A 441728-nucleotide genomic window follows, 5' to 3' on the forward strand; every position below is an offset into this window, starting at 1 on the left:
GATGTTCGATGTTCGATGTTCGATGTTCGATGTTCGATGTTCGATGTTCGATGTTCGATGTTCGATGTTCGATGTTCGATGTTCGATGTTCGATGTTCGGCAAGTATTATTGTTTTTCAAACATCTAACATCAAATAGCAAACATCGCTTTTTTTCAAACATCGAACATCAAATAGCAAACATCGCTTTAAGGTTTTTAGGCCCTATGCCCTTGCGCTAGATATTCTTTACTCTGCATCTCTTGTAGCCGCGATATGCACCGCCGATATTCAAACTCCAGCTTGCCGCCGGCGTAGATATTTTCCAGCTCTACAGCGGCCGATAGAATTAACTTCACTCGGCGCTCGTAAAATTCGTCGACTAAGGCAAGAAAACGCCGTGCGGCGTCGTCTTTATTGGCACCCAATTGGGGCACGTTGCTAATTAGCACCGCCGTGTAGATTTGTGCCAGTTCAATATAGTCGTTTTGTGAACGTGGACCGCCACAAATGGCTTCGAAGTCGAACAGCACGACGTCGTCGCATTCTCGCCGTACAGCAATATCTCGCCCGTTAATGCGGATTGCGCCGTCGGTGTTGCGGCTACAATGGTCCGGCGCTAGTTCGGTGAAGTATCTCTGTAAGTTTTCGTCGGCGGCGGCATCTAATGGCGCGTGATAGATTTCTGCCTTGGTTAAGGTTCGTAGCCGATAATCGATGCCACTGTCGACGTTGATCACCTCGCAGTTTTGTTTGATAAGGGCTATTGCTGGCAAGAAACGTTGGCGTTGTAGCCCATTACGGTATAACTCATCCGGGACGATATTGGAGGTTGCGACTAATACCACGCCACGTTGAAACAGTTCTTGCATTAAGGTGCCGAGAATCATAGCGTCTGTGATGTCTTGCACGAAAAACTCGTCGAAACAAATCACCCGCGCTTCAGCGGCCAGTTTATCGGCAATAATAGGCAAAGGATCGCTCTGCCCTTTCAATTGCTTCAGTTCTTTATGTATACGGTGCATAAAACGGTGAAAATGCACGCGTAGTTTTTCGTCAAAGGGTAAGGTATCGAAAAAGGTATCTACCAAATAGGTTTTACCGCGGCCTACCCCACCCCAAAAATAGAGGCCTTGCGGTACTGATGGTGAAGCACCAAAGAGGCTTTTCAACTTTGACAGCCAACCATCGCCTTGGCTTTGATGATAACAGATAAGATCATCGTACAGGCGCTGCAGCGCTTCAACCGCTCGCTTTTGTGCGGCATCAGGGCTGAATCCGCCGCTGGCTAAATCTTGCTCGTATTTCATTAATGGGGTGATGTTTTGTTTTGTCACTACCACTTCGACCCTGTTCTGCATTATGCTATGGGGTGTAGTTTATCATGTGAATCGTGTTTTTAAGGAGTTTTTATGGATGCAATCATTGGCATTCTGTTGGTGCTAGCAGGAGCTGTATTCGGATTTTTTGTGGCTCGTTATTGGCTGAAAGAGCATTCAGACGAAGCACGATTAAACGAGGAAGTGAAACAAAGTCGGGAACAGTTAGCTGCTTATCAGCAAGAAGTAGGTGAGCACTTCTCTACGGCCAGTGCCCTGGTGGAGCAACTGGAAGAAACCCAAGAGAAGTTAAAGGCGTATTTACAGCACAGTTCAGAACTTCTACAGCAAGAGCAAACGCAACCGAGCCTGCCCTTCTTTGCCGAAGACACCATGCGTCAGTTGCGGATGGCCAGCCAACTGCAAAAAGATAGTAAACAGTCACAAAAAGAATCGGCCGAGCAACCGCCGCGTGACTACTCTGATAAGCAAAGCGGACTTTTTTCGTCCTCTGAAGAAAAAACATCTTGAAACATCTATAGGGTGAACTTATTTCCATAGGGTCGGTCTTTAATTGCACGCAAAGTCGTGTTGTTTAATGGAGTCTGTACCCTATGAGAATTAAACTTTTTTCTGTCATTGCTCTAACCAGCCTGTTGGCCTTTAGCCCCGCTCAGGCCAACATTCCGTTTTTCAGCGATAAAGACGAAACGCCAACCCTGGCGCCGATGCTGGAAGAAGTTACTCCTGCGGTTGTCAATATCTCGGTCAAAGGTAGCCGTGAAGTAAGGCAGCGTGTGCCTGACATGTTCCGTTTCTTCTTTGGCCCTAATAGTCCACGCGAGCAAGTTCAAGAACGCCCATTTCGCGGCCTCGGCTCCGGGGTGATTATTGATGCGGATAAAGGCTATGTCGTTACCAATAACCACGTGATTGATGGCGCCTCTGAAATTTTAGTAACCCTGAAAGATGGCACTCAGTTCGACGCTGAAGTCATTGGTACAGACGCCAACTCTGACATTGCCCTGTTGAAGATTAAAGACGGCGAAAATCTTACTGAAATAGAGATTGGTAAGTCGTCTGATCTGCGCGTAGGTGATTTCGTGGTAGCTATCGGCAACCCTTTTGGTCTAGGCCAAACTGTCACCTCGGGTATTGTTAGCGCACTTGGTCGCAGCGGGCTTGGTATTGAGGAAATTGAAAACTTTATTCAAACCGATGCCGCCATCAATAGTGGTAACTCAGGCGGTGCCTTGGTTACTTTGAAAGGTAAGTTAATCGGTATTAACACGGCGATTCTAGGGCCAAATGGCGGCAATATCGGCATTGGCTTCGCGATTCCTTCCGATATGATGCAAGCGCTCGTGCAGCAGCTTATTGAATTCGGTGAAGTACGACGTGGGGTGCTTGGTGTGCGCGGCAATGACTTAACCGCTGATATTGCCGAAGCGCTCAACTTGGACGCTAAACAAGGTGCCTTTATTGCTGAAGTTCTGCCCGACAGCGCCGCTGCCGAAGCAGGTTTGCAGTCAGGCGATGTAATTATTGCCGTCAACGGTGAGAAAGTACGTAGCTTTGCCGACCTCAGCGCCCGCGTGAAGACCATGGGCGTCGGTAAACCGGTTCGCCTAACCGTCCTTCGCGATGGCGATAAAACAGACTTCGAAGTCACCTTGAGTGCCGAAGAAGCGGCCGTTGAAGCTGCCACCTTACATCCGGCCCTTGAGGGTGCAACCCTTGCCGCAAATGAGGACGGCGGTGTGCTTATCACTGAACTGTTAGAGGGCTCTATGGCTGCGCGCTACGGCCTACGTGAAGACGATATTATTATGGCCGTGAATCGCCAAGCAGTGAACTCTGTCAGTGAGCTAAGGAATGTCCTAGACAGTGCTCGGGGTGTCGTGGCCTTGAATATTCGTCGCGGCGACTCATCTTTGTACCTCGTACTTAGAGGCGGCTAAGCCACCTCGTGGTCCACACAGCGCACTTAGATAGGCAGCTTAACAAAGCTGCCTTCTTTTTTTCAGAAGTGGTATGCTTATTTCATACATCTGATTAGCTTCAACTGGTCAATGCCGCTCACAAGGTTAATGGAAAACAAATGACGCGATCGACACCGCCCAAAAATTGGTTCAGTTACATTGTACGTTCTGTTGTCTTAGGTCTAGTGGTCGCCGCCTTGGTCATTTGGTTACAGCCACTGCTGGAACGTTGGCAGCTTGAACGGCAACAGGCTTCGCAGCCCATCAGCTATGCCAAAGCCGTTAATAGAGCAGCCCCGGCGGTAGTGAACATTTATAGTCTTAGTGAAGTGCGTGGCTCTTATTACAGTCGTCGCCCTAGCACTGTGTTGCGCTTAGGGTCAGGCGTGATCATGGATAACGTCGGCCATATTCTTACCGCCGCCCATGTGGTCGCCGATGTCAGTTCAATTGAAATTGCCTTGCAGGATGGCCGCCGCACCAGTGCACAAGTCATTGGCGTCGATGCCATTACCGACCTCGCGGTGTTGCGAATCGAGCTTGATAACCTGCCCGTTATTCCACAAGACCATCAACTACGCTCCAGTGTCGGTGATGTTGTATTGGCTATCGGTAACCCGCTTAATCTAGGTCAAACCATCACCCAGGGTATTGTCAGTGCGACCGGTGGCCGTATGGGGGTTATTAACTCCCATGCCGACCTGATGCAAATGGATGCGGTTATTAATGAAGGCGCTTCTGGTGGCGCGCTGGTTAACAGCGAAGGGTATTTAGTGGGTATAAACAACGCACAGTTCCGTGGTCCTGCGGGTCAAAGCGTCGAGGGTATCTACTTTGCTGTACCCTACAGTCTAGCCCGCAGCATTATGCGTACATTGATCGAGGAAGGTGAAGTGGTACGCGGCTATTTGGGTATCAATTCCAGCGATAACCCAGCCGCGCAAACATACCAGCAACCAGGTATTTTCGTGACGGCGGTTGATCCTAACAGCCCTGCTGCTCAGGCAGGCTTACGCCCTGAAGATTATATTGTTGAAATTGCTGGGCAACAAATTTCCTCAGCGCCGGAAGGCTTAGCTTTGATTTCGACCACGCGCCCGGGCACTGAGTTAGAGATCCGCTACTTCCGTGGTAATGAGCAGTTCACTACCACGGTCACCATTACCAAGTTAGCAAATTAATCGTGGCGCTCGATCTGGGCGCCCAACGCTGTCAGCTTCTGCTCTATGGCCTCGTAGCCACGATCGATATGGTAGATACGTTGTACGGTGGTTTCACCCTCAGCAACCAAACCAGCAATCACTAATGACGCGGAAGCTCGTAGGTCGGTGCACATTACTTGCGCGCCTGCTAAACGCTCCACACCAGTACAAATAGCGGTATTCCCTTCCAGCTCAATTTGCGCGCCCATGCGTTGCAATTCAGGCACGTGCATGAAGCGGTTTTCAAAGATGGTTTCGCGAACCCAACCGGTACCCTCAGCGATCGCATTTAGGGTACAGAACTGCGCTTGCATGTCGGTCGGAAAAGCTGGGTGCGGCGCAGTAATAACATTCACTGGGCGCGGTCGCTTAGGTGCCTGTAAACGAATCCAGTCGTCACCCTTGGTAATTTCCGCGCCAGCTTCACCAAGCTTGTTAAGTACTGCATCAAGCATACTAGGGTCGGTATTACGACAGGTCACATCCCCACCTGTCACTAAGGCTGCGACCAAGAAGGTACCTGTTTCGATGCGGTCTGGCTGAACGGCGTACTGGCCACCATGTAGCTTCTCGACACCATGAATTTCAATCGTATCGCTACCGGCGCCACGCACATCAGCACCTAAGGTGTTCAAAAAGTTCGCCAAGTCGATTACTTCCGGCTCGCGCGCAGCGTTTTCGATGGTAGTCACGCCCTCAGCCAGCGTTGCTGCCATCATCAGGTTCTCGGTGCCTGTTACGCTCACGGTGTCGAGGAAGATAGTAGCGCCTGTTAAACGACCATCCACTTCAGCATTGATGTAACCGTTCTCAACCGTGATGTCTGCACCCATTTGGCGCAAACCTTCAATATGTAAATTCACCGGCCGCGCACCGATGGCACAGCCGCCAGGCAATGACACTTGCGCTTTACCTTGACGCGCCAGCAATGGACCAAGCACTAAAATAGACGCGCGCATGGTTTTTACCAACTCATAGCTGGCAATGTGATGATTGATGGTTTGCGGATGAATGCGGTAGCTATTGGCATCAACGGTATCGCTGGTGACACCCAAGTCGGCTAACAGTTTCAGTGTTGTCCGTACATCTTGCAGTGCCGGCACGTTTTGTAATTCAACGTCGTCACTGGCAAGCAGGCTTGCCATCAAGATTGGCAAAGCGGCATTTTTCGCGCCAGATATCCGCACTTCACCATGCAGCGCTGGGCCGCCTTTAATTACAAATTTTTGCATCGCTCGCGACTCGCTTTAGCTTAACATTGCGAGTTTTTTCTCGCGCTGCCATTCGGTTGGGGTATAGGCTTTGATCGAAACGGCATGAAGCTCGCCACTAGCGATAAGCTCTTTCAGCGGCGCATACACGAGCTGTTGTTTCTTCACCCGGCTTAAACCGTCGAACTGCTCGCTGGCGACCGTAATTGACGCTTGGCTGCCATCTACTTTAACCAGAACCTCATCAACGTCGAGTGCTGCTTCTATTAATTCTTTAATTGTATCAATTGTCATCTGACTCAATTCTTATTGGTTTAATTACTAATTTAGTTCGCATTTAAACATGCTTGAGTAACGAAGTGCCACCGCCAACTGCGACAATGGCATCAAACTGCTCGCTCGCGTGGTGGATGACAAGATCGCTCTGCTGCTGCAACAAATGTTTTTTCAACTGCAACAGCATGGCCACGCCCGCCGAGTCAACATGTTCAACGGCGGCAAGGTCAACATTCAGTCGTTCTTGCGCTTGTGCTAACCATTGCTGCCGTTGCTGCCATACTTGGGCAACAGTTGCTCGGGTAAGTTCACCATTAAAGGTCAATTGGTCGCCTTCAAGCTGCCAGTTAATAGTCGCTGCCATGGTCTTAGCTTTTATCATCATCGTAAGGCTGAATCGGCTGTTGGCCTTTTTCACGCAGCAGTTCGATGGTGCCGTCGATACCACGATCGCGGATCACCGATGAAATTTCCGCAGCTTTACTATTTAACAAGCTTACGCCCTCAACCACCAAATCATAAGCTTTCCACAGCCGTTCATCGCTGTCATAACGCAATTTGAAGTCCATCCGCACGGGAGGGCGACCTTGGCCCTCTTCAATCAAGCGGGTGTTGACTTCGACCATACGATCATCGGGGCTCAGCTCACGCGCGCGCTCGAACTTGAAGGTATGCTTAGTTTCGTCATATTGGGTGAACGCACGACCATAGGTGGCGATCAAATATTCACGAAACACTGCGTAAAATTCTTGGCGTTGCTCAGCGGTCGTTTCTTTTAGGTTGCGCCCTAAAACACGCTTGGCTGCATACGTAGAGTCGATATAAGGCATTAGTTCTTCGCGAATAATTACCCGTAAATAATCGAGATCTTGATCGATTTTCGCGCGGTCGTCAGCGATGCGACTCGCAGTTTTATTGGCGACTCGCTCGAGCAAGCTATACGGATTTTCATCACGAATAACCTCAGCGCTCGCGGTACCGACGACCGTCAGCATTGCGGCAACTAACAGTGCATACAACGTTTTCATTCTCACTCCTTAATCATTGCCTTGGCTGAACAGGAACTGCCCAATCAAGTCTTCTAGTACCAATGCCGACTTCGTATCGTGGATATAGTCACCGTCGTCAAGCATTTCAACGGTGTCATCGATAAAGCCTGGACTTAAGCCGATGTATTGCTCACCTAACAAGCCCGACGTTAATATTGAGACCGACGATGAGTTAGAAAATTCATCGTAGTCTTTGCTAATCGTCATTTCGACTAATGGCTCGTAGTAGTCGCCGTCTAAGGTAATTCGGGTTACTCGGCCGACAACAACGCCGCCAACTTTTACTGGTGAACGTTCTTTGAGCCCACCGATGTTGTCGAACTTGGCATACAGTTGATAGGTTTGGCCGTTACTCGCAACGTTGGTATTGGCCGCTCGCAGCCCCAAAAACAACAACGCCAGCACGCCAATAATGACAAAAAAACCAACTGCTAACTGTGTATTTCTTGATTCCATAATCTGTTACCCAAACATCAGTGCGGTGAGAACAAAATCTAACCCCAATACAGCCAACGATGCTGTCACTACGGTCGACGTCGTAGCCCGACTAATACCGACCGAAGTTGGAGTACAATGAAAGCCTTTATGCAGTGCTATCCAAGTCACTGTGAAGGCAAAAACCAAACTCTTAATAATACCATTGAGGATGTCTTGTCCCCACTCAACGTTCGATTGCATGACCGACCAAAACGCGCCTTCATCGACTCCGAGCCAGCGCACGCCGACCAAATAGCCACCGTAAATACCCACGGCTGAGAAAATGATCGCCAGTAACGGCATGCTATAGAAGCCAGCCCAAAAGCGTGGCGAGATCACCCGACGTAAGGGGTCAACAGCCATCATCTCAAGGCTGGACAGCTGTTCGGTGGCTTTCATCAGACCAATTTCGGCGGTCAACGCCGAGCCGGCTCGACCGGCAAAAAGCAGCGCCGTAACAACCGGCCCTAACTCACGCAATAACGACAGTGCCACCATTGGCCCCAAGCTTTGCTCGGCACCAAAGTCGACCAATATAGTGTAACCTTGTAAGCCCAGCACCATGCCAATAAACAGTCCGCTAACGATAATAATCACCAGCGATAAGACGCCGACAGAGTACATCTGTTGCATCAGCAAGGGCCATGATTTACGCAGTTGCGGCTTGCCTATTAATGCCCGCAACAGCATCACCATTGCCTGCCCAGCCCCAGCAATACTATCTAAAATAGTTTTCCCTAAGCTTGCAACCCTATCCAGCATTGCCTGTCCCCTTTTGCTCGGCGGCACTTCCTAGAATATCGTCCGCAAAACTTGCCGCGCGATAATGAAACGGCACTGGCCCATCGGCTGCACCTGATAAGAACTGTTGCACCAATTCATCGTCGGAGGCCTGTAATTCCGCCGGGGTGCCCTGTGCAACCACTTTCTTATCGGCAATAATCACAACGTTGTCGGCAATCGTCAGTACTTCGGCGATGTCGTGGGTGACCACAATGCTGGTCAGGTCTAAAGAGTTATTCAACGACTTAATCAACTTGACAATCACCCCCATGGAAATCGGGTCTTGCCCCGCAAACGGCTCGTCATACATGATTAATTCTGGGTCCAAGGCGATGGCCCGTGCTAACGCAGCACGTCGTGCCATACCGCCCGACAGCTCTGCCGGCATTAGGTCGCGTGCGCCACGCAGCCCAACCGCTTCAAGCTTCATCAACACGATGGTACGAATAATTTCTTCGGGTAAGTCACTGTGTTCGCGAATCGGAAAGGCAATATTTTCGTACACCGACATGTCGGTAAACAGCGCACCACTTTGAAACAGCATGCTCATACGTTTACGTTGTTCGTACAAAGCGCTCCGCGAAAGCTTGGGGATATCATGCCCCGCAAACTTGATGGAGCCACTTTGCGGACGCAACTGGCCGCCGATAAGCCTTAATAACGTGGTTTTGCCTATACCACTGGGGCCCATGACCGCGGTGATTTTACCGCGTGGGATGCGCATTTGCAGTCCTTGGTAAACTGGATGAGCACCATAAGCATGGGCAAAATCAAGATTTTCAATAACGACAAGATCGTCGGAGTTAACGCTACTCATGTGACTGACTCTTCCCTTTCATCAAGACCGCTTAGTTTACCTGAAATTAGGGCTTTACCCTAGCTTGGGCCGGTAAATTTTATGATAAATCGTTTGCCATGGCGCTTTTTACGTCTGCATTTCGATAATCGATCGGTTATGATTAGCCTAATTCGTTTTTTATTCGGCAACGAAAGGTTTGCTATGACTGCTGCCAAAACCGACTCCTTTATTTCTTTAGCCGCAAGCGTGTTAGATATCGAAGCGCAATCGGTCAGTGACTTAAAACGTTTTTTAGACGCCAATTTTAACCAGGCATGTGAGTACTTACTTGGCTGTAAAGGCCGAGTAATAGTGATTGGTATGGGAAAATCGGGGCACATTGGTGGAAAAATCGCGGCCACTTTTGCCTCGACCGGTACGCCTGCTTTTTTCGTACACCCAGGTGAAGCCAGTCACGGTGACTTAGGCATGATTACCGCTGCTGACGTGGTGCTTGCGCTATCGAATTCGGGCGAAACGGGCGAAGTACTCAGTATTGCGCCACTGATCAAACGCCGTGGCGCGCATCTCATAAGCATGACCGGAAACCCGCAGTCGACCTTGGCGGAGCTCGCTGATGTGCATGTTTGTATTGCCGTTGAGCAAGAAGCCTGTCCACTTGGTTTAGCACCGACCTCATCCACCACCGCGACGCTCGCGATGGGTGATGCACTGGCGGTAGCGCTACTGCACGCGCGTGGTTTTACCGCCGATGACTTCGCAATGTCGCACCCGGGTGGCAGCCTCGGCCGCCGCTTGCTGTTACATATTCATGATGTGATGCACAGCGACGAGCGTATGCCATTGGTCGCTGAAGAGGCCAGCTTGAGTGAGGCGCTCTTAGAAATGTCGCGCAAAGGGCTCGGCATGACCGGCGTGACCAACGCTGATGGCAACTTAGTCGGTGTGTTTACCGACGGTGATTTACGCCGGGTACTGGACCAGCGACTCGATGTACACCAAGCACGGATCACCCAAGTAATGACCGCGAACCCGATTACCATTTCGGCCGACGTACTCGCGGCCGAAGGTCTTAAACTTATGGAAGATCGCAAAATTAATGGCTTGTTTGCTCTCAACAAAGACAATCAACCCGTGGGTGCGCTGAACATGCACGACTTATTAAAAGCGGGGGTTATGTAATGTCCACAGCCACCACAAGCACATGGTACGGTGAGGTCAGCACGTCGCTGCTGACCCGTATGAAGTCTATTAAGCTACTTATTTGTGACGTCGACGGAGTGTTTTCAGACGGCCGTATTTATTTAGGTAACCACGGTGAAGAACTGAAAGCGTTTAATACCCGCGATGGGTTTGGCGTCAAAGCGCTTTTGAACAACGGCATTCAGGTGGCCGTGATCACTGGCCGCACCTCGCATATTGTTGAACAGCGCATGCAGGCATTAGGCGTGCAAGACATACATCAAGGCACGCTCGAGAAGGGTGCGGTGTATCAGCAACTGGCGGCAAAATACCAACTCAACGACGCACAAATCGCCAGTATTGGCGATGACGTGCCCGACGTGGCCTTACTCAACCAGGCTAGTGTTGGCGTCGCCCCACATGATGCACACCCATGGGTACAACAACAAGCCGATTATGTCACCAGCCTTGGTGGCGGTTGCGGTGCGGTGCGAGAGTTAAGTGATTTGATTTTGCTCAGCCAAGGCAAGTTGCAGTTGCAAGGTGGTGTTAGCCTATGAACCGGCAACTCAGTTGGATTCTAGCGACACTGTTCATTTTGGGCGCCCTGCTGATTTGGCGACCTTTCTCTGATGATGAAATAGTGGCGACGGATCCGCAGTTTCGTGAAATTCCGCCCGACTTTATTGCTGAAGGCTTAGCCACTCGTGTGTACAATAGTGACGGACAACTAGAGCATCGGATCAATGCAACCAAAATGACCCACTACAGTCCAATTGGATTAACCGAACTCGATCGACCGGTTTATCAAGTTCGCCCCGATGGCAAACAGGAAACGTGGCAGGTCATTGCTGAGCAAGGTTCGTTTTATGACGATAAAACCTTAGTGTTGGAACGCAACATTGTGGTCACCCACCTTGCTGCGGACGACTTCTTAGAGCGCGTCGAAACCAGCTACTTGACCATAGATACCTTAGCGGAAACGATGATTACCGATCAGCCCGTGGCGATCTTTGGAAAAAACTTTTTAGTGCGCGGTAATGGCATGATTGCCGACCTCCGCGCCGAAACATTGGAATTGAATGAGCATGTGCAAACGACCTACAGCCGCCATCGTTAAACATTTTTTTGCTCTGCTAGTGTTCACGACCACAGTTTTGTGGAGTCCGTTAACAGCTGCGCAAGGCAAAGCCGACTTTAGCCAAGACATTCAAGTCGACTCGGAACGTGAGTGGTTTGATATTCAAAATAAGATTGCCGTGTTCGAAGACAACGCAGTGATCACCCAGGGCACCTTAAAAATCACCGCTGATCACTTAGAAGTCGCACAGCAAGAAGACAGCGATGTGCGTACGTTTGCCGCCGAAGGAAGCCCTGCCACCTATCAGCAACAGTTGGAAGATGGTAACTGGATTAAGGCCGAAGCACTGCTTATTCGTTACGACGAAAATGCCCAAACACTAACCCTGGTTGGTGAGGTTAAAGTCACTCAAGACAGCAGTGAAATTCAAGGCAATGAAATTGTCTATGACTTTGCCAACCAACAGTTGCGCGCACGTAGAGGCGACGACGAAAGTGATCGTGTCACTACCATTTTCAAGCCCAAAAATAAGAACGATAATGAGCCAATTAACCGTTGAACACCTGGCTAAAGCCTATAAAAAACGCCAAGTTGTAAAGGACGTAAGCCTTAAGGTTGCGTCCGGTAAAGTCATTGGTTTGCTAGGCCCGAATGGCGCGGGTAAAACCACCACGTTTTATATGATTGTCGGCCTTGTCGGGCACGACAAAGGGCGCATCATGTTAGATGACGAGGACATCTCGTTGTTACCCATGCACGAGCGTGCGCGCAAGGGTATTGGCTATTTACCGCAAGAATCGTCGATTTTCCGCAAACTAACCGTGCGCGATAATATTTTGGCGATATTAGAAACGCGCAAAGAGCTCGACGCCAACGCTCGTGAAGAAAAGCTAGATAGCCTACTCGAAGAGTTTCATATCGGTCACATTGCTCATAGCTTAGGCATGAGTTTGTCGGGCGGTGAACGACGTCGCGTAGAAATAGCGCGAGCGTTAGCCGCAGAACCAGCGTTTATTTTACTCGATGAACCCTTTGCTGGTGTTGACCCAATCTCCGTGATCGATATTAAGAAAATTATTGAGCATCTACGTAATCGTGGCATAGGTGTGCTTATTACTGATCACAATGTCCGTGAAACCCTCTCAGTGTGTGAGCATGCGTATATTGTTAGCCATGGGGAGTTGATTGCTGAAGGTGACGCCCATACTATTTTAAGTAATCAGCAGGTGAAAGACGTTTACCTCGGTGAACAATTCTCACTGTAAGCATCCGGCCGCAACGTTTGGTGGTTCGCTATGAAGCAAGGCTTACAACTTAAATTTAGCCAGCAACTGTCGATGACACCACAGTTGCAACAGGCTATCCGCTTGCTTCAGTTATCGAGTTTCGAGCTGCAACAAGAAATACAGCAGGCGCTGGAAGAAAATCCCCTGCTTGAGCAAGAAGAAGTAGAGAACCCGTTACAGGACGACCCGTCGGCACCCACCACCGATGACACCGAAGAGTGGGACCAAAACTACACCGCGGAACTCATGGGTAGCGTAGGCCAAAATGATGCCGACTACGATGCCATGACGTTTGGCTGTGCCGATGAAACCTTACACGACCACCTGCGTTGGCAGTTAGAACTGTCCCACTTCTCGCCCACCGATCAGCAAATCGGTCTAAGCATTATCGACTCTATAACGCCCGCAGGCTATTTGAGTACGAGCCTGAGCGAACTCACCGAGAGCCTAAGCCGGCAACTGGACGAGCCTATCGGCGAAGACGAAGTGGCGGTGGTGTTGAAACGTATTCAACACTTTGACCCGGTCGGTGTTGGCGCTCGCGATGTCAGTGAATGCTTGCGGTTACAACTGCAACAACTCCCCGAAGACACACCTTTTTTAGCGCAGGCGCAGCACGCCGTTAGCGAATACGTCGAGTTGCTTGGTCAGCGCGACTACCGGTCACTTGCAAGGCTATTAAAACTGAACGAAACACAGTTAACTAAGGTCTTAACTATTATCCAGCAGTTACAACCACATCCTGGAGAAAGGTTTTCGAATAGTGACGATGCCTATGTAATTCCGGATGTTTTGGTACGCAACAAAAATAGTCGTTGGATAGTAGAGCTAAATCCACAAAGTTTGCCTAAACTAAAAGTAAACAGTAGTTACGCAGCACTGATAAAGGATGCCAAGCAAAGCGACGATATGAGCTATATTCGCCATCATGTACAGGAAGCCAAGTGGTTCATTCGCAGCATCGAAAGCCGCAATGAAACTCTGCTTAAAGTCGCAACCTCCATCGTTCAACGGCAACAAGGCTTCTTTGAACTAGGTGAAGAGGCCATGAAGCCGATGGTGCTTGCCGATATCGCTGACGCTATTGAAATGCACGAATCGACTGTCTCTCGCGTTACCTCCCAAAAATACATGCACACGCCCCGTGGCGTATTTGAGTTGAAATACTTCTTTTCCAGTCAACTCAGTACCCACCGTGGTGAAGACTGCTCGTCAACCGCGATTAGGGCGTTGCTTAAAAAGCTAGTTGCCGCCGAGAACCCGAAAAAGCCGCTTAGTGACAGTAAACTCACTGCACTGATGTCGGAACAAGGGATTCAGGTTGCTAGACGGACGATTGCGAAGTATCGAGAAGCGCTACAGATACCGCCCTCGAGTCAACGCAAACGTCTTATTTGATACTTGGACAATAGAAGGAAGATGCTATGCAAATTAACCTGACTGGTCATCATACTGAAATTACTGACGCACTACGTGAATATGTCGACACCAAGTTCGCCAAACTGGAGCGTCATTTTGACCACATAAATAATGTCCATGTCATTTTAAATGTTGAAAAGCTCACGCAAAAAGCGGAAGCTACCCTGCATGTCAACGGTGGCGAAATTTTTGCCAATTCTGAACATGAAGACATGTACGCGGCGATCGATGGTTTAATCGATAAACTCGACCGTCAAGTGATTAAACACAAAGAAAAGATGAAACGTCACTAAATCATGGATTTATCCACAATGTTAAGCCCAGACTGCACGCGCAGTGCAGTCTCGGGCTCAAGTAAAAAGAAAGTTCTTGAACTCATTGGTCAGCTCGCTGCTCCGCGCCTTTCAGGAACCACGAGTTTCGATGTGTTTGAAAGCTTACTCAACCGCGAACGCCTTGGCAGTACCGGTATTGGTCTTGGGGTGGCGATTCCTCATGGTCGACTAAGCACTGCCAATAAACCTGTTGCTGTGCTACTGACCTTGGATGAGCCCATCGACTTCGATGCCATTGACAATCAAGCTGTTGATATCGTCTTCGCATTATTGGTTCCCGAAGACGAACATGAGCAACACTTGCAAACTTTGGCAAGCGTGGCCCAACGACTGAACGATAAAAGCTGCACACGGGCATTACGCGAGGCGAAAAGCGATCAAGAACTCTTCGACCTATTCAACAGCCAAGAGTCTAGTTAAGCGATGCAATTAATTATTGTCAGTGGCCGCTCAGGGTCCGGTAAAACCATTGCCCTAAGGGTGCTTGAAGACCTTGGCTATTATTGTGTCGATAACCTGCCGATCATGCTGTTACCAACCTTGGTTCATGCCATTCAAGATCAGTATGCCAACGTTGCAGTAAGTGTTGATGTTCGCAACTTACCCGCGAACCACGATGACTTAGCTGACGCCCTTGATTTTCTGCCTGATAAAATTAAACCGCAGATTCTTTTTCTTGATTCAAACGACCAAATATTGCTGCAGCGTTTTGGCGAGACACGCAGAATGCATCCGCTGTCACGACAAGAAATGCCCCTAAGTGAAGCCTTGCAGTTGGAATCAAAATTGCTTGAGCCGCTGGCAGAACGGGCGACTTGGCGTATTGAAAGTAGCGAACTGAGCGTTCATCAACTTAGCGAACAAGTTAGTGAGCGCGCGTTAGGGCAAGCGGCTTCACGGTTAATTGTGGTGTTTCAGTCGTTTGGTTTTAAGTATGGGCTACCGCCCGATCTCGACTATGCCTTTGATGCCCGCATTTTACCGAACCCCCATTGGGAACCTCATCTCAAGGCTTTAACGGGGAGCGACAGCGAAGTTCAACACTTCTTTGCGCAGCAGCCCTTGGTCACCAAGTTTATCCATCAGTTAGAAACCTTTTTGGCGACCTGGCTACCGCACTTTCAACGCAGCAACCGTAGTTATTTAACCATTGGCATTGGCTGTACCGGAGGCCAACACCGCTCGGTTTACATCGCCGAACAATTAGCCGAGCGCTTTGCTGATCATGACTTTAAAGTACAAATTCGCCATCGCGAGAGTGAGCGTCGCAAATGAGTAGCGAAGCCCGTAAAACGGTCATCATTGTTAATAAACTAGGCTTGCATGCGCGGGCCGCGACGAAACTTGCAAAACTCACCCAACAGTTCGACGCCAACGTGGCCATCGCCCAAGGCGGCAAAGAAGTCGATGCGTCAAGTGTTATGTGTCTATTGCTACTCGCCAGCGGCCAAGGTAAAGAAGTTGAAGTGATTGCCCGCGGCAAGCAAGCACAAGCGGCGGTTGATGCGGTCGCGGCTCTTATCGAAGCACGATTCGACGAAGAAGCTTAACGAAGACGCATGACGAAAACCCATTAATGCGATAAACTCCTCATATCCAAAGGAGTTTTCACTATGCTTCCAGAAGTCGCCGAAAAAGAATTCGCCGAAAAACGGCTACAAGACGTGACCGAAGCTCTTGCGCGTGGCATGTACGTGCAAGCACGCCGGCAGTTGCATAACTTGCCTGCGTGGGATGTTGCCCTACTCCTTGAATCTTCCCCACCCAAAGCTCGTGCCATTATCTGGCAGCTCGTTGATGCCGACGAGCATGGCGATATTCTTGAAGAGCTTAACGAAGAAGTTCAGAAATCTGTTATTCGCCAAATGGCGCCGGAGAAACTTGCCGCTGCCACCGAAGGCATGGACACGGATGACTTGGCCTACGTTCTGCGTGGCCTACCGGAGCAGGTTTATCAAGAAGTCCTGAAGTCGATGGACGAGCAAGATCGACACCGTGCCGAAAAGGCTTTGTCCTACGAGGACGAGACCGCCGGTTCGATCATGAACACCGATGCCATTACCTTGCGCCCTGATGTCACTATTGATGTGGTATTACGCTACCTGCGGCTACGCGGCGAACTGCCAGAGGCGACGGATAAGCTCTATGTGGTAAGTGGCGACGACCAGTTTATTGGCGAGATCTCCATTTCGCAGTTGGTGACCGTTGACCCCGCGCGCTTGGTGAGCGATGTGATGGAGTCGGAGGTGCAGGGTATCCCCGTTGATATGGAAGAAACCGAAGTGGCGAAGCTGTTCGAACGCCAAGACTGGATCTCAGCACCGGTGGTGGACAGTGAAAACCACCTGCTCGGTCGTATCACCATCGATGACGTGGTCGACATTATTCGCGAAGAAGCACAGCACTCGATGTTGAGCATGGCCGGTCTTGACGACGATGAAGATACCTTCGCACCGGTATTAAAAAGTACCCGTCGGCGCTCGGTGTGGCTGGCAGTTAATCTAGTTACGGCGCTACTCGCTGCCGCGGTTAGCTCGATGTTCGAAGACATCTTAGCGCAAATGGCCATTTTGGCGATCTTAAATACCATCGTGCCAAGCATGGGCGGCATCGCTGGCTCGCAAACCTTGACCTTGGTGATACGCGGCATGGCACTTGGCCATATTGGGCCCAGTAACCAACGCTGGCTAATAGGTAAGGAACTCGCCATTGGTGCGCTTAATGGGGTTATCTGGGCATTCCTGATTGCCGCCGTGGTGGCGCTGTGGAAACAAGACTTTATGATAGGCGCTATTATCGCCTTTGCGATGATGGCGAACCTGCTCGCGGCCGGCTTAGCGGGGGTCACCGTGCCGCTGATATTGAAGAAGTTTGATATTGACCCAGCGTTAGCCGGTGGCGTTATTCTAACTACGGTCACCGATGTGGTCGGTATTTTTGCCTTCCTTGGCACTGCGACGTTAATGCTAGGCTAACCACCACTAACGCTTAGTTACCGGCCACTCGCATGCTTTCTAATAGTACCGAACCGGTGCGCACACCGTGGCGCATATCGGTGTCGTTGCCAATGGCAACAATATTGGCCAACATATCACGCAAATTACCTGCGATCGTTATCTCTTCGACGGGGTACTGGATTTCGCCAGCTTCCACCCAGAAACCTGCGGCGCCACGAGAATAATCGCCATTGACCAGGTTCACTCCTTGCCCCATCAATTCCGTCACCAATAACCCCGTGCCCATGGTGCGACACAACTCCTGCAAACTTTGCTGTTGCTGGGTAACCTGCCAGGTATGAATGCCACCGGCATGGCCGGTCGGCTTCATGTGCATTTTACGCGCCGCATAACTGGTCAGCAGGTAGCTTTGTAGCTCGCCGTTCTCGACAATGGTACGGTTTTCGGTGGCCACCCCTTCATGGTCAAAGGGCGAGCTCGCCAATGCGCCTTTTAAATGCGGTGTTTCTTTGATGCTCAGCCACTCGGGTAACACTGCTTTACCTAGGTGATCAAGTAAGAAGCTCGACTTGCGGTAAAGATTGCCACCGCTAATTGCGCCGACAAAGTGACCGAACAAACTGTTTGCGACATCTGCGCGGAAAATCACAGGTACCTTGGCGGTATCAATTTTTCGTGCTTCTAAGCGCGAAACCGTTTCATGCACAGCTTCCTCTGCGACGGCTTCTGGCGAGTTTAAGTCGCCGGTAGCGCGCGCGACGGTGTAAGCATAATCGCGTTGCATTGCGTCGCCATGCTTAGCGATCAATGAACAGCTCATGGCATGACGCGACTGCAAATAGCCGTCCAGAAAACCATGGCTGTTACCATATACGCGGTAGCCTACATGACTGCTATAGCTGGCTCCATCGGAATTGACAATGCGTTGATCTAAGCCGAGGGCATGGCGTTCGCACTGTAACGCTTGAGCCAGTGCATAGTCGGCTGATTGATCGCCGGGCTGACATAAATCGAGATCGGGACGTTGGTATGCCATCAGCTCAGCAGGCGCTAGGCCCGCATCGGGATCAGGTGACGTGAAGCGAGCGATGTCAAAGGCCTTTTCAACACTTGCGCGTATCGCTTGTGGCGATAAGTCGGTGGTCGACGCTGAGCCTTTTTGTTGACCTTGATACAAAGTGATACCCAGGGCTCCGTCTTGATTGAACTCGACGGTTTCCACTTCCCCTAAACGCGTTTCAACGCTAATACCACGGCTGCGTGTCAGCGCACATTCCATCGCCGTTGAACCCAATGACTTACCGTAGTCTAACGCTTCGGCGACCGCTTGTTTGACATCAACGAGCTCGGTCTGTAATTCATTTAGATCTGGTTTCAAAGTAAACTCCATTGGTTGCTTGCTCATTAGCCTGTTAAAATGCCGCTATTGCACAGAGGAAACACCATGCACCACAGCAAAGACCATGACCAAGACGACGAGAATCTCGTCAGTAAATCACAACTCAAACGTGAAGCAGAAGCGCAGCAAGAGCTGGGCCGTACGCTTGTCGACCTTTCGGTCGGTAAGCTCGAGAAAATGCCCATCGATGATGAACTTCTCGATGCAATTCAGTTGGCACAGCGTATTCGCAATAAACGCGAAGGCTTTCGTCGACAACTGCAACACATTGGTAAAATGATGCGCCACCGCGATACTGCGCCTATTGCGCAAGCGCTGAGCGAACTTGAAAACACCCACGACGAGCAAAATGCTTTATTCCATCAGCTCGAAAAGTATCGCGATACGATACTGGCTGAGGGCGACGGTGCGATTCAAGAGTTTTTGCACGACTACCCGCAGGCCGATCGGCAAAAACTACGTCAGTTGTATCGTCAGGCGCAAAAACAACAACAGCAAGGCAAGCCGCCTGCAGCGGCGCGCGAACTGTTCAAATATTTACGCGAGGTGGCCACGGTCTAAGCCGTACCACCCACTGTTAGGGCATCCAATTTCAAGGTTGGTTGCCCTACCCCTACAGGCACACTCTGGCCATCTTTTCCGCAAACACCTACACCGCTATCAAGTGACAGGTCATTACCGACCATCGACACTTGTCGCATCGCTTCAGGGCCATTGCCAATCAAGGTTGCGCCTTTCAACGGAGCGGTAATTTTGCCATCTTCGATCAGGTAAGCTTCAGAGGCCGAAAACACAAACTTGCCCGAGGTAATATCAACCTGGCCGCCGGCAAATTGTGGTGCGTAGATACCTTGTTTGACGCTGCTAATAATATCTTCTGGGGCCGATTCCCCGCCTAACATATAGGTGTTGGTCATACGTGGCATCGGTAAGTGTGCATACGACTCACGACGACCATTCCCAGTAGGTGCAACGCCCATTAGGCGGGCATTCATTTTGTCTTGCATATAGCCAACTAAGCGGCCTTTTTCAATAAGCACGTTATAACCTGCGGGGGTGCCTTCGTCGTCGACGCTAAGTGAACCGCGACGATCGTCCAAGGTGCCATCATCGACAATAGTGCACAGCTCGGACGCGACCTGCTCACCCATTTTCCCAGAGTAAGCCGAGGCGCCTTTGCGGTTGAAGTCACCTTCTAAACCATGGCCAACGGCTTCGTGCAGCAGTACTCCGGGCCAGCCAGAGCCAAGTACCACTGGCATAGTTCCAGCCGGCGCTGAACGCGCCTCCAGGTTGACTAATGCTTGCCGCACCGCTTCTTTCGCGTAGCTCTGCCAACGTGGCACGTCAGCTTGCGCGTCGTTGGCTAAGAAATATTGGTAGTCGATACGCGCACCGCCACCTGCACTGCCGCGCTCACGACGGCCATTTTCTTCTGCTAACACGGTGCAGTTAACGCGTACCAAAGGTCGCACGTCGGTGGCCAAGGTGCCATCGGTGGCCATCACCAACACTTCATCATAGCTACCGCTAACGCTTGCAATAACTTCAACGATGCGGCTGTCGAGCGACCTGGCATAGGCGTCCATTTCGCGCAGCAAGTCAATTTTGGCGGCTTCATTTAAGCTTGATAACGGGTTCAGCGCTTGATAACGCGAGGTCGCCGACACTTGAGTCGGCACTTGAATGCGTTTTGCAGCACCAGCTTCGGCAATGCCACGCGCCGCGCCAGAGGCTTGGCTTAAGGCCGAAGCAGTAATTTCGTCGGCGTAAGCAAAGCCGGTTTTCTCTTGGTGCAACGCGCGCACCCCAAGGCCGCTCTCAATATGAAAGCTGCCCGACTTCACGATGCCGTCTTCCAACACCCAAGACTCGTTGGTACTGTGCTGTAAATAAATATCGGCGTAATCGATAGCACCGGTATACAACGTTGATAAACGCTGCTGCAATGCATCGATGTCGAGATCGTTGGCGGTCAAAAGATGTTCAATGACCTGATTATGATGACTCATGTATAACCTTCTTACTACTGGCAAAATGTTTTGCCACAGGAATATTTTTTCGAATAGTGTCGAGCTTACTTAGGTCCACACTGGCGGTGCTTAAACATGGGCTTTGCTCGCCGTCACAAGTGCTCAGCAGCTTGCCCCAAGCATCAATCACCACTGCATGGCCGTATGTTTCACGGCCGTTGGCATGCACCCCAACTTGCGCACCAGCGACCAGCGCACACTGTTGCTCGATAGCCCGCGCGCGCGTCAGAACATGCCAGTGCGCGGCGCCTGTCACCTTGGTAAAGGCCGATGGTAAGGCAATCACGTCAGCGCCAGCATCACGCAAGGCACGGAATAGCTCGGCAAAGCGCACATCATAACATACCGCCAAACCGAGCACGCCAAATTCCGTGTTCACAGTGACCACTTCTTGACCGGCTTCGGTCCAGCTTGATTCGCGGTAAGTCTTAGTCGAATCGGCTACATCCACATCGAATAGGTGAATCTTGTTGTAGCGTGCCAGACACTGACCGTCGGGCCCGTAGAGTAGTGACGCGGCAGAGAACTTTTGCTGATTGGCTTGATCGATAATGGGTACAGTACCCGCCAGCAAATAGATATTGTGCTGGGCCGCCAGTTCCGACAACCGCTGCTGCATGCTGCCTTGCTGAAATAGCTCGGCTAGCTCGCGCTGACGCTTATCACCAGCGCCGAAACATAAGCACGCCTCGGGCAACACCACCAGTTGGGGCCGCGCCGCCGGTAGCTGTTCGAGTAAGGCTTCAATGACTTGAAGATTGTCCTTTGGGTCCGGTTGGCTGGTCATTTGTACCGCTGTCAGTTGCACTGTCTGGGTTGTTGTCATTGCCTTCCTCCTGCGGTAGTTGGTCTACGGGAATGGTTACTTCACGACTGTCGCGAGAAACCTCTTCAACGACTGGCGCATCAATGGTGCCAGAAATTTTGTACTCAAGGCGACTGATCACTTGGGCATCTTGCAGCATCCGATCAATCAGCAGTGCCGCCAACCCCGACGGTGGATTCACCATCCATGCCAATATCACTGGCAAGCTGGAGGTCACTTTAGGTACGTAAAATAACTGATAGTCGATCGCGTCGGTGACAAGGTTGCTGGTACCGCTAATTTCCATGTCGCCCGCCGAGCCATCCATCGTTGCTCGCTCGGTCGTCACAACGCCATTGTCGATAGCGAACGTGCCGTCAAATTCTGTGAAGAACAGGCCATTGGCAAAAATATCACGAAAATCGAACCGTAACTTGCGTAGAATTCCTTCAAGGCTTAATAGCGAGAACAACCGAGCACCACCATCGCTGACATCATTTAAGTAGCCTTGCCCCAGTTGCCAGTCCATTGCACCATTTAGGCTGGCGACATTGAAGGCCTCGGGGCTGCCCTGCCAGCCCAGTTCAAAGTCAAAATTGGCTGGACTGTCTTGAATAATCGAGGTGATACCGTAGTCATTCAAAAACGCACCTAAATCGTCGCTCGCGAAGTTACCCGCCACCTTGGTTTGGGCTTGTTCGGTGGCCGTGGCAAGCTGCCAATCAAGACTTGCATCAAGTTGATGCTGGCCTTGTTTAACGCTAATTTTATTAAACACCAAACGCTCAGCTTGAGGCTGTAGTTCAAGTTCCACTTCACCCAAGGGGTAACTTCCGTACTGGCACCGTTTACAACTGAAGGCAATGGTTGGCCATGCGCCATAGTCGCGGCCCTGCTGTACTTCTTGCACCACACTTTCATCTGGCGTCGGGGGTATTGCGAGCTCTAGGTAGTCCGCGGTAATTTCCAGTCGTGCGGGCTTTTCTGCAGCCATCGCGGGCCAATAGACACCGGCAACGGCGGCTTGTTCGGCCCGCCAACGATAGCGCCAAGTATTCACTACGTTGGTATCTTGGGGTTCCTGCTGGGGCCAAATCACAATGGCATTGTCGGTGAGTAGATGGTCGGCAAGGCTTAAACGCTGTGCTCTTATCTCAATCAGATCGGGCACTGGTGCCACAATGGTGGCATCGCCTTGTTGTGGGCCAAACGCTGCGGTGAGCCACTGTGCCGTATTGCCTAATTGCCGCATCCATTCGCCCGCATCCATCGCACTAAGCCCAACTTCTATGGGAAAGCGGGGATTCAAGCCGAGCAGATCAGGGTTCGGCGCTTCGCTGACTCGATCACCGATGCGGGCATAGCCTTGCAGAAGCTCGCTACCGTCACCGTTGTACTGTAATTCAATCAACCCCTGTTCGCCCAAACTACTGTTGAATAAAAGGCTTTCAGGCCCACCTGACACTTGGAGTTGCCAGGGTAGTTCAGTGCCTTGCTGAGTACTCAGCGGCGCTGGCAAATGCAACGCCAAGGCGGCTAAATCCGATTGTTGCTGCCAATGAAATGAATAGCCGCCACTCGTTGGTAACGACAGCGCCAGCTCTCCTTGCCAGTTAAAGTTGCCCGCGGCCAATTCCGCCGTTTGTGGCAATCGCTCAGCGAGCTTCGCCATCGACCAATCGGCCTCGGCCTGCACAGCCACATGATAGTCGTCGTCGCGCGACTTACCATCGAACGTCACCTGTAATGGTAACTGCTGCCATGCTAAATCAATAGCATCGCTGCGAATCACATCATTACGGTAATGAACATCGCCACGCAGGTTGGTAAATTGCTGTTGCAAGCTTGCGACAAAGAGGTCGTTTCCGGCAAGCTTAGCAGTACCTTCAGCGACCACCTGCCCGCTTCCACCTAATGGAATGGTGAGTTCTAGACCTCCGCTAATGGGGCCTTGTAATTGCAGTTCACTGAAGGTTTCGCCAAGGCTTGAGGCCATTGGGCTGGCAGCAAATACCGGCTGCAGGGCCTGGCCATCACCGCGAATTGCGCCGCTAATACGCAGCGTCTTAGGCGTTGCTAGAATAGAGTCCATACGGGTATCGACCCGCGCTAATGTCATGTCACCAAGCTTGCCGTTGGTGGTCAGAATATGCATCCGCGTATTGCGAAAATTGACATGTGTGGTGGCATCGGTCACCGCTGGCCAGTTTGGTTGAAAACGGTACACGAGTTCGCGCAAGTTAACCTGGGCTTGAAAGCTACCAGTTGCTTCGGCGTACGGGAACTTGTCCAATGGGCCTCGCCACACCATGGCAACATCATCCGCTACGCCGTCAAGCAATGAGGTTTGCAAATAATCATGCAGATTGGCACCCATGACATTTGGTAAGTAACGCCGCAACACCGCCGCAGGAATTGGCTCGGCACTAGCATCGACCAACCGTAGTGCCAGCTCCAGTTGTTCGCGTTGTTGTAGCGTTGCCCGCACGGCTAACGGCAGGCCCTGTAAATCAACCCGACTGCCTTCATCCACACGCAACTGCCATTGCCCCTGCAGCCAGCTAAAGCTGCCATCTAAGGCTAAGCGGTCAAGTGGCCAAGGGTCGGTATCATTCAGCAGTTCACTGCGCAAGGCAAGGTCGCCCCCTGCCAGTGACCAACGCGCTTGTGCTCCGTTACCAATGGCAGCCACGGAGACTTGGGAAACACCGGGCAACCCGTTGACGGACTGCCAACCTATGTCGCCGGCCTGAAGCTGCCACTGAAGCGGTTGTTGTAACCTGTGTTGGAGGCGTAGATCGACGTTACCGCTGACTTCAGCCTGCCGCACCGTATCAGCAAATGCTTGGCCTTGACTCCCCACCAAACTCGACAACTGCAATAAAGGTGCGAAAGGTACGTCTTCAGCGCTTAATGCGACCAATTCAGGCGTCTGTAACCAACTGACCGTCGGCAAGGTCCAAGTGGTGCTGTCTTGCACAAAGGTGATGGGATTATTATTCACCAGCCAACCGTTTTCATGGGGCCTGAGTCGCAGTAAGCCTTTTGGGATCACCAGTTGATGTTTACGCGTGCCCACCTGCCAGTGCAGTTCATTGCGAGCTAGTTGTAAGGTACCGTTACTAAAGTCACTGGCGTTAAAGTTAAGCCACATCGTAAAGTTAAATTCGGCTTGCAGAACCTGAGAATCAACTACTTTTTGTTGCAACCATGCGGCAATATCTAGGTTTGAGGCTTGCACATAAATTTGGCCGTCGAGGTTGGCTGGATCATTACCTTCCACTTCGATCATCACATCTAAGGCGTTTTGCGCTAACTCGGCGATGCGGAAACTACCAATGCCTTGGTGCGAGCGGCCTTGGTTCGCCCAACTGAGGCGGTCAATAACGATAGCGCGCCTTACCCCAACAAGATTGATCAGTTCGAGGGTACTATTTTCGATGGTCACATGGTCGAGTTGGTTGAGGAAGAAACGCGGTAGTTGGTCACCTAACCCGGTATTGCTGCGCAACGACGAGTTACGTAAGTCGTACGTCACGTGTAGATCAGACAAGGCCACGGTTTCGAACTGCACCGACCACGACCGCAGGCTGCGCCAAAAGTTAAATATCACCCGCGCTTCGTTAAGCTGTAATTGTGTGGCTTCACCACCGATTTGGCTGACATCGATGTCGCGTAAAATCAGTTGCGGGCCCGCGGCATTCCAATCAGCGCCTAGCTCATCGATGCTGACTTCCACGGCATAGTTGGTACTGAGAAATTCTTCCACATTGGTGGTGACGTCAGGTAACTGAGGCAGCAAATAGCGCAGCATACTCAACAGCACCGCGAACAGCACTAGCGCCGTTGCTGCGGTGTAGAGAATCGTGCGATAAGCTACTTTAACTGACATCCGCCACATAGTGATTACATCATTACGACGTCAAACTGCTCTTGGTGATAGAGCGGTTCAACCATAACTTTAACCTGCTTGCCAATAAACACCTCAAGTTCGGCAAGCGCATGCGACTCTTCATTCATCAGTGCTTCAGTGACGGCCGCCGAGGCGTATATGACGAAGTGGTCTGCAGCGTAAGCGCGATTGACGCGCACAATTTCTCGCATCACTTCGTAGCACACGGTTTCGACGGTCTTCATACTGCCGCGACCGCTACAAACCGGACACTCTGAGCAGAGCACATGCTCGAGGCTTTCACGCGTACGTTTGCGGGTCATTTCTACTAAACCCAAAGAGGTAAAACCATTGATTGAGGTTTTAGCACGGTCTTTGGCCAGCGCTTGTTCCAAGCTATGCAACACCCGGCGCTTGTGATCAGCGTTTTGCATGTCGATAAAGTCAATAATAATAATGCCGCCAAGATTACGCAGGCGCAGCTGTCGCGCAATCGCTTGGGTTGCTTCGGTATTAGTATTGAAGATGGTTTCTTCGAGGTTACGATGACCGACAAAACCACCGGTATTAATGTCGATGGTGGTCATGGCTTCGGTTTGGTCAATAATAATGGACCCACCTGATTTAAGTTCGACTTTACGATCGAGCGCCCGTTGCACTTCATTTTCAACGTCGAACATATCAAAAATAGGTCGCTCACCCGCGTAGTACTCAAGTGCTTCTGTGAGTTCTGGAATGAACTGAGTGACAAACTCATGAAGCAGCTCATAGGTTACTTTTGAATCGACACGTATACGCTCAATTTCATCGCCAACGAAGTCTCTTAGAATGCGACTTGAGAGGTTTAGGTCTTCGTACACCAAGCCAATTTTACGCATTTGTTTACGGCGTTTTTGCAGGGTGTCCCACAGCCGACGCAGAAACGCCGCGTCGCGCTTGAGTTCATCATCGCTTGCGCCTTCTGCCGCAGTACGAACAATAAAGCCGGACGACTCATCAACGTAGGGTTGTGCCGCTTTTTTTAGCCGCTCACGCTCTTTGTCGTCTTCAATTCGTTGAGATATACCGACATGGGGCGACTGTGGCATTAACACCATGTAGCGCGACGGAATGGTAATGTCGGTGGTGAGTCGGGCACCTTTAGTACCTAACGGGTCTTTCACCACTTGCACTAAAATATGCTGGCCGGGACGAACCAAAGTGGCAATGTCTGGCGCGAGTTCCGGGCGTGGCGTTACGCCTTCCGCCGCCGATAAGGGTGAGACAATGTCCGACGCATGTAAAAAAGCGGCTTTGTCTAAACCAATATCGACAAAGGCAGCCTGCATTCCAGGCAACACGCGTGCCACCTTGCCAACGTAGATATTCCCCACTAGGCCACGTTTGGCCTGTCGTTCAATGTGGATCTCTTGCAAGATACCGTTTTCAATCAACGCTATGCGAGTTTCTGTAGGGGTCACATTCATGAGGACTTCAGCACTCATTTTGACTTTGCTCCGCTGCTTGAATTAGTTGCTCGGTTTCGTACAAGGGCAGCCCGACGACGGCCAGGTAACTGCCTTCGATATGACGCACAAACTTCGCTGCCCGCCCTTGTATGCCATAACCGCCGGCTTTGTCTTTGGGTTCACCCGTTTGCCAGTAAGCGTCGATTTCTGCCGCGCTTAGCTCCTTAAAATGCACCATTGTGGACACTAACGCCACATTTGTTGCACCGTTATAGTGCAAAGCAACGGCCGTCAATGCGTGGTGGCTGCGCCCCGACAGTTTGTGCATCATCGAAGTATAGTCGGCCTGATTGACCGGCTTCTCAAGCACTTGTTGCTCGCAAACCACGACGGTGTCTGAACCAATGACCGCAGCTTCCACTGAGCTCAACTTGGCCCCAGCCTGTGCTTTTTCCACCGCAAGTCGCGAAACATAAGCTTCAGCAGTTTCCCCGGCCTGTTGTTGCTCTTCGATGTTAGGTTTGACCACACTGAAGGGCCGATCTAACAGTTGGAGCAGTTCGAACCGCCGTGGCGAACCTGAAGCGAGAACCAGTTGCATAGCTACGTTAACCTTGTCGATAAAAGCAATTGCTTAACGGATTAAATGGCGACGCCGATACCTGCGTAGAATCAGAAACACCCATGGCCAAATGACCGCTGAAGACAGTACCGGATACAAGTAAGGCCAATTAAATACGGCATCGTTCAATAGATGTTCCAGTTGGTAGACCAACACCCGTTTAATTAAGATGAGTACACCCACCACCAGCAACTGCTGTGTGAGCGAGTAGTTGCGTATACGCTGAAAGTGGCGAATCGCCGGGTAAGCCATCACCACCAGAGCGGTGGCATAAATACCAAAAGTGGTGCCCATCAAAATATCGGTCAATAGGCCAATAATAAGTACCGTACCAAAACCGACCCGATGGGGAATCGCAATCAGCCAGTAAAGCACCACCAAGGCCACCCAGTCGGGGCGCCAAGGCTCAAACAGCGCTGGAATCGGCATCACCATCAGTACTAAAGCAATGACATAGCTGACGAGCAAAGGCACGAGCCCTGATTTAATCCACATCACTCACCTCGTCATCGAAAACTGGTGTCTCTGTTGCATCCGCCGGCCACAGCAGCAACAAGGTACGTATGCGATCAAGTTGAGCGAAAGGAACAGCAACAACGCGCGCATATTGCAGGCGCTCGTCACGATCAATAGACGCAATTTGTGCCACTGGGTAGCCTTCTGGGAACACTTCGCCGAGCCCAGAGGAGACTAAAACGTCGCCCTCTTGCAACTTAGTACTGTGCGGAATAAAACTCAGCTCTAGGCGGTTCAAATCACCCACGCCCTGGGCAATCACTCGAATATCGTTACGCTCTGCCCGCAGCGAAATACCATGGCTTTGATCAGAAATGAGCAGCACCCGTGCGGTGGAGCGCCCGACACTCATGATTTGCCCAACAATACCGCGGTTATCAAGTACCGGCTGGCCCTCATAAACACCGTTGGCATAGCCTTTATTGATCACGACTTGATGGGAAAACGGATCGGTTGCCACGGCAACCACTTCGGCGACCATACGGCGGCTGGCGGCGCGTACTTCGGAATCTAAAAGTTGCCGCAAACGAGCATTTTCGTTTTCAAGGAAGTTCAGGCGTTGCACCGCCATTTGCAGTTCCAACAACTCGTCACGCAGTTGCTGATTGTCTTCCCGTAGCGCAGAGCGTGTGGTAGCCAAATAGACTAGACGGTCCATCACTTCTTCCGGCAACACTGCTAAGTACTGCACTGGCGCAATCGCAGTACTTAAAAACGAACGCACCGGCTGCATGGTCTGTAGCCGGTGGTCAAGGAACATTAGGCTGCCAGCAACAGTAAGGGCTAGCAGCAACCGTGTTCGTAATGAAGGGCCGTGTTCGAACAGCGACTTCATGTGGCGTTACTCATAACTAAACAGATCACCACCATGTACGTCGATCATTTCAAGCGCTTTACCGCCCCCACGCGCCACGCACGTTAGGGGATCATCAGCGATGATCACTGGAATACCTGTTTCTTCGGTCAATAGGCGGTCGATATCGCGTAACAGCGCACCACCACCGGTCAGCACCATACCACGTTCGGAAATGTCTGATGCTAGCTCTGGTGGCGACTGCTCAAGGGCCACCATTACGGCACTGACGATACCCATCAGAGGCTCTTGCAAGGCTTCAAGAATTTCATTGCTATTGAGCGTGAATGAGCGCGGCACACCTTCGGCAAGGTTGCGCCCACGCACTTCTATTTCAAGTACTTCGTCACCTGGGAAGGCCGAGCCAATTTCATGCTTAATGCGCTCCGCTGTCGCTTCACCAATCAATGAACCGAAGTTGCGACGAATATAGTTGACGATTGCTTCATCAAATTTATCGCCACCAATGCGCACCGACGACGAGTACACCACACCGTTTAGTGAAATAATGGCGACTTCGGTGGTACCACCACCAATATCAACCACCATTGAACCTGTTGCTTCGGAAACCGGTAACCCAGCACCGATAGCAGCGGCCATAGGCTCGTCGATCAAATACACTTCACGAGCACCGGCACCTAATGCTGATTCGCGGATCGCGCGGCGTTCGACTTGGGTTGAGCCACAGGGCACACACACTAAAACGCGTGGGCTCGGACGGAAGTAATGGCTGTCGTGCACTTTCTTAATAAAGTGCTGAAGCATTTTCTCGGTCACGTAGAAATCGGCAATAACGCCGTCTTTCATTGGCCGAATGGCTTTAATATTGCCCGGCGTACGGCCTAACATTTGTTTGGCTGCTTGCCCTACCGCGGCAACACCTTTCGGACCGCCTGAGCGTTCTTGACGAATCGCGACAACGGAAGGCTCATCGAGGACAATACCCTCATCTTTAACATAAATCAGTGTGTTCGCTGTTCCCAAATCGATAGATAAATCGTTGGAAAATATTCCGCGCAATTTCTTAAACATCAGGGGTATTCCCTTTACTAGTCTTTAAGTTTGTCAGATTGGTGGGGAGTTGCGCTAACTTTAGCAACTGCAGATCTCTCGAGCAAGCCTGCTCCCGTTTGTATGTCAGTATTATTGCATATTTTTTGCCTGCTTTTACTACAGATTCTTTGGCTTTTTTCAGGCCGCTTTATTAGCTGCAACTGCCCGAGCGAATATAACCTTGGCTTTGCACACACAAATAACGCGTATCGGCTCCGGCAATGACAAATTCGACGCTACTTTGCCCGCAAGGTTCCGCTGTTGAGCTATGTTGCTGCGAAACGGGGCAGCCCCAGCTATTAAACAACACCCCTGACGAGGCATTTGCAAGCGCCGAATTGACGCTCAACGTAACCCCGGCGGGTATCGTAATGATTCGCGTCGCCTTGACTGTCGCGCCACACTCTTGCGGTGCTATTTCAGTACTGCTCAAACTGACGCCATAACAACGGCGGTTGACGTCTTGCATCGCTCGCTCTTGACTCAGTCGCAGTAGGCTTAACAACTCAGCTTCAATCAGCGGTTCGTCGACGCCGTCGCTGTCGATAAAAGCCGGTGCAGCGGTCACTGCTAGAATACCAATAATGATAATAACGACGATAAGCTCAATTACCGAGAACCCTTGCCATTTCTTTACACTTACAGATTTGTTCATGACCATGCCCAGGTTGCGATGCACAATGTAGAAAAAGAGTATAGTATTGACTTAACAAGTTAAAGATTGTTGCTAGACTGACGATTCATTCATCGCAGCGCAACCACTACCGGATCAACTTATGCACCAACCAAGCCTTTGTAAAATCGGTCGAAAGCCCAAGCTTACGACAGGATTTACGCTGATCGAACTGATCATTGGCGTGGTGGTTCTAGCATTTGCGTTTTCGCTGATTGCCACCCTCATTTACCCCCAGGCCATTCGCAGCGCTGAACCGGTTTTGCAGATCCGAGCTTCTAACTTAGCACAGGCCTTCATTGCAGAGATACAAAGCAAAGCATTTGATGAAAATAGCTCTCAAAGTGGTGGTAGCCAACGCTGCGGTGAGTCCGGCGCTCCGCCTTGCAGCACCAGCTTCGGCCCGGAAGGTGAAACACGTGATCAGTTCGACGATGTGGATGACTTTCACCAGCTTGAAGTTAGCCAGCCCAATCTTGCCGATGTACTGGGGGCTAATTTAGCAGACGACTACCGCGGTTTCGAATACGCCATCGATGTCTGTTACAGCGATCTTCAAGGTACTTGCGATGCGGCAGTGACGCCGTTTAAGCGCGTGCAAGTTAGAATTGCAACGTCGCAATCCCAAGACTTCGTGTTTTCGATAGTGAAGGGGAATTACTGATGCGCCAGTTGGGCTTCACCTTAGTTGAAATAATCGTCGTTATTTTACTACTGGCCACCTTAGCTATCTACTCCTTTGGTTTTCTCGGCCTCGGCAGTGACATGATCACACAGGTTAATGCGCGCAATAAATTGGTTGCCGAGCAGCGCTTTGCCATCGAGCGCTTGACTCGAGAGATTCGCTCTTCTGTACCGCGCAGTACCAGAACAAATAATGCTTGTCTTGAACTAATGCCCCTTCAGGGGACGAACCTCTACCTATCGCTACCTCGCCCAGGCCCTGGCGGCAATAAGCCGATGGTCGTCGTTACTCCCTACATGCCGACGGCGAACTTGGTCAACAATTACGTATTGGTGTATGCCACCAATGCCAATTACATTTACGGAAATAATGAGCAACGACGCAAAGTAATTAGCGCGGTTAGCCTCGATGACCCACAAACAGGATTAAGCACCTTAACATTGTCGGCGAGTCCACCTAAATTCTTTACCGATAGCCCATCGCGTTCATTCTTTGTGGGCAGCCAACCGGTGAGCTGGTGCATCGATACCACGAATCAAACACTGATGCGGTTTGCCAACTACGGACTATTGAAAAACCAACCCGACTTTTCAACCTTAACCAGCAATGCGACGAGTCAGCAGGTGATGGCGGTTGATGTGGTCAATGACCTGAGTCTCGGTCAACAACCTTTTCGGGTGCAAGAGCCAGGCCTGCAGCGCAGTAATTTAGTGCGCATGTTGCTTGTCTTCGCATCCTCCGAAAAGGCCGGTTCAGCACTTGAAATAACGCACGAGGTGGCTATTCCAAATGTACCTTAATTCGAACCTATTGAGTGCCACTCAAGCTGCTCGGCGACAACGTGGAGCAGCGCTTGCCATTGCCTTGTTTGTGTTGTTGGTAATGAGCTTAGTTGGGCTGACCTTAGTGCGCTCTTTGAACGATACCGCCAATGCAGTGGCAAGTGATGTGCTTGGTGCGCGCGCGCAATTCGCGGCCCAAAGTGGAATCGATGCGGTGATGGTAGAACTCTACCCACTGAACGGCACTTTTGATAGCTCGGTGTGCCCGGCCCGTAACACTATCGAACCACCAGTGGTACGCAGTTACAGCTATACTGCACTAGGCTTAACTCAGTGCACAACCGACATCCGCTGTAACCAGCTTCAGTTAAACAGCCCATACAGTGGCACTCACGTGCGACTGATTGCGGAAGGTAGTTGTCAAGGCGGTGAAATGGTGTATTCCAAACGAATTTTAGTTGAGGTTGCTGATGCAATTAAGTAAATCCATAGGTTTTTTCAGTACCACCTTGCTAAGTGTTGCCCTAGGGGTAGCACTAACCACTCTACCAACGCCGGTGTATGCACAGAGTACGCCCAGTGCGTCTGAGTGCGCGCAGTACAGCGACTTGCTCGATTACGGCATTATCGGCGAAAGTGGCTTTAACTATGGCAATAACTCCGAAATTAATGGCAACGATATCGATGGCAACGGCAATACGCCGACGCCTGACGGCCAGGTTGACACTGTAGATCTCGACTTTCCTGCACTGAGCCCGGCAACTTTTCCCTTTAGTCAAACCGGTGGGCCTGATCTTACCAATGCTACCGACATTCAACCGGGTAGTTACGGCACCATTACTGCCGATAAAAAAGCTAAGAAGGGCCAACGTAAGTCGTTTGTTTCATTTGCCGGCGGCGGTACCTATTACATTGAGGAGCTGATTTTTGATGGCAAAGACTCGATTGCCGAGCTTGGCCCCGGCGACTATTTTATTGAACGACTAAACCTCGATAACAAGTCCTATATTGATCTCGTGCCACAAGATCAAGTTCGTCTGTATGTGGGCGAATACTTGATTGGCGATAATAATATTTTCGTAAATAGTGGCGGCCCGGCGAGTGATATGTTGGTTTACCTTTACGACAATGCCTACATTAATTTAGGTAATTTCAATGAGGGTGGTTCGAGCAATACGGTTATTAACTTCAATGGTTTAATCTATAGCCCTTACCCTTCGACGTCGGTCACACTCGGTAACAACAATAATTATCAGGGGGCCATACTGACGCCTGGTGAAGTGAATGTGGGTAATAACACCACCTTTAACTACAGCCCCGAATTACAGGATGAGCTCGCTAGCGCTGTTGGCTGTGAACCCAGCAGCGGTGGCATTCACCATTTACGGATCCGCCACCCGCAGTCGATCGTCAGTTGCTATAGCGCCGTGGTTGAAGTTTTAGCCTGTGCTGATGCCAACTGCTCACAGCTCTACCCCGATGCTGTGTCCGTTGACTTAAGTGCCGGCGCCACTGGCCCCACGTGGCAAGGCGGTGATGTGGCCAGCAGCAATGGCCCAAATGCCACCCTTAGTTTTACCAGTGGTAGTGGCGTTGCGGGGCTCCAATGGGTCGACGGTGGCACTGCCACCCTTGCGGCGAACGCTAGCTCGCCAACACCCTCGGCAGCAACCCAGTGTTTCACCAGCAGTGGTAGCCAAGCAACCAACTGCGAGCTCGATTTTAACACCGCCGGGCTGGTGGTTACCGCTGCAGACGGACAAAGTATCATTGCCGCGCAACACGCCGGCCTTGACTTCACTACCACCCTTCGGGCGATACAAACCAATACCACGACGGGCGCCTGCGAAGCGCGTGTCAGTGGCAACCAAAACGTTGAGTTTGCTATTGAGTGCGCCAATCCTCAAAACTGTCAAGCCGGCCAAACTTATACCGTAAACGGTACCAACGTGAATTTGAATAACAGCGGTAGCGCACTTGCCTACAGTTCGGTGGCCGTTAACTTCGACAGTAACGGTAACGCAGTACTAAACAATAATTACAGTGACGTAGGCCTACTGCAGATGCATGCGCGTTTAAACCTCGCCCCTTCATCGGCTTCTGGCAGCATCAACGACCCGGCTACCAACCTGCAAGGGACCAGTTTGAACGACTATGTAGTTAAGCCGCACACCCTCTCGGTCGTCGCACTTGATGACAACGATCAATTGTGGAGCGCAACCGGCGCAACAGGTCCAGGCTATGTCGCCGCTGGAGAAGATTTTAGCATGGTGATTCAAAGTCGAAACGCGGCCGGTAACCCCACCCCTAATTTCGGTCGCGAAATTAGCCCAGTGACCGTGACCGCAGACTTTGCATCTATGGCGTATCCGAGCCCGGCAGACGCCGGCTCAAACGCCAGTAAATTAACCCTCAGCCAAGCCTTTGTGCCGAGCTCAACCATTACCGGTGCGTATCAAACCGATGGTGCTCGCTGGTTCGAAGCTGGTACTGTGAATTTACGCGCAGCTCTCAATAACAACGACTACTTAGGTGGTGGCGACGCCTTGCAACGGCCAGAAAGTGCTATAGGACGGTTTTATCCTGACCATTTTGCGCTGGTCACCAGCTCGGTCACCAATAGCGACGGCAGCTTTTCGTACATGGATCATGCCGGCATTGGCATTGATGCCATCGTCGAAGCGCGCGCAGTCAATGGCCAACGCTTACGCAATTACGGCAGTAACTACGCCAGTACCGCAGTACTACAGTCGGTGATCCGCAATACCCCCGCAGATCAAGCCAGTGATGACTTCTCGAGCCGCTGGCAGGCTTCTTTACCTAGCTTATGGGACACTGGCCAATTAGTTATCTCACTAAGCGATGCGAGCCTCTTAAAACGCAGCGACGAAGCCCCAGATGGGCCATTTGACGACATTGAGGTGGGTCTTCAGGTACTTAGCGAACTCGACAATCGCGATTTTAAAAGCAGCGCGAAAACGCTCAGCACACTGGCCGGTGATGGGGTACCTCTGGATGGCTCATTGCAGCTGCGTTATGGTCGCTTAACTTTAGATAATAGTTACGGCCCGGAAACAGAAACGTTGCCCGTCGCTTTGCGTGCCGAATACTGGAATGGCGAGCTGTTCACTACCCATGGTCTTGATAGCTCGACACCATATGCGCCGGGCGCTCTTTCGGTGGTCGATTACCTCGACCCTATCACCACTTCTGCCGGTGGTAGCAGCGGTACACTGGTCGACGGCAATATCGGCACTAGCCCACTCTATTGGACGGCGCCAACAGGCAGCCCGAGCCGCGGTGAATTCATTTTCGAGTTCGATGCACCAAGTTACCTTGAGTATCCATGGCAAGACGCCGATGGCAACACTTACACCAACCCGCGCGCTTATGGCGGCTTTGGTTTATACCGAGGCAACGCTCGGAAAACTACTGAAAAAGATTTAACCCAATAAAAAAGCGCTCCGAAGAGCGCCTTTTTGGTTTGTACCTGTTAATCACACTATTAACAGTTATCTTCTAAGTTTGGAGCCACGCTTACTTTAGCCGGCGTTATTGTTGATGAGCCACTTGATGTGACTTCTTCTGCTTGTGTATAGGTAACAGAGCAGCCTGTCGCTGCGCCCTTTGGTGAAAAGGTAATCTCGCCTGACGTGGTATCATCGATATCCCACTCGCTACCTGAGATGCCTGCAGCGAGTTGAATACCACCCGCTGGGTCTACACCTTTAGCTGCAGGATACCCATAAACGGTAGACACATCGCCGCCTTCTGTGGTTACAGTTCCCGTAGGTTCACCATCGTCACCGTCGATCAACGATTTTGCGTAAACCAGTTGCATCGCACCTTGGATAGATGCTTGAGCACCTTTTACCGTAGACTCACGGGCATCTGATGAAAAGTTAATAAACTGCGGTGCTGCGGTGACAGCTAAGATACCTAGCACCACGATCACGATGATTAACTCGATTAATGTAAAACCTTTTTGTTTCATATGTACTTCTCCTTTATTTTCAAAAATTAACAACCTGAAATCGTTGCAGCTGGACTGGGCTTACCTAAGTCATCTGCGTTGTCGGTATAGGTGATAAAGCAATTTGTCGCTTCAATCTCGGTAGATGTAGGGCTTGCGTCGGTCAAACTAGACAAAGTCCCAACGTATACACCGTTGGCCTCCGAGCCAGAGGTATAAACCCCTGTGGTCTTTTCCTCAAAAGTCCAGTCACCGCCGGCACCTGCTGCAGCGGCAATAGCGGCAGCCTTTGGATAACCATTCATCAATGCAACGGTACTACCGTCGGCAGTGGTGATGCTCGCTTCGCCAGAAAGCTTGTTTTCTACTGCTGCTTTTGCGTAGCTAAGCTCGACGGCGGACTTCATACTTGCTTCAAGACCTTTGATGGTGCTTTCACGCGCATCGCTTGAGAAATTAATAAATTGTGGCGCCGCAGTTACCGCTAAAATACCTAGCACTACGATCACAATAATGAGTTCGATCAGTGTAAAACCTTTTTGATGACGCATGTAATGCCCCTTAAATGTGTAGTTGCGTGTTAGTTGTTACTAAAAATACTCACGCCACCAGTGCGCGGGTTATAAACAAAAGCGTTGCCAACACTTAAGTAATCGTTGCCAGCGGGTGCTGAGCTCAAGTTTTTAATGGTGTTGGCCAGATAATAAACACAGATGTCATTGGTACCATTGTTTTCACGATTCACATAATAACGATTTTCGCCTAACAAGCCAAAATTTGCGGTGGCTGTGGGGGCGCCCTGCAAAATCGCTTGCATGATGGTACGGCAGTCTTCGCTACTCATGTTTTGGTCATGTGCTTCGGTGTTGGTGTCACCGCTAACGGGGTAGCCGGTGCTACCGTCCACGTTCACCGGAACACCGTCCATCACCACTACGGCGCCAGCCCCAAGGGCGTTCCCTTTAGGTCGGCCACGCAGCTCCCACTCGGCGCGTACCAGACTCACAGCACTGGCAAAGCCGCCCGCCACACCTTCGACTGCGGCGTCTTCAGCGTCAGCACTTACACTGGTAAACCTCGGTAAGGCAGAGGCTGCTAACAAGCCAAGAATGACAATAACAATTATTAGCTCGATCAAAGTAAAGCCGTGCTGTTGGTTGTGTTGCTCGGCGTTCATAGTGACATCCTCTTTAACATTTTATTGATCATCGTCAGTTTTTATCGCCCTTTGTAGGCGTCCATCATGTCCCACATTGGGGTAAAGATACCCAGTGCCATTACCGCAACCATAATTGCCACTAGCACCAATAAAATGGGCTCAATACGCGCGGTTAGGTTTTTTAAATCATAATCGACTTCACGTTCATAGTAGTCGGCCACTTCGTTAAGTAATTCGTCGACGCGCCCAGTTTCTTCACCGACGCTGATCATTTGCATCACCAACGGTGTGAATAAATGAGTACTTTGCGCCGCTCGGGAGAGGCCTTCACCTTTCTCAATGGTACGTCGCATCTCTTCAATACGATCGTGCATCCAGTAGTTGTCCACGGCATCGGCGACCAAGTGTAACGACTGCGTTAAGGGTACACCCGCACGCAACATCACCGCAAAGCTACGAGAAAAGCGCGACAATAGGCTGCGAAATACAATATCGCCAAAAATCGGTAAGCGCGTTTTCCAACGATCCCAGTGTAACCTACCTTGCTCACTGGTACGAAAGCGATTAACGCCGAAAATAAGCGCAGCGATCGCCACTAGCATTAGCGGCCACCAGCTGACAAAAAAGTCCGAAACACCCAATAAAATCCGCGTTGGTAACGGTAGTTCGGCATTAAATTGTTCAAACATTCGCGCAAACGTCGGTATCACCCAGATATTTAGAATAAACATCGCCACCACTAGGGCGGTCACAATAAACATGGGATAGCGCAGCGCAGCTTTCACTTGTTTGCGCGTTTCTTCTTCTTTACTTAGGTAGTCAGACAGTTGCTCGAAGGCTTCTTCTAATTGTCCGGTGTTTTCACCCACATGGACGATCGCAACCAGCAAACGCGGGAAGACCTTCGGGTGCGCACCCATGGCCACCGATAGCTCACGGCCACGTTCGAGTTGTTCAACCACATCACTTAGCACTGACCGCATACGTTTCTTCGGGCTATTTTCTGCCAACCCTTGAATCGCACGCAGCAAAGGTATTCCAGCTTTTGTCAGTGAGTACATTTGGCGCGTAAACACGATCAAATCATCACGGTTTACCTTTTCGGCGAATAAGTTAAAGTTCGATTCGCTCTTCGCTTCTGCCTGACGTTGTTGAATCGTCAACGGCGTAACACCGCGGCGAATTAAGGTGTCGGCAGCGGCACGTTCAGAGTTTGCCTCTAAGGCCCCGGTGACCAGCTCACCAGCGGCGTCGCGCCCGCGATAGCTAAACTCAGCCATGGCTCGAGTCCTCTGACTCACCTTCAATCAAGGTCGTGCGAATTTCTTCTTCTTCGACGGTTTCGGCTAGGAACAACACCTCGTCAACGCTGGTTACACCTTGTCGCGCATAATCTAACGCGGCCAAGGCTAATGGCCGAAAGCTCTCTGACGCACGAGCGGTGCTGGCGAATTCGCGCATGTTGCCGTCACGCAAAGCGTTGATCATCCCTTCATTGAATTCTAATAATTCAAATACCCCGATACGGCCCTTATAGCCGGTGTTATTACAATTTCGGCAGCCTTTGCCTTGATAAAAGCCTGAGCCGTCGGCCGGGATTTCCGGTGCCATACGCCGAATCAGCGTTAAATCGGCCGGCTCTGGGGTGACTTCCGTTTTACAGCTCTCACAGACTTTACGAATCAGCCGCTGTGCCAGCACACCGCGTACCGCAGCACCAACTAAGTAAGGCGCGGCGCCCATATCAATAAGCCGCAAGGCACTGGTAATGGAATCATTGGTGTGCAGGGTCGTTAATACCATGTGGCCGGTAATAGAGCCGCGCAAACCTATCTCTACGGTCTCGCTATCTCGCATTTCGCCGACCATAATAATGTCGGGGTCTTGGCGCAAGGTTGTACGCAGCACACGTGAGAAATTTAAGCCGATTTTGGCGTTTACCTGAACTTGAGAAATACGCGGTAGCCGATACTCAACCGGGTCCTCCACGGTAATAATTTTCTTCTCGGCTTTATTCAGCTCGTTCAATGCGCCATAAAGTGTCGTCGTTTTACCTGAGCCCGTTGGCCCGGTGACTATTAACATGCCATAGGGCTTGTGAATCAGGGTGCGCACGCGCTCTAACAAATGCGCCGGTAAACCGGTCTGCTCTAGCCGCAATAACCCAGCGGACTGGTCTAGTAGACGGAGAACACAGGATTCACCATATTGCACCGGCATGGTCGACATACGAACGTCGATGGAATGGTCTCGAACTTTTACCTGAAAGCGGCCGTCTTGGGGCATGCGTTTCTCAGAGATATCCAGGCCTGCCATCAATTTCAAACGTAACACAAGGGCGTTGGCAATGGTGGTCTCGTTCAGCACGTTTTCTTGCAACATGCCATCGACCCGCATGCGAATGCGCAATGCTCGATCATCAGGCTCAATGTGAATATCCGACGCCCGCACTTGCACCGCGTCAGCAAAAATCGACTGTAGCAACTTGGCGACGGTGGCGTCGTCGCCTTCATCTTCCAATGTGAGGGCCGCTAAATCGAGGGTTTCATCTTGTTCATACTCCGTTTGCAACTGACTGGCAAACTGGGCGATATCTTTGGTGCGCCGGTAAAGATTATCAAAAGCCTCAAGCAATTCGTGGTCAGGTGCAACGGCAAGCTTGATGGTGCGTGGTTGTAGGTATTGGCTAATGGCGTCCACGGCACTCAGATCAGCGGGGTCGCTCATGGCCACCAGCGCTTCGTTGTCGTCGGCCTCAACCACCAGCGCGCGATGACGGCGCGCTTGAATCTCGGGCAGTAAGTTAACCACATCAGCGGCAATCTTACGGTCACCTAATTCAACGAACGGGATATTTAATTGGCGTGCTAAAAACTCGAGTAGTTCTTGTTCTTCAATGAAGCCCAAATCAACCAAGGTGACACCTAGCTTACGGCCATTCGTACGCTGGTCTTCAAGAGCCTGCATTAACTGCGACTCGGAGATAATCTTTTCTTGCACCAACAGGTCACCGAGGCGCATTTTCAAACGCGGTCGCATACTTATTGGCCTCCTAAAGCATCGTGCCGTTGGGTCGCGTAATTTCTCGCTTCTGCGGATAAATTTGGGTCTTGTAACGCGCGCTGATAACTCATACGCGCTGCGTCAGGTTGTTGTGCATCTTCGTAGGCAACCGCGGCGGCTAACCACCAACGCCCTTGTTGCGTGAGCTTGGCAAGTTGCTGATAGTCTGCGCCCGCTTGCGCATAGCGTCCAAGTTCATTTGCTGCGGTGGCACGCACTTGCAGCAAGTCAACTGTTTCTGGCGTTTGCACAGGTATCGTTGCCAATGCCGTTAGTATTTCGGTGTAGGCCGCGTTTTCCAGCAAAATGCGACTATAAAGCGCCAACCAACGCGGTTGCTGAGGTATCTGCTGTAGGCCTTCTTGCAACACCGCAACAGCCGCATTGACGCGACCACGGCCATACCAATAGGCGGCGAGTTCACTGCGCGCATCAATATGTTTTGGAGCCAGTGCAATGACCTGCTCGAATAGGCTTCCGGCTCGCTCACGTTCGCCTTTTTGCATGGCCTCGCGGGCCTGTTTGAGTTTCACTTCGGCTAACTCTTCGGCGCTTAGCTGCACCGCGGTGACTTCCATCGAGCCAGAGTTGTTTGCGGGCTCAGTTGACCCAGCCGCAGGTGTTGCTTCTGGCGTTGGTTCTGGCTTTGGCTCTGGCGTTGGCTCTGGCTTTGGTTTTGGCTCTGTCGACGGGGCGACGGGTTGTGGCGCGAGCTTTTGCTGAGGCTGAACCGCGACGGGGCTTGGCACTTGTTCAGTCGCTACTTGCGTTGCTGGGGCTGCTGTAGGTTGCGGCAATGGCTCGCTCACCTTAACAGTTTGCTGGCTTGTCACTGCTTCTTGGTCCGGCGCAGCCATAAAGTCGCTTTGATACACCAACACAATGGCAATCACCACCAGTGCACTGACACCTACGCCACCAAGTATGCGTCCCCAAGGGAATCCTGAAGGACTCGCTGCGGCTGGGGCAGCGCCTTGCTTGCGCGGTTGCTGTTGGCGTTGGTCAAGGTCTTTAAGCATACGATTAATGACACTCATAGCAGGTACTCCGCGAGCCAGCCTTGCTGCCAAGTCCACACTCCTAACGCCGCCAAACTCACCGCGCCAGCTAGCCCCCACCAGAGCCCTGTTCTACGTGGCAAAGTCACATCTTCAGTGTCCGCAACCGCAAAACGTACATGTCGCGGCTTAATTTCGTAGCAGCCTTCGCCGTAACACAGCATCAATAACTTATGACACAACACATTGACTAGTCGCGGTACGCCGCGGCTGGCTTGATGAATCATTTTAACCACTCGACTCGAAAACATTGGCGCGCCGTGGTAACCGGCGATATACAGGCGGTGAGACACGTAGCGAGCAACCTCTGCAACGGTCATGGTTTGCAAGTTATAGCTGAAGGTAATGCGTTGCCGTAGTTGCCGGTGCTCTCGCGTCGCCAAGCGTTCGTCTAACTCTGGCTGACCAAACAAGACAATATGCAAGAGCTTGCGCGTTTCAGTTTCCAAATTAGAAATTAAACGCAGCGCTTCAAGGCTTTCGGCCGGCAGCGCTTGGGCTTCATCCACCACTATCACCGCCATTTGATTGGCCCGACTGATGGCCACGAGGCGTTCTTGAATGGCTTGCGTAAGTAACTGCTCACTTTGCTCTTCCGGAGCTTCAACTTGAAGCTCACGAGCAATATGCGCCCGCATTTCGCTGGGCGTCAGATAAGGGTTGGGGATATAAGCAGTAACGTACTGCTCGGGCAGTTCGTTCAACAATTTGCGGCATAGCAAGGTTTTGCCAGTGCCAACCTCACCCACCACTTTGATAAAGCCTTCGCCAGCTTCTAGCGCAGTCACTAACACCTCAAATGCCGAACGATGGCCCTCGAGTTCACAGTAAAAACTGGTATTCGGGGTCAAAGTAAAAGGCAGTTCTGTTAGTCCGTAATGCGCTTGATACATAATGATGTTACTACTCGCAGTTGCTTAATCGTTATACCAGCGTTTCAACAGGTCGCTCGAGCGCTCGAGCTCTTGCTGCCAAGTGTCCACACCGACCACGACAGGGCGAATTAAAATCACCAGTTCTTTCTTTTGTTCCGAACGACGGGTGTTTTTGAACAAATTACCGAGTAGCGGAATATCGCCAAGTAGCGGAGCTTTTGATTCTTGATCGGTATAACTTGTTTGCATTAAGCCACCGAGTACCACTATTTCACCATTACGCGCTCGTACGATGGTGTCGCTTTCACGAATGTTGCTTTGCGCCAGCGGTAGCACAAAAGACTCTTCGTTTAAGGTAACGGTTTTATTTTGTTCTGTGGTTTCAACAACGGAAGGATGGACATGCAAAATGACTTCGCCGTTGTCGCTAATTTGCGGTGTTATATCGAGTGAAATACCTGAAAAGAATGGCGTTAACTCAATATTAGGTGTCGATGTGGTTGCCGTGCCAGTCACGGTGGTGGTGGATACATCGGTGACGAAGTATTCGTCTTCGCCAATTTTAATCACTGCTTTTTGATTATTACTGGCACTGACACGTGGGTTCGATAGAACTTGCACGTTGCCCTGGTCTTGCAATAAGTTCAGTACGCCAGAGAAATCGCCGACATCTAACGACATACCAAACACGCCATTACTGCCGCTTACACTGCCACCTGAGAAGCCGATACTGCCATTAGCATTGCCTAGGCTAAAGAGATCGCTCCAGTTAATGCCTTGCTGATAGTTATCGTTTAATGCGACCTCGACAATTCGTGCTTCAAGGATCACCTGGCGCTGCAAGCGCTGTTGTGCCGACGCCAAAAATTCTCGCGCAGCGCGCAGTTCACTAGGGAATGCGGTAACCGTGATCAAACCGGCTTGCGGTGATACCACGACCCTTCGCCCCTCGCCTTCACCTACCACGCCCTGCACTATTTCTTTAAGATCGCCCCATAAATCGGTTTCCGATTGCGTGGAAATCGAAGAACCGTTGGTTTGCATGCCGCTATTAAGCCCGCTTGCACCACGATTCGATTGGTTCCCCTGGCCACCTAAGCCACCTTGATTGCCAAGCCCTGCATTATTTAGGTTACCCGCTCCACCGTACATACCATTTTGCTGGTCGTTGTCTTTGACACCGCCGGAGCTGACACTGGTTTGCGACAAGCCCATGCGTTGTAGCGCTAGGTAATCGAGGGCAATGGTTTCCGTACGAAGTCCGGCAGGGAAAACTCGGATCATGCGGTTTTGGCGTTTAATGTCATAACCGTAGATATCGCTAATCACTTCGAGTGTTTCGCTTAACGTCACTTCTTTTAGACTGAGGGTAATAGTGCCACTCACCTGCGGGTGAACAACGATGTTATAGGGTGAATCTGCCGCCAAGCCAGCAAAAAAATCGGCGGCGTCAATACCATTGGCATTTACTGAGAAGCGCGGCTCGCTAAGTAATTGTTCGCTCGCTTGGTTCGCTTCCATTGCCGAAGGGCGCAAGTTTGCGCGCACCGAGTCTGGTAGCGGTGGTCGCTTTGAGTCTTGAGTCGTCGCACCTTGCTTTAACGCTTGGTGCGCCTCTACTGGTTTACGCTCGGGTTGATGCGCACACGCAGTGACGAGTAATGTCGCTGCAATTAGAATGGCTGTCCTCATTCGTTCTGTCCCCCTGCACCCGCCGTAGAATCGCTTAAAAAAGAACTCTGCGTATAAAGTGATAATTTAAATTCGTTGCCGGTATTTGCATGACGAACCACGACATGGTCCATCTTAATGGTCGTTATGGTGTAAGGCGGAAGCCGTTCGCCTTCTATAACACGCTTACCGTTAATGTAAGCAACCATTGTTGACGCCTGTTGCTGTATGGCGGTTAGCTTTAAGTCTGTACGCTGCACTTGGATGGATGATGGCTGCTGGCTTTGTGGCGGCGCCGTCGGGTCGTTAAGCTGCTGCGCCGACGCGGTGCCTACGGCCATACCAACTATGAGCAGCCAAATGTTAACTTGCCACATAATCACGCTCCAGGCTCAGTGTATAAATCTCCAACAGCACCTCGGCTTCTGGGTGAGCACTCACTTCATAGTCCATCCGCTGCCAATAAAACGACCAAGGCAAATGTTCTAAGCGTTCAAAATAATTATGTATCTCGTTATAACTACCACGAACGACTAACTGCAGGCGATGCTTATAAATCGCTCCTGCGGTGGCCTCACCGTCGCCGTACACGCGCTCGGCGGGTAAGGCTTGTGCCGACTGCACCTCGAGCGCACTGGCATGACCAAGGAGTGCTTTTAGTAATTCGCGGTTATCTGCTGCGCTGACATAGTTGGTTTCAGACTGTAACCGTTGATTTAGCTCACCTAAGCGCTCGCGCAAGTCAGCCAACTTATTGCGCAGCGGCGCTTTAGGATCACCAGCTAGTCGTAAGTCTACGGCTTCAATTTGTTGCTGCAAAAGCGCCACGCGCGACTGCTGTTGAGTGAGTTGTGTTTGTTCTGTTTTATACGTCTGCCAACTCGGTAGCAACACGACCCACACGCCGAGGTAAAGTATAAATATTAAGGTTAAGACCACCCAAAATTTACGCCGACCCATAGGCATTTCGTTGAAGCGAAGTTGTAGTTGCTGCCACTGTTTCATTGGTACCCGCCCCCAGCACTTACGTTCGAGGTGCTGCTGTGGTGTAGATGGCCAACCGTAAAGTACAGCCCTCGTGCGCCTTCATCACGCAACTCGAAAACCCCAAAGGGTCTATCTTTGAGTGTTTGATAACGGCTGAAGTCGGCTAGCCATGCAGGCAGCAACTGTGGCTTTAAGGTTTGCCCTTTTAGGGTAAGGGCATCATTTTCAATAACTATACGGTGTAACCAAATGTCCGCCTTGTCGGCCGCGGAAAGATCAACCAACAACTGAGAAAAGTCCACGCTATTGCGCCCAGTTAAGGTTTTCATTTGTCCCCATAAGCGTTGGCGTAGCATAAGTTGCTGCTGTAAGGTGTCGAGCTCTTCGTTGAGCGTGCTATCGTTTAAAGCTTGCTGCAAGAGCGTTTGTCGTTGGCGTAATTGATTTTCTAATTGATTCGCCTGTTCAACGCTCGCGACAAAATCATCTTTTTGCTGCCCGGAAATCAGTGTCAAAGCCAAGGATGCAAGCAGCACGATCAGTAATAGTGAGCCGGCAATACTGGCAAAAAATCTTAAGGTAAGTTTGTCGGTACTTGGCTTTAGCTCGTCGAGATAGAGGTTGGCAAATTTTTTCATTCACTGTCCTCCGTAACTTTGAGCGTTAGTAAGGCACCGCCTAAGGCGGCGAAGTCGCTGTAATCGCCCGCGCCAAGCTCTTGTGCCCACGCCGGATAGGTTGCCCAGGAGGCATCAAGGCCTAAATCTTCATGCAGCTTTGCCAACACGTCATCATGTTTAACCAACGCCATTGCCAACACCACACCGGTCACGGGGCGCTGCCGTAGTTGCCGCTCGAAGTAGTCCGCTGAGCGTTGTATTTCAACACTCAAAGGCTGAAGCCCACCCATGCGCACCTCTTCTAGACTAAGTTCACTCATTTTTTCGAGGGAGCGCACCGAACGGTTTACCTGCAGACTTCCTTCGCGGTAGACCTGCAACATGGCAGCCTGAAGCTGTTGCTGATACACCACCACGGTTGGGTCTGGCAGCTCTTTAAACATTTCGGCAATGGCTTGTTCCTCAGCGAAAACTGCGCTGACGGTATCAGAAATATCGTGGATGGCTTTTAGTGTCTGCTCGAGAAAGCTTTTACGGGCGGCGATGGCCGTTATTTTATCTTGCCCTGGCAATTGCACCGGGGGTTCGTAGTAATCGGCAATACAATCTTCAGGCTCATACTCAATTAAATCACGAAGGTTGTAGCGCAGGCTTGAGCCGATTTCTTCCTCAGGAAGGTTTGGCCGGTCAAGGGCGACACTTTGATAAAGGCCTTCGCCTAGCACTAAGGCGACCCTTGGGTGATTTCGACAATAGCGTGAATACTGTTGTGCCAACTGCAAAATGGCTGCAGCAAAATCATTGTTTTCAACGGCGCACTCGTCAGAGATAACGAGACTCGGTTCGGCGTCATCATGAGGCTCAACCACAACCAAGTGCACCGCACTTTTGCGTAATGCAAAAGTCACGAGAAACGGGTTTGATTTGCGCGCACGTAAAAATTTAAGCAATTCTCTGTCCCTGATTATTTTATAATTTTTATTAAAGTCTAAGGGCATTTAGTTAACGTAAGTTTGACACTTTTACGCTGAAAAACAAGCACTGCTATATGTAGTGTTGTAATGTTTTATTTTTGTATTAGTCGACAATTTGCCATTTCAGCTTTTCATTTGCCCAATACGGCACCATTGGCCCCACGGCCGTTTCAACGGTACTGGGTACCTGCCACTCAGTCGCTTTTAGGGTTACTCGTTCTTGCGCCCGTGGATACCCGTAAAAATCCGCACCAAAGTGACTCGCGAAATCCGTTAGTTTATCTAAGGCTTGCATGCGATCGAAAAACTCGGCGTACAACGGCAATGCCGCGGGGGCAGAATAACAACCCGCACAGCCGCAAGCTGCTTCTTTCTTCGATTGCGCGTGGGGCGCAGAGTCGGTTCCTAAGAAGAACTTTGGGCTGCCTGATACGGCTGCTTGTTGCAAGCGCAACTGGTGCTCGCGACGCTTTAAAATCGGTAAACAGTAATTGTGCGGTCGTACGCCGCCCACCAAAAGGTCGTTACGGTTCATCAACAAATGCTGCGGCGTAATAGTGGCTGCCACGCTAGGCCCCATACTCTCGACAAAGTCGACGGCATCACCGGTGGTAATATGCTCAAGAACTAATTTTAGTTTGGGGTGACGCGCCAGCAACGGACGTAACTTGGTGTCAATAAACACCTTTTCACGATCAAAAATGTCAATATCTGCAGCCGTTACTTCGCCGTGAACGAGCAGCGGAACTTGATGCTTCGCCATCGCTGCGAATACGTCATCCAGTGCTTCAATGTCGGTCACCCCTGCATCTGAGTTCGTCGTTGCCCCCGATGGATACAGTTTAAACCCAATAATGGTATCGTCCGCCGCCGCTTGCTCAATCATCTCTACAGTGGTTTGTTGAGTCAGATAGAGTGCCATCAACGGTTCGAACTCAGTGTTTTTAGGAATCTCGGCTAAAATACGTTGGCGATAGTCGTGCGCTTGCGCAGTTGTGGTTACCGGCGGTACCAAATTCGGCATAATCACAGCGCGACCAAATACTTTTGCGGTGGCCGGAACGGTGGTGGCCAGAAGCTCACCATCTCGAAGGTGTAAGTGCCAATCGTCTGGGCGCGGAAGAGAAAACTGCTGCATGACTACCTCTTATTCAACATTCATGTTAGTTCAACTTAGTATAACCGCTCTCGTTTTCAGATACAGCTACACATTGGTTACGCCCTTGCTCTTTGGCTTGATAAAGCGCTTCGTCGGCTCGAGCCATCCACTGATCCAGTTTATTATCCGATTGCCGTAACTGTGCCATACCGGCACTTATGGTCACAGCTATCTCTTCACCCTCGACACTCACCGGTTCTGCCGCGATAGCCTTACGCACCCGCTCTAACGCTTGGATCGCATCGTCCACCGCGGTGTGGGCAAATAATATGGCAAACTCCTCACCACCTAAGCGGCCAAATAAGTCCATGTCACGTAACTGAGCTTGGGTGCGTCGACAAAACTCTCGCAAAACATCGTCGCCTGCGCCATGACCAAAAGTGTCATTCACCTGTTTGAAGTGATCAAGATCAATAATTGCGATGGTCATCGGTACTTGGTACCGCATAAATTCATCGAAACGTTGCTGGGCGGCCTCCCAGAACACTCGGCGGTTGGCCAACCCAGTCAGTTCGTCGGTGGTTGCGAGTTTGCGCAGTGTTTCAACGGCTTGTTGGCGCTCTTCGTCCATGCGACGCATATGCATAAGCGTACCAAACGTATCTAACATAGGCCGAAGCAACCCCAAGTAGCGCTGACTGAAGCCGCCATCGGCATTCGCTAAAATCATTAACCCAACCACCTCGCGGCGAAAGTAAAGGGGCATAATTAACGCGTTATTCAGCGGTGGCAGCGTAAGCGGAGCCAGCGATAAGTCCTCTGGCTTTAGGCGCTGGTGATGAAACTTTGGCTCTCCGGCGGTCAACACCGATTGCAAAAGCTGGCCTTTGGCTTCAACTTCCAGCCGCTGTTGACCAAGGCGTTTGACCGATTCACTTTCGTGTTGTGCGGTACCTAAGCGAATGCCATGCACCCGCAATAGATTACGGTGCTGCGATTGAGCAGGAAGTTCGCCCACGAAGCCGACATGGCTCGCGGTCATCGCCATGAGCTTCGGCAAGGCATGGTCGCACACCTCAGTGAAGCTCTTACTCAACATGAAACTGTGTTGCACATGAGACACTAATTCAAGCAGCTCGGTTTGCTGCGCCAATAGTTTTTCATCGGCCACTTGCCGTGAAATATCATGGTGCACACCTGCTATTTTGGTGGCCTGACCCATTTCATCGCGCGCGATGATACGGCCAACACTGTGCAACCATACGTAATGTCCGTGTTTGTGCTTCACCCGAAAGCGCACATCAAAGCGCTTGGTATGCCCTGTGGCGTGCTCTCGCATACGCTGCTGCACGTAGGAAAGGTCTTCGGCAGGTATCACTTCACGCCAGTTTAACTGCTGCTCTTCATCGGCACTGTAACCTGCGATTAACGACCATGGATGGCTTACGTGCAACTCATCAGCAAGCATGTCCCACGACCATGTGAAGAACTCTCCAGCCGCGAGCGCTAACTCAAAATTTTGATTAGCTTCGCGTAGCGCCATCTCCATGCGCTTGCCTTTACTGTCATTTAATAAATAACCACGTACTCGGACTATGTTTCCTGCGCTGTCGCGATCAGCGCGAGCGTAGTGCTGAATCCACTGCGCATCTGCATCACTTTGCCCTGGCTGGATGACGCGATAGTCCATCTCTAACACCTCTTGCTTACCGTCCAATACGTTTTGCATGCGCTGCAACAACTCATCACGCTCTTCGGGATGCACAATTGACTCGAAGTGGGTGTCTTCACGCAATAAGTAATCGCTTGAATAACCTAGCACCCGTGCGGCATTTTCCGCCACATAACTCAGGTGCACATGAGGTTCAACACGCCAAACCACGGCGCAAACAGGGCCATGGGCTAAGACGTCCCGCTCGGCTTGATAGTTGTCGATAGCATAACGGTCGGCAATAGTTTCCGATAACCAGTGGGCAAGGGTTTCAAGATAACGTAGTTGGGTATTAGAGAATTTGTTCGGGTGCTGAGAGATCACACACAGCGTTCCTAGGTGGTGATCGTCAAATAACGTAATCGGCGCGCCTGCATAAGAGCGAATACCACCTTCGGATACAACATGGGGGTTGCTAGAGAATCGCACATCTTCGAGCGCATTATCGATATGCATGGTGTCGCCACTCGCCACAACATGCGTACAAAACGATTCTTCACGCGGCGTCTCTGCAACATCGAACCCGACTTTTGCCTTAAACCACTGACGTTCTTTATCAATCAGCGAGATCACGGCAACGTCTGCATCCAAAAGCTCTTTCACCAACCCGGTAATTCGATCAAACAATGGGTCAGCTTGAGTGTCTAGAAGGTCGAGTTCATACAAAAGTTGTAGGCGAGCGCTTTCATTTTCTGGCACTGGCACGGAACTCATAATACCTCCTGAGTTTGACTTACCTCTTAAGCATAGCAGACGACAGCACAAACAATTAATTTTGTACTTTTAACAGCCCTAGTTTTTCCTTCCAGTGTCTACGGCAGCATGAGATATAACGATCATTTCCACCTATGGCGATCTGCTCGCCGACTTTCACCGCATCACCTTTTTCATCAATACGTAGGTTCATGGTTGCTTTGCGGCCACAAAAACAAATGGTTTTCATTTCGTTGACTTTATCCGCCACCGCTAACAACACGGCACTGCCGGGAAACGCCTGACCAAAGGCATCGGTACGAATGCCGTAACACATCACCGGTATACCTACGCGGTCAACCACGTCGGTCAACTGCCACACTTGCGACTCGGTAAGAAACTGAGCTTCATCAATCAGCACGCAGTCAATTTGTTGTTGTGCATGACGGGCTTCAATTAACGCCGCAAGATCAGTGCTGCTGGTAAAAGCAAGGGCGCCACGGTCGATACCCAAACGCGATGCGATACGCCCCTTACCCGCGCGGTCGTCAATAGCTGGTGTCAACAATAGCACGCGCTGATCACGCTCTTCATAGTTATGCGCGACTTGCAGTAACGAGGTGCTTTTACCTGCATTCATTGCCGAATAGCTGTAATAAAGTGATGCCATAAATAAGTTTTCGCTCGGTCTATCTACATGCTTCCGATTTATACTGAGTTTAAGCGCTGAATGCAAAGCCGAAATTTGCTATTCTATGACAAATTAATAGGAGGAATTACGATGACCCAACGCTATAGCCATGAGTTTTTGAAAGCCATCCCAAAAGCTGATTTACATCTACATTTAGACGGCAGCCTGCGCCCAGATGGTTTAATTGAAATGGCAAAGCGTAGTGGTATCGAGCTTCCTTCTTATACGGTCGATGGTCTTTACGATCTGGTATTTAAAGAAAGTTACAATGACCTTGGCGAATACCTAAATGGCTTTCAGTATACCTGCGCGGTGCTGCGCGATATGGAAAACCTAGAGCAAGCAGCGTACGAGCTGGCAATGGATAACCTAGCTGAAGGGGTTATTTATATTGAGGTTCGCTTTGCCCCACAATTGATGATGGACCCGAGCCGTGGCATCGACTTTGACCGTGTCATGCACACCACCAATGCTGGCCTGCAACGCGCCAAAGCTGAATACAATAGCCAAGCAGACGTACAAAGCGGAGCTAAACCACCTTTTGATTACGGCATTATTAACTGCGCCATGCGGATGTTCGGCAATAAGGGCTTTTCGCCTTACTACACTCAGTTGTTCCAAACCTTGCGCGACCATAAGCCTAAACAGGTTATCAAAATTGCGGCAATGGAAATGATTCGAGCAAGTATCCGTTTACGTGACGAAGAAGGTTTGCCAATTGTTGGGCTCGATATCGCAGGTCAAGAGATGGGGTATCCAGCCCATGAGTTCAAAGAAGTTTATGAGTATGCCCACCAAAACTTCCTCTTAAAAACCGTTCATGCCGGTGAAGCCTATGGTGCTGAAAGTATTTTTGAAGCCTTGACCCAATGCTATGCCGACCGTTTAGGGCACGGCTACTCGCTGTTCTCACCTGAAATGATTCAAGACCCGAGTATCGAAAATAAACAAAGCTATGCCAGCCAACTGGCGTCGTTTATCGCCGACCGTCGCATCGCCGTTGAAGTCTGTATTACCAGTAACCTGCAGACAAACCCGACGATTGGTGATGTCAGCAACCATAACTTTAAGCACATGTTTGACCATCGCCTGGCCACCATCATTTGTACCGATAACCGACTGGTTTCCCGTACCACGGTGACACGCGAATACGAACTTGCACAACAAGTCGCCGATATACCGCTCAAACGCTTAAAAGATATGGTCGCTTACGGCTTCAAAAAGAACTTCTTCCCACAAGACTACTTAGCTAAACGCGCTTATGCGAAGCAGGCACTACAGTACTTCGACAAAGTGGCGGCAGAGCATAACGTTAGCTAATTCAAATTGTTCACGAAGCGTTGGTGGAACTCGGCTGTTGGCTGCGGCTTTGCAAATAAATAGCCTTGTAACACCATCGCTTTATCTTTGCCGGCTAGGTAATCGGCCTGGGCTTTGGTCTCGACGCCTTCGGCAACAGTTCTAAAACCTAAGTTCGTGGCGATCGCAATAATCGAATCAATAATTGCACGTTGGCTTGGGTCATCAATGCTTTGCACAAAAGCTTTGTCTATTTTTAGCTCTTGCAAAGGCAGTTTTCGTAAATAGGCCAACGACGAATAACCGGTACCGAAATCATCGATTGAAAATGCCACTCCGCGCTTTTGCAACGCTTGCATTTTGTCCTTGATGTCAGCGGTATTATCAACAAATAAGTTTTCGGTAACTTCAAGTATCAAGCGTGATGCATCCGCACCCGAGTGTGCTAAGTGACGCTCCACCTGTTCGACAAAACCATATTTTCGGAAATGCCGCGGGCTAATGTTAATAGCAAGGGTCAACGGTTCGGGTAGCTTGCTCAATTCAATCAACGCCTGGCTAATAACCCAGTCGCCAATATCGGCAATAAGGTCTGTCTGCTCTGCAATGCCAATAAACTCCGCCGGTGAAATAAGACCACGTTCCGGGTGTTGCCAACGAATTAAGGCTTCCGCGCCAAGCAAGCTACCAGTGGTCGACATTTGCGCTTGCAGGTAGAGCCTTAGGTCGCCACTATCGATAGCGGCGCGCAGTTCACGCTCTATTTCAAAGCGATGCTCAAGCTCTGTGCTGTAGCTGACGTCGTACACTGCAGTCTGGTTACCACCATTGGCTTTCGCCGTATGCACAGCTGTCTCTGCATGGCGAATAATAGTATCCGCTGACTCGGCCGATTCTGGGTAGACGATAATACCCGCACTGGCGGTAATCGATACCTTTTCACCCTGTATTAACATCGAGTCGTTAAGTATCGCTAAGGTTTCAGCGACCACCTGTTTTGCCTGTCGCAAAAGATCTTTCCGAGAACCTCTGCGCGGTGGTAAAACGAGCGCGAACTTATCGCTATCAAGGTTGGCAATATAGCTATTATTAATTTGCACGCCCTGGTGGCGTAGGCGGTCCGCCGTTTCCTTCAACACAAGATCACCAAAGGCAAAACCGCGAACATCATTTAACCGCTGCAAACCGTCAAGGTCAAACAGCGCAACGATACCAAACTGCTTGGCTTCGGCTTTTTCTAAAAGTCGTGCTAAGTGCTGGTTGCAACTCACTCGATTCGGTAACTCGGTAAGTGGATTGTAGTAGGCTAAGTATTCAAGCTTGGCCTCTGCCTCAACCCGTTGGGTGATATTGAGTTTACTTGCTAGATATTTTGTCACTCGGCCCTTTTGATCGCGCAGGGGAGAGATGGTTGCCCACTCACGGAACTCCTTGCCGTCTTTGGTACGATTATAAAGCTCGCCGCGCCAAGTTTTACCTTGTTGCAAGCACTGCCATAACTGTTGATAGTCTTTCGCTGGGGTTCGCCCAGACGCCAGTAGACGCGGGTTCTTGCCCTTCACTTCAGCACTGGAATAGCCGGTAACCTCAGTAAAGGCCGGGTTTACATAGGTTATGTTACCGGCCAAATCGGTCATCATAATGCTTTCACTGGCCTGCTCTACCGCGGCCGATAATTGCCGAAGCTTGTTCTCGCGTTGCTGCCGTTCTCGCACTGATAACCGCAGCTTATAACCTAGCATGGCAAACTCATTGGGCACTCTCATCGGTAGCTGTTTACTATCAACGACACCTGTGCGACCAAACTGATTCATTGCTGCCAGCAACTGTTTTGCCGGTATGACCGCCCAACGTTGAAGCCCAAACCAGAGCAGAATGCCAGCACCGACCACAGCCACGAACATAAACACTAACGGTAACCAAGGCACCGTATTCAATTGGTACCATGCCGGCGCGTGCAGATACTCGGCGATCAATAAATTCGGTGTTGGTTGCTGGGAAAAAGTGAATTGCTCAAGAATTGGCACAATAGCTACGAAGTGCTGATGTTGTGGATGGAACACAATCATCGAAGCCCCCGTTTCGGCGGCCTTTTGTAGTTGCCCGGGCTCTACTTCGTTAAGCAGTGTCGTCAATGTGCCCGCAAGAAGGTTCGGCTGATACACCGCAATCAATTCCTTACTGGGAGTGATAATTGCCGCGTTACTGATGCGTGGATGCACATGCAATTCACTTATTAACTCATCGATAGCGACCTGACGCTGGTAAAAGTACATACGATTAAACGAACCTTGCGCAACGGTCAGCCCACTACGCAATTCTATTTCAGCATTAACACGAGCTTCTTGCTGTTGCGCTTCAATTAGGAAATAAGCAAGCCCGGCGACCATCACCGTAAGGACACCGACGACTAATGCTGTTACCTGCACACTTAGGTGCTGCCACCAGGAGAGTGTTCTCATAATGCTTGTTCGACTATGTTTGGACAGGCGCCGAGCACCGCAGCTTGCTGAGCCGCACCGGTTGCTTCATAAGCGGCAATTGCCTTGGGCATGTCTTCCTGCAATAGCTGACGAAACGCTTGTTGCTGTTCAGCGGAGGTCACAAACTCGATAGTATCGAGAGCCTTCGCAAGTTGCTCTGAGTTATAATTGCTGAGCTTTTGAAGCCCTTGCATAAAGTCTGCATCGTCGCCGGCTAAACGCTTTAATGTTTGCGGCCACGTGCGCTCTCTGAAATCACTCACTAAAGGTTCAAAAAGCTGCCACCGTGTTCGGTCCACTAAGAGTACATTTGTGACATGCATGGTCGGATGGCTCGAGTCAAAAATGACCTTCGCGCCGCGATGTCGCAACGGTTCAATAAAAGGCTCATAGGTAACAATTAAATCAACCTTATGCCCTGTCCAAGCAGCTGCTTGTTGTTGCGGCTGAAGCGCCTGTATCTCGATGCGTTCTTGGCTCACGCCGTGATGCTGCAACCACTGATTTAAAACGTACCGAGCTAAGTGGCTATCTTCCATACCGACACGAATCGTGTCCTGTGAGTCCACCTGCCAATCGTGTCTCGCCAAAATTGCATCGGCCCCAATTGAGCGGGCGGTGATCATGGCAATGCAGTAGCTGTTTTCCGAAAGGGTGTTGAGGCTAAGCGCATTACTTAACGACAAAAACGCCCCTGCCGCCGCCTTGTTGCTAAGCATTCGCGATAAGCTTGAGTCCGACACTAAGCGTATGATTTTTAAGTTATCTGGCAGGCTTGCCGGTGCAACGACACTAGTGTTGATAATTGGCGCTGTACCCAGCCATGGATTACTAATTAAAACCATGGGTCGGGGAGCTGGATCGCAGCCAGCGAGGAGTATAGCTACGGCTGCAAGGAGGTACCGAACAAGCATTGAGTATCGCTCTTTGAATTAGAGGAGTTTATCTATGCTTTAGTTTAGCAGTTTTAAAGAGATACTAAAGAAAAACCCTATAAATTATAGGGTTTATTCTAAGACTAGTAACTTGTGTGACGCTTTTATCTTTGTATTCCTTAGAAAGGAATGTCGTCATCGAACTCTTGGTCTGGCGTAAAAGGTTGCGGCTCAGGCTGTTGCGCTGGTTGCTGACGTTGTTGCTGCTGGCCCGACTGTTGCATCGGCTGCTGGCCTTGTGGCTGGGCTTGTTGCGGCTGCGCCTGACGCTGCGGCTGTTGCTGTTGCCCACCCTGCTGGTATTGACCACCACCGTAGTTGCCTTGCCCGCTACCGGGACGACCGTCGAGCATTTGCATTTCGTTGATAACGATCTCAGTGGTGTAACGTTCAACACCATCCTGACCTTGCCACTTACGCGTCTGCAAGCGCCCTTCAACGTAAACTTTCGAACCCTTCTTAAGATACTCACCCGCAATTTCAGCTAAGCGACGGTAAGCCACACAACGGTGCCACTCGGTTTGCTCGCGCGGCTCGCCGGTTTGCTTGTCTTTCCACGTTTCACTGGTGGCAATCGACAGGTTAGCAATCGCGGTATTGTTTTGCGTATAACGAACTTCTGGATCGGCACCTAAGTTGCCGATAAGTATAACTTTATTAATGCCACGACTGGCCATGCCCTGCTCCTATCTTATCTATTGGTACGACGCTACCAGCGCCGTAATCACTTGTTCATTGTAATCGGTTTTGTGAACTTTTAAATAGGCAGTTTTCTCACTTCCTACAATTCGTACTTCTTCGACACCCTCAGCCGTTGCCAACGCATCTGCCAGCTGTTGCTGTTCTTCGGAATTTAGTTCGCGCAATTTAAAGCTAACATTTTGCCATTGAGGGGGTGGATTCATGCCAATACTTATCGCTAGCCAACAGACGAGCAGCACAACGCTAAACCAAACAACGCCGGCCAAACCAAAGGATTGCAGTAAACTACCGCCGGCGAGCCCGCCCACAAACGCCCCAGCAAATTGTGCTGTCGCATAGACGCCACTGGCACTGCCTTTGCGCCCAGCAGGCGCGAAGCGGGTTAAACTTGAAGGTAAGGTGGCTTCAAGAAAGTTAAATCCGGTAAAAAAGAGGATAATCGCCAAACTATAAATCAGCCAGCTACCTTGTGCCCATCCGATAATGCCTACGGCAACAATAATGCAGACAATTGCCACACGGAAAAATTGCGGTTGTTTTCGCTTTTTCTCGGCAACAATCAACATCGGAATCATAAATGCAAATGAAGCGATGAGTGTCGGTAGGTAAAGCCAAGCATGACTTTCACTGGCGAGACCGCCCTGCACTAACTGCGTCGGGACTACCACAAAGAAGGCAGTCAATAAGCAATGCAAGATAAACACGCCACCGTTGAGCCGTGCCAGTTGCGGGTGCTTAGCGATTTGCCCTAGCTCGGCCAAGTTCGGCAGTAAGTCACCACGCGCAGCCCGTACTTCAACTTTGGGAATTGCCAAAGCAAATACCAGTAGCCCAAATGCGGCACTTACCGCGGTAAAAATAAACAGCCCTGATAAACCTATATGTTGACCTAGCAAGGGACCCAGCACTAATGCTAAGGCAAACGATAGACCAATACACATACCGATCATGGCCATTACTTTTGGCCGCTGAGAGTCGCGCGTAATGTCTGCCGCAAGCGCTAGTATCGCTGCGGCGATGGCGCCCATACCTTGCAACGCACGGCCAATCACAACGCCGGTTAGACTGTCAGCATAAGCAGCGACTAAGCTACCGATAATAAACACCACTAGTCCGCCGATGATCACCGGCCGTCGGCCTATTTTGTCCGACAACATCCCCATCGGAATTTGCAGTAGCGCTTGCGTAAGGCCGTAGGCTCCTATCGCCAGCCCCACTAAAAGTGGCGTATAGTCAGGATAATTTTTTCCATAGATCGCCATCACCGGCATGATCAAAAACAGCCCTAGCATCCGTAAACCAAATACGGCAGCTAAAGCACCCGATGCACGGCGTTCTACGGTAGTAAGACGTTGATCGTTCGAAGACTTAGGCATCTATCTCTCAGCGTTGCTAGAAAAATTCGATGGTGATTGTACCAGAAGGTGGTCACTGTGCGATAATACTCGATTCATTTTCGCCAACGGAGTTACAGGTTACAACTATGGACTTTATTGAAGTACGCGGCGCTCGCACCCATAACTTAAAGAATCTGCAGCTGACAATGCCTCGCGATAAGCTCATCGTGATCACCGGCCTCTCAGGCTCGGGAAAATCGTCGTTGGCGTTTGATACGCTTTACGCTGAAGGCCAACGTCGGTATGTCGAATCGCTTTCGGCCTATGCTAGACAGTTTTTATCGTTAATGGAAAAACCCGACGTGGATAGCATCGAGGGCTTATCTCCAGCGATTTCGATTGAACAAAAATCGACCTCGCATAACCCGCGCTCAACCGTTGGTACCATTACCGAAATCTACGATTACCTGCGTTTAATGTTTGCCCGCGTGGGCGAACCACGCTGCCCAGTCCACCATGAACCACTGGCTGCACAAACTGTGTCACAGATGGTTGACCAAGTACTCGAGCTACCTGAGGGTGAAAAGCTGATGCTGTTGGCACCGATCATTCAAGATCGTAAAGGTGAGCATACAAAAGTACTTGATAACCTGGCGGCGCAGGGCTTTATTCGCGCACGCATTGACGGGGAGCTATGTGACTTAAGCGATCCACCCGCACTGGAGCTACAAAAAAAGCATACCATTGAGGTTGTGGTTGACCGTATTAAAGTACGTGAAGGCATCGAGTTGCGTTTAGCTGAGTCGTTTGAAACTGCTCTTGAGTTAAGCGGTGGCACTGCCATAGCTGCGCCCCTCGATGCAGACTCCACGCTCGAAGCCATGGTGTTCTCGGCCAACTTTGCATGCCCACAGTGTGGCTACAGCATGCAGGAACTTGAACCTCGGTTGTTCTCGTTTAACAACCCGGCCGGTGCCTGTAGTTCCTGTGACGGTTTAGGTATTGAACAGTTTTTTGACCCGCAACGCGTCATCAATAATGGTGAATTAAGTTTAACCGGTGGCGCCATTCGAGGCTGGGACAAACGTAACTTTTATTATTATCAGATGCTACAGTCGCTGGCGAAGCACTATGGTTTTGATCTTAACCAGCCCTTCAACGCCTTGAGTGAAGAGCACCGTAAATTCATTCTATACGGTAGTGGTCGTGAAGAAATCGAATTTAGCTATATGAACGATCGTGGTGATCGCGTAGTTCGTAAGCATACGTTCGAGGGCATCATTCCCAATATGCAACGTCGCTACCGGGAAACCGACTCGACCGCGGTTCGCGAAGAGCTTTCAAAATACCTCGCCGCGCAACCTTGTAAAAGCTGTGGCGGCGCACGGTTGCGCGAAGAAGCTCGTAACGTCTTCGTCAACAACACCACGCTGCCCGAAGTGGTCGAGCAGTCGATCGGTGCGGCACTTGAGTTTTTCGAAGGCTTGGAGCTCGATGGCCAACGTGCGCAAATCGCTGAAAAGATCCTGAAAGAAATTAACGACCGACTAGGTTTCTTGGTCAACGTAGGGCTTAATTATTTAAGCCTCTCGCGTAGTGCCGAAACCCTCTCTGGCGGCGAAGCCCAACGCATTCGTCTGGCGAGTCAAATTGGTGCCGGCTTAGTGGGTGTGATGTATGTGCTTGATGAACCCTCCATTGGTTTACATCAACGCGACAATGAGCGCTTATTGAATACACTGACGCGGCTGCGCGACCTTGGCAATACCGTGATTGTGGTCGAGCACGATGAAGACGCTATACGTGCAGCAGACCATGTGATTGATATCGGCCCTGGCGCGGGCGTGCATGGAGGTGAGATTGTCGCCCAAGGCAGCATCGACGATATCCTCGCAAGTGAGCGCTCGCTTACCGCGGACTACCTGTCGGGCCGTAAGGAAATTGCGATTCCCCAACAACGCCATCAAGCCACCGACAAATGGCTGACATTGAGTGGCGCCTCCGCGAATAACCTCAAAGACGTTACTTTGAAGCTACCTATCGGTTTGATGTCCTGTGTGACGGGTGTGTCGGGCTCAGGTAAGTCGACCCTCATTAACGACACGTTATTCCGGATCGCCCATCGTGACCTGAACAAAGCAACAGCGATCGAACCGGCGCCGTATAGCGACATTGATGGCATGCAGTACCTCGATAAAGTGGTGGATATTGATCAAAGCCCTATCGGCCGTACGCCGCGCTCGAACCCAGCCACTTACACCGGTATTTTCACGCCTATTCGCGAATTGTTTTCAGGTACGGAAGAAGCACGCTCGCGTGGTTACAAGCCGGGCCGCTTTAGTTTTAACGTGCGCGGTGGCCGCTGTGAAGCGTGCCAAGGCGATGGGATGATCAAGGTAGAAATGCACTTTTTACCCGATGTTTATGTGCCTTGTGATATTTGTAAAGGTAAGCGCTACAACCGCGAAACCTTGGAAATTAAATACAAAGGCAAAAGCATTCATGAAGTACTCGATATGACCATCGAAGATGCTCATGAATTCTTTGCCCCTGTGCCTGCAATTGCACGTAAATTACAAACCCTAATGGATGTTGGCCTCAGCTACGTGCGTTTAGGGCAGTCCGCAACCACCTTGTCGGGCGGTGAAGCCCAGCGGGTTAAGTTATCCCGTGAACTGTCAAAACGTGACACCGGTAAAACGCTCTATATTTTAGACGAGCCGACCACGGGTCTTCACTTTCATGATATTCAACAGTTGTTGGCGGTACTCCATCGCCTGCGTGACCATGGCAATACCGTGGTGATTATCGAACACAACCTCGATGTCATTAAAACCGCTGACTGGATTGTCGATTTAGGCCCTGAGGGTGGCGCCGGTGGCGGTGAAATTCTCACCGAAGGCACGCCAGAGACCATTGCAAAAAGCGATCGTTCACATACTGCAAGGTTCCTCGCGCCTATGCTAAAGTGAAGCTATGACACATGATGTGATTAGCGGTGGGCAGCCGATTCATGCCCCAGACAACCTTAAGCCCCTGTTGCAGGACATCCTGCAACAGGCGCAGTCTGTTCACGATGGTAAGGTGGCCGACTATATTCCGGCGCTTGCCCAAGTAAAACCAGATTATTGCGCCCTTACGGTCGCGACGTTAGATGGTCGCGTTACCTCAGTGGGTGATACCGATACCCCATTTTCAATTCAGTCCATTTCAAAAATATTTGGCTTAATGCTAGCGATGGAGCGCGTCGGTGAGTCTTTGTGGGAACGGGTGCAAATGGAGCCCTCGGGGCAGCCGTTTAACTCTATTGTTCAGCTTGAGTGGGAACGCGGAATACCACGGAACCCAATGATCAATGCCGGTGCTATTTTGGTGAGCGATGTCTTGGTTAGCCATTACTCGGCCAGTAAGTCGGCGGTTCTAAGCATGGTGCGTGGGCTCTGTAATAGCGGCAATGTATGCGTTGATAGCCAAGTACACGACTCCGAACGCGAACACGGTGCGCGCAATGCCGCCCTAGCCTATCTGATGAAAAGCTTTGGTAATATCGAAGCCGATGTGGAAGAAGTGTTAGACCACTACTTCTGGCAATGCGCCCTAACCATGACCACCGAAGAGCTTGCACGTAGCCTAGCTTTCCTTGCAAATCGGGGAAAATGCCCTCACAGCGGCCAGCAAATCACCTCTCATCGCGATGCCCAGCGCATCAATGCCTTGTTAAGTACCAGTGGCATGTACGACCAATCAGGGCAGTTTGCATTTACCGTAGGACTTCCTGCCAAAAGTGGCGTCGGCGGAGGTATTGTTGCCATCGTACCTGATTACGGTGTAATTGCGGCGTGGTCGCCACCGCTGAATAGCTTTGGGAACTCGGCGAAGGGAATGGCGATGATTCGTAACTTAGCAAATCAACTCGGCTTGAGTGTATATTAAGAGCAAGAGCGATGTTGGATGTTTGATGTTCGCTGTTTGTTGAAAGCTAAGAGCAAGAGCGATGTTGGATGTTTGATGTTCGCTGTTTGTTGAAAGCTAAGAGCAAAGGCGCTGTTGGTTTTTGATTTTTCAAACAGCGAACATCTAATAGCAAACATCGCTTTCGTTTTTGGTCTTTTCAAACAGCAAACATCGAACATCAAACATCGCTTTCGTTTTTGGTCTTTTCAAACAGCGAACATCTAATAGCAAACATCGCTTTCGGTTTTGGTCTTTTCAAACAGCGAACAGCGAATAGCAAACATCGCTTTCGGTTTTGGTCTTTTCAAACAGCGAACATCTAATAGCAAACATCGCTTTCATTTTTGGTCTTTTCAAACAGCGAACATCTAATAGCAAACATCGCTTTCGTTTTAGGATCAAAAAAGGGAGCCGAAGCTCCCTTTTTAAATAAACGCCAGCTAGATTAGTCAATAATCTTAGAAACTACGCCTGCGCCTACTGTACGGCCACCTTCACGGATTGCGAAGCGTAAACCTTCGTCCATCGCGATTGGGTGAATCAGTTCAACAACAAATTTCAAGTTGTCGCCTGGCATGACCATTTCTACGCCTTCTGGTAACTGTACTGCGCCAGTTACGTCAGTTGTACGGAAATAGAACTGTGGACGATAGCCTTTAAAGAATGGCGTGTGACGGCCACCTTCTTCTTTGTTCAATACATATACTTCCGCTTCGAATTTCGTGTGCGGAGTGATTGAACCTGGCTTCGCCAATACTTGGCCACGTTGGATCTCGTCACGCTTAGTACCACGCAACAACGCACCGATGTTCTCGCCTGCACGACCTTCGTCAAGCAATTTACGGAACATTTCAACACCAGTTACGATGGTCTTGGTGGTGTCTTTGATACCAACGATTTCTACTTCGTCACCTGTGCGAACGATACCACGCTCTACACGACCAGTTACAACGGTACCACGACCTGAGATCGAGAATACGTCTTCGATTGGCATGATGAACGGCTTATCGATATCACGCTCTGGCTCTGGAATGTAGCTATCTAAAGCTTCTGCCAGTTCGATGATTTTCGCTTCCCACTGCTCTTCGCCTTCCAACGCTTTCAACGCTGAACCTTGAACAACTGGTAAGTCGTCACCTGGGAAGTCGTATTCTGAAAGCAATTCACGTACTTCCATTTCTACCAATTCCAACAACTCTTCGTCGTCAACCATGTCACATTTGTTCATGAAGACAACGATGTACGGAACGCCTACCTGACGTGAAAGCAAGATGTGCTCACGCGTTTGTGGCATTGGGCCGTCAGTTGAAGCGACTACCAAAATCGCGCCGTCCATTTGCGCAGCACCGGTGATCATGTTTTTCACATAGTCAGCGTGTCCTGGGCAGTCAACGTGTGCGTAGTGACGCGTAGGAGTGTCATACTCTACGTGTGAAGTAGAGATGGTGATACCACGCGCTTTTTCTTCTGGAGCGTTATCGATTGCTGCGAAGTCTTTCGCTGCGCCACCATAGGTTTTAGCCAATACAGTGGTGATAGCTGCAGTCAGAGTAGTTTTACCGTGGTCAACGTGGCCGATAGTACCGACGTTCACATGCGGTTTCGAACGTTCAAATTTTTCTTTTGACATGACTTTTCCTTAACTTAAGTTAAAAGTCCGGTCCCATAGAGAACCGGACCAGACTCTACTTAATCTTTAGTTTGACGAGCAGCAATAACCTGCTCAGCAATGTTGTTTGGTGCTTCAGCGTACTTCAAGAATTCCATTGCATAAGATGCACGGCCCTGAGTCTGCGAACGCAGGTCAGTAGCGTAACCGAACATTTCTGATAATGGAACTTGCGCGCGAACTTCTTTCAAATCACCTGGAGCATCTTCCATGCCTTCGATGATACCGCGACGACGGTTCAAGTCACCAACTACGTCACCCATGAATTCTTCAGGGGTCACAACTTCAACTTTCATCATTGGCTCTAGAACTGCTGGGTTCGCTTGCAACGCGCCTTTTTTGAACGCCATGCTACCGGCAATTTTAAATGCCATTTCAGAAGAGTCAACATCGTGGTATGAACCATCATACAACGTTGCTTTAACGCCAAGTACTGGGTAGCCCGCAAGTACACCATTCTGCATTTGCTCTTGGATACCCTTATCAACCGCTGGAATGTATTCCTTCGGTACCACACCACCTACGATTTCGTTGACGAACTCGTAGTTTGGCGTTTCGTCGTCGGTAGGATCAAAGTCCATTGGCTCAAGTTTCAACCAAACGTGACCAAACTGACCACGACCACCTGATTGACGTACGAATTTACCTTCGATTTCCACCGCTTGGCGGATGCTTTCACGGTACGCAACCTGAGGCTTACCTACGTTACATTCTACGTTGAATTCACGCTTCATACGGTCAACGATGATATCAAGGTGAAGTTCACCCATACCAGAGATGATCGTTTGGCCTGATTCTTCGTCAGTTTTAACGCGGAAAGACGGATCTTCTGCAGCCAATTTACCCAAAGCAATACCCATTTTTTCTTGGTCTGCTTTAGTTTTTGGTTCTACAGCAACAGAGATTACCGGCTCAGGGAATTCCATCCGCTCGAGGGTAATGATGTTGTTCGGATCACATAAAGTATCACCGGTAGTTACGTCTTTCAGACCGATTGCAGCAGCGATGTCACCAGCCAAGATCTCTTTGATCTCTTGACGGTCGTTCGCGTGCATCTGAACCATACGGCCAATACGCTCACGCTTGCTCTTCACTGGGTTAAATACTGTATCACCTTGTGATACGACACCCGAGTAAACGCGCAAGAACGTCAAAGTACCAACAAACGGGTCCGTTGCGATTTTGAACGCCAACGCTGAGAAGGGTTCTTTATCGTCAGACTTACGCACGCCTTCAGACTCATCGTCCAAAATACCGCGAATTGCTTTTACTTCGGTTGGTGACGGCAAGTATTCGATGACAGCATCCAATACCGCTTGCACACCTTTGTTCTTAAATGCAGAGCCACACAAGGTAAGAACGATTTCGTTGTTCAACGTACGCTCACGTAAACCTTGTTTGATTTCAGCTTCTGACAACTCACCTTCTTCAAGGTATTTGTTCATCAGCTCTTCATTAGCTTCTGCAGCAGCTTCTACCAACTCGTTGTGAAGCTCTTCAGCTTCATCTTGAAGTTCCGCAGGAATGGCTTCATAAGTGAAGGTCATGCCTGAGTCTTCTTCGTTCCAGTTGATCGCTTTCATTTTGATAAGATCAACCACACCTTTGAAGTTGTCTTCTGCGCCGATATTCAAATGAATCGGAACTGCAGTCGCGTTCAAACGAGTTTTAAGCTGCTCAACGACACGCATGTAGTCGGCACCAGCACGGTCCATCTTATTGACGAACACCATACGTGGTACTTCATACTTGTTAGCCTGACGCCATACAGTTTCAGTTTGCGGCTGCACACCAGATGAACCACAAAGCACAACTACGGCACCATCAAGTACACGCAGTGAACGTTCTACTTCGATGGTGAAGTCAACGTGTCCTGGAGTATCGATGATATTTACGCGGTGCTCTGGGAACTGCTGGTCCATACCTTTCCAGAAACAGGTAACCGCAGCTGAGGTAATAGTAATACCACGCTCTTGTTCCTGTGCCATCCAGTCGGTAGTTGCTGCACCGTCATGTACCTCACCTAATTTGTGAGACAGACCAGTGTAAAACAACACACGCTCTGTGGTGGTTGTTTTACCTGCGTCTACGTGAGCACAGATACCGATATTACGGTAGCGCTCAATCGATGTTTTACGGGCCATAAATTCCTCTTTAGCTTTACTGTGTTTTTACCAGCGGTAATGAGCAAACGCTTTGTTTGCTTCGGCCATACGGTGGACGTCTTCACGCTTCTTCACAGCAGAGCCTTTGTTTTCAGATGCGTCTAGCATTTCACCAGCTAGGCGCTGAGCCATGGATTTTTCACCCCGAGTACGCGCGGCATCAACTAACCAACGCATAGCCAGTGCATTACGACGCACCGGACGAACTTCTACTGGTACTTGGTAAGTTGAACCACCAACGCGGCGCGACTTAACCTCTACCGTAGGACGAACGTTGTCCAATGCGGTTTCAAAAACTTCTAAGTGCTCTTTCTTTGTCTTTTCAGACATGATGTCTAAAGCACCGTAGATAATTTGTTCTGCGACAGATTTTTTGCCGTCAACCATGACGACATTGATAAATTTAGCCAACAACTCTGATCCGAACTTAGGGTCCGGAAGGATTTTACGTTGACCAATGACGCGTCTTCTAGGCATCTTAATATTCTCCGATTAATTCAGGGTATTACCCAAAACTTACAATTTACAGTGTTTGGCCTTACTAACGGAGAACCGTTAAGACTTCGGCCGCTTCGCGCCGTACTTCGAACGGCCTTGACGCCGATCGTTTACGCCAGCACAGTCAAGCGCACCGCGCACTGTGTGATAACGAACACCTGGCAAGTCTTTTACACGACCGCCGCGAATCAATACGACTGAGTGTTCTTGCAGGTTGTGACCTTCACCACCGATGTACGAAGAAACTTCGTAACCGTTCGTCAAACGCACACGGCATACTTTACGTAGCGCTGAGTTCGGCTTTTTCGGGGTGGTTGTGTAAACACGGGTACATACACCGCGTTTCTGTGGGCAAGACTCAAGTGCCGGAACGTTGCTCTTAACAACCGGCTTATGACGTCCTTTGCGCACCAGCTGATTAACTGTTGCCATTCATAACTCCTGGTTTTGTTGATGTCGCTCAACAGGGTGAAAATCCAAATTCCCCACAACAACGGGCTAAATGCCCTAAATATGGGGAGGCCGAATTTTAATGGTCAATAATTGGACTGTCAAGGAAAAGCGACGATTGACCTTGGGCCAACCGTACACTTTACTGTGGGATAAGCTAATTGTCAGGCTGGGTAAGCACGTTACGCGCTTCTTCATTAAAAGCGCTCGACTGATTATTTAGCATCACGACAGCACGCGAGCCATCGAGGTAAAAACCAACATAGCTGGCGAAACCGCCAGTTTGGCCATTATGCCATGCGTAAACTTTCCCCGCATCATCTGTCTGTAAAAACCACCCCAATGCTTGCTGGCAGCAAGAGCCAAACTCGGTGCGTGGGGTCAGCAGCAACTCGCGTAATTGCGGTTGCTGCTGCAAGCGTTGTTGTAGGCCTTCAACATAAGCGACCATATCAGGTAGCGTTGCGACGATGCCACCCGCCCCTGCAAGCGCCTTAAAACGCCATGGTGCAACTTGATTGCCCATTCCATCGTACGGTAAGGCTAGTTGCTTATCGACCGCTGAGCCGGCGATAGCAAGCTGCGCATCGGTCATGTTAAAAGGTTCGAAGACCCGCGCTTCGAGCAACTGTGCCAAGTCCGACTCGTTGACGATCGCAAGCGCCTCGGCTAATGTCCCTACGGCAAAATTCGAATAGAGATGTTGGTTCGCTTGCAACTCAAGCTTGCTTAGCGCATTGCGCAAGTGTTGCCGATCATAGTGTGCATAAGGGTCATGTTGCTTGGCAGCATCGAATAAATCACCAGGTAAGCGAGGGAAACCACTGGTGTGGGTTGCTAATTGCTCCAGGGTAACCTTAGTTGGGGCCTCAGGAATTAACGACTGCAACGGCGTGTTGAGCGCTACTTGCCCCCGCTCTACTGCATCGGCAAGTAAGTAGCTAATAAACGTTTTGGTCACAGAGCCAATTTCATAACGGGTCTGTGCATCGTGGTCACCAAAATAGCTCAACTCGTTGCCCGTTGGCGTGAGAACCGCAATCGCTCCGCCCTTTTCACCGAAGCCTGCAGCTTCAAATTCAGGCGCAGGGTGATCGTCACTCACTCGTCTTAACGTTAAGGGCATCGCCATACCTTGATGCCAGGCGCCTACGTAAGCTCCTTCGGCATCGGTCTCACCCTTGAATACCGCCTTTATCATTGGCGCAGTAAACTTCAGTTGGCTGTCATTGATCTGCACATCAGCCAAGGGAATACCGTATGTTTGTTGGGCTGGGCTATCAAGGGTCCCTAGATAATCACCTGCCACTACCGCAATGTTCAGCTGTAACGGCAGCTCGCTACCATTTACATCAAGGTTACCGGCGTATTGCGCCTCGTAGTCAAGACGCTGCAAGTCTTCGGTGGTTAACTTTTGTAGCTGCAGCGGAAACGTCTGGCCTTGGGTGAATGAACCTTCAATTCGATCGCCGCTAAGCTCACCCGAAAAGCTTACCTGCAAATCGTCGACAGTGAAGGTCAAATGGCTATCGGTAAGTTCATAGTCGCTTACCGGGTGCTCATAGAGCCCTTGATTTGGGCTTGCGAAAGTGGCCACACCATCAGCTAATTTAAACCCAATCACCAAGCTAAAATTTTCTTGAAATTCGAGCTCGCCACGCCAGGTGCCATCGTCGACACTAGCATAACTATTTGAAGCAAACGCCAATAGGGCGCAAAAAATCAGTTTCCGCACGGTAATGTCCTCAACCTAAGAGTAAAAGGTATTTCGCAGCCTTAAACGTAGCCCAATAAAAAAGGCCAGTCGACGAATCGACTGGCCTTTTATGTAACAAACTAAGACCGCTTATTCAGCGCTATCGCCTTGTTCATTTTGTTCGTCACCTTCGTTACCGAAGTTCAGCGCATCAGCAAGCTGCTGCTCTGCTTGTTCGGCGGTTAACTTAGGCGCTTCACCTTGTGCCAACGCTTCCATACGTTTGCGCGCGCGCTCGCGGTGATAAGCGAAACCGGTACCCGCTGGAATTAAGCGTCCAACGATAACGTTTTCTTTCAGACCACGTAGTGGGTCTTGCTTACCTTGCACCGCAGCTTCGGTCAACACGCGTGTCGTTTCTTGGAACGACGCGGCAGAGATGAACGACTCAGTCGACAATGACGCTTTGGTAATACCTAGCAATTGACGCTCGTAAGTTGCTGGAAGTTTGCCATTCGCTTCAGCGTCGGCATTGGCTGCCAGAACTTCAGAGAGCTCCATCATTTCGCCTTCAAGTAGCTCTGTCTCACCTGGGTTTAAGATAATCGCTTTACGCAACATCTGACGCACGATGGTCTCAATGTGCTTATCGTTAATCTTAACACCCTGTAGGCGGTAAACTTCTTGAACTTCGTTAACGATGTAGTTTGCTAATGCGCTAACACCACGCAGACGCAAAATATCGTGCGGTGCTTCTGGACCATCGGCAATAACTTCACCTTTGGTTACCGATTCACCTTCGAAGATATTCAGCTGACGATGCTTAGGAATCATCTCTTCGTACTGATCTCCGCCGTCAGGGCGTTGAATCAGTAAGCGACGCTTGCCTTTGGTCTCTTTACCAAAGCTCACAGTACCTGTGACTTCAGCCAAGATTGCAGGCTCTTTCGGACGACGTGCTTCGAACAAGTCGGCAACACGCGGTAGACCACCGGTGATGTCTCGAGTTTTCGAGCCTTCTTGCGGAATACGTGCAACCGTATCACCAACTTTCACCTCAGCGTTATCTTCGAGGTTGATGATCGCGTTACCTGGCAAGAAGTATTGCGCCGGCATATCGGTGTCAGCGATGTTTACATCATTACCTTTCGCATCGACCAATTTAACCATTGGACGCATGTCTTTACCGGCACTGGTACGTTGTCCTGTTTCCAATACAACAATACTTGATAGACCGGTCAGTTCGTCCGTTTGACGGGTCATAGTGACGCCATCAATCAAGTCAACAAACTTCAGACGACCGGCTACCTCGGTCACGATTGGGTGCGTATGCGGGTCCCAATTCGCGACGATTTCGCCAGCATCAACATTGTCGCCTTCGTCTTTCTTAAGCACTGCACCGTAAGGTACTTTATAACGCTCACGCTCGCGGCCAAACTCGTCGATCAACGTCAATTCTGTTGAACGTGAGGTGATCACAATGTTGTCATCACTATTGGTAACGAACTTAGCGTTATGCAGCTTCAAGCTACCCTTGTTTTTCACTTGGATATTGTTTGCTGCTGAGTCACGTGATGCTGCACCACCGATGTGGAAGGTACGCATTGTTAACTGTGTACCTGGTTCACCGATTGACTGTGCGGCAATAACGCCCACTGCTTCACCCTGGTTCACCAAGTGGCCACGGGCCAAGTCACGACCGTAACAGTTTGAGCAAACACCGAAGTCAGTATCACAGGTAATTACCGAGCGAACTTTCACTTCATCAATCGAGTTTTGCTCTAACACGTCACACATTTTCTCGTCGAGCAAAGTGTTACGCGAAATCAATACATCGTTGCTGCCTGGGGCCAAAACGTCGTCACAGACCACGCGACCCAATACGCGTTCGCGCAATGGCTCAACAATGTCGCCGCCTTCGATCAATGGTTTGATGAACAAGCCATCGTGGGTACCACAGTCTTCTTGCACGATAACTACGTCTTGCGCTACGTCAACCAAACGACGTGTCAGGTAACCTGAGTTAGCCGTTTTCAGTGCCGTATCGGCCAAACCTTTACGAGCACCGTGCGTTGAGATGAAGTACTGAAGTACGTTCAAACCTTCACGGAAGTTCGCCGTAATTGGGGTTTCGATGATGGAGCCGTCTGGCTTCGCCATCAGACCACGCATACCGGCCAACTGACGAATCTGTGCAGGGCTACCACGAGCGCCTGAGTCCGCCATCATATAAACCGAGTTGAACGAGTCTTGCTCTTCTTCTTTACCTTCGCGGTTGATCACGACTTCTTTCGAAAGGTTGTCCATCATTGCTTTGGATACTTTCTCGTTCGCGGTCGACCAAATATCGATGACTTTGTTGTACTTCTCACCGGCGGTAACTAAGCCTTGCTCAAACTGCTCTTGAATTTCAGCGACTTCTTCTTCTGCTGCGTCGATAATTTCTTTCTTCGCATCAGGAATAACCATGTCGTCGATACCAACAGATGCACCCGCTACCATTGCGTAATGGAAACCGGTATACATAATTTGGTCAGCAAAAATAACCGTCGGCTTCAAGCCGATGTCACGATACGAACGATTCAACAAGCGGCCGATTTGCTTTTTGCCCATCGACTGGTTGATCATTTCGAACGGCATGCCTTCTGGCAAGATCAACGACAAGATTGCACGACCAACCGTGGTGTCATAAATGGTCGTAGTGTCACTGCGATCGCCTTCTTCGCTGATCACAACTTCATCTAACCGTACTTTAACGCGTGCATGCAATTCAGCATTGCCCGAGCGATACGCTTTTTCGGCTTCCTTGGCATTCTTGAAAATCATGCCTTCGCCTTTGGCGTTAATCTTTTCGCGCGTCATGTAGTACAGACCCAAGACAACGTCCTGTGAAGGAACGATGATCGGGTCGCCACTCGCTGGTGACAAGATGTTGTTGGTAGACATCATCAGGGCACGGGCTTCGAGCTGCGCTTCAAGGGTCAATGGCAAGTGAACCGCCATTTGGTCACCATCAAAGTCGGCGTTGTAAGCCGCACACACCAGTGGGTGTAACTGAATCGCTTTACCTTCGATAAGCACAGGTTCAAAGGCTTGGATACCCAAACGGTGCAACGTTGGTGCACGGTTAAGCATCACTGGGTGCTCTTTGATTACCTCATCAAGCACGTCCCAAACTTCTGGGATCTCACGCTCGACCATCTTCTTCGCAGCCTTAATGGTCGTGGCTAAACCACGTCCTTCGAGCTTGCCGTAGATGAATGGCTTAAACAGTTCCAAGGCCATCTTTTTAGGTAAACCACACTGTTGCAAACGTAGCTTAGGTCCGACCGTGATAACGGAACGGCCTGAGTAGTCAACACGCTTACCAAGTAGGTTTTGACGGAAACGGCCTTGTTTACCTTTGATCATGTCAGCAAGCGACTTCAATGGACGCTTGTTGGTGCCAGTAATGGCACGACCGCGACGACCGTTATCAAGCAACGCATCGACTGCTTCTTGCAGCATACGCTTCTCGTTGCGCACAATAATGTCTGGCGCAGCAAGGTCTAACAAACGCTTCAAGCGGTTGTTACGGTTGATCACACGACGGTACAAGTCGTTCAAGTCTGAGGTTGCGAAACGGCCACCGTCAAGTGGTACCAATGGACGTAAATCCGGTGGTAACACAGGCAACACTTTCAAGATCATCCATTCAGGTTTGTTTCCTGACTGATGGAATGACTCAAGCAACTTCAAACGTTTGCTGATTTTCTTACGTTTGGTTTCTGAATTGGTTTCAGGTAACTCTTCACGCAAGGTTTTAATATCAGCTTCAATATCGATGTGCTTCAACAGGCTCAGAACAGCTTCTGCACCCATTTTAGCTTCGAATTCGTCGCCATTCTCTTCTAACGAATCAAGGTACTCGTCTTCAGTCAAAATTTGACCGCGTTCAAGTGTTGTCATACCACCTTCGGTAACGACATAAGATTCGAAATACAGAACCCGCTCGATATCACGTAAGGTCATATCAAGCATCAAACCGATACGGCTTGGCAATGATTTCAAGAACCAGATATGTGCAACTGGGCTAGCCAGTTCAATGTGACCCATGCGCTCACGACGGACCTTGGTCAGCGTGACTTCAACGCCACACTTCTCACAGATCACACCGCGGTGCTTCAAGCGCTTGTACTTACCGCACAAGCACTCGTAGTCTTTCACCGGGCCAAAAATACGTGCACAGAACAAGCCGTCACGTTCAGGTTTGAACGTACGGTAGTTGATCGTTTCTGGCTTTTTCACTTCACCGAAAGACCAGCTACGGATCATATCCGCAGAAGCAAGTCCGATGCGAATCGCATCGAACTCTTCAGTCTGGTTTAACGGTTTTAAAAACTTTAATAAGTCTTTCACGATTTATCTCCTGGCAATTAGCGTCCGGTGTGGTCTCAGTCTTGGTCCAACTCAATGTTGATACCGAGCGAGCGGATCTCTTTCAACAATACGTTGAATGATTCCGGCATACCTGCTTCCATCCGCAAGTCGTTGTCGACAATGTTTTTGTACATCTTCGTACGACCGTTTACGTCGTCCGACTTCACTGTCAACATTTCTTGCAGCGTATAAGCAGCACCGTATGCTTCCAATGCCCATACTTCCATCTCACCGAAGCGCTGGCCACCGAACTGCGCTTTACCACCCAGCGGCTGCTGAGTAACCAAGCTGTACGAACCAGTTGAACGGGCGTGCATCTTGTCATCAACCAAGTGGTTAAGTTTCAACATGTACATGTAACCAACAGTTACATCACGCTCAAAGCGCTCACCAGTACGTCCGTCATACAGAGTAATCTGGCCAGATTCTGGCAAGTCACCCAGTTTCAGGAGTTCTTTAATTTCGCTTTCTATCGCACCATCGAAAACTGGTGTAGCTGTTGGTAGACCTTTCTTCAAGTTCGTTGCGAGACGCATTACTTCGTCATCACTGAACTCTTTAATGTCTACTTCTTGACGCGTTGAACCTAGGTCGTAGACCTTTTGCAAGAATTCACGCATCTCAGCTACTTTCGCCTGCTGCTTCAGCATTTTTTCAATCTTAGTACCGATACCGCGTGCCGCGAAACCTAAGTGCGTTTCGAGGATCTGACCGATGTTCATACGCGAAGGTACGCCCAACGGGTTAAGCACGATATCGACTGGATTACCTTCAGCGTCATAAGGCATGTCTTCAACCGGCTGAATGGTTGAGATAACACCTTTGTTACCGTGACGACCGGCGAGCTTATCACCCGGTTGAATACGGCGACGAACGGCAAGGTAAACCTTAACGATTTTCAATACACCCGGCGCGAGATCATCACCTTGGGTGATCTTGCGACGTTTGTTTTCGAACTTGTTATCAAAGTCAGTGCGCAGTTCTTCATACTGCTCGGCGATTTGCTCAAGCTGCAACTGGGCATCTTCGTTCTTCAAGTTCTGCGTTAGCCATTTGGCATGCTCAAGGCTGGCAAGTTTTGACTCATCAAAGCCATTTGCTAGCAATAAGCTACGGGCACGTTCATAGATGCCACGCTCAAGGATCTTGAATTCGTCGGTTAAGTCTTTCTTGACCTGTTCCAACTGCATATTCTCGATATCTAAAGCACGCTTGTCTTTTTCGACGCCGTCGCGAGTAAACACCTGAACATCAATAACAGTACCGGTTACGCCGTTTGGTACGCGTAACGAGCTGTCTTTAACATCAGACGCTTTCTCACCAAAAATAGCTCGCAAGAGTTTCTCTTCTGGCGTGAGCTGGGTTTCACCCTTAGGTGTTACCTTACCAACCAAGATATCGCCACCGTTAACCTCAGCACCAACATAAACAACACCTGACTCGTCAAGTTTGTTCAGTGCTGATTCACCAACGTTTGGAATATCAGAAGAGATTTCTTCCGCACCAAGCTTGGTATCACGAGCTACACAGCTTAATTCTTGGATGTGGATGGTGGTTAAGCGGTCTTCTTGGACCACGCGCTCCGAGATCAAGATTGAATCCTCGAAGTTGTAACCGTTCCACGGCATGAATGCCACACGCAAGTTTTGACCTAGTGCTAAGTCACCCATATCCGTTGATGGACCATCGGCCAGCACATCACCTAGCATTACCGGCTCACCCACGTTGACCGTAGGGGTTTGGTTAATACAGGTGTTCTGGTTCGAACGGGTGTACTTCACTAAGTTATAGATATCGATACCGGCTTCGCCAGGTACCATCTCTTCTTCGTTTACTTTGACAACGATACGGCTAGCGTCAACTTTATCGACCACACCACCACGCTTAGCGACCACGGTTACACCCGAGTCGACTGCAACGGTGCGTTCAATACCGGTACCTACTAACGGCTTGTCGGCACGTAGTGTTGGTACGGCTTGACGCTGCATGTTCGAGCCCATCAAGGCACGGTTGGCATCATCGTGTTCAAGGAATGGAATCAAGCTTGCTGCGATCGAAACGATCTGCTGCGGAGCAACGTCCATGTATTGAACTTGTTCTTTCGACATCAAGGTGAATTCGTTTTTATGACGGCAAGGTACCAAGTCTTCGACCAGTTCACCTTTGTCATTTAACGCAACGTTCGCCTGGGCGATAACGTATTGACCTTCTTCGATAGCAGATAAGTAATCTACATCGTCGGTCACCACACCGTTGTGAATACGACGGTAAGGGGTTTCCAAGAAACCATACTCATTGGTGCGCGCAAAAGTCGACAACGAGTTAATCAAACCGATGTTCGGGCCTTCCGGCGTTTCGATCGGACATACGCGACCGTAGTGCGTTGGGTGTACGTCTCGAACTTCGAAGCCTGCGCGTTCACGTGTCAAACCACCCGGACCTAAGGCCGAGATGCGACGCTTGTGCGTGACTTCCGACAGCGGGTTGTTTTGGTCCATGAACTGTGACAATTGGCTTGAACCAAAGAACTCTTTTACCGCAGCACTGATTGGCTTAGCGTTAATCAAGTCTTGTGGCATCACGGCATCAAGGTCACCGAGACTCAAGCGCTCTTTAACTGCACGTTCTACGCGAACCAAACCAACACGGAATTGGTTCTCAGCCATTTCACCTACAGAACGGATACGACGGTTACCCAAGTGGTCGATATCGTCCACTTCATCAACACCGTTACGGATCTCGATCAGTTTACGCATCACCTGAACGATATCGTCGTTGGTCAACGTGCCTGAGCCTGTTAGGTCATCGCGACCTAAACGACGGTTGAACTTCATGCGACCTACCGCTGACAAGTCATAACGGTCATCACTAAAGAACAAATTATCGAATAAAGCTTCAGCAGCTTCTTTCGTAGGCGGCTCACCTGGGCGCATCATGCGATAGATTTCGACCAAAGCTTCCATACGGTTGTTGCTTGGGTCAATACGCAAGGTTTCGCTCATGTAAGGACCATGGTCAAGGTCGTTCACGAACAAGGTTTCAAATTTCTTGAAGCCTGCTTCACGCAATTCAGCTAATAACTCAAGAGTCAGTTCAGCGTTGGCTTCAGCCACCACTTCACCGGTCTTTTTATTGACGTATTCTTTGGCTAATACTTTACCCACTAAGTATTCTAGTGGCACTTCCATCTCTGGTTGGTTCAGCTCGCCAATTTGCTTGATATGACGCGCTGTAATACGACGTCCTTTTTCAACGATAACGTCATTATCGTCGTTTTTGATATCAAACTTCGCAGTTTCACCGCGCAAACGCTCCGGTACTAACTGCATAAATACTTTTTTGCCACGTAACTGGAAGTACGTGGTATCGAAGAACATCTCAAGGATTTCTTCGGTGGTGTACTCTAAGGCACGCAAAATAATCGACGCTGGAAGCTTCCGGCGACGGTCAATACGTACGAATACGTTGTCTTTCGGGTCGAACTCAAAATCCAACCACGAACCACGGTAAGGGATCACACGTGCGTTATACAGCACTTTGCCTGACGAATGGGTTTTACCCTTGTCATGGTCAAAGAACACGCCCGGCGAACGGTGCAACTGAGAAACGATAACGCGCTCGGTACCGTTGATAACAAAAGTACCATTCTCGGTCATGAGTGGTATTTCACCCATGTACACTTCTTGCTCGCGCATATCTTTTACGGTTCCTGCGGCGGCTTCTTTATCATAAAGAACCAAGCGCAGTTTAACTCGCAATGGAGCAGAATAGGTGATGCCACGGATTTGACATTCTTTCACGTCAAATACCGGCTCACCAAGACGGTAGCTCACATATTGCAGTTCCGAATTACCGGAATAAGCGGTAATTGGAAATACTGAACTAAAAGCTGCTTCCAGACCATTATTACCTTCTGGATCCAGCTCAATGAATTTTTTAAATGAATCTAATTGGATTGACAACAAGTAAGGTACTTCAAGTACATGAGGTCGCTTACCAAAATCCTTGCGAATACGTTTTTTCTCAGAGTAGGAGTACGCCATGGGGTTCCTCAGCTAGCTGATTGATGACCCTAACCACCGGGGAGTCGATGGTTAAAAACAAGCTTGTTACAGCTTGTCGTTCCCGTTTTTGTCACCGCGAGCATGCACCCCAATAACGGGCAAAAATGATACATGCTTAACAGCGCAAAAAGCCTGGTGACTCAAAAAGTCACCAGGCCCAGGCCTAAAAGGCCAAGTTTTTTGTATGCAGTTGCTTACTTAACTTCAACTTCTGCACCAGCTTCTTCAAGCTGCTTCTTCAGTTCTTCAGCTTCGTCTTTGCTAACGCCTTCTTTAACGGCGACAGGTGCAGACTCAACCATAGCTTTCGCTTCTTTCAGGCCAAGACCAGTTGCTGCGCGTACTGCTTTGATTGCGCCAACTTTGTTTGAGCCCGCTGCTTTCAACATTACGTCGAATTCAGTTTGTTCTTCTGCAGCTTCACCTGCGGCAGCTGGACCAGCAGCTACTGCAACAGCAGCAGATGCGTCAACGCCGAATTTTTCTTCTGCAGCTTCAATCAACTCTACCAGTTCCATTACTGGCATTTCAGCGATTGCATTCAAAATATCATCTTTAGTAAGAGCCATAACTCTAAACTCCTGGGTTATAAATTACAAAAAATTGGTTAATTAAACCGCTTCTATTTAGCGTCTTTAATTGCTGCCAACACACGCACAAACTTAGTAGGTACTTCGTTAACTGTACGAACGAACTTACTAACAGGTGCTTTGAAGGTGGCCAGCAATTTCGCCAATGCTTCGTCACGCGTCGGAAGTGATGCAACTGCATCTAGCTTGTCTGCAGCCATCACACCGTTACCGATGTGTAGTGCAGTCACTTTAAGGTGCTGGTTTTCTTTAGCAAAGTCTTTGAACAGACGCGCAGATGCGCCTGGAGCGTCCAAAGAGAAGCCGTAAACCAACGGGCCTTTAAGCGCTTCGTTCATGTCGTCAAACTGCGTACCTTCAAATGCACGTCGAGCTAGCGTATTCCGAATAACTTTCAGATATACACCTTGCTCACGCGCTTGACGGCGCAGCACGGTCATGTCAGAAACTTCCATACCGCGATACTCAGCAACTACGACGGATAGAGCGTTCGAAGCAACTTCGTTAACTTCTTTAACGATTGCTTTTTTTGCTGCTAAACCTAGTGCCACTAGTATCACCTCTTTTTTTAGACCTTCGGTTCGAAAACCTTGGATCTATCGTTACACATAGGTAGACCAAACGGCATCTACCACGTTGTCACGGTGAATCTCTTACCCAGAGAGTCTGAGCCGGATTACACCATCTGCGCAGGAAATTAAGTGTCGCTAATCATTTCTTCTCAGAAATCACCGCGAGACACCTGCGGTCTTGGACGGGAGCCACATTCACTAAGCTATTACACGAAGTGGCGACTCCAACCCACAAACCTTTACTTTTCTAGCGAACCTTGGTCGATAGCTACGCCACCGCCCATAGTCGTAGAAAGGCTAACTTTCTTAATGTACTGACCTTTTGCAGAAGAAGGCTTGGCTTTCTTCAAGGCACCTAGAAGTGCTTCCAGGTTTTCTTTCAATTTGTCGTTATCGAAATCAACTTTACCGATAGTCGCGTGGATGATACCCGCTTTATCGTTACGATAACGAATCTGGCCAGCTTTAGCGTTTTGTACAGCTGTTGCAACGTCAGGTGTTACCGTACCGGTTTTCGGGTTCGGCATTAGGCCACGTGGACCTAAGATTTGGCCTAATTGACCAACAACACGCATTGCATCAGGAGAAGCGACAACGACGTCAAAGTTCATTTCGCCTTTCTTCACTTGCTCAGCAAGATCTTCCATACCAACGATGTCGGCACCAGCTTCTTTAGCTTTCTCAACGTTTGCGCCACTCGTGAATACGGCTACGCGAACGTCACGACCTGTACCGTTTGGCAACACAGTTGCGCCACGAACGTTTTGGTCAGATTTACGAGCGTCGATACCCAAGTTTACTGAAACATCAACGCTTTCTTTAAATTTTGCTGTCGCTAATTCTTTCAACAAAGTGATTGCTTCGTTGACTTCGTAGTCACGAGCTTCAACTTTCTCAGCAATTAGGCGAGCGCGCTTGCTTAATTTAGCCATCTTACAGACCCTCCACATTCAGGCCCATCGCACGAGCAGAGCCGGCGATAGTACGTACTGCTGCATCAAGGTCAGCCGCTGTTAAGTCTGGCTCTTTAACCTTTGCAATCTCTTCTAACTGAGCACGGGTAACGGTACCCACTTTCTCGGTGTTAGGACGACCTGAACCACTTTTGATACCTGCCGCTTTGCGCAATAAGAACGCTGCTGGAGGAGTCTTAGTGATGAACGTGAAAGAACGGTCTTCGAATACTGTGATTTCAACTGGAACTGGCGCACCTTTTTCAAGCTGGTCAGTTGACGCGTTGAATGCTTTACAGAATTCCATGATGTTCACACCGTGTTGACCAAGTGCTGGACCAACAGGAGGTGACGGGTTTGCTGCACCAGCTGCAACTTGCAGCTTGATGAGGGCAGTTACTTTCTTAGCCATTTTCTATACCTCTTGGTTTGGGTCTAACGCCTTGTAAGTCTTCAATTTTCGCTATCAATGACTGATTTCGAAAACCAAGGGGTGACTTACTCAAACGGCTCCCCGACGGAAAAAAGGACGCGAAGTATAGCTGCATTCGCGGCCTAATGCAATACAAAAATTGTACAGCGCAGTATTGAAACTGCGCTGTTCGTTGGTCGTACGCTTCGCTGTTCGTTCTTCGTTGTTCGTTGTTCGATCGCTTCGCTCTTTAAACAACGAGCAGCGCGGCTGAGCCGAACGTACGACAGACGAGTAACGTTCTTTACGCTTTTTCCACTTGTGCGAACTCTAGCTCTACTGGCGTTGCTCGACCGAAAATCGAAACCGAGACCGTTAAACGGCTCTTTTCGTAATCGACACTTTCAACAGTGCCATTAAAGTCGGCAAACGGACCATCGTTGACGCGTACCACTTCACCTGGTTCAAACAAGGTTTTCGGACGTGGCTTATCAACAGACTCTTGTAAGCGGTTTAATATTGCATCAGCTTCGCGTTGAGTAATTGGCGTTGGGCGATCTTGCTTACCACCGATAAAGCCAAGTACACGCGGAATGCTTTTCACTAAGTGCCAGCTTTCTTCGTCCATGATCATCTCGACCAGAACATAGCCTGGGAAGAACTTACGCTCGCTCTTGCGGCGCTGACCAGCTTTCATCTCGACGACTTCTTCGGTTGGTACTAACACTTCACCGAACTTGTCTTCCATGCTGTGCATTTTAATGTATTCACGTAACGAGTTCGCTACGCGAGCTTCATAGCCCGAAAATGCTTGGACGACGTACCAGCGTTTCTTATCGCTCATTATTTAAAACTCCAGTCCGGTGAAAAAGCCTACGACACGCACTAGAATGGCATCCATACCCCAAAGGATCAATGACACAATCGCGGTGGCAATAACCACAATAATAGTGGTTTGAGTGGCTTCCTGACGGCTCGGCCATACGACGCGGCGTACTTCCGTGCGGCTTTCTTTTGCGAAACTACGAAAACGACGGCCTTTACCTGTCATTCCCGCAACGATACCCGCAACTGCAACCAACAGTACTACTGCGATTGCACGATACAGAATTGAAACCGTTTCGCCGTAGTAATAGTTACCTAATACAGCCGCAGCCAAAAGCGCGATAGCGACAAGCCATTTGATGCTATCGAAAGAACTGCTTTGCGTTTCGGAAGTTGCACTCATTATTCATTCCTGTATTTATAAAAACCGTTATTCGTTATTCGTAGCAACGAATAACGCCTTCGAATTTGTTGGCAGGGGTGGAGGGATTCGAACCCCCAACCGTCGGTTTTGGAGACCGCTGTTCTACCAATTGGAACTACACCCCTAAATTCACCGAAATATTCATCGGAAAATGGACGCTGTATTATACCGATCAAGGCGCTTAAAACAAGAGCGCTGTTGGATGTTTGATGTTCGCTGTTTGTTGAAAGCTAAGAGCAAGAGCGATGTTGGATGTTCGCTGTTCGCTGTTTGTTGAAGGACTAAGAGCAAGAGCGCTGTTGGATGTTCGATGTTCGCTGTTTGTTGAAAGCTAAGAGCAAAGGCGATGTTGGATGTTCGATGTTCGCTGTTTGTTGAAAGCTAAGAGCAAAGGCGATGTTGGATGTTCGATGTTCGCTGTTTGTTGAAAGCTAAGAGCAAGAGCGATGTTGGATGTTCGCTGTTCGATGTTTGTTGAAAGCTAAGAGCAAGAGCGCTGTTGTTTTTCGGTTTTTCAAACAGCGAACATCTAATAGCAAACATCGCTTTCGTTTTAGGATCAAAAAAGGGAGCCGAAGCTCCCTTTTTAAATAAACGCCAGCTAGATTAGTCAATAATCTTAGAAACTACGCCTGCGCCTACTGTACGGCCACCTTCACGGATTGCGAAGCGTAAACCTTCGTCCATCGCGATTGGGTGAATCAGTTCAACAACAAATTTCAAGTTGTCGCCTGGCATGACCATTTCTACGCCTTCTGGTAACTGTACTGCGCCAGTTACGTCAGTTGTACGGAAGTAGAACTGTGGACGATAGCCTTTAAAGAATGGCGTGTGACGGCCACCTTCTTCTTTGTTCAATACATATACTTCCGCTTCGAATTTCGTGTGCGGAGTGATTGAACCTGGCTTCGCCAATACTTGGCCACGTTGGATCTCGTCACGCTTAGTACCACGCAACAACGCACCGATGTTCTCGCCTGCACGACCTTCGTCAAGCAATTTACGGAACATTTCAACACCAGTTACGATGGTCTTGGTGGTGTCTTTGATACCAACGATTTCTACTTCGTCACCTGTGCGAACGATACCGCGCTCTACACGACCAGTTACAACGGTACCACGACCTGAGATCGAGAATACGTCTTCGATTGGCATGATGAACGGCTTATCGATATCACGCTCTGGCTCTGGAATGTAGCTATCTAAAGCTTCTGCCAGTTCGATGATTTTCGCTTCCCACTGCTCTTCGCCTTCCAACGCTTTCAACGCTGAACCTTGAACAACTGGTAAGTCGTCACCTGGGAAGTCGTATTCTGAAAGCAATTCACGTACTTCCATTTCTACCAATTCCAACAACTCTTCGTCGTCAACCATGTCACATTTGTTCATGAAGACAACGATGTACGGAACGCCTACCTGACGTGAAAGCAAGATGTGCTCACGCGTTTGTGGCATTGGGCCGTCAGTTGAAGCGACTACCAAGATCGCGCCGTCCATTTGCGCAGCACCGGTGATCATGTTTTTCACATAGTCAGCGTGTCCTGGGCAGTCAACGTGTGCGTAGTGACGCGTAGGAGTGTCATACTCTACGTGTGAAGTAGAGATGGTGATACCACGCGCTTTTTCTTCTGGAGCGTTATCGATGGCTGCAAAGTCTTTTGCCGCGCCACCGTAGGTCTTTGCCAATACTGTTGTAATGGCAGCAGTCAGAGTAGTTTTACCATGGTCAACGTGGCCGATAGTACCAACGTTCACATGCGGTTTCGAACGTTCAAATTTTTCTTTTGACATGACAGCCTCTCTTTGGACAACGTACGGTGGAAAGCCACCTAATATAGAATTAATTTACGTAACCGAGCGAATGGGAATTGGAACTGGTCCGAGGAAGTGGTGCTGATAGGCGGATTTGAACCGCCGACCTCACCCTTACCAAGGGTGCGCTCTACCAACTGAGCTATATCAGCACTACAGATTATTTGGAGCGGGTAGTGGGAATCGAACCCACATCATCAGCTTGGAAGGCTGAGGTAATAGCCATTATACGATACCCGCATGCCTAGATCGGGCCACCTCAAACCATTCTGAACTCAGCGCATTCGATTGCAATGCAAATTGGTGGAGGGGGCAGGATTCGAACCTGCGAAGGCTGAGCCGTCAGATTTACAGTCTGATCCCTTTGGCCACTCGGGAACCCCTCCGAACAAATTTTGAGTTGGTGCCGGCAGAGAGAGTCGAACTCCCGACCTACTGATTACAAGTCAGTTGCTCTACCAGCTGAGCTATGCCGGCACCCCGGTTAGGTGGAGCGCATTCTATTGTATCGATTTTGATGATGCAATAGTAAATGCTGATTTTTTTACGATTCCGCTACTGATTGGTTAATTTGCGAACGGATGACGCAAAATAATCGTTTCAGCGCGGTCTGGGCCTGTTGAAATAATGTCCACAGGAACGCCCGTTAGTGCTTCGATGCGCTTGATATAAGCAAGCGCTGCTGTTGGTAAATCTTTATGTTCAGTGATACCTACAGTACTTTCTTCCCAGCCCGGCATTGACTCGTACACAGGTTCTACGGTGTCGTAGTCTTCCGCTGCCATCGGCGGGTACTCGGTAATACTACCATCTGGGAGTTTATAACCAATACAAATTTTCAATTCTTTTAAACCGTCAAGCACATCAAGCTTGGTCAAGCAAAATCCGCTGACTGAGTTGAGCTGCACGGCACGACGCGCAGACACCGCATCAAACCAACCGGTACGACGTTTGCGTCCGGTGGTGGCGCCAAACTCGTGGCCTTTAACACCAAGGTGTTGCCCTACATCGCAATCAAGCTCGGTGGGGAATGGTCCACTACCAACACGGGTGGTGTAGGCTTTTACAATGCCTAACACGTAGTCGATGTAACGCGGGCCAAAGCCAGCACCGGTTGAAACGCCACCGGCAGTAGTATTTGATGAGGTTACATAGGGGTAAGTACCGTGGTCGATATCAAGCAACGTGCCCTGAGCACCTTCGAACATGATATTTTCGCCGGCTTTCCGTGCGTCGTCGAGTAAGGCTGGAATGTCGGCCACCATGCCTTTAAGTTCTTGCGCAATTGCTTTGCAGTACGCCAATACCTGCTCGACGTCTACGGCTTCAACTTTATAGTAATTGGTCAACGTGAAGTTATGGAACTCGACCACTTCGCGAAGCTTTTCTTCAAACAGTTCGAAGTTAAACAAGTCGCCCACACGCAAACCACGGCGTGCAACTTTGTCTTCGTAGGCAGGACCAATACCACGGCCAGTGGTACCAATAGCTTTTTCACCACGGGCTTTCTCGCGCGCTTGGTCAAGTGCAATATGGTAAGGCAGGATCAGTGGACAGGCTTCGCTAATAAGTAACCGTTCACGCACGGGTACGTTACGCTTTTCCAGCATCGCAATTTCTTCCATCAAGGCTTCAGGCGATAATACGACGCCATTACCAATCACGCACTTTACGTTGTCACGCAGCACAGCTGACGGAATTAAGTGTAGAACGGTTTTCTCGCCATCGATCACCAGGGTATGCCCAGCGTTGTGGCCACCTTGATAACGAACCGCGAGAGAGGCTTTATTGGTAAGTAAATCAACAATCTTACCTTTACCTTCGTCACCCCATTGAGTACCGAGAATTACGACGTTTTTACCCATGATACATGCCACCAGCTTTACTGTTGAAAAAACAGGCGGCGATTTTAACAGGAATTCGCAGCCTTCGGTAGCCCGATCACCTTTACTCGAAGGCTTTTTTCAGTTGTTGGTAGTCGACGGGATCATGGTACAAAGCAAAACCGAACCTTAGGCGACAGCCACGACTATCGGTTTCTACCCCCACTTCGCGAAGTAATCTCGAAAGCTCAAGCACTTGTGCTTCGTTGCATAAGGCAAAGGTTAAAAAGTGGCCGTGATTTGCCAAATCATGGTGCAGCAACGCAGAGCGATTAAGCAGCGGGTGATCAAGCTCATCAATTACTTTTAAGAATTCCTGTTGCAGGTTTTGCACATAACCATGAATGGCCTCGACAGTTAGTTGCTCTCGCTGCCACCAATCAAGTACGGCCTGCAACCGATATAAAGCTGTGAAGTCCATGGTTGCACCGGCAAAACGTAAGCCATCGGACGCATACCCTATTGTTGCTTGTTGTGGCTTTGCTAGATTTTCAAAATCCGCAAACCAACCGGTATACTCTGGCCGCAACTGGCAGTTGCGCGGTACGGTCATAAAGCAACAGCCCTCTCCTGCTTGTAAGTATTTATAACTACCAGCAAGGTAAAAGATCCGATCGGCAAACTCGCGTAAACGCGTAGGCAAAGCGCCGCACCCATGGTAGCCATCGACCATCACTAAGGTGTCATCCGCGACATTCGGTAACCAAGAGCTTAACGGTGGCGCCACCACTGCGGAGTTAAAGAATACTTGGCTAGTAAAAACCAAGTCAAAGTGTTGTGCGCTTAGCGCTGCTTGCCAACGCTCGCTGAAGCTATCGAATGGCTCACAGGCAACCCTCACCACTGTCACGTTACCGCGTTCTTCAAGGCGCTTCACTTGGCGCGAGAAGCTATGGAACTCGCCATCGGTGGTAAGAATGGTTAACGGCTTCGCTGGATCAAAGCAGCTTATCACTCGATATAGCAGCTCATGGGTATTTTGCGCAAAGACAAACTGCTCAGGCGCAGGGTGGTCAAGCAGTTCCGCAAGCTGTCGCTGCACTGCTGGAATGCGCTTGCCGAAAATGGTGTCCCACTTGTGATCAACTCCTTGCGCAGAGTCATCCCAGTAGTCTAGTTGCGCTTGCCGTGTCACGTCTGGCCAATAGTGATGGCTGTGCGGTGCGCAATGAAGTTTGCCTGGGTGCTGTTCTAGGAAGTAACGATAATGATGTTTGAAAGAGGTCATAACGGGGTATCTTCAGTGATAAAAAAGCCGGCGCTAAGGCCGGCTCTGAGATTAGCTACCTGACATGTTTTTCAGGTATTTAAAGAAATCGCTATTTGGCTCGAGCACGAGTACATCGTTGCCCCGTTCAAAGCTCTTTTCATAGGCTTGTAAGCTACGAATAAAAGCGAAGAACTCTGGGTCTTGCTGATAAGCCTCAGCATAGATGCCTGCGGCTTCCGCATCACCTTCACCACGTAGTGAACGTGATTCACGGGTTGCGTCGGCTAGCATGACGGTGATGCGAGCATCCACGTCGGCACGAATAAACTCAGCTTGCTCGCGACCTTCAGAACGGTGCTCCATGGCAACCGCTTGACGCTCAGCTCGCATACGCTGGAAGATAGATTGACTGACTTCTGTTGGTAGGTTGATTTGCATCACCCGTACATCAATCACTTCAATACCTAGTTCCTGCGCGCTATCGGCACCACGAATGAGGGCCTCTCGCATCAGGTTGTCGCGTTCACCCGAGACAATTTCCTTGATGGTTCGGCTACCAAACTCGGCACGTAAGCCACTGTTCACTCGACGCGTCAACAAAGCTTCTGCTTGTACTTGGTTACCACCATTGGTAGACAGGTAGTAAGAAGCAAAGTCAGAAATCCGCCACTTCACATAGGTATCAACGATAAGGTCTTTCTTTTCGCTGGTTACGAAGCGGTCTGGGTCGCCATCAAGTGTTTTAAAGCGAGCATCAAGACGCTTTACTTGCTCGATAAAGGGTAACTTGAAATGCAAGCCAGGTTCATACACCGTTGGCATGCCGGTATCAGCGTTACGCTGCACTTTACCAAACTGGATCACGATAGCTCGCTGCCCTTCATTCACTACGAACAGTGAAGAAAAACCAAGTAACGCGGCGATAATTACGAGTACTGCTATTAAATTTTTCATATTCTAGCCCCGACCTCCATTGTAACGGTCGCTGGTACGGCCGGTTGAGTTCGTTGTCGAGTTTTGGCCGCTATTTTGGCCACTCGTTGAGCTCGACGAGTTTGAACTTTGGCCTTGACCATTATTCATTTCGCTTGAGTCGATGGTACGACGCTGCTTTTCAAGAATTTTATCAAGCGGCAAGTACATCATGTTGTTGCCACCTTCGACATCAACCATCACTTTAGCGGTCTCAGAGTAAATCTTCTCTAGCGTTTCTAGGTACAACCGTTCACGCGTCACTTTAGGTGCCGCACGGTACTGTGGTAGCAGCTCGTTAAAGCGTGCGACTTCACCTTGTGCTTTTAAGATTTGCTCTTCGCGGTAGGCCTGCGCTTCTTGCAAGATACGACGCACTTGACCACGTGCTGTTGGCTCACGCTCACGCGCATAGGCTTCGGCTTCACGAATGAAGCGTTGTTCATCTTCTTGCGCTGCAATTGCGTCATCAAAAGCGTCTTTCACCGCTTCAGGTGGACGAGCTGGAAGCAAGTTGATATCGACAATTTGAATACCGAGCTGATAAGGCGCGGTAATATTCTCAAGTAACTCTAAGGTGTTCGCGCGCACATTTTCACGGCCAACCGTAAGCACTTCATCCATGGTGGTGTGACCCACGACATAGCGTAACGCGCTGTCTGTTGCTTGTGCCAAACTACGATCAGCGTTTTCGACCGCATACAGATAGTCACGCGGGTTAATGACACGATACTGTACGTCAAGCTCTACATGCACAACGTTTTCGTCTTGCGTCAGCATGAAGCCTTCCGATTGGAATTGGCGAACATTACTAACGTCTACGGTTTCAACGCTATCAATGAAGATTGGGCGCCAATGCAGACCTGATTCAACCAAGTTATGGAAGTTACCAAAGCGCAACACAACACCACGCTCGGCTTCTTTGACCGTATAAAAGCCAGCAATAAACCAAACGATAACTAAAAGCACAGCAATAATACCGAAGCCTTTGGTGGGGAACCCACCGCCACTCGACTTACCACCGCCCTTCTTACCCGAGCCACCAAGGCCGAGCTTTCCTAATAAATTTTTGACCGCTTCATCAAGGTCAGGAGGACCTTGGTCGCGACCACCTTGATTTTTCCATGGATCACGGTCGTTGTTATTACCGTTTCCCGGTTGATTCCAGGCCATTGACTACTCCAAATTTGGATCGAATTTAAGGTTATATAACGTACTAAGTGTTCTCTATTCTACAAAGCCTTGCAAACTATCGCCATACTCAACTTTAACTTGTTTACAAAGCCGCCGCCAATCAACGGCTGACATGCGTATCTTCAGTGCCAAAGCACCATCATCACAGGTTTCTTCGTCGGTGACACTGTTTAAAGCATACAATCGCCCGCGCAACTTACCCATCGACGGCGGAATACGCAAGGCAAGATTCACCATTTCTGGGCGCAAGCGCTGAACTAAAGCTTGATTCAGCAGCTCGATACCGGCACCGGATTGTGCTGAAAGCCAAACACGAATGGGACGCTGATTATCATCATAATCGATTCGCGCCTGACCATCATCCAATTGATCGATCTTGTTACAAATTAACAGTTGCGGCACTTCGTCCGCTTCAATCTCTTCAAGTACCTCGGTCACCTGTTCGATGTTTTCTTGCTGCCGCTCATCACTGACATCAATCACGTGAAGCAACAGGTCTGCGTCTTGAGTCTCTTGTAGCGTTGCTTTGAACGCTGCGACCAGCTCATGGGGTAAATGCCGAATAAACCCTACGGTATCCGCCAAAATGACCGCACCTACGTCTTCAAGCTCAAGCTTACGTAAGGTTGGATCAAGTGTGGCAAACAATTGATCGGCGGCATACACAGAGCTTGCTGTTAACCGATTAAAAAGTGTCGACTTCCCTGCGTTAGTATAGCCAACCAATGATACGGTGGGTATCTCTGCCCGCTGTCGAGCACGGCGGCCTTGCTCTCGCTGCTTCTGTACTTTTTGTAAGCGGCCGAGAATGTTTTTAATCCGGCCGCGAATTAACCTACGGTCGGTCTCCAACTGGGTTTCACCTGGCCCGCGTAAACCGATACCGCCCTTTTGCCGTTCCAAGTGAGTCCAACCACGAACCAAACGTGTTGAAATATGGCGAAGCTGTGCCAATTCAACCTGTAACTTACCTTCGTGGGTACGCGCTCGCTGTGCGAAGATATCGAGAATCAAGCCGGTTCTATCAAGCACGCGGCATTGACACAGCTTTTCAAGGTTACGCTCTTGGGTGGGGGATAAACTATGATTGAAAATAACGATGTTGGCGTTGTGTAGCTTAACGGCTTCGGCCACTTCTTCGGCTTTACCACTGCCAACAAAATAGCGCGAGCTTGGCGTCGATCGCGAGGCGGTCATGACGTCGAGGGTTTCAACGCCAGCCGAGGAAACTAAAAGTTTTAACTCTGAAAGATCTTCCCGATCGTTTTCAACCGGGAAGTCTACGTGCACCAGGATAGCCTGCTCACCACTTTCAAACCTATCAAACAAGCTACCACTGCTCCTTCAAGAATCTTTGATTAATCGACGGCCTCATCACTACCCGCTTCTTGTTGCGGAAGGTAGTTTTGTGGAATGCGAGCCGGAACAACAGTCGAAATGGCATGTTTGTACACCATTTGGCTCACGGTATTCTTCAACAGAATAACAAACTGATCGAATGACTCAATTTGGCCCTGCAATTTAATGCCATTTACCAAGTAAATCGAAACGGGAACGCGCTCACGACGCAAAGCGTTCAAAAACGGGTCTTGTAAAGTTTGCCCTTTAGCCATTTGATTGCATCCTTTTTCTTTTTATTGTTTTGAGTTGGCAGTTTGCGTGAGACCACAGATGCCAGTCCGCTCAACTATAGTCTAACATGCTGAAATAACCAGCATGTTAGGTGTGTTTTCTTTTGCTAAAACTCAGTAACAATTTAACTTGCTATGACCTTACTATAAGGGCAATTTGGCTTGTTTCAAGGTTTGAATTGCGTAAAGTTTTCCGGCGTCTGCTGACAATAAGCTGTGGCCTGCGCCGGCAAATCGTCTGCCAAACTGTCGAACCACTTCACACCTGGCCACTTGCGTAACCACGTAAGCTGTCGTTTCGCGAGCTGACGGGTGGCTGCAACCCCCTTGTCAATCATGGTTGCCTCATCAAAGTCACCATCCAAGAACTGCCAAACCTGCCGGTAACCTACACACCGTAACGCTGGTAAATCGAGGTGCAAATCAGCGCGCTGTCGCAGCTGTGCAACCTCATCGATGAACCCTTCTGCAAGCATTTGGTGAAATCTAGACTCAATACGCTGGTGCAATACATTTCGATCTTTAGGAGCCACCGCTAATTGCACGACAGGGTAAGGTAAAGCGCCTTGTCGAGCCTGGCTTAAGGCTGTCAAAGACTGGCCCGTTAACTGGTAAACTTCAAGCGCTCGAATCAGTCGTTGTGGATCATTCGGGTGAATACGCTGCGCGCTTACCGGATCAATCGCTCGCAACCGCTCATGCAAGGCTTGATTACCGTCACGTTCAAGCTCTGCAGTAAGCTTGTCGCGTAGTTCGAGGTTCGCTTCAGGCAACTGCGACATGCCTTCTAATAACGTTTTGAAATACATCATGGTACCGCCCACTAACAAGGGGGTACGCCCGGCCGCGAGAATGCTGTCAATTTCTGCACGCGCGTCTTCTGCAAACTGCGCAGCAGAATAGCGCTCACTTGGATCACAAATGTCAATTAAGCGATGTGGTGCGCGCGCCAGTTCAGCCGGTGTTGGCTTCGCGGTACCTATTGTCATGTCACGATAAATAAGTGCCGAGTCGACCGATACGATATCGGCATTCAATCGTTCGCTTAGTTCTATGGCTAACCCGGTTTTACCCGCGGCGGTCGGTCCATAAAGGCAAATTACATGGGCTTGGGTCATCGTATGCGCTCCGGCAGTTGCGGTAGCTCTATGGACAGGCAAAAGGTGCTATCCGCATCAAAATTTTGTTGCCAAACTGCACACCAGTGTTCAGCCTGAACCTTACTGTAGCTTAGGCTCACCTGTTGTTGAGCGAGCCATTGCCAGAAGCTATCGTCTAACTCCGTCGATGTTTTCAAAGCTTGGGTGACCTGCGCCAGGCTCTGATTGATATCGGTATTGCGCAAGGCACTTGGAACTTGCTTGACCACCACGTTACGGCGCTCCTGTTCAAGCAAGATACCCAACTGTGCCAAACGCTCGGGCGTAATGTGTTTTAGTCGTTCAAGACAATCGGTGTCCGTGAGCTTTACCGGAATTAAAAGCGGTTGACCTGCCAGCCCAGTTTGGTACTGGCGGCGCAGTTGCTCAGCTAAATAAGCTTGTTCTAATGCCTGTAGGTGCAATAGCGCCAGCCCTTTTTCACCACTGATTAATGCCATGCGCTGATCAATAACAGTAAGTGTCGCGGTCACCGTCGGCGCTAAATCAACCGACGGGTTTGCCACTGGCGGCATGGTCGGTGCTCGCGACGATGATGGTGGCGTTGGCACCCGCGAAGCGCCGGGCGACGCGCCTGACATTAGCCCCGGCAAGGGATGATGATGGCGCGGCTGCAGCTCTTCAATCTGCTGACTAAGACTGCCATCAGGCTGTTGATAATGATGACCGGTGTGCGTTTCATCACTTTCACTGGCACGGCTGCGCAGCGCCTGACGGGCACTTTGCAGCACAAAGTCGTGCACCTCTCTGGCGCGCTGAAAGCGTACTTCGTGTTTGGCTGGGTGCACATTTACATCGACATCCGTTGCAGCCAACTGCAAGTAAAGCACATAGGTAGGCACGCGATCATCGCCAAGGGTATCGCCATAAGCTTGACGAATTGCATGGTTTAACATGCGGTCGCGCATCATTCGCCCATTCACATAAAAGTATTGGCCGTCGGCCTGATGCCGACACGCATGCTGAGGCGCAATCCAGCCCCACAAGCGCAAGCCCATCTGTTCAACATCGAGAGCTACGGCATGATCGGTAAAGGCTGCACCCACCACTTTTGCCACCCGCTCAATGGCTTGGTCATCCGTTACGGCTGGATAATTACGTACATTTTTTTGATTATGATTTAAGCTTAATCGCACATCGAAACGACTTAAGGCAATGCGTTTGATGGTTTCATCAATATGATTAAATTCGGTTTTATCAGTACGCAAGAACTTACGTCGCGCAGGGGTATTAAAGAACAAGTCTTCAACATCAACGGTGGTGCCATCTGGGTGACTTGCCGGAGCTAACTCAGCTTGCATATCGCGGCCTTCTACCCAAGCACGCCAGGCCTGCTCCTGAGCTGCTGGTTTCGACGTCAAGGTGAGCCGTGAGACGGAACTGATACTCGCCAAGGCTTCGCCACGAAAACCTAAACTTTGTATTGCTTCTAAGTCGTCTAAGCAGGCAATTTTGCTGGTCGCATGGCGTGCCAACGCCAACGGCAGTTCCTCTTTGCTCACACCGGCACCGTTATCGCGAATACGAATACGACGGCGCCCACCCTTTTCAATATCGATGGTTAACTGTTGCGCCCCCGCATCAAGGCTATTCTCGACTAGTTCTTTGACCACCGAAGAGGGTCGCTCAATCACCTCGCCGGCGGCGATCTGGTTCGCCAAACTAATGGGTAATAAACAGATGGGCATGAGTGCGCCTATTCAGGAGTCGGTATTTCGAGAACTTGCCCGATGCGGATCACCGAACTGTCCAACTTGTTACGCGCTTTAATTGCCGAGACAGAGGTATTGTAACGGTTCGCGAGGATCGACAACGATTCGCCGGATTTGACCACATGCCGACTCGCGCGATTAGTTGCGAACAGTGTGCCATCAGGGGGCCGGCGCATAAAGTAACTACGTACGCCTTGATAAATCGCTCGGGCTAATTTTTGCTGGTGCTGATTACTCAGCAGTAACTGTTCTTCGGTTGGGTTTGAAATAAACCCAGTCTCAACCAACATTGATGGCATCGCAGTGGAAGTCAACACCGCTAGGCTGGCATGCTGCGGCTTGGTTTTATGCATTTTAGTGATGCGCTTTAGTTCAGACAAAACTTCCGTAGCAGCTTCATAACCACTCAACATGGCGTGGTCCATTTTCATCGATACCAAGGTTTGGTTAAGAAACGCTTTGTCATTTACAGCCGGCTCTACACCAGCAAGCACATCTGATAGTCGTTCTTTATTCTCTAATAGGCGACCCATTTCCGTACTGGCTCGACGGTTCGACAAAACCCATATAGATGCGCCACGAGGCTGTGGCGTCACAAACGCATCGGCATGAATCGATACAAATAAATCAGCATTAACACGTTCGGCTTTGCGTGGCCGTTCATTCAGGTCAACATAGTAATCGTCAGACCGAATCAGATAAGCCTGCATGGTTGGGTCTGCGTTGATCATATTTGCAAGCGCCCGCGCCACCCTGAGCACGACATCTTTCTCATAGGTGCCTCGAGGACCAACTGAGCCTGGATCTTCGCCACCGTGTCCAGCGTCAATGGCGACTGTAACTTTACGTTCTTGTAGATCATCTGCACTCAGTGCAGTGGCGTCACGCTTGACGGAGGTTCCAGGTAAATCAACTACCAAACGATGACCCCGATCACCGCTGGGGCCTACGACGTTAATCTTCGGTTCGACCACTTGATCAAGCTCCACCACTAAACGGGTGCTGCCCGAGGTTTTGGGAGTGCTGGTGCGAATTTTTTTAACCAATAACGAATTTGTCTCGAACCCTTCGAGGTTAAATGTTAATTCCGTTGCGGGTAGGTCAATCACTAAACGGAAGGGATGCGACTGGTTTAGCTGGAAATAACTGAAGTCTGGCTCCTGACTCATGTCAAAAACCACCCGTGTGCGGTCCGGCGACGGCCACATGCGAATGTTTTCAATGGTGTTTTTTGCCGCAGCAGGTACCGCAAAACACACTAAAGCAAGTGTAATAAGACCAGCTATCAAGCGTTGCATTAGAGCTTATCGAGGAGTTCCCGACCTCTTGTTGTTAGCGCACCAAGTACCAATTTACGCGCTGTTTCGGCGTAATCGATGCTAATTTCTATATCTGGCTCTGGTAACACCCCAGCTCCACGCTGCGGCCACTCCGCCAAAATTATTGTATTACTGTCAAGGTAATCACGAATGCCCATAAATTCAAGTTCTTCAGGGTCAGCAAGTCGATATAAATCGAAATGATGAACCTGCCAAGCATCTAGTTGATAGCTTTCAACCAGCGTATAAGTGGGGCTTTTCACCTTACCTTGATGTCCTAGGGCTTGAATAAAGCCGCGGCTAAAGGTGGTTTTTCCGGCCCCTAGCTCACCGATTAAATAAATCGTCAGCACCTGTTTGGCTTTACTTTGACCTGCTTTTACCACGTTCGCTAAGGTTTCCGCCAACGCCAACAACGCCGGCTCGTCAGCGAGAAAATAATCTTTTGTAGTCATGGATTCACTAATTTCCGTAACGGCTCCATTAAGTCGCTCGGTAGTGTACCACGTTCACCTGCGATTGCAGCGTGTTCACCGGCCACCGCATGTAACCATGCAGCGCAGGGCAACACCTCGTCGGCCACCACTCCTTGGGCCACTAAGCTGCCGGCAATGCCGCTCAAAACATCTCCGGCACCGCCCACTGCAAGTGCCGGCGTGCCTCGTGAACACACGCGTATAGAGCTAGCGGCTTTGTCTACACAAAGTGAACCAGCCCCCTTGAGTAAAATATAGGCTTGATAACGCGCTGCAATTTGCTGTACTGCCAGCCAACGATCTTGTTCTAACTGGTGCGTATCGGTTGCCAACAAGCGCGCCGCTTCGCCGGGATGGGGGGTTAACCATAACGGTGCTTGCCGCTGTGCCCACGACGGCTGCTGCGCCAACGCATTCAGCCCATCGGCATCGAGCACTACTGGCACGTCGGCAGCTAATACCCATTCAGATAATTTACGGCCCCAACTTTTTTGACCAAGCCCCGGGCCGAGCACAACAACCGAGGCGCGCGAAATAAATTCAGTAAGTTCCGCTTGTGATTCCGCTTTTGACGTCGATACCATGAGCTCTGGTTGTGCACTGGCAACAATGGCATGGCTATCGGGGTGGGTCAGTACGGAAACTTTGCCGGCCCCCGCCCGCAACGCAGCGCGCCCCGCTAGCACGACCGCACCCGACATGCCAGGTGCACCACCTATAATTACCACATGTCCATGGGACCCTTTATGGCTGCTACGACTACGCGGCGGTAAATGCCGCGCAACTTCATCACGTTCAATAATAGTGGCAAAGGGCTGCTCCAAATGTCTAAACGAGGCCGATATACCCAGCTCTGCTAATTCAAGGTGCCCCACATACCGTGCTGCTTCTGCTGTGAGCAAGCCAGGCTTCAGTGCGACCAAGGTGACTGTGTAATCGGCTTCCACAGCTACTGGTATCGCCACACCGCGATCACTTTGTAGCCCAGTTGGGCAATCAATACTTAACACCCACAGCTTATGATAGTGTTTTGCGTCATTCAGAATGTTAACCGCGCGGCAATACATCTCGTCTAGATCGCGGCTTAGGCCAGTTCCTAACATGGCATCGACGATAATGTCGTACTCGGCGACATGGGTTCGGTCGAGTTGCGCTAAAGGCTCTACGCTGCCTTGCTCAGCTTCCCATGCTAGCGCTGCCTGCTTCGCCAGTTCTGTTTTCGGCTCGGCAGCCACGACTTGCACTTGGTAACCATGTTCACGAGCTAAGCGCGCCAGCACCCAACCATCGCCACCGTTATTTCCCGGGCCGCACAAAATCATCACACGCCCAGGCGCCGGATGAACGCGCTCGAGTGCTGCTAAGCAACTTTGTGCGGCACGATGCATGAGCTGCGCAGCGGATACGCAAAGCGACTCTGCGGCTTCAAGCTCACGGTCACGGACCTGAGCAGTGAGGTATATTAACTGTTGCATACTGACTTGCATCGGTGCATCTCCCGGTGATTTTTGTTATTTTGTGCACTTACTCTTAGCATAAGACCATTTGTATGAATTTCCACCAACTAGCCGAAGATATTAAACGTTGGGGCCAAGAACTCGGTTTCCAGAAGGTCGGTATCACAGATCTCGATCTTAGTTCAGAACGCGAAGCCCTGCAGCGTTGGCTCGACGCTGGCATGCATGGTGAAATGGAATACATGCAGCGTCATGCGGAGCTTCGTACCCGCCCTGAGCAGTTACATGAAGGCAGTGTCCGAGCGATTTCGGTACGTATGAATTACTTACCTGCTGAAGCTGGTTTCGCCAAAACCTTAAAAAACTCGCGGCTTGGCTATATTAGCCGTTATGCCTTGGGTCGTGACTACCATAAGTTAATGCGCAAGCGCTTAAAGCAACTCGGTGAGAAAATTAAAGCCGCCTGTGATGACTTAGACTATCGACCTTTTGTTGACTCCGCGCCCATTTTAGAACGGCCGCTGGCAGTCAAAGCGGGCCTGGGTTGGACCGGTAAACATACACTGGTACTTGATGAACAGGGCGGCTCATGGTTTTTCCTTGGGGAACTACTGGTAAACCTGCCACTACCCACCGATAAACCAGTGGAAGAAAAATGTGGTAGTTGCAAAGCCTGTATTACCATTTGCCCGACGCAAGCCATCGTCGAGCCCTATAAACTTGATGCGCGGCGCTGTATTTCCTACCTCACCATTGAGCTTAAATCAGCCATACCTGAAGAACTTCGCCCCCTCATTGGCAACCGCATCTATGGCTGTGACGACTGTCAGCTGATTTGCCCTTGGAATCGCTATGCACAACTAACCGACGAAGACGATTTCGCACCACGGAAAGACCTTCATGCGCCAGAATTATTGACCTTGTGGAACTGGGACGAAGCAACCTTTTTAAAGACCACCGAAGGCTCGCCTATACGTCGAATCGGCTTTGCTTCGTGGCAGCGCAACTTAGCTGTGGCACTTGGCAATGCCGCTCATGACCCGGCCATTATTGAAGCGCTGCAAGCAAGGCGTGGGGCGGTCAATGAGATGGTTGATGAACATATTGACTGGGCACTCACGCGGCAACGTAATAAAAGTGCCACAACCACCAAGCAAGTACTGCGCCTGACACGTGCCGTTGAGAAAGGGTTACCTCGCGACGCTTAACGCTGCTTAGGTTCGCGGCAGGCTAGTAATATCGCTTCGAAATAGTCACGCCCCAGTAGCTCTGCCTGCTCACAATTGCGCTGCGGGATCAGCTCTGGGTTCGGGTAGCGCTTCAGCACTCGCTCTAAGCTGGCTTCACGCAGAATATGTAGCACTGGAAAAGGAGCTCGATTGGTGTAATTACTTGCCCCATCAGCAGTGCTGTCGGCAAACTGATAGTCGGGGTGGAAGCTGGCAATCTGCAACACGCCCTCGAGATCCTCTTGCTGCAAATAAAGCTGCGCATAGTCGAGCAATTCGAGGTAATCATCAAACTCCGTAAAGCCTTTGCTAAATACCAGTAAGGTCGTTTCTTTACTGGGCGTGTCGAGCAATTGCTGTACCGCATTGGCAAAGGCCTGCAGGCTCGTCTCTAAGGCCGTGGCGTGACACTCTTGGTAGACAATGGTGTCACGTTCAACTTCGCGATGGGCAAAGGGGCAGAAGTTCAAACCTATCACCACTTGCTCTACCCACTTTTGCACCGCTTCAGTTGCTGCTGACACCATCAACCTCAGCACTTATCCGCAGCGAATTCCAGCGCACCACGAACGGCAGCGACTTGCGCGTCGACACATTCAACGGGGTTGGTATTCGGACTATCCGGATACACTTCGGTGGTGGTTACGAATTTGGCGTCGGTCATTCCCATGCATAAACCTAATGGCTTGGCATCGTACTCAATCACCCCTTCTTGGATCATTGGCGCGCCGATAAGGCAGCCGTCTTCATCGGCTGGAGCAATATGCGTAACCGGCTTTACGGTTTCTATAATCGCCCGTTGAAACTCAGCTTGCTGACGCGAGCTGTCCGCAACTAAATAAAATCCATCTGGAATGTTCCAGTTATCATTTGTGGTACCTTCGCGCGCCGCTAATGCAGGCCGAAACTCGGAGTTGTCGGTATCGGTGGTTTCATGTAAGTCGACATGGACGCTTGGCGCTATCTTATGCTGCTTCAAGTACTTCATGATAAGCGCGGTTTCTTGCGCTGGGCTATTGCTAACAAAAGAACGGTTCGGATCAATGGCGTCGGGGTTCCAACGATTGATCGTTTCATAACCCCAGGGGCTCAGACATGGCGCGACGATAATGTTGAACCGCGCAAGATGATTGACCGCTTCAGTTTCAAGAAAGTACAATGCGCCATGGACACCACTGGTTTCATAGCCATGCACACCACCCGTTACTAATACCGTTGGCCGGTCGACGTGCCAATTACGACTACGCACCACAAACAGCGGAAAGCTACGCTCGTCATAGTTCAGCTCACCATAGGTTTCAACGTCGAATTGCTCTCGTAAATGATCGATGCGACGCACTACATCATCTACATAGTCTCGTTGTTTGCTTTGTTGCGCACGCCATTGCAGTTTCTCGGCGTCGCCCCATGGCTTGCCCGGCGTACCTATTGAATAGTGCTGTGTCATCGTCGACCACTCCTTCAGCATAAACTTAAAGTCAGTAACTTCGTACGTACACCTTACATTGCCGTAAGGTGCAACACACATTGAATCAGAATCGCAATATTAGCCACGGCTCCAATCGCAAAGAACCAGCTCCGCGGGCTCGGGTTCTTCTCGGTGGCGATGGCATAATAAAGTACCATATGTAGAATTCGTGCTACGGCAAAAATCATCACCCAATAGCCGAACCAATCGGAATTTAGACCCATGAACAACGCCACAAACACCGTTGCCAAAAACATTGGCACATTTTCTAAGGTATTCATAAAAGTTCGATGGGTGCGAAACACCAACGACTCGTGACTAATGTTCTCTGGAACTTTACCTGGCACCGCTTGCGGTTGTTTCGCCTTGACGCCAGCGGCGACCGCCCATTGTAAAATCCACGTGGCCAAAATAATCACAACACCAGTATAAACCAACATCTGTTCTTGCATGTGTTACCCCTTTTGCTGATTTCTTATTCGGGTTTAAAAATACCAATCACGTTGTCATCATGTACGGCTTTTGTCGCCGCTGATGTGGCAGCTTCAGCCTCTGACTGCTTATCTTTTTCGGTAAAGCTATGCTGGCACGCCACACACTGCACCTGTTCTTCGAGCTCACCGCTATCTTTCTCGGTCACCAGCAACATCAAGGTGTCGGTTGCCTGACAAGCCGGGCATTCTGCGCCAGCAATAAAACGTTTACGTGTTCGTGCCATATTCACCTCGTTTTGCTTCAGGTATAATTGTCGCAGATTCACTCACCAACACCAAGCACAAGGTTAGTCATGATATCAATCCGTGGCATGGCGCTCATGCGCGGCGGCAACGTCCTTCTCGAAAACACCGATTTAGCCATTTTCCCTGGCCATCACGTCGGTATCGTTGGCCGCAATGGCTCTGGTAAATCGTCGTTATTCGCATTACTGCGCGGTGAGCTCCAGGTTGAGCAAGGCGAGTGTGATGTTCCACCGCACTGGCGCATCGCCAGCGTTCGGCAAGAAACTCCCGCCCTTGACCGCTCGGCTATCGACTATGTGCTTGACGGAGATACGGAGCTACGCCAGCTTGAAGATCAATTGACCGGCGCCGAACAGGCCGATGATGGTCATGGGATCGGCCGCTTGCACGACCAGCTTGCCGCGATTGGCGCTTATGAAGCTCCGGCTCGCGCCGCTGCCTTACTTGCCGGCTTAGGTTTTGCCGCAAGCCAGTTCGAGCAGCCGGTAAAAGCCTTCTCAGGTGGTTGGCGAATGCGCTTGAACCTTGCCCAAGCACTTATTTCACGGGCCGACCTGCTATTACTCGACGAACCGACCAACCACCTTGATGTCGATGCTATTTTTTGGCTTGAAGACTGGTTGCAACGGTTTCCTGGCACCCTGTTACTGATTTCGCACGATCGCGACTTTATCGATGCCACTTGTCAGCAGATCATTCACATTGAGCAACAACAAGCGACCGCCTATACCGGTAATTATAGCAGTTTTGAGCGCCAGCAGGCGGAACAGATTGCGCAGCAACAGGCGCAATTCGAAAAAGAGCAGGCACAACGTAAGCACTTGCAAACCTATATCGACAGATTCCGCTACAAAGCCAGCAAAGCGAAACAGGCGCAAAGTCGTATCAAGGCGTTAGAGCGCTTGCAGGCCAGCGCACCTATAGTGGCCAACAGCCAGTTTCAGTTTCACTTTCGGGAGCCTGCGCAATTACCCAATCCGTTGTTAACACTAGAAAATGTTCAGGCAGGCTATGGCGACAAAGTTATTTTAAGTTCGATTAAATTTGACCTTGTACCAGGTAGTCGGATCGGGCTGCTCGGCCGCAACGGTGCTGGCAAGTCAACCTTAGTTAAATTACTGGCCGGCGAACTACCGCCCCAAAGTGGCACAATAGAACTCAACTCTGGTATCAAACTCGGCTACTTTGCCCAACATCAGCTCGAAACACTCGATTTAAAAGCCAGTGCCCTACAGCACATACAACGACTTGACCCGCATGCCAGTGAGCAACAGCTACGTGATTATTTAGGTGGCTTTGGCTTTAATGGTGATCAGGCCACACGGTTAGTCGCACCGATGTCGGGCGGCGAAAAGGCACGGCTGGTACTGGCCATTATTGTTTACCAAAAACCTAACCTGTTGTTACTCGATGAACCGACAAACCACCTCGACAGCGTGATGCGTGAGGCGCTGGTTTATGCCTTGCAAGACTTCAGCGGAGCCATGGTGATTGTTTCCCATGATAGACACTTACTTCGTACCACCGTCGACGACTTCTTCTTAGTGGCAGACGGCCAGGTACGTTTGTTTAATGACGATCTTGATGGTTATCATCGCTGGCTGCAGGAGCGTCAACAGCCAAATCAAGAGTCCCCTAGTCAATCGGGTAAAGCTGATCGCAAAGCCGAAAAGCGTGACGCCGCAGAACGCCGTAAACGTCTTAAACCTTTCAAAGACGCCGTGACCAAGTACGAACAAGAAGTGCAAAAGCACGAAGCCAAGCTCGCTGAGCTCAATCAGCTACTCGGCGACAGTGCTATTTACGATGAGGCAAACAAAGAGCGTCTGCAACAGCTTTTACAGCAGCAGGCGACCCATCAAAAAGCGCTGAATCAAGCTGAAGACGATTGGATGGCTGCTGAAGAAGCGCTGCAACAGGCGGAAGCCCAGGAGAGTTAAATTCAAATGGAAATTCCATGGCAACAACTCGACGCCGAACTACTTGATAGCATAATTGAGTCGTTTGTACTGCGCGAAGGTACAGACTACGGCACCGAAGAGAAATCACTGGCCGAGAAAGTCGACGACGTGCGCGCTCAAATTGAAAGTGGCGACGCCATTTTAGTTTGGTCAGAGCTGCACGAAACCGTCAATATTATGCCTCGGGGTGAGTTTGGTGACGAATGAATATCTCTTGCCACGGCACCGCACTATCGCCGAGGATAAGAAAGTTCGGGTTACCTAACTCATCTTCCTCGTTATAGGTGAGTGGCTTAAAGTGTTCGCTAACGATAGAACCTCCGGCCTCACCGACAATCACATCTGCCGCGGCAGTATCCCATTCACCGGTTGGCCCAACACGTAAAAAGCAATCGGCTTGGCCTTCGGCAATCAAACAGGCTTTCAATGAACAACTTCCAGCGGGCACGGTACTTAGCTGACGTTCAGGGCTCATGCGTTGCAGTACGCGTTCGCGGGGCTGGCGGCGGCTGATGGCTAAGGTCACAGGACCTGTTGTCGGCTGTTCGAGCTTGCGCACTGCTAATCGTTGTTCACCATTTATGTCGCGGCGATAAGCGCCTGCACCTCTTTGTGCGACATATAACTTATCGCCAGCTGGCCAGTAAATAACGCCTAGCGTTGGCTGATGCTGCTCGACTAAAGCAATCACCACGGTAAAGTCGCCGCTGCGGGCGACGAATTCTTGGGTGCCATCAATGGGGTCAATCAACCAGTAGCGGGGCCACTTTTGTCGTTCTTCTAAAGCTAAGTGTGCGCCTTCTTCCGACAGCACCGGTATGTCGGGTGTCAACTCTTCTAAGCGCTGCAGAATAAAGCGGTGGGCAGCCAGATCCGCACTAGTTACAGGCGACTGGTCGGCTTTTTCATAGGTTGCATAAGCTTGCTCTTCATACAATTCCATGATCAAATCGCCGGCTTGCTGGGCAATGCAAGCGGCGCCCTCAAGCCATTCATGCAGTTGCTTAGTTGGGGTCACGTTCAAGCTCTCTTAAGGTCATCAATAAAGCGGCAATACTACGCGCTTCAGTAAAATCTTCTTGTGCCAACAGGTTTTCAGCGTCGCTTAGTTGCCAGTGCACGGGTTCCAAAGGCTCTGGTTCATCGCCTTCAAGGTGCTCCTGGTAAAGGTTTCGTGCAATGAAAATGTGCATTGTCGCAGAGAAAAACTGTGGCGCCATGGTCAGGCTTTTTAACGGGATTAGCTGTTCAGCACCATAACCGATCTCTTCTTTGAGCTCGCGGTTGGCCGCTTGTTCGGGAGTTTCGCCTGGATCAATCAAGCCTTTTGGAAAGCCAAGTTGGTAATCATGCAAGCCCGCTGCATACTCGCGTACCAGCACCATGGTTGTCGCATCAACAAAAGGCACAACCATCACCGCCCCGCGACCACTACTTTGCATGCGCTCGAACTGGCGCTCTACGCCATTGCTAAAACGAAGATCAACAGCTTCAATGCGTAACAAGCGACTACGCGCTACAATTTTACGTTGAAGTATTTCAGGGATAGGTCGTTGCGCCATATGCTCGTCACCGCTTGGAATCTGTCAAACTGATATCCAGAATAAGCCTAGGTTACTGGCTTCCGAACTGCTGTTTCGGTTACTATAGCGACTTGTAACAAGCGGTACAACACAGAGGAGCTTTTCATGAGCGAAACCACAATGCAATTCGACGCAGTCGTCATTGGTAGCGGACCCGGCGGTGAAGGTGCCGCAATGCAACTGGTGAAAAACGGTCGCAAAGTTGCGTTAATTGAAAAGCATAAATCGATAGGCGGTGGCTGCACCCATTGGGGCACTATTCCGTCGAAGGCGCTTAGGCACTCCGTCAGCCGCTTGATTGAATTTAACAGTAACCCGTTATTTTCCGGTGAAAACATTCAACGAGGGCTGTCGTTTGCAGATATCTTGCGTCACGCTCAAGGCGTGATTCAACAACAAGTGCAAATGCGCAGCGGCTTTTATCAGCGTAACGATGTCACCGTATTGCATGGCACCGCAACCTTTGAAAACGCCACCACCATTAAGCTTACCCAGGCAGATGGTACCGTTGAGACAATTGCCACCAAGCAAGTTGTAGTGGCGACAGGCTCACGGCCCTATCATCCGCCAGACGTTGATTTCAATCACCAACGCATCTACGACTCAGACACCGTGTTATCACTGAATCACGAGCCGCGAAGCATTATTATTTACGGCGCCGGTGTGGTTGGTAGTGAATACGCCAGCATCTTTCGTGGCCTCGGGGTGAAAGTAGATTTAATCAATACCCGTGATCGTTTGCTCTCGTTCCTTGATGCGGAAATGTCCGATGCACTAAGTTACCACCTGCGCAATAACGGTGTCGTGATTCGACATAACGAAGAGTACGAACGCATTGAAGGCAATGACAATGGGGTCACGCTGTACACCAAGTCAGGCAAGCGCTTAGACGCCGATTGCTTACTGTACGCCAACGGTCGCTCCGGCAACATTGAAGACTTAAATGTGCAAGCACTTGGTTTAACACCGAACTCTCGTGGCCAACTTGAGGTTTCTAAGCAATATCAAACGTCGGTACCGAACATTTATGCCGTGGGTGACATCATTGGCTACCCATCGCTGGCCTCGGCCGCCTATGATCAGGGCCGTATTTGCGCAACCGCGATGCTGTTTGGTGACTGCGAGCAACGCTTGATCAGTGATATTCCAACGGGTATTTACACCATTCCAGAAATTAGCTCTGTTGGTAAAACCGAAGAAGAATTGACCCAGCAGAAAGTGCCCTATGAAGTTGGCCGTGCACAGTTTAAGCACCTTGCCCGGGCGCAGATTTCGAACATGGCGGTGGGCAGTCTGAAATTGCTCTTTCATCGCGAAACCAAAGAAGTGCTAGGCGTACACTGCTTTGGTGAACGTGCGGCAGAAATCATTCACATCGGCCAAGCCATTATGGAACAAAAGAACGGTGGCAATACCATCGAGTACTTTGTCAATACCACGTTCAACTACCCGACCATGGCTGAAGCTTATCGTGTGGCCGCCCTCAATGGGTTAAATAGAATTCGCAGTTAAACTAGTCACTGCTAACACTTGGCAGTTCAATGCGAACTGCCAAGCCGCCTAAGCGCTGACTACGCCCAAACGAAATACGCCCGCCATGGCGCTCAACAATACGTTTCACGATCGCTAAACCTAGCCCTGAGCCTTTTGACGCCCGTGCTTTATCGCCTTGAGTAAAGGGCTGTAGCACATGTTCAATTTGACTTGCTGGAATGCCCTCACCGTCATCGCAGATACTAATCCAAACCCGCTTGCGCGCGGCCGCATAGCCGGTTTCTACAAGAATGCGTTGGCCACCATAGCGTTCTGCGTTTTCTAGCAAGTTCAGCAGTACCCGCTTAATCGAAATGGCACGCACAGGAATACTTGGGATCTCGCCGTAATGCACCTCAATTTCACTGCTCCAAGTTTCGGGGACATGGCCAATCACATCTTCAACTAAATAGTTTAGGTTTTCACAGTCACTGTCGGCGGCGCTATCAACACGTACATAATCGATGAATTGGTCGATGATCGCGTTCATATCGTCAATATCACTGATAATGCCTTCGGCCAGATAATCTTCACTGGCGGGCATCATCTCGGTCGCTAAGCGAATGCGTGTTAGCGGCGTACGTAAGTCGTGCGAGACGCCCGCCATCAATAGTGCGCGATCTTGCTCAAGCTGTCGCACTCCTTCGGCCATTTGATTAAACGCCTTAGTTACTGCAATCACCTCGGTAGAGCCACGTTCGCGCAAGCGCTCAGGGTAGTCGCCGCGACCAACTTGAAGCGCGGCTGCTTGCAACGATTTCAGCGGTTTATTCTGCCAACTAGTAAACAGCATTCCACCTAAAACGCTTAGCCCACCGATGAGCAGAAGGTAAAAGAGTAAGGGTGAAAAACGTGCTTCATCGAAGTTATCAAGCTTGATCCGCATCCAATATCCGGCCAGCGACTCGGTACGGATCCAGACATAGTAATTGGCGTCTTGCGAGATACGCACTTCGGTCGTGGCTGCCAGTTGCTGGCTCATCTGTTCAGATAAAAAACTGTAGGTAGTTGCTTGCTCTAGACCGTTTTCAATGGCCTCGTCGGAGGTAAAGCCATCCATACCCACAGCCTGGGTATAGCGTTCTGCGAGTGCGCGCTTTTCCACGTTCGACATTTCATGACTGGCAAGCCATTGGTCTAAAACAATGACCCCCTGTACTTGTTTCGCCACCACAGAGCTAATTTGTTGCATGGTTGGCTTGACGACATAGAGGCCAACCATCACATAAGAGACAACTTGATTAATTAACAGTAGCAGCGCGATCAAAGCGACCGTACGCGCAAATGCGGAACGCGGAAGAATGCGCATCAGCTGCCTTTTTTACTACCATCCGGAACGAATACATAGCCCAAGCCCCAGACGGTTTGAATATAGCGCGGGTTCGCAGGGTCTTCTTCTAACATGCGCCGCAGGCGTGATACTTGCACATCGATACTGCGCTCTAACGCACTATAATCGCGACCACGGGCCTGGTTCATGAGCTTATCGCGCGACATTGGCTGGCGTGGATGAGTCACTAATGCTTTAAGTACCGCGAACTCACCGCTGGTTAGCGGCATAGGCTCGTCGCCGCGGAACATTTCTCGAGTGCCAAGATTAAGTTTAAATTCTCCGAAGTTGATCTCTTGATCATCGTCTGAGGGGGCTCCAGGAATCGACTTTCCACGGCGCCGCAACACTGCACGAATGCGCGCCAGCAACTCGCGTGGGTTAAAAGGTTTGGCAAGATAGTCATCCGCCCCAAGTTCGAGCCCAATGATGCGGTCAACCTCGTCGCCTTTGGCGGTTAGCATCACAATAGGGATATCGTTATTGCCCTGGCGCAAACGTTTGCAAATCGATAGGCCGTCTTCACCGGGTAGCATTAAATCAAGCACCATAAGGTGGAAGTTTTCGCGCTCAAGTAAACGGTCCATCTGTTCACCTTGCGCTGCTGAACGAATGTAAAACCCTTGCTCTGTCAAGTAACGTTCTAACAGACTCCGCAACCGTGCATCGTCATCTACGACTAATATTTTAAAGGTTTCCTGGCTCATACTTGAGCTGCTCCTAGGGTTATCTAATGGTTGCAACTATAAAAGAAGCCCAACACTTTGCCAATCTAGCAAGGCGAACATCGATGGGCTTTTTGTATCAGAATGTTGCCCGTTAAGTACTGTCGACAACCATCACCTCAGCTGGTGCTTAAGTACCTTGCCGTTGGCATTACGCGGGAGCTCATCGATCCACTGGTACAGTCGTGGTAGTTTGAAGTCGGCCAAACGCGCAGCTAAAAATTCTTTCAGCTGGGGTTCAAGAGTTTGCTGCGCTTCCTTAGCTACGATGACCGCCTTTACGGTTTCTCCCCATTCTGCATGCGGCACACCAATCACTGCAACTTCGACCACGGCCGGATGCGCCGACAAGGTGTCTTCGATTTCACGCGGGTAGATATTAACACCGCCGGCGATAATAATGTCTTTCTTGCGGTCCTTGATCCAATAAAAACCATCTTCGTCTTGGATTGCTACATCGCCGGTCTTTAACCATCCGTCGGCCGTCAATGTCGCTTGGGTTGCCGCGGGGTTATTCCAATAGCAGGCCATCATACCCTCGCCGAAGATTTCAACTTCGCCAGGCTCGCCTACTGCGGGCTGTCGCCCGTTATCTGTGCGTAAACGCACTTCTGTGTTAAATGCCGCGCGTTGACCGACCGAGCCAGCTTTTGTTGCATGCTCCGCGGGCAACAACAGAGTGCCCGACGGCCCTGCCTCGGTAAGACCATAGACACAATAGAACTGGTTTGAATTAAAGGCCTTTTGAACTTGTTGCGTTTGCCCCGTAGACATTGCTGCGCCACCGTAAACCCAATGCGTCACCGTGGAGAGGTCGGTGCTCTCGATGGCCGCATGTTGTGCGGTTAACAGGTACGCAACGGGCGCGCCAAAGAAATGTGTTACCTGATGCTTGGGCACGAGCGTTAACAGTAAGTCTGGGGTGAAAGTCGGCGCAACAACATGTGCAGCCCCAACCAGTAGCCCGGCGAATAAAAATAGGTTAAGCGGTGCGGAGTGGGTAAATGGCATTAAATGCAGCAGTTTACTTTGCGGCGACATCGACATTTCCAACGCCATCATCATTGCCACCGCATGTAGCGCCGACTGATTATACAAGACGCCTTTGGGTCGGCCTGTGGTGCCTGAGGTGTACAGCAAAATAGCTGGGCTCAGTCGGTCGGCAACCGGTGCTGGCGGCACCTCTGCGGCTTTTACCGTTGGCGGGTCAAGCCGGTCAAGCCACAGTCCTACAAGCCCCTGCGCAACAAGTGGTTCAATTGCTTTACTGGTGAGTGAACTGGTCAGCACCAACGTCGATTCCGAGTCGCCCAAAATAAACTTAAATTCGGGTGTGGTAAGCCGGACATTGATCGGTACCGCAATCGCATCTAAACGCTGTATTGCTAGCACGCCTACTACAAACTCAATGCTATTCGGTAGTACTAACGCCACCCGGTCGCCGTTGCGAACGTCATGTTCATGATAAAGCCAGGCGGCGAGCTGCTCTACCCGCTGGCCAAGTTGCTGCCACGAAAGCTGCTGTTGATCGTCGGTGAGTGCCAACTGCTGTGGGTATTTACGCCAATTGCGGGCGAGCATTTGATAGATAGTCATTCGTTTCTCCCTTTCACAGCAGCACTTAGGCTGGCCAGGCGCGGGTTAAAATATCCTTCGCCGCGCTTCGATCCGTTAATCGACCGTAGCCCATGTGAGAATTATTTCCAAGCCGTGACTGACAAAAGCTATCGGCGACACTGGAGGGCGCGTATTGCTGTAACAATGCGCCTTGCAAACCGCGCGCCATTAGCTCAACCACTTGTCGCGCGTAGAACGGTTCGCTTTGTGCCTGTTGCAACCGCTGTGGCAACGCTGCAATAACGGCATCAAGGTTTGCATGACAACCTTTGGCTCGGCGCAGCTCGGTAAGTAACGCTTCAAACGATTGTGGCTGTTTTTCAACAGCGCGCAGAACATCGAGACACTGTACATTGCCACTCCCCTCCCAGATCGCGTTAATCGGCGCCTCGCGATAGAGCCGCGGCATAATGCAATTTTCCATCACCCCGCTACCACCAATCACTTCCATCGCCTCGTAGGCATGCTCTGGCGTACGTTTACAGATCCAGTACTTGCCAATCGCCACGGCAATGCGTGCGAATGCGCGTTCATGTTCGTCTTGTTGTTGGTCCATCGCGCGTGCCATACGCATGGTTAGTGTCATGGCCGCTTCACTCTCAAGCGCCAGATCGGCCAGTACATTTTGCATCAAAGGCTGATCGATTAACTGCGCGCCGAAAGCGGCACGATGTTGGCTATGATGCAAGGCCTGCACCGTGGCTTGGCGCATCCCTGCCGACGAACCGATCATACAGTCGTAGCGAGTCATCGCCACCATCTCAATAATCGTGCGTACCCCGCGGCCCTCCTCTCCTACCATCCAGGCAAAGGCGCCGCGTAACTCCGCTTCGCTGGAGGCATTGGCCACGTTGCCCATTTTGTCTTTCAAACGCACCAGTTGTAGCGGGTTTTTACTACCATCCGGGCGCCAACGCGGGAGCAAAAAGCAACTTAGCCCTGCCGTGGTTTGCGCCAATACCAAAAAGGCATCGCACATCGGCGCTGACACAAACCACTTATGGCCGACCAATTGGTACGCCTGTCCGGGGCCTTCTTTACCCAGCGGATAAGCGCGAGTTGTATTGCTTCGAACATCGGAGCCGCCTTGTTTTTCAGTCATTGCCATACCGATGGTCACCGCCTGCTTTTCACCATCAGGCAAATTCCGTGGGTCATACCCATCGGTGAGAATTTTCGGCAACCAGACGCGAGCCAGATCAGGCTGATGCCTCAGTGCCGGCACTGCAGCGAAGGTCATGGTAATAGGACAGCCATGCGCCGCTTCAACTTGCGTATGGAGATAATACTTTGCCGCACGGGCCACGTGCGCTCCTGCCTTCGGCTCGCGCCACGGCGATGCGTGCAAGCCATGCTGTGTCGCAATGCCCATTAGCTGATGGTACGCATCATGGTACTCAACCCGATCGATACGATGACCAAAGCGGTCCTGAGGTTCAAACTGGGGCTTTATGGCATTGGCTAAAAAGCCCAAACGAATAGTTTCGGCTTTACCGGCTAGGGCACCCATGGCATGTACCTGGTCTATGGCCCAGCCGGCATGTTCACGAGTTAGGGCTTGTTGCAGGGCAAGATCATTGCTGAATAAATTGTAGTTCTCAAGCGCCGGAGGCTGATTCTGTACTTCGTGGGTGCTGGCCATGAAACGTGTGGCTTGTTGGCTGTCTGACATTTTAGTTCTCCGCTCAACAACTGGGCTAAACTACTAGAATACCCCCTTTCGAAGGTGATGCAACGGCGCCCTTAAAGCCACGCTCGTGGCGGCAGCTTGTTTCTGTCTAAAGCCAAGTGCTACCATCTTAGGTTCATTCACTTGATGCTTATCCCTATGGCCAAAACCAATCTAATCACCCGCCACGGTTACTTGAAACTGCAGGCTGAACTCGACCATTTATGGCGCGTCGAACGCCGCGAAACCACTGAAAAAGTGGCTTGGGCTGCAAGCCTAGGCGACCGCTCAGAGAATGCCGATTACAAATACAACAAACAAAAATTACGGCAAATTGATCGCCGCATTCGGTTTCTTCGCAAACGGCTCGAAACATTAAAAATCGTCGACTACGCCCCCTCACAAGAAGGCAAAGTTTTTTTCGGTGCGACCGTCACGGTAGAAAACGATGACGGCACTGAGAAGACGTTCAGCATTGTCGGCCCTGATGAGATTTACGACGATAAGTCCGTGATATCAATTGATGCGCCGATGGCGCGCGCGGCTTTAGGTAAACAACTTGATGACGAGGTGCGAGTCACTACCCCCTCCGGCGTTCACCATTGGTATATTACCGCAATACGCTACCAACGCACCAAACCGGATGAAGCTCCTAGCTGACAAAGCAAATCTAACGTGAAGGTCGCGCCCGCTAAGCAATGGCTGCTATACTGGCGCGCACATTTTATGAATCCAACAAAGCGAGAACGAATACATGGGCTCGATTTCCCAGCAACTTGCGAATGAGTTAGCCGTCAGTTCGCAACAAGTCCAAGCAGTGATCACGCTACTCGATGATGGCGCCACAGTTCCTTTTATCGCCCGCTATCGTAAAGAGGCCACCGGCGGGCTAGACGATACTCAACTGCGTAACCTCGCTCAACGGCTCACTTACTTGCGTGAGTTGAACGATCGTCGCGAGGTGACCTTGGCCAGTATTCGCGATCAAGACAAACTCACCCCGACACTTGAACAGCAAATTCGCGCGACACAATCGAAAACTGAGCTCGAAGATTTGTACCTGCCCTACAAGCCTAAGCGTCGTACAAAAGGTCAAATTGCCATCGAAGCCGGCCTTGAACCGTTGGCGAACACCTTACTCGACAATCAAGACCAAGAGCCAGAGCAGGTTGCCCAAGACTATCTCAATAGCGATGCCGGCTTCGCCGATACCAAAGCTGTTTTAGAGGGTGCCCGTTTTATCCTCATGGAACGCTTTGCCGAAGACGCTGCACTCCTCAAAAAAGTGCGTCATTATTTATGGAGTAACGCTGAAATTAAAAGTGTTGTAGCGCCGGATAAAGAGCAAGAAGGCAGTAAGTATCGTGATTACTTTGCCTTTAGTGAGGCACTGAAAAAAATTCCTTCGCACCGTGCGCTGGCTTTATTCCGTGGTCGCAATGAGGGAATTTTGCAACTCAAGTTAGATGCCGACCCACACCAAGAAGACCCCAAAGCCCGCAGTTACGGCGAACAATTGGTCGCTGAACATATTGCCTTTAGCCCCGCAGGCCGTGCAGCCGATGCCTGGTTGCAACAAACCGTGCAATGGACCTGGCGCGTTAAACTCTTACTGCATATGGAAACTGAACTATTCGGCAGTGTTCGTGAGCGCGCTGAAGCCGATGCCATTAAGATCTTTGCAAATAACCTCAAAGACCTGTTAATGGCTGCACCCGCAGGTGCCAAAACCACCATGGGCCTAGATCCAGGTGTGCGTACGGGCATTAAAGTCGCCGTCGTCGACAGCACCGGCAAGGTTTTGGGAACCAATACGGTGTTCCCATTCCAACCACAAAATCAAGTCGACAAAGCCATGCGCACCATCGCTGGCATGTGCAAACAGCATAAAGTTGAGCTCATCGCTATTGGCAACGGCACCCACTCACGAGAGACCGATAAACTGGTCGGGGATCTGCTTAAAGCGGACGCCGAACTTAAGGCCAGCAAGGTGATTGTCAACGAAGCTGGCGCATCGGTCTATTCTGCCTCGGAACTCGCAGCCCAAGAATTTCCTGATCTTGATGTTTCATTGCGTGGTGCGGTTTCTATTGCACGCCGTTTACAAGACCCTCTCGCCGAACTCGTTAAAATAGAACCCAAGTCGATCGGTGTCGGCCAGTATCAGCACGATGTGGGGCAAACTCAGTTAGCCCAAAGTCTTGACGCCGTGGTCGAGGATTGTGTTAACGCCGTAGGTGTTGACGCCAATACGGCATCTGTAGCACTCCTCGCTCGCGTTGCCGGCTTAAATAAAACATTGGCGCAAAATATCGTGGCGCACCGTGATAGTCATGGTCGGTTCACCAACCGCAAGGCACTGCTAGATGTTACCCGCATGGGGCCTAAGTCGTTTGAACAGGCGGCCGGCTTCATGCGCATTATGGATGGCGACCAGCCCCTTGACCGCTCGGCTGTCCACCCGGAAGCCTATCCACTCGTTGAGCGCATGGCGGCCGATCATAATAAAGCAGTTGCACAATTAATCGGCGATAGTAGCTTCCTCAAAACACTTGAGGCACAAAACTATACCGACGCTAAGTTCGGCTTGCCGACGGTACGTGACATCATACGTGAACTCGATAAACCGGGTCGCGACCCGCGCCCCGAGTTTAAAACCGCAAACTTTAAAGAAGGCGTCGACACCCTAAAAGACTTACGACCAGGTATGACCCTTGAAGGTGTGGTGTCAAATGTCGCAGCTTTTGGCGCTTTTATAGATATAGGCGTGCATCAAGACGGCCTCGTGCACGTCAGTGCGCTATCGAACAATTTCGTCAGTGACCCGCGTGAAGTGGTTAAGGCCGGCGATATCGTGAAGGTTAAGGTGATGGAGGTTGACGTTCAACGCAAGCGTATCAGTTTAACCATGAAGTTGAACGACGAAGCGCCTGCAGCGGCGGCAACACCGAACCAGAGCACGAAAGGTTCAGCTAAGCCAAACAAGGCCTCGGCGGGCGGTGGTAAACGCTCAACCAGCAAAGCACAACCGCCGCTAGGCAACTCAGCAATGGGCTCCGCTTTCGCCGATGCTTTTGCGAAAGCGAAGAAGTAACAGCTCTTTTAGTTAGCTAAAGAAATACCGATAACTAAGTAAAGCTGAACAAACGGTCCAAATCAGCATACTGAAAATTGGTAATGCAACCATCACCCGCACCGTCGCTGAACGTTTGCGGGTGGTGGTATCAAGAAAGCTCGGCAACGACGGTAATATAGCTGTTATACCCTCATCATAGCGCCGCAAGGTCTTCTTATGGTGCTCAAAAAACTTCAATCCAGACTTTAATTTAGTGTAGAAAATAAAGTTAATCACATAACCAAAGGTGATCAACATTACCGCTGTCCAGGTATTGGTTGGCGTTTGCGGTCGCTCCACTAAGAATGCAAACGCCGTCATAAACGCAGTCATGAAGGTCACCAGCATCCCCAGCTTGGTCCAGTTTAAGTTGTCTTCATGGGTGTAGAGTGCGGTAATACCATGTTGCTTTTCAATGAGCTGCTGCAATAAATCATTTTTATCGCATTGTGCCATGCGCGTTTGCGGTAGTTTTTTGCTCTTATTAACATACCAAATCGAGCGCGTACGAATTTCGCCATCGTAGTCTGCGGGCGGTTTGAGGTCCCAAAGAAAATGGAAACCTACTTTACGGTGAAACTCAATTGAGCGGGTATTTAACGGCTCATTGACAACGGCAGCGAGGGCGAGGTCGGTGCTCATTTCGGCAAAAAGTTTTTCGTAAAGTGCACGGGTAGCGCCCCGCACTTTGCCCGAGGCACAGATCTGTTTGATTAACGTAAACGGCTCGACGACCGAGTAGCGCAGACACGAATTAACGATTTCATCAGGCTGAATTGATTCACTATGGTAAGCAAGTAAAAACCCACCAAGTTGACCATCTTCCTCGGCCACCCAAAAATACTCGGCGCTATCTATGTAGGCGTGATATTTGTCTTGTGAGAAGTTAGAAATCAGGAAACCGGTGTCTTCCGGTGCTGGCAGGTTCTTTAGTAACCAGCTTTCTGCCAAGGCGTGAAGCGCAGGCACATCATCATGGGTTGCGGGGCGAATTGTAAGCATGCGGGCATCCATTTCAAAATATAAAAATTGATGCCCAGCATGATAACACGTTAATTTAGTTGTGGTTGTTGCAACAACAGTTTGAACTGGCGCTTGTGCTGCAAAAATGAACTACGCAGCTCAGCTACCTTGGCTTGCATTTCGTCCAAGGTCGGCATGTGCTCAGCGAGCGCCTTGGTTTTACTATCGAGCAGCTGTTTACGGGCCTGATAGTACTCTCGCAACCTGATCAGCAGCGCATCATATTCATCATGTAGCTTCTGCATGGTGGTTTCGCAACTAATCGGTGTGCTAGTGGTGACCGTTTTAAATTGCATTTCTAACTTAGCTTTTTCAATTTGATAGCCATGTGTACGCTTCAAGTTAGACGTCAACCCTAACCACGAGCAGCTACGAATCAACCATTTGGTTGGGTCAAACTGCCACCAGCGAATACCATTACGATAGTCTGCTGAAAAAATATGATGGTAGTTGTGATAGCCCTCGCCAAAGGTCAAAAAGGCTAACACACCGTTGTCACGCGCAGTGTTGCGATCGGTATAGGTTTGTTTGCCCCAAATGTGCGCCAGCGAGTTAATGAAAAACGTGGTGTGGTGGTTGATCACCAAGCGTGCAAAACCGACTAAGATCACCGCTCCCCAAACATCTCCAAGCATAAGCCCGAGTGCCACCGGCCAACCAATCGTGGTTAGCAAGGTCAAGGTAAGATAATTACGGTGTTGCCACATCACGATAGGATCGCTTTGCAGGTCTTTGACATTATTATAGTTACTATAACGTGATGCTTGATATTCACGCAGCATCCAGCCGATATGCGAATACCAGAAGCCACGCTTCGCGGAATACGGGTCTTTGTCGTTGTCATCAACATGTTTGTGATGCTCACGATGGTCTGAAGACCAATGCAAGGCGCTGTTTTGTACTGCTAACGCACCACCTAGAGCGAACAGTATACGCAGCGACCAATGCGCATCATAGGTGCGGTGAGACCATAAGCGATGGTAGCCAGCGGTGATAGAAATACCCGCAAAACCAATGGTTGCAATAAGTGCTAACCATAAACCAAAAGAAAATCCGTGCGTGAGGCCATACCAAGGCACGCCTATCGCGGCAACGGTAAAAGTGATCGCAAATACGAGGGTGTTCAGCCAAATGATTTTTGGCTTAGCAGTTTGAGACTTCGACATAAAATACCTACTTTAAAAAACCGGCATGTTGCGCGTTCGGAAAACTTAGCGAACATGTGTACGCTGAATTTACTGGTATTAGGCTTTCGGTGCAACCTTTATTTAAGAAAAAGCGATGAATTGCGTGAACACCCGTTCACTGACATAATCGCCACTATGACTCAGGTTTAGGCAACAAAACAACGAAGGAAGTTCCACTTATGGCTGGTGTACGCGCCGCTCAAAAAGAAAAGACGCGTCGTGCGTTGATACAAGCGGCAATGAATCAGCTAAGTGCTGAACATGGTTATGCATCTTTGAGCCTACGTGAAGTCACGCGGGAGGCAGGTATTGCACCCACGTCGTTTTATCGCCACTTTCAAAATATGGAAGAATTAGGCCTGACCTTGGTTGATGAAGGTGGTTTGGCCCTACGCCAGTTGTTGCGGCAGTCGCGTCAGCAAATTGATCAAGGGGGCTCGATTGTGCGCGCCTCGGTCACCACTTTCATGGAGTTCGTGGCCAGTAATACCGCTATTTTTAGGTTGTTACTGCAAGAAAAGTCGGGCAACTCACGTGAATTTCGACTTGCCGTACAACGCGAGGTTGAACATTTTACCGCGGAGTTAGTCGACTACTTAGTTACGGAGCAAGACTTCCCCCCAGGGCTGGCAGAATTACAAGCCGATGCCATCGTCCGCATTGTCTTTAGTGCGGGCGCCGATGCGCTTGACGCAACGACGACACAACGCCAACAGTTACTGGAAACAACCATCGCGCAAGTACGAATTGTTGCCCGCGGTGCAGAAGCTACGCGTACATCGGCCACTGCAACGAAATCATGATCAGCGCCACGACCACCATCACCAACGACAGCGGCAGCCCCAACCGCCAGTAATCTGCAAACTTATAGCCACCTGGGCCCATCACCAAAATATTCGATTGATGACCAATAGGCGTAAGAAAAGGTAAGGCAGCACCTAACGCGACGGCCATTAAAAACGGATCCTGAGAGGCTCCTAACGTACCCGCCAGACTGATGCCGATTGGCGCCATCAAGACCGCCGCTGCGGCATTGTTGACCACATTGGAAAGCAACATGGTTACCACCATCAGTAAGCCCAGCACCACCACACCGGGCGCCCCCTGACTGACCCACAGAGCTGCCTCTGCGATGGTGTCAGCAGCACCACTTTGCTCTAAGGCGCCGCCAAGTGGGATGGTCGCGGCCAACATCACAATAATTGGCCAATCAATGTGCTCGTACAGCTCACGGATCGGCAACACATTGGCGAGCACCATGACACCGGCAGCCATGGCAAAAGCCACTGGCACACTGACCAGCCCAGCCGCACTAACGCCGATGGCGGCAAAAAAGATACCCAACGGCAGCAGTAACTTGCGCTTACTACCTAAACGAATGTTGCGCTGCGCCAGTGGAAAACAGCCAAAGCGATTAAATACATCATTGAGTAATTCCGCATCGCCCTGCAAGAGTAATACATCACCGGGTTTGAAGCGCACATCTGACAAACTGGGCTTGAGCGGCTGGCCTTCGCGCGCGACCGCTAAAACATTCACGCCAAACCGATGGCGTAAGCGCAAATCTGCCGCCGAGCGGCCGATAAGTCGAGAGTCGTGTCCAACGATACCTTCAATGACCTTTATTTCATCGGACACTAAAAACCGTGTGCCTATTTCCTCTTCGGCATTGAGCTCAAACTTGGTGATATCTAATATTTTCTGCAGGGTTTCCGTATCGGCCTCGACGATCACCACATCTTCCGCTTTTAAACGTTGGTAGCGCGGCGGAGCCGTGATCATTTGCTTGCCTCGTTTGAGTGCCACTACGGCAAAGTTCTCTTTAATTTTGGACTCAAACTCGAATAAGGTGTGGCTAATTAGCCCCGCACCTTCGGGCACATAGAGCTCAGTTAAGTAAGCACTCACATCGTACGGTGAGCTTGATGTATCGCGGCTCTTACTGCGCGGCACTAGCCAATGTGCAGTCAGCCACATCAACAACAAACCTGCCACCGCCACACTTAACCCCACCGGCGTGAAATCAAAGATGCCAAAAGCCTCGCCACCATGTTTCGCCCGAATATCAGAGATAATAATATTCGGCGGGGTACCGATCATGGTAATGGTTCCGCCCAGTAACGAACCAAAGGCCATCGGCATCAACATCAACGAAGCATGTCCGGCACCGCTGCGCGACAATTGCAAGGCCACAGGGATCATAATCGCCATCGCCCCGGTATTGCTGATAAAAGCCGAGACAAAGGTGGTGAGTCCCGTCAATACAATCATTTGCAGCCAAACACGATCGCCAACACCTTTGACGCTGCTGGCCATGGTATCGACCACCCCCGAGCGCCATAGTGCGTGGCTTATGACCAGCACCGCTGCAACTGTTATCACCGCTGGGTTGCCAAACCCTGAGAACACTTCTTGTCGTGGCACCAAACCCGCTAAGTAGGCAGCAAACAACGCCGCCATCGCGACAAAGTCATAACGCCACTTGTCCACCACGAAAAGAATTAAAGCTGAGATTAGGATAATGCCGATCCAAACTTGATCTGCCATACTAATCTTCCTCATTATTTTGTATAAGATTTAGAGTGGCTTGATTTCGTGGGAAGTCAACTATTTTGCTGCTACTATAAGCAAAATTAAGCTTTAAAAATCATAGTTAGAGGAGAAAACCATGGTGCTACGAATAGGTCTCACTGCGCTATGTGCTGCACTGAGTTTAAGTGTCAGCGCGCGTGATATAACGCTTACTGAAACCGTGACAACAAAATCTATCAACAGTGTCGCCGTAAGCGACGATGGCCAAATAGCGGCCTTCACGAAAGTCATTCCACGTACCCCCTACGTTGACGATGATGGTGGCAGCCAAGTCGAGCTTTATGTGGTGCGCGGTGAAGACGAGCCAGTGCCTTTTATCACCGATAAGCAAGGTGTTGGCGACCTCAGCATTCATGGTGACTTCATTTACTTCACCAGTAAGCGTGATGACGATAAGCACACCAGCCTCTATAAAATTTCTCTCAATGGCGGTGAAGCGCAAAAAGTCTTCAGCCACGATAGTAGCATTTACAGCTATACCTTAAGCGCCGACGGCCGTTACTTAGCGTTCAGGGCTCGCTCAGAGCAAGACGAAAGCGAGAAGACTCTTGCCAAAAAAGGCTTCAAGGCGGAAGTCTATGAAGAAGAAAACGAATTTACCCATGCGTGGTTTGTTGACCTGAGCGGTGAAAGCCAAATTGCGGCGCAATTAACCGACGACCGCCAAGTTTTCTCTGTCGCTTTTCGTCCGGGCCATGAACAGCTATTGCTACGTACCGCCCCAACCGCGTTAGTCGATGACAATTACATGAGCAGCCAATATGAGCTGATTTCTTTTGCCGGCGTGCAAGAATCTAGCTTTGCCACAGTTGGTAAGCTCGGCAAAGCCGAGTTCTCGCCTGATGGCCGCTACCTCGCAGTGATTGCCGCTGCCGATTTCAATGACCCGGCGTCAGGTCGTTTGCTGGTATTTGATACGCAAAACGACAACACTGTACGTAATGTACTGCCAGACTATGCGGGCCATGTGCGCGACATCGATTGGCGCAACAATGACGAACTGATTTACCTTGGCCATGTGGGCACTGAGTCAGAAGTTCAGGCAATTACCATGCAGTGGCTAGAAACCCGCCCGTTACTTGAAGCGGGAGAAGCCATTGTGGTTGATATTGAAGCCGCTGTCGGGCAGTCAGGCATCTATGCCCGTGCGCATCGTGCAGCCCACCCAACCGAACTGTTCCGCGTGGAAATGCAACGCTTGATCCGTTTGACCGATTCCAACCCATGGCTTAGCGATATTACCATGCCGAAGCAGGAAACCGTTCGTTACGAAGCGCGCGACGGCCTAGAGCTTGAAGGGATTTTAGTCTACCCAACGGACTATCAGGAAGGCACTCAATACCCGCTAATTACAGTGGTACATGGTGGCCCTGAGTCGCACTACAGCAATGGCTGGCTCGACCGCTATTCAAGCCCAGTGAAACACGCAGCACAGCAAGGCTACGCGTTATTCTTCCCAAATTATCGCGGCAGCACCGGGCGTGGCGTCGAGTTTTCAAAACTGGGTCAAAATGACTATGCCGGAAAAGAGTTTGACGACATTGTTGACGGTAAAAACTACCTGGTCGAGCGTGGTGTCGTGGATACCGACCGTGCGGGTATCACTGGTGGCTCGTATGGCGGCTTTGCGTCCGCTTGGGGCGCTACCGCGCAGACAGAGCACTGGGCCTCTAGTGTGATGTTTGTTGGCATCAGCGATAACATTTCCAAATTCGGCACCACCGACATCGCCAAAGAGATGCACGCGGTACACGCGCGCAGCTACCCGTGGGAAAAATGGCAATGGTACTTAGAGCGCAGCCCTATTTATCATGCTGAAAAAGCGCGTACGCCCATTTTGATCATGCACGGCAAAGAAGATACCCGGGTGCACCCAAGTCAATCGATGGAATTATATCGCTACTTGAAAACCCATAATAATGTGCCCGTACGCCTCGTGCTTTATCCGGGTGAAGGTCATGGTAACCGCCGTGTCGCAGCGCAGTTAGACTACAGTATGCGCATGATGCGTTGGATGGATAGCTTCCTAAAAGAGGGCGCAACTGAAGCCCCGGCACACGAGCTGCCCCATGCTGAGCAAATCAACTAGCATTAACTCGCCATTGGACCCGCGCTATCGGCGGGTCCAATTTTTGAAGGCGCTACTGTGGATTATCATTGTAGTAGCGCCACTGCTTGCCGTTGTTAATTATATCCGCGAGCAGCATAGCTTGATGGTTGCGCTTGAGTTGGGCCTGCTGGCGATAGCTGCCGGGCTCTTTCTTTGGTTAGAAAAACAACCTAAAGCGGTTCTCGTCATTAGCTGGCTTGTGACATTACTGATCAGTTCGGTGGTGGCGGTCTATATTGTTGTTAGCCAAGGCCAGTCGTACTCACTTTATTGGCTCGCTGTGATTCCACCGGTTGCCTATGCACTACTAGGCGGGCGCTGGGGGTTACTGCTAAGTGCCGCATTTTTACTAGGCGTTTTCAGCTTCATTAGCGTAACCGAAGCGACATGGAGCGACGCCCCATTCACTATTGATTCGCTGTTAAACATCATCATTGCCACAACGGCACTGATTATTTTACTTAGGTACATAGAGCAAACGCGCTCTGATGCTTTTCACTTTTTGCATCAACACAGCGAACGGCTCAAGAGCATTGCCGTGACAGACCCTCTCACCGGGCTCTTTAATCGAGTACAGCTAGACCATGATCTGAACCACTCTTTAGTTAAAGCGCGGCAAAGCGACTCCGGTTTTAGCATTATGCTAATTGATATCGATCACTTTAAACGAGTTAACGACACCTATGGACACCAAGTAGGTGACATCGTGCTGGTTGAGCTGGCACAAATTCTAAGGACACGAATTCGTAGTACCGATGTTGCTGGTCGCTGGGGAGGCGAAGAATTCTTAGTGTTAGTGCCTAACAGTACCTCGCAACAATGCGTGAAACACGCGGAGATCATGCGCGAGGCGATTGCGCACTTTTCATTTCACGATGGCATACGTATTACCGCCAGCTTCGGTGTGGCGAGTTTCCGCAACGGCGACGATAGTGAGAGTTTGATTGCGAGGGTAGATAAGGCCCTCTACCAAGCAAAAGCAGAGGGCCGAAACCGGACAGTGAGCGCCTAACTAAAGCTGCGGGCCCGCAGCTACCAACGCCTTGCCTTCGTCATTATCGGTGAACTTCACGAAGTTCGCTACAAAACGGCGGGCTAAGTCTTGGGCTTTCACATCCCAATCGTTGGCATCTTCATAGGTTTGGCGCGGATCTAGAATAGACGCATCTTCAACGCCCGCTAGCGCTGTAGGCATCGCCAAATTAAAGTATGGCAGGTCGATAAATTCTGCATCTTCAATACTGCCATCGAGAATGGCATCGATAATGGCACGCGTGGCCTTAATCGAAATACGTTTACCTGAACCATTCCAACCGGTATTTACCAGATAAGCTTCAGCGCCAGCCGCTTCCATTCGCTTCACCAACACTTCAGCGTATTGGGTGGGGTGAAGACTTAAGAAAGCCGCACCAAAACAGCTAGAGAAGGTTGGGGTTGGCTCAGTAATACCACGTTCGGTGCCTGCCAACTTGGCGGTGAAGCCCGACAAGAAGTGGTATTTGGTTTGTGCTTTGGTCAATTTTGATACCGGTGGCAACACACCAAAGGCATCAGCCGTTAAAAAGATAACTTTTTTAGCATGACCGGCTTTCGATACTGGCTTAACGATATTTTCGATGTGATGAATAGGATAGGAAACCCGCGTGTTTTCCGTTTTTGAGCCGTCATCAAAATCAACGCTGCTATCGTCTAGTACAGTGACATTTTCGAGCAATGCATCGCGACGAATTGCGTTATAAATATCTGGTTCAGCTTCTTGCGAAAGGTTGATGGTTTTCGCATAACAGCCACCTTCGAAGTTAAACACGCCATCGTCGTCCCAACCATGCTCATCATCACCGATTAATGCGCGCTTCGGATCCGTCGATAAGGTCGTTTTACCGGTTCCCGATAGACCAAAGAAGATGGCGACGTCGCCATCTTTGCCGACGTTCGCCGAGCAGTGCATAGAAGCGATACCTTGCAGTGGTAAAAAGTAGTTCATCATTGAGAACATACCTTTTTTCATTTCACCGCCGTACCAAGTACCACCGATTAACTGAATACGTTCGGTCAGGTTAAAGGCAACGAAGTTTTCTGAGTTTAAGCCGTGCTCTTGCCACTTAGCATTGATGCACTTGGCACCATTCATCACGACAAAGTCAGGTGTGAAGGTTTCTAGCTCTTCCGCTGACGGGCGAATAAACATGTTTTTGACGAAGTGAGCCTGCCACGCAACTTCCGTGATAAAACGCACTGATAAACGGGTGTTTTCATTGGCACCGCAAAAAGTATCCACCACAAACAAACGCTTGCCTGAAAGCTGATCCGTTACGGTTGTTTTTAAATCTGCCCAGACGTCAGCTGAAATAGCTTTGTTGTCATTTTTGCCTTGATCTGCCCACCACAAGGTATCTTTGGTTGTTTCGTCACGAACAATGTATTTATCTTTCGGCGAGCGGCCTGTAAAAATACCCGTATCAACAGCAACTGCGCCTAAGTCGGTAACGACGCCTTTCTCGTAACCTTCAAGGTCACTGCGCGTTTCTTCGTTAAAGAGTTGTTCGTACGAAGGATTATGAATAATCTCATTGACGTCTGTAATGCCATAGCGGCTTAAATCCAGATCAGTCATGTGGCGGACTCCTGCGGGTCTAGTCTGAGCAAATAAGAATGAAACAAAAAAGAAACGAATTTTGGGGCGCGATTCTAACCCGAAAACGCCCAAAATGGTAGTCTAGCTGTGGCTTTAAGCGGCACTTTTAATCACCTTAACGTGATTTTATCTTTTCATTCAGTGCTTTTGCGACGCGAGCATCGGTAAATTGTCTAACATCACCATGGTGCAAGGCCACTTCTTTAACCAGTGTCGACGAAATAAAGGAATTTTCTTCAGAGGGAGTCAGAAAAACGCTTTCGAGACCAGGGTAAAGGCGTCGATTCATGTTGGCCATTTGAAATTCATATTCAAAGTCGGAAACCGCGCGTAATCCTCGAATAAGAACGGTTGCGCCATATTCTTTGGCGAAGTCGACCAGTAACCCACTAAAGCCAACCACACTCACGTTAGGCAGTTGATCGGTTACGTCGCGCACCAGCTCAACCCGCTCTTCGAGGCTAAACATAGGGTTTTTACTGGGGTTGTTGGCAATCCCAACCACCACTTCACTAAATAAGTTTGCCGCGCGTTCAATCAGGTCGGCGTGACCATTGGTAATAGGATCGAAAGTTCCTGGATAGATAGCACGCTTGTGCATGAATTTTCTCCGGCAACAGAAATGAGGATGCGTGATACCCTGCAGATCGGGTAAACTATAGGACAAATCCTTTGGATCGCATCCGCGTACGCTCTTAAAGCACGGAGAATTACATGAAGAACGAATTTTATCAACAGCTGGATAGCCAGCTTGAAGAACTCAAAGACGAAGGCTTATACAAGCAGGAACGTGTTATTACCAGCGAACAAGCCGCTGAAATACAGGTCGGTGAAGGCCAGTCAGTTCTTAATTTCTGCGCCAATAACTACCTCGGCTTAGCCAACCACCCAGAGCTTATCGGCGCTGCTAAAGAAGGCCTCGACGCGCATGGTTTCGGTACCGCATCGGTGCGATTCATTTGTGGTACGCAAGATATCCACAAAACCCTAGAAAGCAAATTGAGTGAGTTTTTAGGTACCGAAGAGACAATTCTCTATTCATCTTGCTTTGATGCGAACGGTGGCCTGTTTGAAACCTTAATGGGCCCAGAAGACGCCATTATTAGTGATGAGTTGAACCATGCCAGCATTATCGACGGTATCCGGTTGAGCAAATCGAAGCGCTACCGCTATAAAAATAACGATATGGCAGACCTCGAAGCGCAGTTAAAGCAGGCGAAAGCCGACGGCGCGCGCCATATTTTAATCGCCACCGATGGCGTATTCTCAATGGACGGCGTGATCGCCAACATGAAGGGTATTTGCGACCTTGCTGATCAATATGGCGCACTGACCATGATGGATGACTGTCACGCTACTGGCTTCCTTGGCGCCAAAGGCAAAGGTACCCATGAGTACTGCGACGTTATGGGCCGTGTTGATATCATCACCGGCACCCTTGGCAAGGCATTAGGTGGCGCATCAGGCGGCTACACCTCTGGTAAAAAACAAGTCATTGATTGGCTGCGCCAGCGTTCACGCCCTTACTTATTTTCAAACTCCGTCGCGCCAGCGATCGTTCAAGCTTCGATTCGCGTACTAGAAATGCTCGAAAATGGCGATGAGTTGCGCCAACGTTTGTGGGACAACGCCAATTATTTCCGCACTGAAATGGCCAACGCCGGCTTTACCATGAGTGGCGCCGATCACGCCATTATTCCGGTAATGATTGGCGATGCTAAGCTGGCGTCAGAAATGTCCGACCGTTTATTGGCGGAAGGCATTTATGTGGTCGGCTTTTCATTCCCAGTCGTGCCTCGTGGTAAAGCACGTATTCGTACGCAAATGTCTGCCGGTCACTCGCGCGAACAATTACAGCGCGCCATCGATGCATTTGTTCGCATTGGTAAAGATCTAGGCATTATTTAAACGCGGATAAACGCGGAGGAAGTTATGAAAGCGTTAGCAAAATTACATGCTGAACCAGGGATCTGGATGACCGATGTCGAGCAGCCCGACTACGGTCATAACGACCTGTTAATCAAGATCAAGAAAACCGCCATCTGCGGAACCGACGTGCACATTTATAAATGGGACGAGTGGTCACAGGCCACTATTCCAGTGCCTATGGTTGTTGGCCACGAGTATGTTGGCGAAGTAGCAGCCATGGGTGATGGTGTTCGCGGCTTTGCTAAAGGCGACCGTGTTTCCGGCGAAGGCCATATTACCTGCGGGCACTGCCGCAATTGTCGTGCCGGGCGTCGCCATTTATGTCGCAATACCGTTGGTGTCGGTGTCAATCGGCCCGGCGCCTTTGCCGAATACTTGGTGATCCCCGCCGACAATGCATTTAAGCTTCCGGACGATATCAGCGACGACTTAGCGGCAATTTTCGACCCCTTTGGGAACGCGGTGCATACCGCTTTGGCATTTGACTTAGTAGGTGAAGACGTACTCATCACTGGCGCGGGCCCTATCGGTATCATGGCCGCTGCGGTTGCCCGGCATGTAGGTGCACGGCACGTTGTCATTACCGATGTTAATACCTACCGTTTAGAACTTGCTCAGAAAATGGGCGCCACCCGTACCGTCGACGTAAGCAAAGAAAAACTATCCGACGTGATGAATGAACTGGGCATGAAAGAAGGCTTCGATGTAGGCCTAGAGATGTCCGGTGTGCCGTCAGCCTTTAGTCAAATGCTTGAAACCATGAATCATGGTGGCAAAATTGCCATGTTAGGGATTCCGCCGCAAAGTGTCGCGATTGACTGGAATCAAGTTATTTTCAAAGGGTTAGTGATCAAAGGCATTTACGGTCGAGAAATGTTCGAAACCTGGTATAAAATGGCAAGCCTGTTACAGTCTGGCCTAGATTTATCGCCGATTTTAACCCATTCATTACCCATTGATGAGTTTCAGCAGGGTTTTGATATCATGACCTCTGGCCAGTCTGGGAAAGTGATTCTCGACTGGGATGCTTAACCCGCTAGGCAAAAGGATTAGCAATGAGTGAATTTAGCCGTATTAACACTGCCACTGCCCACCAGCTATGGCAAAGTGGTGAAGCCGCATTTGCCGACATTCGCGACGAGCGTTCGTTTGCACTCGGGCATATTCCGGGCGCGGTTCATTTAACAGACGCTTCACTCATTGACTTCCTTGGGCAAATTGACGACGACCAGCCGGTCGTCGTGGTCTGTTACCACGGCAATAGCAGCCAAGGTGCAGCGCAATATTTGGCGCAACAAGGTGTCGAGCCCGTAAGTAGTCTCGATGGCGGTTTCACCGCTTGGGCGCAGCTGTTCCCTGATGCGGTGGAGCGCAACTAACATGCAAAAACTACTGACCACCCGTAATGCCGAGATGATGAAACGTCTACATAGTTTTCTCCGCGGCCGCGGGGTTCCCGTAACGGTCAGTGAGCATGGTAATCAACTAGAGCTTTGGCTAGTGCAATCGAGTTACAGCGCCCACGCGAAAGAGTTAATCAAACAATTCAAAGCTGATCCAGAAGCCGCCGAAGCCGATCTTGCGCAAGCAGCAAGCCAGGCACCGCAACCTGACAAAGCGCCGTCATTACTGCAGCAGTTGCTGCAACAGGCGGGGCTTGTCACTATCGTTTATGCAGTGTTAGTTACACTGGTGTTCGTGGCTCTTAACACGGCGCTTGCCATGCCACTTTTTGAAAATTTGCGCATTAGCGACACCTTCACTGATTTACCTTGGCAACAACCTTGGCGCTTCATTACCCCGACGTTGTTGCACTTCAGTATTTTACATTTCCTCTTCAATGTATTTTGGTGGTGGTATTTAGGCGGACGCTTTGAGCGTAGTTACGGCTCTGGTTATTTAGTGATCGCCTTAGTGGCCTGTGGGGTATTCTCAAACACCATGCAGTTTATGGTCGGTGGGCCCTACTTCGGTGGGCTTTCAGGCGTCGTTTATGGCCTTTTCGGCATCGCTGTCGTGGTTGCCTGGCAACGCCCGCGTCACCCGCTTTATCTGCCAATTGGCCTCATTGGCTTTATGCTAGTGTGGTTGTTGCTCGGCTATACCGAGTTACTATGGGTCAATGTTGCCAATACGGCGCATTCCGCCGGCCTTATCGCGGGACTAGTTCTAGGTTTAGCTATTCGTTTGATGGAACATTTAAATAGAACCAAAATCAGGTATGACTCATAACTTTCCCAAGGTAACCTTCCCGGTCATTGCGCAAGGTGGCGAAGCCCAATGGCACACCCCAACTGCGCTGGCAAACTGGTCGAACACTGCCCAGCATTGGTTGCTCGACCCAGCCTCGCTTACCGCCAAACTAAAAAGCTGTAGCAGCGAGTTTGCGGTACAGCTACTTGGCCAACGGGAAAGCTCGCTACTTGCCGATGAACAGCGCTGGCTTGGCCCGCAACAAAACTGCGTGGTGCGCGAAGTTATTCTATGGTGCGACCAGCAACCGTGGGTCTTTGCCCGTAGCGTATTCCCGTTGAAAGCCCTTGCCGAACAGCAGCTTCGACTCGACGAATTAGGCGATCGCCCGCTTGGCGAACATTTATTTAATCAGCCTGACTTGCGCCGCAGCGAAGTAGAGATTTCACGTTTTCAGGCTGACTCCAAAGTTGGGAACCTTCATCAACAGCTCGGGTTTAGCCCTAGCACCTTGTGGGGGCGGCGCAGTTGCTTTACCGCTGCACAACAAAATGTTTTAGTCGCCGAAGTGTTCATTGGCGCCTCACCTTTGGCTCAGGAGAATTTAGATGACTAACCCATACTGGCGCTTAATGCGCGCCGACCGGCCTATCGGCACGTTGCTGCTTGCTTGGCCCATGCTGGCGGCCTTGTTAATCGCCGGCGCGGGTAACCCTCCTGTTAAGGTGGTAGTGCTATTTCTGATCGGTGCCTTTGTCATGCGCTCAGCCGGCTGTGTGATCAATGATTACGCCGATCGCGACATCGATGGCCATGTGTCGCGCACACAGCAACGCCCTCTTGCTACAGGTGAAGTCAAAGCTTGGCAGGCATTGGTACTTTTTGCTGGGCTGCTCATTATCGCCCTGTTAATTGTGCTGCAATTCAATAAAGCAACCGTCCTCTTGAGCATTGCGGCCGCGGGCGTGGCGACGCTCTACCCGTTCTGTAAACGCTTTACTCAGCTACCCCAGGTGGTGTTAGGTATTGCCTTTAGTTTTGGTATTTTAATGCCCTTTACTGCCCTAGAGCAGGGGTTACCCTTGGTGGCATGGGTACTGTTTGCCGCAAACATTTGCTGGACCGTGGCCTACGATACGGAATACGCCATGGCCGATCGTGCCGATGATGTCAAAATTGGGGTGAAGTCGACCGCGATACTTTTCGGCGGTTTTGACAAGCTCGCTATCGCATTACTGCAACTCGCCACCTTGGGGCTTATGTTTTGGTTGGGTTGGTTACTAAACTTCGGCTGGCTTTATTGGCTCGGGCTAATCATCATAACGCTGTTGTTTGCTTGGCAGCAGGTAATGATTTTTTACCGCGAGCCGCAACGCTGTTTTCAAGCGTTTTTACACAATAACCATGTCGGCTGGGTGCTCGCAGCAGCCATTGCTGCGAGCTATTGGTACTAAGCCTGCAAGCGACGCTGCACTGCTTGGCGGATGGTTTGTACCACCGCCGGCTCCAGCAATCGGTCGATGGTATCGCTAAGCGCTCCCACATCTGCATGGGCGACGAAGTTGCCCTCTTGGTTCACTTCAATAAAGTCTTCACGCTTCAAGGTCGAAATAAGCGCGCTTAATAGCTTTTTGTCGAAGAACTCAGGCGCATTGACACCATGCATGGCACTTAATCGCTCAGCCAATTCAACGGCCGCGCGCTCAAGTTGTGCGCGACCCTGAGCGCCACCTTGCTGCAATAATTCAAATAAAATAGCATAGCGTTGCAAGGTTTCACTCGCGGCTCTCGCCAGCAGTTGCAAGCGGAAGTACGCCGAACTATCGCGGGCGACCGTTGCGTATTCATTATCACCGACGAGGTTAATCATGCCCTCGCTATGCAAGTGATCGAGTAACGCCTGTGACCACAGCGCCATGTCTTCACGCGCGTGACTGATAAACAGCTCTTCTTTTAACAGCGGCTGTACTTGCTCCAACAAATGCACCAGATCGGCTTGCTTAAAACGCGGGTGCGCACACGCATAGGCCGCAATAATCGCCGGTACAATCACCATATGCATGATGTTATTACGGTAATACGTCATGGCGATGGCCGAAGTGCCATCAAGTCGAATCATCTCACCCATCGAGTCGGATTCTACGGTGAATTTGTCTTGGCGTTGCGCCAGTTGCCACAGTTCTTTACCGGATTCTGAGGGCACATGCGCATTGCTGCTATAGGGTACGTCGCGCAGCAATTTGGTATAAACCTCGAGTTGCGCCTCTAGCTCTTCACGCGACAGGCTGTACTGCTCTGAACTAAGCAGTGCAAGGGCCGTTAAATTAACACTATTGAGGCCCGCCGCATCGTTAATGCGTTGCATAATTTGCTCAGCAAGCAAATTTACCGTCGGCGTTAACCATTTCGGTCGCGCCGGCTCTTCGGCACCATGTGTAATGGACTCTTGCCAATGAGGCGTCAGTTGATCGAGTGTTTGCCCAACGTTAATGGGTTCACCAAAAGTGACATAGCCTTGACCGAAATTACGCAGGTGGCGAATGCTAGAAAGCACCTGCCACAGCGATTCTTTCTCTTTCGACTTGCCTTTTAACTCTTTTAAATAGGTTCCAACTTCCATGACATGCTCATAGCCAAGGTACACCGGAACAATAGACATCGGCCGTTGTTGTCCGCGCAGCATGCCTTGCACGGTCATGGCGATCATGCCGGTTTTCGGCGTTAATAAACGACCCGTGCGGCTACGACCACCTTCTGGAAAATACTCAACCGGATAGCCTTTTTGGAATAGCCGGTTAAGGTATTCTCTAAATACCGCAGCATAAAGCTTATTGCCCTTGAAGCTGCGGCGAATGAAAAATGCGCCACCGCGGCGAAATAACGGACCGGCGGGGAAAAAGTCGAGGTTCACACCCGCCGCAATATGCGGTGGCACTAGGCCTTCTTTATAAATCACGTAACTGAGCAACAGGTAATCCATGTGGCTGCGATGGCACGGCACATAAACCACCTCGTGTCCGGCCTGAGCGAGACTGCGAATACGATCGCCCCCCTCTACATGCACGCCATTGTAAATACGACTCCACATCCAGCCCATAAAGCGATCGAGTATACGTACTAGAAAGTCGCTGTAATTGGCGGAGATTTCATCAAGGTAGCCGTAAGCGCGTTTATGCGCTTTTTCGAGGCTTATCTTTTTACTCTTCGCTTCGTCGGCGATGGCCTTCTTCAGTGCTGCAGTTTCCAACAGCTCAGCGATCACCCGCTGGCGCTCCGCCAGTTTTGGACCCGCTACGGCGTGCCGAACCCGCACAAAGTGGACGCGCGCAACGCGAGCCAACTTATGCGCGACACGACGGCTGGCGCCATGCTGGTCTGCCATATTACGTAAACTTACGGGTCGACTGCCACGAACCAGCACATGACGGCCAGAAAACAACACCAACCAAAATTTACGCCAACGCCCAGGGTTATCGAGATCGGCGACCATGGTGTTGCCTTCGCGCCGCTCTTGCCCCGCTTTACGGCCCCAGAACAGACCCAGTGGCATTAACTGTATATTAAGCTGCCGCTCTTTTTGGTGACTTTGCAGCAGGTCTAAAAATTCTTCGATGGCCACTTCATTGGTTTCCGCCTCTGCTTGTTCGAGGTACATCACTCGGGCGTGGCGGTGACCATTAATGATCAGGGGGTCGGTCAACGCAGGCAAGCCGGCTTTGCGCACGGCGCGTTGGGCCACCAAAAAATCGGTCACAGAGGTCGAGCGCATCACATACACCACATGTTGTGAGGTGCCGTCAGCAGTCTTATCTGCGTCAACCTCAGCATCAAAAATGGTTTCAAAGCGCGTTAGCCAACGTACTGGCCAATAAAGCAATTTGGCAACAAGGCCTCTCCAACTCATGAGTTCCCCTTACTCAATTCAACTCATTAAAGGATACCATTCTTTGTTTTTGTTTGCCGATAGAAAATTTTTTGTGCAAAAAAGTTGCGATCTTAAAACACCTGTATATACTCACAGTATCACTGTATGAATAAACAGGTATCAAGATGCGACCTTTAACGCCCCGACAACAAGAAATATTGGATCTGATCAAAGATACAATTGAAGCCACTGGTATGCCACCAACGCGCGCAGAAATCGCTGCCCGACTTGGCTTTCGCTCGGCAAACTCCGCAGAAGAACACCTTAAAGCATTAGCGAAAAAAGGTGTTATTGAAATGCTTCCGGGCATGTCGCGCGGTATTCGACTCATCGGCGCGAACGACGAGGACATTCCTGAGGGCTTGCCGCTGATTGGTCAGGTCGCTGCCGGCGAACCTATTTTAGCGCTAGAACATATTGAAAGCCATTACGCGGTCGACCAGAACTTATTCCGTCCCCATGCCGACTTTCTATTACGGGTCAATGGTATGAGTATGAAAGACATTGGCATTTTAGACGGTGATTTACTCGCGGTGCACAGCACTCATGAAGCACGCAACGGCCAAGTTGTGGTCGCCCGTGTTGAAGACGACGTGACTGTCAAACGCTTTGAACGAAAAGGAAATAAAGTACTACTGCATCCAGAAAATCAAGAGTTTTCCCCTATTCAGGTCGACCTAACACACCAGCACTTCACCATTGAAGGCTTAGCGGTCGGCGTGATTCGAAATGGAGCATGGTTATGAGATACAACTACCCACATGCAAGTCATGAACTTGCAGATAACACGCTGCCACATCACGATGACAGCAATCTTTCAAACGATGATTTTGCCAGTTTAATGCCGCGCATACAGTCGTTGGCCCTGCGAACCAAGCAGTGGGTGACAGTGATTGGCGGCAATCGCGATGCAATTCAGCAGTTGGTCAATGCCGGTGTTAGCCGTGCACGAATTCGCTGGGTAGCGGGCCGCGATGCAGACCAGCGCGAGTGGGCGACCGAACAAGCTTTGCTCGCTGCAACCAGTAGCGTTGTGCTGAGTTTCTTAGGCGACTTCTCGTCACCTCGTGTCGCACAGCGCTTAAAAATGGCCAGCAAAGTCAGCGCGACCCATAGCTTTATCTTCCACGAACAACCTTCTCAATCCCCACTCCACTAGTTGAGAAGGTTTCCCTGCAAGGCTGCTTCGGCAGCCTTTTTTTATTGAAAGTCGAAATATCTTAACTTTTGCGGTGGCTTTTTCAGCTACTCATGGTATTTTGATCGAGCAGCTTACTGCTAACACACTAAATAACAATAACTATTGATACAAAACAACAAAGGGTTAGTGGGGAAAGCGATTTTTCTTGTCAGAAATGCTGTTCCTTTTTCTGCTCACCTCTTTGTTCTTCAGGCTCGCACTTCGGTGTATTCGCGGCGAAGACCGCGTCGGAAGAATGAGAGGAGATGTCGCGTGAGTATTAGACTCATCACCGCGCTAGCAGCTATGACTCCCATAGCCGCACAAGCGCAATCGCAGTTGAACTTAACTCAGGGCGTTACTGAGATTAGCCAACGCGTCTACGATTTGCACATGACGATATTTTATATCTGTTGTGTCATTGGCGTGGTCGTGTTTGGTGCAATGTTCTGGTCCATGATTCGCCACCGCAAATCAAAGGGTCGGAAGCCTGCAACTTTCCACGAAAATATCAAGGTCGAAATTCTCTGGACCATTATTCCATTTTTGATTCTTATTGGTATGGCGATTCCCGCCACATCAACACTGATCGCCATGGAAGATACGTCTGAAGCCGACGTGACTGTCTTAGTGACAGGTTCACAGTGGAAATGGCACTACAAGTATTTTGACAGCGATGTTGAATACTTTAGTTTGCTGGCCACGCCACGTCAGCAAATCGAAAACAGACTTGAGAAAGGTGAAAACTACTTGCTTGAAGTCGATCGCCCTCTGGTGATTCCGACGGATCGCAAAGTACGGTTTTTGATCACCTCTGACGATGTTATCCACTCATGGTGGGTACCAGACTTCGCTGTCAAAAAAGATGCTAACCCAGGATTTATCAACGAAACGTGGACGCAAGTGGACGAACCGGGTATCTACCGTGGGCAATGTGCTGAACTTTGCGGCAAAGACCACGGCTTTATGCCTGTGGTGGTAATCGCTAAAACCCCCGCCGAATACGATGCTTGGCTAGCCGAGCAAGAAGAGATTCAGCGCAAGGCCAAAGAAGAAGAGCAGCGATTGCTGGCGATGTCGATGGACATGGACGAGCTGATGGACCTTGGTGAACAAGTCTATTTAGGCAGCTGTGCGGCATGCCATCAGGCAAGCGGCGAAGGTATTCCAGGCGTGTTTCCTGCTCTGAAAGGCTCACCTATGGCATTGAACGATATGAATGGACACATTGATATTGTCGTCAACGGTAAAACAGGAACATCGATGCAGGCCTTTGGCAACCAGCTAAGCCTGCGTGAACTTGCCGCCGTTATCACGTACGAGCGTAATGCGTGGGGTAATGACACGGGCGAAACCGTGCAAGCCTCAGACGTTAACGCTTTTATGAACGAATAAGGGAGACCTGACTATGAGCACAGTTGTTGGCGAGATGGATCAGCACGACGATCATCACCACCATGCGCCGTCGGGAATTACCCGCTGGCTATTTACCACGAACCATAAAGACATCGGTTCGATGTACCTTTGGTTCAGTTTTATTATGTTTTTGGTCGGTGGCTCAATGGCGATGGTGATCCGCGCCGAGCTATTCCAACCGGGGTTACAACTTGTCGACCCACACTTCTTTAACCAGATGACCACGGTGCACGGCCTGATCATGGTTTTCGGGGCGGTGATGCCAGCCTTCACGGGCTTGGCAAACTGGATGATTCCGATGATGATCGGCGCACCAGATATGGCATTACCACGGATGAATAACTGGAGCTTCTGGATACTTCCGTTTGCCTTCGCTATTTTGCTTGCCTCGCTGTTTATGGAAGGTGGTGGCCCAGCCTTTGGTTGGACTTTCTACGCACCACTGTCGACCACCTACAGTAGCGACTCTACAGCGTTGTTTGTGTTCTCGGTGCACATCATGGGTATTTCATCCATCATGGGGGCGATTAACGTTATCGTCACTATTATGAATATGCGCGCGCCGGGCATGTCTTATATGAAGATGCCGTTATTCGTTTGGACGTGGTTTATTACTGCCTTCCTGTTGATTGCCGTAATGCCGGTGCTTGCCGGTGCAGTGACCATGGTGCTCACGGATAAGTATTTTGGTACCAGCTTCTTTGATGCCGCCGGCGGTGGTGATCCGGTCATGTTCCAGCATATTTTCTGGTTCTTTGGGCATCCCGAAGTCTACATCATGATTTTGCCGTCGTTTGGTATCGTCTCAGCAATTATTCCAGCGTTTTCCCGCAAACGGCTATTTGGTTATTCGTCGATGGTATACGCCACCGCAGCAATTGCTGGATTGTCTTTCTTGGTCTGGGCACACCATATGTTCACCACGGGTATGCCGGTGTTTGCTGAGCTCTTCTTCATGTATTGCACCATGTTGATATCGGTGCCGACAGGGGTCAAAGTGTTTAACTGGGTCGCCACCATGTGGCGCGGCTCAATTAGCTTTGAAACGCCCATGTTATTCGCCTTAGCCTTTGTGATTTTGTTCACCATAGGTGGATTCTCCGGCCTCATGCTGGCGATTACCCCAGTGGACTTCCAGTATCATGATACTTACTTCGTGGTGGCGCACTTCCACTATGTATTGGTAAGTGGCGCAATCTTCTCCATTATGGCGGCAGCGTATTACTGGCTACCTAAGTGGACCGGCCATATGTACGATGAAGGTCTAGCGAAACTGCATTTTTGGGCGTCACTGATTTCCGTGAACGTACTGTTCTTCCCGATGCATTTTGCTGGCTTAGCCGGGATGCCAAGGCGCATTCCCGATTACTCGGTGCAGTTTGCCGATATTAACCAAATTGTCAGTATCGGTGGCTTTGCGTTTGGCCTATCGCAACTGATCTTCCTCTGGTTGGTAATCAAATGTGTTAAAGGTGGCAAGAAAGCTCCAGCCAAGCCTTGGGAAGGCGCGGAAGGTCTTGAGTGGACAGTGCCTTCACCGGCTCCGTACCACACCTTCGATACACCACCAGAGGTGAAGTAACATGGCAGAGCAACCAACAAAGCCGGACAATACACGCATCATTCGGCGACTGTTACTAACAGTCGTCGGCATGTTCGCGTTCGGTTTTGCCTTGGTGCCACTGTACAACGTGTTCTGTGACATTACCGGTTTTAACGGCCGCTTTACCGATGGGCAAGCGGCCGCAAACACGAGGTCGGTGGATACCAATCGAACCGTAAACGTACAATTTATTACGCGTGTGAATAAAGGAATGCCCTGGGGCTTCGAGCCGGAAGTCAGCTCGGTACGCATCCACCCGGGGGAAACCAAGGTTGTAAACTTCTTGGCAAATAACCCGACGGGGCAAAATATGATCGCCCAAGCGATTCCATCGGTTGCACCAGGGGAAGCATCGTTGTATTTAAACAAGGTTGAGTGTTTTTGCTTCAATCAGCAGCCACTTGCCGCCGAGTCGAAAACGGCGATGCCGATGCAATTCTATTTAGACCCTGATATTCCTGAACATATTCATACTGTTACGCTGTCGTATACGATGTATGACATGACAGAAAACGCTACACCTGATGCTCTGGCTGCGATCGCACAGCCAGTGAACTGAGGATTTTTGCAATGGCAGAACAAAAACATGAAAAATATTATGTGCCAGCATCAAGTCCATGGCCCATCGTGGGTGCCATTGGCTTAGGGCTGATTGCCTTTGGAGCTGGCCATACCGTCATTGATATGAAGAATGAAACCGAGGGCTGGGGCTCTAACGTGCTGCTCGGTGGTATCGCCGTTATTTTGATCATGCTGTTTGGTTGGTTTCGTGACCAAATTAACGAGTCGATGTCTGGGCTCTATAGCAAACAGTTAGGTCATTCTTACCGTCAAGGCATGGCATGGTTTATCTTCTCTGAGATTATGTTCTTTGCGGCGTTCTTTGGCGCGCTATTCTATGCACGCACCATCGCTGTTGAATGGCTCGGTGGCGCCGGCAATAACGCCATGACCAACGAAGTACTGTGGCCAGGCTTCGAAGCGATATGGCCGCTTACTGAGACCCCAGGCGGAACTGAATCAGGTGCAATGGGTTGGTTAGGGTTACCACTCTATAACACGTTGATCCTTATCGCCTCGTCATTTACCTGTCACTTTGCCCACGTTGGTTTAGAGAAAGGTAAACGCAAACAGCTTACCGTATGGCTAGGTGTGACCATAGTGCTTGGTTGTATCTTCTTATATATGCAGGGCGCGGAGTATGTCCATGCCTATGAAGAACTCGGTTTAACCTTGGATTCCGGCGTATATGGCAATACTTTCTATATGCTGACAGGCTTCCACGGAATGCACGTGACCTTGGGTACGATCATGCTTATTGTCATGTTCTTCCGGGTGTTAAAAGGCCACTTCACACCTGAAAGCCACTTTGCCTTTCAGGCGACAAGTTGGTACTGGCACTTTGTCGACGTGGTCTGGGTCTGCTTGTTCATTTTCGTTTATATTCTATAACGCTCGCCTAACGCGACCTGCTGAGTTTACCTCAGTAAGGTCGCGGATTAGGATCTAAAACGCCCGTTGCCATCAGCACTACGATAATCACAATAGCAAGTATCGATGCGCCAACACGGCGACCAAGGAAACGAGTCATGGATGGTTGGGTCGGATCATCCCGTAGCATTGCTAATAATGCGCGCATAAGGTTAAAGACCATAAATAACATGAGTAGTACCAAGATGACTTTTGCAGTAATAATCATTCTAAAATCCTGTTTTGGTATCGGCTGATGCGCGCAGGCACCACGTTCGCAACGCTTATCACTGTGCTGGCAATTGGCTTTCTGGTCAAGCTTGGATTTTGGCAGCTCGACCGCGCCGCTGAAAAACAGCAATTGTTTGACGATTTTGCCGCCGCACAGAGCGCTCTGAACCAAGCTCAGTTTCCCCCCTTACCCGACCAACCTAAGGCAAGTACACGTTATAGCCCTGTGCAACTGAGTGGCCGTTTTGCCGAAGACTACTTGCTACTGGATAATAAAATTTACCAAGGTAAAGTGGGGTATCAAGTGATCGGGCTGCTCACCAGCGAAGATCGTCAGCAGTTAATACCGGTAAACCTTGGTTGGGTTCCGCTGGGCGCTAGTCGTCAGCAATTACCCGAACTCGAACTACCTACTGGCACAGTGCAGGTCAGCGGCTGGCTTTATCATCCAGCTCAGGATGCCTTTACCTTGGCGGACCAAATTATTGAACCAGGGCCTTCGCCATGGCGGGTACAACAGCTCGATTTCAAGGCAATTGGCGATGCGCTAGAGCTTCCCATCGCTGACTATCTAGTGCTACTCTCAGAGGCAGAAGATTATGGCTGGCCGCGCCATTGGCAGCCGCAAGTGATGAAGCCAGAGAAGCACCAAGCTTACGCGTTACAGTGGTTCTCGCTAGCTATTGCCGCGTTCGTCATATTTATATTAGCTCGTCGTTCCATAACGAAAACAAAAAAGGAATGAGCATGACCTCAGTTAAGAAATCTCGCGCGACGCTCATCGGTGTCGTGTTAGCCTTCGCCCTACCAGTGATCGGGGCAAAATTTGTGCTTGACCAAAGCTGGTACCAAGGCGCTGCGACGAACAAAGGAACCATGTTGATGCCGCCTATCAAGCTCAACGAAGCCCTGCAGGCACAGCTGCCTGAAGGTTGGCGCGTTGCTTTGGTGGCCGATGAAGCGTGCGGCGCAAAATGCGAGCAAGGCCTCTATGCCATGAATCAATTAGACGTTGCCTTAGGGAAAGAAAGTGACCGTGTTAAGCCGCTGGTGTTCAGTCGCAACGAACTTTCATTTGACCTAAACCAAACCCCACTGGTGACATCGATCGTTAACCCCGCGTTCGCTGATGCGCTGAGTGACCTGCCCCCCTATCGACTGTTTATTATCGACCCCATGGGCAACGTAATGCTGCACTACGAAACCTTTGGCGATGAAGAAGCCATGCGTGCCGAGGCAAAAAATTTGCTCTCAGACCTGCGCACTTTGCTTAAACTTTCACGGATTGGGTGATCTATGCGTGCGCTGGTTAATTTTAGTATTGTTTTAGCGTTGGTGGTGATTGTTCTCGGTGCTTACACCAGGCTTACTGATGCAGGGCTTGGCTGCCCAGACTGGCCGGGCTGTTACGGCCACTTAAGCGTGCCCATGGATGCCGATAAAGCCGCCGCAGCACAGGCGCGTTTCCCCGACGCACCGCTTGAACACAACAAAGCATGGAACGAGATGGTGCACCGCTATGCGGCCGGCACCCTAGGGCTTTTTATTCTGTTTATTGCCATCAGCGCCATTGCGCGGGTACGTAAACATGCAGAAACACCAGTCAAACTGCCTTTATTATTGTTGGCACTGGTTATTTTCCAAGCCGCTTTGGGCATGTGGACCGTCACCTTGAACCTACAGCCACTCATTGTCATGGGCCACTTACTCGGCGGCTTTACGACATTATCACTACTGTACCTATTAAGGTTACGTCTAAAACGAATTCATTTGCCCATGGGCGATGCAAAAGTAAGACGACTATCAGGTTTTGCCATGTTTGCGTTATTGGTTGTGGTTGCGCAAATTGCTCTAGGTGGTTGGGTGGCGGCAAACTATGCCGCTATGGCCTGTACTGAGCTGCCCATTTGCGAAGCCGACTGGCAAAGCCAGCTCGATATTGCCGGAGCCTTCTCGGTTCCTGAAGCCGTGACCTACCAATATGGTGCGCATGACTACGCAGAACGCATGACCATGCACGTTGCGCACCGTATAGGCGCAGTCATTACGCTTATCGTGGTCGGGCTGTTGCTGATACGTGGCTACCGTTTAGCGCAATCATCGGTCATTCGTAGTAGCCTTGGCTGGGTGAGCTTAGCACTCGTTGTGCAATTGCTTTTAGGGCTTAGTAACGTAGTGCTGATGTTGCCATTAAGCGTTGCAGTGGCCCACAACTTGGTCGGCGCATTGTTACTGCTTAGTTTGGTAAGTCTGAATTATAAACTCGTACGCCACGCTTAAATTCTAAAAAAGGCGACGAAAAGGAAGTAAATGGTATGACAGAGATGACGTATAAAAGGCACGCCCATTGGCGTGATTACCTTGAACTAACCAAGCCTAGAGTAGTGTTATTACTGCTACTGACCGCATTGGTGGGAATGTGTTTAGCCAGTCCAACTTGGGTTGGCTGGGCGGTGGTAACCCCAGCGATGGTCGGTATCGGACTAATGTCAGGCTCCGCCGCAGCCGTGAACCACTTAGTGGATCGTCACATTGATGCGCAAATGGCGCGTACCTTGCGTCGCCCACTACCTTCAGGGGTGTTATCGCCACGCCACGTGATTAGCTTTGCCACGATCATAGGTGCGTTAGGGTTCGCCGTATTGGCGATCTGGGTGAATATGCTCACCGCATGGTTAACCCTTCTCAGTTTGGTTGGCTACGCCATCATCTACACCATGTACTTAAAGCGCGCCACCCCGCAAAACATTGTGATTGGTGGTCTTGCAGGCGCCGCGCCACCATTGTTAGGCTGGACTGCCGTCACCAACGAAATTCATCCCTTTGCGATTCTGCTGGTGATGATCGTGTTTACCTGGACGCCGCCACATTTTTGGGCCCTCGCGGTACATCGTGCGAAAGACTATGCCAAAGCAAATATTCCGATGCTGCCGGTGACACACGGCATCGAGTTCACCAAAACCTGCATTTTGTTGTACACCATTTTGCTGGCAATTATTTGTCTGCTGCCCTATATCGTTGGCATGTCGGGGGTTATCTACTTGGTCGGCTCGAGCATACTTAGCATCTGGTTTTTGGTTTATGCTTGGAAGCTTAAGTTTGCGCCTTCGAAACATACGGCCTATAGCATGTTCACCTTTTCAATTTGGCAATTAATGCTATTGTTTGTGTTGCTGCTTGTGGATCACTACGTCGTCACCCCGGCGTTTTAATGCAATCAAAAGGACCTTAACTTCCATGCAAAAACTTCTCGTCAGTGTCGTTGCTATTGTCGCGTTGCTTGCTGGCGTGGTTATTTTTAATAGCCTGCCACAGCCGCAACCACAGGCATTAGTTTATGAACCGCCACGCGAAATGGAACCCTTTATGCTTAAGGGGCACAACGGTGGTGATGTCACTAATGCCGACTTGACTGGTCAGTGGACATTCCTCTTCACCGGCTACACTTCCTGTCCAGACATCTGCCCCACCACCATGGCCGACTTTAAGAAGATTTTACCGCAACTAGCTTCGGTAACCAGTCAGCCCGTGAAAGTGTGGCTGGTAAGTGTTGATCCCAAGCGAGACACGCAACAGAAATTGGCCGCCTACACGACCTATTTTGGTAAAGAGTTTCTTGGCGTTCGGGCCGAGCACAAAAACCTTTACCCGTTCGTTAATGGCTTAGGGCTGATGTATTCGATACCAGCTGAGGGCGAAGTAGACTACCTGGTGAATCACAGTTCAGCGATTGTACTAGTGAACCCTGATGGCAACCGTCAGGCCATTTTCAAAGCCAAGCAAACACCGGGCCAGGTGCCAACCGTTGATATGCAACAAATGGCCGAAGACTTTCAAATTATTAGCCAGCAATATCGCTAACCCTTAATCCGGCCAGCGCCCCTGCTCATTGGGGCGCACCAACGGCACCGAATACCAATAGAAACGCCCCTGAGCCGATTGGCTTGCCACCGTACAATTTACTCGTGAGCGGCCTAAAGGCGGCTTTTCTAAAGTTAACGATAGCTGCCAGCCCTGCCCTTGGGAAGCACCCGCTGCTTGCTTCGTGGGGTTTATCTGCTGACCTTGATAAAAGCAGTTCAAGCCGTCGATGCTAAAGTCGTCTATGTCGCGCACACTCAATTCCACGGCGACCTCATCGCTACCCTTTTCGAGCACCATTGAGGCAGGCTCCACGGTTCGTGCAGGTAACGGCAGGCTTAACAGTTTGGTCTTCAACGTGGTTAGGTTTGCATAATGCCCAGACGCTGGGAAACGAGGTATTGCGGCACGTGGTGTGGTCGCTCCCCAAGGGCCTGAATGTTGGCCGAATGCGATAAAGCCGAGTTGTTCGAGTAGTGCGGCTAATTGCGGATTAAATTCGCCATACGGATAGGCAAAGTGCTGTGGCTGTTCACCATCAAGCGCAGAATCAAGAGCAGCCTGCGCCGCCAAAACGTCCTTCTTTTGACGTTCTAGCCATTGGCTTTTCGACTCTCCCGCCTGTTGCCAGGTCATGTGCGTATGGGTGCTTGAGTGGTTCGCAACTGAGGCCCCATAGTCAGCCAATTCACTCAACTGCTGCCAGCTCAAATAGAGATGCGGCGACTCTGCCATCAGCTCTGGGTTCACAAACACAGTGAAGGGCAAATTGAACTGCTTAAAAACCTGCAGGCCATTGTCATAAAGGTTGCGCCAGCCATCATCAAAGGTAATAGCAACGGTTTTATCCGGTACCGGTTCACCACTGGTGATCAGCTTTTGCGCCTGACTTAGCGAGATAACGTTAAAGTCGTTTTCAACCAAAAAACCAAAGTGCTGCGCTAACTCCGCCGCTGTAACTGAGGTCACCCGCGGTGTATCATCTCCCACATGGTGGTATTGCAGCACCACCACGCCATGCTCTGCGGCATGGGATGTAGAGATGCCTAAAGGGATACAGATGAGCCAAACCACGCCAAGCAAAAACGAACGCACTCTTCACCTCCATAGGTTTTGGGGCTCTTGGCCAGCACACCGAAAAATTTTTGCCATCGCTTTACCGATGATCATTTCCAATATTGCTGCGCCTTTATTGGGCCTTGTTGATACCGCCATCATAGGTCATCTACCCGATGCAATCTACCTAAGTGCCGTTGCCCTAGGCGCAATGGTAGTGAGTTTTATCTTTTTATTAGCTATTTTCTTGCGTATGACCACCACCGGTGAAATCGCCCGCGCTTTTGGTCGCGAAAACCTCGCCGAACAACGGCAAGTTAGTTTACATGCACTAACGTTTGCCTTGGCTCTTGGTGCGACCTTGATTGTCCTAACGCCGGTTTTATTGGAACTGGCATGGTGGCTCATTGCCCCGAGCGACGAGCTTAAAGGCTTCGCTAGTCACTATATCGAAATACGCATGTGGGCTGCACCCGCAGCGCTCATCAACTTAGTGGTATTAGGCGTACTACTCGGTCGACAACAGAGTCGCCACGCGATGCTCTTAGTTATTTTTACCAATGCCATTAACGTCACCGCCGACGTCATTCTAATTCTCGGCCTCGACATGAACGTTGCCGGAGCCGCTTGGGCATCGGTTGCTGCGGAAGTTAGCACCGCAGTATTAGGCCTATGGATGATCCGAAAGCTGCTTCACTTCAAGCAGTCGTGGCAGCTTCAGCGTCATTATTTTCAACGGTTTCTCGGTATGAATCGTGATGTGTTTTTGCGATCGTTGATATTGCAGCTGTGTATGGCAACAATGACCGGTTACGCGGCACGTTTTGGTGATATCTATGTCGCCGTGAACGCCGTTTTGATGCAATTTTTGATGCTGATATCTCTCGGCCTCGACGGTATCGCCTACGCTGTTGAAGCCCTCGTTGGGGCAGCCATTGGTCGTGGCAAACGAGCCGAGGTGAGCTACTGGCTACGATTGACCCTCCTCTGGTCGTGCGTGTTTGCACTCAGCTATAGCTCGGTATTTTGGCTCGCAGGCGATCAGGTGATTACCCTACTTACCGACTTACCTGAGGTCATTAGCACCGCCCAGCGCTACCTGCCATGGATTTACGTACTTCCCTTGCTTGGTCACTGGAGTTACTACTTTGATGGCGTGTTTATTGGCCTTGGCTATACACGTGCCATGCGCGACACCATGGCAGCAAGTGCATTGTTGGTTTTTGCACCACTTTGGTGCATTGCAGCCTTTGGCTTCAGTAAAGAAAATGCCAACCACGGACTGTGGTTGGCATTAAGTGGTTTTCTGTTAGCGCGCGGGGTAAGCCAGTGGCTTTATTTACGCTTGTTCGCAAAACCGCACACCAGTAGCACCCATTATTCAACTAGCAAATCGTCGAGTAGCAGTAGTTGAGGCGGTAAGCCGCCACCGGTTGCATCGACCGCAGCTGCAGTGTAAATACCACCGCCTTCTAGGCTCAAACTGATTGGGCCAATGGCAGCTGTGGTGGTGCCGGTCGCAGTAACCGTGACCACGTAGTCGCCAGGCAGCAACGATACATAGCCTGTTGAAACAAGCGCTTCAGCATTAAAAGGGATATCGGCAAAGGCTGGCGTTGCGTTACTAAGATCATCGGTTGTGGTTACATAAATATCAACATTTCCAGCACTTGGTGACGCATGCACCAGTTGAATTTGCGCTTCTGTTGCAACGCGACGCTGCATGTCAGTAACCGCAGCTAAGGTTAACGAGCTGTCACCTAACGCGCCCACCGCATAAACGCTAAGTTGATCGTTGGTCATGAGACTCAAAGGCACATCATCTAACACCACCGGTGTACCGCCCGCAGCCGCTACATCAATTTGGTAGTCTGCAGCTGGCAAGTTGATAAAACCTGTCGCTTGGAGAAATTCTAGGCCAGCAATTGCAGGTTCGGCGGCATTATTAACTGTCACATCAACCGCTGGCGCATCGGCACTCGCATGAACCACGCGAATTTCCGCACCCGCAGCAACGTCAGGAACTAACACCGCGGTCTCACCGTCTGCGACTTGTAGCATCACGGGCGAAGCTCCAGTCATGGTGTTCGTCACCGCAGCGACGACTAGATCAGCACCGTCGGCGAACTCTAACGTGCCACTGTCGTAAACAACCGTTGCAGGCTCACCAGCGACGGTAATTCGCACTTGGTAGTCACCCGCTGGCACTTCTACTTGGCCGGAATTATCGGTAAAAGACAACGTTGTTACCGCCGATTCAACGCTAAGGTCTGCGCCCGGTGCTGTTACATAGATATCGACCGGTGGTGCGTCTGGCGCTGCGTGCACGACTTCAACGCGAGCATTGCCTTCGGTCACTGCACTGAAGTCGTTGGCAAAAATCAGCGGCGCTATTGATCCGTCACCGACTTTTCCCACCGCGAACACTTCATAGCGCATATCGCCTGACAGCTCTACATCTGCAGGACCGATAACGGTAGCGGTGTTGGCATCAGGCAAAATACCATCGACTTGAATACTGTAGGTCGCCGCCGAAAGCTCGATGACGCCCGATGACGCACCAAAAGGAACGCCTTCGAGGGCTGCGTCACCATCGAGTAAGACATTAACATCTGGAGCATCCGCGACACTGTGGTGGATGCGAACATAAGTCGAAGCCGGAGGCGGTGGAGGTGGCTCAATAACAACCGCTTGGTCATCGTTATCGCTGCCGCACGCGGCTAGCATTAACACGGCTAGAGCAGGTATACTTAGTTTAGTGATCCCATTCATGGTTTGTTCCTCGTTGTGATATAGGCAAATACCATTACGTAGGAGCAAAATGCTTGGGATCACTTTCCCACTGTCAAGCAGTTACGAACCGCTCGGGTTCATTAGTAGTAGGAGTGTTCACCGTGTTGGTGTTCAGTCACGTCTTTCACGCCTTTGAGCTCAGCTGGAAAACGTTCTAACAATTGCTTTTCGATGCCTTCTTTAAGCGTTACATCAACCATACTACAACCGTTACAACCACCACCGAACTGCAAAATAGCAAAGCCGTCTTCGGTAATTTGATTAATCGCCACATGACCGCCATGACTTGCCAGCTGCGGGTTAATTTCAGCTTGGATCAGGTATTCAACCCGTTCAATTAACGGGGCGTCATCATCGACCTTACGCGCTTTAGCATTAGGAGCTTTTAACGTGAGCTGTGAGCCTAGCTCTTGCTCTTCAAAGTCGATAACCGCGTCTTGTAAAAAAGGTGCGCTACCAGAGTCGACCACCGCATCAAAACCAGAGAATGGTAGTGTTTCATCATCAGGCTCTACGGAGTCTGGTGGGCAATACGATACACCACACTCTGCGGACGGGGTCCCCGGGTTCACCACAAACACGCGGACATTAGTGTTATCCGGTTGCTCGGCAAGTAATTTGCGAAAATGCGCTTGCGCGCTTTCTGTAATACGAATCATGGGGTTACCACCTCACTGCTATACTTGAGTGTTTTACTAGGGTATATCTTATCGCAAAAAACGGTCATTGCATAGTAAGCAGCTTGGGGTTAATTCTTTATTTTGCTAGCTTAGGCTGATGTTTCATTGGCTTAGGAAGTTGTTATGCGTTATCTAAAGTTTCTCGCTCTAGCGCTGCTCGTAATGAGCACGAGCGCAATAAGCGCCACCTTGAAAGACTACCTCCCGCAAGACGTAACCTATGACCCTAGTATTCCCACGCCGCAAGAAGTGTTGGGTTACGAAGTTGGCGAATGGCATGTGCGCCACGACCAACTGGTGCGTTACATGGAGATTTTAGCGGCGAAAAGTGATCGCTTTCAACTCGAGTACACCGGTCGCACACACGAAAAACGCCCGTTGCTACTACTTACCGTAACCACGCCAGAGAATCATCAAAATATTGATGCTTTACGTGATGCACACCTTGCGGTTGCCGACCCAACGCGTGACGGCGACCCTGAGACAGCACCCTTAGTTCTTTACATGGGGTACAGTATTCACGGTGACGAGCCAAGCGGCAGTAATTCATCGCTACTTTATGCGTATTACTTAGCAGCGGCTCAAGGCGAAAAAATTGAAGCGGTATTGCGCGATACCATTATTTTGCTCGACCCTAGCTTTAACCCAGACGGTCTTGCACGCTTTGCACAATGGGCGAATCAACACCGCAGCCAAAACCTGGTGGCAGATCCACAGCACCGCGAACACGTTCAAGGCACCCCGCGAGGCCGCGTTAATCACTATTGGTTTGACTTAAACCGTGACTGGTTATTACTTCAACACCCTGAGTCACGGGCGCGTATCGTTAATTTCCAAAAGTGGAAGCCTAATGTGCTGACCGACTTTCATGAAATGGGTACCGACAGCACATTCTTTTTCCAACCGGGCATTCCTAGCCGTCGTAACCCAAATACGCCCGAAGAAAACGTAACGCTCACCGCCAAATTGGCTGAGGGACACGCGGCAGCACTTGACGAGCAAGGCCGCTTGTATTTCACCGAAGAAGCCTTTGATGACTTTTATATCGGTAAAGGCTCAACTTACCCTGACGTGCAAGGCGCTATCGGTATTTTGTTTGAACAAGCTTCGAGTCGCGGTCATGCACAAGACTCGATTAATGGCTTAGTGGAGTTCCCATTCACGATTCAAAACCAATTTACCACTTCGCTTACCACTATGTACGGTGCGCACGAGAACAAAGCCGCGTTCTTGGACTACCAGCAGCGGTTCTTCAAACGTGGTTTAGAACTCGCCGACGACGCTGATTTCCGCGGCTACCTGTTCGGTGATGACACCGATCCAGGTCGTGTCGAAGGCTTGCTGGAACTGCTTTCGCAACACCAAGTTCAGGTGTATCCGTTAACTCGCGAAGTTGAAGAGAACGGCGTAACTTTCAAACCAGGAAGCAGCTACTTTGTTCCTCTCGAGCAGCCACAGTATCGCTTAATTCGTGCGATGTTTAGCACCCAGCAGAACTTCCGCGATAACACCTTCTATGATGTTTCCGGTTGGACCTTGCCACTGGCTTTCAACCTCAAGTTCGCTCGCACCGACTCGCGTATACGTCACAGCGATTCACCATGGCAAGCAGCTGAAGCAGCTTCCAGCGCAGCCATGACGGCTGATGCCTATGCTTACGGTTTCGATTGGCATAACTATTTTGCCCCGCGCGCTTTACAAGAGTTACTCGAAGCAGGTGTTCACGTACGCCAAGCCGGTCAAGACTTTACAGCTAAAGTAACCGAAGGCCAGCATAGCTTTGACGCTGGCGCCGTGATCATTACGCGAGCGTACCAAGAGCAACCATGGGCCGAGGTACAACAGACAGTCAAAGACATCACCGCACGCAATGGGCTCAAAGTGCACAGTATTAGCACTGGCCTTACCCCCGCAGGTATGGACCTTGGCAGTCGGAACCTTCGTCCAGTTGAGCCTGTTAACGTAATGATGCTGGTTGGTGATGGCGCCAACATGTATGAAAACGGTGAAGCTTGGTATTACCTTGACCGTCACGTGGGTATCCCGGTATCGATGATTGACACCCATCGCTTGGGTCGCGTTGACCTTAGCCGTTATACGCATATTGTTATGGTGGATGGTAGCTACCGCACCCTCGATGAAAATAGCGCCAAGCGTTTACAAGGTTGGGTACGCCAAGGCGGCGTGATCATTGGCCAACGGGGTGGTGCAAAATGGCTCGCCGGGAACGACATTTTGGCGGCCGACTTTGTTGAGAGCGAAGCCTTCGATGAAAAATTCGATAGCTCTGAACTAAGCTACGCTGATCGCGATAGCTACTATGGTAAGCGCCGAGTCGCTGGGGCGATTTTTGGTGTTGACCTTGACCTCAGTCATCCTCTTACCTTCGGCTTCCCGCGGGAACAGCTACCGGTATTCAAGAATAGTCTTAACGCCATGCAGGTTCCTGAGTCACCCTTTATTACCGTGGCTCGTTATCAAGAAGAGCCATTGTTAAGCGGTTACGCCGCTAAACAAAACCGCGAAGTTCTCGCTAATCAAGCAGCCATTGTCGCGCACCGTTACGGCGGTGGTCGGGTCATTGGTTTCGCTGATGACGTGAACTTCCGTGCGTTCTTCTGGGGCAGCGCCAAACTCTTGAGTAATGCCATTTTCATGGCGCCAGCCATCAACGCCTTCGCCTCCAATGACGAAGACGCCGCAGCGGCTGCCGCCGATGCGGAAGAGGCTGCTCACTAAAGTTGTCCCGCTCGATGCGGTTCGGTGTAACACAAGGCCCATACATCAACCGCTTTTGCTCCCCGCCGTTGCAGTGCTGCAGCGGCGGCGGTCACTGAAGCCCCCGTTGTTAATACATCATCAACCACCGCAATGGTTAAGCCTTTGACCGAGCGTGTGCAGTGCAACGCATGGGCCATTGCCTGCCAGCGTTGCGTGCGTGAGAGTTGATGTTGCTGGCCCTCGTCATTCAGCCGCCGTAACAACCCCGCTGCAAACGGCAATTGCAACAGTTGCGCCAATTCAGTAGCTAACAATGCGGCTTGGTTGTAGCCACGCTTGCGCCAACGAACTCTGCTCATAGGCATCGCCACGATTAAGTCGGGCCAACATTGACGATGCTGTTGATAACAGGCATAAACGTGCGCCGCTAGCAGCGGTGCAAGTACACTCGCCAATTCAGGACAGCGGCGGAATTTGAAATCACGCACCAAGCGTTGGCTATCACACTGCCAAGCCAACGCCGCAAACCAGTAACGACCATAGCCGTCAGCTTGCGGTGGGCCGCGCCAACGCAGTGAATTTGGTGGTAGTCGGGGTAAGTCAGCAAAGCAAGAGCGGCACAGGCCCTGCTGTTCACAGCTAAGTAACCCTTGCTTGCAAAGCCAGCAGCAACCCGCTGGCAGCTTGGCAAGAAGTGTCTGCAGGGGTACCATACGCTCCTCCATAAGCGACAATTGGAAGAGTAATGGTAACCAAGGTTTGTTCAGACGTCAGTGGTACTGGAGCGGATATTGTTGTACTCCACGGCTGGGGGTTAAATAGCATGATCTGGACCCCAATCAAAGCGCAGTTAGCAGAACTTGGTCGTTTAACGCAGCTGGATTTGCCCGGTTATGGTGAGTCGCCATGGCCTAGTGATAGCCCAGTAACCTTTGCAACGCTATGCGAGCTTACCCGCGCGGCGTTACCGGCGCGCTGTCACCTTGTCGGTTGGTCGCTGGGCGGCTTAGTCGCCACGCAGCTCGCCTTAGACGAACCGCAGCGTATTCAAACGTTAACCACGGTTGCCTCGTCACCTTACTTCCCGGCGGAGCCGCCCCACTGGCCGGGTATCCAGCCGTCGGTGCTTAACCAATTTGGCAGGCAGCTCAGTAAAGACTTCCGTCGTACCGTTGAACGTTTCCTCGCGTTGCAGTCAATGGGTAGCCCACACGCCAAGCAGGATGTGAAAGCTATAAAAGAATGGTTGTTTAGTAAACCCATGGCCAGTGTTGAAGTACTAGATGCAGGGCTTGATATGCTAGCGCAAGTGGACTTGCGCAGCCAACTGCAGCAACTCACGATGCCTTATTTACGGATCTACGGCCGACTCGACGCATTGGTACCGAGCAGCGTGGTAGAACCTATCGATCGACTCGCCCCAACCAGTGAAGCTTACGTGGCTCCGCATTGCAGCCATGCACCTTTTATTAGCGACCCTGACGGCTTCATGGAAGTTTGGCGCGCGTTCTTTCAGCGCCATGCGTAGGCTTAAGTTTAGCGTTGGCACTTTTTGCAATACACGGTGCTACGCTGACCTAAACGAATTTCGGTCAATTGCGTTTTGCAGACCATACACTGTTTGCCACCCCGCCCATACACGTTCAAGTGTTGCTTAAAGTAGCCCGGTTGGCCGTCGGCTTGGGCAAAATCTTGCAGTGTCGTGCCGCCTTGTGCGATCGCGGCAGCTAAGGTTTCTTTAATAATAGGCACTAATTGCTGGTAGCGCTTCAAACTGACTCGTTGAGCGGCACGTTTAGGGTGAATGCCCGCTTTAAATAATGCTTCATTGGCATAGATATTACCTACCCCAACCACCACATGATTGTCCATCAAAAAGGTTTTAATCGCCTGTGTTTTACCTTTCGCGCGGGTGTGTAGATAAGGCGCGGTAAATTCCTCGGTGAGCGGCTCAGGACCTAGATCTTTCAATAACGGGTGATTCTCGCCAGGATGCTCGGCACTGAATAACACACACCCAAAGCGGCGTGGGTCATTAAAACGCAGGCACTGGCCATTCGCTAGCTGCAAATCGAAGTGATCGTGTTTAACCACAAGGCTTTCGCTTGGCACCACTCGCAAGGTACCAGACATTCCCAAGTGAAGAATGAGGAAGCCTTTGGTGGTATGCACAATCAAATACTTTGCCCGCCGCTCTACCTGGCGAATCAATGCTCCAGATAACGCTTCTACCGCCGCCGGAATCGGCCAACGTAAACGCCGATCACGCACCACTGCTGCAGCAATCGTCTGCCCTTCAAGGTGTGGAGCAATACCCAAGCGGCTTACTTCAACTTCCGGTAGTTCAGGCATCTTCGATCTCTTCTTTTATCTTGTTTTTAGGTAGGGTGTCCACTATATTGCCGGGCGCCTCTCAAGGAAACCACTTAGTGATGATTTGCCTATGCTAACCGAATCGATAGAGTTCTCTACTACCGCGCTCGCAGCCGATGCGAGAGTGCTTGAGCAGTTGGCAACCGATGGTTACGTTATTGTACCTAACTTTATGTCCAGCGAACATTGCCAAAGGCTATATAGCTACAGCCTAGGGTTAGGCCCTCATCAATGGCAACAGGCCGGTATTGGGCGTGCTGATAGCTACACCACGAACTCGGCGGTCAGGCAAGACAAAATACGCTGGTTAAGTTCCGAGTACCTGCTAGAGCAGCGCTACTTACAACTAATGGAACGACTTCGATTGGCGCTCAATGGTGCCCTTTTTATGGGCTTATTCGATTATGAGTGCCACCTCGCACACTACCCGCCGGGTGCATTTTATCGCAAACATCTAGACGCGTTTAAAGGCCGCAGTAATCGGCTACTTAGCACGGTGCTTTATCTCAATGACGATTGGCAACCGCAAGACGGTGGCGAATTGGTGATCTACGGTGAGCATGGACAAGTACTAGAAACGATCTTGCCACAAGCTGGCACATTGGTGGTGTTTTTAAGTGACGAGTTTATTCACGAAGTCAAAGCCGGACGGCGTGATCGTTATAGCATTACCGGCTGGTACCGTTTGAATACCAGCATCGGTGGCGTCGTCGACCCTACCTTGTAGTCATTTTGCGATAGCTACAAAAAAACCGACACGAGGCCGGTTTTTTAGCGTTCATTTCGATAACTCGAAACTTACTTAATTTTCGCTTCTTTGAACATTACGTGCTTACGTACCACTGGATCGAATTTTTTAATTTCCATCTTTTCTGGCATGTTACGCTTGTTCTTGTCGGTAGTGTAGAAGAAACCTGTACCGGCAGAAGATACTAAACGAATCTTATCGCGCATAGCTTAATTCCTTACACTTTTTCGCCACGTGCGCGCAGATCCGCGAGCACAGAGTCGATACCGTTTTTATCAATAATACGCATACCTTTAGTGGTAATACGCAGCTTAACCCAACGCTTTTCTGATTCTACCCAGAAGCGGTGTGATTGTAGGTTTGGCAGGAAACGACGCTTGGTCGCATTGCGCGCGTGTGAACGGTTATTACCGGTAACCGGACGCTTTCCTGTAACTTGACATACTCGTGACATCGTTTATTTACTCCAAAATTTGCTTCAAGCTCGCCTGTCGCCCATCGCGGCCTTGCCTTGATTCCGAGGGCGCATTTTATACAGTAATCCGGCTCAGTAATCAAGTGATCGACGCATTTTTTTGATCTTTTCTGATCGTCTTGATGGTGGCGCTACTTTACTACAATAGCCCGCGCTCGGCAAACGAAACTGGCTCTCCGCTACCAATCACAAAGTGATCCAGTAAGGCGACATCGATCATCATAAGGGCTTTTTGCAGCCGTTCTGTGACGCGCTGATCAGCCTGGCTAGGTTCTGCCACACCTGAGGGGTGGTTATGAGCTAAGATCACCGCTGCTGCATTATGCTGCATCACCAACTTTATAATTTCGCGGGGGTACACTGGGGCGGCATTAATGGTGCCGTGAAACAACTCAACGTATTTAAGCAATCGGTGTTGGCTATCCAGTAACAACACTACGAACACTTCACGCTGCTGATGACGCAACTGCGCCGTTAAATAATCGCGGACCATTGACGGTTGGGTAAAGCCCTCGTCGCGCCGTAACTGCCAAGCGAGGTAACGTCGTGAGATCTCCATCACAACTTGCAGTTGCATCACTCGAGCGGGCCCCAAACCAGGTTGTGCTAACAATTCCGCGCTAGGCGCCGCCAACATGCCGCCAATACCGTCAAAGGCATGCAGTAGTTCTCGCGCATAGGTGACCACATCTTTGCCACGTACGCCAGTTCCTAAAAGAATCGCCAATAACTCAGCGTCGCTTAATGCGTTAACGCCCATTTCGGCCATTTTCTCGCGTGGCCGCTCTTGGCTTGGCCATGTCTTAAGTGTACTCATGGATCCTCCTTGACCCAGTTACTTGTGTTAGCGCTACCATAACAGGCTTTGCCTAGGCCGATCGTGCCAGTGGCAACCATCGGCCGTGAGTATGTGTCGTCATTTACATGTTTAAAGTTCCGTAAAGACGCTCTGTCATGCTAACCTATTAAACCTAGAAGGTGAGGACTTACTATGACGGAAACCCCTATACAATCGTTATCTGGACGCCATGTATTGGTAGCCATCAGTGGCGGTATTGCGGCTTATAAAAGCCCCGATCTCGTGCGTCGCCTACGTGATGTGGGCGCTGTTGTGCGGGTCGTTATGACCAAAGGCGCACATGCTTTTATTACTCCGCTGACGTTACAAGCAGTGTCAGGCCATCCGGTACACGATGATCTTCTCGACCCTGCAGCAGAAGCAGCGATGGGCCATATTGAGCTGGCCAAGTGGGCCGATGTTATTTTGGTCGCACCAGCAAGCGCTAATACGTTAGCTCGTTTAGCCCATGGCTTTGCCGATGATTTATTGAGTACCTTATGCCTTGCGACCACCGCTCCGGTCATGTTGGCCCCGGCGATGAATCAGCAAATGTGGTCGGCAAGCACGGTACAAGCGAATTTACGACAACTGGAGACGCTTGGCTTCCACTTGATTGAGCCAGCCAGTGGGGCACAAGCCTGCGGCGATATCGGTACCGGCCGCATGCCAGAACCTGTGGCGCTGCGCGATGCGGTGGTTGAGCTACTGGCACCGGCAACGGGCGCTTTCAGCGGCCAGCAGGTGGTAATCACAGCCGGCCCGACCCGCGAGCCAATTGATCCGGTTCGCTACCTAAGCAATCACAGCTCAGGAAAAATGGGGTATGCCCTGGCGCGTCAGGCACAACGGCTTGGTGCGCAGGTAACGCTGATTACTGGTCCCACCCAACTCACTGCACCAAATGGGGTTAAAGTAGTCGCCGTCGAGAGCGCGATGGAGATGCTGGAAGCGGTTGAGCAGGAGGTGAACACCGCAGGTATTTTTATTGCCTGCGCCGCAGTCGCCGACTACCGACTCGCCCAGGTTGAATCGCAGAAAATAAAGAAGGGTGACGAAAACATGCAACTGCAATTGGTTCGCAATCCGGATATTTTGGCGACCATTGCGAGCCGCGAGCAGCCCCCGTTATGTGTTGGTTTTGCCGCAGAAACGCAAAACCTTGCCAGCTACGCAGAAGACAAATTAACCCGCAAAAAACTGGCGCTGATCGCAGCCAACGATGTCAGCGATCGCCGTATCGGCTTTAATAGTGACGAGAATGCTATGACCTTGTTTTGGCATAACACTCAAGGTGAGCTGCAACAACTGCCACTTGAGCGCGCCAGTAAAGATCAAATTGCCGCCGCAATTTTGCACCAACTAACAGCGTTACCAGAATGGAAAAAGAGAGACGCAAACCATGACAGATAAGAAACCCAACCGTAAAGAACAAATACTTGGTACGTTAGCGGCGATGCTCGAAACCAGCCCTGGACAACGTATTACCACGAAAAGTTTGGCCGCAGAAATAGGCGTGTCGGAAGCGGCGCTTTACCGTCACTTTCCGTCTAAAGCAAAAATGTTTGAAGGGCTTATCGAATTTACCGAAGAGGCAGTCCTCACTCGCATTAATCAAGTAATGAACGTCGAGAAGGATACCCTAGTGCGCTGCGAAATGATGTTGCGCGTGGTACTTACATTCGTTGAACGAAACCCGGGTATTACCCGAATTTTAACCGGTGATGCACTGATGGGTGAGCACGAGCGTTTGCGCTCGCGGGTCCAGAATCTGTTTGCCAAAATCGAGTCGAATCTGAAGCAAGCCTTACGTGAACGGCGTTTACGCGAAAACGTGCAAACCCGCCTCGATGAGTCGGTGCTGGCGAATTTACTGATGGCCTATGCGGATGGGAAAATTGCGCAATTTGTACGGTCTGAATTCAAACATCAACCAACCCACGAATTTGATGCGCAATGGCAAACCATTGCACACCAATTACTCTGACGTTCGCGCACGACTCAGCAGGTTGATTGCAGCCTGCTGAGGTGTTGTGTCACCGTACAGAACATCGTAAATTTGCTCGCAAATTGGCATCTCTACATGGTGGCGTCGCGCCAACATCACCACTTCTTTGGTGTTACGGTAGCCTTCAATGGCTTGTCCAATGTCCGTCATCGCTTGCTCGACCGACTTACCCTGCCCCAACGCTAAACCAAAGCGCCGATTACGCGACTGATTGTCGGTACAGGTCAGTATTAAGTCGCCCAATCCAGCCATGCCGGTGAAGGTTTCTGATTTCGCGCCAAGCTCTAAACCAAGTCGCGTCAGCTCAGCCAGCCCACGCGTGATGAGCGCTGTTCGGGCGTTCGCACCAAAGCCAATACCATCAGCCATACCGGCCCCGATGGCAATGACATTTTTCACCACGCCACCAAGTTGCACGCCAATAAAGTCATCGTTGGTGTACACGCGGAAGCTGCGGTCGCAATGCAGAAGTTCAGACAACTCATGCACAAAGGCTGTCTCTGTCGACGACATCGAGATCGCCGTTGGCAGCCCCTTTGCCATCTCCATCGCAAACGTAGGCCCAGAAAGCACCGCAAGTGCGTGCTCACCGCCAAGGATCTCCTCGGCCACCTCAAATAGTAAACGTCCAGTGTCAGGCTCTAACCCTTTGGTGGCCCACGCCACTCGAGCTTCGGTACTGAGCGACGGTTTCATATCGTGCAGCACTTGTGCAAAACCACTACTGGGAACAACCACGACAATGTTGCGGGCGTCGGAAACGGCTTCAGCAAGGTCGCTGGTCAGTGTCAGAGAGTCAGGAAGGGGAACACCAGGCAAATAGCGCTTGTTTTCACGCTGCTTGGCCATTTCGCTAATCTGCTGCGCATCGCGGCCCCATAAGCATACAGGGTTACCTTTGCGCGCAAAACAAAGTGCTAGGGCAGTTCCATAAGAACCGGCACCTAGCACTGTGACTTGTGTATTACGCATTAGTGGGCGTTATACCTAGCTTATGCGTCAGCTTGCTGTTCAGCTTGCTGCTGTTGCTGCTGCATGTGTTGTGCAAACACTGCATCAAAGTTAACCGGCGCCAAGTTCAATTGTGGGAAAGTAGCACGGCTTACCAAGCTTGACATGCACTCACGTGCATATGGGAACAAGATGTTCGGGCAGAATGCACCAAGTAATTGCGCACGTTGTGCTTCTTCGATTGAATCTGCAACGGTGAAAATACCTGCTTGATGAACTTCTGCTAAGAACGCAACATCGTCGCCAACTTTGTTGGTCGCAGTGATCTTCAACACCACTTCATAAGTGTTGTCTTCTAATTTTGTATTCTTAACGTTCAGGTCCAAGTTCAACTCAGGCTTCCATTCTTTACGGAAGATTTCTGGTGAATTTGGCGCTTCGAAAGAGACGTCTTTGGTGTATATACGTTGAATCGCGAATGCTTGTTCTTGTTGATCTTGCGCTTCGCCTTGAGCGGCGCCGTTTACTTGCTGTTCATCAGCCATGGTCATACTTCCTATTAACTATTTGATTTTGCGAATTATTTATTGACGAGCGGAAAACTTGCGCCCTGCCAGGCAGAAATTCCACCTTGTAATAAGGCAACGTTTTCATAGCCCGCTTTGGTCAATTGTTGTGCCATTGATTTTGCGGTCATTCCGGTTGCACATACCACCACGATGGGGGCAGATTTATATTTCTCAAGTGCAGCGGTATCATTTTTTCGGATCCGCTCAGCGGGCAAATTGATTGCACCATGGATGTGTCCTTTGCGGAATTCGTCGATTGAACGCGTATCCACAAACACCCCATCGTTTCTGTTCACCAGCAAGGTCGCTTGTTGGGGCGACAGTGCTTTGACTTTCGAGGTCGCCGCTTGTGCATAAGTTACGATAATCGCGATGAGCAGCACCACCCATAAAATACTCATTAAATAGTGGTCGGCTGCAAAGGCTAGGATTTGCTCCATGATTGCTCACTTCTCCTGCTGAAAAAATCAAGCATCAGAGTATACCTGCTGAAATGTCAGATACCAGTAAAATTTGGGGCTGATTCGACCGACAGCGGGTGCGTTGCGACGTAAAATCGCATAAACTGTTGAGTCATTAATCACGACTCATAGTAAACAACTTGAGGATGCGAAATGGCAAAGCCACACACTCCCTTAGCGCTACTGATTCTCGATGGCTGGGGTCATCGCGAGGCCACCGACGATAACGCGATTGCAGCCGCGCACACCCCTAACATGGATGCATTGTGGCGCCAGTGCCCACGCACTCTTGTCGACGGCTCGGGTATGGCAGTCGGCCTACCCGACGGGCAAATGGGCAACTCTGAAGTCGGTCACGTCAATCTCGGCGCCGGGCGAGTCGTTTATCAAGACTTCACGCGGGTCAGTAAAGCGGTACAAGACGGCGATTTCTTTACCAATACCGCGCTCACCGAAGCAGTCGATGCAGCCAACGCGAACCACGGTGCGGTGCACATCATGGGGCTATTATCGCCGGGTGGCGTGCATAGTCATGAAGACCACTTGCTTGCCATGGTAGAGCTTGCGGCGCAACGTGGTGCGCAACAAATTTATGTGCACGGCTTTCTCGATGGGCGGGACACGCCACCGCGCTCCGCCAAACCTAGTATCGAACGCTTCGAACAGCTTTTCAGTCGGCTTGGCGTTGGTCGCTTTGCGAGCCTGTGTGGCCGCTACTACGCAATGGATCGCGACAAGCGCTGGGACCGTATTGAGCAAGCATGGCAAGTACTTGTGGATGGTGAAGCAGCACACTACGCCGATAGCGCCGGAACGGCTCTTGCCAATGCATACGAGCGTGGTGAAAACGACGAGTTCGTGAAGCCAACCCGCATTGCCGATGCCGCACCAATGCACGATGGCGATAGTGTCATTTTCATGAACTTTCGCGCCGATCGCGCCCGCCAGTTGAGCCATGCCTTTGTAACCGAAGGCTTCGACGGCTTCAGCGCTGCACGGCGGCCACAGCTCTCACGCTTCGTTTCACTTACCGAGTATGCGAAAGATATCCACAGCACCGTGGCCTTCCCGGCGGTGTCTCTGAATAATGTGCTAGGAGAGTGGCTAGCACAACACAATTATACCCAAATGCGTATTTCAGAAACCGAAAAATACGCCCATGTCACCTTTTTCTTTAGCGGCGGTCGCGAACAAGAGTTTGACGGGGAGACACGTGTCTTAGTGCCCTCTCCTCAGGTAGCAACCTATGACTTACAACCGGAAATGAGCAGTAAAGAGCTTACCGATAAACTTGTTGCAGCCATTAAAGGGGGCGAGCAAGACGTGATCGTCTGTAATTACCCTAATGGTGATATGGTCGGTCATACGGGTGATTTTGCCGCCGCTGTCAAAGCCATCGAAGCGGTTGATCAGTGCATTGGACGTGTCGTCGCGGCACTTCGCGAAGTCGGTGGTGAATGCTTAATCACGGCGGATCATGGTAATGCTGAGCAGATGCAGGATCATGCCACCGGGCAATCACACACGGCCCATACCAGTGAGCTGGTTCCCTTTATTTACGTTGGCCGCAAGGCAACCGCTCGCGATGGTGGTATTCTATCCGATATTGCGCCAACCATGTTGCATTTGCTTGGCCTTGAGCAGCCGCCAGAAATGACCGGTAAAACCATTATGCAACTCGAACAGTGATTATCAGCTTATGCGACGATACTTAGTGCTGCTTACTTTTGCGCTGCTGTTGGTCTCACCAACGGCAGGCGCATGGCAGCAAGCTAGCTCTGAAGATGCAGCGGCCACCCAAGCCCGTATCGATGCCATTGCTCGCGAGTTAGAGCGCCGTGAATCGGCGATAGCGCAACGCTCCAAGCAGCTCAGTTTAACGGAACGCGAGCTGCAACAACTCGAAATGCAAATCAGCACGGTCGCCAATGAGCTCGCCACCACCACCACAGAGCTCGACCAAACCAATCAACGTATTGAGCAGCTAAGTCAGCAGCAATCGCAATTGCAACAAGAACAAAAGCAGCAAGCGCGTTGGTTAGCGAAACAACTTAATCAAGCGTATCGCATTGGCGAACACGACTTTCTCAAGCTTGTTTTGAATCAGCAGGACCCTGCCGAATTTGAGCGACTACATGGCTATTATGGTTATTTTAATCGAGCGCGGTTGGCTAAACTCGCCGAGCTAGAAGCGACCCAAATTGAACTTCGTGAAATTGCAGAGCAACTTAGTGCAGCACGCCGCCAGCTTGTTGCGCAACAAGAAGAACAACGGCGTCAGCAAGGCGTTTTGCAGGAACAACAGAAAAAACAGCAGCAATTGATTGGTCGCCTACAACGCGAGCAACAACAAGATCAGTCGCGCATAGCCCAGCTCGAGCAAGACCAGCAAGAATTAGAAAATGTCTTGGCAGCAATTATTGCAGCACTTCGCGATGAACCGCAACTTGATGGGCTCAGCCAGTTCAAAGGTAAACTCAGCTGGCCCACCGAGGGACGCGTGCGTAACCTATTTGGCCGAACCCGCAGCGGTGGTGTGAAGTGGAAGGGCAGTATTATTGAAGCATCCGAGGGTACGCCCGTACGCGCCATTGCCGACGGCCGCGTGATTTTTGCCAATTGGATGCGCGGCTATGGCCTGCTCTTGGTACTTGACCATGGCGATGGCTATATGAGCCTTTACGGGCATAATCAAACTATTTTGCCGAATGTCGGTGAAGTGGTACGACGCGGTGAGGAAATTGCCCGTGTAGGCCAAAGTGGCGGGCGTGAATCACCGGCGCTGTATCTCGAGATCAGAGTGAAAGGTGATGCGGTGAACCCATCTCAATGGTGTCGTTAATGGCGAGCGACCTGAACCGTTTAGCCCGCCTCGCACTCTACCTCGGCGCCGTCGCCCTAGCGGCACTCGCACAGGCAAACGATGTGTCCACGAATGTACCGACAAAAGTGTCGCCGGCATTACAGTCTAAGCCAAAGCCGAAAATCGCAGTCGTCATTGATGACCTTGGTCAAAGTAAAAACCATAATACCTTCGCTGCACTTAAACTGCCGCTGACACTGGCCATTATGCCGTTTACGCCAAACGCTGAACAACTGGCAGGGCAAGCCACAGCGCAGGGGCATGAGGTGATTATTCACATGCCAATGCAGGCTGAGCAGCAACCCCAACAACAACAAGGTGTTTTAGACGAAGCGGATACGAAAGCGCAGTTTATTGCGACCTTAAGCGCGGCGGTTTCACGCGTGCCACAAGCGGTAGGCCTAAATAACCATCAGGGCAGCAAGCTTACGGCTGCTGAGACACAAATGCAGTGGCTAATGGCAGAACTAAAGCAGCAGTCACTCTATTTTCTTGATAGTCGAACAACAGTCGCCACCGTAGCCGAACATACAGCACGTGATTATGGTGTTGCCACTCAGCGGCGTCATGTTTTTCTTGATAACGATGCGAGCGCCGCAGCTATTGCCGAGCAATGGCAGCAAGCCTTGAGGGTGGCAGAAAAGCAAGGCTTCGCCGTTGTTATTGGTCACCCCTACCCAACCACCTTAGCTTTTCTTCAGCAGCTTTCCAGCAGCACACTAGAAACAGTAGATTTGGTGTATTTGTCGCAGCTAATTACCGCCCCGCATCAGGTAGACGTCGCTCACAGCACTGCTGATTAACGGATTAGCTGGTCTCGGTTTCCAGCCGTGTCAACAAAATGAGCGCTTCGTCTCGGTGGCTGCCGCAGGTATCGACACTTGCGGTGAATTCGGCACAAACTTTGGGCCTATCGGGATGATCGAAGATGCCGCATAAGTTAGTTTCAGTGAGGTGAATACAACGAATGCCAGCGGGTTTCCCGGCTGGCATTCCTGGTATTGCTGAGGTTATTGAGGGCGCAATGCAACACGCACCGCAACCGGCTCGGCAGTCCACGGCTTACGCCATGGCCATACGCAGCTTTTTAATTGCGTTGGCTTCGAGCTGACGTACTCGCTCGGCAGAAACTTCGTATTTGTCAGCTAACTCTTGCAAGGTCGACTTATTGTCGTCGGCTAACCAGCGCGCCCGTACGATGTCTTGGCTACGCTCATCTAAGGTTTTAATCGCCGAGAACAAACGCTTCTGCGTGTGATCTTGCCATTGCTGCTGCTCAACTTCTTCAGCTAAATCTGAACGTTTGTCTTCTAAATATTGAGCTGGAGAATAGTTGCTACCTTCGCGCGCATCATCGTCGTCTGAGCTTAGCTCAAAGGCTTGGTCGTGGGCGCTCATTCGCGCTTCCATTTCCATCACCTCTTTGGTGCTTACACCTAAAGTTTCAGCGACAGTGCTGACTTCTTCTTGGGTAAACCAACCAAGACGCTTTTTCATTTTGCGTAGGTTAAAGAATAATTTCCGTTGTGCTTTGGTGGTCGCAACTTTCACCATGCGCCAATTTTTCAGCACATACTCGTGAATTTCGGCTTTGATCCAATGCACCGCAAAAGACACCAAGCGCACACCGACCGAGGGGTCGAAGCGGCGCACGGCTTTCATTAAGCCGATGTTGCCTTCTTGAATCAGGTCGGCTTGAGGTAAGCCATAACCTGAATAACTACGCGCCACATGTACCACGAAGCGTAAGTGCGACATGATCAGTTGGCGAGCAGATTCTAAGTCGTTTTCTTCGGTTAATCGAACTGCGAGCTGGTTTTCTTCCTCCGCAGTAAGCATAGGAATGCGATTGACCGACTGAATATAGGCCTCAAGGCTTCCTGCGCCCTGTGGTACTGCTAATGCCATGCTTGTAAGTTCAGTGCTCATTCAACAACATCCTCTTGTGCCGGTGTCTGCATCAATTTGATTGCTTTACTACTACACCGTCAGACCTTTTTTCGTCTGCATAGTTCCCTCATTCTAGCAAATCTGACGCTGCTGACAACGGGATCCTCGTGATCTTATTAAAGATACATGGGGATCTTTTACTGGGGTTCAATGGCACTCACGTGTTTTCTTACCGCCAGATAAGAGCCCACTAATCCTAAACCAATGGCTAGGCCCCAAACCACGCCCATTTCCGTCAGATTCAGTCCATTTAAACGAAACTGGCTATCATAAAGATCAGCGATATCTCGTACGGCTCCGCTAATCCACCAAAGTAGCAACGCTGTGGCTAACCAGGTAATTATTCCACCCACTAAACCATACCAGATACCGGTATACAGGAATGGTCGCTGGATATAGGCATCGGTAGCACCGACAAGCTTCATCACCATGATTTCATCACGCTTACTACTGATATTGAGTCGAATGGTGTTACCCACAATGAGCACCACAGCAATACACAACAGCAGCGCTAATGCGATGAAACCGTCGCGCACTAAGTTGACGATTGCCTGAAAGCGTTGCAGCCAACCTAAGTCGAGACGCGCTTGCTCGACTTCACGCGCCTCACTTAATTGGGTAACCAGTTGTTCGGCCGCTGATGGTGTTCGGTAGCTTTCTGCTGGTACCACAATGACGACATCGGGTAACGGATTGTCGGTCAGGGTATCTAGTGCATCACCAAAGCCTGAGCGCTGACGAAAGTCTGCCAAACCTTGCGCTTTATCGATGAGCCGAACACTTGCGACCTCATCCGCCAATTGCGTACGTTTAGTGAAGGTTTGTACCTCTTGCTGGCTTAACCCTTGGCGCAAAAATAAAGTGATTTCTGACGCCTGATCCCAGTTTGCCCCCACGCTATCGGTATTTTTAACGATCACGTATAAGGTTGCTGGCAAGGTTAAACTCAAGCCCAGCACCGCCATGGTCATCAACGAGGCAAAGGGATAACGCGCTAGCTCACCAAGACTTGCGATACATTGCTGTGCATGGTGCACCCAAAACATTAAAAACCGCCGCGACGGTGAAATAGTGACCTGCTTGGCGCCTTGCTGACGCGACCGAAAAAGCACACTCATAAAGCCTCCTCGGCCAGCCCATCATTAATCATACGCCCCTCTTTTAAGGTCAAGGTGCGATAGCGCATGCGGGCGATTAAGCCAAGGTCGTGAGTGGCAATGAGAACCGATACGCCGACCCGATTAAAATCTTCGAACAGTTTGATGATTTCGCTAGAAAGCTTCGGGTCGAGGTTCCCTGTTGGTTCGTCGGCCAGTAACAAAGGCGGTTTGTTGACCACTGCGCGTGCGATTCCAACACGTTGCTGTTCGCCCCCTGAAAGCATTTGCGGGTAATGTCTGACCTTATCCGACAAGCCAACTTTTTCCAGCGCGGCATGAACGCGCTTGCGAGCTTCGGCAAGGCTGTAGCCTTCGATCATCAACGGCAGCGCCACATTATCGAACACCGTGCGGTCCATAAGCAGCCTATGGTCTTGAAAAATCATACCAATATCGCGGCGCGCATAGGCAATTTCTTTGCGATCAATACGTTTTAAGTCATGATTATTGATCAGCACCCGCCCCGCTGTAGGGCGCTCCATCAAACTAATGAGCTTCAGCACTGTACTTTTACCCGCCCCCGAATGGCCGGTTAAAAAGGCCATTTCACCAGGCTCAATAGCAAAGCTGACGTTCTTTAACGCCTGAAAGCCGCCAGGGTAAACTTTGCTGACTTGCTCAAATTTGATCATGCCTGGTTCGGCTCCTCAATGGCCCGCTGAAATAATGCTTGTACAAAAGGTTGTGCGGCGAAAGGCCGCAAGTCATCAATACCCTCGCCCACCCCGATATAGCGTATAGGCAGTTGGAATTGGTCCGCAATGGCAAAAATAACTCCCCCTTTCGCGGTGCCATCGAGCTTCGTCAAAGTGATTCCAGTAACGCCCACCGCTTCGGTGAACAACTTGGCTTGGCTAATGGCATTTTGACCCGTTCCCGCATCAAGGGTCAACATCACTTCATGGGGTGCAGCATCGTCAAGTTTTTTCATCACACGGACAACTTTTTTCAATTCGTCCATCAGGTGAGCTTTGTTCTGTAGGCGCCCCGCAGTATCAGCAATCAATACATCAACATTACGGGCCTTCGCCGCTGCCACCGCATCATAAATAACCGATGCACTGTCGGCGCCGGTGTGCTGAGCAATCACCGGAATAGCGTTGCGTTCGCCCCACACCTGCAATTGCTCGACGGCAGCTGCGCGGAAGGTATCACCCGCGGCCAGCATCACTGATTTACCTTCGCGTTGCAGTTGCTGTGCCAACTTACCGATGGTCGTGGTTTTACCTACACCATTTACACCAACCATTAGGATCACATAAGGGCCGTCTTGTTGTGGTATCTGCAGCGGCTGCTCTACATCTTGTAAAATCTCGACCATGTCGTCTTGCAGCAACTGATACAGTGTTTCCGCGTCCTTCAATTGACGACGATCGGCCTGCTCGGTTAACCGTTCAACAATTCGCATTGTGGTTGGCACACCGATATCGGCGGTTAGGAGCTGGGTTTCCAGCTCTTCAAATAATTCATCATCAATTTTTTTGTCTTTGAAAATACCCCACAAGCCATCACCGATAGCCGTTGAGGTTTTCTTTAAACCACTGGTTAGCCGTTGCCATAAACTAGGCTTTGCTGGCTCTGGTTCCGGTTCTGGCTCAGGTTCTGGCTCTGGCTCTGGCTCAGGTTCTGGCTCAGGTTCTGGCTCAGGTTCTGGCTCAGGTTCTGGTTCTGGCTCTGGCTCTTCCGCGTAGCTTTCGGCAGATACTTGCGCACATATTTCTGATGCATCCGGTGCAACAGTTTCTGACACCGAGGTTGAGCTTTCAGTGGACTCTGAGTGTTCTGAGCCTTCGGTTTCTTCGGTTTCTTCTGGTTGTTCTTGCCGCTGTTCTTTCTTTTTCAGCAACCGCGAAAAAAATGATCCTTTAGCCATGCCTTGTTTACCTTTGGAAGTTCACTGCGAGTCAGTTTACAATGGCGTGCAGTTTAACACGTACACTAGCGTACGGCACCTTCCGCCGCATGCATAGCGTGACACCAAACCGTTAATTTGAGAGCTACTTTAGCATGCGCCGCACCTCATACAAGCAGAAAAAGACCCACCGCTCGGGCAGCGGACAACTTCGCATCATTGGCGGCACACTACGAGGTCGCAAGCTCAGCATCGCAGACCTTCCAGGGTTGCGACCAAGCACCGATAGAGTCAGAGAAACCCTATTCAATTGGCTGCAGTTCGAATTACCAGATCAGCATTGTCTTGACCTCTTTGCCGGTACCGGTGCGTTAGGCTTCGAGGCGCTATCTCGTGGCGCTCGCCATGTCACACTACTTGAACAAAGCAAGGCCGCAGCAGCGATGCTCAGTGCGCACAGTGAAAAATTGAATCAGGAGTGTAAGGGACACGCTGAGATCGTTTGCGCCGATGCGCTCCAATGGCTGCAAAATCAGGCGGCAGAGCCCTTTGATATTGTTTTTGTCGACCCTCCTTTCCATAGCGACCTCGCTGGCCCAAGCTGTCAGTTGCTGCAACAGAAGCGTTACGTTGATGAAGGCAGTTGGGTCTATTTAGAGACCGAGAAAAGGTGGCCGTTAACTGTTCCCAGCAACTGGCTATTGCAGCGAGAGAAAGTGGCTGGGCAAGTTTGCTATCGTTTGTTTACCGTCGCAAAAGAGGATCACGCATGAAAGTTTTAGTTTGGCTGGGTCGATTGTTATTTGCCATTGTTTGGGGTGCCATGCTGGGCAATTTAGTATGGCCGTTTCCGGGCAAAGGTTTTGCGCTGTTTCTGATTCTGCTGTTTGTGCTCATTGCCTTGCACCTGCTACAGCTGATGATGTTCGCAACCGTCTACCGCGAACACATTCAGTGGCGTCGCGGTGACTATTGGCAAATTTTGTTGTTCGGTGTCGTCGGTTGGCTCGCCATTGTGCAGGACCAACCACAACGAACCAAGCGAGACTAGTTCTCGCTATCGCGCTCCATGCCAATATTGGTGATCCCTTCAGTAACAACCATTTCTTGCAGTTGCCGAACCATCATTTGGTTTGGCTTTTCACCGCTGGCTTGCATCGCTTCAAGAAAGTCTAACAGGGCTTGCTGAACGTCAACTTCATACACCGCCAACTCATGTTCACGAACTAGTTGGCGCCGCTCTTCTGGCTCTAACTCAGCACCTTCAGTCAGTTCCAGGAACTTCGCGACACTGGCTTGTGAGACTTTTGCAACACTAACCAAATCACTATGCTCGCTATCCATTAAGCTTTCGAGCATTGTACTAAGCGCAGTACAAGTGTCCATCGCCGGATAAACCCCAAGCATATCGTGACCATGCTCACTGGGGGTCACATCATCTATTTTTTCCTGCCAACGGGAAAAGTTCACCTTCACTTTTTTGCCTTGCCAGCTCCAGTCCCAACAGGCGTTTAACGCACCACGTAAAGGTTTCGGATCGCCAAACCCTGTCACTTGATGGAATAATTCGTAATTAGGGTACATGCGTTCACACAAGTACAAGGCTGCCAATACTTGATAGCCAAAGGCGAGCTCACGAAAGCGTTGGAAAGTGTTTAACATTGCAAGTCCGTTGTGATGGTTCATTTTAGCCGAATGATAACACTATGGCGCATGGTTTCCTCAATAAAAACCCATCGTAGCGCTGTACTTTAATTCACGGTAATCTGACAGCCACGACAGTTTCGGATGAGATTTCTATGATGACCTTTGATGACATAACCGCAGCCGCCGACCGTATCGCGGCGCGTGTCCTGCGCACGCCGGTTAAACATTCCGCGGCACTGGATTCGGCTCTTGGCTGCCAGGTAATGCTCAAATGCGAGAACCTGCAAAAAAGTGGCGCTTTCAAATTCCGCGGCGCCTGCAATGCACTGCTTCAATTAGCGCCTGAGCAACGTCAACAAGGAGTGGTGACCGTGTCATCTGGCAATCATGGCGCGGCCCTAGCAGCAGCGGGGCAACTTTTGGGCGTGCAGGTAACCGTTGGCGTTGCCACGAACGCATCGCCGTTAAAACGCGACAACATGCTGAAGTATGGTGCTAAGCTTCATGCTATTGAGCCCGGCATGGCAGCGCGTGAGCAGTTTTTAGCTGAACAAGCGCGTCAATCGGCAATTATTATTCCACCCTACGACCACCTAGATATTATGGCCGGGCAAGGCACCGCCGCACTTGAGCTGTGTGAAGATTACCCAGACCTATGGGCGGTCGTCACCCCACTTGGTGGTGGCGGTTTGCTTAGTGGCAGCTGTGTCGTCGCCAAACGCTTTGGCGCCCGTTGCTTTGGTATTGAGCCAGAACTCGCAAGTGATGGTAAACAATCATTGCAACACGGCAGTATTCAACCTGCCATGCCCGCCAAGAGTCGCTGCGACGGCCTACTAACAAGTCTTGGTGCATTACCCTTTGACATTATTCAGCGTCAGGTCAGCGACATTCTTTTAGTTTCTGAACAACAGGTCGACGCAGCCCAGCAACTCGTATGGTCGTGTACCGATATGTGGATTGAACCTTCTTCCGCAACCACCGTTGCCGCGCTACAACGCTACCCAGAGATTTTCGCGGAACGCAAGGTGGGGGTTATCGTTAGTGGCGGCAATGTCGCCGCGCCAGCTAAGAAGGATTAGAGGCGTACGAGCTTAAGAGGCAAAAAGCTGTGACAAGTCGTTAAAAGCTTTGAACTCGAGAGCGTTGCCACTAAAGTCATAAAAAAACATGGTGGCTTGCTCGCCTGGTTCACCGGCAAAACGCACATGGGGTTCGATAACGAACTGAATACCAGCAGCTGCGACTCGGTCGGCTAACGCACGCCAACTGGCCATCGTCAGTACCACGCCAAAATGAGGAACTGGAACTGCATGCCCGTCGACAGGATTATGGTGTGTCGCCGCAGTAGACTCAGGAACGAGGTGGGTAACTAACTGGTGGCCGTAAAAGTCCCAATCGACCCACTGCTCAGAACTGCGCCCTTCGGCACAGCCAAGTACGTCGCCATAAAACTCGCGCGCCCGTGCAATACTACTAACCGGAATCGCAAGGTGAAAAGGCCGAACGCTGGTGTCAGCAGAACTCATAAGTCGACAGGTCTCTCATTTAGTGTTTGGCGGTCATTAATGCTGCTGGACGACGCCACAAACGGTAGCCGACGGCTACCAGCAGTAAGGTCCAATTGACCGGCGGAACCATTCCACAAATTAGTACGGCAAGCATACTCCACAATGGCTGACGACTGTATTGACCGACCAGCACATAAAACAACAATGCCGCCACTAAACCTTGCAATAAGAACAGGCTAAGAGGCATAGGATAACCCTTATCGTAGTGTTTCTAATAATTGTCGAGTTAGCCTACCGTAACTTTATTCAATTGTAAAAGAATGTAAAGAAGCCTTCAAAGTCAGCTATTTAGCGCCTGATCTAAGTCATCGATCAGGTCATCAACATCCTCAATTCCGACCGAAATACGGACAAAATTATCTAAAATACCAAGTTTCTCGCGATTCTCTTTAGGTATTGAAGCATGGGTCATAATTGCTGGATGCTCAATCAAGCTTTCAACGCCACCGAGGCTTTCCGCTAACGCAAAAATTTGGACGTTTTCGAGGAAGCTTCGCGCTTTTTCCAAATCGCCTTTTAGCAAAATAGAAATCATGCCGCCAAAACCAGTCATTTGCTTTTTCGCTAACTCATGCTGTGGATGACTCGCTAAACCAGGATGAATCACTTTTTCTACCGCCGGATGCTGTTCTAACCACTTGGCAATAGTTAGCGCCGCTTCATTGTGTTGCTTCATCCGTAACGCTAGGGTTTTCACACCACGCAGGGCTAAATAGCTATCGAAAGGTCCGGCTACCGCGCCAACCGAATTCTGTAAGAAGGCCATTTGCTCAGCAAGCTCAGTGTTCTCACCTACCACAGCGATGCCGCCAACCATATCCGAGTGGCCATTGAGGTATTTAGTGGCAGAATGCATGACGATATCGACCCCTAAGTCGAGGGGGCGCTGGTTAAACGGTGTGGCGAACGTATTATCCACTACAACGATAATATTATGTTGCTTCGCTAGGCTTACAATGGCTTCAATATCAACCAATCGCAACATTGGGTTACTAGGGGTTTCGACCCAAATCATCCGCGTTTTGCTAGTGATAGCGGCTTCAACGGCGCCCATATCGCTCAAGTCAACATAGGAGAACTCTAACCCAGCAGAACGGCCTCGAACCTTGTCGAACAACCGATAGGTACCACCGTACAGATCGTCCATTGCAACTACATGGTCACCGCTATTTAGCAATTCCATGATGGTGGAAGTGGCCGCCATTCCCGAACCAAACGCAAATCCGCGAGTACCATTTTCTAAACTTGCAACGGCACGCTCCCAAGCAAATCTGGTTGGGTTATGTGAGCGCGAATACTCAAAGCCTTGGTGTTCGCCAGGACTTTTCTGAATGTACGTCGAGCTGGTAAAAATAGGTGGCATGACCGCGCCAGTTGCTGGCTCAGGTGCTTGTCCGCCATGGATACTCTTGGTTGCAAACTTCATCTTTTTCGCGTCCGCCATGCTTACTCCTCCAGCAGATTTTGAGCGGCCATCCACTCATCGTTATATAGTTTAGATAGGTACCGATTGCCCGTATCACAAGCCAAAGTTACCACTCGTTTCGCTTCGGTTTGTTCGCGACAGTAACGCAGCGCCGCGGCAATCAAAGTGCCGCTTGATGAGCCCACCATCACGCCCTCTTTCACCAGCAGTTCACGCGCCGTGTGGAAACCCTCTTTATCGCTCACAGCATAGGCTTTATTTGCCAGTTTGATATCACAAATATCAGGGATAAAGTCTTCGCCAATACCCTCGGCAAGCCAACTTCCAGCTTCAACCGTTTCGTTGCGATTAACTAAAGGTTCTAAAATTGAACCTTCCGGGTCGGCCAGAACTAAGTCGATCGCGGTATTTTGCTTACGCAAATAACGACCAATTCCTGTTAAGGTACCGCCAGAGCCAACGCCACATACAAACGCGTCTAAGTCACCCTGCATTTGTTGCCATATTTCTGGCCCTGTCGTTTCATAATGAGCGGTCACATTTGCTTCGTTGGCGAATTGATTGACATAGAAATAGCCATTTTCTTGCGCCATTCGTGCAGCCATATCTTGATAGTATTCAGGGTGTCCTTTTTGCACATCTGAACGGGTTTGCACTACCTCCGCCCCCATGGCTTTAAGGTTGTTCACTTTCTCCGCTGACATTTTATCAGGCATTACAATTTGCAAAGGGTAGCCTTTACTCGCAGCAACAAGCGCTAAACCTAGGCCAGTATTCCCGGCGGTAGCCTCAATAATCGTCATACCTGGCTTTAATTTTCCAGCCTGCTCTGCAGCTTCAATCATACTCACGGCAATACGATCTTTAATAGAGCCACCAGGGTTCAGATTCTCAAGCTTCAAATAAAGCTCACAAGGGCCAGTATCGATGTGGCTAACCTTTACCATTGGCGTTTCACCAATCATTTCCAATACATTTTGATAAACTCGCATGCTGTGGTTTCCATTGATTCTCAAAGTTGCAGTAGTATCGCACGATGAACCCTAATGATGCCAATTCGCACATCGCCTTTCATCATGCTTTTTCGCATAACTTATGGCACATTAGTTAACTTATTCAACCGGACGAGGTGTATTCATGCCCATTTCTAACGCTTTTCGCCGTTCTTTTCTGCTCGCGACCACGGCTCTGGTAGCTACCGCGTGTCAGCCTCAATCGCAAAACCCACAAGACGCGTTTATGGCAGCGTTTACTCCCTACTGTGGTCAAGCCTATGCCGCAGAAGTCGTTGCCGATAATCAGCCGAGTGCTGCCTGGCAGCAAGATCTTGTGGTGCATATTCGTGACTGTGAAAGTGATACGATTCGTATGCCATTACATGTGGGCGACGACCGTTCGCGTACGTGGGTACTAAACCGCACTGCCGACGGTATCGACTTTCAACATATTCATCTACACCAAGACGGAACACCAGATGATGTTTCGCCGTATGGCGGGCATACCGTTGCCGTAGGAAGCGCCGATATGCAAGCATTTCCGGTGGACAGCGCAAGTAAAGAACTCTTCGTCGACAATGGCTTAGACGTATCGACCAACAATACCTGGATTATTTCCTTTGAAGGTCAAACCATGTTCTACGAGCTTACTCGCCCTGGTCGTGAGTTTGTAGTGGCGGTCGACTTATCTCAGCCGATAGCCGAGCCACCCGCAGCTTGGGGCTACGCAGAGTAGGAGCCTATTGTGATTTTAGATTTACGTAGTGACACCGTAACGCAACCCACCCCAGCTATGCGTGAAGCTATGGCTGGGGCCCCTGTCGGTGACGATGTATTTGGTGATGACCCAACTATCAATGCCCTACAGCAGCGTGTAGCAGCCATAACAGGTAAACAGGCTGCATTGATCGCAAGTAGTGGTACCCAAACAAACTTATTGGCATTGCTAAGCCATTGCCAGCGGGGTGAAGAATATCTCGTCGGCCAAGAGTACCACACCTATCGTTACGAAGCCGGTGGAGCCGCCGTACTTGGTGGTATTGTTCCGCAACCATTTGAAGTTGAGGCCGATGGAACCCTTGATCTTGCAAGCGTTGAAAAACGCATCAAGCCTGACGACCCTCACTTCCCGATCTCGCGACTACTCGCTCTTGAAAATACTCATACGGGTAAAGTAATTTCCCAGCAGTATGTGAACCAAGCGCGTACCTTGGTTGACCAGTATGGTTTAAATCTGCATTTAGACGGTGCACGATTATTCAATGCAGCCGTGGCAAGCGGCTGTTCGTTGGCGGAGCTAGCTGCGCCGTTTGATAGCGTATCCCTTTGTTTTTCAAAAGGGCTTGGCACGCCCGTAGGTTCAGTGTTGGTGGGCGACCGAGATTTTATTGCGCGCGCACATCGCTGGCGCAAAATGCTTGGTGGCGGTATGCGCCAAGCGGGAGTCATTGCTGCGGCGATGGACTATGCGTTAGATCATCACATTAACCGCCTGGCAGACGACCATGCAAATGCGAAGCTCTTAGCCAGCGAACTTGCCAAGCTTGACGGCATCACTGTTGAGCCAGCTCAAACCAACATGGTTTACTTAAACTACGATAGTCACTTGACGGCACAGAAGGTCTGTCAGTATTTAAAACAACACGACATTATTGTTGGTGACTCGCAACGATTACGCTTGGTAACGCATCTTGGTGTGCCGCAGACGGCAATTGCACACTTTGTTGCATGCTTCGCTGCAGCACTACGTAGTTAATGAGTTGAGCGCTGTGCTTTGTCTTCGTACATGCGCTCGTCGGCTATTTTAAGTAACTCACGAACGCAAGTGATCGCCTTGGTTTTCGTCGCAAAGCCAATGCTTAATGATGGGTGGATCACTTGCTCGTTAATACAAATTGAGCTGTGTTCTACTTGTTCTCTGATTTTCTCAATCACTTTATTTACTTTCACGGGGTCTTTTAGGCGGTGCAATAATACCAAGAACTCATCACCGCCCATGCGCGCAACAATGTCAGAACCGCGAATAGCCCGTTGAATTTCGTCGCTCACTAGTTGCAGTAATAGATCTCCCGCATGGTGACCTAAGTTATCATTGATCCGTTTAAATCGGTTTAAATCGATACTAAGCACCGTGAAGTCTGAGCGTCTCTCGTTCGACATCAATTCATCGAGGCGACGCATGGCGTAGCGCCGATTGGCGATGCCTGTAAGTTCATCTTGGTAAGCATGAAGGCGATGCACCCGGTAACCACGCCACATAAACCAGGCGGAAAGAAAAACTAGCGCTAGGGCTGAAAACACCGTCCATTTAACTAACACATAGGGCGAATGAAGGGCTTGGGGAATCACCGATGTATAATTCCCTGCCAGTACCCACTCGCCATTTGGAATACTTACTCTCGTCACAAAATCTGGGGCGTTGAAAACTTCTGCAGGGCCAAAAAACACCTCCCCCTCGTCCCCTTTGCCATCAACCCCACGCATGGCAAGGGTCGCGCCCTGAACGTCGAGTATACCTGTGCTTTCAATCAACCTATCAAAGTCGATAATGACACTGACGGTGCCCCAATAGTTTGTATTAAACGGAGAGTCGCTGAATATCGGGTAGCGTCCTGCCAGTGCTTTACCGCCCTGCACCAACTCAAATGGCCCAGCGAGAAATACGTCTTGAAGCTCTCTTGCCTCTAACACCGAGGGGTATTGCGTGGCGCTTTCTCTTAAGTTAAATCCTATCGCGCGCTCATTGCCTGCTGCAGGGTAGTTTTTTGAAATGACATCGTCGGGCGCTACCCCCACATTGCGAACGTTATTGGCTTTACTAATCAGAGTAGCCCCTAAGTCTAACCAATTATCCATTGCAAACTGACGGTTTAGCGTGATGACGGTTGCGAGGCTATCACCTAGGTAGATATCTCGGTAGAGACTCGACTCGAGCGTTGATTTAGCTGAAGAAACACTTACTAATGTTTTTTCTTTGGCGAGCGAACTTGCTCGACTCTCCAGCAATGACTGAAGTTCATCTGCTGCATAAAAGGCAATCACAAAGTAGATAATGGCCACAGCGGAAAATAGCCAGCTAACTTTACTTCTCAAACGAATTCTCTCTTAGTACGAATTGATATGACACACCACACGCTTTTTTCTGCACCTGCTTGAACCCTTTATAACACTGTTTCTGCATCCTTTAAAATTTATTCCTAGGCTGTATCAACTATAAACTCCGTAGTTGCTGCAACAATCTATCTAACGCTCGATAGCCCAAAGCCTCGGCCAAGTGGCTCGTTTCTATTGCTTCTGCGTTAGCGGCATCGGCAATTGTCCGCGCTAACCGCAAAATACGATGATAGGCACGATGAGATAATTCAAACTTTTCTATGGCGGCAACTAAAAATGCGTGTTCGTCAGCTTCAAGCCTACAAAACCGGGCCAACTCCGCTGTCTTAAGCTCACTGTTTAAGCATCCTTGGCGCTGGATCTGACTTCGCCTAACTTGTGCGACCTGTTGCCGTAACTGTGGGCTTTGCGCGGGCAGTTGTTGATGTTGCTGCTTAAGAACCTCCGGCTGTCGCGGCACCGCGACTTGCATATCAATACGGTCTAATAAAGGTCCTGATAGCTTACTTAAATAGCGGCTGATCTGATCGGGGCTTGCTCGCGCGCTCGTTAGGGTGCCATCAAATTGTCCACACGGAGACGGATTCAAAGCGCATATCAACTGAAACCTCGCGGGGAACTTGGCTTGATATCCGGCACGGCTTATCGACACCTGGCCAGACTCGAGCGGCTCACGCAACGAATCTAAAACATGTCGCGAAAACTCGGGAAGCTCGTCCAAAAAAAGTAACGACTTATGCGCTAGAGAAATTTCACCAGGCTGCGGGGGAGAGCCACCGCCGACCAGCGCTGCCGCAGAACATGAATGGTGGGGAGCTCGCAACTGTCGTTGTAACCAACTTTGTGGTCTTTCAAGTCGATGCTGAAAGTTCGCAACACTTCGCACAGCTGCGACCTCAAGACCTTCTTCGTCGGTCAATGGCGGTAATAAACCAAGCAGCCGCTGTGCCAGCATGGTTTTGCCGGTGCCTGGCGGCCCCACGAACAATAAATGATGCCCACCCATTGCCGCCAGCACTAACGCGCGCTTGGCTTGCTCCTGACCAATGACATCGGCAAGGTCACCACTGGGATAAACGTGATGATCGGTTGTCTCACCCTTCACTAGGGGGAGTTTATGTGGACCGCTCAGGTGTTCCACTACATCACGCAGGCTTTCGCCCACCACACACTGCTGCTCGCGAATCACCTGCGCCTCGGCCAGATTATCAAGCGGGATAACGGCTTCACGAGCTTCCCGGCGGCACGCGAGCAATGCCGGTAGCATGCCCTCAACGCCGCGTAATTCGCCATTTAAGGTGAGTTCGCCATAGAACTCACGCGATACCACTGCGCTTTCGCTCAACTGACCGTCGGCTGCGAGAATGCCAATAGCTATGGCTAAGTCGTAGCGCGCTCCGTGTTTAGGTAAGTCCGCGGGTGCCAGGTTAACGGTAATTTTGCTACCTCGGGGAAAGGTAAACTCGCTCGCCTGAATCGCCGAACGTACGCGGTCCCGTGCTTCGCGCACACCGGCTTGCGGCATGCCGACCACCGTAAAGGCCGGCAGCCCGGACGCCAGACACACCTCGACCGTCACCAGCGGTGCTTCCATGCCATACAATGCCCGGGTAAACACCCGCGCCAAACTGATCGAGCCCATCGTCACTCCTTTGACTTTCAGCCACAAACGCATTTTGTCCAATCAGTATAACGACCACCAATAAATGATGCGCCGCCGCAACAACGGATTTTTCCTTACGAGATCACCGCTCGTTTTGGGAGTCTTACGCAAACCAATTGCTACCCTCGACAAATAAAAGGTTGCAACAGGCTGCTAGCAACTGTACAAATATACAGTTCTTTTTTAACTATCCATTTTAACTATCCATAAGGATCAACTATGCCGGTAGTAACTCAATACGTTGTTGTGCGAGACGGAGAGGATAAGATGACATTTACCACGAAAGCTGAGGCCGATGCCTACGACAAGATGTTGGACATGGTTGATGGACTCGTTCCCCTGCTTGAACGTAGCGAAACAATCACCGATGAAAAAACGCTTGAAGACCTTGCCATGTTCCTAGCACGCGAGCGCGAACATGTATTAATTGCCTTAGGAGCGAAAAAGCCAGCGAAGAAAAAAACCTCGAAACCTGCGGATGCACCGGCTAAATGACATTAAGCTGTTGTTAATGCCAGTTGCCGCTTCCTTGTGTCTGCTTCTGTTTGTGTGGCCGCTTTAATAAAACGTAGTTTCGCTAGCTTATCCCAAAGCCTAAGCTGGCTTACCAGTAGTGTTCCACAGTAACGTTGCCCGGTTTGCGGCGTAGGTTTTTCGGTAGGCCTTTGTCGGCGAGTACTTGTTTGGCGTCACGGATCATATCGGGATTACCGCATAACATGACCTGCGCGTTCTCGTTAAGCTCATCGCCCAGGGCAGCTTCCAGCTTGCCGTCGACGATGAGGGACGGGATTCGACCACGCAGCGCGCCGGTGGCGTCTTCGCGGCTTACCACAGGCTGATAATGAAGCTGCCCTGGATGGGCAGCAACCCAATCCAGGATTTGTTGCTGATAGGCTAAGTCGGCCTCATAACGCACTGCATGAATCAGGTGAATACGGGCAAAACGTTCGTAAGGAATCGTCGTCGTCAGCATAGACAGATAGGGGCCAATACCGGTGCCAGTGGCGATCAGCCATAGGCTCTCGCCCTCGGGCACTTCATTTAGGGTAAAAAAGCCACTCGGTGGCTGGCTCACCTCAATCGACTGACCGGCGCGTAAGTCATGTAAGCGGGGCGAAAAATCGCCGTCGTGCACGCGGTTGACCAAAAAGTCGAGGATCGGATCATCAGGACCATTGACCAGTGAGTACGCACGCTGAATACGCTGTTCCTCAGTATGCAGGCCTAAGCGCACAAATTGCCCGGCGATAAACTCAAACGGCTTGGGTACCCGCACCCGTAAACTGAATAACTCATTGTTCCATGCATGATTCTCGATCACTTCGCCAGTCATCCACTGTGCCATGGGTACCACCTTTTTCAATTTGCCAATTAACTTTAGTCGTTTTTGTCCTGTTGCAGAGCTTGCAGTTGCTGCTCCAAGGCTTCAACACGCTGGCGCAAACGTAGCAAAAGTTGTTGCTGTACGTCGAGCTCTTCGTGGGTAACCACGTCGAGTTTGCCTAACTGCTGCTGCAGAATTTGTTTGATTCGTTGTTCCATGCTGCCAGCAAAATCCTTCATGCCAGCGGGGATGCTATCATTGATTTGTTTCGCAATGTCTTCAATTTTTTTCGCGTCCATTACAAACTCCTTGGGCGAATTACGGAATAGTCTTTTAGCTTAGCAGGAGTTTACGGTAAAATCTGCTGTTCAGTTCGCTAAGACAGCGCCCATTTTTCGCAAATTCATAAGGCCATCATGAAGTTAAACCCACGCCAACAAGAAGCGGTTGAAGCCATCGGTGGTCCGGTACTGGTGCTCGCTGGCGCGGGCAGTGGCAAAACGCGCGTGATCACTGAGAAGATCGCCTACTTGATTACCCGCTGTCAGTATCAAGCTCGACATATTGCAGCTGTGACCTTTACCAATAAGGCCGCGCGGGAAATGAAAGAGCGCATCGGAAAGACGCTCGGCCGACAGCAGATCCGTGGTCTCACCGTGTCCACTTTTCATACTCTCGGGTTAAGTATTATCCGCAAAGAGGTTAAGCAGCTGGGCTTAAAGTCGGGCTTTTCCCTGTTCGATGATCAAGATAGTTTTGCCTTGCTCAAGGCGTTAACCGAACCCGAACTGGACGGTGACAAAGACACCTTGAAGCGCTTGCAGAGCCAAATTGGCAACTGGAAAAATGCCATGTGGACACCGCAACAGGCGCTGACGCATGCAAAAACGCCAGATGAGGAAGAATTTGCCGAGTTTTACCGTCGCTATCAGCAAAATATGCGTGCCTGTAACGCGTTAGATTTTGATGACCTCATCTTGCTGCCGACCCAGCTGCTGGCCAGCGATGCCGCCGCACGCGAGCGCTGGCAGAAAAAGTTTCAGTATTTATTGGTCGATGAGTATCAGGATACCAATACGTCTCAATACCAGCTAGTGAAACTGCTGGTCGGTGAGCAAGCGCGTTTCACCGTGGTCGGTGACGATGATCAGTCGATCTACTCCTGGCGCGGGGCGCAGCCGCAGAATCTCGCATTATTGCAACAAGATTTTCCGCAGTTACAGGTGATAAAGCTTGAGCAAAATTACCGTTCCCATGGCCGTATTCTTAAGTCGGCGAATATTCTGATTGAGAACAATCCCCATGTGTTCGAGAAGAAACTGTTCTCAGAAATGGAGTACGGGGTACCGCTGCGGGTCATTTATGGCCGCAATGAAGAACATGAGGCAGAGCGTGTGGTTGCCGAGATTGTACGCCGGCGCTTTTTGGAACGTACGCCCTACTCGCATTTCGCAGTGCTTTATCGCGGCAACCATCAGTCACGCATTTTTGAGAAAGCCTTGTTGACCAACCGTATTCCGTACCGCATGACCGGTGGCCAAAGCTTTTTTGCCCGGGCCGAAGTGAAAGACATCATGGCCTACCTGCGCTTGCTTATGAATCCGACCGATGACACGGCCTTTATTCGGGTCGTCAATGTGCCCAAGCGCGGTATTGGTCCGCATACGGTCGAACGCATCGGTGAGCTAGCCCACGAATTGCACACCAGTTTACTGGAAGCCGCCCAGCATCAAGCGCTAAAAACACGCTTGGGTAGTCGCGAGTATCAATCAGTACAGTTGTTTACCCATCTGATCAAACAGACCGCTCGACGCTGTGACGATAGCCGTGAGGTCATGCCCGCGCTTTATCAGCTAATTAAAGAAATTGGTTATGAAGAATGGCTGTACGAAGCCAGTCCAAGCCAAAGTGCGGCAGAAATGCGCTACAAGAATATCAGCGAATTGCTACGCTGGGTCGGCGAGATGATCAAAGGTGACGACGAGCATGAGCCGTTAAACTTTGAACAAGCGGTGGCCAAGCTCTGTCTGCGTGACCTGATGTCACGCCATGAGGAAGAAGAGTTTGGCGACCAGGTGCAGCTGATGACCTTGCATGCCTCAAAAGGGCTGGAGTTTCCACACGTGTTCTTAGTCGGTATGGAAGAGGGGTTGCTGCCCCATCAATCAAGTATCGATGACAATATGGTGGAAGAAGAGCGGCGCCTTGCCTATGTTGGGATCACCCGCGCGCAGCAGTCGTTAATCTTTACCATGGCGAAAGAACGGCGCCAATATGGCGACCTGCTGCGGCCAGAGCCCAGCCGATTTTTATTCGAATTACCGCAAGATGACCTGGAATGGGAAGGAAAAACGCCTATTACGCCGGAAAGAGAAGAAGAGTGGCGAAACGATGGGCTGTCAATGCTAAGGAATGCGCTTAAATAGCTTCCTGCTTTTCACGTTTGTGAAGCCAGATAGGCTCGCCTAATTGCTTACCCACACCGATTTGTACGCCCGATTGGCGCAACGCCTGCAATTGAGCTGGAGTATCTATTCCCGCAGCCGCGATGGTAATCGACAACTCATTACATAAGTTTACGACATTACGAACCATCACTCCGGCACGTTTACTATTCGCAGTTTCCTCGACGAAGCGAGGGTCTAACTTAACGTGGGTAAATGGATAATTCAGTAGATATTGTAAAGCGCCAGAGCTACGGCCAAAGTCGTTCAGAGCGAGCCCGACGCCAGCATCAGCAAGCGTTTTTAAGGCGGTCAGTTGGCGCTTGGAGTTATCGCTGAGCTCTGTTTCACTAAACTCAAAAACCAGTCGACTGGGCGCGATACCTGCCTGTTTGACAATCGCCAATAGATTTTTTACATCAGCCAGCTTATATAGATGCTTGGTCGATAAACTAACGTAAATAGGCAAGTCTGATTTCTCGCCTGCCAAGATTTCACAGCACCGCGTGAGCATCCAATGATCAAGGGATAGAATCATCCCGGTTTTCTCGGCAATGTTGAGAAAGTTTTGTGGTGTCAATAGCTGTTCACCACGTTGCCAGCGAACCAAAACTTCACGCGCTTTGCCAGCGCCATCATCGAGCGAAACTAAGTCAAATTGTTGTAGTACGAAATCTTGATCGAACTGAGCATGACGCAGTTCCGACTCGCGATGTAACGACGCCACAAGATCTTTATGGATACTCTCGTCAAATACCACGTATCGACCGCGCCCCATACTTTTTGCTTGATACATTGCTGCGTCTGCGTCACGCAATAGCCGTTCCGCCGAGTCATTACGAGACTTACACTCAGCAATGCCAACACTTGCCCCAGAATAATGTTCGGTTTCGCCGAACACAAATGGCTGACGCATCTGTTCAATTACCCGAGTCGCAATATCTTTCGCATCATCGATACGGCTAATCAGATTGAGTAAAATAACAAATTCGTCGCCACCTAAACGCGCTACTGTATCGTTGTCTCGCACACATTCACCGATTCGACGGCTTGCTTCTAGCAAGAACTCATCACCGGCGGAGTGTCCGAGTGAATCGTTGATATCTTTAAACCGATCGAGGTCAACAAACAGGACTGCGAAATTATGGCTTGGGAAGCGACGCTTCTGCTTTAATGCCTGCTGTAACCGTTCAGTAAACATTGAGCGGTTAGGTAAGCCCGTTAAGGTGTCGTGGTGAGCATCATAAAACAGCTTCTCTTCGATCTTCTTACGGCGCTCTATTTCGCCCACCAGCTCTTCTGTTCGTTCCGCTACTTTTTTCTCAAGGAAAGCATTGACTCGTTTAACTTCATCGGCATTTCGACGTCGCTCAATCGCCACCGCTACATGTTGTGAGACAAAGTTTAACAGTTCTAGGTCGTCTTTTTTATAGCTGACCTTGTCGGTATAGGTTTGTACCGATAACACTCCAATCACTTGGTCATCGACCAATAACGGTGAACCTAGCCACTGAGTGGGACGAGTGCCATAGCGCTTGTGTTTGAATTCAACTTTGTTTGCAGCGACTAACTGGTCATAGGCTTCGGTATCGATATACGCCGGCTTTTTGGTGGCGATAACATACTCCGTTAAGCCTTTGCTCAACGGGCGCCGCTCAAGCAGTTGAGCGTCGCGTTCATCCACATAATAAGGGAAGCGAATATGCTTACGATCGTCATCAAGTAAAGCAACGAAAAAGTTATCGTTATTCATCAACAGGCCGATTTGCCGATGCAACTGCTTGAAAAAGTTCTCCATATTCTCCGAGGTGTTCGTCAACTCAGAAATTGCATACAGCACGGCTGAGAGCTTCTCTGCCCGTTTACGTTCTACAATTTGCTCTTCGAGATCGCGGTTGATATCGCGTAAGCTTGCAGTCTGTCGATCTATTTCCTCTCGCATAAATTCGCGTTGCCGGATCCGCTCCAACGCGTTCACGATATGTTGTGATACGAACATGAACAGCTCTTTGTCGGCAGCGGTATAGCCAATGTTCTCGGTATAACTTTGCACGACCATTGCGCCAATAACACGTTCGCCACTTTTCAGAGGCACGCCTAACCAGTCGACTGGCGGTGCGCCTAAGTCTCGAATTTCGCCGGCTTTAACGAGCGCGTGGAAGTTTTCTTCATTCAATAAGAACGGCGCTGACGTTCGCATGACGTAACCGGTCATACCCTGCCGCAACACCTCGGCTGGAAACTGTTCATTGCTGGGAACATCGTCGTATTCATCAACAAAGTACACGAATTTAACGGTATCTTTGTTTTCGTCGAAAAGGCATACGAAAAAGTTTTTCGCCATCATCAACTCGTCAATGATGGCGTGTAAGGCCGGATAAAACTCAGACATGTCGCGAGCGGACGAGGCGAGTTCTGAAATGCGGAAAAGGGCTTTCTGCACGACTTCAGATTGTCGGTACTTCAAAGCAATGTTCTTTAGACGCGCCACAGCCTTACGCAAGCGCGCAATATCTCTGGACTCTGTAGCTATCTGAAGTTCGTTGTTCATCGGCTTTTATAAGCTCTATTTAGATTTTATTATTCAGATCATTGCTTTTTTGTTGTTGTTTTTTGTGCAATAGTTAGCCCGATTATATCTTTACATTTCTTTACACGAAAGGCTTTTGCTCTATTTTTCGTCAAATTTCTTGCAAAAAAAAACCGCCGAAGCGGTTTTCCTTTAGTAATCAATAACATTCTAAATTAAATATCTGCAATCATGTAGTCGATAGCAGATTGAATCTCGGCTTCGCTACAATCACCACAGGTTCCTTTAGGTGGCATCGCATTGTAACCATTGACAGCATGCTTAAGTACGGTTTCCATACCTTGCGCTAACCGTGGTTCCCAGTCTGCCGCATTATTTAATTTGGGCGCACCCAACACACCGCCGGTATGACACGCCGCGCAGAATTGGTTGTAAACAGCTTCACCTGAGCGTGCCGCAGAACTGCCACTATCTCCCGCTGCTGCTGTCGCATTGCCAGTGTGTACTTGCCCAATCGGAGCAATCCGCTTGGCGATGTCTTCGTTTTTGTCTTGTGGCAGCATAGTAGCGCCTGCACTACCGACCACGAAGGCTAGAGCGACAGCGATTAAACGACCAGATGTTAAAGCTTTCAATACGTTCACAGTGGACTCCTGTTTCATTTAGTTGAGCTTGCACGCTCTCCAAGTTGTTGCGATTATAGCCAGATTCCGCCCAAGGTTAAACATTTCGTTTTATGTCTAAACCATCTCAGCCTGCTACGCGAAAAATCGCACTTTTGGATCTCGATGCCTTTTTCGCCAGCGCCGAGGTATTACGCGACCCAAGTTTGCGTGATCGTCCGTTCGCCGTCGGTGGCGGCAGCGAACGCGGTGTGGTTGCCACCGCCAATTACTTAGCCCGACAGTTTGGTGTTCGCAGCGCCATGTCAGGAGCGCACGCTAAACGCTTGTGTCCACAGCTACACTTTGTACGGCCAGACCACTCCTACTACCGGCAGCTGTCAAAGCAAGTGCTCGAAGTTTTACAGCAAGTGACGGATCGGGTGGAACCAGCCTCCATCGATGAGTTCTATTTAGACCTAACCGAGAACCAACAATTTAGAGGCAGTGCTTCACTTACTATGGAGGCAGTGCGTGACGAATTACGTAAACTTGGATTGACAGCTTCCGCTGGAATTAGTTGCCAAAAGATGGTCGCAAAAATTGCCAGTGAGGAGCACAAACCTGATGGCCAGTTCGTGGTGCCTCCAGAGCAATTGCTACATTACATCGCTCAATTGTCATTAAAACGCATTCCCGGCGTCGGTCCTAAAAGTCTTGAGCGCTTGCAAAATGCCGGTTACTACCTTGGCCAAGACATTCAAGCGGCAGAGCTTGGGCGGCTACAGCAGCTACTTGGCGAAAAAGCGGGCTGGCTGTTGCAACAGCGTTGCAATGGGCTCGACCCACGTCCGGTCGTCACGGAACGCAGCCGTAAAAGTGTCGGCTGTGAAGAAACGCTACGCCATGATTTTCAACACTTACGCCAGGTCGAGCAGTTTTTAGACGATGTTCTGTTGCCCCAGCTAAAGAAGCGTCTTGGCCAAGCACGCTGGCAAGATACCCACATAAAAAGCCAAACCGTGAAGTTGAAATTCAGTGACTTTCAGCAAACCACTGTGTCGCGAACTGCGAAAACGGTCTCGCCGAGCCTATTTTACCAATTAGTGCGTGAGGCATGGGAGCGCCGCAATCAGCGCAGTGTGCGGTTAGTGGGCTTGAGTGTCGCCTTGCCCGACCCAGATGAACAGTTACAACTTGAACTTGAGCTCGATTAGTTTTTACGACCACCGCGCTTTAACCAAAACCAAACACCGGTCACCGGAAGCGCTAACAAAACCACCCCCCCAGCAAGCGCCAGCAAGAACCACCAAAGTCCGCCCACATAAGCGATATGTACTGGGTAAATCATCTGCGCAACTTGATAGCCGACACTTCGGCGTCGCACATCGTCGGCCGTTTGCAGTGAACCGTTTGCAGCGAATGTGAGATAGCTGCGACCGTTAGGATGCCACTCGTTCATGTGTTTGAGACGCATATAAAATTGAGCTGAGCTCATGCCATGTTCACGGCAAAGCTCTGGGACGGGTACACCGTTATCGTTTTGTTGCAGAATCGCTAAGATCTGACCGTCTGTGTATCGTGATTTGCGCATAGAAAACTCCTTCGTTTTAGTTTAACCGAATTTTCTACTTATAACTGCTCCAATTTTTCGGGGGGATTACAAGATTTAGTCGTTCTGAAATTTTAAGTGGGGCTAGCTTTAATCAAGCATGGAAAGATAATGGGAGAAATTGGGGAGCAGCTTGGGAGGCATTTAAAGGTTGGTTTACACAAGATCAAGACCACCCTCATGATACTGTTCAGGTTGAACGCGGTATCAATTATTACAACGAAGTTTATAAAAATGATACAGACCCAGAATCAAAATCTGATTCTTGTGACCCTAATAATGGATTGGACAAAAGTGGAAATACCGGAGGCTCAGGAGGCTCTGGTGGCTCAGGAGGCGACTTAGGTGGCGGTGGTGGTACAATCACCATAATTAAGTGGGGTTGTGAGCTTTGGGAACTTCCTGATGGTAATGGTGGTCATTATTACCTTGAATTAAACTGTAAGTATACCTTTATAAATAACTAGAGGAATCGCGATGATTCTGCCACGTATATTTTTAAGTTTGATGATTTCATTGATGCTTTTTTCTTGCACACCTCAGTTTAATGAGGAGTTTTACTTGAATGATGTAGAAAGTAAGAAAGTGATATATCTTTCAGCCTTAATGAATGATGAGAATATAACACAATTAGTTCGCTTAAGTGACCACTTGATTATTGTTAATGGAGTTCTCATTGATACATCAATGAGGACTTACGGGATACCGCCAAAAGGAGGAGGGTATTCCCAAACATATGCTGAAAGAGCTTCATTAAATGAGTTTACTGATTGGAGTAATTTAGTTGACATTATGGCTGATAAGAGTATTCCTTCGAAATCAAAAATTGACCGACTATTCAAGGTAATGGCTGACTCAGGTTTTAAAGAATACCATTATGATAAGGATTGTGATGTTCATGCATTTCAATCAGGAAGTAATGTTTTAAAGGGCTTTTATGGTGTTTTAATTGGCAGTGAAGGCTCAGCAAAACATATTTCAATTCGTGAAAGCTATGACTACCTTAATAAAATAAAGGATGGGATTTACTACTTTGAGTTTAGGTAGATTTGTCAGTTTTATAATTTAAGCTAAGCATCTTTTTTAACATTCGAAAATCAAGATACTTTTTTTAATGTTAGATTTATGAAAATAGGCAGCTCTCACCTTCAAGGTGAGAGTGTTAAGTTAAAGAACTGATCTATGTAAAGGGCATTTAAAGATGGCTTTCACACCCTAGCAAGTCTGTTAGATCATTTTCAACCTAATCATGTCTTAAACATTTTACAAGTACCAAGCATCATCCATGCTAGTTTGATAGCGTGGTCGGCTACCTGTTTACAATAATACATTAATGTAATGCTTAGGTTTGACTATCAACATAATAAAAGTTCTTAAGAGAATCTATATCGCTGGCTATATACATTGGTTCGCAAAAAATTTGCGGATAGTATATTAAATTAGTATGTCTACTAATAATATTAAGTGACTATATCAATTTAAATAAGGCTCCCACCCACCTATATTGTAATTAGTATGTTTTTGTTCTACATTCAATCGCAAGTGAGGAGCATAAGCCCGACGGTCAGTTCGTGGTACCTCCCGAACAATTGCTAGCCTACATTGCCCAATTGTCGTTAAAACGCATTCCCGGCGTCGGCCCCAAAAGCCTCGAGCGACTGCAAAATGCCGGTTACTACCTTGGTCAAGACATTCAAGCGGCAGAGCTTGGGCGGCTACAGCAGCTACTTGGCGAAAAAGCCGGCTGGCTGTTGCAACAGCGTTGCAATGGGATCGACCCACGCCCGGTGGTCACCGAACGCAGCCGTAAAAGTGTCGGCTGTGAAGAAACGTTACGCCATGATTTTCAACACTTACGCCAGGTCGAGCAGTTTTTAGACGATGTTCTTTTGCCCCAGCTAAAGAAGCGTCTTGGCCAAGCACGCTGGCAAGATACCCACATAAAAAGCCAAACCGTGAAATTGAAATTCAGTGACTTTCAGCAAACCACTGTGTCGCGAACTGCGAAAACGGTGTCGCCGAGCCTATTTTACCAATTAGTGCGTGAGGCATCGGAGCGCCGCAATCAGCGCAGTGTGCGGTTAGTGGGCTTGAGTGTCGCCTTGCCCGACCCCGATGAACAGTTACAACTTGAACTTGCGCTCGATTAGTTTTAACGACCACCGCGCTTTAACCAAAACCAAACACCGGTCACCGGAAGCGCTAACAAAACCACCCCCCCAGCAAGCGCCAGCAAGAACCACCACAGCCCGCCCACATAAGCGATATGTACTGGGTAAATCATCTGAGCAACTTGATAGCCGACACTGCGGCGTCGCACATCGTCGGCCGTTTGCAGTGAACCGTTTTCAGCGAATGTGAGATAGCTGCGACCATTAGGATGCCACTCGTGCATGTGCTTGAGACGCATACGAAAACTGCCGTCCGTTTGTGGCGCCAGGTATACTAGCCTAGGTTCCTGCGCCGGCCAATAGCGCTTCGCAACCGCCATTCGTTGCTGCCAATTAAGCGCCCGTACCGCGGGCAGCGCCGGCTTTGTCGATTGAACCGCGTGTGGCAGTAAGGTTGCTAAACTTGAGTTCACTGCCGAGGCATACATAATTGCGGTGCCTGTTAGCAACAGCACCAAAATAGGAATGAACGCGACCACTCCCGCACTTCGATGGAATTGCCAAAGTGTGGCTTGGAACTGACGTGAACCTGGACTGCGCCAGCGCACCGCAAGCACCCGTCGGCTCCAGTTTCGTGGCCACCAACGCACCAACCCCGCCACCACCAATACCAAGCTGAGCAGCCCCATAATGCCCATCAGGTTTTTACCGAGCTCTTCCAATAACAGGTGGTGATGGAACTCAACGGCCCAAGAAATCCAGTCTCCTAGCATAGGGCGTGCCAAAATTTCATCGCCATGTGCGTCAAAATAGTGGGTTGTACCGCCCGCGTCGACAACTTCTATCCATGGCTTATCTTCACGTGGTAGGAAGGCGTATCCTGCGTCGAACCGATTAAACACCTTTGCTGCGTCCGCTTGGGTTGGCAACTGACTAAGCTGTAATTGCGGGTAGGTCAGCTGTAAAAGCTCGGTTTTGTACAACAGCAAAGTGCCCGTTAAAGAAACGAGCACTATCCATAAGCTTAAACCAAGGCCGAGCCATTTATGCACACGGCCACACCAATGGCGCCACATTAAAAGCTATAGTTCCAATTAAGGCTTAAGGTTCGGCCACGACCCGCAAAATTGCGTGAGTCAGGACCTACGGTTTGCGCATAATAGGTGAAATAAAACTCATCAAGCAGGTTCTCTACCCCGACCGCAAACTCACCATAGTCCATGGTTTCGATCGTCACCTGTGCGTCAAGGGTTTGATAACCGGAAAAGTTGTTTATAGCCTCGGCACCGGTGTAAATATCGCGGTCGAACAACATATTGTACTGTACACGGCTGCTTACCAGGGCACCCCATTGTTGTTCCCAGTAAAGATTCGCTCGTTCTGGCGCAATATTACGTCCATCAAGTTCCGCTTCGACGCGTTGATCACCATCACTATCATATTCACCGTTGGTTTTTGCGTAATTCACGCCAAAATTGGTGTTTGACGAGTACGCATAATTGGCACTTAGCTCCACCCCATCAATTTCGGTACGTTCGCGTTGAACACTGTAAAAGCCCTCGTCATCGGCTTGTAAGCGAGCTCCAAGATCAGAGTCTGAGGTAAAGTAGCTAACACTGAGGTTCATGAGTGTACCGCGGTACTCGATGCCAATTTCCTGATTGTCAGCAATCACCGGCTGTAAATCGAGAAAGCTCGCAACGCTTAAGCCAGGTTCACTTATACCGCGTAAGACACGACCCACGTCGGGCATGCTAAAACCTTCAGAGTAACTGGCAAATACACGCCAGTCTTGGGTTAGCTCATAAACCACACCCATATTAGGTAACAGCTCATTAAATGAAGGCTCTCCGCCGGTAACGAAGGTACTACCGTAACTTGCGAGGGTGGTAAAGTCGTTGACCTTTAACTGACCGTACTCGTAACGCAACCCGCCACTTAAGGTTAACCCATTGTTACGGTACCGAATTTGTGCGAACGGCGCCCAGTTATTGAAGCTGGTTTCCGGTACCCATTTGCGCCCGGTTTGTGCCAATTCTTGATAGGTGGTGTCGCGCAGGTAGTCAACGCCAGCACTCACATCGACCGGGGTGGCGGCGACATCAGTCCAATTAAGTGTTAAACGTGAGCCGTATTTCTTTGAGTCATTGCGCGATTGGTCAAAAATGGTGTCGCCATAAGCCGGATCTTGGAAGGTACCATAGGTACCGCCACCATAAAGCGCTGAGAAGTCCTGTGAAAAGAGCTGCCAGTTTAAGCTTGCACCCAGCACCTTGGCATTTTGATAGGTGAGTGTCGCTGTGGTCACTTTATTACGTGGCGGGTCGCCCGCACCCGGTTCGGGTATCGAAATCGCCGGTAAACCGGCTTCGCGATCGCCCGGCGTGGCTGAATAGTCACCATTGCCGTCCATATTAAAATGATTCAGCATCAGCTCGATGCGTTGCTCATCATCAAGTTGGTAGCCCAACTTAGCAAATACATCGTAGCTGTTTGAGTCCATGGTATCGCCCTGAACAGAGTCGACACCAATCAGCTCACCATTCCCATCGACATACATACCGGTCTTACGCAGTTGCACCCCGGCAACAGCTGAGACGTCGCCCGATGCCCCGCGAAATAGATAGCCTGAGCGGTAACTTAATCCTTCATCACTGTCACTTGTAGGTGTCGAAATTCCTGCATTTAGTTGGTGACTGGCGCCCTGCTCCGCGCTTTTGGTGATGATATTAATAAGTCCGCCACTGGCACCCATACCCTGAATCGCACTGGCACCGTGAATAATTTCAACGCGTTCAATCATCAAAGGATCAATGGTATACGCAGCACGCGACCCGTTGCGCAAAGGATTCGACTGCGGCACGCCATCAATTAAGTACAGCGGCTGTCGGCCACGCAAGGTTTCCCCGGAACTGGTTAATTTCTGTCTTGAGGGTGAAAAGGCTGGTACTAATTTACCCAATACGTCGGAAAGTGAGTCGGCGCTCGCCAGTTGCTGGCGTAGCTCATCACCGTCGATCACCGTCACCGTGGCGGGAATACTTGCCGTTGTCTGTTCTGTGCGAGTCGCGGTAATTTTAATTCGCTCATCGGCTTTAACTGGTTTTGAGCTGGCGTCTTGTGCGACAGCTGGTGTCGCACACAATAAGGCTATAGATAAACTTAAGAGAGTTTTGGTCATTTCAACGAATCCGCATGGCACAAATTTCAAATGTGCGTTAATGATAACGATTCGCATTACATGATCAAGATCTAAATAAGAATTAATGTCATTTAGTGTTCAACAAGTCGTGAGAATTCATGCTTTCTTCGATCAGCGTATCCACTTTTAGGCTTTGACAGAGCTGCACATAAAGCATATGGCATAAGTGCTGCATGCCCATTTGCATCAGCAAACTGTCGGTACGCATGTGAGTGTCACCACCGAGCGCAAACAAGCTGATATCGGCCAAAATACTGGTCGGGTTGTTGCCATAACGGGTCAGGGAAATCACTTTGGCTCCCTTACTTTTTGCTTGCCGGACAATTTTCAAAATATCACTGTTTTGGCCACCGTCGCTAATAGCGAATAATACGTTCCCCTCACTTAAGGTGGTGGCCATTTGTACCTGTAGCGCTGGGTCGGTGCTGCTTAGCGTTACTTTGCCCATCTGCATCAGGCGCAACACAAAATCTCGTGCGACAATAGCGGACTTACCAAAGCCAACTACTTGAATAGTTTCAGCTCCGGTTAGTTGCCGCAATGCCTGCTGCAGCACATCTATTTCATTGATATCAGCTACGCCTTGCATGACGGCGTACTGTGCATCGCGCAATTCAGCGAAGGTGGCGGCAATAGAACGCTCTTGTGATGGGTGGCTGGCTGGCACTCGGGTTTGACTCGACGCGGACACCACCGCCTCATTCACCGCAAACTTCAATGCAGGATAACCTCGATAGCCTAATTTCTGGCTAAATTTCACGACGCTCGACTGGCTTACGCCAATCGCATCGGCCAACTGTTGCGACGAATAGTCGCGTAGAAGATGCGTGTTGTCTAAAATAAAATCAGCGAGCTTACGCTCAATCAGTGACATATCTTCCCGCATGGCGCGGATTTTTAATAAACAGGACATAGGCGCTGTTGTTCTTCATAATCTATGAAAGTTAGACCCCCATATTGAATAATTTATTACTGGTTGGCAATATGGACAGCGAAAATCCGCTAACAACTCTATTAACAAGGCCTCATTTATGAGCTGGATGTCCATATTACCGCCGCTAGTCGCAATTATTGTTGTGTTCTGGCGCAAAGAAGTTATTGTCGCGCTGCTGCTAGCCATTGTCACTTCCGAGCTACTGCTCACCTGGCAAGGCGGTGAATCGTTGGTTTACACCTTCATTGCGACCATTGAGCGTATTATTTCTGTCTTTGGATCCGCTGGTAACACTCGAATTCTGATTTTCAGCCTTATGGTAGGTGCTCTGTTGGCCTATATTCGTGAGTCAGGAGGTGTCGCTGCAACCGTTGAAGCGTTACTCGCTCGTGGGCTTGGTCGCACCAAGCGTAGCGCCAGCTTAATGACGGTGTTTACGGGAATATTTGTATTTATCGAATCAAACCTCAGTGTCCTCACCGCAGGTATTCTATCGCGTGGCTTGTTTGAAAAACTGGGCATGAGCCGCGCTCGTTTGGCCTACCTTATCGATAGTACCAGTGCCCCCATTTGTATACTTATTTTATTGAACGGCTGGGGCGCCTATGTACTGGGTATGCTCGATCAGCAAGACTTACCAGGCTCAAGTGTCGGCACCTTGTGGAGCACCATTCCATTTAACTTTTACGCACTGGTAACCCTTGTTATTGTGTTTTATACCGCTATTTCGGGGCGCGTTTTTGGGCCATTGAAAAAAGTCGAAGAACAACCCCAGCCTCATCAAGACCTGCCCGAACATACCCCAAGTAACAGTAAAGCTCGTTATATGCTGGTGCCGTTAGCGGTCATGGTATTCGGTATGGTGGCCTTTATGTTTGGCACTGGTGGTGGCGATATCACTCAGGGTGACGGCTCAAAATCAGTGCTTTATGCGACAGGTCTGGCGTGTGTCGTTGCTTATTTCATGCTGATTATCAGTCGCCGTAAAAGTCACCAACAGTTGGTTGATATTGGTTTTAAAGGTATGGGCGAACTACTTCCGCTAGTAAGTATCGTACTGCTGTCACTGGCACTTGGAAGCAGCCTGACAGAGTTAGGCACTGGCCTATTCTTAGCGAACTTAGTCGGCGAGTTCTTACCATTATTCCTCATTGCGCCAATGTTGTTTATCGCAGGTGGCCTGATCTCGTTTACCACGGGTACCTCGTGGGGCACCTTTGCGATACTCATTCCGATTGCCGCGCCCATGATCATCGCACTCGATTTACCTGCACCGCTGCTGTTAGCTGCGGTACTTGGTGGCGGCGTGTTCGGCGACCATTGTTCACCGATCTCAGACACCACGGCCGTTTCGGCATTGGCTTCGGGCTGCGATTTACTAGAACACGTTCGCACCCAACTACCCTACGCACTTACCGGTGGTGCTATTACGTTAGTGCTGTATGTGGTCACTAGCTTGATTATGATTTAACCCAGAAGGTCTTTCGCATGATGTCTAGCCTCAGTTCTATTGCCCGGCCGGTTGCCGGGCTCACCGCCGCCATTAGCTTAGCGTTCAGTGTAACCGCCCATGCTGAACCGAGCCGCATCAGCGCCGAAAAAATCGATGCCACCGTGGCCCGCGTGATGGCTAGCTACGATGTGCCAGGAATGGCTGTCGCGATCGTCGAAGGTGATGCCGTGGCGTACGCCCAAAGCTATGGCGTGCAAGAATTCGGTGAACAGGCCAAAGCGTCGCCGAAAACACTCTTCAAAATAGCGTCGGTCACCAAAAACTTCACCACCGCTGCACTGGCACTGTTGGTTGATCAAGGCAAAATTGCATGGGACGACCCCGTCATTGATTACATTCCTGAGTTTCGCGTGCAAGACCCTTGGATCACCCGCAACTTTACCGTTCGCGATTTACTTATTCACAAAAGCGGACTGAATTTAGGTGCCGGTGACTTAATGTTCTGGCCAACGCCAAACGATTTTACCCGCGCCGATATTCTGCATGGCTTGCAGTTTTTACCGATGACACGCGGTTTCCGTACTCAATACGCCTACGATAATATTCTTTATGTGTTGGCCGGCGAACTTACCGAGCGCGTTACCGGTCAACGTTGGGAAAGCTTTGTCGAAGCAAACCTGATGCGACCTTTAGGCATGGAATACTGTTTTGCCGGCCCGGTGCCTGAGCAGTATAAGAAATATATTGCGCAACCCCACGGCATGATCGATGGAACACCCACCGTGGTGCGCCGCGACGCCGCCGATGATTACCTTACTTCGGCGCCGGCAGGAGGCATTCGTTGCAGTATTCAGGCAATGACGAAATGGATGAAAATGCATATTGCTCGTGGCAGTTACACTGATGCCAACGGTCAGCCGCAGCAATTGATTAGCGCTCAACAACACGCCGAAATGTGGTCGCCGCAAACCATCATGAACGTGGGTTCGCGCGCCGCCGACTGGGACAATACTCATTTTGCCGCGTACGGTCTAGGTTGGCGCATGCATGATGTCGACGGGCTACTAAGGGTTCATCACACTGGTACCTTGCATGGAATGAACGCCTATTTATCGTTTTTCCCCGAGCTTGATGTCGGTTTTATGGTGTTGATGAATCGCGCCCATAGCGACGCCCGCACAGCGGTCATGCAAACTATGATTAAGGCCTATACCGATAGTCCTGAGCGCGACTGGGTCGCCGCGGTACAGCAGTGGCGCAAGCAAGTCAGCGCGCAACGTTCTGCCAGCTATGAAGAACCTAAAACACAGCCGGTGACTGATGAACTTGCGGCACAGGTGGTGGGTGATTACCAAGACCCTTGGTTTGGCAAGGTCAGCGTTCGTTGGCAAGATGGCGAGTTGCGCTGGCGTTCACACCGCTCACAGCGCATGGTCGGAGAGCTGTTACATATTAAAGGAACGACCTTTGCCGCCCGCTGGGATGACCGGACGCACCACGCCGATGCCTATGTTCGCTTCACGACCACTATGCAGGGTGACATTTTAGGTATGCAACTTGCGCCTATCGACCCCGCAGCGGACTTTAGCTTCGATTTCGAAGACCTCAACTTTACCAAGCAGTAGCGAATGAACAACGGTATCCATTTTCGCCCGACTCGGGCTGATATTTCCATGGCGGCGTTGCAACACAACGCCGCCATTGCGCGGCGCCATGCCAACAACTGTAAGCTACTTGGCGTGATTAAGGCTGATGCCTACGGCCATGGTGCCATCGAAGTGGCCCGAGCGATACAGGGCTCGGTCGACGCGTTTGCGGTCGCTTTTATCGATGAGGCACTTACCTTGCGACAAGCTGGCTTCACCCAGCCCATTGTGCTTCTTGAAGGTTGTTTTAGCGAAGCCGAGCTACCTGTCTGTGCACATTATAATTTGCAACCTGTGGTGCACCACCAACAACAGTTAGATGCAATCTTACAAGCGCGATTGGTGAAGCCCGTTGCGGTTTGGTTAAAAGCCGATACCGGCATGCATCGGTTAGGGTTTCCACCAACACAAGTCGCAAAAGCCAAGCAACAACTCGATGCATGTAAGCAAGTGGCCAGTGTTACCTTAATGACCCACTACGCCAATGCAGATAAAGCGCACCACCAACTCAATGAGCTACAACAGCAACGCTTTACCGAGGCCTGTGCCGAAACGTCGCCAACGGCAGCCCTTAGTAGTGCTAATACGGCCGCTTTGCTTAGTAGCGCTATTGACTTAGGCACCGAACACAATCAATGGTGCCGTACTGGTATTTTGCTTTATGGCGTGAACCCTACAGAACAGGCGGAAACTGAAACCTTACAGGCGGCGATGCGACTTACTGCGCCAGTGATGGCCATTCGAGATATTGAGACCGGTGCGTCGGTAGGCTACGGCAGCCGCTGGCAAGCCCAACGGCCAAGCCGAATCGCCACCCTAGCGATAGGTTATGCCGACGGCTACCCGCGACATGCCCCCGATGGCACTCCCGTTTGGATTCAAGGGCAAAAGGCGCCACTTGTCGGCCTGGTCTCAATGGACATGATTACCGTTGATGTGACCGACTGTGAACGGATTGAAATCGGTATGGAAGCGGAGCTATGGGGGCCAAACCTACCGGTCTCAGAGGTCGCGAAGGCCGTCGGAACCATTAGCTATGAGCTGCTGAGTCGGGTAAGTCCGCGTGTTCCACGCCATTATAAATAATTTATGCCAAAAATATTTGTTGTTTGGAATATTATTCCACTTTAAGATGGGGCTATGACATTACTTAACTATCAGCAAGCCCCTAAGGGAGTCAGCGTGAAATATACAGCGTTAGCTATCAGCCTTGCCACCTTGGTCGCCTGCCAACCGGCGACCACAGAATCAACGCCAGCCGTGAGCGCAGAGGTGGCTTACCAAGCGCTGCCGAATTATCAGCACGATGTCATTGGCATGCAAGAACAGTATCTCGAGCCAGATTTTTGGTTACAACGGCTTGAGCACCCTGAACGTTTGATCATGACTGCCGATGAAGTTGCTAGCTTTAACGACCGTTCCTACGCAGTACAAGATGAGATGGTGCATTTAGCCGAGCATCCCACTGAGCTGAGCGCCAGTGCCTTGCATGAAAAGGTCGACGCCATTAGTAGCCTGCCAAGCTACCCGCGTTTTTATGCGTCGGGCCAACAAGCAACAGAGGCACAGCTGCAAGCTTATCGGGCAGCAACCAACCTCGCTGCGGTTCAAGAAACCAATCCGGTGCAGTTTGGTCTTGTGGTCAAACGCTCACCGATGCGTACTTTTCCCACACTCGATAAGCTTTACAGCAATGATCTTGATTTAGATATCGACCGCTTTCAGGAAACCGGTGTGTTTCCCGGAATGCCGTTGGCGATCTTGCATACCAGTCGCGACGGCAAGTGGTATTTGGCGCAGTCCTATCACTACTTGGCGTGGGTACAAGCCAAAGATGTTGCCATTGGCCCGCGTGATGAAGTATTGGCATTTGCCAGCAAAGAACCTTTTGCGGTGGTCACCGAAGCAAAAGTTGAAACCAATTATACCCCGACGTTTGCGCCAGCCTCAGAGGTTCAGCTCGATATGAGCACGCGGTTACCGTTATTAAGTGCCGCTGAAACGGGCCACAATGTGCACGGACAAAACCCCTTTGCAAGTTACACCGTGCAACTACCAACGCGTGACAGTAATGGTCAACTCGCCCTTGCACCAGCCCTTATTGCCCGTCATCACGATGTGACCGTAGGGTATCTGCCCTACACCGAAGCCAATGTCATCTCACAGGCCTTTAAATTCCTCGGTGAGCGCTACGGTTGGGGGCATGATTTTAACGCCCGAGACTGCACCGGTTTTGTACTAGAGGTGTACCGTAGCATGGGTATCGATATGCCACGTAACTCAAGTCAACAAGGCTATGGTAGTTATGGAGACACGGTCGTTTACGACGAAACCAGCACCAATCAAGAGAAGCTTGAGCGTTTGGCCGAGGCTAAAATAGGTGATCTCATCTACTTGCCAGGACATGTAGTGATGTACATCGGTGACATCGACGGTAAACCCTATGTCATTCATGATGTCCACGGCTTAAGTTACCGCGATGCCGAAGACCAACACTATGAAGGTACGCTCAATGGCGTTTCCGTAACGCCATTAATTGACCTTGGTTTCGGCGCCAAAGACACATATTTAGACCGCATTTATGCGATTAAATCGGTACGCTAAACAGGAATCTATATGAAAATCACTGATATAAAATTTGCGATGTTGCGTGTGCCGTTAAAAACGCCTTTTAAAACAGCCCTACGCACCGTCGAGTCCATTGAAGACATTGTGATCATGGTGCATACCGATACCGGTCACATTGGCTATGGTGAAGCGCCTGCCACCGCAGTGATCACCGGTGATACCCATGGCTCAATTATTGATGCAATTGATCGCATCATGAAGCCCAAGTTAATCGGTCAAGATGTCTCCGATCTCAACCATATTATTAGCCTGATTCAAAACGGTATTATTCGTAATTACAGTGCCAAGGCTGCCGTTGAAATGGCGGTTTACGACCTCTGGGGGCAATTCTACAACGCGCCACTTTACAAAATGCTTGGCGGCGGCGTCCCCACTATTTCAACCGACCTCACTATTAGCGTCGACTACATCGACAAAATGGTAGCCGATTCATTAGAGGCCATTGACCGTGGCTTCGAAACCTTAAAAATTAAGGTCGGTAAAGACATCGGGGTCGATATTGAACGAGTGAAAGCCATTTACGCGGCGGTGGAAGGCAAAGCACTGCTCAGGTTGGATGCCAACCAAGGCTGGACACCGAAAGAAGCCGTTTATGCGCTACACAAACTTGAGAGCGCTGGAGTGCGGCTCGAGCTCGTAGAGCAACCGGTGAAAGCGCGTGACATAGATGGTATGAAGTACATCACCGAACGTGTTCACACGCCGGTAATGGCTGACGAGAGTAGCTTTGGACCACGCGAAGTCGTCGAGCTCATCAAAATGCGTGCGGCCGACATTATCAACATTAAACTGATGAAAACCGGTGGCATCTCAAACGCTATTAAAATTGCCGATATTTGTTCGGTTTACGACATGCAATGCATGATTGGCTGTATGCTTGAATCGAGTATTAGTGTGTCGGCAGCCGTGCATTTGGCGGTCGCCAAGTCGAATGTCATCACCAAGATAGATCTCGACGGACCATCGCTATGCGCCTTCGATCCGGTCGACGGCAGCGTTCGTTTTAACGAAGCCGAGATCTCGGTAAACGACGCCCCCGGCTTAGGCATCAAGTCAATTGAAGGGCTTGAAGAATTTACCCCTAACCGTTAGGCAGCTAAAGGTTCAAACCACAGTTTTAGCAAACCTAAGAGCAGGGCATAACGCCCTGCTTTACTAAGCCAGACAATCACTAAGAACTGCCAAAAACGTAGCCGAAGCATACCAGCTATAAAGGTTAAGGCGTCGCCAATAAAAGGCGCCCACGCCAATAGCAACGACCACTTACCATAACGCTCGAACCACCAATGCCCGCGTTCAAGAGATTTCCCCTTAAACGGAAACCAACGTCGATGTTGATACTTCAGTAAAAAGCGCCCCAGTAGGTAATTGACGACACTGCCGAGGGTATTGCCAACTGACGCACTCAACCAGATGAGCCAAACGTTATAGCCCATCTGCTGAGCGCTAACGACCAGCACTTCAGACTGTGCCGGAAGTAAGGTGGCGGCCAAAAAGGCCACCAAAAAAAGGCTTAGGTACACACTTACTCTTTACGGTAGCGTTTAAACCAAGCTAACGCATGCTCAACCTTCGCGACAATACGTGACGGTTTTGCTGTCACTCCGTGATAGGCGCCGGGTACCCGCACCATAACAGAGTCAACGTTTTGTAATTGCAGCGCCTGATAGAATTGCTCGGTTTCTGCCATCGGTGTGCGACGGTCTAGCTCACCAGTGAAGAGTAACGTTGGTGTGGTTACATTACCGACCAACGACAAGGGTGAACGTTTCCAATAATGCGCTAAGTCTTCCCACGGCATCGCCGGGAATTGGTTTTGAATTTGGCCGATAGAGCTATCTGCGGTCAAGGTTTTGCTCACCCAGTTGATCACAGGGTTAGTGGCCGCTGCTGCATTAAAACGATCCGTTAAGCCCACTGCATAAGCGGTTGCAATACCCCCCGCTGAGCCGCCAGCAATAAACAAGTTGTCGCTATCAGCGATGCCCATTTCAATTAACTTATCGAGGCCCGACATATGGTCTGCGAAATCACGCTCTGACGCGTAAAAGCCGTCTAACAAGTTGGCAAACTCCGCGCCATACGAGGTACTACCACGATAGTTAACATACAAAACGACATAACCTTCAGCGGCATAGCGTTGATGTTCGATACCAAACACCGGACCATAAGCGGCGTGTGGGCCGCCATGAATTTCCACTAAGGTAGGATAGGTTTTGCCGGCTTCATAACCTGGCGGTAAAATATACCAGCCCTGAATTTCCGTGCCATCGAACGACGAGGTGTAATTAATTTCTTTTACCTCGCCCAAATCACGGTAACCAAGTACATCGCTATTTAAGTCGGTGTATTGTTGCACCTCGCCATTCACTTCAACCGCGACATTCGCGAGATCATAAGCCGTTGCATGGGTAAACGCGATGGCACCAGTTTGCGGCGCGAGCGAGTACATACCGCTGGTATAAGGGCGGCTAACATAAGTACCACCCAAACTACTCACCCGCTCGGTGAGCTCGCCGTTTAAGTTTACTTCTGCCACTTTGGTCAGCCCACGGTCATTGTACTGCACCGTTAAACGCTGGTTATCCATCCACTTAGGGCTACCCAACGAACGGTCGAAGTTGGTTTTGATCGCAGCCAATGCACCAGTGTCCCAGTCTAATTTGTGCAAGGTACCGTTGCGATAAGGTACTGGCGTATTCTCACCATGAATAAAGGCTAGCTGTTGGCCATTGGGTGACAAGGTCGCTGAATATTCATCGCCTGGCAAATCTGTGAGCTGATGCAAACTATTGTCAGCCAGCTTCACAGCCCATAAGTCGCTTTCACGCGATTGGTATTCCCAGTCTTTGTTGCGATTTGCCGAAAAAACGATCTGCTGGTCGTTATCGGCCCAAACGAGTGGCCCGCGATGCTGAAACGGACCATCGGTAATTTGCCGTGCACTACCGCCTTCGCTGGGAACCACAAAGACTTGGTTATAAGCCGACTTTGTAACACCACGGCCATCACGCTGGTAAAGCGTTCGCTCGACAATGATAGGGCTATCGCCCCACTTTGCTTTGCTCGGTTTCTTCGGGGTATGAACGCTTTTCGCGAAGTCAGACTTCGGTTCTTCAACGGCCATCATAAACGCAAGGTGCTCGCCATCACGCGACCAAGCCATTTGGCTAGGGCTTTTCGGTACTTCGGTAACTGGCGCAACACGTTGTTCTTCGACCCAAAACACATGAATTTGATTACGGCCAGAACGATTCGACGTAAAAGCTAAGCGTTTGCCGTCAGGCGACCATGTTGGGTTTCCATAGCTATGTTTATCGGCAAACAACGGCGTATGCTGCCCAGTTGCCGTATCAACCAGCCATAACCCACGACGAGTGTTGTCGGTCATAATATCGAAGCTATTGCGTACGTAGGCGATGTAGTTACCGTCCGGTGAAATTTGCACACTATTGGCGTGCTCAAGGGCAAACACATCTTCAGCTTGTAGGGTTTTAGTGAGAGCGGGCTGCTCTTGCGCCACAGTCGGCGCAAGCAACAATGCGGAAACGAGACAGAGACTGATCGCTGTTGGACTTAGTTTATTGGTCATAGTTGGCTTCTCATGGTTCTGTTGCATGGTTCTGTTAAAAATAACGTCACTGCACCCGAGACTACCCAAAGACACCAATAGATAGCAACTGAACTAGACCAAACCGATAGTTTCAGAGATTAATCGTTGTTCGGTTTACGCATAAGTTTATCCAGGTAGCCCATCGCGAAAGCGGAACCAACGAAGGTCAGGTGAATAATCACATACCATTTAATTTTATCGGTGCTGATGTTATCGGCATTCATAAAAACTTTTAGTAAGTGAATGGATGAAATGGCTACGATAGACGCCGCTACTTTGTTTTTAAGGCCGCCAGCATCGATTTTACCTAACCAGGCGAGCTTTTCCGTATCGCCATTAATATCTAACGTGGAAACAAAGTTTTCATAGCCGCTAAGCATCACCATCACCAACAGGCCACCTACCAGTGCAATATCGATCAACGTCAGCGTGAGCAGAATTAAATCCACCTCTGCCATTTCGAAGATGTGTGGAATGGTATGAAAAATCTCCTGAAAGAATTTCACCGCCAGTAACATCACGGCCAGGCTAAGGCCTAAGTAGATTGGCGCTAACAGCCAACGCAAGCTGTACATTAGATTTTCGACAAAGCGTTCCATGGTGATTCCTAGTATGAGGCGTTTAGAACTAAAGTTTATCGTGTGTGATGCGCACTTGCCATACTTTAGGTAGGTCGATGGATAAAAAATAGTCTTACTAAAAGTGGTGTTTTTACCTATTAATGGCGATTGAATTACCTATACTTTAATGGCCCCCGCAGTCACCGGAGAATTTAGTATGATCGAGAGCCTCTTTAGCGAAGCCGACGCACTCCTACTTGCCCGCATTCAATTCGCTTTCACTATTGCGTTTCATATTATCTTTCCGGCATTCACCATAGGTATCGCAAGTTACTTGGCGGTACTAGAAGGCCTGTTTCTACGAACACGTAATCCGGTGTATCAAAAGCTCTTTCGGTTTTGGCTCAAAATATTTGCGGTGGCATTCGGTATGGGCGTTGTGTCCGGCATTGTCATGAGCTATCAATTTGGCACCAATTGGTCGGTATTTTCCGATAAAGCCGGGCCGGTGATAGGCCCGCTGATGGGCTATGAAGTACTGACGGCGTTTTTCTTAGAGGCAGGTTTTCTCGGAGTCATGCTATTTGGTATGAATCGCGTCGGTGAGCGACTCCATTACTTTGCCACCTTAATGGTCGCGATCGGCACCGCCATCAGTGCATTTTGGATTCTATCGGTGAATAGCTGGATGCAAACGCCTGCAGGGTTTGGCATCAACGAAGCCGGCCAATATATCGTTAAAGACTGGTTCGAGGTGATTTTTAATCCCAGCTTTCCTTATCGTCTCGCCCACATGCTATTAGCCGCCTACTTAACCACAGCTTTTGTCGTGGGTGGCGTTGGTGCCTGGCACCTACTCAAAGACCGCAGTAATGCCGCAGCGAGAAAAATGTTTTCCATGGCCATGTGGATGGCACTGCTGGTGGCACCCCTACAAGTGTTCGTTGGCGACCTGCATGGGCTGAATACGCAACAGCATCAGCCAGCCAAAGTGGCCGCAATGGAAGGTCACTTCGACACCCAAAGCCAAGCGCCTCTCTATTTGTTTGGCGTACCGAACCAAGCAACCGCGGAGGTCGACTATGCCGTTAAAATACCAGGGCTTGCGAGTCTTATTCTCAAACACGATGTGAATGCTGAAGTCACTGGGCTCGATGCTTTTCCACGAGACGAATGGCCGCCCGTAGCCGTGGTGTTTTGGGCCTTTCGAATTATGGTTGGGCTCGGCCTGTTAATGGTGGTGGTTGGCCTCTGGGCGGGTATTCAACGAGCGCGAGGTAAGCTGTATCAGAGCTCATGGCTACACCGCTCGGCACTCATCATGGCGCCATCTGGTTTCGTCGCCGTGATCGCCGGTTGGATCGTTACCGAAGTAGGTCGTCAGCCTTGGGTTATTTATGGCCTATTACGCACCAGTGATGCTGCGTCACCGATTGCCGCAGAAGGGGTCGGTGCAAGTCTACTGGCCTTCATCGGTGTCTACTTTTTAGTGTTTGGCGCCGGTACGGTTTATATTTTACGCAAAATGAGTGCTGACCCAGATCAGACTCATATCCCCGACTATGCACGGCCGACGCCCGTTGGAATGGCTGCCGAACGTTTGCTTCACGAGGAGGACTAAGCATGGATTATGCACTTATTTGGGCCATCTTAATTGCCGTTTCGGTGTTTGCTTATGTTGCCCTCGACGGCTTCGACTTAGGCCTGGCCATGCTTTTTCCATGGTTTAAATCCGATCGCGACCGTGACGTAATGATGAATTCGGTCGCGCCCGTGTGGGATGGCAATGAAACCTGGCTCGTACTGGGTGGCGGCGGTCTACTCGCGGTGTTCCCATTAGCTTATTCAGTGCTAATGCCAGCACTTTATATGCCCGTGATTGCCATGTTATTGGGGCTGATATTCCGTGGCGTGGCCTTCGAGTACCGCTTCAAGACGAAAACCAATAAACACCTATGGGATCTTTCTTTTATTCTTGGCTCCTTAGTTGCGGCCCTTAGCCAAGGCATCATGCTAGGCGCCATGCTGCAAGGTATCGAGGTGGTTGATCGAGCCTATGCCGGCGGATGGTTTGACTGGCTCACTTGGTTTTCGTTGTTCTGCGGCGTCGCGGTAGTCATTGGCTACGCACTGTTAGGCGCCACCTGGCTTGTGCTAAAAACCACCGGTCCGCTGCAACAAAAGGCATATCGCTTAGCGTTTAAAGCCGCCATCGGGCTCGTTACCTGTATCGCATTTGTAAGTCTTTACTTACCTTGGCGTGATGCAGCCATCGCCGAACGTTGGTTTAGCTTTCCAGCATCGCTATGGTTGTGGTCGCTGCCATTGGTACTTGCGGTCGTCACTATCGGTTTGTTACGAGCACTACATGCGCAGCGGCAAGGGAGCCCTTATTTATGGTCATTAGGGCTATTTCTGGTCGCCTTTTTAGGCTTCGCGGTGAGTATTTTCCCTTACTTAGTACCGCGGGCCATAACTCTATGGCAGGCCGCAGCACCAGACAATAGTTTAACCTTTTTACTGGTAGGTGCCGCCGTGCTGCTGCCCATTATTTTTGCCTATACCGGTTATACCTATTGGGTGTTCCGTGGCAAGGTGCGTGCCGACGAAGGGTACCACGACTAATGCGGCGCGAAACATGGCAGCGATTGGGCTGGTTTATCGCACTTTGGGTTGCCGGCGTTGCTGCGGTAACCCTAGTTGGCTTGTTGATTCGGTGGGCACTGCTTTAAGTCGCACTGGAGTCTGGATAACTGCCTAACACCATTACCTTATTACGCAGCTTGATCAAGGTCAGGGCGGCTGCAATCGCTGAATCGGCAACGTGCCCCTCGCACTCGATATAAAAGTGATAGTGGCCAAATTTTTGCCCTGTGGGTCGCGACACTAACGACGTCAAGTTGACCCGATACGCCGCAAATACTTGCAGGTGCTCCACTAGCAGACCGGGGTGATCGGTATCATCGATGATCAGTAACGAGGTTTTATAGGCTACACCTGAACGCCGGGCTGACGGCTCTGCCTGCTGCTTGGTACGCACCACCACAAAGCGTGTTTCATTATGCGCATAGTCGGTAATATTGCTTTCTACATGAGCAAAACTATGTTCGCGTAGGCTGTGCTCTGGCACAACTGCCGCTGCCGGCTCACGGCTTTGTTGCAACAACCGTAAAGCCTCACTATTACTGGCAGTATTCATGATCGGCACATCGTAGCGACTTAAACACTCGCTACACTGGCCTTGCGCGACAAACTGCGCATATATTTTTTCCGGCGCGACATGATTGGCGACCAGCGAAAAGCGGACCGGAATCGTCAACTCCGCAGTGATCTCAAGGGGGCGCTTCACAAAGCTATCAATAACCGGTGAAACCACCCCTTCAACAATATTCTCAATAGGAACGACGGCGCAATCGGCCTCATCAGGCAGCGCCTTCAGTACCCGCGCCAACGCCGGGTAAAAATGCAAGGTATAGTGCTGCAACTGGCGCCCATACTCACACGCAGCGAGCTCGGAAAACGTACCAGCGGGGCCAAGCGTTGCAATACGCATAGGTTGCAATTGTCCTTAGTTGTCGGCCTCAAGAATCGCTTCATAGACCGCAGTCATGATGCTACCGTAATTACCCGTTTCAAAGCTTTTACCGAAGAATTCGACGGCGCCATCGGTCTCTTTAGTCGGACTATGACGCGCATTGGTTAATAATACAATGCCTAAGTCTAGCGCCGGGTCGACCACCGTCGCCGTGCCTGTCCAGCCCGTATGGCCAAAGGCCTGCGCACTGGCATATGGACCAAAGTGCCAACGTAGCTGGCCATCCGCAGCACGGCGCCAGCCCAAGCCAAAGGTTCGATCGCGCTGGTGGGGCTTGGTGAAGGCATCAATAACGCTGCGGTCAAATAGCTTTACTTGCCCATACCCGCCGCCGTTAAGCAGCGTTTGTATGAGCACCGCAAGATCCGGCGCCGTGGAAAACAAACCCGCGTGCCCTGCCACCTCGTTCATGGCGTAAAACGCTTTTTCGTCATGAACCTCGCCCTGCAAGGTATAGGTACGCACCCCAGGAAAGTCAACGACACCACCGCGCGTATTACCTTGCAATTCCGTGGCGGCAATGTCACTACTATGGCGGCCTTTACGCAACGGTGCGAACAGGCTGTCTTGCAATCCAAGAGGCCGGTAAATGTTTTGTTCAACATACTGGTCTAACGGCATTCCGGTGATGCGCTCGATAATAGTCCCTAACAACATAAAATTAGTGTCGCTGTAGGTCGCACGCACGCCACTGCCCACATCAAAGGGTACTTTGGTCGCCATCAGGCGCTGGGTTTTTTCTTTTTGTAGTGAATAAAAACCTTCACCCAACTTATTTTCGGGATCAAAAAAGTGCACCTGTGGCGCATAGCCAGAATGGTGGTTCAGTAAGTCTTCGACGGTTCTTGCTTCACGCCCATTGCCGCGATACTCAGGCAGGTAATAATAAATGGGCTTGGTAACATCAAGTTGATTTTGCTGCACTAGGTGCATCATAGCTAAAGCCGTTGCAAACGATTTAGTGTTCGAGGCAACATCAAACAGTGTGTCTGGTTGCATTGGCGTTGGGTTGGCCAGCAGTTGGCCCTGCTCGTCGTAGCGCCGGGCAAAGCCATAGGCGCTATGTTTAACGATTTCACCGTCTTTGATCACCAATAAAACAGCCCCTGGAAAGCCCTCTGCGACATCTGCCTCGATTAATTCATCGACCTTGCTAAAGTCATAGGCACTTGCAGTGTCCATTGGTTGTAACTGTGGGTAGGGTATCTGCACGTTGAGCTTGGCCCCCGCTGGGGCAATATCCACCACTTCGAACGTATTCAAGCCATCTTGGGTACGACGCTGTAACGAGTAGCTATATTGCTTGCCAGCCTGCAGCGGGCGAGCTAATGAGAGCTCTTGTCCATTCACTTGCAAGGTGGCTTCAAGGTCTTGCTCGGCAACGAGCACTAACTCACCGCGGCCCTGGTAGCTTTTGAACACCGCTTTATCATTGACCCATTCACGCGTTGAGCGCTGCGCTTCGGGCTCTGGAAAACGCGCGTCGACCTGCCCTCGTACCGGTTTTGGCTGCTGCGCTGGCTCCGCCACCACCGAGCTTTCAGTTTCATAGCGCTGCCACAACGGCTTCAGCTTCTTAGGAAAGTACTTTTCCAATAAGGCAAACAACGCAGCGGTCGTCTGACTATCGGCTTTACCGGTAACATTCCAGGGTAAGAAATGCATTTGAAAAGCCGCTACTGTGCTCGCCGTTACTTCATCGTAGCGACCGGTTTCAACTAAACCATAACCATAAGCACCAAATGCAGCTTGCAAAAGTCCCGTATTCAGCGGCTGCTGATTAAACTGTTTCCAGTAGCGTGCAAGCGTTTCTTGTTCATACCAGGCACCAACCCCATGTTGGTAAAGTTGGTACCAAGGAAAGCGTGGGCCTGGGTCATTTTTTCGGGTGGGAGTGATATCCGAGTGCCCTACCACCGCAGTTGGATGAATATCCGGATGCCGTGCCAAAATATCCTGAGCCAGGGCAATCACCTTTTCAATCTGCTGAGGATCATAGTCAGGAAATACGCACAGACGGTTTTCACCATGCTCGGCACGGCTGGCTTGGCTCTGATTGTCCCATTCGCATTGCGGCACGTTGACAATTTCAATACCAATGGACTGATCATTGAGGTCATTGCGACCTTGCCAGTGGCTGGCCCCAGCATGCCATGCACGCTCTCTTTCATCGACCAACTGATACACTTGCAGCTCATCATGAGGGTAACTTGGGTCACCACGCTCGGGTACCAAATAGTGTGAGCTTAAGCCTTTAGGCTCCACCAAGGCTTCGACACTTTGCGCATAGTCAATCGCTGTATAATGCATCACCAAGAACTTGATTCGATGGTCGTAGTTCGCCGATGGCATTTGTTCGTAGTCGTCCAGCAGGCTACAGCTATTTAGGCTAACTAGCGCAATCGCAGCAACACTAAGGGGCTTCAAAAAAGTTCGCATCATGGGGCTTTACAATACTTCTCAATAAAGTGTTCGTGGGTCGGGAGTTGCGCCACTGACTGGGCAAACACCCGCTGAATAGTTTCCAAGTGATGTTGCAACGTTTGTGCTGGCATTTGCTCAGCTAACGGATGGACATTTTCAGGCCGTAAGCCTTGTCCTTCGAACATCGAAATCCAGCTGATTTCGTTAAAAAGTTCGTTGTTGCTGTTACGGAAAACACTGCCGTTTTCACGATAGAGATCGAGTCGTTCGCGCACACTGTCAGGTATCTCCATTTGTTTACAGTAGCGCCAGAACTCTGAATCTTCGCGATTGGTTAGCTTGTAGTGACATAGAACAAGGTCACGAATATTGGTGATTTCTTCTGCCGCATAACGGTTAAATGCCGCCGCCCGTTGGCGGTTGTCTCCAGGGCCTGGTAACAAGCTTATCAACCGCATAATACCCGATTGCGTTAACTGTAAGCCGGTAGACTCCAGCGGCTCAATAAAGCCTGCCGACAAGCCAATTGCGGCGCAATTATGGCGCCATGGTGCATCGCGGCGACCATTGATCCAACGTAAGTGATTTGCCTTACTTTCATGGTTGCCAATGGTTTCGCGGAAATTGCGCTCGGCTGTTTCAGTATCAGTGAAGCGGCTTGAGTAAACATACCCTTCGCCCGTGCGATGCTGCAGCGGAATGCGCCAGCGCCAGCCTTCGTGGTGCGCAATGGATCGGGTGTAAGGTACGATGTTGTCGTTGTCATGCTTACCCGGCAAAGCGACGGCACTATCGCATGGCATCCATTGACGCCAATCGTGATAGCTAACTCCCAGGGCTTCGCCAATAAGTAAGGCTTTAAAACCACTACAATCAATAAAGAAATCGCCTTCGATTTCACCATTTTTCTCAAGTATCAAGGCTTCAATCGGACCATGTTTGATCGCCTGCCGAGCCTCGACCATACGGTCGTCGAGGGCCACGACGCCGCGCTTGGTTGCGTATTTTTTTAAGTAACCGGCGTATTTTAACGCGTCAAAGTGATAGGCATATTTTATGTGGCCGAGCGGACTACGCTTATCGGCGATCGGTCGCGTAAATTTACCTTCCATAGCGGCACGCCATTCAAGGTTTAGGTCGCTTAAAGGTATGGCCTTGTCGTCGCCTTGTTCGCGCACATGGCGTAGATAGTAATGATGAAAAGGCACTCCGTGTAGCGTCACGCCATAGGGGCCAAACGGGTGCATGTAGAAATCGCCTTGGTTTTGCCAGTTTTCAAAGGCAATACCTAGCTTAAATGAGCCGTTGGTTTCGCGTAAAAATTCATCTTCGTCTAATTCGAGTAATTGATTGAATTCGCGAATACCAGGAATGGTCGCCTCGCCCACGGACACTGTGCCGATTTGGGTCGATTCCACCAATGTGATGCGGTAGCGTTTAGGATCAAGGACTTTGCTTAACGCTGCAGCAGTCATCCAACCTGCCGAGCCCCCACCTAAGATAACGATTTGATACGGATGCGTCATCGACTGATTCATAGAGGACCAAAATAGATGCGGCCAGCCGAAGCTGACCGCATAGTTACATTACACTTATACTCACTCGACTTAGAAGTTGTAAGTCAACTGCAGCGTGTATGAACGCCCGCGCGGATCTGCTACGCGAGGATCAAAGGCTGCGCCTGGTGAGTAGTCGTTTTGGTGAGCCGTGAACGGTGGATCGCGGTCAAACAAGTTTTTGATACCGAAGGTAACATCAACGTCGTCCCACGCCATGTAGCGCACACTGTAGTTATAAATCAAGTAACTACCGACTTCACCGTCGTAGTATTGCGGATCAGCAATACCTGAACTTACACCTGGTGGCGTTTCATCATCATAACTATGACGATAGATTTGCGTTAAGTTATGCGCAAAATCGCCTTTCGCGTAGTTGAACATGATGGTGTGCTTCCAACGCAATGGAATGTTACCGCGTGAGTGTGTGCCCACAAGGTTGTCACCCCAAGCCGCGTTGTCGAGTAGCTTCTTCTTATCTTCAATCAAGTAGCTACCGTTGAAGTTAAGGTTCCAGATACCTCCGGCAAGTTCGCCGTTGCTCTGAACACCCACTTCAATACCACTGGTTTGACGTTCACCGGCGTTAATATAACGCGAGTCGATGGTCACCAGTTCGCCTTGCTCGTTACGAATAAAGTTATCTTCAAATAACTCGTAGTTCTCTAGTAAGTCACGGAACCCAGGAATCTGGATGGTGCCGTCAATAACGATGCGCCACCAGTCAAGGTTCATCGACAAGCTGTCGGTTGGTGCATACACAATACCAAAGCTTTGTTGCTTCGATTCTTCTGGACCAAGGTCTTCCTTACCGCCAAACAAACGTGTTGGCTGAATCGCGGTATCACAATTCGGATCGCTTGCATCCACTTCACCGCCTGGACAGTCGCGCGGGTCGGCTAAGTCTTGGCCTGTGTATGGCTGTTCTGAAACACCATTAAACAGCTGGTTAAACGAAGGTGTACGGAAACCAGTGCTGTATGCACCACGTACCAAAACTTCGTCCGTTGGGGTCCACACTAAACCTACTTTCGGGTTGGTAGTACCACCGAAACCATCATAATGGTCATAACGAACAGCTAAGTTCATTTCGAAGTCTTCAACGACTGGCACTAAAGCCTCGGTAAACACCGCTTTCACCGTACGGTCAACATCGTCAAGTTCGTTGGCGTTATCAAAAGGTGCACCGTAAATTTCAGGGCGGTCTGCAGAGGCACGACGATCGCCATTAAACTCGTAGCCTTCGTTACGAATATCCACACCACCAGCGACATAGACGTTGTCACCACCCCAGCCAAGGTTCCAACCAGTATCACCGGTAATGGACGCATCGAACTGAGTCATTGTGGTTTTACCACCATAAAGAACCACACCTTCAGCAGAGGCTGCTGCTAAAGCATTCATGCCTGCTTGAGTTTGTGACTGATTTGGTAGTAAGAATGGATTAATATCGCCACTACCGATACCTTCGGCCAGCAATGAGGTGTAGTGATAACCACCACCTAGTTGCGAGTCTGATTCGTTGGTTGCGTGACCTAAACCGACACGGTAGTCCCAGAAGCCAATGGTGCCTTCGACACCGAACTGGATTTTCATGGCTTTGGTCGTCGTTTCAATTTCGCGGTTACCGCAATCCATACAACGCCAGCGATAGGCAATAGGTGCACCGATGTTTAGCTGGTCCGCGCCATAAAAGTCAGAGAGTGCGTCAACAATATAGTCGTACGACTCACCTGTGCTTGGGTACCAGCCTTCAGTGCCAATCGACCATGGGGTGATTTGGTTCGGTTCGAATATTTTTTGCGAAGTAACTTCAGAACCCATCACTTCAACGAAACCTTCGGCATTATCGCTGAGTACCATGGTACCGCGAGCGACGAAGTCAAGACTATCAACCGGTTGCTGCAATGCAGCCGCACGAGGATAGTCCCACGCACAACTTACACCAGAGTTACGTTCACGGTTCCAAAGCTCGGCAGCATCAGGTCCCATATTCGGGTACACATCACAGCCCGGCATGCCAGGCAGCGCCAGCACGTTCAATACATCGTTAATACGGTCTGGATCACCTGGGTACATTAACCCTTCACCGATCAGGTTATAGTTGGGGTGGTTTGGATCAGCACCGCCGCCACGGCTATTCAGTGACGCAAATGGCGTACCACGAGTATCCGGTGACAAACCACTTTCAGGTTGGAACGTATTGGTGAAATCACGATCTACACCGCGCAGAATTTCTGCTTTACGATACGACAGTGACGCCATTACGTTGTAGCCATCTGAATACAAATCACCGGAACCAGCTAACACATTGAAACGGTATATATTACCGCCACCGTTCTCGGTATGATCCGCAAATGCGCCAACTTGCGCACCTTGGAAGTCTTTTTTCAGAATGAAGTTAATAACACCACCGATGGCATCGGTACCGTAAACAGCAGACGCGCCGTCACGTAATACTTCAACTCGCTCGATGGCAGAAAAAGGAATTGAGTTTAAGTCAACAGAGCGACCTTTAAGGCCGTGTGTCGCGGTCCGACGTCCGTTCAATAGAACCAGAGTCGAGCCGGCGCCCTGTTGTCGTAAGTTAGCTGTTGAAGCGCCGTTATTACCGCGCTCTTCACCACTCACGATACCAGTGTTACTAGCTAGGTTATCGTTTGAGTTTGAAGCAACGTTGAGTTGTAGTAACAACTGTTCTGCAGACGTAATACCTTGGGCATCAATGTCTTCGCGCGAAATCACCGTTAACGGTAAGTCGCCTTCCATTGCCGTACGCTTGATGCTTGAACCTGTTACCTGAATTCGTTCAACTTTCTCTGCTTCTTCGTTTTGCTGTGTGTTCTCTTCTTGGTCAACATCTTGCGCATAAGCGAGGCCGCTCATACTTGTTGTTAACCCCAGCACGAGTGCTATTTTATTGAGTTTCACTTTGCAATCTCCGCTCGTTGTAAGAATCTGATGCGTATCGTCACTACGCTTTTTTTTATAATCTCTGTCGTATTCGACGAGTTACCACAACCGATGAACCGATTCATCATAAGTTGAAAGTACCACATACATTTATAATGTAAATAATAAATTATTCCAAGTCGTTTAATATGTAATTTTTATGCGACGAATGGGCTACTTTTCACTTTTACCAGATTTTCCTTCTTTTTTACCGCCGCTTAGGGCTTTTAGCCGATTTGTTGCAGGTCGTTTTATGACCGTTTTTGCTCATACTCCAAGTCTATTAGTGCAAATCAATCTAACTAAATCTGGTTTTAGTTAAACGCTTCTGAAAGTGAAACGCGTTTTTCATGGAATAATTTATTTTTGCTAATATCAGGTCGACTCACGTAGGATAGCCCATCTCGATAATTAATAAGAGTATAGTTATGTTTCGCATCGTCACCCTATTCAGCACCTATGTTGTTTTGGCCATTGGCCTGTCGAGCTGCTCACCTGCCAAAGAGAGCGCCCCACATAACGTGCAACTCAAAAATGCAATTGGGCAGAAGTTAATGCTCGATTTTCGCTATTTTTGCCATGACGACAGCGCCAGCGATGAATGCCAACAAGCGGTGACAGAATTACCCGATGAACTTGCACAGGTGCTGAGCAGCGGTGCCATCGGTGGCGTCATTCTGTTTGCCGAGAATATTGAAAGCATACCGCAAACCATGACATTGATTGATTCAATGCAACAGGTGATGAAAGCTAACGACCTGCCGCCGCTATTTATTGCTTTAGACCAAGAAGGTGGGCGTGTCGCGCGACTTCCCGACAGCATGGCGACACGCTTTAGTGGCAATATGGCGATCGGTGCAACTTACCCCGTGCATGCAACAGAGTTTGCCGAAAAAATAGGGCGTGGCATCGGTCGAGCAGTAAAACTACTCGGCTTTAACGTCAACTTTGCCCCCACTGTTGATGTGAATGTGAACCCGCAAAACCCAGTCATTAATGTGCGGAGTTACGGCGAGCATCCAGCGACCGTCGCGGCCCTTGGTCAAGCCACTGTTCGCGCCATGCAAGCCGAAGGCGTCATGAGCGCACTTAAACACTTCCCCGGCCATGGCGACACCCATACGGATAGTCACACAGGCTTACCGCGCGTTGCGCATGACCGCGCCACAGTTGATGCGGTTGACCTCTTACCTTTTGCAAAAAGCATCGCTAGTAACGCCCCACCGGCGATGATCATGACTGCGCACATTCAATACCCAGAATTAGACGACACCACCTTTATCAGCACCGACGGTGAGCCACGCGTCGTGCCGGCAACCATGTCACGAAAGATCCTAACTCAGGTGCTACGCGACGAATTAGGCTACCAAGGTGTGGTGATTACCGATGCCCTAGATATGGCTGGCATCGCCCATTACTTCGACCCACTCGCAGCGACACTACAAACGTTTAAAGCAGGTGCGGATATCGCGTTGATGCCCTACACGATTCGCAACAACGCCGATATTGAAGGTTTTTGGCAGTTTTTCGACGGCCTCACGCAAGCCGCCCAACAGGGCGAGCTGGATAACAACGCATTGCAGGCCTCGGCGGAACGTATTGCAGCCCTTAAGGCAAGCTACCAGATCGATACATCGTCGATGCCAGCTTTGGCTCAGCGTATTGCCGATGCCGAACAACAGCTGCCCTTAGCTGAGAATAAGCAACTTGAACGTGAACTAGCCGCGGCCGCTGTTACCCAAGTTTATGATCGTGGTGTGCTGCCTGTTCGCAGCACTCGCTGGCAACTTATTATGCCAGACAACCTTCGCTGCCGTGCCTTCCAACAAGCGTTGATGACCCAACAGCCCAACAGTACCAGCCGCTGTCTAAGCTTGAGTGAATTACCCAAAGGTGCGCCATGGCAGCAGTGGGATAAAAATGCCACCTTAGTGATTGGCGATATTACCCCGCATCATAGCTTGGCCGAAATGGGCGGGATGGATGACCTTAACAACTGGCGCGACCGCCCAAGTAAAGCGGCACAGCATGACTGGATCCGCCAAGCATTGGTTGCGGCAAACGCGCAACAACAAACCACCATTGTCGTTGCCCTGCGTGCGCCTTACATGCTGTCACAGTTCCAAGCTATCAGCGATGCGGGTATCGCCAGCTACGATTACAGTACCCACCCTCTGCCACATGAGCCGCTGCATGGCAATGGTCAAACCCAACTGCACGCACCAAGTATTGAAGCCGTGGTTGCGGTGCTGCTTGGGGCTGATGCACGTGGGCAATTACCGGTTACAGTTGGTGCTGTGCAGGCCAAGTGATTTAAGTAACGTTTGGCCATCACCGCCTAAGCGGGGGAGCGCGCAAAGGTTTGCAAGGCCGAGCTTTTGCGCGTCATAGTCACGAAAACCGTGCACCGTCCTGGCGTCACCAACAAAATCAATCAATAGCGACTGGGTTGACGCGGCTTTCACTAAACAGATATCCGCTTGATAGGCTGAGTGCTGGCCATCGTCGATGGTCACATTACATAGTTTAATATCGCAAAAACCATCGGCGGTATTGGCTGGAATCCCATAGTAGTCCGCCAAACTATACTGCTCATGAGTGCCATTAAGTAGAGCTTCAATCGCCAGTTGCAGGCCTATAACATTGAGCCGGCGCGCAACTTGTCGGTGTGGATCGTCGCGATGGGCACCACTTTCAATCAAAATAGTACTCGCCCCCGTACCCGCAATAGCATCACCAAAAGAACGTTGAGAATAGCTATCGTCGTACCGTGCAATGCCCTGTGGTAACCAGTAGGAAAGTTTATCTTTCATCAGTGCAATCAGTTGCTTGGCTTGCAAGCGTGCACCATCAACGTGTTTTTTTGGATGGTACGCAGGGGCCAGAAACGCGATGGTGGCCGGCGTGTCGGTATCACCGACTGCATAGTAAGGGTTTTGGTCATGTAGATTAAATGCCACCGTCGGCTGCAACGCTTGTACCTGTTGCCACAACAAGCGCCCCTCAGGACTTTGTTGGGCAAGCGCATCGCGATTAATATCGATACCTTGGGCGTTTTGTCGGGTACTTTGCGCAGCGCCGTCTGGATTCAGCATCGGAATAACATGCAGTGTCAGCTGCTGCTGCCAGTCGCGCGGTAAACTCGCAGGTGGCTGAGTTAGCAACAAGCGTAGCCAGTCTAGTACCGCGGCTGTCGCTGTTGGCTCGTCACCATGCATTTGCGTCCAAGCGAGCACGACCACAGGCCCCTGGCCCACCGACAACCGTTGTATCGGGGTGCCAAGATAGGAATGGCCAAGGGTTTCTGCCCGTATGCCAGGCTCTTGCTTAAGCCGCTCAATAATCGGCGCAATCACCTCATAGGTCAGGTGGGCATCGTCAAGTTGCGGCCACAGCATTGCCTCAACTGCTTGATTTAAATCGGCAATGGCGACATCCGGATGACTCATTTCAAAACTCCTACTGATTTAGTTTTGGACGACTAATACGATCAAGCAAAAAGGCGATATGGGCATAGGTAACACCACTGTACTCGCTCAATCCTATTTCACAGGTTCGACTGTTGCTTAGCCCTTGGGTGCAGCCTTTACGCTGTTGCACGGCTGCTTGCTCAGCTAACGGGGCCAAAGCGCTTTGATTTAATTCGGGTAAGGTAAACCCCTTGTCGCCAGCGAACCCACAACACTTGATGCCTTCAGGTTCCACCACGTCATTGCTGCAAAGGTGCGCTAAAGCACGTAAAGCATCACCGTTGTCCATACGCTGACTACTGCACGTGACATGCAGCAACACCGGCTCATCAACCGGCGTTAGGGCCACTTTGGGCACCACATAATCAAGCAAAAACTCGCTTAGCTCCAAAATATTAAGTTGCCCATCGTCCGTCAGTTGCAAAGCACATGGGCTCGCATCCATTACCACCGGCCAACGGCCTTGCTCACTGGCATACCACAGAAGTTCGCGTAACTGCGAACGGCGCTCGCTGGCCTGTTCTGGGTAACCTTTGCTGAGCCATGGCTGACCACAGCACGAGTGACGAAGTGCCGCTGGCTGTATCACTTCAATTCCGGCTTTGTTACACAACCGCAGCAAGGTCTCGGGCAACGAGCTTGACTGCTCGTCTGAGGACGATGCATAGCCAAACAACCGGTTGGGACAGGTCACCATGTAGACCATTTTTTGGCCGGCCGGTTGACTCACAGCACTGGTGTTTGAATGCTCTGCGGCCGCTGGCGGTAACTCAGGAATGCCGCGCGGGGCTAATTTCTGACTTAGCTTGGGTGCGATATGGCTGGCTGAGCGCGCCGCACTTAATGCAAACCTAGCAATTTGTAGACTGCTATTCAGATGCTTGGCGGCCCAGTGCGCGACCTTCGGATGACGCGCTTGCGTTGCCCGTAATTGTTGTACCCAGGTACCGGTATTTATCGCCACAGGGCAGGCCGTGGCGCAAAGCCCGGTGGCCGCACAGGAATCGATGCCTAGATGCTGAAAGTCGCGCTCAACCTGCTGTTTTTGTGCCGGTGGTAGGCCTTGCGCTCGCCGCATCACGGCAATACGCTGACGTGGCGATAACGTATAATTAAGCGAAGGACACTGCGGCTCACAGAATCCACACTCGATACAGCGATCAACGGTGGTATCTAGTTCCGGCAGCTGTTTTAAGTTTTCCACATGCGCCCGTGGATTGTTATTAATAATTACCCCAGGGTTTAAAATCCCCTTAGGATCAATCAGCTGCTTTAAGGTTTGCATCACTTTAAGCCCAGCACCACCCCACTGAGCGTACACATAAGGCGCCATATTGCGACCCGTACCGTGCTCGGCTTTCAAGGTTCCGTCGAAGCGCTCGGTGACTAAAGTGACAAGGGCGGCCATAAAGTTTTCGTAGTTTTGAGTCTGCGCCGCAGTAGCAAAGCCTTGGGTAAACACAAAATGCACGTTGCCGTCTAACGCATGGCCAAAAATGATAGCTTCATGATAGCCATAATCGACGAATAGCTGTTGCAATGCCTGCACCGCATCGGGTAACTGGGCCAAAGGGAAAGCAACGTCTTCGATAATAACGGTCGTGCCACTTTGTCGCACTGCACCCACCGCCGGAAATAACCCCTTACGAATATTCCAAAGCCCACTTGCAGTGGCTCTATCGGTGCTAAAGCTACAGAGCGCTTGGCTGTCTTGTTGCTGTGCAAAGCAGGCTTCAATGGCCGCAATGCCTTGTTCAAGTTCAGCCTGCGAGTCGCCCACAACCTCGATCAGCAACGCCACGTTTGTTTCATCGGGACGCAGCTCGGTATAAGGCGCAAGTAGATCACTCACCGAGGCAAGTGCGCGACCGTCCATAAACTCCACCGCATTTACCCCGATGGCTTTTAGGTCGCTAATCACCGCACAGGCGGCATGACTTGAGGGGAATAAATAGAGCCCTGTGGCACTGGCCGCAGGCAGCGGTACGGTGCGATAGGTAATATCTGCAATAAACCCAAGCGTGCCTTCAGAGCCGATCAGCAAGTGGGTTAATATGGCGAGCGGGTCTTGGTAGTCCAGGAGCGCGTTCAAGCCGTAGCCCATGGTATTTTTTAAGCGATACTGCTGCGCTATCTTGGCGCTGAGTTCGGTGTCGCTTTGCACCTGACGCGCAAGTGTTGCCAAACCGTCAAGCAAACTGCCATGGCTACGACGAAACGCACTTACTGACGCAGCATCACTGGTATCCACCAATGTACCGTCGGCTAGAATAAAGGTCATTTCTTGCAAGGTATGGTAGCTATTATGGCGCACGCCACAACACATTCCTGAGGCATTATTGGCCGCAATCCCGCCAATTTTGCAGCTATTAATCGATGCCGGATCAGGACCTATTTTTCGCCCCCAAGGCGCTAATTTTTTATTGGCTTCGGCGCCAATCACGCCGGGCTGTAACTTGACGCGCTCCCCCTCGTCGAGCACATCCATGGCTCGCCAGTCGGGGGTCAGCATCACTAATACCGAATCGGACAAGGCCTGCCCCGACAGGCTGGTGCCAGCGGCCCGAAAGGTTAACGGCACCTCATAGGTAAGTGCTAAACGTAGCAATTCCTGCATTTCTTGCGGGCTGGCGATCTGCACCACTAGCTGCGGTAGCTTATGGTAGAAGCTGGCATCGGTGCTAAACGCCAAGCGACGCGTGAGGTCGCTAAAACGCCGGGCGCTTGGCAATAGCTCGCAAACACCGCGCATGAACGCCTGATTTAGCTCAGATTGTTGGCGCACCAAAAACTCCTTGTGATATTCGCTTTAACTCGTTTATATTTGAATAATTAATTCCACAGAGTAGGACACCATGTCTGCATTTGCGAAAATAAAAGCAATACAGCATACGTTATCAGCAAGTGAGGCCAAACTAGCCTCGTTTACCCTGGCATCGCCAAGCGCGTTGCGCGATATGTCGTCGTCACAACTGGCACAAACGGTTCATGTCAGCCAGTCGAGCGTGATTAAATTTGCCCAGAAACTTGGCTACAAAGGCTACCCTGCATTTAAGTTGTCGGTGATTGATGCGCTAAACAAGAAAACCCATCAAAGTGATCGATTACACGGTGAAATCACCCTCGAAGACGATTTCAACGATATGGCCGACAAGCTGTTAACCGGCAAAATCAATGTGCTCAGTGAAACCCGTAACCTCAACGAAAAAGCAGCCTTTACCCAAGCTATTCAGCGCTTAATTAGCGCCAACCGCATTTTGATAAGTGGCGTGGGTGGCTCTGCATTGGTCTGTAAAGACCTCTGTTACAAGCTACAAAAGCTCGGTATGCAAGCTCAAGCCGACGCCGATAGCCATATTCAGCTTGCGATCGCCGCAACCCTCAAGGCCAATGATGTCGTCATTGCCATTAGCGAGTCTGGCACCACACGCGAAGTAACTCGGGTGATCAAAGAAGCCCAACACCATCAGTGCCAGGTTATTTCCATTACCCGTTATGGCAAAACGCCGATTAACCAACTTGCCGATGTGAAGCTCTACTCGGTGGCCGAAAGTGAATCGACGCGCCTGTCATCGATTCATGCGAGAACCGCACAAAATTTGATTATCGACTTGCTCTTTATCGCCTTAATTCAAGCCTCAGAGCCTGGTCGCTCAACGCTTGCCCAAACAAATAAAGCCTTTCATCGGCTGCGCAACTCTTAATACAAGGCCCCGCTAAGGATAAAGTAAGTAAGGCTTACGCCGCTGTTTAAAGGCCTGCAGATCCGCTTGCCAGCTGGCGCGGATCTGCTGCGCAGACTGACCCGCCGCAATAGCCTTACGAAGTTGGTCGGTGCCACTTAACTTATCCATAAAATCAGGTGCGGTGAAAAAAGTTTCGCCAGCTGCTGCAAACGCTTGGTAGGCCTCAATCAATAGGGTTAAGTCGAGCCCTTTCACTTCGCTCTGACGCAGGTCATAACCGTAAGCAGTTTGGCCCTCCAACTTGGGGTTTGGCGCACTGTTTGGCAGGCTCTGCGGAGTAAAGCTAAAGGTGCCTAGGGGGACCTGATCATGGCCCATCACCTGAAAAGGAAACGCCGTGCCACGGCCAATACTTACTGCTGTCGCTTCGAACAAACATAGCGATGGGTATAGCTGTATGGCCTGCGCGTTAGGCAGATTCGGGCTTGGCGCAACCGGCAACTCATAGTCTTGCTGGCGTTGGTAGTTTGCTACCGGCACCACCTCAAGTTGCAAGTCGTCTGCTTGGGCAATCCACCCTTCGCCTTTGATCATCAATGCTAGCTCACCCACGGTCATACCGTGCAACAGCGGAATTTCATGCATGCCGACGAACGACTGATAGGCGCTGTCTAAAACCGGGCCATCAACATAAGCGCCGTTCGGATTTGGCCGATCGAGCACTAACATTGGAATGCCCTGCTCAGCCGCGGCCTCCATCACATAATGCATGGTGCTGATGTAGGTATAAAACCGTGCCCCTACGTCTTGAATATCGAACACTAACAGCTCGACGTCAGCAAGCATTTCAGGCGATGGCTTCTTACTCGCCCCATAAATCGACAAAATGGGCAGGCCGGTTTTATCATCCACAGCGTCACTAATGGTTTCTCCAGCGCCCGCATCGCCGCGAAAACCATGCTCTGGCGCCAGTACTTTTACTACCTCAATATTTTGCGCTAATAGCTTGTCAACCAGGTGCTCGCTTCCCACTCTCGAAGTTTGATTAACCACCAGCGCAACGCGCTTGTCAGCCATTAAATGTAAGTACTTACTCGGCTGCTCAGCGCCAACCTCTAGCGGTTTGTTGGTTGCGCATGCGGCCACTCCAACCAGCAAGCACACGACCAATAAGGCGCGCAAACTACTCATGATTTTTGCTCCACCGCGCGCCTTAAGAAGCCATTCTCTTGGTCTAAAAGCGCTTCAGCTTCGCCTCGTTTCGTGCCGGTCAGAATCATCAGAATCGCCAGCTTAGCGCGGTTTTTCGCTTCTTTGAGCGCTTGCTCTGCCGTGGCGCGTTCACAGTCGGTTGCTTGCATGACAATACGAATCGCCCGAGCCCTTAATTTTTCATTGCTGGCATTTACATCAACCATCAGGTTTTCGTAGGTTTTGCCTAAGCGGATCATGCTGGCTGTGCTGAGCATGTTGAGCACTAATTTCTGTGCGGTGCCTGATTTCATTCGCGTCGAACCGGTGAGCGCTTCCGCACCGACCACCGGGCAGATACCGATTTTCGCTGTGGTCATCAGTGGCGAATCAGGGTTACAGGTCACAGACACGCTGACACAATTGATGGTGTTGGCGTACTCTAATGCAGCAACCACATAAGGTGTGCGACCACTCGCTGACAGGCCAACTAACACATCTTGTTCACTTAGCTCTAGTGCTTTGACATCGGCCACGCCTGCGGCGCGATCATCTTCGGCTCCCTCAACGGCATACTGAATAGCATGTTCACCGCCGGCAATAATGCCCTGCACTAAGTCATCGGGCACACTAAACGTGGGTCGACACTCAACCGCATCTAAAATACCGAGGCGCCCGCTGGTACCGGCGCCAATATAGAATAAGCGCCCACCGCGCTGCAGGCGTTCGACAATGGCGTCCACCGCCAACGCAATACTGGGTATTTGAGTTGCAACAGCAGGCGCGACCTGTGCGTCTTCGTGATTAAGCTTGCGCAAAATACCTTCACTGGAAAGCGTATCAATTTCCATGGTTTCCGGATTGCGCCCTTCGGAAACAATCTTATTAAGCTGCGCGAGGAGATCAGCTGTGCGTTTTGTGTCTTCCATAATCACTCTTTAGTCGCTCTTTAATCTCTCAGGTGACGCGTCGTTGGCAGTTTTCGACGACGCGCCCGTTAAACAAATTAAGGTCGAAATTGCGGTACCAATCATCAGTTGCCAGGTAAACCCAATATCGGTGACCCAAGCCTTCGGCCACAGTACATCCATCACATAAGGCTGCATCAACAGCGGCACAATGAAACCAACCACCAATGCCGCGGCCACTGAAGTAGGGCTCCCTCGACGGCTAAACAAAGTAACAAAATACACCCCAAGTAAGCCGCTGTACGAAAAGACCATCACACTTAAAGCAAATTGCAGTAGCGGCGTATCGGTGTACTGCTGCCAGTAATAGCATAGGCATGCCATCAGCGCTAAAGCCGCTGCCACCAAGGTCATACCCAATTGCCCCGCGCGCACAAAGTGAGCTTCACTGGCGTCACTTTTACGGCGTAATTTCCAAGGGCGATAGAGGTCTTGAATCAATACACTGGACATCGAATTGAGTCCGGAGTTCAGCGTCGATAACGCCGCAGCTATAATGCCTATGGTGACCAAACCGCGCACCCCAGCAGGGATTTCCGTAAGCACGTAGTACATAAAGATAGTCACGGCTTCACCGGCAAAGGTAGGAACCGGCCCGTCGCCCTGCCCCGTGGCCATAATGTCTGGGCGCTGGTAATAAATATAGAGTAGCAGACCAATCACAATAAACAGCAGCATCACCGGGATCACCATGACCACCGACATCAGCATGGCTTTACTGCCATCTTTTGCCGATTTACAGGTTAACACCCTCTGTGTCATGTCTTGATCAAGGCCAAAGGCGGCGATGTTCAGTAATACAAAGCCGGTCAGAACCGACCAAATATTGAACACCCCAGCGCTACTAAAATCGACCTCGGTATCGATAAGTTTTAATTTTGACGCCTCACCCGGTGCTGGATTTTGCAGTGCCTGTACCAGCTCGCTAAAGCCAATGGGAATGGCGTTGTATAACACAATAATGACCGCAATCGCGGCACTTACATAGACCACCGCTTGCAGTACGTCGGAGTATATAACGGTACGAATGCCGCCATAAACCGTATAGAGCAAGCCCGCTAAGGTGATAATAAGAGTGGCAGTGATCACACTGCTGGCATCGAAATTACCAAATAAGATCATCGCAACGGCAATGGCGGCCATGTAAAGCCGTGCGCCACTGGCAAAGATACGACCAAACAGATACATCACCCCCGCTTGGCGCTTAGCGGCGCTGCCAAAGCGCCGTTCAAGCAGCTCATAAACGGTATACACACGAAACTGATAAAACTTGGGGATCAGAAACATCGCCACAAAACCGACCGCAATAAAGGCACCGATATTTGTCGCAAGATAGGTTAAGTCGCCCCGATAACCTTGATCAGGCCCACCTAAAAATGTTGCCGCCGACTGTGAGGTGGCCAACACCGAAATCGCCACCACCCACATGGGCATTTTGTTACCGCCGAGAAAGTAATCCTGAGTCGACTTATTGCGTCGGTTAAATAGCCAACCGCTGCCCAGCAACACCAGCCCATAAGCGATGAACACCAAGACATCGGCGAACGAATAGTAATCAAGCATAATGACTTCGGGTTAAATGGTTTACCTTAAAGAATAGATTATTCCAACTTTAATGTATATACGGAATATAAAATACAACCAGAGGGGGCTGCCCCCTCTGGTTGTAGGTGGCTATTTTGCTGGGTTTGTCAGTAATTCTTGTACGCTTTGGTTAAGCAGCTGCTCAAGTTTGGCGCCAGCATGTCCTACGTTTTCGTAGTTATTGCCGTCGACGGAGGCTTGTGCGGCGACGGTAAACTCGCGGGTGCCATCGGCAAGGGGTAAGCAAATATGCGCCAGCGCTACGACTTCACTGGTGCCGCGGGTTTCGCTTGGGCCGGCGCCGAGTTTGTGGAAAATACGCCAGTTGCCATTGGTGGCTTGGTCTAATACTTGTTGTGGGCTTAGGCCCTCGAGTTCCGGTTGCAGCGCTTGCAACGCGGCGGCAACAGCGCGGTGGGGCATTAAACTCGCGCCAGCCATCATGCCACCCGCATCGGCACTATTAGCGCTATGGCCTGGCCCATACAACAACATCATCACAGCGTCGTCAGAGAGGCCTGGCAATTGTGTTGCCGGCTCTCGCTTATGCGTCACGAGGCGTTTTAAAAACTCTGCTGAGGCGAGCGTTGTCATCGGCTTGTTGCCGGTCAAACCACACTGCTCGCAACGATAGCTTAAACTGCCCGGGTCTTGCTTACGTGCTGGAAATTGGCCGACCACATGGCGCGAGGGTGTGCGCCAAAAATCGTCAACGGGTGCGTAGGCAGCTGGCCCATATGCGCCGCGAAACTTAACCTGTGGCTGGCTGATATTCATCCAGCCATCATGGAATAGTGCCGTTAAGTAGTCGCGCCCTGCCAGGTTCGCTAAATAATAGGCATAGGCGTTGGAGTTACCGTCGGCCTCGCCAGATACTTCATAGCTATGAATACTGGTAATTAAGTCGGCGAGTTTTAAGTCACCCACTAAGGTATCCGGTTGGGCAAAGTTCTCACTGAGTAACGACAGAGCACCGCTGTATGCCATGATTTTAGACGAGCTCCATGGCTCATAAAGGTCGGCGTGGGTTTGCTCATTTGCCAGGTAACGGAAAGCCAGCGCATCACCTTTGCGTGCATAATCGATGACCATAACTTTACCGGCTGACGCCGCGGCCGCAAAGTAGTCCCAGTTATGCGCGCTGTGCTCTACCCAGCCCTTACTGGTTCCCGTTTCAGCGACCGTCAGGTACTGCTGATTATCGGCGGCAACCGCTGGCTCGCAAGCTGGCCAACGGGCTTCAGCATTCGCAGGCAGTAACGGAGGCGCTCCCATAATCTGTTGATAATACGCTTCCCCTTGGGGTGCGCTCTGTTCAGTGTTGTTCGATTCTGCAAGAGCTAACGGCGTGGCCAAGATAGCAAAACTTACCAGCCCTACCAGCGAACTTAAGCGTTTGTCTGCGGTTGTTTTCATCGTTAAATTCCTTATTATTCCAAAATTAAGAATAAAGTATTACAACTCGAAGGGCAAAGTATGGCAGTATGTTTTTCATCTACTGGCACAACAACTCTAAAAGTGAGGCCATGAAGCAACAACCAACTCCCCGCTATTTTGTCGGTGTTGATGGCGGCGGCACGAAATGCCGCGCCGAACTTTACGACTCGCAAGGCAAACTGCTTGGCGCGGGCATCTCCGGCTCAGCGAATATTGCCCGCCATGGCAACACCGCAACTCAATCTATTGCCACTGCGGTGGCGCAAGCGTTCACCGCGGCAAACGTTAGCGACACTGAGATCACCGAGACCGTTGTTTGTGCGGGCCTTGCCGGTGCCAATTTGCCCTCGGCAGCCGCTGCATTGCGTCAATGGCAACACCCCTTTCGCGCGTTTCACTTCACTTCTGATTTAGCCACTGCTATCTATGGCGCACACGGCGGCCAAAACGGTGCGGTGTTAGTCATAGGTACGGGCTCGTGTGCGGCGGCGATGGTCGATGGCAAGCTAACCCAATTCGGCGGCCATGGCTTTTTACTCGGCGATAAAGGCAGCGGTGCTTGGCTCGGCAAGCAAGCAGTTATGTACACTCTTGAAGCCCTTGATGGTGTGGTGCCGCAGGACGAACTTACCGCCGCAGTTTGCAATCATTATCAATGTGACACGCCTACAGCACTGGTCGATCGGCTCAATCAAGCACACCCAGGTAGCTTCGGTGAAATGTGCCCGGCTATTTTGAGCCTCGCTGGTGCCAACCTCGCCAGCGCAACGGCCCTGGTAACGCGCGGAAGCGCTTATCTTAGCGACATTGCACGCAAAGCTATCACCCTGAGCCAAGGGCAATTGGTAATGACCGGAGGTGTCGCCGAGGCCATGCAACCTTGGCTTGATAGCGATATTCGGGATGCGTTAACAGCAACGCAGTTTGGCCCCGAATGGGGGGCCGTTTTACTTCATCAAAAAGGTGATCTAGGGGACGCATTGTGAGTCAGCAAATGGTTAGGGAAGCAACTTCAGCGCCAGCGATTATCCAAGCTCAATTGCAACTCAATGCTGAACGTTGCCAACACATCGCGAAGCAGCTCAAAGCGCAGCCACCTCGCGCAATTATGATGATTGGCCGCGGCACGTCTGATCATGCCGGCGTGTTCGCGAAATATCTGTTCGAAGTTGAATGTGGCATACCGGTATTTGCAGCTGCGCCCTCGGTTGCCGGTATTTATAAGTCACAGTTACAACTCGACGGGTGCTTGGCCATTTGTATATCACAGTCAGGCAAGAGCCCCGATATTATTCAGCAAGCCAAAACAGCAAAAGCCGGCGGCGCACGGGTACTCGCTTTGGTTAATGTCGAAGACTCACCGCTTGCCCAACTTGCGGATGAGGTACTACCGTTACATGCGGAACCTGAACTTGCGGTCGCAGCAACAAAAAGTTATTTGGCCAGTTTAAGTGCTCTTTGCCAGTTGTGCGCTTACTGGCAAAGTGGCCACCAGAGTGCGGCACTCTTAGCAGCATTAGACACGCTACCAACTGCCATGGAAAAAGCGCAACAGCAACCGCCTCAACTCAAGGCCGACGACCTTAAATCTGTCAAAAATTGCATAGTGCTAGGTCGTGGATTTGGCTACGCCATTGCCCGCGAAATTGCACTGAAATTAAAAGAGGTGCTCGGCATTCATGCGGAAGCCTTCAGTAGCGCTGAATTCCTGCATGGCCCAGTGACATTGGCCGAACGCGAATTGTGCGTTATTGATGTCAACATTGACGATGAAAGCGGCCCTGCGCATCAGCAGCAGATGCAAGCCATTGCTGCGCGAGGAGCAAAGCTACTACCTTTGCAGGCTGCCGATGCAAGCCACGCGCGGTTACAGCCCTTGGTATTAATGCAACGCTTTTATCTGGACGTCGAACACGCTGCGCGACAGCTTGACCTTGACCCTGACGCGCCGCCTGGCTTAAACAAAGTAACGGAAACGCACTAATGTTTGTCTTTGAACAAGTTTTAACTGCACAGGGTTGGCGCTACAACCAACTGATTGAAGTTGAAAACGGCTTGATTAAAACCCTACAGGACGCGCCTGCCCAGCATTCGTTTGCAAGTTACCAAGGGCAACTTGTGCCGGGCTTTATCGACGTGCAAGTAAACGGTGGAGGTGGCGTGTTGTTTAACCAACAACGCAGCCCCGAAGCACTTCGTACCATCATGCAAGCGCACCGTCAGCATGGCACCACTTCACTGTTACCGACGCTTATCACCGATAGTTATGAGGCCATGTGTGACGCGGCCGCCGCCATGATCGCCGCACAACAGCAAGGCATTCCCGGTATTATCGGTGTCCATTTCGAGGGGCCATGGCTTAGTACGGCGCGCAAAGGCGTGCACAGTGAACGCTATATTCGCCCGCCTAGCGACCAGGAAATCGCACTTTTAAGCGACCCGGCTTTAGGTAAGGTTATGGTTACGCTGGCGCCTGAAAACGTCGAACCTGAAGTTATTTCACGCCTCACAGCTGCGGGTATTAAGGTGTTCCTTGGCCATTCAGAGGCCAATGCCGCACAAGTAAATGCCGCACTCGACGCTGGAGCTGTAGGCTTCACCCATCTTTATAATGCGATGTCACCGTTGCAATCACGCGCCCCCGGCATGGTCGGTGTGTGTTTAGCGCGCGACAGTTACGCTGGACTTATCGTCGACGGCTACCACGTTGAACCTCAGGCTTGTCAGATCGCATTTCGCGCCAAAGGCACACAACAAATGATGCTGGTCACCGACGCCATGGCGCTGGCCGCAACTGACCAACAAGAAGTGCCCTTCTTCGACACCCGTATCGTGCGAGAAGGCGACAAGCTTACGACACCTGATGGCACACTGGCGGGATCATGCTTAACCATGATTGAAGCGGTTAAAAATACCGTTCAATTATGCGGTGAGAGCCTCGAGAACGCAGTCGAAATGGCCAGCCTAACCCCAGCCAAAATGCTCCACATGGAACATCAACTTGGCAGTATCGATATCGGCAAACAAGCCGACTTCATGCTGCTCGACTCTTCTCTCAACATCGTGCAGCTTTGGCAGCAAGGCACGGCGATAAACAAGGACGCCTAATATGCGCACCCTAATTCCCATGATCACCATCGGCATACTGTTTTTTATTTTCGGTTTTGTCACTTGGTTAAATGGCGCACTTATTCCGTTCTTGCAAATCATTTCAGATCTTAATGAGTTTCAAGCGCTGCTCGTGGCGTTCTGCTTTTACATTGCCTATGTGGTGATGGCTTTACCGATGTCTTGGATCCTCGACCGCACGGGCTATAAAAACGGCATGGTTCTGGGCCTACTGCTGGTTGGCTTAGGTCTATTGCTTTTCGTGCCAGCGGCAAAGACCCACTACTTTAGTATTTTCCTGTTCGCGCAATTTGTTGTGGGGTCCGGCTTAACGCTATTACAAACCGCATCAAACCCCTACATTGTGCGCATTGGACCGCATGAATCGGCGGCCGCCCGAATCGCTATTATGGGCATACTAAACAAGGCGGCAGGCGTATTGGCACCGCTGTTCTTTACGTGGCTGGTACTGGCCGATTTTCCTAACGTGAGTGCTGCCAGCATGGCACAGCTGACGGCCGCCGAACGTGCCACTCAAGTAAGTGCAATGGCGGCCAATATTATTCCACCCTACGTAGGAATGGCGGTTGCTATGTTTGTGCTCGCAGTCGGGTTATTTGCGGTAAAACTGCCACATATTCGAGAAGAAGCGCCATCGGGCGCGGATGTTCATAGCTCAGTGTTACGGTATCCACAGTTGGTGCTTGGGGCTTTTGCGCTGTTCTTCTATGTGGGTGTTGAGGTGATTGCCGGCGACACCATTGGTATGTACGGCTCGCGGTTAGGGCTGGCCAATTACTCGAGCCTGACTTCGTATGTTATGGCGTCGATGGTGGTCGGCTATGTTATTGGCCTGGCCCTCATTCCACGTTGGTTAACCCAACAAACGGCGTTGACCTGCTCCGCAGCACTGGGGCTCATTTTCAGTGGCTCACTGTTACTGAGCTCTGATCAGAGCACCACCATTGCCTCGGTTCTATGGGGGTGGAGCTCTATTCCTGTGGTGCCCAATAGCATTGCGCTTTTAGCCTTGCTAGGCCTTGCCAATGCGATGGTGTGGCCGGCGATTTGGCCGCTCGCACTGGCCGACTTAGGTAAGTTTACGGCCCGCGGTTCGGCGATTTTAATTATGGGTATCGCCGGTGGTGCCATTTTGCCACTCATTTACGGTGGCCTTGCGGATGTTTTAGGTACCAGGCAAGCCTATGTTCTATTACCCATCGGCTACGCTATCATCGGTTGGTACGGACTGGTCGGATATAAGAAGCGGCGCTGGTGAATTCAATAAAATCACGCTAAGCTAAAGCCAAGAAAAATAACAACTAGAGTCGAACCAGCGCGTGCACTTTCATTTACCCTCGCTCATTATTACGACCATCAGTTTAAACCTTTTATTAGGGGTGCTGATGCTCGTTATTTACGGGGTGCGAAAAAAGCAGAATTGCTTTTTCACCTGGTCCCTGTCGTGCTTTGTTTTCGCAATTGCTGCAGTGCTCGCCAGTATGCGCACCTTGGTCGAGCAAGACTGGTTAACAGTGTTTGTTGCCGACTTGCTCATGATTCTTACCCCATTGCTGGCGCTACATGGCCTACGGCAGTTCCAAACTCAACAGCCGGTTCCGTTTAAGCACGTTGCGCTAGTCATCAGTTATAGCGCGCTCGCTTTAGTGTTGCTATATACGGCACCGGTTCACGCACAAGCCTTCACCTCGACAGTTTGCGCCGCAGTCTTTTTGTTCGCAGCCATTTATATTCTAAGCATTAAGCAAGCACCCAGCGTTATGCGCGGTTCACTGTTTACGATTTTCCTCGTCCATGGTGCGCTCATGCTGGCACAAAGCGGCATGTTGGTGCAGAACCTTGCCGCCAAAACCACCGCACCGCTCACACCTTTATTAGAATGGTTGATTATTAGTCATCTCACATTGAGTACCGGCACCGCCATGCTGTTCCCATTCCTCGCGTTCGCAATGAGTGATAAACGATTACAGGAGATCACCAATTTTGATGAGCTCACCCAGCTGTTTAATCGCCAAGCATTTCTTGAGCGTACCGGGCTGCTGCTTGCCAAAAGCCGTATTCAACGACGCCCGTTTTGTCTTGTCGCTATTACCGTCGACAGCTTCCACGAAATCAATTCACAGCATGGCCATCACGCGGGCGATGAATGCTTACGGCAAGTGACCGCATTAATCCGTGATTATCTACGCGATATCGATGTGGCGGCGCGAATGGAAGGCCCAGAATTTGCCATCGCGTTTTTTGATCTTGACCATAACCAGGCGGAACTCATGTGTTATCGCTTATGTGAGCAAGTGGCTCGGGAGTCATTTCTGATCAACGGCCACGACATGAAGTTAAGCCTCAGCGTTGGCTGCATTCACAGTAGCGCCAGCCGGCGCGATTTAGGTCAGTTGATGGGCAGTGCCTACTTTGCCATGCGCACGGCCCGCTCCAAAGGCCGTAATCAATTTGAGATCACCCGTGGTATCACTCACAGTGAAGGAATTTATCGATGATTAATTTTCGTCAGCTTGCCTACTGCACATTGGTCACTATCGGCCTCAGTAGTGCGCCCCTTTATGCCCAAGACGCAGACTCCCTTCGTGCAAACGCCGAACAGGTGCTGGATGCCTTTAATGTGCCAGGTTTGGCGGTTGTCGCAGTCAAAGACGGCGAAGTGATTTTGGCGGAAGGCTTTGGCGTTCGCGATATCGAAACTCAGGCGCCCGTCACCGCTGAAACCTTATTCGGCATTGCCTCCAACACCAAAGCATTTACCTCGGCGGCAATGGCGACCTTGGTTGAGCGAGGCAAACTCGACTGGGACGACCGAGTTATCGAGCATTTACCTGAGTTTCGACTTGCTGATGCCGAGCTAACCGCGAACCTTACCATTCGTGATCTACTCAGCCACCGTTCGGGACTCGGTTTAGGTGCTGGCGACTTGATGATTTGGCCCTCGACAGGAAAGTCAACCGAGCAACTGATTGCTGGCCTAGCGAACGTTCCGATTGCAACGGACCGCCGCCAGCGCTTCGCCTACAACAACTTAATGTTCGTTACCGCCGGTGAAATCATCGCACGGGTAAGTGGCATCCCCTATGCCGACTACATCACTGAGACCTTTCTTGCGCCGCTCAAGATGACTCAAACCCGGGTAGGCTATTCCAACATTCCGGCATCGAATACCAACCGTGCTGTGGGCACCATCGAAATGAACGGTGAGCTGCACCGCTTTCCGCTGAACTATTTAGAAGACTTTAGCTCTGCCGGGGCGATGGCAGCCAACGTTGAGGAACTCGGCAACTGGCTGATAACCCAGCTACAGCAAGGGGTAAGCCCATCGGGTGAGCAGCTCTTTAGCGCTGACTCGCAACGTCAAATGTGGCAACTTACCACCCCTTTGCCAGTCTCGTCACAGACGGAAAACAACGGCACAAACTTCCGCGGGGTTGGCTTAGGCTGGTTTGTCAAAGACTACCACGGAGTGAAACATGTTTCGCACAGCGGCGGCATACTTGGCATGCTTTCGCTGACCACACTTATTCCAGAGCACAATTTTGGTATGGTGGTTTTAAGTAACCAGCAAGCCTTTGGTGCTCTGACCGTCGTCACCGAAGAAGCCCTTGAAGACCTGTTAGAGCTACCCGATCGCGATTGGCTCGCAGCTGAACAGCAAAGCTACCAGGAATTTATGGCGCAAAAAGCCGCATTCAAGCTAAGCCCACCAGCGGTCGTACGGGAAGCACTGCCATTAGCAAGCTACGCAGGACGCTATAACGATGCCTGGTACGGTGATATTTTGCTGCAGCAACAGCAAGGTCAGTTACACATTAACTTTACCCATACCGATTTACTGAAAGGCAAGCTAGAGCATTATAGCGGTGATACCTTCATCGTTCGCTGGCAAGAGCCCTTGCTTGAAGCCGATGCTTTCATTCACTTCGCGGTAAACGAAGAGAATCAGGTGCAAAGTGCCAGCATGAAAGCCGTTGCGCCGTTTACCGACTTTAGCTTCGATTTTCATAACCTGAAGCTGATCAAATCTGACTAACTAAGTTTTTGTCACACTTTTATAACGACAAGCGTCCAAAATTTGAGCATAGGTAGTTTTAAACTAAAACTCAGAATGGACGCTTTGTCATGACCCTAATAACAAAAACCTCTATCACAGTAGTTGTCAGCCTTTTCCTTACCGCATGTGGCGGCAGTTCGTCGCCAAATACACCGACGCCACCGCCATCTCCACCACCTACACCACCTTCTGGCGTGGTCAACACAGTCTATGATGCACAAATCACCGTCGAAAAGCTTTACCTTGACGGCGACGCACAACTAGCCGGTGCGACCGATGGTTTTTACTGGCGCGCAAACGCTGAGGCAAGCTGGGAGAACCGCTCGCCGGTGGACGCTTACGTCAGAGGCATTGCGATTATTGCCCCGAGCCACTACATTGTCGCCTTGCAGCCCGATGGTGAATCGCCCTACTCCGAGCCAGCCCCGCTCTACGTGACACAAGACAGTGGCGCTAGCTGGAATCGCATCAACCATGATTTCGGCGGCTCAGACCACGCACCGATTTATGGCCTGTCCTACGATCAAAGTAGCGACTCGCTGTATGGTATTGGTATGGCGGCGTTCGCCGTTTCCAACAGCTCGGCAACCCATTGGACCTTACTTGACGGCGACTGGGATAGCATTGCAACAGGGCTGCACTTAATCGAACCACACCCGAGCCAAAATATCGTTTGGTTTGGTGGACAAGGCGCAATTGAAAATGGCTACCTAAGCCGCTACTCCACCGTTGACGGGCAGGTAACGACCTGGTCTGACTTGTTTCCAAACCCTTCCACTTATTTTGGCGGCTTGATTCACCCCAGTGACACCCAAACCGTCATTTTCGGCGCCGAGGGCGGACTCGCGCTCAGCCGAGACAATGGCGCTACTTGGGAAAAGCCACTAGGTGACGTTGATTACACGTTTTACTGGGATATCGTGATCGATGAGAACGGCACCTTATATACCGCAAGCTACGATAAAAGCGGGGCTGAGCAACCGCTTGAGGTTTTATGCAGTAGCGACAACGGCGCGAATTGGCACAGCAATGACCTTTCGGACGAAGTTGCAAAAGGCGGAGTGAAGAGCTTAATGATCGTAGAGCTCGATACGAGCACCGAGCTCTACCTGGGACTCTGGGACAACGGTATCAAATCGGTTGCCACCAGTGATCTAGACTGCGGTTAATCAGAGCTATTAACGCGTTCGACCCACTCGGTCAGCAAACGCACACCATAACCATTACCACCAGCCGGATGGATGCCATTCGCGCTGGTGCTATACGCATTGCCCGCCATATCGATGTGAATCCATGGCGTGTCTTTGGCAAAGTGCTGAAGGAAACGTGCACCGGCCTGAGCGCCTGGTGAGCCCACGTTTTGAACATCGGCAAGCCAGCTATCAATGATTCCTTTATACGGACCCAGAGGCAATTGCCAAACCAGTTCCTCGGTGGTTTCACCGGCGTCCTTCATGGCTTCAAGAAGTTCGTCGTGCTCTGAGAAAACAGCAGAATAATCGCGGCCCACCGCCCCTACTTTAGAGCCTGTTAACGTGGCAATATCAGCAATTGCCCGCGCATTGAGCTTGTCACGCGCAAACCAAATACCATCGGCCAATATCAAGCGCCCTTCAGCGTCGGTATTCACCACTTCAATATGGGTTCCATCACCCGCCACTAATACGTCTCCAGGCAAGGTTGCGGTTTCAGAGATCAAGTTATGCGACAAGGGTACAACACCTGCCACATTCACATCAGATTGCTTACCTGCAAGGGCCATTACCGCGCCAAGCACGGCAGCACCACCGGCTTTGTCCGTTTGCATACGCACAATAGAGCTACCCGAGGTTTTTAGGTTGTAGCCGCCCGTATCGAACGTATTGCCTTTACCGACAAGCGCCAAAGGTGCTTCGTCGCCACCGCCATGATATTCCACCACAAGCAAGTAAGATTTATGCACGCTGCCAGCGCTGACACCATAAAGCGCCCCCATACCCATCTCTTTAACTTGTTCAGGCGTATAAACCGTGGCTTTGATGTCGTAGTTACTGACTGCTTTTTGCGCCAGCTCGGCAATCGCTTGTGGGTAGCCGTCGCCACCAGGTAAATTAATAATATCGCGCGCAACAAACATGCCGTGGGCTAACGGCCGCGTTTGCTGATAGGCCATGGCCGCAGCGTCACCATTGTCACCATGCCAGTGCACCCGGTAGTCGGGCCGTGCCGGTGGCTCGCTTTTATATTTGTCAAAGCGATAGTTGCGCAAGTCCATACCGTGGGCCATCGATGCAATTTGCTGTTCACTGTAGCCTTTGGCATGTACCACGACCGATTCGGTTGTGTCTGACAGCTGAGCAGCTAAACCTGCGCCCAGCTCTTCGGCTTGTGCGCGCGATAGTGACTCACCAGTGCCCACGACCCATAAACGTTTCGCATAGAAACCAGGTAAGGCCAGCAATTCAACTTGCTGCCCTTGCTCGCCATTAAAGCCTTCGAGGTCGAGCGCAGCTTTAATCATTCTGCGGGTCGCTGCATCCCACATTTGTGGTAACTCAATGCCAGCTTCTGCAAGTTCCGGTACCAAAAACACCAGTACGTCGGCATCATCAATGTGCTTGTGCTCAAACTTGTTTTGCGTTTGCACATAGTCACTAAACTTCGCTTGCGCCTGCACCTCTGGTGCACCAAACCCAGCGGCCAATGCCGCACTCATCAAAACTGCTTGAATACCTACTTTCAAACTCATGGATAAAGCCCTCAGTTCACTGACAACGGGGCCTTAACATGCCCCACAAGCAGAGCTAAAACAAGCGATTAATCGACGAAGTGGGTAGACAATGCGTCCATTTTTCCCTAGAATCCACGCCTGCTTGTTCGCAAGCACTTACACTTCTTATTTGATGCGCACCCGTAGCTCAGCTGGATAGAGCGCTGCCCTCCGGAGGCAGAGGTCACAGGTTCGACTCCTGTCGGGTGCGCCATTTTTACAGGCCTGTGGCGCGCCTTCGCGTCTTTATAGTGCCGATAACTCAAAAAGTCCCACAGTTAGTCCCACACTTTTGTAAATTTCGCTGATTTGTCTTGGGGCTGTCGTTTTGTCTTTTTATGGTGTCCTGGGACATGGTTTTGTCTTTTGGGACAGGACAACGAAAAAGACAAAGTACCAATTTAGCTTCTCCATCAACCGTACCTTCCAATCATCAAGCACGCAATAAGCCTCACCGAATATAGCTTCATACTTGATCATGTAATCCGCTTGGTCTTTGGCGGCGTCCCAAATACCCAAGAATACCGCTAAGGCAACGTTTGCGTGAGGTGCGGGAAGCGTAATCCACATACGAGAACCGTTATTCCGGTAGTTAAGCTCGCCCTCCTCAATATGCACCTTGGCCCCCGTCCAAAGCTGTTGACCAAATGTTCTTGGTAGTTCCCCTATCACGAGGTAGCGATTACGTTGCTTTGCATAACCGGTAATGCTTTGTTGTGCTTTATCTAAAGCATCGAGAAAAGCAATCTCTTTTTCTCTGTTCCTCTGACAAACCGCTGGCAATGCTTTCGAACTTCTTCTTTAACTGCAAATCTCGAACGCGAACTCCCATAGAGTCTGTAGCCTGTTGATTGCTGAACGCTAAATATTGCAGCATATCGTTGAGTTGCTTCCTAGCACGCGTGCGTGGCCATGTGCTGCGGTTGGACGCTCATCTCCTGCAGGACCTATGTAACGGCCGTCAGTGTCATATAACGCGACCGGTTTTTTATCGATAATGAGAAGGTAATGTTTGATGGGCCCATAGATACCGTGTGAATCGCCACTTACCAGCTAGACATTTTCTTGCCATAGCATGGAGTAGACCGATAACCACTCATCGTAAAGTATATCAATTGATTGACAATATGGTCATTTTTGAATATTGTTTAATGTGCAATTTGCCGATTTTAGTCAATGAGATAATATACAATGAGTGTTAAGAAAACAGTTAAAAAACAATATGTACAGATAGTAGATATCGCTGCGAAGCAGCTTGTATCTCTAAGGAAGCCACCTGAGGGGTGGCTTTCTGTGCTGCGAAAGGCTTTGGGCATGTCTGGGGCACAAGTTGCAATTCGGGCAGGGGTTAGCCGTAATGCCATCTATCAAGCTGAGCGTAACGAGACTGATGGAGCCATTACAATCAAACAGATGCAAAAGTTTGCCGAGGCAATGGGTGGGCGTTTCGTTTATGCCATTGTGCCTGAGAACGGAGCAGTCTCAGATATTATTCAGAAGCAGGCGCGTCGCAAAGCAGAAGACCGCATTAAACGAGCTAGTGCCCATATGGCATTGGAGAAACAATCTTTGACGAGCGAGCAAACGGCGCAGCGTATTGATGACCTCGCAAATGAGCTCATCCGGGATATGCCCGCTGACTTCTGGAAAGTTAAATAATGCTTGAAGAGCCGGATGGAGCAACTCCGCTTGATCCCGATGAAATTCGGGGCCTAAAGTTTAAACACGTTGCGACTCGAGGAGAGCTAGATGAATTGGAGCAGGCCAATATCGAGCAAGGCCTTACCTGGATATCTCGAAGGCGTAGCGGTTCTGTCTTTGATGATGGTTTTATAAGGATTTTACACAAAAAGCTTTTCGGAGATGTTTGGGTATGGGCCGGTGAGTATCGACTTACGGAAAAAAATATTGGTATAGATCCACTTCAAATTGCTGTGCAGTTGCGCATGCTTCTCGCCAACGCAAGCTATTGGGCGGAGCATCAGACTTTTTCGCCTCTGGAAGCGGCGGCTCGTTTTCATCATCGGTTGGTACAGATTCATCTATTTCCTAACGGCAACGGACGGCACGCGCGTATTGCAGCCGACATCATGCTTGAAGAAGTATACAACCATCCACCTATTGCTTGGGCTAGCGGCTTCGATTTACAAGCTGACAATGAACGCCGTGAAGATTATATTGCCGCCCTTCGCGCTGCTGATGCTGGCGATTTCCAGCCACTTTTTACTTTCGTTGAGACCGCTATTTAAGTGTAGTAAGTCTAACACGCCTTGCTAAAGCGGTTGGTCGAGCGTCACCCAGAAGCAGCTTCACTTGTCCTTTATAGGCGTCATTCATACCACTGCCTCCAGTTCTTTTGGCACTGTGATCTGATACTTCGCGACATAAACACCATCAGCTACTATCGAGCGCTTACCGGAGCCTAGGTCCACGTTGTCTAAATTGAGGTAACGCACCCAGTCGTGATTCGCTTTGTCAGCCATATAAAGAAACAGGCGTTTAACCTTGATTGATTTGCAGGCTTCAAGCAGTTTTTGCACGGATGCCGGTCGTAGGTTGTTCAGCCCCTCCATTAACTCATAGACTTCAGTTAACGATTGTGACTTTGGTGCGAGGTATAAACATTCCATGATTGCGCGTGCAGGGTCGGATACCTTCACTTTAAATTGCTTATGCGATAGTTCGATCAAACCAAGCTCCGGCGCTAGGAAATTGGTGAGCGTACATTTTATCGTAAGACCCCAGTCCCGTTTCTTGAACCAAAGCGGTAAATGCTCACCCTGATCGCCAAACAGTTGCGCATGTTTTGGAGAGAGCTCTAAGTAGTGTGATTTGCCCTGCAATGCTAATGCAGTCCTACCCCCTGGATGGACGGACAGACCCAGTTGGGTTTGCAGTGCATAGACAGCCCCCAGATAGTCGACCTGGTCGCCGTAACGGATTAATGCGCCCGTACCGACAGATTCAAACCACTGGCTGTTCTTATAACGCTTTTGCAGATCGTTGCTGTAACCATTATCAACAAGCCAGGCAGAGCAAAGCACAACCCCGGCGGGTTGGTCTCTGAGTAGTTTGTTTAATTTAGATGATGATTCGGTACTCATAGTGCTAACCTACTATAATTTATAAACCTGGTTAACCCTGAGTTTATATTATTTTATATTTTGGCGCTATTAGTGCGTAACGAAAGCAAATTTTAAACTGCGAGGCTGGTTGTGGATTGATGCTTAACCAAAGAAACAAGCATACCGATCTTCTTTCACAAGCTTTAAAAACTCACTAAGTCGCTTCACCTTTGGTTTTGGCTCATAAGCATGCCAAATTTTGCGTTTTTACGTAGGTTGTTTTTGCGACCGGCAGCTCCATGGTTTCAGAAGGGTTTTGCCATGGCAGATTACCTAAAGCAGGAAAAGAAAGCGTGATTTTAACCAAATACATCCGATTTATACAGGAGGTTCAGTAGCCGAACGTCTGGCTAAATGGCCTCGTTAAATTATTCCTGAGATCGTTTTATTACTTGGCCTGCACGGTTGCTGCCTTCTCGCGCCATTAAACGCTTTGAGCAGACTCTCTTTTCAAATTCTATGAATTCCTTGTTCAAGAGTTGAGGTCAACTTAAAATCACAGCCCTTAGCGGCCACTACTAATATTATCTGGCAATTTATTCTTAGTCAGTGCAGTTAAAGCCAGCTAACTTGCTGGCCTTATACTTAGTTACATTCTGGGCCCATGACACGTTTTAGGTGAGTCAAGACAGTATCCATTGTTTCCTTGTTATAACTGTAATGGCCTCCATCCAAAGCGACATGCAACACGGGTTGCTCATAGCTTGTCTCTGACAGCCTTTGCTCAATTTTATTAGCCATTTCGAATGAAGGCCAAATTTGGTCTTGCTTTGCTGAAACCAGCGTGACCGAACCCTTGATCTTCTCGACAGGAATAGCAGCAGCGTGTAAATCTTTTGCGGAAGCTTCCGATAAAGCGTCAGTAAAAGCAGCTCGGTACTCGCCGGTAAAAATACCGGATAGCATATCAAAGGATAATAAAGGGGCCTCAATGTAAGGTAGTGGCTGTCCATCGATGCTCCAGCTGGAGTAGCTCATCGGCGTTTTCACTGCATTCCAGGCAACATGACTCGGGTATGCAGCGACGATGTGATTAATCGTATTAAAATGACTGCCAAGCAACAAAGATAATTCTGCACCTTTTGAAAAACCGAGAAGTGCAACACACTGCCCTTTAATACTCGGGTCTTCAGTTATTGCCTTAATACGCGCGTCAATTTCGTTTAAAGACAGCTCAATAGGGCTATCGGGCGTTCCCGCTGTATCAAAGTAGCCCATTGATGCGACAGAGAATCCATAATCGTGATATCTATCCATCAACGGCTTCATAGTTGGATTAGCAAAGTAATTACCACCGTCACTTCCCCCTACCAAGATGACTAACGGGTGTGCTACGCCGTCGCTAATGTAATTGGTGTATAAATCAGGTTGTGGTGCGTTTTCGCAGGACGCAAGAGCCCCCACCAGTAAAAATGGTGTTATTAATTTTTTCATTGTTGTTCCTTATTATTTTTTAGGGTTAAGCACTACATCGTTAAGTGCTTTTTTAGTTGGCGTGCGCCATTACGGCTGGTTAATACTTCCAGCTCGGAGTGAATAAATCGTAAGAGCAAGCGCCCATTAAGCCAGCGCTCGGCTTCGCTCAATCGAAGCCGATTAATGATTGCGCCACGATGGACACGAAAAAAGTGTGCTGGCAGTTGTTGCTCCAGCTCAGTTAATGTCTTGTCTAGAGGGTAAGTCTGCGAACCGCAATGGGCCACTTGCGTGCCGTTGTCGATAATAATGGCATCGATATCCTCAATTCTTACGTTTCTCATACGTTGCCCGACCTGACTAATCAATGTTTGTGGCAGCGTTTGGGCTCGTTTTAGCCGCAGTCGCTCAGCGACTCGTTCAAGTGCGAGCTGAAGTCGTTGTAGATTAATCGGTTTGAGAACGTAATCAGCGGCGGCACCGTTGAAAGCTTCAACGGCATAACGACTGTGTGCCGTTGTAAAGATAACTTCACTAGTGCAGTGTTGCTGGTTTAATTGCGACAGAACATCGATTCCACTTAGGCCTGGCATATTAATATCGAGTAAAATGACATCGGGTTGAGACTCTGAAAGACGCTGAAAAAGCTCCTCTCCGGACCTTAGCTCGGCTTCAATACGCCACTCGGGTAATGGACTTATAAGCTGATTCAACTTCAGTCTGCTTGCATATTCATCGTCAACGATAAAAAGGGTATTAACCATGATTGGACTCCAAGCTGATAGTGACAACCGCTCCCTTAGACTCTGGGTCATTCGACAGCTGGATATTAGCGTGACGCATAAGCCCAATCCGTTGGATGGTTGTACTCAAACCGACTCCCGAATGCTTTAGATCGTCAGGTTGACTCGTCAGCATTGCATCAGGAAAACCGGGACCATTATCGCGGATAATGATCTGCAGAGCACTGCCATGAGTTTTGTATTTTAAAGTCAACTCAATTGGAAACTGGGTGGCATGTTTAATTGAGTTTTCCAGCAGTGGCTGCAACAAAAACGGTGGAATTTGCACATCCAGAATTGCTTCATCAATGTCTATATCTATCTTCAAATCGTCACCGAGCCTAGCCAGCTCAATATTTAGCCACTTTTGTAATATCATTAATTCATGCTTGAGGCTGATAGTATCGACATTATTGGTGTCGAGGATATGTCGCAGCACGGACGCTAAATCGTCAGTCAACAGCTCTGCTTTTTCCGGATTCGACGTAATGAAAGCCGTTAACGTATTAAGGCTGTTAAACAAGAAATGAGGATGCAAAGCATGCTTGAGTTGATTCAACTCAGCGTGCTGGCGCAGCAAACGTTCGATTTGTAATGCTTTGTAGGCTCTATAGGCGCGATAAAGAATATAGGTTCCAATAGCCCAGGGAATTGACATGAAAAAGACATCAAGCCAACCAAAGTTAACAGCTGAGTAAATGCCTGCCAGAGCAAAACCCCAGATTCGATAGCCGATATAAAAGCAACCAAACCATAGAAGTAACTCATAGAGAATATTCTTGATGCCAAGCCTTTTGATAGCGAATATGGCCGAAGAAATGGGTACCCAAAATAGGAAAACAATCGCAACAACTCCAGCTAACAGAGCGTCACTGGTTCCAGCCTGCCCTCGTTGCCACCAATCGAGAAAGGTAATAGTAGCACTGATAAAGCTTAACCCGAGTAATGCAATAAACAGTTCTTTTTTAGTGAGTTCCGGCATCGATATGTCCGCTGCTTTGGTTATGCAGACATTATTAAAGCCCTGAAGCTGAGTGTCACTGAGTTTCTGACTGAATGGTTAAATTAACGTGTTGAACTGTCAGCCATATAAAGAAATAGGCGATTCACTCGTATAGTGAACCTGTTACACTCAATCAGTGTCTTAGCCTATACGAAGATGGCGTAATAAGCGCCGGCACTTTTAGAAAGGCGAGAACGTGCTTAAACCTAAGATTGTGGTCCCCCAACAGTTCATTCATGAGCATCCGATTGCCGATGGTGAAGACTTCGGCGTGCTGTGCTGGAATACCCAGAAGTTGACCGAAACACTTAAGTTTCAACGGGCGCTCGCACACACTTTAGCTGATTACCCTTGTTTATTTTTATTGCTCCAAGAAGCCAAGCTGAGTGCTAAAGAGAATTGGTTGTTACCGCATTGGTCTTATGCTGTGGCGCCGAATATGCAAACGCGACGGTCGACATATGGCGTCCTCACCGCTAGCCAATATGCCTTCGCCGAAGCTCAGCCGCGACTAAGCAACAAGCGCGAGGGTATGTTCGCAACGCATAAAAGTTACATGCTCTCGCATCACGCGTTGGCAGAGGGTGGTTCTTTGTTAGTCGTCAACGTGCATGCCGTTAATTTTGTCAGCACAAAGCAGTTTTCTAAAGAGATCGACCTTATTAAAACGGAACTATTAGGGCACCAAGGCCCGCTCATCGTGGCGGGTGACTTTAACGTGTGGAGCCGGCAACGCCGCTTACGCTTGCTGCAATTCTGTCGCAGCATTGGTCTGCGCCAGGCGATTATGGTTGACCCGCACCTTATCAAAACCTATCGGCAACACCCGCTCGATTTCATTTTCTATCGCGACCTTACCCTGCAAGAAACGGCCGCGGTCGATACCAGCACGGTATCCGACCATAACCCTCTCTATGCGCGGTTTAAGTTATAGCAGCATGCGATTTAGTCGTGATCGCGCGAAAATGGACTTACCAGCTTTCACTAAACAGTCTCAATATTCTTAAAGTTCGCCTTTTCAAAGCAGGCCGCAAATTCAACTACTGTCGGCAAACTGCCGCACAAATGCCGTAGTGGTTTTTGTAAATTGTGGTATTTTCTAAGTCATCAATTAGTTTTAATCAAGGGCTGACTACCGCATGACTATTAATAGCGAAAAAGTAAAACAGCTACGCGCTGAGAAGGGCTGGTCACAAGAGCAGTTGAGTGAGTTATGTGGGGTAAATTTAAGAACTATTCAGCGACTTGAGAAAAGAGGCAGCGCATCGCCAGAAACCATAAAAGCATTGGCTGCGGTCTTTGAAGTCAGCGTCGATGCATTGCTGCGCCCGCTGGAAAATAGCCCACAAGGCGCAGCAGCGAGCGTACTCAAGACACTTAAAAATTTCGATAACTTCCTGGCTCGCTCTGGGCGTTATGAGTTTTGGTGGTTTTTCTTATTTTTTGTCTTAATGCTTGCGCTTGCGGAAACAGTACATACCGTACTGGCGAGCATTATCGCAATTATTTTGCTCGTTCCTTTCTTGGCAGTTTCAACCCGCCGCCTAAGAGACGCCGGTCAGAGTATCTGGTGGCAATGGATGTACCTCGTGCCGTTTGGTGGACTTTTAGTGCTTTATTTCTTGGCTATGCCGAGTTTAGACCGCTCGCAAGCTATGCCTCGCTAAAAAGGTGTGTAGGTTATCAAAATCGGCAAGCCGCCGTTCATCGGCAGTCAGTCGTGCTCGCGCCAAATTCGAAAACGAACGACCATATACCAAACAAAGCCCACAACGAACGTGAGTAGCGCTAAAATATTTAGCTCATTGCGTTGTTCATAGTCGTCGCCAGTGAGGTAAAACCATAGCAAGCCAACCACCACCAAAATCAGCGCTACAACGCCTTCTATTTGCAGGCTTTTCGACGTGTTTTTCGTGGTTATTTTGCTTTGTTTAGGATGCTTTTGTTGCGCAGGTTTATCGGATTTCACATAGCCACAAGCAGGACAGCTGTAGTTGTTATCTAGCACTTGATCTTCGCATTCTGGACATTTCTCGATAGCCATAGCATTACCTCTTATGCATTTACTGGAAGCATGGTCAACTTAGTGGAAATGTTCAAGTCTCGATATTTATTGCTATTAGGCGAGCAACCTCTTTAACCACAGTTTCATTCATCGTATTAAACGTTCTGTGGTCAAATGCATCTCGCCCAAACGACGTAACCATTACGTCGGGAAGCGCTTTGGTAAACGGGCAGCCGTCCTTTTCGGCATCGATGACCGTTCTCGCAATTCGGTCGTACTCATCGAAACACTCATTCTCTTTACAGCATGTGTTTGCCAGGTCGAGCTCATATAAAGCCTCAGAGAGGTAGCTTGAGAACAAGTCTTCAGCTTTGCTGAGCTCTTGTTGAGCTATTTTTTCAGCATAGTCACTGCTACCAGCGGCCTTGTCTTGTCCGTCACCCCCCAAAGGCGACACTCCCAGTTGCCGACGTCGCTCGTTTACTTTGTTGGTGTACTCTTCTGACATCGGGTTGATGCCGCGCCGCCGATCCTTTGCGTCAGAGATTGAGTCTCCCATGAAGTCATATTCTTCAGGAAACAGCCAGCCATGAACGAGGATCTTCAAACGTCCCTTGAGTAAATCTTGCAAGAAATAGTGCTGTTTATTTTTCACTCGTCACCTCCCCTTCAAACCGAGTAGAACTTTGAATCACAAAGACCAGCGTCATCTAATCTGTAGCCCACCATTTTTCCATTGTCTGCTACAGACCAATCGACACAGGCAATTGATTTTGATTGCAGGCTCGGGCGCCCTTTCATCCAATAGTGACCTATGAATAGGGGCTTCTGGTTGTCGTAACCCGGCATCGTGTCCCCTGGCACTTGGTGTTCCGGCAGGTTTGATGGATCTTCAACGCCAACCGCAAGCGCTCTGTAGCTGCGATCATCCTCTCTCCACCACTTGGTTCTAATCTCAGTTCGCTCGTTTTTATCTTTGTCTAAAAATGAATAGCCCGGAGGAAGTGGTACTTCCCAGCCTTTGCAAAGCACCTCTATTGCGTCATAAAGTTCATGACCTTTGGTATTCGCAGCGCTCCATGCATCGGAATGAAGCACGCCATCAGAAGCATAGTCATCTAGTACCGATAACGAGGGTTCGTGCCAACACGCATGCACGACGCGCAGCTCAGGCAAATCCAAATAGATGGGTAAGGTTTTAAACCACTCGATGGTATCGCTGTACCAACCTGCATCTTGCGTTGCTTCGTTTAGGAAAGCCTGATGTTGATCAAAGTTTTTATCTGAGTGTTCTCGCAAGTGGTTGCCATCTTCGTCTTCTGTGGCCCAAGCGACTGCATTAAATTCATGATTGCCCATGATGCAAACAGCAGAGTCTGCTTCGCACATGCGCTTTATGACTTCAACTGAGCGCTGCTGCTGCGGCCCCCGATCGATTAAATCTCCGACTGAAACTAAGATTCGCTCAGGATGACGATAAACGCCGTTACTTTCCCGATACCCCATTTTGCTGAGCAACGCTTCAAGTTCGTCAGCGTGCCCATGAATATCTCCAATAATGTCGTACATTAATACTCCGTTTTTCTGGGTTGTTTTCAGCTGCTGTCGATCACTCTGCTCTGTGTCTTCGACACGTACCGTCGCACTGGAATCAGCCAATATGCACTGAGGCACGGGCTGGACATGGTTTTTCATCGTCAGCAGCGGAAATATAGCGCCCGTCGGTGTCATAAACCGCCACGGGTTGTTGGTCGATAATGAGAAGATAGTGCTTGATGGGCCCATAGACACCGTGGATTCCGTTGCGATCGCTGGTAATAGCTTGCGCGATAAATGGCTCGCCGTTTCCAGCCTTTAACGACGTATAGTGCTGGGTGATATCAAGCACATGTAAACGGTAAGGGCCAATAAGTGCCGCGAAGGTGATCTGCCGAGGGCGGCTACTGATAAAAACACGTTCAAGGTAGGCCTTTGGGGCTGTTTCAAGGCTATAGTTGTGAGGGTGGCTCATTTCTTCGTCTCCAATATTTGCGGTTAAAAGGTGCAAATAAAGAGAGCAACACAATGCGTCTGAAGGTTCCTGGTGATACTTTGTCAGGCACATCCCAAGCCGTTGCTTGGTGACCACCTTGCCCAGACAGGCAGGTTGGCGAGAGCGTTGCTCTTCTCTTAATGCGGTACTGACGATAGCATATAGACGTCTAGACGTCTACAAGTATTATCACCCTCGCCATTTCATACATCGTACTTTGCGTACGATCGTATTCCCCCGTAAACTGCTAGGTAAACCTAACTAACGCACAAAGGTGGAGTGATGCACGGCGAATATAAAGTTCCTGGCGGCAAACTGGTCGTGGCCGACATTGAAGTAGCGAACAAAAGTATCAGTCACGCCAGTATCTCGGGTGACTTTTTCCTCGAGCCCGACTCGGCCCTTGCTAGTATCAACCAAGCCTTACTTGGCCTCCCCAGCGATGCCAGTCATAAAGTGATTACAACGGCCGTGGCCGAGGCATTAGACGACGATGTTGTGATGTTTGGCTTCTCTGCCGAAGCGGTTGCCACGGTCGTACGTCGCGCCTTGGGTAAAGCCAGTAGCTGGCTTGATCATACCTTTGAGTTAATTCCGCCAGTAACACTCCCAGCTGCGCAACATGCAGCCTTAGATGAGGTCATTGCAAACTCAGTCGCTAAAGGTGAGCGTGGGCCGACACTAAGATTCTGGGACTGGGATGACCGCGTGGTGGTTATCGGCTCCTTTCAATCGGTGAAAAATGAAGTAGATATGGCCGCGGCGCAAGCCGAGCAAGTTAATGTCGTGCGCCGTATTACCGGTGGCGGTGCCATGTTTATGGAACCAGGTAACTGTATTACCTACTCGCTTACCGTGCCCACCTCGTTAGTCGACGGCATGAGTATCGAAAAGTCGTATCAATTCTTAGATGCATGGGTGATTTCGGCACTCGCCGAGGTCGGTATCAAGGCGCACTATGTGCCACTGAACGATATCGCCTCAACGGAGGGTAAAATTGGTGGTGCCGCGCAAAAGCGTTTTGCGAACGGCGTTGTGGTTCACCACGCTACCCTCGCCTATGATATCGACGCTAATAAAATGCTGCAGGTATTACGTACTGGACGGGAAAAACTCTCTGACAAAGGCATTACCAGTGCCAATAAACGGGTTGACCCGATGCGTAGCCAAACCGGTCTAGCTCGAGATGAAATTATTGATGCTTTCATGCGTCAGTTTGCGGCCATTTACAACACCCAGAACGGTGACTACTTAGCTCATGAACTGGACGCAGCAAAAGACCTTGTAACGCATAAGTTTCTTTCCGACGAATGGCTGTACAAGGTCAGCTAAGGCATCAGTGCAAACACGATAAGAGCGGCTAGGCTGGCCGCTCTCGTTGTAAGGTAGTTAGTAACACTAGCGGCACAATAATCAGCGTTGCACCTATATAGAAGCGCATTTCGGGCTGCTCAGCAAAAAAGATAATACCGACCACTACAGCCCCGACCAAGCCCGTGTATTCGGCGCTCGATACAACATTACTTTGCGCAGCGCGGTAGGCAAATACGCACGTTGCCGCATACACCAAAACAAAAACACTTGAGCCTAACGCTAGGCCAAGCATTTGCCAATTCCATGATGCCCCTTCCAGCAAGGCGCCTATCGCACCGAGCGGCAATGCGAACACTGAGGTATAAAACAAGGTTTCCAGTACACCATGATGCGCCGGCAGCTTTTTAATCAGTAAATTATTGACCGCTAAAGAAAACGCGACGACTAAGGCCGCAACAACAAAGCCGTTTACCTCGCCGGGGTTGACGATCACAAGTACCCCACAAAGGCCCAGTACCGATGCCATCAAGGCAAGGAACGAAACGCGTTCGCGAAAGAACAGTACCGCCAAGATCACCGTTAATAGAGGTGCCGCATAAAACACAGCATTTGCGGTTGCCAACGGTAAGGTCGTTAACGACAGCACCATACATAATGAACCGATGAGCCAAATGTGTGATCTGACCATATGCCAACGTAGTTGTGATGGCTTCAGTGGCTTACGCAGCCATAACATAAAGGGTAAAAGTAACACTAACGCACTAAGCTGGCGCATAAAGGCAAACATGAAAGGCGCATCGTGACTCCCCAAAAGCTTGATCATTGAGTCAGATAGAATAGCTACGTTATTTCCGAAAATGAGCATGACCACTGCTTGAATAACGGTCCGATCCATAACGCCTCCTCGATTCTCGTCTGGTCAATGAAGGCGCGATTTTACTTCCATCATTGTATTATTTAAAATGATATATATTCAGCTTGATATGAGGTATATCGATACTAATGACCGTTCCGTTTCGCGCAATTCATTACTTCACCGAAGTTGCTAAGTCTGGCAGTTTTTCCAAGGCGGCCGACAAACTATTTGTGACCCAAAGCGCGGTCAGTCACCAAGTTAAGCTACTCGAAGACTACCTCGCTCACCCGTTGTTTATTCGGCGCGGTCGTAGCCTACAACTGACCGCTGTCGGGCGTAGCTTTTTAGACAAAATACAAGCCCCCATTGAAACCATTCAACTGGCATCATCGAGTATCAAAAGCGGCACCGATGGCCGTTTAAGGCTGGCGCTGTTTGGCTCTCTCGCTGTGAAGTGGATCATTCCTGCCATTGATGAGTTTCGCCAGCGTTTTCCTAATATTGAGCTGTCGTTACAGATCCTCACCAACGACGGAGACTTTGATACCCGAACCGCAGACTGCTTCATAACCACGCGCCCGCCGCGTACCGGCTTCATTCGGTGCCATCTTTACGATGAAACCCTCAAACCCTATTGCGCACCAAGTCTCTGGCAGGAAGTACGCGAACTGGAACAGCCGCACGACTTAGCCAAGTATCCGTTACTCTCTGCAGCCTCAACCTTTGCTTCTGGTGCACCAGGGCACGATTGGCAAGAGTGGTTTAGTGCACTCGGTATGCCGAGTATTCCTGCAGGCACGAAAGTGCATCACTTTAGCCATTTGCTACTTGCCGCTGAAGCAGCAAAATACGGTCAAGGCATCGCCTTGTTAAATGAGTTCATGACCACCGCTCGTGAGCGTGAAAGTGAGCTGTTCGAATTGCCCTTTCACCGCATTCGTACCGACGATAGTTTCTACTTTATTTATCCTGAAGCCTATCAGCAGAATCCATCACACGAAGCACTGCGCGACTGGCTAAGTTCGCTTTGTAGTGGCCGCTGGCTAGGCATCACCAGCAGTCCATTAAGCTAGAACTGAAGCGGCTCATCCTCTATAGTCTAATAAGGCCCACCGAAATGAGTTGATGTCACTATGAATAAATCAGTAGCTAGTTTATTGGCATTGAGCTTAACGCTCAGTGCGTGTTCGAAAGCACCGTCAGAAACCACCGAAAAGGCGCAGCCTAACGCCCAAACCAGCTCGGTGTCAGTGAGTCTTGAGAATCTTCATGAAGATATTAAAGTGCTGGCATCTGATGAATTTGGCGGTCGCGGCCCTTTAACAGAGGGCGAGACATTAACCATTAACTATCTCGCCGACGCATACCAGCAGGCTGGCTTAGTAGGCGCTGTCAGCGGTGACTTCCTTCAACCCGTTGAAATGGCCAAAATCACCCCTGATCAGTCGATGAAACTTCAGATTGGCGATCTGACCTTCGATGCCGGTAGCGATTTCACCGCCCGCACTCAACAAATCAAGCACCTTGTTAACCTCGAAGACTCCGACGTGGTATTTGTGGGCTACGGTATTAATGCGCCTGAGCACCAATGGAACGACTTTGCCGACGTTGACGTTGAAGGTAAAACCTTAATTGTGTTGGTGAACGACCCAGGCTTCGCCACTCAAGACGACAATCTTTTTACCGGTAACGCCATGACCTACTATGGCCGCTGGACCTATAAATATGAAGAAGCAGCGCGTCAAGGCGCCTCGGCGGTATTTATTGTGCACGAGACCGCGCCAGCAGCCTACCCATGGAGTGTCGTGGAAAGTTCAAACACGGGTAGCAAATATGCGTTAGTCGATGACACGAACAATGCGTCACAGCTACCGATCATGGGTTGGATCGATGTTGACGCAGCACAGGCAATTTTTGCACAAGCGGGCTTCGATTACGCGCAAATGAAAGAACACGCTTTAACACCTGATTTCAAGGCGGTGGCACTTAATAGTCAAGCGAACCTAAAGTTACGTAACGAGCTTGATATGGCAAAATCACATAATGTGGTGGCGCAACTTACTGGTAGCGAGCAACCTGACGAATATGTGATTATCAGTGCCCACTGGGACCATTTCGGTACTAAGGAAGGCGCCGATGGACCAATGGTCTTCAATGGTGCAGTGGACAATGCCACAGGAACTGCCGCGACCTTAGAAATTGCGCGAATAATGGCTAATATGCACGCGCAAGAACCCTTTAAACGGTCGCTTATTTTTGTCAATTTCACCGCTGAGGAAACGGGCTTAATTGGCTCTGAACAATTTGCCAACGGCAGCGTTGTACCCACGTCGCAAATGGTGGCCTTACTAAATATTGACGGTATGAACGTATTACACGAAACCGACTACATATTGCAGTACGGTAACGGACTCTCGGAAATGGAAGACTATTTAGCTGCCGCGGCCAAAGCGCAGAATCGAACCGTTAAAATGGACCCACGGCCGCAAAATGGTCTGTTCTTTCGGTCGGACCATTTTTCGTTGGCCAAACAAGGCGTGCCGAGCTTACTGTTCATGAGTTTGGGTGATACGGACCCCGATTACATCACGCACAAGTATCACAAAGTGACCGACGTTTATGCACCAGATTGGCCTCTTGACGGCATGCAGCAAGACATTGAGCTTATTGTCGACATCGCAGCGCAACTCGCCAACAATGGTGACTGGCCAAAATGGCAGGCTGAGTCTGATTTCAAAACCCGTCGCATGGAAGATCAGCGATGAATTAACATATGTCCGATCAGTCCCAGTAGAAAGCCTAATACAGCGCCAAGAGCCGGCATCCATGCATTAGTGAGCTTGGCTTGCGGCGCTATATCTTCAAATACTAGGTACAAAATGCCACCACTGGCAAACAACATAATACCGCCCAGTATCATTGGGCTATCGGCCAGCCAAAAATAGCCTGCAAGACCTCCAAGTGGGCCTAATAAGGCCATAGCGGCAAATAGGGCGACAATTTTGTTCGCAGAATAGCGTGAGTGTTCAGCAATCTCTTCTAGCGCGTTGAAGCCTTCGGGTAAGTTTTGCAACACAATCAGTACCGCAAGTAAAATACCGGTATTCTGCCCTGTTGCGAACGCAGCACCTAACGCAATCACTTCAGGTAGGAAGTCAGATAGCATGGCCACCATCTGGCCGGCCGAACTTTTGCTTTTTGCCAGCTGAATATCAAGCAGAAAAAAGGCGACACCGCCGCCAAGAAACAGCAGTGCTGCCGGTAATATCGGCAGGTTCGCGCTACCATCGGGCACCAATACAAGCGCTATGGCGGAAATTAACGCACCGCCACCAAAGGCAACAATAAAATGCCGCCACTCGGACTTTAACCATGCCGGATGGAGTTGATCAAAGCGCGCAAAAAGCGCCCCTACCGGCATAGCAAGGCCGGCACATAATGAGAAAATAATCACCACAACAATATCAGACATGGTTTACCTCATTCGTTTATAGCTTTGGAAATTTCTGTTCTATGCTTCCGGTAAGCTTTGGCATTGCACGCGCAATGCTTCAACAAAACTCTTGGCTGCTGGGCCTAAGCGATCGCCATCTTTAAAAGTGAGGTACAATTGTGCATAGCGTTTTGCATTTTCTTGCAGCGGAAGCGGCTGTAAACGGCCTCCTTCAAGCTGCTCTTCAATTAAATTAAGCGGTAACCAGGCGAACCCAAGCCCCTTACAAATCATATCTATTGACGTTTGAAAGTGGCTTACAGTCCAGCGCTTGTCAGCCTTCAGCCACCCATCATTCGCTTGACTTTCTTTGGCGCCATGTGACGAATCTCTTACGACAATTTGCCGATGGCTTTTTAGGTCGTCTAGCGTTAACTTTCGCTCAAGAGTGTTCAGCGGATGAAGCGGACTCGCTACGGCAACAAACACCACGTGACAAAGGCTTTCATTGAATCCAGCACCCGAGTGAAACGGCGAAATAGCAATTTCCACATCATCGTCTGCAAGTAGCTCACTGGAACCACTTAATATAGACTCTACCACCTCAACTTGAACCAACGGATACAGGTGTGAAACTTGCTCGAGCGCAGAGTACAAAAGCGCCCGAGGAAATACTTCGTCCACCGCTATTTTTAACGAGGTTTCTACGCCGCGACTTAAGGTTAGCGCTATAGCTTCCACATCTCGGGCCTCTTCAAGCAGAAGCTTTGCTCGCCGCAGCATCAACTCGCCGGCTTCGGTTAGAACGGTCTTTCGACCTTCAATTTTAAAAAGTTTTACGCCTAACGATTGTTCAATTTTCCCCACGGCATTGTGAATACTCGACTGGCTTTTATACACGCCCTGAGAGGCTTGATTAAAACCACCGTATTCAACCACCGAGTAAAACATTCGCCACTGCTCTAGCGTCACTTTCAGCATTACATTCTCACTCTTAGTTCGTCCAGTCGGACCGGCATAATGTCACTCATTGGCAACACCGCTTCATTAGCATAAGTCATGTGGCGTGACTTGCCTACTTTCACCACTCGTTATCGCAAAAGCTAGCTATACTCTAAAGTTAACTGTGCAAAAACCGACCACACATCAGAGAGGACAACGACGTGATAACCATTAAGCACTTTTTCATTGCCAGCATTATCATTATCACCACGGCTTTATCGCCGCAAGTATGGGCCGATGGGCGTGCCACTATTATTTCCGACGGTAGTGAAGCGACCATCGAGTTTTCACAAAACCAAATGCTGCGCATGGACTCACCTGACGGTGAAGGCTACATGCTCTTGCGCGATAGCAAGCTGTATACGGTAATTAATCAAGGTGGAAGTATGATGGTGTTCGATATGGCCGCAGCGATGTCAATGATGGGTGATCAAGCTCAAAGTGACAGTTTTTGGGATAACGAAATTGCCGAAATTAAGTCCTTTGAGGCAACCGGAACCCAGGAAACTGTTGCTGGAATAAAAGGTGATGTTTTTGAAATGGTAGCACTACACACCGATGGTGAAACCGTCACCACCGAAGTCGTGGTGACCGAAAACCAGGCGGTGGCAGAGCTAACCCAGGCCATGTATGCAATGGCCGAAGTACTGATTGAAGCCGTTAATGAAGCACCTCCAGCGGCCTTTAATGAGATGAAGTCGTTAGTCATTGACCGCGGCTTAGGTGTACTTCGTCAAGGTGATGACTTTTCCGTGTCAGCGATCGACGCTAAGGCGCCCAGCGCTGCTCGATTTGAACTCCCGGCAAAACCGATGGAGCTACCATCAATGGGCAACTTCGGCGGTAATTAAAATCTGTCCTACAGCCAGCCATTTTGATGAGCAATACGCGCGGCTTCAACACGGTTGCTGGCATGCAGTTTGCTCATCGCTTCAGACAAGTAATTGCGAGCGGTGCCCTCAGCAATAAAAAGTGCTTGAGCGATGGCCTGGGTGCTCAAGCCCTGCTGGGCTAATTGCAACGCTTTGCGCTCTTTATCAGTCAACGGATCGGTTTGATCGAGTGCCTGTAGCAAAAGTTCGTTACTAATCACCCGCTCACCGGCTAATACACGCTGTAACGAGTTCACAAGCGCATCTATAGGGGCATCTTTCAATAAAAAACCACTCACACCTGCATCTAGCGCACGTTTAATATACCCCGCGCGATTAAAGGTCGTCATCACCACCATTTTCAACTGTGGCTGGGTGTTTTGCACCCATTTTGCCAACTCAAGACCGGAAAGCTTCGGCATTTCGATATCGGTCAGTAACACATCATAAGCACTGCTCTGTATCTGCTGTTGCGCATCGGCTCCATCCACTGCTTCATCCACATCAACGTCAGCCTCTAAGCGCAATAAGCTTGCCAGCGCCGTGCGCACCATGGTTTGGTCTTCGGCCAGTAAAGTTTTCATAGTAACGCACCTTGTAATTTCGGTATGCTCAACTTCACTTCACAGCCACCGGCCATCGAAAGCGAGGCCTCACCGCCTAATTCTTGCATGCGTTGGCTCACACCACTTAAACCATTGCCGTGATGAATCTCCTTCGGCGTGCCATCATCACTCACTTGAATACGGTAAGTGTTGGCAGTTTCATCGAAGTGAATACTGCACACTTGACCGCTGCTATGGCGAATAACGTTGGTGACCAGCTCGGTAAGCGCTAGCACGACCGCGGTTTCTTGACTCGCGCTTAACCTCGGAGGGAGGCCCGACACCTCGGTTCGAAATCCCGCATCTGATAAGCGTTGCTTTAAGCGCTCAAGTTCAAGCTGTAGCCCGTTATGTCGGTAGCCCGAAACACTTTGTCGTACTTGCGATAGGCTATCTCGGGCAATCGCACTTAACTCGCCGAGTTGTTTTGTGGCCGCATCGTACTGCTGCTTGTTCAATTGTGCCTGGGCCAAGTCTGACTTCAATACAATGCTCGATAACGTATGGCCAAGAATGTCATGGAGATCACGGGCGATGCGTTCGCGCTCGACAGCGGTCGCTAATCGCGAGATCTCTTCTGCACTTCGACGCTGGGCCGCATCATGACGCTGCCGCAAGCGCTCGACGCGGCCAAAGATCGCAACGGTCGACACAATGACGGCACCGTAATAGAAAAACAGGTCCCATTGGGTTCCAGGCCCCCAGTGAAAGATCGCCAACGTCGCCACCAGCCCGACAACCCCAGCCAATGCATAAGGCCAACGATAGGCAAGACCGACAAAGAAACCGACGTAACTAAAGAGTGCAATAGAGCCGGAATTCCATGGCGTGACCACAATGGCAATACCGTACATGGCCAAAATCGGCCACAGCATCCGGTCGAGCGGTTGCTGATAACAATAGAAATACAGCCCAACAAACACCAGTAGCGCCAGAGAAAGCCCCGCGAGTTCTAGCCAAGAATAGGGAAACAACACCATCGGCAGCACATAGAAGCCAAGATTAAAAAGATAGATCCAAGCATGCTTCGGCTGGCTGCCAGAAAACTGAGTTTGCGAAGTTGTTTCAGAAGAGGTCATGTCGGTACTCGATTTGGGCCACTGTTGCCATTATGACGAGTGGCGCGCCATTGCTCTAGTGACATTTGTCATTATCTTTTGCTGACAAAAACCACTGCCGCTAGTGGCAACGGCTACTTAGACTTGCCACATCAATCATCACTAAAGGATAACACGCCATGGCAGCCGCCTATCTTAGGGTTCAGAACCTTACCAAGAGTTATGGCTCCAAAGCCGCACTAAGGGGTATCAGCCTAACCGCTCACAGTGGCGAAGTACTTGCTGTGCTAGGTAAAAATGGAGCCGGTAAAACCTCATTCATTCATAGTGTACTTGGCATGCACAGCTATCAAGCGTCGCGGATGGAGCTCTTCGGGCAAAACTACACGAATCAGCAGCGGCCCTTATCGACCCGGCAGCGGCTAGGAGTGATGATGCAGGTTGGTGCACTCTCGGCCAACCTCACGGTAGCTGAGCAACTCGACCTTTTTTGTAGTTATTACACCAACGGCGCCAGTGTGACCGAGCTCATCACGCAGTTTGAATTACAAGAAATAGCACCACAGCGCTTTGGCCGACTCTCCGGCGGTCAACGTCAGCAGGTACTCTTGGCCTTGTCTGTTGCTGGCCATCCAGACCTACTCTTTTTAGATGAACCCACCGTTGGTATGGATGTTGAGGTGCGTCACCGTCTCTGGCAGCACATTCAGAATTATCGCGCCAAAGGCTGCGCCATTGTCTTAACCACTCATTACATCGAAGAAGCTGAGCGGCTTGCTGATCGCGTTGCCATTTTACGTGAAGGACAACTCATCGCCAGCGGCAGCGTTGCAGAAGTCGTTGGTGATGAAACCTCTTTGGAAAATGCTTATCTGAAACTGATGCAGGAGAAACAACATGCATAATATCACTATGTATATAAAAGAAGCTCGATATGATCTTTTGAGCTTATGGCGCACACCGTCATTTATCTTACCTGCGATCCTCTTTCCTGTGGTTTTTTATATTCTTTTCGGTATAGTTTTAGACTTCAGTTCTGGCGCCAGCAGCTATATGCTCGTTTCTTATGCATGTTTCGGTATGATGGGGCCCTCGATGTTCAACTACGCATCAGCAGTCGCCAGTGACCGCGCTCATGGCTGGCTGACGCTCAAGCGCATTGCGCCCATGCCACTTAGTGCCTATATTTTCGCTAAATATTATAGCAGCCTGGTTTTTGCGCTCTGCATCGCTTTTATTCTGTTCGGTACCGGTGCGTTTTTCGCAGATGTCACACTCGTTTTATGGCAATGGGTGGCCCTTTTGCTGGTGCTGTTAATAGGTACACTTCCTTTTGCCTTAATCGGTTTACTGCTAGGCCTCTGCCTGTCCGACAAGGCCGCACCTGCAATGGTTAACTTGATCTACCTTCCCATGGCGTTTTTATCAGGGTTGTGGGTACCGCTGCAGTTTCTACCCACAAGTATTCAGTATATTGCCTATGGCTTGCCCGCCTACCATTATTCGCAACTCGCACATGCGGTGATTGGTTCGAGCCAAGGTCACAGCCCTTGGCTTCATATCTTCGCGCTCGTGATTTTCAGTGCGGTGATGGTTGTACTCATTCGTTGGCGCTATCAACACGAATGAGCGTGGGCCATCACTTAGTGCACTTGGTTTAGCGCTTGAATGGCAAAACTACCTAACCAATGCCCTCCTTCATAGGAGTCACCGATAAGGTTTGGGTACGAATAGGCGATATGTTGGTCTGCTACTTCGCTTAAATGCGCATAGCGCGGATAGGCATTGGCCAGTGCATAGAGGTTCCACGCGCGACTAAAGTTCAAGCCATCAAGATGCACCAACTTGCCGTCGGTACGGTCACTGACTTTACCGACGTCAAGGCGATAGTTTTGGTCGGCCAGTTGCGGCATGAATTTGGATAACCACGGTAAAAACTCGTCTTTGGCTAGCACCCGTTGCATCAAGCCTATTTCTTCTAAGCACGGGGAAATAAAATCATAACCACTTGGTTCCCAGCTGATTGGGCAGTTTTGATCGTGCAAAAAATAGTCTTTCGAGCGTTCACGAATCAACGCTGCTAAGTCGCTGAGCTCATTGTTTACCGCATAGTCGTAAGCGAAGCTCAAACCAAATGCGGTATTGGAATGCTCACCCACGCGCACTGGGTAAATCAATTGCGGCAAGAACTCTTGATAGCGTTTAACAATCACGTCGGTTAATGGCTGCAGGTTGTGTGCGAGCTGTTGACCCAGTGGGTCTTGCCACGCGTTCAGTTCGTCAGCGAGCTTTAACAACCATGCCCAACCGTAGGTGCGCTCAAAAGATTTGTTGATGTCTTTACTGAAAAACGCGGCTTCACGTTCGACATTTTCAAGAGTCAGGTTACGTTTAAGAATGTCTCGTGCCGTTTCGGCTTGTGCCATATCAGGAAACTGGCGTAACAGCGTGACCAACGACCAATAGCCGTGCGCTGCGCTATGCCAATCAAAACAGCCGTAAAACACCGGGTGATGCTCTTTGGGCTCTTTCAAGTCGTCGGCACTACCTAACACAAACCCAGTCTTGTATGGGTAAGGCGTTTCAACACAGTGTAAGGGTAGTTCGACTAACTTTTCTGCCTCAGTAAGGGTTAACTGATGGCTGCTAGACTTGTCGAAAGCGAGAGCTTGATTCGACAAGCCTAGTGTTACAACCGCAAGGGTCGTAATGATAGCGCGTTTGTTCATATCGGGTGCCTTTGCTATTCAAGAGAATTGGGCCAAGGCTTACAGCTTAAATCAAATCGCGCCTCAATACCTAGCCCAGTTGTCGCAAATAGTCTTCATAGGTGCCCGAGAAGTCGCGCATGCCTTGATCGGTCAGTTCGATAATACGCGATGCCAAAGACGACACAAACTCGCGGTCGTGGCTGACAAACAACAAGGTTCCGTCATAATGCTCAAGGGCCAAGTTGAGCGCCTCTATCGATTCCATATCGAGGTGGTTCGTGGGTTCATCCATGATTAACACATTCGGCCGTTGCATAATTAATTTGGCGAAAATCATTCGGCCTTTTTCGCCACCAGACAAAATCGTCACCGGCTTTTTGATGTCATCCTGGGAGAACAGCATACGCCCCAGCACGCCTCGCACGGCTTGCTCGTCGTGATGTGGCTGCTTCCATTGGCTCATCCAGTCAAATACCGTCATTTTGGTTTTGAACCAATCGGCATGATCCTGTGCGTAGTAACCAATTGAGGCATTTTCCGACCATTTAATACGGCCACTGTCGAGTTCATGTTCACCCACTAAGCATTTCAGCAAGGTGGTTTTACCAATACCGTTGGCGCCGAGAATGGCAACTTTTTCGCCCACTTCAATCATGGCGCTCAGGTTATTGAGCACGTTCAGCTCATCAAATGATTTGTTCACCCCTTCCATTTCAAGGGCTAAGCGGTACAGCTTTTTTTCCTGCTCAAAACGAATAAACGGACTCACTCGGCTCGACGCTTTTACTTCGGCAAGCTGAATTTTCTCAATTTGCTTGGCGCGCGAGGTGGCTTGTTTGGCTTTCGAGGCGTTGGCAGAGAAACGACTGACAAATTGCTGCAACTCTGCAATTTTCTCTTTCTTTTTGGCGTTGTCACTAAGTAACTGTTCACGCGCTTGGGTTGCGGCGAACATATACTGGTCGTAATTGCCCGGATAGACCCGCAATTCACCGTAGTCGATATCGGCCATATGGGTACAAACACTATTTAAGAAATGACGGTCGTGCGAAATAATAATCATCGTCGCCTGGCGTTCATTCAATACGGTTTCCAACCAACGGATCGTATTGATATCCAAGTTGTTGGTCGGCTCATCAAGCAACATAATATCGGGCTCAGAAAAAAGCACTTGCGCCAATAGCACGCGGAGCTTTAAGCCGGGCGCGATTTCACTCATCAAGCCGAAATGCGCCTCTAGCGGAATTCCTACGCCAAGTAACAATTCACCTGCGCGCGACTCTGCGGTATAACCGTCCATTTCTGCAAAGGCCACTTCAAGGTCAGCAACCCGCATGCCCTCTTCTTCACTCATTTCCGGCAAACTATAAATACGGTCACGTTCTTCTTTCACCTGCCACAGCTCTTCATGACCCATGATCACCGTATCGACCACACTGTATTGCTCGTAGGCAAATTGGTCCTGACGTAGCTTACCCACTCGCATGTTTGGCTCAACCGAAACGTTGCCAGCTGAAGGTTCAAGATCACCACTAAGAATGCGCATAAAGGTCGACTTCCCGCAGCCATTTGCGCCAATCAAGCCGTAACGGTTACCTTCGCCAAATTTAACAGAGATATTTTCAAAAAGAGGTTTTGCACCAAATTGCATGGTGATATTTGCAGCAGAAATCACGTTTGAGCACCCGAACAAAAAATAGGCGCGTAATCTACGTGTTTTAGCCGCAAATTACAAAGGAAGTTTTGCGAAATACGCGCTTTTCGCAGCAATCCAACCGCTGCGACTAAGTACCTGCATCATGATCGAAACGGCGGGTGCAACGTACTAACAGTTCATTCATGAACAAAAGAGACTTTCCGTGGCTCAACTGATGCGCTTTTTCCTTATTGTTGCTTTTTTCATCGCAGGTACCTCTATGGCAACCGAAACCCCCAACTACACAGTTTTAAAAGCCGACGGTGACTTCGAGTTACGCCAGTACGAGCCGATGATTATTGCCAAGGTCACGGTCTCTGGCAGTCTCGATCAGGCCAGCGGGCGTGGCTTTCGAGTGTTAGCAGATTATATTTTTGGCAACAATCGCGTCAATGGTGCCACCAACGCCACCATAAGTATGACCGCGCCTGTCACCATGGTCGCGCAATCCGAACGTATCGAAATGGCCTCTCCAGTTACCTTAACTGAACGCAATGGCCGTTGGACGATGCAGTTTGTGATGCCAAGCGACTACACGATGGCGACTTTACCGCGGCCAAACAACCCGGCGATTGAGATCGAACAGCGAGCAGAACAGTACTATGCGGTCGCACGTTTTTCCGGTTTTACCGGCGAACAGAAGGTGGCAGAACAAGCGGAAGCCCTTTTAAAATGGCTAGCAGATCGCGAGCTTACACCTTTGTCAGCCCCCGAAATAGCCCGCTATGATCCACCTTGGACACTGCCCTTTTTCCGACGTAATGAAGTAATGGTTGCGTACCAGCCCTGAGACCTGGGTAGAAGCCAGGCTTTAATCGAAAAAAGCTATTAGTATCGTCGTTTATTTTGGTTTTCTTTATCGACGAGATAGGACTAGAGTGAAAAGAGTCTAACCACAGAATTGAAGGAATAGTAATGAGCAACTCAACCGGTAAATGCCCAGTTATGCATGGTGGCCATACCGCCACAGGTACCTCAAATATGGATTGGTGGCCCAATGCACTGAATCTCGATATCCTGCATCAGCACGACACCAAAACCAACCCTCTCGACCCCGACTTTGATTATAAAGAAGCATTGAAGTCACTTGATGTTGAGGCACTGAAAAACGATGTCAAAGCCCTGATGACCGACAGTCAACCTTGGTGGCCTGCAGACTGGGGTCATTATGGTGGCTTGATGATACGTATGGCTTGGCATGCCGCAGGCTCTTACCGTGTCGCCGATGGTCGCGGTGGCGCTGCAACGGGTAATCAACGCTTTGCGCCTTTGAATTCTTGGCCTGATAACGTCAACCTCGACAAAGCACGCCGACTGCTTTGGCCGATCAAAAAGAAATATGGTAATCAAGTAAGTTGGGCTGACCTTATCGTTTTGGCAGGCACCATGGCTTATGAATCGATGGGCTTACCGGCTTACGGTTTTGCGTTTGGTCGCGAAGATATCTGGCACCCCGAAAAAGACATTTACTGGGGCGCAGAAACCGAGTGGCTTGGTAAGTCTCGCTACGATGGAGACGCCAGTGATAGCCTCGAAAATCCATTGGCCGCTGTGCAGATGGGCTTAATTTACGTAAACCCAGAAGGCGTCGACGGCAAACCTGATCCACTGCGCACCGCACAAGATGTTCGCGAAACCTTTGCACGCATGGCCATGGACGACGAAGAAACCGCGGCACTTACCGCTGGCGGTCACACGGTGGGTAAATGCCACGGTAACGGTTCGGAGCAAAACTTAGGCCCCGATCCTGAAGCGGCAGATGTTCACGAGCAAGGCTTAGGATGGAACAACTCAACCTCGCGCGGTATTGGCCGAAATACCATGAGCAGCGGCATTGAAGGTGCCTGGACCACAAACCCTACGCAGTGGGACGACGGCTACTTCTATCTATTATTCACCTACGACTGGGAATTAAAGAAAAGCCCTGCGGGTGCATGGCAATGGGAACCTATCGACATCAAAGAAGAAGACAAGCCGGTTGATGTTGAAGACCCAAGTATTCGTCATAACCCGATTATGACCGATGCCGATATGGCTATGAAAATGGACCCAGAGTACCGCAAGGTTTGTCAGCGCTTTTACGACGACCCTGACTACTTTGCCGACGTGTTCGCACGAGCATGGTTTAAATTGACTCACCGTGACTTAGGCCCTAGCCAGCGTTATTTTGGACCCGACGTGCCCAACGAAGAGCACCTTTGGCAGGACCCTATTCCAGCCGGAGCAACCGATTATGACGTGAACGCGGTGAAATCTGCTATCGCTGCAACCGACCTGTCGCTCAGTGACTTGGTTGCAACCGCTTGGGACAGTGCACGAACGTTTCGCAGTTCTGATCTAAGAGGCGGAGCCAATGGCGCACGTATTCGCCTGGCCCCGCAAAAAGACTGGGCTGGCAATGAGCCAGAACGCCTTGCTAAAGTGCTTAACCTGTTAGAGCCCATCGCAGCAGAAACCGGTGCCAGTCTTGCCGACGTGATTGTCATTGGTGGCAATGTCGCGATTGAAAACGCTGCCAAGAATGCCGGCGTTACGGTTGAAGTTCCCTTCACGCCAGGCCGTGGCGATGCCTCACAAGCGCAAACAGAGGTTGAATCGTTTGAGCCTTTAGAGCCCATACACGATGGGTTTCGCAACTGGTTAAAACAGGACTATCAAGTAGCACCTGAAGAGTTACTACTGGACCGTGCCCAATTGCTTGGCTTAACCGCACCAGAGATGACCGTCCTCGTTGGTGGCATGCGAGTATTAGGCAGTAACTATGGTGGCAGTACTGATGGCGTGTTTACTGAACAAGTTGGGCGCCTGAGTAATGACTTTTTCGTCACTCTCACCGATATGAGCTTAAGCTGGCACCCCGTTGGGAAAGCCAGCTACGAAATTCGTGAACGTGCAACGGGTGCAACTAAGTACACTGCAAGCCGAGTAGACCTTGTGTTTGGCTCGAATTCAGTGCTTCGCGCTTACGTGGAACTCTACGCACAAGACGACTCACAAGAAAAATTCGTACGTGATTTCGTTAAAGCGTGGGCCAAGGTCATGCACGCTGATTGTTTCACTCGATAATTAATCGTGTGCCAAACAGGCCAGTACGTGTGCCAACCAAAACTCGGGTGGATGTTCCATAGTGCTCCGCCCGACACTTATTTCGCAAATACTGTAGCCGTGACGGTCTTGACCGCGCGGCGGCGGTAACACTTGCACATCATGTTGACTTAAGTAGCGCTCCGTCAGCCGAGCGATGTCTTCGGCAGCACGTTCAATATGTAAGTGGAACATTGCACTTTGCGGCGTTTCCGGATTCACCCGTACCCCAGGAATGGTGGCCAGCATGGGTCCTAAATAACGCGCATAGTCAACGGCACTGCTGATGCTCGCAAGGTTGTCATCAAGCCCTTGTTGGGCGGCAAGAATATAAGGGTAAAACGAAATTAAGTTACCACCAGCGCGGCGACTCCAGACTTTTGCTTGCGCAATAAAATCACTCTCACCCGCCAGTATGGCGCCTGCAATTCCGCCAATATCTTTATACAAGCTGACATAAACTGAATCTGCTAACGCACTAATTTCACCCAGGCTTCGCTTATAATAGGCAGGGCAATGCCATAACCGCGCCCCATCAATATGCACAGCGCAGTTACGTTCGCGCGCCCACGCCACTTGACTTTGTAAGTCGTCCCAGCTTGGCAGTTGCCCACCTATTTCTCGCATCGGCAATTCCAGAACTAAGGCACCCACGTCGAGCTCGTTAGGAAAGTCAGCGTAGCGAAGCACCTCCTCCGGTTGGCCCAACACGTGACTCTGTAAGCCCCAAAGTTCTTGGTAACCTTGGTGTTCATGTAACATCAGATGCGAGGTCGGATGCAGGGCAATGCGCTTCTGTTTGCGTTGCTCGGTGTGAATTTTAAGTGCGACCCCCTGCGCAAGGGTACCGCTGGGAAGAAATAGCGCTGCAGGTTTACCTAAGAGCACCGCCATTTTGTGCTCGAACTCTTCAATCAGCTTACCACTGCCGTAATTATCAGCGGCGCCGTAGTTCTCGGCTCTTAATGCAAGTTTACGAAGCGTCGCCTCCATGGCCTCGGCGGGATGACGTAAAATGGATGCTGTCACAGGCGCATGCTCTCGAATAGTTAGGTTATTAAAGGTTATAGTTTACGGCACGTTCAGCCTCAATATGAATAACCTACTAGTAAAGTTGAGATAGCTTGTGGCCTAGCTCAGTTAACTTGCACCATACACCACCACTTTATTACGGCCTTGGCGTTTTGCTTCATACAATGCATTATCGGCGAACCGCATAAGTTCGTCTTTTTTCTTTGAGTGCAACGGGAAGGTCGCAACGCCAAGCGACACTGTCACTTTGCCTAGTGACGTTCCACCATAGGAGAGTTGTAACTTTTCGATATTGAGGCGTAATTCTTCTGCTCGCTCGGCTGCCATTTCAAGGTTTACTTCCGGCAATATAAGCATAAATTCTTCGCCGCCATAACGACACGCAACGTCTTCAGGCCGAGCAATTTTTACCATCTCTTTTGCTAAGGCTTCAAGTACCCGGTCACCTGCTTCATGGCCAAAGGTATCGTTAAAATGTTTAAAGTGATCAACATCCAGCGCCACCAGAGATAATGGCTTTTTAGCACGCGAAACACGCCGTATTTCACGCTCTAAGGTTTCTTCTAAATAGCGCCGGTTAAACAATTCAGTCAGCGGATCACGAACCGACTCGCGGCGCAGGCGCTCGGTCAGTCGAAGGTTATTTAAAGCAAGAGCTAACCGCTCAGCCACGGTTTCGGCGACGGCAATTTCTTGCGCACTCACAGCGCTTGGTCCACTGGTTGGCTCACATAAGAACAGCGTGCCAACAACTTCATCTCGTGTCACCAATGGAATGCATAGTGAGAACGCGATAGCGTTGTCATCCTCTTTAACATGCCGACAGAACAACTCAGCGCTGTCGTCGGACACGCGATAACTTCTACCTAAGCGCAAGGCGCGGCAGTCTTCGGGCGGGAACCACTTTTCCGTTTGTGGATGGTCACCCCAGCTGCATGCCATTTCAACGAGGTCTCGCGACGAGGCAACCAAATAGAGCGCACCCGACATTGAGGGGAATAACTTACTTAAGGCTCGAGCCGCAGCGGCGTAGGTTTCCTCTTCATCGTTTGACGACACCAACATTGATTGAAAGCTCGACAGAATCGTACTCTCTCGCTGGCCCAATTCGAGGATGGCAGCCATGCGATTAAAGTCTTTCGCCAACTCGCCGATTTCGTCAGAGCGAGTTTCATCGACTCGGGCAGACAAATCGCCGGCTTCTATTTTGCTCGCTGTCTCACTAAGGTTGCCGATGCTCGACACCACGCCCATTTGCATTAACAACAGGAGAACTAACCCAATACCGACACCGACCACCGGCAAAACAATCGCCAAGGTCGCCACGAAACGCATGCGCTCGTCGACTCGGCTCGCGATCGTTTCGCGCTGCTGTTCTTTCTCAGCGACGGCTTCGGCAATGACTGCTCGCATGGTATCGACTAACTGCTTACCACGACCCGAGGCAACTAAGGCGGTGCTTGGATTTGCTTCAAGCTCTGGGCTACCGATAGCTTCAGGGCCGTACTGGGCCCGAGCTTTAATCGCCGGCTCGGCAATTTCTGCAAGCCACAGCTGAAACAACTGTTCCATTTCTTTGAGTTTAGGGTCGGAGGACGCCCCTGACAGTTCACGCCACTCATTTGCAAGTTGCGAGAAATTAGTTTTTGCACTCTGATAGGGTTCTAAGAACTCTTCTTCGCCGGTGATAATAAAACCACGCTCACCAGTTTCTGCATCAACGACTTCTTTGAGTAATGCTTTGCGAACCGCTATTTCTCGCGCAACACGGTCGGATTCGGCTGATAACTGCTGCACATCTTGCATGTTCACCGATACGATCCAAGACAGCCCTGCCACCACAAGAAGGGGTACCAGGAAGCCAGCGATAAGTTGCGCACGCAACGAAATATGGCGCCAAAATGGATACTTGGTTCTTATAGTCATCGGCCTCTTAAGTAGTCACAAAAGTAGTCACAAAAGTAGTCGCTTATTGTCTCTAAAGATACATCCTTTTGTCGCATTCCGCAAAACCACCCATTTGCAGCAGCTAAGATTGCTCCGTACACTGACGGACTAAGTTAACGCATTTGCAACACAACAAAGGACTTTCTATGGCGGCTTTTGGTACGGTTTTCATGCCTGAGATGGCAATCACTGAGTTTAACGGTGAGCAGTGGAGCGCGCCTCGCAAAGCGGCGGTTGAGCACATTCAGTTACACCCAGCAGCTCATGTTTTACACTACTCTAGCACCTGCTTTGAGGGCCTGAAGGCATTTTTGCACGCCGACGGATCAGTCAACATTTTTCGTATGGAGGCAAATATTGCGCGGCTTATTCAAAGCAGTCGACTACTTTCGTTGCCCGAAGTAGATGCCGAGATGTTACGTGAAATGATCACTAGCATTGTTGCAACCTACGCCGATAAAACGCCAACACCACCTGGCTCAATGTATATTCGCCCCACCCATATTGGCACTGAACCTTCGATTGGCAAAGCCGCTGGCGCCAGCGCCAGCTCGATGCTCTATGTGCTGCTGTCGCCCGTTGGCGATTACTTTAGCGGTGGTGTGCGGCCACTACGCTTACTCATTGAAGAGCAAGGAGCGCGTTGCGCGGCGCACATGGGCATGGTGAAAAGCGGTGGTAATTATGCCAGTGCATTACAGCCGATCATGCAGGCCCGAGCGGCAGTGAATGCGGACCAAGTACTGTTCTGCCCAGGAGGCGACGTGCAGGAAACTGGAGCCGCCAACTTTATGCTAATTGATGGCGATGAGATTATTACCAAAGCGCTAGATAGCTCCTTTTTGCATGGCATTACGCGCGATTCGATTCTAACGATAGCGCGAGACATGGGCTTAAAGGTTAGTGAGCGCGAACTTAGTGTCGACGAACTGCTTGAGCGAGCAGGTAAGCCTCATTGCGAAGCGGCTTTATCTGGTACTGCTGCGGTATTAACACCGGTCGGGACATTGATCCGCAACGGCACGGAGCATGTTGTCGGAACGGGAACTGAAGGTGCCACCACAACCAAGCTACGCACAGCATTAAACGAGATCCAGTGGGGGCAGCGTAGTGATGACTATGGTTGGCTTACCAAAGTCTCCTAAAATGTTAAAAATAGTTGACATGCTGCTTGTTCACGACTAGCCTAGTCATGTTAAAAATATTTCACATGAGGTTCACTATGGCATTCCGCGAAAAATCAGCATGGTTGATGTTAGTCGTTCTTTTACTAGTCGGTGGCTATGTTGCGTACACTGGCTTCTCGTATTATCTGACAGCGCAAGAAGTTCCGCCGTTCTTACCTATCGTCATTCAGCTTACCGTGTCGTTGATCGCCTTTAGCGTTATCGGTCAAATAGTGCTCGGCATTGCTCATCGTCGCACAGCCTCTGAGCCAGCTGATGAACGCGAGCGACTGATTACACAACGCGGGCAAGCGGTCGCCGGTTTCGTGCTGGCATTCGCTATCATCACCTCACTACTACACTATATGTTTCACCTTAATGGCGACCTACTGTTTTTCAGTTGCCTGATAAGTCTTGTGCTGGCGCAGGTGTTTGAGTATGCGGTGCAAATTATCGGTTACCGCAGGGGGCACTAAAATGTTGCCAATTCAAAATTGCGTTCGCCAATTGCGCGAGCAGCAAGGGGGCATGACTCAGGCCGAGTTGGGCACCTTAGTTGGCGTGACCCGACAAACCATAGCGGCGATTGAACAACGGCGCTATTCACCATCACTAGAAACGGCTTTTCGCATCGCTCAGGTATTTGAACAAAGCTTGGTTGAGGTATTCTGGTACGAACAAGGCTGAGCGAGCGACGTGCGCTCGACTCTGCCTTACTTGCTGCTAATACTTGGCGCGTTAGAGCGAGTACTGCAACATTAACCACACCTTGTTAGTATCAACGGCATGTTGATCACCATTGTAGACAGCAGCTTTGACTAAGCCTTTTAGCTTGGGAGTGAGTTGGTAGACACCGGCGAGGTCCCACTCGGTGCCGTAATCCTCGCTGCCCGCATCCGACTGAAAATCGTGCCAAGCCAGCGACCATTTTCCGCCCAAGGCCTTTGTCGAAGCACCCAGCCAATGGTCACGCAAGCCCTGATTAGGGGTGGTCAAAAACACATCGGCGAAGCCTGAAAAAGCATGCAAGGTTGCCAACGGCGTTTGAAAAGCGCTGTCGCCGTTACCTGCCAGGCGCTCTTGGCCAAGGCTAAATTTGATCGTTTGCGGTTGCCAGTTGAGCTCGGCTCGGTGGTAATGGTGACTTTCTTGCTCAGGCGCACCGTGCGCAGACGACTGGGTGGCAACAGCAAGACGCCAGCTTAGCGCGGCGCTCGCACCTTGGTAGTCCACTCCGTAGGTGCGGCTGCTACGCTGTTGCCAATTGTCGAATTCAAAGTCGTAGCCAAAGGCCGCAACTTTGTGGTCCGCTGTCACCGCCCAACTTGCGAGTGCGGTGAGGTAGCTACCTTTTTGATTTGCGGCGTCACCGTCAGGGCCAAAAATGCGATTCACATTGTGATAGTAGCCGACATCAACGGCAACGGTATCCATTGGCGTGAACTGCGCACGGTAGCCGTCAAAGGTTTGCTCGTTTTGACGCCAGCCGACACCGCCAATAAAGCGCTGATTGAGCTGATTAACCCGTTGCCGGCCCGCCGTATAAGAGGTTCCGTTTGCGCTGGTGTAGCGCACAAAAGCCTGGTTTATGTCTGTACCACTTGGGTCGGCCACCACACTATAGTTTGCTTGCCCATTCGCCGTACTATTGAAGGTATCGCCACCAATCACACTGACATTATCCACCTCAGCCACAACACTCCAGCCTTGTGCCGGCTTAGCCGCCACCAGAATACGACTACGCAGGGTCGACGCTAACGCATCCGCAAGCGCATTGTCTTGCGCTACCGATTCTAGGCGATAGCGTAAATCTATGTTGGTGGTTATCTCATTGGCCGCCACCGACGAGATACCGCAAAGTCCTACAACAGAAACAGAGATAAGATAAGAAAGGTAATTTGAGCGTAAGCGCATGGTGCACCTCAATGTACGAATAGATGCCGTCAGTTTATCCGCACTTACACAAAAACATCATTCCGCCAAAGAGTTACCTAAGAGGGGGCAGCCCTTACATTGTAAGGGCTGCCCCCTCTGGGTTAGGTGTTGGTAGTTTTGAGGGGGTGCAAGGGGGATTTGGGGGCTTGGGCGTAGCAGCAGAGGATGTAGTCGTTGTGCTGAGCGTGGCTTGCGTGGTTTAAGTAGGGTGCGGAAGAGCGTTTTAATACTTCCATCAGCAGTGCTTGTTCGGCTTTGGTGACGGCTTCGGCAAGTGTCCAGCGTTGATAAAAAGCATCCATATGATTGGTTGCAAGGTCGCGCATAAATTCTAGGCGTTGTATGCGCTGTAGTTGTTTGCGGGGTTTTATTTGTTCAACATCAACGCCGACTGGGGTCGATGGGTGTGCTGCCACTAGAGCCATGTCGTGACTATGGCTGATCGAGCACTGCCATGTTTCGCCCTGAACTCTGAGCGTTGGTGCGCCGTTGTCATGCCGTAAAATGGCAATTTCAGCCGCCGGGATCTGCCATTGTTGTTGAATCAGAAAACGCAGCAAGCCGCGCCCTGCTAAATACTGTAAACGTCTGCGCAAGCGAGGATAACCTTGGGCGAGCTCGTGCTCTTGTGCTGTTAACCAAGGCCTCAATCGCGGCACCAGCTGCTCAAGATTTGCTGCGTAAAGGCTGGCGACGGGTACTTCGGCTGTCATCGGGCTTCCGCGTCGATACCCGCGGCATAAGTTGCACTGGCGCCATGGGCAAAATTGGCGAGGCGCAGGGTGCGGTCTTCAAGGCTTGTTACGTGCTCGACAAATTGCGCCAAAGCGGGTCCTGCTAAACGTTCCGTGGATAATTTCTTGAGGTTTAACGGGTTCACTGTTTTGCCATGTCGATACACCTCATAATGCAAGTGCCGTGCTTGTGACAATCCAGTATTACCTAGGTAGCCAATCACTTGCCCCTGTTTCACCTTATCGCCTGCGGTAAGGTCTTCGGCATAGCCTTTAAGGTGTGCGTAAAGTGTTTCGTAACCGTCTGCATGGGTAATGATCACTGCATTACCATAAGAGCCGTACCACTCCGCCTGTTTAATGGTACCGCTGCCTGCGGCCATAATTGGTGTGCCTTCTGGGGCTCCGAAGTCGATACCTTTGTGCATACGCGTGTAACCGAGCACTGGGTGTTTCCGTTGGCCGTAATGTGATGACAAGCGCGCGCCATTGAGGGGTGTTTTCAAGAGGAAGCTTTCCGCTAGGCGCCCGTCTTCTAGGTAAAACGAGTCTTCATAACGGTACAAGCGAAAATCGTCTTCGTCGTTTTGAAAGCGTAAATAGGTCACCTGTAACGGCGTTTGCTGGTGCTCGAACAATGCTTCATCTTGGGTCACTAAGGTTCGTTCAAACACCACTTCAAACCGATTCCCTTGATACACCTGGCGTTGAAAATCGATGAAGTGAGACAGCGCCAATAACGCAGAGTTGATGACATCACCGGGCACGTCGGCCTCTGCGGCATTACCATATAGGCTGTGATTGATTTGCACGGCATGTTCAGAAACTTCAATACGCGTGGGAACCTTAACTTTATGCACGCTCCAACGGCCTTTTTCATAAATGGCATCGACGCGCTCCGCATATTCGTCGGCGAAGCTCACCTGAGCAAAATGCGCTTGTTTTTTTACCGCAATGGCGGTGCCAGACTGTAGTTTATCGAGGTTGATCACGCCATCGAGAGCTTCGGCCAGCGCATAAACATCGCGCGCTTTGAAACCATACTTGCTCAACAGCCCGGTCACCGTTTGCCCTCGTTTCAGCACGGCATAGTCGACGCCCTTTAACGGAGCCGCTTGGTCCATCAAGGTCACATCTAGTTGCGCTTGTTGCGTTTGCTTCGCTGTCTGGCGTACGGGTTCGACCACCGTCTGTTGTCGTCGCTGCTGGTGCTCGCCCTTAAGTTCCATAGGTTGCAGTTGCAATGGCGTTTGCGCCGCGGGCTCGGCGGCCGCTGCGGCTTCTGTGGTTTCTGAACTCGGCTCAGAACACGCCGTTAACAGTAGCGCACAAGCTAACGCACTGATTTGTAATTGAAATACTTTCACTAAAAAGGGTCCCTACAGATACTTCTCATGGCTATTTTACCGAGATCTTTGAGTCAAACTAGTTATTTTACTAAAACCTTGCCCACAACCAACGTGCATAAAGCCCCAGAGGGGTGGTGGCACCGGCGGTAAACGAATGAATTTCACCGTCTTTAACAATGGCAAATGCGGGAGTCACCGGCACGCCCCACTGATTAGAGAGTCGAGCCTCAGGATCGTTCACCACTTTAAACTCATAGTCGTTACGTGCCAGGTAGTTGCGTACTTGCGCATCGGTTCCCGAGGACATCGCCACAGTCACCACCGGCAGGTAGCTCGCGAGCCAATCAACTGTGGGCGAAATGACATGACAGACCGGGCACCATGAGCCCCAAAAGTAAACAATAACGGGCTCTTCATAGCTTTGTTCAACCAGATTCACCTGTTCATAGCGTACGGTTTGCCAAGTATCTTCAAGCAACTGGCCTTTAGGTAAGTTTTGGCCACGCCAAATATCCATGGCAGTAAGTACCAGCAGCGCCAGCATAAAATAAATCAGTAATTTTTTAATCACTTATCCGTTCTCCTGGGCACACAAGCTGCGCCACATTGATGCTGCCCCTTCGGCCCAAAGCTTCGCCGCATGAGGTGAAGGGTGATAGCCATCGGCGGCGATATACTTGGCCTCAAATGGTATTTCAAAAGCGAGCAACTGAGTCGCTCGATGGTGGTCACAATGCGCCTGCAAGTGCCTATTCAATTGCTTTGCTTGCCGACCGACGATCCATCGCAACGGCTGCGGCAGTGCCGGAAACTTATGCATCGGCGGTAAGGCGGTGTAAAGAATCAGCTTCGCCTTAACATGTACCGTTAAGTAGTCGGTCAAGGCTGCCAAGTCAGCCTGCCATTGCGCAACAGTGGTTCGCCGTGTTACGTCATTGACCCCCACCGAAATCAGCACCACATCATAATGGTCATGCTCAAGGCGCTGCTGTTTCAGCATTTGCAGCACTTGCCCACAGGTTAAGCTAGATTTGGCTAGGAGTTGCCAATGCACCTGCGCGTCGCGACTCAGCTGTGCGACCCATTGCCCGGCGACTCCTTGGTTTTGAGTTTCGCAGCCGACGCCTGCCGCAGCTGAGTCGCCAAGCACGAGTACATTCATTTTTCGCGCAGTGGCGCTGGTATCTGCTACCGGCGCACTGCCTTGGCGCGGCCCGCTCGCTTCAGGTAAGCGCAGCATTGACCCACGAACCCGCTTACCCTGCAGCATCAGCAACGGCGCCAAGAGAATCAATAAAAGTTTATGCAAAGTCACAGGTCTCCATTATGCTTCTAGCAAGTGCATGTTAAGCTTACCATTGCTACGACTGAATAATGAGTTTTCCATGAAAATCTATGTAGATGCAGACGCTTGCCCAGTGGTGATCAAAGACATTCTTTTTCGGGCCGCCGAACGTAAGCAGTTGCCGTTGATTCTGATTGCTAACCAACCCATACGTGTGCCTGGCTCCAAGTATATCTCTGCACGTACCGTCGCCAGTGGCTTTGATGTAGCTGATGATGAAATTGTGAAGCTTTGCGAAGCGGGAGATTTAGTCATCACTGCCGATATTCCCTTGGCAGCAGAAATCATTGAAAAGGGTGGGCAAGCATTAAGCCCTCGAGGGGAGCTCTTTACCAAAGAAACGATTCGTGGCCGCCTTAATATCCGTGACTTTATGGATACCATGCGCGCCAGCGGTGTACAAAGCGGTGGGCCGCCACCTTTGAATCAGCGTGATCGCATGGCCTTTGCGAATCACCTTGACCGGATTTTGGCCCGCGCTTAAGCCCGCCGTCAGCGGCGGGCTTATCAAGTCTCCTATTGCTGGTCTTTTAAGTACAAATCTAACCAGCGCGTTTGCTCCCACAGCATATGCAATACCGATTCACGGGCACGATAACCATGAGACTCATGAGGCAACATTACTAGTCGTGAGGTGCCACCTAAGCCCTTAATCGCTTGATAAAAGCGCTCTGACTGCATCGGGAAGGTTCCCGAGTTGTTATCGTTTGCACCGTGGATCATTAACAGTGGTTCGTTAATTTTATCGGCGTGGAAGAATGGTGACATACCGATATAGAGGTCAGTGTCATCCCAAACTGTTCGTTCTTCACGTTGGAAGCCAAACGGCGTCAAGCTGCGGTTATAAGCACCGCTACGTGCAATACCCGTGGCGAACAAATCGCTGTGCGCTAGCATATTGGCGGTCATAAAGGCGCCATATGAGTGTCCACCAAGGGCAACGCGTTCTGGGTCGGTGACACCTAGTTCGGCACCGGCTTGAATCGCGGCTTTACCATTCATCACCAACTGCTCAATAAAGCTATCGTTTGGCCGTGCGTCACCTTCGCCAACAATCGGCATGGTAGCGCTATCGAGTACCGCATAACCTTGTGTGGCTAGGTACTGCGGTGCCCAGTAACTGATCCGAACAAACTCATACGGTGAACCCGAGATCTGCGCGGCAGCCGCTGAGCTCTTATACTCTCGCGGATAGGCCCAGACAATCGTCGGTAACGGACCGTCTTTTTCTTTGTCGTAGTTGGCTGGCAGGTAAAGCTCCGCCGACATCGCTAAGCCATCTTCACGGGTGTAGGTAATCAACTCCCGGCTAATACCTTGCGTATGGGGCATCGGGTGCGGTGTTTCAGTCAGTGCCGTGAGCTTGCTATCGTCGATATCACGCACGAAAAAGTCGGCGGGATCATTGACGCCTTCACGCTGCATCAAAAAGGTCATTTCTTCGGCATCAATCAAGCCACGTGGACGCTCGTAATAAGGCGCTTCGCTGCGCCATAAACGTTGGCTTTCTTGGCTACTAAGGTCGTAGCTATCAATAAATGGGCGATCGCCTTCCGACGAGGCTCCGTTCCCAGTTAACAACATTTTACCATCGTTAAGATACAACAGATTGCGGCCGTCATGTTGTACAGTAAACGGTTGGCCTGGGTCGTTATAACGGTCTTCCCATGAACGCTCCCACACGAGTTTCGGCTGGCGCTCACCGGTTGCATCGACTAACCAGAGCTTTTCATCACGATCGGCCCACCAACGTTCCCACACCAATACATTTTGTGCATCAGCAGCTAATAAACGGCCAAAACGTTTGCTCAAATCAAGTAATTTGGTCGGCTCTTGCTTAAATGGCGCGGCTTGTTGAAATACTTGGTCACGGATTTGAGCATCAACCGCTGGGTCACCTTGATCGGTGGCTTGTGCCCACACCAAGGTTGCGTCGGCATCGTTACGCCAGCTAATTGAACGACGTCCCTGCACCACTGCATCGAAGGCAATTGGTAGGTTATCCGCAAGGGGTTGGTCGACGACGGTGTAAACGTTTTCACCGCTGGTGGTCCATACTTGGGTTGTTTCTGGGAAGCGATAATAAGGCACCGCATACGAGTAAGGTCGATGAATCGCACTGGTTAACAGGTAGTTGTCGTCGGGTGACACACTAAGCCCACTGTAAATCGCTTGCGGGCCAACTTTCTGCGCGTCGCCATCAACCTCAAAGAAACTTATTTGGCTAGTGAAGAAGTAGTCAAAGAGTGCTTCATCTTGCTTGTTTTGCAATAAATCTTGATAGGTTCGACCGGGTGCTGTGCGCCCTGCACTTTCGGTAATAACCGGGCCCGTAGGCACGGTTTTCTGTGCCGGTTTGGTTAAACCTTCGGCCACCGTATACGAATACACACCGCTACTATCGTGGCGCCACTCTAAACGAGGACCCCACACCGCATTTAACGGCGTGTTTGACCACAGTTTTGCACTTGCACTGTCAACATCCACTAACCATAACTGTACGGTTTTCGGTGTTTGCTGGGCAATGGCAATGTAATCACCATTTGGTGACCAAGCTGCGCCAAGCGCTTTTAAATCAGTAGGTAAGCCGTTGATGTTCAAGGTGTCACCACTGCTGACGTCAATTAGCTCTAGCGAGCTAATGTAACGCGCTTGGCTAACCGTATAGTTGGCTGGGTTAATGCGGCGGCCAGCCAGCTTCAATTGATCAGCAGCAACATCGGTAATATCAGGCAACGCCGGATAATTGGTGATGAGTAACATCTCACCATCTGGGCTCAGACGCCCGCCAGGCGAAGGTGCGGCGTCGACAATGTCGATGATTTCTTGTGCCGGCTCTTGATAATTAACTTTGACTGGGTTGGCATGGACCACAGGCCCACTTGTTAACGCTGCACTCGCGCTGAGTACGAGCGCAACCGAACTCAGTTTTAATCCTTTAATAATCATGGATGTCTACCTTTGTTGCTTTACGTAGCATGCTACTTTAGTGTTGAGTTAAACAGCCTCTAAACTACCATAGTTATAGGTTCAATCCGTTGAGTTGGCCCTGAGATAGGTCGCATGGGGCTGGGCGTTCAACGCAAGATGTCTAACTTTCAGCCGAGTAAACGGAAAAACCATGAAGTATTTGTCAGCCACAACAATCGCTCAACAGATCAAGTCAGGCCAACTCTCCAGTCTTGCCATTACCGAGCATTATTTGCAGCGCATCGGCGCGCAAAATGGCCAATTACATGCCTTCGTTGAGGTATTTTCAGAGTCCGCTCTGGCCACTGCTAAGCAACGGGACAGCGAACCTAGTAGGGGTCCTTTGCATGGGGTGCCGATTTCCATCAAAGAGTGCTACCAACTTGCCGGCAGCCGAACCACTCTAAATTATCCGCCACTACGTAATGCTGTCGCGCAGAGCACGTCGTTGTTGGTACAGCGACTCATCGCCGCGGGCGCAGTTATTGTCGGCAAAACCAATGTGCCCACCCTACTCGCCGATGCACAGACCTTTGGCCCGATCTATCCAACCTGTAACAACCCGCATGCGTTGGAACGAACCCCCGGTGGCAGTACGGGTGGGGGTGCAGCGGCGCTTGCCGCCGACTTGTGCGCGTTGGAGCTCGGCAGTGATATCGGCGGCTCGATTCGTAACCCGGCCAACTTTTGCGGCTTATTTGGCTTCAAACCCACGGAAAATGGCCACCCTCTTGATGGCCATGTGCCACCGCTACCTGAGCTTGACTTAGGTATGTCGGTAATGAATTGCACCGGCCCGTTAGCACGATCAGCCGCCGACCTCGCCCTCGCTTACGACGTATTGTATGCGCCCGACTGGCAGCAGCGCCTGTACCTTCCTGTGGCACAAGAGCAAAAGCTGGCGGGAAGTTTGGCTGACTACCGATTTGGTTTTGTCGACAACATTGCCGGTCTGCGCCCTGGCAGCGCCGTCAGTAAAGCACTGGCTCACTGTAAGCAAGCACTTGCAGCAACAGGCGCCGAGGTATCTGACCTTACAATCGATGAACACTTAGCCCGTGAAGTTCTTATTTTATGGATCGAGCTGTTTGGTTATGCCATGGGGCAAACACTTAGCCTGCCCGTACGCAAGTTATTGTATTGGCAATATCGTTCGCTGCTAAAACGCTCAAGTTTGCCGTCCGAGCGAACGCTAAAAGCCTTCAAGACGGGGTTGCGGCTCAACTTGAGAACCTTTAGCCAAGCCTTAAAGCGGCGTCAGCAGCTTGTCACCGAAGTACGCCGCCAACAAGCGCAGGTTGATATTATCGTCAGCCCCACCAACCTTGGGCCGGCGTTCCCACACAACCCGAAGCACCAGTCCATCGCCCTCGACGGTGAGCAGGTACCTTATGTTGACTATTGCTTCCCCTTTGTAAATTTTTATAGCCTTACGGGGCAGCCGGTACTAACGATACCAACCGGTCGCACGGGTCAAGGCTTACCCGTAGGACTCTCGTTTGCCGCTGCGCACCACCAAGATCAGACCTTACTGCATTTGGGTGGCTTGCTAGAGCAACAAGGTTTTCATTTTCATGCCCCTGATAAAGGATATAATTAATGTACCGCTTTTTTGTCATACTCTTTCTCACAGTTTGGTGTACGACCGCCAGCGCCGAAGCAACCAAAGCTTTCGATGGCCACACCCCCTCCATCGCCGAGATTAAACAACTCCAACAGCAAGCTAAAGCCGAGGGTAAGAAACTACTACTGATACTGGGCGCCGACTGGTGTCACGATAGCCAAGCGCTCATCAAACAGTTTGAGTCACCGGCATTTGCTAAACAGCTTGAACAGACCTATGTTGTGCAGCGGTATGATGTCGGCTACCTCACTCGTGGTGAAGCAATAACTCAGCATTTTGGCGAGCCCACTTACTACGGCACGCCAACGGTAATGATTATTGACCCAACGACGGATCAAGTTCTGAACAAAGCCGATTGGCAACATTGGACCAATGCGGCCTCGCACTCTGCAACAGAGTTTGAGGATTACTTTCTTGGCGAGAACTATCGTCCGCTAGCACCAACCGCCGCCAACCGCAGCTTCGAAACCCAACAGGCTAAGCGCGTACAAGCTGGCTACGCTGTTGCCGGGCCTTTACTTGAAGCCTATAAAGAATCTGCCGCTGAGCGACCACCCGCTGAGTTTATGCAGGTATGGTCAGAGCTAGCGCGGTTCCGCAATCAGGTTTTTAACGATGTGGTAGACTTGCATGCGGCAACAGACCAATTCCCAAGTTACCCACCGCTGTCGTGGGAAAAGGAGTAGCAAATGACCAAAGTTATGCTCATTACTGGCGCGTCCAGTGGCATCGGTAAAACCACGGCACTAACCGCCGCAAAAGCTGGCTTCAAATTGATCCTTACCGCTCGTCGTAAACAGCTACTTGATGAGTTGGTGGCTGACATTGGCGCTGAACAAGCACTTGGTGTCGCCGCCGATGCTGGCAGCTTTGACGAGCTCAAAAACGTGGTCGATCAAGGCCTAGAAAAATTCGGTCAGCTCGATGCTGTGTTCGCCAATGCCGGCACTGGGGTGTCAACAGCCGGTACTGAACACGGTGACCCAGACGAATGGAAAAGCATGATCGATGTGAATATTAACGGTTTGCTTTATACCGCGCGGTTAACGCTTCCTCACTTACGTGCTGTCAAAGGCCACTTTTTACTGACGGGCTCTGCCGCCGGGCGTAATACCATCAAAGGTTCAGTTTATGGCGCAACGAAATGGTTTGTGCATGGCTTTGCACAGAATTTGGCTGAGGAAATGAAAGAATGGGACGGCCGTTGCACAACCATCGCACCGGGCATGGTGAACACGCCCTTTTTTGACCAACCCAAGCCCGATAAACTTGATCCGCAAGACGTAGCGGATGCGGTGATGTTTGCTGTAGAGGCGCATCCGCGCAACTCAGTGCGCGAAATTTACCTCATGCCTGCGTATAAAAATTAGGCGTTCGCCACGGCCTTGTCGTAGTGGTCGAGCAGCAACGCTTGGGCTTCAAGCAAAGGCTGTTCGGCCGCAACAATGGATTGCTGATGCTCACTTAGTAAACGCATCATTACTTCATTGTCTTCTTCACCGTTCCACATTTTTATGTACGTACCCTGTTTATAGCCGCGTTGCTGACGCAAGTTGTTGAGGGCATTCTTACCAATATAGGTAAGATACACCGTGTCAGCGTCGCCGTATGCGTCCACCAACATGGTCAGTAGCTTATCGAAAAATTGCTCGCCACAAACCAGCGGTACTGACGCCGAGCCATCAGCGGCCAAAGCAGCAACCAGTTCTTTACCGTCTTGCACGCCGGCATTATTGGCAAAGCTTTTAAGCATCAGTTGTGCAACAGACTCAAGTGCAGCTTCAGTGGTTTTGCCGTTCCTGCAGGCATGTTCAACGGCATCGGAGATGGCAAAGTGCAGAATATCTATCAGCTCCATATTTGCCTGAGCCCAATCCGCGCTTTGTTTTTTCCACCATTTGTAAGCGGTATGCTCAAAGTACTCACCAAGTTCAACTAAAATGGCTTTTACATCATCACGCTTAACTTTCGGAGCTTCAGGGTAATCTGGGTCAATCACTTGGTTAAAAGCAATTTGCATGGCGACGAGCTGCCGCGCTTGGGCTGGCGTCATAATTTTATCCTTATTGCGAACAGTTACAGATCTTGGCGACTAAAATTATCATATTTGGGCGTTGCGCAGCAGGGTTTATTCACCACGCAACGCCACACGACAACTTAAAGTGTTAGCAAGTAGTCGAGTAAGGCAAAATAGCGTTGGGCGTCTTCTGGTGCATGTGGCGCAGGTGCAGACACAACATATTGACCATTGACCACTAACGTCGGCACGCTGGTGATATCTGCTGCCATCATATCTTGTAAAATGACCCGTAACTTGTCAGTGATACCTTGGTCTTCATAAGCGGCCTGAAAAGCTTGTGGGTCGACGTTATGTTGCTCTAAGAAGGTGTTAATGTCTTCTTGATCCGGTAATCGGTTCTGGTTTACTCGGACGCTTTCATAGTAATGAATCAACTCGTCATCAAGGGTATGCCCAAGTCCGCGTAAAGCGTAAAACACACGCGCATCTAGCGCCCAACGTTCATTTGCCGGGGCCGCACGCTTGATAATCGTCACCCCAGGGTTTTCCATACCATAGGCAATAACGGTCGGGTTGAAGTCTTGGCAATGCGGACAGCCTGGCCACAAGAACTCCATGATAAATCCGTTGTCCGAAACTTCAGGCTCAAACTCAGCCACTTCGAGTGTGCTTTCTAACACTCGGTAGTCCTTACCCTCAACAAAGGTATAGGCTTCGGGCTGCACCGGCGTATTGCCGGCAAGTTCAGCGGCAACTTCGCTTGAAGCTGTGGACTTTTGTTCATCCGCGGCGGGTTGGCAACCAAGTAAAAGTAGCAGCGAAATACTTAAAGCAAAAAAACGCATGATCATTCCTTATGGTAATTGTTGAATCTGCAATAGCTTCATTTCACCGCACTATTAGGGAAAAGTCACGTAGGGAAAGATCACGCGACACTGTAAATACATGACGATTCGAGTACTATTGACCTTTGTTATCGTAGAAGGAGCATCTATGTCCATCTCTCCCCACTCCCGGTTTTGCTGCAAGCCTGCAACCAAAGTTTTGTGCGCAGCCCTCGCCGCGTATAGTGTTCTGGCGTTATCCGCCTGCTCACCGCAAACCGCGCAACAAGCTGCAACAACCCAGTACCAGTGTGGCGCTATGGATGTCACCACCAACCTTGATGGGCAAAACCTAACGCTAAGTTTTGGCTCCCAGAAGTTCGAGCTCGAGAAAACCGAGAGCACTTCCGGCGAGCGTTATGTAAACGCCAATCTCGGTGCAGAATTTTGGCACAAAGGCAATGAAGCACAATTTTCAACGGATAAATTTGCGCTACCTTTGTGCATTGAACAAGGTACTTTGCCACAGCAGTTGAGTGCCCGTGGCAATGAGCCATTTTGGTTGCTAAGTATCACATCCGATGCCGCTACCCTACGCACCCCAGGCGCTGAGCGACGCCTTAGCCTAGCCAATCGTGCGACATTTAATGACGCACCACCCTATCAATATGAGCTTAGCTTCGATGCTGGCGCACAACTTACGTTGTCTGAAGGTGTGTGCTACGACACCATGAGTGGACAAAGCTTTCCGTACAGCGCTGAATTTTCAGATGGCGCAGAGGATTGGACTGGATGCGCAGGTGACCCACAGCGATTACTGACCGGCGTTAGCTGGAAGGACAGCAGTGCGACAGAAAACGTCGCAACCATGACCTTTGCCCCCGAAACTCGCGTGAGTGGGTTTGCTGGCTGTAACTATTTCACCGGCAACTACACCATCACCGGCGAGGGTATCGACTTTTCATCTTTCGCGATGACCAAACGCATGTGCCCACCTGAGCAAATGGACTACGAAGACCGCCTAATGCAGCAGCTCACCCAAGTAACAAACTTTAAAGTTTTTGCCGACGGCACGTTGCGACTACAACTACGGAATGGTGATTACTTGTCATTTACACGCCATCCTTTTGATTTATTTGCTGATTGAGGTAAACGATGAAACTTTACGAGACAAAAACAGCACCAAACCCACGCCGCGTTCGCTTGTTTTTAGCTGAGAAAGGCTTACTCGACAAAGTGGAATGTGTCGAAATTGACCTGCAAAAAGGTGAGAACCTTACGCCAGAGTTCGCCGCCAAAAACCCCATGAAAAAAGTGCCCGTGCTGGAGCTTGACGACGGCACCTGTATTTCGGAAACCATGGCGATTTGCCGTTACTTTGAGTTAGCTTATCCGGATGCGCCAAATCTGCTTGGAGAGTCAGCACTTGAGCAAGCAGAAATTGAACAATGGTTACGTTGGCTCGACTATTACTTCTTCATTCCCTGCGGCATGGGCTTTCAACACACAAGTGGTTACTTCAAAGACCGCATGACCCCAGTGCCAGAATGGGGTGAACTCTGTATTGAAGACGTTAAAAAATTCATGGTCTTCTTAAATAACCACCTTGCTGAGAATCATTACATCTGCTGTGATCGATTCACGGCAGCGGATATCACTGCCTACGCCATTGCCGCTTTTGCCCGTGTAGTGAAGCTTCGGGTTGATGACACTTACCCACACTTACTCGAGTGGTATCAGCGCATGGACCAACGGCCATCAGCACAGGCTTAAGTAGTGCGGTTAAAGTTGACGTCAGGAAGGCTCTCAAACCCTGGTTTGGCAAAGTAATAGCCTTGGAAAAATCGCACTCCTAGCGCCACCAGTGTATTGAGCTCGGCCTCTGTTTCGACGCCTTCGGCCAATACCCTGGTGCCTTGCAAGGTACATTGCGCCAAGACCTTCTTGATTTCTTGTTGTTTTTCCAGTGATTGATCTAGGTCAGTGATCAAGCTGCGGTCAAGTTTCAAAATATGCGGGCGCAGTTCCACTAGCCAGCTATGGCTCGCATAACCGGCGCCGTAATCATCTATCGCAGTTTGAAAGCCGCGCGCCGAGTAACTGCTAAAAATGCGCTGTAAGTGTGCCTTACTTACGATCTCTTCGCCTTCGGTAACCTCAAACACTAACTTATTTAAGTCAAAGCCATAGAGATCAGCAGCTTCAATGGTTGCGCGAATACAGGTTTCGGGGCTGTAAACGGCATTTGGCAAAAAGTTAATATGCAGGAACGTCTCACAGCCTAAGCGAGCAGCAACTTCTATCGCCTTTACGCGACACGCTTGATCAAAATAATAGCGGTTGTCGTGATTTATCTGCTCAAATACCCAACCTGCGCCTTGCCCTTCGGTGCCCCGAACTAACGCTTCGTAGGCGCACACCTGCTGTGTCTGCCAGTCAATAATCGGCTGGAACGCCATGGTGATCTCAAAGCCTAGATCTTTGCCCTCAAGACAATCCTTACAGGTCTGTTGACGAATCGATTTAGGTATCGACATAAAACTCCATTTAGTTACTGAGTCAGCCAGAGGAAACTACCTAACGCGATGATTAGCCATAAAATAATGGCCAACAGCAAAGGTTTGAATCCTGCAGCTCGAATTCGGTTTAAGGTTAAGCTTAGCCCAATCAAGAACAAACAAAAAACCAAAATCTGTTTGCCGATAGCGAACAGCAAAGCAAAAACGTCAGTGCCAACGGGCGAATAGCTGGCCAATGCCGCAGTTAACACGAAGCCTCCGATGAACCAAGGCATGGCGATTTTTGCCCGCCCTTCTTTAGGCTGACTTCGAGCATAAACCCAAGCCGACACTAACGCGACCGGAATAATCCACAGTGCCCGCGCTAATTTTGCGGTGGTCGCAACCACCAAAGCTTCGTCGCCATAGGCTTCGGCCGCGCCGACCACCGATGAGGTATCATGAATGGCAATCGCCGACCACAAACCAAAGGTAACTTGGTCAAGTTCAAAAAAGCGGCCGATGATAGGAAATACAATTAAAGCAACCGAGTTAAGTATAAACACTACCGCCAGCGCGAGGGCCATTTGGTCGCTTCGCGCTCGAATGGCAGGGCCGACAGCAGCAATTGCACTACCGCCGCAAATAGCGGTACCAGAGCCAATGAGGTGCGCAGTTTTCCCGTCAAGGCCAAGCCATTTACCAATTAACAAGCCTAACCCTAAGGTCACCACTATCGATACAATAATAAGCCCAAGGGCCTCGCCAGTGGTGGCGACAGCTGCTTCTAGGTTCACACCAAAGCCCAACAGGATAATTGCCAGAGCCAATAGTTTCTTCGCCAACTGGGCAGGATTAAAATGCCGTGGCACCATACCGAAACCAGCCATGACAAAGCCGATCACCAGCGCCAGCGGCGACGAGATGATCCCCGACAGCGCCAAGACTGCGACTAGAACAAAGGCGAGGTAGGGAAGTATCACCATGATCACAGCTGATTAATCGGAAGCTTCAAGTAGACTTTACCGTGCGCATCGGCGGGCGGCATTTCGCCGGCACGAATATTGACTTGAATTGAAGGCAAAATCAGCCGCGGCATCGCCAAACCGGCGTCGCGCTCTTCGCGCATCGCCACAAACTCGGCTTCACTGACACCATCATGAACATGCTTACTGTGCTGCCGCTGTGCCTCCACAGTGGTGCAGCATTCATAGGTGCGCCCTTGCGGCGGATAATCATGGCAAATGTAGATTTCGGTGCTCGCTGGTAAGGCGAGAAGCTTTTTGATCGACTGAAACAAGGTGCTAGCACTGCCACCTGGAAAGTCGCAGCGCGCTGTACCTACATCGGGCATAAACAGAGTGTCGCCAACAAAGGCTTTGCGCTCATTAATAATGTAGGCGATGTCCGCCGGCGTATGCCCGGGGGTATGCATCACCCGAAACTGCATCTGACCAACCTCAAAGGTTTCTCCGCCACTAAAAAGATGGTCAAACTGCGCGCCATTTGGCAGAAACTCTTTTTCTAAATCGAAGACATCTTTGAAGATTTTCTGCACATCACGAATGTGCTCACCGATACCGATGCGCCCCCCGAGGGCTTCTTTGATAAAAGGCGCAGCAGATAAATGATCGGCATGGGCATGGGTTTCAAGCACCCACTCCAGCTCTAACTTGTTGGTTTTGACATAATCGACGAGACGCTGCGCACCGTCCGTTGCCGTGCGCCCAGATTTATAATCAAAATCTAATACCGGATCGATAATCACCGCTTTCAAACTTTGCGGGTCAGACACCACATAGCTAAATGTTTCACTATCAGCATCTAAAAATGCTTTCACCTGAGGCTGGGGGGCTTGACTCATACTACTTGCTCTCCTTTTGACAGTCACTCAAGCTAAAGTACTTTATTCTGCCTTAGGTTTAAACTGGATCACATAGCGATCTGTGTATATTATTGCGCCTTCTGCACAAACTAATGAGAGTTTACTATGGGTCGCGCCTTTCAAAACCGCAAGGAGTCGATCGCGAAAACAGCGGCGGCTAAGAGCAAAGTTTACAGCAAATATGGACGTGAGATTTATGTCGTGGCGAAACAAGGTGGTGTCGAGACCGATGCTAACTTGCAGCTTCGCGGCTTAATAGAGCGCGCCAAAAAAGATCAAGTCCCTGCCCACGTCATCGAGAAAGCTATCGAAAAAGCCAAGGGTGGTGCCGGTGAAGACTACGCGCCAGCAGTTTACGAAGGTTTTGGCCCTGGCAATTGTATGGTGATGGTGGAATGCCTTACCGACAACCCAGCACGCACCTTTGGTGAAGTTCGTAATTGCTTTACCAAAACCAAATCAAAAATTGGTGCGCCTGGCAGCGTGGCACACATGTTCGATCATTGCATGATTCTTGCGTTCGCTGGAGACGACGAAGACGCGGTTTTAGAAGCGCTGATGGAAGCTGATGTTGATGTCACAGACATTGAAGCGGAAGACGGAAAAATGACGGTGTTTGCCCCTCATACTGAATGGCACAAGGCCAAAACGGCATTACAAGACGCCTTCCCAGAAATCGACTTTGATGTTGACGAAGTGCAATACCTACCACAAGTGATGACATCGATTAATGGTGACGACGTGGCCATGATGGAAAAGTTTCTCGACATGTTAAACGACTGTGATGATGTACAAAATGTCTATCACAACGGTAACCTCGAGCAGAGCTAAAGGTTACCGTTTCGTTTACTGGGGTAAGTTAGTGCTGGGGCGCTTTTGCGCCCAACAAATTTAAGATAAAAGCATATTCCTCGGCGGTTTCTTTCAACCGTGAGAAACGACCCGACGAACCGCCATGACCTGCTTCCATATTGGTCTTGAACATTAGTGGGTTGTCATCGGTTTTTAAGTAACGCAATTTTGCCACCCACTTGGCCGGCTCAAAGTACTGCACTTGTGAATCATGCAGTCCGGTCGTGACTAACATCGCCGGATAGGCTTGTTTGCTGACCTGGTCATAAGGTGAATAAGACAACATATAGTCATAGTAAGTCTGGGTTTTCGGGTTGCCCCACTCGTCAAATTCATTGGTGGTAAGTGGAATGCTTTCATCAAGCATGGTGGTGACCACATCGACAAAAGGCACATGCGCTACTAAACCGCGATAATGCTCTGGGGCTAAATTCGCCACCGCGCCCATTAACAAGCCGCCGGCACTTCCGCCCATACCAAAAACCTTGCTCGGATGAGCATACTTCTCGGCAACAAGATGTTCGGTAACATCAATGTAATCGGTAAAGGTATTTTTCTTATTCTCTAGTTTGCCGTCTTCATACCAATGCCGGCCCATTTCTTGGCCCCCTCGAATATGCGCAATGGCATACACAAAGCCACGATCAACGAGGCTGAATACCGACTGACGGAACCATGGTTCAGACGTCGAGCCATAAGAGCCATATGCATATTGATAGAGCGGCGCCGTGCCATCTTGCGTAAAGTCTTTGCTGTAGAGTAACGACACTGGAACTTTCGTGCCATCATCGGCGGTCGCCCAAGTTCGCTCAGTCGCATATTTCGTCGTGTCGAAGTTCGGTACCTGGGTTGCTTTTAGCACTTCACGCTCACGCGTGGCCATGTTGTAAGCATAGGTGACCGTTGGTGTAACAAGTGACGTATAGTTGTAACGCAGAACTTCAGTGTCTTGCTCGACGTTGGTCTCGAAGGTCATAACATAGGTCGGCTCGTCTGCTTTTATTACGTGCCCCGACTCGGGTTCACTCCAAGGTACGATACGCACTTGTCGTAAACCATCGTGCCGTTCATTAAGCGCTAAGTAGTCCGTAAACAGAGAAATGCCATGAATATAAACATTTTCATCATGGGCCACCAGCGTCTGCCATTTTGCTTTATCACCAAGGTCTTCGGTTGCGACTTCCATAACTTGGAAATTCGGCGCTTGGTAGTCCGTTAGAATGATCCAACGGCCGTCGATGTGATCGGCTGAATACTGCAAATGACGCTCACGTGGCGCGAGTATTTGAAACTCACCGTCAGGGTTCGCGGCATCAAGCACGTGAATTTCGTTTGAGACAGTCGATTGCAGGCTAATCATCACAAACTGATTATCATTGCTGTTACTAACCCACATATAAAAACTTTCATCGTGCTCTTCATACACCAACTCTGCTGATGCGGCAGCGCTGCCGAGTTGATACTTAAGCACTCGCGTCGAGAGCAATGTTTGTGGATCGTTCTCAACCACATACAAGGTTTGGTTGTCTTGCGCCCACGCAACCGCGGAAGAAAGCCCTTTCATTTCTGTTGCTGTCGTTTCGCCACTGGCTAAATCTCGAACGAAGAGCTCATACTGGCGGCGACCAACATCGTCAACCATATAGGCAAGCTTGCTTTGGTCCGGGCTGACCTGCAAATTTGATACCTGCATGAACGACTGCCCTGCGGCAAGTTCGTTGACATCAAGCATCACCTGTTCTGTGCCACTCGCTAAATGCGTTCGGCTATAAATCGGATACTCTTTACCCGTTTCATAATGCGTTTGATACAGATAATCACCACGTTGATACGGCACACTTTCATCGTCTTGTTTAACCCGGCTCATTAATTCGCTTTCTAAGCCGTCGGTAAGTGCTTGGTAATCTGCTCGGTAGCTGTCGTAATAGCTATTTTCGGCTTGCAAGTACGCCAACACCTCAGGGTCTTGTCGCTCATCGTCGCGCAGCCAGTAATAGTGGTCCACCCGCTCGCCATGAGGTGAAACAATGGTATAGGGCTCGCGTTTCGCGGTAGGCGCTTCATCGGCACTGGGCTGCGATGAGCTCGTCGGTTGCGGCTGACAGGCGGTTAAAATGAACAGTGTGGCTAACGACGCAGCACTGTGCGTCCATAGACGTGAACGTAACATGAGGGGTCCTTTAGACGTAAATTAAATCAATTTGTAGAATTTTTAGACATGCAATGAAGCATGTCCGCCCTATGGTATATCTTTCAATATTTTAGTAACTTATAAGCTAGTTGAGTGATATAGTCGTTTTTTATCGCTTATTATTTGCGCTCATCGGACCAGAAAGGTACATTGAACGCTCTTTTTTTACCTGGCAACGGTACGCTTGTGAACACATTAAACACTCAAACAGCTTTTTCGAAACGCCTCATGCAACTGCTAATGGCGGGTTTTTGTGTGTTCTTTTTATCCACTGGCGCCGCTTACGCAAACGACCCAAGCACTGCCATGCCAGCCGTCAACCCGGAACTCGAGCAACGGCTTGACGATATGCTCACTGCTAATATGAGCGAAGCAGAGATGGGTGTCCAGTTGCAATCGATATTGGCCACACTACCTGCTGATACACCAGTGATGACGCAAGTTCGAATTAAAAGCTATTTGGTTATGTCGCACGCTTACGAAGGCCGAATAGATCAAGCCTATGAGCTGTTAGAGAAAGTCGCCGTACAAGCCCAGCAAAGTCGTCTTCCTGATGCTATTACCGAGGTTGCCGCAACCCGCATCTTCTTGAAAACTCAAGAAGGCAAGCTTACTGAGGCCTACACCTTAATTAACACCGCAGTGGTGCCAGCTCAACAAGCAACACTGCCGCGCGTACTGTATTTTGCCCATAACCTTATCGCCAGTGTTTACACGCAAAAGAACCAAACCGAACGGGCACTTGAACACCTCATTTACGCTTCCGATGCCGTCAAGCAAACGAGCTCAGAACGTACGCCCATTCGCCGAATTTATCTAAAACTGCGAATCGCCAATATTTATACCCAGCAAACTCAATATCAGCAAGCATTAGAACAGCTTTCTGAAGCTGAAGATTTAGTTGCGACACACAACCTCGAAAGTACCTTTTCACCGGAGATCCAGTTTCAGCGTGCCTATATTGCAACAGACATGGGCGAGCTCAACCAAGCGTTCGAAATTTATCGCGACTTGGAAGCCGAAATTAAAGACCAGCCACAGTGGGCCTCGATGGAGTCAACGGTACTTAATAACCTTGGCGACTTGGCCATTCGCACCGAGCGTTTTGAGTCAGGCATTGCCACGCTGCAACAGGCCTTAAAACTCGCGCAAGAACACAATAATGTTATTTCCGAGCAAATGATTCGCTTTAATTTAGGCTTTATTCAGGTCCATCTAGGCAATTACGAGCGTGGCCTCGCTGCCATGCAAAATGTTGTTGAGACAGCCCGCGGCGAGTGGATCGACCGAGAGTTCGAGCCGTTGTTAGGCGAGTATGCACAAGCGTTAAGCATGGCAGGACAACACGCCGCCGCCAACCAGGCCTTAATTGAACAACGCGAACTACGCAGCAGCATTTTTAATACCGAACTACAGAAGAACGTTACTGAGCTACAGAATTTATACGACTCGAAAGACAAAGCACAACAAATTGAGCTGCTGGAACAACAAAACGACCTTAAAGAGCAAACCCTTGAAAATGAGCGTCAACACCGGCTTATTTTAGCCCTAGGCGTGGTGGTTGCAGTGCTTTTTTCAATCATTGGCTTTTTCCTTTATCGGTCGGCGCGCCGCTCGAACCTAGCGCTGCAAGATGCCAACGCGCGCTTAGCCGACCAATCGGTACGCGACCCGCTAACTGGGTTACTCAATCGTCGGGCGATGCAGCAAGAGCTAAAACGCCAAGAAAAGGTCGGTACTCCGCAATCAGATGCAATGATTTTGCTCGATATCGACTACTTCAAGCGAATTAACGATAAATTAGGCCATGCTGCCGGTGATGATGTTATTTGTGAGGTTGCAAAACGGTTGTTAACCGTCTGCCGCGATAACGACAAAGTTATTCGTTGGGGCGGTGAAGAGTTTTTGATTTATTTATCTAATACCGAACAAAAGGCCTTACCTCGCTTTGTCTTGAGGTTACTCAATAGTATTGCCGGTACGCCGATTACCACCAAGAGCGCGGGTGACGTTGTGGTCACAGCCACCGCAGGTTTTATTAGTTACCCCTTCACTGATGTTGAGCAGCAAAAGGTGGATTGGGAAGCCTCGGTTCAGTTAGTTGACCAAGCGCTCTACGCCGGTAAGGTTCACGGCCGGAACCAGGCGTGGGGAATCACTCAACTGAACGTGCCTTATACCCAAGCCAAAGACGTTCTCGAGCGTGACTTTGCACAGGCCATTGAGCAAGGCGCGATTACTGCCATAACCCTGCACGGGCCCAAAGCCAGCCAGTAACGCACAGACCAATAAAAAAGCCGAGGCACATCGCACCTCGGCTTCTTATCACTGAACTTTTAACAGTTTAGATTTCGCTTAAGCTCTTAATACCCATGTTGTACAAGGTAAAGCCGTAGATGTCAGCATACTGCTCAATCGTCTTCGAGACAGGTGTGCCTGCGCCGTGACCGGCATTGGTTTCGATACGAATCAGCTGTGGGTTAGGGCCCGTATTTTTCGATTGCAACTCGGCTGCAAACTTAAATGAATGCGCTGGAACCACACGGTCATCGTGATCACCGGTAGTGATCAATGTCGCTGGGTAACTTTCGTCTTCTTCGACGTTATGAACCGGCGAATAACCATAGAGATAGGCAAACATTTCTTCGCTGTCTTCAGCTGTACCATAGTCATACGCCCAGCCTGCGCCAGCGGTAAAGGTGTGGTAACGCAGCATATCGAGAACGCCAACGGCTGGTAGTGCGACTTGCATCAAATCTGGACGTTGGGTCATCACTGCGCCCACCAATAGGCCGCCGTTCGAACCGCCACGTACCGCTAAGCGCTCACTCGAGGTGTAACCTTCACTGATCAGGTATTCACCTGCAGCAATGAAGTCATCAAATACATTCTGCTTCTGCGTCTTAGTGCCAGCATCATGCCATGCTTTCCCGTATTCACCGCCGCCACGTAGGTTTGGCACGGCGTAAACGCCACCCATTTCAAGCCATAAGGCATTCGTTATGCTGAACGATGGCGTTAGGCTCACATTAAAGCCGCCATAGCCGTACAACATGGTTGGGTTGCTACCGTCGAGCTCTAAGCCCTTCTTGTGGGTGATGATCATTGGCACTTTGGTACCATCTTTTGAGGTATAAAAGACCTGCTTCGACTCATAGTCATCACTATTGAAGTCCGCTTTAGATTTTTCATACACCACCGACTCACCAGTCTCAGGCTTATAGCTGTAAATAGTGCCTGGCGTATTGTAGTTGGTGAAGGTGTAATAGATTTCCTCGGCTTCGTCTTTACCGCCAAAGCTGCTTACGCTGCCAACGCCTGGTAACTGCACATCGCGTACCTTGCTACCGTCATAAGCGTATTGCTCAACTTTCGCAATCGCATCGACCATGTACTCGGCAAAGATATACCCTGCGCCGGTTGCAACACTCAATACGTTCTCTGTTTCCGGAATGAAGTCCTGCCAGTTGTCAGCTTGAGGAGCACTCGCATCGACCGTCACCACGCGCTTGTTGGGCGCTTCAAAGTCGGTGACGAGATAAAGCTCAGAACCTTTATTGTCGAGCACATAGGTATCAGCGTCGGTATGGCCTTGAATCGTCACCAATTCGCTGTCTGGGGCACTCAGGTCTTTTAAAAATAACTTATTGCCTGAGGTTGAGACCGAAGCACTAATAAACAGATAGTTGTCGTCTTCAGACACTTGTCCGCCTACATAACGGTGTTTCTCCGCGTCAGTTCCACCGAATACGACAGGGTCAGAGGCTTGGTCTGTTCCTAGCTCGTGGTAATAGAGCTTATGCTGGTCTGTTTTCGCTGATAACTCACTACCATCCGGCTTATCGTAGCTTGAGTAGTAGAAGCCTTCATTGCCGTACCAAGAGATACCGCTAAATTTAACATCCACTAGTTCTGCTTCGAGCTGCTCTTTGGTTTCAACATCAATCACGATGATTTTGCGCCAGTCACTTCCGCCTTCGGAAATAGCATAAGCGGCAATTGAGCCGTCTTTTGAGAAGCTCAGACTCGCCAACGAGGTCGTGCCATCTTCGCTAAAGGTGTTCGGATCAAGAAATACCTCGGTGTTGCCTTCGGCATCGGTCCGATAAACCACATATTGGTTTTGCAGGCCGTCGTTTTTGTAGAAGTAGGTGTAGTCACCTTCTGTGAACGGCGCACTTACCTTTTCATAGTTCCACATTGCGCTAAGGCGTTGTTCGATTTCTTCGCGATAAGGAACTTGCTCGAGGTAACTGAAGGTCACCTCGTTTTGTGCTTCAACCCAAGCTTCCGTATCGGCACTGCGGTCATCTTCTAACCAGCGGTACGGGTCGGCCACCTTGGTGCCAAAATAGTCTTCGGTGACATTGCCACGAAACGTTGTCGGGTAGGTGATTTGCGTATTCACTGTTGTTGTTTTTGCTGCCACTTCGTTAGTACTCGATTCTTGTTGTGGTGAGCAAGCTGCCAGTACAGCTACGCTCAACACAGGTATCCATTGCTTCATAAGAGTGCTCCGTAAAACAAGTCATTAAGTTAGCGCGGGATGCGTATTTGCAAACCAGGCCTGTTGGTTCATTGCCGCTAAAAAGCCTTGCAGTTGCGGCCACTGCTGTACATCTAAGCGTTCGCGAAACTGAGCCCAGCTCAAAAAGCAGGCAAGACGCAAGTGCGCATCGTTCTCAACCTCGGTTTCAGGCCAAGTGATTTGATTAAGCTCAGACAAAATAGCTTCAACCCGCGACTGTTGTCGCTGCAGGTAGGAAACATCGGCAGCGGTTATACCATCTCGTTCGAGCAGAAATAAATTCACAGTGGTATCTAATGCGGTGTTAACCATGCAATATAAGTCGAACTGCTCAGGCGTCGCGCAAAATGACTGTCCGGCCGAATTGCGAAGATAACGTAAAATCGACGACGAATCGTGTAGTTTTAAGTCATTATCACTAAAGAAAGGAACACGCATTGCCGGCGATTGCTGGGCACTTTGGGTGTAATCCGTGGAAACGAATTCAAATTGTCGCTGTTGCTGCGCCAACACAATTCGACAATGGCGCACAAACGGCGAGGTATAGCTGCCAAATAATTTCATCTTCGATCCTGAAACAGATAAGCTAGAACAAAGTCACAAGAGAGTAGCATAATGAAAAACGCCATACAGTATTTACTTAAAGGCCTCGCCATCTTGTTACCGATTATCGTCACCATTGCTTTGGTACGATGGTTTTTGGTGACCATTGAAGCTTGGCTGAGCCCCATTTGGATAGCCGCCTTAGGCGAAAAATATTATTTCCCCGGTCTGGCCTTCGTCAGCTTTTTAGCCATTGCACTGCTGATTGGTTTCAGTTCACGGTGGCGCTTCGTCAATAAACTATGGCGGCTGCCAGGTGAAATCATTAACAAAATGCCGCTGCTTAATAGCCTGTACGGCACCGTCAACGACGTATTTGAAATGATGTCCGGCAAAAACTTTGCGAAGGAATCGGTGGTCATGGTTACCATGCCTGGGGGTGATTTAAAGCTCATCGGCATCATCACCAAAAAAAGTGGCGAAAGCGGTGACCGGCTATCGGAATGCTTAGACGATGACCACGTCGCAGTGTTTTTGCCAATGAGTTACAATGTTGGCGGCTACATGGTTATGGTACCTCGTAGCTGCATTGAGCACCTCGATATGAGCCCAGCTGACGCCCTGCAATTAACGATTAGTGGTGGGCTTGGGAAGAAAAGTTCGAACGCCAAGGAGTCGTAAATGGCCGATTTAGAATGTCTTGAAATTGAACCCTCAGAGTCTGCCAACCGAAGCGTTATTTGGCTGCATGGACTGGGCGCTGACGGGAATGATTTCGCGCCTATAGTGCCTCATTTAAAAGCGCCAGCAGGTGCACATATTCGCTTTGTGTTTCCCCACGCACCGGCGATACCCGTCACCATTAACGGTGGTGTGCAAATGCCAGCGTGGTACGATATTTTGTCAATGTCGATTGAGCGCCAAGTCGATACTGAGCAATTGCGGGCCTCAGCACAAGCAGTAGTGGCTCTCATCGAGCGGGAAGTAGAACGGGGAGTGAAACCTGAGCACATCGTTATTGCAGGCTTTTCGCAAGGTGGCGCGGTGGCTTATGAAGCTGCGCTTGGTTACAGCAAACCGCTTGCCGGCCTGCTAGCCCTTTCAACCTATTTGGCTGGTCATGAAAGTATTCAGCTAGAAGCAGCGAACCAAAACCTACCAATTTTGATTCAGCATGGCACTCAAGATCCAGTCGTTCCGGAGTCGCTTGGTCAGCATGCCTACCAATGGCTTACCAATAAAGGCTACGCGGCTACTTACCAAAGCTTTGCCATGCAGCATCAAGTATGTCAGGAGCAAATTGTAGCCATCAATAAATGGCTACAAACAGTGCTAGCTTAACACCTGTAACTTACTCGCCCATTGCTCAACCCAGGTTAGGGCCGTGTCTTGATTCGCCGTGCGAATGTTGACATGGCCAACTTTGCGCCCCGGGCGTGGCTCTTTATTGTACCAATGACATTGCGCATCTTTATGGTGCCAAAGGCCTACTGGAATTCGTTTCGCACCGATCACATTCAACATCAGCGTCGGCTCGATTCGAAGCTCTGGAAACGGCATTCCTGTCAACGCTCGCATGTGCAAGTCAAACTGGCTACAGTTGGCACCACTCATGCTCCAGTGGCCCGAATTGTGAACGCGTGGCGCAACTTCATTGACCAACAGCTTGGCCGCGGCACCTTCGCCTACCACGAAGAATTCAATGGCAAAAACACCGACGTAGTTAAGCGCATCTGTCAGTCGATGAAATGCATCTTCGGCCTGTTGCTGCAAAGCCGCAGGGATCTCGTCTATGCCGGCTAAGCTATAACTTAAAATACCGTCGGTATGCACGTTGGTGATCAACGGATAGCAGCACACGCTGCCATCTTTGCCGCGAGCCCCTACAATGGAGACTTCTTTCTCAAACGGAATTAAATGCTCGACAATGCCAGGTTCATTTCCGGCTGCAGCAACACAGGCGGCACGGTCGTCGCCGGCGCGAAAACGCCACTGCCCCTTACCATCATAGCCACCACGCGCAGCTTTCAACACCAAGGGTTCGCTCGCCTTGCTCAACAACTTGTCGAGTTCAGCCGCTGTGCTATAACTTTGCCATGGTGATGTTGCTACCCGGCAGTCATCAAATAATTTTTTCTCGGCACGGCGGTCTGTCAGACTTTTGATACGCGCGGGGTCCATTAAGAATTTGCCATCTGCCGCGGCGATAACATCCGCGGGAATCGCTTCATGTTCCCAACTGACCACATCAGCCCACTCGATCGCCTCCGCCAGCGACCAAGTAAGACTCACTTGTGCCGAAAGCGGCTTCACTTCATGGCTGCGCGTACTGTAAAGCAAACACTCATGGCCATGGCTGATACCACTGGCACCAAGCATTTGGCCTAATTGCCCGTCTCCGACAAACAACACTTTCATGCGTCAGGTAGCTCCAATTTTGGACCATTCATCACTTTTTCACGTTGTGCAGTACGGAACGCATGTACCCGCTGACGTACCGCAGCATCGGTCGTGCCAAGAATTTGTGCCGCCAACAAGCCGGCATTAGCTGCCCCAGCTTGCCCGACAGCTAAAGTGCCAACCGCAACGCCTTTCGGCATTTGCACGATCGATAACAAGCTATCAAGACCTTTAAGTTGTTTACTCGGCACAGGCACGCCTAGCACCGGAATCGCCGTGTAAGCAGCGAGCATGCCAGGTAGATGTGCTGCGCCACCAGCGCCTGCAATAACGACCGGTACACCGTCTTGTTCGGCTTGTTCCATCGACGATTTTAGTAAATCAGGGGTACGATGGGCTGATACAACCTCAGCACGCCACTCAACACCAAGATCTTTCAACATTTGCGCGGCGTGTTGCATGACGGGCCAATCTGATTGCGAGCCCATTAGAATGAGTACGGGTGCCATGAGCTGCTCCTTTTTGAAAGGAGCGAATTGTAGCTAGGTGAACCGCTTGGTGCAAATTTATTGTGCGAGTTTTAGCCGGTTACGCCCTTGGCTTTTCGCTTGATACAATGCTGAATCTGCTGCCCCTAACCATTCGCCCCAATGATGCCCCGGCTTAAATTCAGCCAAACCACCACTTGCTGTCACTGTGACCGTCAATGATTTGACTGCGAATGGATCGTGGCGAATACGATCAAGCATCGCCGTAGCAAGCTCTGCGGCATCTTTACCAGTCGTATTCGGGAAAATCACCACGAACTCTGCGCCGTTTGAACGGATCACCGTATCGGTCGCTCGCGCCACACTGCGAATTCGCTTCGCAGCCTCTTCCAACACTTTGTCGCCAAATAGGTAACCATAGCGATCGTTGACCGTTTGAAACGAGTCCATATCTATCTGCACTAACGAGACCGGCTGCTTCGCTCGCTCTGCTTTAGTGAGCGCCTGTTGCGCCATTTCACTTAAATATTCACGCTTAATACAACCCGTTAACGAATCTGTTGCAGCAGCGGAAAAGAGCCTGCGTTGCATACTCGCCATCATAATTAGGAAAGCGGCGCCAACACCAATAAGTACCAGCATAGAGATGGCGACTCGCCAAGCATAATCAAAAGGAAGAACCTGGTATATCACGGCGGCGAAAAGTGCATAGATCAACATAATCACCAGCACAAATATGGTTTTATCGAACATGAAAAAAACCATCGCCAAAATTGGGTACATCCAGTACACACCTAGAATTCCAGCAGACTTCATCGACACACTGACCAAGGTTCCAAGACAACAAATGACAAGAAAGTTGATCCATTGCGGTGCCAGTTCATTGCGATAAAGATACCCAATCAGCGCAAAACCAAGCGCCACACACAGTAATGCAGCCGCAGCGGCCCAGTTCGATTGCGCAGCGGTGTAAATTGCAGTACCGGCAATCACGACGCCAGAACCAAAATAGATGGCTCGCATGGCAAGCAGTCTGAAATGCTGCCATAAGTCGAATGACCCCGATACTTGGCTTGCGGAAAATTGATTCATGGCTTTACCTTATGCAACTTATTCTTGCAGTTTTTCTATCGTCTAACTTGTGGAGCGATGCTCGTTTCAGCCGGCGTATGGGCATCTCACTGTGCAACTTCCACACGGTTGCGACCGTTTTGTTTAGCGGCTAATAAAGCATTGTCGGCGGCGCTTAACCACTCTGGCCAAGTCTGTTCCTCTAATAACTGAGCGACCCCTAACGAGATGGTAATATCTGTTTTTGCATCTTTACCATTGAACGAATGCTCAGCAATTAGCGCGCGTAACTTCTGCGCAACAGCGTGTGCGTCAGTTGCCGTGGTTTCTGGCAACACAACCAGAAACTCCTCGCCGCCTACGCGGAATAATTGATCACTTTGTCGTAAAACACTTTGTAGCCTTTCTGCAACTTGTTTAAGAATTTGATCACCAAACAAGTGGCCAAAAGTATCGTTTATTTTCTTGAAGTGGTCTAAATCAGCCATGATGACCGTTGCCGGGCGCTTATATCGTCGAAAACGATGCAGCGCGTCTTCAAGTACAGCCGTCACTAAGTGTCGGTTTTGTAAACCTGTCAGGGTGTCTGTCACCACTAATTTTCGTAAGATCTTTTGTAGTTCGCTGAGGAGCACCACATACACCGAGCCCAGCACACAGATAATGCCTAACGTCACCGCAATGCGCCACCCATCGTCGGTCGGCATTACATAAATTGAGGTTATCCCGAAGATCACCGTTAAGCTGCTGGCCGCAATAATTCCTAGAACGCCGCTAAATAAGAAGAAGCAAGCGACAAGCAGTGGGTACGTCCAGTACACGCCTAAGGTCTGATTTTCATGAATGGAAATCACGGAAATGACTGTGAGCAAACCGATAAACATAACGCGAACGGGGATAGGAATGCGTTGGCCATGATAAAACCACGCCATTGCCGTAAAGAAAATGCCGGCGAATAGAATCGCGCCCGCTTGCGCGTAGTTGCCCAAAAGAAATTGAGCGATCGAGAGCACCAGCTCAGTCAGGCCACCGGCCCATAAAATATTGCCTGTCACCTTAACTTTAAAGGCTCGCAGTAATTCATCGGCCGAGCCAGTAGCTAGTTTCTTTTGCGGTTGCTTCTGCGGCATGCTTATATTCCCAGTCCTTTGGTGTCCAAACTATAACCAAGCTATAGGAATAGCAAGCGGTTTACGGCACAATAGTTCAACATTTTAATCATGCATTGAGGCTATCCCTTATGTTGTTAGATGTTGCTAACTCCACGCTAGTCATTGTCGACGTCCAGGAAAAACTTGCACCGGTGATTCATCAGCGCGACCAGTTAATCGCACGTATGCGCTGGCTCGGGGAAATCGCTCACGAACTCGATGTCTGTACCTTGGTAACAGAGCAGTACCCTAAAGGCCTAGGTATAAGTGTAGACGACTTATCGGCAGTGATCGAAAACGCTCGAGTGGTGGAAAAGCTGCACTTTAGCGCTTGGCAAGAGCCCATGTTTAAAGACGTCATCACGCAGCAAGGGAAAAAACAGGTCGTTCTGATGGGCATGGAAGCGCATGTTTGTATCTTGCAAACTGCCCATGACCTCAAACAAGCCGGATACCACGTTTTCGTGGTCGAGGATGCCGTGGGCTCGCGCCGCGAATCGGATAAGCAAACCGCCCTAGCTCGGTTGCGTCAACTCGATATCCACATCGTTTCCAGCGAAATGGTCGCCTATGAATGGCTGCATCAAAGTGGCACCGATACCTTTAGACACATCACCAAAAACTGGATTCGTGGCTAAGTTTCAGAGCTAACTGGAAAAGTTGATTTGACAGACACTAATTTAAGCGTATACTCGGGGGCGCTAGAAAAATTCGGCTGTCTAATTGTGGCCTGTTACGAAGTCTATTGTTGTACCTCGTTTTGTAAGTCCCAAGTATTACACGTATTTTTATTAGCAAGACCCTAGATTTTCACATGCACTACGAGGATATCAGCATGTCAACAGTAACTGGTAAAGTAAAATTCTTTAACGAAGCTAAAGGTTTCGGTTTCATCGAGCAAGAACAAGGCGCAGACGTATTCGTACATTTCAGCGCGATCCAATCAGACGGTTTCAAAACCTTAGCTGAAGGTCAAACTGTTCAGTTTACTATCGCTCAAGGCCCTAAAGGTCCACAAGCTGAAAACGTTGTACCTATGTAATTAGTTGCTCAGGCAACGTTTACTAGCTAAACGAATTCCAAAAAGCCGCACTTAGTGCGGCTTTTTTTGTGTCTGCGGGTTGGTAAAACTGTACCAACCTGACTTAAAGCTTTTCTTGGTAGCTGAGCGTTTTGCTTGTTCCAGCCCGTCTAGTAACACGCGTTTCGCCGTCACCGGCCGGCCCATCGCCAAGTAAACACGCGCTTGGCCCCAGTAAATTTCGTGCAAGTACGGGGCATAATAGGCCGCTTTTTCATACATCTGCAGCGCACGTGATAGCTCGCCTTGATGTACCGCAGTTTCTGCTAACGCGATCCACGTATAAGGGTTGTAGTCTGGTAAGCTACTAATTTTCTGCTGTAGCTGACGCACTAATTCCCCTTGGTTCTGTTTTTTTGCCAAATCTAAATAGTTATACAATACATTCAAGTTGCTCTTGTTCTGCGCTAGTGCATAAGCAAACAGCGCCTCTGCCGTGCTGTCGTCACCGGCACGACGGTGCAGCAATGCGATAATATTTAACGTGCTGGCATCGTTCTGCTGATACTTCAATGCTTCTTGCGCATTCGCAAAAGCCGCACTTTGTTCGCCCGCCAACATCAGTTCCGCAGCGCGGTTGCGATAATACAGCGCAAGGAATTGTTGCTCTGTGATTAAGCCCGCATTACTGCTTTCACGCGATGGAAAATAGTCAACGGTGACCCAGGATAAACGCTCGCCGGGTAAATAAAGCCGCGCGCGTACATGGTCTGAAACCATCACCACATTTTCTGCTCGGTCGTACACCGGAGCATTCCTCACACGTTGAAACTTCAACTCGACCCCAGCCAGATCAGCTAAGCTTTTCGTTACAATCGCCAACGCCATGCAATTTCCAGCCTGGAAGTCGAGGGCCTCACTCGCGGTATAGGTTTGTTCTTTGTAGTTGAAGCCAAAGGTGACCCCGTGCAGATAGTCAGCGATACGTTGATGCGCAGGCAGGTGGGCAAGGCGGCCATTAAAGTCCGCTAAAAACGCGCTTTGTTGTGCGGCACTTAAAGTAAACAGTTGGCGCGGACTAACCACCGCTGGATGAGAAGCAAATAGTGTCGTATTAAACAACGGTAGGGGTGGCGTTTCTGCGTGCTGTTGCGCCGTGCGTAGCGGCGGCTGCCCGGACGGCGGCAACTGAGTCGCACATCCAGCAAGCAAAAGAGCTATCAACACCCCATTCAGTCGTTTCATAAACTCACTCTAGTTTTTTCGTTTTGCGGCGGCCTCTTGTTCTTCACTTAGAAAGTCGACATCTTCCATATCAACCTCTGGTAATTCTTCACAAACGTTACCGCCCAATTGGTTTACCGCACCACAAAGGTCACTGACTTTGTCATCAAGCACTTGCACGTGATCTAACATTCGCCCGATGGCGGTTGCTACTGGGTCAGGGTTATCCGCTGAGATGGCATACGCATCAAAGCCATATTGCTTAGCCATAGCTTCTCGGCGTTTGCTGACCTCGGCATTTTCCGGTGAGCGAGCAACTCGCGCCGGTATTCCTACAACCGTTGCTTCGCTCGGTACATCTTTAACCACCACCGCGTTTGAACCAATGCGGGCATTTTTACCAACATTCACAGGGCCAAGAACTTTGGCGCCAGCGCCAATCACCACACCATCGTTTAAGGTCGGGTGACGCTTGCCCTGGTTCCAACTGGTGCCGCCTAAGGTCACGCCATGATAGATGGTCACATCATCGCCGATTTGAGCGGTCTCACCGATCACCACGCCCATACCATGGTCGATAAAGAAGCGGCGCCCGACCTTTGCCCCGGGGTGGATCTCAATGCCCGTTAACCAGCGTGCAATGGTCGAAAAGAAACGCGCCAACCAACGGCAACGCCACAACCATAATCGGTGATTCATGCGATGCCACCAAATGGCATGCAACCCCGGATACGTCGTTAAAACCTCAAACCAGTTACGTGCTGCGGGATCGCGAGCGTAGACGCTGTTGATGTCTTCGCGGAGACGTTGAAACATGAAACCTCTGTACCGATAAATGAATGTGTCTTTTACTTAGTATATCAATTTACGGCCACTTGCGTTAATTCAGCAAGTTTCTGCGATACCTGCGTCAGTCCTTGCTTGATTTAAACTCGACAGGGGGCGTAAGGTGGATAAGTACGCAGACAACTCAGCAGAGGATCTTATGGCGCAAAAGAATACGACACTAAAGTTAGCAGCACTTACCAGCAGCTTATTACTCGCGATGGGAGCCGCTCAGGCCGACACTCTCATTTACGCTGGTCAGTTGATTGATGGCACCGGTGCGCAGCCGCAAAGTAAACAAACGATTGTGGTTGATAACGGTCGCATCAAAGCCATTGTCGATGGCTTTCAGCAAGCCGAATCCGACGATACCGTGATTGACCGCCGCAATGGTACGGTGATGCCCGGTTTTATCGACATGCACACCCATTTAACCTCGCAGCTCGCACCAGGTGGCTACATTCATAAGTTCACTAAAAGTGCCGCCGACGTCACTATCAACTCTGTCACCTACGCCGAGAAAACCCTGCATGCGGGATTTACCACCGTGCGCGATTTAGGTGACTCTTATAATGCCAGCATCGCGCTGCGTAACGCGGTCAACGCCGGCAAAGTCGAAGGGCCACGGATCTTCACCGCCGGTAAATCGATTGCCACAACTGGTGGCCACGCCGACCCTACCAACGGTGCAAAAGAAGACCTTTACCCTAGCCCTACCCCAGCCGATGGCGTTATTAATGGCCCCTACGAGGCACGTAAGGCTGTTCGAGCACGATATCAAGACGGCGCAGACCTCATTAAGCTTACCGTCACAGGCGGCGTTTTGAGCGTTGCTAAAAGCGGTCAGAACCCACAGTTCATGATCGACGAGATCCAAGGCATTGTCGATACCGCTCGCGATTACGAAATGAAGGTTACGGTGCATGCTCATGGTAAAGAAGGCATGATGCGGGCCATTGAAGCAGGGGTCGACTCGATAGAGCACGGTACCTATATGGACGAAGAAGTGATGGACGCCATGAAAGCCAAAGGCGTTTACTACGTTCCAACGATTACCGCAGGGAAATCGGTAGCTGAGCGCGCGGAAATTCCTGGCTTCTTCCCCGAATTAGTGCAACCAAAAGCAAAAGCAATAGGTCCTAAAATTCAAAGTACTTTTGCCGCCGCATATAAAGCCGGCGTTAATATCGCTTTTGGCACCGATGCGGGGGTTTTTGACCACGGTGAAAATTACCGCGAATTCATCTATATGGTGGAAGCTGGAATGCCGCCTTTAGAAGCGATTAAAGCTGCAACGCATGAGGCTGCGACCTTGTTGGGCGTGATTGATGATTTTGGCACACTTACCGTTGGTAAGCGCGCCGATATCGTTGCCGTCAGCGCTGATCCTTTAGCTGATATTGCCACTTTAGCTACTATCGATTTGGTCATTAAAGACGGCGTTGTCGTTAAAAACAACCCTAACTAAAGTCCTTTAGTATCTGGCGGACGTCAGCCAAAATGGCGTCCTCCAGCTCTTTCTCATAACCTTCTCGTTCATTATCTAACTGACGAATTTCGGCCTTCGGGTACTTCTTCCGTGCTTCGTGCGTTGGCATATGTTTGATGCGCTCATACATGGTATGCAGGCCTTGATAGCGCTCTGTATAATTAGGCTTATTCACTTCAACCCTTAAGTCGAGCAATACCACTAGCCGCAGAGCGCCTTCAGAAAGGGGACATTGGCCTTGATCCACCGACTTGGCAATGGTCACGATACTCTCGTGCAAGCGTTCGTTACGCTTTTCGATAGCTTGGTCACGGCGCTGGTTCTGTTGTTTCAATCGACTTAACAGACGACCGGCAATAAACGCCAACACAGCGACTATAACAATCGCAATTGCGATCGTCAGCCATCCCCACAACGGTAGCTCATTCATCATCGTCCTCCCAATCGTCTTCGTCGTCTAGCGCAATACCTAACTTCTCAGCTAGCTGCTCGAATCGTTCCGTACGCTCATCGACATAAGCTTCTTCGGCAGCACTGAGGTCTTCGCCCTGCTCCATACGCTCGAGCAAGCCCTGCAAGCGGGGATCGTTTTCTAACGCGTGCAGCTCAGCTTGCGCAGCGGCGCGGTCTACGCCTACTGTTGGACTTACGGCTGGGGTGGCCTTGGGGTTCACTAATTGAATCGGTTTTTTACTGCCAAAGCGCGGGTCGGCGGCTGCTTCTGCTTGGCCACCTCGCTGTTGCCCACTGCTGCCTACATTAAAGCGCGACCCTGGCTTTTGCCCTTTACCTTTATGTTTACTCGGCTCAGGGGTGCTGCGCTGAACGTCAGCCTTGGGCTTTTTCGATGCAGCTAATGGTCCGGTTTTGCGGGTTTTCTTTTTGCGCGTCATAAATGAGGTCAATTTCCATTGCGAAAGTTAACCCTTAGTTTACCTGACTCTGACGGGAAATAAAAAGGCGATGCCGAAGCATCGCCTAGTGTATTCTCTCTAGTCCACACAGCGCACGTGTGATTCATGAGAACGGTTGTCAAATCATCCCTGTTATCAATTATAACTTCCGTGAGTGTTATTATTATTATTGTTATTTTTTCGCGCTTTAACCTAGCATTATTCTTATTATTAGTTGCTCGGTTAAAAAAGGCCTCCTGGCCTATTATTATTCCCTGGATTAGATTCGTAAGTTGAAAATCAACCGTTGGAAGTCGCTTTCACAGCGGGTTCCCGTAATCTGGAATGGCATTCAGACTACTGAATCAGCATTTTTTCGCAATGATTTTTATGATCTAAAAAATGCGTTTCTTATTACTTATAGGTTTATAGCTTGGTTTTTAAAGGCTTTCTATGTATTCACTGTAACATAAACATAAAAAAAGCAGCGTACGAACGCTGCTTTTTTCGCCAACTCTTCAAGCTAAGCTTAATACAGACCAGAAATATACTGCGACAAGATCTCGATATCTTTGTCTGTTAGCTTGCTTGCAACATCACGCATCATGCCGTTCATATCGTTGCCACGCTCACCGCTACGGAACATTTCAAGTTGCGTTTTTAAATAAGCTGGGTGTTGGCCAGAAATGTCTGGGAAGTTCGCCAAGCCCATACCGTCACCGCGTGGACCATGACATGCGGCGCAAGCTGCGATGCCTCGCTCTTCGTCACCACCGAGATAAAACGCTTGACCGGCCGCGACAACATCTTCCGGCGCGGTACCCTGCATCGGATCCTGTTCGGCAAAGTACGCGGCTAAGTCGGCGATGTCTTGATCACTCAACGATGCCACTTGACCTTGCATAATAGCATTCGCTCGGCCTTGCTCACCGCCCGTTTCAGCAGCAAGTTTATAATCGTGTAGTTGCTTGGCCAAATAAGACGCGTATTGACCATTCAGCTTTGGGTACATATCAGATGGCGAGCTACCAGTTGGACCGTGGCATGCTGCACAGACCTGCGCTTTTTCCTTACCAGCTTCAGCGTCCCCTGTAGCTGCGAATACTGTGCCAGTTAAACCAAGGTACAAGCCAACGAACAATGCGAGTTTTTTCATGATCGATTTCTCTGCTCTGAATGTAATAACAGTCGCTATTTTACACAAAACTACTAAGGATTAAACGCCTAATCGTGATAGGATACGCTTTCCTTCGAAGCATCAAGAACATCATGGAATTTACAAAGCTCAACTTTCAGCCGACAAAGTTTGTCACCAGTGCCGCAGATATTCGCCAGTTACCCGACGATACGGGTGTCGAGATCGCCTTTGCCGGGCGTTCAAACGCAGGTAAATCTAGTGCGCTAAACACCCTTACAAGGCAGCGTGGCCTTGCGCGTACCAGTAAAACGCCTGGTCGAACGCAGCTAATAAACGTGTTTGAAGTTGAAGCCGGTCGACGTCTTATCGACTTACCGGGCTATGGCTACGCAAAAGTACCTTTACCGGTAAAAGAGAAGTGGCAATTAGCACTCAGTGAGTACTTGCAACAGCGGGAATCATTGCGTGGTCTGGTGATTTTAATGGATATTCGCCACCCTTATCGCGATGTCGACCAAGATCTGCTGCATTGGGCAACGGACTGCGAAATTCCGGTTCTGGTGCTGCTCACCAAAGCCGACAAGTTAAAGCCTGGGCCACGTAAGTCGACCCTACTCAAGGCTCGTGAGGCCGCAATGGTGTTCGGTGGCGATATTACCGTTGAGATGTTTTCATCGCTCACTAAGATTGGCCTGGAAGAAACTGAACAAAAGATTTCGGAGTGGTTAACGCAGAATGCAGACTGAGTTACCTCCGTTAAAAGCATGGCTGCTACTTGGCCTGTTAGCGCTTATCTGGGGAAGCTCCTTCCTACTCATCAAAAAAGGTCTGCTCGGTTTTAGTCCAGACCAGCTAGCGGCAATTCGTATCGCGTCTGCGGGCTTTGTATTACTACCCTTTATTCTCAAACGCTTTAAAACCGTCAAAGTACATCATTGGCTTAAACTTATTTGTGTTGGCTTGGTCGGTAGCTTTATTCCGGCCTTCCTGTTTGCCTTTGCGCAAACGGAGTTACCTTCTGGAGTAACAGGTGTGCTCAACACCTTTACGCCGTTAGCCACGCTCATCATCGGTGTACTATTGTTCCGTCAACCCGCCCGCATGCAACAGTGGCTGGGGGTGGTGATCGGTTTAGTTGGCACCCTATTACTGGTCACCGCAAGCGCATCTGGAAACTTCGAATTCAATCGCTACGGCCTGTTAATTATTGCCGCCACGATATGCTACGGCTTGAACCTTAATTTAATTAAGCATCATATTCCGGATTTAGGCGCACTGACGATCACCGGGGTTTCACTGTTTCTGGTGGCGCCACCGGCACTGGCCTATCTACTTTTAGCGACGCCGTTTACGACGACCATACAGCAGCCCGAGGCTTGGTTTCCGTTATCGGCAATTTTGCTACTTGGCGTCGTTGGCACGGCGATGGCACTGATTATATTTAACACCGTGGTCAAGCTTACAGATACCACCTTTACCAGCTCTGTCACCTATCTGATTCCTATTGTGGCTTTAATTTTGGGGGTCATTGACGGTGAACCTTTCTTTATTCAACAAGGTGTTGGGCTTGCCGCAATTTTAGTTGGGGTATGGATAGCCAACCGTCGCAAACGACAGCCGCTGAATCCTCAGCGTTAGCAAAAAAGATTTGGTCGGTACTTAAAAAGAAAAAGCCCGGCGACTTGGCCGGGCAAAAAACTTACAATCCAGGGAGAGAACATCTCTGAAAGGCCTTCGCAAACGGAACCATAACTCTCGTTTCATGCGCCTTTCAATAATTCTGACTGGCACTTAATTAAATAGTTCAAAAAAAATTTCAAACTCTGCCCAAACTTTAATGAGCTTCGTCCCAGTTATCTCCCACACCTGCTTCGGCAAGCAGCGGTACATCTAAGGTTACGGCATCTTCCATGACCGCAACTAAGGCTTTTTGTAATGCTTCGACATGGTCTTGGTGGACCTCGAAAACCAACTCATCGTGAACCTGCATCACCATCCATGCTTGCTCTGATGGCACCTCACGGTGCATGTAGTCGGCAACTTTAATCATCGCATACTTAATAATATCGGCCGCGGTTCCTTGCATCGGAGCGTTAATTGCGGCGCGTTCTGCGGCTTTACGGCGAGCGCCATTTTGGGCGCGAATTTCCGGTAAATGAAGACGCCGGCCGAATAAAGTTTCAACATAGCCATCACGCTTCGCTTGTTCCCGCGTGTCTTCCATATAGCGCTGAACGCCAGGGAAACGCTCAAAGTACTTGTCCATGTACTGTTGCGCTTCATGACGGGGAATATCCAACTGACGAGCTAAACCAAACGCCGACATGCCATAGATCAAACCAAAATTCACGGCCTTTGCACGCCGTCGTTGCTCACTCGTAACCTCTTCAAGAGCAACCGCAAAAACTTCCGATGCCGTCGCTTTATGAATATCACGGCCTTTAGAAAAAGCCTCTAATAGGTTCTTGTCTTGTGATAAATGCGCCATGATTCGCAGCTCTATTTGGCTATAGTCGATAGCCATAATTCGATAGCCTTCTGGCGCTGTAAATGCTTGTCGTACGCGGCGTCCTGCAGCGGTGCGAATAGGAATATTTTGTAAGTTCGGATCACTCGAGGACAATCGTCCGGTCGCAGTCACTGCCTGATGGTACGAGGTATGAATCCGCTGCGTTCGTGGATTCACCATCTTCGGCAGCTTGTCGGTGTAGGTCGATTTGAGCTTGCTCAAACCACGATGTCGCATGATCACATCTGGCAATGGATAATCAAGAGCGAGCTCTTGCAACACCTCTTCCGCTGTTGAAGGAGCGCCCTTTGGGGTCTTTTTGCGAACCGGTAACTGAAGTTTCTCAAACAGGATCTTTTGTAACTGCTTAGGTGAGCCAAGATTAAACTCTTCACCGGCGATGGTGTAGGCTTGTTCTTCTAGTTTCGCCAGCTCAAGGGCAATTTCATTACTTTGCTTCGCCAGCAGTTGCGCATCAATGCGCACGCCGCGCTGCTCCATATCGACCAAGATCGATACCAGTGGCAGCTCTAGCTCCGTTAACACTTTCATAAGCGACGGCACCTGGTTGACGGCAGACCACAGTTTGTCATGCAACCGCAAGGTCACGTCGGCGTCTTCTGCCGCATAAGGCGCAGCTTGTTCCAAGCCTATTTGATTAAAGGTGAGTTGTTTTGCACCCTTGCCGGCAATATCTTCAAAGGCAACTGGTCGGTGGCCAAGGTGTTGCAAGCTCAGGCTGTCCATATCATGGCGTGAACCAACGCTATTGTAGACGTAGGAGGCCAACATGGTATCGTTCTTAATACCAGCGAGACGGATGTCGTAACGGCGCAAAATATGACTATCATATTTAAGGTTTTGCCCTATTTTGCCCAGTTTGTCGTTCTCCAACAGTGGTTTCATGGCGGCAAGTACGATGTCGCGATCAAGCTGTTCTGGCGCTCCTGGGTAGTCATGCGCGACTGGCACATAAGCAGCCTCGCCGGCAACTAATGCAAAGGAAATACCGACAAGCTCCGCCTCCATATAATTCAGGCTGGTGGTTTCAGTATCAAATGCAAAGGCTTCGGCGCCTTGCAAACGTGTAACCCACTTTTGTAACTGTTTCTCGGTGGTCACCACTTCATAGTGGTCGTGCGAGATCTGCGCTGGCTCTTCTGAGGCAGCCTTTGACGCTGCCTTTGACACTTCTTGGCCTTGCTGTGTAACGGGTCCCGATTGCAGCACGTCATCTAACCAACGACGGAATTCACACTCTTTATACAGTCGTATCAGCTCTTTACGGTCGGCCTCTTGAATAGCTAAAGCTTCTGGCTCAATACCCTCGAGGTCAACATCCAGTTTTATCGTTGCCAGCTCGCGTGATAATTTCAAAATCTGTTCGTGCTCGACCAACTTCGCTGGCATCGTTTTGGCGCCCCGAAAGCCAAGCTTGGCGATGGCTTCAGGGTCGTCATACATGGCGTCAATCGACTGCATTCCTTGTAACATCGCCAACGCGGTCTTTTCACCGACTTTGGGCAAGCCCGGAATATTGTCTGAGCTGTCTCCCATCAGCGCCAAGTAATCGATAATCTGATTTGGCTGCACACCATATTTGTCGATAACCCCCTGCTCGTTCAACAAGGTATCGGTCATGGTATTGATCAACATGACGTGCTCGTTCACCAACTGGGCCATGTCTTTATCGCCGGTGCTTATTAAGGTGAACCGACCTTGATCACCTGCAGCCCTAGCCAAGGTGCCAATGACATCATCCGCTTCGACGTTATCAATACACAGCAGTGGCAAACCAAGGGCTTTTACAATTGCGTGCAAAGGTGCAATTTGCGAGCGCAAGTCGTCCGGCATCGGTGGACGATTCGCTTTGTAGTCTTCATACATATCATTACGAAACGTTTTGCCCTTGGCATCGAACACCACGGCCATATGCGAAGGGTTATATTTCTTGATCAGACTACGTAGCATGTTTACTACGCCGTAAATAGCTCCCGTCGGCTCTCCAGCTGAATTGGTTAAATGCGGAGGAGCATAGAACGCCCGAAATAAATAAGAAGAACCGTCGACTAAAATGAATGGATTTTCGGGAACTTGGGGTGCGTTATTTGCTGCCATAATTGAAGTGATGCCGTGCGTCTGAATGATGCGCTAAGCATGCCACAGGGCGTAAGATCACGCCAGCTTCGAAGTACATAGGAAATGTGCACACACTGTGGATAAGTCTGTTAACAACAGCTTCGCCTGCCACGTAAAAGGTCGAAAACCTTGTAGCAAAGACATATTAAATGGTTGATTTACAAGGAATTTTACTTCTTAGGATTCCCTGACAGCTCTTTTCTTTTATTTTGTGTCAGTTGTGGAAACTGATCTGCGTCAATGATCTTAATTTGACTCTTTGCACTATAAAAAGTAACGCCAAACTAAAACAGATCGAGACTTGATTCGGTCAAAATTTCAACCGAGGAAATAGACTACCACAATGTAAGCCGATTACTAGTACGCGGTGATTTTTTTTTAGAACGTTTTTTAGCCTGGTGCACGTTGCATTAGACGAATTCGGAATCAAAAAAATATCTTGATGTCTGCTATGATGATCGTCATATTAGCATCTGCATATAAAATAGACACTTGATAACCAAGGTAGTGAGCCTTTTATGGAACCAGTCCAGAGTTCATTCGCAGCCGGTAGCACTTCGCAAGAGCGGAGACAGCAAGCCTTTGATGCAAGGCAATGGTGGGAGCGCCTGTCGATGGATCAGAAGTTTGCTGTTTACCAGCTCAGCAAATTTGGCTTTGAACTTGCGTTTATCCGTAATCAAGGTGAGTTGGGGCCGTTGGCCGTGGTTCGACGCCAACGCGAGTACGCTACCGTCAATCATGCTGGTGAGGTGGATTTAAACCCGACGATTACGATTCGTGATTGATGAGCACCTGCAACTATCGCAAAGCGGTCAACACTGAAGCGGTATCGGGCATTTGACCTGGGTGCCAAAGCGCATACGACACAGCCGCCTGTTCGACCAACATACCTAAGCCGTCAGAAACTTGCTGCGCGCCTGCTGTTGTTGCTTGCTTCAAGAACGGAGTCAGCTGGGTACCATACATCATGTCATAAACTAACTTAGCACCGGCAAACCACGACGGATGAATAGCGAGTTTGCCCCCCAGTAATGACGCCGACGTGGCATTTATCAGCAGCCAGTCGGAGCCTCCCATCAACGCTTCTGGTGGCGCTTGCAGGCTGGCGAAATCAAGCAGTTTCAGTTCATCGAACACCTCAATCAAGGGTTCAACGCGCGCCCGGCTGCGATTGGCAATGACCACCTCAGCACCGAGAGCTTGTAACGGCTCAATAACACTACGAGCAGCACCGCCCGCCCCAATGATAAGAACCTTAGTTGTCGCAAGCTCAGCCGCTAGTAGTCGCTGCAAATCGCGGCATAAACCAAGCCCATCGGTGGTGTCACCGACAAGTTGTCCATGACCTAATGGCACAAGTGTATTTACGGACCCTGCGCGTTGTGCGCGTGGCGTTAAATGCGTCACCAAGTCCATGGCCGCGACCTTGAACGGAATCGTCACATTTGCACCTTGCCCACCGCAACGAAAAAAGTCTGCCACCGCCGAGGGAAATGTAGCAACGGTTGCTAAACGACGATCATAATTCAGCTGACCGCCAAACTGCGCCGCGAAAAGCTGATGAATCTGCGGCGAAAGACTATGTGCAATCGGGTTTCCAAACACCGTAAATTGAGTCATGTTACCTGTTCTTAAGTCGAGTCAGTGGAATGCGTGAGCTTCATTCGGCTGCGCCCGTTAGAGCTCCGTAAGCCAGTCGCGCGGACGTAAATAGTCGCTGTAGAGTCTTTCTTCGGCCGAGTCAGGTTGCGGCTGATAGCCGTACTCCCATCGCGCCAGCGGCGGCATTGACATCAAAATAGACTCGGTACGCCCGCCAGTTTGTAAGCCAAACAAGGTTCCGCGGTCCCAAACGAGATTGAACTCTACGTAACGGCCCCGTCGATACAGCTGAAAATCGCGCTCGCGCGCACCATAAGAGTGGTTTTTCCGACGCTCAATAATAGGTAGATAGGCGTCCAGATAGGCATCACCGACCGCGCGCATAATGGCAAAACACTGCTCAAAATCACGGTCATTGAGGTCATCAAAGAACAGCCCGCCAACGCCACGGGTTTCGCCTCGGTGTTTCAACCAAAAGTAGTCATCACACCAAGCTTTAAACTTCGGGTAAAGCTCTTTGCCAAAGGGGTCTAGGGCTGCTTTTGCCGTTTCATGCCAGTGCTTGATATCTTCATCAAACGGATAAAATGGCGTCAGGTCAAACCCTCCGCCAAACCACCATACAGGGTCATACCCAGCTTTCTCAGCGATAAAAAACCTGACATTGGCATGACTCGTAGGGACATAGGGGTTGTGCGGGTGCATCACTAACGATACCCCACAAGCATTAAAGTCGCGCCCCTCGAGCTCGGGTCGGTGCGCTGTTGCTGAAGCGGGCATCCGTTCGCCGTGGACATGGGAAAAACCAACCCCACCTTGCTCGAATACGCCACCACTTTTCAGTACTCGTGAACGGCCGCCGCCTCCACCTTCGCGCTGCCATTGCTCTTGTGCGAAGGTGGCACCGCCATCGGCCGCTTCTAGGGCCTGGCAAATTTGGTCCTGAAGATTTTGTAGGTAGTCAATAACTTGGTTTAATGCTGGATGACTCATTTTAAGCTCGTAACGTTGCTTGGGTCAGAGGGTCAATAATTTTCGTAGGTCGCGTTGCCGCACCAACATCGGCGTCCATCACCCAGCCGATGTTATCTGCAAACGCAGCACGAACCTCGGCGGCGCTACACAACGATGGCTCGCCGCTCAAGTTGGCACTGGTGGAAACAATCGCACTGCCTAAGGCTTTGCATAGCTGCCGCGTTGGCTCGTGCGCTGTCACTCGAACCGCAATTTGGGAACGGCCTCCGGTCAACCATGCTGGGGTATGCTCAGCTGCGGGTAGCACTAGGGTTACTGGTCCTGGCCATTGCGAAAAAACTGCAAAGCGTTTGTCTTGGGGGATTTTTAAGTCGGCAACATAACTAACGAGTTGACTATAATCGGCAGCCACAAGTATCAACCCCTTGCTGAGCGGGCGCTGCTTTAACTCAAGCAGCTTCATAACGGCCTTTTCATTACGTGGGTCGCAACCCAAACCGAACACGGCCTCAGTTGGATAAGCCAAGAGTTCACCTTGCGCAAAGGCTTCTTTTGCTGCCTGCCAATTCATGTGGATTTCCTCAGGGTACTAGCGTATTTCTGTTTTATAATCACAGCCCTCACGTCCACAAATTAGACGTTCGCCTGCGGTGGTTTTTTTGCGCAATAATAGCGCATAGGCACACTTGGGACACGTGTCTGCTACTGGTGGTAACGGTACGGAGAACTTACATGTGGGGTAGTGATCACACGCGTAAAAAGACTTTCCGTAACGGCTGGTCTTTTGTACTAACTTGCCGGACTGGCATTCAGGGCAGCTAACATCTGTGTCGGGATCAAAGTCAGCCGACGTCATATAGTCGCATTTCGGGTAATCGCTACAACCCACAAAAAGGCCGTAGCGGCCTTTTTTCAGTTGCAGTTCTTGTTGGCACCGGGGGCATGGTACGCCCAGCGACTGAGGCTCGAGAAAGTTTTCGCTCATTTAGTGCAGCAAACCTTCCGCTTCTTCGAACAGCAGCCCTTCCATTTGATCGTAGGCTTCTTCGCAGCCGGGCACGTTGAATAGCACCATCAGTACGACCCACTTTAGATCATCGAGGGTGACCTCTGCCATATCCAGTTCCATGACGCGATCTAACACCATTTCTCGTGTCGTTCCGTCAAGCACTCCTAAATTTTCTAGATAGATCAAAAAGCCGCGACTAGCACAGTCGATGCGCGCCGTTTCTTCGGCGGTAAAGACCCGAGTCGTGTGACCTTCAGAACGGTTTAGATAAGGCTTTTGGCTGTCTTGTAAATCGGCCAAACGCTCCAACCATGCCAACGCTTTATGGATCTCTTGCTGACGGAAGCCCGCCCGCGTGAGTTCATCCGTAAGCTCATCATGGTTTACTTCGACCTCTACGTCCGAATGAATGAAGTTTTCGAACAAGTACATGAGGATATCAAACATCTTTAGCGCCTCCCCACTTTTATATAACCACCGGCGACTGAAGCCACTCGCCCTTCTAGTTCTAATAACACCAACTGCTCACAAACCACAGCGACCGGTAGTCCGCTGCGCGCTACGATAGTGTCGATCGATGTAGCCTCATTTCCCACATTAGCCAACAATGCAGGGTTTGCCAAGCTTGGCGCGGATTTATTTTCCGCATCCAGACTACAGATGGGGCTTGGTCGGTCTAAATTCAACTCATTAAAAATATCATCGACGCTGGTGACCAACGCGGCGCCCTGCTGGAGTAGTCGTAGGTTACCGCTCATGCCGTTGTCCCAGATCGAGCCAGGTACCGCCATTAAGCTCTTGTTCTGCTCTAAAGCTAACCTAGCGGTCGACATGGTGCCACTTTTGAGTTGTGCTTCGACCACCAACACCCCGCGAGCCAGTCCGCTTAAGATACGATTGCGTCGCGGAAAGTGATCAGGGCGCGCTGCTGTTCCTGGGCTAAACTCAGAGACTAACGCCCCACACTGTTCGATCTGTTGCTGCAATTGCCGATGGCGTTGCGGGTATACTAGGTCGGGACCGGTGCCTAACACGGCTAACGTCGGCCCCACGCTAAGCGCTGCTTCATGAGCTGCACGATCAATACCTTGTGCTAAGCCACTGCTCACTAACAGGCCACTTTTGGTTAAGTGCTCAGCCAAGTAACGTGCGGTATTTTGCCCCGGCGGGCTGGCCTTGCGACTTCCTACAATGGCAATTTGGGGCGCCTGCAAGAGTTGCCAGTCGCCGGCCACATATAGCACTAGGGGCGGTTGGGGTATCAAGCGTAAAGGTTCAGGGTAGTCTTGCTCGAACCAGTGAATAACCCGGCGCCGCCCGCCCTTGAGCCACTTCTCAAGAGCCGTTATATCTTTCGCGGTTGGTGTCGCCTGCGCCAGCAAGTGGTGAGCTTGGGCCAAATGGCTGAATTGACGAACTTTACGTCGCGCATGACCGACTAAACGCGTCAGCGCTAAAATATCTGAAAGTGAAGTTTGCATTGCACATCCTTGTGCTTCGAATAAGGTTAGTTACTGATCTGAAATAAGTTTCTTAGGTATAAAATAGGCGCCAACTTCAAACCATTCATGGGACTCCACGACTATCGCCATACTCATTTCAGGGAAGGTTTTTATCACGAGCAGTTCCGCTGTTGCGCGCGCCGGAAGACGCTGCGTTTGGCGCCAGTCACGCGATAAATTGTCATAAGGCTTATAAGGGTTTGCGGCCTCCGGAACTCGCTTCTCGGTAAATACATCAACCCCAGGTCGCAACGCTTGGAACATTTGCCCCACGGTAACCCCCTGGCTACTGCCTTTATCCAGCACCACAATGTTGTATTTACCTTGTTTTTCTTGTGCATCCAAGGTGCCTACCACGTAGCCATCGACGTCAGCTCCCGAGGTGGCGCGGATAATTTCCGGCAACTCAGTTGGCTGTGGAGGTAACACCACATCACCGCGACGAATTTCACGTTGGGGTTTAATTAATTCACCCTCAATCGTGTTGGTGTGCTGATAAGTGACGCGTACGCCAGAAACATCGCGCAGCAAGGCGTAAGGGCCCATTTGCTCGACCGGTGTAAAGACGCGGTACTTTTCGTTCAACTCAACCGCGCCATCGATGTACACCGGCGCCATGCCATTGAGGCGTGGCGCACCGCGGTTGTCACCCAGAATGCGTGGCATTGCTGCTAATTCTTCTGCCGTCGCAATATGGTGCGCGCTAATAAACGGCGAAAGAGCGTCGCGGTCGAAGGTTGGTATCGGGTTTCCTTTCGATTCGAGCAGCCCCTCGGGCGATAGCGTTTTCACTTGCTTGCGACTAAGCTGCGGCCGACCATTGACCCAGGATAGGTAAAGACGATCACCGGGATAAATTAAATGTGGGTTTGCGATATCATCATTGAGCCGCCACAATTCCGGCCAATGCCAAGGATCATTGAGATAAAGTTCAGAAATATCCCAAAGCGTATCGCCTTTCTTTACCACATATTCGCGCGGTGCGTCTTCACGTAAACGAATCACATCGCCGCTCGTCGCTGTTGTTGCCGACGTCTCATTTTGTTGGGTTGCGAACGCCGTTGCTGAAGGTAATAGCAAAAAGCCGATGACCGCAATCGCTTGGAATTGCCAGGTAGCCATGTTGAGCTCCATTGTAAACTCGTGTTTTCATCCCCAAATTACGTTAAAATTAACCAAGATGAAACTAACGAATGATGAGTTATGACTAATTTAACGATTTTAAAGTATCCAGACGAACGCTTACGCACCGTCGCAGAACCTATTACAAGTGTAGATGATAGTTTGCGTGAAACCATCGACACCATGTTCGAAACTATGTACGACTCTAATGGTGTAGGCCTTGCAGCCACACAAGTCAATGTCCATAAACGACTTTTCATCGCTGATTGTAGTGAAGATCAGAGCGAACCGTTAGTTTTTATTAATCCTGAGATTACAAAAAAAGACGGATTGTTCGCAAATGATGAGGGTTGTTTATCGTTTCCTGGTGTTTACGCCAAAGTCGAGCGCGCGGAAACTATCACGGTCACGGCCCTGAACCGCAACGGCGAGTCATTTACCATGGATGCCGAAGGGCTACTGGCGATTTGTATTCAACACGAGATTGATCATCTAAATGGCAAACTTTTTGTCGATTACCTATCGCCTCTGAAGCGTAATCGGATACGCAAAAAGCTTGAAAAAGAAGCTCGCTTAGGTGCGAATTAATTCATGCGCATTGTCTTTGCAGGTACACCAGACTTCGCCGCGGGCCATTTAGCTGCGCTGTTAGCCGATGGCTCTCATGAGGTGGTGGCAGTCTATACCCAACCTGATCGGCCTGCCGGGCGTGGTAAAAAGTTACAAGCGAGCGCAGTGAAGCAGCTTGCCTTGCAGCACGGGCTTCCCGTTGAACAACCCATGTCACTCAAAGATGCCGACGCACAAGCGCAACTGGCAAGTTACCACGCAGATGTCATGGTGGTGGTCGCCTATGGCTTAATTCTTCCGGCTGCAGTGTTGCGCATACCACAATTTGGCTGTGTCAACGTGCACGGCTCGTTGCTACCAAGATGGCGCGGTGCCGCCCCCATCCAACGAAGTATATGGGCCGGTGATAGCGCAGCAGGCGTTGCCATTATGCAAATGGAGGCGGGGTTAGACACGGGTCCGGTGTTGCTTAGTCGTGAGTTGCCTATTGCCGCCGATGATACCTCGGCGTCCTTGTATGCAAAGCTCGCCGAACTCGGCCCGCAAGCGCTCTTGCAAACCCTTGCCGATTTGCCGAAGTTCCTTAGCGCCGCGAAGCCCCAAGATGAAGCTCTGGTGACCTATGCCCAGAAACTATCGAAGGCCGAAGCCGAACTTGACTGGCAACAGCCGGCGACAGTGCTGGAGCGCTGGGTAAGAGCATTCAACCCTTGGCCGATGGCGTGGCTTGCGACCGCAAAAGGGGTCGTTAAAGTTTGGCGCGCGGAAACGCTAGCCAGCGACGCCTCCGAAGCCCCAGGCACTGTGCTTGCGGCTGACAAGCACGGTATTGTCATACAGACCGCTGATCAAGCATTGGTCATCACCGAGCTTCAGCCGCCGGGCAAAAAAGCTATGTCCGCAAGCGAGTTTCTCAATGGCCGCAGCGATTGGTTCAGCCTAGGCACCGTGCTACAAGGAACCACTGATGAGTAAAGGCGCAACCTCAAGAGCTGCTGCAGCGCGGGTACTTGCACAAGTGCTCGAACACGGTAAGTCAATGTCCCAAGCCTTACCTGAGGCAACCGCAAACCTTGAGCCACGTGATCGCGCAATGGTGCAATCCTTGTGCTTTGGTGTGCTGCGAAATCTACCGTTATTGAACGCTGCAACAACCCGATTTTTAACGTCGCCGCTCAAGAAAGATCTGGTTATACTGCACCACCTGCTGTTAGTGGGCGCTTACCAACTTCTATTTATGGGAACCTCTGACCATGCGGCGGTATCGGCCACCGTAGAAGCCACGGAGCGACTCAAAAAGCGCCGTCAAAAAGGGCTCATCAACGCAGTGCTGCGAAATTTACAGCGCCAGCGAGAACAACTGCTAGCTGAATTTGCGACGAAACCAGAACTGCAACATGGGCACCCTCGCTGGCTGGCCGACGCCATAACAGCTGCCTACCCTGAGCAAGCATCGCAGGTATTCGCCGCCAATAATATCCAAGCACCCATGTGGCTGCGGGTGAATACTCAGCAAATCAGCGTGGCTGAATTTCGACAGGAGCTCGAAAATTACGATGCAGAACTCGTCGTAAGTGAAGACATTGCCGCCCTACCCAGCGCCTTAAAGCTAGAGAAAGCCGTCGACGTGCGCCAGCTGCCTGGGTTTGCCGAAGGCTGGTTCTCTGTACAAGATTGTTCAGCCCAATACGCCGCGCAGTTGTTAAACACTCAGCCTGAGCAACGTGTGCTCGACTGCTGCGCAGCCCCTGGGGGTAAAACAGCACATATTCTTGAGCTTACACCGTCGGCGACCGTACATGCCCTTGATATTGATGCCAAGCGTCTACAGCGCGTCGAGGAAAACCTTACGCGCTTACGCCATCAAGCGAACATACTTACCGGTGATGCCGGACAGCCCGAAACCTGGTGGGATGGTGAACAGTACGATCGTATATTGCTCGATGCCCCCTGCTCTGCGACCGGAGTCATTCGTCGCCACCCAGATATCAAATGGTTACGCCGAGCAAGCGATATTGAAGCCTTGGTTGAAATCCAAGCAGCTTTGCTGGACCGTCTCTGGTCATTGTTGCGCCCTGGTGGTAGGTTAGTTTATGCAACCTGCTCGATACTGCCGAGCGAAAATCAACAGCAAATAGAAGCATTCTGTCAGCGTCACGCAGATGCAAAACCGCAAGCGACCGCCCCCGATGGCGCGACCTGCTGGCAACGGCTGCCAGGTGAGCAGGACGGTGACGGCTTCTTTTACGCAATCGTGGACAAGCATTAATGAAAATAGTCATTCTTGGTGGTGGACAAGTGGGCGGCACGCTCGCTGAGAACCTCGTCGGTGAAGACAACGATATTACCGTTGTGGACACCGACAATGCGCGCTTAAGCATCCTCTCGGATAGTCACGACATTCGCACCGTGCAAGGTCATGCGGCGCACCCTCGGGTGTTGCGCAATGCTGGCTGTGAAGACGCCGACATGCTCATCGCAGTGACACCAAGTGACGAAACCAACATGATGGCCTGCCAAATTGCCTATACCCTGTTTCGCACCCCGAAACGAATCGCACGTATTCGATCAGAAGAGTACATCGACTTTAAAGATCAGTTATTCCATAAAGACGATGTTCCCGTTGACCATACTATTTCGCCAGAACAGCAAGTAACCCACTACATTAAACGCTTGGTTGATTATCCCGGCGCTCTGCAGGTGATGGAGTTCGCCAAAGGGCGAGCGAGTTTAGTCGCAGTAAAGGCTTATTACGGTGGTAAATTGGTTGGCCATGCTATCTCCTCGTTGAAAGAGCACATGCCGAATGTAGAAACCCGCGTTGCGGCTATCTTTCGACAAGGCCAAGCGATTCGCCCCATGGGCACTACCATTATTGAAGCCGGCGACGAAGTATTTTTCATTACCGATACGCGCTATGTGCGGATGGTGATGGAGGAGATGCAGAAACTCGAGCATCAATACCGCCGCATCATGATCGCAGGGGGCGGCAATATCGGTTCAGGTTTGGCCCGCTTACTGGAAGAAAACCACAACGTTAAATTGATTGAGCGTAATGCTGAGCGCGCCCTAATGCTTGATGAAAAGTTCAGTCACACGCTAGTGTTAGAAGGGGATGCCTCAGACAGCCTTCTGCTTGGCGATGAACACATTGAAGATGTTGATGTGTTTATTGCGGTCACCAACGACGATGAAGCCAATATCATGTCGGCAATGCTAGCGAAGAAGATGGGCGCCAAGAAAACCATGGTGTTAATTCAGCGCCAGGCGTACGTTGACTTGGTGCAGGATGGCGTGATCGACATCGCAATTTCACCCCAACGCGCGACCGTTTCGGCACTCCTTTCACTGATCCGCAAAGGTGATATTGTAAATGCCTACTCACTGCGAAAAGGTGCGGCAGAAGCCATTGAGGCGATTGCGCATGGCGACGAAAAAACCTCGAAAGTAGTCGGCCGATCAATTAGTGAAATTAAACTGCCGCCGGGCACCACCATTGGCGCCATTGTTCGCGGCAACGAAGTTATGATTGCCCACGACGATACGGTGCTACATGCCGATGACCATGTTATTTTGTTTTTGGTCGATAAAAAGTATATCCGCGAAGTCGAGCGCCTGTTCCAACCAAGCGCCCTGTTCTTTTAGGAGCGCCAGAAGGTAGGCGTAAGCAAAACCAAAATAGTGAAAACTTCTAAGCGACCAAAAAGCATCGCAATAACGAGCAGCCATTTCGCTGTATCTGGAATCGTTGCATAGTTTGCTGCGACATCACCTAATCCTGGCCCCAAGTTATTTAGGCAAGCAGCGGTTGCAGAAAACGCCGTAATATCGTCTAATCCGGTCGCCAGAAGCCCCAACATAACCACCACGAATACCAGCGCATAGGCCGCAAAGAAGCCCCAAATAGCTTCGACAACCCGAGCGGGTAAAATGCGATTCCCAAGTTTTACCGAGTACACTCCCGCGGGGTGAACTAAGCGGTTAAGCTCGCGCACCCCTTGGCGGAAAAGTAAAACCACACGCACCACTTTCAAACCACCTGCGGTAGAGCTGGCGCAGCCACCAATGAAACTGGCAAAAATGAGCATGATTGGCAGAAATAATGGCCACGAAGCGAAATCTGTTGTCGCAAACCCGGCCGTGGTGCTAATCGAAACCGCCTGAAACATCGCCTGATTAAACGCCGTACCGGTCGAAGTGAACTCTCGGTGCGCTAATACAGTAATAAAAACAATGGCAATAAGGGTTAGCTGAATGCCCAAAAACGCTCTCACTTCAGGATCGCGCACATAGCTCATCAACGAACGCCCAGTTATCGAGGCGTAGTGAATAGCGAAGTTGATCGACGAAAGAATAAGAAAGACCACACAGATGGTATTAATCGTGCTGCTGTCGAAATACCCCATGCTGGCATCGTAGGTACTAAAGCCGCCAACGGCGATGGTTGAAAACGCATGACTTATGGCATCGAACCAGCTCATTCCAGCCAGGTGATAGGCCACCGCACACGCCGCCGTCAGCGCGACGTAAATGTACCAGAGGTGCTTCGCGGTATCGGCAATGCGGGGGGTCATTTTGGTGTCTTTCTGCGGCCCTGGAATTTCCGCGCGGTAAAGCTGCATACCACCAATGCCTAGCATGGGTAAAATAGCGACAGCGAGCACGATGATACCCATACCACCTAACCACTGCAGTTGCTGGCGGTAAAACATCAAGCTGTGTGGCAAGGTTTCAATACCTTGAATGACCGTCGCGCCAGTGGTTGTTAAACCGGAAAAAGATTCGAATACCGCATCGGTAAACGACAACGGCAGCTCTTCGGCAAACCATAACGGCATCACCCCGACCATGCCTAGCACGGTCCAGAACAAAACTGTCAGCAAGAAACCATCTCGAACTTTTAAGTCGGAATGCTCTTTACGGTTGGGGTACCACACCAAGAAACCGATAAACAGGCTGATCGCAAAGGCTAAGGCAAAGGCGGTACCACCGCCGTCACCATAAATAATGGCAACCGCTGCCGGTGGCAGTAAGGTGACGCTAAATACGCATATCAATAGCCCCAGTATGCGAAGAATACCTCTTAGGCGCACGAATTATCCCCAGTTTGATGTTTTTTTAGTGCGACACGCCCTTGTGTCGCGTTTTTTAATGCGGTCGCAAGATCTTCAAATTGTTGCTCCGGCAACGCAATTTGTTGTTCAATGGTTGCCGCAAAGTCTTGTCGCTCCGTAATGGCATCGTACTGCGCCAGACAATGTGAAACAACTTTTTGATCGGCATAATCGTAGTGTAAATAGGCTGATTTGCGAATTATTTTTTCGGTTTTTGGTAATTGTTCAAGTGCCGTTAAGGTCGCCTGGGTATAGGCGCGTTGTAAGCCGCCGGTGCCGAGCTTAACGCCGCCAAAATAACGCACCACCACGGCCGATACTTCCCCCAGACCACTATTTAGCAAAACCGTTAGCATGGGTCGCCCCGCCGTACCACTCGGTTCGCCATCATCACTCATGGCATAAGCTTGGCTATCGTCGGGGGCGGCAAACACACTGGCACTGCAATAATGATTCGCACCAGGCCATTGCTGCTGGCAACTGCGAATATGCGCTTGGTGCTCTGCGGCAGAGGTAACCCACTGTAATGACGTAATAAAGCGACTGTTTTTTATTTCAATTTCTGCAACAGTGGTTGCTGCGGGTATCCAATACTTCGCCATGCGCTTTAAAGCCCTAATGTGGTTTTATCGATCGTCATCTCGGCCAGTTCAGTAAAGCGGTTTTGTGGCGGCTGGTCTTCCTCTAACAGCAGATAAATTTGCTGATACGCCAATACGTTCTTCACATAATTTCGAGTTTCTCGATAGGGGATGGTTTCAATCCATCGATCGATCGCCATGGCCTGCTCAGGAACCCAATCAACCACGCGATAAATACCGCCATTATAGGCGGCTGTAGCCACAACCCAGTTACCGCCGAGGCGGCGTTTTAGGTCGGCTAGGTAGCGTGTACCAAGCCGAATATTGACACTTGCCGACTGTAAATCATGGCGTGCGTAGTCGCGTTTACCAATATATTTGGCGGTGCTTGGCAAAAGCTGCATCAGCCCGTGCGCGCCGGCATGTGAATAGGCATCAAAGCGAAACGCACTCTCGCGCCGAGAAATGGCAAAGGCCCAACTTGCATCGATGCCGGCCGCTTGGGCGTTCTCACGATGCTCTTCGGCATAAGCTAACGGGAAACGTTGTTCAATGGCACCGAATTCACCTAGTTGTCCTAAGGTATAAATAGCCTGATCGTGCCAGCCCCATTGCGATGCCAAAGCGGCCAACAGTTCCTGTTGCCGTGGCTCAGAGATTTGCAGTAGTTGATACCATTCACGACGCGCATCAATATAACGCTCTAACTGCAGAAACTCGTAGGCTCGCTGCACAGCGGGTAAGGCTCGCGTTGCTTCCATTTCTGATGCGCTGTAACGCAACTTTTCACGGGCTAAATGCAAAGGCTGCTGCAGCTTGCTGGCTGCTAAAAACCCATAATAACTACGCTGTTTCGCAATACGCTTGTACATGGCCTCGGCCTGCTTTTGCTGGCCGGTTTCCGCCAACGCCCGCGCCCTCCAGTAGAGCCATTGCGCTTGCTCGGCGTCGACGCCCATCGTGGCCACTGGGTTTTCAATGAGCGTTTGCCAGTTTGCTTCACGTACCCACTCCGCCAACTGCCATTGCATGGTGGCGGCGGTTTGTTGGCCCGGCTCAACCTGCGCCAACCAAACGCCCGCTTGGGCATGATCTTTCGCGCTCAGCGCCACGGCAAACTGCTGCTGTAGCGACGTCTGCTGTGCCGCACTAAGCACAATAGCGCTCGGCAATTGATTGAAGGTTCTAATAGCAATATCTGGGTCACGCCAAATGAGCCGCCCCAGCGCGTACGTCACAATACTGGCGACGCGCGGCCCCGAAGTGGCATCTGGCATGGCAGCAAGCGTCGCCAGTTCATCGAGTTCTCGGACCAGGTTTGCTGGATTGCGGCGCACACTTCGGTAGTGCTTGATTAATGCATCGGTGGGCGCATCAACGAGCTTCGCTAGGTAAGGTAAAAGGGTGTGCTTGCCATCTTCGGCTGCGAGTTTCGCCCGTTGCCAAACTTTGTCGTCGGTGCGGCGCCCGTCCGCGGTCCAAGTGGCTAATAAAGGGTCACAGGCCTTCGGCAGTGACTCGCCCGTTAACCATAGCTGATCAACAGCGCGCATCACGGCAGCTTTAGGTTGGGTTTCTTGCGCTAGGGTAAAGCGCCAAAAATAGCACCTGTGCTCAAGGCGTCCTGGGTAAATAAAATCGCGCAAAAACCGCTGCTGCTCGTTGTTTTTCGCAAGGTAGTCAAGCCATGGGTAACGCAACTGCCAATCTAACGGGGTGCCCTTCATTGCGGCAAAAAATTCTTGCACGCGCGCTTCATTCGCTACGTAGCCAACTTGCTGTAAACGTTCCAATTCTAGGTAAGGTAGCAACGGGTAGCCGACCAACTCGTCGAGCAGTTGCTGATACTCGCTTAAGCGACCTCGTTTTGCCGCATACTCTGCTTTAACGAACAGCTGCCGTTGCATTTCACGCTGATCGCCCCCAGCTAATAAGGGATCATGAATTTTAGGCTCAGCCATAACAGCGGTTGCGAAAACCGCTGTAAAGAGTAACGCACATAACTTTGTTCGAATTGACTGCATAATTTCAAACGCACGTTTAAATAGTTATTGAAAAATGGACCTAATCGGGCCAAACTCTTGTCACTACTTAGAATCACAACTTATGTTTTAAGTGATGTGACTTTGAATCATACGCTAACCGAGCGCAATCTGAAAATCAGGAGACCATATATGATTTATCAGGGTGATAGCATTCGGGTCGAGTTTGTTTCTGACGGTATCGCTGAGCTGCAGTTTGCAGCGGCAGGCTCTGTCAACAAATTTGACCAGAAAACCTTGGAAGAATTCAGTCAGGCTTTAGCGCAACTCGCCGAAACCAAAGACCTTCGTGGCGTTATCGTCACCAGCAGCAAACCTACATTCATTGTAGGTGCAGATATCACTGAATTCCAAACTCTATTTGCCGATATCGAACATACCAAAAAGTGGGTTCACAAAGCCTCGCGGGTTTTCGACCAACTTGAAGACTTACCGGTACCGACGGTCGCAGCGATCACTGGCTTTGCCCTTGGTGGCGGTTGTGAAGCGACACTTGCATGTGACTACCGGGTGGCTGACACCACTGCAACCATCGGTCTACCGGAAGTAAAACTGGGGCTGATCCCAGGGTTCGGTGGCACCATGCGCTTACCGCGTATCATTGGTCCCGACAATGCCCTTGAGTGGATTACCACCGGTAAAAACAATTCGGCCGCTAGCGCGCAAAAAGTCGGGCTTGTTGATGCCGTCGTCGCGCCAGAAAAACTACGCGACGCTGCTTTAGATATGGTTGCGCAAGCAATCGACGGTGACCTTGACTGGCAAGCCAAGCGCCAACCGAAACTTGACCCATTACAAGCGAATGACACCGAGTTGACCATGACGCTGGTAACCGCTAAAGGCATGATCGCGGCCAAGGCAGGTAAACACTATCCAGCACCGCATGCGGCGATCAAAGCTATCGAGCAAGGTGCACGTTCGCATCGCGAAGAAGCCTTAAATGCGGAAAACGAAGCCTTTGTTGGCCTCACTCAAACCGATGCTTGTCATGCCCAAGTGGGTATTTTTATGGCCGACCAGTTCGTCAAGAGCAAGGCCAAAAAAGCCGGTAAACAGGCCACTAAAGAAATCAACACAGCCGCCGTGCTTGGTGCCGGCATCATGGGGGGCGGAATTGCCTATCAGTCGGCCTACAAGGGCGTACCCGTGGTGATGAAAGATATTCGTCAAGACGCACTCGACCAAGGCATGGACGAAGCCAGCAAGATACTTGGCAAAATGGTATCGCGCGGCAAAATCGACCATAAGAAAATGGCCAAGGTGCTATCTTCTATCACCCCTACGCTGCTTGATGATGCAGTGAAAAACGTTGATATTGTGGTTGAGGCCGTTGTTGAGAACCCAGATATCAAGGGTAAAGTATTGGCGCAAATGGAAGACGTCGTCGCCGACGATGCAATTATCGTGTCGAATACCTCAACTATTTCCATCGACCGTTTAGCCAAGAACCTTAAAGATCCATCACGCTTCTGTGGTATGCACTTCTTTAACCCTGTGCACAAGATGCCTTTAGTGGAAGTGATTCGTGGCGAAAAAACCTCAGACGAGACCGTAGCAGCGGTAGTTGCTTATGCTTCTCGGATGGGTAAAACCGCTATTGTGGTGAATGACTGCCCTGGCTTCTTGGTCAATCGCGTACTCTTCCCATACCTTGCTGGCTTCGCTGGCATGGTCGACGAAGGTGCCGACTTTGCGGCTATCGATAAAGTCATGGAACGTCAGTACGGCTGGCCGATGGGCCCAGCCTACCTATCGGATGTGGTAGGTATTGATACTGCTGATCATTGTACCGAGGTGATGGCCGACGGTTTCCCATCGCGCATGCCGCGCGATACCAGTAGCGCCATCGCCAAGTTGGCAGCCGCTGAGCGCTACGGTCAGAAGAACGGTAAAGGCTTTTATAATTACGGTGTCGACAAAAAAGGTCGTCCAAGTAAAGAAAAAGCCCCTGAAGTTTACGAAATGCTAGGCATAACCGGTAAAGAGTTCAGTGCCGACGAAGTGATCGAACGGACCATGATTCCAATGGTGAATGAGTGTGTTCGATGCCTCGAAGAGGGCATTATCAATTCAGCCGCCGAATGTGATATCGCCTTGCTTTACGGGTTAGGATTTCCACCGTTCCGCGGCGGACCTTTCCGTTACTTAGAAACCGTAGGTTTAGCGAAGTTCGTCGAACTTGCTGACAAATACGCGCATCTGGGCGAGATGTATCAAGTCACCGATGGCCTGCGCGAAATGGCTAAAGCCAATAAATCGTACTTTGCGGGCTAACGGAGGAAATTATGAAAGACGTAGTTATAGTCGACTGTATTCGCACCCCAATGGGGCGCTCTAAAAATGGTGTATTCCGTAACGTCCGAGCTGAAGACTTATCAGCAGAACTGATGAAAGGGTTGCTTGAACGCAACCCTCAAGTAGACGTTAAAGAACTGGAAGATATTTATTGGGGCTGTGTTCAGCAAACCTTAGAACAAGGCTTTAATATCGCACGTAACGCGGCGTTAATTGCAGGCATTCCACATCATGTGGCAGGCGTCACTGTGAACCGTTTATGCGGTTCATCAATGCAGGCCATTCATGATGCAACGCGGGCTATTATGGCTGGCGATGGTGAAATCTTTATCGCTGGTGGTGTCGAGCATATGGGCCATGTACCCATGACGCATGGTATCGACTTTCATCCTGGTATGAACAAGTCGGTGGCACGTGCATCAGGCTCAATGGGTATGACCGCTGAATTGCTGGCTCGTAAATTTGACGTTGACCGCGCTGCACAGGACGCCTTTGGTGCGCGTTCACATGCGCGCGCTCACGCCGCAACCACCGAAGGTCGGTTTGCGAACGAGATCCTGCCTATTCAAGGACACGACGCCGACGGTGTATTACGCCTGATCAAAGACGACGAAGTAATTCGCCCAGAAACAACCGCAGAAGGTTTAGCGCAGCTGCGTCCAGTATTTGATCCTGCCAATGGTACGGTCACCGCCGGCACCTCATCAGCGCTTTCAGATGGTGCCGCTGCGACACTTATCATGTCGGCAGATAAGGCCAAGGCTTTGGGCTTAACACCGCGGGTGAGAATTCGCGCGATGGCAGTGGCTGGTTGTGATCCATCTATTATGGGCTTTGGCCCTGTACCCGCCACCAAGAAAGCCTTGCAGCGCGCAGGCTTGAGCATCAATGATATCGATTTGTTCGAACTCAACGAAGCCTTTGCCGCGCAGTCACTGCCGGTCTTGAAAGGCCTTGGGTTACTCGACCAAATGGACGAAAAAGTGAACCTCAATGGTGGTGCTATTGCGTTGGGTCATCCACTCGGCTGTTCAGGTGCGCGGATCTCAACCACACTGATCAACCTAATGGAAGATAAAGACGCAACGCTTGGTGTCGCCACCATGTGTATTGGTCTTGGTCAAGGCATCGCTACGGTATACGAGCGGATGAGCTAAGCGCTCTTTTGCTGGCCAAGCTTTTGGCGTAAAATAAAACGCCGTAACAGTTGCTGTTACGGCGTTTTTTTATTCCTACCACCAAAGCTAGAATGGGAGCAATACAGGTGTCTGAAGCCATTACAGAAAAGCTCGATACCCTTGGGTTACGCTGCCCCGAGCCGGTGATGATGATCCGGCTGGCGATTCGCAAACTCGAAGCTGGTGCGGTACTTGAGGTCATTGCCGATGACCCGGCGACGACCCGTGACATTCCAAGTTTTTGTCGCTTTATGGACCATCAACTGCTTCAAGCTGAGACCACACAAGCACCTTACCGTTACCTTATTCGCAAGGGTACGTAAGAGCGGCCGAACTATAGGTACTTTTGCCAGAACTCGGCTTTTCCTGTCGCTTCGTCTAGCTTGTAGGGTTCAAAACCAAATTTTTCATAGGCAACTTTTGCCGGCTCGTTGCCCTCTAATACTTCAAGCGTCAGTTTTACGCAGCCGCGAAATTCCGCCAAGGTCGCCACTTCTTGAAGTAATCGTTTAGCAATGCCCTGCCCGCGAAAGCCTTCGATAACGGCTATATCGTGAATATTCATAACGGGTTTTGCAGCAAACGTGGAAAACCCTTCAACGCAGTTTGCGAGGCCTACAGGCTCATCGTCTACATAGGCCAGCAGTGAAAATACATAATCACGCTTGGCCATTTCGTCTACCAGACTTTCTTTCGTCGAATCCGGTAATGGCTCGCCACCCCCCATTGGATCACGTGCGTAATCATCAAGCATTGCAACCACCGCTTGACGATGTTTAGGGTTTTGATAATCGGCTAAAATAATGTCGACCATGTCTATCTCATTTAGTTAAGGAAAAGCGGCGCATTTCATCGCAAACGTCGCTATAGCAATGACAGTCAACAACATGATCGTTGACCATGCCAACAGCCTGCATAAAGGCGTAACATATAGTTGTCCCAACAAAGCTAAAGCCTGCTTTCTTCAGGGCTTTAGCCATAGTAGCAGAAACTTCATCTGAGGTGGGGATGTCGCCCCCTTGGCGGGCGAAGATTCTTGGCATTCCATCGCTAAAGCCCCACAAAAATTGATTAAATGGCTGTCCTTGATCGCGCAACTCACTATAGGCCCGGGCGTTTTTGAATATCGACTCTATTTTTAAGCGATTCCGGACAATTCCGGAGTTCTGCATCAGTTGTTCTTTATAGCTTTCTGGCAACTGCAGGATCCGCTCCGGGTCGAAGTCGCAAAAAGCCGCTTCGTAATTAGCCTGTTTACGCAAGATGGTAAGCCAACTTAACCCCGCTTGTTGACCATCCAAGCATAGTTTGGCGAACAGTTCCTGACTGTCTGCCACAGGCCTGCCCCAGACGTTATCGTGATAGGCCATGTACTGCGGATCGGTCCCACACCATTGGCATCGATGTACACTCGCTGTCATTTTTGCACCTGCTCCTGTAACCCTAGGCCAACAAAGGGTATAATTTACGCCACTTTCGATTAAAAATCAGCACGAGAACAACACATGGCCAGCTATGATGTAAAAACCTTTCAGGGTCTCATCCTCGCGCTCCAAGATTACTGGGCGCAACAAGGATGTGCCATTGTGCAACCTCTGGATATGGAAGTCGGTGCCGGAACCTTCCATCCCATGACCTTTTTGCGCGCCGTAGGGCCTGAGCCTGCGAACTTTGCCTATGTACAACCTTGCCGCCGTCCAACTGACGGCCGCTATGGCGAAAATCCAAACCGGTTACAGCACTACTATCAATTCCAAGTCATTCTCAAGCCATCGCCAAAGAACATTCAGGAACTCTATTTAGGGTCCTTGGAGTTGTTAGGCTTTGATCCCTTGGTGCACGATATCCGCTTTGTCGAAGACAACTGGGAATCGCCCACCTTAGGCGCTTGGGGGTTAGGTTGGGAAGTTTGGCTCAACGGCATGGAAGTAACGCAGTTTACTTACTTTCAGCAGGTAGGTGGGCTTGAATGTCGACCCGTCGCCGGTGAAATCACCTATGGTCTAGAACGCTTGGCAATGTATATTCAAGGCGTTGATAGCATCTACGACCTGGTGTGGACGGACGGGCCACGCGGAACCCTCTTGTATCGCGACGTGTTTCACCAAAACGAAGTCGAGCAATCAACCTACAACTTCGAGCATGCGGATGTCGACGTTCTGTTCGAACGATTCGACTCTTGCGAGAAAGAATGTGAACGCTTACTAACACACAACTTGCCATTACCCGCATATGAGCAAGTTATGCGTGCCTCCCATGCGTTTAATTTACTTGATGCCCGTCATGCCATCTCGGTCACTGAACGGCAGCGTTATATTCTCCGAGTTCGTACCATGGCCAAGGGTTGTGCCGAGGCCTATTACGCAGCGCGCGAAGCGCTTGGTTTCCCTCTCGCTGAGCAAGGAGCTTAAGTCGTGCAAGAAGCTACCCTATTAGTAGAAATCGGTACCGAAGAGTTACCACCGAAGTCATTAAAGACTTTAAGCGAAGCCTTTGCCAAAGGTTTGAGCAAGCAACTTACAGACGCAAGCTTAGCCTTCACCGATGTGCAAAGTTTTGCCACTCCGCGACGCTTAGCGGTAAAAATCACCAAGGTTGCGGCCCAGCAGGCCGACAAAATCGTCGAGAAACGCGGACCCTCCGTTGACGTCGCTTTTGATGCCGACGGCAACCCAACTAAAGCGGCCGCTGGTTGGGCGCGCTCCAACGGTATTTCTGTCGAAGAGGCTGACCGCCTAAAGACTGATAAAGGTGAGTGGCTGCTTTATAAAGCCGAAGTGAAAGGTCAAGCCATGGCTGACCTTCTACCTGACTTTGTTCAGCGCGCACTAGAGCAACTGCCAGTGGCTAAGCCGATGCGCTGGGGCAACGGCGATGCGTACTTTATTCGTCCGGTCCATACCGTCACCCTAATGTACGGCGATGAGCTTGTACCAGGTGACGTACTTGGCATTGCTTCAAATAACCACTTGTTAGGCCATCGCTTCCATTGTCCCCAAGGCACACAACTAAGCAATGCTGATGACTACGAACGCACTCTGGAAGCAGCATGGGTTATCGCTGACTTTGACAAGCGTCGAGCCCTGATCGAAAGCGGCATAGCCGAACAAGCCAAGCAAGCCGGCGGACGCGTGACCAGCGATCAAGAGCTCATTGACGAAGTGACAGCGCTGGTTGAGTGGCCGGTAGCTTTAACCGCAAGCTTCGATAAACAGTTCTTAGAGGTACCCAAAGAACCGCTGATTGTGACGATGAAAGACGACCAACGTTATTTTCCTTTGGAAGATAACGACGGTAACCTGTTACCTCAGTTTGTTTTTATTACCAATATCGAAAGTAAAGATCCGCAACAAATCATTCTTGGAAACGAGCGCGTTATCCGCCCTCGCCTTGCCGACGCGCAGTTCTTTTATGAAGCCGATAAAAAGACACCTTTGGCTGCGCGCGTTGATGGCTTAGCCAGTGTTCTTTTTCAGAAGCAATTAGGTAGTATCAAAGACAAATCAGATCGCATCGCTCAAGTCGCACGGCGCATCGCCGAACTTCTTGGCAGCAACCAAGATATCGCTGAACGTGCCGGCTCGCTTTGTAAAGCCGACTTGGTCTCACAGATGGTGCTGGAATTTCCTGAAACGCAAGGCGTTATGGGTATGTACTATGCACGTAATGATAATGAACCATCAGGAGTTCCAGAAGCCATTTATGAGCACTATTTACCGCGCTACAGTGGTGATGCCTTACCTCAATCGATTGCTGGCTGTGCCGTCGCTTTAGCGGACAAATTAGACTCATTAGTAGGCATCTTTGGTATCGGTCAAGTGCCTAAGGGCGACCGAGACCCCTTTGCCCTACGCCGTTCTGCCATTGGCCTGCTAAGAATCATCGTAGAAAAAGACCTACCGCTTGATTTAAACGTGCTCGTAGATATCTCACGGGAAAGTTTCGGCGACGTACTAACAAGCGAAACAGTCACCACCGATGTCGTCGAATTCTTATTGGGTCGCTTCCGCCCTTGGTACCAAGAACAAGGCGTTAGTGTTGATGTAATTCAAGCGGTACTTGCGCGCCGCCCTACTGCGCCCGTTGATTTCGACAAGCGTGTTCGAGCCGTTACTGTCTTCCGCGAACTCGAGGAAGCACAAGCACTGGCGGCTGCGAATAAACGCGTTGCGAATATTCTCGCTAAGCTCGATGCGCCTATCACAGGCAAGGTCGATAGCGGCTTGCTTTCGGCCAATGAAGAAATTGCCTTGGTTAAAGCACTTGAAGAAGCGGAACTAAGCGCGAAAGATGCGTTAAAGAGCAGCAATTACACCGGCGCGCTAAAAGCGTTAGCTGGATTACAAAAGCCCGTCGATGCCTTCTTTGACAACGTTATGGTGAATGCCGACGATGCCGCTGTACGCACAAATCGTCAAGCAATCTTGCAGCGTTTACGTGAACTCTTCTTACAAATCGCGGATATTTCTGTATTGAACTAAGCATGTCATAACCACATGCGCATAAAAAAGGAGCCTTTCGGCTCCTTTTTTTATAACTAAGCTAAGCTATACAAAGCTTGTTACACGTCTAGGTTTGCAACCTTAAGTGCATTGGTTTCAATGAAGTCGCGGCGTGGCTCAACATCGTCACCCATCAGCGTCGTAAACAGTTGATCCGCAGCAATCGCATCTTCAATGGTCACGCGAAGCATACGACGTGTTTCTGGGTCCATGGTAGTTTCCCAGAGTTGCTCAGGATTCATCTCACCAAGACCTTTGTAGCGCTGGATATAAACGCCACGCTTCGACTCATTAATCAGCCATTCGACAGCTTCAACAAAGTCTTCCACTGGGCGCTCTTTGTCACCACGGCGAACATAGCCACCTGCTTCTACCAGTCCGTGAATCTGCTCACCAATACTAACCAGTTGGTCGTAGTCGCGCGACATCAGGAACTCGAAATTCAACGGGTAGTTGGTGTCAATGCCATGCTGACGTACGATAACAACCGGAAGATACAAGTTCCGTTCGTCGTCACGCTGCAGCGACATGGTATAGGTCGCTGAGTTAACTTCACGCGTCGTTAGGTCATTTTGCAGAGTTTCGATCCAACCCTTCATCGTAGACTCGTCTTTCAACAATTCCTCTGTTAAGCGTGGCGCGTACAGAAGACGTTGTAAGAAGGTTTCAGGCATCCGACGCGATAGACGGGTCTTAATTGAGTTTTGTGCCAGCTGATAGTCATTCACGAGGTTTTCAAGGTGTTCTCCCGAAATCCCTGGCGCATCAGCGTTGACATGCAATGATGCATTTTCCAACGCCATACTTGTGAGGTACGCAATGAGACCTGGATCATCTTTAATATAGGTCTCTTGCTTGCCTTTCTTCACTTTGTATAAAGGCGGCTGAGCAATGTAAATGTAGCCTCGCTCGACCATCTCAGGCATTTGACGATAAAAGAAGGTCAACAGCAAGGTACGAATATGCGAGCCGTCGACGTCAGCATCCGTCATGATAATAATTCGGTGATAACGTGTTTTATCTGGGTCGTATTCATCGCGACCGATACCACAACCTAATGCTGTAATAAGCGTTGCCACTTCCTGAGAGGCCAGCATCTTGTCGAAACGAGCTTTCTCAACGTTCAAGATTTTACCTTTAAGCGGCAAGATAGCTTGGAATTTTCTGTTGCGGCCCTGCTTCGCAGAACCACCTGCAGAGTCACCCTCCACTATGTAGAGTTCTGACAGTGCTGGGTCTTTTTCTTGGCAGTCGGCCAATTTACCAGGTAAGCCGGCTAGGTCGAGGGCGCCTTTTCGGCGGGTCATTTCACGGGCTTTACGAGCTGCTTCACGGGCACGCGCAGCATCAATTATTTTACCGACAATGATTTTCGCTTCGGTTGGCTGTTCTAATAAGAAGTCCGACAACCGCTCGTTCATCGATTGCTCGACTGCGGTTTTCACTTCAGACGAAACAAGTTTTTCTTTCGTCTGTGATGAGAATTTTGGATCGGGAACTTTCACTGATACCACAGCAGTCAAACCTTCACGAGCGTCATCGCCGGTCGCGCTGGTTTTATATTTTTTGTTCAGCCCCTCTTTTTCCATGTAAGAGTTGAGCGTACGCGTGAGTGACGCGCGGAAACCAGCTAAGTGGGTACCACCGTCTCGCTGCGGAATATTGTTGGTATAGCAGTATATATTCTCTTGGAACGAATCATTCCATTGCATTGAAACTTCTACTGCAATGCCGTCGTCACGCTGAAGGCTGAAATGGAATACGTTCTGATGGATCGGAGTCTTTTTATCGTTCAAGTACTGAACGAAGGCTGCGATACCCCCTTCATACTTGAAGTGGTCTTCTCTTTCGTCACGCTCATCGCGGAGGATAATCGATACGCCAGAGTTTAAGAATGAGAGTTCACGCAAGCGTTTAGCTAAAATATCGTAATGAAATTCAATATCAGCAAACACCGTAGGGCTTGGCCAAAAACGCAGTTCTGTGCCTGATTTTTCCGTATCGCCAATTTCCTTCAGTGGCTCAACCGGCTCGCCTAACTTATAAAACTGCTCATAGACTTTACCCTGACGACGGATAGTCAGTTGCAAGGTGTCTGATAGCGCATTAACAACAGACACACCAACACCGTGCAAACCGCCAGAGACTTTATAAGAGTTATCATCAAACTTACCACCAGCGTGCAATACGGTCATAATAACCTGAGCAGCTGACACGCCCTCTTCTTCGTGAAGATCGACAGGAATGCCGCGTCCATCGTCACGTACTGACACTGAACCGTCTGAGTGAATGGTAACGACGATATCCTGACAGTGACCAGCCAACGCCTCGTCAATTGAGTTATCGACGACCTCGAACACCATATGGTGCAAACCTGTTCCGTCATCAGTATCACCAATGTACATTCCAGGACGTTTACGTACTGCATCAAGCCCTTTAAGGACTTTAATACTGGACGAATCGTAATTATTTTCTGCCATAACGAGTTTCTCTATAGTTCCTTGACGGTGCCATGTTCCACGTGGAACATTTTGGTATCAGCGTTTGTAATGAGTTCAGGCAATTCGCCCTTATTAATCGCTGAAACGAATAACTGTGCTTTTGTAGCGACAAGTGCCTCACAAAACTTTTGTTGGCTGTCAGCATCGAGCTCTGCTGTAATGTCATCTACCAGATAGATACATTGTACTCCTGTTTTAGCGAATAGATACTCTCCCTGTACCACTCTTATCGCTGCCACGAAAAGTTTAAGCTGCCCTCGCGAAAGTATACTTTTTACATCTTCCCCGTTTGCGAGCATCTTCAACTCAGCTTTGTGTGGTCCAACAATAGCATGACCGTAGCGCTCTTCGGCTGCCTTGTTTTTTATCATTGCGTCCTGCAATGTCATCTCACTATCCCAACCCTGTTTGAGTCGGATAGAGAATTCATAGTCGGGCAAAAAGTGTTTAAGCCTTTTTTGCAGAACAGGCTCGAACCCTTGCCAGTAACTCAAACGAGCACTCGCGACTTGCTCTCCATACTGGCAAAACTTTGCGTCCCAGTAGGCTACTTCGCTCGTTTGCTTGCGCTGCTTCAACAGGCTATTGCGCTGCTTCAACAGATGATTAAAGCCTGTGATAGTTTCCCCAAAGCGATGTTCCACGTGGAACACTCCCCAATCGAGAAATTGCCGTCTTAACTTCGGCCCGCCCAGCACCAACTCTACGGTTTCTGGCGTCATCAATTGAACCGGAACAAGCTTCGCCATTTGACCGAAGCGATTCACTTGTTCACCATCGACTCTTATTTTTACCCACCCCTCGCGATCTCGTTGAAAACCTAAGGTGTGTTTTGCCTCGTTCTCGTCGTGGCCGCGCGCAAAAATCGTAAAGCTTGCCTGTTCATGGCGAATCACTTGCCGATGCGTTCCTGGTCGAAACGAGCGGCCCGAGCCCAAACAATAAATCGACTCCAACAAGCTCGTTTTACCGCTACCGTTCGCACCAATGAATAAGTTTACTCCGGCCCCCGGGCTTAGCTTCGCTTCTTTAAAGTTACGAAAGTCCGTAAGCGTCAGCGCATCAATATGCATAAGTAGCTGCTACAGAGTCCAACTTATTGCCTAAAGGCGCATCGGCATGACAACGTAAAGTGAAGAATCATCTTCGTCATCTTCGATCAGTCCACTCGCATCGGGACCTGAAAGCGTCATCTTAATTTTCTCACCGTGAATCGTGTTCAACACATCAATCAGATAACTAACATTGAAGCCAATCTCTAAGCTGTCGCCTTGATAGTCCACTTCGATCACTTCTTCGGCGGTCTCTTGTTCAGGGTTATTGGCAGTTAAACACATTTCACCGTTACTTAAGGTGACGCGTACGCCTCTATACTTCTCATTCGATAAAATGGCCGCCCGCGCGCACGCTTGCTTAAGCACATTGCGGTCTGCTACAACGAATTTATCCCCGCCTTGCGGCAGCACGCGACGATAATCAGGGAAGCGTCCATCCACTAGTTTACTGGTAAACGACATTCCGTTCGTTTCCACACGGATGTGGTTGGCGCCAACCGCGACTTTAACTTCATTATCACCATCGTCGAGCAGTCGCATCAGCTCAGTAATACCCTTACGCGGAACAATCACTTGTCGCCCCGCTAAATTTGGCTGAGGTACTTCAACAGCGCTCATCGCCAAACGATGTCCATCGGTTGCGACAGTACGCAGGGTGTTAGCATCGGTTTCGAATAGCATGCCGTTAAGGTAATAACGTACGTCTTGGTTCGCCATAGAAAAGTGCGTGCGTTCCATTAAGTCGCGCAATACGCCTTGTGAAGTGACTAGTTGTATATCACTGTCCCAGTCATCGATATTCGGGAAGTCTTCTGCTGGAAGAGTGGCTAGGGTAAATTTACTACGGCCTGAGCGAATCGTCGCTTTTTCGCCACTAGCACTGACTTCCACACTAGCGCCATCAGGAAGGCTACGAATGATATCGACCAACTTTTTAGCTGGTACAGTCAACTGCCCTTCTTCACCGCCTTCTATTTCACAAACCGAGACCAGTTCGACTTCGAGATCTGTCCCCGTTAAGCGAACGTGATCAGGCGCAACCTGTATTAACACATTAGATAGAATCGGTATTGTATGGCGTCGTTCTACTGCACCACTGACCACTTGCAGCGGCTTTAGAAAAGCATCGCGATTAATGGTAAATTTCATCCCGTTATTCCCCTGTATTCATGTCCCTGCAGCACCGGCCCTACTACTACCACCTGTTTTAGGCTGATAACGTGCGGATTAAGTTTCTGTAGTCTTCTTTTATATCATGTTGTGCGTCTTTTAATTCTTGAATTTTTCGACACGCATGTAAAACCGTGGTGTGATCACGCCCACCGAAGGCATCGCCAATCTCTGGCAAGCTATGGTTGGTTAACTCTTTTGCCAAAGCCATGGCCAGTTGGCGAGGACGGGTGACCGAGCGGCTACGACGCTTTGACAGCAAATCGGCAACCTTAATATTGTAATATTCCGCCACGGTCTTCTGGATATTTTCAATCGTCACCAGCTTTTCTTGTGCCGCTATCAAGTCGCGCAGTGCTTCTCTGACGAAATCAATGGTGATCTGTCGACCGGTCAAGTTTACATTTGCCGCTAAACGGTTAAGAGCCCCCTCCAGCTCTCGTACGTTTGAGCGTAATCGTTTCGCAATAAAAAATGCGACTTCATGGGGCAAGCTTATGCCGCGTTCCTGAGCTTTACGAATTAAAATCGCGACGCGCGTCTCTAGCTCAGGTGGCTCAATCGCAATCGTTAAGCCCCAGCCAAAACGGGATCTCAGCCGATCCTCTACGCCTTTGATTTCTTTAGGGTAAAGGTCACTGGTCATAATAATTTGCTGATTGCCTTCGAGTAAGGCATTGAAGGTATGGAAAAACTCTTCTTGTGTACCTTTCTTGTCGGCAAAAAAGTGGATGTCATCGATCAATAACGCATCTACCGATCTGTAATAACGCTTAAACTCATTAATTGAGTTATTTTTCAAGGCGTTAACCATATCTTGTACAAAGCGCTCGGCGCGCATGTAAAACACTTTCGCACCCTTTTTACGCGCCATGATCTCATTACCGACGGCATGCAATAAGTGTGTTTTACCTAAGCCCGTGCCGCCGTAGACAAACAGCGGGTTATAAACCCCACCAGGGTTTTCTGCGACTTGCGAGGCGGCAGCTCGCGCAAGTTGGTTGGACTTACCTTCAACAAAATTATCAAACGTATACTCAGGATGGATATTACACTCGAATGCTGGGGCAGGTGTTGCTTCATCCCACGGACTCTGACGGCGTGTAGGCCGCTCGACCGCAGCGCGACGAGGTTCCACTTTCTTTTGTGCTGGTGCGCTGCCGTTTGATTTTTGCTCAATACCGCCTACCGCAAAAGACACATTTGGGGCTTCGCCACCTTTCTCTTTTGCTGCATCGCCTAAATAGTCGGTAATTAGATGAAGGTACTTATCTTTGACCCAGTCGACCACATACATGTTTGGCGCATAGAGTGTCAGCGTTTCATCAGCTTGGTCAGCTTGAAGTGGACGGATCCACGTATTGAAATGTTGCGTCGACAGCTCGCTTTGTAGGCGTTCAGTGCAATGCTCCCACAGCGATTTATTCACACTCGACTCCCTGCTAGTCACTTAATTGCGACGATCCTCGCTGGTGCCCCACTTATGCACCAGTTTGTCACCAAAGACCCGAAAATCGAACGCTAAATATTGTATAATTAGAATCTCTCGATTGTACTCAAGTAGTAGTAAAATCGCTAGCCTGAAAGGTAAATAATGCGACCAACAACAGGAAGGTTATCCACAATAATAATCATTCTTTTTTCTACTTTGTGGATAGCTTTTATCGTTGACTTTGATCCTTTTTATCGATAGAATTCGCGCTCTAAATTTTTGGTAACCCGATTACGGAAGTAACGTCATGAAAAGAACATTTCAACCAAGCGTATTAAAGCGCAAGCGTAGCCACGGTTTCCGTGCTCGTATGGCAACTAAAAACGGCCGCCAGATTTTGGCTCGTCGTCGTGCCAAGGGCCGCAAAGTCCTGTCTGCGTAATTGAAGCAGTATTCCTATGGTCGGGAGTTACGTCTGTTAACTCCCGCTCAATTTCAGCAAGTCTTTAATGCCCCCCCGGTGAAAGCCGTAACGGCCGAGCTTACCATGCTCGCTACCCCCAATTCATTAGGTCATCCTCGACTAGGCGTAACGATATCGAAAAAGCGTGCAAAACTCGCTGTTGATCGAAATCGAATCAAACGCAAGATTCGCGAGAATTTTAGGCTAAAACAGCATAAAATACCGGCATTCGACATTGTCGTCATTGCTAAAAGCGGCATCGTCGATCTCGACAGTGATGTTTTGCAACAACGGCTCGATTATTTATGGCGAACTATAAGCAAGCGATGCGCGCAATACCAATCGGCTGCATCCGACTCTACCAGTGGTTCATAAGCCCGCTGATTGGGCCGCGTTGTAGGTTCCAACCTACTTGCTCGCAATACGCCATCGAAGCTATACAAAAGCATGGTATGATACGGGGCTTCTGGCTCGCCAGTAAACGCATTAGTAAATGTCATCCCGGTCATCCGGGCGGCTTCGACCCGGTGCCAGACGCAAAAGCATCGGAAACAACGAACAAAAGTACAAAAGAGACGAAGGACTTATGAATTCGCCACGCTCCATATTGTTTATCGCATTTTTGGTAGTGAGTTTCTTTCTCTATCAAAACTGGCTCGTTGATACCGCACCTGGTACTCAAAAGTCGGCACGAGCTCCGACACAAGCCTCTCAACCGTCTAGCGATGCCGGTGTTCCTGCAGCTAATCCAAACCTGAATTCGGATGATGCTGTACCAAGCGCATCAGCGACCGGTGAAATGCCAAGCCCAGCGTCGACAATTCAAGGCGCCAAAGTCAACGTCACCACTGATGTTCTCGACCTTCAAATCGCCCTACGCGGTGGTGATGTCGTTAACGCCCAGTTACGTGAATTTGCCCGTACCCAAGACTCTGAAGCGCGCTTCGAGCTCCTGCATGACAATAATGCTGAGCTGTATATTGCGCAGTCGGGGCTTATTGGTAAAGATGGCACCGACTCTTCAGCCGGTCGTCCAGTGTTCCATGTGGAACACGACAGCTACACCATGACCGGTGATACCCTGCGGGTACCATTAAGTTACACTTTAGAAGATGGCTCCACCATCACGAAGACCTTTGTACTTAGCAAAGGATCTTATGCTGTCGATGTTATCTACACCATCAACAACGCATCTACCGCACACAAAGAAGTGCAGTTTTACGCACAACTTAAGCAGGTCATCACTGAAGCTGGCGGAAGCATGATGATGCCTACCTATCGCGGTGGTGCCTACTCATGGGATGAGGACCGTTACGAGAAGTACGACTTCGACGACATGCGCGACAAACCCCTAAGTATTGCTACGGAAAGCGGCTGGGTTGGAATGCTCGAGCATTACTTCGTAAGTGCATGGATTCCTCGTAGTGAAGGCACAAAACAATTTTCTTCCAGCGTACTAGGCAGTAACCAAGCGTTGATGCGTGTGATCTACCCAATCGCAACCATCGCGCCTAATAGCCAAGCGGAACTGCGTGCAACTCTGTTTGTTGGGCCTAAAGACCAAGATGCCATGGCCGCTGTTGCCGAAGACCTCGACCTAACCGTCGATTATGGTTTCTTATGGTGGTTAGCACAGCCAATCTTTAAATTGCTGCAATTCCTGCAAAGCTTCCTAATTAACTGGGGACTGTCGATTATTGCCGTCACCGTTATCATTAAGGCGCTGCTCTACCCGCTAACCAAGGCACAATATGTGTCGATGGCGAAGATGCGGATGATACAGCCGAAAATGAAAGCCTTGCGCGAGCGCCATGGCGACGATCGCCAAAAAATGTCGCAAGCAATGATGAAGCTCTACAAAGAAGAGAAAGTTAACCCTCTCGGCGGTTGCTTGCCGATGTTGTTACAGCTTCCAATATTCTTGTCGCTGTATTGGGTTCTACTAGAAAGTGTCGAACTACGTCACGCGCCTCTGTTCCTGTGGATCGAAGACTTATCAGCTAAAGACCCGTACTACATCCTGCCATTACTGATGGGTGTCTCTATGTGGTTCATGCAGCGTTTACAGCCAGCTCCGGGTACCGACCCAATGCAGCAAAAGCTCATGCAGTATATGCCGGTTATCTTCACTGTCTTCTTCTTGTGGTTCCCATCAGGACTCGTATTGTACTGGTTAAGTAACAACCTGATTACCATTAGCCAGATGCAGTGGATCTATCGTGGCTTAGAAAAGAAAGGCATGATGGACCGCCGTAAGAAGAAATGAGCTTCGAATTAAGCAACGATACAATTGTCGCACAAGCAACCCCACCCGGACGCGGTGGGGTTGGTATTGTTCGCATCAGTGGCCCTGCAGCACGAAAAACGGCTGAGGCCCTGCTCGGGCATTGCCCAAAACCACGTACCGCAGAATATTTACCTTTCAAAACCCCGGCTGGCGAACTGCTTGACGAAGGCATCGCTTTATTCTTCCCGGGACCCAACTCTTTTACTGGTGAAGACGTACTTGAGTTGCAAGGCCATGGTGGCCCTGTACTCATCGATATGATTATCAAAGCGGTACTCGACTTACCAGATATTCGCCCAGCACGACCTGGCGAATTCAGTGAGCGTGCGTTCCTCAACGATAAGCTTGACTTAACCCAAGCTGAGGCTATCGCTGATCTTATCGATACCAACTCGGAGCAAGCAGCCAAAGCCGCGTTACAGAGCTTACAAGGCGGTTTCTCGCACGAAATCGACCAGCTTGTTGATGCTGTTATTGCGCTACGAATGTACGTTGAAGCCGCAATCGACTTTCCGGAAGAAGAAATTGACTTCCTTAGTGACGGTAAAGTTACCGCTGATCTCGAAGCCATTCTCGACCACATGCATCAGGTGATGGTGCAGGCGAAGCAAGGCTCGTTATTGCGTGAGGGCATGAAAGTGGTAATCGCGGGCCGACCGAACGCCGGCAAATCAAGCCTATTGAATGCTCTGGCTGGCCGCGAATCAGCCATTGTTACTGCAATCGCCGGTACCACTCGTGACGTGTTGCGGGAACATATCCAAATCGACGGTATGCCACTGCATATCATCGACACCGCAGGTCTGCGGGAAAGTCCCGATGAAGTCGAAAAGATTGGCATTCAGCGCGCCTGGGATGAAATTCGCGCTGCCGACCGGGTCTTGTTTATGGTCGATGCCACCGAAACCCAAGCCGTGCACCCGGCCGAAATTTGGCCTGAGTTTTTCGAGCAACTACCTGCTGAGCTACCCTACACGGTGATCCGCAACAAGGTCGATTTAAATGCTGAACCGGTGGAGCTTGAAGACATTGGCGGCGTGCCCGTTTTACACCTTTCAGCGAAAACCGGGCATGGCGTAGAACTGCTGCGTGAACACCTGAAACACTGTGTCGGCTATCAGGCCACCAGCGAAGGCAGCTTCATGGCCCGGCGTCGCCACCTCGCGGCTCTGGAAAAAGCACGTGAGCACTTACTTACCGGCCAGGATGCGCTAGAGCAGCACGCTGCTGGTGAAATACTCGCCGAAGAGCTACGTTTAGCCCAGCAACACTTGAACGAGATCACTGGCGAATTCACCTCAGATGACCTGCTTGGCAAGATTTTTAGTTCGTTCTGTATCGGGAAGTGAAACGGCCAAAAAGATCGAAAAGCATCCAATAAAATATAAATAAGACGTTGTTTTATAAAGAAATTTATTCTATTTCTTTGCAGGCAATTTGATCCGTTTTGCCCCCTCTTGCTCCGTGTGTGCTCCGAGTATAAGTTTTCGGAGCACTCGGAGCACAAAAGGAGCAAAACATGAAAATCACTATCCAGAAACGCGAACCAGACAAGAACGGCCACCGTGCCTTGCGACTGGTCTACTACCACGGTTCCAAGACAGGCCAGAACGGTTCTCGGGCGCAGAAGCGCTCGTATGAGCCCCTGAACCTGTTCCTCTACGACAAACCCCGCCTTCCGGCGGAGCGTGAGCACAACAAGACGGTGAATCAGAAGGCTGAGGCCATCAGGGCAAAGCGGCTGTTGGAAATCGAGTCGTCACGACATGGATTGGATGATCGGACCAAGCTTTCGGCCAGCTTCTTCGATTACTTCGACCAGTTGACCGACGAGAAGGCTTCCGGGAGCAAATCCAATCATTCGATCTGGATCTCCACCCGTCATCACCTGCATCGCTACCATGGCTTGTCTGAACTGACCTTTGAACAAGTCGATAAGCGATTCCTGGAGGGGTTCCGGCACTACCTTCAGCATGAAGCCACCACCAAATCTGGAACCAAACTGGCCAAGAACACGACCAGCAGTTACTTCAACAAGGTTCGGGCAGCGCTCAACCAGGCCTATCGGGATGGCATTGTCCGCGACAACCCGGTTCAACAGGTCAAGTCCATCAAACCGGAGAACACCAAACGAACGTATTTGACCCTCGAAGAGGTCCGGGCTCTGACCAAAGCCGAGTGCCGGTATGACGTGCTGAGGCGGGCTTTCCTGTTTTCCTGCACTACCGGCCTTCGCTGGTCAGATATCCACAAGCTGGTCTGGGGTGAGATAGAGGAATTCGCGGATGGCCACTACCGCATCATTTTTCGGCAAAAGAAGCTTGTGAACGCCGGGAACTCACTGCAATACCTGGATCTTCCAGACTCGGCTGTGAGATTGCTAAACCTGGAGAATCGCGGCAATCCGGGTGATCGCGTATTCAAAGGTCTGAAGTATGACTCCTACACCAACGTTGCATTGGCGCAATGGGTCATGCGAGCGGGTATCACCAAGAGTGTGACTTTCCATGCTGGACGGCACACCTTTGCGGTCAATCAACTGGCCAGGGGTGTGGATATCTACTCGTTGTCCCGGCTTCTGGGCCACAGCGAACTAAGAACCACAGAGATCTACGCCGACATACTCGAAACTCGCCGTACAGAGGCCATGAGGAGTTTTCCTGACATATTTGAGGAGACACTGGACGAGGTTGGGGAATGTGCAGCCTAAGTGACGAGAGGGGCTTTCAAAGCCCCTCTTTACACTTGTCCCACATCAAACACTCCGTCGTCCTGGCCTTCGGTGACTCACCAGATGCTGAGCTGCCGACCGTTCGATCTCTTCCGCCGTCGCGATCCGGTTGGACTGGAGCCATTTCAGGATATCTGCACGGCGAAAGAAAATCCTGTGACCATTTGGCTTGAAGTGAGGGATCTTCTTTTGAGAGGTTAACTGGTACAGCGTGCTTTTCTTCAGCCCCGTGTATTCCGCACAGTCTTCAAGGCTCATGATCTCCTTGTCGACCTCCGGAGCCTTGCTGCCACCGATATGGTCTAAAATGATTTTTTTGAGAACCATCATGTCCTGCAACACCCGTTGCAGCATTTCTTTTTCTGTCATCGCTCTACCCCTACACCGCCATAACCAAAGTGGGAAAACTGGGAAATTGGGAACACCGTGTCAGTCCTCATGTTCAATCCTCTCCAGTTCTTCAAGTTGCCGCCTAACTTGGTCAGGCCTGAGCGCGAAAAACCGCTGCAAATCTCCATTGACCCTGGTTTTGTAGGTCCCCCGGGAGCGCTCATTGCTCACCAGGCAGTCACGCTGTAACAGCACCTCCACTTCCCTCATGTAATGGGTCGGCAGCCCGAGCCGCTTTAGGAAGTGCGATTTATAGATCAACCACAACTCGCGCCCCTCGTGTGAGCGTCGAAAACCCGCTCCGCCCTGGGCACTCGCTTGTTCAATATCACTGAGACTGCGCTCCCAGACTTTCATGGCCCGCTCCAGCGCTTTGAGAAGCCGGAATTCCTCGGAATTTCTGGAGTGGCCTCTATTATCCAGCCAAGCTTTCAAGGTTCGGTGGACGGCTGCCAAGGACTCTTCCTCGCTCCACGGGAGAATGAAATTCCTGCTACCGAGACAAAGTGCTGAACCAATCAAGGCAAAACGCCGGATGACACGTTGCACCTGGGATGCCATCTGATCGTTTGCCCAAGCACCGCTCAGACGACCAACCTCATGATTTAGATACTGACTGAGCTCAGTGTGACGTTCGGTCAGCAACGACACCCACTCCCGAATGACAGAGCCGTGGTAGCGCTGACAAGACGATTTCAGCTCGTCCACAAATTGTTGAGGATGCTTGTGACCATGCAATTCGTCGAACGCACCATAGGTTCCAAACACCGGGAGCTCCACCAGTCGAATCTGCTGGCCTGCGCGTAACGGTTTACCTATCTGCTGAAGCAGCTCTGCAATCCAGACTTCGCCGCTACTCAACACCAGCGTTCGCCAATGGGAGGTTGCAGCCAGCTCGCCGGAGACGTTAGCCCGTAATTTTCCTGATCCGTTCATGATCTGATAGATCGCCGTATCGATGTCTTCTGGGCGAGCCATGCCGATTTCATCCAACGGCAACAACATGTCGTTGTGCTCTGATGAGACTGCCGCTAACCCGTTACTGGTTGAGATCCAACTGCGAACATAGCGGTTTCCCCCATACACGCTAGCCGCCAACTGCAACAGCGTCGTCTTTCCGGTCGACGATGCTCCAACCAAGTGGATGGCGCCATTTTCCATCCCAGCCGACGCAATCAACGGCGCAGCCAGCGCCGTTCCAATACTGAATATTGCTAACGGGTTGCCTCGGCATAGCTGCCCGACATAAGTCTGCCAGTCGCTGAGACTTCCAGACTCCTCTAACGTCGGAGAGCCTGATAATTGGCCTACGAAATGGTACGGTTCTTCAGCTGAGCCGATCGTCCAGTTACTGGTGGCAAATACTCCACCGTGCCAACCCGTTCGATTAACCACTGTCGCCGGTTCGGCCAGAGCCATCTGTTCCAACAGATAGTGCTGAAGCCGGCTCCAGCTCGCCTGCCCGGGTGTCAGTGGATAACCGGTATCAACCAGCATATCCCGTACCTGCCGGGCATTGTCACTGTTGAGATCTCGCGCATACACGACCTCGCGTAACTTCACACCATCGAAATTCTGCCATTCCAGCAACGCTCCGTGCCCGTGCCGTTTGTCAGTTAGCCTGGTGCGAGCCATTACCTGAATCCAGCCACCGACACGCTGCCAATGGTCCCCTGATAAGGCATAGAGCCCGTCATCTTGCAGTTTGTATTGCATATCACGCAGCCCCTCTCACAGCTTGTCCAGCCACGCTTTTACATCCTGGTAGCGAAAGCGAACGGCTCGGCCATTGGGATTTGGCTTCACTGGTGCCGGAAACCGGCCTTGCTTTACGTAGCGCCGTAAAGTTGCCTGTGACATTTTCAAAACAGTGCAAACTTCCTCATAGGTCAGCAAACACTCTTTTGAGGTGGTTATCTGTTTCTTCATGACTACTCCTGATTTTTTGTGAATCAATCGGGGGTAATCATCGGAAATATTCGTCTTGGGGGAGAACCGTGGAATTGCCCTTAAAGGGCACAAAGGCGAGGGTGGATGATAACTTGTTGATAATTAATAGATAAAAATCAAAATAAATTAAAAAAAACAAGTCATTACTGGAAATTTATGGCTTGCGCGAGTGGGTTTTGCGCATTTTATGATCAAATTAGCTATGTGTCTTTCACATGTGAAAGTCAGTGCTCGTTATCAGCTGCATTTTTTGATGCACTGAAACTGATAACCACTTTCTACATCAGCCACTAACCTGAAAATGGTAGCTGTTTACCATCTGACACTTCGGTAATGCCTATTCCCGCTAGAAAGCCGAAGAGCAACGAACAAAAAATCAATGACAAGGTAAACCAAAATAGTACACTTCGTTTTGTAGCTCCCATTGCCATAGCAAATGCGGCCGCAGCATGGACCCCAATAAGAAAAGGACCAAGAAAAGCTAAGCCAGGAACACCGAACTTTTCAAGAATTCGGTGTTTTCTGTCTTTACGTTCAGGTACGGATTCAGCTATATCATCAGTTTCAGATTTTTTTAGCCAACGGCGGACAAAAGCAGTTACTTTTTCACTGGCGTAGATAATCGGTAGTAAAGATACAAGGTTGCCGATAAAGCCAACCATAGCTGCGGGGAACCACGGCAAACCGGCCACTACTCCTAAAGGTACGGCAATCCACACTTCCAGAACCGGAATCGCGGCCCCAACAAATACACTTACATAAAGCATCAACTCATTCATGAAAAAGTTCCTACGCGTTCGCGCTCTTTTTATTAAAAAACAGTACATACAGGCTTGGAACAACGATAAAAGATGCCACGGTTCCCGAGATAAGTCCGCCCATAATTACAACATTAAACGATCTCCATAAGGGATCATTCGCTATGAGTAACGGAAGAAGTCCAAGTATCGTTGTTATTTGGGTTAACATAATTGGACGAAATCGTTCCATCAAAGCCGATTTAAGGGAATCGAGCTCAGATTTCCCCGATTCTTTTTCAATATCGACCTGCTCAATAATTAACATAGCATTCGATACAATAATCCCTATTAAGGCGAATATGGCCAGATTCGCCATAAAATCGAAAGGAAGACGGAAGATAACTAGCGCGAGCAGCAAGCCGATGGCACAAAAAGGTACGCTCAAGACGATAATTGTCACTTTTCTAAACGAATTATACTTATAAATAAACAGTATAATCATTGCTAAGATACACAATGGTAAGAAAGCAAATATCGCTTCTGCTGTAACTTCACTTTCTTCAATCTCACCACCAAACTGTACTTGAACGCCAAATTGCTCTTTTACTTCATCAATAGTGTTTGATATGGAGTTAACTAATTCTTTTGATGTCATTGAAGGATTCAATGCTGTCACCGTGACCGTCGGTGTTAGGTTGCGCTTCTTAATAAGTGACGGATCATGCCTGGTTTCAATGATCGCTATATCAGATAGATATACCGGTTTAGACGAGGACTCGGGGAATACTTGGATATTCTCCAATTGAGATAATGATAAATTCTCCGATAAATTCGTGCTCAGTACGATTGGAATTTGATACTCGCCCTCCCGAAGTACTGAGGCATTTTCTCCCAAACTATGTTCACGGAGTGCTAATAAGATATCCTCACGAGTCACCCCTGTGGATAGAGCTGCGGGACGATCAACCTTTACCAGAAAGTTCGTAACGGAACGTTCCCAATCTTGCTTTACGTTAATAGTGTGCTCTACCTCGTTGAGAGCTCCTTGAATAGCATCTGAAGCCTTTAGAATATTCGATTGCTTGTTACCAATAAGACGAATAGCGGCCTCTCCTGGCGGCGTGGAGCCCATAAAGAACGGGTTGATTTCGAGTTCGGCAAAAGGATACTCAGGAGGCATTTCTGCTCTTAGTTTATCGACAAACTCGCTGACAAGCGTATCTTTGGTGACGTTTACAACAAAATATGCCGAGTGAGGTGCTGGTTCAGGAGGGTTTAAACCAAGGATAAAGCGCGGTCCGCCTTCACTTACATAAGCTGTTGCACCTGTAATTTCCGGGAACCGATCATCATTACTTAGCCACTGAGTCATCTCTTCAGCTACAGCAGCCGTTTGTTCCGCTGGCGTGTTCGCTGGCAGCTCAACAGAAATCTGTAGTTGAGAACGTTCTGAAGGCGGGAAGAACGCCTCTGGGATGGTGCTTGACACAAACAATGCCACTACAAGACTTAAAACCGAAGCACTTAGAAACAACTTCGGACGCGAAATAACCTTGTCCCAAAAGGAAGACATTACGTTCATTACATAGGAAGGTTTACCGCCAGAGATCCCCCGGGTCTTGGACGATTGATTGATAAACCATTTAGCCATGATTGGTGTTAACATCGTAGCGACAAACCATGAAACAAGCAGCATCACACCAATGACAATAGTTAGTGTCTGCATATAAATAGCAGTAATATTGTCAGTGAACACCGGGGGAGCAAAAGCCAATATCACGGTTAAACTAGCAATAAGAATGGGCGTCCCCAGAGTCTTTCCCGCAGATAAAGCAGCCGACTCTCTCTCCTCGCCTTGCGCTACCCTTTTTGAGATGTCTTCAACAATGACCATGGGATTGTCAACGAGTATACCTAAGGCAATGATGAACGACGCAATGCTTACTTCGTTGAGTTCTACGCCAAAAATTCTTAGAAAAACTAACGTGATAACACCCGTGACAGGAACAGCCAGTGCCACCAAAGATCCCGCACGAAGACCCAAGGCAAGTACAGTGACGATCGTCACCACTAGAATAGTTTCGAGCAGCGTTGAAATCATTTTCGATATCACTTGATCAACGACTTTCCCCTGATCAGTGATGGTTTTCATTTGGTAACCTACCGGTAGCTCACTCCCCCATTCGTCCAGCTTACGGCGCAGTTGCTTGTTAAAATCCACCATATTAAGCCCAGGCGCCATATAACCAGCAACAACAATGGCCTGATCACCATCAAGGTATGCTGCACTATTCAGAGGTCTAGCCGGAACCCTGGTGACATCGGCAATATTTTTCAACGGAAGCATAGATCCGTCTGGTAGCGATATCACGGTTTCCTTAACTTCAGCCAGTTCGTCATAACTGCTCTCAACAAAAATTCGGCTTTGCTGAGTATCAAAATTGATACGCGCTACTTCCCCGAGAGAATTGCTCTTACTCAGTTGTAAAAAGATGTCATTAGGGTTCAGCGCATACTGTGATGCCACAAACGGCTTAAGTTCTATTGATATCTGTTCATCGGTAACACCGTGCAACGTAACTTTGTCCATCCCTGGAATACTATAAAGATAATTGCGAAGCTCATTTGCCTTGTCCCTCAACTCTCTAAAAGAATAATCCGTTGCACTTAGCGCTACTGTCATCACGGCTACCGCATCGTAATTATCATTAACGAATGGCCCTGATACCCCCTCCGGCAACTCAGTAAGTACATCGTGCATTCTCGCTCTGACTCTAAGCCACGCATGCGAATAACTTGGCGTACCATCTTTTATTTCAAGAGAGAGATAAATTTCTCCTGCCCTTATTGAGGTCGTAATATTTTTCGTTTCTTCTAATTCTCGCAACGCTCGCTCAATTGGTCGTGCAATAAGGGCTTCTGTCTCATAAACATCTAAGGCTGGGTGGTAAGCCGTTATGATGGTTTGGTTGATAGGTAAGGTGGGCTCCTCCCGAGAAGGGTAATCCGGATATAATGCCAGACCCGTGATCGTTAGTATTATGAAAATAAATAAAACAAGTCGGCTGTTTTTTATCGAAAAAGCAGTAATAGACATTATCGTACTTCCTCAGCCGGTCGAACCTTCTGACCCTCACTGATAAAGGCAGCACCCGCAGCAACATACGAATCTCCTTTCTGAAGATCACTTTTAATCCAGTAGCCACCTTCTTCAGCGTTAACAATACGGATGCCTGCTTTACTAACTCTCCCGGTTTTTTCGTTGTACTGGTAAACAAAAGGATTCCCATCAGTAGGCTCAGCAACAACAGCACTGTGAGGCACAAATATCGCGCCTTCTCCGTCGGGCATTCGATAACTGACGCTAACCACTAATCCTGGCAAAGGGCGTTTTTCTCGGGAAGTGTCGAGACGAAGTCTAACGGGGAAATTTAATCCCTCGTTTGCTCGCTCACCCAAATGCTCGACGGTGGCATTAAAATATGACCCCCGATAGTTCACTGTGATCTCTAGTTCTTTGTCATTTGATATATACTCTGCCAGATCACCGGGAATTGATGAGTCAACGATGAACTTCTCCATGCCGTCAAATGTAAAAGCGACTTGATTTGCAGTGACTTCTTCGAAGGGTTCGACACTACGACTTGAAATGACCCCATCATAGGGTGCCTTGATAGCGGTTTTAGAAAGGTTTCGCTCTGCAAGCCTGATTTGTGCCAGGGCATCACGGAGCGTCGATTGAGCGTTTTCGTATGTCGATCTGGCAGCATCTAAATTCTGTTCAGATACAGAGTTATTTTCACGCAACCGCACGAGTCGCTCATAATTTGTTTTAGCTTCTTCAAATGTAACCCGCGCTTTCTCAGCTTCAGAGCGAGCGCTCTCAAGGGCAAGCCTATAGGGCTCCTGATCCAGAACAGCCATCACATCTCCGGTGTTGAGCTGCGCGCCAATATCGAAGAGAACGTCGTTCACTGTACCATCAACACCAAAAGACAATTGGCTTCGGTTTTCTGTCTGTGTCACTCCTGGAAAACGAATGCTATTAACATAAGCATCGTCGGCCACACTGTTAATCGATACGGCTCTTACGTTTTCTGTAGCAGTTTGGGTCGGTTCTTCACTACAGCCCTGTAACAGCAGTAAAGTACAAATAAGCATGCCTAATACGAAAACTCGATTAGCCCGTGCATAATAAATATGTAACTGATCATTTATATAAATAAGCGATGTCAATTTGTGAAGTCCTATAAACGAAAATACTAAGGTCGAGGTCTTAAAAGCGTTTGTATAAACAGCCTTAACATGTCAGGCGAATACTCGGCGTCAGCCGTTGCAATATGGCAGGATATTCCGTCAATATATGCGAAAATAAAATGAGTTATCTGTTCAGGCGTTAGGTGATTACTAATTACGCCCGTGTCTTGTGACTTTTTAAACATCGAGCACGAAACATCATAAAGCTCCTTGCTTGAATTAAGTACAATCTTCTTTATCTCGGGGTTTCTAGACGATTCCGCGAGTATTTCTAAGTACATAATTGTTCCGGTCGTGTCACCGGTGAGGTGCGCTTCTTTCTCCAGAGCTGTTTGAAAGTCGTCGGCGCTTTCTACTCTTTTGAGGGCAGCCATGTCTCTTGAAAAATATCGCTTGGCGATTTCCAAGATCAACTCATTTTTTGAGGAAAAATATTGGTAGAGGCTAGCTTGACTAACGCCAGCCATTCGAGAAATCTCAGCGATTCCAGCCCCGTGAAAGCCTTTCTTAACGAAGCACTGGATGGCACCATTAATGATTCGCTCTATTTTCGCTTCACGAGCAGCATAATTGATTGGACGGCCAATATTCGACATCTTCACACCTTAATTAAGTGAATAATCATTTATATAATATACCGGTAGCATTGTCAACCATAAAGGTCCTTTCAGAGCCCCATTCAAGCCCTATTAGTAAACATCTACACCAACAATCGCGCAAAGAGTCCTTTTCGAGGCTCTTAAGAGAGGGAGAAGTGCTGGCAGGGAGGTTACTGGACTGAGAGCACGTCGTTTCCACCTGATTTGGAAAAACCACGCACTGGGATTCCGGCGACAACTTATCCAGATTAGTAGCGTATGTGCTGCTCATATCTCCAAGAGGCGACCTATTAGAGCGCATGGAATGGGCTCAAAGTTATCCAAATCAGATAGGTATGTGTAGCGATTGGAAAGTCCTCCAGGAGAGTCCCCGACCGCTGTTGGAGAACTCTCGCTCATTGTGATCGTCCAGCCACTACTTTCCGCCCCAGTTGCCGGGGCGCTGTTCCCACTGCTCAATCAGCATCGTTCCCCATCTGCTTTTCGAACGCCTGTCGAATGAGCCCCATTACATAGGCCAGCTCAGATTCCTCACTTAACCCTACTTCTACATCGCCATTTCCCCAACGTCCGAGGTTGGTCACGTCACGAGCCATCCCTTTCGGATCGCTCAACTCGTGAAACGGCATATTCAGAGACAGTCGCAAACGGGTCTTTTGCGGGACCACATCGACAAAGTTCGTCTCGGCTTTGAACGCTATATAGAGCTTGAGAACTTCTTCAGTGACGCTCGGGTCGAGCGCCTGGACTTCCTTTCGGAGCTGCTCAAATAGAGCGCGCATTGGGGTCCCGTTTGCTAGTTGAGGGTGATCCTCAAGATTGTAGGCTTCTGGTTTGACGGCCACGTTGCGGTAGGTATCGAGGATCTCGTCCGGCAATACCGGAGCCGCCCAAACCCGCACCGCTTCCTGGGCCAGCTTGGCGGCCCGATTCTTAATTGAGTCCTCATTCCATGCTTCTACAGCTCCCAGGCCCTCGTTGAGCCGTAGAGGGCTTTGTTTGAATCCGCCCTGCATATCGCGCTTCTCGATGAAAGCTCGGTCGCTGTACTCTGAGTTGTAGCCCGTAAGAGTCAGGTTACCCAGCGTATGCAGCCAGGTTTCATGCACACGCTTCCATTCCGGACCTAGCTCATCCTTCCATCTAGCAGACAGATTCTCATTCTGCGGCATGATGTGTTCAATCGTGTATTCGTCGACCGGAACCCGCTCCTTGCGCTCGAAATTCTCCAGGCGGCGTAACCAGTAACTCCGGCTGCGGAAATTATAGAGATCGCGTACTGCCAGTTCCCTTTTGAACTCTTCGTCATTCGGAAAACGCCGGTATGACTTCAAACCGAGCAGGTGAGCCTTGACGCTCTCCAGGTAACGGTTCTTCTGCAATGATTTGTGAAAGGTCGCAAAGGTCTTGTTCAGCGAGTTTGTGGGGATGGCACAAACGGCACGACGGAACACATAAGCCTCGATCAGCCGAATAGCGCTATGAAAGTCATCTTGGGACAGATTGTCCTGTTGGTAATCATGGTAAAGTTCCAACAGAAACGGATATGCCACATCGACTTTGAGTTCACGCAGATCTTTAAATGCCATTCCGAGCTGTTTATCTGTTTCTTTCCCCAATGCCATCGCACAAAAATACCGAGCGAAAGCATGTATTTCGGCAACCAATGAATCGACACCAGCACTCGCAACTTCGGCGCGACGTGAATGCTGTTTGAAAGCCTCGTACACTTCATCTAACCGTGGAATTTCCCCGGTTTTAACCGTGAGGTAGTGACGCATGAAGCTGTCAAAGTAAACGCCATAGCCTTCTTGCCCGAATTCCACCTCCATCGGACGCCAGTGGTCGCGATAGAGCCGAGTTTGATGCTCCGGCTCCAGTCCCATCAGCACATAGTTCCGGATCAGGTCAGCCTGGCTCAAAGCTTTTCCTGTGGAATTCATGCTCTCAAAAATGAGTTGCGGGTTATCCTGGTCTCGGCTCAGCGCAATATCAACGATGATGAGCTTTGAAAGGCCCCGGCAGAGGGTTTCCAGTTCCCCGTTTAGCCGCTCAATCTGGCTGTTGAAGAACTCGAAGTTTTCTTGGATTCGAGGAGAACCGTCATCAGGTAACGGCTTCTGCGTGACCAACGCCAGCAGGCTCTCTTTGTCCGTCTGGGTCAATAGCAGTTTGTAAGCTCGCTCACCGTCTTCCAACGGGTTAAGCAGGTAGTAATTGCGCAGCTTCTTAGCCGAAAACCCCTCCAGAGTCTCTGTGTTCCCAAGGTGTCGAGATAGCGCCTCAAGAATCAGCATGGTGGTAGTCAGTCGCTGTTGCCCATCAATGACCAGCAATGGTGATTGACTGGACACCTGATAAAGCCCCTTCTCGATGTAGACCACCGAGCCAATGAAATGTGCTGATATACCATCGTTGGTGCCGGCTCGCATAATGTCGTCCCACAGTTGGCGACATTGCTGTTCAGACCAGGAATACGTTCTCTGGTAAATCGGAATGACAAATTGTGGCGACTTCTTCAGGAAGTCGAGCAACTTGGCTTCTGTAGCTTTCATAACGGACGTTATCCCTTTTTTGTTCTGTTACTGTGATTCAACGCTGGTTTTGACCTGGTTATACACAGCCCGCATCAGGTACTGAGAAGCGATATTGCGGAAGGATTCGTCGTTCATCAAGCGTATGAAGATGTCTTCGTTGCCGTCCATTCGCTCTACAAACAAATTCTCAAGCTGCTTGTTAAATACCGGTTCGAAATTCTCCAGGCTGTTGGCCATGACGGCCTGCCGTAGCTGTTCGTTGGCAACAGCGGTTCCCTTCACCTGATCGAAGAACAGCTGATCCGCCGGGGTAAATTCAGTACCAAATCGCTCGTTGAGCTTGTCGACCAGCGTCGATAACTGCACCTCTTCCTCTCCCTGGCCGGTGCCGACCTCGATCGGGCCTTAAGTTGTCCTTATCGCTTGAAAGCGTACTTACGCTCTCGCTCTTCGAATGCAAGTTGCCCCCCCTCTAGAACCTCGCAAATATGCTCTCTAATGCCGAATTTCTTAAGCAATGAAGGCGCATCTGGTTCGAAAAACGTGCACTCCATGGCGCCGGAAACATATTCGAATCTAAATTGCTCGTTTTCCATATCATGCTGCTGGCCAGCCTGATTCGCGACGATAACACATTCGGAATCCGTGGATACAACCATATTAGCGTTGTGAGTGACCATGATGATTTGTCTTTTCTCTTTCCTTTCCCTAATAAAGTCGCGGAGTTCATTATAAACTGTTCGGTTATCTAAATTATCTTCAGGCTGATCTATAAGTATAGGGTGAGAGGAATTGCTCAAGTGTAGTATGAGATGGAGAAGCACCAGTCCTCGCTTACCGGGCGACATGCTGATAATGTCGTCATTTTTATAAAGCAAGTTAAAAGATATGTAAAAGCAATCCTGAAGTAGATTTCTAAGGATTAGTTCCTCGTTCGCACTCTTTCGAACTTTATGGGCGATCTGGGAGAAATCTCGAACCTTCTCGCTCAGGGTGAATATAGAGTCTAAATGCGTGTCTTTTGAGTAAATATAATTGTTTTCACTATCAATCGAGTCGCCTAGAATACTTGCAAGGCTTCCTCTGGCATCAAAACAGTTTATGAAAGAATCGAAACTATTGTGATCGAATTCTAGGCTAGCTTGAAGCGTTATATTTTCATTGTCTATCTTCGCAGCACCATTGAAAAGCGCCTCTATTTCACCATATGTGTCAAACAACTGCTCATACAGGGCTTTAAGCTGATCAGAAGCTGCTTTTCCTTGTTCGAGAGTGCTTTTGACCTTCTTGCCTGCTTCTTGAATAGCTCTAAGCTTAGCTTCTTCCCGTTTTTGCGCCTCTAGAAGTCCTTTCAATTCGTTTTGGCTTTTTACTTTAGACGAGAATTTTTCAAGACTTTCCGTGGTATTTATAATTCTTTCATCTAGCGAGCCTATCAAGCTATTAGCGCGGCGAATGTTCTTTCCCGCTTCTATTGGCAGGTCATCAATAATTTTCTGAATCTTAGCCAGTGTTATCTGAACAAGGCGGCTTCCAGTGTGAAACCGTTTTTTTTCTGACTCTTCAGAATTCGTCATAAGAGCTACGTTTCTAAACGAGTCTTCCATCTCTCTTACTAATTCATTTTTTAGCTCAGTGTGTATTTCAATATATCTTAAAAGAGACGAACGCCTTTTTTCACTAACTGACAATCTGTCGCTAAGCTTTTTATAAATCTTGCTTTCTTCAGGAGTAAAACCTGATGATTTTTTTATTTTTTCTATTTTTTCTTTTATTTTTTCTCTTTCATTATTTACCGAATTCTCAGCTCCTATTTTTTCCTTTTCGCTCTTTTCTTTTGCATACTTGTGTCTGAGGGATACAAGTTTTGTAACCTGTGTACTGATGCTCTCATTCAACGAATCACATTTTTTAAAAAGCTCTTCAGCATCTAGCTTTATTTCCCTGTCTTGATATAGAATTTCGAGTACAAGCTCATTGAGTTGATCTCGACCACTTTCCTCGGCTAATTTATTTATATATAGCTGAGGTATATAGGTTATTGGTCGTTGGTCGTTTGTTTCTCTAAAGCTTTGTTTAGTGTTGTCGTTCCAAGTGATTTCAAAGTCGAAATTTGATTCATTTTCAAATTCTGGATAAGTACTTGCCTTTGCTAGATCACACTTCTTTACGGTTTCCTCTTTGTTTGCCGTCCTTGAAATATGATAGAGTAAAAGCGATTTCCCTGAGGATTTGCCACCAATAATCGAATTTAAATCCGAATTTAATTCTATTTTATATTCAGGAAAAATATTTTTCCCACTGGAATCTTTGAATCGAACAGAGTCTATAACTTCATAGCTTACCTTATCGCCAGGGCAGGTATCTTGAATAGCAACCCGTGACCTCGGCTCAAATACTACCTGCTTGAGGCCCTCAAAAGTAAGATCAGCCTTTATCCAAGTGTTATTTTCTTCGTCAGGCTCAAAAAGTGTGTCGTATGCATGTGCATCAGAACCCCATATACAAGCTTTAGGTAAGCCAAATTCTTTTCTGAAAGAGGTAGGATTATCGTGATAATCTCCGAGCAAGAAGCTTCTCGTACGCTTGTTAGATGAGAATATCAGTTGGCTCTGTTGAATAAGTGTCTTCCGAGTACCGTGACCGGCCGAGTTCCAACTTACTCTGCTGAGGTCTTCGTCACACGGCAAAGCTAACAAGTAGTTTTTTTTGAATCTTCCATCTTCGGTGAGCAGTTCTGCTATTTCGCTTGTATTGACCGAGGCATTGCAGATCCCTACCGCAAGGGCAGATTGGCCTCTAAACTCGGGGTGTTCTTCAATTAGTCTTTCACCATATTCTATCAAGTTTTCTTTGGTTAAGGCTCTTCTCTCTGCTTTAAGCCCTGTTTCAGCGTGAGTTTCAAACTGTATTCTAGATAAAAACTCTCTTTGGATTAATGTGGGAGACAATTCATTGGAAAGGATAACGTGGAAGTTGGTCCGCCTATTCCATTTTAAGTCGACCTCTTTGCCTACTACGAGTTTGTCCAAGCGAAACTCGAGATTTGGGAAAATAGCAATATTCTTAATTTTCCTGATTTCATCCTCATCAAATAGCTCAGATAGTTTATCATCGTTGAGAATATAGTCTTCGACTACTTTTTTATAGCCGTCAAGAAGGCAATAGTCGGTCAGGCCAATGGCACTTACATTATGATCTATTGCTGACCGAAAGAGTTTTCTGACGTAATTGTCAAAGTCGTCGCCGAACTGGTTGTTCAGAATTGAAAATGGGGTATGGACATGGAGGTCCCACTTTCTCCAAATTGATCCTTTTGAGCAGTTTTTCACATATCCCTCGCAGTCAACCGTAAGAATTGCTTTTTATTGTCAAACTATCGTATACACAGGTCGGTGCGAATACAAAAAAATCTAGGTCTTTCGACAAATCTTGTACCCAGAGGATTACGTAGTTCAAGCCAAATACTGTTTGTAATCATCCACTAAAATAGATGCATAAAGCCCGTCGGAAAGGGACGGGCCTGAACGATTTTTTGTTTAGGATTCTGGAGGCCGAAGGCCATCGAAGTGCGCCTCCAAACTGTCCAACTGCTTCAGGTTTGCCCTGACGAGACGGCGCATGTGAGTGAGGTTTGCATTCATGATACGCACTATCTCAAACCCGGCTTCGGTCTCCTCAATGATGGGCCTTTCCCAGTCGTGAGCGCGGTTAAATGCGGGTTTTGAGTACCGGTGTTTCAGGGCACGGCGGATGTGTTCACTGAAAACCGCATGTCCCTTACCGTTTTTCACTCTTACGAAGGTGTTGTAGTACCAGTGCATTTCCAAGCTGCCGTGCAGCATTCTCACCCGGCAGCCGTGATGGCCAGGATAGCCTCTCGTTTCTTTGGTTCGATGAGCCTCATTATGCGCCCAGAAATGGTCCGACAGTCGCTGAGCGAGATAGCGAAGGCGCGCTCGCTCCATATCCAGGCTTTTGGAAAGTGATTGTAGATACTGTCTGCATTGACCAAGTGCCATTCGGCGCCCCTGATGATGGTCAAACTCCCCGGCGCGCGCCACCTCATGCCACTTATCGGTGATTTCCTGAATGGTTTTGGGTTTGCTCATTAGCATTCTCCTGTTGGTTGATGTTCAAGAGAAATGCTACTGGCCGCAGAGACAAACCCACGGGTCTGTAATTTGCCAATTTGGGCAAAAGTAGCCGTTTACCCCAGATTATCTGGAATTTTTATCGATCTGGCGGCGTGCTTTAAGCTTCCGGTTGAGAAATGCTTCCAGCTTGTCAGCATTCAGGTATGTGATGCCGCAGATCGCCAGGATAACGGCGACAAAGCCGAGGAAAGCAATGAGTGTGACGAACATATCGATCATGTGAGTTCTCCTGTTTTCGTTCTTTGATTGCAAATTGCAGCCTATGCTGCACCTGACTGCTTTTGTTCCTTTGCGACAGAGGCAATCAGATGGCGCGAACAACCCAAGATGTCCTGGATTTCGTTATAGCTATGGCCAGTGCGCAGTAAACTGGCGATGTGTTGCCGCCTCTTCAGATCAGGCTGACGCCCCTGATACTTACCCTCGCTGCGAGCCTTGTTGATCCCTTGATTCTGTCGGCGACGTCTGTCCTCATAGTCTTTCCGGGCTACCGCTGCCAACATGTCGAGCATCATGCTGTTGACCGCCTGCAAGATAGATTCGGTAAAGCCGGTGTCGTCTTTCTTGTCCAGAGCCAGCCAACTCGTTGGTAACTCGGGCGAGACAATCGCCAACCGCTTGGCTGCCAGCTTCTGTTTGAGCGTATCCCAGTCCTGCTGTTTAAGGCGGGCAAGCCGGTCTATCTGCTCTACCAGTACAATGTCACCTTCACCAGATTCGGCAATCAGTCGCATCAGTTCGGGACGATGCAATGTGGCACCGGAGACGTTCTCGGTATAAAAGGCAGCAATGCGCTGACCGTGTTGCTCGGCAAACTGGATTAGCGATGCTTTGGCCCGCTCGGCATTTTGTTCCTGGGTCGATGCTCTCAAATAGGCGCGTATAAACATTCATGCCTCCTCAGTCTGTTATAAGTGGTTCCGTTTGGCCGGTCTGTTTTAAATGGTTACTTGTCATGGTAAGCGGCCTGAGCAGTTGGTTCCCCTGATGTGTACCCATCAGGAACCACCTCAAGAGTCGAAAAACTCCCCGAACGGATCATCCTCTCGGAGGATCGGATTGACTCTGAAGTCATCGAACAGATCGCCTGCGCCTTCTTGACTCCCGGTGCCAGAGGTTGTCGTGCTGCTTGGACCGTTTTCTTCCCTACCACCACCTCGACTAAACGACGCCATCTTTTTCTCGAATTCAGGAAACGTCATTTGCCCATCGGGTCCCTTAGTAAAAACTGTCTTGTAAGCATCGACTGCGGCCATTGCGAAGCGAATGAGCAGTAGGATCACCCAGAGCACCAACAATAGATACCATGCGTAGAGCGATGCATCGGTACCCCTTAAGGCGAGCTCCACAACGCCGATCCCGGCGAGTCCCACTGCTACTATTTTTGTTACCTTCACCATGGTTTCAGTCCCCGATAGTTCTTTACTTCGAAGCTATCAGAACCTGAGAAAATGCAAGTTTCGACCGGCGTCAGGCCGCTCTGGCTCGCCCGGCGAGCCATGGCACTTTCAACTTGCTGTAGGCATCATTTGTCATCGACCTCAAATCTCCCGCATCAAGGTGTGGAACCAGCCACGCACTGCCTTGGTATCGAACTCTCGGGTAATTGGATGGCTGGAATACGCCATGAGGGAGGTCGTCCTCATCGCCCAGCCACTGCCTGAGCCGGATATCGATACTCCAGCCCTGTTCGAGCTCGATCCAACAATGGGGAGCAGTGACCATTAGGCTCAGTCGGTCCTCTGCGTATCCGATACGGCATTGATGGAAGATGCCTTGCTCGCTCAGGGCATTGCTGATCACAGAGGTCATGCAGTCGCTATCGATTTTGGCGTCTTCAAGCGGCAACAGCGCGAACTCCAGTTCATCATGCCAGTCACTCATGATCTGGCTCCTTGAACATCAGTCGCTGCCCCTGCTCGTACAGCACAGGGTACGGTAGCGGTTCGCCATCCTGGGTGACGGTGCCGGGAGGAAAGTACACCACCATCCAGGATGGTAAGGCACCACTGATCGTGCGGTAGAACTCGTCCACAGGGAAGCTGAGTTGCTCATCTGACTGCCGGAAAACAAGGCGGGAATAATTCTCTGGATGATTGGCCGCAATGTTGTAGCTTTCAGGCTCAGCGCCTTCCACGTAGGCCGGAGACTTCCAGCGATTCGGCGTTTTGATGTTGTAAGCAACCACACATTGACCAGCACCGCATCCATGCTCAGTGCTTTCAATCGACCAGAGCATCAGTGGATGGCCGTCAATCTCAGGCGTTTCCACGTTACTGAGTTTGGTGGCACTCAACGCCATATCATTGGCAGCTACCCGGATGGCCTGGTCAACCAGATTTACATACTGCTCATAGGCCTGAGCCTCTGAAGTGGCCATCGACGCAGGCATCCATCCCATCAGGCTTGGTCTCGCCGATGGATTGTCCGGTGTCATCAGGATGTCGGTAGCGTTGAACAAAAACGTTTGGTTACCCGATAGATGTCGAAGCGGTGCACCGAATGAGGTCGCCAGGCTGGCGAGATCCAGTAATGGCACCAACATGCCTTTATTGTAGGAGCGGGTACCATCCTCAGAATCCCGCAAGTCCATATCGTAGATGCCACCGGCTCTCGCCAGGTTTAAGGCCCGAGACTCTTCCGGATTGTAAGCTCGTGGGGTAGCCGCGCAGCCAGCCAGGGCAGCGGCCAATATTGCCGTAGTTAAGGGTGCTAATCTTTTCATTATGTCCTCCTGCTTTCATTAAATATTCTCATGAGGTTGAGAATATGCAAGAGGAAAAATAAAAATAATCTTTATAAATCAATAGTTTGTACTGATAGAACAAAGTTCCTTTCGCTCAAACATATAACGACAGACACACTGCCGTTACGTTGAAGCTCATGTGTTGTAAAACACTATAAAATGGTAGATGGTAACGGCGAGGAACGTACCAAATTACATAGTAGATACAAGTGCATAAATCGGGGCAAGAATGAATAAAGCGTTTAAAGACAATAAGGTCAGCACAACATTAAAAGACCTAATAGGTGACACTAGGCTGGCTCGCTTATTCTACGGTGATCCTCGGCCATGCGCTGTACAGCTTTGGATTCTTCAAGTTCATTCCACAGAAACGACTAAAAACCGGATTATCTATGGTCGTGTAGTACCATACTCACATTCTAATAATTCTTGGTCTTTCAGCAATAATGACAAATTTACGAATCTTGAACATTGCAGAGCGAAAATAACCCGGCTTAATCTGTACATCGGTAGCAATTTATTAAGTGATTTTCTGGAAATGCTTTGTGATGGAGTTAATATTTCCACGATAAGCGATACTTTAGGTCTTGAGCGAAAAAATAAGTTTGATGAGAAGTTTGGCACAATATTTTTAGATCCAAAAAAATTAGTTTATAAACCCGTAATATATCTTCTTAACAAGGATGCGTTCGAACTTCACTCGACTACTAGCCCCCATGGAGCAGCGGGTGCCATTAGCGCATCGATCACTCAAGTAGATAAATCATCTCTCTTCCAGGACAACCATAATTATCGTTCCGACCTTACAAAGTTTATCGTCGAACATCTAAATTTTGACACTGGATTGAACTTTGAAGATAACGATAAAGTGCGATTTGGTGATATTGAGTTTCTCGTTTTTCCGACTTTAGATGAAAAAGAGAAAAATTTACTTGAAGTTGTTTGGGGCGATGAAAGACGGAAATTAAGCGTTAAATTCGACGCCAAGAATCTTCCTAACTACCCTGATTTTCTATTCAACATTAAGATCTATAACAGCGGTCAAATTATATACTCAAGGATTGCAAATGCGAAACAGTACGACAACCGCATATATATGCGCGAGTTTGATATTGATAGAACAGTTAGATCCATCGCTGACTCTACTGAACTAGAAATCTATGGTTTTAATGTCGAAGATAGCGAAGAAAATATATTATGTTGCAGGTGGCGCACTGGATATATTCGAGAAATAAATTTTCAAGCTAATGTGGTCGGTGGTAATTCAAGCTCTGTTAAATTTGATTGGTTAGAGAACACGGTCAAAGAAAAGCAATCTAGCCGCGTGAAAGCAGTATTAACTAAAAACACAGGAAACCATGGGTTTGCTAGCCAAGTGGGCGGCCGGGAGGCTGACCCTTGGGTTGCTGTAAACCGCGAGCTAAGCCCTATTTTTAATAAACTGCACCCAAAAAAATCGGATGCAAGGTTTTTCGAACGTTATGGACCAAGCGATGGTGAAGGCCGTTTACAATTTGTCGAATGGTTCAAAGCTCTCTTTTCAAAATATAACGACAGCCAAATAATAATTTTCGATCCCTATTTTGATTCGGCTGGATTATCGTTGCTTTCTTTATATGCTGCGCCTAAGTGTAGCTACATAGTATTTACCTCACTACCAAAACAAAAAGGTGACGAGGAAAACCCTACTAATCGTAATAGAGTAGACGATCTAGTTACTGCTTGTGAAAACAATAAACGAACCCTTTCAAAAATAAACCTCAGAATCATTGGCTTAAAAGACGGAAAGCTCCACGACCGATATATCCTGATTATAGGAAGCGATGGCTTACCAATAGTTGGCTTTAATTTATCAAATTCCTTGCAGAAAGTGGCAGAGAACTATCCCTTACTTATTACGCCGATACCATCTGATACTTTGTTAGAGGTTGAAAAATATAAAAGTGGCCTTTTGAAGGACTTAGAGGCAAAAACATCTGATTCTGAAGAAAACAACCCTGGATTAAGCAAACTATATGTTTCTTCCGAAGCTCCAGGGAAAAATGTAAGATACGAGCCACTAAAAATACTGAATAATGAATTAGCAGGCGACATCCTATCAATATGGGCTAACGAGCCTTCATTAACAGGATTATACGGTGCACCACTGAAAGACAAGTTGATATCTCTTGAGCTATTAGAAGGGGACTCACTTAACTTGATCGATCCTCAGGGGTTCTTAGCCTGGGTAAAGAAAAAGGTCAGCTCTGAAGATTTCATGGATCAATGGGAAGTGGTTGGTGAATTTTTGGCAAACTCTAGAGCTGGTGATACAGATTTTCAAGAAATATTAAGTGAAACCTCGTTCTTACAGAATCTCATGGGGTACCTTACTAAATCGATACAGCGCACCCATAAAGATCTGGATACTGATATAACTGTCTTAGAACCTCACCTATTTCAAAGACCAATTGAAAAGCTGCTGTGTAGCTCTTACCAGCTTCATCATATGTGCCATATGACTAAATATACAGCACTTACTTGGTCAGAATATTTTGCAATAAAACTGCTTTGGTCATATGACCCAAAATCATTGTTAGAACTGGTTGCTGAAGAATCGCCTAAAATTCCGAAAGAGCCGGATCATGCTGACATAATTAGGCTGTCATTGTTAAGCCAAATTGTTAGCGAGATCTCCCTATCCATAGAGCTGCTACCAAACTATTCCCGCACATGCACTTTATTGAATAGTTGTAACGGTTTAATTCGATGGATGGGCTTATATGCTCTAGAGCAGATGATTGATCAAACTAAGGACGTCACATCAGAGCTGGGCTTGCTTTCAAGATTTGACCGCACGGAAAAGGTAAGATATTTAGGTTGGTTGGTGAACAGATCGGCAAATGATGAAAGAAAACGTGATCAATACGAGAAATTATTAGTCGCACTCAAAAGCGAACTACCAGAACAGCTATCTGGAAGTGATTTGAGGCACGTAATCGATTCGATGAGAGGCCATATGCGCCAATTACCATGGACAGAACCGTGGTTGTTTCGGGATCTAGTTTTACCTCTACTTCAAAGTGAGCAAGCTGATACGGATGATGCTTGCAAAATCTGGATCGAGGAAATCGTTTCATTGATAGGCCCAGCTGAAAGCAGGAATTCAAGACTGTTCCAACTTTCACGGGAAGGGCAGATGACAAATACTTGTGCATTTATCGTCGCTCATAGTACGCCTGAGCAACAAAGACAAGTAATTGAATTGATCAGACCCATTTTAAATAAGCAGAAAAGAGTTTTACAACAACCTCTGGCAAGTACGTCTAACTGGTCTTGTTGGAACGATGCTTTGGTAGTCTCAATGTGGATATTGGCATTCACTAGGTGGTGTCAATACTATTTAACCGAAATGAAGCAAGCTAATGTAGAATTAGATAACTTGTCAGGAGAAGCAAGCGCCCTTGCAATGTTAAGGCCTATGGAAGAATGGGAGTCAGAGGGGACAGGAAAAGACAGAGACCTGGCCTCATTCCTATCCCAAGCTGAAGATCTTCTTTCGCAGTCGGAGTAACTCTGCTGTCATAGGGGCGAACAACTTGGCAGTCGGTCATACCATTCAATTAAGAGTGGATATTGACAGATGCAGAATAATCGAACAGGAGATACTTTATGTTCCCAGTTTCCCACTTTTCCCAGGTCCTTAATGGGGAATCAGCATTCGGATCTACAGAAACTTGCAAATATTTAGACTTTTTTCGCAAATTTCAGCACTCCGAGAGTGCTCCGAAAAACTTACAAGGTACTGTTTTTAAAAGAAAACAAATATTCTGTATCGGCAAATAAAACCGCCAACCCTCCGAAATTTCCGAAGGGTTGTTCGTGTTCGGTGTTAGGGTTGCGCCTCACAGACGTCCCAATGCCTTACGGTCGAAACAATGCATTGCCGGCTACCGTCTTCAAGGATTGAGCAAGTCTCCGTTTGAGTCCTCGTTACGCATCGGAAATACCCCAAATCCGGGCCAGCACCTTCGCCAGTATCCGCTGGGAACCACTGCGGCGAGCCTTGGCTAAGGGTTTCCGAGATTTCCGGGCTATCGAATAAAGTACTCAAGCAACCGATATCATCCTCATCGAGAAGGCTAACGGGTCCTTGAAGTAATTGTTCTAAATTGACCCCCTCAATACGCGAACTAGCGAAGACAAGATGAAATTGAAGATAGAGTCTTTCGAGCCCAGGGGCAGTCGCATCGCCTACATAACTTACGCGAAAGGCCAATCTGTCCTCTGATGGGTCTCCATTAAACGATACAATGTGATATAGATTGTTCTGGTTATGCTCAAAACTGAGCGAAATACCTCCCCTTCCCACAGAAAATCCGGTCAATTCTGTGTCTCTAGTGAGCGATTGAAATGATTGAGAACCTGCCGCGTTTGCTAATACATCGGCCATAATACCCTCTAGTTCCGTTCGGTAACTCGTACTCGTGAAATAACGTACTGGGCTTACACTACAGTCTTCGCCGCCGCTGTTTGGATCTGAACTAGATTTTTGTTCGTCAGTATTTAGGGCAACGGAAATGTCATTACTGGTAATATCCGTTACTGACGGCGCAGCGCGCATCATTTCACGAAAATCCTGGTCCGTTTGATAAAATAGTTGCAGAGCCTCAAAGTCTTGGTCGCCTATCGTCAACTCAGTGATAACTGGGTTAGTACGGTCGCACGAAAATTGGCTACATGGATAGTTCACGCGATATTTAAACGCTTTTTCGGAGACTGGATTCGCAACGATAAAGGTACTGAATACGGGTTCACAAGCAAATTCACCGGGCTTAGGTAATGAAGTACCGGTATTGGTTGCAAAACAGTTCGGTTCCGGGACATGTTGTGCCGCAACCCACTCGGCTTTCTCAGCATCGCAGGTATCGCAAGAATAGATTTTGTCGGTCGCCAGTGCAGCAGACGAACATAGCGCGGCGGCTCCCACCAGCAGCGCGCTAAAGAACTGCGGCACGCGACGGTTCGTTTCCATGTGGTTAGTTTCCATGTGGTTAGTTTCCATGTGTTTTGCACGCACTCAATACTAACCATCTCAAAAGAAACATCAACAATTTAACTACAATTGTTCAAGGCAATTTTATCTATCATCTAGCAATCAACCGCTAAATCAGCAAAAATAGGCGAACCTTTGAGGCTTCGTTAGCCCCCGCAAAAACCAATGAGAGCTACAATATGGGACTCATCCTGAAATTAGTATTAGGTATTGTTTTCGGTACCTTGATCGGTTTATACATGCCTGAATGGTTCACTCAGCTATTGCTTACGTTTAAAGTTCTATTTGGTGAGTTGCTATTCTTTACTATTCCATTATTGATTTTGTTTTTTATCACCAGCGGTATCGCTGGATTACCGCAAAATTCTGGCAAATTGTTAGGCAGAACCTTAGTAATTGCCTACCTATCAACGGTATTAGCCGGCATTGCAGCTTACTTCATCGCCAGCCTAGTGGTGCCTTTGCTCAACGCAGGCGCCAGCCAAACGAATGCTTCAGCTGACGTTCTCGAGCCGTTCCTTACGGTCGGCCTGCCCCCTGTATTCGGTATTATGACAGCTCTGGTTCTTGCCTTTATTTTTGGTCTTGGAATTGCCGCAACACAAGCAACCCAGATGAAGCAACTGTCTGATCAAGGGCGCGATATCATCGAGCGTCTGTTAGCAAAGGTGATTATTCCCTTATTGCCATTCTATATTGCCGGTGTGTTTGCCGAAATGGCCCATGCGGGAACCGTTTTTCAAACGCTACAAACCTTCGGCATTGTGTTGCTTATGGCGGTGGCATTGCATTGGGTCTACCTAAGCACAATGTACGTGCTTGCCGGCTTACGCCAAGGTCGCAACCCTTTGGGCTTGCTAAAGAATATGGTACCTGCCTATTTCACCGCTCTCGGAACCATGTCGAGTGCCGCGACCATTCCGGTCACCCTTCGCTGTGCCAAAGAAAACCAAGTGAATGACGATGTCGCGAACTTTGTAGTTCCCTTGTGTGCCACAACTCACCTTGCCGGTTCAACCATTACTATTGTTAGCTGTGCGTTAGCCGTTATGTATTTGCACGACGCTTTGGCGATTCCTTCATTTTTCACTGTTTTACCCTTTATTATGATGCTCGGCGTAGTGATGTTAGCGGCTCCTGGCGTGCCAGGCGGTGCAGTAATGTCAGCCGTTGGCTTGCTAGGTTCGATGCTGGGCTTTGGCGAAACAGCCATTGCTTTAATGATCGCGCTCTACATGGCGCAAGACAGCTTCGGAACAGCCTGTAACGTAACAGGAGACGGCGCAATCGCGTTATTGGTGGATGAACGCACTAACAACTAAATTCGCGCAATTAGGATTTGATTACACGCGTTTCCGGTTCGGCCTTCGAACCGGCGGCGCTGCTTGTCTAGCACTCTTCTTTGCCTGGGCACTAGGCTTAGAACATCCGCAATGGTCTGCTATGACCGTTTGGGCAGTCTCCCAGCCTACCCGAGGGCTCTTACTTGAAAAAGCCGCACATCGAACCCTAGGCACCTTCGTAGGCTCTATTATTGGTATCCTCTTGGTACTTATTGCCGGTGATCAGGTGCTCGCATTAGGTCTCGGGCTGACGTTGTGGGTGGTACTTTGTGTTTATGTTGCCAACTTACTCCACGGCTTAATCGCTTATGGCGCCGCTCTTGGCGGCTACTCGGCGTCGATGGTTGCGCTACTTTCACGAGCTCCCGAAGCACTTCTACCGCTGGGTATCGACCGAATGCTAACAGTGTTTGTTGGTGTGGTCGCTGCGCTACTTGTCGGCTGGCTTTTTACTTATGCTCGCGCCGAGCAAACCCTCGTGAACAAGGTTCGTCGGCAAACCGTCGCTAACTTGAAACTGATGGCACAAGCATTTAGCAAAGGTTCGGCACTGGATATTCCTTTTGAAGCTCGGCTCACGCAGCTCGCACACCTAGAAGCACAACTTGTTGAACACGGCACAGGCTCCCCCTCTGCTCACCTGTCCGCCAAACTTTTACGGCGCCTGTTGAATTCACAATTAGGGTTATTTGCACAATTAAGATCGGTCGAAATTAAAGCCTCAGAGCAGGTTAGTGAACGCCTGATCAATTGTGCTAACGCCATTGCCAGCAACGACCCTAAAACTGCTAAGCAGCAACTGAAGGAAACTTCCAGAGCGCTTTCACACACAGCAATTCGTGATGAATTCAAAGAGTTTTGTAGTGCCGCAACCGAACGCTTGAGCTTTCGCGAAAGTGGTCGCACCGCTCACTCGGTGAGAAGACGTTCGATTCTTCTCCATCGCGATTGGCGCGGCGCTCAACAGGCCGCGATTCGAACCTTTCTGGCGATGACCATTATTACCTTAATATGGACGTTTACAGGTTGGCCTCAGGTCGCATTCTTACTGTTGGGCGCGTCCGTGATGTTGTCGACCTTTTCAATGGCAGAGAACCCAGCGAAAACCATGTATTACGTATTTTTGGGGCAACTGGTCGCCGCAGTGGTTGCGGTCTTAGTGCAAGGACTCCTCTGGCCCTATACACAATCAATACTTGAGATGTTGATCTGTCTCATGCCGGTAATGCTGATTGGCAGTTTAGCGCTGGCACATAATAGAACCGCACCCGGCGCGTTAGACTTCCATCTTATCTTTTTACTTTTGTCGCAACCGTGGGTGCCCTATCACTTTAACTTAGGAAAATCAGTGAGCTTTGCGGCGGCGGTTATTTCCGCCCCTCTGATTGCGATGGCGAGTTACAAGTTGGTGTATCCGACCACCTTAAAAAGCCGCCAATTGCAGTTAATCAATGCCCTACAGCGGGAACTTGATGAGCTCGACCAACGGGTTTTGACCCCACAACAGTTCAATCGGTACCGCGCACGACTCTATCATCGCTTATTTAAACTTTATCAAATGGCCGACAAACTAGGTGCCGACGGTAAACAAGCCGCCGAACATTACCTGCTGCACGTGCAACATCAGGTTAATAAGCATCGGCGATAAAAAAAGCGAGCCGAAGCTCGCTTTCTAGTTAACCAATCTTTATTACGCAGCTCACTGAGCTCGGTTAGGCACAATGCGCAACTCTACCCGACGGTTAAGTTGACGGCCGCGTTCAGTGTCGTTGGTGGCAACCGGCTGGCTTTCACCGTAACCCATAATGGTAATACGCCGTGTATCAACACCATTTCCGGCCAAATGATTACTTACCGCCCACGCCCGACTTTCTGAAAGTTGCTGATTATACTGTGCGGTGCCGGTGCTATCCGTATGGCCTTCAACCACCATTGTGGTTTTCTCATACTGCTTAAGGACACGCGCCACATCGACCAAAATCGGATCGAAGTTTGATGCGATTTGCGAGCTATCGGTGGCAAAGGTGATATTACTTGGCAGTTGCAAGCGAATCGTATCGCCGTCGCGAATCACTTCAACGCCGCTTCCGGAAAGCTCATTACGGAACTGTTGTTCCTGTTTATCCATGTAATTACCGATAGCACTGCCCGCAAGGGCACCGACTGCAGCGCCCCATACGTAACGGCTTTTATCATGATCGCCGGTACCTTTACCAATGAGAGCGCCTGCGATGGCGCCAATGGCCGCGCCTTTTTGCGTATTGTTCATCGGGGTTTGACAACCTGCAACAACGACTGCTGCCGCTATTGCCAATGGAATTAACTTTTTCATGGCTACCTCGCTAACGTTTTCAGTAACTAGAACCGAACTAAATGTCCTTACAAAGTAGCACAGTAGCGCAAAAGTTCGAGCTTGCTTTACACAAACTTAGCGCGACAAACGCAGTAATTGCCCTGCTGCACTGTCCGTCAGTAAGTAGATGGCGCCGTCACTCGCAACAGTTACCGCACGCAGGCGCTGCTCGTCCGCGAGGGTTAATTGGTGCACCACTTGCCATGCCTGTTGTCGCTGCTGCAATACTTGCAAGCGCTTACCAGCTAGCTGCGTAATCAGTAGCGCCCCTCGCCACTCACTGAACATTTCTGCGTTATAAAGCGCCATGTCCGAAGGCGCAAGCGATGGCGTCCATTGATAGATAGGAGCAACCACCCCTGGCAATTCCTGATAGGGTGTCACCATGGCGCCGGTATAGTCGATGCCATAGCTTGTCATTGGCCACCCATAATTCTTACCAGCATGCAGCTGATTGAGCTCGTCGCCCCCTCGAGGGCCGTGTTCATGTTGCCAAACGGACTCCGTCGTCGAATCGTAGACAATACCCTGACTATTTCGATGGCCATAACTATAAATATAGCCGCCAGCTTGATGCGGAAATGGATTCCCCGGCGCTGCCTCACCGGTGCGCGTCATCCGCACAACTTTACCCAAATGATTACTTAAGTTTTGCGCTTCTTCTCGGTAATCGAACCCGTCACCTAAGGTCAAAAGCAATGTCTGGTCCGGCAACCACGCAAGCCTTCCGCCATAATGCGCTGCGCCTTTGCGTAGTGGTTGGGCGACGAAAATCTTACGCAATTCCGTTACTTTCATTGGCCGGGTTGGCGTTAGTTCGGCTCGCGCCACACAGGTCGAGTTTGCCTCAATGTTGCCACAGGCGTAACTAAAGAAAGCCTCTCTTGTTTCGTTAAAATCGGGGGCTAGACTTACTTCGAACAGCCCGCCTTGACCAGAAACAAACAAATCGGGTAACGGCAGCGGTATCTCGTCGACAAAACCTAGTTCGGAGATCAATTTAAAACCACCACTGCGCTCAGTGACCAAGAAGTTTAAAGGGTGGTTCGGTAACTCTTGCAGCGACCACGGGTGGTCTAAGTCATTGGCAATGGCCATCACATCGAACTTGTCCGCCGCTAGGCTTTGGTACGGCGACAAACAAAGCCCTACCGCCATCATCAGCTGCGTTAATACGCGGTAGCGCTTGCTCATATCACAGGCTCCTGCAGTTCTTTTGGAGTCGGGTGCCACAATCGACCAAAAACCCAGCCGGCTAAAGCGCCCGTCATCGACATCGCCAGTAACCCCGGCCAGCTCCTTGTTGCAGCAATTAAAGTAGGCATAGGAACCAAGCTATTCACCAGCCAAAAGCACACCAACATACCGATAAAACCGGCACCAATAAACCACCAGCGTTCCTCATGCTTAAGCCCCTTGGCAATCGCATAGGCCAGCGGCAGTGCAATAAGCATCACAGCCGAGACAATTGCGCCGAATAGCGGCGAAAAATGAAGAAGATCGTGAATTATCGTAGAAATTCGTGTCTGAAAGGAAACGGCGACCGAGAGTTCAACCAGCGCCGATAAATTGAGTTGAGTTTGAATAATACTACCTACCACAGCGGCGGCAAGCATCGCACTAACAAAGGCAATCACTACTCGAGTCATGGCGCCTCCTGGGCACTTTAATCGAAACGTACGCTTAACTCATCGTCATCGGAATTAAATTGTAGACTCTTAATTTCACCTTTGCCTTCAATGTTTACCAAGTTTTGTTGATCAGGCCACAATTCTTGTAACGCACTGTGCTTTACTTCAAGCCCGTTAATGTCCGCAGGTATTTTGGCTTCTTGGTAAACCCAAAAATCACGGCCATCAACTTGATACCCAACACTGGTTAGCTCTAGTGGTGTACCGTTTGCTGTCGCCAAGCTAAATTTGTCTAATACATAGACTGCGAATAGCGCGCGGGTTTTTTCATCGGTATGAATATCCGCTTGGCGTTTATTAAATAGTTCGCCGACCGCATGTTCCGCATCATGCAAATTAAATCGATGCATCACTTCGATGTTACCGGTGCGGTCATTAAATAAGATCGTCGTTACCGCAGATTTAAGTTGGTGGGCAGCGCTGCTACCCACCCACAAAAAAACCATTAGAACAACACTAAGCGTCTTAGCTTTCATCGTCACTTTGGTCTTCTTCGGTTTTAAGCTCGGTTTTCGCTTCTTGCATTAAGTCGCGGCTAATGTGATCCGTACCTCGTTCATATTTGAACGCTTCAATGCGCGATGGAATGATCTTACGTGGATAGTAGTTATTCTCAATATCGACGTCCGCCGTTTCCCAATTTGGATCGACCGCAAAGCTCACGACCTCTTTATCGGTGACGATTAACTTACTAACGTTGTCGGCATTGCGACGCCAAATTTCCGCCGGTACTCGATAATCTTCCGTGCTACCGTCTGCGTACGTCATTTGCAATAGAATAGGCATCACTAAGCCACCGAGATTCGAGAAATCAAGAACATAGTAATTCTTGTTTTCGGCTATTGCGCGATCAAATACGCGACGCTCCCATGGCTCAAGCTTGTCCAAGAAACTCTGATACGCATTGCGTTGTTTGTTGGTAACAGTGAAGCGATCGTTTTCATCATGGTAGTCTCGAACATCTGGGTTCATTTCGACCCAAGTTTTACGGCCTTCGGCTTCATTGCGTTGCACAAAGTATGACACTGGTTTGTCGGCTTGTTCTTGACGACGACGCTGCCAATCAATATCTGGGTCTTTTGTATCAAGCTGTAATTTATAGACACGATCGAGGCTGATATCTACGTGATCAGTGCTGTAGAACCAGCCCCGCCAGAACCAGTCCAAATCAACACCCGACGCTTCCTCCATGGTGCGGAAGAAGTCTGCAGGTGTTGGACGTTTAAACATCCAGCGCTGGGCATATTCACGGAAGGCGAAATCGAATAGGTCACGACCAAGAATCACCTCGCGAAGAATGTTTAACGCCGCAGCAGGTTTACTGTAAGCATTAGGCCCAAGGCGCAACACGCTGTCTGACTGGGTCATGATCGGAACTTGTACCGACGATTTCATATAATCGACGATACTACGTGGCTCAACGCCCCATGGAATAGAAGGATCCCATTCGCGGCCCGCAACGCCGTCTAAAAAGCTATTCAAGCCTTCATCCATCCACGTCCACTGACGCTCATCGGAATTCACCACCATCGGAAAATAAATATGACCGATTTCATGAATCACCACACCGATAAGAAAACGTTTTTCAGCCAGCGAATAGGTGCGTGAACCATCGTCTTGTAACTCGGTGCGAGGCCCATTAAAGGTGATCATTGGATATTCCATTCCACCCACGGGCCCATTGACCGATTGTGACGTCGGGTAGGGATAGTCAAACGAGAAGCGGCTGTATACTTCCATGGTGTGAATTACCGACTCAGTCGAGTACTTTTTCCAAAGATCGCCACCTTCTTTCGGGTAAAACGACATCGCCATCACTAATGGCTGCACTGAGCCGCCTTGCTGATAGCCTTTCGCGTCCCACATAAACTTACGCGATGACGCCCACGCAAAGTCGCGGACGTTTTCTGCTGCGAAACGCCACACTTTACGCTCATCGGTGCCTGCTTTTTCGTTCTCTAATGCTTCTTCGGCAGTCACCACGAAAACTGGGCGCTGTGCTGTTTTTGCCTGTTCTAACCGGCGTTGTTGCTGTTCTGTAAGCACTTGGTCAGGGTTTTGCAATTCACCCGTGGCAGAAACGATGTGATCAGCAGGTACATCAATCGCGACCTCAAAATCACCAAATTCCATGGTGAATTCACCACTGCCTAAAAATTCTTTGTTCGTCCATGCTTCGTAATCGGTAAAAGCGGCAACACGAGGGTACCACTGGGCAATTAGGAAAATATCATTACCACCTTCGCGCGCGTCGTCTGGAAAATGTTCATATCCCGAACGCCCCCCAACCGCATCTTCTTCGATGATATTAAAACCAAAGTCGATAGCGAGAGTGGTACTTTTACCTGGCGCTAAAGGCTCAGCCAAGTCAACTCGCATGTTGGTTCCAACAATGGTGAAACTCAACGCATTGCCTTCACTATTGGCTATTTCGTCAATGGCGAAGCCCAGCTCATTATCGGCCATGAATTGTTGGCGGCGTAGCTGTCCCAGTGAAATTCGAGCGGGTTTATCGATGCCGCCTAAATCGGTATCTGGATGACTCCCAAAGGTCGCACTACGCTCTGCTCGTGAATCATTACGGAAGATATTTTGGTCCAACTGGATCCAGATATACTTCAATGTATAAGGTGAATTATTTTGATAGGTAATAGTTTCTGCTGCATCTAAACGGCGATTTTTTTCATCCAACCGCGCTTCTATCTTATAGTCAGCCTTTTGTTGCCAATAATTTTCGCCGGGTTCACCTGCCGCGCTACGATAGACGTTAGGCGTTGGCAGAACTTCATCTAACTGACGAAATTTATCCTCATAGTTGCCTTTAGTTTGCTGAATTGACGCTGTCGCAGCGCTAGGAAGACTAAAAGTGACTAAGGCAATGCTTGCGCACGCCCACCAAAAACGTGTTTTATACATGGACATTCTCGTTGTTTCGTCAGCGGTAAGATGACTTTAAAAGAGTGAGATCAACAAAACTACCAAAGCGATTGCCTTGACGCCACCGCGTTGGTCGTAAAAAATTTCCATTTATCGCAAACCCCAGCTAGATTAGAAAGATAATAATAATAAATAGCTACTGGATGGTACGCGTGACTAAGCCCCCACTTCGACATTTTTCGGCCTCGTCATTTCGCATACTGGCGTTTATTTGCTTGTGGCTATTGGTATGGTGGGCATCGAGTCTGATGGACTATCAGCCCTTCGTTAGCCTATGGTATCCACCCGCAGCGCTCTCACTAGCAGCGTTTATTTTAGTGGGCGGTCGTGCTTTTTTACCCATCGTAATGGCTGCTACTCTGGCCGGGCTCTGGATGTATCTTGAACTCGATACGCACACTGCATTCCATCAGCAAACTAGGCACAGCCTCTTACTCGCTTTTGCGCACACGATATCTTACGGACTCGGTGGACTTTACTTTCGAAAAACCATTCATAAATGGGATATTCAACAATTACCCCAGCGCATTCTCTACTTCCTAATTATCACCTTATTCACAACTTTCCTTGCCGCGAGTTCTGGCATCATTGCTTTCATCATTATTGGCGAGATGAGCTGGGCTCAAGCGGAAGCTTCTTGGTTAAATTGGTGGGTCGGCGACCTTGCTGGCGCCATGGTACTTACACCGTTTTTTATTTTGTTGCTAAGTCGATTATGGAATTCGGACATTTCTTGGCTTAAACCCAAACGGCGTCGACAAAACGACGAAACTAAACGTTTATGGAGTTCCAAAATGCTCCTAAATGTTGCCATCGTTATGGTGGTTATTCTTGCTGATCATTATTTCAATCATGCATCGATAGCTTATTTCATTTTCTTTATAAGCATTCCGCAAATGTGGATTGTGTATACCGAACGCATGGAATACACGGTGATATCATTAGCTCTGATGAGTACCATGATCGCTGCTTGGTTCGGCTTTTATGGCGTTAGTGAACATGCATTAACCTATCAGTTTGCCATGTGCGTTATCGCTGCGAATGCGTATTTTGGCCTAGCTGTACCTTCTTTGCTTAGTCAAAACAAAAAATTACATCATCAAACTCAAATCGATACGCTCACCCATATCGCCTCTCGTAATCACTTTTTCGAGGTCGCTAACAACGAAATAAAACAACTAAAAGAACAAAATAAGCCACTGTCTTTGGCACTATTTGACCTCGATGAATTTAAGTCTATTAACGATACCTACGGTCATTTGATAGGTGATCAAGCGCTTATTATGGCTGCCCAAAGCATCAGTACTCACATTCGCGATAGAGACCTAATTGCGCGCTTTGGCGGTGATGAATTCTTGCTTTTACTGCCAGGACAAACCAAAGAACGTGCCCACCTAACTGCGGATAGATTACGACAAAAATTACCCGCGATACCTACCCCAGAAGGGCACATTCCTATTAGAGCCAGCTTTGGCGTGGTAGAAATCAACGTTAATGAATCTCTCACTCAAGCATTACAGCGTGCCGATCAAGCATTGCTAAATGCGAAACGCAAAGGTCGCGATCAAGTGGTATCATCCTAGGCTATCGCTTTTAATGTTTAGGACCCCTGCTTATGGCCTTACCAACCATCGAATTATTAGTTGCTACGACCTCTGGCAATACCGAGTACTTGGCCGATCAACTTAGCGACCAACTGCAACAATTGGGTTATCCAACACGCGTTCATTATGAACCTGACTATAGTGAATTGATCGAAGGGATCACCGACGATACCGTTTGGATCGGTTGTATCGCGAGTCACGGAGCTGGTGACTATGCCGATAGCATGCTCGACTTTGCCGAACACTTACATGCCAAACAACCTGCCTTAGCACCCTTAGGATATGCGGTAATAGCGATCGGAGATAGTTGCTACGACACCTATTGCCAAGCCGGACGCGATTTTGATCAAACCCTATCTAAACTAGGTGCAAAACAGCTCTTTGAGAGATTAGAAATAGACATGTCGCAAGACGATCCGGAGGAAAAAGCATCAACATGGCTAGGATCTTTCATACAACGTCTGTGAGTAACCCATGTATAAGATCCCTTGAGATCTGTAGATACACACTGAGTAAATCTGTGCATAACTACCTCTGTGGATAAACCCCCTAGTTATCCACCGTTTGATCAGAGCAAGGATCAGCTTCTGATCACATCTTAACAGATCGTTGTGATCCTTGATCCTATTGGCTTAGCAAGCCTTATCCACAGATTTCCTTTTACTAGTAGTAATAGTAATAAGAAGATCAAAACATAAGATCTTTAACTACTAATAAGATCTTTAAAGCCCTACACGAACAAAATTTAACCGTTTAGATCCAAGCAAAAAGACGTTAGAATAATGGGCTACATTTTTTCTAGGATTAAGTTTATGTCGAACACTACCAACTACCATCAGCATTATGACGTCATTGTCATTGGTGGAGGACATGCAGGTACTGAAGCAGCTCTCGCTGCCGCACGTATGGGCAGTCAAACGCTACTGTTGACGCATAACATTGAAACACTAGGACAAATGTCATGTAACCCAGCGATAGGTGGCATCGGTAAAGGGCATTTGGTAAAAGAAATTGATGCTTTAGGCGGTGCTATGGCACACGCTGCAGATCGTGCTGGAATTCAATTCCGTACACTCAACTCATCAAAAGGGCCAGCTGTACGTGCCACCAGAGCGCAAGCAGATCGTGCACTTTATCGTGGAGCTATTCGCGAACAATTAGAGAACCAAGCAAACCTAAGTTTATTTCAGCAAGGTTGTGACGATCTCATTGTTGAAAACGATCGCGTAGTTGGTGTTGTCACTCAAATGGGCCTCAAATTCTCTGCACGTACCGTGGTATTAACCGTTGGCACCTTTCTTGGTGGTCAAATACATATCGGTTTAGAGAATTTTCAAGGCGGTCGAGCAGGCGATCCTCCAGCCAACGCCTTAGCTAAAAGACTACGTGAATTGCCACTAAGAGTTGACCGCTTAAAAACCGGAACACCACCACGAATTGATGCCAAAACCATCGACTTTTCCGTCATGCAAGAACAGCCAGGTGATACGCCTACGCCATTGTTCTCGTTTATGGGCAAAGCATCAGATCATCCGGAACAAATTAGTTGTTACATTACCCATACCAACGATCAAACCCACGAGGTAATTCGTGGCGGTCTAGATCGTTCACCCATGTATTCAGGTGAAATTGAAGGTGTTGGGCCACGTTATTGCCCGTCGATTGAAGACAAAGTCATGCGCTTTGCCGATAAAAATTCGCATCAGATCTTCGTTGAGCCTGAAGGTTTAAATACTCATGAAGTCTACCCAAACGGTATTTCGACAAGCTTACCTTTTGATGTTCAAGTTGCCTTGGTGCGGTCAATTAAAGGGTTTGAAAATGCCCATATCACGCGGCCAGGTTATGCAATTGAATACGATTATTTTGACCCAAGAGACTTGCAGCAAACATTAGAAACTAAGTATATCAAGGGTTTGTTCTTTGCCGGTCAAATAAACGGAACCACCGGTTATGAGGAAGCTGGGGCACAGGGTCTTGTGGCCGGACTCAATGCTGCGCTTCAAGCACAAGACAAAGAAGGCTGGGCACCTCGTCGCGATAACTCCTACATGGGGGTGTTAATCGATGATCTATCAACCTTAGGCACTAAAGAACCTTATCGTATGTTCACATCACGCGCCGAATATAGGTTATTGCTGCGCGAAGACAACGCCGATATGCGATTAACGGAAAAAGGTCGCGAGTTAGGCCTGGTCGATGATCAACGCTGGGCTCGTTTTAACGAAAAAATGGAAGCTATTGCGCAAGAGCAACAACGCCTGCGAAGTACATGGATCCATAAAGATCATCCCGCCGTTGATGCGATCAATACCCTCGTGAAAACACCGATCACCAAAGAGGTGAATGGCGAAGATCTTCTACGACGCCCAGAAGTGACTTATAACGCAATGATGGCAATCGATGAATTAGGCCCGCCCCTTAGCGACACACAAGCCGCGGAACAGGTCGAAATTCAAACCAAATATGCGGGTTATATTGAGCGCCAAAAAGACGAAATTGCGAAACAGCTACGCCATGAAAATACCCATTTACCCCTTGGTTTTGATTATGCGGGCATTAAAGGTTTATCGAACGAAGTTATCGCCAAGCTTAATGAGCATCAGCCTGAAACCGTCGGTAAAGCAGCTCGAATATCTGGCGTAACACCGGCCGCTATTTCCATGCTCTTAGTGCATTTAAAAAAACAAGGACTGCTGCGCAAAAGCGCTTAGTAACCTATGCAAAAACAACTTAATGGATTATTAGAAACCGCAGGACTCGCGATTCCTGCGGTTCAACAGCAACAACTGGTGCGTCTTGTTGAATTGTTGGACAAATGGAATAAAGCCTACAATTTGACCTCAGTGCGTGATCCAAAACAAATGCTCAGTCGCCATATTGTCGATAGTTTGGTAGTGTTACCTTTCCTCTCAGGTCATCGCTTTATTGACGTGGGCACGGGGCCGGGTTTACCAGGCTTACCGTTAGCCATTGTGCAGCCTGAAAAAGAATTTGTATTGTTAGATAGCCTCGGCAAACGCATTCGTTTCATTCGCCAGGTGTGCCATGAACTTGGTCTCAACAATGTAAATGCTGTGCAAAGTCGAGTGGAAGACTATCAACCAGCAACTAAATTTGATGGTGTCATCAGTAGAGCCTTCGCCTCGCTTAGTGATATGCTCAATTGGTGTCAGCATTTGCCAGCATCAGATGGCTGTTATTATGCGTTAAAAGGTGTCTATCCGCAGGCTGAAATAGCTAGTCTGCCGAGCGACTATAAAGTTAATGATGTGGTTCAGTTATCAGTTCCTGGCCACGATGCAGAACGGCATTTAGTTATCATCTCAACAAGAGGTTAGTGTCAGTGGGTAGAATAATAGCCATAGCAAATCAAAAAGGTGGGGTTGGAAAAACGACAACTGCTGTGAATTTGGCTGCTTCCATGGCCGCGACACGTCGTAAAGTTTTGTTGATTGATCTGGATCCCCAAGGCAACGCCACCATGGGCAGCGGAATCGACAAATATGAAGTCGAAAATACCGCCTACGAGTTACTTGTTGATCAGAAGCCCGCACAAGAAGTTATTGTTACCGAAACAAACGGCAAATACGATCTCATCGCTGCCAATGGCGATGTGACTGCCGCCGATATCAAATTAATGGAAGCTTTTGCGCGCGAACAACGCCTTGCTAACGCACTCGCGCCGATTCGCGACAACTACGATTTTATTATTATCGATTGCCCGCCCTCGCTGAGTATGTTGACCGTGAACGCCATGGCGGCCGCTGATTCAGTATTGGTGCCCATGCAGTGCGAATACTATGCCCTTGAAGGGTTAACAGCGTTAATGGACACCATTGAACGACTTGCCGAAGCGGTAAATCCGAAATTAGCTATCGAAGGCATTTTGCGAACCATGTATGATCCGCGTAATCGCCTAGCGAACGATGTTTCCGAGCAACTTAAAGCACACTTTGGGAATAAGGTTTATCGAACCGTGATTCCGCGCAATGTTCGCTTAGCGGAAGCACCTAGTTTTGGGGCGCCGGCGATGTATTACGATAAATCGTCGACGGGTGCGAAAGCTTATCTTTCATTGGCCGGTGAAATGATTCGGCGTGCAGAACAATTAAAAAAAGCCGAAACAGCGGCTGAAGCCTGAGGAACCTACGCTTTATGTCTGTCAAGAAACGAGGACTTGGACGCGGTTTAGATGCGTTACTCACGACCAGTAAAAACGCTCGTGATCATGAACAGCCGGCTACTGAACCAGCGCAGGATATTACCAAAGGTGAATTGCAAAAGTTACCGATCGAATTTTTGCAGCCGGGTAAGTACCAGCCGCGCAAAGATATGTCTCCAGAAGCATTAGAAGATCTAGCCGCATCGTTAAAAGCCCAAGGCATCATCCAGCCGATAGTAGTGCGTGAACTAGAGACAGATCGCTACGAAATCATCGCCGGTGAACGCCGATGGCGTGCTGCGCAAATGGCGCGTTTAAGCGAAGTACCCTGTTTAATTAAACAAGTTCCCGATGAAGCTGCAGTGGCCATAGCGTTGATTGAAAACATTCAACGTGAAGACCTCAACTCCATGGAAGAAGCTACTGCGTTGCAGCGTCTATTAGATGAATTCCAGTTAACGCACCAAGAAGTTGCTGATGCCGTTGGTAAGTCGCGTGCGACTGTGACTAATTTACTGCGTTTGAATAACTTAGAACAAGAATCTAAAACTTTACTCGAACGTGGCGATATTGAACTTGGTCACGCCAAATTGCTGCTAGCCTTGCAAGGTGAACAACAAAGTGAAATAGCGCGGACGATTGCCGCCAAAGCCATGACCGTTCGCGAAGCTGAAAAGCTTGTTCGTAGCGCATTGGAACCGAAAAAAACACCTACCAAAAAAGAGCCTGATGCTGATATTCAACGCCTTGAAAAGCGCCTGAGTGAAAGTCTTGGCGCGGCGGTTGCCATTAACCATGGTCGCAAAGGAAAAGGCAAAGTGGTGATTAATTACAGCAGCTTAGATGAGTTAGACGGGATCCTTACTCACTTCCAACTCAGTGACGAAGCGTAAGCGGCCTGTATATAGTTGCAATTAAGGTGCAAATCTTTATACTATCGCGGGCTTTTTACTAAGGTTTTCAGCCCGTGACTAAGACGTTAACAAACGCCGGAAAACAACTCGCAGTTCGGTTACTGCGCGCGCAAGGTACGGCCTTATTTTTAGTGGCCTGCTCGTTTTCTTTGGCGACATCGTATGAATACTTTTGGGGTGTTGTTGGCGGCGGAATCGTCGTAATGATTCCAACAGCACTTTTTGCATGGCGTGCTTTTGCCCAAGGTGGTGCACGTTCAGCGCAGCAGATAGTTGGTAATTTTTTTGCCGGTCAAGCACTAAAAATGAGCTTCACCGTGATCCTACTCGTCGCGCTGTTGATGTTTACTTCGCTCCCGCTGGTTGCGGTATGTAGCGGCTACATTACAGTTTTGATCGTACAGTGGGTTGCACCGATTTTGTTTTTAAAATCAACTTAAAATTGTGGGAATTAAGATGGCTGCAGAAGAGTTAACGCTCCAGAGCCACATTCAGCACCACTTAACTAACGCCAAGATGTGTTTTACCGATAATGGTATTGCCTTCAATAAAGCGTGTAGTGAAGCAGGGTTCTGGACGTGGCACATTGACACCCTCGCCTGGTCGATCGGACTAGGCATCCTGTTCTTAATTATGTTTCGTAGTGCGGCGAAGAAGGCGAACACCGGTATACCTGGAAAATTCCAGTGCTTTATCGAAATGATCGTTGAATTCGTTTCTGACAACGTGCGTGATACCTTCCACGGTAAAAGTAAGCTGATAGCACCATTGGCTTTGACGATTTTCGTCTGGGTGTTCTTGATGAACTTAATGGACTTAATTCCCGTCGACTTCTTACCTGCGTTTGCCGGCTATGTCGGTGAAACAGCATTCGGTATGGACTCTCATGATGTTTACATGAAGATTGTTCCAACCACTGATATCAATATGACCGCGGCGTTAGCGCTGGGCGTATTCTTGTTAATGATCGGTTACGGTATTCGTATGAAAGGTATCGTTGGTTTCGTTAAAGAACTAACGTTACACCCGTTTAATTCAAGCAACATGGTGGTTCAGGTTATTCTGATTCCATTTAACCTGTTACTTGAAACCATAGCCTTGGTCGCGAAGCCCTTCTCACTTGCGTTACGTTTGTTCGGTAACCTTTATGCCGGTGAGCTGATCTTCATTCTGATCGGTGCGATTGGCTTAGCGCAGCTACCATTACACTTTGTTTGGGCGGTGTTCCATATCTTAGTTATCACGCTGCAAGCGTTCGTATTCATGATGCTGACCATCGTTTACTTAAGTATGGCCAGTTCTGAAAGTCACTAGTTTTTAGTATTAACTTTTAAATTTAACTTTAACTTCAACCTTTGAAATATCGGAGAAAACAATGGAACTAATGTTAGGTCTTAAATATATCGCTGTAGCACTATTGATCGGTTTCGGCGCAATCGGTACTGCTGTAGGTTTCGGTAACATGGGTGGTAAATTCTTGGAAGCGTGTGCACGTCAGCCAGAATTAGCGCCTTCACTGCAGGTTAAAATGTTCATCTTGGCAGGTCTGATCGATGCGGTAGCAATGATCGGTGTTGGTATCGCCATGGTTCTGTTGTTCGTTCTTTAAGGCTCGATTAACTTTCTCGAACAACTGAACGAATAGGAGGGTGGGTCTATGAGTTTAAATATGACCCTGATTGGTGAATTAATCGCGTTTATTGTCTTTGTGCTATTTTGCATGAAGTTTGTTTGGCCACCGCTGAACAATGCGATTGAAGCTCGTCAGAAAAAGATTGCTGATGGCCTTGCAGCTGGTGAAAAAGCTGAGAAGAGTCTTGAAGAAGCGCAAGCAAAAGTTGCTGACGAACTGAAAGACGCGAAAGCGCAAGCTGCTGAGATTATCGCCCAAGCGAAAAAACGTGCGGACGAAACCATCGAAGATGGTAAAAAGCGTGGTGAGCAAGAGCGTGAAAAAGTCGTTGCTGCTGGTCACTCTGAAGTCGAAGCTGAGCGCAATCGCCTACGCGAAGAATTGCGCAAGCAAGTGGCTGTATTAGCTGTAGCTGGTGCAAGCAAAATCATCGAGCGTGAAATTGATAAAGACGCTCACAGTGACATTGTTGAAAAACTGGTCGCTGAACTCTAACCAAAGGGGTTTGTGCAAATGTCAGAATTGACTACGGTTGCTCGCCCCTATGCAAAAGCAGCTTTTGATTTTGCACTAGAGAAGAGCGCTATCGAAAAATGGCATGAAATGATTGCTTTCGCCGCCGCTGTTGCGAACGACGAAGCGATGGCCACGTTTTTGAGTAGCGCTGAAACGCTAGAAAAGAAGGTGGATGTTTTCATCAACGTTTGTGGCGAACAACTGGACGACAACGCCCAGAATTTCGTTCGATTGATGGCTGAAAATGGCCGCTTGAAAGCATTAACTGCTGTAGAAAAGCTTTTTAGTGAGTTCCGTTCAGAACATGAAAAGGAAGTTACTGTCGATGTGACCTCAGCGGTCAAATTGACGAAAAAGCAGCAGGAAAATCTAGCAGAAACGTTGGAAAAACGTTTTTCACGCAAAGTTAAGCTGAATTGCAGTGTCGATGCAGCGATTGTTAGCGGCCTTTATATCAAAGCCGGTGACACCGTGATTGACGGTACCGTGCGCGGTAAGCTCGATAGGCTTACCCATGCACTGCAATCCTAATTGGGGACTTGAGCATGCAACTGAATTCAAATGAAATCGCAGAGCTGATCAAAAAACGAATTGACCAGTTCGAAGTGGTCAGTGAAGCTCGTAACGAAGGTACTATCATCTCTGTAACCGATGGTATCATCCGCATTCACGGCCTTGCAGACTGTATGCAAGGTGAGATGATTGAGCTTCCTGGTAATCGTTACGCAATCGCGTTGAACTTAGAGCGCGATTCTGTTGGCGCCGTTGTTATGGGTCCGTACGCGGATCTGCAAGAAGGCGTTAAAGTTAAATCAACAGGCCGTATCCTCGAAGTACCAGTAGGGAATAAATTACTGGGCCGTGTAGTGAACACCTTGGGTGAACCTATTGACGGTAAAGGACCTATCGAAGCCGACGGCTTTGAACCTGTTGAAAAAATCGCACCGGGCGTTATCGAACGCCAATCAGTAGATCAGCCAGTACAAACTGGTTACAAGTCTATTGATGCGATGATTCCAATTGGCCGAGGTCAGCGTGAGTTGGTGATCGGTGACCGTCAAACAGGTAAAACTGCATTGGCTGTCGATGCCATCATCAACCAGAAAGACTCTGGTATTAAGTGTGTGTATGTAGCTATTGGTCAAAAAGCATCGACCATCGCTGCGGTAGTACGCAAACTTGAAGAACATGGTGCGTTGGAAAATACTATTGTTGTTGCAGCATCTGCTTCTGAATCAGCAGCGTTGCAATACTTGGCAGCCTATTCAGGTTGTACCATGGGTGAATATTTCCGTGACCGCGGTGAAGACGCATTGATCGTTTATGATGACTTGTCGAAGCAAGCAGTTGCTTATCGTCAAATCTCATTGCTGTTACGTCGTCCACCAGGTCGTGAAGCTTACCCAGGTGACGTATTCTACTTGCACTCTCGCTTGCTTGAGCGTTCAGCGCGAGTAAACGCCGACTACGTTGAGAAGTTCACCAACGGTGAAGTGAAAGGTAAGACAGGTTCATTAACAGCCTTGCCAATCATCGAAACCCAAGCTGGTGACGTATCTGCCTTCGTACCTACCAACGTGATCTCAATCACCGACGGTCAGATCTTCTTAGAAACTGACTTATTCAACGCTGGTATCCGCCCTGCTGTTAACGCAGGTATCTCGGTATCACGTGTTGGTGGTTCAGCACAGACCAAGATCATTAAGAAGCTTGGTGGTGGTATTCGTTTGGCATTAGCTCAGTATCGTGAGCTTGCTGCCTTCGCACAGTTCGCTTCAGATCTTGACGAAGCAACGCGTTCGCAGTTAGAGCACGGTCAGCGTGTCACCGAACTTATGAAACAGAACCAATATGAGCCAATGAGTGTTGCAGAAATGGCAGTGTCCATCTTCTCAGCTGAAAAAGGCTACCTCAAAGATGTGGCGCAGGACAAAATCCTCGACTTTGAAAGTGCGTTAATTTCGTACATGAAGAGCGAGTACGCCGATCTGATGGCTGATATTGATAAAACTGGCAACTATAACGACGACATCGAAGCTAAGCTGCATGAAGGTTTGAAAACCTTCAAGAAGACGCAGTCTTGGTAAGCAACGTGGCCACTTCTAAAAGTGGCCACACGTCGTTGAGTTAACAGGAGATTATCATGGCCAGCGGTAAAGAGATAAAAACCAAGATCGGGAGTATTAACAATACTCAGAAGATCACCAGCGCAATGGAAATGGTTGCTGCGTCGAAGATGAAAAAGGCGCAGGAACGTATGGCTTCAAGCCGTCCGTATGCCGACAGCATTCGCAAGGTGATCGGCCATGTTGCCCATGCCAACCTCGAGTATAAGCATCCGTATTTAGAAGAACGTGATGCTAAACGGGTTGGTTATATCGTTATTTCAACCGACCGCGGTTTGTGCGGCGGTTTGAACACCAATGAATTTAAAGCGGTGGTCAAACATGCTCAAGCACAGAAAGACAACGGTATTGAGGTTGATTTCGCAGCGGTAGGCAGCAAGGCAACGGGTTTCTTTAAACGCTTTGGAGGCCGTTTACTGGCGCAAACATCAGGCCTTGGTGATAAGCCAAGTGTGAACGATGTGCTTGGAACCGTACAAGTGATGCTCGATGCGTTCGATGAAGGCAAAATCGACCGCTTGTTCGTGGTGTATAACAAGTTTATTAACACCATGACGCAGGAGCCAGCGATAGAGCAAATGCTACCGCTGCCAAAAGCTGACGAAGAAGAGCGTGATCGTGTTCAAGCAGGTAGTTGGGACTATCTGTATGAGCCTGAGCCACAATCCATCCTTGATACTCTGATTCGTCGTTTTGTCGAATCCAGTGTTTATCAAGGTGTGGTCGATAATATCGCGAGTGAACAGGCAGCGCGGATGGTGGCAATGAAAGCCGCTACCGACAACGCCGAAGACCTCATCGATCAACTGCAATTGGTGTACAACAAAGCACGCCAGGCAGCGATTACGCAGGAAATTTCGGAAATTGTATCGGGCGCCGAAGCGGTTTAAGGCGAAGCTTGCAAGAATTTTAGAGTTAGAGGAAATGTCATGAGTCAAGGTAAGGTCGTGCAAATAATTGGCGCGGTTGTGGATTTCGAATTTCCACAATCAAGCGTGCCAAAGGTCTACGACGCGCTGAAGGTGACCGACGGTGACCTCAAGGGTTTAACCCTCGAAGTGCAGCAGCAGCTTGGTGGTGGTATCGTGCGAACAATCGCAATGGGTACTACTGACGGCTTGCGTCGTGGAATTACAGCAGAAAATACAGGTGAACCAATCATGGTGCCAGTGGGTAAAAAGACCCTTGGCCGGATCATGAACGTATTGGGTGAGCCAATTGATGAAGCCGGTGACGTTGGTGCAGAAGAGCGCATGTCAATTCATCGCGCAGCACCTTCGTACGAAGAACAGTCAAGCTCTACCGAGCTTTTAGAAACGGGTATCAAAGTTATCGACTTGATTTGCCCGTTCGCTAAAGGTGGTAAAGTTGGTTTGTTCGGTGGTGCCGGTGTTGGTAAAACCGTCAACATGATGGAGCTTATCCGTAACATCGCAATCGAGCACAGCGGCTACTCAGTATTCGCTGGTGTTGGTGAGCGTACACGTGAGGGTAATGACTTCTATCACGAGATGAAAGATTCAAACGTACTCGACAAAGTAGCATTGGTCTACGGTCAGATGAACGAGCCTCCAGGTAACCGTTTGCGCGTTGCGTTAACCGGTTTGACCATGGCAGAGAAGTTCCGTGACGAAGGTCGTGACGTGTTGTTCTTCGTTGATAACATCTATCGTTACACCCTGGCCGGTACCGAGGTATCAGCATTGTTGGGTCGTATGCCATCAGCAGTAGGTTATCAGCCTACACTTGCTGAAGAGATGGGTGTATTGCAAGAACGTATTACTTCAACCAAGACCGGTTCAATCACCTCAATCCAAGCGGTATACGTACCTGCGGATGACTTGACTGACCCATCACCAGCAACAACCTTCGCGCACTTGGATGCGACTGTTGTATTGTCACGTGATATCGCGTCTTTGGGTATCTACCCTGCGGTTGATCCATTGGATTCAACTTCACGTCAGCTTGACCCGCAAGTTATCGGCAAAGAGCACTATGACGTAGCACGTGGTGTGCAGTCAGTACTGCAGCGTTACAAAGAACTGAAAGACATTATCGCAATCTTGGGTATGGACGAGTTGTCAGAAGAAGACAAGCAGACCGTATCTCGTGCCCGTAAGATTCAGCGTTTCTTGTCACAGCCGTTCTTCGTAGCAGAAGTATTTACCGGCGCGCCTGGTAAATACGTTGCATTGAAAGACACCATTGCTGGCTTTAAAGGCATCTTAAACGGTGATCACGACGACCTTCCAGAACAAGCGTTTTACATGGTTGGCAGCATCGAAGAAGCGGCCGAAAAAGCCAAGAAAATGTAAGAACCGGGAGGTTTAAATGGCAGCAAAAACTGTACACCTTGACGTGGTCAGCGCCGAAGATAGCTTATATAGCGGCGCAGTAGAGACCGTGCAAGTGACCGGTAGCGAAGGTGAGCTGGGTATTTACCCAGGTCACGCGCCACTTATCACGAAAATCAAACCAGGTATGGTGCGCGTCGTGAAAGAAGGCGGTGACGAAGAAATCATCTACGTTGCTGGTGGTGTGCTGGAAGTGCAGCCTCACAACGTCACGGTTCTGGCTGATACAGCCGTTCGCGGTGAAGAGCTTGATGAACAACAAGCTCTTGATGCGAAAAAACGCGCTGAAGCAGCAATCGCAGATTCTAGTTCGGACCTTAGCTACGCAGAAGCTGCAGCCGAATTGTCGCGGGCGTTGGCACAATTGCAGATTATTCGCAAAATTCGCAAGTAATTTGCACCAGCCTACTGATTTAAAAGCCCAGCTTCGAGCTGGGCTTTTTTGTGCAAAAATTTTGCAAAGTCGTCCGATTGTCATCCGTTTTCCCTTAAGGGCTCGTGCCCGCAGTCACCGCTAGGCTCTGCAACGGCCACACCGCTCTCGTTTCGGTGCCGAATCCCTAAGATCTTTGGTTATCGCAGTCGTGTCAGCAAAGTGATCAATCGTAAGCGGAAGTTAAGCATCAGCATGATCCTCGAAGCCACAAAAGAATAGTTAAAATCCTAACTTTATCTATATATTTAATATAATAATCTTGTTGACTATCAGGTTGAGATGTTATTGAATTGTGTCAAGGGATTTTGGCCGAGTAGTAGCTCGTCTGGGATAATTATCGAGCTGTTAGTCGGTTGCATTTTGTGCGTGCGGGCAGCACCATCACCACGCTTAGCTACGACGGCATGGGCCGGGTGCTTGATTTCGACCACCAGGGGTTCAACGACAGCAGTTACAGCTATAATCCGGCCAGTCAGTTGCAGAGTAAAACGGTCAGCAACGCGGATTATCAAATTCAGATGCCGACGCTAAGCACTGAATTTTACAGCGTGAATAACCTTAATCAGTATACGCAAGTCACTGTCGATGGCCTCCCGGAGTACGCGAACTACACCAGTGCGGGCAACCTTGCTGGCTTTGACGGTTGGAGTTATGTTTATGATGCCCACAATCGCCTGGTTACAGCGAACGGTCCTGACGATACAGTCGCGCTTAGCTACGATGCTACCGGTCGCTTAACGCGTACAGTACATAACGGCGAAATCATCGATTACCTGTACGATGGTGATGAGTTGGTGGCTGAGTATCACAGCACTGGTACGCTGTTGCGCCGCTTTATTCATGGCCTTGGCAACGATGACCCGGTCATTCGTTACGAAGGTGCCGGGGTGAATGCCCGCCGTTACCTGCTGGCGGATGAGCGCGGCAGCATCATCGCCGAGATGACCGCTAATGGCGGCCTATTGCAAGCACATCAGTACGATGCTTACGGCAATCCGAAGAACAGCAGCGATGCGCGCTTTCGTTTTACCGGGCAGATCCTCATCCCCGGCACCGAGCTGTACTATTTTAAAGCACGGGTTTACCATCCGCGGCTAGTGTAATCCCCCCGAAAAATCGGAGCAGTTATAAGTAGAAAATTCCGTTAAACTAAAACGAAGGAGTTTTCTATGCGCAAATCACGATACACAGACAGTCAGATCTTAGGGATTCGGCACCGAAACGAGAGCGGTGTGCCCGTTGCAGAGCCTAGCGGTGAGCACGGGCACGAGCCCTTAAGGGAAAACGGGTGACAATCGGGCGACTTTGCAAAAAAACTGAAAATCTAGTTAACTAGCGGCCCATAAGGTACGTTTGTCCCTGTTAATTTCCTGTAATCCCGCTAGAATAGGTCCCCTTATTCACTAACTGAGAAAATGGAAGGATTCATGGCATTGAGTGTAGTGGTTCTTGCTGCTGGTAAGGGCACCCGCATGCGTTCAGCATTGCCAAAGGTACTTCATCCAGTTGCCCATAAACCTATGGTGCAACATGTGATTGATAGTGCAAGGCAATTAGACTCGAGCACCATTCATGTGATTTATGGCCACGGGGCTGAGGCGTTATTGGAACGCCTTGGTGGGCAACAGTTAAACTTTGTTGAACAGGCAGAGCAGCTTGGTACCGGACATGCGGTTCAGCAAATTATTCCCCACGTGAAAGATGATGAGCATGTGCTTATTTTGTACGGCGACGTGCCGTTAACGCGGGTAGAAACCTTACAAGAATTGGTGGCGGCGGGCCAACAAACGGAACTTGCGTTGTTAACGGTTACCTTGCCCGACCCCAGCGGCTACGGTCGTATTCTGCGTGACGAAAGTGGTAAAATTACCGGTATCGTAGAGCAAAAAGACGCCACCGCTGAACAGTTAAAAGTAACCGAAGCCAATACTGGTATGATGCTAGCGCAAGGTAAATCATTGAAGCGTTGGCTAGCACAGCTGTCGAATGACAATGCCCAAGGTGAATATTATCTTACCGATATTGTCGCTATGGCCGCGAGTGAAGGCGTTGCTATTGCCTCGACGCAGCCCAAAGACATTCACGAAGTTGAGGGTGCAAATAACCGGGTGCAACTGGCGGCGTTAGAACGTGCTTATCAGCATCGGCAAGCTGAACAACTGATGCTAGACGGTGCTACCTTACTTGACCCCGCCCGAGTGGATGTACGCGGAACAGTTGCTATCGCTAATGATGTAACGGTTGACGTAAATGTTATTTTCGAAGGTAACGTAGAGCTCGGCGAGGGCGTGGTAATAGAAAGCCATTGTATTTTGCGGAACTGCCATATTGCCGCCGGCACCCGGATTAATTCGCATAGCATTGTCGAAGAAGCTGACATCGCTGAAAACTGTGAGGTTGGCCCTTATGCCCGTTTACGCCCTGGTTCCGTGCTGCGCCAAGGTGCGAAGGTGGGTAATTTTGTTGAAATGAAAAAAACTCACTTGGGCAAAGGCTCTAAGGCGAATCATTTAACTTATTTAGGCGATGCCATTATCGGTGAAGGCGTGAATATTGGCGCCGGTACCATCACCTGTAACTACGACGGGGTGAATAAGTCGACCACCGAAATCGATGATGGCGCCTTTATCGGCTCGAATAGCTCTTTAGTAGCGCCCGTTCGAGTCGGTAAGCAAGCGACGGTGGGTGCGGGTTCAACCATCACTAAATCGCTTGAGGACAACGAGCTTGGGATAGCTCGAGGTAAACAACGAAATATTGCTGGCTGGCAACGGCCTAAAACAAAGGGATAAGCTGTATGTGTGGTATTGTTGGCGCGACGTCTGAGCGCCGTATTAGCGAAATTTTACTAGAGGGTCTGAAGCGCCTTGAGTACCGTGGTTACGACTCAGCAGGGCTCGCCGTGCTAAGCGAAGATGGCCGTATTGAGAGCTTACGCCGTACCGGGAAGGTCCAAGCATTGAAAGACGCGGTGGGCGAACATCCGCTGGCCGGCACTACGGGTATTGCCCATACGCGCTGGGCTACTCATGGCGGCGTTACCGAAGCCAATGCGCACCCACACATTTCTAATGACTGTATCGCCGTGGTTCATAACGGCATTATCGAAAATCATGAAAAGTTGCGCGAGAAGTTACGTGGCTTGGGGTATACCTTTACCTCTGATACCGATACCGAAGTGATTTGTCATCTAGTGAATCATGAGAAGCAACAGCATTCCGATTTATTTGCAGCGGTACAAGCAGCGGTTCAGCAGTTGGAAGGGGCCTATGGCACTGTCGTCATGGACTGTGAAGAACCAGGGCGTTTAGTGGTTGCCCGTTCGGGAAGCCCATTAGTGATCGGGCTGGGTATTGGCGAAAACTTTATTGCGTCAGATCAGCTTGCATTATTACCGGTCACGCGTAAATTCATGTACCTCGAAGAAGGTGATATGGCCGATATCACGCGCACCAAAGTGACGGTTTACGACCAAACTGGTGCGCGCGTAGAGCGTGAAATTCATGAGTCTGACGGGCAATATGATGCCGGTGGTAAAGGTAATTATCGCCACTTTATGCTGAAAGAGATACACGAGCAGCCAGCCGCCGTGCGTAATGCACTTGAAGGTCGTCTGGTGAACGGCAAAGTAGCACCGCATACTTTCGGTGAAGGTTCTCTGGACGTTCTAAAGGGTATTGAGCACGTACAAATCGTTGCGTGCGGTACTTCTTATCATGCTGGCATGGTCGCTCGGTATTGGCTTGAAGCCTTAGCTGGCGTGTCATGTAATGTTGAAATAGCCTCGGAGTTCCGCTATCGACAGTCGCATGTTCACCCTAATAGCTTGTTAGTCACTATTTCGCAGTCGGGAGAAACCGCCGATACGCTTGCGGCTTTAAGGTTGTCTAAAGAGCTTGGTTATAAGAGCTCACTGACCATTTGTAATGTTTCGACATCGTCGATGGTACGTGAGTCAGACCTGGCTTACATGACACGTGCGGGCACCGAAATTGGTGTTGCTTCAACCAAAGCATTTACCACCCAACTCGTCGGGTTAATGATGTTAGTGTTGGCCTTTGGTCAAACACGCGGTTTGTCGGAAGATAAACAGCAAAACCTCGTGGCTGCCCTTAAAGCATTGCCGGCGAAGCTTGAAGAAGCACTCTTACTGTCGGACGAAATAGAGGCATTAGCGCCTGAATTTGCAGATAAGTTTCACAGCTTATTCTTGGGTCGAGGGTCGCAATACCCGATCGCGATGGAAGGCTCGTTAAAACTCAAAGAGATCTCGTATATTCACGCCGAAGCTTACGCCGCTGGCGAGCTCAAGCATGGCCCATTAGCGCTTATCGACGCCGAGATGCCAGTTATCGTGGTCGCACCGAATGATGAGCTGCTCGAGAAGCTAAAGTCGAACGTTGAAGAGGTTCGTGCACGAGGCGGTATCATGTATGTGTTTGCCGACAAAGACGCCCACTTTAAAGGCGATGAGAGCATGCGTGTGATCAACGTAAGTCATTGCGACGAGCTGATCGCTCCTATCGTCTACACGGTTCCGTTACAGCTACTATCGTACTTCGTTGCGATCATCAAAGGCACCGACGTCGACCAGCCGCGGAACTTAGCGAAATCGGTAACTGTTGAGTAATAAAGCGGATCATTTTGGGCGGCGAAAGTAAGGTTTTAGAATATCGATAATTTATGCGTTACTTAAAAAAGCTCGCCGCCGTTGTTATTTTTGTCGCCGCCTTGGTAGTTATAAGTCTGCCTGCCATTGGCGGCATGTATTTGGCCGCCTGGGGGATCGACTTTTTGATTGCCATCAACTTCGATAGCGCCTGGACACATGGTAGCTGCGTATTGCTCGGGGTTTTTTTGACGCTTGTTTCCATCAATACCGATGAACTTCTTAATACCCTTAATCCTGGGTAAAGATGTCTCCCAACCTTTTAATTTCGCTATTCTTTGCTATGTTTAAAACGATGTAATTTAACTTAATCTCTCCAACAAAAAGGAAAACCTTATGAGCTTTCTATGGTTTTTATTGGTCGGTTTAATTGCAGGTTGGCTAGCTGGCACTTTGGTAAAAGGTGGTGGTTTTGGTTTGTTAGGCAACATCGTTATTGGAATTATTGGCGCAATGTTAGGCGGCTTTTTGTTTAGTATTCTCGGCCTTTCGAGCAGCGGCAGTTTAATCGGCAGTATCGTGGTTGCCACAGTTGGCGCAATCGTATTGTTGATTATTGTGCGAGCTTTGAAAAGGGCTTAATTTCTAAACGCATCAAGGCTTAGCCTACAAAAATAATTTGGCAAGAGCCATGCCATTCAGTAGACTGACTCGGCATGGCTAAACCTAGAAAGAAACAACCCTCACGCACCGTTCAAGTAAGCTGCAATAAATGCCGTGAACCTTTGTATAAATACCGAAAAGGTGGCAAAGGCGCATTGGTAAAATGCTTTGTTGAGCGAATTGTTGAAGATCATACCCAGGCAACGGGCATCTGCCCTTCGTGTGGGCAAGAGTTTGCACGGGAGACCATGATTCGTGGTGCTCCAGCCTATAAAATGGTCGGTGGCAAAGTTAGGGTGAAGTAAAACTTACAAAAACAAGAAGGAATAAAAAATGGCACGGAAATTCGTTTTAAGCACTGCGGCAGTCGTTTTAGCGGCAAGTATGTTTAGTGCACCACAAGCCAAAGCTGAAGGTTTAGGTGGTGTGAACCCTTGGCAGCAATGTGGTATTGGCGCGATGATTTTCCCTGAGCACGGTCTAGCTGCTGCAATCTCAAATATTATTTGGGATTTAGGTACAACCGCCGTGACCTCTGCAACGGTTTCAAAAGAAACCTGCGAAGGTGCGGGTACTTTTACCGCAGTATTTGTCACCGAGTCTTATGTACAAATTGAAGAGCAACTAGCTGTTGGTGAAGGCGAGCATTTAAATGCCATGCTGCAACTGATGGGCTGCAATGCAGCACAACGTCCTAGTGCTATTCAAAAGTTACGTGCCGATTATGCAGAGAATATGGCTACGGACGCGTTTGCTACTCAAGATCAAGCACAAAAAGCTGAGGCTCTGTATTACACCGCAGCAAATGCGGTTGCAGCATGCCAAGCTAGCTAACCAGCGTTTAAAAACAGTACAGCCCCTTACACAACAGTGTTCGGGGCTTTTTTTATGAGTGAGTTGATGAACAAATTAGGGTTAATTTTAGTGGGCTTTTTGCTCTCTTTTTCAACGATGGCGGCGCAACCATCGAGTCAAGAGCTTGCCAACAGCCGAACTTGGCAGAAGTTGCTGCACCTACCTAATGGGCACTCACATAGTGAAATAACCACTCCTGGTTTTTTCTTACACGACGACGGCCATAAAAATCCTGAAGCTGAATTAACAACGACCCTCGAGGCATTAAAAGAAACGCCGCAGCTTGCCTGCAGATACCCAGCGCGAGCGCATTGGTTGGCGCAACAAGGGGCAATTAAACCCTTAAACCTTGACGCTTGTGATGAATTACAGAAGTGGCTAAACGGTCAGTCGCCAAATGCCGTCAGTGTGATATTTGCCGATGGTTTTTTAGATAATCCAGCAAGCTTTTATGGGCACATGCTGATCCGTATCGACAATGATAACGCGGATCATCCACGCCAATTACTCGCGCAAAGTTTCAATTTCGGTGCACGCGTACCAGATGATGAAGACCCAGTTACCTACATCGTCAAAGGGCTATTTGGCGGATACCAAGCCGCCTATTCAACCAGTCACTTTTACCGTTATGACATTAACTACGCAGATGCAGAGTTACGAAACCTTTGGAGCTATCGTCTAGCGACGAGTGAGGCGCAAAGCCGCTTGTTAATTTGGCACCTTTGGGAGCTACTACAAACCGACTACACCTATTTTTTTACCTCACGGAACTGTGCCTACCATATGGCGCGAGCGTTAGAACTCGTTACCGACGGTGAACTGGTGAGTAGCCGTGATCCTTTCGTGCTGCCGAGTGATGTGATTCAACGACTTAACCAAGCCGAGATTAATGGTGCCGCAGCGATTTCTCAGCGCCAATTTATACCTTCGCGTCTGTATCAGTTTCAGCAACGCTGGCAGCAGCTTGAAGCTGCCGAAAAGCAGACTGTTGAGACCTGGTTAGCGCAGCCTGAAACGGCGGATCTTAGCTTCCTAGATGAAGCTTCGGCGGTACGCGTTAGTGATGTTTTAACAGATTTTTTCACCTATCGACTAAGCCAAACGCGAGACGATGAGCAACAGCAAGAACGCCTGCAGCACAGCAAATCACGACTGTTACGTGCACGTATGCAGCAACCTATGGGTTTAACCCATGAGTGGCGTATGCCGCAGCCTAGTGCACCGCAATCAGGGCAAGATCCAAGTTTGATACGGATAGGTATGCAATCACTCAATGCTCCTGGTGTAGATAGCTCACAACAGCTTACGCTGCGCTTTAGACCCACTTACTATGATGTGTTACAGCCTCAGCAGGGTCGGTTAGCTAATGCGACCCTCACGATGGGTGAGCTTGAAGTCGGTGCGGACGATACTGAGCTGCAACTAAATTCACTATGGTTGCTTCGATTGCATACCTTGAATCCCAGTGTCTCTGGTTTGCCTGGCGATGGTGGCGCATCATGGGGGTTGCAAGTTGGTTGGCAGCGAGACTTCTTGCGGCAGTCAGAGCAGCGGCTAAGCCCGGTTGTAAGTGCTGATTACGGTAAGGCTTATATGCTAGCTGAACAATGGTTTAATTTATCGTTGCGAGCAGAGTTGAGAAACCCAACCCCAGAGCTTGGCGCAGCAATTATTGCGCCACAGTTGGAGTGGATCGGTGACTTTCCCGGCGCGCGGAGCCAATGTCGGGTGCGCTATGAAATCGATACCACCAACAGATTAAATGAACCTTTGTTTGCCGGTTGTGAAATCGCCTTTCATAGCGCTGAAAACCAAGATATTAGAATTGCTCTGCAGCATCAGCAAAATACTGTGATGCAGGTCGCTTGGTCTTGGTATTGGTAAGCTACCTAGCTACAGCAATCGTTAATCTTATCTGCTTCGCCGCGCCGAACCTGCAAGGCATTACGCACAATGCCAATGGCAGAAACGATGACAATAGCGGCGATAATGAGACCCACTAAGAGGTCTGGCCAAGCAGCGTTTTGTGAGCTTACGAGAAGTGCCGAGATAATTACGCCGGTATTCATTAGCATGTCGTTTCGTGAGCAGATCCAACTAGCGCGAATATTTAAATCACCATTACGGAAGCGGAATAGCAAACCGAAACAAATCACATTGACCACAAGGGCAAGAATCGCCACCGAGAGCATCATGTCGGCATTCGGCGCACTACCAAAAATAGCGCGTTTAACCACATCAATAATTACCACACTGGCTAAGACCAGTTGCATGGTTCCGTTTAAGAGCGCCGCGTTGGCTTTATGCTTTAACGATTTACCTACTGCGTAGAGACTTGCGGAATAAACGAGTGCGTCGGCGAGCATGTCTAGCGAGTCAGCGATAAGACCACTCGATTGAGCTAGCCAACCGGCAATGAACTCGACAAAGAACATGACCGCATTAAGAACTAATACGGTCCACAGCAATTTACGCTGGGCGTTATCAATTTTTGTTTGAGTGTCATCGATGCCACAACAGCTACTCATGAAGTTCTCCCCTGATGAATTAGGGCTATTTTAACATAGGAAGAGATGGCTAACGATGGCAGATTATTCGTCACTAATAAGGAGCTTCACACGTTTTTGAAGTTCGGGAATCACCTCGGTTTCAAACCATGGGTTACGTTTGAGCCATAGGTTATTGCGCGGGCTTGGATGCGGTGTTGGCAGCACGGTCGGCCAAAATTCGCGCCAGCGTGCGACGGTTTGGGTTAAATTATCGCGTTGCGAACCCAAACCTTGCTGGTGTAAATGCCAGCGAATTGCGTAACTGCCAATAGCAATCACTAATTCAAGTTTTGGCAGCTTGGCTAATAGTGATTCACGCCACAATGGCGCACATTCTGGGCGCGGGGGTAAATCACCTGACTTACCGGTGCCGGGGTAGCAAAATCCCATCGGTAAAATGGCAAATTTCTGCGCATCATAAAAAGCAGTGCGATCAACCCCAAGCCAAGTGCGTAGGCGCTCGCCGCTAGGATCATCAAAAGGCACGCCTGAGGCATGAACGCGGCGCCCTGGCGCCTGTCCAGCAATGAGTATTTTAGCTGCAGGTGCAGCTTGCAGCACTGGTCGTGGCTTACAGGGAAGCTCTGCTTCACAGTAGCGACAGGCTCTTACTTGTTGTAGAAGCTCATCCATGTCGATGACCTTTCACCTATTCGTTTCGGCGCCAGCGATGAAACTTCTGCACCCAGCGCAGTAATTTTTGCGGCGCGTTGGCTCGTTTCCAGTTTCCTGCCACGTACTTATTCGCTTCGGCCATTGTTGGGTAACTATGTATGGTACCTAAAATCTTGTTCAAGCCAATGCCATGCTTCATCGCAAGTACGTATTCAGCTAGTAACTCGCCAGCTTGGGCACCCACTATATTGACGCCTAAAATCTTGTCCTTTCCAGGTGTGGTGAGCACCTTAATACGGCCATAGGCTTGGTGGTCAGCGATGGCTCGGTCGAGCTCACTGATATCGTACTCAGTAACGTCGCAGTCAATTTCGCGTTGCTCAGCAACTTGCTCAGTCAAACCAACATTCGCAACCTCTGGTGTGGTGTAGGTTACCCAGGGAATCACCGAATAGTCGACCCGAAAGGTTTTGAAAGGGTCAAAAAGCGCATTCACAGCAGCATACCAAGCTTGATGCGAGGCAACATGAGTGAATTGATAAGGCCCAGCCACATCCCCACAGGCATAAATATTAGGAAAGTTGGTTTGTAATAACTCATTGACCCTAACTGTTTTGTCCGCTTCAATGCCTAGCTCTTCTAACCCAAAACCTTCAAGGTTCGCTTGTCGACCAAGTGCAATGAGTACGCGGTCAAAGGGTAAAGCAACGGTTTCATCTTCATGCTCAGCCAATAGAACTTGTTCGCCGTCCCGCTCGGTAAACTCCACGGCTTTATGGTTTAGTCGCAGCTCCATGCCGTCGTCGCGCAACTGTTTCTGCACCAAGGCGCTGGTATCGGTGTCTTCATTGGCAAGTATGCGGCTGCCCATTTCAACCACCGTCACTTGGCTACCCAGCAGTTGGAATGCCTGGGCTAACTCACAACCGATAGGGCCACCGCCGAGCACCAGCAGGCGCTTGGGAAGATCGCGAAGTTGCCATAGATTGTCAGACGTTAAATAGTCGACCTGCTCTAAACCTGGAAACTTCGGAACCAGCGGCCGCGCGCCGGTAGCTATGATAATACTGCGTGTGGTTAAGGTTTTTTCACCGCTTGAATTGCGAATAGTGACCTGCCACGGGGAGTTGATTGTGGCGGTGCCTTGTTCAACGTCGACACCTAAGTCGGTGTAACGTTCGACGGAGTCATGTGGCGCAATTTGGGTAATGACTTGCTGTACTTTATCCATAACTTTAGCGAAGTCGATTTGCTCGATACGAGCACTCACGCCTAACTGTTCAGCTGCGTGCGTCTGGCGAATACTTTTGGCCACGTGTAGTAGTGCTTTCGAAGGTACACATCCAGTGTTTAAGCAATCGCCACCCATCGCGTCTTTTTCTACTAGAGTTACTTTTGCCTTTACTGCTGAAGCAATGTAAGCACTTACCAACCCCGCAGAACCAGCACCTATTACAATCATATTGGTGTCAAACTTCTTAGGTCGTTTATAGCCGTCGTAGGCACGCCGACGTTTGAGTAAGCTCAGCGTAAACTTTGCCAGTAGTGGCACTAAACCGAGTAACACTAGAGCGCCGAGTAAGTCGATTGAAAGCACATCAGCTAAGCGGTTGATCTGTGCTAGCTGCGTGCCCGCGTTCACATATACTGCGGTGGCCAGAAGCATGCCGAGCTGACTGATCCAATAGAAGGTCCAAGCTTTAATTTTGGTTAACCCCATGACTAAATTAATCACAAAGAACGGAAACAGAGGCACTAGGCGCAGACTTAGAAGGTAAAACGCACCGTCACGTTCAATGCCTTTATTAATTGCGCGTAAGCGTTGTCCGAACTTTTTTTGTACCCAGTCGTGGAGCAACCAGCGAGCGCTTAAAAAAGCTAAAAGAGCGCCAAGTGAGCTGGCAAAAGACGCTAATACTAGGCCCCAGAACAGCCCAAAGATAGCGCCGGCGCCCAACGTCAAAACTGTGGCTCCGGGCACGGATAGCGCGGTACAAAGCACGTAAATACCGAAGTACAGGCCAAATAGAAATAGCGGACGCTCGGTAAAGAGTTGATTCAGTGCTTGTTGTTGCTGCTTCAACTGCGCCAGGGTTAGATACTGGGTTAAGTCAAACACAAAAACACTGCTTATCAGCGCAACAATAATGGCGATAAACAATAGTTTTTTATACGACATGAAGACTCCGGTCCGTTTAGAAATTGTAGCTCAAGCTCAATTGAGCATGGCGAGGTAATGATGGAAACGCAACCGTGGCACCAAAATAGCCGCCTTCAAACACCGGCGACCAGTTGTCTTGGTCGGTGACATTGATGATGTCTAAGCGGGCCCGTAATTGCTTATTGATGCGATACTCGGTCGATAAATTTAACTGATGCTGATCACGAATAAAAACCGTTTGTAAGTAGTCCAACGGGTAGGCCTTGGTATAACTCAGGTCACCACCAAGGGTCCAGTGCTGATTCACGCGCCAGCCTAGCACTGCAGCAGCTTGCACTTCAGGTACGCCTTGCAGCTGCTGATTAGAGGCGGCAAAGCTGGCAAAGTTCGGTGCACCTACACCGGTACCTTGGATAAGGTCCGGCCGTGAATCGTCAAAGGCATCCGCCACCTCGCGAGTGCCTTGGAATGCCGCAGAGTTATCATAGTAAGCATCGATGTAGCTTGCGGCGAGAGTCGCCCAAAAGCCATTGCCGTGGTCATAGTGCCACTGCGCTTCGACACCTTCGGTGCGAATACCGCTATTTGAGCCGTCACGGTTACGCAAACTGCGACGTTGGTCAAAGAGCACTGCGTCGGCGTACCACCGGGCCGACGAAGGAGCGTATTTTATACCAACCTCAAAGAGCTCGTTTTGTGTTGCAAAATTTTGCGGATCGATGACTTGATTGGCGTTGAGTACGGTACCTCCGGCCATTGAATTTGATGTTGAGTCACTTGCGTAAGCAGTGGTATAGACCATGATTTCGTTGGTGACATCGTACTGTAGTGCACCACTGGTAGCGGTTAACCATTGGCTATGCGTATCGCGAGCGGCACGAACGCCTGTGGGCGCAAGTGGGTCCTGTGCTTGCACGTCGTAGTAGTCGGCACGAACGCCTAAAGTAGCTTTAACGCGATCCGTCAGTTGCCATTGATGCTGCGCAAAAATGCCCCACTGGTAACTGGTGGAGTCTGTGGTATCAGACAGGTTAAAGTCGCCTACACCGTCATTATCAATATCGTATTGAGTGCCTGGTGACACCCAAAGACCTGGGCGTAACTCAACTAACCGCGCCTGTTGCGCCGGGGTTAACGGAATTCGGCGCTGCTCAAGGCTCCCGGTTAAATCAATGGGTAGGTCGGCTTCGGTGGTAAACTGACTGTAGCCTAAAACATCGTTGTATCGCAGATTAAAGCCGAACACCGACTGCTGCGCATAGTGAAACTCGACTCGGTGTTCAAAGGTTTCCGCGCCATCAATAATTTCGACAAAGCTGTTCTGATTAATGCCCTCGCGATCGAGGTGCTGGTAATAGCTCCGATTCACCATCAGCCATTGTGGGTTCAACTGATACTCTAGTTTCGAATGCACAAGAAAGGTTTCAGCAGTATTGTTATCAAGCGGGTCGGTGAGTACCCGAGAGCGGTCAATTTCGACTTGCCCTGTGGGGCTAATCACAGCGAAGGCACCTGGAATGAACGAGCCATTAGGTTGCTGTCCCTGTCCTGTAATATATAGATTGTCGTCGATGAGGGCCTGGGTGGGCCGGTTAATACCTGCATTATCGGTCCAGTTAACATCATAATACTCAACGCCAAGTGACCAGCGTGTGGCATTATTAGGTCGCCATTCGTACGCCATATAAAGGTCGTTGCTTCGAAGCTTGCTGTAGTCATAAAAACTATCTTCGTCAATCACTTGGGCACTGATACGAAGCGCAGACGTAGTCTCTTGTAGCACTTGATTGTGATCTAGTTGCAGGCGATAACGCTGCCATTCACCGACGCGGCCTTTCAGTAGCGTACCCGAGGCGTCGAGCTTTGCACGCTTGGGCTGCAGTTGTACAAAGCCCCCTACCCGCTGAGTGGTTCCTAGCATTACCGGCGGTGCCCCTTTAACCACTGCAATCGACTCAATAGCATTTAACGTAAGCGGCACACCTAAGCCATTATTTCCCGCTTGGCGGCGCATATTCCCTTCAAATAACTCGCCCAACTGGCCGCGTAAACTCGGTAGTGAAGGATTCCCAAAGCCTGCAGCAGCGTGGCTATTAGGGGTAAAACGAGCGATGTCGTGTAAATCATCAACATTAGCGGATTGCATTAACGACTCGGTAATAACGGTCGCTGCGCGTGGGATCTCGCGTAGGGTATCAGCACTACCAAAAATACCTTCAATGGGCTCTTCACTGGGCAGTACTAACTCTTGTTCGGAACCGTGAACTTGAATAACTTCGTCCGGTTCTACGCTGTCTTGGGCTGCCACACTCAAAGGTAAAAGCACCGCTAAGGTTAAAACTTTCAAATGAATTCACTCCAGCAAAAAGGTCAATGAAAAGCGTACGCATTTAAACGCCAGATAGTTTACTATTTAGTATATTAAGTATTGTCGCTTAGAGGGTCATAAGTAAATGACAGAAACGCCGGAGCAACCAACTAAAACAACGGAATCGGTGGAAGCGTTGATCACTTCAGTGGCTCAAGGTACCGAGTTACATTTTGAAACTGGCCTTTGCGGTGACTGGTCGATTCTTGCCGACCATCCCGGCAAGGTGGGTTTGCACATTGTCTCAAACGGTGAGTGTTGGCTTGGCTTCCCGGCCAGTGCTCAGCCCACGCAAAGGTTGTCGGCCGGCGACGCAGTATTTGTGAATCAAGGGGTGTCGCACTTTTTGAGTCGCCAAGAGGTTCCTGCGCAGGTCAGTCTTGATGAACTAAAGAACTATTGTACGCCTAATCACGCCGAAAGCGGTGTAATTTGCTACGAATTGAACGAGGTGAATGAAACGTCGACACATTTTTTTGGCCTGTTACCACCGTGGATGGTACTGCGAACAACAGAGCAAACAGAAGAGTTGGCGACTATTTTAGCAATGATTCGGCGAGAAACCCTAAGTGGTAAACCGGGTTACCAGACGATTATTAGTCGCCTTAGCGACGTCTTGGCGGTTCATTTATTACGGCAAATAGTCGCGCAAGAGCATCAACTCAATGGCGTTTTTGCAGGCCTGAACGATAGTTCGCTGCTACCCGTTTTGAATGCCATCCTAAAACATCCGGAACGTGATTGGAGTGTTGATGCGATGGCAAATATAGCCTGTCTATCGGTGAGTGCTTTCGCTGATCGTTGCCAGCGGGCAACGGGCCTAACACCGAAGAAAATTCTCGATCAATTGCGCTTTCAGCGCGCAAAATATCTATTATCCACCACCTCGCGAGCGCTCGAAGTAGTGGCGGCAGATGTTGGCTATCAATCGAACACCGCATTTGGACGTTTTTTCAAAAAGTACGCAAACTGCTCCGCACTTGAGTATCGAGCCAAGCTGTAACCTCGCAAAACACCGTATTTCTCAATCAAAACACCGGTTGTCGTGCTGTATCCTCGAACGTCTTTGTTTAGTTGCTATAGTGAGGCGTAACATTCTTAAGCAATTTTTAATGAGCAACCAAGGAGTCGCACATGGCTAAATTTACTCTGCATTCAATAGAGTCAGCACCTGAAGCAAGCCAATCACTTTTACAGGGCGCCAAAGAGCAAATGGGTATGGTGCCTAACTTGTTTGCCGTGATGGCGGAGTCGCCGCAGCTTTTAGAAGCTTACCAAACGATCGATGGACTCTTTCAAAAGGCTGGATTCAACAGCAACGAGTTGACGGTAGTGTGGCAGACCATCAATGTTTTTCACCATTGCCATTACTGCGTACCGGCTCATACGGCGATAGCTAAGACGATGGGAGTCGATGACGACATTACGCCGTCAATTAAGGCAGGCGAAGCACTAGAGGATGAAAAACTAGAAGCATTGCGTCAATTTACTACGTCAATGGTAGAGCACCGCGGTGATGTAGATGATGACACCGTAGCGGCATTCTTATCAGCTGGATACGAACAGCGCCATGTACTTGCTGTCGTTCTAGGTATTGCCCATAAAACCATGAGTAATTACACCAATCATTTGGCCGAAACGCCAATTGATGAACCCTTTAAAAAATTTGCGTGAGGTCAACATGGCACAAGGTCAATTAGAATCAAAGCTTGGGTGGAGTCTGTTAGCTCTGCGTTTGGGCATCTTTAGTGTGATGTTTATTTGGGCTTTAGATAAGTTCTTTAATCCAGGTCATACTGCGGCAGTGTTCGATGGTTTTTATGGCATTAGTGACTTGTCAGCATCTCTTGCTGCAGTTTTAGGAGGCTTACAAATTGCCTTGTGCGTAATATTCCTAGCGGGATTATGGAAAACCTTTAGCTACGGTTTAATATTAATTATGCACGGAGCGTCAACGTTTTCCTCGTTCCCGCAGTATCTAGACCCATTTAATAATTTATTGTTTTTCGCCGCATGGCCGATGTTTGCCGCCTGTCTCGCGTTATTTCTTCTGCGTGACTATGACCGTATGACCTTAATGGCATTATTTGTCGATAAAGACACGGCCTAATCGTCGTTCGTTAACGGCCCTTTACACAAGGTGCAGTCACCACCTGCGTCGGCGGAGCCTTCGACATAACGAAGTTTATGCGAGGCTTTGCCGCGATTAGCGGTAAACTGGTAGCGTTGCTGGCGCGCAGAGGGTTTACGTGCAATAAACTGGCAGACATTGGCTAAGCCATTGTGTCGATCTCCTTCGTTCACCTCTCTGGTGATTTCTTGACTAACTTGCACTTCATAGCCTTTGAACGCTCGCACTAGCTCGGCTTGTGACACCATCAAGTCAGCGTCATTTGGGCCCCCTGTGTTACGTTCGAGCTGCGCTGCTGTATACGCTTCGAGCAAAAAGAAACCGCCGGGCTTTAAACTCGCAGCAATTTCCTCATAAAGGTGGGCACGTCCAGCGCTTGGCAGATGGCAAAAAATCGCCACAATACCGTCGTAGTGTGCTTTGGGAAGTTGCGCTGTGGTTAGGTCAACAACTTCTGTTTGTAGCTTAACACCTCGCTGTTCGGCTAGTTTATGGGCTTTTTCGAGCCCTACTTTTGAGCTGTCCATGGCACAGACCTGTGCGCCAAGCTCCGCCAGATAAACGGCATTTCGGCCTTCTCCCTCGGCGAGACACACCACGTGCTGTGCTCCTTCATGGGCGGCGAGGAGATCTTCGGCGTGCGCGCTCAAAAAGTCATTTGGTGAGGTTCCGTAGACATACTCTTCGGTGCTGTAGCGGTCGTCCCATGATGTGCTCATAAACTGATGTTAGCCCTCGCGAGGTGGTGCTGAAAAGATAGGTTCATAGCTAGTGTACCAAGCAACGAAATCATCGGCGCTTAAGGGTTTCGAAAACAAATAGCCTTGCCCATAATCACAGCCGATTTGTCCTAGGTAGTCAAGGCATTCTTGGGTTTCAATACCTTCGGCCAATGACGTGATACCTAGTTTTTGTGCGAGAACGACCGCAGCTTTAGCGATGTGGCTGGCATCTTCGTCGGCGGGCAACCCCTTAACGAAAACCTGATCAACTTTGAGTAATGAAATTGGGAGTCTATACAGGTACTGTAGCGACGAGTAGCCGGTGCCAAAATCGTCAATCGAGACGCTAACGTTTGCTTCAGTTAGCTTTAGTAACTCATTGATGACCTGGTCTAAATCGTCAATCAAACTACCTTCGGTGATCTCAAGCTCAATGGCTTCGTTCGCCACATTGTACTCGTTCAATAGGTTGAGTAAGAGGTCTGAGAAACCGGGCTGCAGCAGGTCATGCGCAGAAATATTGATCGCAATCTGTAGTTGAAATTGCTGCTGTTGCCATTGGTGTATTTGCTGAATAACTTCGCGCAACACAAATTCACTGATTTTTAAAATTAACGTGCTGTGCTCTGCATTTGGGATAAATTCGTCAGGTCGCACCCACCCTCGCGTTGGATGATGCCAGCGGATAAGCGCTTCAGCGCCAAACACCCTCCCAGTTTTTAGTTCAATTTTTGGTTGGTAATGCATTTGAAATTCACCACGTTCAATACCTTTGGTGACATCTGCCATTAAAGCTAACTGGGCACTAATACCCTCGCTGACTTGTGTGGTGTACACGAAGCAGTCAAGCATTCGGTCGTTCGCTCTGGCAATTGCTATTTCCGCATTTTGAATCAGCGCAATGGCGTTAACTTCCGAGCCATCGAGTCGCACGCCACCCAAATGCCGATTGACATAAACCGAAAGGTTTTTAAAGTTCGCATGCTCAGGTAAAGCTGCGAGGCTGTTGCGCATTAAGTCTTCAATGTCACCTTCGGAGGTGGCCGGAAATACCGCGGCAATTTGACCGGGCTCAAGCCGGAATATTTGCGGTAAGTAATTTGGCACTTGTTGCAGCCGGCGAGCATAGTGCTCGATAATGGTATCTATGACTTCAAAACCAAACGCTGAGCGAAGCGCCATTGCGTTATCAATGCTACATACCATGAGAAAGTAGGCTCGCCCTTCGTTGCGTGATGGATGAAACCGAATGCAGTACTCGAGGTGTTCGAGCAGCGCCTTTCGGTTAGGGAGCTTGGTTGAAAAGTCGCGACGTGATGCTCGTTTAAGGCGCTGAATGTAGCGTCGACTGGTGTCGCTTGAAAGCCCAGCTAAAAGACCCACGGAGACAAAATAAAAGCTGCGGTAGAGCCAGTTAACCGGTTCTTGCAGTTCCATGGTGCCAGTATCAATGGGCATCCATGGCCCCAATGCGAAGCCGCCAATCAGTGCAAAGATAACACCGCCTCGGTAACCAAAAATAATCCCGGCAAGCGCAATGGGAATGTACATTGCATGGGAGTAGACGTACTTAATACCGCCTGTCCACCAAACCAGAGCGACGACTCCAGCCACGGCCGCCATTAAGACAACGATCAAAATAATGCGTTGAGCAGGCGTGTGTTTACGAAACAGGTAGTTGCCGATGATCAAGGTAAGCGCCTCTTTGAAGGTACTTCTATTATGTAGGCGCTAACCTAGGTTTTGTCCATTTACCGGCCTGTTTAGACGTCTTTATTGGCAAAGTCGTCAGCGCTGTGGCGTTCGGTAACTTGTTGATTTTCGTCGCCCCATGCACGGTTAACCATCTTGCCTCGGCGCACGGCGGGGCGTTGCCCTACTTCGTTTACCCAGCGCACCACATGCTCATAGTCATGTACTTGTAAAAACTCGGCTGCATCGTAAGCCTCGTTATTCACAACAGCGCTATACCAAGGCCAAATGGCAATATCGGCGATGCTGTAATGTTCACCTGCGATATAACGATGCTGAGCGAGTTGCCGATTCAGCACATCGAACTGTCGTTTTACTTCCATAGTGTAGCGGTTGATGGGGTATTCGTATTTCTCAGGGGCGTAGGCGTAAAAATGGCCGAAGCCACCTCCCAAAAACGGCCCAGCACCCATTTGCCAGAATAACCAGTTCAAGGTTTCGGTGCGCGGTGCTATATCTGACGGTAAAAAGGCCCCAAATTTATCGGCTAAGTAAAGCAAAATTGACCCAGACTCAAACACCCGTGTTGGCGGGGTTGTGGTGTGGTCGACTAAGGCAGGTATTTTTGAATTAGGGTTAATAGCGACAAAACCGCTACCGAATTGGTCGCCTTCGCTGATATCAATTAAAAAGGCATCATAGTCAGCGGCAGCAAAGCCTGCCTCAAGAAGCTCTTCCAGCATAATGGTAGCTTTAACCCCATTGGGCGTTGCTAACGAGTAGAGCTGTAAGTCATGCTTGCCCCTCGGGAGCTCTTTTTCGTGGGTCGCGCCAGCGATAGGGCGATTGATTTTCGCAAACTTGCCGCCGCTTTCTTGATCCCACTGCCAAACGTTGGGCGGGGTGTAATTTGATGTCATCTTGAGCCTCTTCGCTTTGTAACTGGTTTTACCAATAAAAAACAAAGGCGGCGCTAGGCCACCTTTGCGATCGTTGCGATAAAGCTTAACGCTAAGACTTTAGTTTTGCACTTCAATATCATTTTCGACGGAGTCGACACCTTCAACGCCTTCGGCGAGTTGTTCTGCTAAATCCGACATCTCAGCCGACGCGACGACACCACTTAGAACCACATGACTATCGATGGTTTCTACATTAATCGCCATGGCGTCAACTTGTCCAGCTTCAACAAAAGCTGCTTTAACGCGCGCGGTGATGGCAGCATCACTTAGGAATTCACCTGCTTCGGCAGACTTCTCTTTGGCGTACGACATTGCATCATTGGCGGCATCTTTAGACGATTCGGCTGCATCTTCCATCGCGTTACCAGCATCGTCTGCAGCTTCCTCCATAGAGTTGCCAGCAGCTTCGGTACTTTCCTCCATTTGTTGCATGGTTTCATCGGCTTGCTCTTCGGTTTGTTCTTGTTCGGCTTGGCTGCATGCCGCTAAAGATAAACTTGAGACGAGCGCAATAAGTGCTAAACGATTCGTGTTCTTCATAGATTAACCCCCTGTTTTTACGATTAACTTCCGTAAATAAGCTTAGCTTTAAAATGAAAAAATGCGAGACTGTTTACGCGAGTTTTGCGTAGTCAGGTAATTGTGCGAAAGTAAAGAGCATAAAAAATTAGGATCAAGAGGGCGCTATGGCGGTTTTAGGCAATATTCTTTGGTTTATTTTAGGCGGGTTTGTTATGGGGCTTGGCTGGTGGCTCGCAGGCATTGTCGCTTTTATCTCTATTATTGGTATCCCTTGGGCGAAAGCGTGTTTTGTGATGGGGCGATTTGCGTTCTTACCCTTTGGCTATGAAGCTATCAATCGCCGCGCGTTAAGTCAGAAAAATGACATCGGCACCAGTGGTTTTGGTACACTGGGTAATATCTTATGGCTGATTGTATTTGGCTGGTGGCTGGCCTTAGGTCATCTCGTCGCAGCAGTTGGATTCTTTATTATAATTATCGGCATCCCGTTTGGCATTCAACATTTGAAGCTCGCTATGATTGCGTTGCTACCGATTGGGCAAACAGTGGTGCCCAAAGACGTTGCTCGAGCCGCACGGCAGAAAAACGCACAAGATTACGTAGACAATCTACGAAAATAATCTGTTACAGCACAAATTCAATGACGGAGACAACAGCATGACGTGGATGATATACGGCGCCTATGGCTACACTGGTGAACTTGTTGCCAACCATGCCAGAAGCCAAGGTTTGCAGCCGGTTCTTGCTGGCCGTAATGAAAAGAAATTGCAAGAAATTGCCAACCGCCTTGAACTCGATTATCAAGTGGTTAATCTCGATGACACTGTGGCGCTGCGCCAGGCTTTAGGCGAAATGGAGCTGGTGGTGCATTGTGCCGGGCCGTTTGAGGTAACTGCCGCGCCAATGATCGATGCCTGTATTGCGACACGCACTCATTACCTGGATATTACCGGTGAGGTGGCAGTATTTGAGTACGCGCATGACAAAGCTGAGGAAGCAGAGCGTGCAGGCATCGTTGTCTGCCCAGGCGTTGGCTTCGACGTAATTCCAACGGATTGCGTTGCCGCGCAGCTAAAGCAGCAACTGCCCGATGCCAATCACTTAACCCTTGGTTTTGATTCGGCTTCACGCATGAGTCGTGGCACAGCAAAAACTAGCGTACGTCGACTCGGTGAAGGTGGTGCAGTGCGCCGTGATGGCAACATTGAGGCGGTACCACTTGCCTATCGCACACGAACCATAGACTTTGGTAACGGTGAAAAGTTTGCGATGACCATTCCGTGGGGTGATGTTTCTACCGCGTATTACACAACTGGTATTCCGTCGATAGAAGTTTTTATTCCTGCCTCACCGAATTTGGTTAAGCGGTTGAAGCGTATGAATGCGTGGCGCTGGCTATTACGCTTTGAATGGGTGAAAAAATGGCTTGAGAAGAAAGTTGACCAGCAACCCGCAGGGCCAAATGAAAAGCAGCTTGAGCAAGCCGTGACCTATGTTTGGGGTGAAGCCAGTAACGCTCAAGGGAAAGTCGTCACCGTACGAGAAAAAGTAATGAACGGTTATAAGCTTACCAGCCATGGCGCGGTTGATATTGCACAGTACGTAATAGCAGAAAAACCAAAGGGCGGGTATTATACGCCGGCAAACCTTTGTGGTGCCGAGCTCATCGAGCGCTATAGAGTTGAATAAACGAAAGCGTATGAACGCGATAAATTAGGAAAGTATAATGTGGCGTACATGGTTAGCGGTCTTACTTAGTTGGAGTGGCGTGATAGCAGCTCCTGCCTTGGCCAATAATGAGGGGATGACCTCCGAAGAGTTTGTTGAAGAAGATCTTGTCGGGAGGTTTTGGGAACTCGACGAAGACCAAAAACGCGGGGTGTTTCAGCTACGGACGTATCACCCGAATTTTGTACTACCGATTCATCACAGTTCTGATATCAACACCACACCAGAGTCGCCGACGCGAGGCCCATCTGATCCGTTAGACAGCTATAAGCCCAACGAAGTGAAATTACAGATATCGCTGCGAACCAAGCTATTCGAAGATTTGGTTCTGCCCAATGCCGATGTATGGGTGTCTTATACGCAAGTATCTTTATGGCAAGCTTGGAACTCAGACGATTCTTCGCCGTTTCGCAGTACCAATTACAATCCCGATATTTTTTACGTGATTCCATGGGCTGACGACTGGGACTTTATTCCCGGTGATGCGCGCGTGAGATTTGCAAAAGTAGGCTTCGCTCACGAGTCAAATGGGCAACGCAAGCCTGACTCCCGCAGTTGGAACTATGTTCATTTTGGCGGCGCAGTTGAATGGGGTGACTTGCTTTGGGAAACCCGCTGGAAGCAGCGTGTAAATGAGGTGGGTGACGAAGACGACAACCCCGACTTAATACGCTTCCGAGGCAACTTCGAAAACCGTTTTTCATGGCGGAACGACTTGAGTACTTACAGCCTGACCCGAACCACGCGCGAATTTTCATGGGATCGCGGCTCATGGCAATTAGACTTCACTCACCCAGTAAACTCCGATAAGCCCGATGGCTTACGTTTTTACATTCAGTTTTTCTCTGGCTATGGCGAAACATTAATTGATTACAACCATCGTCAAAACCGGATTGGCATCGGCTTTTTATTACTTAATATTTAGTCGATATAAAAAACCTAAAAGGACTTCGTAGTATGAGTCAGTTACCAGCATGCCCAAAATGTGAATCCCCTTATGCCTATGCTGATGGCGCGATCTTGGTGTGTCCAGAATGCGCTCATGAGTGGTCGCCGAATGAGCCCGCCGCAGACGAAAGCAAAACATTTCGTGATGCGAACGGTAATGAGTTGCAAGATGGTGACACGGTAACGGTGATTAAAGATCTGAAAGTGAAAGGCTCTTCACTGGTGGTTAAGGTTGGAACCAAAGTAAAAAGTATCCGATTGACCGAAGAGGGTGATCATGACATCGACTGTAAAATTGATGGCATTGGACCTATGAAATTAAAAACTGAATTTGTGAAAAAGGCTTAAGCCAAAATCTTTCGGAGTTCAGCTTCAATGGCGAATACGTGTTCATCGTGTTCGCCTAATTCCCGTAACGCATCAGCAAGTTTCAATAAGTACTCACTGTTTGGCCCACTCGGTCCCTGCGATCGAGCAATGTGCTGAGCGATTTCTGTCGCTGTCGCCGCACCTAAGTAGGCTTCGTTATCAGGGCCAGCGATATACACCAAGCCTTCCACGGACCCTTCTTGGTCGAGCCAATCAAACCTTGTTGCGATGCGCAGATAGCCATTCTTTTCGCGATGATCTAAGTGGGCAAAGACATCGGGCGTGACTTCATAGGCCATACCATCACAGGTCGCTCCGGCAGCTTCGACCAATGTTGCGACTCGACCGGGCGCTTGCGGGGTGCCACGGTGATCATGAGAACCCTGCCAGAACCTGCGCTGCCAGCCTTGGATACGTGCGGGACGCCGTTGCAGGTATGGAAAGTCGGCTTTATAAATCAATGAACCATAACCAAAAAGCCATACTGACTCGAGATGATCAAGAGGCTGGCGCTGTTGGTTGATGGCGATAGTATTGTGTGACATGGTGCAAGTGTAGCAATCCTTGAGCCTAGATTAAATACGGTAGAGGCGATGTTTCTATACGCATGGGAGCGAGGTTTCTGCTATAAATAAGCAGAATAAATCACACCACTATGGGCGTTAAATGTCACTACTTAGAAAAGGCCTAAAGCTTTTTTCGATCAGCATGATGTTCGGGCTGGGTGTGACAGTGAATGTTGCCGCCAAAACGCCAGTCAAAGTAGGTGTTTATGAGAACCCACCGAATGTAAGCCTGTCTGAAACGGGTGAGGTTACCGGTGTATTTGGTGATTTGCTGCACCAAATCGCCCAGCGTGAAGGCTGGCAACTACAAGCTGTGCCCTGCCAACGCCCTAGCTGCCTTCGTCAGCTGGCGGCTGGAGACCTTGATCTGGTGCCTGACAGTGCGTTAAGCGTGGGCGATCAAGCGCCGTTGCAGTTGAATCAACATCCGGTACTACATAGCTGGTCGCAGCTATACACTTCAGCCGAATTTTCTTTGGCGAGCTTACTTGAGCTCGATGGCCTGCGAGTTGCAGTTCGCAGGGGCTCGATACAGGAGCGCTATTTAACCGATTTGGCCCGCGATTTTGGTATCGACGTTGAGTTTTTGCAGGTGGGTAGCTTTGATGAAGCTTTTGCCACGGTGATAGCGCAAAGAGCCGATGCGGCGGTGGTGAATCATTTGTATGGTAAGTCACGTGCGCGGGACCTCGGTTTGCGGCCCTCGAAGGTTATGTTTCAACCCAAGCGTTTATTCTTTGCTGCAGCAGATTCCGCAGCAGGAGAGCAACTGTTAGCTCGTATCGACCGCTGGCTTGGTGATTGGCGCATGGCTCCAGACTCACCCTACAAATTAGTCATGGAAAACTGGGGAGTTTACGCCGCCGATGAACCAGACTATTTATCACGCTGGTTACTACCAAGCTTGTTAGGTGTGTTGCTACTCGCCATTTTGGGTGTTGTGGCGCTGCGTCAGCAGGTAAAGAAGAAGTCTCGCGCTTTGTTAGAAATAGAGCAACGTTCGAACACCATTTTAAATTCTGTTGAAGCCTTTATTTATGTTAAAGATACTGAGCTTAAATACCGCTACGCCAATAAAAAAGTATGTGAGTTATTTGATGAAACCGAGGACTCTATTATTGGCAAGTCTGATGCCCAGTTATTTGATGATGCCACCGCCACGCATTTGAAAACGACCGACTTAAAAGTTATTGAGGGTGGCGAGCGAGTCGTTGACGAGGAAGCAAACCGCACCTCTTCGGGCGAGCAACGCCAGTTTTTGTCGATCAAAATTCCACTGCGTGACGCCGATGAGAAAATCTATGGTTTGTGCGGTATTTCAACGGACATTACCGAGCACCTTGAAGTTCAGGAGCAACTAAATCAACTGGCCTACTTTGACGGTGTCACCGGCTTAGCCAATCGTAAGTTGCTACTGCAGCAACTCGAGCATGCTGTGGCAAGTTACCGGCGTACAGGTTTTGAAGGGGCCGTGTTGGCCATCGACTTGATTGACTTTACGCTGATCAACGATAGCTTAGGCCATCAAGTGGGTGATCATGTGCTGTGTACCGTCGCAGAGCGCTTGAAGAGCGTCATTGACGATACCGACTGCGCTGCGCGCTTGGGCTCGGACGATTTTGTGGTGTTGCTGGAAGACTTAGGCCCCGATCGCAATGAAGCAATTTTAGCTGCCAGACGGCTTGCCAATGAGATCGTCGATTTAATAGGTCAACCTATCGACCTTGGTATTCGCAAACACTCGACCGCGGCATGTATTGGTATCACCATGTTTTCCGACAGTGACGATGGCGCCGCAGAGCTAATCAAAAATGCAGATCTTGCCTTAACCGAAGCGAAAGGGTTGGGGAGCGGCTCTATCCGACTGTTTAATCCTGAAATGCAGCAAACGGTTAGCCGCCGGCTACATTTAGAAACAGCGCTTCGACGTGCCATAGAAGAGCAGGCGCTAGAGCTCTATATGCAGCCTCAGGTGACGCACGATGGTAAAGTTACTGGCGGCGAGCTTTTATTGCGCTGGCACGATGAGGAGTTTGGCACCGTAGCGCCGAATGAGTTTATTCCAGTTGCGGAGAGTAGTGGTTTGATTGTGCCGTTAGGCAATTGGGTTATTGAGCGTGCCTGTGAAGTGCTACAGCAATGGTCACAAGACCCTAATTTAAGCCAATTACGTTTAGCCATTAACATTAGCCCTCGGCAGTTTAGACAAGCGTCCTTCGTCGATTACATAGAAGCCAGTATCGCTCGCTATCAGGTGCCTGAAGGTAAGCTTGAACTTGAGCTGACCGAGAATATGTTGATTGATAACCTGACCATGACCATCCAGCGCATGTCACGTCTCGGTGGTGCCGGGGTTCGATTTTCATTAGATGACTTTGGTACGGGCTATGCGTCGCTAGCGTACCTGAAAAGTTTACCTATTTATCAACTAAAAATTGATCAGTCGTTTGTGCGCGATGTGCTGACAGATGTCAACGATGCGGTCATTGTTGAAACCATCGTTAGCTTGGGTGAAAGTTTAGGCCTTGAAGTAATTGCCGAAGGTGTTGAAACCGCAGCCCAAGCTGAGTCGTTAGTCGAGCTGGGCTGTACCAAATTCCAAGGGTACTACTTTGGCCGGCCGCAGCCCATCGACTATTGGCGCGAGCAGTTAAGCTCGTCTAGCGGTCACATCCAGGGTTGATGATTGGTCGCTATTTCCTCAAGCCATTGTTGTTGTAGCTCTTCTGCTTCGCTTGCCGGTAGGTAACGAATTGTCTCGCTACCAGCTGCGGTGTGCAAAATAAGATGAGCAAAACCTAAGAGTCTAAGCCAGGGGCCTTGGCGTAAATCGATTTGTTGTATTTTACGTCGAGGGTACCAGTTCTGATCGCGACTTAAGATACCGCGTCGCACGACAAACCACTGTTCGCTGGGTGCTTGTTCGGTACTGACAAAGCTGTAGCCATAATTACGCCAACTCAGCGTGATCAGCCCTTGAAGGAGCATCCACACGACCGCAGCCGTAGTGATACCAACCCAGCCAGTGTCGGCAACAAAAAATAGAAAGACAGCAATGATGGGGGCCAACAGCGCAAGCCACAGGCTTGACCCAAGTAACGCCAGCGGCGACAAGCGCTGCCAGTGCACCGATGCGGCCGCTGGTATACGCAATTGACGGCAAAACGTTGCTAAGAAGTCAGCATCGACCACAGGTAAGGTAAACCGTTGGCCTTGCCCGCCCTGCCCCTGTGGAACACGAGGTTGCAACTGACTTACTTTAATCACACTGCGTTGCAGTAGGCGTGCCCGTAAATTACGGCGAATAAACACACCTTGCAGCTTGGGGTAACGAAAACTCAGGGTACGAATGGACAGCGCCCCAGAGCGCGCCTGATAGCGTTCACCATCACTGGTTAGTTTAAGGTCGTGGAAGGTCAACAGGCTAATCACGATGGCTCCGAAAAATAACAGTACTAAGGCACTTACCGCCACGCCAATGGCCATTAACCAAGCAAGATCACTACTGAACCAGTCCATATGAGCCGTGACCCAAGGCTCAACATAATTGTCTAACAGATCAAACTGACTGATGGGGTAAATAAGCACCGCTAGGAAAACGAAAAGCTTATTGTCGATGATACCTGCGCGCACAATTTCAGCACTTGAAAAGCTTTTCTCAAGCACGGGGGCTGGCGACGGCTCGCTGGCATCATTGCTGGTTGACGCATTTTCTGCAGTGTTACTCTGCTCCAACATGCGCTGCCGTAGCTGTTGAGCGAGAGTCATGGTTAGCCCCGGAATTTGCACTTCCTTACCTGCTGAACCGGCACTATCAACCCCCAAAATAGTGAGTTTTAACGGGCGAAAATACCAAACCTGATGGATCTCTGCTTGTTGAATACGATCATAGTTGAGCGTTAAGTGTTTACGGTTAAAAATCCCGGTCTTAAGGTGCACTGCGTCGTCAGCGATGGCGTAGAGGAAGAAGCGTTGACTTAGAACGGCATTAATAAGTACGAAGACTAAATAGCCTCCGACCAGGGCAAAAGGTAGCCAACTGGCATTTTTACCGGCCACAAAAATACCGGCAAAAACAGGGATCATATTGGAGATATTCGTGACAAATTGCTTCAATTGCTTAAACAGGAAAAACGCAATGGTGATGAGTGGCGTACGCTGCCAATTTAACTCACTCATGGTGGCTGTCTTCTGGGCTTGGTTCGTGAGCGATAGTGTTTAACAATTCGGCTTTCAGTTGCATAGCTTTATCGGGCAGTAGCCCAGGCACCGTGAGATCGGCTCCACCACTGCCAGCGGTGTACATGGCCAAACGAGCAATACCAAAGCCACGCTCAAGAAAGGATTGTTTATATTCCACATGCTGAATACGGTTGAGTGGCACTCCGCGAATTTTTCGAATCATTGCACCGCGTTTCAAGTGCATGCCTTCAGCGGTCTTCGCATAACCGGTGAATAAGAAGCGACGTGAGGCAAAATAAAGGCTAAAAAACAATGTTACTGCGGTCCATATCAGCCCTATTATCCATAGCGGCACGAGGTGCTTAGGGTAAACGCCAGTGAAATAACTGGTGGCGATCAGTGCTGCAATAATTAGCATATTGAGCAATGAACGAGCTTGTAAATACGAGCGATAAGAAGATTCCGGCGCAAGCCAATCAATCGGCATGTGATCGCTTCCTTGGTTGAATTCGTTAGTAGTGACCCCCATTAAACAAGATACACTTGCAAAAATACAGGAGTAAGCCCATGAAAATTTTAATGGTTTTGACATCGCACGATAAACTCGGTGAAAGTGGTCATAAAACCGGTTTTTGGGCAGAGGAATTTGCAGCCCCCTATTACCTCTTTAAAGATGCTGGCGCAGAGGTCACTATTGCGACGCCTAAAGGAGGTCAGCCACCGATTGATCCTAATAGTGAGCAGGCGGATGCGCAAACAACAGCTACGGTTCGCTTATTTGAAGACGAAGATACAATGGATCAGTTGGCGACATCGTTGAAATTATCAGAAATTAAAGCAGATGATTACGATGCGGTGTTCTACCCAGGGGGACACGGGCCCATGTGGGACCTTGCTAATGATGAAATTTCATTGCAGTTGATCGAAAAAATGTGGCGCCAAGGTAAGCCTGTTGCGGCGGTATGTCATGCCCCTGCGGTGCTGGTGAATGCGAAAAACCAGCATGGTGAAAGCCTCGTGAAAGGCCTCAAAGTGAGCGGCTTTACCAATAGCGAGGAAGCTGCTGTAGGCTTAACTGAGGTCGTTCCTTTCTTGCTAGAAGACAAGCTTATTGAATTAGGTGCTGATTACCAAAAAGCAAAAGATTGGCAGTCCTTCTCGGTTGTCGATGGACAGCTTATTACTGGCCAGAACCCTGCATCGTCAGAAGCTGTTGGACGCGAGTTATTACAAATGCTGAAGGCCAAATAAGGTCATTGATATCGCTTCACAAAAAACGCCGGCATAATGCCGGCGTTCTTCTTTGCAAGTGTTGATTAGCGCTGCTTAGGACTGCTCGGTCATTTCCTGCAAGCGTTTTTGCAGTTCAGGATCTTGCTGCACTTGCTGAATTACCGCATTGTACTCTTCTGCACTTAAGCCCGCGTTATTCACTGCGGCAATCATTTCTTCCTGCGCTTTTTGTTGAATGGTTTGGGCTTGCTCAGCATTTTCAGCGTTCTGAAATTGCTTAGAATACTTTTGGCTCACTTGCTGTACTTGATTCATCGCCGCCAAAAATTTCTTCAGCAAGGCATCCGTCATTTTGATTTGCGCTTGCTGTTGTTGCATGGCTTGGCCTTGTTGTGCGCTTTGTTGCATCAACGGAGCTGCGGTTGCTGCTGTTGAGGCAAATAGCGCGCTGGCGATTAATGTAGGTAATAATTTTTTCATCTAAAACTCCTTGTTGAGTTGTACTTAAATGCTTGCTGATCATGGTGTCAGCTTGGTTCATAAACGAAGTCTGTTCGGCCTCTAACGCAGCAAGAGCCATGCCAACTTAAACGTTCGCCTAAGCATCTGAAAAAGCGTTGTTTATTGTTCGTTTCGATCATAGGCCTCTAAGAATGTATACTTATGTCACATTCAACCAAGGTGAAGATGTGACAAAAAGATACATATTACAGCGAATAACCAGTCCCAGTTGGCAACGCGCTTTCTTGTTCTATCTCGTTTTACCACTGCTGACGTTGTCGGGCTTAGCGATAGGCGTGGCGCTAGAGCAAGCGCGAGAATTTCAAGACCAGCGCCTGCGCGACGACCTCAAGCTGGTTGGGCGAGCGATACGGCTACCGTTGAGCGACGCGCTGCTTAGTGATGATATTCCCCGTGTTCAAGCACACCTTGATGCGGTGTTTGAACTTGGCCGAGTGTATGGTGCTTCGGTCTACGACACCAACGGTGAACTCGTCGCGTCGGCGGGTGTCACCGAGCTCGATTTGTCGGAGAGTGTGCTGGCCGAGCAAGTCGTGTCTACAGGAGAGCAACGTGATAGCTATCGAGAGGTGGCCGGGCGTGATGTGTTTTCGCAGTTTATTCCGGTACACGACCGCGCTGAACGTTTAATAGGTTTTATGCAACTGAATCGCCGTGCCGAAGACTTTCAGCAAAGCTTTTCACGACTGGAGAGAATTGCTTGGGTGTCGTGGAGTATTGTTGCGTTGGCGTTGGTTGGTATTTTAGCCGTAGGGTATTACCGTACACGCCAGCAACAACGATTAGAACTTAACACGCGGCTGCGCGAACATGAAAAGATGGCCGCAATAGGCCAGCTCGCACGCGGCGTCGCACACGAACTGGGCGCCCCATTAACGGTGATTTCGGGGCGAGCTAAACGGCTTCAAGGGCATCATCCAGATGCCGAAAGCCAACGCCAGCTAAGCGCCATTCGGGGGCAAGTGGAACGCCTAACGCGACTGGTACAACAGTTACTCGACTTTAGTCGTACGCCGATTAGCGAAGAGGGCTACGAATCGATTGCCGAATTGGTGAGACAGGCGTCGGTGGCGGTGCAACATGAACAAAAAGCAGACGCTCCCGAGCTGGTGCTCGACTTGCCAGATACGCCGGTTTGGGTGCGTGTGGACGGCTCAAGGCTAGAACTGGCACTGGTCAATCTATTACGGAATGCCATGCAGGCGGCGACGAAACAAGTTCGAGTCACTATGGATCTAACAAGCCAGGCACAGTGCACAGTCGTCGTTGCTGACGATGGCCAAGGCTTACCTCGTACAAGCACTATGGAACACTTAGTTGAACCCTTTACTACCACCAAGCCTATAGGTGAAGGAACGGGACTCGGCTTGGCCATCGTCGCGCATATCATTGACGCTCATGAAGGGCGGTTTACGTTACAAAATGCGACCAGCGGTGGTTGTGAAGCGCGCGTCACTTTACCGCGCCAAAAGCACCCAGCGAAGACGTATCAGAAGGAAAACCAATAGGAGCGCTCATGTCAGCGATTACCATTGCCGTGGTCGAAGATGATCCAGGCTTACGCGAACTGCTACAAGAAGAACTGGAAAGTGCTGGCTATCGCGTCAAGACCTTCGGCACAGCAGAAGACTTTATGGCACTAGAGCAGCGTCATGTGAAGTTAGTGATCAGCGATATCCGTTTGCCTGGCATCACGGGTATGCAGCTATTACATCAACTACAACAGCAGCCGACGGCCCCAGCGTTTATTCTGATTACCGCGTTTGGCACTGTATCGCAAGCGGTCGAAGCCTTACGTCAGGGCGCTGATGACTTTCTTACTAAACCGCTAGATCTTGAGCATTTATTAGTCAGCGTTGAACGGGTATTGGACTACCAACAATTACAACACGAGGTAGCCCATTATCGTTCAGCGCAAGAGCCGAGCGTTGGCCCCGCGGGGCTTATTGGCGCAAGCCCGGCGATGACCTCGCTCTATCAGGCCATTGGTCAGATCGCAACTGCCGATGGTGCGGTTTTAATTCAGGGCGAAAGTGGTACCGGTAAAGAGCTGGTCGCACGGGCGTTGCACCAACAAAGTAAACGAGCGGAGCAGCCGTTTCTGGCGGTCAACTGTGCGGGCATTCCCGCTGAATTAATGGAGAGTGAGTTTTTTGGCCACGCGGCTGGCGCCTTCACCGGGGCTCAACGTTCGCGAGCCGGACTGCTTAAAGAGGCTGATGGCGGGAGCCTGTTGCTTGACGAAATAGGTGAAATGCCATTGGCACTACAAGCCAAACTTCTGCGGGTGCTACAAGAGGGGACTTTGCGGCCGGTGGGAAGTGATCAAGAAGAGTCTGTTGATGTGCGCATTATTGCCGCCACCCATCAAGACCTTGAAGCTCGCGTGCGTGATCAACTGTTTCGCGAGGACCTCTTCTATCGTCTTGAAACCTTTCGACTCGACGTGCCGGCGCTGCGAGAACGAGGTCAAGACGTACTCTTGTTGGCTCAGCATTTTTTTCAGCAGCTACGCGCGGTCAACGAGAAAGCGATCTTCGGCTTTTCAGCGCCAGCAAAAGTGCTGATGCAACATTATGAGTTCCCAGGGAATGTGCGGGAGCTACAAAATGCGATTGAACGCGCCTATACCTTTTGTGAACAAGAGTGGATTCAGCCAGAACACTTTCCGGCGCGAATACGGGGTCAAACGCCGACAGAAAACCAAGCGGTAGACGCTGATACCAGCCTTGAATCATGGCCAAGTCTGCAACAGGTACAAGCACAATATGTTAAGCAGGTATTGGCCGCGACGGACGGCAATAAACAACGTGCGGCGAGGATCTTGGGCATTACCCGCCGCACACTTTACCGCTGGCTTACCACAGATAATTAAGGTGCAGGCCAACTTGAACCTCACGGCCAATGCCCGGTTCGAATGCACGCCCGCTGCCTTGGTTGACAACGACAGAGCCGACATACTCTCGATCGGTGAGGTTATGTAATTTGAGCCACGGCTGTAATTGCAAGTTATGGTAGCGCCACTGTTGTTGCACTGCGAGGTGCCATAACGTGTGTGCTGGAGCAACGACCCCATTGCTGTCATTGGCGGCAACATCACTACGGTATTCACCAACAAGTTGCACGTCGGTTTGTGCATAGGGCTGCCAGGCTAACTGCCAATAGGCCTGCTGTTGAGCGACCCCAGGTAACCGGGCATCGTTGCTATAGCGAGCGTCGGTATAGGTGGCACTGGCACGTGTCGACCAGTTTGCCGCTAAATGAGCCCTCATGCTTAGCTCAACGCCTTGGCGCTGCGTTTGTTCAGCATTGGTATAAGTTGTGCGGCCTTCATTGTTTTGGTCAACCACAATTTCGTTGGCGGTGTCGATATGGAACCAGGTGAACCGAGCCTGCCAGTCACGGGCTTGCCATTTACTGCCGATTTCCCATTGTTGATTGGTGGCGGGACCGAGTTCAGTATTGAGACCCGTGCCACCATTGCGATAGGCAAGTTCAGTAAGGGTTGGCGTTTCAAAGCCGTTACCGCGACTTACAAATACCGACCAACGGTCGGACACGGCGTAGTTTACTCCCGCCATCCAACTAAACTGTTGCATTGAAGCGGCACCGCTATCGTCGGGATTTTCGGGAATGACAAAAAAGTCGGCAACACTAAATTCAGCATGGTTATAGCGTACCCCGGTCATTAGTTTCCAGCGGGCCATGGGTTGCCACTGTAAAAGTGCATAAGCCGATTCAGTTTGCACCGTACCGTCGTCATTCCGACGGACCTCGCCGCGACGACCAAAATCGTTGACGTAGCCAAAGCGACGGTCATTCTGTTCGGCGAGTTGCAAGCCTGTGCTCAATTGCCATTGTGGCAAAGTCGGTAAACGTAGATGGTAATTCGCATCTATACCGGTAAAGTCTCGGCGCAAATCAATGACCGCGCCATCGCCACTTAAGTCGCTTCCAGGAAAGGGCAGATACTGCTCAACATCTCGCCAACCACGCCACGCGGAGACATCGGCGGCTTGGTGTGGGGTCTCGTGTTCAACACTGACCGATGCTTGTCGGTGGTGTATGCGCTTACGCGTGTTGAAGGTAAAGGCACGTTCAACGGTTTGTTCAGGGTCCTCTCGCCAGGCTGCGGGAGTGAGCGAGCTTGGGTCCTGCAAAAACGGTGCATTGTTGTTGTCGAAGCGGACAATCATTCGTGTGTTTTCATCGAGCTGCTGATACCACCGAGCCGCGACTTGGTGGCGCTCTGCACGGTTATGCGGGCGTGGCCCGTCAGTTTCAAAGGTCGCGCCGGCAATACGCAAGGCTTGGGTCTCTGCCACCCAGTCGTGTTGTACCAAGGCTCGTCGAGCATTATTGCCCGCTGCCAGTAGCTTAACGTCCGTTTGAGTGACTTGCGGCGTCCGGCTACGCCAATGAATCACACCACCTGCCGCGTTCCCATAAATGGCGGCCAGAGGGCCTCGGATAACCTGAACGTTGTCGGCTTCGTCGAGCAAAATGCTCGATGTTTGCGCTTGGCCGTCAGGCATACTCAAAGGCACGCCATCGAGGCGCAACAAAACACCGCGCACACCAAAGGCTGAACGAGCACCGAACCCTCGTAAGGTAATGCGCGTGTCTTGCGCGTAGTTAGCGCGTGAGTCACTCTGCACTCCGGCGATACCGGCTAACACCTCCGCGGCATCGATACGCATGCCGGGCAGTTGTTCATCGGTGGTGATATTACTCACCGCTGCGGGCGTCGTTTGGCTTGGTAAACGCTGCGTTGCGGTAATTTCAATACGCTCTATTGTGACGTCGTCAGAGGCTGCTAGCGTGCCTGAGTTATCTTGGCTGATAGCAGGCGTTGAAATGCCACAACTAAGACTAGCGCTGGCAAAAATAGCCAGCGCTGACTTTGATGGTCGAACCATAAATGAATTACCTTGTTTAATCGTCTGCGTTAGAGATGCGGATGAACTTACCGTTACGGTCATCGGTGAGCAGATAGATAGCGCCATCTGGGCCCTGCTCAATATCACGTATACGCTGCTCGACAACCTGTTCGAAGAGCGCTTCTTCGTGCATCACGCGCTTGCCTTCTAAATCCAGTCGCGCAACTTTAGATGCTTTCAGTGCACCAACTAAAAGGTCACCTTGCCAAGCTGGGAATTCGTTTCCGGTATAAAAAATCATGTTTGAGGTCGCGATCGAGGGCAACCAATAATAATGCGGCTGAACCGTACCTTCGACATGGGTTTTATCGCTAATAATACTGCCGTCGTAATCGATACCGTAGGTTGCTAGTGGCCAGCCATAGTTATGTCCGGCAACCGGGATATTAATTTCATCTCCCCCTTTCGGTCCGTGTTCCACGGTCCATAAGGCACCGGTTTGGGGGTGAATCGCGGCACCTTGGACGTTACGGTGCCCATACGACCAGATTTCAGGCAATGCCCCTTCTTGCCCGACAAATGGGTTATCTTCTGGAATACTGCCGTCCGGCCAAATACGTACGACTTTACCGTGGTGGTTATCCAATGTCTGAGCGTCGTCCATGGCCGAATAGCGGTCACCTAAAGTAATAAACAGGTAGCCTTCAGGAGAAAATGCTAATCGAGAACCAAAATGTGCACCGCTCTCATACTTCGGTGCACCGCGGAAAATAACTTCTACGTCTTGTAAGTTATTACCTACGAGTTTACCGCGGGCAACGGCTGTGCTGTTGCCTTTACCGCCGGCTGGGTCTGCTTCAGAATAGCTCAGGTAAACCCAACTGTTCTCACCAAAGTCAGGATCGATAGCGACATCTAATAACCCTCCTTGGCTCTTGTAAACTACATCGGGAACCCCCGAAATAGCATTACTGATAACACCGTCCAGTCCAACTCGGCGCAGGCTGCCTGACTTTTCCGTAATCAGTGCTTCACCGGTTGGTAAGAAGGCCATTCCCCATGGAAAATTTAAGCCATCAGCGACGGTCGTAACTTCCACCGTGTGTCGTTCGGTTTGCGCCTCAGCGGCATAGGCGTTGGTGAGTGCGGCACCAGCGACTGCTGTGCTGCAGAAAAGTGCGACGGTCGATAGTTTAAAAAACGTGTGCAACATCATGTGCTCCTTTTAGGAATGTTTGTCTTTACTATAGACGAAGTTCGAATTTGGATGACTTTGATTGCGATTTTCTTACGTCAATGTGCGTTCAGGTAACAAGTCGGCGACAACTTCGGCAAGTTTGCGGAAGGTTTGACGTCGATTCGTAGTTGATCGATAAATCAATCCAATATCACGGGCTGCGTGCTGCCCTTTAGGTTGGAGTGCGACCAGCTCGGTACCGTTTAAAATGCCTTGTTCAATCGCCATTTGCGGCAAAAAGGTCGCGCCCAGCCCAGCGTCTGCCATCTGTACTAAGCTGTGTAGACTGGTTGCCGTAAATGGGTTGATCTTCGTTGAGTCAGCTAGCTCACAAGCCGCAACAGCGTGCCCCGTAAGGCAGTGCTCTTTTTCCAGCAAGTAAATCGAGTTATCGGGAAGCCGGCTATAATTCACTGGTTCATCGAGTTTTGCCGCCAGTGACTTGTGCATGACCAACTTGAATGGATCACGGCCGAGCATATAGCTTTGATGACCTTGCAAATCCATGGGTAGCGCCAGTATCAATACGTCGAGCTCACCGTCGCGTAGAAGTTGTAGTAAATTTTGGGTGGTGTCTTCGCGAATATTAAGCTGCAGCGACGGATAACATTTCTGCACTTGCTTACTTAAGTGACCAAGCAAAAAAGGCGCGATGGTGGGAATACAGCCAAGCCGCAGCGGGCCGTCCATGGCGTTACCCTGGCTCTGCGCGAACAACATGAGTTCTTCAGTTTCAGTAATGATTTTGCGCGACTGTTCGACAATTTCCTCACCCATCGCGGTGAACAAAAACGACTTGTGATCGCGCTCAATAAGCTGACAACCTAGCTGCTCTTCAAGGTTTTGAATACCACTACTAAGCGTCGACTGACTGACATAGCAGGCTTGTGCCGCTCGGTTAAAGTTTTGATGTTGGTGCAGTGCCAACAAATAACTCAAGTTTTTTAAACTGGGTAACTTACTCATGAAGCCTCGCAGAAAAGTTTAATCATCTTTTTCGATTATCATAATCCCTTTTATTCGTTTTAACAAATCAACCAAACCGCTTAGTATTCTCCCCGTACCGAGATGAAGGCCAGTTGGCCGCCATCTATCACACGATTCAATACAGTCTGAAACGTCGAATAATAGGAGACATTAAGTATGTTAACAGTAGGCGATAAATTACCAGAATTCTCAGTTGTTGCAGCTAAGCCTGGCTTTAATATGCCAGAAGAAAACGGCGACAGCGCCTTTGAAACTATCACTAACGATAGCTTTGAAGGTAAATGGAAAATCATTTTCTTTTATCCGAAAGATTTCACGTTCGTATGCCCAACAGAAATTGTTGAGTTCGCCAAGTTGAACGAAGAGTTTGCTGACCGTGACGCAGTGGTTCTTGGCGGTAGCACTGACAACGAGTTCGTGAAGCTAGCATGGCGCCGTGAGCACCCAGACCTGAAAAGCTTGAACCAGTACTCGTTCGCTGATAACGGTTCATTGGTTGATGGTTTAGGCGTTCGTGACCAAGTAGAGAACGTTGCCTTGCGTGCAACCTTCGTCGTCGACCCACATGGCGTAATTCAACACGTGTCAGTGAACAACCTGAACGTAGGCCGTAACCCAACCGAGATCTTACGTATCTTAGATGGCTTACAAACGGATGAGCTGTGTCCATGTAACCGCGCTGTGGGCGGTGACACCCTATAAGCAACATCATCACCCCCACATTTGATGATGTTACTTTGAGTGCCGCTGCGGCGGCACTCCTTTTTGAGGAGGAATCTAGATGAGTATTGCAGATTACAAACAAGGCTTGGGCGACCACGGTAAAGACACTAAACTCAATTTGTCGAACATTTTCGGTAATGTTGATACCTCTGGCATGACCCCGACCCAATTTTACGGCACCGCGCTGTCTCTTGTTTATGCGATGGGCGACGACGAGTTAACCGCTGCCGTTGAAGCAGAAGCAGCAGATAAAATTGAAGACAACGTTATAGGTGCCGCGAAGCTAGCTGCCACCTTAATGGCAATGAACAATATTTATTATCGCTTCGTACACCTCAGTAGCGACAAGCAATTTAGCAAAATGCCAGCCGGCTTGCGCATGAATGGTATGGCCAACCCTGGTGTAGATAAGGCCGACTTTGAACTGTATTCACTGGCTGTTTCGGCACTGAACGGGTGTGGTATGTGTATTGACTCACACGTTGGCGTATTACTGAAGCATGATATTTCAGCGCAAGTGATTCAACACTCGATCAAAATGGCAGCTGTTTTAAATGCCGCTGCAACAGCGCGTCGAATCGCTTAAAAATCATTCGGCAACTGTAACATGTTTGTCATGATGGCCAGCTAGAGTGGCCATCGAATTCCCTGAGATCTGGTTGTTCCAACCCTTTTGCCCGGCCTTGCGCCGGGCTTTTTTTAGGTCTCGTACTGCAAAGTTAACACCAACTCACGCGCGCCGCCGTGATCACGGTGTTCGCACAAGTAAACACCCTGCCAGGTACCTAAATTCAAGCGTCCGTTAGTGACTGGAATTGACACACTACTGCCCAGCAGGCTCGACTTCAAATGTGCCGGCATATCATCCGGACCTTCGTAGGTATGCACATAGTAGGGCGCGTGCTCAGGCACCATCTCGTTAAAATGGCTTTCAAAATCTTGCCGCACGGTTGGGTCAGCGTTCTCGTTGATGGTCAATGATGCCGACGTATGCTTTATAAACACGTGCAGCAGCCCCGCCCGCACCGTACTTAACTCAGGCAATGCCGCCTCGATGTCATTCGTAATTAAATGAAAGCCACGCTGCTGAGCAGCTAATTGAGTTTCAGTTTGCTTTACGCGCATGTTACTGACCTTGTATTTAAGAGATGCACTAATTCGATAGTAGATATTCGATTTAAGCCAACAAAGTTATCAGGGTAGCTAGTGTGAGTAAAATAAGTAAAAACACTGTTTCGCCTATGGGATAAGGGTTCTGCGCTTCTGATTTGCTCTATTGCGTTGCAGTATCTAAGCTTTATCGAGCAACGACAAAATAGGAGTCCCATGGAAATTAATTGTGAGCGCCTAAAAGAAAACCTCATCGAACTTTCAAAAATTGGCTATAACGAAGACGACCGTGGCATTTATCGCACTGGTTTTAGTGATGCCGATATGGAAGCGAGGCGATGGTTGCAACAGAAAGCCAAAAGCGCCGGCTACGATACTTTCATGGACGGTGCCGGTAACGTGTTTTTTGGCCGTGGAGACCGAACCGAACCGACCGTGCTGATGGGCTCACATATTGATACCGTGCCTGCTGGCGGTATGTTTGATGGTGCGCTTGGCGTGATGGCAGCACTTGAAGTGATGCAAACGTTGGACGATAACGGCTGTTCGCACGAGACACCTATTTGGGCGGTGGCAACCGCCGAAGAGGAAGGCCGCTTCGGCGGTATGTTCGGGGCGCAGGCGATTGCCGGAAAACTTAACCCAGACTGGGTGTTATCTGCCCACGATGCCGATAATGTTTATTTGAAAGATGCGATGGCCGCTCAGGGTCTTGAAGCGATGGATGCGCTTGACGCCGCTTGGCGACCTGAACAGTTGAAAGGATATCTCGAGCTGCACATTGAGCAGGGGCCGGTACTTATTCAAGAAAACCTACAGATTGGCGTGGTTGATGGTATCTCCGGAGTTTTTAAATGGATAGTGCATTTGAAAGGTAAGGCAGACCACGCAGGTACGGCGCCAATGCATATGCGAAGTGATGCCTTTATGGGCCTCGCTGACTTTGCGCATGAGATCGACCGCATCATTGCAGAAAATGGTACCGATAAAACCAGAATTACCGTGGGTAAAGTGGAGCTAAAACCAGGTAATCCCCACACAGTTCCAGGTGAGGCGGTATTCACTATTGTCGGTCGTGACATGGAAGAAAGTGTAATGGAAGAAGTCGCCAGCGCGTGTCGTAAAGCTCTTTCGGCGATAGCTCGGCGTCATCGTTTGATGTTTGAATATGAGCAGACGAGCTGGTTAGGGCCAAAACCCTGTTCATCGAAGGTGACGGATCTTATTGAAAAACAAGTTAAAAAACGCGGTTATAGTTACCTGCGAATGCCCAGTGGTGCAGGTCACGATACCCAGTTTATGTCTGAGATTACCGACGCAGGACTTATTTTTATTCCTTCAGTAAACGGCGTGAGTCATGCGCCTGACGAGTGGTCTCATTGGCATGACGTTGAAGCAGGAACCAATATATTGCTGGATGCTGTGCAAGCGTTAATTAAGAATTAAGCTTCCAGTAAGCCATGTTTAATTGCCGCAGGCAGCTACAACGAACGCAAACACCGCGCGCCCTCGCAGAGTTAAATTAGCCAGCTGTAGAGGGGGCAAACTTTTTCATGAGATAAATCCCCCTATTTAACGGTGAAAAAAGCAGCCAAATAAGCGTATAATCCCTTATATCTTGTGGAAATAGCTGAGGGTGACGTACGGTTATGGAGCAGAAAGTCAAAGTGATGGCAGCTGATAAAGTTAAGATCGAGCGGCCAGATCCAGATAAACGCAGTAATGATTACGCGCCGCGAAGCCGTATTTATGTGCGTGATGTAAAAGGGAAGCTTGAGTGGTTTAGGCGTAGCTTTGGCTTTTTATTGCTGTTTGTGTTTGCGCTTATTCCTTGGCTACAGTGGAATGGCGATCAAGCGGTGTTACTCGACATTGCGAACCAACGCTTCCGCATTTTCGGCATGACTCTTTGGCCGCAAGATCTGACAATTCTTGCGTGGATATCTATCGTTGCAGCGTTTGCACTATTCTTTGTCACCACCTTATACGGGCGTGTCTGGTGTGGATTCATGTGTCCACAAACCACTTGGACTTTTATTTTCATGTGGTTTGAGAAAAAAATCGAGGGGCCACGTAATAAACGTATCGCACTTGATCGCCGAGCGTGGGACCTTGATAAAATTTGGCGAAAAGTCGCGAAGCATACGGCGTGGCTTGTTGTTGCCCTACTCACGTCAATGATTTTTGTCGGTTACTTTACCGACATACAAAACCTTTTTACTGATTTTTGGACCTTGAATACAGGTTTTTGGGCCACGTTCTCAGTTTTATTCTTTACGTTCTGTACCTATGGCAACGCTGGCTGGATGCGGGAAATCATGTGCACGCATATCTGCCCCTACGCGCGCTTTCAGTCGGCAATGTTCGATAAGGACACCATCACAGTGTCCTACGATCCTAATCGTGGCGAGCCTCGTGGGCCGCGTTCTAAACGTACCGACCACAAAGCGAAAGGGCTCGGTGATTGTATTGATTGCAATATGTGCGTACAAGTCTGCCCAACTGGTATCGATATCCGTAATGGTCTTCAGTATGAATGTATTAACTGTGGCGCCTGTGTTGATGCGTGCAACGATGTCATGGACAAAATGAAGTACCCACGAGGGCTCATTCGGTTTACCACTGAACGAAACCTTGAAGGTGGACGCACTCGGAAAACCCGTTTCAAAGCGGTTGGTTACTTTATTGTCATGATAGCAATGACAGGGCTACTCGTTTGGGATATTTCAACAAGAAAACCTTTAGAAGTAGATGTCTTACGTGACCGGAATCAGCTCTACAGCATCAGCATGGAGGGGTGGGTGCAGAACGTTTATACCCTGAAGATTTTGAATAAATCGCAGCTGCCACAGCGTTTCATTATTGCCACTAAAGGCTTCGAACGTGTGCAGTTGTCGGGTATGACCGAGCTGACCATTGCCGGTGGTTCAGTGGCCACAGTACCGGTTACTCTTGCGGTACATCCAGACGAAGTCACCGAGCGCGTACAAGATATCGTCTTTGTGGTTTCTAGCACCGACGGTGAAGTGGTGGAGCAACACCAAACGAGTTTCCTTTATGAATAATGCCACGGGTGCGGCAACAGACTTTAGCTTTTCGGGGTTAACACCAGATGTCATTGCAAATGCGTTGGCGAGTGTCGGAGTAGATCCGGCGTCAGGGCTGTTAGCGTTGAATAGTTACGAAAACCGAGTTTACCAGTTCGTTGCCGACGACACCAAGCGTTATGTCGCAAAGTTCTATCGTCCAGCGCGCTGGCGCGACGCGCAAATTCTTGAAGAACATGCGTTTACTGCTGAGCTACTCGCCGAAGATGTGCCGGCGGTAGCGCCGCTGGAATTAGATGGGGCAACCCTGCACTACTTTGAAGGCTATCGTTTTAGTGTGTTTCCAAGTGTTGGGGGGCGCGCGGTAGAACCCGGCGACATGAACGAGCTGGAGCGCATTGGGCGCCAAATTGGACGCTTGCATGCGGTGGCCCGTCAAGGTGAGTTTAAGCACCGCGGCACCATTAACGCCGACTATTTTGTCACGCAATCATTGCAGACATTGCGGCAAACCGAGCTCATTCCTGAAGGTCTTCAAAACGCCTTTTGGGCCATTGCCGAACCTTTAGCTGAGCGGTTGCTAACAACCGACTTAGCTGCCTATGATAAGCAGCGTTTGCATGGCGACTGCCATCTTGGCAATATGCTGTTGCGTGAGGACGAGCTGACCTTTGTTGACTTTGACGATGCTCTCACCGGTCCTGCTATCCAGGATTTATGGATGATGCTGGCCGGCGATGATCGCCAGGAACGCTGGATGCAGTTGGACGCTCTGGTCAGCGGCTACGAAGAATTTTGTGACTTTGATGCACGCGAAACGGCTTTGATTGAACCCTTACGCGGTTTTCGCATCATACACTACATGGCGTGGCTGGCACGGCGCTGGCAAGATACTGCATTTCAACGGGCATTCCCCTGGTTTGCTGAGCAGCGGTATTGGGAGCAGCAGGTGCTGGCAATGAAAGAACAGCTTGCAGCATTGCAAGAAGCTCCGTTAGAGTTACATCCGAATTTTAATTGTTAATTGGAACCAACAGGAATCCACCATGAAAAAGATGTTGTTTGCCGTACTGGCATTGATGATGTTTCCCGTAGCTGCACAGCAGTTCGAGGAAGGCGTGCACTATGAAGTGATTGCTGAACAGGGTACTGAGCAGCCAGAAATTAAAGAATTCTTCTCGTTTTTCTGCGGTGCTTGCTATCGGTTTGAGCCTATTGCGCAAGCAATGTCAGACCAATATCCAGATGCTTTTGATAAGTCGCATGTTTCGTTTATCAATTACAAAGATCAGGGCATGATGATGAATCAAGCCTGGGCACTTGCCGAGCAGCTCGATAAAGACAAAGAAATTGCGGCAGCTATTTTCCAGCGCAACTTCGTGCAAAACAACATGATGGGTAGCATGGAAGACTTCGAAGCGGTGTTTGCCACCAATGGCGTGAGCAGCGAAGACTTCAATAAAATGATCAACAGCTTTGCAGTGCGCGGCATGGCCAACAAAATGGATCGTGAAGCCGCTAATTACGGTGTGAACTCAACCCCAACCTTTATCGTTAACGGTAAATACCGACTGCTGCCACAAGGCTTCAGCGAAAGTGAAAACTTCGTCGATGACTTTATTGCTGCGGCGGGTTATCTGCTCGAGAAGTAAGCTTCTCAATCACCTCATCTTTACGTTTCCAGCGTTGGTTCAGCCAGCGTTGGAAGCGGTCTTTAAACGCCTCGTCGTTGAAGTAATCGCCAATTAAATCATCTCGCATTGGCAAGGTTTCCACGTTTACGTAGATGTCGCGAAGCTGGCCACTTAGTAGCAACCAAACCGCTGGGCGCTTACTTGACGGGTAAACAATAGTGATATCCAAAATAGCGTCAAACTGATCACCCATGGTTTGCAAAGTGAACGCCGTGCCGCCGGCCTTTGGGGGCAGCAAGTGTTGAAACGGACTCTTCTTGCGCTGATGTTTTTCTGGAGTAAAGCGCGTCCCCTCACAGAAATTAATCACCGTTGTGGGAATATGTCGGAACTTGGCGCACTTTTGTTGTGTGGTGGCAATATCGCGCCCCTTCAGATGTGGCTTGCGGGCAATTTGTTCACGGCTGTAACGCTTCATAAAGGGCATATCTAAGGTCCAGCAGCCCAAACCAATAATTGGCGCCCAAAACAATTGCTGCTTCAGGAAAAACCGCGGCATCGGCATATTGCGCGACGCTAGGTGCATCAACACCAGGATATCGACCCAACTACGATGGTTGCACAAAATCATGTACCAGCGATCGCGATGCAACTCGGCATCGCCATCGATGTGCCAGTGCATGGGCTGCGTCAGCCGAAACATCATCGACATCGCATAACCCCAAACCCGGAACAGCGCATTAGCCACCGTTGACAGCCCACGCTGCACAGCAGGAATAGGCAGTAGCAACTTAGGCACGCCGATGAGGATAATCAGCACACCAATAATCGCCGTAGCCACCGCACCAAAAATAAAATTAATAAGCACCCGAAAAGGTGCCAAAAGCAACGTAAGCATGGAAAAACCTGAGTCAATCTGCAATTCATCCATCATACGTAAATAATTAAGCCTTGCTCAACTTTAATAATGAGGATTTAGTGGTCTTGGCTGTGATAGGCCAGTAAAAATGGCGCAGCACAGAAGCGTAACCTTCTGACGTTCGTGAAAACCTTTGTGAAGTACCTGTACATTAAAGGGTTACTATCGGCTAATCCCCTTCAGAATATTGAGCTTCCATCAAAAGGTGAGCAGATCCCCAAAGCACTCTACACAGAGGAGGAAATCGAAGTCATACTTGAGCAACCGCTGCTGTTCGGCATTAAAGGACTGCGCGACAGGGCAATACTCGAAACCTTTTTTGCGACAGGCATACGGCGCGGTGAGCTTGTTAAGCTCAATGTTGACGATATTGATTTCTCAGCAAAGCTTGTTCGTGTTCATGGCAAGGGAAAGAAAGAGCGCCTAGTGCCAATCAGTCAGCGGGGCTGTGAGTGGGTCGCGTTCTACATCGGAAAAATCCGCCCCATGTTTGCCTTCGTTGGTTCCGGGAAATCGTTATTTCTTGCGAACAATGGGAAGCGCTACATACCGGGAAAGCTGTCAGACATGGCTTCTCAATATGTGAAGCTTGCCGGGTTTGACCGCACCGGAGCTTGTCACCTGTACCGCCATAACACAGCGACAACGATGCTGGATAATGGTGCAGATTTAAGGCATATTCAAGAGATGCTTGGCCATGCAAGTATTCTGACAACCCAATTGTACACGCATGTAAGCCGTAAGAAACTCTCACAAATCTATCAGGACACTCATCCCTCAGCGCGAGGCGGTAGCGGGTTGTTTTGATGATTTAAAACAATAATTGACATTGTGCATTCAACCTATCAAAATGATAGGTATCAGGTTGATAGGTTTTTGATGAATAAAAACAATCCTAAAGGCGTAAACGAATTTCCTCTGTCGGAGGAAACCGCCAGAAAGATAATGAATGATCTGGCAACGAATTATACTCACAGGATTCGATGGAGCAATCACGTCAAGGAACGCATGAGGGAGCGAGGGGTTACTACTGGACAAATAATCACCTTACTTAAGAGTAAGCATTCAGTATTCAGAGAAGGCCCGTATCCAGAAGTGAACGGAGACTGGAAATTTAACTTGAAAGGGTTAGCAGCAGGCAAGGTTATTGAATTGACTGTTGCACTTAAGAATCATCATGACAGTCCTATGTCAGTTCTGGTAACTGTATGGCTTGATTAAGAGGTTGGTATGTACCATTACATTGAAAGCGGTTTATCAAATATATATCTCAAAAATGGTTTTACCGTTGAACACATCGATGGTGAAGAGTATACAGGCATTGATGATATGAATGGGCTGCATAGAGCGATAGGACAGGCTGTTGTGGACAGCAGAAAACCACTTACGAATGAAGAGTTTAAGTTTTTGCGTATTGAGATGAATATTTCTCAGAAAATGCTTGGGACACGCTTTGGTGTAGATGAACAGACAATCGCCCGTTATGAAAAAGGCAAAACAAAAATTCCGCGAACTACAGACGCGGCTTTAAGAACTCTGTACATGGAAAGCCAAGAAAAAAATAATCCAGTGAGCTATTTTCTTGATCTACTGGCGGATACAGAAGCAGAGGAAGCCGCAAAAGAAATTCGCCTAGAGGAAATAGAAGATCACTGGGAAGTTGCCGCCTAGATACTTTAGAGCGGGTCAGATTACGAGGGACTGTCCTTTATAAATTCTGGTTCCTACATCGTACTAATTTATATGCAGGCACGATACTATGATCCAGTCATAGGTCGTTTCTACTCGAATGATCCGGTTGACACTCTAGGTCACATGTCTCGTGGTAACCCAGTTCAAGGATTCAATCGTTACGCTTATGCGAACAACAACCCTTATAAATACACAGATCCTGATGGTGAGTTTTTAGCTTTACTATTTACACCTCCGGGTATCGCAGCGATAAAGTATACTGCGACTGCATTAGTTGGGATTATGGGTGGAGTTGCAATACATGAAAATGTAGTAGAACCCATGATGAATGAGTCGAGCGTACCCGATGTTCCAGATGTTTTAGTGGGTGATCAAAGTGACGACCGGGCAGGCTCAAACAAAAGTGGCAGAAGGCATACCTCTGGTCCTCTCACGCCTGAGAATGGTGGGACTGGAGACTATGAGGCCGATTTGGAAACCCTTACTGGAGGGACAAGCCCAGCCGGAGACGAAGATTCAGCTCCGCCGGGAAGCCAAGTCGGAGAAAATGGTATTTTTGGTAGACCTGATAACAGCACTGGTGGAGCAAGTATTGACATTCCGGCTAAAGGGGATAAACCTCATGAAACATTGCATTATGATAAGCAATAGATAGATTTTGGACGTAATTATGAAATGTTTACCGATGAAAACGGGCAACTCAGAATTGAATAAGATCATTGAGTTGCTCCTCGGTTCAAAGTTGATTGGATTCGAGATACCTAAAAACCAGAGCTTGTCTTGTACATGGTCATTGAGGCTGTTTTTTGAGAATTGCAGTGATGTTTTATGCTGTTCATCCGATGTTGCAAGTGCTGGTAACGGTGATTGGCAAGAGTATGGATTTCTAAAATTAGATATCACTGATGAAAGCTCACTAGGTAGCCGTGACAAGTTTAATTTCAGAGAAATAACACCAATTGCATTCACAAAAGTCTCTAAATTAGTAAATAATGAAGATGATGTTGTCGCCGAGTGTGGGCTTCTAATGACCACAGAGGAAGAGAAGCAAGTTGTAATATCTACGGCACCTGCTCCGGGAGCAGTAACTGTTAAAGCTGAGTTTTACGATGGCGAGTACGATCCGGAAATTCTTTTTGAGGATTTACAACAAACTAAACTTAATGGACAGCCACTTTATTGAATCCAAAGCCTCGCCCTCGCGGGGCTGTGTTTGAGGGTATTCAATATTTTGTGTCAACGAGGTTTTGATAGGTCTAAATGATCATCCTGTCGGCCGTCGAAGCGAATGCTCAGTTGCATCAGCTCCTCAGGCGCTGCGGCAAAGAACTACAGCTATTTTAATTACGACGCGCGGGGCAATATCACCCACAACAGCCATGTTGGCATGAGCTACAACCTGGCCAACCAGATGACCTCAGCGCTTGGCAATAGCTACATCTACGACGGCCACAACCGCCGCGTAAAGGTGGCGGGCAACGGTGACACCCGTTACTATCTTTACAGCCAGTCAGGGCAACTGCTGTTTAGTGAAGAAAATGGCGTTCAAACGAACTACATTTATCTTGGTGGCAAACTCATAGCCGAGGACAGTCAGGGCGTGACCACCTTTGTCCATTCGGATATGTTGGGCAGTCCGGTGGCAAGAACCAACGCCACAGGCACGGTGCAAAGTCGCCGGCATTACAAGCCTTTTGGCGACACTTACGAGACGCCAAGCTACGACATCGGGTACACCGGCCATAAGTATGATGATGACTTAGGGCTGAGTTATATGCAGGCACGATACTATGATCCAGTAATTGGTCGGTTCTATTCCAATGATCCTAAAGATACACTGTCGTTTATTTCTGAAGGAAAAATTCAAGGCTTTAACAGATACGCTTACGCAGCAAATAATCCTTATAAATATACTGATCCTGATGGAAAAGACTATGTGTCAGCATTTATATCAATTGACATACCTTTTGTCGGTGGTGTTGATGTCGGAGCTGTCCAATTTACTAAAGATGTGATGACTGGACGAGGTGAAACCGATATAGGTCTATTTGTCACGGTGAGTAAACCAACAGATGATGGATTAGGACTAGTTGATACTACAGGAATAGGTGGAGCCACTATTGGAGCTGGAAAGGGAAGTAATACTAGAAGCACTTTTGATGGTACTAACGCTAGTATAAAAGCAGGTGTAGGAGTCGCAACCATTGGTGCAGGTGGACTTCTTAATTCAAGCCAAGATAAAAGTCTAACGGCGGAAGTTGGCCCCTCTATCGGTTTAGAGGGATATCAAGAGCAGACTTTTTCCATAACAGCAGGTGATGTTATCGATACGGTGAAAGGATGGTTTTCAGAATCACCTAAAGAAGACGCTCAGTAATAATAAAGGCTAGCCAAATGAATTTAATAATAAAGAAAAGATACTACCATTTAAAAAAAGCACTAACATACTTTTGGTTACCGATTATCGCTGTCTTGGCTGGATCAGTCTTTCCTCCATTAGCGATAATTGGGATGGTATTTGTAGCGTATGGCTTTTTCAGGTACATAGCTTATGCACTCAGTCCTTGCCCTAAATGCGGCGGTCATTTTTTTGGTTTCCCTTCCATCATATCTGGGAGTTGTTATTCAATGATAAATGATTCATGGAAGTGCAATTGCTGTGGTGAAAAACTTAATGAACAGAAAGAGTAAATGTATTTGAATCCCCCTCTGGCAGGATAGTTGTCACTACTTAAAAATTAACCAGTTGGGGCGTTAAGGCTTAATAGTGCCACGCTATTCAGAAGAACGTAAGCAGTTGGTATTAAGTAAAATGATGCCGCCGTTGAACATGACGATTGCAGAAATTGCACGAACGGAAGGCATTGGCGAACAAACCCTTTATAATTGGCGTAACAAAGCCAGAGAACAGGGGCGTCCAGTGCCAGGAAATAAATCAACACCCGATCAGTGGTCCGCTGAAGCCAAGCTCGCGACCGTGATCGAAACCGGCTCCATGAGTGAAGCTGAGCTCAGCGAATACTGCCGTGAGCGGGGACTCTATGTCGAGCAAGTCAAAGCCTGGAAGACTGACTCGCTAAAAGGCTTCGCCAGCTCACACGAGCAGGAGCTTGAAGCCAGGCGTCAGCGTAAAACTGACCGCAAAGAAATTAAACAGCTCAAGCGTGAGCTGCGTGAAAAAGAGAAAGCGTTAGCTGAAACTGCTGCTTTGTTGGTTTTGCGAAAAAAGCTGGATGCGCTTTGGGAGAACGACGACGAGGACGATTGACCTCGGTCTCACAGCGCATTCAGTACGTGTCGTGGATACGTGAAGGGAATCAAGCCGGTGCTCGCTTGCGCCTTGCCTGCGATGAAGTTGGCATCAGCCTGCGCACGTATAAACGTTGGTACCGCGGCGGTAAAGTGACTGCCGATAAACGCCCGGAGGCGATACGGCCAGAGCCGTTGAATAAACTCAGTGAGCACGAGCAGCAGGTCATTCTGGATGTGTGCAATGAAAGCCGCTTCGCCAGTTTGCCGCCGACGCAAATCGTACCGGCGTTACTGGATGATGGTGTTTATTATGGCTCTGAGTCGACGTATTACCGGCTGTTAAAGCAACATGGGCAATTGCATCATCGTGGTCGCAGTATGGCACCCCGGGTAGCAAAAGCACCGCAAACATATGTCGCCATAGCGCCTCGTCAGGTGTTCTGCTGGGACATCACATATTTACCCAGCAATGTGCGTGGTCAGTTCTTTTACCTGTACATGCTTGAAGACTTATTCAGCCGCAAAATCGTCGGCTGGGAAGTCTATGCAGAAGAATCAGGTGAGCTGGCAGCCGAACTGCTGCAACGCACACTGTTACGCGAACACTGCGCCCATAGTGGTCTGGTTCTACACTCGGACAACGGTGCGCCCATGAAAGCGCAAACGATGCGTGAGAAAGCGTATGAGCTTGGTGTGACCACCTCGTACAACAGACCGCGTTTGAGCAACGACAACCCGTTTGCGGAATCGCTGTTCAGGACCTGCAAATACCGCCCTGAGTGGCCATCAGCGGGCTTTAAAAGCCTCGATGAAGCAAGACAGTGGGTATTGAAGTTCACGCGCTGGTATAACTACGAGCACAAGCACAGCAAGCTGCGCTTCGTAACACCAGAGCAGCGCCACACAGGTCAGGACAAAGCGATACTCGCGCGACGCAAAGCTGTGATGGAGGCGGCGAAAGCTCAAAACTCAGTACGCTGGGGTAAGCGTCAGGTTCGCAACTGCATGCCAGTTGGACCGACCACCCTTAACCCGGCAAAAGAGCCGGTCAAACAGGAACAAAAGCAGGCCGCTTAAACCGGCTGATGGTGACAACTAACTTGAAAAACACCGACACCTAGGCATGTTTTTGCAGATGGCCTAGTGAATCAAACCGGATTTGTCGGAGGCTAATAATCTTGAGAGAATTAGCCAACGAACAAAAGAATCACTGTACTCTTCCCGACTACGACAGTTGGCCTTTCCCTAGAGAAATAAAAGACAACTAGGATGGGGCGAGCCGTCCCTTGCGTTATAGTGTTGCCGAAGGCCTATCTAGTAAAAAGATGGTTGTTGCGGTTGGAACATGTGGAAGCTTGTTGAGATGAAAAACCCATTATCGCCATTTGACACGTTTGTCGTGAGTGTGACCTTTTTTCTCGTTGCGTCGCACTTGCTTTTGAAATATGCGGATGGCGCGCGGTTTTGGCTGCAACAAGAACTTGCGCGCGGAGGTCGAGTTCATGTGTTCCCTTGGTTGTTTTTTATCCATTCAAAAATGGTGCCGCAGGGTTTGAGTTTTCGGCTGAAATGATGAAACAAGGCTACCCTAGTGGAAATGTCTACTATTGTATTGGCGGTGAGCTGGCGATTGGCGCTGAAGCCATAGAAAAAGTTGAATTTAGTAATCGGCAGGTAACGATGTTAACGTTCTCAACACCAAGTGGCGACTATATGGTTCTCGGCTTGCCCGCATGTCCAAAACGGCGGTCCTGCCGTTTTGTCGAACCTGTGACCTCTGCCTCCGGAGGGCAGTCACCGGCATGTCACTCCCGAGAGGATTCGAACCTCTCGGGAGCTATCTCAGCAGAACAACTACCGCGCAAGTCGCTGTACATATCTACGCATGCCATCGAAGATCGGATTAGCAATAAAACTGGGGAAGGTAGCGGGTAATTCATCGGCAACTTTTTGTATCACATCTTCCGTTCGCGCAGCCATTTCATCCAATATCCCATTCATGGAATCTTCACTGAAGCCGACTTCTTTCGCTGTCGCCAGAAAGTGCTCTCGACGAATCATACGACATTCGTACTTTCTTCCCCGACTACCTTTGAGAGACATGGCTAACTTGAGATCTTTTTCGTGTAAGCCCTTTTTACTAATGGCAGGAAAAGCCGACAAGATGTCATAGAGAGGTGTGAGGCGATACTGACTTCCTCGCACAATAAAAATTGAAAAGTTCTTCGCATGGCCGTCGGTAGCGCCCAACAACCAAAATAAAACCTGGGCGCGCATAAACACATGGCGGTCTTCCATCGGATTGCCGGAGCCCAGCAGTTCTCTCATGATTGATGCGATTGTCGGGCCACCATCGGTTTCGTATTTTCTGGCTGGCGAGGTGCCTGTGACCTGGCAAAAATCTTCTTGCGGAAGACGCATAATCCATGAGCCATCTGCGCTGAGCTTGCGATCAAAGCGTTCCACGGCGAGCGCTTTCATATTGTCAGGGGCGATGATATCGCAATTTGCTGTGTCAAATCCGTAGGCTTTGGCGATTTTTAAGCACAAATATTCATTTTCAACGCTGTGCTTCATGTCGATGACGCGGTCATGGGACTGAATTTCGCCAATAGGTAGCTTGATAATATAATTTGTTGGCGTTGCGTTATGCGGTAAATGCCATTGTCCGTTGTGAAACAATAAGGCTGTTTTTTCTTGTGCTCCGGCAATTGAGATACGAAAGTCGCGCTCGTCCTTCAACATGCCCAGCGGGGTTTTAGATTGATATCCCCTCAGGATTCTCCCAACTTGCTTTTCAGTGAGTGGGCTGGCTTCAATATGTTTAATATTGGGCAGTAGAGAGTGGTGGGGAACCAGCTGAATGGCACCAACACAGTCACGTCCGATTTGCGCTAAAATATCAAATGGTTCGGTCGAATTAGCCTGGAAACGCGCAACAATGCGTTCACGAATTTCACGAGAGTCAGGAATAAGATTGTCAAAATAATTATAAACTTCTGGCCCCTCGTAAGGGGCGCTTTGAAGGGGTAATGACATGGAAATGCTGCGTCGTCCGGGTGATACCAACCAGTTTTTGTCATAGGTGAACTGGTTCGCCCCGCTGCGCGTTCGGGTATAGTCGCCAACCTTAATGCCGTTCATATAAACATCAAGCTTGTCCATGGGTTACCATCCTTCATTCCATTGGGAGGCGTTTTCGTTTTGTGCTTGGTTACGAGTCGTTATATCAATTTTTAGATTGAGAGCCGCCAGAATTTTGAAAACAGTTTCTAACTTACACGTCTCAGGTCGATTTTCGAAGTTCGAAACAGTAGCAACACGGATGCCGACAAGCTCAGCAATATTTGCCTGAGTGAGACCTTGTTTATTTCGGTGGTCTTTTACTAAGGTACTCAGTTGCTCGGGTCGGGTGATATTCATGATTTGATTGCTCCGAAATGTTTCGTTTCATAGCGAGTCGTATGAAGATACGCTGTGGCGTAATATATTCGCAATATACGCTAGAGCGAAAAATCTGTCAATATACGCTTCGGCGCAAAATCGGTAACTTTACGCCAAGGCGTAATTTTCGTTTCATTAAGCTGTGATCATAAGGCGAGCGACAGCGAAGCGCGGCTTTTACGATAAAATATGTACATCTGACAACCCAACTGGGGCCGACGAAATGGTCATAACTGGCCTATAATGTTTGCGCAGGTGGTGTAGTAAGAGTGCGAATTTTCAAAAGGCGGAAGTGTGCTTAAACCCAAGGTCGTGATTCCTCAGCAGTTCCTACATGAGCATCCTATTGTTCATGGTGAAGAGTTTGGTGTGCTGTGCTGGAACACTCAGAAACTGACCGAAACACCCGAGTTTCAGCACGCTTTAGCTCGCGTTTTAGCCGACTTTCCTTGCTTATTTTTATTGCTCCAAGAGGTGAAGCTGAGTGCGAAAGATAATTGGCTACTCCGTCATTGGTCTTATGCTGTTGCTCCGAATATGCAAACACGTCGCTCTACTTATGGCGTACTTACCGCAAGCCAGTATTCTTTTACAGAAGCTCAAGCTCGACTGAGCAGAAAGCGCGAAGGCATGTTCGCCACACATAAAAGTTATATGCTCTCGTATCACTCACTCGCAGAAGGCGGCTCATTGTTAGTCGTCAATGTCCACGCGATCAACTTTGTTCGCACGCATCAGTTTTCGCAAGAAATAGAGCTCATCAAAGAAGAGATCTTAGGCCACAAAGGGCCGCTCATTGTGGCTGGTGATTTTAACGTGTGGAGCCGCCAACGCCGTTTGCGCTTGCTGCAATTCTGTCGCAGCGTGGGGCTTCGGCAAGCGATTATGGTTGACCCACATCATATTAAGACCTACCGCCAACACCCGCTGGACTTCATCTTTTACCGCGACCTTTCACTTCAGAAGGCGTCAGCGATTGATACAAGTACGGTGTCCGACCATAACCCCCTTTATGCGCGCTTTAAGCTATAGCGGTATAAGGTTCAATCATGCCCACGTCAAATTACGTGGCGGTGTCGCTATGGGCGAAACATTGTCACGAAGCGCTTGCGGGTGGCGGAAAAAACAGCTAAATTAATACTGTATAAATGTACAGTATTAGCGAGGTTGTTATGGCACATCCCTTACAAGAGCTGGTGCACAAAGGATGGGTCTGGCAAGGCCGCGAGGCCGCTGAACAGATAGCACCAGAGCAGTTGCAAGATACCGGTTGGTCCGACTTAAACCGTCGTTTGGGCGGCGGTTGGCAGCGTGGTGCGCTGCATGAAATACAGGTTCGACAAAACTTTCAGGGTGAGTTGGCGTTGTTGTTGCCGACACTGCGAGCACAAGAAAAGCCGTGTTTGTGGGTGAACCCGCCCGCGCAGCCGTATTGGCCTGGATTGGCTTATCAACAATTGCAGCAGGCGCCCATTTGGTTGCACGAACGCGACACAAAACAAGCCTTATGGGCATTTGAGCAAGCTCTGCAAAGTGAGGCCTTAGGTGCAGTGGTTGCCTGGTTTGCTGAGCTGGACAGTCATGCCGTACGGCGATTGCAGCAAGTGGCAGCGAAGCATGAGCAGCTCGCCTTTGTGATCACGCCATGGCAGACGCACTCAGAAGCCCGATCCTATGTAAACCGCTTACAACTAGAGTGGCAACAGCAACAATTGCAGGTTGCTGTTGTAAAACGCCGTGGCGGCTGGCCGTTACCGGCGGCGCCTTGTGGGGTAACTCAGTTATTGCCGAAACGGCGTCGGTTATCGGCATGAAACAGCCGAAGCTTTGGTGGTTTTTGTCAACGCCACAGTTGTTGCTGGATGAGCAGTTGAGCTTACAAAGCCAGGAGCAACAGCAACAACCACAAGTTCTATGTAGCAGTGAAGGACAGCGTGGACCCTATGTGGTGCAGGCAAATGCTGCGGCACATGCGGCAGGCATCCGACTGGGCATGCCAGCTGTCAGCGCCAGTACTTTGGTGCCGGAATTGCGTCAACGCGATTACGATGCCAAGCGCGAAGCCGCAGTCCTACACCGTTTAGCTCAATGGCTGTATCAGGATATTGCGCATATCGCACTGTACCCACCCCAGGGATTGCTATTAGAAGTACAGCATTTACAGCTGTTATACGGCGGCTATCAAGGCGTGCAGCAACAGTTGCAGCGGCGCTTACGCAGACTCGCTGTTAATGTGGTGCTGGCGGCTGGCTACAACCCTTTAGTTGCGAGAATTTTGGCGCAGTCAGGATGCTCGCTGCTTAGCGCGGAGCGGGAGCAATTACAGGCGGCTTTAGCGCGGGTCTCCATTGCTTCGAGTTTGTTGCCAGCGCAGCAACAGCAGCAGCTACAGGATGCCGGCATTGTCCAGCTTGGCGACTTGCTGCGACTGCCGGTGAGCGAACTGGGCGCTCGCTTTGGTCGCGCCATGATCAGTTATGTGGCGCAATTACGCGGTGAGCTTTGTCCACCGCAGCAGTATTTTGAGCCGCCTGCTAAGTTTCGTGAACGTCTGGATCTGCTAACAGAAGTTGCCTCATGGCAGCAACTGCTGTTTCCATTGCGACGCTTGCTGCAACAGCTGGAAGCGTTTCTGCAAAGTCGTCAATTGAGTGTCACAGCTTTCGTGTTGCTGGCGCACCATCGGAAAGAGACGCCTACCCGGGTGCGCATCGCTTTTGCACTGCCGTTGTGGCGTAGTCGGGATATGCAGCAGTTGGTGCAGCTTCAACTTGAGCGCCAACGGCTAACTACGCCGGCGCTGGAGCTCAGTTTGCATGCAGATGAATTCAGTGAGCGTCAGGCAAGCACCAGCAACTGGTTTCCGAATAAACAAGATGTGCATTACCGGCAGCAGGAAGAGCGGCAGTTACAACGGCTATTTGGCAAGTTGCAAGCACGCTTAGGCGAGGCTGCAGTGCAGCAAGCCCAGGCATTGACAGACTGGCGCCCGGAAGCTGCACAAAGCTGGCAAGCTGGTGCTGAGCCGGCTCTGTCAGCTAAGCCTGAGGTAACTTTACCACGACCGGTATGGTTGCTGAGTGAGGTTGAGCCGATCACGATTCAAGACTGGCAATTGCATTGGGGGCCAGAGCGTATTCAAAGCGGTTGGTGGGACGGCCATCCAGTTGATCGGGACTATTTTATCGCGATTGACTCAGAGCAGCGCCAAGGCTGGATCTTTAAAAGTCAGGGAGCATGGTACTTACATGGCTGGTTCAGCTAATACCGCAGTACAGTGGCGGCCAAGCGCGCTGAACTGCATCACCAATTACAGTTTTTTGCATGGTGCGGCGCATCCGCACGAGTACATTGAGCGTGCCGAGCAGCTACAGTACCGGTCCCTGGCGATTACCGATGAGTGCTCGGTGGCTGGTGTGGTACGGGCTTTTGTGGCCATGAAAGGACTAACAACAACGGCCCCTGATGGCGGCCTGCAGCTGCTCATTGGTAGCTTTTTTGTGGTACCCGAAGTCGGAACACTGATTGTGATTGCGCAAAGCCGGCAAGGCTATGGGCAGCTCTGTCGCTTGATCAGTCTGGCACGTAGTCGCTGCGCTAAAGGTAGTTATCAAGTTACGATTGACGACGTTTTGCAAGGGCTGGATGACTGTCTGCTGTTATGGCGACCCCAGGCAAAGTGTTTTAGCGAGCAGGTGACAAAGCTTCAGAAAGCCTTTCCCGAGCGGTTGTGGTTAGCCTATACACGTCATTATCAAGCCAGTGACGTGAGCGAAGTGCGCAACTATCAGCGTTATCACCAGATGAGTCAGTTGCCGGTGGTGGCTGTTGATGAGGTGCTCTACCCTACGCCGGAACGCCAACCCTTGCATGATGTGATGACCGCTATCCGGCATCGGCAAAAGGTTGCGGACGTACGCGCCGAGCTGCGACCCAATGCCGAGCACTATTTACGCTCGGCGGCGGAATTGCAGCGTTGCTATCCGCAACAGTGGTTGCACGAAGCTGATGCGATTGTGCGCCGCTGTCAGTTTAAGCTCAGTGAGCTCAGTTACGAGTACCCTGCTGAGTTAGTTCCCGCAGGCTTAAGTGCCTCTGATTATCTACGCCAGCTCGCTTATGCGGGTGCCAAACAGCGGTTTCCTGACGGTCTGCGCAGTGACGTGCAAGCGAAACTGGAGAAAGAACTCAGTCTGATTGCTGAACTAAAGTACGATTATTTCTTCTTAACCATTCACGACATTGTGCAGTTTGCCCAGCAGCGCGGCATTTTGTACCAGGGCCGAGGTTCTGCGGCGAACTCAGTGGTCTGTTACTGTTTGCAGATCACCGCCGTAAACCCTGATCAAATTGATGTGTTATTTGAGCGCTTTATCTCGAAAGAGCGTGACGAACCGCCCGATATTGATGTGGATTTCGAGCATCAGCGGCGGGAAGAAGTGATTCAGTACATTTATCAGAAGTATGGGCGTGACCGCGCTGCGCTGGCGGCCACGGTGATTCGTTATCGCCTGCGTAGCGCCTTTCGGGATGTCGGCAAGGCGCTGGGTTTTAATGAGCAGGAACTGGGCCATTACTTGCGGCAAATCGATCGCCGTGATCAAGATACGCCCTGGTATGAACAGCTGGTCGCTTTGCAGCAAGGCTTACCGCAAACGGAACGTGGGCGGTGGTTGTTGCAGCTCACGGAGCAGTTACGGGGCTTTCCACGGCACTTATCGCAACATGTTGGTGGTTTTGTGATTGCCGCCGGGCCGCTGGCCGATCTGGTCCCTATTGAGCATGCCAGCATGGCCGATCGCACGGTCATTCAGTGGGACAAAGACGACTTAGAAACACTGAAACTGATCAAGGTCGATGTGCTGGCGCTGGGGATGCTCAGCGCGCTGCGTAAAATGATGCAACTGGTTAGCGAGCATTATCAGCGGCCGCTCGAACTTGCCACTATTCCGACGGAAGATCCGAAGGTTTATACGATGCTGCAGCGTGCAGATTCGGTGGGCGTGTTTCAGATCGAGTCGCGTGCGCAGATGAATATGCTGCCACGTCTGCGTCCTTCGACCTTTTATGATCTCGTGGTGCAGATAGCTATTGTGCGGCCAGGGCCGATTCAGGGTGACATGGTGCACCCGTATTTGCGGCGTCGGGCCGGTGAAGAAGCGGTAACCTATCCCAGTGAAGAGGTTCGTCAGGTCACGGAGCGCACCTTGGGTGTGCCTATATTTCAGGAGCAAGTGATAAAGCTGGCGATGGTGGCTGCGGGCTTTAGTGGCGGTGAGGCTGACCAACTGCGCCGTGCTATGGCGAACTGGCGCAGTACGGGCGAGTTACAACAGTTTGAGACGAAGCTGATTAGCGGTATGCGAGAGCGCGGTTACAGCTTAGATTTTGCCCAGCGTATTTATCAGCAAATCTGTGGTTTTGGTGAGTACGGCTTCCCTGAGTCACATTCGGCTAGTTTTGCTAACTTAGCCTATGCCTCGGCATGGTTTAAGTACCATTACCCGGCGGCCTTTTATTGTGCGCTTTTGAACAGTTTGCCGATGGGCTTTTATTCCGCGGATCAATTGTTACAGGATGCCCGCCGTCATCATCTAACCGTGCTTCCCGTGGATATTCAGGTCAGCTGCTGGTCCCATCAACTGGTGCCCATGCAAACGGGGTATGCGATTCGCTTAGGGTTGCGCCTGATTAAAGGTCTAGCCAGAGAACAGGTTGAGGCCGTACTCGATCAGCGTCCTGTAACTGGTTTTGCGACCTTGCAACAGCTGCGTCAGGCGGGCGCCTCCCCTGCTCTGCTACAACGGTTGGCAGCCGCCGACGCTCTACAGAAGATCAGTGGTCACCGTTATCAGAGTCAATGGCAAGCCTTAGCGGTAAAGGCAGAACAGTTACCATTATTTAGTGCGATAGAATCAGGTGCGACAGAAACGCCACCAGAGCAGCAGTTACCAAGGCCCACGGAAGTCAGGGAAATTGCTGCAGACTATCGTGTGTTGGGTACCTCGACGCGGCGACACCCAGTGGCGCTACTAAGAGAGCAACAGTTGTTACGCGGTGTTCGTACCGCCGCAGAGTTAGCCAGCTGTCGGCATCAGCAAGTGGTCTGCGTAGCGGGGCTGGTGACCTGTCGGCAGCGCCCCGGTACTGCAGGTGGGGTTACCTTTATCACGCTGGAAGATGAAACCGGTATGGTAAATGTGGTGATCTGGCAGGCCACGGCACGAGCGCAACGCCAAGCGTATCTGACAGCGCAGTTACTCAAAGTGTATGGCAAGGTAGAAATCCACGGTGAGCTGGTGCACGTGATTGCCGGACGCCTGGAAGACGGCGCGCCACTGTTGGCCGAGCTTGAGCTACAGGCCAACCGGTCGCGCGACTTTCACTAAGCTCTGACTACACTGAGTGTACGTTTAATGCGTATTCGTCTTTCAGCATCACATAGTTCGCTGCCGACTCAGGCAAAAAGGCAAGCTCTTCGTCGTTTAACGGGCGCTGTTCTTTTACTGGGCTTCCAACATAAAGATAGCCGCTGCGCAGCACCTTTCCTGGAGGTACCAGGCTACCAGCACCTATAATTACATCGTTCTCGACAATGGCACCGTCCATGATCACAGCGGACATCCCAATTAATACCCGTGCACCAATAGTACAACCATGTAGCATGACGTGGTGGCCGACGGTTACATCTTCGCCGATAACGAGCGGATGCCCTTCTGGGTTCCGACTACTTTTACGGCTGACATGCAGTACACAGTTATCTTGGATGTTGCTGCGCGCGCCAATCCGAATAAAGTTTACATCACCGCGCGCTGAAACGAGCGGCCATACACTACAGTTATCACCTAAACTAACGTCACCGACGATGACCGCGCTTTGGTCTATATAAACGTGTTCACCAATCATTGGCTCTATGCCTTGGAAACTGCGAATATCACCATTCATCGAGACTACCCCTCAAATTGTTGTCTTTTTGATCTTTGAACTATAAAGAAAGACTAGCAGAAAGCCTTTAAACAGGCGAGTTGATATAAAAAAGCAGCGATTTGACCAACAATCCAGCAGTCAGCAAAAAAACATGCAAAAACTTGAAAACGAGGCTTGACGTGGCGACTTAAATCTCTAAAATGCGCTCCACGCTTGAGGCAGGCAACGAAGCCGCCAAAAGCACAAGTTTTCAGTCAAAAAAAATTATGCCGAAAGGCTTGACAGAAAGCTCACAGGCTGTAGAATGCGCAGCCTCGCTCAACGAAGCGAAACGTTCTTTAACAATATACCAAGCCAAGCAAACTGTGTGGGCACTTACCGGATTCAGGCAGAGAAAGCATCTACGGATGCGAGTATTCTTTCGTATAACGAAG

408 protein-coding genes, 6 tRNA genes, 1 pseudogene and 1 riboswitch are annotated in these 441728 nt (G+C 49.7%); of the genes and pseudogenes, 184 read left to right on the forward strand and 231 right to left on the reverse strand.

Going from position 1 to position 441728, the window contains the following annotated elements:
• Nucleotides 1-196: 196 nt before the first annotated feature.
• Nucleotides 197-1339 carry a cell division protein ZapE gene (gene zapE, locus PSI9734_RS04805; RefSeq protein WP_173919996.1) on the reverse strand — a complete coding sequence of 381 codons (1143 nt, stop codon included), beginning with the start codon at nucleotides 1337-1339 and terminating at the stop codon, nucleotides 197-199.
• Between the two features lie 51 nt (nucleotides 1340-1390).
• Between zapE and PSI9734_RS04810 the strand changes: the two genes are divergently transcribed.
• The 3 genes from PSI9734_RS04810 to PSI9734_RS04820 all read left to right on the forward strand — a co-directional run bounded on the left by PSI9734_RS04810 (nucleotide 1391) and on the right by PSI9734_RS04820 (nucleotide 4460).
• Nucleotides 1391-1828 (forward strand): Z-ring associated ZapG family protein, encoded by a 438-nt coding sequence (locus PSI9734_RS04810; protein WP_173919997.1) that lies wholly within the window; start codon nucleotides 1391-1393, stop codon nucleotides 1826-1828.
• An 83-nt stretch (nucleotides 1829-1911) separates the two neighbouring features.
• Nucleotides 1912-3258 carry a DegQ family serine endoprotease gene (locus PSI9734_RS04815; protein WP_173919998.1) on the forward strand — a complete coding sequence of 449 codons (1347 nt, stop codon included), beginning with the start codon at nucleotides 1912-1914 and terminating at the stop codon, nucleotides 3256-3258.
• Between the two features lie 140 nt (nucleotides 3259-3398).
• On the forward strand, nucleotides 3399-4460 hold the full coding sequence (locus tag PSI9734_RS04820) for a trypsin-like peptidase domain-containing protein (RefSeq protein ID WP_173919999.1): 1062 nt from the start codon (nucleotides 3399-3401) through the stop codon (nucleotides 4458-4460).
• Here the strand turns inward: PSI9734_RS04820 and murA are convergent.
• Genes murA through PSI9734_RS04855 form a run of 7 tightly spaced genes read right to left on the reverse strand, consistent with a single transcriptional unit; the run spans nucleotide 4457 to nucleotide 9094 of the window.
• Complete coding sequence (murA, locus tag PSI9734_RS04825; RefSeq protein WP_173920000.1) at nucleotides 4457-5713, reverse strand: UDP-N-acetylglucosamine 1-carboxyvinyltransferase; 1257 nt, start codon at nucleotides 5711-5713, stop codon at nucleotides 4457-4459. The two genes, PSI9734_RS04820 and murA, sit on opposite strands and share 4 nt — an antisense overlap.
• Nucleotides 5714-5728: 15 nt before the next feature.
• Entirely contained in the window at nucleotides 5729-5986 is a 258-nt protein-coding gene (locus PSI9734_RS04830; protein WP_173920001.1) for a BolA family protein, read from the reverse strand.
• Nucleotides 5987-6029: 43 nt separating this feature from the next.
• Nucleotides 6030-6332 (reverse strand): STAS domain-containing protein, encoded by a 303-nt coding sequence (locus tag PSI9734_RS04835; protein WP_173920002.1) that lies wholly within the window; start codon nucleotides 6330-6332, stop codon nucleotides 6030-6032.
• Nucleotides 6333-6336: 4 nt separating this feature from the next.
• Nucleotides 6337-6996 carry an MlaC/ttg2D family ABC transporter substrate-binding protein gene (locus PSI9734_RS04840; RefSeq protein WP_173920003.1) on the reverse strand — a complete coding sequence of 220 codons (660 nt, stop codon included), beginning with the start codon at nucleotides 6994-6996 and terminating at the stop codon, nucleotides 6337-6339.
• A gap of 9 nt (nucleotides 6997-7005) precedes the next feature.
• On the reverse strand, nucleotides 7006-7473 hold the full coding sequence (mlaD, locus tag PSI9734_RS04845) for an outer membrane lipid asymmetry maintenance protein MlaD (RefSeq protein ID WP_173920004.1): 468 nt from the start codon (nucleotides 7471-7473) through the stop codon (nucleotides 7006-7008).
• A 6-nt stretch (nucleotides 7474-7479) separates the two neighbouring features.
• Nucleotides 7480-8256, reverse strand: coding sequence for a lipid asymmetry maintenance ABC transporter permease subunit MlaE (mlaE, locus tag PSI9734_RS04850; RefSeq protein ID WP_173920005.1), 777 nt, complete (start codon nucleotides 8254-8256; stop codon nucleotides 7480-7482).
• Nucleotides 8246-9094, reverse strand: coding sequence for an ATP-binding cassette domain-containing protein (locus tag PSI9734_RS04855; protein ID WP_173920006.1), 849 nt, complete (start codon nucleotides 9092-9094; stop codon nucleotides 8246-8248). Before PSI9734_RS04855 ends, mlaE begins: the two co-directional genes overlap by 11 nt.
• 183 nt (nucleotides 9095-9277) lie before the next feature.
• On the opposite strand from PSI9734_RS04855, the gene PSI9734_RS04860 reads away from it, so the two are divergent.
• From PSI9734_RS04860 to mgtE, 11 genes are all read left to right on the forward strand, one after another.
• Nucleotides 9278-10258 (forward strand): KpsF/GutQ family sugar-phosphate isomerase, encoded by a 981-nt coding sequence (locus PSI9734_RS04860; protein WP_173920007.1) that lies wholly within the window; start codon nucleotides 9278-9280, stop codon nucleotides 10256-10258.
• Complete coding sequence (gene kdsC, locus PSI9734_RS04865; protein ID WP_173920008.1) at nucleotides 10258-10818, forward strand: 3-deoxy-manno-octulosonate-8-phosphatase KdsC; 561 nt, start codon at nucleotides 10258-10260, stop codon at nucleotides 10816-10818. Before PSI9734_RS04860 ends, kdsC begins: the two co-directional genes overlap by 1 nt.
• Nucleotides 10815-11378, forward strand: a complete 564-nt coding sequence (lptC, locus tag PSI9734_RS04870) for an LPS export ABC transporter periplasmic protein LptC (RefSeq protein ID WP_173920009.1) — start codon at nucleotides 10815-10817, stop codon at nucleotides 11376-11378. Before kdsC ends, lptC begins: the two co-directional genes overlap by 4 nt.
• Nucleotides 11341-11898: a lipopolysaccharide transport periplasmic protein LptA gene (gene lptA / locus PSI9734_RS04875; protein ID WP_173920010.1), complete on the forward strand. Its 558-nt coding sequence runs from the start codon at nucleotides 11341-11343 to the stop codon at nucleotides 11896-11898. Before lptC ends, lptA begins: the two co-directional genes overlap by 38 nt.
• A complete protein-coding gene (lptB, locus tag PSI9734_RS04880; RefSeq protein WP_173920011.1) occupies nucleotides 11879-12604 on the forward strand; it encodes an LPS export ABC transporter ATP-binding protein in 726 nt (241 codons plus the stop codon). Before lptA ends, lptB begins: the two co-directional genes overlap by 20 nt.
• Nucleotides 12605-12634: 30 nt before the next feature.
• On the forward strand, nucleotides 12635-14023 hold the full coding sequence (locus tag PSI9734_RS04885; protein WP_173920012.1) for an RNA polymerase factor sigma-54: 1389 nt from the start codon (nucleotides 12635-12637) through the stop codon (nucleotides 14021-14023).
• Nucleotides 14024-14049: 26 nt separating this feature from the next.
• On the forward strand, nucleotides 14050-14337 hold the full coding sequence (gene hpf / locus PSI9734_RS04890) for a ribosome hibernation promoting factor (protein WP_173920013.1): 288 nt from the start codon (nucleotides 14050-14052) through the stop codon (nucleotides 14335-14337).
• Nucleotides 14338-14340: 3 nt separating this feature from the next.
• Entirely contained in the window at nucleotides 14341-14799 is a 459-nt protein-coding gene (gene ptsN / locus PSI9734_RS04895; protein ID WP_173920014.1) for a PTS IIA-like nitrogen regulatory protein PtsN, read from the forward strand.
• Between the two features lie 3 nt (nucleotides 14800-14802).
• A complete protein-coding gene (rapZ, locus tag PSI9734_RS04900) occupies nucleotides 14803-15654 on the forward strand; it encodes an RNase adapter RapZ (protein ID WP_173920015.1) in 852 nt (283 codons plus the stop codon).
• A complete protein-coding gene (locus PSI9734_RS04905; RefSeq protein WP_173920016.1) occupies nucleotides 15651-15929 on the forward strand; it encodes an HPr family phosphocarrier protein in 279 nt (92 codons plus the stop codon). The genes rapZ and PSI9734_RS04905 overlap by 4 nt, the downstream gene beginning before the upstream one ends.
• Before the next feature lie 63 nt (nucleotides 15930-15992).
• Nucleotides 15993-17354, forward strand: coding sequence for a magnesium transporter (gene mgtE, locus PSI9734_RS04910; RefSeq protein WP_173920017.1), 1362 nt, complete (start codon nucleotides 15993-15995; stop codon nucleotides 17352-17354).
• Between the two features lie 13 nt (nucleotides 17355-17367).
• Here mgtE and pmbA read toward each other — a convergent pair whose 3' ends face one another.
• Nucleotides 17368-18726: a metalloprotease PmbA gene (gene pmbA, locus PSI9734_RS04915; RefSeq protein ID WP_425500052.1), complete on the reverse strand. Its 1359-nt coding sequence runs from the start codon at nucleotides 18724-18726 to the stop codon at nucleotides 17368-17370.
• A 54-nt stretch (nucleotides 18727-18780) separates the two neighbouring features.
• Between pmbA and yjgA the strand changes: the two genes are divergently transcribed.
• Nucleotides 18781-19296, forward strand: a complete 516-nt coding sequence (gene yjgA / locus PSI9734_RS04920; RefSeq protein WP_217420758.1) for a ribosome biogenesis factor YjgA — start codon at nucleotides 18781-18783, stop codon at nucleotides 19294-19296.
• On the opposite strand, the gene tldD is transcribed toward yjgA, so the two are convergent.
• The 9 genes from tldD to PSI9734_RS12080 all read right to left on the reverse strand — a co-directional run bounded on the left by tldD (nucleotide 19293) and on the right by PSI9734_RS12080 (nucleotide 30612).
• Nucleotides 19293-20747, reverse strand: coding sequence for a metalloprotease TldD (gene tldD / locus PSI9734_RS04925; protein ID WP_173920020.1), 1455 nt, complete (start codon nucleotides 20745-20747; stop codon nucleotides 19293-19295). The genes yjgA and tldD overlap by 4 nt on opposite strands.
• Nucleotides 20734-21594, reverse strand: a complete 861-nt coding sequence (locus tag PSI9734_RS04930; RefSeq protein WP_246194751.1) for a carbon-nitrogen hydrolase family protein — start codon at nucleotides 21592-21594, stop codon at nucleotides 20734-20736. The genes tldD and PSI9734_RS04930 overlap by 14 nt, the downstream gene beginning before the upstream one ends.
• On the reverse strand, nucleotides 21512-25474 hold the full coding sequence (locus PSI9734_RS04935) for a YhdP family protein (RefSeq protein ID WP_173920021.1): 3963 nt from the start codon (nucleotides 25472-25474) through the stop codon (nucleotides 21512-21514). Before PSI9734_RS04935 ends, PSI9734_RS04930 begins: the two co-directional genes overlap by 83 nt.
• Before the next feature lie 5 nt (nucleotides 25475-25479).
• Entirely contained in the window at nucleotides 25480-26949 is a 1470-nt protein-coding gene (gene rng / locus PSI9734_RS04940) for a ribonuclease G (RefSeq protein WP_173920022.1), read from the reverse strand.
• On the reverse strand, nucleotides 26939-27514 hold the full coding sequence (locus tag PSI9734_RS04945; RefSeq protein WP_173920023.1) for a Maf family protein: 576 nt from the start codon (nucleotides 27512-27514) through the stop codon (nucleotides 26939-26941). Before PSI9734_RS04945 ends, rng begins: the two co-directional genes overlap by 11 nt.
• Before the next feature lie 33 nt (nucleotides 27515-27547).
• Nucleotides 27548-28030, reverse strand: coding sequence for a rod shape-determining protein MreD (mreD, locus tag PSI9734_RS04950; RefSeq protein ID WP_246194753.1), 483 nt, complete (start codon nucleotides 28028-28030; stop codon nucleotides 27548-27550).
• Nucleotides 28020-28886 carry a rod shape-determining protein MreC gene (gene mreC, locus PSI9734_RS04955; protein ID WP_173920025.1) on the reverse strand — a complete coding sequence of 289 codons (867 nt, stop codon included), beginning with the start codon at nucleotides 28884-28886 and terminating at the stop codon, nucleotides 28020-28022. Before mreC ends, mreD begins: the two co-directional genes overlap by 11 nt.
• 6 nt (nucleotides 28887-28892) lie before the next feature.
• Nucleotides 28893-29936: a rod shape-determining protein gene (locus PSI9734_RS04960; protein ID WP_173920026.1), complete on the reverse strand. Its 1044-nt coding sequence runs from the start codon at nucleotides 29934-29936 to the stop codon at nucleotides 28893-28895.
• Nucleotides 29937-30108: 172 nt separating this feature from the next.
• On the reverse strand, nucleotides 30109-30612 hold the full coding sequence (locus PSI9734_RS12080; RefSeq protein ID WP_173920027.1) for a prepilin-type N-terminal cleavage/methylation domain-containing protein: 504 nt from the start codon (nucleotides 30610-30612) through the stop codon (nucleotides 30109-30111).
• Nucleotides 30613-30733: 121 nt separating this feature from the next.
• On the opposite strand from PSI9734_RS12080, the gene PSI9734_RS04970 reads away from it, so the two are divergent.
• The 4 genes from PSI9734_RS04970 to PSI9734_RS04985 are packed head-to-tail and all read left to right on the forward strand — an operon-like array spanning nucleotide 30734 to nucleotide 35552.
• A complete protein-coding gene (locus tag PSI9734_RS04970; protein ID WP_173920028.1) occupies nucleotides 30734-31294 on the forward strand; it encodes a type IV pilus modification PilV family protein in 561 nt (186 codons plus the stop codon).
• Nucleotides 31294-32115, forward strand: coding sequence for a PulJ/GspJ family protein (locus tag PSI9734_RS04975; protein ID WP_173920029.1), 822 nt, complete (start codon nucleotides 31294-31296; stop codon nucleotides 32113-32115). The genes PSI9734_RS04970 and PSI9734_RS04975 overlap by 1 nt, the downstream gene beginning before the upstream one ends.
• Nucleotides 32105-32581 carry a pilus assembly PilX family protein gene (locus PSI9734_RS04980; protein WP_173920030.1) on the forward strand — a complete coding sequence of 159 codons (477 nt, stop codon included), beginning with the start codon at nucleotides 32105-32107 and terminating at the stop codon, nucleotides 32579-32581. Before PSI9734_RS04975 ends, PSI9734_RS04980 begins: the two co-directional genes overlap by 11 nt.
• The gene (locus PSI9734_RS04985) at nucleotides 32568-35552 is read left to right on the forward strand and encodes a DUF6701 domain-containing protein (RefSeq protein ID WP_173920031.1); all 2985 of its coding nucleotides are present in this window, start codon (nucleotides 32568-32570) and stop codon (nucleotides 35550-35552) included. Before PSI9734_RS04980 ends, PSI9734_RS04985 begins: the two co-directional genes overlap by 14 nt.
• Before the next feature lie 50 nt (nucleotides 35553-35602).
• Here PSI9734_RS04985 and PSI9734_RS12085 read toward each other — a convergent pair whose 3' ends face one another.
• The 15 genes from PSI9734_RS12085 to PSI9734_RS05060 form a co-directional block, all read right to left on the reverse strand.
• On the reverse strand, nucleotides 35603-36091 hold the full coding sequence (locus tag PSI9734_RS12085; protein ID WP_173920032.1) for a type II secretion system protein: 489 nt from the start codon (nucleotides 36089-36091) through the stop codon (nucleotides 35603-35605).
• Nucleotides 36092-36117: 26 nt separating this feature from the next.
• Complete coding sequence (locus tag PSI9734_RS04995; protein WP_173920033.1) at nucleotides 36118-36621, reverse strand: type II secretion system protein; 504 nt, start codon at nucleotides 36619-36621, stop codon at nucleotides 36118-36120.
• A 29-nt stretch (nucleotides 36622-36650) separates the two neighbouring features.
• Complete coding sequence (locus PSI9734_RS05000; RefSeq protein WP_173920034.1) at nucleotides 36651-37247, reverse strand: prepilin-type N-terminal cleavage/methylation domain-containing protein; 597 nt, start codon at nucleotides 37245-37247, stop codon at nucleotides 36651-36653.
• A gap of 41 nt (nucleotides 37248-37288) precedes the next feature.
• Complete coding sequence (locus tag PSI9734_RS05005) at nucleotides 37289-38509, reverse strand: type II secretion system F family protein (RefSeq protein WP_173920035.1); 1221 nt, start codon at nucleotides 38507-38509, stop codon at nucleotides 37289-37291.
• The gene (locus PSI9734_RS05010; RefSeq protein ID WP_173920036.1) at nucleotides 38502-40268 is read right to left on the reverse strand and encodes a GspE/PulE family protein; all 1767 of its coding nucleotides are present in this window, start codon (nucleotides 40266-40268) and stop codon (nucleotides 38502-38504) included. Before PSI9734_RS05010 ends, PSI9734_RS05005 begins: the two co-directional genes overlap by 8 nt.
• Nucleotides 40269-40270: 2 nt before the next feature.
• Complete coding sequence (locus tag PSI9734_RS05015; protein WP_173920037.1) at nucleotides 40271-41329, reverse strand: tetratricopeptide repeat protein; 1059 nt, start codon at nucleotides 41327-41329, stop codon at nucleotides 40271-40273.
• Nucleotides 41326-42243 (reverse strand): ExeA family protein, encoded by a 918-nt coding sequence (locus tag PSI9734_RS05020; RefSeq protein WP_173920038.1) that lies wholly within the window; start codon nucleotides 42241-42243, stop codon nucleotides 41326-41328. The genes PSI9734_RS05015 and PSI9734_RS05020 overlap by 4 nt, the downstream gene beginning before the upstream one ends.
• 24 nt (nucleotides 42244-42267) lie before the next feature.
• The gene (mshL, locus tag PSI9734_RS05025) at nucleotides 42268-43917 is read right to left on the reverse strand and encodes a pilus (MSHA type) biogenesis protein MshL (protein ID WP_173920039.1); all 1650 of its coding nucleotides are present in this window, start codon (nucleotides 43915-43917) and stop codon (nucleotides 42268-42270) included.
• Nucleotides 43914-44273 (reverse strand): hypothetical protein, encoded by a 360-nt coding sequence (locus PSI9734_RS05030; RefSeq protein WP_173920040.1) that lies wholly within the window; start codon nucleotides 44271-44273, stop codon nucleotides 43914-43916. Before PSI9734_RS05030 ends, mshL begins: the two co-directional genes overlap by 4 nt.
• Nucleotides 44260-44901 (reverse strand): hypothetical protein, encoded by a 642-nt coding sequence (locus tag PSI9734_RS05035; RefSeq protein ID WP_173920041.1) that lies wholly within the window; start codon nucleotides 44899-44901, stop codon nucleotides 44260-44262. The genes PSI9734_RS05030 and PSI9734_RS05035 overlap by 14 nt, the downstream gene beginning before the upstream one ends.
• Nucleotides 44898-45521 carry a hypothetical protein gene (locus PSI9734_RS05040; protein ID WP_173920042.1) on the reverse strand — a complete coding sequence of 208 codons (624 nt, stop codon included), beginning with the start codon at nucleotides 45519-45521 and terminating at the stop codon, nucleotides 44898-44900. The genes PSI9734_RS05035 and PSI9734_RS05040 overlap by 4 nt, the downstream gene beginning before the upstream one ends.
• A complete protein-coding gene (locus PSI9734_RS05045; RefSeq protein WP_173920043.1) occupies nucleotides 45518-46453 on the reverse strand; it encodes a hypothetical protein in 936 nt (311 codons plus the stop codon). Before PSI9734_RS05045 ends, PSI9734_RS05040 begins: the two co-directional genes overlap by 4 nt.
• A 127-nt stretch (nucleotides 46454-46580) precedes the next feature.
• A complete protein-coding gene (gene pyrC / locus PSI9734_RS05050; RefSeq protein WP_173920044.1) occupies nucleotides 46581-47615 on the reverse strand; it encodes a dihydroorotase in 1035 nt (344 codons plus the stop codon).
• 25 nt (nucleotides 47616-47640) lie between these two features.
• A complete protein-coding gene (locus tag PSI9734_RS05055; protein ID WP_173920045.1) occupies nucleotides 47641-50001 on the reverse strand; it encodes a sensor domain-containing diguanylate cyclase in 2361 nt (786 codons plus the stop codon).
• Between the two features lie 55 nt (nucleotides 50002-50056).
• Nucleotides 50057-50650, reverse strand: coding sequence for a thymidine kinase (locus PSI9734_RS05060; RefSeq protein WP_173920046.1), 594 nt, complete (start codon nucleotides 50648-50650; stop codon nucleotides 50057-50059).
• A gap of 111 nt (nucleotides 50651-50761) precedes the next feature.
• Between PSI9734_RS05060 and PSI9734_RS05065 the strand changes: the two genes are divergently transcribed.
• Nucleotides 50762-51991 carry an adenosine deaminase family protein gene (locus tag PSI9734_RS05065; protein WP_173920047.1) on the forward strand — a complete coding sequence of 410 codons (1230 nt, stop codon included), beginning with the start codon at nucleotides 50762-50764 and terminating at the stop codon, nucleotides 51989-51991.
• Here PSI9734_RS05065 and PSI9734_RS05070 read toward each other — a convergent pair.
• From PSI9734_RS05070 to PSI9734_RS05085, 4 genes are all read right to left on the reverse strand, one after another.
• Nucleotides 51988-54432: a putative bifunctional diguanylate cyclase/phosphodiesterase gene (locus tag PSI9734_RS05070; protein ID WP_173920048.1), complete on the reverse strand. Its 2445-nt coding sequence runs from the start codon at nucleotides 54430-54432 to the stop codon at nucleotides 51988-51990. The two genes, PSI9734_RS05065 and PSI9734_RS05070, sit on opposite strands and share 4 nt — an antisense overlap.
• A complete protein-coding gene (locus tag PSI9734_RS05075) occupies nucleotides 54429-55298 on the reverse strand; it encodes a substrate-binding domain-containing protein (RefSeq protein ID WP_173920049.1) in 870 nt (289 codons plus the stop codon). The genes PSI9734_RS05070 and PSI9734_RS05075 overlap by 4 nt, the downstream gene beginning before the upstream one ends.
• 209 nt (nucleotides 55299-55507) lie before the next feature.
• The gene (ssb, locus tag PSI9734_RS05080; RefSeq protein WP_173920050.1) at nucleotides 55508-56065 is read right to left on the reverse strand and encodes a single-stranded DNA-binding protein; all 558 of its coding nucleotides are present in this window, start codon (nucleotides 56063-56065) and stop codon (nucleotides 55508-55510) included.
• Between the two features lie 18 nt (nucleotides 56066-56083).
• Nucleotides 56084-57466, reverse strand: a complete 1383-nt coding sequence (locus PSI9734_RS05085; RefSeq protein ID WP_173920051.1) for an MFS transporter — start codon at nucleotides 57464-57466, stop codon at nucleotides 56084-56086.
• A gap of 107 nt (nucleotides 57467-57573) precedes the next feature.
• On the opposite strand from PSI9734_RS05085, the gene uvrA reads away from it, so the two are divergent.
• On the forward strand, nucleotides 57574-60399 hold the full coding sequence (uvrA, locus tag PSI9734_RS05090; RefSeq protein ID WP_173920367.1) for an excinuclease ABC subunit UvrA: 2826 nt from the start codon (nucleotides 57574-57576) through the stop codon (nucleotides 60397-60399).
• Between the two features lie 4 nt (nucleotides 60400-60403).
• Complete coding sequence (glsB, locus tag PSI9734_RS05095) at nucleotides 60404-61360, forward strand: glutaminase B (protein ID WP_173920052.1); 957 nt, start codon at nucleotides 60404-60406, stop codon at nucleotides 61358-61360.
• 466 nt (nucleotides 61361-61826) lie between these two features.
• Here glsB and tuf (PSI9734_RS05100) read toward each other — a convergent pair whose 3' ends face one another.
• The 30 genes from tuf (PSI9734_RS05100) to PSI9734_RS05245 form a co-directional block, all read right to left on the reverse strand.
• On the reverse strand, nucleotides 61827-63011 hold the full coding sequence (gene tuf, locus PSI9734_RS05100; protein WP_173920053.1) for an elongation factor Tu: 1185 nt from the start codon (nucleotides 63009-63011) through the stop codon (nucleotides 61827-61829).
• A 59-nt stretch (nucleotides 63012-63070) separates the two neighbouring features.
• Nucleotides 63071-65194, reverse strand: coding sequence for an elongation factor G (gene fusA / locus PSI9734_RS05105; RefSeq protein ID WP_173920054.1), 2124 nt, complete (start codon nucleotides 65192-65194; stop codon nucleotides 63071-63073).
• A gap of 27 nt (nucleotides 65195-65221) precedes the next feature.
• Nucleotides 65222-65692 (reverse strand): 30S ribosomal protein S7, encoded by a 471-nt coding sequence (rpsG, locus tag PSI9734_RS05110; protein ID WP_173920055.1) that lies wholly within the window; start codon nucleotides 65690-65692, stop codon nucleotides 65222-65224.
• Nucleotides 65693-65770: 78 nt separating this feature from the next.
• Nucleotides 65771-66145 (reverse strand): 30S ribosomal protein S12, encoded by a 375-nt coding sequence (gene rpsL, locus PSI9734_RS05115; protein ID WP_173920056.1) that lies wholly within the window; start codon nucleotides 66143-66145, stop codon nucleotides 65771-65773.
• Between the two features lie 175 nt (nucleotides 66146-66320).
• Nucleotides 66321-67898: a serine hydrolase domain-containing protein gene (locus tag PSI9734_RS05120; RefSeq protein ID WP_173920057.1), complete on the reverse strand. Its 1578-nt coding sequence runs from the start codon at nucleotides 67896-67898 to the stop codon at nucleotides 66321-66323.
• A 111-nt stretch (nucleotides 67899-68009) separates the two neighbouring features.
• Nucleotides 68010-72257: a DNA-directed RNA polymerase subunit beta' gene (gene rpoC / locus PSI9734_RS05125; RefSeq protein WP_173920058.1), complete on the reverse strand. Its 4248-nt coding sequence runs from the start codon at nucleotides 72255-72257 to the stop codon at nucleotides 68010-68012.
• A 35-nt stretch (nucleotides 72258-72292) separates the two neighbouring features.
• Nucleotides 72293-76321, reverse strand: coding sequence for a DNA-directed RNA polymerase subunit beta (gene rpoB / locus PSI9734_RS05130; protein WP_173920059.1), 4029 nt, complete (start codon nucleotides 76319-76321; stop codon nucleotides 72293-72295).
• 215 nt (nucleotides 76322-76536) lie between these two features.
• On the reverse strand, nucleotides 76537-76911 hold the full coding sequence (gene rplL, locus PSI9734_RS05135; RefSeq protein WP_173920060.1) for a 50S ribosomal protein L7/L12: 375 nt from the start codon (nucleotides 76909-76911) through the stop codon (nucleotides 76537-76539).
• Between the two features lie 53 nt (nucleotides 76912-76964).
• A complete protein-coding gene (rplJ, locus tag PSI9734_RS05140; protein WP_173920061.1) occupies nucleotides 76965-77483 on the reverse strand; it encodes a 50S ribosomal protein L10 in 519 nt (172 codons plus the stop codon).
• Nucleotides 77484-77743: 260 nt separating this feature from the next.
• On the reverse strand, nucleotides 77744-78436 hold the full coding sequence (gene rplA / locus PSI9734_RS05145; RefSeq protein ID WP_173920062.1) for a 50S ribosomal protein L1: 693 nt from the start codon (nucleotides 78434-78436) through the stop codon (nucleotides 77744-77746).
• 1 nt (nucleotide 78437) lies between these two features.
• Nucleotides 78438-78869, reverse strand: a complete 432-nt coding sequence (gene rplK / locus PSI9734_RS05150) for a 50S ribosomal protein L11 (RefSeq protein ID WP_173920063.1) — start codon at nucleotides 78867-78869, stop codon at nucleotides 78438-78440.
• Between the two features lie 304 nt (nucleotides 78870-79173).
• A complete protein-coding gene (gene nusG / locus PSI9734_RS05155) occupies nucleotides 79174-79713 on the reverse strand; it encodes a transcription termination/antitermination protein NusG (RefSeq protein ID WP_173920064.1) in 540 nt (179 codons plus the stop codon).
• 3 nt (nucleotides 79714-79716) lie between these two features.
• Nucleotides 79717-80097 carry a preprotein translocase subunit SecE gene (secE, locus tag PSI9734_RS05160; RefSeq protein WP_173920065.1) on the reverse strand — a complete coding sequence of 127 codons (381 nt, stop codon included), beginning with the start codon at nucleotides 80095-80097 and terminating at the stop codon, nucleotides 79717-79719.
• 69 nt (nucleotides 80098-80166) lie between these two features.
• Nucleotides 80167-80243, reverse strand: a tRNA-Trp gene (locus PSI9734_RS05165).
• A 481-nt stretch (nucleotides 80244-80724) separates the two neighbouring features.
• Nucleotides 80725-81909: an elongation factor Tu gene (tuf, locus tag PSI9734_RS05170; RefSeq protein WP_173920053.1), complete on the reverse strand. Its 1185-nt coding sequence runs from the start codon at nucleotides 81907-81909 to the stop codon at nucleotides 80725-80727.
• A 97-nt stretch (nucleotides 81910-82006) separates the two neighbouring features.
• Nucleotides 82007-82082 (reverse strand) — tRNA-Thr (locus tag PSI9734_RS05175).
• Nucleotides 82083-82095: 13 nt separating this feature from the next.
• Nucleotides 82096-82170 (reverse strand) — tRNA-Gly (locus tag PSI9734_RS05180).
• 61 nt (nucleotides 82171-82231) lie between these two features.
• Nucleotides 82232-82316, reverse strand: a tRNA-Tyr gene (locus PSI9734_RS05185).
• A 15-nt stretch (nucleotides 82317-82331) separates the two neighbouring features.
• Nucleotides 82332-82407 (reverse strand) — tRNA-Thr (locus tag PSI9734_RS05190).
• 89 nt (nucleotides 82408-82496) lie between these two features.
• The gene (locus tag PSI9734_RS05195) at nucleotides 82497-83795 is read right to left on the reverse strand and encodes an adenylosuccinate synthase (protein ID WP_173920066.1); all 1299 of its coding nucleotides are present in this window, start codon (nucleotides 83793-83795) and stop codon (nucleotides 82497-82499) included.
• Nucleotides 83796-83877: 82 nt separating this feature from the next.
• Nucleotides 83878-85041, reverse strand: coding sequence for an aminotransferase class V-fold PLP-dependent enzyme (locus PSI9734_RS05200; protein WP_173920067.1), 1164 nt, complete (start codon nucleotides 85039-85041; stop codon nucleotides 83878-83880).
• Nucleotides 85042-85092: 51 nt separating this feature from the next.
• Nucleotides 85093-85977, reverse strand: coding sequence for a protease modulator HflC (gene hflC / locus PSI9734_RS05205; RefSeq protein ID WP_173920068.1), 885 nt, complete (start codon nucleotides 85975-85977; stop codon nucleotides 85093-85095).
• Nucleotides 85978-85980: 3 nt separating this feature from the next.
• A complete protein-coding gene (gene hflK, locus PSI9734_RS05210) occupies nucleotides 85981-87168 on the reverse strand; it encodes an FtsH protease activity modulator HflK (RefSeq protein ID WP_173920069.1) in 1188 nt (395 codons plus the stop codon).
• Nucleotides 87169-87222: 54 nt separating this feature from the next.
• Complete coding sequence (hflX, locus tag PSI9734_RS05215; protein WP_173920070.1) at nucleotides 87223-88518, reverse strand: ribosome rescue GTPase HflX; 1296 nt, start codon at nucleotides 88516-88518, stop codon at nucleotides 87223-87225.
• Nucleotides 88519-88547: 29 nt separating this feature from the next.
• Entirely contained in the window at nucleotides 88548-88802 is a 255-nt protein-coding gene (hfq, locus tag PSI9734_RS05220; protein ID WP_173920071.1) for an RNA chaperone Hfq, read from the reverse strand.
• A gap of 185 nt (nucleotides 88803-88987) precedes the next feature.
• Nucleotides 88988-89938: a tRNA (adenosine(37)-N6)-dimethylallyltransferase MiaA gene (gene miaA / locus PSI9734_RS05225; RefSeq protein ID WP_173920072.1), complete on the reverse strand. Its 951-nt coding sequence runs from the start codon at nucleotides 89936-89938 to the stop codon at nucleotides 88988-88990.
• Nucleotides 89935-91668: a DNA mismatch repair endonuclease MutL gene (gene mutL, locus PSI9734_RS05230; protein WP_173920073.1), complete on the reverse strand. Its 1734-nt coding sequence runs from the start codon at nucleotides 91666-91668 to the stop codon at nucleotides 89935-89937. The genes miaA and mutL overlap by 4 nt, the downstream gene beginning before the upstream one ends.
• 8 nt (nucleotides 91669-91676) lie before the next feature.
• Nucleotides 91677-92990, reverse strand: a complete 1314-nt coding sequence (locus PSI9734_RS05235) for an N-acetylmuramoyl-L-alanine amidase (RefSeq protein ID WP_173920074.1) — start codon at nucleotides 92988-92990, stop codon at nucleotides 91677-91679.
• The gene (gene tsaE, locus PSI9734_RS05240) at nucleotides 92990-93466 is read right to left on the reverse strand and encodes a tRNA (adenosine(37)-N6)-threonylcarbamoyltransferase complex ATPase subunit type 1 TsaE (protein ID WP_173920075.1); all 477 of its coding nucleotides are present in this window, start codon (nucleotides 93464-93466) and stop codon (nucleotides 92990-92992) included. Before tsaE ends, PSI9734_RS05235 begins: the two co-directional genes overlap by 1 nt.
• Nucleotides 93463-94974, reverse strand: coding sequence for an NAD(P)H-hydrate dehydratase (locus tag PSI9734_RS05245; RefSeq protein WP_173920076.1), 1512 nt, complete (start codon nucleotides 94972-94974; stop codon nucleotides 93463-93465). Before PSI9734_RS05245 ends, tsaE begins: the two co-directional genes overlap by 4 nt.
• A 62-nt stretch (nucleotides 94975-95036) precedes the next feature.
• Here PSI9734_RS05245 and queG point away from each other — a divergent pair, with 62 nt between their 5' ends.
• Entirely contained in the window at nucleotides 95037-96152 is a 1116-nt protein-coding gene (gene queG, locus PSI9734_RS05250; protein ID WP_173920077.1) for a tRNA epoxyqueuosine(34) reductase QueG, read from the forward strand.
• Here the strand turns inward: queG and PSI9734_RS05255 are convergent.
• Genes PSI9734_RS05255 through PSI9734_RS05270 form a run of 4 tightly spaced genes read right to left on the reverse strand, consistent with a single transcriptional unit; the run spans nucleotide 96149 to nucleotide 98359 of the window.
• Nucleotides 96149-96700: a DUF1415 domain-containing protein gene (locus PSI9734_RS05255; RefSeq protein WP_173920078.1), complete on the reverse strand. Its 552-nt coding sequence runs from the start codon at nucleotides 96698-96700 to the stop codon at nucleotides 96149-96151. The two genes, queG and PSI9734_RS05255, sit on opposite strands and share 4 nt — an antisense overlap.
• A gap of 5 nt (nucleotides 96701-96705) precedes the next feature.
• Nucleotides 96706-97620: a M14 family metallopeptidase gene (locus PSI9734_RS05260; protein WP_173920079.1), complete on the reverse strand. Its 915-nt coding sequence runs from the start codon at nucleotides 97618-97620 to the stop codon at nucleotides 96706-96708.
• 53 nt (nucleotides 97621-97673) lie between these two features.
• A complete protein-coding gene (locus PSI9734_RS05265; RefSeq protein WP_173920080.1) occupies nucleotides 97674-98093 on the reverse strand; it encodes an MAPEG family protein in 420 nt (139 codons plus the stop codon).
• 23 nt (nucleotides 98094-98116) lie between these two features.
• Entirely contained in the window at nucleotides 98117-98359 is a 243-nt protein-coding gene (locus tag PSI9734_RS05270; protein ID WP_173920081.1) for a YheV family putative zinc ribbon protein, read from the reverse strand.
• A 69-nt stretch (nucleotides 98360-98428) separates the two neighbouring features.
• On the opposite strand from PSI9734_RS05270, the gene PSI9734_RS05275 reads away from it, so the two are divergent.
• Together PSI9734_RS05275 and PSI9734_RS05280 are read left to right on the forward strand one after the other, a co-directional pair.
• Entirely contained in the window at nucleotides 98429-100321 is a 1893-nt protein-coding gene (locus PSI9734_RS05275; protein ID WP_173920082.1) for an ATP-binding cassette domain-containing protein, read from the forward strand.
• A gap of 6 nt (nucleotides 100322-100327) precedes the next feature.
• The gene (locus PSI9734_RS05280; protein ID WP_173920083.1) at nucleotides 100328-100549 is read left to right on the forward strand and encodes a YheU family protein; all 222 of its coding nucleotides are present in this window, start codon (nucleotides 100328-100330) and stop codon (nucleotides 100547-100549) included.
• On the opposite strand, the gene cysQ is transcribed toward PSI9734_RS05280, so the two are convergent.
• Both cysQ and nudE read right to left on the reverse strand, forming a co-directional pair.
• Entirely contained in the window at nucleotides 100518-101366 is an 849-nt protein-coding gene (cysQ, locus tag PSI9734_RS05285) for a 3'(2'),5'-bisphosphate nucleotidase CysQ (protein WP_425500050.1), read from the reverse strand. The genes PSI9734_RS05280 and cysQ overlap by 32 nt on opposite strands.
• On the reverse strand, nucleotides 101347-101904 hold the full coding sequence (gene nudE, locus PSI9734_RS05290) for an ADP compounds hydrolase NudE (protein ID WP_173920084.1): 558 nt from the start codon (nucleotides 101902-101904) through the stop codon (nucleotides 101347-101349). The genes cysQ and nudE overlap by 20 nt, the downstream gene beginning before the upstream one ends.
• A gap of 126 nt (nucleotides 101905-102030) precedes the next feature.
• Between nudE and sthA the strand changes: the two genes are divergently transcribed.
• Entirely contained in the window at nucleotides 102031-103437 is a 1407-nt protein-coding gene (sthA, locus tag PSI9734_RS05295) for a Si-specific NAD(P)(+) transhydrogenase (protein ID WP_173920085.1), read from the forward strand.
• A gap of 1 nt (nucleotide 103438) precedes the next feature.
• Here the strand turns inward: sthA and envZ are convergent, their stop codons facing one another.
• The 4 genes from envZ to PSI9734_RS05315 all read right to left on the reverse strand — a co-directional run bounded on the left by envZ (nucleotide 103439) and on the right by PSI9734_RS05315 (nucleotide 108802).
• Nucleotides 103439-104767: a two-component system sensor histidine kinase EnvZ gene (envZ, locus tag PSI9734_RS05300; RefSeq protein WP_173920086.1), complete on the reverse strand. Its 1329-nt coding sequence runs from the start codon at nucleotides 104765-104767 to the stop codon at nucleotides 103439-103441.
• Entirely contained in the window at nucleotides 104767-105495 is a 729-nt protein-coding gene (gene ompR / locus PSI9734_RS05305) for an osmolarity response regulator transcription factor OmpR (RefSeq protein ID WP_173920087.1), read from the reverse strand. Before ompR ends, envZ begins: the two co-directional genes overlap by 1 nt.
• Nucleotides 105496-105627: 132 nt before the next feature.
• The gene (locus tag PSI9734_RS05310; RefSeq protein ID WP_173920088.1) at nucleotides 105628-107109 is read right to left on the reverse strand and encodes a class I adenylate-forming enzyme family protein; all 1482 of its coding nucleotides are present in this window, start codon (nucleotides 107107-107109) and stop codon (nucleotides 105628-105630) included.
• A gap of 25 nt (nucleotides 107110-107134) precedes the next feature.
• Nucleotides 107135-108802: an isovaleryl-CoA dehydrogenase gene (locus PSI9734_RS05315; RefSeq protein WP_173920089.1), complete on the reverse strand. Its 1668-nt coding sequence runs from the start codon at nucleotides 108800-108802 to the stop codon at nucleotides 107135-107137.
• A gap of 156 nt (nucleotides 108803-108958) precedes the next feature.
• Here PSI9734_RS05315 and greB point away from each other — a divergent pair, with 156 nt between their 5' ends.
• Both greB and PSI9734_RS05325 read left to right on the forward strand, forming a co-directional pair.
• Nucleotides 108959-109459, forward strand: coding sequence for a transcription elongation factor GreB (gene greB / locus PSI9734_RS05320; RefSeq protein WP_173920090.1), 501 nt, complete (start codon nucleotides 108959-108961; stop codon nucleotides 109457-109459).
• Nucleotides 109460-109553: 94 nt separating this feature from the next.
• Complete coding sequence (locus PSI9734_RS05325) at nucleotides 109554-111893, forward strand: Tex family protein (protein WP_173920091.1); 2340 nt, start codon at nucleotides 109554-109556, stop codon at nucleotides 111891-111893.
• Between the two features lie 12 nt (nucleotides 111894-111905).
• Here the strand turns inward: PSI9734_RS05325 and PSI9734_RS05330 are convergent, their stop codons facing one another.
• Nucleotides 111906-112916 (reverse strand): GNAT family N-acetyltransferase, encoded by a 1011-nt coding sequence (locus PSI9734_RS05330; RefSeq protein WP_173920092.1) that lies wholly within the window; start codon nucleotides 112914-112916, stop codon nucleotides 111906-111908.
• 50 nt (nucleotides 112917-112966) lie between these two features.
• Complete coding sequence (locus PSI9734_RS05335; protein WP_173920093.1) at nucleotides 112967-114103, reverse strand: acyl-CoA desaturase; 1137 nt, start codon at nucleotides 114101-114103, stop codon at nucleotides 112967-112969.
• A gap of 200 nt (nucleotides 114104-114303) precedes the next feature.
• Between PSI9734_RS05335 and fabR the strand changes: the two genes are divergently transcribed.
• Nucleotides 114304-114927, forward strand: a complete 624-nt coding sequence (gene fabR / locus PSI9734_RS05340; RefSeq protein ID WP_173920094.1) for an HTH-type transcriptional repressor FabR — start codon at nucleotides 114304-114306, stop codon at nucleotides 114925-114927.
• Here the strand turns inward: fabR and PSI9734_RS05345 are convergent.
• Entirely contained in the window at nucleotides 114893-116671 is a 1779-nt protein-coding gene (locus PSI9734_RS05345; protein ID WP_173920095.1) for an SLC13 family permease, read from the reverse strand. The two genes, fabR and PSI9734_RS05345, sit on opposite strands and share 35 nt — an antisense overlap.
• Nucleotides 116672-116792: 121 nt before the next feature.
• Here PSI9734_RS05345 and PSI9734_RS05350 point away from each other — a divergent pair, with 121 nt between their 5' ends.
• Both PSI9734_RS05350 and PSI9734_RS05355 read left to right on the forward strand, forming a co-directional pair.
• Entirely contained in the window at nucleotides 116793-118805 is a 2013-nt protein-coding gene (locus PSI9734_RS05350; RefSeq protein ID WP_173920096.1) for a S9 family peptidase, read from the forward strand.
• Entirely contained in the window at nucleotides 118786-119838 is a 1053-nt protein-coding gene (locus PSI9734_RS05355) for a GGDEF domain-containing protein (protein WP_173920097.1), read from the forward strand. The genes PSI9734_RS05350 and PSI9734_RS05355 overlap by 20 nt, the downstream gene beginning before the upstream one ends.
• Here the strand turns inward: PSI9734_RS05355 and pckA are convergent, their stop codons facing one another.
• Together pckA and coaD are read right to left on the reverse strand one after the other, a co-directional pair.
• A complete protein-coding gene (pckA, locus tag PSI9734_RS05360) occupies nucleotides 119839-121440 on the reverse strand; it encodes a phosphoenolpyruvate carboxykinase (ATP) (RefSeq protein WP_173920098.1) in 1602 nt (533 codons plus the stop codon).
• Between the two features lie 136 nt (nucleotides 121441-121576).
• Nucleotides 121577-122062, reverse strand: a complete 486-nt coding sequence (gene coaD / locus PSI9734_RS05365; RefSeq protein WP_173920099.1) for a pantetheine-phosphate adenylyltransferase — start codon at nucleotides 122060-122062, stop codon at nucleotides 121577-121579.
• A gap of 113 nt (nucleotides 122063-122175) precedes the next feature.
• On the opposite strand from coaD, the gene PSI9734_RS05370 reads away from it, so the two are divergent.
• The 6 genes from PSI9734_RS05370 to ubiA are packed head-to-tail and all read left to right on the forward strand — an operon-like array spanning nucleotide 122176 to nucleotide 127037.
• A complete protein-coding gene (locus PSI9734_RS05370) occupies nucleotides 122176-123369 on the forward strand; it encodes a glycine C-acetyltransferase (RefSeq protein ID WP_173920100.1) in 1194 nt (397 codons plus the stop codon).
• Nucleotides 123370-123393: 24 nt separating this feature from the next.
• Nucleotides 123394-124422: an L-threonine 3-dehydrogenase gene (tdh, locus tag PSI9734_RS05375; RefSeq protein WP_173920101.1), complete on the forward strand. Its 1029-nt coding sequence runs from the start codon at nucleotides 123394-123396 to the stop codon at nucleotides 124420-124422.
• A 23-nt stretch (nucleotides 124423-124445) separates the two neighbouring features.
• Nucleotides 124446-124769 carry a thiosulfate sulfurtransferase GlpE gene (gene glpE / locus PSI9734_RS05380; protein WP_173920102.1) on the forward strand — a complete coding sequence of 108 codons (324 nt, stop codon included), beginning with the start codon at nucleotides 124446-124448 and terminating at the stop codon, nucleotides 124767-124769.
• A gap of 1 nt (nucleotide 124770) precedes the next feature.
• Complete coding sequence (locus PSI9734_RS05385; protein ID WP_173920103.1) at nucleotides 124771-125622, forward strand: rhomboid family intramembrane serine protease; 852 nt, start codon at nucleotides 124771-124773, stop codon at nucleotides 125620-125622.
• Nucleotides 125612-126199, forward strand: coding sequence for a chorismate--pyruvate lyase family protein (locus PSI9734_RS05390; protein ID WP_173920104.1), 588 nt, complete (start codon nucleotides 125612-125614; stop codon nucleotides 126197-126199). The genes PSI9734_RS05385 and PSI9734_RS05390 overlap by 11 nt, the downstream gene beginning before the upstream one ends.
• Nucleotides 126192-127037 carry a 4-hydroxybenzoate octaprenyltransferase gene (gene ubiA, locus PSI9734_RS05395; RefSeq protein ID WP_173920105.1) on the forward strand — a complete coding sequence of 282 codons (846 nt, stop codon included), beginning with the start codon at nucleotides 126192-126194 and terminating at the stop codon, nucleotides 127035-127037. Before PSI9734_RS05390 ends, ubiA begins: the two co-directional genes overlap by 8 nt.
• Here ubiA and plsB read toward each other — a convergent pair.
• Entirely contained in the window at nucleotides 127034-129487 is a 2454-nt protein-coding gene (gene plsB, locus PSI9734_RS05400) for a glycerol-3-phosphate 1-O-acyltransferase PlsB (RefSeq protein WP_173920106.1), read from the reverse strand. The genes ubiA and plsB overlap by 4 nt on opposite strands.
• Nucleotides 129488-129633: 146 nt before the next feature.
• Here plsB and lexA point away from each other — a divergent pair, with 146 nt between their 5' ends.
• From lexA to PSI9734_RS05430, 6 genes are all read left to right on the forward strand, one after another.
• On the forward strand, nucleotides 129634-130254 hold the full coding sequence (lexA, locus tag PSI9734_RS05405; RefSeq protein WP_173920107.1) for a transcriptional repressor LexA: 621 nt from the start codon (nucleotides 129634-129636) through the stop codon (nucleotides 130252-130254).
• Entirely contained in the window at nucleotides 130251-130667 is a 417-nt protein-coding gene (locus tag PSI9734_RS05410) for an SOS-response cell division inhibitor (protein ID WP_173920108.1), read from the forward strand. Before lexA ends, PSI9734_RS05410 begins: the two co-directional genes overlap by 4 nt.
• A 327-nt stretch (nucleotides 130668-130994) precedes the next feature.
• A complete protein-coding gene (coxB, locus tag PSI9734_RS05415; protein WP_173920369.1) occupies nucleotides 130995-132083 on the forward strand; it encodes a cytochrome c oxidase subunit II in 1089 nt (362 codons plus the stop codon).
• A 13-nt stretch (nucleotides 132084-132096) separates the two neighbouring features.
• Nucleotides 132097-133686 (forward strand): cytochrome c oxidase subunit I, encoded by a 1590-nt coding sequence (ctaD, locus tag PSI9734_RS05420; protein ID WP_173920109.1) that lies wholly within the window; start codon nucleotides 132097-132099, stop codon nucleotides 133684-133686.
• Nucleotide 133687: 1 nt separating this feature from the next.
• Complete coding sequence (locus PSI9734_RS05425; protein WP_173920110.1) at nucleotides 133688-134266, forward strand: cytochrome c oxidase assembly protein; 579 nt, start codon at nucleotides 133688-133690, stop codon at nucleotides 134264-134266.
• Nucleotides 134267-134277: 11 nt separating this feature from the next.
• Nucleotides 134278-135159 carry a cytochrome c oxidase subunit 3 gene (locus PSI9734_RS05430; RefSeq protein WP_173920111.1) on the forward strand — a complete coding sequence of 294 codons (882 nt, stop codon included), beginning with the start codon at nucleotides 134278-134280 and terminating at the stop codon, nucleotides 135157-135159.
• Nucleotides 135160-135190: 31 nt separating this feature from the next.
• Here PSI9734_RS05430 and PSI9734_RS05435 read toward each other — a convergent pair whose 3' ends face one another.
• Nucleotides 135191-135406 carry a DUF2909 domain-containing protein gene (locus PSI9734_RS05435; RefSeq protein ID WP_173920112.1) on the reverse strand — a complete coding sequence of 72 codons (216 nt, stop codon included), beginning with the start codon at nucleotides 135404-135406 and terminating at the stop codon, nucleotides 135191-135193.
• A gap of 27 nt (nucleotides 135407-135433) precedes the next feature.
• On the opposite strand from PSI9734_RS05435, the gene PSI9734_RS05440 reads away from it, so the two are divergent.
• From PSI9734_RS05440 to PSI9734_RS05460, 5 genes are read left to right on the forward strand one after another with little or no spacing between them, the layout of a single operon-like run.
• Complete coding sequence (locus tag PSI9734_RS05440) at nucleotides 135434-136153, forward strand: SURF1 family protein (RefSeq protein WP_173920113.1); 720 nt, start codon at nucleotides 135434-135436, stop codon at nucleotides 136151-136153.
• A 2-nt stretch (nucleotides 136154-136155) separates the two neighbouring features.
• Complete coding sequence (locus PSI9734_RS05445; protein ID WP_173920114.1) at nucleotides 136156-136701, forward strand: hypothetical protein; 546 nt, start codon at nucleotides 136156-136158, stop codon at nucleotides 136699-136701.
• A 3-nt stretch (nucleotides 136702-136704) separates the two neighbouring features.
• Nucleotides 136705-137688: a COX15/CtaA family protein gene (locus PSI9734_RS05450; protein ID WP_173920115.1), complete on the forward strand. Its 984-nt coding sequence runs from the start codon at nucleotides 136705-136707 to the stop codon at nucleotides 137686-137688.
• A gap of 35 nt (nucleotides 137689-137723) precedes the next feature.
• On the forward strand, nucleotides 137724-138620 hold the full coding sequence (cyoE, locus tag PSI9734_RS05455; RefSeq protein WP_173920116.1) for a heme o synthase: 897 nt from the start codon (nucleotides 137724-137726) through the stop codon (nucleotides 138618-138620).
• Nucleotides 138621-138645: 25 nt separating this feature from the next.
• Entirely contained in the window at nucleotides 138646-139269 is a 624-nt protein-coding gene (locus tag PSI9734_RS05460) for an SCO family protein (protein ID WP_173920117.1), read from the forward strand.
• A gap of 3 nt (nucleotides 139270-139272) precedes the next feature.
• Here PSI9734_RS05460 and PSI9734_RS05465 read toward each other — a convergent pair whose 3' ends face one another.
• Nucleotides 139273-140364, reverse strand: a complete 1092-nt coding sequence (locus tag PSI9734_RS05465; protein ID WP_173920118.1) for a polysaccharide deacetylase family protein — start codon at nucleotides 140362-140364, stop codon at nucleotides 139273-139275.
• Here PSI9734_RS05465 and PSI9734_RS05470 point away from each other — a divergent pair.
• The gene (locus PSI9734_RS05470; RefSeq protein ID WP_173920119.1) at nucleotides 140330-141739 is read left to right on the forward strand and encodes an MATE family efflux transporter; all 1410 of its coding nucleotides are present in this window, start codon (nucleotides 140330-140332) and stop codon (nucleotides 141737-141739) included. The two genes, PSI9734_RS05465 and PSI9734_RS05470, sit on opposite strands and share 35 nt — an antisense overlap.
• Here the strand turns inward: PSI9734_RS05470 and PSI9734_RS05475 are convergent.
• On the reverse strand, nucleotides 141703-143097 hold the full coding sequence (locus PSI9734_RS05475; RefSeq protein ID WP_173920120.1) for a DUF4397 domain-containing protein: 1395 nt from the start codon (nucleotides 143095-143097) through the stop codon (nucleotides 141703-141705). The two genes, PSI9734_RS05470 and PSI9734_RS05475, sit on opposite strands and share 37 nt — an antisense overlap.
• 101 nt (nucleotides 143098-143198) lie before the next feature.
• Nucleotides 143199-143777, reverse strand: coding sequence for a Fe-S biogenesis protein NfuA (gene nfuA, locus PSI9734_RS05480; protein WP_173920121.1), 579 nt, complete (start codon nucleotides 143775-143777; stop codon nucleotides 143199-143201).
• 144 nt (nucleotides 143778-143921) lie between these two features.
• Here nfuA and PSI9734_RS05485 point away from each other — a divergent pair, with 144 nt between their 5' ends.
• Nucleotides 143922-146537 (forward strand): M14 family zinc carboxypeptidase, encoded by a 2616-nt coding sequence (locus PSI9734_RS05485; RefSeq protein WP_173920122.1) that lies wholly within the window; start codon nucleotides 143922-143924, stop codon nucleotides 146535-146537.
• On the opposite strand, the gene PSI9734_RS05490 is transcribed toward PSI9734_RS05485, so the two are convergent.
• Nucleotides 146534-147232 carry a ComF family protein gene (locus tag PSI9734_RS05490; protein WP_173920123.1) on the reverse strand — a complete coding sequence of 233 codons (699 nt, stop codon included), beginning with the start codon at nucleotides 147230-147232 and terminating at the stop codon, nucleotides 146534-146536. The two genes, PSI9734_RS05485 and PSI9734_RS05490, sit on opposite strands and share 4 nt — an antisense overlap.
• Nucleotides 147233-147264: 32 nt before the next feature.
• On the opposite strand from PSI9734_RS05490, the gene bioH reads away from it, so the two are divergent.
• Complete coding sequence (gene bioH, locus PSI9734_RS05495; protein WP_173920124.1) at nucleotides 147265-148047, forward strand: pimeloyl-ACP methyl ester esterase BioH; 783 nt, start codon at nucleotides 147265-147267, stop codon at nucleotides 148045-148047.
• Between the two features lie 8 nt (nucleotides 148048-148055).
• Here bioH and mutM read toward each other — a convergent pair whose 3' ends face one another.
• Entirely contained in the window at nucleotides 148056-148871 is an 816-nt protein-coding gene (mutM, locus tag PSI9734_RS05500) for a bifunctional DNA-formamidopyrimidine glycosylase/DNA-(apurinic or apyrimidinic site) lyase (protein WP_173920125.1), read from the reverse strand.
• Between the two features lie 91 nt (nucleotides 148872-148962).
• Here mutM and PSI9734_RS05505 point away from each other — a divergent pair, with 91 nt between their 5' ends.
• Nucleotides 148963-149619, forward strand: a complete 657-nt coding sequence (locus tag PSI9734_RS05505) for a 2OG-Fe(II) oxygenase (RefSeq protein WP_173920126.1) — start codon at nucleotides 148963-148965, stop codon at nucleotides 149617-149619.
• Between the two features lie 71 nt (nucleotides 149620-149690).
• On the opposite strand, the gene rpmG is transcribed toward PSI9734_RS05505, so the two are convergent.
• From rpmG to radC, 3 genes are all read right to left on the reverse strand, one after another.
• Complete coding sequence (gene rpmG / locus PSI9734_RS05510; protein WP_173920127.1) at nucleotides 149691-149846, reverse strand: 50S ribosomal protein L33; 156 nt, start codon at nucleotides 149844-149846, stop codon at nucleotides 149691-149693.
• Nucleotides 149847-149857: 11 nt separating this feature from the next.
• Nucleotides 149858-150094: a 50S ribosomal protein L28 gene (gene rpmB / locus PSI9734_RS05515; protein ID WP_173920128.1), complete on the reverse strand. Its 237-nt coding sequence runs from the start codon at nucleotides 150092-150094 to the stop codon at nucleotides 149858-149860.
• A gap of 160 nt (nucleotides 150095-150254) precedes the next feature.
• Nucleotides 150255-150932, reverse strand: a complete 678-nt coding sequence (gene radC / locus PSI9734_RS05520) for a RadC family protein (RefSeq protein ID WP_173920129.1) — start codon at nucleotides 150930-150932, stop codon at nucleotides 150255-150257.
• Between the two features lie 174 nt (nucleotides 150933-151106).
• On the opposite strand from radC, the gene coaBC reads away from it, so the two are divergent.
• Together coaBC and slmA are read left to right on the forward strand one after the other, a co-directional pair.
• Nucleotides 151107-152366: a bifunctional phosphopantothenoylcysteine decarboxylase/phosphopantothenate--cysteine ligase CoaBC gene (gene coaBC, locus PSI9734_RS05525; RefSeq protein WP_173920130.1), complete on the forward strand. Its 1260-nt coding sequence runs from the start codon at nucleotides 151107-151109 to the stop codon at nucleotides 152364-152366.
• The gene (gene slmA / locus PSI9734_RS05530) at nucleotides 152356-152940 is read left to right on the forward strand and encodes a nucleoid occlusion factor SlmA (protein ID WP_173920131.1); all 585 of its coding nucleotides are present in this window, start codon (nucleotides 152356-152358) and stop codon (nucleotides 152938-152940) included. The genes coaBC and slmA overlap by 11 nt, the downstream gene beginning before the upstream one ends.
• Here slmA and gpsA read toward each other — a convergent pair.
• The 3 genes from gpsA to PSI9734_RS05545 are packed head-to-tail and all read right to left on the reverse strand — an operon-like array spanning nucleotide 152932 to nucleotide 154921.
• Nucleotides 152932-153933 carry an NAD(P)H-dependent glycerol-3-phosphate dehydrogenase gene (gene gpsA / locus PSI9734_RS05535; RefSeq protein WP_173920132.1) on the reverse strand — a complete coding sequence of 334 codons (1002 nt, stop codon included), beginning with the start codon at nucleotides 153931-153933 and terminating at the stop codon, nucleotides 152932-152934. The two genes, slmA and gpsA, sit on opposite strands and share 9 nt — an antisense overlap.
• Before the next feature lie 20 nt (nucleotides 153934-153953).
• On the reverse strand, nucleotides 153954-154457 hold the full coding sequence (gene secB / locus PSI9734_RS05540; protein WP_173920133.1) for a protein-export chaperone SecB: 504 nt from the start codon (nucleotides 154455-154457) through the stop codon (nucleotides 153954-153956).
• Between the two features lie 35 nt (nucleotides 154458-154492).
• Nucleotides 154493-154921: a rhodanese-like domain-containing protein gene (locus tag PSI9734_RS05545; protein WP_173920134.1), complete on the reverse strand. Its 429-nt coding sequence runs from the start codon at nucleotides 154919-154921 to the stop codon at nucleotides 154493-154495.
• Nucleotides 154922-155095: 174 nt separating this feature from the next.
• On the opposite strand from PSI9734_RS05545, the gene gpmI reads away from it, so the two are divergent.
• Genes gpmI through PSI9734_RS05560 form a run of 3 tightly spaced genes read left to right on the forward strand, consistent with a single transcriptional unit; the run spans nucleotide 155096 to nucleotide 158608 of the window.
• Complete coding sequence (gene gpmI, locus PSI9734_RS05550) at nucleotides 155096-156631, forward strand: 2,3-bisphosphoglycerate-independent phosphoglycerate mutase (RefSeq protein ID WP_173920135.1); 1536 nt, start codon at nucleotides 155096-155098, stop codon at nucleotides 156629-156631.
• A gap of 10 nt (nucleotides 156632-156641) precedes the next feature.
• Nucleotides 156642-157784: a murein hydrolase activator EnvC family protein gene (locus tag PSI9734_RS05555; RefSeq protein WP_173920136.1), complete on the forward strand. Its 1143-nt coding sequence runs from the start codon at nucleotides 156642-156644 to the stop codon at nucleotides 157782-157784.
• The gene (locus PSI9734_RS05560; protein WP_173920137.1) at nucleotides 157784-158608 is read left to right on the forward strand and encodes a divergent polysaccharide deacetylase family protein; all 825 of its coding nucleotides are present in this window, start codon (nucleotides 157784-157786) and stop codon (nucleotides 158606-158608) included. The genes PSI9734_RS05555 and PSI9734_RS05560 overlap by 1 nt, the downstream gene beginning before the upstream one ends.
• A 4-nt stretch (nucleotides 158609-158612) precedes the next feature.
• On the opposite strand, the gene PSI9734_RS05565 is transcribed toward PSI9734_RS05560, so the two are convergent.
• The 5 genes from PSI9734_RS05565 to ftsY form a co-directional block, all read right to left on the reverse strand.
• Nucleotides 158613-158864 carry a YkgJ family cysteine cluster protein gene (locus PSI9734_RS05565; protein WP_173920138.1) on the reverse strand — a complete coding sequence of 84 codons (252 nt, stop codon included), beginning with the start codon at nucleotides 158862-158864 and terminating at the stop codon, nucleotides 158613-158615.
• A 3-nt stretch (nucleotides 158865-158867) separates the two neighbouring features.
• The gene (rpoH, locus tag PSI9734_RS05570; RefSeq protein WP_173920139.1) at nucleotides 158868-159734 is read right to left on the reverse strand and encodes an RNA polymerase sigma factor RpoH; all 867 of its coding nucleotides are present in this window, start codon (nucleotides 159732-159734) and stop codon (nucleotides 158868-158870) included.
• A 158-nt stretch (nucleotides 159735-159892) separates the two neighbouring features.
• A complete protein-coding gene (ftsX, locus tag PSI9734_RS05575; protein WP_173920140.1) occupies nucleotides 159893-160873 on the reverse strand; it encodes a permease-like cell division protein FtsX in 981 nt (326 codons plus the stop codon).
• Nucleotides 160870-161547 (reverse strand): cell division ATP-binding protein FtsE, encoded by a 678-nt coding sequence (gene ftsE, locus PSI9734_RS05580; protein ID WP_173920141.1) that lies wholly within the window; start codon nucleotides 161545-161547, stop codon nucleotides 160870-160872. Before ftsE ends, ftsX begins: the two co-directional genes overlap by 4 nt.
• On the reverse strand, nucleotides 161544-162788 hold the full coding sequence (gene ftsY / locus PSI9734_RS05585) for a signal recognition particle-docking protein FtsY (RefSeq protein ID WP_173920142.1): 1245 nt from the start codon (nucleotides 162786-162788) through the stop codon (nucleotides 161544-161546). The genes ftsE and ftsY overlap by 4 nt, the downstream gene beginning before the upstream one ends.
• 134 nt (nucleotides 162789-162922) lie before the next feature.
• On the opposite strand from ftsY, the gene rsmD reads away from it, so the two are divergent.
• Both rsmD and PSI9734_RS05595 read left to right on the forward strand, forming a co-directional pair.
• On the forward strand, nucleotides 162923-163540 hold the full coding sequence (gene rsmD / locus PSI9734_RS05590) for a 16S rRNA (guanine(966)-N(2))-methyltransferase RsmD (RefSeq protein WP_173920143.1): 618 nt from the start codon (nucleotides 162923-162925) through the stop codon (nucleotides 163538-163540).
• Entirely contained in the window at nucleotides 163537-163818 is a 282-nt protein-coding gene (locus PSI9734_RS05595) for a DUF1145 domain-containing protein (protein ID WP_173920144.1), read from the forward strand. The genes rsmD and PSI9734_RS05595 overlap by 4 nt, the downstream gene beginning before the upstream one ends.
• On the opposite strand, the gene PSI9734_RS05600 is transcribed toward PSI9734_RS05595, so the two are convergent.
• Nucleotides 163815-164429, reverse strand: coding sequence for a YjaG family protein (locus PSI9734_RS05600; RefSeq protein WP_246194757.1), 615 nt, complete (start codon nucleotides 164427-164429; stop codon nucleotides 163815-163817). The two genes, PSI9734_RS05595 and PSI9734_RS05600, sit on opposite strands and share 4 nt — an antisense overlap.
• Before the next feature lie 137 nt (nucleotides 164430-164566).
• Between PSI9734_RS05600 and PSI9734_RS05605 the strand changes: the two genes are divergently transcribed.
• Entirely contained in the window at nucleotides 164567-165496 is a 930-nt protein-coding gene (locus PSI9734_RS05605; protein ID WP_173920146.1) for a pyridoxal-phosphate dependent enzyme, read from the forward strand.
• Nucleotides 165497-165508: 12 nt separating this feature from the next.
• Here PSI9734_RS05605 and PSI9734_RS05610 read toward each other — a convergent pair whose 3' ends face one another.
• The 4 genes from PSI9734_RS05610 to PSI9734_RS05625 all read right to left on the reverse strand — a co-directional run bounded on the left by PSI9734_RS05610 (nucleotide 165509) and on the right by PSI9734_RS05625 (nucleotide 168403).
• Nucleotides 165509-165943 carry a VOC family protein gene (locus tag PSI9734_RS05610; protein ID WP_173920147.1) on the reverse strand — a complete coding sequence of 145 codons (435 nt, stop codon included), beginning with the start codon at nucleotides 165941-165943 and terminating at the stop codon, nucleotides 165509-165511.
• 19 nt (nucleotides 165944-165962) lie between these two features.
• Nucleotides 165963-166172, reverse strand: coding sequence for a hypothetical protein (locus PSI9734_RS05615; protein WP_173920148.1), 210 nt, complete (start codon nucleotides 166170-166172; stop codon nucleotides 165963-165965).
• A gap of 93 nt (nucleotides 166173-166265) precedes the next feature.
• Nucleotides 166266-167429, reverse strand: coding sequence for a cystathionine gamma-synthase (locus PSI9734_RS05620; RefSeq protein WP_173920149.1), 1164 nt, complete (start codon nucleotides 167427-167429; stop codon nucleotides 166266-166268).
• Nucleotides 167430-167431: 2 nt separating this feature from the next.
• Nucleotides 167432-168403, reverse strand: a complete 972-nt coding sequence (locus PSI9734_RS05625; RefSeq protein ID WP_173920150.1) for a PLP-dependent cysteine synthase family protein — start codon at nucleotides 168401-168403, stop codon at nucleotides 167432-167434.
• A gap of 145 nt (nucleotides 168404-168548) precedes the next feature.
• Here PSI9734_RS05625 and PSI9734_RS05630 point away from each other — a divergent pair, with 145 nt between their 5' ends.
• Both PSI9734_RS05630 and ltaE read left to right on the forward strand, forming a co-directional pair.
• Nucleotides 168549-169142 (forward strand): hypothetical protein, encoded by a 594-nt coding sequence (locus PSI9734_RS05630; protein ID WP_173920151.1) that lies wholly within the window; start codon nucleotides 168549-168551, stop codon nucleotides 169140-169142.
• Nucleotides 169143-169151: 9 nt separating this feature from the next.
• Complete coding sequence (ltaE, locus tag PSI9734_RS05635) at nucleotides 169152-170162, forward strand: low-specificity L-threonine aldolase (RefSeq protein ID WP_343039768.1); 1011 nt, start codon at nucleotides 169152-169154, stop codon at nucleotides 170160-170162.
• Here the strand turns inward: ltaE and PSI9734_RS05640 are convergent.
• On the reverse strand, nucleotides 170159-171499 hold the full coding sequence (locus PSI9734_RS05640; protein ID WP_173920152.1) for a diguanylate cyclase domain-containing protein: 1341 nt from the start codon (nucleotides 171497-171499) through the stop codon (nucleotides 170159-170161). The genes ltaE and PSI9734_RS05640 overlap by 4 nt on opposite strands.
• Nucleotides 171500-171617: 118 nt before the next feature.
• Nucleotides 171618-173153, reverse strand: coding sequence for a YifB family Mg chelatase-like AAA ATPase (locus tag PSI9734_RS05645; RefSeq protein ID WP_173920371.1), 1536 nt, complete (start codon nucleotides 173151-173153; stop codon nucleotides 171618-171620).
• 249 nt (nucleotides 173154-173402) lie between these two features.
• Here PSI9734_RS05645 and PSI9734_RS05650 point away from each other — a divergent pair, with 249 nt between their 5' ends.
• Nucleotides 173403-173678, forward strand: coding sequence for a YebG family protein (locus PSI9734_RS05650; RefSeq protein WP_173920153.1), 276 nt, complete (start codon nucleotides 173403-173405; stop codon nucleotides 173676-173678).
• Between the two features lie 109 nt (nucleotides 173679-173787).
• Here the strand turns inward: PSI9734_RS05650 and PSI9734_RS05655 are convergent, their stop codons facing one another.
• Complete coding sequence (locus PSI9734_RS05655; protein ID WP_173920154.1) at nucleotides 173788-174531, reverse strand: ferredoxin--NADP reductase; 744 nt, start codon at nucleotides 174529-174531, stop codon at nucleotides 173788-173790.
• A 32-nt stretch (nucleotides 174532-174563) separates the two neighbouring features.
• Entirely contained in the window at nucleotides 174564-174809 is a 246-nt protein-coding gene (locus tag PSI9734_RS05660; protein ID WP_173920155.1) for an accessory factor UbiK family protein, read from the reverse strand.
• A gap of 117 nt (nucleotides 174810-174926) precedes the next feature.
• Here PSI9734_RS05660 and rep point away from each other — a divergent pair, with 117 nt between their 5' ends.
• The gene (rep, locus tag PSI9734_RS05665; protein ID WP_173920156.1) at nucleotides 174927-176936 is read left to right on the forward strand and encodes a DNA helicase Rep; all 2010 of its coding nucleotides are present in this window, start codon (nucleotides 174927-174929) and stop codon (nucleotides 176934-176936) included.
• Here the strand turns inward: rep and PSI9734_RS05670 are convergent.
• The gene (locus PSI9734_RS05670) at nucleotides 176929-179421 is read right to left on the reverse strand and encodes a sensor domain-containing phosphodiesterase (protein WP_246194765.1); all 2493 of its coding nucleotides are present in this window, start codon (nucleotides 179419-179421) and stop codon (nucleotides 176929-176931) included. The two genes, rep and PSI9734_RS05670, sit on opposite strands and share 8 nt — an antisense overlap.
• A gap of 278 nt (nucleotides 179422-179699) precedes the next feature.
• On the reverse strand, nucleotides 179700-180146 hold the full coding sequence (locus PSI9734_RS05675; RefSeq protein WP_173920158.1) for a c-type cytochrome: 447 nt from the start codon (nucleotides 180144-180146) through the stop codon (nucleotides 179700-179702).
• Nucleotides 180147-180220: 74 nt separating this feature from the next.
• On the opposite strand from PSI9734_RS05675, the gene dinB reads away from it, so the two are divergent.
• Entirely contained in the window at nucleotides 180221-181303 is a 1083-nt protein-coding gene (dinB, locus tag PSI9734_RS05680; protein ID WP_173920159.1) for a DNA polymerase IV, read from the forward strand.
• Here dinB and PSI9734_RS11985 read toward each other — a convergent pair.
• Both PSI9734_RS11985 and PSI9734_RS12005 read right to left on the reverse strand, forming a co-directional pair.
• Nucleotides 181300-181584, reverse strand: a complete 285-nt coding sequence (locus PSI9734_RS11985) for a PepSY domain-containing protein (protein ID WP_343039783.1) — start codon at nucleotides 181582-181584, stop codon at nucleotides 181300-181302. The genes dinB and PSI9734_RS11985 overlap by 4 nt on opposite strands.
• Nucleotides 181564-181680, reverse strand: a pseudogene (locus PSI9734_RS12005) (transposase); the annotation flags it as partial. The pseudogene PSI9734_RS12005 and the gene PSI9734_RS11985, both read right to left, overlap by 21 nt.
• A 495-nt stretch (nucleotides 181681-182175) precedes the next feature.
• Between PSI9734_RS12005 and PSI9734_RS05690 the strand changes: the two are divergent.
• Together PSI9734_RS05690 and PSI9734_RS05695 are read left to right on the forward strand one after the other, a co-directional pair.
• A complete protein-coding gene (locus tag PSI9734_RS05690) occupies nucleotides 182176-182745 on the forward strand; it encodes a hypothetical protein (RefSeq protein WP_173920160.1) in 570 nt (189 codons plus the stop codon).
• Nucleotides 182746-183269: 524 nt separating this feature from the next.
• Nucleotides 183270-183848 carry a DinB/UmuC family translesion DNA polymerase gene (locus PSI9734_RS05695; protein ID WP_246194769.1) on the forward strand — a complete coding sequence of 193 codons (579 nt, stop codon included), beginning with the start codon at nucleotides 183270-183272 and terminating at the stop codon, nucleotides 183846-183848.
• A 2-nt stretch (nucleotides 183849-183850) separates the two neighbouring features.
• Here PSI9734_RS05695 and PSI9734_RS05700 read toward each other — a convergent pair whose 3' ends face one another.
• From PSI9734_RS05700 to PSI9734_RS05710, 3 genes are all read right to left on the reverse strand, one after another.
• A complete protein-coding gene (locus PSI9734_RS05700; protein WP_173920161.1) occupies nucleotides 183851-184885 on the reverse strand; it encodes a PepSY-associated TM helix domain-containing protein in 1035 nt (344 codons plus the stop codon).
• Nucleotides 184885-186990: a TonB-dependent receptor gene (locus PSI9734_RS05705; protein WP_173920162.1), complete on the reverse strand. Its 2106-nt coding sequence runs from the start codon at nucleotides 186988-186990 to the stop codon at nucleotides 184885-184887. The genes PSI9734_RS05700 and PSI9734_RS05705 overlap by 1 nt, the downstream gene beginning before the upstream one ends.
• Nucleotides 186991-187078: 88 nt before the next feature.
• Nucleotides 187079-187924 (reverse strand): MurR/RpiR family transcriptional regulator, encoded by an 846-nt coding sequence (locus PSI9734_RS05710; protein WP_173920163.1) that lies wholly within the window; start codon nucleotides 187922-187924, stop codon nucleotides 187079-187081.
• Nucleotides 187925-188042: 118 nt separating this feature from the next.
• On the opposite strand from PSI9734_RS05710, the gene PSI9734_RS05715 reads away from it, so the two are divergent.
• Genes PSI9734_RS05715 through PSI9734_RS05735 form a run of 5 tightly spaced genes read left to right on the forward strand, consistent with a single transcriptional unit; the run spans nucleotide 188043 to nucleotide 194764 of the window.
• Nucleotides 188043-189416 (forward strand): Na+/H+ antiporter NhaC family protein, encoded by a 1374-nt coding sequence (locus PSI9734_RS05715; RefSeq protein WP_173920164.1) that lies wholly within the window; start codon nucleotides 188043-188045, stop codon nucleotides 189414-189416.
• Between the two features lie 17 nt (nucleotides 189417-189433).
• Complete coding sequence (locus PSI9734_RS05720) at nucleotides 189434-191023, forward strand: serine hydrolase (protein WP_173920165.1); 1590 nt, start codon at nucleotides 189434-189436, stop codon at nucleotides 191021-191023.
• Between the two features lie 3 nt (nucleotides 191024-191026).
• On the forward strand, nucleotides 191027-192130 hold the full coding sequence (gene alr, locus PSI9734_RS05725) for an alanine racemase (RefSeq protein WP_246194772.1): 1104 nt from the start codon (nucleotides 191027-191029) through the stop codon (nucleotides 192128-192130).
• Nucleotides 192131-192184: 54 nt separating this feature from the next.
• The gene (locus tag PSI9734_RS05730) at nucleotides 192185-193648 is read left to right on the forward strand and encodes a C40 family peptidase (RefSeq protein ID WP_173920166.1); all 1464 of its coding nucleotides are present in this window, start codon (nucleotides 192185-192187) and stop codon (nucleotides 193646-193648) included.
• A gap of 12 nt (nucleotides 193649-193660) precedes the next feature.
• Nucleotides 193661-194764: a dipeptide epimerase gene (locus tag PSI9734_RS05735; RefSeq protein ID WP_173920167.1), complete on the forward strand. Its 1104-nt coding sequence runs from the start codon at nucleotides 193661-193663 to the stop codon at nucleotides 194762-194764.
• Here PSI9734_RS05735 and PSI9734_RS05740 read toward each other — a convergent pair.
• From PSI9734_RS05740 to PSI9734_RS05750, 3 genes are all read right to left on the reverse strand, one after another.
• The gene (locus tag PSI9734_RS05740) at nucleotides 194761-195195 is read right to left on the reverse strand and encodes a YqaA family protein (RefSeq protein ID WP_173920168.1); all 435 of its coding nucleotides are present in this window, start codon (nucleotides 195193-195195) and stop codon (nucleotides 194761-194763) included. The genes PSI9734_RS05735 and PSI9734_RS05740 overlap by 4 nt on opposite strands.
• Before the next feature lie 2 nt (nucleotides 195196-195197).
• Nucleotides 195198-197264: a S9 family peptidase gene (locus PSI9734_RS05745; RefSeq protein ID WP_173920169.1), complete on the reverse strand. Its 2067-nt coding sequence runs from the start codon at nucleotides 197262-197264 to the stop codon at nucleotides 195198-195200.
• A gap of 119 nt (nucleotides 197265-197383) precedes the next feature.
• Nucleotides 197384-197884, reverse strand: coding sequence for a TIGR00645 family protein (locus PSI9734_RS05750; RefSeq protein ID WP_173920170.1), 501 nt, complete (start codon nucleotides 197882-197884; stop codon nucleotides 197384-197386).
• Between the two features lie 178 nt (nucleotides 197885-198062).
• Here PSI9734_RS05750 and PSI9734_RS05755 point away from each other — a divergent pair, with 178 nt between their 5' ends.
• Nucleotides 198063-199466 carry a cytochrome ubiquinol oxidase subunit I gene (locus PSI9734_RS05755; RefSeq protein ID WP_173920171.1) on the forward strand — a complete coding sequence of 468 codons (1404 nt, stop codon included), beginning with the start codon at nucleotides 198063-198065 and terminating at the stop codon, nucleotides 199464-199466.
• A 2-nt stretch (nucleotides 199467-199468) separates the two neighbouring features.
• Complete coding sequence (cydB, locus tag PSI9734_RS05760) at nucleotides 199469-200470, forward strand: cytochrome d ubiquinol oxidase subunit II (RefSeq protein WP_173920172.1); 1002 nt, start codon at nucleotides 199469-199471, stop codon at nucleotides 200468-200470.
• Between the two features lie 103 nt (nucleotides 200471-200573).
• Here the strand turns inward: cydB and PSI9734_RS05765 are convergent, their stop codons facing one another.
• The 4 genes from PSI9734_RS05765 to PSI9734_RS12090 all read right to left on the reverse strand — a co-directional run bounded on the left by PSI9734_RS05765 (nucleotide 200574) and on the right by PSI9734_RS12090 (nucleotide 208351).
• A complete protein-coding gene (locus PSI9734_RS05765; protein ID WP_173920173.1) occupies nucleotides 200574-201398 on the reverse strand; it encodes a prephenate dehydratase in 825 nt (274 codons plus the stop codon).
• A 15-nt stretch (nucleotides 201399-201413) separates the two neighbouring features.
• The gene (gene pbp4b / locus PSI9734_RS05770) at nucleotides 201414-203882 is read right to left on the reverse strand and encodes a penicillin binding protein PBP4B (RefSeq protein ID WP_173920174.1); all 2469 of its coding nucleotides are present in this window, start codon (nucleotides 203880-203882) and stop codon (nucleotides 201414-201416) included.
• Nucleotides 203879-205390 (reverse strand): tryptophan halogenase family protein, encoded by a 1512-nt coding sequence (locus PSI9734_RS05775; RefSeq protein ID WP_173920175.1) that lies wholly within the window; start codon nucleotides 205388-205390, stop codon nucleotides 203879-203881. The genes pbp4b and PSI9734_RS05775 overlap by 4 nt, the downstream gene beginning before the upstream one ends.
• Nucleotides 205391-205471: 81 nt before the next feature.
• Nucleotides 205472-208351, reverse strand: a complete 2880-nt coding sequence (locus PSI9734_RS12090) for a TonB-dependent receptor domain-containing protein (protein WP_281351443.1) — start codon at nucleotides 208349-208351, stop codon at nucleotides 205472-205474.
• Between the two features lie 449 nt (nucleotides 208352-208800).
• On the opposite strand from PSI9734_RS12090, the gene PSI9734_RS05785 reads away from it, so the two are divergent.
• The gene (locus PSI9734_RS05785; RefSeq protein ID WP_173920176.1) at nucleotides 208801-210684 is read left to right on the forward strand and encodes a glycoside hydrolase family 3 protein; all 1884 of its coding nucleotides are present in this window, start codon (nucleotides 208801-208803) and stop codon (nucleotides 210682-210684) included.
• Here PSI9734_RS05785 and PSI9734_RS05790 read toward each other — a convergent pair.
• Nucleotides 210649-211821, reverse strand: coding sequence for a M14 family zinc carboxypeptidase (locus PSI9734_RS05790; protein WP_173920177.1), 1173 nt, complete (start codon nucleotides 211819-211821; stop codon nucleotides 210649-210651). The two genes, PSI9734_RS05785 and PSI9734_RS05790, sit on opposite strands and share 36 nt — an antisense overlap.
• Nucleotides 211822-211831: 10 nt before the next feature.
• On the reverse strand, nucleotides 211832-214627 hold the full coding sequence (locus PSI9734_RS05795) for an FAD-binding and (Fe-S)-binding domain-containing protein (RefSeq protein WP_246194775.1): 2796 nt from the start codon (nucleotides 214625-214627) through the stop codon (nucleotides 211832-211834).
• A gap of 70 nt (nucleotides 214628-214697) precedes the next feature.
• Between PSI9734_RS05795 and PSI9734_RS05800 the strand changes: the two genes are divergently transcribed.
• Nucleotides 214698-215546, forward strand: a complete 849-nt coding sequence (locus PSI9734_RS05800) for a MurR/RpiR family transcriptional regulator (RefSeq protein WP_173920178.1) — start codon at nucleotides 214698-214700, stop codon at nucleotides 215544-215546.
• Nucleotides 215547-215558: 12 nt separating this feature from the next.
• On the opposite strand, the gene PSI9734_RS05805 is transcribed toward PSI9734_RS05800, so the two are convergent.
• The 4 genes from PSI9734_RS05805 to PSI9734_RS05820 all read right to left on the reverse strand — a co-directional run bounded on the left by PSI9734_RS05805 (nucleotide 215559) and on the right by PSI9734_RS05820 (nucleotide 220687).
• Entirely contained in the window at nucleotides 215559-216719 is a 1161-nt protein-coding gene (locus PSI9734_RS05805) for an exo-beta-N-acetylmuramidase NamZ family protein (protein WP_173920179.1), read from the reverse strand.
• The gene (gene murQ / locus PSI9734_RS05810) at nucleotides 216716-217648 is read right to left on the reverse strand and encodes an N-acetylmuramic acid 6-phosphate etherase (protein WP_173920180.1); all 933 of its coding nucleotides are present in this window, start codon (nucleotides 217646-217648) and stop codon (nucleotides 216716-216718) included. Before murQ ends, PSI9734_RS05805 begins: the two co-directional genes overlap by 4 nt.
• A gap of 9 nt (nucleotides 217649-217657) precedes the next feature.
• The gene (locus tag PSI9734_RS05815; protein ID WP_173920181.1) at nucleotides 217658-219250 is read right to left on the reverse strand and encodes a sodium:solute symporter; all 1593 of its coding nucleotides are present in this window, start codon (nucleotides 219248-219250) and stop codon (nucleotides 217658-217660) included.
• 111 nt (nucleotides 219251-219361) lie between these two features.
• On the reverse strand, nucleotides 219362-220687 hold the full coding sequence (locus tag PSI9734_RS05820; protein WP_173919995.1) for a hypothetical protein: 1326 nt from the start codon (nucleotides 220685-220687) through the stop codon (nucleotides 219362-219364).
• A gap of 110 nt (nucleotides 220688-220797) precedes the next feature.
• On the opposite strand from PSI9734_RS05820, the gene PSI9734_RS05825 reads away from it, so the two are divergent.
• The 7 genes from PSI9734_RS05825 (at nucleotide 220798) to PSI9734_RS05855 (ending at nucleotide 229063) form a co-directional block, all read left to right on the forward strand.
• Nucleotides 220798-221694 carry a glucosamine kinase nucleotide-binding domain-containing protein gene (locus PSI9734_RS05825; RefSeq protein ID WP_173920182.1) on the forward strand — a complete coding sequence of 299 codons (897 nt, stop codon included), beginning with the start codon at nucleotides 220798-220800 and terminating at the stop codon, nucleotides 221692-221694.
• Nucleotides 221695-221702: 8 nt separating this feature from the next.
• A complete protein-coding gene (gene nagB-II / locus PSI9734_RS05830; protein WP_425500053.1) occupies nucleotides 221703-222692 on the forward strand; it encodes a glucosamine-6-phosphate deaminase NagB-II in 990 nt (329 codons plus the stop codon).
• Nucleotides 222692-223816, forward strand: a complete 1125-nt coding sequence (gene nagA / locus PSI9734_RS05835; protein WP_173920183.1) for an N-acetylglucosamine-6-phosphate deacetylase — start codon at nucleotides 222692-222694, stop codon at nucleotides 223814-223816. The genes nagB-II and nagA overlap by 1 nt, the downstream gene beginning before the upstream one ends.
• 1 nt (nucleotide 223817) lies before the next feature.
• Nucleotides 223818-225095, forward strand: a complete 1278-nt coding sequence (gene gluP, locus PSI9734_RS05840) for a glucose/galactose MFS transporter (RefSeq protein WP_173920184.1) — start codon at nucleotides 223818-223820, stop codon at nucleotides 225093-225095.
• A gap of 127 nt (nucleotides 225096-225222) precedes the next feature.
• Nucleotides 225223-226335: a GGDEF domain-containing protein gene (locus tag PSI9734_RS05845; protein ID WP_173920185.1), complete on the forward strand. Its 1113-nt coding sequence runs from the start codon at nucleotides 225223-225225 to the stop codon at nucleotides 226333-226335.
• Nucleotides 226332-227873: a serine hydrolase gene (locus PSI9734_RS05850; protein WP_173920186.1), complete on the forward strand. Its 1542-nt coding sequence runs from the start codon at nucleotides 226332-226334 to the stop codon at nucleotides 227871-227873. Before PSI9734_RS05845 ends, PSI9734_RS05850 begins: the two co-directional genes overlap by 4 nt.
• A gap of 89 nt (nucleotides 227874-227962) precedes the next feature.
• On the forward strand, nucleotides 227963-229063 hold the full coding sequence (locus PSI9734_RS05855; protein WP_173920187.1) for a sialidase family protein: 1101 nt from the start codon (nucleotides 227963-227965) through the stop codon (nucleotides 229061-229063).
• On the opposite strand, the gene PSI9734_RS05860 is transcribed toward PSI9734_RS05855, so the two are convergent.
• Nucleotides 229060-230622 carry a leucyl aminopeptidase family protein gene (locus PSI9734_RS05860; RefSeq protein WP_173920188.1) on the reverse strand — a complete coding sequence of 521 codons (1563 nt, stop codon included), beginning with the start codon at nucleotides 230620-230622 and terminating at the stop codon, nucleotides 229060-229062. The two genes, PSI9734_RS05855 and PSI9734_RS05860, sit on opposite strands and share 4 nt — an antisense overlap.
• Nucleotides 230623-230780: 158 nt before the next feature.
• Here PSI9734_RS05860 and PSI9734_RS05865 point away from each other — a divergent pair.
• A tRNA-Arg gene (locus PSI9734_RS05865) sits at nucleotides 230781-230857 on the forward strand.
• A gap of 122 nt (nucleotides 230858-230979) precedes the next feature.
• Here PSI9734_RS05865 and PSI9734_RS05870 read toward each other — a convergent pair.
• Nucleotides 230980-231426 carry a hypothetical protein gene (locus tag PSI9734_RS05870; protein ID WP_173920189.1) on the reverse strand — a complete coding sequence of 149 codons (447 nt, stop codon included), beginning with the start codon at nucleotides 231424-231426 and terminating at the stop codon, nucleotides 230980-230982.
• A gap of 408 nt (nucleotides 231427-231834) precedes the next feature.
• Between PSI9734_RS05870 and PSI9734_RS05875 the strand changes: the two genes are divergently transcribed.
• Together PSI9734_RS05875 and PSI9734_RS05880 are read left to right on the forward strand one after the other, a co-directional pair.
• On the forward strand, nucleotides 231835-232302 hold the full coding sequence (locus PSI9734_RS05875; protein WP_173920190.1) for a mobile mystery protein A: 468 nt from the start codon (nucleotides 231835-231837) through the stop codon (nucleotides 232300-232302).
• Nucleotides 232302-232892, forward strand: coding sequence for a mobile mystery protein B (locus PSI9734_RS05880; RefSeq protein ID WP_173920191.1), 591 nt, complete (start codon nucleotides 232302-232304; stop codon nucleotides 232890-232892). The genes PSI9734_RS05875 and PSI9734_RS05880 overlap by 1 nt, the downstream gene beginning before the upstream one ends.
• Before the next feature lie 84 nt (nucleotides 232893-232976).
• Here PSI9734_RS05880 and PSI9734_RS05885 read toward each other — a convergent pair whose 3' ends face one another.
• The 5 genes from PSI9734_RS05885 to PSI9734_RS05905 all read right to left on the reverse strand — a co-directional run bounded on the left by PSI9734_RS05885 (nucleotide 232977) and on the right by PSI9734_RS05905 (nucleotide 236948).
• Nucleotides 232977-233747, reverse strand: a complete 771-nt coding sequence (locus tag PSI9734_RS05885) for a type IV toxin-antitoxin system AbiEi family antitoxin (protein WP_173920192.1) — start codon at nucleotides 233745-233747, stop codon at nucleotides 232977-232979.
• A 123-nt stretch (nucleotides 233748-233870) separates the two neighbouring features.
• A complete protein-coding gene (locus PSI9734_RS12130) occupies nucleotides 233871-233966 on the reverse strand; it encodes a DUF3024 domain-containing protein (RefSeq protein WP_217420763.1) in 96 nt (31 codons plus the stop codon).
• Between the two features lie 387 nt (nucleotides 233967-234353).
• Nucleotides 234354-235202, reverse strand: a complete 849-nt coding sequence (locus PSI9734_RS05895) for an acyl-CoA thioester hydrolase/BAAT C-terminal domain-containing protein (RefSeq protein ID WP_173920193.1) — start codon at nucleotides 235200-235202, stop codon at nucleotides 234354-234356.
• Between the two features lie 32 nt (nucleotides 235203-235234).
• Nucleotides 235235-235948: a LytR/AlgR family response regulator transcription factor gene (locus PSI9734_RS05900; protein ID WP_173920194.1), complete on the reverse strand. Its 714-nt coding sequence runs from the start codon at nucleotides 235946-235948 to the stop codon at nucleotides 235235-235237.
• Complete coding sequence (locus PSI9734_RS05905; RefSeq protein WP_173920195.1) at nucleotides 235941-236948, reverse strand: sensor histidine kinase; 1008 nt, start codon at nucleotides 236946-236948, stop codon at nucleotides 235941-235943. Before PSI9734_RS05905 ends, PSI9734_RS05900 begins: the two co-directional genes overlap by 8 nt.
• A gap of 217 nt (nucleotides 236949-237165) precedes the next feature.
• On the opposite strand from PSI9734_RS05905, the gene PSI9734_RS05910 reads away from it, so the two are divergent.
• Both PSI9734_RS05910 and PSI9734_RS05915 read left to right on the forward strand, forming a co-directional pair.
• Entirely contained in the window at nucleotides 237166-237903 is a 738-nt protein-coding gene (locus PSI9734_RS05910) for an endonuclease/exonuclease/phosphatase family protein (RefSeq protein ID WP_173920196.1), read from the forward strand.
• A 205-nt stretch (nucleotides 237904-238108) separates the two neighbouring features.
• Nucleotides 238109-238636, forward strand: a complete 528-nt coding sequence (locus PSI9734_RS05915; protein ID WP_173920197.1) for a helix-turn-helix domain-containing protein — start codon at nucleotides 238109-238111, stop codon at nucleotides 238634-238636.
• A 47-nt stretch (nucleotides 238637-238683) separates the two neighbouring features.
• On the opposite strand, the gene PSI9734_RS05920 is transcribed toward PSI9734_RS05915, so the two are convergent.
• The 4 genes from PSI9734_RS05920 to PSI9734_RS05935 form a co-directional block, all read right to left on the reverse strand.
• Nucleotides 238684-239013, reverse strand: a complete 330-nt coding sequence (locus PSI9734_RS05920) for a zinc ribbon domain-containing protein (RefSeq protein WP_173920198.1) — start codon at nucleotides 239011-239013, stop codon at nucleotides 238684-238686.
• 52 nt (nucleotides 239014-239065) lie between these two features.
• The gene (locus PSI9734_RS05925; protein ID WP_173920199.1) at nucleotides 239066-239629 is read right to left on the reverse strand and encodes a hypothetical protein; all 564 of its coding nucleotides are present in this window, start codon (nucleotides 239627-239629) and stop codon (nucleotides 239066-239068) included.
• Between the two features lie 14 nt (nucleotides 239630-239643).
• A complete protein-coding gene (locus PSI9734_RS05930; RefSeq protein ID WP_173920200.1) occupies nucleotides 239644-240543 on the reverse strand; it encodes a metallophosphoesterase in 900 nt (299 codons plus the stop codon).
• Between the two features lie 82 nt (nucleotides 240544-240625).
• Complete coding sequence (locus PSI9734_RS05935; protein WP_173920201.1) at nucleotides 240626-240985, reverse strand: hypothetical protein; 360 nt, start codon at nucleotides 240983-240985, stop codon at nucleotides 240626-240628.
• Nucleotides 240986-241037: 52 nt separating this feature from the next.
• A riboswitch (SAM-I-IV-variant riboswitch) is annotated at nucleotides 241038-241155 on the reverse strand.
• Nucleotides 241156-241288: 133 nt separating this feature from the next.
• Here PSI9734_RS05935 and lplAB point away from each other — a divergent pair.
• Nucleotides 241289-242338: a lipoate-protein ligase LplAB gene (gene lplAB / locus PSI9734_RS05940; protein WP_173920202.1), complete on the forward strand. Its 1050-nt coding sequence runs from the start codon at nucleotides 241289-241291 to the stop codon at nucleotides 242336-242338.
• A 28-nt stretch (nucleotides 242339-242366) separates the two neighbouring features.
• On the opposite strand, the gene PSI9734_RS05945 is transcribed toward lplAB, so the two are convergent.
• Entirely contained in the window at nucleotides 242367-243215 is an 849-nt protein-coding gene (locus PSI9734_RS05945; RefSeq protein WP_173920203.1) for a DMT family transporter, read from the reverse strand.
• 107 nt (nucleotides 243216-243322) lie between these two features.
• Between PSI9734_RS05945 and PSI9734_RS05950 the strand changes: the two genes are divergently transcribed.
• Both PSI9734_RS05950 and PSI9734_RS05955 read left to right on the forward strand, forming a co-directional pair.
• Complete coding sequence (locus PSI9734_RS05950) at nucleotides 243323-244249, forward strand: LysR substrate-binding domain-containing protein (RefSeq protein ID WP_173920204.1); 927 nt, start codon at nucleotides 243323-243325, stop codon at nucleotides 244247-244249.
• A gap of 60 nt (nucleotides 244250-244309) precedes the next feature.
• On the forward strand, nucleotides 244310-245941 hold the full coding sequence (locus PSI9734_RS05955) for a M28 family metallopeptidase (protein ID WP_173920205.1): 1632 nt from the start codon (nucleotides 244310-244312) through the stop codon (nucleotides 245939-245941).
• On the opposite strand, the gene PSI9734_RS05960 is transcribed toward PSI9734_RS05955, so the two are convergent.
• The gene (locus PSI9734_RS05960) at nucleotides 245932-246648 is read right to left on the reverse strand and encodes a ZIP family metal transporter (RefSeq protein ID WP_173920206.1); all 717 of its coding nucleotides are present in this window, start codon (nucleotides 246646-246648) and stop codon (nucleotides 245932-245934) included. The genes PSI9734_RS05955 and PSI9734_RS05960 overlap by 10 nt on opposite strands.
• Nucleotides 246649-246687: 39 nt before the next feature.
• On the reverse strand, nucleotides 246688-247590 hold the full coding sequence (locus PSI9734_RS05965; RefSeq protein WP_173920207.1) for a LysR family transcriptional regulator: 903 nt from the start codon (nucleotides 247588-247590) through the stop codon (nucleotides 246688-246690).
• Nucleotides 247591-247772: 182 nt separating this feature from the next.
• Here PSI9734_RS05965 and PSI9734_RS05970 point away from each other — a divergent pair, with 182 nt between their 5' ends.
• Nucleotides 247773-248462, forward strand: coding sequence for a hypothetical protein (locus PSI9734_RS05970; protein ID WP_173920208.1), 690 nt, complete (start codon nucleotides 247773-247775; stop codon nucleotides 248460-248462).
• Between the two features lie 8 nt (nucleotides 248463-248470).
• On the opposite strand, the gene PSI9734_RS05975 is transcribed toward PSI9734_RS05970, so the two are convergent.
• Nucleotides 248471-249067, reverse strand: a complete 597-nt coding sequence (locus PSI9734_RS05975; RefSeq protein ID WP_173920209.1) for a response regulator transcription factor — start codon at nucleotides 249065-249067, stop codon at nucleotides 248471-248473.
• A complete protein-coding gene (locus PSI9734_RS05980; RefSeq protein ID WP_173920210.1) occupies nucleotides 249064-250167 on the reverse strand; it encodes a sensor histidine kinase in 1104 nt (367 codons plus the stop codon). The genes PSI9734_RS05975 and PSI9734_RS05980 overlap by 4 nt, the downstream gene beginning before the upstream one ends.
• Nucleotides 250168-250325: 158 nt before the next feature.
• Here PSI9734_RS05980 and PSI9734_RS05985 point away from each other — a divergent pair, with 158 nt between their 5' ends.
• Both PSI9734_RS05985 and PSI9734_RS05990 read left to right on the forward strand, forming a co-directional pair.
• A complete protein-coding gene (locus PSI9734_RS05985) occupies nucleotides 250326-251051 on the forward strand; it encodes an ABC transporter ATP-binding protein (protein ID WP_173920211.1) in 726 nt (241 codons plus the stop codon).
• Nucleotides 251044-251775, forward strand: a complete 732-nt coding sequence (locus tag PSI9734_RS05990) for an ABC transporter permease (RefSeq protein WP_173920212.1) — start codon at nucleotides 251044-251046, stop codon at nucleotides 251773-251775. Before PSI9734_RS05985 ends, PSI9734_RS05990 begins: the two co-directional genes overlap by 8 nt.
• A gap of 14 nt (nucleotides 251776-251789) precedes the next feature.
• On the opposite strand, the gene PSI9734_RS05995 is transcribed toward PSI9734_RS05990, so the two are convergent.
• Nucleotides 251790-252875: a DUF2891 domain-containing protein gene (locus tag PSI9734_RS05995; protein ID WP_173920213.1), complete on the reverse strand. Its 1086-nt coding sequence runs from the start codon at nucleotides 252873-252875 to the stop codon at nucleotides 251790-251792.
• 70 nt (nucleotides 252876-252945) lie between these two features.
• Entirely contained in the window at nucleotides 252946-254532 is a 1587-nt protein-coding gene (locus PSI9734_RS06000) for an ABC-F family ATPase (protein ID WP_173920214.1), read from the reverse strand.
• Between the two features lie 184 nt (nucleotides 254533-254716).
• Here PSI9734_RS06000 and PSI9734_RS06005 point away from each other — a divergent pair, with 184 nt between their 5' ends.
• Both PSI9734_RS06005 and katG read left to right on the forward strand, forming a co-directional pair.
• Entirely contained in the window at nucleotides 254717-255343 is a 627-nt protein-coding gene (locus tag PSI9734_RS06005) for an SOUL family heme-binding protein (protein WP_246194777.1), read from the forward strand.
• 125 nt (nucleotides 255344-255468) lie between these two features.
• Complete coding sequence (gene katG / locus PSI9734_RS06010) at nucleotides 255469-257619, forward strand: catalase/peroxidase HPI (protein WP_173920215.1); 2151 nt, start codon at nucleotides 255469-255471, stop codon at nucleotides 257617-257619.
• Here the strand turns inward: katG and PSI9734_RS06015 are convergent, their stop codons facing one another.
• Nucleotides 257620-258666 (reverse strand): threonine aldolase family protein, encoded by a 1047-nt coding sequence (locus PSI9734_RS06015; RefSeq protein WP_246194779.1) that lies wholly within the window; start codon nucleotides 258664-258666, stop codon nucleotides 257620-257622.
• A 111-nt stretch (nucleotides 258667-258777) separates the two neighbouring features.
• Complete coding sequence (locus PSI9734_RS06020; RefSeq protein WP_173920216.1) at nucleotides 258778-260595, reverse strand: diguanylate cyclase; 1818 nt, start codon at nucleotides 260593-260595, stop codon at nucleotides 258778-258780.
• 143 nt (nucleotides 260596-260738) lie between these two features.
• Here PSI9734_RS06020 and PSI9734_RS06025 point away from each other — a divergent pair, with 143 nt between their 5' ends.
• The 3 genes from PSI9734_RS06025 (at nucleotide 260739) to PSI9734_RS06035 (ending at nucleotide 262469) form a co-directional block, all read left to right on the forward strand.
• On the forward strand, nucleotides 260739-261761 hold the full coding sequence (locus PSI9734_RS06025; RefSeq protein WP_281351446.1) for a branched-chain amino acid aminotransferase: 1023 nt from the start codon (nucleotides 260739-260741) through the stop codon (nucleotides 261759-261761).
• A 77-nt stretch (nucleotides 261762-261838) separates the two neighbouring features.
• Nucleotides 261839-262258 (forward strand): hypothetical protein, encoded by a 420-nt coding sequence (locus PSI9734_RS06030; RefSeq protein ID WP_173920218.1) that lies wholly within the window; start codon nucleotides 261839-261841, stop codon nucleotides 262256-262258.
• Between the two features lies 1 nt (nucleotide 262259).
• Complete coding sequence (locus tag PSI9734_RS06035; protein ID WP_173920219.1) at nucleotides 262260-262469, forward strand: helix-turn-helix transcriptional regulator; 210 nt, start codon at nucleotides 262260-262262, stop codon at nucleotides 262467-262469.
• A gap of 51 nt (nucleotides 262470-262520) precedes the next feature.
• Here PSI9734_RS06035 and PSI9734_RS06040 read toward each other — a convergent pair whose 3' ends face one another.
• The 5 genes from PSI9734_RS06040 to PSI9734_RS06060 all read right to left on the reverse strand — a co-directional run bounded on the left by PSI9734_RS06040 (nucleotide 262521) and on the right by PSI9734_RS06060 (nucleotide 267115).
• On the reverse strand, nucleotides 262521-263696 hold the full coding sequence (locus PSI9734_RS06040) for an alginate export family protein (RefSeq protein ID WP_173920220.1): 1176 nt from the start codon (nucleotides 263694-263696) through the stop codon (nucleotides 262521-262523).
• Nucleotides 263697-263818: 122 nt separating this feature from the next.
• Complete coding sequence (locus tag PSI9734_RS06045; RefSeq protein ID WP_173920221.1) at nucleotides 263819-264430, reverse strand: 4'-phosphopantetheinyl transferase family protein; 612 nt, start codon at nucleotides 264428-264430, stop codon at nucleotides 263819-263821.
• Nucleotides 264427-265818, reverse strand: coding sequence for a M23 family metallopeptidase (locus tag PSI9734_RS06050; protein ID WP_173920222.1), 1392 nt, complete (start codon nucleotides 265816-265818; stop codon nucleotides 264427-264429). Before PSI9734_RS06050 ends, PSI9734_RS06045 begins: the two co-directional genes overlap by 4 nt.
• 70 nt (nucleotides 265819-265888) lie before the next feature.
• A complete protein-coding gene (locus tag PSI9734_RS06055) occupies nucleotides 265889-266371 on the reverse strand; it encodes a protein disulfide oxidoreductase (protein WP_173920223.1) in 483 nt (160 codons plus the stop codon).
• The gene (locus tag PSI9734_RS06060) at nucleotides 266372-267115 is read right to left on the reverse strand and encodes an SGNH/GDSL hydrolase family protein (RefSeq protein ID WP_173920224.1); all 744 of its coding nucleotides are present in this window, start codon (nucleotides 267113-267115) and stop codon (nucleotides 266372-266374) included.
• 70 nt (nucleotides 267116-267185) lie between these two features.
• On the opposite strand from PSI9734_RS06060, the gene PSI9734_RS06065 reads away from it, so the two are divergent.
• Complete coding sequence (locus PSI9734_RS06065) at nucleotides 267186-267629, forward strand: YaiI/YqxD family protein (RefSeq protein ID WP_173920225.1); 444 nt, start codon at nucleotides 267186-267188, stop codon at nucleotides 267627-267629.
• Between the two features lie 32 nt (nucleotides 267630-267661).
• On the opposite strand, the gene PSI9734_RS06070 is transcribed toward PSI9734_RS06065, so the two are convergent.
• Nucleotides 267662-270094 (reverse strand): S9 family peptidase, encoded by a 2433-nt coding sequence (locus PSI9734_RS06070; protein ID WP_173920226.1) that lies wholly within the window; start codon nucleotides 270092-270094, stop codon nucleotides 267662-267664.
• A gap of 172 nt (nucleotides 270095-270266) precedes the next feature.
• On the opposite strand from PSI9734_RS06070, the gene PSI9734_RS06075 reads away from it, so the two are divergent.
• From PSI9734_RS06075 to PSI9734_RS06085, 3 genes are read left to right on the forward strand one after another with little or no spacing between them, the layout of a single operon-like run.
• Nucleotides 270267-271715, forward strand: a complete 1449-nt coding sequence (locus PSI9734_RS06075) for an amidase (protein WP_173920227.1) — start codon at nucleotides 270267-270269, stop codon at nucleotides 271713-271715.
• On the forward strand, nucleotides 271715-272425 hold the full coding sequence (locus PSI9734_RS06080; protein WP_173920228.1) for a thioredoxin family protein: 711 nt from the start codon (nucleotides 271715-271717) through the stop codon (nucleotides 272423-272425). The genes PSI9734_RS06075 and PSI9734_RS06080 overlap by 1 nt, the downstream gene beginning before the upstream one ends.
• Before the next feature lie 3 nt (nucleotides 272426-272428).
• The gene (locus PSI9734_RS06085) at nucleotides 272429-273109 is read left to right on the forward strand and encodes an SDR family oxidoreductase (RefSeq protein WP_173920229.1); all 681 of its coding nucleotides are present in this window, start codon (nucleotides 272429-272431) and stop codon (nucleotides 273107-273109) included.
• Here the strand turns inward: PSI9734_RS06085 and PSI9734_RS06090 are convergent.
• Both PSI9734_RS06090 and PSI9734_RS06095 read right to left on the reverse strand, forming a co-directional pair.
• The gene (locus PSI9734_RS06090) at nucleotides 273106-273792 is read right to left on the reverse strand and encodes a dUTPase (protein WP_173920230.1); all 687 of its coding nucleotides are present in this window, start codon (nucleotides 273790-273792) and stop codon (nucleotides 273106-273108) included. The genes PSI9734_RS06085 and PSI9734_RS06090 overlap by 4 nt on opposite strands.
• A 104-nt stretch (nucleotides 273793-273896) precedes the next feature.
• Nucleotides 273897-274604 carry a thioredoxin domain-containing protein gene (locus tag PSI9734_RS06095; protein ID WP_173920231.1) on the reverse strand — a complete coding sequence of 236 codons (708 nt, stop codon included), beginning with the start codon at nucleotides 274602-274604 and terminating at the stop codon, nucleotides 273897-273899.
• A 148-nt stretch (nucleotides 274605-274752) separates the two neighbouring features.
• On the opposite strand from PSI9734_RS06095, the gene PSI9734_RS06100 reads away from it, so the two are divergent.
• Together PSI9734_RS06100 and PSI9734_RS06105 are read left to right on the forward strand one after the other, a co-directional pair.
• On the forward strand, nucleotides 274753-275730 hold the full coding sequence (locus PSI9734_RS06100) for an META domain-containing protein (protein WP_173920232.1): 978 nt from the start codon (nucleotides 274753-274755) through the stop codon (nucleotides 275728-275730).
• 8 nt (nucleotides 275731-275738) lie between these two features.
• Nucleotides 275739-276356 (forward strand): glutathione S-transferase family protein, encoded by a 618-nt coding sequence (locus PSI9734_RS06105; protein WP_173920233.1) that lies wholly within the window; start codon nucleotides 275739-275741, stop codon nucleotides 276354-276356.
• On the opposite strand, the gene PSI9734_RS06110 is transcribed toward PSI9734_RS06105, so the two are convergent.
• Genes PSI9734_RS06110 through PSI9734_RS06120 form a run of 3 tightly spaced genes read right to left on the reverse strand, consistent with a single transcriptional unit; the run spans nucleotide 276353 to nucleotide 278945 of the window.
• Nucleotides 276353-277120, reverse strand: coding sequence for an EAL domain-containing protein (locus PSI9734_RS06110; RefSeq protein WP_173920234.1), 768 nt, complete (start codon nucleotides 277118-277120; stop codon nucleotides 276353-276355). The genes PSI9734_RS06105 and PSI9734_RS06110 overlap by 4 nt on opposite strands.
• 14 nt (nucleotides 277121-277134) lie before the next feature.
• On the reverse strand, nucleotides 277135-278067 hold the full coding sequence (locus PSI9734_RS06115; RefSeq protein WP_173920235.1) for a YeiH family protein: 933 nt from the start codon (nucleotides 278065-278067) through the stop codon (nucleotides 277135-277137).
• A gap of 2 nt (nucleotides 278068-278069) precedes the next feature.
• Nucleotides 278070-278945 (reverse strand): MBL fold metallo-hydrolase, encoded by an 876-nt coding sequence (locus PSI9734_RS06120; RefSeq protein WP_173920236.1) that lies wholly within the window; start codon nucleotides 278943-278945, stop codon nucleotides 278070-278072.
• Between the two features lie 126 nt (nucleotides 278946-279071).
• Between PSI9734_RS06120 and PSI9734_RS06125 the strand changes: the two genes are divergently transcribed.
• Entirely contained in the window at nucleotides 279072-279797 is a 726-nt protein-coding gene (locus PSI9734_RS06125; RefSeq protein WP_173920237.1) for a YebC/PmpR family DNA-binding transcriptional regulator, read from the forward strand.
• Nucleotides 279798-279825: 28 nt separating this feature from the next.
• On the opposite strand, the gene PSI9734_RS06130 is transcribed toward PSI9734_RS06125, so the two are convergent.
• Nucleotides 279826-281988 carry a S9 family peptidase gene (locus PSI9734_RS06130; RefSeq protein ID WP_173920238.1) on the reverse strand — a complete coding sequence of 721 codons (2163 nt, stop codon included), beginning with the start codon at nucleotides 281986-281988 and terminating at the stop codon, nucleotides 279826-279828.
• 249 nt (nucleotides 281989-282237) lie between these two features.
• On the opposite strand from PSI9734_RS06130, the gene PSI9734_RS06135 reads away from it, so the two are divergent.
• Nucleotides 282238-284286, forward strand: a complete 2049-nt coding sequence (locus PSI9734_RS06135; protein WP_173920239.1) for a tetratricopeptide repeat-containing diguanylate cyclase — start codon at nucleotides 282238-282240, stop codon at nucleotides 284284-284286.
• Nucleotides 284287-284353: 67 nt separating this feature from the next.
• Here the strand turns inward: PSI9734_RS06135 and PSI9734_RS06140 are convergent, their stop codons facing one another.
• Both PSI9734_RS06140 and PSI9734_RS06145 read right to left on the reverse strand, forming a co-directional pair.
• Nucleotides 284354-286516, reverse strand: a complete 2163-nt coding sequence (locus PSI9734_RS06140) for a prolyl oligopeptidase family serine peptidase (protein WP_173920240.1) — start codon at nucleotides 286514-286516, stop codon at nucleotides 284354-284356.
• A 24-nt stretch (nucleotides 286517-286540) separates the two neighbouring features.
• Nucleotides 286541-287101 carry a glutathione S-transferase gene (locus PSI9734_RS06145; protein WP_173920241.1) on the reverse strand — a complete coding sequence of 187 codons (561 nt, stop codon included), beginning with the start codon at nucleotides 287099-287101 and terminating at the stop codon, nucleotides 286541-286543.
• A 51-nt stretch (nucleotides 287102-287152) separates the two neighbouring features.
• Between PSI9734_RS06145 and PSI9734_RS06150 the strand changes: the two genes are divergently transcribed.
• On the forward strand, nucleotides 287153-287761 hold the full coding sequence (locus tag PSI9734_RS06150) for a DUF502 domain-containing protein (protein ID WP_173920242.1): 609 nt from the start codon (nucleotides 287153-287155) through the stop codon (nucleotides 287759-287761).
• On the forward strand, nucleotides 287762-288421 hold the full coding sequence (locus tag PSI9734_RS06155) for an alpha/beta hydrolase (RefSeq protein WP_173920243.1): 660 nt from the start codon (nucleotides 287762-287764) through the stop codon (nucleotides 288419-288421).
• Here the strand turns inward: PSI9734_RS06155 and PSI9734_RS06160 are convergent.
• From PSI9734_RS06160 to PSI9734_RS06175, 4 genes are all read right to left on the reverse strand, one after another.
• Nucleotides 288413-289498, reverse strand: a complete 1086-nt coding sequence (locus PSI9734_RS06160) for a 5-(carboxyamino)imidazole ribonucleotide synthase (protein ID WP_173920244.1) — start codon at nucleotides 289496-289498, stop codon at nucleotides 288413-288415. The genes PSI9734_RS06155 and PSI9734_RS06160 overlap by 9 nt on opposite strands.
• A complete protein-coding gene (gene purE / locus PSI9734_RS06165) occupies nucleotides 289495-289989 on the reverse strand; it encodes a 5-(carboxyamino)imidazole ribonucleotide mutase (protein ID WP_173920245.1) in 495 nt (164 codons plus the stop codon). The genes PSI9734_RS06160 and purE overlap by 4 nt, the downstream gene beginning before the upstream one ends.
• Nucleotides 289990-290046: 57 nt before the next feature.
• A complete protein-coding gene (locus PSI9734_RS06170; RefSeq protein ID WP_173920246.1) occupies nucleotides 290047-291060 on the reverse strand; it encodes a GGDEF domain-containing protein in 1014 nt (337 codons plus the stop codon).
• Nucleotides 291061-291146: 86 nt separating this feature from the next.
• On the reverse strand, nucleotides 291147-292169 hold the full coding sequence (locus tag PSI9734_RS06175) for a GGDEF domain-containing protein (RefSeq protein WP_173920247.1): 1023 nt from the start codon (nucleotides 292167-292169) through the stop codon (nucleotides 291147-291149).
• A gap of 110 nt (nucleotides 292170-292279) precedes the next feature.
• Here PSI9734_RS06175 and PSI9734_RS06180 point away from each other — a divergent pair, with 110 nt between their 5' ends.
• Both PSI9734_RS06180 and PSI9734_RS06185 read left to right on the forward strand, forming a co-directional pair.
• The gene (locus tag PSI9734_RS06180; protein ID WP_173920248.1) at nucleotides 292280-292828 is read left to right on the forward strand and encodes a hydrolase; all 549 of its coding nucleotides are present in this window, start codon (nucleotides 292280-292282) and stop codon (nucleotides 292826-292828) included.
• 197 nt (nucleotides 292829-293025) lie between these two features.
• The gene (locus tag PSI9734_RS06185; RefSeq protein WP_034733468.1) at nucleotides 293026-293232 is read left to right on the forward strand and encodes a cold-shock protein; all 207 of its coding nucleotides are present in this window, start codon (nucleotides 293026-293028) and stop codon (nucleotides 293230-293232) included.
• A 51-nt stretch (nucleotides 293233-293283) separates the two neighbouring features.
• Here the strand turns inward: PSI9734_RS06185 and PSI9734_RS06190 are convergent, their stop codons facing one another.
• Nucleotides 293284-294456 (reverse strand): tetratricopeptide repeat protein, encoded by a 1173-nt coding sequence (locus PSI9734_RS06190; protein WP_173920249.1) that lies wholly within the window; start codon nucleotides 294454-294456, stop codon nucleotides 293284-293286.
• 9 nt (nucleotides 294457-294465) lie between these two features.
• Nucleotides 294466-295251 (reverse strand): serine O-acetyltransferase, encoded by a 786-nt coding sequence (cysE, locus tag PSI9734_RS06195; RefSeq protein ID WP_173920250.1) that lies wholly within the window; start codon nucleotides 295249-295251, stop codon nucleotides 294466-294468.
• A 169-nt stretch (nucleotides 295252-295420) separates the two neighbouring features.
• On the opposite strand from cysE, the gene PSI9734_RS06200 reads away from it, so the two are divergent.
• Entirely contained in the window at nucleotides 295421-296728 is a 1308-nt protein-coding gene (locus tag PSI9734_RS06200) for a metal-dependent hydrolase family protein (RefSeq protein ID WP_173920379.1), read from the forward strand.
• Here the strand turns inward: PSI9734_RS06200 and PSI9734_RS06205 are convergent.
• The 3 genes from PSI9734_RS06205 to PSI9734_RS06215 all read right to left on the reverse strand — a co-directional run bounded on the left by PSI9734_RS06205 (nucleotide 296721) and on the right by PSI9734_RS06215 (nucleotide 298798).
• The gene (locus tag PSI9734_RS06205; RefSeq protein WP_173920251.1) at nucleotides 296721-297182 is read right to left on the reverse strand and encodes a DUF2489 domain-containing protein; all 462 of its coding nucleotides are present in this window, start codon (nucleotides 297180-297182) and stop codon (nucleotides 296721-296723) included. The genes PSI9734_RS06200 and PSI9734_RS06205 overlap by 8 nt on opposite strands.
• Nucleotides 297172-297642 (reverse strand): Der GTPase-activating protein YihI, encoded by a 471-nt coding sequence (gene yihI, locus PSI9734_RS06210; protein WP_173920252.1) that lies wholly within the window; start codon nucleotides 297640-297642, stop codon nucleotides 297172-297174. Before yihI ends, PSI9734_RS06205 begins: the two co-directional genes overlap by 11 nt.
• Before the next feature lie 529 nt (nucleotides 297643-298171).
• Nucleotides 298172-298798, reverse strand: a complete 627-nt coding sequence (locus tag PSI9734_RS06215; RefSeq protein WP_173920253.1) for a c-type cytochrome — start codon at nucleotides 298796-298798, stop codon at nucleotides 298172-298174.
• A 113-nt stretch (nucleotides 298799-298911) separates the two neighbouring features.
• On the opposite strand from PSI9734_RS06215, the gene yihA reads away from it, so the two are divergent.
• Both yihA and PSI9734_RS06225 read left to right on the forward strand, forming a co-directional pair.
• Nucleotides 298912-299526, forward strand: a complete 615-nt coding sequence (gene yihA, locus PSI9734_RS06220; protein WP_173920254.1) for a ribosome biogenesis GTP-binding protein YihA/YsxC — start codon at nucleotides 298912-298914, stop codon at nucleotides 299524-299526.
• On the forward strand, nucleotides 299516-300418 hold the full coding sequence (locus PSI9734_RS06225; protein ID WP_173920255.1) for a DMT family transporter: 903 nt from the start codon (nucleotides 299516-299518) through the stop codon (nucleotides 300416-300418). Before yihA ends, PSI9734_RS06225 begins: the two co-directional genes overlap by 11 nt.
• Nucleotides 300419-300614: 196 nt before the next feature.
• On the opposite strand, the gene polA is transcribed toward PSI9734_RS06225, so the two are convergent.
• Nucleotides 300615-303407, reverse strand: a complete 2793-nt coding sequence (polA, locus tag PSI9734_RS06230; RefSeq protein WP_173920256.1) for a DNA polymerase I — start codon at nucleotides 303405-303407, stop codon at nucleotides 300615-300617.
• Nucleotides 303408-303946: 539 nt separating this feature from the next.
• On the opposite strand from polA, the gene PSI9734_RS06235 reads away from it, so the two are divergent.
• Nucleotides 303947-304216, forward strand: a complete 270-nt coding sequence (locus tag PSI9734_RS06235; RefSeq protein ID WP_173920257.1) for a hypothetical protein — start codon at nucleotides 303947-303949, stop codon at nucleotides 304214-304216.
• Between the two features lie 13 nt (nucleotides 304217-304229).
• On the opposite strand, the gene aroE is transcribed toward PSI9734_RS06235, so the two are convergent.
• The 7 genes from aroE to PSI9734_RS06270 are packed head-to-tail and all read right to left on the reverse strand — an operon-like array spanning nucleotide 304230 to nucleotide 309641.
• Entirely contained in the window at nucleotides 304230-305051 is an 822-nt protein-coding gene (gene aroE, locus PSI9734_RS06240; protein WP_173920258.1) for a shikimate dehydrogenase, read from the reverse strand.
• 57 nt (nucleotides 305052-305108) lie between these two features.
• Nucleotides 305109-306026, reverse strand: a complete 918-nt coding sequence (gene hemF, locus PSI9734_RS06245) for an oxygen-dependent coproporphyrinogen oxidase (protein ID WP_173920259.1) — start codon at nucleotides 306024-306026, stop codon at nucleotides 305109-305111.
• A gap of 1 nt (nucleotide 306027) precedes the next feature.
• Entirely contained in the window at nucleotides 306028-306579 is a 552-nt protein-coding gene (gene tsaC, locus PSI9734_RS06250; protein WP_425500051.1) for an L-threonylcarbamoyladenylate synthase type 1 TsaC, read from the reverse strand.
• Between the two features lie 18 nt (nucleotides 306580-306597).
• Nucleotides 306598-306993 carry a DNA topoisomerase family protein gene (locus tag PSI9734_RS12135; RefSeq protein WP_173920260.1) on the reverse strand — a complete coding sequence of 132 codons (396 nt, stop codon included), beginning with the start codon at nucleotides 306991-306993 and terminating at the stop codon, nucleotides 306598-306600.
• Nucleotides 306994-307464, reverse strand: a complete 471-nt coding sequence (locus tag PSI9734_RS06260) for a DUF494 family protein (protein ID WP_173920261.1) — start codon at nucleotides 307462-307464, stop codon at nucleotides 306994-306996.
• A 2-nt stretch (nucleotides 307465-307466) separates the two neighbouring features.
• A complete protein-coding gene (dprA, locus tag PSI9734_RS06265; protein ID WP_173920262.1) occupies nucleotides 307467-308498 on the reverse strand; it encodes a DNA-processing protein DprA in 1032 nt (343 codons plus the stop codon).
• 30 nt (nucleotides 308499-308528) lie between these two features.
• Nucleotides 308529-309641 carry a LysM peptidoglycan-binding domain-containing protein gene (locus PSI9734_RS06270; RefSeq protein ID WP_173920263.1) on the reverse strand — a complete coding sequence of 371 codons (1113 nt, stop codon included), beginning with the start codon at nucleotides 309639-309641 and terminating at the stop codon, nucleotides 308529-308531.
• A gap of 81 nt (nucleotides 309642-309722) precedes the next feature.
• On the opposite strand from PSI9734_RS06270, the gene def reads away from it, so the two are divergent.
• From def to trkA, 4 genes are read left to right on the forward strand one after another with little or no spacing between them, the layout of a single operon-like run.
• Complete coding sequence (def, locus tag PSI9734_RS06275) at nucleotides 309723-310229, forward strand: peptide deformylase (RefSeq protein ID WP_173920264.1); 507 nt, start codon at nucleotides 309723-309725, stop codon at nucleotides 310227-310229.
• Nucleotides 310230-310232: 3 nt separating this feature from the next.
• On the forward strand, nucleotides 310233-311186 hold the full coding sequence (gene fmt, locus PSI9734_RS06280) for a methionyl-tRNA formyltransferase (RefSeq protein WP_173920265.1): 954 nt from the start codon (nucleotides 310233-310235) through the stop codon (nucleotides 311184-311186).
• Nucleotides 311179-312480 (forward strand): 16S rRNA (cytosine(967)-C(5))-methyltransferase RsmB, encoded by a 1302-nt coding sequence (rsmB, locus tag PSI9734_RS06285; RefSeq protein ID WP_173920266.1) that lies wholly within the window; start codon nucleotides 311179-311181, stop codon nucleotides 312478-312480. The genes fmt and rsmB overlap by 8 nt, the downstream gene beginning before the upstream one ends.
• Entirely contained in the window at nucleotides 312480-313856 is a 1377-nt protein-coding gene (gene trkA / locus PSI9734_RS06290; protein WP_173920267.1) for a Trk system potassium transporter TrkA, read from the forward strand. Before rsmB ends, trkA begins: the two co-directional genes overlap by 1 nt.
• Here the strand turns inward: trkA and PSI9734_RS06295 are convergent.
• From PSI9734_RS06295 to PSI9734_RS06305, 3 genes are read right to left on the reverse strand one after another with little or no spacing between them, the layout of a single operon-like run.
• Nucleotides 313853-315304, reverse strand: a complete 1452-nt coding sequence (locus PSI9734_RS06295) for a TrkH family potassium uptake protein (RefSeq protein ID WP_173920268.1) — start codon at nucleotides 315302-315304, stop codon at nucleotides 313853-313855. The genes trkA and PSI9734_RS06295 overlap by 4 nt on opposite strands.
• A complete protein-coding gene (locus PSI9734_RS06300) occupies nucleotides 315295-315927 on the reverse strand; it encodes a YigZ family protein (protein WP_173920269.1) in 633 nt (210 codons plus the stop codon). Before PSI9734_RS06300 ends, PSI9734_RS06295 begins: the two co-directional genes overlap by 10 nt.
• 5 nt (nucleotides 315928-315932) lie before the next feature.
• Nucleotides 315933-317867 carry a transglycosylase SLT domain-containing protein gene (locus tag PSI9734_RS06305; protein WP_173920270.1) on the reverse strand — a complete coding sequence of 645 codons (1935 nt, stop codon included), beginning with the start codon at nucleotides 317865-317867 and terminating at the stop codon, nucleotides 315933-315935.
• A gap of 213 nt (nucleotides 317868-318080) precedes the next feature.
• Between PSI9734_RS06305 and fadB the strand changes: the two genes are divergently transcribed.
• The 3 genes from fadB (at nucleotide 318081) to tusA (ending at nucleotide 321744) form a co-directional block, all read left to right on the forward strand.
• Complete coding sequence (fadB, locus tag PSI9734_RS06310; RefSeq protein WP_173920271.1) at nucleotides 318081-320222, forward strand: fatty acid oxidation complex subunit alpha FadB; 2142 nt, start codon at nucleotides 318081-318083, stop codon at nucleotides 320220-320222.
• 11 nt (nucleotides 320223-320233) lie between these two features.
• Nucleotides 320234-321400: an acetyl-CoA C-acyltransferase FadA gene (fadA, locus tag PSI9734_RS06315; RefSeq protein ID WP_173920272.1), complete on the forward strand. Its 1167-nt coding sequence runs from the start codon at nucleotides 320234-320236 to the stop codon at nucleotides 321398-321400.
• 92 nt (nucleotides 321401-321492) lie between these two features.
• The gene (gene tusA / locus PSI9734_RS06320; protein WP_173920273.1) at nucleotides 321493-321744 is read left to right on the forward strand and encodes a sulfurtransferase TusA; all 252 of its coding nucleotides are present in this window, start codon (nucleotides 321493-321495) and stop codon (nucleotides 321742-321744) included.
• An 11-nt stretch (nucleotides 321745-321755) separates the two neighbouring features.
• Here tusA and PSI9734_RS06325 read toward each other — a convergent pair whose 3' ends face one another.
• Together PSI9734_RS06325 and PSI9734_RS06330 are read right to left on the reverse strand one after the other, a co-directional pair.
• Nucleotides 321756-322235: a GNAT family N-acetyltransferase gene (locus tag PSI9734_RS06325; protein WP_173920274.1), complete on the reverse strand. Its 480-nt coding sequence runs from the start codon at nucleotides 322233-322235 to the stop codon at nucleotides 321756-321758.
• Nucleotides 322236-322242: 7 nt separating this feature from the next.
• Nucleotides 322243-322842: a DNA-3-methyladenine glycosylase I gene (locus tag PSI9734_RS06330; RefSeq protein ID WP_173920275.1), complete on the reverse strand. Its 600-nt coding sequence runs from the start codon at nucleotides 322840-322842 to the stop codon at nucleotides 322243-322245.
• 84 nt (nucleotides 322843-322926) lie between these two features.
• Here PSI9734_RS06330 and glyQ point away from each other — a divergent pair, with 84 nt between their 5' ends.
• A complete protein-coding gene (gene glyQ / locus PSI9734_RS06335; RefSeq protein WP_173920276.1) occupies nucleotides 322927-323832 on the forward strand; it encodes a glycine--tRNA ligase subunit alpha in 906 nt (301 codons plus the stop codon).
• Between the two features lie 3 nt (nucleotides 323833-323835).
• Nucleotides 323836-325902: a glycine--tRNA ligase subunit beta gene (glyS, locus tag PSI9734_RS06340; RefSeq protein ID WP_173920277.1), complete on the forward strand. Its 2067-nt coding sequence runs from the start codon at nucleotides 323836-323838 to the stop codon at nucleotides 325900-325902.
• A gap of 80 nt (nucleotides 325903-325982) precedes the next feature.
• Here the strand turns inward: glyS and gyrB are convergent, their stop codons facing one another.
• From gyrB to dnaA, 4 genes are read right to left on the reverse strand one after another with little or no spacing between them, the layout of a single operon-like run.
• Complete coding sequence (gyrB, locus tag PSI9734_RS06345) at nucleotides 325983-328403, reverse strand: DNA topoisomerase (ATP-hydrolyzing) subunit B (RefSeq protein ID WP_173920278.1); 2421 nt, start codon at nucleotides 328401-328403, stop codon at nucleotides 325983-325985.
• An 11-nt stretch (nucleotides 328404-328414) separates the two neighbouring features.
• Nucleotides 328415-329497: a DNA replication/repair protein RecF gene (gene recF / locus PSI9734_RS06350; protein ID WP_173920279.1), complete on the reverse strand. Its 1083-nt coding sequence runs from the start codon at nucleotides 329495-329497 to the stop codon at nucleotides 328415-328417.
• Between the two features lie 30 nt (nucleotides 329498-329527).
• Complete coding sequence (gene dnaN, locus PSI9734_RS06355) at nucleotides 329528-330628, reverse strand: DNA polymerase III subunit beta (RefSeq protein ID WP_173920280.1); 1101 nt, start codon at nucleotides 330626-330628, stop codon at nucleotides 329528-329530.
• Nucleotides 330629-330686: 58 nt separating this feature from the next.
• Nucleotides 330687-332078, reverse strand: a complete 1392-nt coding sequence (gene dnaA, locus PSI9734_RS06360; RefSeq protein ID WP_173920281.1) for a chromosomal replication initiator protein DnaA — start codon at nucleotides 332076-332078, stop codon at nucleotides 330687-330689.
• Between the two features lie 310 nt (nucleotides 332079-332388).
• Between dnaA and rpmH the strand changes: the two genes are divergently transcribed.
• The 6 genes from rpmH (at nucleotide 332389) to PSI9734_RS06390 (ending at nucleotide 337541) form a co-directional block, all read left to right on the forward strand.
• On the forward strand, nucleotides 332389-332523 hold the full coding sequence (rpmH, locus tag PSI9734_RS06365) for a 50S ribosomal protein L34 (RefSeq protein WP_173920282.1): 135 nt from the start codon (nucleotides 332389-332391) through the stop codon (nucleotides 332521-332523).
• Entirely contained in the window at nucleotides 332524-332919 is a 396-nt protein-coding gene (gene rnpA, locus PSI9734_RS06370; RefSeq protein WP_173920283.1) for a ribonuclease P protein component, read from the forward strand. It begins immediately after the preceding gene.
• The gene (gene yidD / locus PSI9734_RS06375) at nucleotides 332850-333134 is read left to right on the forward strand and encodes a membrane protein insertion efficiency factor YidD (protein WP_173920284.1); all 285 of its coding nucleotides are present in this window, start codon (nucleotides 332850-332852) and stop codon (nucleotides 333132-333134) included. Before rnpA ends, yidD begins: the two co-directional genes overlap by 70 nt.
• A complete protein-coding gene (gene yidC / locus PSI9734_RS06380) occupies nucleotides 333131-334810 on the forward strand; it encodes a membrane protein insertase YidC (RefSeq protein WP_173920285.1) in 1680 nt (559 codons plus the stop codon). Before yidD ends, yidC begins: the two co-directional genes overlap by 4 nt.
• Entirely contained in the window at nucleotides 334807-336180 is a 1374-nt protein-coding gene (gene mnmE, locus PSI9734_RS06385; RefSeq protein WP_173920286.1) for a tRNA uridine-5-carboxymethylaminomethyl(34) synthesis GTPase MnmE, read from the forward strand. Before yidC ends, mnmE begins: the two co-directional genes overlap by 4 nt.
• Before the next feature lie 170 nt (nucleotides 336181-336350).
• Complete coding sequence (locus tag PSI9734_RS06390) at nucleotides 336351-337541, forward strand: site-specific integrase (protein WP_106761117.1); 1191 nt, start codon at nucleotides 336351-336353, stop codon at nucleotides 337539-337541.
• A 45-nt stretch (nucleotides 337542-337586) separates the two neighbouring features.
• Here PSI9734_RS06390 and PSI9734_RS06395 read toward each other — a convergent pair whose 3' ends face one another.
• The 16 genes from PSI9734_RS06395 to PSI9734_RS06470 form a co-directional block, all read right to left on the reverse strand.
• The gene (locus PSI9734_RS06395) at nucleotides 337587-337931 is read right to left on the reverse strand and encodes a helix-turn-helix transcriptional regulator (RefSeq protein ID WP_106761118.1); all 345 of its coding nucleotides are present in this window, start codon (nucleotides 337929-337931) and stop codon (nucleotides 337587-337589) included.
• 60 nt (nucleotides 337932-337991) lie between these two features.
• A complete protein-coding gene (locus PSI9734_RS06400; RefSeq protein ID WP_106761119.1) occupies nucleotides 337992-339668 on the reverse strand; it encodes a DUF927 domain-containing protein in 1677 nt (558 codons plus the stop codon).
• A gap of 15 nt (nucleotides 339669-339683) precedes the next feature.
• Nucleotides 339684-339881 (reverse strand): helix-turn-helix transcriptional regulator, encoded by a 198-nt coding sequence (locus PSI9734_RS06405; RefSeq protein ID WP_104417155.1) that lies wholly within the window; start codon nucleotides 339879-339881, stop codon nucleotides 339684-339686.
• A 311-nt stretch (nucleotides 339882-340192) separates the two neighbouring features.
• A complete protein-coding gene (locus PSI9734_RS06410; RefSeq protein WP_165794770.1) occupies nucleotides 340193-340681 on the reverse strand; it encodes a small multi-drug export protein in 489 nt (162 codons plus the stop codon).
• 10 nt (nucleotides 340682-340691) lie between these two features.
• Nucleotides 340692-343739, reverse strand: coding sequence for an efflux RND transporter permease subunit (locus tag PSI9734_RS06415; protein ID WP_173920287.1), 3048 nt, complete (start codon nucleotides 343737-343739; stop codon nucleotides 340692-340694).
• Nucleotides 343739-344878 carry an efflux RND transporter periplasmic adaptor subunit gene (locus tag PSI9734_RS06420; protein ID WP_104417158.1) on the reverse strand — a complete coding sequence of 380 codons (1140 nt, stop codon included), beginning with the start codon at nucleotides 344876-344878 and terminating at the stop codon, nucleotides 343739-343741. Before PSI9734_RS06420 ends, PSI9734_RS06415 begins: the two co-directional genes overlap by 1 nt.
• Before the next feature lie 26 nt (nucleotides 344879-344904).
• Nucleotides 344905-345495, reverse strand: a complete 591-nt coding sequence (locus PSI9734_RS06425; protein WP_104417159.1) for a TetR/AcrR family transcriptional regulator — start codon at nucleotides 345493-345495, stop codon at nucleotides 344905-344907.
• Nucleotides 345496-345953: 458 nt separating this feature from the next.
• Nucleotides 345954-348053, reverse strand: a complete 2100-nt coding sequence (locus PSI9734_RS06430; RefSeq protein ID WP_173920288.1) for a GmrSD restriction endonuclease domain-containing protein — start codon at nucleotides 348051-348053, stop codon at nucleotides 345954-345956.
• Nucleotides 348054-348080: 27 nt separating this feature from the next.
• A complete protein-coding gene (locus PSI9734_RS06435) occupies nucleotides 348081-348401 on the reverse strand; it encodes a helicase (RefSeq protein ID WP_104417161.1) in 321 nt (106 codons plus the stop codon).
• Between the two features lie 50 nt (nucleotides 348402-348451).
• Complete coding sequence (locus PSI9734_RS06440) at nucleotides 348452-351367, reverse strand: TrlF family AAA-like ATPase (RefSeq protein WP_104417162.1); 2916 nt, start codon at nucleotides 351365-351367, stop codon at nucleotides 348452-348454.
• Between the two features lie 207 nt (nucleotides 351368-351574).
• A complete protein-coding gene (mobI, locus tag PSI9734_RS06445) occupies nucleotides 351575-352147 on the reverse strand; it encodes a conjugative transfer protein MobI(A/C) (protein WP_104417163.1) in 573 nt (190 codons plus the stop codon).
• A 108-nt stretch (nucleotides 352148-352255) separates the two neighbouring features.
• Nucleotides 352256-352411 (reverse strand): hypothetical protein, encoded by a 156-nt coding sequence (locus tag PSI9734_RS06450; protein WP_165794771.1) that lies wholly within the window; start codon nucleotides 352409-352411, stop codon nucleotides 352256-352258.
• Nucleotides 352412-352452: 41 nt separating this feature from the next.
• The gene (locus tag PSI9734_RS06455; RefSeq protein WP_104417164.1) at nucleotides 352453-353082 is read right to left on the reverse strand and encodes a recombinase family protein; all 630 of its coding nucleotides are present in this window, start codon (nucleotides 353080-353082) and stop codon (nucleotides 352453-352455) included.
• Between the two features lie 120 nt (nucleotides 353083-353202).
• Nucleotides 353203-353592 (reverse strand): hypothetical protein, encoded by a 390-nt coding sequence (locus PSI9734_RS06460; protein WP_106761122.1) that lies wholly within the window; start codon nucleotides 353590-353592, stop codon nucleotides 353203-353205.
• A 70-nt stretch (nucleotides 353593-353662) separates the two neighbouring features.
• Entirely contained in the window at nucleotides 353663-354076 is a 414-nt protein-coding gene (locus tag PSI9734_RS06465; RefSeq protein ID WP_173920289.1) for a hypothetical protein, read from the reverse strand.
• Nucleotides 354069-354917: a hypothetical protein gene (locus tag PSI9734_RS06470; RefSeq protein WP_106761124.1), complete on the reverse strand. Its 849-nt coding sequence runs from the start codon at nucleotides 354915-354917 to the stop codon at nucleotides 354069-354071. Before PSI9734_RS06470 ends, PSI9734_RS06465 begins: the two co-directional genes overlap by 8 nt.
• Before the next feature lie 250 nt (nucleotides 354918-355167).
• On the opposite strand from PSI9734_RS06470, the gene PSI9734_RS06475 reads away from it, so the two are divergent.
• A complete protein-coding gene (locus PSI9734_RS06475; RefSeq protein WP_133166197.1) occupies nucleotides 355168-358491 on the forward strand; it encodes a VPA1262 family protein in 3324 nt (1107 codons plus the stop codon).
• 318 nt (nucleotides 358492-358809) lie between these two features.
• Here the strand turns inward: PSI9734_RS06475 and PSI9734_RS06480 are convergent, their stop codons facing one another.
• Nucleotides 358810-359967, reverse strand: a complete 1158-nt coding sequence (locus PSI9734_RS06480) for a hypothetical protein (protein WP_173920290.1) — start codon at nucleotides 359965-359967, stop codon at nucleotides 358810-358812.
• Nucleotides 359968-360152: 185 nt separating this feature from the next.
• Between PSI9734_RS06480 and PSI9734_RS06485 the strand changes: the two genes are divergently transcribed.
• Both PSI9734_RS06485 and PSI9734_RS06490 read left to right on the forward strand, forming a co-directional pair.
• Nucleotides 360153-361295 carry a dicarboxylate/amino acid:cation symporter gene (locus PSI9734_RS06485; RefSeq protein ID WP_173920291.1) on the forward strand — a complete coding sequence of 381 codons (1143 nt, stop codon included), beginning with the start codon at nucleotides 360153-360155 and terminating at the stop codon, nucleotides 361293-361295.
• Nucleotides 361276-362964 (forward strand): FUSC family protein, encoded by a 1689-nt coding sequence (locus PSI9734_RS06490; RefSeq protein WP_173920292.1) that lies wholly within the window; start codon nucleotides 361276-361278, stop codon nucleotides 362962-362964. Before PSI9734_RS06485 ends, PSI9734_RS06490 begins: the two co-directional genes overlap by 20 nt.
• A gap of 51 nt (nucleotides 362965-363015) precedes the next feature.
• Here PSI9734_RS06490 and PSI9734_RS06495 read toward each other — a convergent pair whose 3' ends face one another.
• The 5 genes from PSI9734_RS06495 to PSI9734_RS06515 form a co-directional block, all read right to left on the reverse strand.
• Nucleotides 363016-363648 carry a YiaD family glycine zipper/OmpA-like lipoprotein gene (locus PSI9734_RS06495; protein ID WP_173920293.1) on the reverse strand — a complete coding sequence of 211 codons (633 nt, stop codon included), beginning with the start codon at nucleotides 363646-363648 and terminating at the stop codon, nucleotides 363016-363018.
• 96 nt (nucleotides 363649-363744) lie between these two features.
• Nucleotides 363745-364863 (reverse strand): PQQ-dependent sugar dehydrogenase, encoded by a 1119-nt coding sequence (locus PSI9734_RS06500; RefSeq protein WP_173920294.1) that lies wholly within the window; start codon nucleotides 364861-364863, stop codon nucleotides 363745-363747.
• Nucleotides 364860-365318: a hypothetical protein gene (locus PSI9734_RS06505; protein WP_173920295.1), complete on the reverse strand. Its 459-nt coding sequence runs from the start codon at nucleotides 365316-365318 to the stop codon at nucleotides 364860-364862. Before PSI9734_RS06505 ends, PSI9734_RS06500 begins: the two co-directional genes overlap by 4 nt.
• A gap of 17 nt (nucleotides 365319-365335) precedes the next feature.
• Nucleotides 365336-365836, reverse strand: coding sequence for a DUF6702 family protein (locus PSI9734_RS06510; RefSeq protein ID WP_173920296.1), 501 nt, complete (start codon nucleotides 365834-365836; stop codon nucleotides 365336-365338).
• Nucleotides 365826-368282, reverse strand: a complete 2457-nt coding sequence (locus tag PSI9734_RS06515; RefSeq protein ID WP_173920297.1) for a M1 family metallopeptidase — start codon at nucleotides 368280-368282, stop codon at nucleotides 365826-365828. Before PSI9734_RS06515 ends, PSI9734_RS06510 begins: the two co-directional genes overlap by 11 nt.
• A 167-nt stretch (nucleotides 368283-368449) precedes the next feature.
• Here PSI9734_RS06515 and PSI9734_RS06520 point away from each other — a divergent pair, with 167 nt between their 5' ends.
• The 23 genes from PSI9734_RS06520 (at nucleotide 368450) to PSI9734_RS06630 (ending at nucleotide 390056) form a co-directional block, all read left to right on the forward strand.
• Nucleotides 368450-369880 carry a GGDEF domain-containing protein gene (locus PSI9734_RS06520; protein ID WP_173920298.1) on the forward strand — a complete coding sequence of 477 codons (1431 nt, stop codon included), beginning with the start codon at nucleotides 368450-368452 and terminating at the stop codon, nucleotides 369878-369880.
• 32 nt (nucleotides 369881-369912) lie between these two features.
• Entirely contained in the window at nucleotides 369913-370368 is a 456-nt protein-coding gene (locus PSI9734_RS06525) for a flavodoxin domain-containing protein (RefSeq protein ID WP_173920299.1), read from the forward strand.
• Between the two features lie 345 nt (nucleotides 370369-370713).
• Entirely contained in the window at nucleotides 370714-372615 is a 1902-nt protein-coding gene (gene mnmG, locus PSI9734_RS06530; RefSeq protein ID WP_173920300.1) for a tRNA uridine-5-carboxymethylaminomethyl(34) synthesis enzyme MnmG, read from the forward strand.
• A 6-nt stretch (nucleotides 372616-372621) separates the two neighbouring features.
• Nucleotides 372622-373242, forward strand: coding sequence for a 16S rRNA (guanine(527)-N(7))-methyltransferase RsmG (gene rsmG, locus PSI9734_RS06535; protein WP_173920301.1), 621 nt, complete (start codon nucleotides 372622-372624; stop codon nucleotides 373240-373242).
• A gap of 5 nt (nucleotides 373243-373247) precedes the next feature.
• The gene (locus tag PSI9734_RS06540; protein WP_173920302.1) at nucleotides 373248-374045 is read left to right on the forward strand and encodes a ParA family protein; all 798 of its coding nucleotides are present in this window, start codon (nucleotides 373248-373250) and stop codon (nucleotides 374043-374045) included.
• A 14-nt stretch (nucleotides 374046-374059) separates the two neighbouring features.
• Nucleotides 374060-374959, forward strand: a complete 900-nt coding sequence (locus PSI9734_RS06545) for a ParB/RepB/Spo0J family partition protein (protein ID WP_173920303.1) — start codon at nucleotides 374060-374062, stop codon at nucleotides 374957-374959.
• A gap of 74 nt (nucleotides 374960-375033) precedes the next feature.
• Nucleotides 375034-375420, forward strand: coding sequence for an ATP synthase subunit I (locus tag PSI9734_RS06550; protein WP_173920304.1), 387 nt, complete (start codon nucleotides 375034-375036; stop codon nucleotides 375418-375420).
• 16 nt (nucleotides 375421-375436) lie between these two features.
• The gene (gene atpB, locus PSI9734_RS06555; protein WP_173920305.1) at nucleotides 375437-376294 is read left to right on the forward strand and encodes a F0F1 ATP synthase subunit A; all 858 of its coding nucleotides are present in this window, start codon (nucleotides 375437-375439) and stop codon (nucleotides 376292-376294) included.
• A 61-nt stretch (nucleotides 376295-376355) separates the two neighbouring features.
• Nucleotides 376356-376589 carry a F0F1 ATP synthase subunit C gene (gene atpE / locus PSI9734_RS06560; RefSeq protein ID WP_034733567.1) on the forward strand — a complete coding sequence of 78 codons (234 nt, stop codon included), beginning with the start codon at nucleotides 376356-376358 and terminating at the stop codon, nucleotides 376587-376589.
• A gap of 48 nt (nucleotides 376590-376637) precedes the next feature.
• A complete protein-coding gene (gene atpF, locus PSI9734_RS06565) occupies nucleotides 376638-377108 on the forward strand; it encodes a F0F1 ATP synthase subunit B (protein WP_173920306.1) in 471 nt (156 codons plus the stop codon).
• An 18-nt stretch (nucleotides 377109-377126) separates the two neighbouring features.
• Complete coding sequence (gene atpH, locus PSI9734_RS06570) at nucleotides 377127-377660, forward strand: F0F1 ATP synthase subunit delta (RefSeq protein WP_173920307.1); 534 nt, start codon at nucleotides 377127-377129, stop codon at nucleotides 377658-377660.
• Between the two features lie 14 nt (nucleotides 377661-377674).
• The gene (gene atpA / locus PSI9734_RS06575) at nucleotides 377675-379216 is read left to right on the forward strand and encodes a F0F1 ATP synthase subunit alpha (protein WP_173920308.1); all 1542 of its coding nucleotides are present in this window, start codon (nucleotides 377675-377677) and stop codon (nucleotides 379214-379216) included.
• Nucleotides 379217-379272: 56 nt separating this feature from the next.
• Nucleotides 379273-380145 (forward strand): F0F1 ATP synthase subunit gamma, encoded by an 873-nt coding sequence (gene atpG, locus PSI9734_RS06580; RefSeq protein ID WP_173920309.1) that lies wholly within the window; start codon nucleotides 379273-379275, stop codon nucleotides 380143-380145.
• A 39-nt stretch (nucleotides 380146-380184) separates the two neighbouring features.
• Nucleotides 380185-381570 (forward strand): F0F1 ATP synthase subunit beta, encoded by a 1386-nt coding sequence (gene atpD / locus PSI9734_RS06585; protein WP_173920310.1) that lies wholly within the window; start codon nucleotides 380185-380187, stop codon nucleotides 381568-381570.
• A gap of 16 nt (nucleotides 381571-381586) precedes the next feature.
• Nucleotides 381587-382003, forward strand: a complete 417-nt coding sequence (locus PSI9734_RS06590) for a F0F1 ATP synthase subunit epsilon (protein WP_173920311.1) — start codon at nucleotides 381587-381589, stop codon at nucleotides 382001-382003.
• A gap of 404 nt (nucleotides 382004-382407) precedes the next feature.
• Complete coding sequence (locus PSI9734_RS06595; RefSeq protein ID WP_173920312.1) at nucleotides 382408-383148, forward strand: RHS repeat domain-containing protein; 741 nt, start codon at nucleotides 382408-382410, stop codon at nucleotides 383146-383148.
• 324 nt (nucleotides 383149-383472) lie between these two features.
• Nucleotides 383473-384837 (forward strand): bifunctional UDP-N-acetylglucosamine diphosphorylase/glucosamine-1-phosphate N-acetyltransferase GlmU, encoded by a 1365-nt coding sequence (gene glmU / locus PSI9734_RS06600; protein WP_173920313.1) that lies wholly within the window; start codon nucleotides 383473-383475, stop codon nucleotides 384835-384837.
• Nucleotides 384838-384842: 5 nt separating this feature from the next.
• Nucleotides 384843-386675 (forward strand): glutamine--fructose-6-phosphate transaminase (isomerizing), encoded by a 1833-nt coding sequence (gene glmS, locus PSI9734_RS06605; protein ID WP_173920314.1) that lies wholly within the window; start codon nucleotides 384843-384845, stop codon nucleotides 386673-386675.
• 53 nt (nucleotides 386676-386728) lie between these two features.
• Nucleotides 386729-386959, forward strand: coding sequence for a hypothetical protein (locus PSI9734_RS06610; protein WP_173920315.1), 231 nt, complete (start codon nucleotides 386729-386731; stop codon nucleotides 386957-386959).
• A 91-nt stretch (nucleotides 386960-387050) separates the two neighbouring features.
• The gene (locus PSI9734_RS06615) at nucleotides 387051-387296 is read left to right on the forward strand and encodes a GlsB/YeaQ/YmgE family stress response membrane protein (protein WP_173920316.1); all 246 of its coding nucleotides are present in this window, start codon (nucleotides 387051-387053) and stop codon (nucleotides 387294-387296) included.
• 74 nt (nucleotides 387297-387370) lie between these two features.
• Nucleotides 387371-387622: a hypothetical protein gene (locus tag PSI9734_RS06620; protein ID WP_173920317.1), complete on the forward strand. Its 252-nt coding sequence runs from the start codon at nucleotides 387371-387373 to the stop codon at nucleotides 387620-387622.
• Nucleotides 387623-387650: 28 nt separating this feature from the next.
• Nucleotides 387651-388151 carry a DUF3015 family protein gene (locus PSI9734_RS06625; RefSeq protein WP_173920318.1) on the forward strand — a complete coding sequence of 167 codons (501 nt, stop codon included), beginning with the start codon at nucleotides 387651-387653 and terminating at the stop codon, nucleotides 388149-388151.
• A 54-nt stretch (nucleotides 388152-388205) separates the two neighbouring features.
• The gene (locus tag PSI9734_RS06630; protein WP_173920319.1) at nucleotides 388206-390056 is read left to right on the forward strand and encodes an Lnb N-terminal periplasmic domain-containing protein; all 1851 of its coding nucleotides are present in this window, start codon (nucleotides 388206-388208) and stop codon (nucleotides 390054-390056) included.
• A 5-nt stretch (nucleotides 390057-390061) separates the two neighbouring features.
• Here PSI9734_RS06630 and PSI9734_RS06635 read toward each other — a convergent pair whose 3' ends face one another.
• From PSI9734_RS06635 to PSI9734_RS06650, 4 genes are all read right to left on the reverse strand, one after another.
• A complete protein-coding gene (locus PSI9734_RS06635) occupies nucleotides 390062-390700 on the reverse strand; it encodes a cation diffusion facilitator family transporter (protein ID WP_173920320.1) in 639 nt (212 codons plus the stop codon).
• 63 nt (nucleotides 390701-390763) lie between these two features.
• Nucleotides 390764-391354 carry a uracil-DNA glycosylase family protein gene (locus PSI9734_RS06640; RefSeq protein ID WP_173920321.1) on the reverse strand — a complete coding sequence of 197 codons (591 nt, stop codon included), beginning with the start codon at nucleotides 391352-391354 and terminating at the stop codon, nucleotides 390764-390766.
• Nucleotides 391355-391370: 16 nt separating this feature from the next.
• Nucleotides 391371-393515, reverse strand: coding sequence for an FAD-dependent oxidoreductase (locus PSI9734_RS06645; RefSeq protein ID WP_173920322.1), 2145 nt, complete (start codon nucleotides 393513-393515; stop codon nucleotides 391371-391373).
• 16 nt (nucleotides 393516-393531) lie between these two features.
• Complete coding sequence (locus PSI9734_RS06650; protein WP_173920323.1) at nucleotides 393532-395844, reverse strand: TonB-dependent receptor; 2313 nt, start codon at nucleotides 395842-395844, stop codon at nucleotides 393532-393534.
• 106 nt (nucleotides 395845-395950) lie between these two features.
• Here PSI9734_RS06650 and PSI9734_RS06655 point away from each other — a divergent pair, with 106 nt between their 5' ends.
• The 3 genes from PSI9734_RS06655 to PSI9734_RS06665 all read left to right on the forward strand — a co-directional run bounded on the left by PSI9734_RS06655 (nucleotide 395951) and on the right by PSI9734_RS06665 (nucleotide 397975).
• Nucleotides 395951-396868 carry an AraC family transcriptional regulator gene (locus tag PSI9734_RS06655; protein WP_173920324.1) on the forward strand — a complete coding sequence of 306 codons (918 nt, stop codon included), beginning with the start codon at nucleotides 395951-395953 and terminating at the stop codon, nucleotides 396866-396868.
• A 131-nt stretch (nucleotides 396869-396999) separates the two neighbouring features.
• Nucleotides 397000-397539: a carboxymuconolactone decarboxylase family protein gene (locus tag PSI9734_RS06660; protein ID WP_173920325.1), complete on the forward strand. Its 540-nt coding sequence runs from the start codon at nucleotides 397000-397002 to the stop codon at nucleotides 397537-397539.
• 7 nt (nucleotides 397540-397546) lie between these two features.
• Nucleotides 397547-397975, forward strand: a complete 429-nt coding sequence (locus PSI9734_RS06665; RefSeq protein ID WP_173920326.1) for a hypothetical protein — start codon at nucleotides 397547-397549, stop codon at nucleotides 397973-397975.
• Here the strand turns inward: PSI9734_RS06665 and PSI9734_RS06670 are convergent.
• From PSI9734_RS06670 to PSI9734_RS06685, 4 genes are all read right to left on the reverse strand, one after another.
• The gene (locus PSI9734_RS06670; RefSeq protein ID WP_173920327.1) at nucleotides 397972-398715 is read right to left on the reverse strand and encodes a class I SAM-dependent methyltransferase; all 744 of its coding nucleotides are present in this window, start codon (nucleotides 398713-398715) and stop codon (nucleotides 397972-397974) included. The genes PSI9734_RS06665 and PSI9734_RS06670 overlap by 4 nt on opposite strands.
• A gap of 9 nt (nucleotides 398716-398724) precedes the next feature.
• Nucleotides 398725-400410 (reverse strand): putative bifunctional diguanylate cyclase/phosphodiesterase, encoded by a 1686-nt coding sequence (locus PSI9734_RS06675; RefSeq protein WP_173920328.1) that lies wholly within the window; start codon nucleotides 400408-400410, stop codon nucleotides 398725-398727.
• A 71-nt stretch (nucleotides 400411-400481) separates the two neighbouring features.
• Entirely contained in the window at nucleotides 400482-401330 is an 849-nt protein-coding gene (gene yghU, locus PSI9734_RS06680; protein ID WP_173920329.1) for a glutathione-dependent disulfide-bond oxidoreductase, read from the reverse strand.
• Between the two features lie 99 nt (nucleotides 401331-401429).
• Nucleotides 401430-401912 (reverse strand): BON domain-containing protein, encoded by a 483-nt coding sequence (locus PSI9734_RS06685; protein WP_173920330.1) that lies wholly within the window; start codon nucleotides 401910-401912, stop codon nucleotides 401430-401432.
• Nucleotides 401913-402058: 146 nt separating this feature from the next.
• Between PSI9734_RS06685 and PSI9734_RS06690 the strand changes: the two genes are divergently transcribed.
• From PSI9734_RS06690 to PSI9734_RS06705, 4 genes are read left to right on the forward strand one after another with little or no spacing between them, the layout of a single operon-like run.
• Nucleotides 402059-402514: a YccF domain-containing protein gene (locus PSI9734_RS06690; protein WP_173920331.1), complete on the forward strand. Its 456-nt coding sequence runs from the start codon at nucleotides 402059-402061 to the stop codon at nucleotides 402512-402514.
• 37 nt (nucleotides 402515-402551) lie between these two features.
• A complete protein-coding gene (locus tag PSI9734_RS06695; protein WP_173920332.1) occupies nucleotides 402552-403583 on the forward strand; it encodes a saccharopine dehydrogenase family protein in 1032 nt (343 codons plus the stop codon).
• A 37-nt stretch (nucleotides 403584-403620) separates the two neighbouring features.
• A complete protein-coding gene (locus PSI9734_RS06700) occupies nucleotides 403621-404547 on the forward strand; it encodes a phospholipase A (RefSeq protein ID WP_173920333.1) in 927 nt (308 codons plus the stop codon).
• 32 nt (nucleotides 404548-404579) lie between these two features.
• Nucleotides 404580-404918 carry a zinc ribbon domain-containing protein YjdM gene (locus PSI9734_RS06705; RefSeq protein ID WP_173920334.1) on the forward strand — a complete coding sequence of 113 codons (339 nt, stop codon included), beginning with the start codon at nucleotides 404580-404582 and terminating at the stop codon, nucleotides 404916-404918.
• Here PSI9734_RS06705 and PSI9734_RS06710 read toward each other — a convergent pair.
• Complete coding sequence (locus PSI9734_RS06710) at nucleotides 404915-405484, reverse strand: gamma-glutamylcyclotransferase (protein ID WP_173920335.1); 570 nt, start codon at nucleotides 405482-405484, stop codon at nucleotides 404915-404917. The genes PSI9734_RS06705 and PSI9734_RS06710 overlap by 4 nt on opposite strands.
• 121 nt (nucleotides 405485-405605) lie before the next feature.
• Between PSI9734_RS06710 and PSI9734_RS06715 the strand changes: the two genes are divergently transcribed.
• Nucleotides 405606-408188: an EAL domain-containing protein gene (locus PSI9734_RS06715; protein WP_173920336.1), complete on the forward strand. Its 2583-nt coding sequence runs from the start codon at nucleotides 405606-405608 to the stop codon at nucleotides 408186-408188.
• Here PSI9734_RS06715 and PSI9734_RS06720 read toward each other — a convergent pair.
• Both PSI9734_RS06720 and PSI9734_RS06725 read right to left on the reverse strand, forming a co-directional pair.
• The gene (locus PSI9734_RS06720; RefSeq protein ID WP_173920337.1) at nucleotides 408173-409684 is read right to left on the reverse strand and encodes a PH domain-containing protein; all 1512 of its coding nucleotides are present in this window, start codon (nucleotides 409682-409684) and stop codon (nucleotides 408173-408175) included. The two genes, PSI9734_RS06715 and PSI9734_RS06720, sit on opposite strands and share 16 nt — an antisense overlap.
• On the reverse strand, nucleotides 409677-410174 hold the full coding sequence (locus PSI9734_RS06725) for a PH domain-containing protein (protein ID WP_173920338.1): 498 nt from the start codon (nucleotides 410172-410174) through the stop codon (nucleotides 409677-409679). Before PSI9734_RS06725 ends, PSI9734_RS06720 begins: the two co-directional genes overlap by 8 nt.
• 80 nt (nucleotides 410175-410254) lie before the next feature.
• Here PSI9734_RS06725 and PSI9734_RS06730 point away from each other — a divergent pair, with 80 nt between their 5' ends.
• Nucleotides 410255-410938, forward strand: coding sequence for a type 1 glutamine amidotransferase domain-containing protein (locus PSI9734_RS06730; protein ID WP_173920339.1), 684 nt, complete (start codon nucleotides 410255-410257; stop codon nucleotides 410936-410938).
• Between the two features lie 75 nt (nucleotides 410939-411013).
• Here the strand turns inward: PSI9734_RS06730 and PSI9734_RS06735 are convergent, their stop codons facing one another.
• Nucleotides 411014-411400, reverse strand: a complete 387-nt coding sequence (locus PSI9734_RS06735; RefSeq protein ID WP_173920340.1) for a DUF4168 domain-containing protein — start codon at nucleotides 411398-411400, stop codon at nucleotides 411014-411016.
• A gap of 209 nt (nucleotides 411401-411609) precedes the next feature.
• On the opposite strand from PSI9734_RS06735, the gene PSI9734_RS06740 reads away from it, so the two are divergent.
• Nucleotides 411610-412950 (forward strand): ATP-binding protein, encoded by a 1341-nt coding sequence (locus PSI9734_RS06740; RefSeq protein WP_246194780.1) that lies wholly within the window; start codon nucleotides 411610-411612, stop codon nucleotides 412948-412950.
• 8 nt (nucleotides 412951-412958) lie between these two features.
• The gene (locus tag PSI9734_RS06745) at nucleotides 412959-414317 is read left to right on the forward strand and encodes a sigma-54-dependent transcriptional regulator (protein WP_173920342.1); all 1359 of its coding nucleotides are present in this window, start codon (nucleotides 412959-412961) and stop codon (nucleotides 414315-414317) included.
• Here PSI9734_RS06745 and PSI9734_RS06750 read toward each other — a convergent pair.
• From PSI9734_RS06750 to PSI9734_RS06760, 3 genes are all read right to left on the reverse strand, one after another.
• The gene (locus tag PSI9734_RS06750) at nucleotides 414301-416361 is read right to left on the reverse strand and encodes a TonB-dependent receptor family protein (protein ID WP_173920343.1); all 2061 of its coding nucleotides are present in this window, start codon (nucleotides 416359-416361) and stop codon (nucleotides 414301-414303) included. The two genes, PSI9734_RS06745 and PSI9734_RS06750, sit on opposite strands and share 17 nt — an antisense overlap.
• A 16-nt stretch (nucleotides 416362-416377) precedes the next feature.
• On the reverse strand, nucleotides 416378-417538 hold the full coding sequence (locus PSI9734_RS06755) for a PQQ-dependent sugar dehydrogenase (protein WP_173920344.1): 1161 nt from the start codon (nucleotides 417536-417538) through the stop codon (nucleotides 416378-416380).
• A 72-nt stretch (nucleotides 417539-417610) separates the two neighbouring features.
• A complete protein-coding gene (locus PSI9734_RS06760; RefSeq protein WP_173920345.1) occupies nucleotides 417611-418525 on the reverse strand; it encodes a hydrogen peroxide-inducible genes activator in 915 nt (304 codons plus the stop codon).
• A gap of 177 nt (nucleotides 418526-418702) precedes the next feature.
• On the opposite strand from PSI9734_RS06760, the gene PSI9734_RS06765 reads away from it, so the two are divergent.
• Nucleotides 418703-419248: a peroxiredoxin gene (locus tag PSI9734_RS06765; RefSeq protein WP_173920346.1), complete on the forward strand. Its 546-nt coding sequence runs from the start codon at nucleotides 418703-418705 to the stop codon at nucleotides 419246-419248.
• A gap of 79 nt (nucleotides 419249-419327) precedes the next feature.
• Nucleotides 419328-419855 carry a carboxymuconolactone decarboxylase family protein gene (locus tag PSI9734_RS06770; protein ID WP_173920347.1) on the forward strand — a complete coding sequence of 176 codons (528 nt, stop codon included), beginning with the start codon at nucleotides 419328-419330 and terminating at the stop codon, nucleotides 419853-419855.
• A gap of 113 nt (nucleotides 419856-419968) precedes the next feature.
• Here the strand turns inward: PSI9734_RS06770 and PSI9734_RS06775 are convergent, their stop codons facing one another.
• Entirely contained in the window at nucleotides 419969-420394 is a 426-nt protein-coding gene (locus PSI9734_RS06775) for a secondary thiamine-phosphate synthase enzyme YjbQ (protein ID WP_173920348.1), read from the reverse strand.
• 201 nt (nucleotides 420395-420595) lie between these two features.
• Between PSI9734_RS06775 and PSI9734_RS06780 the strand changes: the two genes are divergently transcribed.
• The 4 genes from PSI9734_RS06780 to PSI9734_RS06795 all read left to right on the forward strand — a co-directional run bounded on the left by PSI9734_RS06780 (nucleotide 420596) and on the right by PSI9734_RS06795 (nucleotide 425078).
• On the forward strand, nucleotides 420596-421825 hold the full coding sequence (locus PSI9734_RS06780) for a Zn-dependent hydrolase (RefSeq protein ID WP_173920349.1): 1230 nt from the start codon (nucleotides 420596-420598) through the stop codon (nucleotides 421823-421825).
• A 203-nt stretch (nucleotides 421826-422028) separates the two neighbouring features.
• On the forward strand, nucleotides 422029-423444 hold the full coding sequence (ccoG, locus tag PSI9734_RS06785) for a cytochrome c oxidase accessory protein CcoG (protein ID WP_173920350.1): 1416 nt from the start codon (nucleotides 422029-422031) through the stop codon (nucleotides 423442-423444).
• Complete coding sequence (locus PSI9734_RS06790; RefSeq protein ID WP_173920351.1) at nucleotides 423437-424450, forward strand: serine/threonine protein kinase; 1014 nt, start codon at nucleotides 423437-423439, stop codon at nucleotides 424448-424450. Before ccoG ends, PSI9734_RS06790 begins: the two co-directional genes overlap by 8 nt.
• Nucleotides 424451-424472: 22 nt before the next feature.
• Nucleotides 424473-425078, forward strand: a complete 606-nt coding sequence (locus PSI9734_RS06795; RefSeq protein ID WP_173920352.1) for a thiol:disulfide interchange protein DsbA/DsbL — start codon at nucleotides 424473-424475, stop codon at nucleotides 425076-425078.
• Here the strand turns inward: PSI9734_RS06795 and PSI9734_RS06800 are convergent.
• Nucleotides 425044-425958 (reverse strand): acyltransferase, encoded by a 915-nt coding sequence (locus PSI9734_RS06800; RefSeq protein ID WP_173920353.1) that lies wholly within the window; start codon nucleotides 425956-425958, stop codon nucleotides 425044-425046. The two genes, PSI9734_RS06795 and PSI9734_RS06800, sit on opposite strands and share 35 nt — an antisense overlap.
• Nucleotides 425959-426114: 156 nt before the next feature.
• Between PSI9734_RS06800 and PSI9734_RS06805 the strand changes: the two genes are divergently transcribed.
• The 7 genes from PSI9734_RS06805 (at nucleotide 426115) to PSI9734_RS06835 (ending at nucleotide 432000) form a co-directional block, all read left to right on the forward strand.
• On the forward strand, nucleotides 426115-426786 hold the full coding sequence (locus PSI9734_RS06805) for a tyrosine-type recombinase/integrase (RefSeq protein ID WP_246194782.1): 672 nt from the start codon (nucleotides 426115-426117) through the stop codon (nucleotides 426784-426786).
• A 72-nt stretch (nucleotides 426787-426858) separates the two neighbouring features.
• On the forward strand, nucleotides 426859-427200 hold the full coding sequence (locus PSI9734_RS06810) for a DUF4258 domain-containing protein (protein ID WP_110576454.1): 342 nt from the start codon (nucleotides 426859-426861) through the stop codon (nucleotides 427198-427200).
• 9 nt (nucleotides 427201-427209) lie between these two features.
• On the forward strand, nucleotides 427210-427650 hold the full coding sequence (locus tag PSI9734_RS06815; RefSeq protein WP_173920354.1) for a helix-turn-helix domain-containing protein: 441 nt from the start codon (nucleotides 427210-427212) through the stop codon (nucleotides 427648-427650).
• 72 nt (nucleotides 427651-427722) lie between these two features.
• Nucleotides 427723-428322 (forward strand): RHS repeat-associated core domain-containing protein, encoded by a 600-nt coding sequence (locus tag PSI9734_RS06820; RefSeq protein WP_173920355.1) that lies wholly within the window; start codon nucleotides 427723-427725, stop codon nucleotides 428320-428322.
• A 19-nt stretch (nucleotides 428323-428341) separates the two neighbouring features.
• On the forward strand, nucleotides 428342-428854 hold the full coding sequence (locus PSI9734_RS06825) for a hypothetical protein (protein ID WP_173920356.1): 513 nt from the start codon (nucleotides 428342-428344) through the stop codon (nucleotides 428852-428854).
• A 105-nt stretch (nucleotides 428855-428959) separates the two neighbouring features.
• The gene (locus tag PSI9734_RS06830; RefSeq protein WP_484573204.1) at nucleotides 428960-430048 is read left to right on the forward strand and encodes an RHS repeat-associated core domain-containing protein; all 1089 of its coding nucleotides are present in this window, start codon (nucleotides 428960-428962) and stop codon (nucleotides 430046-430048) included.
• A gap of 390 nt (nucleotides 430049-430438) precedes the next feature.
• A protein-coding gene (locus tag PSI9734_RS06835) for an IS3 family transposase (protein ID WP_173920358.1) occupies nucleotides 430439-432000 on the forward strand; the annotation gives its coding sequence in 2 pieces (ribosomal slippage) (nucleotides 430439-430892 and nucleotides 430892-432000; 1563 coding nt in all).
• Between the two features lie 777 nt (nucleotides 432001-432777).
• Here PSI9734_RS06835 and PSI9734_RS06840 read toward each other — a convergent pair.
• Nucleotides 432778-434088, reverse strand: coding sequence for a type II toxin-antitoxin system HipA family toxin (locus tag PSI9734_RS06840; RefSeq protein WP_173920359.1), 1311 nt, complete (start codon nucleotides 434086-434088; stop codon nucleotides 432778-432780).
• A gap of 3 nt (nucleotides 434089-434091) precedes the next feature.
• Nucleotides 434092-434346: a helix-turn-helix domain-containing protein gene (locus tag PSI9734_RS06845; RefSeq protein WP_173920360.1), complete on the reverse strand. Its 255-nt coding sequence runs from the start codon at nucleotides 434344-434346 to the stop codon at nucleotides 434092-434094.
• Nucleotides 434347-434661: 315 nt separating this feature from the next.
• Between PSI9734_RS06845 and PSI9734_RS06850 the strand changes: the two genes are divergently transcribed.
• The 4 genes from PSI9734_RS06850 to PSI9734_RS06865 all read left to right on the forward strand — a co-directional run bounded on the left by PSI9734_RS06850 (nucleotide 434662) and on the right by PSI9734_RS06865 (nucleotide 440756).
• Nucleotides 434662-435399, forward strand: coding sequence for an endonuclease/exonuclease/phosphatase family protein (locus PSI9734_RS06850; protein ID WP_173920361.1), 738 nt, complete (start codon nucleotides 434662-434664; stop codon nucleotides 435397-435399).
• A 140-nt stretch (nucleotides 435400-435539) separates the two neighbouring features.
• Nucleotides 435540-436181: a cell division inhibitor gene (locus PSI9734_RS06855; RefSeq protein ID WP_173920362.1), complete on the forward strand. Its 642-nt coding sequence runs from the start codon at nucleotides 435540-435542 to the stop codon at nucleotides 436179-436181.
• Nucleotides 436178-437632, forward strand: coding sequence for a Y-family DNA polymerase (locus tag PSI9734_RS06860; RefSeq protein WP_173920363.1), 1455 nt, complete (start codon nucleotides 436178-436180; stop codon nucleotides 437630-437632). The genes PSI9734_RS06855 and PSI9734_RS06860 overlap by 4 nt, the downstream gene beginning before the upstream one ends.
• The gene (locus PSI9734_RS06865) at nucleotides 437616-440756 is read left to right on the forward strand and encodes an error-prone DNA polymerase (RefSeq protein ID WP_173920364.1); all 3141 of its coding nucleotides are present in this window, start codon (nucleotides 437616-437618) and stop codon (nucleotides 440754-440756) included. The genes PSI9734_RS06860 and PSI9734_RS06865 overlap by 17 nt, the downstream gene beginning before the upstream one ends.
• 7 nt (nucleotides 440757-440763) lie before the next feature.
• On the opposite strand, the gene PSI9734_RS06870 is transcribed toward PSI9734_RS06865, so the two are convergent.
• On the reverse strand, nucleotides 440764-441312 hold the full coding sequence (locus PSI9734_RS06870) for a gamma carbonic anhydrase family protein (protein WP_173920365.1): 549 nt from the start codon (nucleotides 441310-441312) through the stop codon (nucleotides 440764-440766).
• Nucleotides 441313-441728: the final 416 nt, after the last annotated feature.

It is taken from the genome of Pseudidiomarina piscicola, assembly GCF_902806985.1.
GTDB lineage: Bacteria > Pseudomonadota > Gammaproteobacteria > Enterobacterales > Alteromonadaceae > Pseudidiomarina > Pseudidiomarina piscicola.

Coding starts and splice junctions, on each gene's coding strand:
- coaD (WP_173920099.1), bottom strand. CDS start 122,062: ATGCACAAGCGTGCTATCTATCCAGGAACTTTCGATCCTATTACCAAT.
- PSI9734_RS06495 (WP_173920293.1), bottom strand. CDS start 363,648: ATGAAAAAGTTAATTCCATTGGCAATAGCGGCAGCAGTCGTTGTTGCA.
- PSI9734_RS06430 (WP_173920288.1), bottom strand. CDS start 348,053: ATGAAAGCTACAGAAGCCAAGTTGCTCGACTTCCTGAAGAAGTCGCCA.
- katG (WP_173920215.1), top strand. CDS start 255,469: ATGAGCAACTCAACCGGTAAATGCCCAGTTATGCATGGTGGCCATACC.
- pbp4b (WP_173920174.1), bottom strand. CDS start 203,882: ATGATGCGAACTTTTTTGAAGCCCCTTAGTGTTGCTGCGATTGCGCTA.
- PSI9734_RS04810 (WP_173919997.1), top strand. CDS start 1,391: ATGGATGCAATCATTGGCATTCTGTTGGTGCTAGCAGGAGCTGTATTC.
- PSI9734_RS05720 (WP_173920165.1), top strand. CDS start 189,434: ATGATGTCTAGCCTCAGTTCTATTGCCCGGCCGGTTGCCGGGCTCACC.
- PSI9734_RS06810 (WP_110576454.1), top strand. CDS start 426,859: ATGAATAAAAACAATCCTAAAGGCGTAAACGAATTTCCTCTGTCGGAG.
- recF (WP_173920279.1), bottom strand. CDS start 329,497: ATGCATATTGATGCGCTGACGCTTACGGACTTTCGTAACTTTAAAGAA.
- PSI9734_RS04960 (WP_173920026.1), bottom strand. CDS start 29,936: ATGTTTAAGAAATTGCGCGGAATATTTTCCAACGATTTATCTATCGAT.
- PSI9734_RS06170 (WP_173920246.1), bottom strand. CDS start 291,060: ATGAATCAATTTTCCGCAAGCCAAGTATCGGGGTCATTCGACTTATGG.
- PSI9734_RS05975 (WP_173920209.1), bottom strand. CDS start 249,067: ATGAAAACTTTACTGGCCGAAGACCAAACCATGGTGCGCACGGCGCTG.
- PSI9734_RS06700 (WP_173920333.1), top strand. CDS start 403,621: ATGTGGCGTACATGGTTAGCGGTCTTACTTAGTTGGAGTGGCGTGATA.
- fusA (WP_173920054.1), bottom strand. CDS start 65,194: ATGGCCCGTAAAACATCGATTGAGCGCTACCGTAATATCGGTATCTGT.
- PSI9734_RS05430 (WP_173920111.1), top strand. CDS start 134,278: ATGGCAGAACAAAAACATGAAAAATATTATGTGCCAGCATCAAGTCCA.
- PSI9734_RS05235 (WP_173920074.1), bottom strand. CDS start 92,990: ATGCAACGCTTGATAGCTGGTCTTATTACACTTGCTTTAGTGTGTTTT.
- PSI9734_RS05385 (WP_173920103.1), top strand. CDS start 124,771: ATGCAAAAACTACTGACCACCCGTAATGCCGAGATGATGAAACGTCTA.
- PSI9734_RS06815 (WP_173920354.1), top strand. CDS start 427,210: ATGTACCATTACATTGAAAGCGGTTTATCAAATATATATCTCAAAAAT.
- yihA (WP_173920254.1), top strand. CDS start 298,912: ATGGAATTTACAAAGCTCAACTTTCAGCCGACAAAGTTTGTCACCAGT.
- trkA (WP_173920267.1), top strand. CDS start 312,480: ATGAAAATAGTCATTCTTGGTGGTGGACAAGTGGGCGGCACGCTCGCT.
- queG (WP_173920077.1), top strand. CDS start 95,037: ATGAATTTCCACCAACTAGCCGAAGATATTAAACGTTGGGGCCAAGAA.
- PSI9734_RS04995 (WP_173920033.1), bottom strand. CDS start 36,621: ATGCGTCATCAAAAAGGTTTTACACTGATCGAACTCATTATTGTGATC.
- rpmH (WP_173920282.1), top strand. CDS start 332,389: ATGAAAAGAACATTTCAACCAAGCGTATTAAAGCGCAAGCGTAGCCAC.
- PSI9734_RS06670 (WP_173920327.1), bottom strand. CDS start 398,715: ATGAGCACATCATGGGACGACCGCTACAGCACCGAAGAGTATGTCTAC.
- PSI9734_RS06405 (WP_104417155.1), bottom strand. CDS start 339,881: ATGAAGAAACAGATAACCACCTCAAAAGAGTGTTTGCTGACCTATGAG.
- PSI9734_RS06115 (WP_173920235.1), bottom strand. CDS start 278,067: ATGGTGATACTTCCCTACCTCGCCTTTGTTCTAGTCGCAGTCTTGGCG.
- PSI9734_RS06845 (WP_173920360.1), bottom strand. CDS start 434,346: ATGAATATCACCCGACCCGAGCAACTGAGTACCTTAGTAAAAGACCAC.
- PSI9734_RS05345 (WP_173920095.1), bottom strand. CDS start 116,671: ATGGCAGATCAAGTTTGGATCGGCATTATCCTAATCTCAGCTTTAATT.
- cyoE (WP_173920116.1), top strand. CDS start 137,724: ATGACAGAGATGACGTATAAAAGGCACGCCCATTGGCGTGATTACCTT.
- PSI9734_RS06450 (WP_165794771.1), bottom strand. CDS start 352,411: ATGATCGATATGTTCGTCACACTCATTGCTTTCCTCGGCTTTGTCGCC.
- PSI9734_RS05270 (WP_173920081.1), bottom strand. CDS start 98,359: ATGGCACGAACACGTAAACGTTTTATTGCTGGCGCAGAATGCCCGGCT.
- yidC (WP_173920285.1), top strand. CDS start 333,131: ATGAATTCGCCACGCTCCATATTGTTTATCGCATTTTTGGTAGTGAGT.
- PSI9734_RS05060 (WP_173920046.1), bottom strand. CDS start 50,650: ATGGCATCACTTTATTACAGCTATTCGGCAATGAATGCAGGTAAAAGC.
- PSI9734_RS05200 (WP_173920067.1), bottom strand. CDS start 85,041: ATGACCTCTTTCAAACATCATTATCGTTACTTCCTAGAACAGCACCCA.
- PSI9734_RS05055 (WP_173920045.1), bottom strand. CDS start 50,001: ATGAGTTCCGTGCCAGTGCCAGAAAATGAAAGCGCTCGCCTACAACTT.
- PSI9734_RS06465 (WP_173920289.1), bottom strand. CDS start 354,076: ATGAGTGACTGGCATGATGAACTGGAGTTCGCGCTGTTGCCGCTTGAA.
- PSI9734_RS06105 (WP_173920233.1), top strand. CDS start 275,739: ATGAAACTTTACGAGACAAAAACAGCACCAAACCCACGCCGCGTTCGC.
- cydB (WP_173920172.1), top strand. CDS start 199,469: ATGGATTATGCACTTATTTGGGCCATCTTAATTGCCGTTTCGGTGTTT.
- PSI9734_RS06610 (WP_173920315.1), top strand. CDS start 386,729: ATGCGTTACTTAAAAAAGCTCGCCGCCGTTGTTATTTTTGTCGCCGCC.
- PSI9734_RS06215 (WP_173920253.1), bottom strand. CDS start 298,798: ATGAAAAAACTCGCATTGTTCGTTGGCTTGTACCTTGGTTTAACTGGC.
- PSI9734_RS05330 (WP_173920092.1), bottom strand. CDS start 112,916: ATGCTTACAATTCGCCCCGCAACCCATGATGATGTGCCTGCGCTTCAC.
- mshL (WP_173920039.1), bottom strand. CDS start 43,917: ATGAGGACAGCCATTCTAATTGCAGCGACATTACTCGTCACTGCGTGT.
- PSI9734_RS05885 (WP_173920192.1), bottom strand. CDS start 233,747: ATGAGTACCGAATCATCATCTAAATTAAACAAACTACTCAGAGACCAA.
- PSI9734_RS05615 (WP_173920148.1), bottom strand. CDS start 166,172: ATGCCTCTTAGCCTGTTCTTATTGCAAGGTTTAGTGGCGGCATTGTTG.
- rsmB (WP_173920266.1), top strand. CDS start 311,179: ATGAGTAAAGGCGCAACCTCAAGAGCTGCTGCAGCGCGGGTACTTGCA.
- PSI9734_RS04930 (WP_246194751.1), bottom strand. CDS start 21,594: ATGACAACAACCCAGACAGTGCAACTGACAGCGGTACAAATGACCAGC.
- PSI9734_RS06620 (WP_173920317.1), top strand. CDS start 387,371: ATGGCTAAACCTAGAAAGAAACAACCCTCACGCACCGTTCAAGTAAGC.
- PSI9734_RS05805 (WP_173920179.1), bottom strand. CDS start 216,719: ATGAGTAGTTTGCGCGCCTTATTGGTCGTGTGCTTGCTGGTTGGAGTG.
- PSI9734_RS05880 (WP_173920191.1), top strand. CDS start 232,302: ATGCTTGAAGAGCCGGATGGAGCAACTCCGCTTGATCCCGATGAAATT.
- rapZ (WP_173920015.1), top strand. CDS start 14,803: ATGCAATTAATTATTGTCAGTGGCCGCTCAGGGTCCGGTAAAACCATT.
- PSI9734_RS06615 (WP_173920316.1), top strand. CDS start 387,051: ATGAGCTTTCTATGGTTTTTATTGGTCGGTTTAATTGCAGGTTGGCTA.
- dinB (WP_173920159.1), top strand. CDS start 180,221: ATGTCTAAACCATCTCAGCCTGCTACGCGAAAAATCGCACTTTTGGAT.
- PSI9734_RS05935 (WP_173920201.1), bottom strand. CDS start 240,985: ATGAGCCACCCTCACAACTATAGCCTTGAAACAGCCCCAAAGGCCTAC.
- PSI9734_RS05790 (WP_173920177.1), bottom strand. CDS start 211,821: ATGAGTCATCCGGATGTCGCCATTGCCGATTTAAATCAAGCAGTTGAG.
- atpD (WP_173920310.1), top strand. CDS start 380,185: ATGAGTCAAGGTAAGGTCGTGCAAATAATTGGCGCGGTTGTGGATTTC.
- hpf (WP_173920013.1), top strand. CDS start 14,050: ATGCAAATTAACCTGACTGGTCATCATACTGAAATTACTGACGCACTA.
- purE (WP_173920245.1), bottom strand. CDS start 289,989: ATGGCACCCGTACTCATTCTAATGGGCTCGCAATCAGATTGGCCCGTC.
- PSI9734_RS06745 (WP_173920342.1), top strand. CDS start 412,959: ATGTCAGCGATTACCATTGCCGTGGTCGAAGATGATCCAGGCTTACGC.
- plsB (WP_173920106.1), bottom strand. CDS start 129,487: ATGAGTTGGAGAGGCCTTGTTGCCAAATTGCTTTATTGGCCAGTACGT.
- PSI9734_RS06655 (WP_173920324.1), top strand. CDS start 395,951: ATGACAGAAACGCCGGAGCAACCAACTAAAACAACGGAATCGGTGGAA.
- PSI9734_RS05600 (WP_246194757.1), bottom strand. CDS start 164,429: ATGTTAAACACTTTCCAACGCTTTCGTGAGCTCGCCTTTGGCTATCAA.
- lexA (WP_173920107.1), top strand. CDS start 129,634: ATGCGACCTTTAACGCCCCGACAACAAGAAATATTGGATCTGATCAAA.
- PSI9734_RS05070 (WP_173920048.1), bottom strand. CDS start 54,432: ATGAGAACACTCTCCTGGTGGCAGCACCTAAGTGTGCAGGTAACAGCA.
- PSI9734_RS06490 (WP_173920292.1), top strand. CDS start 361,276: ATGAACGCACTAACAACTAAATTCGCGCAATTAGGATTTGATTACACG.
- def (WP_173920264.1), top strand. CDS start 309,723: ATGACTAATTTAACGATTTTAAAGTATCCAGACGAACGCTTACGCACC.
- mreD (WP_246194753.1), bottom strand. CDS start 28,030: ATGTGGATTAAATCAGGGCTCGTGCCTTTGCTCGTCAGCTATGTCATT.
- tuf (WP_173920053.1), bottom strand. CDS start 81,909: ATGTCAAAAGAAAAATTTGAACGTTCGAAACCGCATGTGAACGTTGGT.
- PSI9734_RS05490 (WP_173920123.1), bottom strand. CDS start 147,232: ATGGTACCCCTGCAGACACTTCTTGCCAAGCTGCCAGCGGGTTGCTGC.
- PSI9734_RS06270 (WP_173920263.1), bottom strand. CDS start 309,641: ATGGCTACCTGGCAATTCCAAGCGATTGCGGTCATCGGCTTTTTGCTA.
- PSI9734_RS06205 (WP_173920251.1), bottom strand. CDS start 297,182: ATGATGAATGAGCTACCGTTGTGGGGATGGCTGACGATCGCAATTGCG.
- PSI9734_RS06505 (WP_173920295.1), bottom strand. CDS start 365,318: ATGACTCGAGTAGTGATTGCCTTTGTTAGTGCGATGCTTGCCGCCGCT.
- PSI9734_RS05555 (WP_173920136.1), top strand. CDS start 156,642: ATGCGACGATACTTAGTGCTGCTTACTTTTGCGCTGCTGTTGGTCTCA.
- PSI9734_RS06480 (WP_173920290.1), bottom strand. CDS start 359,967: ATGGAAACTAACCACATGGAAACGAACCGTCGCGTGCCGCAGTTCTTT.
- PSI9734_RS12135 (WP_173920260.1), bottom strand. CDS start 306,993: ATGAGCGAAAACTTTCTCGAGCCTCAGTCGCTGGGCGTACCATGCCCC.
- nagA (WP_173920183.1), top strand. CDS start 222,692: ATGTTTGTCTTTGAACAAGTTTTAACTGCACAGGGTTGGCGCTACAAC.
- PSI9734_RS06400 (WP_106761119.1), bottom strand. CDS start 339,668: ATGCAATACAAACTGCAAGATGACGGGCTCTATGCCTTATCAGGGGAC.
- ubiA (WP_173920105.1), top strand. CDS start 126,192: ATGACTAACCCATACTGGCGCTTAATGCGCGCCGACCGGCCTATCGGC.
- rpmB (WP_173920128.1), bottom strand. CDS start 150,094: ATGTCACGAGTATGTCAAGTTACAGGAAAGCGTCCGGTTACCGGTAAT.
- tuf (WP_173920053.1), bottom strand. CDS start 63,011: ATGTCAAAAGAAAAATTTGAACGTTCGAAACCGCATGTGAACGTCGGT.
- PSI9734_RS06770 (WP_173920347.1), top strand. CDS start 419,328: ATGAGTATTGCAGATTACAAACAAGGCTTGGGCGACCACGGTAAAGAC.
- murA (WP_173920000.1), bottom strand. CDS start 5,713: ATGCAAAAATTTGTAATTAAAGGCGGCCCAGCGCTGCATGGTGAAGTG.
- glpE (WP_173920102.1), top strand. CDS start 124,446: ATGAGTGAATTTAGCCGTATTAACACTGCCACTGCCCACCAGCTATGG.
- secE (WP_173920065.1), bottom strand. CDS start 80,097: ATGAGTGCAACTTCCGAAACGCAAAGCAGTTCTTTCGATAGCATCAAA.
- PSI9734_RS05730 (WP_173920166.1), top strand. CDS start 192,185: ATGACATTACTTAACTATCAGCAAGCCCCTAAGGGAGTCAGCGTGAAA.
- PSI9734_RS05785 (WP_173920176.1), top strand. CDS start 208,801: ATGTTTCGCATCGTCACCCTATTCAGCACCTATGTTGTTTTGGCCATT.
- PSI9734_RS06515 (WP_173920297.1), bottom strand. CDS start 368,282: ATGTCCATGTATAAAACACGTTTTTGGTGGGCGTGCGCAAGCATTGCC.
- envZ (WP_173920086.1), bottom strand. CDS start 104,767: ATGCGCATTCTTCCGCGTTCCGCATTTGCGCGTACGGTCGCTTTGATC.
- PSI9734_RS05820 (WP_173919995.1), bottom strand. CDS start 220,687: ATGAAAACAACCGCAGACAAACGCTTAAGTTCGCTGGTAGGGCTGGTA.
- PSI9734_RS06855 (WP_173920362.1), top strand. CDS start 435,540: ATGGCACATCCCTTACAAGAGCTGGTGCACAAAGGATGGGTCTGGCAA.
- PSI9734_RS05920 (WP_173920198.1), bottom strand. CDS start 239,013: ATGGCTATCGAGAAATGTCCAGAATGCGAAGATCAAGTGCTAGATAAC.
- PSI9734_RS05855 (WP_173920187.1), top strand. CDS start 227,963: ATGACCCTAATAACAAAAACCTCTATCACAGTAGTTGTCAGCCTTTTC.
- PSI9734_RS06630 (WP_173920319.1), top strand. CDS start 388,206: ATGAGTGAGTTGATGAACAAATTAGGGTTAATTTTAGTGGGCTTTTTG.
- PSI9734_RS06410 (WP_165794770.1), bottom strand. CDS start 340,681: ATGAATGAGTTGATGCTTTATGTAAGTGTATTTGTTGGGGCCGCGATT.
- PSI9734_RS05765 (WP_173920173.1), bottom strand. CDS start 201,398: ATGCGTATTGCAACGCTTGGCCCCGCTGGTACGTTTTCCGAGCTCGCT.
- lptA (WP_173920010.1), top strand. CDS start 11,341: ATGAGCATGTGCAAACGACCTACAGCCGCCATCGTTAAACATTTTTTT.
- PSI9734_RS06760 (WP_173920345.1), bottom strand. CDS start 418,525: ATGAGTAAGTTACCCAGTTTAAAAAACTTGAGTTATTTGTTGGCACTG.
- PSI9734_RS06710 (WP_173920335.1), bottom strand. CDS start 405,484: ATGTCACACAATACTATCGCCATCAACCAACAGCGCCAGCCTCTTGAT.
- PSI9734_RS05655 (WP_173920154.1), bottom strand. CDS start 174,531: ATGGCACAGTGGATGACTGGCGAAGTGATCGAGAATCATGCATGGAAC.
- PSI9734_RS05475 (WP_173920120.1), bottom strand. CDS start 143,097: ATGAATGGGATCACTAAACTAAGTATACCTGCTCTAGCCGTGTTAATG.
- PSI9734_RS05815 (WP_173920181.1), bottom strand. CDS start 219,250: ATGCTTGATTACTATTCGTTCGCCGATGTCTTGGTGTTCATCGCTTAT.
- PSI9734_RS05800 (WP_173920178.1), top strand. CDS start 214,698: ATGTCTGCATTTGCGAAAATAAAAGCAATACAGCATACGTTATCAGCA.
- PSI9734_RS05410 (WP_173920108.1), top strand. CDS start 130,251: ATGAGATACAACTACCCACATGCAAGTCATGAACTTGCAGATAACACG.
- fabR (WP_173920094.1), top strand. CDS start 114,304: ATGGCTGGTGTACGCGCCGCTCAAAAAGAAAAGACGCGTCGTGCGTTG.
- PSI9734_RS05650 (WP_173920153.1), top strand. CDS start 173,403: ATGCCGGTAGTAACTCAATACGTTGTTGTGCGAGACGGAGAGGATAAG.
- PSI9734_RS05660 (WP_173920155.1), bottom strand. CDS start 174,809: ATGGACGCGAAAAAAATTGAAGACATTGCGAAACAAATCAATGATAGC.
- PSI9734_RS06070 (WP_173920226.1), bottom strand. CDS start 270,094: ATGATTATTAAAGGATTAAAACTGAGTTCGGTTGCGCTCGTACTCAGC.
- mutL (WP_173920073.1), bottom strand. CDS start 91,668: ATGCCCATCTGTTTATTACCCATTAGTTTGGCGAACCAGATCGCCGCC.
- PSI9734_RS05370 (WP_173920100.1), top strand. CDS start 122,176: ATGAAGAACGAATTTTATCAACAGCTGGATAGCCAGCTTGAAGAACTC.
- PSI9734_RS05875 (WP_173920190.1), top strand. CDS start 231,835: ATGAGTGTTAAGAAAACAGTTAAAAAACAATATGTACAGATAGTAGAT.
- PSI9734_RS06825 (WP_173920356.1), top strand. CDS start 428,342: ATGAAATGTTTACCGATGAAAACGGGCAACTCAGAATTGAATAAGATC.
- PSI9734_RS05470 (WP_173920119.1), top strand. CDS start 140,330: ATGAGCCAAACCACGCCAAGCAAAAACGAACGCACTCTTCACCTCCAT.
- PSI9734_RS06840 (WP_173920359.1), bottom strand. CDS start 434,088: ATGGACAAGCTTGATGTTTATATGAACGGCATTAAGGTTGGCGACTAT.
- PSI9734_RS05945 (WP_173920203.1), bottom strand. CDS start 243,215: ATGGATCGGACCGTTATTCAAGCAGTGGTCATGCTCATTTTCGGAAAT.
- PSI9734_RS05595 (WP_173920144.1), top strand. CDS start 163,537: ATGAAAGTTTTAGTTTGGCTGGGTCGATTGTTATTTGCCATTGTTTGG.
- rpmG (WP_173920127.1), bottom strand. CDS start 149,846: ATGCGCGATAAGATTCGTTTAGTATCTTCTGCCGGTACAGGTTTCTTC.
- pyrC (WP_173920044.1), bottom strand. CDS start 47,615: ATGCAGCAGTTTTCTCTTCCGCGCCCAGACGATTGGCACTTACACCTT.
- PSI9734_RS06120 (WP_173920236.1), bottom strand. CDS start 278,945: ATGAGTCAAGCCCCCCAGCCTCAGGTGAAAGCATTTTTAGATGCTGAT.
- PSI9734_RS06720 (WP_173920337.1), bottom strand. CDS start 409,684: ATGAGTGAGTTAAATTGGCAGCGTACGCCACTCATCACCATTGCGTTT.
- PSI9734_RS06545 (WP_173920303.1), top strand. CDS start 374,060: ATGTCTGTCAAGAAACGAGGACTTGGACGCGGTTTAGATGCGTTACTC.
- mnmG (WP_173920300.1), top strand. CDS start 370,714: ATGTCGAACACTACCAACTACCATCAGCATTATGACGTCATTGTCATT.
- PSI9734_RS05450 (WP_173920115.1), top strand. CDS start 136,705: ATGCGTGCGCTGGTTAATTTTAGTATTGTTTTAGCGTTGGTGGTGATT.
- PSI9734_RS05750 (WP_173920170.1), bottom strand. CDS start 197,884: ATGGAACGCTTTGTCGAAAATCTAATGTACAGCTTGCGTTGGCTGTTA.
- PSI9734_RS04985 (WP_173920031.1), top strand. CDS start 32,568: ATGCAATTAAGTAAATCCATAGGTTTTTTCAGTACCACCTTGCTAAGT.
- PSI9734_RS06145 (WP_173920241.1), bottom strand. CDS start 287,101: ATGAAATTATTTGGCAGCTATACCTCGCCGTTTGTGCGCCATTGTCGA.
- PSI9734_RS06660 (WP_173920325.1), top strand. CDS start 397,000: ATGGCTAAATTTACTCTGCATTCAATAGAGTCAGCACCTGAAGCAAGC.
- PSI9734_RS05990 (WP_173920212.1), top strand. CDS start 251,044: ATGCATAATATCACTATGTATATAAAAGAAGCTCGATATGATCTTTTG.
- PSI9734_RS06190 (WP_173920249.1), bottom strand. CDS start 294,456: ATGAAACGACTGAATGGGGTGTTGATAGCTCTTTTGCTTGCTGGATGT.
- PSI9734_RS05040 (WP_173920042.1), bottom strand. CDS start 45,521: ATGAAAAAATTTGCCAACCTCTATCTCGACGAGCTAAAGCCAAGTACC.
- PSI9734_RS06090 (WP_173920230.1), bottom strand. CDS start 273,792: ATGACGCCAGCCCAAGCGCGGCAGCTCGTCGCCATGCAAATTGCTTTT.
- PSI9734_RS06830 (WP_484573204.1), top strand. CDS start 428,960: ATGCTCAGTTGCATCAGCTCCTCAGGCGCTGCGGCAAAGAACTACAGC.
- hemF (WP_173920259.1), bottom strand. CDS start 306,026: ATGAGTCATCCAGCATTAAACCAAGTTATTGACTACCTACAAAATCTT.
- PSI9734_RS04815 (WP_173919998.1), top strand. CDS start 1,912: ATGAGAATTAAACTTTTTTCTGTCATTGCTCTAACCAGCCTGTTGGCC.
- bioH (WP_173920124.1), top strand. CDS start 147,265: ATGGTAACCAAGGTTTGTTCAGACGTCAGTGGTACTGGAGCGGATATT.
- atpG (WP_173920309.1), top strand. CDS start 379,273: ATGGCCAGCGGTAAAGAGATAAAAACCAAGATCGGGAGTATTAACAAT.
- yidD (WP_173920284.1), top strand. CDS start 332,850: ATGGCGAACTATAAGCAAGCGATGCGCGCAATACCAATCGGCTGCATC.
- PSI9734_RS06140 (WP_173920240.1), bottom strand. CDS start 286,516: ATGAAGCAATGGATACCTGTGTTGAGCGTAGCTGTACTGGCAGCTTGC.
- alr (WP_246194772.1), top strand. CDS start 191,027: ATGAACAACGGTATCCATTTTCGCCCGACTCGGGCTGATATTTCCATG.
- PSI9734_RS05325 (WP_173920091.1), top strand. CDS start 109,554: ATGGGCTCGATTTCCCAGCAACTTGCGAATGAGTTAGCCGTCAGTTCG.
- PSI9734_RS06470 (WP_106761124.1), bottom strand. CDS start 354,917: ATGAAAAGATTAGCACCCTTAACTACGGCAATATTGGCCGCTGCCCTG.
- PSI9734_RS06180 (WP_173920248.1), top strand. CDS start 292,280: ATGTTGTTAGATGTTGCTAACTCCACGCTAGTCATTGTCGACGTCCAG.
- coaBC (WP_173920130.1), top strand. CDS start 151,107: ATGACGGAAACCCCTATACAATCGTTATCTGGACGCCATGTATTGGTA.
- rep (WP_173920156.1), top strand. CDS start 174,927: ATGAAGTTAAACCCACGCCAACAAGAAGCGGTTGAAGCCATCGGTGGT.
- sthA (WP_173920085.1), top strand. CDS start 102,031: ATGAGCGAAACCACAATGCAATTCGACGCAGTCGTCATTGGTAGCGGA.
- ftsX (WP_173920140.1), bottom strand. CDS start 160,873: ATGAGTGTGCTTTTTCGGTCGCGTCAGCAAGGCGCCAAGCAGGTCACT.
- PSI9734_RS06865 (WP_173920364.1), top strand. CDS start 437,616: ATGGCTGGTTCAGCTAATACCGCAGTACAGTGGCGGCCAAGCGCGCTG.
- ftsY (WP_173920142.1), bottom strand. CDS start 162,788: ATGGCTAAAGGATCATTTTTTTCGCGGTTGCTGAAAAAGAAAGAACAG.
- PSI9734_RS04855 (WP_173920006.1), bottom strand. CDS start 9,094: ATGAGTAGCGTTAACTCCGACGATCTTGTCGTTATTGAAAATCTTGAT.
- nudE (WP_173920084.1), bottom strand. CDS start 101,904: ATGGCGCAACGACCTATCCCTGAAATACTTCAACGTAAAATTGTAGCG.
- rng (WP_173920022.1), bottom strand. CDS start 26,949: ATGAGTGCTGAAGTCCTCATGAATGTGACCCCTACAGAAACTCGCATA.
- atpE (WP_034733567.1), top strand. CDS start 376,356: ATGGAACTAATGTTAGGTCTTAAATATATCGCTGTAGCACTATTGATC.
- PSI9734_RS06685 (WP_173920330.1), bottom strand. CDS start 401,912: ATGAAGAACACGAATCGTTTAGCACTTATTGCGCTCGTCTCAAGTTTA.
- PSI9734_RS06225 (WP_173920255.1), top strand. CDS start 299,516: ATGCAGACTGAGTTACCTCCGTTAAAAGCATGGCTGCTACTTGGCCTG.
- PSI9734_RS05980 (WP_173920210.1), bottom strand. CDS start 250,167: ATGACCTCTTCTGAAACAACTTCGCAAACTCAGTTTTCTGGCAGCCAG.
- PSI9734_RS05280 (WP_173920083.1), top strand. CDS start 100,328: ATGGAAATTCCATGGCAACAACTCGACGCCGAACTACTTGATAGCATA.
- PSI9734_RS05610 (WP_173920147.1), bottom strand. CDS start 165,943: ATGAGTTCTGCTGACACCAGCGTTCGGCCTTTTCACCTTGCGATTCCG.
- PSI9734_RS05775 (WP_173920175.1), bottom strand. CDS start 205,390: ATGACGCATCCGTATCAAATCGTTATCTTAGGTGGGGGCTCGGCAGGT.
- PSI9734_RS04840 (WP_173920003.1), bottom strand. CDS start 6,996: ATGAAAACGTTGTATGCACTGTTAGTTGCCGCAATGCTGACGGTCGTC.
- PSI9734_RS05905 (WP_173920195.1), bottom strand. CDS start 236,948: ATGCCGGAACTCACTAAAAAAGAACTGTTTATTGCATTACTCGGGTTA.
- PSI9734_RS05355 (WP_173920097.1), top strand. CDS start 118,786: ATGCTGAGCAAATCAACTAGCATTAACTCGCCATTGGACCCGCGCTAT.
- PSI9734_RS06485 (WP_173920291.1), top strand. CDS start 360,153: ATGGGACTCATCCTGAAATTAGTATTAGGTATTGTTTTCGGTACCTTG.
- PSI9734_RS05010 (WP_173920036.1), bottom strand. CDS start 40,268: ATGCGACCGCGTTTGAAAATGCGCCTCGGTGACCTGTTGGTGCAAGAA.
- PSI9734_RS06820 (WP_173920355.1), top strand. CDS start 427,723: ATGCAGGCACGATACTATGATCCAGTCATAGGTCGTTTCTACTCGAAT.
- PSI9734_RS05710 (WP_173920163.1), bottom strand. CDS start 187,924: ATGTCCTGTTTATTAAAAATCCGCGCCATGCGGGAAGATATGTCACTG.
- PSI9734_RS05255 (WP_173920078.1), bottom strand. CDS start 96,700: ATGGTGTCAGCAGCAACTGAAGCGGTGCAAAAGTGGGTAGAGCAAGTG.
- PSI9734_RS06730 (WP_173920339.1), top strand. CDS start 410,255: ATGAAAATTTTAATGGTTTTGACATCGCACGATAAACTCGGTGAAAGT.
- PSI9734_RS06160 (WP_173920244.1), bottom strand. CDS start 289,498: ATGAAAGTGTTGTTTGTCGGAGACGGGCAATTAGGCCAAATGCTTGGT.
- PSI9734_RS04830 (WP_173920001.1), bottom strand. CDS start 5,986: ATGACAATTGATACAATTAAAGAATTAATAGAAGCAGCACTCGACGTT.
- PSI9734_RS06260 (WP_173920261.1), bottom strand. CDS start 307,464: ATGTTTGATATCCTCATGTACTTGTTCGAAAACTTCATTCATTCGGAC.
- cysE (WP_173920250.1), bottom strand. CDS start 295,251: ATGTTTCAACGTCTCCGCGAAGACATCAACAGCGTCTACGCTCGCGAT.
- lptC (WP_173920009.1), top strand. CDS start 10,815: ATGAACCGGCAACTCAGTTGGATTCTAGCGACACTGTTCATTTTGGGC.
- PSI9734_RS06200 (WP_173920379.1), top strand. CDS start 295,421: ATGGCGCAAAAGAATACGACACTAAAGTTAGCAGCACTTACCAGCAGC.
- hflC (WP_173920068.1), bottom strand. CDS start 85,977: ATGAAAAATTTAATAGCAGTACTCGTAATTATCGCCGCGTTACTTGGT.
- PSI9734_RS06130 (WP_173920238.1), bottom strand. CDS start 281,988: ATGTTACGTTCACGTCTATGGACGCACAGTGCTGCGTCGTTAGCCACA.
- PSI9734_RS06150 (WP_173920242.1), top strand. CDS start 287,153: ATGAAAAACGCCATACAGTATTTACTTAAAGGCCTCGCCATCTTGTTA.
- rplK (WP_173920063.1), bottom strand. CDS start 78,869: ATGGCTAAGAAAGTAACTGCCCTCATCAAGCTGCAAGTTGCAGCTGGT.
- PSI9734_RS05715 (WP_173920164.1), top strand. CDS start 188,043: ATGAGCTGGATGTCCATATTACCGCCGCTAGTCGCAATTATTGTTGTG.
- PSI9734_RS05605 (WP_173920146.1), top strand. CDS start 164,567: ATGATGACCTTTGATGACATAACCGCAGCCGCCGACCGTATCGCGGCG.
- hflK (WP_173920069.1), bottom strand. CDS start 87,168: ATGGCCTGGAATCAACCGGGAAACGGTAATAACAACGACCGTGATCCA.
- murQ (WP_173920180.1), bottom strand. CDS start 217,648: ATGGAAGACACAAAACGCACAGCTGATCTCCTCGCGCAGCTTAATAAG.
- PSI9734_RS06735 (WP_173920340.1), bottom strand. CDS start 411,400: ATGAAAAAATTATTACCTACATTAATCGCCAGCGCGCTATTTGCCTCA.
- PSI9734_RS06705 (WP_173920334.1), top strand. CDS start 404,580: ATGAGTCAGTTACCAGCATGCCCAAAATGTGAATCCCCTTATGCCTAT.
- PSI9734_RS04860 (WP_173920007.1), top strand. CDS start 9,278: ATGACTGCTGCCAAAACCGACTCCTTTATTTCTTTAGCCGCAAGCGTG.
- PSI9734_RS05445 (WP_173920114.1), top strand. CDS start 136,156: ATGACCTCAGTTAAGAAATCTCGCGCGACGCTCATCGGTGTCGTGTTA.
- PSI9734_RS05630 (WP_173920151.1), top strand. CDS start 168,549: ATGCCCATTTCTAACGCTTTTCGCCGTTCTTTTCTGCTCGCGACCACG.
- PSI9734_RS05485 (WP_173920122.1), top strand. CDS start 143,922: ATGCGTTATCTAAAGTTTCTCGCTCTAGCGCTGCTCGTAATGAGCACG.
- PSI9734_RS12080 (WP_173920027.1), bottom strand. CDS start 30,612: ATGAACAAATCTGTAAGTGTAAAGAAATGGCAAGGGTTCTCGGTAATT.
- PSI9734_RS06325 (WP_173920274.1), bottom strand. CDS start 322,235: ATGGTCGACATTATTTTAGCCGATTATCAAAACCCTAAACATCGTCAA.
- mlaD (WP_173920004.1), bottom strand. CDS start 7,473: ATGGAATCAAGAAATACACAGTTAGCAGTTGGTTTTTTTGTCATTATT.
- PSI9734_RS06775 (WP_173920348.1), bottom strand. CDS start 420,394: ATGCGCGTAAAGCAAACTGAAACTCAATTAGCTGCTCAGCAGCGTGGC.
- PSI9734_RS05030 (WP_173920040.1), bottom strand. CDS start 44,273: ATGTGGCAAGTTAACATTTGGCTGCTCATAGTTGGTATGGCCGTAGGC.
- PSI9734_RS05690 (WP_173920160.1), top strand. CDS start 182,176: ATGATTCTGCCACGTATATTTTTAAGTTTGATGATTTCATTGATGCTT.
- PSI9734_RS06235 (WP_173920257.1), top strand. CDS start 303,947: ATGGAACCAGTCCAGAGTTCATTCGCAGCCGGTAGCACTTCGCAAGAG.
- zapE (WP_173919996.1), bottom strand. CDS start 1,339: ATGCAGAACAGGGTCGAAGTGGTAGTGACAAAACAAAACATCACCCCA.
- uvrA (WP_173920367.1), top strand. CDS start 57,574: ATGGACTTTATTGAAGTACGCGGCGCTCGCACCCATAACTTAAAGAAT.
- PSI9734_RS05845 (WP_173920185.1), top strand. CDS start 225,223: ATGCTCGTTATTTACGGGGTGCGAAAAAAGCAGAATTGCTTTTTCACC.
- PSI9734_RS06500 (WP_173920294.1), bottom strand. CDS start 364,863: ATGAGCAAGCGCTACCGCGTATTAACGCAGCTGATGATGGCGGTAGGG.
- PSI9734_RS06695 (WP_173920332.1), top strand. CDS start 402,552: ATGACGTGGATGATATACGGCGCCTATGGCTACACTGGTGAACTTGTT.
- PSI9734_RS05675 (WP_173920158.1), bottom strand. CDS start 180,146: ATGAAACAGGAGTCCACTGTGAACGTATTGAAAGCTTTAACATCTGGT.
- glsB (WP_173920052.1), top strand. CDS start 60,404: ATGACACATGATGTGATTAGCGGTGGGCAGCCGATTCATGCCCCAGAC.
- lptB (WP_173920011.1), top strand. CDS start 11,879: ATGAGCCAATTAACCGTTGAACACCTGGCTAAAGCCTATAAAAAACGC.
- rpoB (WP_173920059.1), bottom strand. CDS start 76,321: ATGGCGTACTCCTACTCTGAGAAAAAACGTATTCGCAAGGATTTTGGT.
- PSI9734_RS11985 (WP_343039783.1), bottom strand. CDS start 181,584: ATGAGCTCAGCTCAATTTTATATGCGTCTCAAACACATGAACGAGTGG.
- PSI9734_RS06690 (WP_173920331.1), top strand. CDS start 402,059: ATGGCGGTTTTAGGCAATATTCTTTGGTTTATTTTAGGCGGGTTTGTT.
- PSI9734_RS06475 (WP_133166197.1), top strand. CDS start 355,168: ATGAATAAAGCGTTTAAAGACAATAAGGTCAGCACAACATTAAAAGAC.
- radC (WP_173920129.1), bottom strand. CDS start 150,932: ATGAGTACACTTAAGACATGGCCAAGCCAAGAGCGGCCACGCGAGAAA.
- ctaD (WP_173920109.1), top strand. CDS start 132,097: ATGAGCACAGTTGTTGGCGAGATGGATCAGCACGACGATCATCACCAC.
- PSI9734_RS06635 (WP_173920320.1), bottom strand. CDS start 390,700: ATGAGTAGCTGTTGTGGCATCGATGACACTCAAACAAAAATTGATAAC.
- PSI9734_RS06460 (WP_106761122.1), bottom strand. CDS start 353,592: ATGGTGAAGGTAACAAAAATAGTAGCAGTGGGACTCGCCGGGATCGGC.
- PSI9734_RS06765 (WP_173920346.1), top strand. CDS start 418,703: ATGTTAACAGTAGGCGATAAATTACCAGAATTCTCAGTTGTTGCAGCT.
- PSI9734_RS05985 (WP_173920211.1), top strand. CDS start 250,326: ATGGCAGCCGCCTATCTTAGGGTTCAGAACCTTACCAAGAGTTATGGC.
- PSI9734_RS05310 (WP_173920088.1), bottom strand. CDS start 107,109: ATGACTATCTATCAAATGCTCGCCCGCAATTGGCGTAAATACCCACAG.
- pmbA (WP_425500052.1), bottom strand. CDS start 18,726: ATGGAGTTTACTTTGAAACCAGATCTAAATGAATTACAGACCGAGCTC.
- dprA (WP_173920262.1), bottom strand. CDS start 308,498: ATGCAAACTTCACTTTCAGATATTTTAGCGCTGACGCGTTTAGTCGGT.
- mlaE (WP_173920005.1), bottom strand. CDS start 8,256: ATGCTGGATAGGGTTGCAAGCTTAGGGAAAACTATTTTAGATAGTATT.
- PSI9734_RS05275 (WP_173920082.1), top strand. CDS start 98,429: ATGATATCAATCCGTGGCATGGCGCTCATGCGCGGCGGCAACGTCCTT.
- PSI9734_RS05425 (WP_173920110.1), top strand. CDS start 133,688: ATGGCAGAGCAACCAACAAAGCCGGACAATACACGCATCATTCGGCGA.
- PSI9734_RS05700 (WP_173920161.1), bottom strand. CDS start 184,885: ATGTGGCGCCATTGGTGTGGCCGTGTGCATAAATGGCTCGGCCTTGGT.
- pckA (WP_173920098.1), bottom strand. CDS start 121,440: ATGACTGATCTGGATTTAAGCCGCTATGGCATTACAGACGTCAATGAG.
- PSI9734_RS06425 (WP_104417159.1), bottom strand. CDS start 345,495: ATGTCGAATATTGGCCGTCCAATCAATTATGCTGCTCGTGAAGCGAAA.
- atpB (WP_173920305.1), top strand. CDS start 375,437: ATGGCTGCAGAAGAGTTAACGCTCCAGAGCCACATTCAGCACCACTTA.
- gpmI (WP_173920135.1), top strand. CDS start 155,096: ATGGCAAAGCCACACACTCCCTTAGCGCTACTGATTCTCGATGGCTGG.
- hfq (WP_173920071.1), bottom strand. CDS start 88,802: ATGGCTAAAGGGCAAACTTTACAAGACCCGTTTTTGAACGCTTTGCGT.
- PSI9734_RS05195 (WP_173920066.1), bottom strand. CDS start 83,795: ATGGGTAAAAACGTCGTAATTCTCGGTACTCAATGGGGTGACGAAGGT.
- PSI9734_RS05625 (WP_173920150.1), bottom strand. CDS start 168,403: ATGCGAGTTTATCAAAATGTATTGGAAATGATTGGTGAAACGCCAATG.
- PSI9734_RS06510 (WP_173920296.1), bottom strand. CDS start 365,836: ATGAAAGCTAAGACGCTTAGTGTTGTTCTAATGGTTTTTTTGTGGGTG.
- PSI9734_RS05930 (WP_173920200.1), bottom strand. CDS start 240,543: ATGTACGACATTATTGGAGATATTCATGGGCACGCTGACGAACTTGAA.
- PSI9734_RS05260 (WP_173920079.1), bottom strand. CDS start 97,620: ATGACACAGCACTATTCAATAGGTACGCCGGGCAAGCCATGGGGCGAC.
- PSI9734_RS06095 (WP_173920231.1), bottom strand. CDS start 274,604: ATGCGTTTTTTTGCTTTAAGTATTTCGCTGCTACTTTTACTTGGTTGC.
- PSI9734_RS06100 (WP_173920232.1), top strand. CDS start 274,753: ATGTCCATCTCTCCCCACTCCCGGTTTTGCTGCAAGCCTGCAACCAAA.
- PSI9734_RS05075 (WP_173920049.1), bottom strand. CDS start 55,298: ATGGTTTTAATTAGTAATCCATGGCTGGGTACAGCGCCAATTATCAAC.
- PSI9734_RS06800 (WP_173920353.1), bottom strand. CDS start 425,958: ATGCTTACGTTGCTTTTGGCACCTTTTCGGGTGCTTATTAATTTTATT.
- PSI9734_RS05005 (WP_173920035.1), bottom strand. CDS start 38,509: ATGGCTGAGTTTAGCTATCGCGGGCGCGACGCCGCTGGTGAGCTGGTC.
- mgtE (WP_173920017.1), top strand. CDS start 15,993: ATGCTTCCAGAAGTCGCCGAAAAAGAATTCGCCGAAAAACGGCTACAA.
- gyrB (WP_173920278.1), bottom strand. CDS start 328,403: ATGGCAGAAAATAATTACGATTCGTCCAGTATTAAAGTCCTTAAAGGG.
- PSI9734_RS04885 (WP_173920012.1), top strand. CDS start 12,635: ATGAAGCAAGGCTTACAACTTAAATTTAGCCAGCAACTGTCGATGACA.
- PSI9734_RS06110 (WP_173920234.1), bottom strand. CDS start 277,120: ATGTCGATACCTAAATCGATTCGTCAACAGACCTGTAAGGATTGTCTT.
- rpoH (WP_173920139.1), bottom strand. CDS start 159,734: ATGAGCACTGAACTTACAAGCATGGCATTAGCAGTACCACAGGGCGCA.
- PSI9734_RS05390 (WP_173920104.1), top strand. CDS start 125,612: ATGACTCATAACTTTCCCAAGGTAACCTTCCCGGTCATTGCGCAAGGT.
- coxB (WP_173920369.1), top strand. CDS start 130,995: ATGACTCCCATAGCCGCACAAGCGCAATCGCAGTTGAACTTAACTCAG.
- PSI9734_RS06040 (WP_173920220.1), bottom strand. CDS start 263,696: ATGCGCTTACGCTCAAATTACCTTTCTTATCTTATCTCTGTTTCTGTT.
- PSI9734_RS05900 (WP_173920194.1), bottom strand. CDS start 235,948: ATGGTTAATACCCTTTTTATCGTTGACGATGAATATGCAAGCAGACTG.
- ftsE (WP_173920141.1), bottom strand. CDS start 161,547: ATGATCAAATTTGAGCAAGTCAGCAAAGTTTACCCTGGCGGCTTTCAG.
- ccoG (WP_173920350.1), top strand. CDS start 422,029: ATGGAGCAGAAAGTCAAAGTGATGGCAGCTGATAAAGTTAAGATCGAG.
- PSI9734_RS05860 (WP_173920188.1), bottom strand. CDS start 230,622: ATGAGTTTGAAAGTAGGTATTCAAGCAGTTTTGATGAGTGCGGCATTG.
- PSI9734_RS06525 (WP_173920299.1), top strand. CDS start 369,913: ATGGCCTTACCAACCATCGAATTATTAGTTGCTACGACCTCTGGCAAT.
- PSI9734_RS06870 (WP_173920365.1), bottom strand. CDS start 441,312: ATGAATGGTGATATTCGCAGTTTCCAAGGCATAGAGCCAATGATTGGT.
- PSI9734_RS05085 (WP_173920051.1), bottom strand. CDS start 57,466: ATGCCTAAGTCTTCGAACGATCAACGTCTTACTACCGTAGAACGCCGT.
- PSI9734_RS06035 (WP_173920219.1), top strand. CDS start 262,260: ATGTTGCCAATTCAAAATTGCGTTCGCCAATTGCGCGAGCAGCAAGGG.
- PSI9734_RS04980 (WP_173920030.1), top strand. CDS start 32,105: ATGTACCTTAATTCGAACCTATTGAGTGCCACTCAAGCTGCTCGGCGA.
- rpsL (WP_173920056.1), bottom strand. CDS start 66,145: ATGGCAACAGTTAATCAGCTGGTGCGCAAAGGACGTCATAAGCCGGTT.
- PSI9734_RS05460 (WP_173920117.1), top strand. CDS start 138,646: ATGCAAAAACTTCTCGTCAGTGTCGTTGCTATTGTCGCGTTGCTTGCT.
- PSI9734_RS05335 (WP_173920093.1), bottom strand. CDS start 114,103: ATGTCGAAGTCTCAAACTGCTAAGCCAAAAATCATTTGGCTGAACACC.
- PSI9734_RS05000 (WP_173920034.1), bottom strand. CDS start 37,247: ATGAACGCCGAGCAACACAACCAACAGCACGGCTTTACTTTGATCGAG.
- atpF (WP_173920306.1), top strand. CDS start 376,638: ATGAGTTTAAATATGACCCTGATTGGTGAATTAATCGCGTTTATTGTC.
- glmS (WP_173920314.1), top strand. CDS start 384,843: ATGTGTGGTATTGTTGGCGCGACGTCTGAGCGCCGTATTAGCGAAATT.
- PSI9734_RS06300 (WP_173920269.1), bottom strand. CDS start 315,927: ATGGCGAAGTATTGGATACCCGCAGCAACCACTGTTGCAGAAATTGAA.
- aroE (WP_173920258.1), bottom strand. CDS start 305,051: ATGACTCAATTTACGGTGTTTGGAAACCCGATTGCACATAGTCTTTCG.
- yjgA (WP_217420758.1), top strand. CDS start 18,781: ATGCACCACAGCAAAGACCATGACCAAGACGACGAGAATCTCGTCAGT.
- PSI9734_RS05995 (WP_173920213.1), bottom strand. CDS start 252,875: ATGAACAAACGCGCTATCATTACGACCCTTGCGGTTGTAACACTAGGC.
- PSI9734_RS06020 (WP_173920216.1), bottom strand. CDS start 260,595: ATGACTATAAGAACCAAGTATCCATTTTGGCGCCATATTTCGTTGCGT.
- fadB (WP_173920271.1), top strand. CDS start 318,081: ATGATTTATCAGGGTGATAGCATTCGGGTCGAGTTTGTTTCTGACGGT.
- rplL (WP_173920060.1), bottom strand. CDS start 76,911: ATGGCTCTTACTAAAGATGATATTTTGAATGCAATCGCTGAAATGCCA.
- PSI9734_RS05745 (WP_173920169.1), bottom strand. CDS start 197,264: ATGACCAATAAACTAAGTCCAACAGCGATCAGTCTCTGTCTCGTTTCC.
- PSI9734_RS06795 (WP_173920352.1), top strand. CDS start 424,473: ATGAAAAAGATGTTGTTTGCCGTACTGGCATTGATGATGTTTCCCGTA.
- PSI9734_RS06175 (WP_173920247.1), bottom strand. CDS start 292,169: ATGCCGCAGAAGCAACCGCAAAAGAAACTAGCTACTGGCTCGGCCGAT.
- rsmG (WP_173920301.1), top strand. CDS start 372,622: ATGCAAAAACAACTTAATGGATTATTAGAAACCGCAGGACTCGCGATT.
- PSI9734_RS06780 (WP_173920349.1), top strand. CDS start 420,596: ATGGAAATTAATTGTGAGCGCCTAAAAGAAAACCTCATCGAACTTTCA.
- PSI9734_RS06065 (WP_173920225.1), top strand. CDS start 267,186: ATGAAAATCTATGTAGATGCAGACGCTTGCCCAGTGGTGATCAAAGAC.
- PSI9734_RS05265 (WP_173920080.1), bottom strand. CDS start 98,093: ATGCAAGAACAGATGTTGGTTTATACTGGTGTTGTGATTATTTTGGCC.
- PSI9734_RS05350 (WP_173920096.1), top strand. CDS start 116,793: ATGGTGCTACGAATAGGTCTCACTGCGCTATGTGCTGCACTGAGTTTA.
- PSI9734_RS05440 (WP_173920113.1), top strand. CDS start 135,434: ATGCGCGCAGGCACCACGTTCGCAACGCTTATCACTGTGCTGGCAATT.
- mreC (WP_173920025.1), bottom strand. CDS start 28,886: ATGAAGTCGCTGTTCGAACACGGCCCTTCATTACGAACACGGTTGCTG.
- PSI9734_RS05315 (WP_173920089.1), bottom strand. CDS start 108,802: ATGTCAGACAGCCAACAAGCCACACGTTTCATGGCCAGCACCCACGAA.
- PSI9734_RS05915 (WP_173920197.1), top strand. CDS start 238,109: ATGACTATTAATAGCGAAAAAGTAAAACAGCTACGCGCTGAGAAGGGC.
- PSI9734_RS06305 (WP_173920270.1), bottom strand. CDS start 317,867: ATGGCTGAGCCTAAAATTCATGATCCCTTATTAGCTGGGGGCGATCAG.
- PSI9734_RS06125 (WP_173920237.1), top strand. CDS start 279,072: ATGGGTCGCGCCTTTCAAAACCGCAAGGAGTCGATCGCGAAAACAGCG.
- PSI9734_RS05435 (WP_173920112.1), bottom strand. CDS start 135,406: ATGATTATTACTGCAAAAGTCATCTTGGTACTACTCATGTTATTTATG.
- PSI9734_RS04905 (WP_173920016.1), top strand. CDS start 15,651: ATGAGTAGCGAAGCCCGTAAAACGGTCATCATTGTTAATAAACTAGGC.
- PSI9734_RS04975 (WP_173920029.1), top strand. CDS start 31,294: ATGCGCCAGTTGGGCTTCACCTTAGTTGAAATAATCGTCGTTATTTTA.
- PSI9734_RS05705 (WP_173920162.1), bottom strand. CDS start 186,990: ATGACCAAAACTCTCTTAAGTTTATCTATAGCCTTATTGTGTGCGACA.
- PSI9734_RS06640 (WP_173920321.1), bottom strand. CDS start 391,354: ATGGATGAGCTTCTACAACAAGTAAGAGCCTGTCGCTACTGTGAAGCA.
- PSI9734_RS04835 (WP_173920002.1), bottom strand. CDS start 6,332: ATGGCAGCGACTATTAACTGGCAGCTTGAAGGCGACCAATTGACCTTT.
- PSI9734_RS05960 (WP_173920206.1), bottom strand. CDS start 246,648: ATGTCTGATATTGTTGTGGTGATTATTTTCTCATTATGTGCCGGCCTT.
- secB (WP_173920133.1), bottom strand. CDS start 154,457: ATGGCTGATGAACAGCAAGTAAACGGCGCCGCTCAAGGCGAAGCGCAA.
- PSI9734_RS06755 (WP_173920344.1), bottom strand. CDS start 417,538: ATGATGTTGCACACGTTTTTTAAACTATCGACCGTCGCACTTTTCTGC.
- mobI (WP_104417163.1), bottom strand. CDS start 352,147: ATGAGCAAACCCAAAACCATTCAGGAAATCACCGATAAGTGGCATGAG.
- PSI9734_RS05020 (WP_173920038.1), bottom strand. CDS start 42,243: ATGTATCAAGCGCATTACGGACTAACAGAACTGCCTTTTACTTTGACC.
- dnaN (WP_173920280.1), bottom strand. CDS start 330,628: ATGAAATTTACCATTAATCGCGATGCTTTTCTAAAGCCGCTGCAAGTG.
- PSI9734_RS04970 (WP_173920028.1), top strand. CDS start 30,734: ATGCACCAACCAAGCCTTTGTAAAATCGGTCGAAAGCCCAAGCTTACG.
- PSI9734_RS05895 (WP_173920193.1), bottom strand. CDS start 235,202: ATGAAAAAATTAATAACACCATTTTTACTGGTGGGGGCTCTTGCGTCC.
- PSI9734_RS06415 (WP_173920287.1), bottom strand. CDS start 343,739: ATGTCTATTACTGCTTTTTCGATAAAAAACAGCCGACTTGTTTTATTT.
- tsaC (WP_425500051.1), bottom strand. CDS start 306,579: ATGAATTGGCAGGCAGCAAAAGAAGCCTTTGCGCAAGGTGAACTCTTG.
- PSI9734_RS05015 (WP_173920037.1), bottom strand. CDS start 41,329: ATGAGTGTCATTAATCGTATGCTTAAAGACCTTGACCAACGCCAACAG.
- PSI9734_RS12085 (WP_173920032.1), bottom strand. CDS start 36,091: ATGAAACAAAAAGGTTTTACATTAATCGAGTTAATCATCGTGATCGTG.
- fadA (WP_173920272.1), top strand. CDS start 320,234: ATGAAAGACGTAGTTATAGTCGACTGTATTCGCACCCCAATGGGGCGC.
- PSI9734_RS05065 (WP_173920047.1), top strand. CDS start 50,762: ATGACCCAACGCTATAGCCATGAGTTTTTGAAAGCCATCCCAAAAGCT.
- PSI9734_RS06790 (WP_173920351.1), top strand. CDS start 423,437: ATGAATAATGCCACGGGTGCGGCAACAGACTTTAGCTTTTCGGGGTTA.
- mnmE (WP_173920286.1), top strand. CDS start 334,807: ATGAGCTTCGAATTAAGCAACGATACAATTGTCGCACAAGCAACCCCA.
- PSI9734_RS06665 (WP_173920326.1), top strand. CDS start 397,547: ATGGCACAAGGTCAATTAGAATCAAAGCTTGGGTGGAGTCTGTTAGCT.
- fmt (WP_173920265.1), top strand. CDS start 310,233: ATGCGCATTGTCTTTGCAGGTACACCAGACTTCGCCGCGGGCCATTTA.
- PSI9734_RS05755 (WP_173920171.1), top strand. CDS start 198,063: ATGATCGAGAGCCTCTTTAGCGAAGCCGACGCACTCCTACTTGCCCGC.
- lplAB (WP_173920202.1), top strand. CDS start 241,289: ATGCACGGCGAATATAAAGTTCCTGGCGGCAAACTGGTCGTGGCCGAC.
- PSI9734_RS05735 (WP_173920167.1), top strand. CDS start 193,661: ATGAAAATCACTGATATAAAATTTGCGATGTTGCGTGTGCCGTTAAAA.
- PSI9734_RS05035 (WP_173920041.1), bottom strand. CDS start 44,901: ATGAAACAGTGGCAGCAACTACAACTTCGCTTCAACGAAATGCCTATG.
- PSI9734_RS04945 (WP_173920023.1), bottom strand. CDS start 27,514: ATGCAACTGGTTCTCGCTTCAGGTTCGCCACGGCGGTTCGAACTGCTC.
- gluP (WP_173920184.1), top strand. CDS start 223,818: ATGCGCACCCTAATTCCCATGATCACCATCGGCATACTGTTTTTTATT.
- ompR (WP_173920087.1), bottom strand. CDS start 105,495: ATGAGCCAGGAAACCTTTAAAATATTAGTCGTAGATGACGATGCACGG.
- PSI9734_RS06590 (WP_173920311.1), top strand. CDS start 381,587: ATGGCAGCAAAAACTGTACACCTTGACGTGGTCAGCGCCGAAGATAGC.
- glyQ (WP_173920276.1), top strand. CDS start 322,927: ATGGCCAGCTATGATGTAAAAACCTTTCAGGGTCTCATCCTCGCGCTC.
- PSI9734_RS05620 (WP_173920149.1), bottom strand. CDS start 167,429: ATGGCGGACGCGAAAAAGATGAAGTTTGCAACCAAGAGTATCCATGGC.
- mutM (WP_173920125.1), bottom strand. CDS start 148,871: ATGCCTGAACTACCGGAAGTTGAAGTAAGCCGCTTGGGTATTGCTCCA.
- PSI9734_RS04820 (WP_173919999.1), top strand. CDS start 3,399: ATGACGCGATCGACACCGCCCAAAAATTGGTTCAGTTACATTGTACGT.
- PSI9734_RS05245 (WP_173920076.1), bottom strand. CDS start 94,974: ATGCAAGTCAGTATGCAACAGTTAATATACCTCACTGCTCAGGTCCGT.
- nfuA (WP_173920121.1), bottom strand. CDS start 143,777: ATGATTCGTATTACAGAAAGCGCGCAAGCGCATTTTCGCAAATTACTT.
- PSI9734_RS06455 (WP_104417164.1), bottom strand. CDS start 353,082: ATGTTTATACGCGCCTATTTGAGAGCATCGACCCAGGAACAAAATGCC.
- PSI9734_RS06080 (WP_173920228.1), top strand. CDS start 271,715: ATGTACCGCTTTTTTGTCATACTCTTTCTCACAGTTTGGTGTACGACC.
- polA (WP_173920256.1), bottom strand. CDS start 303,407: ATGGCAGCAAATAACGCACCCCAAGTTCCCGAAAATCCATTCATTTTA.
- tdh (WP_173920101.1), top strand. CDS start 123,394: ATGAAAGCGTTAGCAAAATTACATGCTGAACCAGGGATCTGGATGACC.
- PSI9734_RS06625 (WP_173920318.1), top strand. CDS start 387,651: ATGGCACGGAAATTCGTTTTAAGCACTGCGGCAGTCGTTTTAGCGGCA.
- PSI9734_RS06715 (WP_173920336.1), top strand. CDS start 405,606: ATGTCACTACTTAGAAAAGGCCTAAAGCTTTTTTCGATCAGCATGATG.
- PSI9734_RS06860 (WP_173920363.1), top strand. CDS start 436,178: ATGAAACAGCCGAAGCTTTGGTGGTTTTTGTCAACGCCACAGTTGTTG.
- PSI9734_RS05545 (WP_173920134.1), bottom strand. CDS start 154,921: ATGGAGCAAATCCTAGCCTTTGCAGCCGACCACTATTTAATGAGTATT.
- nusG (WP_173920064.1), bottom strand. CDS start 79,713: ATGAGCGATAAGAAACGCTGGTACGTCGTCCAAGCATTTTCGGGCTAT.
- PSI9734_RS06075 (WP_173920227.1), top strand. CDS start 270,267: ATGAAGTATTTGTCAGCCACAACAATCGCTCAACAGATCAAGTCAGGC.
- yghU (WP_173920329.1), bottom strand. CDS start 401,330: ATGACATCAAATTACACCCCGCCCAACGTTTGGCAGTGGGATCAAGAA.
- glmU (WP_173920313.1), top strand. CDS start 383,473: ATGGCATTGAGTGTAGTGGTTCTTGCTGCTGGTAAGGGCACCCGCATG.
- PSI9734_RS05825 (WP_173920182.1), top strand. CDS start 220,798: ATGAAGCAACAACCAACTCCCCGCTATTTTGTCGGTGTTGATGGCGGC.
- PSI9734_RS05950 (WP_173920204.1), top strand. CDS start 243,323: ATGACCGTTCCGTTTCGCGCAATTCATTACTTCACCGAAGTTGCTAAG.
- PSI9734_RS06725 (WP_173920338.1), bottom strand. CDS start 410,174: ATGCCGATTGATTGGCTTGCGCCGGAATCTTCTTATCGCTCGTATTTA.
- PSI9734_RS05965 (WP_173920207.1), bottom strand. CDS start 247,590: ATGCTGAAAGTGACGCTAGAGCAGTGGCGAATGTTTTACTCGGTGGTT.
- gpsA (WP_173920132.1), bottom strand. CDS start 153,933: ATGCGTAATACACAAGTCACAGTGCTAGGTGCCGGTTCTTATGGAACT.
- PSI9734_RS06185 (WP_034733468.1), top strand. CDS start 293,026: ATGTCAACAGTAACTGGTAAAGTAAAATTCTTTAACGAAGCTAAAGGT.
- PSI9734_RS06085 (WP_173920229.1), top strand. CDS start 272,429: ATGACCAAAGTTATGCTCATTACTGGCGCGTCCAGTGGCATCGGTAAA.
- nagB-II (WP_425500053.1), top strand. CDS start 221,703: ATGGTTAGGGAAGCAACTTCAGCGCCAGCGATTATCCAAGCTCAATTG.
- PSI9734_RS05505 (WP_173920126.1), top strand. CDS start 148,963: ATGCTAACCGAATCGATAGAGTTCTCTACTACCGCGCTCGCAGCCGAT.
- atpA (WP_173920308.1), top strand. CDS start 377,675: ATGCAACTGAATTCAAATGAAATCGCAGAGCTGATCAAAAAACGAATT.
- tusA (WP_173920273.1), top strand. CDS start 321,493: ATGGGAGCAATACAGGTGTCTGAAGCCATTACAGAAAAGCTCGATACC.
- miaA (WP_173920072.1), bottom strand. CDS start 89,938: ATGACCCAAGCCCATGTAATTTGCCTTTATGGACCGACCGCCGCGGGT.
- PSI9734_RS06390 (WP_106761117.1), top strand. CDS start 336,351: ATGAAAATCACTATCCAGAAACGCGAACCAGACAAGAACGGCCACCGT.
- ssb (WP_173920050.1), bottom strand. CDS start 56,065: ATGGCCAGTCGTGGCATTAATAAAGTTATACTTATCGGCAACTTAGGT.
- atpH (WP_173920307.1), top strand. CDS start 377,127: ATGTCAGAATTGACTACGGTTGCTCGCCCCTATGCAAAAGCAGCTTTT.
- PSI9734_RS06135 (WP_173920239.1), top strand. CDS start 282,238: ATGCAACTGCTAATGGCGGGTTTTTGTGTGTTCTTTTTATCCACTGGC.
- rpsG (WP_173920055.1), bottom strand. CDS start 65,692: ATGCCTAGAAGACGCGTCATTGGTCAACGTAAAATCCTTCCGGACCCT.
- slmA (WP_173920131.1), top strand. CDS start 152,356: ATGACAGATAAGAAACCCAACCGTAAAGAACAAATACTTGGTACGTTA.
- yihI (WP_173920252.1), bottom strand. CDS start 297,642: ATGACGCGCAAAAAGAAAACCCGCAAAACCGGACCATTAGCTGCATCG.
- PSI9734_RS06645 (WP_173920322.1), bottom strand. CDS start 393,515: ATGTCGTATAAAAAACTATTGTTTATCGCCATTATTGTTGCGCTGATA.
- PSI9734_RS05955 (WP_173920205.1), top strand. CDS start 244,310: ATGAATAAATCAGTAGCTAGTTTATTGGCATTGAGCTTAACGCTCAGT.
- PSI9734_RS06750 (WP_173920343.1), bottom strand. CDS start 416,361: ATGGTTCGACCATCAAAGTCAGCGCTGGCTATTTTTGCCAGCGCTAGT.
- PSI9734_RS06395 (WP_106761118.1), bottom strand. CDS start 337,931: ATGACAGAAAAAGAAATGCTGCAACGGGTGTTGCAGGACATGATGGTT.
- ptsN (WP_173920014.1), top strand. CDS start 14,341: ATGGATTTATCCACAATGTTAAGCCCAGACTGCACGCGCAGTGCAGTC.
- PSI9734_RS06155 (WP_173920243.1), top strand. CDS start 287,762: ATGGCCGATTTAGAATGTCTTGAAATTGAACCCTCAGAGTCTGCCAAC.
- PSI9734_RS05850 (WP_173920186.1), top strand. CDS start 226,332: ATGATTAATTTTCGTCAGCTTGCCTACTGCACATTGGTCACTATCGGC.
- PSI9734_RS06030 (WP_173920218.1), top strand. CDS start 261,839: ATGGCATTCCGCGAAAAATCAGCATGGTTGATGTTAGTCGTTCTTTTA.
- PSI9734_RS06045 (WP_173920221.1), bottom strand. CDS start 264,430: ATGACAGCCGAAGTACCCGTCGCCAGCCTTTACGCAGCAAATCTTGAG.
- tldD (WP_173920020.1), bottom strand. CDS start 20,747: ATGAGTCATCATAATCAGGTCATTGAACATCTTTTGACCGCCAACGAT.
- rsmD (WP_173920143.1), top strand. CDS start 162,923: ATGCGCCGCACCTCATACAAGCAGAAAAAGACCCACCGCTCGGGCAGC.
- PSI9734_RS04935 (WP_173920021.1), bottom strand. CDS start 25,474: ATGTGGCGGATGTCAGTTAAAGTAGCTTATCGCACGATTCTCTACACC.
- greB (WP_173920090.1), top strand. CDS start 108,959: ATGGCCAAAACCAATCTAATCACCCGCCACGGTTACTTGAAACTGCAG.
- rplA (WP_173920062.1), bottom strand. CDS start 78,436: ATGGCTAAATTAAGCAAGCGCGCTCGCCTAATTGCTGAGAAAGTTGAA.
- kdsC (WP_173920008.1), top strand. CDS start 10,258: ATGTCCACAGCCACCACAAGCACATGGTACGGTGAGGTCAGCACGTCG.
- PSI9734_RS05560 (WP_173920137.1), top strand. CDS start 157,784: ATGGCGAGCGACCTGAACCGTTTAGCCCGCCTCGCACTCTACCTCGGC.
- PSI9734_RS06330 (WP_173920275.1), bottom strand. CDS start 322,842: ATGACAGCGAGTGTACATCGATGCCAATGGTGTGGGACCGATCCGCAG.
- tsaE (WP_173920075.1), bottom strand. CDS start 93,466: ATGACTACAAAAGATTATTTTCTCGCTGACGAGCCGGCGTTGTTGGCG.